This is a genomic window from Bacillus cereus group sp. N24, assembly GCF_016483345.1.
Taxonomy (GTDB): domain Bacteria; phylum Bacillota; class Bacilli; order Bacillales; family Bacillaceae_G; genus Bacillus_A; species Bacillus_A toyonensis.
In genome coordinates this window covers 57,672-519,044 of record NZ_JAEHCA010000001.1, presented here as the reverse complement: position 1 = coordinate 519,044, position 461,373 = coordinate 57,672, and the positions used below count along the sequence as shown (strand labels likewise).

Below are 461,373 nucleotides of genomic sequence, written 5' to 3'. Positions count from 1 at the left end.
TGGATGGGCTTTTTACAAGTATACTATTGATGTTTTCCCTAGCTAATTTAGGATTTGATACAGCTATAATATATAGTTTATATAGGCCATTAGCTGAGAAGGATATTTATAAAATACAGGCATTAATGAATTTATATCAAAAAGCATACAGATTAATAGGAGTAGTAGTTTTATTAATAGGGTTATCTCTATTGCCATTTCTTGATCATTTAGTGAATGCAGATACTACGATTAAAGACATTAACATTATCTATCTTTTATTTTTAATAAGTTCAGTGTCATCATATTATTTTGTATATAAGCAATCTATTATTATTGCTGATCAAAGTAACTATATTATTTCTAAAATACACACTTTGTTCATGATTATATCTAATGCATTACAAATTGTTTTATTAATAATTATTAGTGATTACATTGTAGTACTGGTAGCTCAATTAACATTAAAAGTAATTGAGAATGTATATATTGCAAATAAGGCAAATAAATTATATCCATTTTTAAAAGAAAAAAATAATGCGAAATTATCTAAGACAGACAGACGTGAGTTTTTTGAGAATTTGTATTCCTTGTTGCTATATAAAATTAGTGGTGTAGTAATTAATGCAACAGATAATATAGTTATATCGAAATTTATTGGGGTTATTTGGGTTGGGGTTTATTCAAATTATTTGTTGATCTTAAATACATTAAATACCTTATTAGGCTATTTGTTTTATTCTATCACTGCTAGTGTTGGAAATTTGAATGTGAAAGAAAATGCAGAAAAAAAATATTTTATTTTTCGTGTAATTAACTTTTTAAATTTTTGGATATATGGATTTTGTACAGTTTGCCTTTGGAATTTGATAAATCCTTTTATAACAATCTGGTTAGGTGAGGAATATGTGTTTAATAAGTATGTATTATTTTTCATATTACTTAATTTTTTCACTTCAGGAATGCAAAATACAACTACAATGTTTAGAGAAACCACAGGTTTATTTAAAAAAGGGAAGTACAGACCTATTATAGCGGCAATTATAAATATTGTAGTTTCTATAATTCTTGCGAAACAAATAGGAATAGCAGGAGTGCTTTTAGGGACTGTTATTAGTAGATTATGTACTTACTTTTGGTATGACCCTTATATTATATTTAAAATGATTTTCAAAAAATCTGTAAAAGTATATTTTATTAGATATATTTTGTTTGTAGTGCTTGTATTATTTTCTATTATAGCAACGGATTTTATTGGTTATATTTTTCACATAAATATATTTATGGACATGGCAATACGTAGTGTTTTGTGCCTGATTATTCCGAATCTAATCTTTTGGATGGTATTTAAAGAGGTGGAAGAGTATCGATATTTCCTTAATTTAACCCGGATATTAATAAAAAAAATAAAGTCGAAAATATTAACTCGGAAATTTCCGAATAATAATTATCCATAAATTAGCATTTTTATTTTTTCCATATCACAGTAAAAAATGCTTTATTTACGGAAGAGATTTTAGGTTGTTCTGAAAATAATAGTAGGTAATAATAGGGGGGTATGTATAAAGAGTATAGTGTCTTTTTAATAATATTGTAAGTTTAAATAGTATAAATAAAAGAGTATTGAAATAAAAACAGCTAGTAAGAATAGACCTTTTTAGGAAGGAGAAAGGAATTGTAAAAAGGCTTTCTAAATAATGGATATCTAAAAACAATAAAAAGTGATATTACTTCTCTTATATCCAATCAATTTACCTTATGAAACATAAGATGTAGAAAAGCAAAAAAGAGGTGTGAATTGATGTGGAGAAGAAGGGATAATCTTGGGAATTTGAATGATTTAGATTTGGTGTCCAAGCCTCCTTTTCATAATGACATTTTAACTTATGATAGTACGCAATTAAAATGGATTCCAAAATCATTTGAAGCTACAAATCCTACAAGTATATATGTATTAGAATTAGATAGATGGGATGTTAAGAATGATGGGACTGATGCTATCAATACTTCCCAAGGTATTAATAATGCTCTAGTATGGGCGGCTCAACAAGGTTATACGGAAGTTGTGTTACCTAGAGGAATATATTTGATTGATAAACAAACACCCATCGAACCACCAAGTCATTTAACTTTGAATCTAAACGGTTCGACATTAAAAATGGAAACAAATAATTTGACTGGATATGCAATTATAAGTTTTCGTAGAAATCAAGTATATTCTAGGATAACAAATGGTATTATCCAAGGAGATAGATATACACATGATTACTCTAGTGGGGGAACACATGAGGCAGGGTACGGCATTGAATTGGGGAGTTTTACTCCACCTGCTGATGGGGGGAACAATACACGGTTTGTATCTTTAGATAATCTAGATATTTTAGATTGTACTGGAGATGCCATTACACTGAACAGTACTTTTGGGCAGATTTCACCTTTTCCTACAGCATTAGCAAGTTCATTTGAACAGGGAGCAATTAATACAACAGATGGTTCATTGGTAAGTAGTACAACAAAGATACGTTCCAATTTGCAAATTGATATGACCCAAGTGGCTATTGTAAAGTATGGTTACTTTGGATTATATGGAAATGGATTTGGAGCATTGGGTTCTGAAATAAAATGCGATTATTATGATGTCATTTTTTACACTTCAAACAATATATTTTTATCTTCAAAAACCAATGTACAATTCTTTGATGAAGTAGAAGTCCCTAATGGAGCAAGTTATGCTAAAGTTGTTTTGCATCAAGGGAATGTTCCTGCTCCTGCAAATTGTTTAATAAATGTTCGGGTACCTTCTTTTTCGCAATATACTTATATAGAAAAATGTAATTTACATGATTGCCGTAGACAAGGGATTAGTGTATGTGGGGCAAAGAATGTATATATTCGAGATAATGATATTCATCACATCGCAGGTACCAATCCACAAAGTGGACTAGATATTGAAGATGGATATGATTTAAATCAATATATATATATTGAAAGAAATAATTTTCATGATAATAAAAATTATAATATTATTGTTGTAAATGGGAAATTTATCTATATATCGAATAATTCTATTATGAATACCATTACAAATGCTTATGTTGGGTTGTCTATTAATGGTGGTGCAGATAGGGTAATCGTAACAGGGAATAATATCCGATTAACCAAGGTCTCTTTGTTAGGAGATGTTATTTTTTCCAATAATTATGTATACGGAGCGCAAGTAAATGTTCAAGGTGTATATGTAAATCGATCTATTAATATATCGGATAATGTTTTTTCTAATAGTAAAATGATTATTGATACTCCCTTTCCATATGCGGTTAAAGTTGATTCCTGTCGTTTTATAAACGATACAGATAAACTTAATTCCTTGTCACCATTGTATCAGTGGACATTAGAGCTGAAAAATGAACCGCAAACTATCTCAAATTGTATATTTGAAGGACAAGACGTTTTGTATTTAAATTATGTACCAGTAGGAACAGTTAAATCAGGATGGATATTTGAAAATATTATATTTAATAATGTTAAACCCCCAACCCTAGTTGCAGGGACGTATACAAATTGCTTTTTTAAGGATGTAATCTTTTTGGGGATAGCAAGTACAGGGAGCACTTTAGAATTAAAAGGTTGCAAGTTCTTTAGTATAGATAGAAATAACACGTTATTTACAGTGAATAACCTCAAAGCATTCAAGATGATAGATTGTCATATAGAAAAACCAAATGGTACGGTCTTGAATATTCAAAATGTATCTGATGAAATAGTGTTAAGGGGAAATACTATAAAAATTACAAATGATACTCTTCAGAGAGCTATTATTGTTTTGGATGCAGCGTTTACTGGTAAGCAAGTGATAATTCAAAATAATATTATAAATTCCACAAATTTGATGCAAGTTGGGATAGATAATAGAACAACGAGTAGTACACCTCAAGTAGTAATTCAAAATAACGTGTTAAATAATGCGAAAATTACAATTACGGGGAGGGAATTTTTACAAGGAAATATTGTTAATGGTGTAATCGATTCAAATTAATGCATGGTGATAATTAAATTTGAATAGTTTCAAAAAGTTATGAGAAATGAAGTAGAGTGGCTCTTAATAAATATGTCTATAAAGTATTATATAATGGTACATGGAAGGGTTTTGTCCAATGTAATCATTCGAAATAGTCTAATTCCTAATAGATAATATGCTTATTGACTTTTAGTTACTACTATAGAAAAGAGAAAAGCTATTATGTTTTTTATAAACATAATAGCTTTTTGTTATTACGTTAACTGCATACTAAAAAATAGTGAGTAGGAGAATGTTTTAATAATAAATGTTTTTTTATACTATTAAGCGTTGTTTATAAAATTGTTTTTGTGAATATACTTTTTGAGATTTTTACAGTGTGTAATAGTCTCTTGGATAAGCATTTGGAAAATATATTTTGCACCTATGTGTATTGCTTTCTTCTACTTATTAAGTTTTAAAGTTGTGTACTAAAGAAAATGTTTGCAGGTGATAAGTAAAGAAAAATTGAATACAATTCTTTACTTACAACTTGAAAATACTTGATTTCAATCCGTAATGAATACTTTATATATTATTTCACTTTGGAAAAGCATTTGTAATAATTTAAGATGGGGGAATGATTGGTAATGAAGAGACTGTTGGATATCTTTATTTCTTTATTATTATTAATTTGCTTTTTTTTCATTATTCTTTTAGTAGCAATTATAGTTAAAACCCAGATAGGATCACCTATTTTATTTAGACAACAACGTCCAGGGTTACATGGAAAACCCTTTTATCTTTATAAATTTCGTACGATGACCAATGAGCGAGATAATAGCGGGGAGCTCTTACCAGATTACGCTAGATTAACTAAAGTTGGAAAATTCCTGAGGAAATATAGTTTGGACGAATTACCACAATTAATAAATGTGCTAAAAGGTCAATTAAGTTTGGTGGGCCCTCGACCATTATTAATGGAATATATGCCTTTATATTCGCAAGAGCAAGCTAAAAGGCATAATGTTAAACCTGGAATCACTGGATGGGCTCAAATTAATGGAAGAAATAGTATCTCATGGGATGAGAAATTTAAATTAGATGTATGGTATGTTGAGAATCAAAGTTTTCTTTTAGATTTGAAAATTTTATATCTAACTTTTAGTAAGGTTTTAAAATCGGAAGGGATAACAAATAATAAGCATGTGACTATGCCAGTTTTTAAGGGGGGAATCGAGCATGGGGGGGAATAAAATGAACATTTTGTTTACTAGCTCTGGTAGGAGGGTCACTTTAATTAAAAAATTTAAGGAGGTATTTGAACAAGTAGGAATCAAAGGGAAAATCTTTACTGCAGACTTAAAAGAAACTGCTCCTACCATTTACTTTAGCGATAAGCATTTTATTGTTCCGCGTGTAAATGAAGAAGGATATATAAATGAATTGTTAAAAATATGTAGATCTGAAATGATAAATCTAATAATTCCGTTAATTGATACGGAATTAATCCTTATGGCTAATAATTCGGAGGTTTTTGAAGGTATTGGTGTAAAAGTACTAGTTTCTAGTATGGAATTAAATAAAATTGCTAATAACAAAAAATACACATATAACTTTTTTGTCTCTAATAATATACCAACTCCTAGAGTGTATAGTGATGAAGAGATTGGAAGAAAGGAATATCAATTTCCACTATTAATTAAACCTTATGATGGCAGTTCTAGTAAAGGTGTAACAAAAATAATGAATGAAAAGGAATTGGAATTTTTTAAGGAGTATATACCTAACGCTATGATACAAGAGTACGTTTCAGGAGAGGAATACACTATAGATGTCATGGTAGATTTCTATGGGAATATAAAAACGATCGTTCCTAGATTGCGTATAGAGACACGAGCAGGTGAGGTAAGTAAAGGTGTGACCAAGAAAGATTTTGACATCATCCAAGCAGCAGAAACTGTAATAAAAGCTCTTCCTAATCCTATTGGATGTATTACTTTACAATGTTTTAAAAAGGAGGATGGGCAAATTACGTTTATTGAAATAAACCCTCGTTTTGGAGGAGGAATACCACTATCAATAGAAGCAGGAGCGAATTTTCCACTTTGGACAATTAAAATGTGTCAGGGGGAAGTCTTTATAGATAAAGACTTTAATTGGAGAGAAAATTTAACAATGCTTAGATATGACGAAGCGGTTTTTATGGAGAGTATTTAATATGGTGATTCAAGCAATTGTTTTTGATATGGATGATACTTTATATAAAGAGAAAGATTATGTCGTAAGTGGCTTTAAAGCAGTGGATGATTGGATTAAAGATAACTATGGAAAAATTGGTTTTTATAATATCGCAATTCGATTATTCAATTCAGGTGAAAGAAAGTTTGTGTTTAATAAAACACTTAAAAAGTTAGACATTGATTATGATGAAAAATTGATTAGTAATTTGATAGAACAGTATAGGTTCCATAAACCAGATATTCAATTGTTGGATGAAGCAGATTGGGTACTAAATAATTTGGTTAATACCGTTAAAATAGGACTTATTTCAGATGGATATTTAGTTGCTCAAGAAAGAAAAATAAATGCATTAAAGTTAAAAGAGAGGGTTCATTCAATAATTCTCACTGATAAGCTAGGAAAAGAATGTTGGAAACCAAGCAAAATTCCTTATGAAAAAATAAGTAAGGAATTCCAGGTGCCTCATGAGCAATGTGTCTATATAGGAGATAATTTAAGTAAGGATTTTATAACGGCCAAGAAATTGAAATGGTTAACGATCCATATTAGTAGAGAAGATGGAATTTACCATAATCTTATAGTTGAGCAAGCTTATAAAGCACATTATACAATTGATAATTTAAGGAGATTATCTGATATATCTGTATTAAAGCATATGTTTTTAGATACATAGTATTTAAATATGTATAAAGGATGTGTTTACATGCACACAGTTCAGCATAAAAAGCGAATTTACCTTTCCTCTCCGCACATGAGTGGGAATGAACAAAAATATATCCAAAATGCATTTGATACAAACTGGGTTGCTCCTCTTGGGCCAAATGTCGATGGGTTTGAACGAGAACTTGCATCTTTTGTAGGAGTTAGAGGAGGTACTGCAGTTAGTTCAGGTACTGCTGCTATTCATTTAGCTTTGCAGTTATTAGGTATTCAAAAGGGAGATACAGTATTTTGTTCCAGTTTTACTTTTGTAGCGAGTGCAAATCCGATTGTTTATTTGGGAGCGGAACCGGTATTTATTGACTCAGAACCGGAAACCTGGAATATGTCACCGAGTGCATTGGCACATGCATTATATGAAGCTAATAAAATGGGGAATTTGCCTAAGGCTATCATTCTTGTTCATTTATATGGTCAGAGTGCTAAACTAGATGAAATTCTCTCACTTTGTCATCAATATAATGTTCCTATAGTTGAGGATGCAGCAGAATCTCTTGGATCTACATATAAAGGAAAAGCAAGCGGTACATTCGGGAAATTTGGTGTTTATTCATTTAATGGAAATAAAATTATTACAACTTCAGGTGGTGGAATGCTAGTTTCTAATGATGTAGAAGCATTGGAAAGAGCGAGATTTTTAGCGACACAAGCAAAGGATCCAGCTCCACATTATGAGCATAGTGAGATAGGGTATAATTATCGACTGAGTAATATTTTAGCTGGTATTGGTAGAGGACAATTAGAAGTGTTAGAAGATAGGGTGAGAGCTCGAAGATTTGTATATAAACGGTATTACGAAGCGCTATCTCACATGCCAGGGTTTTATTTTATGCCTGAATTAGAACATACTCGCCCAAATCGTTGGCTTACTACATTGACAATTGATGAAAAGGAATCTGGGATTTCTATTGGGAAATTGTTGAGAATTTTAGCAGAAGAGAACATTGAAGCGCGTCCTATGTGGAAGCCACTTCATATGCAGTCGCTCTTTAAAGAGATGAAGTATTATCCGCATAGCAAAAATGAAGATGTGTCGCAGTACCTATTTCAAAGTGGAATTTGTTTGCCTTCAGGATCTAATATGTTAGCAGAAGATCAACAAAGGGTAATTCAAAGCATTTTAAAAGCTGTAGAATGGAAGAATTAAAAGAAAAGTAAGTGAAAATGGAATTTGAATTAGATTTGTATACGTACCACTAATTGTTCTTTATAATGAATCTTTTCTAGTGTTCAGTTTCAATTTACATAAAAAAAAGGGAGGAGTATAGATTTGGAAATGTCTATAATATATAAGTCTGAGAGTAAATTAAAGCATGTAATTGAGAAAGTAATAAAAATAAAAAATTTCGTTCTTTAAAAAGAATGATAAAGGGGTATGTTTAACGAATTTAATATGTAAATAGTAATTGTAGTAACTTTTCATATATTAGGAGGAAGAAATGAGCGCTATAACTGGCATTATTCACTTTAATAATGAACCTATATCAATTGAACATGGCACACGATTAATGAGTGAATTACAAAAGTACCCTGCTGACGATATTCAAATATGGCACAAAGAAAATGCTTTTCTAGGATGTCATGCACAATGGATTACACCAGAGTCAGTTGGTGAACAATTACCCTTTTATAATTATGAAAAGCAATTGGCAATTACAGCAGATGCTATTATTGATAATCGTAATGAGTTATTTGAAAAATTACAAGTGGATTATTCGGATAGAAAAAACATGACAGATAGTGAGTTGATTTTACTCTCTTATCAGAAATGGGGGGAAGCGACTCCAAAATATTTGGTAGGCGATTTTGCCTTTATGATTTGGGATGAGAAAAAACAAATTCTTTTTGGTGCCAGAGATTTTTCAGGAAGTCGGACCCTTTATTTTTATCGTGGTGAGGAAAAACTTGCTTTTTGTACCATTATAAATCCGTTATTTACTCTACCGTATATTGAGAAAAAATTGAATGAGCAGTGGCTTGCTGAATTTTTAGCTATACCTGTAAATTTCGAATCGGTAGATCCACAGTTAACAGTTTACAAATATATAGAACAAGTGCCTCCATCACACACTATTTTGGTAAAGGAAGGCGAAGTGAAGTTTTCACGATACTATACACCAACTGTTGGGAAAATGCTTAATTTAAAATCAAATGAAGAGTATGAAGAGGCGTTTCGAGAGGTGTATAAAAGTGCAGTGAAGGCACGTTTGCGAACACACCACCAAGTCGGAGCCCATTTGAGTGGAGGGTTAGACTCAGGTTCTGTCGTTAGTTTTGCTGCAAGGGATTTACGGACTGAAAATAAAAAATTACATACGTATAGTTATGTTCCAGTAGAAGGATTTGAAGATTGGACACACAAAGGTAGGATAGCTGACGAAAGACCATTTATTCAATCGACTGTAGAGCATGTAGGGAATATACAGGATTATTATTTAGAATTGCCAGAGAGAAGCCCACTATCGGAAATTGATGATTGGCTGGAAACAATGGAGATGCCATATAAATTTTTTGAGAATACTTTTTGGTTGAGTGGAGTTTATGAAAAAGCATCTCAGCAGGGAATAGGAGTACTTCTTAGTGGTCAAAGAGGTAATTGGACAGTATCATGGGGACCTATTTTAGATTACCAGGCAATGTTATTGAAAAAGCTACATTGGATTCGTTTTTATCGTGAACTATATTTATATAGTAGAAATATAGGAGTAAAAAAATCACGTGTTTTTGAAGTGGTAAGACGAAAGGCATTTCCATTTTTGCATCAGTTACTTTTTTCAGGAAAACAAGATGCAAATTCCGTAATAATTAATCCGGAATTTGCAAGGGAAATGAATGTTTTTGACAGACTTAGAGAACAAGAAATCGATATAACAGGCACCGCTATTTCTAATGCATATGAAATGAAAAGAGAACAGTTTGAAAAACCATATTATTGGAGCATAAATGGCACGTATGAAACGAAATTATCATTACGTTATGCCTTATGGGATCGTGATCCCACAAATGACTTACGATTGATTCAATTTTGTTTGTCAGTCCCAGAAGAACAGTATGTTCAAAATGGTTTAGATAGAGCCCTGATCCGGAGAGCCACAAAGAGCTTCCTTCCTGATAAAGTACGATTGAATCAACGGGTTCGCGGTATTCAAGGTGCAGATGGTGTTTACCGTATGGCTCCTTTTTGGAATGAATTTATTGAGGAAGTTGAAGAACTTAGTGTAGATCCAGTAATCTCTGAATTTCTAAATGTAGAGGTAATTAAGAAAGCTATCTCAAAAATTTGTAAAGAACCTCGACCAGAATATGCATTTGATTTAGATTTTAGAGTTTTAATGCGCAGCTTAATCTTTTATCGATTTATAAAAAAAGCAATATGAAAGGAGGTGATACGTATGAAAAAGGAATGGAAACAACCTGTATTAGAAGTGCTTAATATTAATATGACTATGGCTGGGCCTGGGCATAAATATCCAGATGCTGTTCAACCTGACCCAGATGACCCAGTGAAGTACAGTTAAGTCACTGGAAAAATAAAGCTCTTATATAGCTTTATTATATAAGAGCTTTCAAAAAATTGACAATGTGGGGGATAGGATGTTTGATTCTGTGGGGAATGTGTTATATCAAGCCTTCGGGTTAAAAATAGTAAGTGAAATTCCATTACCCGAGTTGTCTCAGCTGAATGAAAAAAAAGAGATGGCAGATGTTCAAGTTGAAATAACGGATTTGTCAGAACAGTGGAGTAAATATAGCGCAGAAAAGCAAAAAACAATTGTAGTGGAGGATGATGTAGTTATGTTTCATGTTCCTCAAACTGCAATATTTTCTGTACAAGCCGGCGAGAAAATCACCTTTTCACCTATGGCAGACGCAGAAGAAGATAAAATTCGCCTATATATTCTGGGCACTTGTATGGGGGCGCTTTTAATGCAACGTAAAACACTCCCATTGCATGGGAGTGTAATTGCCATAGATGGAAAAGCGTATGCATTAATTGGTGATTCAGGGGCTGGAAAATCAACGTTAGCCTCGGCTTTTTTGAATAAAGGATATCAGCTTTTAAGTGATGATGTAGTTGCCGTGTCTCTTTTGAATAAAAATACTGCAATAGTTCATCCTTCTTACGCACAACAAAAATTATGGCAAGAGAGCATAAATGAGTTAGGAATGGAAGTAGCGCAATTTAGCGCTTTATTTGAAAGAGAAACGAAGTATGCTGTTCCTGTTAATTCTCAATTTTTTCCAGATCCATTACCTCTTGCTGGTGTTATTGAATTAGTAAAAACACAGGGAGAAGATATTGAGATGACCCGTATAGAAGGGCTCGCACGCTTGTATAAATTATACCGTCATACTTTTAGGAGTTCTTTGATTTCTAAATTAGGATTGATGGAATGGCATTTTGAAACTTCAACTCATATTGCAAGTGGAATGGAAATGTTTCAAGTAAGTCGCCCGACTTCAAGATTTACAGCTCATGAGCTTGTGGAAGTTATTTTAAATACTATACAGAAAGGGAGTATGGTTGATGGTTGTCCACTCGAGAAAAATATCATTAAAACATAACGTTGTCCAAAGTAAAGGTAATATAGTAAGCGATATGGATGGGGAAAAAGTTATGTTAAATGTCCAGAAAGGAAATTACTATAACTTAGGTGAAATAGGCGGAGAAATATGGGAGCTTATTGAAAAGCCAATAATAATTAATCAGCTTGTTACTATGTTAGTATCCAACTATGATATTGAACAAAAAGCTTGTGAAGAGCAAGTTCTTACCTTTTTAGAGTGTTTATTTCAAGAAGGGTTAATTCAAATAAAAGATCAGCCTAATAGATAGATTTATAATTTCAATAGAACTGTTAGGAAGGGATTAATGAATATTGTGAAAAGGTTAAGGGTATTTTTATTGCTGAACATGGAAACAAAGCTTTTATTTTTAGAGGCTTTTATTTTTTTAGGATGGGCGCGTGTACTAAAAAGTATTACCTTTTCCAAAGTTGCACCTTCTTTAGGGGATTACATGAACGAAACATCAGTTGCTCAAATTCAGCAACACGAGGGTACACTAAAGGAGGTGTCCGAAGCAATTTCTATTATGAGTCGTTATACTTTTTGGGAAAGTCAATGTCTCGTTAAAGCGATAGCTGGGATGAAAATGCTTGAAAAACGTGACATTGAGAGTACTCTTTATTTAGGAACTGCTAAGGATAATAGTGGGGCACTAATTGCACATGCATGGTTACGTAGCGGTTCTTTTTATGTTACTGGATCGGAGGGAATGGAGAAATTCACTGTCGTTGGATCATTTGCAAAGAGGCTAAGTGAGAACACTATTAAAGGAGAGTAAAATGGAGAAAGATTTTGGTCTTAATGTAGAGTTCATGTCTAAGGAATTGAAACTTCTTTTTGCAATTTTGAAGTTAACAGATGATGAAACAATGCAAACTTACAGCAATGAATGGTTTTCGGATATTGATTGGGAATTATTTCTTGAACAGGCTGTGCATCATCGCGTTTATCCGGTGATATATCAAAAACTTAAACAGGTAGATGAGGAAATAATTCCTTCACATATTGTACAATCCTTGAATAGAAAATATAAAAAAAATACATTTCAAATGCTTTATTTAAGTGCTGAAATGGAACGAATAAATAAAATATGTAATGAAAATGAGATTCGTATGATTTTTCTAAAAGGGCCTGTACTATCTCAGGATTTATATGGAGATATTTCTTTACGAACATCCTGTGATTTGGACGTTCTTATTCCAATTCAAAATTTAGAAAAAGTAGAAATACTACTTTTAGAGCAGGGGTATGTAAAAGATGATTATATTCAAACGATATTAAATGATTGGAAATGGAGGCATCATCATATAACATTTTTTCATCCGACAAAGCAGATTAAGCTTGAGATTCATTGGCGGTTAAATCCCGGACCTGGTAAGGAACCTGGGTTTGAAGAGCTTTGGAAGCGAAAGAGAAAAAGTACCCTTACGAGTAATTCCGTATATATGCTAGGGAAGGAAGATTTATTTTTATTTCTTGTATCTCATGGTGCTAGACATGGTTGGTCCAGATTACGCTGGTTAGTAGATATAAAAAAAATTGTCAATCAAGATCTTAATTGGAGTGAGATTCATAAACTAATGAAAACATATCAAATGCTACATTTAGGAGGACAAGCATTAATTTTGTCATCTCAATTGCTAGGTGTACGGATGGATGAAAGAATGATGGAATTAGTAGCTAAAAAACATTCAAAACAGTTAGCGCAAGAAGCGTTGTTTTATTTCAAGCAAATGATAAACTTACATACCGATCCGGTTCCTGAAGAAGTACTTGCTTATCATAGTCGACATTTATTTTCGCTAATGTCTAATCAGCAAAAAACTTTATTTATTATGAGCCAACTATATCCTTATCCAATTGATGCGAAAACATTGCCTTTACCTAAATTTCTTCATTTTTTATATTTTCCTTTACGTCCGTTTCTATGTATTTGGAGGAAAACGAAGAAGTTTGCTTTGTTATTGGGGGAACATCGATGAATTATATTATATATTTTATGAAGAAATTATATTCTTCAGCAGGAAAAATACTGTATGTGAATTTATTTGGTATGGTGTTAATAAGTTTACTTGAAGGGATAGGTATTATTTTATTACTTCCTATGATAAGTATGACTGGAATAATTAATACAGGTGAGGAGACTTCTTTTATTGCACCTGTATATAGAATTTTGCAGGATTTCCCTAAAATAACAAGTTTAATTTCTATTTTAGGTATATATGTATTAATAGTGTTAAGTCAAAATATACTGCAAAGAAATATAACGTTAAGAGATGCGAGGACGCAACAAGTTTTTGTACGAAAGTTAAGAGTAGAAACATATAGTATGATTTTAAAAGCAAAGTGGAGATTTTTTTTAGAAAAAAGGAAAACAAATCTAATTAATATATTAACTACAGAATTAGCTCGTGTTAGTTATGGGATTAATTTAATTTTACAATTGCTAGCTACTATTCTATTTACATTCATACAGGTAGGGCTTGCGTTTTTATTATCTCCCCAAGTCACTGTATTTGTTTTGGGCTTTGGCTTATTGTTCTTGGTAGCTTCTCGTGTTTTTATAAAAAAAGCACGGATACTAGGCGGTAAGACCTCAGAATTGGCAAAAGACTATCTTTCTGGTATAACAGATCATTTCAATGGAATTAAAGATATAAAGAGCAATACTTTGGAAGGATCACGTTTGGATTGGTTTCAATCTATAACAAAAAAGATGAGTAGCGAACAAATGGAGTATATGAGAATAAGGTCAAACTCTCAATTGTTTTATAAAATTTCAATGGCTATATTAATTGCATTTTTTATATTTTTGTCAGTAAATATGTTTCAAGCGCAAACGGCCCAGTTACTATTAATCATTCTCATTTTTTCAAGATTATGGCCAAGGTTCATGACGATTCAGTCAAATTTAGAACAACTGGCTGCAAGCATTCCTGCCTTTAAGTCATTATGGGAATTGCAACAGGAGTGTAATGAAGCGGTTGAAATGCAGGATATATACATGCAAAAACATATAAAGCCGATTTGTATAAAACAAGGTATTGAGTGTAAGGATGTTTCTTTTCGTTATAATAAGCAAGAAGCTTTATATGCACTTCAAAACATTAATGTACAAATTCCAATAAATAGTATGACGGCAATTGTAGGACATTCTGGTGCTGGGAAAAGTACATTAATTGATGTGTTAATGGGGTTAATCCAACCAGAAAAAGGTCAAGTGTTAATAGATGGTATCCCTCTTACAACTGATAATTTATTATCATTAAGACGGGCTATTAGCTATGTACCACAAGATCCGTTCTTATTTAATGCTAGTATAAGAGAGAATTTAATGATGATTGACTCGAATGTAAATGAAGAACAAATTTGGGCTGCATTAGAATTTGCGGCAGCAACTGAATTTGTACGAATGCTTCCAAATGGACTTGATACACTGATTGGAGATCGTGGGGTGAGGCTTTCAGGTGGTGAACGTCAGCGACTTGTATTGGCTCGAGCTATTTTAAGAAAACCGTCGATTTTAGTATTAGATGAGGCTACGAGTGCGTTAGATACTGAAAATGAAGTAAAAATTCAATCAGCAATAGAAAGATTGAAAGGAACAATGACTATTGTTGTTATTGCACATCGCTTATCTACTATACGCAACGCAGATCAAGTTATTGTTTTAGGAAAAGGTGAAATTGTTCAAAAAGGTGAATTTAATCAACTAGCTAAAGAAAGAAAAGGTGTATTTCGAAATTTACTAGGGTCACAAATGGAAGTTGGTTCTTAGAGGAGAAAAATTGAATGAAGCTTTGTATGAATGCAGTTCGAATCGAATAAAATCTCGAATAATGGTGAACTACAACAGAATCTTATTCGGGATTTTATTTGCGCGTTTTTAAAGTCAGTGAATACATATAAACAAGTACCTTGCAATAAATAGTACCAAGTGGTATATTATGGATATATCTAGTACCGTGTATTGAACAGTACTAAACTAAGAAAGGAGGATTACATTTGAACGTTCAGTTTAAAAAAGGTGTGTTAGAGCTATGTGTTTTGGCACTTGTGAAACGTAAAGATAGTTACGGTTATGAACTTGTACAGCAAATTTCAAATAAATTTTTAATATCGGAAGGTTCAGTATATCCATTATTACGTCGTTTAACGAAAGAGGGATATTTTCAAACGTATTTAAAAGAGTCCACGGAAGGACCGCCTCGTAAATATTATCAGCTAACAGAGCAAGGGGAGACGCAACTTCATTTGTTAGTAACAGAGTGGAGTGATTTTGCGAAAGGGGTACAAGAAATTATTGAAGGGGTGAATTGGGATGAATAAAGAACAATTCCTTAGAGAATTATCGAATCAGCTTAGAAAGTTACCGGAAGAAGAGAGGAAAGATATTTTATTTGATTATGAAGAGCACTTTCAGTTTGGGATAGAAGAGGGGAAAACTGAATTAGAAATAATAAAAGGACTTGGTTCTCCTAAAGTAATTGCAAAAGAATTACTTGCGATGTATCGTTTCGATGAAATGAAAAAAGATCCATCGACTTCAAATGTTACAAGAGCTGTCATGGCGGCGATTGGACTTAGTTTATTTAATTTTATTATCGTGTTAGGCCCTTTAGTTGCAATTATCGGTTTTATATTTTCTTTTTGGGTCGGTGGGATTGCTAGTGTAGTGACACCATTTTTCGTTATCGTAAAAGTATTTATGGGCACTTTTATATGGTTGGATCTTTTCGTTAGTATAACATTTGTTGGAGTAGGTTTGTTGTTATGTATGATAGCGTATTATAGTACGAAGTGGTTTAAAAGATTGTGCGTACGTTATGTGATATGGAACTTCAAAATGATAAAAGGGGAGTAGATGATGAAAAAAATATTGTTAGTAGCTATCGCTTGTATCATTATTGGGGTAATAGGGATTTCACAAACATATGAAAAAGCAGTGCAAACTGCAGAAAAAGGCGATAAAGAAGACGTAATTAAAAACGAAACGTTAAAAAATATAGAAGTTAAGTTAGGTGCTGGGGATATTGTCTTCCAAAAATCTCCGGATGCCTCTTTTTATGTAAAGCAAACAGGAGATGTAAGTAAACAAGAAATTCGTATTACTGAAGATGGTGACACATTAAAAGTTATTGGGGAAAGAAAAAAAGATGTTTCGTTTGATTTTTCCTTTTACAATTTCGGATTTCAAACGTCTACATTGACTATATTTGTACCAGAACGTTCTTACCAAGAGATCAAAGTACATTCAGCAGCTGGACAAATAGAAATAAGTGATGTGAAAAGTGACCGCGTAAATGTTGGAACGCTGGCAGGAGAAGTGGATTTGAAGTATGTAACAGCTAAGAACGTAGAGGGATCTACAAAAGCTGGCGAGGTGAACTTTAAAAAGGTTATGGGGAAAGTAACAGCAAAAACGACTAGTGGGGATGTATATATTATGGATCATGATCCTAAGTATGATGTAGAGGCAAGCTCAACTGCTGGAGATGTAACTATTACTTTATCGGAAAAACCAAAAGATGCAGTAATAACTGGGCAAACTCCTGCTGGAGATGTGATAATTTTTAATGAGGAAAATAAAAACGTAACAATTGGTAATGGGAGTAAAAAGATTAGCGGCAAAACGGCTGCTGGAGATGTTACTATAGAAACACGTTAATAATAGATGAGAAGATAGATTCATTCGAGTTTTTTGGAATGAATTAAAATCTACCAATATATAAAAGAAGATAATTCCCTATATAAATAAGGGAATTATCTTCTTTTATTATTTTTAATGTAAATCACGATATACGCCAATTACTTTTCCAATAACTGACACTTGTTTTAAAATGATAGGTTCTAATGAAGAGTTTTCCGGCTGTAGACGGAAGTGGTCTTTTTCTTTATAGAAACGTTTAACAGTTGCTTCGTTATCCTCTGTTAAGGCAACGACAATTTCACCGTTGTATGCAGATTGTTGTTGGCGGACAACAACTAAATCTCCATCAAAGATACCAGCTTCAATCATGCTATCTCCAGAAATACGTAACATAAATACTTGATCTGATCCAGAAACGATACTAGCTGGAAGTGGGAAGTGCTCTTCTACACTTTCGACTGCTGTAATCGGTAAACCGGCAGTAACTTTTCCGACGATTGGAACTTGAATAACAGATTGTGTTTCTGTATCCATTCGGTCATCGCCTAAAATTTCGATTGCTCGTGGTTTTGTTGGATCGCGTCGGATATAGCCCTTTTCTTCTAGTCGTGATAAATGTCCGTGCACTGTAGAACTAGAAGCGAGGCCGACTGCTTGACCGATTTCACGTACGGAAGGTGGATATCCTTTTTCTTGTACTTTTAGCTTAATAAAGTCGAGAATGTCTTGCTGGCGTTTCGTTAACTTTTCCATGTTTTCTAACACCTCGTTTTCTTTCGTTTTTCTTATTAATAAGTATAACATGCGAAAAAACATTCTACAAACATAAGTTCGAACAAAAGGGAGATTTATGATACACTAGAGAGAAAATATAGCGAGAAAGAAGGGTTCAAAATGAATGCAATTGTTTATGCACGTGTGAGTACAACAAAAGAAGCACAAGAAACATCGTTATTGCGTCAAAAGGATGAATTATTGCATTTAGCTGAGCGCTATGAAATGAATGTGACAAAAGTGATTGAGGAACAGGCTAGTGGCTATACAATTGAACGTGATGGCATATTAGAAGTATTAGATACAATTCGAGATGAACAAGTTGATGCACTTCTAATACAAGATGAAACACGTCTTGGTAGAGGGAATGCGAAGATTGCGTTAATGCATTGTTTACATAAAGAGGGAATAAAAGTATATACACATACGCATAATGGTGAATTACAATTGTCGGATTCTGATTCGATGGTATTAGATATAATTAGTATTGTTGAAGAATATCAAAGAAAGATTCATAACTTGAAAATTAAACGTGGTATGCAACGCGCGGTAGAAAAAGGCTATCGGCCAGAAAATAATTTGAAAAATCGTCATTTAAGCGTAGGGCGAGAGAAAAAAGAAGTGCCAATTGAGGAAATTGTACGTTTGCGCAAGAGTGAACTCACTTTCGAAGAAATTGCGGCAACGCTTCGTGGATTTGGTCATAATGTTTCAAAAGCGACTGTACATCGTAGATACGTAGAGTATACAAAGCAATTGCTTGATAAAGAAGAGTAACTATTGTATGATAATAATCAGTTTTGATTAGAAGGGGGATTCGAGATGCTTAATCACGAACTCGTTGAACGCATTAACTTCTTAGCGAAAAAAGCAAAAGCTGAAGGTTTAACTGAAGAAGAACAACGTGAGCGTCAATCGCTACGAGAACAATATTTAAAAGGATTTCGTCAAAATATGTTAAACGAACTTAAAGGAATTAAAGTCGTTAACGAAGAAGGTACAGATGTTACACCAGCGAAATTAAAAGCTTTAAAAAAGCAAGATAATGCAAAATTAAATTAAAAGATGGGCGAAGCCCATCTTTTTTATTTGTTATTTAATAACTTTCCAGTTGTTATTTCTCGTTGCTTCTATTCTTTTATGCTTCAATATATAGTTAGCAATAAGTTCAGACATATCTGTTGGAATATCTTTTATTACTGGTTTATTTTGAAACATGAAGAAGTTCCCTCCGCCGTTTGCTCGATAATTATTCATAACAACGTCATATTCTTCATTTATATCGAGTGTAGCGCCTTTATACTGTAAAGACTCTACTCTTTCACCAATTGGTTTTGAAATGTTTAATACATACGAAATCCCTTCCCACATATCGTAATTATAATGCGCAGGTTTTGGTTCTATGAATGCAGGATTAACAATTATATCTCCAACTTTATTTAATGTGAAATAAGAAGCAGAAAGTTCGAGAGCATCTTTTATATCGGCTCCAGTCACTCGAATAACTTTTAATGTGTTTGGGTAAATATAATTGGAAACGATATCCCGCATTGTGACATGTTTCGGGAATCCTGGAGATGTATTATGAAACAAACTTGTACAAGAAATAGAAACGTTAGCTATATCCATCTGGATTTTATTTATGAATTCAATAAAAGGATGGTCTTGCAAACGAGTTTGCATAGCATCTGAAATTCGCATGTCTCCATGAATGATGCCAATAGGCTGATCAAGCCATTTTTGTGTTTTCTCTTCATAATCGGCGACCAAGGAAAGAACATCTTTGTCGGCCTCGATTCCTTGCACAGGCAATAATTGTGCGTAACTATTTTTCTTTACCCATTTTTGTTCTGTTTTTTCGAATATTACTTTTACCTTTCCAACGGAGTGTCCATTGCATCCGGTCTGTAAAATTGTTACACCATTATCTAAAGTTTGAGCAATTTCTCGGTGTTGGTGGCCTGTTAGTAAAATATCTATACCATCAATTTCATCATACATTGCGTATCCTTGGTTTTCACCTGTTAAAACTTCAGTCGGTACTCCTGTTTGAAAATCGCGTTCAAATCCCCCGTGATAGGCTACGACTAGTAAATCGGGCTGCTCATGTTTACGGATGTAAGGAACCCACTTTTTTATTGTTTCTAATGCATCTTCAAATAGTAAATCTTTAATATGATGGGCCTGTTCCCAATTCGGGATGTAATGTGTTGTTGCCCCTAAAATAGCAATTTTTATATTTGATTCAATATGTTTTATTATATAGGGTTTCCCGAAATAAGGTTCTTTTATGTTTTTATCTAAAATGTTTGCTGATAAGTACGGGAAGTTTGCAGTTTCTACAGCATGATTTAATATATCCATTCCATAATTAAATTCATGATTGCCGATAATTGCAGCATCATAATTTAAATAGTTGGCCAATAAGGACATTGGATTTTTCTTATCTTTTTCGTATGTAGCGTAATGATAAGTTAATGGTGTTCCTTGTATGAAATCACCGTTATCAACTAAAAGAACGTTTGTATTTTTGGAACGTTCTTTTTTTATAAGAGTAGAAATTTTAGCTAAACCAATTTCTGCTTTGGAGTTATCTTGGTAGTGAATTGGATACACAGTACCATGTACATCGCTTGTTAATAAAATATTTAAAGTTACAATTTGATTTTGATTCAATACCATTCACCTTTTCTATTGTTATCTTTCAATTAATCATATCAAATATATGAAAAGAATTTTAATGAGAATGTATAGAATGTGTAAAGATTCTGTAAATAAGTAATTGTTTGTAAAAATATGTGATATATTTCTTCATGTTTACGGAAGGTTATTTTATAACAACGAAAAATGGAGGCATTCACATGTTGAAAAAAGTTTTTGCAATGAGCACAACAGTTGTACTAGCAGCGGGGTTATTAAGTGGCTGTGGAACGAAGGAATCAAGTGCAAGTAAAAATGAGGATACGAAAAAAGGTTATGTACCGAAGACGTTAAATGTTCAATTTGTTCCTTCTCAAAATGCAGATACGTTAGAGGCAAAAGCAAAACCATTGGAAAAACTATTAAGTGATAAATTAAACATTCCGGTAAAAGTTAGTATTTCAACGAATTACAATACAATTGTAGAAGCTATGGCATCAAAACAAGTAGATGTAGGATTTTTACCTCCAACAGCGTATGTGTTAGCGCATGAGAAAAAGGCTGCAAACGTAATATTACAGGCGCAACGTTTTGGGGTAGATGATGAAACTGGAGCTCCCACAAAGGACTTAGTAGATTTTTATAAATCAGAGTTTGTTGTTAAGAAAGATTCTAATATTAACAGTGTAAAAGAATTAAAGGGTAAAAAAATTGGTTATCAAGATGTAACATCATCAGCAGGGTATGTATGGCCTGCAGCTGTATTGTTAAAAGAGGGAGTCGATCCGCTAAAGGATGTGAAACCTGTTACATTAAAAGGTCATGATCAGTCACTTATTGCTCTTTTAAATGGTGATGTTGATGCAGCTGTTGTATTCCAAGATGCTCGTAATATTGTAAAAAAAGATTATCCGAATATATTCGATCAAACGAAAATAGTAAAATTTACGGAGAAAATTCCAAACGATACGATTTCTGTACGTTCTGATTTAGATGCGGAGTGGAGCAAGAAATTACAAGATGCTTTCATTGAAATAGGAAAGAATGAAGAAGGGCACAAAATCATTAAAGAGGTATACTCACACGAAGGATATGTGAAATCTGATGATAGTAAATTTGATATCGTTCGTGACTATGGAAAGAAAGTGAAAACACAATAATACATATGGAAATGGCGACTAACTGGAAAGTGTGTGATTTCAGTTAGTTTGCCGTTTTTCAGTTATTGATAATACATAGAAGGTAGGTAAGATGTGTGATAGAGTTTCAAAATGTCTCCAAAGTGTATCCAAATGGTACGAAAGGATTGAAAAACATAAATTTAAAAATTCAAAAAGGTGAATTTGTTGTAATGGTCGGGCTATCTGGGGCTGGAAAATCTACACTCCTCAGATCAGTAAATCGCCTTCATGAGATTACAGAAGGAGAAATTATTATTGAAGGTGAGTCTATTACTGCTGCAAAAGGCAAAGAGTTACGACGCATGCGCCGAGATATTGGTATGATTTTTCAAAGCTTTAACCTTGTAAAGCGATCCACGGTACTGAAGAATGTATTAGCCGGGCGTGTTGGATATCATTCGACATTACGTACAACGTTAGGCTTGTTTCCGAAGGAAGATTTGGAACTTGCATTTCAGGCTTTGAATAGGGTAAATATTTTAGAAAAAGCATATGCACGAGCAGATGAATTATCAGGAGGACAACAGCAACGTGTATCGATTGCTAGAGCATTGGCACAAGAAGCGAAAATTATATTGGCAGATGAGCCTGTTGCTTCGTTAGACCCACTGACAACAAAGCAAGTAATGGATGATTTGAAAAAAATTAATGAAGATTTTGGAATAACGACAATTGTAAACTTACATTCTATTGATTTAGCGAGGCAATATGCTACACGCATTATTGGATTACATGCAGGTGAAATTGTTTTTGATGGTGTAGTAGATGAGGCAACGGATGAAAAATTTGCTGAAATTTATGGGGACGTAGCTCAGAAAAGCTCACTATTAGAGGTGGCAGCTAAATGAATGACGTGACGATATATTCGAAATCGATACCGAAGCCGCCGAGTAAATTGAAACATATGTTAACGGTTATTCTAGTTATTTTACTGTTGTGGGGTAGTAGTGTACAGGTCGACGCATCATTTTCAAAACTAGTAGTTGGTTTTCCAAATATGATGGATTTATTGAAGGAAATGGTGCCACCAGATTGGAGTTATTTTCAAGTTATTACAACAGCAATGTTAGATACAATACGCATGGCGATTATTGGAACGACTTTAGGAGCGATTTTAGCCATTCCACTTGCACTATTTGCAGCAAGTAATGTATTTACTAGTGTATTTTTGTACGGTCCAGCTCGATTGATTTTAAATTTTATACGAACGATACCAGATTTATTATTAGCGGCTATTTTTGTAGCGATTTTTGGAATAGGACCACTTCCAGGTATTTTGGCTCTTACTTGTTTCTCGGTTGGGCTCGTAGCGAAATTATTGTATGAGTCAATTGAATCAATTGATCCAGGTCCATTAGAAGCGATGACAGCTGTAGGAGCGAATAAGGTGCAATGGATTGTTTATGGGGTCATTCCGCAAGTGAAAGCGCACTTTGTTTCCTACGTACTTTATACATTTGAGGTGAATGTACGTGCCGCAGCCGTTCTAGGTTTAGTAGGAGCAGGTGGCATTGGTTTATATTATGATCGTACACTTGGATTTTTACAATATCAACAAACTGCTTCCATTATTATTTATACCCTTGTTGTTGTATTGTTAATTGATTACATAAGTACATTGTTGCGGGAGAAATTATAATGAGTAAAACGACGATAATCGTACCAAAACCGAAGAAACCGAGTGTAAATCGCTGGATTGTTTTTATAGCACTAACAGTTATATATGTATGGGCCTTTTCAGGTGTCCCACTTGAGGGAATAAAGAATACAGCGGGAGAAATTACAAAAGCAATTATGACAGGCGTGTTGAACCCAGATTGGTCGTATGTATCTTTGCCTGATGGTGAAGATTTATTACATGGGTTGATTGATACATTGGCAATTGCGATATTAGGTACATTTATTTCTGCTTTTTTATCTGTTCCATTTGCTTTTTGGGCAGCAACAAATATGAGCAGTGGAAAATTAACTTCAGGTGCTGGGAAATTTGTACTTAGTTTCGTTCGTACATTTCCTGAATTAGTTATGGCTCTTTTATTTATAAAAGCTGTTGGACCAGGCTCTTTTGCCGGAGTTCTAGCTTTGGGATTACACTCTATCGGAATGTTAGGGAAACTATATTCGGAAGGAATTGAAAATATAGATAAGGGACCGACCGAGGCGTTAATAGCAACAGGTGCAAATCGGTTTCAAATACTTTGGTATGCAGTATTACCACAAGTGTTACCAGATTTTCTATCGTATACGTTATACAGGTTCGAAATTAATGTAAGATCCGCTGCGATTTTAGGTGTAATTGGAGCAGGTGGTATTGGTACGCCATTAATTTTTGCATTAAGTTCACGGAATTGGTCTCGTGTGGGAATTATTTTATTGGGCATCATTCTAATGGTAATTATAATCGATTTTATTTCAAGTTCGATTCGAAAACGGATTGTTTAACTTATTTTAAAAGCATCGAAGTCAGATGCTTTTTTGTCTTTTTAAGTATTTATTAAAAGAAGTCTGTACATTTGTATAAATATACAGATAATTCCCTTTCTTTTTAAAATAAAAATAATAAAAAAGTATGTCATATTGAATACCCATACATTCCCGAAATCATTGGTTTTTTTATAAAAAATCAAAAAAACATCAACATATTTGTCGATACATGTTGTATAATCTTGCGTGGGAAGCTATCATATAAATGTATAAAACGTTTACTAATATAAGCGAAGGGAAGAATAGCATGTCACATTCAATCGAACAACTTTCTATCAACACGATTCGCACATTATCCATCGATGCGATTGAAAAAGCAAACTCTGGTCACCCAGGAATGCCAATGGGTGCAGCACCAATGGCTTATACATTATGGACTCAATTTATGAAACATAATCCAAATAACCCAACGTGGTTTAACCGCGATCGTTTCGTATTATCTGCAGGTCATGGTTCAATGTTATTATACAGCCTACTTCACCTATCTGGTTATGATGTAACAATGGATGACATAAAGAACTTCCGTCAATGGGGAAGTAAAACTCCAGGACATCCTGAGTACGGTCATACTGCAGGTGTAGACGCAACTACTGGTCCACTTGGACAAGGTATTGCAACTGCTGTAGGTATGGCAATGGCTGAAAGACATTTAGCGGCTAAATATAACCGTGATGCGTATAATGTAGTAGATCATCATACATACGCTATTTGTGGTGATGGAGATTTAATGGAAGGCGTTTCTGCTGAAGCATCTTCATTAGCTGCTCATTTACAATTAGGTCGTCTTGTTGTGCTTTACGATTCAAACGATATTTCATTAGATGGCGATTTAAATCGTTCATTCTCTGAAAGTGTAGAAGATCGTTACAAAGCATACGGATGGCAAATAATCCGTGTTGAGGATGGAAACGATATTGAAGCAATCGCGAAAGCAATTGAAGAAGCGAAAGCTGACGAAAAACGCCCAACGCTAATTGAAGTAAGAACGACAATTGGTTTCGGTTCTCCAAACAAATCAGGAAAATCAGCTTCACACGGTTCTCCACTTGGTGTAGACGAAACAAAATTAACGAAAGAAGCATACGCTTGGACTGCTGAACAAGACTTCCATGTAGCAGAAGAAGTATATGACAACTTCCGTAAAACAGTACAAGATGTTGGTGAAACAGCGCAAGCAGCTTGGAACACGATGTTAGGTGAATATGCACAAGCATATCCAGAATTAGCAAACGAACTGCAAGCAGCAATGAACGGTCTTCTTCCAGAAGGTTGGGAACAAAGCTTACCAACTTATGAATTAGGATCAAAAGCAGCAACACGTAATTCTTCAGGTGCTGTAATTAATGCAATTGCAGAGTCTGTACCATCATTCTTCGGTGGATCTGCTGACCTTGCTGGTTCTAACAAAACATACATGAATAACGAAAAAGACTTTACAAGAGAAGATTACAGCGGTAAAAACATTTGGTACGGTGTACGTGAATTCGCAATGGGTGCAGCAATGAACGGTATTGCACTACATGGTGGTTTAAAAACTTACGGTGGTACGTTCTTCGTATTCTCTGACTACTTACGTCCAGCAATTCGTCTTGCAGCATTAATGCAATTGCCAGTAACGTATGTATTCACACACGACAGTATCGCTGTTGGTGAAGACGGTCCAACACATGAGCCAGTTGAGCAATTAGCAGCGCTTCGTGCAATGCCAAATGTATCTGTTATTCGTCCAGCTGACGGTAACGAATCTGTTGCGGCTTGGAGATTAGCTTTAGAATCTACAAAAACACCAACTGCTTTAGTATTAACTCGTCAAGACCTTCCAACATTAGAAGGCGCAAAAGACGATACGTATGAAAAAGTTGCAAAAGGTGCATATGTAGTTTCTGCAAGCAAGAAAGAAACAGCTGATGTAATTTTACTTGCATCTGGATCTGAAGTAAGTCTAGCTGTTGAAGCACAAAAAGCGTTAGCAGTAGACGGCGTTGACGCAGCTGTTGTCAGCATGCCATCTATGGATCGCTTTGAAGCTCAAACTGCTGAGTACAAAGAATCTGTATTACCAAAAGCAGTAACAAAACGTTTCGCAATCGAAATGGGTGCTACATTCGGATGGCACCGTTACGTAGGTCTTGAAGGAGATGTGTTAGGTATCGATACATTCGGTGCTTCTGCTCCTGGTGAGAAGATTATGGAAGAGTATGGATTTACTGTAGAGAACGTTGTTCGTAAAGTAAAAGAAATGCTTTAATGATTTTAGAAAAATCTCTCCGGCATGGAGAGGTTTTTCTATGTAAATGAGTTTTTTCGACAGAAAAAGTTTTTTATCTCTCCGCAGTCAGACAATCATTGCAAATCTTCTTCTATATAATGAAGAGAAAAGGTTGTCCAGATTGGGAGGCTGAAAATGAAAACGTATGAATTGTATTTAATTCAAGAGGATATTGCGAAAGCTTATTTTGGTCGTGAATATTTGTTTTTTGATTTATTTGCTCGATTTTCAGAATCTGGGTCCCTTTCGGAGCAAAAAGTGTTATATAAACAAATGATGTATATAACGATGCCATTACAAGTAATGAAAATTCATCATAAATTAGAGCAAGCTTTGCGGGTTCTTGGTAAATATGATAGAACACATCATACGCATACACTTTTTACGGGAGCGGAATATGGCGAAATAATGGTGAAACCACACTATATTCGCATGAATACCTCTGGAAATGTCTCTATGGAAACGACTTTCTTTGAGGTGTTAAGAAAGTGTGAACTAACATTTTTAGCTATGGATTATGAAAATACAAAGTACGGATGGTTGAATCCTTTAAAACAAGTACGAACATATGTGTAAAAAATGTCGAATTCTATCTTGTCTTATTGAAAAGGTTTTAGTACACTGTAAGGTAGACAACATGAAGGAGGAAAATATATGCCAATTTGGTTAGGTATTCTAGTGGGCGTAGTAGCACTAGTAGCAGGCGTGGCGTTAGGATTTTTCATTGCCCGCAAATACATGATGAACTACTTAGAAAAAAATCCACCAATTAATGAACAAATGTTAAAAATGATGATGATGCAAATGGGACAAAAACCTTCCCAAAAGAAGATCAATCAAATGATGAGCGCGATGAGCAAGCAACAAACAAAATAAGCGCTAAAGGGCACTCGATAAGAGTGCCCTTTCCTATTGGAATTTTAAAGTGTTTAAAACTTTTAAAAATTCTGTATTTTTGTTAAACTGAAAACATCGCTCATTTTAAGGGAGGAGGATAAATATGAAAGTATTTTTTAATTTAGCTTGGTTTTTTAAACAAGAGAAACGAGCGTACATAATCGGGATTATTATGTTATTTGGTGTCGCGCTTCTTGAACTTGTAGCCCCGAAAGTACTAGGTATTGTAGTAGATGAAATTAATAATGGAACATTAACATCTGAAAAATTGTTGAAGTGGGTTATTCTGTTAGTTGTTGTAGGGATTACTATGTACATATTGCGTTATTTGTGGCGTATTATGATTTTTGGATCTTCTTTAAAATTAGCCCGTCAATTACGAAAGAATTTATATGAACATTTTACAAAGATGAGTCCAACTTTCTATCAATCACGTCGTACAGGCGATTTGATGGCACATGCGACCAATGATATTCAGGCAATTCAGCAAACTGCTGGATCGGGTGTTTTAACACTTGTTGACTCATTAGCAGTTGGAGGATGTGTACTTGTAGCGATGGGGTTTACAATTAGTTGGAAGTTGACATTATTAAGTTTAATTCCGATGCCAATTGTAGCGATTTCTACAAATTATTATGGAACTTTATTGCATAGAAGATTTCATAAAGCGCAGCAATCGTTTTCTGAAATCAATGATAAAGTACAAGAAAGTATGAGTGGGATGAAGGTGATTCGCTCGCTTGGACAAGAGAAAGAGGATTTGGAAGCATTTCGGAAGAAATCAGAAGATGTCGTACATAAAAATATGTTAGTCGCGCGTATTGACTCGTTATTCGATCCAACGATTGCACTTATTGTCGGGTTTTCGTTTTTAATTGCAGTTTGTTACGGATCTTTATTAGTAGTACGGGGCGAATTAACTGTAGGAGAGCTAGTAACGTTTACAACATACTTAGGGACTCTTGTATGGCCAATGTTAGCTTTTGGATGGTTGTTTAATATTATGGAACGTGGACGCGCTTCGTATGATCGTGTGGAGAAAATACTTTCACAAACTTCAGATGTAGTAAATAAGGAAAACGCTATAAATACTATAGCAAGTGGTGATGTTTCATTTGCTATTGATTCATTTTCTTATAAGAAAAATGAACTATTAAACTTAAAAGATATTTATGTTAATTTAAGAAAAGGTGAAACGCTAGGTATTGTGGGACGTACCGGTGCAGGGAAGACGACGTTGTTAAAATGTTTAATTCGAGAATATGATCATTTTAATGGTGAATTAAAAGTTGGTGAACGGGATATTCGAGATGTAACACTTCATGGTGTACGTTCTGCAATTTCATACGTGCCGCAAGATCATTTTTTATTTTCAGCGAGTATTGGAGAGAACATTGCATTCGGAAAGGTCGATGCTACATATAAAGAAATTGCGCGTGCTGCTGAAATTGCTTGTATTCATAATGATATCGTTCAATTTTCAGAAGGGTATGATACGGTAGTAGGTGAAAGAGGTGTTTCACTATCAGGAGGTCAAAAACAGCGGATTTCAATTGCGCGTGCTTTATTAACGAATGCTGAAATTTTAATTTTAGATGATTGTTTATCAGCTGTCGATGCAAAAACAGAAGAAACTATATTATCCGCATTGAAACGGGAAAGAGCAGAAAAAACGACGATTATTACTGCACACCGTTTAAGTGCAATTCAGCATGCAAACATTATTCTTGTGATTGATGAAGGAGCGGTAGTGCAACGAGGAACACATGAACAATTGATGGGAGAAAATGGTTGGTATAAAGAAATGTACGAAAGCCAGCAACTAGAGGCGTTAGTAGAGAAAGGAGGCGTATGATGGCTGAGAAAAAGCGGAGTGATTTAAGAAGATTACTTTCTTATATGAGACCATATAAAAGGTTATTAGCATTAGCATTTTTATTCCTAGTTGGTGCAACTGTAACTGAAATGATGGGTCCTTTTTTAATTAAACAATTTCTTGATGAACATTTAGTACCGCGTAACTTTGATCAATCAGCACTTGTTACTCTATTTGTAGTGTATATAATTGCACATTTATTAAAAGTATTATTTACGTATTTAGATTTATTGTACTTTCAAAATATAGCTTTTAAGATTGTTCAAGATATGCGAGTTGAAGTGTATGAACACGTTCAAAAATTGTCATTAAGTTTCTTTGATCGTACGCCGATAGGTACACTCGTATCTCGCATAACAAATGATACGGAAGCGATTAAGGATTTTTATGTAAGTGTACTATCAACATTCGTAAAAAATGTAGTGTTTTTAGTAGGGATTTTAGTGGCGATGTTTTTATTAGATGTAAAATTAGCACTATTTTCTCTTATATTAATTCCAATTATGTTTGCTATTATGGTGCTATATCGCCGCAAAAGTGCAGCTTTTTATTTAGAAGTACGTAATCAATTAAGCGTATTAAATGCGAAGTTAAATGAGTCCATTCAAGGAATGAATATTGTTCAAGTATTCAGACAAGAAAAACGTATGAGAAAAGAATTTGAAGAAGTGAATAATAAACATTATAGTGCAGGACGACGCACGTTAAAGTTAGACGCATTACTTTTACGTCCAGCAACGGATTTAGTTCATATTGTAGCAATTGCATTAGTACTTGGTTTATTCGGAATTGACGCTTTAAAGAGTCCCGTTGAAGTAGGAGTTTTATATGCGTTTGTTAACTATATTCATCGTTTCTTCCAACCTGTAAATGAGATGATGATGAAATTATCATTTTTCCAACAGGCACTTGTTTCATCATCACGTGTATTTCATTTAATAGATGAGAAAGATTTAGCGCCGGTTCAAAAAGGGGATGGGAATCCTCAAGTAGTTAATGGAGATATTGAATTTAAAAATGTTACTTTTTCGTATGATGGAAAGCGTGATGTTTTAAAAAATGTATCTTTTCATGTGAAACAAGGGCAAACGGTTGCTTTTGTTGGGCATACTGGTAGCGGAAAAAGTACCATTATGAATTTACTAATGCGATTTTATAATATTAAGTCGGGAAACATTGTAATAGACGGTGTAGATTTAGAGAAATTTGAAGAACGAGAAATTAGAAAGAGAATAGGACTCGTATTGCAAGATGCATTTTTATTTGCAGGAAATGTAAAGCAAAATATTCGTATGTACAATGAAGAAATTACAGATGAAGAAGTAAAAGAAGCTGCGCAATTTGTGCAAGCCAATACGTTTATTGAAAAATTACCAAAGCAGTATGAAACAGAAGTAGTAGAAAGAGGAGCTGCATTTTCTAGTGGTCAACGACAATTAATTGCTTTTGCTAGAACGATAGCAACTAATCCGAAAGTGTTAGTATTAGATGAGGCAACAGCTAATATCGATACAGAAACAGAAGAGGCTATTCAAACAGCGTTGCAGCAAATGAGAAAAGGTAGAACGACGATAGCGATTGCTCACAGGTTATCTACAATTCAAGATGCAGATCAAATATTCGTTATGCATGATGGAGAGATAGTAGAAAGGGGAACACATCAAGAGTTACTGAGTGAGCAAGGGTTGTATTATAATATGTATTTACTACAAAATAAAGGAAGCTTGCAAAAGGCCTTGTAATATACAAGGTCTTTTTTACTTTGTATATAAAATATATTTACTCTTTGTTTTTATAGCATACATGTCGTGTCCATTTAGTAAAGTTGTACATATTGTATGTATACGGAATGAAAAAATTTGATAGGAGATTTTATATGCAAAACAGATCGAGTTCAAATGTTACGTTTATCGATGTGTCTCATTGGGAAGGGAGTATTGATTGGAATGCAGTGAAGGCATCTGGCATTCCAGCAGCATATGCAAAAGCGACAGAAGGTGTAAATTATCTTGATCCTACTTTTGTTCAAAATGTACAAGCGGCACGAAATGCGAATGTATTAATCGGTGCATACCATTTTGCACATCCAGAACAAAATGATGCAATTTCAGAAGCGAAATATTTTGTGAGTATATTACAAAGCAATCAAACAGACTTAATGCCAGTTCTAGATTTAGAGTCACCAACAGATCCGAGTAATAGTAATTTAACTGGTACCGCTATATCTAATTGGGCAAGAAGTTTCATAAATTATGTGAAACAGGCTACTGGAAAAAATGTAATGTTATATACAGGAGTTTGGTATATTAATGAGTTTGGAATTAACGGGTTAAGTGATATTCCACTTTGGATTGCTAGATATTCTAGTACACCGCCTGCTGATGCTGGTGGATGGACAGAGTGGACAGCGTGGCAATACACTGATTCTGGTCAAATTTCAGGTGTAGGAAATTGTGATGTATCAGCAGCAGTTTCATTAGAAGCTTTGCAAGGGAATGGATCGAGTGGTGGAGGGAATGTTTCTCCGCCTAATAATGCAACTCCAGTTTACGGTGTTGCTGTAATTAATGGCGATAATGTAAATTTACGGACTGGACCATCTTTACAATCTAGTGTAATTCGCCAGCTAAATCGAGGTGAATCATATGAAGTTTTGAGCGAACAAGATGGTTGGCTTGCTTTGGGTGGAAATGAATGGATATACTATGATTCGAGTTATATTCAGTATAAACATTATGTGGCGACTATTACTGGTGACAATGTGAATCTACGGGATGCTCCATCATTAAGTGGAAATGTTATAAGACAGTTACATCATGGTGAGGCATATCGAGTATGGTGTAAGCAAGATGGCTGGCTCGGATTAGGTGGAAATGAATGGATATATTATGATTCGAGTTATATTCAGTATGGTGTATAATAAAGTCAACGTAAAAGGTATCTCGCCTGAGATACCTTTTATCTCGCGATTTGCAGGCAGTAAGAATCTCGGCGAATGCGAGGAAGATAGGTGGGAGTTGCCCGTAAAAGGCCGATTGGTGAGGGCTAATAATGAGTGGGTGATAGAACAAAACACTGATTAAAGTGTCACTCTATGAAAAAAGTAATTTTCACAAGTTGTATATTAAAAGCATAGTATAATACAATGGGGATATTTATAAAAAATAATCAAAAATTGAAATAAAGGAGTAAAAATATGGATTATGTGCTAATAGGTGTAATTTTAATATTATTAGCTGCAGTATTCGTACTGTTTTATAAAAATAAACAGTTGGAATCAGAGAGCCAGCAGGTGGAATTTGAAAAAAAGCAAGCGATTGAAACGTATGAAAGTGAAATTGCAGCCACGGTTACAGAACATAAAGAGCAACAAAATACGTTAAAAAATATGGAACAGAAAAAGTATAATGATTTACAAGTTAGTACAGCTAGAGAACTTGAAAATATGCGTATGATGAAAAATCAATTAGCTATGCAACATAGTAAAGAACGTAGTGAAATGCAAGATAAACATAGTAATGAAATACATATGTTTCAAAAGTTAATTGCAGATTTACGAGAATATACTAAAAATAGCGCTGAAGTAAATACGCATGAAACATTACATTATATGAAGCAAGGATTTTTAGAACAAGAAATCATACAAGAAGATGAATTTCATATTATGCCGAATGTTTTTATTAGAGATAAACTTGGAATAAACGATATTCGAATCCATCATCTTATCTTATATAAAACTGGTATGTATTTACTTGAGACGAGAGAGTGGACAGGAAAATTAATTCATGGTGTAACGAAAGAGAATGCTAGTATATATTCATTTATGCTTGATGAAATAGGTAAGTATCAACAAGAAATTAAAAAAGAAGAGACACTTGAATGTATTACAGGTGAAGATTCGTTAACTATACAAGTGAAAAATGAAGGGAATCCAGTATATAAAGCGAAGAAACAATCTCAAATTTTATACAATTGTTTGAAAGAATTGCAAGTTGATATTGTAAAAGAAAACGTAAAGCCAATTGTATATTTTTATAATGAGAGTGGTAAAGAAGTACTAGATCTTTCTAATGAGGACACACCTAGATTAAAAGATAGGGAGCAAATCGTAGCGTTTTTCCAAAATGAAGTTTTAACAGGGGAAGTAATATATACAGCGCAAGAGTTACAAAAGATAAGAGAAATGCTTTGCCAGGTGAATTAAAAAGGGGGAGATTTTTCTGGGTGCTCTATTACATGGGATTTTGTATGTTTATTTTTGTTTGTATATAGTCATGTACATTGCGTTTATTTTCGTTATCGATATAGTTCATATGTCATTAAGTGTAAAGAGTATATTTGTAGTAGTTATGCCATTTATTTTATTAGTCATGATCCAAAGAGTCATCTTACGTGCTTCTACAAGTCGTAATAAAGAAAAGAAACAAATGTTACGTGTAATGATAGTAGGGATTATTCCATTAATAGTGTGTGCTGTACAATTAAGTATGAATGAGTACACTTCCAATTTTAATCGAGATCGGTGGTTAAATGACGAAGAGAAACGGGTACATATGGTAGATGATTTCATGCAAAAATATAAATTAATAGGGAAATCAAATGAAGAAATTACACAATTGTTAGGAACGCCTACTGAAACGAGAAATGAGGAAGAAGGGGTCATCACTTTGTACTATCTTGGGACAGAACGTGGCTTCATTCCAATAGATAGTGAACAGCTTATTTTCCAATTTGATAGAGATGGTAGAGTTTTGAAATATAAGGTACAGAGAGGGTAAAGAAACATAGAGAGAAGCTATATGTTATAGCTTCTTTTTATGTTTCAATATGTTATAGAAAGGGAATATGAATTTTGGATGGAATAAGGAATGAAAGTGGAGGTGATGCATATATATGGATGTATTGGGTTGTTTTTATCTCGCAAAAGCCTGGTTGATGAGGGCTAATAATCAGTGGGGGTGGCCAAAACCCCCACTGATTAAAGTGTCGCTTTATCATATTGTATAAATGAAAAGGAGGTAAGACGGTGAAGACGATACCGACTGAAGTCCTGAGTAAAGAATTGATGGAAAGAGAAGGTGTTATATCTATTACAGTAAAGGAATTTGAAAAGATAGAAGTAGCTGGAGTAGTCGTTGCTGGTCCTGCTGTTATTTTAATTAATCAAGATTGATTACATATTTTCAATATAGAAAAGTAGTGAAAGCATCCGGATAGGATGCTTTTTATTTGTATGGAAGAGGGCGTATAGTAGATAATTGGGATACTGGAGGGAGAGTATGTGGCAATTATTATAACGATGTTATTAATGGGTATTTTATTAGGATTTGTTGGAGCAGGGGGAGCTGGATTTATTATCGCGATACTCACTTTAGTATTTCATATTCCTATTCACGTTGCACTTGCAACATCTTTAACTGCTATGGCATTTACGACGTTATCTGGAGTTATAAGTCATTATCGTGAAGGAAATGTTGTACTTATGATAGGCGGGATTGTTGGTGGATTTGGAGCGCTTGGTTCTTATATCGGTTCAAAGTTTGGTTCGCTTATACCAGCACATCTTCTTCATTGGTTTACAGCTGGGATGTTATTTTTATCAGCAATTTTTATGTTTATTAAATTGATTATGTCTCGAAATAAGCAAAAGCCACCCTTATGTGGACAGAAAAAACTTTCAAAAAACAACTTGATGAAATGTATATGTTTAGGATTAGTTACTGGAATGTTGGCTGGTTCATTCGGGATTGGTTCAGCCCCTTTTATACAACTTGGATTAATGGTTCTTTTAGGATTAACGATACAGCAATCTGTAGGAACGACTATGCTTGTTATATTACCGATTGCAATTGGAGGCGGGATTGGATATAGTTCGGAAGGATATTTAGATTATATATTGTTATTGCAAGTATTAATTGGGACGATGTTAGGAGCATATATCGGTGCGAAGTTTACAAATTATGCACCACGCATGCTGTTGAGATTTTCAATGATTATGACGCCAGTTTTAGCCGGATGTATGTTATTGATGGAATAAAACTACTATAGCAAGGTATTAATATATTTTACGAATGAATTATATAAGTAATTCATATTTCCAATATAAAAGAATTTGCATTAATATTATGAGTATAAAGTTCGAGTATTCGAAGTACTACTTGAATTATATCCCTATCCCTTTTCTAAAAATGCGAACAAGTTTTGCCCTATTCTATTCAATACTTAATTGCATAGAAATATATTGTTCGATGACCATTATGGAACGTACATAATGGGAAAATCCCGATCCTTAAAGAGGATGCCCCTAATCTTCATGTGAAAATATGATCGGACAAGAAAGCTGGCCAACTGATGGTCAGCTTTCTTTTTGTTCTAAAACTATTTCTTCTTTAACCTCTGTTTGCAATAATAACGTTTTTCCAAAGCGACGTTTACATTCAGCCCGCACTTTTTGAATAGCTAGTAGTTGAGAAGTGGCGGGAACTGTGACGGTAGCTTGGCGAGGTTTTCGATTTTCTTCACAAAAGACACATTCCACAACATATTTAGAAATCATAATTTCATCCTTCCGTTTTTAATTTCTAAGAAGGGACTGCCTATGAAGTTGATGTATTCTTTCGTCACCGTTTTATTTTTTTCCTCTTTTTTCAAGGGGAAAATAAAAAAGAAGGCGAATTTTAGTAGGGGAGGGATGTTTATGGAGAGATGGATAGGTACGGCAGCTATATGTATGAATGACAGAAATGAAATTTTAATGGTGTTGCAAGGCAAAGAAGGGGAAGAAAAAAGGTGGTCTGTACCAAGTGGAGGACTTGAAAAGGGAGAAACACTAGAAGAATGTTGTATCAGGGAAGTTTGGGAGGAAACAGGCTACAATGTGGAAGTTGTAAATAAAATATACGAAAAAGAAGGTATTACATACGGAATTCCAGTGTATGTTCATTATTATTTTGTTAAAAAAATAGGCGGTAGTATGAAAATTCAAGATCCTGATGAGTTAATACATGAAATTGACTGGAAAGGGATACAGGAAGTTGAAAAATTATCGTTAGCTTTTCCGGAGGATTACGAGTTAATATGCCAATATATAAATGAAAAAGCAAGTATGTAAATACTTGCTTTTTAATGTATCCAAGATAAGAGAAGCGGAACGATAACTAAACTAGCACCCGCTGTTAAAAGCATGGATAAACTTGCGATTGTTCCTTCAACAGGGCCGATTTCGAATGCTTTTGATGTACCAGTTCCATTTGCGCTCGTTCCTAACATAATACCTTTTGCGAGCGCGGTTTTAATGCGGCAAATACGTATAAGGGAAGGGCCGAGTAATGCTCCTGTTAAGGCAGTTAAAACGACAAATACAGCTGTTAATTGTGACATGCCACCAATCATTTCTGAAATAGCCATTGCGATTGGTGTCGTTACAATATGCGGTGCTAAACTATGTTCTAGTGACGAATCAATTTGAAAATAATTTGCTAGTAGTGCCGAAGTAATAACTGATAAAAATGAACCAACGATGACGTTAAGTAAGATGGCGATTCCGTGTTTCTTTAATAAATCAAAGTATTTATAGATTGGCCATGCAAAAGCAACTGTTGCAGGTTTTAATAATTCTGTTAGCCATTGACCACCAGATTCATATGTTTCATAAGATGTGTCTAGTCCAAGCAATAAAGCGATTAAAATAATGGGACAGACAAGGAGAGGAGAAAGTAAGCTCCAATTCCAACGTTGATACATTTTTTTAGATATCCAATATGTCAATAGTGTTAATAGTAAACAAAGAAAGCCGATCATTGCGTTGATCCTTTCCGCTTAAGTAGCAATTCTGTTAATAGTCCTGTTACGAGAGTAACACAAAGTGTACTAATCATAATAATTAAAATGAGATCGATTCCATATTGTGATAGTGTATCTTTGTAACGAATAACAGCGACTGCAGAAGGAATAAAAAATAAAATAAGTTCTTTTAATAAAAAGTCTGCTCCGTCCTGTATCCACTCTTTTTTAACTAGGTTAAATTTTAATGAAATTAATAATAAAAAAATACCGATTATACTTCCTGGAACTGGGAGGTGTGCCTGTTTTGCGATCCATTCACCTGTCCAAGCGAAACAAAATAATAATAAAATTTGTCCACTTAACTTCCACCATTTCATACAGTAACCACCTCTTTCTTTTTTTACATAAAAATTGTAAAAAAGAATTAACAATTTCTACTATACGTTCATTCAAAATATTTGTCTAATATATAAATTATATGTTATTAATATATTAGACGTATTAATTGAAAGTGAAAAGGGTGTCTAAAATGGAATTACGGCATTTGCAATATTTTGTTGTTGTGGCAGAAGAGTTACACTTTGGACGAGCGGCTGCTCGTTTACAAATGACACAACCGCCACTTAGTCAACAAATTCAGCAATTAGAAAAAGAAATGGGAGTTCTGTTATTTTCAAGAACGAAGAGAAAGGTTGAATTAACAGAAGCAGGAGAAATGTTTTTAAAAGAAGTAAAAAAAGCGTTTGAGCAAATTGAAAAAGCAGTAGAAGTTGCACAAAGTGCGCAAAGGGGAGAAGTTGGATCACTCTCAATTGGTTTTGTAGGTGCGGCGATATATGATATTTTACCGTCTATCGTCAGGGAGTATAGAAAGAAATTTCCGAGAGTGTCTGTCGCATTACATGAATTATCTACACCAGATCAAGTGCATGCACTTCATGATAATCGTATTGATATTGGATTTTTACGGCCGCCAATTTCAACACAATTATTAGAGTTAGAACCAATTCAAAGGTTATCTTGTACTTTATGTTTGCCAAAGGCACATCCACTTGCAGAGAAAGATGAAATACATATAGAAGATTTACGCGATGAACCGTTTGTATTTATTACGAGACCAGTATGGCCGGCGTTGTATGATACAATTTTATCTCTTTGTCGAGAGGTTGGCTTTAGTCCCCAAATTGTACAAGAAGCAACAGAATATCAAACAGTTATGGGGCTTGTAGCAGCAGGGATTGGGATTACAGTAATCCCTGTATCGGCAAATAAATTATATAAAACAGAAGTTGTATATAAAGAGTTATATGATTCTAATTTTGTTGCAGAAATGTCGGTAGCTTATAAAAAAATGAATAGTAATCCAGAGCTGTTAGAGTTTTTAAAAATTGCAAGAGAGAAGAAACGAATAGAAGTAGAAGATGAGTAATATTAGTAACGGTAAATAGATTTAATTCGAATATATAAAAGTACACCTTATTAAACAATAAAACTGAAATGCAGCTTAAGTGCATTTCCGTTTTATTTTTCTTTTTTTAGCTCGATACTGAAAAGATAAACGTGTTCATTTTCTTTTAAGAGTAGGTCAATACCTGTTTCTTCATCAATTGTAGGGACGCTTACAGTTTCTTTACTTGTTTGGATTACAGTAGCTAAAATTGTTTTCTGATTATATCTTAAATTTTTTGCAGATTGAATTGTAGTAGTTACAGAACTATTTACACCTAGAGGTGCTTCTTCAGGAGCAAGCGTTGAACCACCGTCAATATTAATATACCATTGACCTTTTTCTTCTACATCTTTATCAAATTGGAAATGTGGTGGTATGAAAGAGAGTTTTATTTTCTTTTCTAGAAAATGTGATGAAGCGATGTTAGTAATCTCTTTTACTTTTTTACCATTTTGATAATAATCAATCGTAGCATTTATTTCATCTTTATCATTATTAAGTGTAACGTTATAAAACATACTATTTCCTTCTTGAATAGGCGTCATTTGTAAAATAGAAGACTGTTCCTTTGTTAACTTGTAAGCTTCTACAGAAGCAACTTCATTATTTTTTATTTGGTTACAACTAGTAAAGAAAAGTAAAGATAAGATAAATAATACGTTTATACGCATAGTATAAACCCTCCTCTTTTTACAATTATAATTTAAATATGAATAAATTCCCATTTGCCTTTCTAGGACTAAAGACTTAGAAAAGATTCAGATTATAGTGCGATGTTTGTAATGTCATATTTTTATACACTAGTAGTATAGAATGCGTATGTTATAAGGTAGGGGAAGAAATTTATGTCTTTATGTCGGTTAGCGAGAAAAAATATAAGAACATTTGCTGCCAAAAGGATAAAGCAATTCATGTGGATTGCCATGTGTACTGCAATTTTGTTTTTTATGATGTCGCTACAATTTAATGAACTAGCGGCTGGGAAAGTAGGGGCAACATTTTTGTTTCAAATGTGTTTTTACACGTTGTTTATTGTATTGATTTTTATATGTATTTTTATTACGTATAAAATGACGAATTCTCTTCTGCAAGTGAGGAGAGAGGAATTTAAATCTTATGTAGTAGGGAATATGAAAAGAAATGAAATACTATGTTTATTATGTCAGGAGCAATTATTCATTTATGGAGCAGCGTTTGTTTTCGGTCTAGTTCATGGGATGTTATTTTTGAAATTATTCACGATTATCTTTATGAAAATAGCAGGGATACAAGGAATAAATAGTGCACCAATTACAATATATGCAATAGCAGTTGTTAGTATAATTATGATGGCTGTCGTCGTATTATCGATGATGCAATGTTGTCGATTTGTTCGAAGTTTAAAAGACGGAAATTTGTTTCAGTTTGAGAAAAAGGCATGAGAAATCATGCCTTTTTCTATTTTACACATGAAAATAATCGTGTTAGAGTGAAAAGATCTGACAAAGAATGGGAAGGAAAGGTTGTATAGAATGACAAATGAACAATCAATTGTAAAAGTTGAGCGGTTAACGAAGCGAATCGGTTCAAAGACACTTGTAGAAAATATTAGTTTCGAAGTTAAAAAAGGTGAAGTTGTTGGCCTGCTAGGACCAAATGGTGCTGGAAAAACGACTTTAATGAGAATGATGGTCGGTATGATCCGTATGACAGAAGGTGAAGTATGGATTGATGGTCAATCTGTAAAACAGCAATTTGAAAAAACTGCTGCGAAAATTGGTGCAGTAATTGAGACACCGGAATTTTATCCTTTTTTGAGCGGCTACGAAAATTTAACATATTTCGGCCGAATGAATGGGAATGTGACAGAAGAACGTATCGATGAAGTAGTGAAATTGTTAGGAATGGGACAAGTAATTGACCGTAAAGTAAAAGCATATTCACTCGGTATGAGACAACGTTTAGGGATTGCTCAGGCGCTTATTCATAATCCAGATGTATTGGTACTAGATGAACCAACGAATGGACTAGACCCAAGTGGAATACATGAAATGAGAATGTACATAAAGAAAATTGCACATGAACAAGGAAAAGCAGTACTTGTATCTAGTCACTTACTTTCAGAAGTTGAATTAATGTGTGACAGAGTTATTATTATTCAACACGGAGAATATGTAGCGACGCAAAATATTCAGCATAGTCATAGTGAAGAGATGGAGACGATCCGTATACGTGTAGATGATGCAAATAAAGCAGCGGAAATGTTAGGATGTGATGTTGTAATAAAAGGTAATGATCTACTTATCAATGTAAAAGATGAAGAAATCCCAAATGTTATTCGTACTTTGCTTGAGAAAAATATTCAAGTTTATCGTGTATATGAAGAAAGAAAAACGTTAGAAGAGCAATTTTTAGAATTAACAGGGGGAAAAGATATTGTTTAATTTAGTGTATAACGAGCTGTATAAAATATTTAAGCGTAAAAGAACGATTATTCCTTTTGCGGTTATTGCAGTATTAATAATTGGATTAGGATGGGTTACGGTAAAGTATTTAGAACCAGAAACAAAGGGTTGGAAAGCAGATTATACAGAACGTACGGTAGAAATTGAGAAAAAGCTTGGTATGAAAAAAGAAGCTATTTTAGCAGAAAGGTCGGGGGACGAGCTTGTAAAGGAATATCAGCTTAAAATGAAGCATTTAGATACGGATATAGCACCAGCAAGCAGTTCTCCACTTTCTTTCATGAGAGATACAGGTTTTATCGTATTTCCAATTTTGCTTCCATTTATCCTCGTGTATGCAAGTACAATTTTTGCGAATGAATATAGCTGGGGAACATATAAATTTTTAACAATCCGTCCGGCGAGTCGATTTAAAATTTTAACAGCAAAATTTTTAGCAATCGTTATATTTGCAGCTTTATTGTTTATACTTAATATGATTTTCTCCGCTTTAAGTGGACTTGTTATTTATAAATTCCAACAGCCTGCATGGAGTGAATTTATTTTTCAAGATGGAAATATTATAAAACAAAATATTTTTGTGGAAGTAAGTAAATATTACATTTTATCGTGGTTGCCAACTCTTGTGTACGCAGCGTTTGCATTTATGATTTCTGTGTTAACAAGATCTAGTGGGGGCGCGATCGGTATTTCACTGTTTCTTGCTTTATCAGGAAATATTGCGTTACTAGCAGCAACTAGATATAATTGGGTGAAATATTTATTGCCGGCAAACACAGATTTATACGGTATTGCCAAGAATGGAAGTTTTATTGAAGGAGTAACCTTCCCATTTGCTTCATGTATGTTATTGCTGTATTTATTTGTATTTTTAAGTATTTCCTATACAGTATTTTTAAAACGCGATTTAACTTAATAAGAAAAGCCGTTAAATACCCCTTAACGGCTTTTTTCTATGAGAATTGTTTAAGAGCTTTTTCAGCTAGCACAGCAAAGTATTTTGCACTTATAGGGAGTGCTCGTTCATCAATTGTAAAAGAAGGATGATGCCACTCATGTGTACCGCTCGTTCCCATAAAGACGAATGAACCTGGTATTTCTTGTTGGTAAAAGGAGAAGTCTTCTCCGGCCATTGATGGGTTAGGAGAAATAATATTTAAATTCATTTTTTCGGCAACTTGAGTAGATAAGTCGGTTAGAGATGTATCGTTATGAACAGCAGGAGGACCTGAATAAAAATGGAATTCTGTTTTTACGCCTAATGCATCAGAAACTCCTTTAATAATACGTTCCATTAAAGCTGGTATCTTTTCTCGTGTTTCATTTTGGAATGTACGAACTGTTCCTTCTAATGTTGCTTTTTCAGGAATAACGTTCCACGTATTTCCTGAATGAATGTTTGTAACACTTACAACGGCATTATGTGAAGAGCTAATATTTCGGCTTACAATTGTTTGTAGTGCCATAACAATTTGAGAGGATGCGACGATAGGATCAACACCAGCATCTGGTACAGCTGCGTGCGTCCCGACACCTTGAATTTCAATTTCAAATCGATCTACTCCAGCCATCAGTGGGCCATCTTTAATGCCAATTGTACCTACTGGTAAATCAGGTTTATTATGCATACCGAAAATAGCTTGCACATCATGTAAATGTCCAGCTTCAATAACTTTGCAAGCACCATTGCTACTTTCTTCAGCTGGTTGGAATATAAAGCGAACCGTTCCATTTAGGGAAGATTCCTTTTCTTTTAATAAGAAAGCTGTACCTAAAATAGCTGCTGTATGAAAATCATGTCCGCAAGCATGCATTTTACCTTGAATTTTTGAAGTGTATGGTAAGTTTGTTTCTTCTTGAATAGGAAGGGCATCAATATCAGCACGAATTGCTATAATTGGACCATTTTGATTACCAGAAATTTCAGCGATAATTCCTGTTTTTAAATTGGAATCAATAATAGTAATATTTGCTTCTTCTAACCAATTTTGTATCGCTTTTGTTGTTTCAAACTCTTCATATGATAGTTCTGGATATTCATGTAAATGTCGGCGAATGGAAATAAGTTTTTCTGCTAGTTGATTTGGAATAGATGCCACGTATTATGCCCTCTTTCTTAAGCGAAGTATTTACTATAAGTATACAACAATAAAAGAGAGGATTCTCAAATGAAAATCCTCTCTCGTTAATGCCCGACTGGTGTGAGTTAATAATCAGTGGGGATGAACAAAATCCCCACTGATTAAAGTTTCACTTTATGCTGCCACTTTTTTATGTGTATGATGTTTTTGATAACGTCCACGCATTGCATATGCAATTTGCGGAATTGCAATACCGATTAAAATAAGTGATACACCTACCCACTGTGAAGATAGTACAGCTTCTTTTAAAACGAATACAGACATAATTGTTGTAACTGGTAGCTCTGCTGCACCAAGAATAGTCGCTAAGCCAGAACCGATTTTTGGAATACCAATTGTAAAGGCAATAGACGGAATAACGATACTAAATATTCCTAATCCTAAGCCGTATTTCCAAAGTCCTTGAGAAATGGCACCGTTCATAATAAATGTTGGTGGGAATACGATCATAACTAAAGTTAAAGCTCCAGCCATTAACAGGACACCACGTGGTAATGAAGGTACTTCAACAGCAACTTTTCCGCTCACAAAAATGTATGTTGCAAATGTAATTGCAGATAATAGCCCTAAAATGATTCCTGTTGTATCGAAAGTACCTGCCGATTTTTCCAGTAAACCACTTGATAAAAATGTACCTACAAGTAAGAAAATAACCGAAATAACTTTTTCTCTTGAAGGTAATGTTTTTGTTACAATAGCTTCAATAATAATACCGACCCAAACGAATTGGAACAAAAGAATAATTGCGATAGAAGCTGGTACAGTTTTTAATGAAGCATAATAAAAAATTCCAGTAAAACTTGCAGATGTTCCTGCAACGAATAAAATTAATGCTTGTTTTAATGGAACGCGGTGTCTAGAAAATAGAAGTGTAATAGCGAGCAAAATAATCCAACCGAACAAATATTGGCTGCCAATTACCTCTCCAAGTGAAAATCCTTCTGCATATGCAAGTTTAACAAAAATAGCTAAAATTCCATAACTACACGCTCCTAATAAAACTAAAAGAGAATAACGAAGCATGAAAAATTCCTCCCATCTATGTGAAGTTGTTCCGTAACGAAAATATATCTAGAGGGAAGTATACAAAATTAAAAATGTAGGGTCAAATAAAAGAAAAGTGCGACATTTTATAGAATAATAATAAAAGTATGATATTTATGCATAATCTTGAAATTGTTAATTATAAAAGTATTGTAAAATCAGCTTTGTATTGTATAAAGACAGCATTTGAAAAAAATATTTTTTAAATCAATATGTATATAAACGTACGTATACGTGATAATCATTTGAGAAACTATGTTACCTTTGTTATGTTAATAACAATTAAAGGAGTTTCCTAATCCAATTGAGATTTTTCTATATAATAGAAGGAAATGAAAACGTTTTATTAGAAACTGTGAGAAAGAGTGGTTTTTCTTATTACCACGTTGTAAAAGTGAGTTCACGAATTGTTCATAGTATTTTTATGTGTTTTTGCTACAATATGTAAGGAGAGGAGTGGAATTATGCAAGATATTAGTATTTTTTTAGCGTTTGGCGCTGGGTTCTTATCATTTATTTCCCCATGTTGCTTACCGCTTTATCCGGCATTTTTATCGTACATAACAGGTATGTCGGTTTCTGAATTGAAAGAAGAAAATGCAATGCTTCGCAAAAGAAGTATGATACATACAGCGTTTTTCTTACTTGGATTTTCAATTATATTTATTGCAATTGGATTTGGTACAAGTTTTATCGGAGGAATCTTTACAGATTATAAAGATTTAATTAGACAGCTAGGTGGTATATTTATCATCGTGTTCGGTCTTATTATTGTTGGGGTATTTAAGCCGAAGTTTTTAATGCAAGATCGTAAATTTACATTTAAAAATCGTCCGAGTGGCTATTTTGGATCAGTTCTAATTGGATTGGCCTTTGCTGCAGGATGGACGCCATGTACTGGACCTATTTTAGTGTCCGTAATTGGATTAGCAGCAACAAACCCAGAATCAGCAATGATTTATATGATTGCTTACATACTTGGATTTGCTATCCCATTTTTCGTACTTTCATTCTTTATTACGAAAATGTCTTGGATTAAAAGAAATAGTATGGCCTTTATGAAAGTCGGAGGATACATTATGATTGTCATGGGTATCTTCTTATACTTTAATTGGATGACGAAAATTATCGTATATTTCTCAAGTTTATTTGGTGGTTTTACCGGTTTTTAGTATTATTCTGTGAAAATGTTGGAAATACTAACGGAAAAGCATATAATGAAAGTATATTTTGCATATAGCCACAAAAAAGGATGAGAAAATATGAACATAGTTCTTTTATCAAGTATCGTTGCTGTTTGTATGGCTGTCGGTGCGATGTTTATTCGTTTAAAAGCAGCTAAGAAACCTGCAACATTGAAAAAAATTATACTTCCGCCATTTTTTATGAGTACGGGAGCATTGATGTATGTTTTTCCTGAATTTCGATTAACTCCAGCAGAAATGTTAGAAGCAATTGGTGTTGGTTTGATTTTCTCTATTTTTCTTATTAAAACATCTAAATTTGAAATTAGAGGACAAGAGATTTACTTGAAGCGTTCAAAAGCATTTGTTTTTATATTAATTGGATTACTTGTAGTACGGATTGTATTTAAAACATACTTAAGTCAATCTCTTGATTTAGGACAACTTAGCGGCATGTTCTTCTTACTTGCGTTTGCGATGATTGTATCGTGGAGAATTGCGATGTACCGTTCCTTTACGAAATTACAGAAGGAAATGGAAAAAGAAGATGGTTTTTATAATGAAAAAGATATGAAGCTAACTTAAAACTGTATATGTATAAAATAAAAAAGACAGCGTCAAAGGCGCTGTCTTTTTTATCGAAAATAATGTGAAGTTATTTTGCGAGTAAAGACTTGTAGTTTGAATAATCAATCTCTTTTTCTTGTAGCTTTTTTACTAAAAATTTATGATCACGCTTTGGTGTGGCAATAATATATCCTTTAATAATTAAGTCTTGTGTAATTTGAGAGGCATTTTCTTGTAATGCAAGTTCTCCAATTTTACCAGCGATTTTGGATTTGGCAACGTCGCGAAATAGTTCTGGAACAGGACTTACAAGCTCTTCTAGCAATTGTTTTTGTTCGTCAGCCCATAAATGTCTCGTTTTATTTATGTAGTGTTCTTCCCAATCTAAAATGGACATACCATCTTCTTTTGGTAATCGTTTTAAAAATTTTCTGAACATAAAGTATCCACCGATAGACATAAGTCCTAATAAAATGACAGTCCATAATACAATGAACCAACTGAACCATCCTTCGAGCAAGTATATCCCCCCCTTAAATGATTTCGATTTTCTTTTATTCATATTATAAACATTGAGATTCATAGAAAGCAAGAACGCTTGGTCATTTTGACCAAGCGTAATCATTTAAACAAAGTATAGTTGTTCAACACATAAATTATTATTATCGTCTTCAACATACTCAATAATAAGTGTGCCAACTTTACGATCTTTATCTTCAGTTGTGAAAATAGAGTAAGAAGTAAAACGTGCTGTTGATAGGCCGCTTATATGTGTAGGTAAAGAAATGTAGTCGTTATCGCGGAAGAATTCCATTAGTTCAATATCTTCAAATTCTTTTCGGTCAACTTGTTTGTTTGTATAGCGGCGTTGAAGTTGTTTTAAAGATTCATTCCAAGAAATTGCTTTTGTGTCGTATACCATTGTTCTATCTCCTTACTGTATGTAATCGTTAAGAACATACGTTCTAATCTAGTATACTCTTTTTATTAGAAAAGGGAAAGCAAAAAATAATGTAAGCTTGGATTTCCAAGCTTACATTATTTTTGCGTTCGTCATAATCTCTATCTTTTATTATAAGTTACATAAGAATAAGAAACAAGATGATATATATTTTGTTGATAGTTTTCAAAATTCTGTATATTATCAATATATTATATGGAAAGGGAATGAGTGGGATGGCATATGTAATTTCACTACAAGGACCGATGGCAAGTGGGAAAACAACAGTAGCTAAAAGGCTAGAGCAACATGGGTTATCGGTTATATATGAAAATCCATATCGAATTGTAGAAAGGCGAAAAGAATTAAATTTAGATATGAATTCAAAAGATGGTTTTATAACAAATCAAAAAATGTTCATTGAAGCAAAAATAAAAGAGTTTCAAAATATCCAGGAATCAACGGTGATTTTTGATCGTGGGCCAGAAGATATTGAGTTCTATACACTTTTTTATCCGAAATTAATAGGAAAAGAGTGGGATATAGAAACAGAATTGCAAGATGATTTATGTGAACTAAGAAAATGCCGTTCGGATGCAATTTTTTATTTAGACGTTTCGAAAGAGAATGTATATGATAGAAAAAATAATGATAGGGTAAGAAACCGAAGTACATTTGAAGAACAACTTAAATTAGTAGAAACTGAAAAAGAATGGTATAAACAATTTCCTGTAACTTATGTGGACACGAATGCATTATCAGTGGACGAATTAGAAGCATATTTTATACGATGGCTAAAGGAGAGAGGGCTATGAAGAAAATATTATTATTCGTATACCCAACATTTGCGGAGTTTGAAATAACGGTAGCAACGGCATTGCTGAAAAATAAATATGAAATCATTACAGCAGGTTTAACTAAGGAACTGGTTATAAGTGAAACGGGGTTGCAAGTGCAGCCGCATATAGAATTAAGTGAAGTGCGTGTAGATGAGTATGAGGGGATACTTATTCCAGGTGGAGAAGAAGTACAGTTGAAAGATGCAAAACCTCTTTTTTCAATCATTCAGCAATTTTATGAACAGGAAAAATTAGTGGCAGCAATTTGTGCTGGACCGTATGCATTGGCAAAGGCAGGCTTATTGAAAGGGGGATCTTATACAGCGACCATAGATTATAAAAGATTCGATTGTTTTCCAGTAGAAAATTTCGTGTATAAAGAAGTTGTGCAGCACTCAAATATCATTACAGCACAAGGGCATGCATTTGTACCATTCGGAATAGCGATTGCTTCTTATTTTGGAGTAGCAGACGAACATAATACAAATTTTTATTGTGGTAAAGGCAATGTAGTGATGGAGAAACTTTTATGAGAAAACGTGTAAAAGCTAGCATTTGCTAGCTTTTTTCTTTTTTACATCGATAAATCGCTACCGTTTTCGGATCATGCCATATACCGTTATGAAGTGATAATTCATTTTCTATTTCTTTTTGTAGCCATTCCTTCATTTCGGCGTGAAGATACATATTGTCTGGTATATTCAGTGATGGGAACATGCTAGAAATATAGTTTACGATCGGAGTAGCGTGATGAAAAACGAGTGCATTATGAATAACTGTTTCTGCAACAGTTGGAAAAACAGATTGTAATATCTCCTTACCATTTTCTAAACAAAATGGAGCAACCGCTGCTGAAGTTTGCGGTAAATCAAATGCGGCTAACATCTTGTTACACATTTCAACTATACGAGGTAATGAAACGTTAGAATTTGTTGTAGCTAAAAGTGTACCGCCAGGACGAATGACTTTATAAAAGTCTTGAATGGTTCTTTTTACATCTTTCACGTGGTATAACATATGTCTTGCGATTATCCAGTCATAACAATTATCTTCGAATGGAAGTTTACTAGCATCACCCTGTTTTCATTCAATTCTAGTACTTTTTTTAGCGGCTTCAGAAAGCATGGCTTTCGATTGATCAAATCCGGTTAATTGGCCTTTATGACCGTTAGTTTGTAAAAGGGAAAGGAATTTTCCGCTCGCGCACCCAACTTCTAATATGTTTTCTTTTCCTTGAAGTTGTAAATGTTCAAGGACGACTTCATCTAAATTCACTTGTTTCTCTTCGAAACGTTTATGCGTATGGATACGTGTTTGTAAATGGTTGCTGACGCTGTATTGGCGTTTTACATCATTCATTTTTTCGGATTCCACCTTCGTGCAAAATTGCTGAATCGCATGTGTTAATACATCTGTCTTCTTTAAGCCTTCGTAATGGAGTGCTGCTTCAAACCTTTCAAGTAAATTTTCTTCAATTCGAAAATGAATATCTTTTCGTTTCGCCACTGAAAACTCGCATCTTTTCATCTGTTAGTGAAAATATAGCATGCCTGGAAATTTTTTGTAAATAATTTGTGTACACAAAATTAGGGGAGGTGAAAAAATGTTTGAATATGAGTTTAAACTATTGACGATTTAACCGTTTTCATTTATTCTTAAATTAAGAAATATTCAAATAATTAAAAGAAATGAGAGAGTCACATGCTTCTTCAAGGAACACATCGAATTGGTCGTATGGCCATGCTGTTGGCACTTGCGGATGAGAATGAAAGCCCTGTATTATCTATTCCAAAAGGTTGGAAATATTGTACAGGGAAAGTGGGTTCTATGAATTCGCAAAAGGTCGTAGCGGCAATGGAAACAGCGGCTAAAAGCAACCGAGTTATTGAAACGGATGTTTACAGAGAAACACATGCACTTTATCATGCAATAATGGAAGCTTTGTACGGAGTGACGAGAGGTCAAATTCAGTTAGCAGACGTTCTTCGTACAGTAGGACTTCGTTTTGCAATTGTGCGCGGTACACCATACGACGGAAAAAAAGAAGGCGAATGGGTTGCTGTTGCACTTTATGGAACAATTGGTGCACCTGTAAAAGGATCTGAGCATGAGGCGATTGGTTTAGGAATTAATCACATATGATTTGCCCATAGTCTATTAGTTAGAAGGGGGCCTTACTTTTTAGGACAGAAGTCTGTCTTAAAAAGATAAGGTCCCCTTTTGCCTTTTTAAGGAGGAAAAAAGAATGATTACGTTAACAGGACATACATTGACAGTTGAAGAAATGAAGAAGTTATTACTTGAAGGGGAAGGTGTAACAGCTTGCCCAACTAGTATGCAAAAGGTGGCGGAGTGCCGCGAAGTAGTTGAGAAAATCGTAGAAGACGGAAAAGTTGTTTACGGTATTACAACTGGATTTGGAAAGTTTAGTGATGTGCTTATTCAAAAAGAGGATGTAAAGGCACTTCAACATAATTTAATTCAGTCACATGCATGCGGGATAGGTGATCCATTCCCGGAAGAAGTATCTCGCGGTATGTTAATTTTACGAGCGAACACGATGCTTAAAGGAGTATCTGGCGTTAGACCGCTTGTTGTAAATATGCTTCTTGAGTTTGTAAATCGCAAAATTCACCCAGTCGTTCCGCAACAAGGTTCACTTGGTGCGAGTGGAGACTTAGCACCTTTATCTCATCTTGCGCTTGTATTATTAGGCGAAGGTGAAGTGTTCTATAAGGGGAAACGCGTTCATGCGATGGTTGCTCTTACAGAAGAAGGTCTTGAACCGATTGAACTTGAAGCGAAAGAAGGGCTTGCATTAATCAATGGTACGCAGGCGATGACAGCGCAAGGAGTTCTTTCTTATATAGAAGCAGAAGCAACTGCATATCAAGCGGAATTAATTGCTTCGATGACAATTGAAGGATTACAAGGCATTATTGATGCATTTGATGAAAATGTTCATAAAGCACGTGGTTATAAAGAGCAAGTGGAAGTCGCGAGCAGGATTCGTGACATCCTTCAAGATAGTAAGTTAACAACAAAACAAGGAGAACTACGTGTACAGGATGCATATTCACTTCGCTGTATCCCGCAAGTACACGGTGCTTCTTGGCAAGTTTTAAATTATGTGAAAGAAAAATTAGAAATTGAAATGAATGCAGCAACAGATAATCCACTTATCTTTGATGGCGGAGAAAAAGTAATTTCGGGTGGTAATTTCCATGGTCAACCGATTGCGTTTGCGATGGACTTCTTAAAAGTAGGAATGGCGGAACTTGCAAATATTTCAGAGCGTCGTATTGAGCGTTTAGTAAATCCGCAATTAAATGATTTACCTCCATTTTTAAGTCCAGAACCAGGACTGCAGTCTGGTGCAATGATTATGCAATACGCAGCTGCTTCACTTGTTTCTGAAAATAAAACGTTAGCACATCCGGCGAGTGTTGATTCAATCCCGTCATCAGCTAACCAAGAAGATCACGTAAGTATGGGAACAATCGCTTCACGCCATGCACATCAAATTATTCAAAATGTAAGACGTGTTCTTTCAATTGAGATGATTTGTGCGATGCAAGCAGCGGAATATCGCGGAATTGAAAACATGAGTACAGTGACGAAGAGCTTCTACCATCAAGGCCGTCAGCAAGTACCTTCTATTACAAATGACCGTATATTCTCAACAGATATTGAAAATATTACGCATTGGTTAAAAACGAATGATTCGATAAAAGAAAGATTAGATGTAAACGCAGCACTATAAAATGAGAAAAGGGAGAGATTGAAATGGAAAAAGTAAAACAAACAATTCGCGCGCCAAGAGGTACGGAGTTACAAACGAAAGGGTGGGTTCAAGAAGCTGCACTTCGTATGTTAATGAACAATTTAGATCCTGAAGTTGCTGAAAAGCCAGAAGAATTAGTTGTATATGGCGGAATTGGCCGTGCGGCTCGTAACTGGGAAAGCTATCAGGCGATTGTAGATTCATTAAAAACGTTAGAAAGCGATGAAACATTACTTGTTCAATCAGGAAAACCAGTTGCCATTTTTAAATCACATGAAGATGCACCTCGCGTACTGTTAGCGAACTCAAACTTAGTACCGAAGTGGGCGAACTGGGATCACTTCCGTGAACTAGAGAAAAAAGGTCTTATGATGTACGGACAAATGACAGCAGGTAGCTGGATTTACATTGGGACACAAGGTATTTTACAAGGAACATATGAAACGTTTGGTGAAGCGGCTCGTCAACATTTCGGTGGTTCATTAAAAGGTACATTAACACTTACTGCCGGTTTAGGTGGGATGGGTGGTGCACAACCTCTTGCTGTAACGATGAACGGCGGTGTTGTAATTGCTATTGATGTTGATAAGCGCAGCATCGATCGTCGTATTGAAAAGAGATATTGTGACATGTATACAGAATCATTAGAAGAAGCATTAACTGTTGCGAACGAGTATAAAGAGAAGAAAGAACCGATTTCTATTGGCTTATTAGGAAATGCAGCGGAGATTTTACCAGAACTAGTGAAGCGTAATATTACGCCAGATTTAGTTACGGATCAAACATCTGCTCATGATCCACTAAACGGTTATATTCCAGTAGGCTACACATTAGAAGAAGCAGCAAAACTTCGTGAAGAAGATCCAGAACGTTACGTACAATTATCAAAAGAAAGCATGACAAAACATGTGGAAGCAATGCTTGCGATGCAAGAAAAAGGCGCAATTACATTTGATTATGGAAATAACATTCGCCAAGTTGCTTTTGATGAAGGTTTGAAAAATGCTTTCGATTTCCCAGGATTCGTTCCAGCATTTATTCGTCCATTATTCTGTGAAGGAAAGGGACCATTCCGCTGGGTAGCACTTTCTGGTGATCCAGAAGATATTTATAAAACAGACGAAGTAATTTTACGTGAGTTCGCTGATAATGAACATTTATGTAACTGGATTCGTATGGCACGTCAACAAGTTGAGTTCCAAGGACTTCCATCACGTATTTGTTGGTTAGGTTACGGTGAGCGTGCGAAGTTTGGCCGCATTATTAATGAAATGGTGGCGAATGGTGAATTATCAGCACCGATCGTTATCGGCCGTGACCATTTAGATTGCGGATCAGTAGCATCTCCAAACCGTGAAACGGAATCTATGAAAGACGGTAGTGATGCAGTAGCAGATTGGCCAATTTTAAATGCATTAATTAATAGTGTAAACGGTGCAAGCTGGGTATCTGTTCACCACGGTGGTGGCGTTGGCATGGGGTATTCACTTCACGCTGGAATGGTTATCGTTGCAGATGGAACAGAAGCGGCAGCAAAACGTATTGAGCGCGTATTAACTTCTGACCCTGGAATGGGTGTTGTTCGTCACGTAGATGCTGGATATGACTTAGCTGTTGAAACAGCGAAAGAAAAAGGCGTTAACATTCCAATGATGAAATAAGGAGGAGAAAACATGCTGGACACTTTACTAATAAATATCGGTCAATTACTAACAATGGATCAAGAAGATGGCTTGTTAAGACGGGAAGCGATGAACACGCTTCCTGTTATTGAAAACGGTGTGGTTGGAATTGAAAATGGCGTAATCACTTTCGTTGGAACAGCGGAAGAAGCAAAAGGAATACAAGCGAAAGAAGTTATTGATTGCGGCGGTAAAATGGTTTCTCCTGGTCTTGTTGACCCGCATACTCATCTTGTATTTGGTGGATCTCGTGAAAATGAAATCGCGCTAAAATTACAAGGAGTTCCGTACTTAGAAATTTTAGAACAAGGTGGAGGCATTCTTTCGACTGTAAATGCAACGAAACAAGCATCGAAAGAAGAACTTGTTCAAAAAGCGAAATTCCATTTAGACCGTATGCTATCTTTCGGTGTGACAACTGTAGAAGCGAAGAGTGGTTACGGATTAGATGATGAGACGGAATGGAAACAATTAGAGGCAACTGCACAATTACAAAAAGAGCACCCAATCGATTTAGTTTCAACATTTTTAGGTGCCCATGCAGTTCCGAAAGAGTATAAAGGAAGATCAAAAGAATTTTTACAATGGATGCTAGACCTACTGCCAGAAATGAAAGAGAAGCAATTAGCGGAATTCGTTGATATTTTCTGCGAAACAGGTGTGTTCTCTGTAGAAGAATCAAAAGAGTTTTTATTAAAAGCGAAAGAACTTGGCTTTGACGTGAAAATTCATGCAGATGAAATCGACCCTCTTGGTGGTGCGGAAGCAGCAGCTGAAATTGGTGCAGCATCAGCGGACCATTTAGTTGGCGCTTCTGATAAAGGAATTGAAATGCTTGCAAACTCTAATACAGTAGCAACGCTATTACCAGGAACAACTTTCTATTTAAATAAAGAAAGCTTTGCTCGCGGTCGTAAAATGATTGATGAAGGTGTTGCAGTTGCGTTAGCTACAGACTTTAACCCAGGTAGCTGTCCAACTGAAAACATTCAGCTTATTATGAGCATCGCAATGCTGAAGCTGAAAATGACACCAGAAGAAGTTTGGAATGCCGTAACCGTTAACTCTTCTTATGCCATTAATCGAGGCGATGTAGCTGGGAAAATTAGAATTGGTCGCAAGGCAGATTTGGTTTTATGGGATGCTTACAATTATGCTTACGTACCGTATCATTACGGCGTAAGTCATGTGAATACAGTATGGAAGAATGGTAATATCGCATATACAAGAGGTGAACAATCGTGGAGCACGGCCACTATTTAAAGAAAAATGCAAAGTTTATTGATCGTGAAGTGACGAAATGGAGTGAGATGATTAAAGATTGGGAGGAAGGCGTGGAAATATTCAGTGCTGCCTTAATTGGAGCACCCCTCTCTAAACCATCTATTAGTCATTCAGGAGCAAGTTTTGCTCCAAAAACAATTCGTGCGATGTTAGATGCATATAGCACGTATGCAATTACAGAAGAACACGATATGAAAGAAAGTGTCTTATATGATTGCGGTGATATTACAATGCATGTGACAGATATAAAAGAAAGTCATAACCGAATTGCGAAAACAGTTGGGCATCTAACGAAAGTAAATCCGAACATGATACCAATCGTTCTTGGCGGGGACCATTCGATTAGTTTTCCGAGTATAACAGGATTTGCAAATAGTAAAGGAAAGGTCGGTATTATTCAATTTGATGCTCATCATGATTTGCGTAATTTAGATGATGGTGGTCCATCAAATGGTACACCGTTCCGTAGTTTACTAGAAAATGGTGTCATTACAGGAAAACAACTCGTTCAAATTGGAATTCGTAATTTTTCTAATGCACGTGCGTACCATGAATATGCAAAAGAGCACGGTGTGACAGTGTATACAATGAAAGATGTACGAGAGAGAGAAATAAAAGATATTATGACAGAAAGCATTGAAGTATTAAGAAAACAAGGTGTGACTTCTATTTACATTTCTCTTGATATGGATGTACTAGATCAAGCATTCGCGCCAGGTTGTCCAGCAATTGGCCCTGGAGGAATGGATAGCTCAACTTTACTTGATGCGATTGAATTTCTTGGCAAAGAACCCCTCGTGCAAGGGATGGATATAGTAGAAATTGATCCAACTCTTGATTTCAGGGATATGACGAGCAGAGTAGCTGCGCAAGTAATTATGAGTTTTCTTTTAGCGCGAGAAACGATTCGTAAGCAAGTTAGTATATAGGTTGGAAATTAAAAGTGAATTTTTAGCTATGTCTTATAAAAACACATTACTACTTATATTGTAGTAATGTGTTTTTGTATTGTAAGAGGTTTGTAAAATTAAAATGGGTGTATATGAAAAAGTTGGAGGAATTGCGGTTTTGCAGTGTTATTTTGTGGATTAATTAAATTGTTTTGAATGAATTGACACAGGAAATAATTTTATGATAAAATAAAAATTTTGCTAAAAAAATGAATATATGTTAAACTTGAGAAGGTTACCATATATGGAGGTGGATTATTTGTTTCAAATTGGCGATAACATTGTGTATCCAATGCAGGGAGCAGGTATAATTAAAGCCATAGAAGAGAAAGAAATCGCAGGAAAAAAACAACAATATTATGTTATAAAAATGTCGGCTAATAATATGGAAATAATGATTCCTGAAGGGAAAATATTGAATTCAAATATACGACCAGTTACGGATATCACGGCATTAATACACATAATAGATATTTTTCAGCATGGGGAATCAGATAGATTACTTACGTGGAAACAAAGATATAAAGTGAACACTGATAAAATAAAAACGGGTAAAATGCAAGAAGGTGCTGAAGTTGTGCGTGATTTAATGCGTATACAGAAAGAAAAAGCACTTAATGCAAGCGAAAAGAAAATGTTAGATAACGCACATGAATTTTTGATTAGTGAACTTGGATTAATTGAAGGTATCACAGAGAATCAAATAAAAAGCTTTTGTTAAGGTTCATTACAAATAATGTATTGCATCCCAAAAAAGATCTTGAATTTTTTGGGAACATAATTATAGGCAATTAATCATTTCAAAGACATTCAACTCTTTCAAACCACTTTTAAAGCATTAACCTCTTTTGTTATTACTACAATCAAATCCATTTTTATTTTAAATTTCTTTTACGAATGTTCGAAGTTTAATTCAATACTTCGATAAAATAGTTACTTGATTTTTGCAATCCTGATTCACACTGGCACGGACGAGGAGCCGTAAGGATGAAAGAGAGGTAGGGCTTTCATTGTTTTAGGTATATGAGTTATTATTTTTAGAAGAATACGGAACCATTTTCACTTCTATTGATAAGGGATTCTTTATGTTAAGGAGATAGACGAATTGATAGCCATATATGGTCAACTAAAAAGGTTTCCTACTAAGGAAACCTTTTTAATTTTATTTAGAGCATTCTATTTTTTTGATATTCGAATGTTTCATGGCAAAGTCGTATAAATTGACGCTACTATTTAAAAGTAAGTATGATGCAATTATAGTAAGAATTTTTTAGGGGGAAGAAAAATGACAAGTTCAAATAATAAAACCGCAAGTATTTATGAAGGAACGAATATAAACGCTGGTGGAACTTTTGAAAACGTTGAAGAAACGAAGTTATTTAATCCGATACAAATTGGGTCTTGGTCTCTTCGTAATCGCATAGCGATGGCACCGATGACGAGATGCTTTGCAGACAGTGAAACGGGTGTAGTTGGTGCTGACGTAGTTGAGTATTATCGCAAGCGTGCTGCTGATAGCATTGGGTTAATTATTACAGAAGGAATTGTCATTAGCCCAAGAGCAAAAGGGAACCCAGGGGTACCAGGTATGTATACACAAGCACAAATAGATTCTTGGAAACCTGTTACGGAAGCAGTACATAAAGAAGGCGGGACTATTATTGCTCAAATATGGCATGTTGGACGTATGAGCCATCACGAAATAATTGGCGGTCAATTACCACAAGCACCGTCAGCAATCGCTGCAGAGGGAAATGTTCCGCGTTTCCGTAAACCGTTTGATACACCAGAAGCAATGACAATAGAAGAAATAAAAGAGGTTATTGGTCAATACGCACAAGCAGCGAAAAATGCGATTGAAGCAGGATTCGATGGTGTAGAGATTCACGGTGCGCACGGATATTTAATAGATCAATTTACTTATGAATTTGCGAATAAGCGAACAGATAAATATGGCGGCGATTTAAAGAAAAGGTTAACATTTATGAAAGAAGTAACTGAGGCTGTAATAGAAGCAGTTGGAGCTGATAAAACACTTCTGCGCTTCTCTGCTTTCAAAGGTGATAATCCTACTTATATGTGGGAAAATCCAGAACTTGCAATTGAAACGTTTGTAAATATGTTCAAAGAAGTTGGATTAACGATGATTCACCCTTCAACGATGAATTATACGCAAGTGATTGCTGATGGCAAAAATTTTCATCAATTAGTAAGAAAATATTGGGATGGTACGATTGTTGGAGTTGGTAATTTAAATCCGAAAGAGGCTGAAGAAGCGTTGCAAGAAGGAACGATTGATGTAGCGGCATTCGGAAGACCATTAATCGCTAATCCAGATTTTGTTCATCGAATTAAACATGCTGAAAGTTTAGTTGAATATGACGCGAAAGAGCATCTTGCTACATTAGTGTGAATAAAGATAAAAGGAGAACATATAAAGTGTTCTCCTTTTATTATGGAATTTCATAGGGGGAAGCGGGATGAGTGAAACGCTACTCGTTATTATTAGTATATTGCTTTTTTTGATGTTGCTTTTAATCGTATTTTTTATTATTACATTTTTTATAAAAAAAAGAACGCATCACTCTATATTAAAACTTCATCCATATTTAGGGAGAATGCGCTATTTACTTGAAAAGATAGGGCCGGAATTTCGGCAATATTGGTTTGATCATGATACGGATGGAAAACCTTTTTCACGTTACGATTTTCAAAGTGTTATGTTTTTAGCGAAATATCGTTCTGAAATACTTGGTTTTGGATCGAAACGAGATTTTGATGCATCGGGCTATTATATTGCGAATACATTGTTTCCAATTTTAACAGGTGAATTAAGTGTGAATCTTAGGCAAGAACGTGAGGGGAAAAAATATGTGATTCATAAAGAAGGGTTATTTTCAAGAAGAGAGAAATTGACAGCGGATACAACAAATCTTTGGTTATATGAAGATGACGATGCAATTATAGTCGGTGAAAATCGCAAATACCAATGGGAATTACATGGAATGTTTGGAGCATCAGCGACATCTTACGGTGCGATTGGAGAGAATTATATTTTAGCGAGCGGTTTTGGTGCGAAAATGGCAGGCGGATCGTGGATTAATACTGGAGAAGGTGGTGTAATTCCAGAACATTTACATACAGGTGCGAATATCGTTGCACAAATTGGCCCTGGATTATTTGGATACCGTGATGAGAATGGCAATTTTTCAATGGAGAAATTTATGGAGAAAGCGAAAGAAAATAATATCAAGGCATTCGAATTAAAATTTGGGCAAGGTGCGAAAATACGTGGTGGTCATCTAGAGGGACAAAAAGTAAATGAGAAAATTGCCTCTGTTCGGAATGTACGAGAAGGAGAGACAATTAATTCGCCGAATCGATTTTCATTTTTAAATAATGCAGTGGATACACTTTCTTTTATTCAGCAGTTGCAAGAAAGTGGTGGTAAACCAGTCGGGATGAAAATTGTAATTGGTCAGCAGGAGCCTTTGGAAGATTTAATAAAAACAATGAAAGAATTAAACATTTACCCAGATTTTATTACAATAGACGGTTCAGAAGGCGGATCAGGGGCAACGTATAAATCGATGGCAGATAGTGTGGGACTGCCGCTTATTCCAGCATTACTTACATTTATTGATACAGTGAATCATTATAGTGTCCGTGATAAATTCAAAGTGTTTGCTTCTGGGAAGTTAATAACACCGGATAAGGTGGCAATTGCTTTAGCAATTGGAGCGGATGCTGTAAATTCAGCCCGCGGATTTATGATGGCGAGCGGCTGTATTATGGCGCTTCAATGTAATTCCGGACAGTGTCCATCTGGGGTTGCAACGACGAATCCGCACTACCAAAAAGCGTTAGATCCGTATGAGAAGAAATGGCGAGTGATGAATTACATTATTAGTATGAGATATAGTCTGTTTTCATTAGCGGCAGCAGCGGGGGTGAAAAGCCCGCGCCATTTAACGAGGGAGCATATTATATTTAAGGATGAAAGAGGAGGAATTGTACCGCTGTCAGAATTGTTCCCTATAGTAAATAGGAGATAAAATATATGTGTTAAAAGTCATACATTTGTATGACTTTTTTATTCGATAATAAAGTTAATCAAGAGAACAATAATTTAAATAAGGAACTGATTGACAATGAAAAATAAGTAACTTATAATAAATCTTGAGTTCGAGATAAATCGTATTCTAAATAAAGACTTATTATGATTATAAATCGAACAAATATTTTTTTGTGAATTATCTCGAATTCGAGATAAAATTATAATAGCGGATTTTACTTTGCAGTATGGACAAAATGAATAATGAATTTGAATGTAAAACAAATTTTTATAATGAAATAAAAAAGGAGTGGCAGAAATGGAAAAGAAAACAATGGGGATTCATCATATTACAGCAATTGTAGGGCATCCACAAGAAAATGTAGACTTTTATGCTGGTGTATTAGGATTACGTTTAGTGAAACAAACAGTGAATTTTGATGATCCAGGTACGTACCATCTTTATTTTGGTAATCAAGGAGGAAAACCTGGAACAATTATTACGTTTTTCCCATGGGCAGGTGCTCGCCAAGGAATTATTGGAGACGGTCAAGTAGGCATTACTTCATATGTTGTACCAAAAGGTGCAATGGAGTTTTGGGAAAATAGACTAGAAAAGTTTGATGTTTCATATACAAAGATGACTCGATTTGGGGAGCAATATTTAGAATTTGATGATCCACATGGTTTGCATATAGAATTAGTTGAAAGAGAAGAAGGCGAATTAAATAATTGGACTTTTGGAGAAGTTACGCCAGAAGTAGCAATTAAAGGATTTGGCGGTGCTGTTCTTTTATCTGCACAACCTCAAAAAACAGCTGAATTGTTAGAGCACGTTATGGGTCTTGAGAAAATTGGAGAAGAGGGTGAATTTGTTCGATTCCGTTCTTCTGCTGATATTGGAAATATTATTGATTTAAAATTATCAACAATCGGACGCGGTCAGATGGGCGTTGGTACAGTTCATCATATTGCTTGGAGAGCGAGCGACGATGCTGATCAACTAGATTGGAGAGAACATGTATCTCGCTTTGGGTACGGTGTAACTCCTGTACAAGATCGAAATTATTTTAATGCAATTTATTTTAGAGAACACGGGGAAATTTTATTTGAGATTGCAACAGATCCTCCTGGTTTTGCTCATGACGAATCGTTAGAGACGATGGGTGAGGAATTAAAGTTACCAGAGCGATATGAACCAAATAGAAAACAGATTGAACAAACACTTTTACCATTTGAAGTGAGAAATTTAGATTAAAGTGATTGAAAGGGGAAAAGGATTATGATGAAACATGTTTTTCAAAAAGGAAAAGATACTTCAAAACCAGTGCTGTTATTACTTCATGGTACGGGCGGTAATGAACTAGATTTATTACCACTTGCAGAAATAATTGATCCGGGAGCTTCGGTATTAAGTGTTCGTGGAAATGTATTAGAGAATGGGATGCCACGTTTCTTCCGTAGATTAGCAGAAGGTATTTTTGATGAAGAAGATTTAATTTTCCGTACGAAGGAGTTAAATGAATTTTTAAACGAAGCGGCAAAAACATATGAATTTGATAGAAATAACATTGTAGCTATCGGTTATTCAAATGGAGCGAACATTGCAGCGAGCTTATTATTCCATTATGAAGATGCGTTAAAAGCTGCTGTTCTTCATCATCCAATGGTGCCTAGAAGAGGAATCCAATTGCCTAATTTAGCAGAAACAGCGGTATTTATCGCAGCTGGGACAAATGATCCAATTTGTGCGCCTTCTGAGTCAGAAGAATTGAAGACGTTATTAGAAAATGCAAACGCTAATGTAATAATGCATTGGGAAAATAGAGGGCATCAATTAACAATGGGTGAAGTAGAAAAAGCAAAAGAATGGTATGACAAAACAGTATTGTAGAAGGAAATAAAAAAGAAGCATTTGCTAATCGTTAGCAGATGCTTCTTTTTTATTTAAGACTGGATTGCAAGATGGGATGAAGAAAGTGGTAATTGAATATCAACGATGGTACCTTTGTTTAGTTCACTTGAAATGTGTAATTTACCATGGTGCTCTTCAATTATTTTGTAACACATCATGAGTCCTAGGCCGGTACCTTTTTCTTTTAAACTATAAAACGGTTCACCTAAACGTGATATACGATCTTCTGGAATGCCACAGCCTTCGTCAATTATACGAATTACGATGAAATTATTGTCTAACGATTTGATTTGAATGAAAATATTTCCGCCATTTGGCATCGCTTCTATTGCGTTTTTTAATATGTTAATAAAAACTTGCTTTAATTGATTACCGTCGCATTGAATGTCATGTTTATGGTTAAAATGATCCATAATAATATGGACGCTGTGCATGATGGCAGTCGGTAAAAGAAATGTGACTACCTCTTCAATTAAAGTTTGTATGTTGTAAGTTTGGACGGATAAAACTTGAGGTTTAGACATCGCCATAAATTGACTCGTAATGGATTCCATTTGTGATATTTCACTTAGCATAACATCTACATACCATTTATTCTCCTCATTTATTTCAGGAAGTAGCAATGTTAAAAAACCTTTTAGAGAAGTGAGTGGATTTCGAATTTCATGGGCAATTCCAGCTGTCAGTTGTCCAACTACGGCGAGCTTTTCTGATTTCCGTAATAATTTTTCAGTCTCTTTTAGCTCGGTAACGTCCCTTCCCATCACGATAAGGCCTTTACGGGAACCGTCAGGATGATAAAGAGGGACTTTTGATATACTTAAGATGAGGTCGAAGTCATCTCTATGTATAATAAATTCCTCTCCGTGAAGAATTTGTCTTTTTTGCCATGCTAGTTCATCTACTTCTTCACAATGTAAAAAAGCTTCTCGGTACGCTGCATTATATTGAATGAGTTCACTGTCCTTTTTCCCGTGATAAGGTACATGATGGAAATTAAAGCAGGAAAGTGCATAGTCATTTGCTTCAAGCCAGCGACCTTCATGATCTTTAAATATAACAAACGCAGGCATTGCATTCATTAATGTACGTAATCTCTTCTCGCTTTCTTGTAACATTTTTTCGATTCTTTCTGATTTTTCAAGAGGTTTCATAATCGCATAGACACCTGTTAGACGATGTTGGACAAAAATAGGAACTAGTTTTGTTACGACGTCTAATAAATAGCCCTCTTTATGATAAATAGATAGGATATACTCTTGCTGATTGTCTGCTTCGGTATTCTTTATATACTGTAATACTTGCTCAGAAATATGAGCTTCTAAAATAGAGATAATGTTTTTCCGTTCTAATTCTAAAGAAGTGTAGCCTAGTATTCTTTCTGCAGAAGGATTGATATGTAGAATAATTCCCTCTAAATTCAATGAAATAATACTATCAGGATTATGTTCGAACAGAGATGCGTACATTTCTGCTAAAGAACGATCTTGTATATGGTTTCGCAAACGTCCAGAAATGTTCGGATGACGTTTTCTTAGAGTTGATGAATATTTTTTACGACTCATAATATTTCCTCCGTACAACTAGCATCTAAAAGATTTGTCTAATAATAACTATAATATAGATGTAATGTGTATTTCTATAAAAAATGGAAGTTACAGAAAAAAATTTGTTTTCTTTATTTTTTGCAAAAGGAATATAAGGTGGTAATAAGGGCAGCTTATATTGTTTTATAAATCTTTTGTAAGTTACAGGGATGTGTTTTCCTTATAATATTAGAATAGAAGAGGGGGAGAGAAAATGAAAAGTTTTATTCAAGGAATCGATCATGTACAAGTAGCTGCACCTGTAGGGTGTGAAGAAGAGGCACGTGCATTCTATGGTAAAAAAATTGGTATGGAAGAAATTCCAAAGCCAGAAGAGTTAAAAAAACGAGGTGGATGTTGGTTTAAGTGTGGGAATCAAGAAATCCATATTGGTGTGGAACAGAATTTTACACCAGCTAAAAAGGCACATCCAGCTTTTTATGTGACTCAAATTAATGAATTTAAGCAAATGCTTATAGAACAAGGGATTGAAGTGATTGATGATCATGCCCGGCCAGATGTGATTAGATTTTATGTGTCTGATCCATTTGGAAATCGAATTGAATTTATGCAAAATAAAGACTAGGTGGCTTCCCACCTAGTCTTTAACCTCTTCTGAAAAGCCCTAATACTTCTACAGTTTCTGTAATATTAACGAACGCATGCGGATCAATTTCAGAAATTGTTAGTTTCATACTTGCTAATTCTTCACGAGAAACGACTGTCATAAGTACACGTTTTTTCTCGCTTGAATAAGCACCTTCTCCATCAAGTAATGTAATACCACGTACAACAGTTGAAAGAAGCTGTTTTTTCATTTTTTCCGCTTCATTTGTTACAATCATAAGTGTAACTTTACGATGTTTCGTATGAACAGCATCAATTACTTTACCAGTTACATAAATTGAAAGTAAACTTGTAAGTGCAACATCCCAAGTGAAGAAAAATCCTGCAATTACTACAACGACTGCATTTAAAACAATAAGGAATCCACCAAGTTTAATGTCACGCTTACGAGATAACAACATACCGATAATATCAAATCCACCAGTGGATCCATTACAATTAAAAACAAGACCAATACCAGCTCCGGCAATAACACCTCCGAAGATAGATGATAAAAGTGGATCTGTTGCTACGATTTTTACTGGAACGTAGTATAATGCAACAGATAATACAATTACAGAGATAACTGTGTTAAAAATTACTTTTTTTCCAAGACCTATGTATCCTAAAATAAGGATAGGTAAGTTTAATACGAAGTTAATAATACCTGTGTTTACAGGAGTTACAATCCCTAAAATAATAGCAATTCCGCCAATTCCACTACTTAAAATTTTGTGGGGGATAAGGAAAAGATTAAAGGCAATCGCAATAATAAAAGAACCAATAATAACACCGAGAAATCTGATCATCTTTTTCCCGTCCTTCACTAAAAAATTCATATTATTTCAAGATTATATATGATATTGAAAGTTTTGGGTAAAAACAGTTTATTTTGGAAAATTAGATTAATCGAAACAATTTGATTGTTTTGTAATTTGAAAGGGGATACAGAAATGAGGATAACGACTTATCAACAAAAAAGCCCGTTGAAGCAAGAGTGTGAGGATTCTTATTTTTGTAATGAAGATAAAAATATTTATGGTGTATGTGATGGTGCAACACCGCTCGTTCCGTTTCGTGACGAAAAGGAACATAATGGAGCATACATCGCTTCACATTTATTTGCAAGTCATTTTACTTCATTACGGGAAAATCTTAGTTTACAAGTCGCGGTTGCAAGAGCAAATGAGTTATTGCAGGACAAGATGCTAGAATATAAGGTTGATACGAGAAAAAAAGAGCATTTGTGGTGTACATGTATTGCAGCAGTTCAAATAAATGGTGAGAAAATTGAATATGCGCAGTTAGGGGACTGTATGATCGTTGCAATTCTTCAAAATGGAACGATGCAAGTAGTAACGAAAGACACAGTTAAAGGAATTAGTAAACGAGCTAAAAAGAAGAGAGAAGAAGATCGTAAAAAAGGTTTATTTGTGCCAGAAGAACATGTTTTTCAAGATGTTCGAGAACAGTTAAAATACAATCGTTATCTTGCAAATATGGAGGGCGGGTATTCCGTTGCAAACGGAATGAAAGAAGCCATCCATTATTTACAACACGGTGAATTACATATAGATGAAGTGAGTGGGATTTTTATTTGTTCAGATGGGTTATTTCATCCAGATTGGTCACTCGAACAAACTGTTGCATATATAAGAAAGAATAGTATAAACGAATACGTAGCAATCATTGAAGAGTTAGAAGGGGAAAAGAGAATAAGGCCAGATGATAAGACAATTATTATGATCGATTTTTAAGAGGAGGAAGTTCATATGGAAATTAAATGTGTAAATTTAATATTTCAAGATGAGTTAGTTCCTTTAGGGAAAGTAAATAAACTTATTATTCACCATACGTCAGAAGATGGATGGGATGTGTATAAAACACATGAATTTCATCAAACTGTAAGAGGGTGGAGCGGGATTGGTTACAATTATTTTATTGAAGAGGACGGAACGGTAATTGAAGGAAGAGGGTTACATATTGGAGCACATGCGAAAGACAATAATCGAGATACAATTGGAATATGTATGACGGGTAATTTTGATAAGTATGATCCAACTACTGCACAAATGAATGCATTATATTCTTTATGTAAAATGTTTATGAAACAGTTTGCTATAAAGAAGGAAAATATACTAGGTCATAGGGAGCTAGTGGGAGTAACAAAAAGTTGTCCTGGAAATCGTTTTTCTATGGTAGAGTTAAGAAAAATAGTATCTTAAATATAGAGGAGTAACAACGATGATGAATATAAAAATACCAAATGATAAAAAAGAAGAGCTTGTAGCGCAAATTCAGCAATTTTTCATGGAAGAAGATTTAGATGAAATTGGACGTTTCCAAGCAGAGCGTTTAATAGAAGAAATGATTAAATTAGTTGGACCATTTGCATACAATCAAGCAATTGGAGATGCAAGAAAGCTTGTAAGTGAGAAGTTAACGAATATTGAAGAAGATTTGTATGTGTTAGAGAAGAATGAAGGGAAATAAAAAAGAGCCGAATGGCTCTTTTTTTATTTGTCTTCTTTATGTTCTTTATACCCGTGTGCTTTTTCTTTTACATTACCGACAGTGCTTTTTGCATTGCCTTTTATTTTATCCCATTTTCCTTCGACTTGTAATTTTTTGTTATCCGTTACTTTCCCGACAACTTCTTTTACTTCACCTTTTACCTTATCAATGGCACCTTCTACTTTTTCTTTTAAACCATGATTATGCTTTGTCATACATTTCTCCTCCTTGTAGTTTGATTAGAATTCTCTTTTCATATTGCAAGTTGAATGATGTATCTAGTAATAGCGTAACAAATATAGTTTGAATATTCGAATTATTAATAGGGTAGAAAAGGAATTGTCAAACAATGTATAAAATTGTAATGGAAAGAGAAAGAATGTTAATTACATGTCTTTTGCAGTCCATATTGATTTTGTATAAGCGATTTTCAAATGAGCGCGTTCCATATTATTTTGACTACTACTACCGAACCTTGCTTGTCCAACTATAAAATTACAATTGGATTTAATAGCTGCCTCAATTCGTTTTTGAATTAATGTAGTGTGACAGCCTATACGCTGAAATTCTGGCAAAGTAGCAGAAGCAGCTAATGATGCAATTCCCTTATTTATATATAGGACACCAATGCCCGCAGGAATATTTTGAACTTCTGCTATGAAAAAATACCAGCCTGGTTCATTGTGAAGAATTTCGTTATTTTGACGTACACCATCCTTTGTAAAGGAAGGCATATTAAATCCGCGTACATATATGTCTGCAAAAATATCAAATTCATTTTCTTTTAGTTGGCGCACTGAAATGTTAGAAGGAATAAGGGATGGATCTTCTTTCGGTATACTATATAAAGCGGTATGGAAGCTAGATTGATAAAAACCTTTTTTAGATAAGTATTGAAATAGTTCAGTTGTACCTTGCGCTGGTGTAATTTCAAAACGGCAAGGGATTTGTAGTGATTCATAATAAGAGATGATTTCATCTATCGCATCTGTATTTGTATATGTAATGCCTTTTACTGTATTAAAAGCAGGACCAGTAATTACTTTTGATGAAAAGGCAGTGGCACTCCCGAAATTTTTCATTTGTATTTGCATTGGATTTCCGCTTATTGCTTGTAGTAGCGCTAATCTAGAAGAGAGCATATCTATTTCTGCGTTTTCAATTTCTTGTGCTGCATTGAATGTCATAATCATACTCATAAGATTCCTCCGTCAATTAATATAGTTCATAGTACATATACGATTTTTATTCTGAGATTCCTGTTGAAATGTAAGAGAATAAGAGGTTTTTTGGAAGGGAAATGGAAGTGAACTGTCGAAGGGAAGTGGAAACAGATTAAAGGTGGTGCTCTCATGAAACAGAAAGACGTGCAGACATGCCCTAATTGCGGTTCTCAAAACATAGGAGAAGGTGAGTTTATCGGTTATGCACAAATACGGAAAAAGGAAACGATGTTCACATCTTCACCAGTAGATGCTTATATTTGTACAGATTGCGGGAATATCCTTTCATTGAAGGTACGGAATTATGAAAAGTTTAAGCAGAAGCCGTTATGATTGTTGAGAGGTGGTCATATCCAGCGTTGTATACGAAACATCTTATATTACGGGGAATTAATATGAGTGATATTTTACATATATATGAGTATGCCTCAGATAAAGAAATGTAAACGTATATTGTATGGGATGCTTATCAATCGTTACATGACACACAAAAATATATAGAAAAAATTGTGAGTCAATATGAAAAAGAAAAAGTAGCTCCCCTTAAAATTGTATTAAGAGAGGAACAAAAACTCATAGGGACTTATGGATTTATAAAATATGATGTAATTGAACATAAAGCGGAAATTGTATACGCCTTATCACGAAAATATGGGGGTAGAGGATTAGCTACTGAGGCGGCGTCAGCTTTTTTTAGCTATGGTTTTAATGAGTTACGTCTTAATAGTATTGAAGCAGGATGTAATTCAGAAAATGAAGCATCTGAAAAATTAATGAAACGTTTGAATATGGAATACGAATGTACAATTCAAAAGGATTTGTTCATTAAAGGTAAGTATCGTGATACGAAAAGATATTGTATATCTAGGGAAAGATATATGAATCAATGAAATATTTTATATTGAAAACTCCTTTAATTTAATAAGGGGGTTTTTATTTTTTTATAACAATATTTACCTTTAATTGTTACAATTGGTTATTGAGAAGTATTGTGTTTCTTAATATCACAATTATAGAAGAAAACTAGCTAAATCGTATAGAAAACCTCTATATAACATGATCGCAACCGTAAGTTGACAAAGTGCAACCGCAGGAAGATAGAGATAAAGACAATGTTTACATACAATTTAGTTAAGAAAACAAAGGGGGACACACATATGGGATTTGGTGAAAAGCTTTTTAAATTAAGAAAGGAAAAGGGCCTTTCTCAAGAAGCGTTAGCTGAGAAACTAAACACGACAAGGCAAGCAGTTAGTAAATGGGAAAACGGTCAAGGTTTTCCTGAAACTGAAAAGTTAATAATGATTGGAAATGTATTTGAAGTCTCTCTTGATTACTTATTAAAAGAAACTGCTGAGCAAAGTAATGAAAAGGAAGATGGTTATTATGTAAGTAAGGAAATGGCGGAAGGGTATGTAGTGTATGGACAAAAAATTTCTAAATATATCGCATTAGGATTTAGCTTGCTTATTTTATCTACAATACCGTATTTATTATTTAAAGAAAATGCAACAATGTCTACATTCCTTGTCATTATCATTGCGGTCCTTGGAATTGGAGCAATGATGGTACCTGTAACACTAGAAGAGAGTCGATACAATGTATTAAAAAAGGAAGAATTACTGTTTGATCAAAACTTTCTAAAAGAATTGACAAAAAGGTATGCGACTATTAAGAAGAAGTATGCAGCAGTAGTGATCGTTGGATTTTGTTTTATCGCAGCAGGAGCAATACCATTTTTATTTGAGAAAAAACGAATCACGTCAGGAGAGCTCGTGCAGTATTACCCTTATTGTGTTGTACTTATTGCTATTGGAGTTTATCTTTTTGTTCGTGTGTTAGGCGTGTTAGAGACGTATCGAATTTTAGTAGAAAATAAAGAATATAGTAATCGTTTTATCTTTAAACTCAAAAAGAAAGTAAGAAAAAAGGTAGATAGTTTATAAGCAAGAGAAAAACATGTTTTGGATCATTGTATTCAAAACATGTTTTTTATTGTTCTGAATTATTTCCAAAGAAATAATTCAGAAAATACAGAAAAATTTCGTAATTATTTATAAAAGTCTGTTATAATAAACAAAAAATGAAAACGCTTTAAAGGGGGATGTAACCAATATGATGATGAATGTACCGCTAACAATTAGTTCTATGATGGAAAGAGCAGAAAAACTGTTTTCAAAGAAAGAAATTGTATCACGGACACATGATACAGTTACGACGTTAACGTATAAGCAGTTAGGTGAAAGGACGAGAAGGCTTTCTAGTGCGTTAAAAAAATTAGGAATTAAAGAAGGCGAGCGTATAGGAACGTTAGCATGGAATCATCATCGACATGTGGAAGCGTATTTTGCTATTCCTGGTATTGCTTCTGTTTTGCACACAATTAATATTCGTTTATCTCCTCAACATATTTCATACATTATTCAGCACGCAGAAGATCGCATTCTACTTATAGATGAAGATCTCGTACCACTCGTTGAAAATATTCAATCACAATTATCAACTGTACAAGCCTACATTATTATGACTGATAAAGATGAACTTCCAAATACTACGCTAGAACCTGTATATCATTATGAAAAGTTATTAGAAGAAGGCGATCCAAATTTCCAATTTGTAAAAGATATTGATGAAAATACACCTGCTGGTATGTGTTATACGTCAGCGACTACAGGAAACCCAAAAGGTGTTGTATATACGCATCGTAGTACTGTATTGCATTGTATGGCACTTGGTTTAGCGGATACAGCTGCTTTATCGGAAAGTGATGCGGCGATGGCAATTGTACCGATGTTCCATGTGAATGCTTGGGGACTTCCTTTTGCAGCTACTTGGTTTGGAACTAAACAAGTTCTGCCAGGACCGATGTTTACGCCAAAAATTTTATTAGAGATGATTCAAGCTGAAAAAGTAACGATAGCAGCAGGTGTGCCGACAATTTGGCTCGGTGTATTACAAGAGTTAGAAAATAATAGTTACGATTTATCTAGTATAACGAGAATATTATGCGGTGGTGCAGCTGCACCGAAAAGCGTTATTAAAGCATTTGAGCAAAAATATAATGTTCCTTTCGTACATGCATATGGTATGACTGAAACGAGTCCACTCGTAACGCTTGCACGTTTAAAAAGTTATGAAACAGAATTATCATATGAAGAGCAATTAGAAATCCGCTCCAAACAAGGATATCTTGTACCTGGTGTAGAGATGAAAGTAGTCGGTACAAATGGTGAAGTGAAGTGGGATGGTACGGAGATGGGAGAATTATGTTTACGAGCACCTTGGATCGCTGAAAGCTATTATAACGATGATCGTACTGTCGAAGGATTCCGTGACGGTTGGTTATATACTGGCGATGTCGTTACAGTTGATGAGGAAGGCTGCGTGAAAATTGTTGATCGTACGAAGGATGTTATTAAAAGCGGGGGCGAGTGGATTTCTTCAGTCGATCTTGAAAATGCTTTAATGGCACATGATGCTATATTTGAAGCGGCTGTCGTTGCAATTCCTCATCCGCAGTGGCAAGAACGCCCAGTTGCCTGCGTTGTTCAAAAGAAAAATAGTACGGTTACAAAAGAAGAAATATATGAGTTTTTAAAACCGCAGTTTGCGAAGTGGTGGTTACCAGATGATATTGTATTTATGGAAGAAATACCGAAAACATCTGTTGGAAAGTTTTTGAAACAGGCACTTCGAAAAGAACTTGAGCATTTGTATAAAGAGAAATAACAGAATTGTCATTTGTAAACTTATATTAATTTATGGTTGACAAAAGAAAAATAGGAAGATAATATAACTCCTATAATATGTTATCTAAAAACGACTTTAAGTTTACAAATAGGAGAAGCAAATATGAATACAAAAAATTTAGTTTTCGTCGCTTTATTTAGTTCTATTATGGGAGTGTTAGGGTTAATACCTCCAATTGCTCTTTCTATCACACCAGTTCCGATTACATTACAATCACTTGGTGTTATGCTTGCAGGTGGCCTGTTAGGATCACGTCTTGGGGCATTAAGTCAGCTCGTTTTCTTACTTATAGTTGGAGTTGGAGCACCATTACTTGCGGGTGGACGTGGGGGTCCAGGTGTATTTGTTGGACCAAGTGCAGGATATTTACTTGGTTATATCGTTGGAGCGTTTGTAATTGGATATTTAATTGAGCGTTTACGTGAAGTTTCTATTATAAAAGTATTATGTATTAATATAATTGGTGGTATTTTCGTAGTTTACGTATTTGGCATTACTGTACAAGCTTTCTTAATGGATGTTTCTGTATGGGAGACAATGAAAGTGAGTGCTGTGTTTTTACCAGGGGATTGCATAAAAGCAATTATTGCAGCAATTCTCGTGACAAAATTACATCGTTCATTGAAACACATTATTACGCCCGCTTTAAAGAATGGAAAATATACAAATGCGGGATGATAAAGAGAAGAAACACGTTCATTACGTGTTTCTTTTTGTTATTTTGTAAAGAAAGGACGTCTCAAATGGGGATTATAAAAGAATATAAAAAGCATGCCTCTTTACAACCGAATAAAATAGCGATAAAGGAAAACGATAGAGCTTTAACATATAAAGAGTGGTTTGAATCAGTTTGTAAAGTAGCAAACTGGTTGCGCGTAACAGAATCGAAGAATAAAACAATAGCAATTGTATTAGAAAATCGTATGGAGTTTTTACAACTATTTGCGGGTGCTGCTATGGCTGGGTGGGTTTGTGTACCATTAGATGTGAAATGGAAAAAGGATGAGCTAAAAGAAAGACTAGCAATTAGTAATCCGGATATGGTTGTGACGGAACGGTATAAGTTAAATGATATTTCAGATGAAGAAGGAAGAGTACTTGCAATTGATGAATGGAAACAAAGAATAGAGAACCACCTTCCTACAGATTATCCTGGAGAAAATGTACAAAATGCCCCTTTTTATATGGGATTTACATCAGGATCGACTGGAAAAGCAAAAGCATTTTTGCGTGCACAACAATCGTGGGTTCATAGTTTTGATTGTAATGTACATGACTTTCATATGAGAAAGGAGGATTCTATTTTAATAGCTGGAACGCTCGTTCACTCTCTTTTCTTATACGGTGCAATAAGTGCATTATATGAAGGACAAACGGTGCACGTTATGAGAAAGTTTATTCCAGATCAAGTGTTGGATAAGTTAGAGACTGAAAATATTTCGGTCATGTATACAGTACCAACAATGCTGGAGTCTTTATATAAAGAAAATAGAATAATAGAAAATAAGATAAAAATTATTTCGTCAGGAGCAAAATGGGAAGCTGAAGCGAAAGAAAAAATAAAGAGTATATTTCCTTATGCAAAAAAATACGAATTTTACGGTGCATCGGAACTAAGTTTTGTAACAGCATTAGTCGATGATGAGAGTGAAAAAAAGCCAAATTCAGTAGGGAAACCGTGTCACAATGTGCAAGTTCGAATATGTAATGAAGCAGGAGAAGAAGTACAGCTAGGTGAGATAGGAACAGTTTATGTGAAAAGTGATCAGTTTTTTATGGGATACATATTAGATGGTGTTTTAGTTCCAGAGCTAACTGAAGAGGGCTGGATGACAGTGCATGATGTAGGTTATAAAGATGAGGAAGGGTTTATATATATAGTTGGTAGAGAGAAAAATATGATTCTATTTGGTGGAATTAATATTTATCCAGAAGAGATAGAAAGTGTGTTATATACGCATCAAGCTGTTGAAGAAATTGTTGTTGTTGGTGTAAAAGATAGTTATTGGGGTGAAAAGCCTGTCGCTATCGTAAAAGGAAGTGCTACGAAGCAACAATTAAAGAGCTTTTGCTTACAGAGATTATCCTCTTTTAAAATACCGAAAGAATGGTATTTTGTAGATGAAATACCTTATACAAATAGCGGGAAAGTAGCCCGCATTGCAGCCGAAAGTATAGTTAGAAATCAGGAGAAGATACATGAATAGAGCAGTTATTGTAGAGGCGAAAAGAACGCCCATTGGTAAGAAGAATGGGATATTGAAAGACTATGAAGTTCAGCAATTAGCAGCGCCACTTCTTTCATTTCTAGGTAAAGGAATTGAGAGGGAAATAGACGATGTTATATTAGGGAATGTTGTTGGACCAGGGGGGAATATTGCAAGATTATCTGTTTTAGAAGCAGGACTTAGTTATCATATTCCTGGTGTAACAATTGATCGGCAATGTGGTGCTGGTTTAGAAGCGATTCGTACCGCGTGTCATCTCATTCAAGGTGGGGCAGGTAACTGTTATATCGCCGGGGGAGCAGAGAGTACAAGTACGTCACCTTTTCAAAAGAGGGCACGATTTTCACCTGAAGCAATTGGTGATCCTGATATGGGAGTAGCGGCTGAATTTGTTGCAGAGCGTTATAACATAACGAGAGAAATGCAAGATGAGTACGCTTGCTTAAGTTATAAGCGGACGCTACAAGCATTAGAAAATGGATATATACAAGATGAAATATTGTCACTTAATGGATTACTAGATGAAGCTATAAAGCGAGAAATGCAGTATGAAAGAATGATTAAGAGAACAAAACCTGCATTTTTACAAAATGGAACGGTGACAGCAGGGAATTCGTGTGGTGTTAATGATGGGGCGTGTGCTGTACTTGTAATGGAAGAAGGGCAAGCTCGAAAATTAGGATATAAGCCTGTCCTTCGCTTTGTTCGCAGTGCTGTAGTTGGAGTGGATCCAACTCTTCCAGGGACTGGTCCGATATTTGCGGTGAAAAAAATATTAAATAAAATGAATGTAAAAGTAGAGGATATTGATTATTTCGAAATAAATGAAGCATTTGCTTCGAAAGTTGTTGCTTGTGCAAAGGAATTACAAATCCCGTACGAAAAATTAAATGTAAATGGTGGTGCAATTGCACTCGGTCATCCGTATGGTGCATCTGGCGCTATGCTTGTGACACGTTTGTTTTATCAGGCAAAAAGAGATTCTATGAAATATGGAATGGCGACATTAGGAATTGGGGGCGGAATAGGACTTGCTCTATTATTTGAGAAAGTAGAAGACTAGCAAGATAACTAGTTTTCTACTTTTTGAGGAATATAAGCATTGCTACCAGGTTTTACTTTTATTTCGTTCCAAGCAGCGATAACGTCAGCTTTTGATTTTCCTTTGTTATTTGGATCTTCAAAAAAATCGCGAGTAAAACGATTGTATTCAAACTGTGTACCAATAGTTGTTTTATACGTAGGGTCTTTTTTACGTTCGTTTTCCTCATACCAAAACGTTATAGCGTCTTCATATGTTTTTCCGATATTTTCTTTAAAAAACTTTTGAAGAGCTACTGTAAAGCGGAAGTTTTCTCCAATTTTTTCTTTAAAAAAAGCACGTACATCTTCGCTACATCGATGATTTTCAGTGATAATCGTTTGCAGGGAAAGATCTTTATTGGATAGGGAAGCTTTACTCACCTTTTGATGAGAACTGTTTTTTAATACTTTACCTGTAGTTAAATAATGTGAGATACGACCGCTTATTTCGATCTTAGAGCCACTAGCTGGTAAATCATACTCACGACAAAATATTTGTAGTTCAGCTTTCAACCAATAATAGTTTTGGAAATCTTCAAGAGATATAGACTTTGTTAAAGGTGGACGCATGAATGTAACAACTTCTTTCTTCCATAATTTTCTTTAATTATAAAACGTACGTTCTTTTTGTGGAAGGATTAATTTGTAAATGTAATAGGAAGAGGAGATTACATATGGAAAATGTAATGCAAGTTCGTGTTACTGGAATTTTAATTGAAGATGAAAAGGTATTGCTAGTAAAGCAAAAAGTTGCTAATCGGGATTGGTCTTTACCTGGGGGAAGGGTAGAGAATGGTGAAACGTTAGAAGAAGCGATGATTCGAGAAATGAAAGAAGAAACGGGATTAGATGTTAAGGTTAAGAATTTATTGTATGTTTGTGATAAACCAGATGCTCTCCCGTCTTTATTACATATTACATTTCTGCTTGAAAGGATTGAAGGTGAAATCACTTTACCTTCTAACGAGTTTGATCATAATCCAATTCAGGATGTACAAATGGTGCGAATAGAAGAATTAAGTAGTTATGGTTTCTCTGAGAAATTTACTAAACTTGCATCTGAAAAATTTCCGAATGCAGGAAGTTACCAAGGTTTAAAACAAAATATTGGCTTGTAAATATAAACTACTTTGAATATTGCTTTTTTCGGTAAATCGATATTTCTTATCGAATCGTCGATATATGGTAAGTTATGATTGATAAAGTTAAAATGTCGTTCCTGAAATTTCATTTACCGTATTACTATGTATGAAGCAAAAAATAAGGAGATGTCCCTAGTTTGAAATTTCGCTAGACGACATCTCCTTAAGAAATGTTTTACACTGCAGATTGTAAAGAAGAAATAAGCTGATGTAAAAACTCATCTCCGCTCATAATCGCTTTCCCACCACCGCGAGCGCTCTTTTTATTTCCGCCACCTTTTCCTTCAATTGCAGGAAGTGCATCTTTTAAAAGAGCATTCATATCGAGCGTTACTGTTTTTCCACAAGCGAGGATGCATTGTAGTTTGTCATCATTTTCAATGATGAAATACGTAATTGCATGCTCTTGTTGTTCTGTAATGATAGCAGATAGTTTGGCAACTTCTTGCATAGAACGATTTGTAAATACTTTAGAAATAAGTAATCCGGCATGTATTTCTGCAGGCTGTTGTAATAGTTCATTTGCCTCTGCAAATAATAATTTTTCATTCATTGTTTGTATCGCTTTTTCGTTTTCTTTTTGAGAGATAAGAAGTTGTGCTACTTTTGCTGGAATATCAGTTTCGCTACTATTTAATTGTTTAGAAACATCTTTCATAATTTGTTGCTGTTGTCCCATTAATTTCAGTGTGCGCCAGCCAGCGATAAACGTTAATCGTATACCACCTTTATTGCGCTCCCAATTAAGTACTTGAATAAGACCTACTTCACCTGTACGTCTCGGATGAGTTCCACCACAGCCGTTATAATCAAAGTTTTCGATAATAACAACGCGTATATTTTCTGTTAAAGTCGTTTCTTTACGAAGAGGTAACGTTTTCGCTTCCTCTAAGTTCATCCACTGAATACGGATTGGGTGGTTTTCAAAAACAATATTGTTGGCAATTTGCACTGCTTTTTCAATCGTTTCTGCAGGAAGATTTTCTGTTTCTAAATCAATTGTCACCGTTTCTTTTCCAAGGTGGAATCCGATAGTGGGTATATTAAAATGATCCCAAAAAGCAGCAGATAAAATGTGCTGAGCTGCATGTTGCTGCATATGATCAAAACGGCGCTCCCAATTAATTTTACCTTCTACTTCCTCTGCTTCTAATTGTTCTGCAATGAAGTGGCGGATTTCTCCATTTACTTCTTCAACATTAGTGACTAAGGTACCATTTAGTGTGCCAGTATCATATGGTTGTCCACCGCCTGTTGGATAAAATGCCGTTTCATTTAAAACAACATATAAGTTACCTTCTTTATCATAATCTTGCTTTATAATTTTCGTAGTAAAGTCTTTCGTATAAGCGTCGATGTAATATAATTTTTGCCCCAATTTTCTTTCCCCTTTCGTATTCACTAGTTTCATTGTAAAACAATTGAAATAAGTTTCCTAATATTTCAGAAGAAAGAAACTATTTTTGGAATTTTCTTGCTATAATAAGAAAAAGAAAATGCGGGGGTGGAATGAAATGCTATATGAAAACGGCGTAGATAAACTGCTTAGTTTAAACAGAAATATTTCTGAATTATACCGAGAATTAAATGAAATGACCCGGATTTTAACGGAGTGTAATCGAGAAAGCGTGAAATTTGATCGGTTATATGTAAAAGAGTTACTGTGGAAAAAAGAAGATGTGATAGAGAAGTATGATCAATTACTTGTGCAGCTTTGTATGAATGAATGCTTTGATTTAAAAAGTGTAATTACTGGCGAATATAAGTATACATATGAAGAAGTAGAAAGTATTGTTTTACAATTTAATGAAAAGTATAACGTAGCAATTTTAATTAAAGATATTTGTAAAGAATTACAGTTTACATATGGCATTGATATGGACATATCGAGAGCGGCTCGGGTGCAAACATCTCAAGTATAAAAAGGAAAAAGAAAGCAGATCCTTTGCTTTCTTTTTTTATGTAAGAAAAGGGAGAGTAGGTTTAAAGATGAAGGGGAAGTTACAAAATATTCATCCACTTGGCATGACAATTATAATAGGGACATTATTTGCGAGGTTTGCAACTTCAATGAGTATTCCTTTTTTAGCAATTTATTTAACAACTGTTAAAGATGTTTCAGCTGGAATGACGGGTGCTATTATTGGAACGAGTGCGCTTGTTGGAGTGTTTGCTAGTTTTATTGGGGGCAATTTATCGGATCGATTTGGTCGGAAGATGATTATAATATGGTCCATGATTGTTTGGGTGTTTGTATTTATCGGATTTTCAGTTGCAGATCATGTTTTGAGTTTCTTTTTATTAAACGCTTTGAATGGATTATGTCGTTCTTTTTTTGAACCGACATCAAGAGCGTTATTATCAGATTTAACAAAGCCAGAGTATCGGTTACTCGTCTATAACTTACGATATGGTGCAATAAATGTTGGGGTTGCGATTGGACCAATTGTTGGATTACAGCTCGGAAGTGCAAAATCAACAATTCCTTTTTTAGTAGCCGCTGGAGTTTACATTCTATATACAGCTATATTAGCACTGCAATTTAAGAAATATCCACTTAATAAAAAGAAAATGAATACAGAAAATCCTGTTACAATGCTAAATGCAATTCGTATATTGCGAAAGGATGTAGTATTTTTAGTTGCGTTAGTCGGTATTATTTTGAGTAATAGTGGTTTTTCACATTTAACGACGACAGTATCTCAATATTTTGCTAATGCACATATATTTCAGGATGGGGTAAAGTTGTTCTCATATATGCTAGCTTTAAATGCAATTGTAGTAGTGGTTATTCAATACCCTGTCATTCAAATGTGTAAAAAGTATACACCGTTAGCATCAATTATGGTTGGAACGTTATTTGTGAGTGGGGGATTATTTGGATTTGGACTAGTAGAATCTATGTTAGGAGCAGCTATTTGTACCATTATTTTCACATTTGGAGAAGTTTTAATGTTTTCAATGACAGATGTATTTATTGATGAGATCGCTGATTCCAACCTGAAAGGAACATACTTCGGAGCGATGGGCTTTTCAGGAATTGGAGGAGTAATTGGTCCTTGGTTTGGGGGAGTACTACTCGATTATTACGGGTATCAAAATGGGTTTGTAGTATTTTTAGCGCTAGCCCTATTTTCAACTGTAGCATTTCCTGTACTTTTAGTTACAAAAGGTTTATTGAAAAAAAGGTACGATAGAAATTATAATATAGAAATACAAGTGAAATAAAATAAGCCCCAGCAACTTGCTGGGGCTTATTTTTGTATTTACGTTAACTCTCAATTTGAAAAAAGAACCTTCTTTTCATGCTTATTGGCAACTTCATTTTTGGAAATATGAATGGCTAAAAATCCATTCTCTAAGCAGGCTAGCATCTTCTTATAAATGATAGTAGTAGGTAAAGGGATTGTTCGCTGTAAAGAAGTATTTTTATGAAGTATGCATATATTTAGGCCTGTCTCCATCTTTTTAATGCGTACATTTTGTTCAGTCACATTTGGTACATCTGTTTCCAAAATGTATTCTTCCTCTGTTTCACAAAGATCGATATGAATTTCATTTGGAAAACTAAAGTTGCTACAAGAATCAGAACAAAATTGATCCATCCATTCTTCGAAACCATCAACATGAAAAAGACAATCCTTCTTTTTCTTGCCCATGTAAGACACCCTCCGTAAAATATCAATTCATATCATGTTATGCATGAATGAAATAGAGGTGAAGAATAAATGGCAAAATATAAACATTTTATGTCGAATATACACAGTATGTGAATATTTTCTTATTACATATCATGATGCGTATGGTTTTTTTGGCGTGAATGGTTACGATTTTTTACTTTATGAGATCCGCTTAATGGTTCAGGTTGTCCTTTTTTTTCTTTCGATTCACGATTGTTTTTTCCCATTGTATGTGACACCTCCTCTTTCTATTTAGAATGAGAGAAGTTTGTAAATTTATACGAGAATGTTTTTAGAAAAAAGGGTAAAGATAAATGGGACTAACTATTATGGAAAGGGGATTGTATAATGCCATATCATAAAGATAAGCAACAAGCTTTTCAAGCAGCGCAGCAAGGGGTTACACAAGCAGAAAATTCATTTAACAATATCGTGAAAAATGATCCGAACTACGGTCATGATTTAAAAGAGTTACGTCAAGAGGTTCAGGAAGCGTATGAACAAATTCAAAATGCACTAGAAGTAGCTTCGGAAACACAACGTCCACAACTTGAGCAATACGAAAATAATCTCCAAAATATTATGCGAAATGTAGATCAACTAGAAAAGTAAAAGAGGTTGTTGCGTATTCGACAACCTTATTACTTTAACGAACGCTATGTTAAAACAGAAGGTTTTTCTATTAGTTTTTTCTTTACTCTGCGCAGTACATATATTTCAAGTGGAAAAAGTGGAAGCGAAAATGTTGCTTAGAAAAGAGCTAGAACCAACTGGCTATGTAACGTGGGAAGTACCTAATAATGAAAAAATTATCGCAATTACATTTGACGATGGACCTGATCCAACTTATACACCACAAATATTAAATTTATTACGTCAATATAAAGCAGAAGCGACTTTTTTTATGATTGGATTCCGTGTGCAGCGTAATCCATATTTAGTAAAGCAAGTGTTAAAAGAGGGGCATGAAATTGGAAATCATACGATGAATCATTTGTATGCGAGTAATTCATCTGATGAAAAATTAGAAAATGATATTTTGGATGGAAAGAAATACTTTAAAAAATGGGTGAAAGAACCTTTGTTGTTCCGTCCTCCAGGCGGATATATTAACGATGCTGTATTTAAAACAGCTAAAGAAGCTGGTTATCAAACTGTTCTATGGTCGTGGCATCAAGACCCTCGTGATTGGGCGAATCCAGGTACTGAGTCCATTGTAAATCATGTTGTGAAACATGCTAAAAGTGGAGATATTGTACTGTTGCACGATGGAGGAAGTGATCGTAGTCAAACAGTGGCAGCGTTATCGAAAATTTTACCTGAGCTTAAAAAGCAAGGATATCGATTTGTAACGGTTTCGGAGTTATTACGTTATAAACATTAGAAAAAAACCAAAAGGCAGACATACCTTTTGGTTTTTTTGTTACTGATTCTTTTTACGTTTCTTATTATTTTGTCGCTCTGCTGGAGTTAACGCCTCATTTGAAAACTCTTCGTTATAACCAGCACCTTGTCCTTGTGCGGATGCAACATTCATTCCTGAAATAGTATGATTTGCTTTTCGTTTACTCATTTTTCTCACCTCTATAATGTTTTTTTATAGATAAAACATGAGTTGTTCATAACATATATGAACGTAAAGTAAAGCGCTGAAAGAGTACTTTACTTTATGGTAATAGTATTCATAAGGAGCATGAACACTATTCAAATTTAGAAATATAAAGAAAACTTATGATAATCCATAAGTTTCTTATTATTTACTTATTTAGAAAGTTGTAATAAGATATTATCGTAAGGTATTGAAAAGTTTGTCTACATTTTATATTCAGACAACTTAGTCACGTTTAACAGGGGGGAAACATAATGGTCAAACATAATCCATTTCAATCACGCGCAACTTTCGAAGTAGATGGAAAAACGTATCATTATTATCAATTGAAAGCGCTTGAAAAAGCAGGGGTTGGCAACGTATCTCAATTACCATATTCCGTGAAAGTTTTACTTGAATCTGTACTTCGTCAAGTAGACGGACGCGTAATTACAGAAGAACATGTTACAAATTTAGCGAAATGGGGAACGAAAGATGTTCAAGATATCGATGTTCCATTTAAACCATCTCGTGTAATTTTACAAGACTTCACAGGTGTTCCAGCTGTTGTAGATTTGGCTTCGCTTCGTAAAGCAATGGCAGACATGGGCGGAGATCCTGATAAAATTAATCCAGAAATTACTGTAGACCTTGTAATTGATCACTCTGTACAGGTTGATAGAGCGGGTACGGCAGATGCGCTTGCATTCAACATGGACTTAGAGTTTAAACGTAATGAAGAACGTTATAAATTTTTAAGCTGGGCACAAAAATCATTTGATAACTATCGTGCAGTTCCACCAGCAACAGGTATCGTACACCAAGTAAACCTTGAATATTTAGCACCAGTTGTTCACGCGGTGAAAAATGCTGAAGGCGATTTAGTTGCATACCCAGATTCATTAGTTGGAACAGACTCACATACAACGATGATTAACGGTATCGGCGTTCTTGGATGGGGCGTTGGTGGTATTGAAGCAGAAGCAGGAATGCTTGGACAGCCTTCATACTTCCCAGTACCTGAAGTAATCGGTGTGAAATTAACTGGCACACTTCCAAGTGGTACTACAGCAACTGATGTTGCATTAAAAGTAACACAAGTATTACGTCAAAAAGGTGTAGTTGGTAAATTCGTTGAGTTCTTCGGTGATGGACTAAAGAGCATGCCTTTAGCTGACCGTGCAACAATTTCAAACATGGCACCAGAATACGGTGCAACTTGTGGATTCTTCCCAATTGACGATATTTCATTAGAATACTTACGTTTAACAGGTAGAGATGAAGAACAAATTCGCGTTGTTGAAGAATATTGTAAAGCGAACGGCTTATTCTATACAGCGGGCAGCAAAGATCCAATTTACACTGATCTTGTTGAAATTGATTTAAATACAATTGAATCTAACCTTTCTGGACCGAAACGCCCACAAGATTTAATTCCACTTTCAGATATGAAAGATGCGTTCCACAAAGCTGTTGTAGCACCAGTTGGAACACAAGGACTTGGATTTAATGCGCAAGAGTTCGATAAAGAAGTGAAGGTTACATTAGAAGATAAAGAAGTAACGATGAAAACAGGTGCAATTGCAATCGCTGCAATTACAAGCTGTACAAATACATCAAACCCATACGTATTAATTGGGGCAGGTCTAGTTGCGAAGAAAGCAATTGAAAAAGGGCTTGTAGTACCTGAGTACGTAAAAACATCATTAGCACCAGGATCTAAAGTTGTTACTGAGTACTTAGATAAATCAGGTTTAACAACATATTTAGATCAATTAGGTTTCCAAACAGTTGGTTACGGCTGTACGACTTGTATCGGTAACTCTGGTCCACTAGCAGAGGAATTAGAAGAAGCAATTGCAGCAAACGATTTATTAGTAACATCTGTTTTATCTGGTAACCGTAACTTTGAAGGTCGTATTCACCCGCTTGTAAAAGCAAACTATTTAGCATCACCACCACTTGTTGTGGCATATGCACTTGCAGGTACTGTTGATATTGACCTGAAAAATGATCAAATTGGTAAAGATGCAAATGGCAATGCTGTATACTTCAATGATATTTGGCCATCAGCTAAAGAAATTGAAGATGTAGTTCAAAGTGTTGTTACATCTGAACTGTTCAAGAAAGAATATGCACAAGTATTTAATAGCAATGAGCGTTGGAATGAAATCCAAACTTCAAATGAAGCTTTATATACTTGGGATAATGATTCAACATACATTCAAAACCCACCATTCTTTGAAGGATTATCTAAAGAACCAGGTGAAGTTGAAACATTATCAGGTTTACGCATTGTTGGTAAATTTGGAGATTCTGTAACGACAGACCATATTTCACCAGCAGGTTCAATTGGTAAGCACACACCAGCTGGACGCTACTTATTAGAAAATGGCGTACAACCAGTTGACTTTAACTCTTACGGTTCTCGTCGTGGTAACCATGAAGTTATGATGCGTGGTACATTCGCGAACATCCGTATTAAAAACCAAATCGCACCAGGAACAGAAGGCGGATATACAACATATTGGCCAACTGGTGAAGTAACATCTATCTATGATGCTGCTATGAAATATAAAGAAGATGGCACAGGCCTTCTAGTTGTTGCTGGTAAAGATTACGGTATGGGAAGTTCTCGTGACTGGGCTGCGAAAGGTACAAACTTATTAGGTATTAAAGCAGTAATCGCAGAAAGCTTCGAGCGTATTCACCGTAGTAACTTAGTGTTAATGGGTGTGTTACCACTTCAATTTAAAGATGGCGAAAGCGCTGAAACGTTAGGTCTTGTTGGTAACGAGTCATTTGAAATTCAAATTGACAAAACAGTTAGACCACGCGATCTTGTAAAAGTAGTTGCAACTGATGCAGATGGCAACGAAAAACAATTTGAAGTAGTAGCTCGTTTCGATAGTGAAGTTGAAATTGACTACTACCGTCACGGTGGTATCTTACAAATGGTTCTTCGTGAGAAAATTGAAGAATCTAAAGTGTCGAACTAAATAATTGAAATGAACGAGAAGGAAGCTAACAACTGTTAGCTTCCTTATTTTATGGAAAGGGATGAAACCATTTGGTTTCATCCCTTTCTTTTTACTTTACAAAATGGAGGAAAGGTCATGAAAGAATATAAAAGAATATTGTTACCGTTACAGAAAGAAAAAATGTTAGTAATAGCAGCTATATGCAGTGGATTCTTCGCAGCTATTTTAAACTTATCCCGTCCACTATTCATGGGATTAATTGTAGATAATCTTATTCAACGAGAGTTAAAGGAGGCGTACCTTTACATTACTTTGTTTGCAGTTAGTCGCTTGTTGATATGGGTGAACAATCTTTCATTTGATTGTGTAAGCTCCAAAGCAAGTCAACGAATATTGCGAAAGAAGCGTATAGATGTATTGCGTCATTTTTTCTTATTACCATTTAAAGAGAGTGAGAAGATTAAGCAAGGAGAGTTAGAGACGCTAGTTGTGTCTGATATTCCGAATTGGGTCAGATTATATGGTTCTATATTAATAGAATATATACACGCTATTGCGCAATTTATAGGTGCGTTCATAGCACTACAACATATAGATATGAAGTTTATATTGTGGGTAACTCCGTTTTTATTTTTTAGTGCAATGGTTCCGATGTTGATGGGGAAAAAGGTCAGGAATATCGCAAGCATCGCTCAAAACAATCAATCAAGTGTTGTAGAGATGGTGTCGCAGTTTGTAAAAGGCGTACAAGATTTACGTAGTTTGCAAAAAGAAAAGTGGGCCATTCGCTTATTTAAGGGAGTAACAGCACAATCCTATAAAACAGAAGTAAAGAAGACGATGACGCAACACTGTATTGGAGTGGTTGGAACAGTGATTGAAACAGGGGCATATATCGTTGTTCTCATTATAGGCGCGCAGAAAATAATGAAGGGGGAAATGGAAGTTGGCGCACTTGTTACCGTGTTAGCTACAATTGAAATGCTCTTTTTTCCAGTTCGTTACGTTGGCGATTTATTAATGATGACACAAGTTGCAGCTGCTTCGGCAAATAGAGTTTTTTCTTTTTTAGATAAACGAGGGGCAGATAGTAAGGTAGAAAGAGCGATGGGGATGAAGATAACAAATGTTTCATTTCAGGAAAGTGATGGAGAGAAATGCAGAATTCATAATATTGATTTGCAAATTCACCCTGGTGAACTCGTTATTATTGTGGGAGAAAGTGGCGCAGGAAAGACGACGCTTTTAAAATTAATGACAGGTTTGTATAAACCATCTAACGGTAGCATTGTTTATTATGGTAATGAGGCTCGTATGACTACAGTGTGGCAAGAACCTCGTTTCTTTCGGACGACAGTAAAAGAGAATGTGCATTTCGGAGAAGAGTATTTAGAAAATCAATTAGAAAAAAATATTGAACTTGTAAATGTGAAACCGATTATTAGAGATTTATCAGAAGGGATTGAAACTGTACTACATAAAAGCGGTGTAGAATTTTCTGGAGGGGAAAGAAAACGTCTTGCATTATTACGTGCCATTGTTTCAAATCCTAATCTTATTATTTTAGATGAACCAACTGCGGGATTAGATCCAAGCAACCAAGAAACTGTTTGGAATATGATAGAAGGATTAGGAAGAGAGGTCACGAGAATTGTGGCAACACATGATGTAGAGAAAGCGATATTAGCAGATCGTGTTGTCATAATGAAAGAAGGACGTATTGTTGCATGTGGAAGTCCTGAAAAATTAATAAATAGTCATTCGTTTTTACAAAGATATGAATAAAGATAAGAGCAATGCCCTTATCTTTATTCAGCGTCATTTATTTGATACTCGATAGATTCGGAGTGATTTAGATCAACGTTAAAAGTAGCAGTCATAAGGAAAGTTGTAATTCCAAGGATTACGAAAAGGACGAATGAGACTAGAGAGATGTAGAGACAAATACGCCCTACTTTCTTTTTTTTAAGATCTTTACTAAAGAGTGAAATGATCCATGTAATAATGCCGATTGGGTATAAAAGAAAACTAAGAATATATAATGTTATTTTTTCGAATGAATTCATAAACAATCCCCCTTTTGTTGAAGGTTATATAACTACGAGAGTAAATAGGTAAGTGGGTCAATAAGAAGATAAAATACCTCATCTGTTTTTCTAATTATATGATAAAAAGGAAAAAAACTCACTTTAAATGAGAATATTCTAATTATTTTGACTGTGAATATTTCCAAGCTCGTCCGTATAAGCTAAAATAAGGTATATAGTATTTTGATGAATTTGTTAAAAGTACATAAACACGTTAGGGTGATATAAAATGTGGCGGAAGCTTACGATTATTGTAGTGTTACTTTGTTTAGCGGGATATGCAGCTTATGAACAGTTCGGTAATAAAGATCAGGCGGTACAAGGGAAGCAAGAAAAAAGTGAAGCTGCTATGAAAGAGATGATTGCAAGTAATGGTATTGAAGTAGGAAAGAGTGCACCCAACTTTGAATTAACTAAGTTAGATGGAACGAATGTAAAGCTATCGGATTTAAAAGGAAAGAAAGTTATTTTAAATTTTTGGGCAACGTGGTGTGGGCCTTGTCAGCAAGAAATGCCTGATATGGAGGCTTTCTATAAAGAACATAAAGAAAACGTAGAAATTTTAGCAATAAATTATACGCCTTCAGAAAAAGGTGGGGGAGAAGAAAAAGTAAGCAATTTTGCTAAGGAAAAAGGGATTACTTTTCCTATTTTATTGGACAAGAACATTGATGTGACAACAGCTTATAAAGTAATTACGATCCCAACTTCGTATTTTATAGATACGAAAGGCGTCATTCAGGATAAGTTCATTGGACCGATGACGCAAAAAGAGATGGAAAAACGAATTGCTAAATTAAAATAACGGTGAAAAGGTAGAGGTGGAGAGTTCCCATTTCTGCCTTTTCTTTTTCAAGTAGTAATAACTTCATGATATGATGTAAGAAATATAAACGTTTAGAGATAAAGGAGTGTATGGAGTGGGGAATGTATCCTTACCGTTAGATTATGTTGTAATTGATTTTGAAACAACAGGATTTAACCCTTATAATGATAAAATTATTCAAGTTGCAGCTGTGAAATATCGTAATCATGAACTGGTAGATCAATTTGTTTCATACGTGAATCCAGAGCGTCCGATTCCGAGCCGAATTACGAGTTTAACAGGTATTACAAATTATCGTGTTTCAGATGCACCCACGATTGAAGAAGTTTTACCATTATTTTTAGCATTTTTACATACAAATGTTATTGTGGCTCATAATGCTTCTTTTGACATGCGCTTTTTGAAAAGTAATGTAAATATGCTTGGGTTTCCTGAACCTAAAAATAAGGTGATTGACACTGTGTTTTTAGCAAAAAAATATATGAAGCACGCACCTAATCATAAACTTGAGACGTTAAAGCGAATGCTTGGAATTCGTCTAAGTTCTCATAATGCATTTGACGACTGTATTACGTGTGCAGCTGTTTATCAAAAATGTACATCTATTGAAGAAAAAGGGAAACGAAAAGTAAATAAGGCTGTGCTTGATGAAACTGCGGTATACGAAGCGGTGAAAGAAATACTTGTCCGCAATAAACGCAATGTAGAATGGCTGCGTTGTATGAACGTAGGAAGTTATTTAGATATAAAAGCTTTTTATCCAGTTATGAGATTAAAAGTAAAAGGACGAAAGAAATACGTATTAACAGAAATAGTAGAAGATGATGTGAAAGAAATATGTACGAGCTTAATATGTGAACCAGCTCTAAAAAGTGAAGTTGGTAATACAAGAGTTATGCTTAATAGCTTAGTGGATGTCTTGAAATTAGAAAGTTATATTTTAGAACAGTATGATTTTGTATTACAAGCACTTGATGCGTATAGAGAAAAGGAAACGAATGCAGATGAGAAGCTGAAAGAGTATTTAAATGTTATGGTATAAAAAACGCTATGTACAATTTATTGTACATAGCGTTTTTTTAGGAGTACTAAAACATAAAATTTTCTTGCAAATCTGATTAAAGAGTTTTTTGTTTGCTCATACTATGTAGTAAGAATGAGAAAGAGAGAGGGTGAACAGCATGAGAAGAAGTCGCCGTAAATCGTTTGAAGAACTTGTAAATGAAAATAAACAACAATTACTAAGCGATCGTGATGCAATTGATCGCATTGAAGAGCGTATTGAGAAACGTTATGAAATGAAACTTTTTAAGCAAGCTGAATAATTCTTAAAACTAGTACGATACTAGTGTTAAGGAGGCGATAGTAATGGGTAATCCGAAAAAGAATTCAAAAGACTTTGCACCGAATCATATTGGAACGCAATCGAAAAAAGCTGGTGGCAATAAAGGGAAGCAAATGCAAGATCAAACTGGCAAACAACCAATTGTAGATAACGGTTAAAGAAAAGGAGAATATTACATTCTCCTTTTTTGTATAAATTTGAAGGAACATAGGTAATTTAAGATGGTATGTATAAATAATTAGGAGGGAAGTACATGCCGAATCCAGATAATCGAAATGACAACGCTGAAAAATTACAAGAAATGGTACAAAATACGATTGATAATTTTAATGAAGCAAAAGAAACAGCGGAACTTTCTAATGAAAAAGATCGTGCTGCCATTGAAGCGAAAAATCAAAGACGTTTAGAAAGTATTGATTCATTAAAAAGTGAAATAAAAGATGAATCTTAACAGAATGTAAAAAAGGGCTGACGGAAGTCAGCCCTTTTTTGTAATCGTAAAGTTTTCAACGAGTAAACGCCAATTTTGCGGGAATGGTAAACCAATCTTCCAATAACTAATACCACCGATGCCTTGTTCTTTCATTAAATTAAATTTACTTTGTACGGACCGTGAATCTTCAAACCAAACTTCGTGTTGTACGCCGTTTTCGTCAAAGTAATTGAAATGAGGAGCTTGAGCCGTGAAATCATAGCGGATAGGAACATTATATTTACGAGCTAGTGCAACAGCTGCAACAGAGCTGATTGCTTTTGCAGGTGGATTTCCTTGTTTGAACGGAAGTTTCCAATCGAAACCATATAAATTTTGCCCCATCATAATTTTTTGTGGTGGCATTTGAGATTTCGCATATTGAAGTACTTCTTTCACAGGACCAATAGGAGAAATCGCCATCGGTGGCCCGCCTTGCCAACCCCAGTCGTATGTCATAATGACGACGAAATCAACAATTTGTCCTTGTGCTTTATAATCGTGAGCCTCAAAAAATTTCCCTTTTTGATTGGAACTTGTTTTCGGTACAAGCGTTGTACTTAATGTGTACCCGCTAGGTAAGCGTGTTTTCACATTTCGTAAAAAGCGATTGTATGCCTCGCGATCTTCGGGTGCCACACTCTCGAAATCGAAATGAATGTCTCGCATGCCATATTTTTCAGCTGTTTGCAAAATGTTAGTAATAAACTTGTTTTGGATTGTTGCATCGCGTAAAATAACCGATGTCAGATCGGCACTGAAATTTCCATTTTCAATATTTGTAATAACGAGCATAGGGATGGTTTTACCTTGCGTTGCAATATTAGCGATTTTCGCTGTTTCCGTTGGTTCTTTTAAAGTGCCGTCTCTTTTTGCTTCAAAGCTGAAGTAGGCTAAATATGTTAAAAATGGATTAATAGCACGTGTAGCATTTACTAAACTTTCTTTTATCGGTATTGTTGAAGGCTGTAAATAAGCGATGGATTCTACTGCTCGTTTTGTACCTTTTGGTATATATAATTGTTGTCCGACATGGAGAATAGATTTTAATGAAAGATTATTAACTTTAGCTAAGCTAGCGAGAGGAACGTTATACGTTTGAGAAATTCGATATAAGCTGTCACCAGGCTGTACATAATAATTATTTCCTTTTGTATTAACGATAAGTGCCTGACCAACAACGAGTGTTTCAGCAGGATTTAGTCCATTGTCTTTTACAATTTCTTCAGGTGTAGATCCGTACTTTGATGCTAAACCATAAACACTATCACCGCTACGAACAGTTACAATTTGGATCATGTGTTTGCCCCTTTCGGTAAAAGATTCACTGTTTTTATTTTATTTTTGATTCCACTGTATTATGATTAAATGTATGCAAGGTAGCAGAAGTGAAAGAAGGCGAATAGAAATGTTTGTAGCAGAATATGAAGTTGAAATCCGCTATGCGGAAACAGACCAGATGGGTGTTGTTTACCATTCAAACTATTTAGTGTGGCTGGAACTTGGGCGCACGAAACTTATACAAGAATTAGGATTTTCATATGTTGAAATGGAGAAAGAGGGAATTATTTCTCCTGTATTAGACTTGCAAATTTCATATCGTAAAGCGATGCGTTACGGAGAAAAAGCAATTGTGAAAACGTGGATTGATACTGTGAGCCCGCTTCGTGTTGTATATGGTTATGAAATATATAACGGTGATGGTGAGCTTTGCATTACTGCAAGTACAACGAATATTTGTGCGAAAAAAGAAGGGTTCCGCCCTGTATCATTTAAAAAATTATATCCTGAGTGGTATGCGAAATATGAGGAAATTAAAAAGAAATAAAAAAAGCGTGGCAGAAGCCACGCTTTTTTTATTTCTCATAATTAAATTGAGGGAAATCATCACCGTCGTTAAGTGTAACAGATAAATTATGTCCATCGAAGAACCACTCATCATCGCCTTCAATAAAGAAGTTAATACCTTCTTCTTGAGTTTGAACAGCAGGATGTGCAGGGTCATCTTTACGAATACCTAAAGAAAGTCCTTTTTGCACAGTACTGCAACCGCCGTATTGTACGAAAAGGCGTAGTGTTTCACCTGATTGTAAGTTTAATTCGTTTTTATACCATTGTGCTGCTTCTTTTGTTACGGAAAGATTCATGTATAGTTCCTCCAAATTATGTTGCCTTTTCTTTAGTATAAAAAATAACGCAAAAAGACGCTATTAATATGCTTCACGTTTTCTTTTTGCGTTATGTGGGTTACAACCTTATTTTTGCTTTTTTGAGAAGTTTGCTTTCGGTTCAGTTTTATTTATAATTCGTCCGATATTTGCACGGTGTTTATAAATAACCATACCTGCTAATAAACACATCGCAATAATGAAGATTTTATCCCCGCTAACAATGGATGCAATAACAGCAACGACAGCTGTTACCATAGAAGAAAGTGATACGTATCTTGTTGTAAATAAAAGGGTGAAAAATACAACAGCTAATATTGCAAAAACAACTGGTGAGTAGCATAATAGCACCCCGGCAGAAGTTGCAACTGCTTTACCACCACGGAATTTTGCAAAAATCGGATATACATGTCCAAGAACAGCTGCTAATCCGAACCATAGTGGGTGAATATCTAATCCGAAAATTATCGGTAGACCTGTTGCTAATGTCCCTTTTAAAATGTCAGCAATTGTAACGGTAAAACCTGCTTTTTTCCCTAATGTGCGGAATGTATTTGTTCCGCCTAAATTACCGCTTCCGTGCTCACGAATGTCGATTCCATAGCCGATTTTTCCAACGACTAATGCAAATGGAATCGAGCCAAGTAAGTAGGCAACGATAAATAAAAGATATGTAGTAACCATAAGTTCAGTCTCCTTTATTCAAATGTGTTGATAAAGGGTAAAAAGAGTTTTTCCCGTTTATTGTACCATACATTTGTAAAGAGCACATTTCTTTTTTGTAAATGAAAAATTCATTATTTCGTGAAAAAAAATTCACAGGAATGTTACATTTCTCACAGAAACAACAAGACTATATGTTGTAACATTTTAATCAAAAGATAACAACATATTGATGGAGGGTTATAAATGTTACAACGAAATACACGTGGAGAAGAATTAATGAAAGTGTTTGGGACAATTGTCCACGGCAATGAACAAGATTTAATGCAAGAGAATGCAAATGTAGATGGGCGCTCTCCGATGGGAGTAATGGGAACGTTCGCATCTGAGAGTGCAAAATATTATGCAGTTGAAAATTTATTGTCAGACCAAGTGAAAAAAGCGATAAATGAAAATATATTATATCCACATGATTTAGATTTTTATGCGACAGGAACGACGACTTGTTCGCAAATTCCGTTAGCACAAATGCTTGCTAATGGTTTTCATACTGGACATGGACATATGAGACAACCGCAAGACATTAAAAGTGCGTTGGCACTTTCGTCTATTATTTTCCAAGCGAATCAAAATATGCAGCACGGTGGTCAATCGTTTGCACTCTTTGATATTGATTTAGCTCCCTATGTGAGAAAAACCGTACTGAGACATAAAAAGCGACTACAATCATATCCGCTTACGAAAGAACAAATTGAGGAATTCGCATGGAAAGAAACAGAAAGCGATACGTATCAGGCGTGTGAAGCTTTCGTTCATAATTCAAATAGTATGCATAGTAGGGGCGGGGGACAAGTACCGTTTATTTCTATTAATTACGGAACAGACACATCGAGAGAGGGAAGGCTTTTAATTAAACAGCTGTTAAAAGCAACGCAAGCTGGACTTGGAAAAGGAGAAACACCGATTTTTCCTATTCAAATTTTTAAAATGAAAAAAGGTGTAAACTTTGAAGAATGTGATCCGAACTATGATTTGTTTGAATTAGCACTAGAGACGACAGCAGAGCGATTATTCCCTAATTTTTCATTTTTAGATGCGTCGTTTAATGCAGTGCACTATGATGGACGACCTGAAAGTGAAGTGTGTTACATGGGATGTCGCACTCGTGTTATGTCTAATATACATGGAGAAGAAACGGCAATAGGAAGAGGTAATTTGTCGTTTACTTCTATTAATTTAGTGAAATTAGGGCTAATTAGTGGATCGAAAGAAGCGTTTTTTGAAGCGCTAAATTATTACTTGGATTTAGGAATTAAGCAATTATTAGAGAGATTCGCGTATCAATGTACGAAGCGAGCGAGAGATTTTCGATTTTTATATTCACAAGGTGTATGGCGTGGCGGAGAAACATTACAGCCTGAAGATTCTGTAGCACCTATTTTAAAGCAAGGGACGTTAAGTATTGGTTTTATCGGTCTTGCGGAATGTTTAGTGGCTTTAACAGGAAAGCATCAAGGGGAAGATGAAGAGTCATGGAAACTTGGATATGAAATTATTTCCTTTATGAGGGAGAGAATGGATAAGGCGACGGAAGAACATCAACTGAACTTCTCAATAATTGCAACTCCTGCAGAAGGTTTATCAGGGAAGTTTGTGAAAAAAGATAGAGAGGAATTTGGTGAGATTAGCGGTATAACGAACCATAATTACTATACGAATTCATTCCATATTCCAGTTTATTATAACATCCAAGCGATAAATAAAATCCGTTTAGAAGGACCTTTTCATGCTCTATGTAATGGGGGGCATATTACGTATATTGAATTAGACGGAGCAGCGATGCATAATCAAAAGGCGTTAAAACAAATTGTACAAGCGATGGCAGAGCATGGCGTTGGGTACGGTTCAATTAATCATCCTGTTGATCGTTGTACATGCTGCAGCTATCACGGAGTTATTGGAAATGAATGTCCAAGCTGCGGAAATGAAGACGAGACCAATATAGAAAGAATTCGCCGTATAACTGGCTATCTTGTGGGAGATATGTCGAAGTGGAATAGTGCGAAACGTAGCGAAGAGATGGATCGGGTGAAGCATAAATGAAAGTGATGAATATCATTCATGATAGTGTAGTAGATGGAGAAGGGTTGCGGACAGTCGTGTTTTTTGCGGGCTGTCCGCATCGTTGTTTCGGGTGTCATAACCCGAAATCTTGGAATATTTGCAATGGAACTGAAATGACGGTAGAAGAAGTTGTGAAAGAGATTGTAAGTAATCCATTAACTGATGTAACATTTTCAGGTGGAGATCCGTTTTTTCAAGCTGTTGAAGTGAAAAAAGTAGCAAAAGCCGTGAAAGATTTGAAAAAAAATCTATGGATGTATACAGGTTATACGTTAGAAGAGATACAGAGTTCTCAAAATAATGATATGATAGAGTTGTTACACTATGGGGATGTTTTAGTCGATGGAAGATTTGAAATCGAGAAAAGAGATTTAACACTTCCATTTCGCGGAAGCTCCAATCAACGTATTATTCGATTGAAAGAGTAAAAAGGCGGGATAGATTATATGAATAAAACAGTATTACTTGTTGAAGACGAAAGAAGATTACGTGAAATTGTTAGTGATTATTTTCGTAATGAAGGCTTTGAAGTGATTGAAGCAGAAGATGGAAAAAAAGCGCTAGAGTTATTTGCAGAGCATGAAATTGATTTAATTATGTTAGATATTATGTTACCAGAAATAGATGGATGGTCTGTTTGTAGACGAATTAGAAAAGAATCAGCAGTACCAATTATTATGCTAACAGCACGTTCGGATGAGGATGATACATTGCTAGGTTTCGAATTAGGTGCAGACGAGTATGTAACGAAACCATTTAGCCCGAAAGTGTTAGTAGCTCGCGCGAAGACGTTATTGAAACGTGCGGATGGTGCGGTAGGAGTAGCGGAAGAAAATGCTATGTCTTTAGCTGGAATAGAAGTGAATCGTCTATCTAGAACTGTTTTAGTAGATGGAGAAGAAATTATATTGACGCATAAAGAATTTGAACTTCTTGTTTATTTAATGGAGAACAAAGGAATTGTGTTGTCACGTCAACATTTATTAGATCAGTTATGGGGATATGATTACTACGGTGATGACCGAACGGTTGATACGCATATTAAAAAATTGCGAAATAAGCTAGGAGATAAAGCGAAGCATATCGGTACTGTTATTCGAGTTGGTTATAAATTCGAAGAATAATCTGGAATGACTTGTGCACTTTAGCCTGGGAATTTAGCAATTTTATATCCTCTTTTTGAAGGTAGAATGTTCAAAAAATAATTTTCTTGTCTACAATGGTAGATAGGAGTATTTTTTTAATTGGATTTCACGATGAGTTCACAAGAAGGACACAAAACGTGACTATACTGAAAATACGAATTCACCAGAGAGGGGAAATAAAAATGGGATATTACGACGGACCAAATTTGAATGAAGAGCATAGTGAAACGAGAGAAGTGAAAAAATCAGGAAGTAAAAAAGGTTATTTCTTCACAGGTTTAGTGGGAGCTGTAGTCGGGGCGGTTTCGATTAGTTTTGCAGCACCTTATATGCCATGGGTGCAAAATAATGGAGCGGCAGTTTCATCATTCAATTCTAATAAACAAGTAGAAGGTACTGTAGTTCCTGTTGTCAATAAATCAAAAAACGAAACTGATTTGCCAGGTATGGTTGAAGGTGCGAAAGATGTTGTTGTAGGTGTTATTAATATGCAACAAAGTGTCGATCCATTTGCAATGCAACCGACAGGTCAAGAACAACAAGCTGGTTCAGGATCAGGTGTTATTTATAAAAAAGCAGGAAATAAAGCATATATCGTAACGAACAACCACGTAGTAGATGGAGCGAATAAACTTGCTGTGAAACTAAGTGATGGAAAGCAAGTTGATGCAAAACTAGTTGGTAAGGATCCTTGGTTAGACTTAGCTGTTGTTGAAATTGACGGATCTAATGTAAATAAAGTTGCAAGTCTAGGTGATTCCAGTAAACTTCGTGCTGGTGAAAAAGCGATTGCAATTGGAAACCCACTTGGATTTGATGGCAGTGTAACGGAAGGTATAATCAGTAGTAAAGAACGCGAAATTCCAGTTGATATTGATGGGGACAAACGCCCAGATTGGCAAGCACAAGTTATTCAAACAGATGCAGCGATTAACCCTGGTAATAGTGGTGGTGCATTATTTAACCAAAACGGTGAAGTAATCGGTATTAACTCGAGTAAAATTGCGCAGCAAGAAGTTGAAGGAATCGGATTTGCAATTCCGATTAATATTGCAAAACCAGTCATCGAATCGCTTGAAAAAGATGGAGTAGTGAAACGTCCAGCGCTTGGAGTAGGTGTCGTTTCATTAGAAGATGTGCAAACTTATGCAGTAAATCAGCTGAAAGTGCCAAAAGAAGTAACAAATGGCGTTGTATTAGGTAAAATCTATCCAATATCACCGGCAGAAAAAGCAGGTTTAGAGCAATATGATCTTGTAGTAGCATTAGATAATCAAAAGGTAGAGAATGCTCTTCAATTCCGTAAATATTTATATGAAAAGAAAAAAGTTGGCGAGAAAGTAGAAGTTACATTCTATCGCAATGGTCAAAAAATGACGAAATCAGCTACGTTAGCAGATAATTCAGCTACTAAGAATCAATAATCGGAATAAAAGAAAGTCTCTTTCATGTTGAAAGAGACTTTCTTTATCGGATATACTAAAGGAATAGGAGGGACTAATTATGACAATTGAAAACCCAACTCGTACGGAAATTGGTGAAGTATTGAAGAAAAGTAAAACGATTGCGGTTGTTGGATTATCAGATAAACCAGAACGTACATCGTATATGGTTTCAAAAGCGATGCAAGATGCAGGGTACCGCATTATACCGGTAAATCCAACAGTTGATGAAGTGCTTGGAGAAAAGGCAGTTCCTTCACTGGCGGATATTAAAGAACATGTTGATATCGTAAACGTATTCCGCCGTTCAGAATTTTTAATGGGTGTTGCGAAAGAGTTTGTAGAGATTGATGCAGATGTTTTTTGGGCACAACTAGGAGTACAAGATGAAGATACGTATAAACTTTTAAAAGAAAAAGACTATACTGTAATAATGGACCGTTGTATTAAAGTAGAACATGCGATGACAAAATAGTATAGATTTTAAAGATAGAAAGATTGATTCAGCCCTCGTTATAGATAAGTAGGGCCGATGAACGAGGTGTTCATCATGAGATTTTTTAAAGGCTGTTTTTGGGGATTGTTACTTGTTATCCCGTTTTGGATATTGATCATTTGGATCATGATAAAGGTTTGGAATGTGTAATCTTGGAATACATATCCATTTCTCGTTGACAAACGATTATTTTTCTGAAATAGTAGCCTAGAGGAATCCTTGTGAAAAAACAAGGATTTTTCTATTGAAAATGGTATATAAAAGAGATAAGATAACTTGCCAAAACTATAGTCGAGGCGTTATTCTATAATAGAAACATATGTTCTGATTTGATTAGGAAAGGGGCAAGGAGTTTGGCGAAGCATCAGTTCCAATACAATGAAGATGCAATTCAAGTGTTAGAAGGACTTGAAGCCGTTCGAAAACGCCCGGGTATGTATATCGGGAGTACGGATAGCCGTGGATTGCATCATTTAGTATATGAAATAGTAGATAACTCCGTTGACGAAGCGTTAGCGGGATTTGGCGACGAAATTTCTGTCGTAATACATAAAGATAATAGTATTAGCGTTATTGATAAAGGGCGAGGAATGCCTACGGGAATGCATAAACTTGGGAAACCTACACCTGAAGTTATTTTAACTGTACTTCATGCAGGTGGTAAGTTTGGTCAAGGTGGCTATAAAACGAGTGGTGGTTTACATGGTGTTGGGGCATCAGTTGTAAACGCCTTGTCAGAATGGTTAGTAGTAACAATTAAACGTGATGGTAACATTTATGAACAACGCTTTGAAAATGGTGGCGTTCCTGCAACGACGTTAGAGAAAATCGGGAAAACAAAAGAGTCTGGTACGACAATGCACTTCAAACCAGATACAACGATTTTCAGTACGACAAATTACAATTATGAAACATTATGTGAGAGATTACGTGAATCTGCATTCTTATTAAAAGGAATGAAAATCTCGATAAAAGACGAACGTAATGATTTAGAAGATATATTTCATTATGAAACAGGAATTGAAGCTTTCGTTTCATACTTAAACGAAGAAAAAGATTCAATTCATCCAGTTGTATATTTCACTGGTGAACAAAATGGGATTGAAGCAGAACTAGCATTCCAGTTTAATGATGGTTACTCAGAAAATATTCTTTCGTTTGTAAACAACGTACGTACAAAAGATGGTGGAACACACGAAGCTGGATTTAAAACAGCGATGACACGTGTGTTTAATGAGTATGCTCGTAAAGTTTCATTATTAAAAGAAAAAGATAAAAACTTAGAAGGTACAGATATTCGTGAAGGTGTAGCGGCTATCGTTTCTGTACGTGTACCAGAAGAAGTACTGCAGTTTGAAGGACAAACGAAAGGGAAACTTGGTACAAGTGAAGCTCGTTCTTCTATTGATGCAATTGTATCAGAGCATTTAGCTTACTTTTTAGAAGAAAACCCGGATGTAGCTACACTTCTTGTAAGAAAGGCAGTTAAAGCAGCGCAAGCACGTGAGGCTGCTCGTAAAGCGAGAGAAGAAGCACGTAGTGGTAAGAAAAAGAAAAAATCAGAAGGTACTTTAAGCGGGAAGTTAACACCTGCACAATCACGTAACCCTCAAAAAAACGAATTGTATTTAGTAGAGGGTGACTCGGCCGGCGGTTCAGCAAAGCAAGGGCGAGATCGTCGTTTTCAAGCGGTACTACCGTTGCGTGGTAAAGTAATTAACACGGAGAAAGCAAAGCTTGCTGATATTTTTAAGAATGAAGAGATTAATACAATTATTTATGCAATTGGCGGCGGAGTAGGAAATGAATTCGCTGTTGAAGATATTAACTACGATAAAGTTGTTATTATGACCGATGCAGATACGGATGGAGCTCATATTCAAGTATTGTTATTAACTTTCTTCTACAGATATATGAAACCACTTATCGAAGCTGGTAAAGTATTTATTGCACTTCCACCTTTATATAAAGTAAGTAAAGGGAAAGGGAAAAGTGAAGTAATTGAATATGCATGGTCTGATGAAGAATTAGATGGTGTAACGAAAAAGGTCGGTAAAGGTTATATGTTGCAGCGCTATAAAGGACTTGGTGAAATGAATGCAGATCAGTTATGGGAAACGACGATGAACCCTGAAACGCGTACATTAATCCGAGTGAAAATTGATGATGCAGCAAGAGCAGAGCGCCGCGTTACGACATTAATGGGTGATAAAGTAGAACCGCGCCGTAAATGGATTGAGCGTAATGTACAATTTGGTATGCAAGAAGAAGGAAATATTTTAGAAAACGAAATGATTATGGAGACGGAGGTGGAATAACATGCAGGCAGAGAAGTTTCATGACCTCCCGCTTGAAGACGTGTTAGGTGACCGCTTTGCACGTTATAGTAAATATATAATCCAAGACCGCGCGCTTCCAGATGCGCGTGACGGTTTAAAGCCAGTACAAAGACGTATATTATATTCTATGTATGTAGAAGGAAACGTACATGATAAAGCGTTTCGTAAATCAGCTAAAACAGTTGGTAACGTTATTGGTAATTACCATCCACATGGTGATTCCTCTGTATATGAGGCGATGGTACGTTTAAGTCAAACTTGGAAAGTACGTAATGTTTTAGTTGAAATGCATGGTAATAATGGTAGTGTTGATGGTGATCCAGCAGCGGCAATGCGTTATACAGAAGCCCGTTTATCACCAATCGCATCAGAGTTATTACGTGATCTCGATAAAGAAACAGTAGAATTCGTTTCAAACTTTGATGATACGAGTGAAGAACCAGTTGTATTACCTGCAATGTTCCCGAACTTATTAGTGAACGGTTCTACAGGGATTTCTGCTGGTTATGCAACAGAAATTCCACCGCATCATCTTGGAGAAGTAATTGATGCTACAATGATGCGTATCGATCAACCGAATAGTTCTGTGGATGACTTGTTAGCGGTTATTAAAGGACCAGATTTCCCTACAGGTGGTATTATTCAAGGGATAGATGGCATTAAAAAAGCATATGAAACAGGTAAAGGTAAAATTATTATTCGCGGAAAAGCAGAGGTTGAAACGATTCGTGGTGGAAAGCAACAAATCGTTATTACAGAAATTCCGTATGAAGTAAATAAAGCAAATCTTGTTAAAAAAATGGATGAATTACGTCTAGATAAAAAATTAGATGGCATTGCTGAAGTGCGTGATGAAACAGATCGTACAGGTCTCCGCATTGTTGTAGAATTAAAAAAAGAAGCAAATGCTGAAGGTATTTTAAACTATTTATATAAAAATACAGATTTACAAATTCCATATAACTTTAATATGGTAGCGATAAATAATCGTCGTCCAACACTTATGACATTACCTAAAATTTTGGATGCGTATATTGGCCATCAAAAAGAAGTTGTTACGAGACGCTCACAATATGAATTAAGAAAAGCAGAAAATCGCCAACATATTGTAGAAGGTTTAAAGAAAGCATTATCAATTTTAGATGAAGTGATTGAAACGATTCGAGGGTCTAAAGATAAACGTAATGCGAAAGATAATTTAAGCGCACGATTTGGATTTACAGAAGCTCAGTCAGAAGCAATTGTTTCACTGCAACTATATCGTTTAACGAATACGGATATTACTGCGCTAGAGCAAGAAGCAGCTGAACTTAATAAGAAAATTATAGAGTTACAGGCGATTTTACAAAGTGAAAAAAGACTTCTTCAAGTTATTAAAACAGATTTGAAGAGAGTAAAGAAAACATATAGTGATGATCGTCGTGCGATAATTGAAGAGGAAATTGAAGAAATTAAAATCGATGTGGAAGTTATGATTCCGCAAGAAGATGTCATCGTTACTGTAACGAAAGAAGGATATGTGAAACGAACTGGTTGGCGTTCGCATAATGCATCGAACGGGAAAGACTTCGGTATGAAAGAGGGTGACATCTTACTTGAGCGTTTCGATACCAACACGACAGAAACCGTTCTTTTATTTACGAACAAAGGAAATTATATTTATCTTCCTGTATATGAAATGCCGGAAATTCGTTGGAAAGATTTAGGTCAGCACGTTGCAAATATTGTTTCACTTGACCGAGATGAAACAATTATTTGGGCAACTGTCATACCGAACTTTGAGGAAGAAAAACGATTTATCGTATTTGTAACGCGGAATGGTATGATTAAGAAGACGGAATTAAATCAATATAAAGTTCAGCGCTATTCAAGGGCATTCGTTGCTGTAAACTTGAAAAAAGATGATGAAGTTGTTGATATATTTGCGACAGATGGAACGAGTGATATCGTTCTTGCGACACATGGTGCATATGCACTGATTTTCCATGAAGATGAAGTAAGTCCAGTTGGTGTAAGAGCTGCTGGTGTAAAAGCGATTAATTTAAAAGAAGATGACTATGTCGCTTCTGGTAAACCGTTAAATGGTGACAAAGATCAACTTATTCTCGTAACGCAACGCGGTGCTATAAAGCGTTTAAAGGCATCAGAAATTGAAAAGTCAACGAGAGCGAAGCGAGGTCTTGTTATTTTCAAAGAGTTAAAACGTAATCCATACCGAATTGTAGGTATTGAAATTGTACGAGACGATGAACTAGTTTACATGAAGACAGAGAAAAATATTGTAGAAGAGGTTGATCCGAAAGCGTATCGAAACAAAGACCGGTATAGTAATGGTAGTTTAGTACTAGATGTTAATGATACTGGTGAAGTAGTAGAAACGTGGACGAAGAAAAGACCGGAATAAAGGAAGCATCTTGCTATGAATAATAGCGAGATGCTTTTTTCTAAGCGAATTATTATGTATATGAAAATAATCTTGTTATAATAGTGAAATGAAATCGTTCTCATAAAGTGAAACTTTAATCAGTGGGGGGCTTTATTCCCTACTGATTATTAGTTGAACTAATCGGGCTTTTACGGACAGTAAGGCCCTCACCTAACTTCTTAGTTTTCGCTGAATTTTGAGGAGGGATCTTACTGTCCGTTAGTGCGGGATAATTGGAGGGGCAACATGAAAAAAATAGGTGTAGGGATTGTAGGATTTGGATTTTCTAGTACAACATTTCACATCCCGCTATTACAAACGATAGAAGAATATGATATTCGAGTTATTTTATCTTCAAAAGAAGAAGTAGTGAAACAAACTTTACCAAATGCTGCTGTTGTTGACACAATTGATGAATTAGTAAAGCGATCTGATATTGAACTAGTTGTCATTACTTCACCGAATACAACTCATTTTCCATATGTAAAAGAAGCGATTTTACATGGTAAGCATGTTGTAGTGGAAAAACCATTTGTTGTTTCAATTGAAGAAGGGGAAGAACTTATCTCATTAGCAAAGCAGCATAATGTGATGTTAAGTGTATATCATAATCGTCGTTTTGATAATGATTTCCTAACAATTAAGAAATTATTAGAAGAAAATAGAATAGGAAATGTATACGCATATGAAGCGCATTTTGATCGTTTCCGTCCACATGTACGCGATCGATGGAGAGAAAAGAATTTACCAGGTTCAGGTATATTATATGATTTAGGATCGCATTTAATTGACCAAGCGCTATCATTATTCGGAAAACCAGATGCGATAAGCGCAGATGTAATAAAACAAAGGCCAGGTGCGGAGATTGATGACTATTTCCACGTAGTACTTCATTATGGAGTTAAGCGTGTCATTTTACGTAGTAGCAGTTACGTGAAACAAGCAGGACCGCATTTTACATTACATGGGGACAAAGGTTCTATCGTGAAATACGGTATGGATTCGCAGGAAGAACAATTAAAAAATGGAATGAAGCCAGGCGATATAGGTTATGGAGTAGATGCTGAAGAGAATTTTGCTACTTTAGAAACAGAAGAAACTTTAAATCGCATTTCAACAGAAGTCGGTTGCTATGACATGTACTATAAAGGTGTAAGAGATAGTATATTAAATGGTGAGAAACTACCTGTAACAGCGCAAGATGGTTTAAATGTTATTAAACTAATTCAATTAGCGGTTGAAAGTAGTGAAACGGGTAGAGTCATTTCGGTAAAATAAAAAAGACACGAATTTCGTGTCTTTTTTATTTTGTTGGAACAGAAAGGCCGTAAAAGAACATCGTAACGATATCTTGTATATGTTTTTCTCGATCTCCTTCAAGAAGCTGTGCCCCGAAATCATCACCTAACTTAGTAAACATTTGAATGTAAAGTAACATCATTTCTTTCGTAAGGTGTGGATTAATTTCGTTTTTGCGCTGAGCTCGTTCTAATATTTCTAAATACCAGGGAAGGATTTTTTCATTTTGATAACTATAAATAAACTTACGGAGTTCTTCGTCCCTTTGCATCATTTGTAGTAACATATCAGGTTGAAATAACCCGCCAGTATTCATTTTTCTTACAATCATTTTTTGCATCATATCATGAAAAGGTAATTTTTCTTCTGCAAGCCCTTTATAATATTGAAATTCAGATATGATAAATTCTTGTATAAGCTCCCTAAATAACGCATCTTTACTTCCGAAATGATTATAAATTGTAACTTGAGAAACGTTTGCTTCTTTTGCAATATGTTCTATTTTTACTTCATTAAATCCACGTTCTGAAAATAATACGAAGGCCGCCTCTTTAATGGCGCGTTTTTTCTTTTCTTTCACTTTTTCAAAGCCGTTCAATGTAATCACCTCACTTAAAATATACAAGAAAAAATAATGGAAAACAATATTTTTGAAATATGGACTAATAAATATTTCAAAAAGTTGTTGCGAATATGAAAGATGAGGAGTACAATAATTTTGAAATATCATATATTAAATATTTCAAAAAATGAGGTGGACTTATGATTTCAGTTCAAGATGTTACAAAACAGTTTTCGAATGGAAAAGGTTTGTTTCATATTACATTTGATGTAAAAGAGGGAGAAGTATTTGGTTATTTAGGACCGAATGGTGCCGGGAAATCAACGACGATTCGTAATTTAATGGGATTTATAAAACCGACAGCTGGTAAAGCGACAATTTTTGGATTAGATTGTTGGAATGAAGCAGCGAAAATTCAAAGGGAAGTTGGTTATTTACCGGGTGAAATTTCTTTTATTGAAGGAATGAACGGATTAGAGTTTTTAAAATTAATGCAAGGAATGCGTGGATTAAAGGATACGAAAAGACGAGATGAACTGATAGATCGTCTGCAATTTGATGTGAAAACACCGATTCGCAAAATGTCTAAAGGAATGAAGCAAAAAGTAGGGATAGTCGCTGCATTTATGCACGATCCAGAGGTGTTAATTTTAGATGAACCAACATCTGGACTTGATCCACTGATGCAGCAAGTATTTATAGAACTAATAGTAGAGGAAAAACAAAGAGGAAAAACGATTCTTATGTCTTCACATATTTTTACTGAAATTGAGAGAACTTGTGACAGAGTAGCTATTATTAAAGATGGTCGACTCGTAACAGTTGAAAATATTCATGATTTACAAAGTATGAGACGACAGGTAATAGATGTAACTGTATCATCGCAAAAAGAAATTGAATCTCTTACAAAGTGTAATTTGCAATTTGAAGCGGTAAAAGGCAGAGAGGCATCTATTATTGTACAAGGAAACTATCAAACTGTTTTACAAACACTTTCAAACTATAATGTAAAGGCACTTCAAACGAGAGCGATGGATTTAGAACATTTATTTATGCATTATTACGATAAGAAAGAAGGGGTAACGCATGAATAAGCAATTGTTTTTAGCTAGTTTGAAAGAAACACAAAAAAGTATTTTTAGTTATGCGATTGGTGCGGCTCTCTATTTATGGTTATTAATTTGGATATTCCCATCAATGGTATCAGCGAAAGGGTTAAATGAATTAATAAGTGCTATGCCTGATAGTGTGAAAAAAATTGTTGGTATGGAAAGTCCAATTCAAAACGTAATGGATTTTTTAGCTGGTGAGTATTACAGTCTATTGTTTATTATCATTTTAACAATTTTTTGCGTAACAGTTGCGACACATTTAATTGCGCGTCATGTAGATAAAGGAGCGATGGCATACTTGCTAGCAACGCCTGTATCCAGAGTGAAAATTGCCATTACGCAAGCTACTGTTCTCATATTGGGGCTACTTATCATTGTAATTGTCACGTATGTAGCGGGTATAGTAGGAGCAGAGTGGTTTTTAAAAGATAATAATTTAAATAAAGAATTATTTTTGAAGATTAATGTAGTCGGAGGGCTCATATTTTTAGTAGTTAGTGCCTATTCATTCTTCTTTTCTTGTGTATGTAATGATGAAAGAAAGGCACTTAGTTATTCAGCGAGTTTAACTATAATATTTTTCGTACTAGATATGGTAGGGAAATTAAGTGATAAGTTAGAGTGGATGAAAAACCTATCTTTATTTACGCTGTTTCGTCCGAAAGAAATTGCTGAAGGAACATATAATATATGGCCGGTAAGTTTAGGTTTAACCGTTGGAGCAGTTTGCATCTTTTTGTTAGCAATAGTTATGTTTAGAAAGAGAGATTTACCGTTATAAAGTAGAAAGTCCACTGTGAAAGTGGACTTTTTTGTTTGTAAATTTGAACCGATATGTTTATTGTGCCACCATAAAAAGGATATTTATCTTTTTATTTACAAAAATATTCAAAAAAGTGAACCTTTTTATAGGCTACGCAGTCTAATACGTGTAAAGTTAAATTTGAAGTGAGGATGAAACAGGAGGAGCAATTGTGAAAGTAATCCCTTTATATAAAATGATTGTAAAAGAAGAAACGGATGTTTCCTTAGCGAAAAAAGGTGATCATGAAGCCTTTATGGCGCTTATACATACGGAGAAAGTGAAGATGTATCGCATTGCAAAGGCGATGTTACATGATGAGACAAACATAGAGGATGCGATACAGACAACAATTTTAAAAGCTTATGAAAATATAAAAAAACTAAAAAAAGAAGCGTTTTTTCAAACTTGGTTAATTCGAATTTTAATAAACGAGTGTAACAATATAATTAAGTCATATAAAAAACTAATTATAATCGAGGATCATGATAGTAGTATGGTAGCGTTCGACCGATATAAAGATATTGATCTTTGTAATGCTATTCAGTCTTTAACGGAAGAATTAAGAGCTGTAACTGTACTTTATTATTATGAAGATATGAATCAAGAGAGTATTGCGTCCCTTTTAGAAATTCCAAAAGGGACGGTTAAGTCAAGGTTGTCACGTGCAAGGGAACTATTAGAAGAGCGATTAAAGATGGAATAGGGGGTGTATAGAATGGATAGTGAAAAATCATTTGATGAGAAATTAAAAAAGAGAATAAAAGATGAAAATGTTATTTTACCGCCAAAGTTAAATGGAAAGATTAATGATACACTGCATAATCTTCCAGTAAAAAAGAAGAGTTACAGAGTTCATATGATGGTAATTAGTGCCGCGGTTCTAGCGCTTTCTATTGTTTTTATGTCTGAATTTTCTATACAAAGCTTTGCACAAAATGGTGGAGTATTTGAATATGTGAAGAAAAAGGCGTTTTCTGATTATGAAAATGAAGAAGAAATAAAATTGAATGTAAATTATCCAGATAAGGAAAAAATTCATATAAAGATGTTGGATTCAATTGATCATTTTAAAAATATTTCAGGACAATTTGAGGAATATTCTAGCTCTACAAGAATGGCTACAACATACAAGTATGCGATTGATACGGAGAAACAAAGAGGCATTGCATCTCAAGAAGATAAACGATTGAAAAAAAGAACGATTATATATAACGAGGGTAGAAAAAAAGAGTTTGATGATGAGAACTATACATATAAAGAGACAAAATGGAGCCCAGAGGAAAGAAATAATGAACTATTAAAACTAAATCCTACGGAAAGATTGTTGAGAAAATCAGGTGAGAGGAAACGGTATGATGACGAATATGTGGGATTGGCTAAGCATAGTATTCAATCAGAATTCGCAGATTTGTTAATTCGATATAAAGATTGGAATTATAAAGAAACGAAATATCTAGGACTCGATTGTTACAAAATTGAAGGGGTAATTAATATAGAGATGCCTATTAGCGCCTCTGAAGATGTAAGGGGGAAATTTGAAATGGTTGTGGAGAAAAACACAGGGGTTATGTTAAAGTTTCTTAGTTTTCATGAAGGTATGATTCAATATTCAGTTACTACCGAATGGATACAAATAGATAAAGGGCTGAAAGAAAGTATGTTTCAAAAGGATAGCACGAAATATGAAAAAATGAAAAATATATTGGATGAATAGAAACAGGAGGAGAATAAATGGGGAATCATTCGTCTTCAAGAGAAGAGAAAAATAAGCGGAAATATAAAAAGACAACGATAATAAGTTTACTACTAGGAGTATTACTATTTGGCGGGGTTGGATATGGCACCTATGTATATATGAAAACTTCTAATCTAGTACAAAAATCTAATTTGAATTTAGCGCGTGGTGAAAAATCAAATTTACGTGAGAAAGCAGTAAAACCAATTGCAAACAATGTTTCACTTTTAATTATGGGCATTGATGAAAATCAAGAACGTCAAAAGGAGTATAGTGGTGCATTTCATACAGATGCGTTATTGCTGGCAACTTTTAATAAAGATGATAAGACAGTGAAATTAACAAGTATACCACGTGATACGTATACATATGTCCCGATTGAAAAGAAAAAGGATAAAATAACGCATGCATATGGAAGAGGGCTTGTTAAAAATGGTAAAGATGGAGGGCCACAAGCATCTGTTGAAGCAGTAGAAAAATTGTTACAAGTCCCCGTTGATTATTTTGTGAAGTTTAATTTTAGCTCATTTATTAAAATTGTTGATGGATTAGATGGTATTGAAATAGATGTCCCAGTTGAATTTACAGAACAAAATAGTAAAGATGAACCTGATGCGATTCATTTGAAAAAAGGACTACAAAAATTAACAGGAGAAGAAGCACTTGCGCTGGCAAGAACGCGTCATATTGACAGTGATGCAATGAGAGGGCAACGTCAACAACTTGTTATTGAAGCGATGTTAAATAAATTAAAAAGCGCAGGTTCGATTACAAAACTAGAGAAAATGGTTGAGGCGGTTGATGGTGATTTTAAAACAAATTTAGCCATGGATGATATTTTATCTTTTTATAAATATGGTTTAAATGGTTCAGTTGAAAAGACTCAATTAGCTGGTGATGATCTTTATTTACCTAATGGCCCAAATGGACAACGTGTCTATTACTATAATCCTAATAAAAAAGACCTACAAAGTTTGAGTGATACTCTTAGAACACATCTAGGATTAAGTGCGAAGCAGATTGAGGAGAATTAAAGCAGACGAAATGTCTGCTTTTTTATTAGCATCTACTCTATCTGCAATGAATGTTATCTCATTAGAAGGGTTAGCGCTACTACTTGGGGGAGATCGTTTCATGTCAGAAGCACGTGCTATCGTTAATTTAATTGGTAACGGTATTGCGACTGTAGTTGTTGCAAAAAGTGAAAATGAGTTTGATGATGAGAAGTATAAGAGAGTGGTAGAGGAAATGAAAAGAGAAAAAATTGCCGGGTAAAAAAAGTCAGTTTAGCTGACTTTTTTATTTTTGTAGAAAAGATGTTTTTAGATATATGCATTATTTATTAGCAATAATTAACAAGTATTCAAGCGGTAAATGAGATGAAAGTGATTAAATCAACGAATGTGTATAAAGGAGAAATAAGGTTTGAACAACTTATGGCATTTTTATGAATATTACTGTAAAAAAATAATTTTTTAAAAATTTTCAATAATAATACTTTACAAAAATTAAAAAATTAGTAGAATAAGAATTAGTAAGAATCGTCTGATAAATATATAAAGAAAAACAGAATTATCAGAAAATTCTTTAATAGCTATCGTTAAGAATTAGGGAGGGTACAAAATGAAAAAGAAACAAATGAAAAAACTAACAGCAGTTGTAGCACCAGTTTTAGCAATGAGCATGGCGTTAACAGCATGTTCTACATCAGGTGGAGATAAGAAGACAAGCACAAACTCTAGCTCTAGTGGAGATAGTAAATCTGAAGGAAAACTAGCAGCGAAACAAGTGCTAAATCGTACAGAAACAAATGAGATCCCAACAATGGATACTTCAAAAAATACAGATACATTAGGTTCTCAAATTTTAGGGAACACAATGGAAGGGTTATATCGATTAGATAAAGATAATAAACCAATCCCAGCTGCAGCAGAATCTAGCACAAAAAGTGAAGATGGTAAAAAATATACATTTAAACTACGTAAAGATGCAAAATGGTCAAATGGTGATCCTGTAACTGCAAAAGACTTTGCGTACGCTTGGCAACGATTATTAGATCCAAAAACAACTGCAGAATATGCGTTTATCGCATTCCCGATTAAAAATGCAGAGGCAATTAATAAAGGTGAAAAACCAGTAACTGAACTAGGAGTTAAGGCGGTAGATGACTATACATTAGAAGTTGAATTAGAACAAGCGGTACCATACTTCTTAAACTTAGTTGCGTTCCCATCGTACTACCCATTAAATGAGAAGTTTGTAAAAGAAAAAGGGGATAAATTCGGTTTAGAGTCTGATACAACAGTATATAACGGACCATTTGTTCTTACTGATTGGAAGCACGAGCAAGGCTGGAAACTAAAGAAAAATGATCAATATTGGGATAAAAAGACTGTAAAGTTAGATGAAATCAACTATAGTGTAGTAAAAGAAATAAATACAAAGGTCAACTTATTTGATACAGGTGCAATTGATTTCGCACTTCTATCAGGTGAATTCGTTGATAAATATAGAAATAACAAAGAGGAGTTTGGCACATACTCACAAGTAAGTACATACTTCTTACGTATGAACCAAAAACGTGGTGGACAAGATACACCATTAAAGAGTCAGAAATTACGTGAAGCAATCGCGCTTTCTATCGATAAGAAAAACCTAGCAAGCGTTATTTTAAATGACGGATCTAAACCAGCTGACTTCTTAGTACCGAAAGGGTTAGCGACTGGACCAGACGGCAAAGACTTCCAAGAAACATTTAAAAATGGTATCAAACCAGATGCGAAAAAAGCTGCTGCTGCATGGGAAGAAGCGAAAAAAGAACTTGGTAAAGACCAAGTTACAATTGAGCTATTAAACTATGATACTGGTAATGCGAAAAAAGTAGGGGAATATGTAAAAGACCAAATTGAGAAAAATTTAAAAGGTGTAACAGTTAATATTAAACTTCAGCCATTCAAACAAAAACTAAAACTAGAAACAGAGCAAGATTATGATATATCATATGCTGGTTGGGGACCTGACTATGCTGACCCAATGACATTCTTAGATATGTTCCAGTCTAAACATTCTCATAACCAAATGAGCTTCGCTGATCCGAAGTATGATGATATGATCAAAAAAGCTGGCACTGAATTAATGGGTGACGCGAAGAAACGTTGGGAAGAGTTAGGGAAAGCTGAGAAATTACTTCTTGAGCAAGATGTAGCACTTGTACCTTTATACCAACGTGGTGATGCATATGTTCTAAAACAAAATATTAAAGGTATTGTAAAACATAATATCAGTCCGGAATATAGCTTTAAATGGGCATATGTTGCTGAAAAATAAAAGAGTTGAAAAAGCATTTCAAAGTAGCTTAGCTACCTTGAAATGCTTTTTTGTATATTGGAAATTAAAATGTAAATTTGTAGTATAGCAAAATAGAGAAGAATAAGGAGTAAAGTATGTACATATGGTAGATGGGGGATAAATCATACTAAATTACGAAGTTTAAAATCAGAATATTTAAAATAAAACTATTTACAAATGTGAAAAAAAGAGTAGAATAACATTAGTTGTAATTTTCTGAAAAATTTTTAACAAGGAGTCTCTCAAGGTTGGTAATGTACATATAATTAGGGAGGGTTAAAAAATGAAGAGAAAAAAAATGAAAAAATTAACAGCAGTTGTAGTACCAGTTTTAGCGATGAGTGTTGCATTGACAGCGTGTTCTAGTTCAGGTGGAGAAAAGAAAACGACTACTACATCTAATAGTGGGGAAGAAAAAACATCTGATATTAAATATGCAGCGAAGCAAGTATTAAATCGTACGGAAAATCAAGAAATCCCGACGATGGATACTTCTAAATCTACTGATACGTTAGGGGCACAAATTTTAGGAAATACGATGGAAGGCCTATATCGTCTTGATAAAGATAATAAGCCAATTCCTGCTGCGGCAGAATCTAGTACGAAAAGTGAAGATGGTAAAAAGTATACGTTTAAACTGCGAAAAGATGCAAAATGGTCGAATGGTGATCCTGTAACAGCGAAAGATTTTGTTTTCGCATGGCAGCGCTTACTTGATAAAAATACTGCGGCAGAATATGCGTTTATTGCTTACTATATTAAAAATGCAGAAGCGATTAATAAAGGAGAAAAACCTATAACTGAATTAGGAGCGAAGGCGGTAGATGATTACACGCTAGAAGTAGAATTAGAAAAACCGGTACCGTATTTCTTAAATTTATTAGCATTCCCATCATATTATCCATTAAATGAAAAATTCGTAAAAGAAAAAGGCGATAAGTACGGTTTAGAAGCAGATACAACTGTGTATAACGGGCCATTTGTTATGTCTTCATGGAAACATGAACAAGGTTGGCAGCTGAAGAAAAATGATAAGTACTGGGATAAAAAGACTGTGAAATTAGAAGAAATTAATTATAGTGTTGTAAAAGAAGTAGCTACAAAAGTAAATTTATATGATACAGGGTCAATTGACTTTACATTACTATCAGGAGAATTTGTAGATAAATATAAATCGAATAAAGATGAGTATGGTGAGTATGCAGAATCAAGTACATTCTTCTTACGTTTAAATCAAAAACGTAACGGACAAGATACACCATTAAAGAGCAAAAAGCTTCGTGAAGCAATTGCATTATCAGTTGATAAAAAAGGATTGGCGAATGTCATTTTAAATAATGGATCAAAAGCAACAGACCAATTAGTTCCGAAAGGACTTGCGACAGGACCAGATGGAAAAGATTATCAAGATACATTTAAAAATGGTCTGAAATATGATCCGAAAAAAGGCGCAGCTGCTTGGGAAGAAGCGAAAAAAGAACTTGGAAAAGACCAAGTTACAATTGAATTACTAAGCTATGATGATGGAACTGCGAAAAAGATTGCTGATTATGTTAAAGATCAAATTGAGAAAAATTTAAAAGGTGTAACGATTAATACGAAAATTCAGCCGTTCAAACAAAAATTAAAATTAGAGACTGCACAAGATTATGAAATCTCTTATGCAGGCTGGAGTCCAGATTATGCGGATCCAATGACATTTATTGATATGTTTGAATCGAAGAGCCCGTACAACCAAATGAGTTATTCAAATCCAAAATATGATGAAATGGTAGGAAAAGCAGGTAATGAATTAATGGGTGATGCGAAAAAACGCTGGGAAACGTTAGGGAAAGCTGAAAAAATATTCCTTGAAGAAGATGCAGGATTAGTTCCTCTATATCAAACAGGAAGATCATATGTAATGAAACCGAATGTAAAAGGAATCGTTAAACATAACATCAGTCCAGAATATAGCTTTAAGTGGGCGTATGTAACTGAGGATGGCGGAAAAAAATAAAGTGAAAGCATTTCAAAAGTGGCTAAGCTGCTTTTGAAATGCTTTTTTGTATGCATAAGGGAATAAATCTCGTTAGCCTATTGAGAATCGGGTAGGTAGTTAGGAAGATTCTATCGGAGGAAATTAGAGAGTTCAGTAAGTAGTAAGACAGATGAATGATAGTAAGAGATCTCATGCTAATAAGAAAAATATAGAACGTAGTAATAGAGTGGAATAAGGGGAGGGATGTTTACATATAGTAGACGGGGGATAATTCATATAGTAGTAAAAACAACAAGTTACTATTACAAAAAAATAAATATTTAGAAAATTTACAAAAATACTTTACAAAATTCAAAAAAACAGTAGAATATTAATTAATAAGAATTTTCTGATAACGAAAGTTAGTAGAGAATTTCTAAATGTTAATATCGTACATATAATTGGGGAGGGTACAAGAAAATGAAGAGAAAAAAGATGAAAAAATTGACAGCGGTCGTAGCACCAGTTTTAGTAATGAGTATGGCATTAACAGCTTGCTCTGGATCAGGAGAAAAAGATAAGGCAAGCACAACACCAAAAAGCGGTGAAAAAGAAGGCGGAAAATTAGCAGCGAAGCAAGTGCTGAATTTAACAGAAGCTCAAGAGATTCCATCTATGGATTCGGTTAAAGCAACAGACCAAGTATCGTTTCTTGCTTTAAACAACGTAATGGAAGGTTTATATCGCCTGGATAAAGATAATAAAGCAACACCAGGTGTTGCTGAATCATATAAAAAGAGTGAAGATGGTAAGAAGTATACATTTACATTAAATAAAAATGCAAAATGGTCAAATGGAGAGCCTGTAACAGCGAAAGATTTCGTATTCTCTTGGAAACGTGCTGTAGATAAAAATACAGCAGCGGAATATGCATACATTATGTTCGATGTAAAAAATGCAAAAGCAATTAATGAAGGAAAAGCAGCGCTTGATACGTTAGGTGTAAAAGCTGTAGATGACTATACGTTAGAAGTAGAATTAGAAAATGCAGTTCCTTACTTTGTTGAATTAACTTCATTCGGAACATTCTATCCACAAAATGAAAAATTCGTAAATGAAAAAGGTGCAAAATTCGGTTTAGAAGCAGATACAACGTTATACAACGGACCATTTACATTAACAGACTGGAAACATGAAGAAGGTTGGAAATTAAAGAAAAACGCACAGTACTGGGATAATAAAACAGTTAAGTTAGAAGAAATCAACTTTAACGTAGTAAAAGATAGCGGTACACGTGTCAACTTATATGAAAGTGGACAGATTGACCGTTCAGGATTAGTATCTGAATTTGTTGACAAATATAAATCCAATCCAGATTTCTATACACAAAAAACACCATCAACGTTCTTCTTACGTTTAAATCAAAAACGTGGTGGTCAAGATACGGTGTTAAAGAACAAAGATTTACGTTTAGCAATTGCAAAGGCGTATGATAAAAAAGGTTTAACGAATGTTATTTTAAATGACGGATCTACACCTGCAGATTACTTAGTACCAAAAGAATTTGCTAAGAGTCCGGATGGAAAAGACTTCCGTAAAGAAAATGGAGATATTTTAAAAACGGATGTGAAAAAGGCAAAAGAGCATTGGGACAAAGCGAAAAAAGAGCTTGGAAAAGATCAAGTAACAATTGAGCTGCTAAACTATGATAGCGATAATGCGAAAAAAGTAGGGGAGTTCTTAAAAGGAGAGCTTGAGAAAAACTTACCAGGCTTAACAGTGAACTTGAAAAACCAGCCGTTTAAACAAAAATTAAAATTAGAATCAGATCTAGATTATGATTTATCTTACGCTGGTTGGGGACCTGACTACTTAGATCCAATGACATTCATTGATATGTTCGTTACAGATGGACCTCATAACCAAACTGGTTACTCAAATAAGAAATATGATGAAATTGTAGAAAAAGGTAAAGGTGAGCTATTAACGAAAACGAAAGAGCGTTGGGATAGCTTACTGAAAGCTGAGAAAATGTTACTTGAAGATGCAGCAATTGCACCATTATATCAACGTGGTGATGCAATTGTTCAAAGAGCAAAAGTAAAAGGAATTGTTCACCACCCAGTTGGTGGAGATTACAGCTACAAATGGGCATATATCGGTGAGGAAAAATAAGCTGAGGGGGCGCGTGATGCGCCCTTTTTTTATGCACTTTTCATTCTTCCTTGAATATATAAAATAAAAAAGGGAGAATCCCATGGAACGAAATACTTACATCGATTTCTTAGCTTATTACGGAATAGGAAGTGCTCATCCTGGTGGTTTTACGTTAACAAAACAATTGCTAGCACAACTGCCTCTTAGACAAGGAGCGGATGTCCTTGAGATAGGCTGTGGTACGGGGAAAACAGCGGCTTACATGACAAAAGAATTCGGTTATAAAGTAACAGCGATTGAAAAGAATGAAATTATGATTCAAAAAGCGAAAGATAGATGGTTGTTTGAAAGATTGAATGTACAATTGATTCAAGGTGATGCAGAGCAATTACCTTGTTTAAATGATTCATTTGAGTTTGTGCTTGGGGAATCGATACTCGCTTTTACAGATAAAGAAAGGGTTATATCAGAGTGCTATCGTGTATTACAGAAGGATGGTAAGCTTGTTGTCATTGAAATGATTATTAATACACATATTGGGAAGAGTGAGGAAGAAAAAATTGCCCAATTATATGGCATGAAAGAATTATTAACTGAGAATGAGTGGGTACAACTATTTCAGAAAGCAAATTTCAAAAGAATTACAATTGCTGGCGGTGGTACAATTGCAGAAACGATATCTAGCTATATAGAAGAGCCGGAATGGAATCTATCAACATTTATTCCGAATGAGTTATATGAGGCGTGGGTACAACATGAAAACGTACGACGTATGTACCAACATGTTTTAGGACACCGTATATTTATATGTGAAAAGTAGAGAAAAAGAGTTGGCTAAAGGTAGTCAACTCTTTACTATGTTAAATGAAAAATAATGCAGCTAAAGTAATTCCGAAGATGAAACCAAATCCAAGTTCAACGCCCCAGCCACAACCGCCACCCCAGCCGCCGCCACCACAATTACCGCAACCACGACCGCCACATCCACAGCTACTGAATCCACCACCGCAACCAAATCCGCAACTATCACACCTGCTAATGCCGCCGCAAAGATCACAACCACCGTTTGTATATGCGTCATAGTATCCGAATCCTGTATCAAAAGATGAGCGCTGTTGCATTGGTTCGATCCATACAGATTCATTTGTCACATCGATTATTTTGCCTAAATGAATGCGACCATCACGATCTTCAATTCGAACAACTTTACCGAAATAACGTCGGCACGTATCATAACATCTTTGTCTATGCATGTTCTGTCCTCCTTCCCCATTACAGTAATACGATATGTAAGGGGGACAAGTGCGGCTTGTACGAATGACCTACCTATCATAATTGTTATATGAAAGGGGAAATATAGAGAAAGGATATAGTAAGGAGGGAAAGGCAATGAAATCTACAGATCAGTTTCAAACATACGAAGTACCGTGGGAAGAATTTATAGAAGCATTGCGAGATGAAATGAAGAAACAAGTAGGAGCGGATATTATTGATACAGTAGTTTGCAATTTAGAAGATGGATTTGAAGTGTATACATATATACAGGGGGATTTAGAGTTTGAATATAAAGAAGCGCTTGAAAGAAAATACGGAAGTGATACTAAGACTCCTAATTTGTTAACGATTATGCTATTAGCCAGCATTTATAATACGAGTGAAGCGAATATACGCTTACATGCAGATAACAAAGATAATCCAATTGTTGAAGTATATGTGAAGCAATGAAACACGCTGTGAAAGGCGTGTTTTTTATTTATCCCGCTATTTTTGGGCAGTAAAACTCCTACCAAAAAATTTGGCTGGAGCAAAAAAAGTTAGGGGGAGCCAGACTGTCCGTAAACGCCCACTGATCAAAGTTTTACTTTATATGATAAAGTATTAGAAAATTAAGCATCTTAATTTAACGGTTACAGATGTAGTAGCTACTAGAGAATTTTTAGAAAAATATTTTGGATTAATTTGAAGTGGAACGAGGGGAAATGGCTTTGCAGTTATGCGTGATAAGGATGGGTTTATACTAAATTTAATGAAAGGGAAAGAAGTTCAGTATCCTAAAACATTTCATGTAGGATTTCCGCAAGAAAATGAGGAACTAATAAATAAAATGAATCAAAGATTGAAGGAAGATGGATTTTTGGTTGAACCTCCTAAACATGCACATGCGTATACGTTTTATGTTGAAGCGCCTGGTGGATTTACAATTGAAGTAATGTGCTAATTAAAAAATCAAACTTTTTGTTGTGTGTTTTTAATATGAAAAGTAGGAAAAGTCTGTTTTAAGTATGAAGCTTAGACAGGATTTTTTGCCTATATAATTGGATAGAAAATGCTATAAAGAATATTACCAAGTGTATATATATGTTTACATAATAAAGTTATGGTGGGTTAGTTGTCCTAAAATACAAGTCATATATCTTGTTTCCTCTCATAAATTTAAACATAGGAATTTGTCTACAAAGGTGGCGAAGCCTCATCATGAAAATTCGAATTTGTGCCACATTCATGTTGTTTCTATTTATATGGTTACATCCTTATTGGACTTTTGCAAAAGGAGAGGAGGCAAAGGAAAGGGTCGTTTCACTTGTATATGATGATTCGGGCAGCATGAGAAATAACGATCGCTGGAAATATGCCAATTACGCTTTGCAAAGTTTAGTTGCGCTATTAGATGAAAAAGATACATTTTCTTATGTTCCAATGAGCAAGCCGAATAATCCGTTAAACATTTCGTTAACGAAGGATAAAAGGCAAACAGAAATTGAAGGAATTGGAGCGTGGAAAACGTATTTAAATACTCCTTTTAGCGCAGTAGAGACGGCGATGCAATCTATAAAAAAGGAAGCAGATATAGATGGAAAACGTGAATTTTGGCTTATTGTATTAACTGACGGGGCATTTAATGATCTAGAAAAAGATAAAGTTGGCGGAAAAGAACAAATTACAAAGAAACTAACAGACTTTAAGAAAGAAATGGATGTAAAAAAGATATCTTTACATCCTATCTTAATTACGATGGAAGAGGATTTAGGGCAGCAAGAAAAAGAACAATTAAATACGTTTAAAGAAATATGGAAGAAAGAGATAAACGGAGTTACAATGCCGTCAAGCGGAGAGGATGGCATTGTAAAAAGTGTAAATCAAGTGGCAGCATTAGTTGCGAATCGTGATCCATTCTCCTCCGTTGAATCGATTGTAAAAACGAAAGTAGTAGGAAAGAAAGTAGAGATTACAACGCCGTTCCCATTAAAGCGTATGACACTTGTACGACAATCGCCTTCGCTGTCTAATTATCAGGTCACACAAATTTCGAAACCATTACAGTTACAGTCTTCTTTTTCAATACATGCACCCGGAGAAGCGAAATTATTCGGAAATATAGTTCATATAAGCACGGAAAATCAGGAAGTCATTAAACCGGGAACATATACGATAGAAGTGGATCGGGATATTGAGAAAGAAGGATTGCAAGTACTTGTTGAACCAGCGCTTAACTATACGGTTTCTACTTATGACAAAGATGATAATAGTCAAAAAAATGTTGAACAAATGTACGAAGGTGTTACTGCTGTTATTGAAGCAAAGCCTACTGAGTTACCAATTCAGTCTTCTTACTTTCAAGCAGAAGTAGAAATAGACGGAAAACAATATCCGATGAAGTGGAACGATAAGAGGCATGTGTTTTATTACGAAACGAAGATTGGTAAAGGGTTAGTACGTGGAAAAGTTCATATGAATATAAAGGGATTTTACAGACAGACGAAAGAATTCAAAATTGAAACAACAGAAAAGCCAAAATTATCACTTCAAACTGTTACGAAAGATTATGAAGAAAAAGTAACGAATTTAGAGAATAGTAAACCGTTTATTTTACAACCAAAGTTAGATGGTAAGCCGATGACAGAAGGGGCTGTAAAGAAACTATTAAAATCTACTGGTGTCACATCTAAACAATCAATCAACTATGAAATAAAACAACGTGGTAATCAAATTTACGTTTATCCTCGTCCTTATTACTCCGACACATTCAATTTCACAGATACTGGCACCGTAGAAGCTACCATCGTTATACAAGATGCGAAATTACAAGAAGTAAAGAAGCAAATATCACTCCATATTCAAAGTGCGCCGTTTTATGAAAAGTATGCGCTTATTTTTAAGTTTGTCATTCCTATCACTTTATTGCTGCTAGTAGTAGGCATAATCGTTTTAGGATGGATTGTTCGTCCAAGATTTCACCGGAAAGCACTATTGTATTACGAATGGGATCAAGAAGTAGCGAAAGATTGGTTATATCAATCTGAACCAGAATTACTTCGAAATAAATGGTGGAAACATTATTTTGGTATCCCATTTCGAGCAGAAAGAAAAACTGTGCAATCCGTTACGTTTATAGCGAAGAAAGGTTCGAAATCTGTCTTTGTAGCGAAAGAGTCACAAGTAGTAGGAATGATTATTGATGGGATGTTTATAACAGAGGAAGAAGTAGGAATGGAGCATAAGACACTATATCCAAATGAACTTTTATTAATTGATAGAGGATATGGTAAGGAGATTTACAAATATGAATGTGAATAGTAGGTAGGGATAAGAGGGGAGTCTTAGCTTTCTTTCCCTTTCTTTTTAAACAAGCAAGAATAGGAAGGTGGTTCACATGACATTACAAGTTCCAACGATATTAATTGGATTAGGTGGAATCGGTAGTACTGTGACGCATCAAATATATGAAAAACTGCCTGAAGAGCGCCGAAAAAAGGTAGCGATGCACGTATTTGATACAGATGTGAATACATTGAGTAAATTTGATCATATTCGAAAGTTTAAGACACAAACGAGTTCAAGTAAAACGCCTAGAGAGTATATTGCAGGAGATCCAACGATTCCAGAGTGGTTCCCAATGGATCCAACTATACTTGATAAACCATTAACAGAAGGAGCAGGACAGTTACGCGTCATTTCACGTTTAGCGTTACGTGCTGCGATGAAAGAAGATAAATTGACGTCCTTTTGGCAAGAAATTGAGAAGATTTTTCCGGTTACAAGTGATCAAACGGAATATGGTGTGCGAGTTATTATTGTAACATCACTAGCAGGCGGAACAGGTTCGGGGATGTTTCTGCAAATTGCATTATATTTACGTGAAATGCTTCGGAAAAAACTGCAGCATCATAACATTTTAATACGCGGTGCATTTTTAATGCCTGATGTGTTAGTGAAGACGAGAACGGTTAGTGCGAAAGAATTTGAAACGGTGCAAGCAAATGGTTATGCGTCTTTAAAAGAATTGCATGCCATTACGCTCGGTTCAACTGGAGAATTATCAAAACGCGGTGGTGTAACGATTGAATTAGAATACCGTCCGGATCAAGTAGATGAGGATGGAAGAACGAATCATACGATTAAACAACATCATTTACCATACAATTATTGTTTCTTATACGATTACGAAAACTTACATGGACACCATTTACACAATTTATCGGATTATATGGAGCAGATGGCAAATACGATTTATTTACAGTTATTTAGTCCGATGTCCACAAGTCATTTTGCACAGGAAGATAATCAAATTCAGCAATTGGCAGAATCAAGCGGGAAAGGACGATATTGCGGGGCAGGAACAGCAAAGCTCATTTATCCATATGAACATGTGTTAAAATATTGTGCTTTAAAATGGGCTGTGCAAGGTTTAGACGAATCGTGGCTTCATTTGGATCAACTCTTTCAAGAAAAGAAGCAAAGGTACGACCAAGATGTAAAACGTGGTATGCAGCGTGAAAAGCCAGAGCGTGGCAAAAGTTATTTAGAGGATTTAGAACATCTTGCTACCCGTCCAGAACAAGCCCATATTTTCTATAGACAAATGTACAATGAAACGCGTGAAGGAGCAGAGGGCGGTAAGCTCGGAGTTGCGAAATCTAAACTGTTTTTAGAAGCTGTAGAAAGCTATGTACAGCGCACAGTGCAAAAAGATGAGGAATTAAATCGTTTGCAGCACGAGTGTAAAATTTCAGCTGCGAAACTAAAAATGATGGAACAAATGAAAGGAGAAGTAGCGAGAGTAGATCATGCGGTTCGTTTATATGCGTATGCGATTCCGAGCCGTGTACATGAACATGTAACGACACTTTTATATGACATGATTGAATCAGACCGTTTTTCACCAAGTGGGTCTGAAGGACAGTCCTATCAATTAAATACATGGTTTTTAAAGAAAACAGACCCTGTTCATCCAGTAGCAGCGCGTTTTATGTTATATGAAATTCGAAAGCAGTTAGTAGAAAAAATGAATCGACTACATGAAAATAATGAACAGAAGCGTAATGTAATTCAAAATTATGATAAAAAATTTAATGTAGGTAATATAGATGGAACGGTAACTGCTGTACGCCGCGTTGAAATCGCTCAGCAACAAGGTTGGTTTGGAAAAATGGTGAATAATCAACAACGTTTATTTAAAAAAGAATTTGAAGATATCGTAACGCAATATGTACACAAACTAAATGAGTACAGAAAAGAAATGCTGTTAGAACTCGTTTATCAATCGTTATATCAAGCAGTTAATAAAATGATTCAATATTGGGAAAGGTTTTTTGATAATTTACATGAAACACGTGAAAATTTATTGTTTGAAATTCAAAAAAGAAGTAAGGAGTTTGAAGGGAAAACAAACCCAACGAATGTATACGTATTAGCGGAAGAGAAGTTGCAAGAAAAAATATGGCAAGATATGCAGCAACATTTAAATTTAGGTGTATTGCCGAAAGATATATCAGCGGAAATTTATATGAGTTTGTATGGGGAATATTGTCGGGATGCGAAAACGGAAGAAATTCAATCGAAAAAGGTAGAAGATTTTTACCGTGAACATATATTGAGCTATTGTTATGATGAATTACAAGTACGTTATCGTGATAAATTAGAACTTAATATTATAGAGGCATTGCGAAAAGAAGCGGATTATAAGAAGCGTGATCGTGATGAATACGTTCGTGAAAAAATTGAAGATCTGTTCCATTTAGCTAGTCCATTCGTGCCGAAAGTTTCTCACCATAGGGAATTACAATATTGGGGTATACATCCAACTTTAAAGAAAGAACTGCAAGAAGAATTAATTCAAGAAATGTTTAAAGAAAAAGATACAGTACATGAAGCTTTTTCACCATTTGAAGTGATCTGTTACCGGGCACATTACGGTTTATCATTGCAAGATTTTCCTAAATTATCATCAGGACACATTGCGAACGGTTTTATGAATGATAAAGGTGACTACTTCCAATCATATTATCGCCGTGTAAACAAATTAAATAGTAAAAAATCTAGTTTAACGCCGCATTTAGATAAGTATTGGCACTTACCAGCCTTTATGCCCGACTTGAATGCGACTCAAACGAAGTTAGACTACGATAAATGTAATCGTGCCCTTCTATATGCGTATATGTATCGCTGGATTAGTTTAGTTGCTGTTGATGGGCAGTTTGTGTATCAATATAACGGCGTTGGACGTAGCTTCTTAATTCAGTCGATGGGGAAAAATATTTCAAGTGAAAGTTATAAATTACACAGAGCATTACTTCATAATCCGTTTATTTATGAAAACATCTTGTCCAGATTTGAAGAAGAGCAAGAAAAGGCAATGATTCAAGGTGGACATTTATATACACATCCGTTCGTATTAGGAGCTCAAGATGTAAGATGGCTTAGAAAAGAACATGTTCACAATCTTTTAGATATGATTTTAATGTATGACCGTGAGGCGAAGTATGATCCGACGTTAGAAGAAACGTCAGATGAATTATTAAGATTATTCCTTGATGAAATCGAACTATACTTCCAAAACTATTACGGTACAGGTGCAGATATGGTTGCGAAGAAAGAGAAAGAAATGTTTATTAAACAATTGTGGGATCGTTCGTATGCGAAAGGGTATGTGGATCCAAATAGCGCTCCTTATAAAAAGTGGCAAAATTTATTAAGTGTTCAAGATGAAGAAGAAACGCCAAAAACGAATGTATAATGAATGAAAAGGGAATCCTTAAAAGTGGCAATACAACTTTAGAAAAGAGGGATTCTGATGCCGTTTTTAGGAAGTGTATATCAAATATTTGGATTGTATCCAGAACTTTATTATGGAATGATTTCAGCTGAGATAGAAGAAGAAGCTCAGAAAGAGAATCTTGAAAATAGTAGTGCAGAAGTTGAAATGAAAGAATAAAAAAAGTGCAGATGAAAATCTGCACTTTTTTATTCGCTTAAAAAGGTTGCATAACTTCAAATGAATTATTATTTAAAGATAGTATTTTGATTAAAGGTATGATGATTTCATTTGAATTCTATGTAATGAAAATTGTATAAAAATCAGTGAGGGAAAATGAATATGAACATGAAAACAGAAAAAAACAATGTTTTCGAGAAAATAATTATGTTTAAAAATAACATTTGATACATAATTAACCGTCTTTGTTTAATTAATTATATTGTTGACAATATAATTAATTGTATGATAAATTCAATCAGCATTCTTAGAGATGTATTTTCGCAATAATTATTTTTAAAATTTACTATGAGTTAAAAAGATTGATTTTTCTGTTTTTAAGATTGCTAAGTCTATAAAAGAAAAGGAGTAAATTGTGTATAATTTTATTTTCTAAACAGAACAGTAATAAAGATTGTAATTAGTAAGAGATAAACTTGAAAAAGAGGTTTCAATGAATGAGTCTTTTAATAAAGAAAACAATGGATGAAGAAAAGAAAAAAGTATTGAATCAAACTTTAGGAGCGATTGATTTAACTCTTTTAGGAATTGGAGCGATTATTGGTACAGGGATTTTTGTATTAACTGGTATCGTAGCGGCGAAACATGCTGGTCCAGCGATTGTATTATCATTTATATTAGCGGCCATTGTATGTGCATGTGTAGCTTTCTGTTATGCTGAATTTGCATCTGCAGTCCCAGTTTCAGGAAGTGTATATTCGTATACATATATGACATTAGGTGAGATTTTTGCATTTATAGTTGGTTGGTGTGTGATGTTGGAGTACTTATTAGCAACTTCTGCGGTGGCAGCAGGATGGTCAGCTTATTTTCAGTCATTGCTACTAGGGTTTAATATTTACATCCCTACAATCTTTGCATCAGCACCTGGCATGGGGAAGGGTGGAATTATTGATTTACCAGCAGTTCTGATTATTTTAGTTGTAACATTTTTATTAAGTCGTGGTGTAAAAGAAAGTGCCCGAATTAATAATATAATGGTTATTATTAAACTGGCTGTTATTGTAGGATTTATTATTGTAGGGACACAATATGTAAAACCAGAAAATTGGCAACCATTTCTACCGTTTGGTTTTCACGGTGTGGTAGGAGGAGCAGCCACTGTATTCTTTGCTTTTTTAGGATTTGATGCAGTTGCAACAGCTGCAGAGGAAGTGAAGCGTCCACAGCGTAACGTACCGATTGGGCTACTTGTTTCTTTATTCATTTGTACCGTTCTATATGTAGGAGTTTCATTCGTGTTGACTGGAATGGTTCCGTTTACGGAATTGAATGTTGCTGATCCAGTTGCATATGCGTTGCGCACTGTAGGAGAAGATAGAATTGCTGGCTTGTTATCGGTGGGGGCAATAGCGGGGCTAACGACAGTTCTGTTAGTAGCTATGTTTGCATTTGTTCGTGTATCTTACTCGATGAGTCGAGATGGGTTGTTACCAAACAGACTTTCCAGTGTTCATAAACGTTTACAAACGCCATTTTTTAATACATGGGTTACAGGTATACTAGCAGCTTTATTAGCGGGATTAGTGGATTTGAACTTATTGGCTAATTTAGTGAATATGGGAACGATAACAGCATTTGTTTTTGTATCTATAGCTGTCATTGTACTAAGGAGGACACATCCTAATATGAAAAGACCATTCCGTGCTCCCCTAGTACCTTTTTTACCTATCGTTTCAATAGTAAGTTGTATATATTTAGCTTTGAACCTTTCTAAGCTTACTTTAATTAGTTTTGTGGCATGGATTATAATCGGTGTTTTTATATATTTTATATACGCAAAAAAACATAGTAATGTTAGAAACGGAAATAGAGTATAGTCAGTTGAAATAATACTTGTCATGTAATTGAAAACACGCTATCTGTTCTTTATACTTATAAGAACAGATAGCGTGTTTTTTATTTAATAACCCCACTTTCTAAAATTTTGATAGTCGGTGTTACTTTTGCGCTAGCTTTGGAAAAGGAATTAGGCCAATCGTCTTCAACCTTCTTCCATTCTTTATATTGAAAAGCCCTCGCATAATCACCAAATCCGAATGGATCCAGTTGCTGTTTTTGAATTTTGTGAATTAATTCGTTTAAATCTTTGTTTAGTTGTTTTGCGATAAGTGAAGTTAATTTCTTTTTATCTTTATCTAAATCCATATTGAATGTAATCTCAGATATAGCAATTTTTAAATTCATTTTAATATTAAATTTGAAACGGTTATCGCTATAGCCTGAACGAATGTTACGATTCATGCTAAGAACATTTATAGTTACGAAATCGTTGCCTTCTGTATCTTTTAAATTACTATTACTTTCAACTCGAGTAGAAGGGATCTTCATTGTAAGAGAAACTGGTGTATTAGCCTTCTTTTGTAATAGAAGAAGAAGTGCGCTTTCATAACGATTTCACTGCAGCCTGTCCAATTACAATTCCTCCTACGACGCCGATCGTTTTTCCAACGGGACCCGGAAGCCGAACCGCAGCTTCACGGAGCATTTCAAGTACTAATTCCATCAAAAGTGCTTCTAATATAGGTGGAAAAGGAATTTTAGCACGAGACTCGCCGATTGTTAACAATAATTTAAGCGGAATCACTTCATAATGAAAGGAAATCATAGCAATATAAAGAGCAGGAGCAAAAATTGCAATAAATAATCCTGTGAAACGAAGGAGACGTATAAAAGATGGAATCATTGGCCTGAAGCTGTAATCATCTATTGTTTGAAAAAAAGCTGAAAAGGTCATAGGTCCAATTAATACGCCGGGTGAGCGATCTACAACAACAGCGATTCGCCCATTCAAAATGTGATGGGCCGTCGTATCAGGACGTTCGGTTATTGATAATTGTGGAAAGAGCGTGTATGAATTATCTTCAACAAAACCTTCTAATTCACCGGTAGTAAGGATAGCATCCACTTTTATTGATTCAATGCGGCATGTCATTTCTTGTATGACATCTTCGTTTGCGATGTCTGCTAGGTAAAGTAAAAAAACTTTAGAAATTGCTCGCTCGCTACTTCATTAAATCCTTCATGTGAGCTTTTTATTGATGTCTCTGTTGTAGGTTCTTCAATGCTTCTTTTTGGTGCCGCTTGCGTATCTAGTTCTAAAGCTGATAGTTGCCCATCTATAAATAAAATACTTTTACCATGTAAAAGGGATTGTTCAATGTCTGTCCACTTCTGAACCTTTTTTATATTTCCGATAGAAACGGAAGATTCCCAAAAATCGTCCTCATTCCACTCTTTAAATAAAAGAGGACGAAGAATATCTACATTAATAACAGTTTTATCTACAAGTCCTTCCATATATATAAGAGCAGCCTCTTGGCCGTTTTTTAACGGAAAAGTACGTGTAATTAATTCTGGAATACCACTAAATAACTTGGACAAGTGTTTTAAATTAAGTGGAAGAGAAGAAGAAATAGGCTTATGTAATGTATGATCAGCTTGCTCTTGTGCAGAAAAAAATTTTTCACCGCGTATCCATTTGTTAAAAGACCCCATTTGTTCACTTTCTCCTTGTTATGTTTTATCCCGGATTAACGGGCTGCCCGTAAAAGCCCGATTGGTTAAGGCTGATTAAAGTTTCACTTTATATGGGTTATTATGGATAGTTGCATGCAGACATATGCGTAGTTTAAATTACATATTGTATATTTTTAACTTTAACGCTATAATAATAGTGTTAAAGATGGAATCGTGATATGACCTGTTATGAATCTATCGTTTTATTTATGAATAAATGGATTGGTATTTTAGCAAGATGTGCTAATACACTACTCCACCATGATGATAACGTGCCCAAAATGTGGTGCGTATATTTTCGTGGTGGAGTTTTTTTATTCTCAAAAAGGGGGAAAGACCATGAATGACAACATGGTTCATATTACAATTGACGGAAAAAAGTATACAGCGGAGCCCGGTTCAACGATATTAGGCATCATTAATGACAACGGGATTGAACATCCGCAAATTTGTTATGTACCAGAAGTAGACCCTATTCAAACGTGTGACACTTGTATTGTAGAAGTTGATGGAAAGTTGATGAGATCTTGTTCGACAGTGGCGACGGAAGGTATGGACATTGAACTCGGTTCTGGTCGTGCGAAAGAAGCACAAACAGAGGCGATGGATCGATTATTAGAAAACCATTTATTATATTGTACGGTATGTGACAACAATAATGGGAACTGTAAACTGCATAATACTGCAGAATTAATGGAGATTGAACATCAAAAATATCCTTACGAACCAAAAGTAGATGTAAGTGAAGTTGATATGACTCATCCGTTTTATCGCTACGACCCTAATCAATGTATCGCATGTGGTCAATGTGTAGAGGTGTGCCAAAACTTACAAGTAAATGAAACGATATCTATCGACTGGGAAGCCGAGCGTCCTCGTGTTATTTGGGATAATGGCGTAGATATCAATGATTCTTCATGCGTGAGCTGTGGGCAATGTGTAACGATTTGTCCTTGTAATGCTTTAATGGAGAAATCAATGCTTGGTGAAGCTGGATTTATGACGGGATTAAAGCCGGATATTCTTGAACCGATGGTAGATTTAATTAAAGAAGTTGAGCCTGGATATAGCGGTATTTTTGCGGTATCAGAAGTGGAAGCGGCCATGCGTGAGACTCGTACGAAGAAAACGAAAACAGTATGTACATTTTGCGGTGTCGGTTGTTCATTTGAAGTGTGGACGAAAGGGCGTAAAATCCTTAAAGTACAACCATCTTCAGATGCGCCAGTTAACGCAATTTCAACTTGTGTAAAAGGGAAATTTGGTTGGGACTTCGTAAATTCTAAAGAACGAATTACGAAACCATTAATTCGTAAAAATGGAACGTTTGTTGAATCTACATGGGAAGAAGCACTGAATGTAGTTGCAAATAAATTAGGCGCTATTAAAGAAGAGTACGGCAAAGGTTCTATCGGATTTATCTCTTCCTCTAAAATTACGAATGAAGACAATTATGTCATTCAAAAATTAGCTCGGCAAGTATTTAGAACGAATAATATTGATAATTGCTCACGTTATTGCCAATCACCAGCAACGGATGGTTTATTCCGTACAATTGGTATGGGCGGTGATGCAGGAACGATTAAAGATATTGCGCAATCTGGTCTTGTTATTATTGTAGGATGTAATCCGACAGAAGGTCATCCTGTTTTAGCTACACGTATTAAACGGGCACATAAATTACACGGACAAAAGTTAATTGTAGCGGATCTTCGTAAAACAGAAATGGCAGAGCGATCAGATGTCTTTATTAGTCCAAAACAAGGAACAGACCAAGTATGGTTAATGGCTGTTGCGAAATATATGATTGATCAAGGTTGGCATGATCAGGAGTTTATTAATGAAAATGTAAACTTCTTTGAAGATTTTAAAGAGAGCTTAAAAGAATATACACTTGAATATGCAGAAGAAGTAACAGGTATTTCAACAGAAACACTTATCCAAATGGCTGAAATGATTCGTGATGCAGATGGTACATGTATCCTTTGGGGTATGGGGATAACGCAAAATACAGGTGGTTCTGATACTTCCGCTGCAATTTCAAACTTACTGCTTGCAACAGGGAATTATCGTCGTTCAGGTGCAGGTGCCTACCCACTTCGAGGTCATAATAACGTACAAGGTGCTTGTGATATGGGAACTTTACCAGGATGGCTTCCTGGATATCAGCACGTTACGAACGATATGGAACGTACGAAATTTGAAATGGCTTACGGAGTGGAAATTGATAGTGAACCAGGTCTTAATAATATTGAAATGCTTCACGCAATTGAAGAAGGAAAGATGAAAGCTATGTATCTTGTCGGAGAGGATATGGCTCTTGTAGACTCGAATGCAAATCATGTACATGAAGTGTTATCAAGCCTTGATTTCTTCGTTGTACAAGATGTTTTCCTTTCTAAAACTGCTCAATACGCAGATGTTGTATTACCGGCAGCACCATCTCTTGAGAAAGAAGGTACTTTCACAAATACAGAGAGACGTGTGCAAAGATTGTATCAAGTTCTTCCTACGCTTGGCGATGCGAAGCCAGACTGGTGGATCGTGCAGGAGATTGCGAATAAATTAGGTGCAAACTGGAATTATAGTCACCCAAGTGAAATTTTTGCTGAAATGGCAAGCCTATCACCGCTATTCTCACAAGCAAACTATGAAGTACTTGAAGGATGGAATAGTTTCCATTGGGGAAGTTTTGATGGAACGAATACACCGCTACTTTTCCAAGATGGATTTAATTTCCCAGATAAAAAAGCGCGTTTTGCGATTGCTGACTGGGTACGTCCAGCTGAATTCCCAGCGGAGTTCGACCTTTACATTAACAACGGTCGTATGTTAGAACATTTCCATGAAGGAAATATGACAAATAAATCAACAGGTATTCAAACGAAAGTACCTGGCGTTTTTGTTGAAGTTTCTCCAGAACTTGCAAAAGAACGTGGCGTGAAAACAGGTTCATTAGTGCGCCTTGTTTCTCCTTTTGGAGCACTAAAATTACGGGCACTTGTAACGGATCGTGTAAAAGCGAATGAGTTATATTTACCGATGAACTCTACAGATAATGAATCGGCAATTAATTTCTTAACAGGCCCTGCTGTTGACGTACGCACGAATACACCTGCTTATAAACAGACGAAAGTGCGCATGGAAGTGTTAGAAGTTAATGGCGAAAATCCGGTGCCAAAAGCGAACCCGCGTAATAAAAAACGTCATCCTCAAGCTGGTATTGAGGTAGATCGTAAGTGGGCACGTCCAGGGTATGTACATTTAACGGATAAGTAGGGAGGAGAAAAAATATGGCTGCACCTATTAAAACGATTCAAAAACATGAATTAACTGAGGAAGAAATAAAACAGCAAAAGTTAGATGATTTAAAGGAGCTTCTAGCTAATAATGAAGAAGCTTTAAATCAAATGTTTCATATTGTCGGGGAATTGAATGATATTGGCATGCTAGAAGCAGCAAATTCTATGCTGAAAGCGAAAGAACCAATCGCAAAGATCGTTCTCGGTCAAGTAACTCGTAAACCTGTTACAAATTTAATTAATAATATGATGGGTGCTGCAGGTGCTTTAACAGAACTTGACCCAGAACTTACGAAAAAACTTATAGGTAGTTTATTAGTAGGACTGGAAGAAGGTAATGAGCATCTAGAAAGTAATAAAAAAGTGGGGATATTCGATCTTATGAAAGTATTAAAAGATCCAGATATTAACCGTGCTATCGGGTTTGGTCTTCATTTCCTAAAAGGTATGGGTAAAGGATTAAAAGACGAATAAACTTCATGAAGTTAACCTTTTCGTCCAAATATTTGTACGAAATAGTTTGGGCGAAAAGATCATTTTGGTAAAATATATAATAAAGTAAAATGAGGCTCTTAGGAGGTATGATTTTATGACGAAAAAGGTACATGAATTTAATGATATGATACGAAAACTCCGAAAGGAACTATTCGGAAAAGGACCAGAACGAATTCATACTGTATTTGCTGAAAATATGGCGATTGCAACACTGTATGGGAACTTAACACCTACTGAGAAATTCATTTCAAGTACGATGGATGGCGCGGAAATGGTTCATATGGCTAGAACGAAAATGATTCAAGAAGTTTACGCTGCGAATTCTCGTGAACATTTGGAGGAACTTGTTGGAGCGAAATTAGTGAACTTATTTTCAGATATGAAAGTAGAAGAAGATATTGCTGTTTCGGTATTTGTTTTTGATAAAAATATAACGTGAGAGAAGGATGCTGATCGTGAAACCGATACAGGTAGAAAGAGAAGTGTTCCGTTATGAACAAGGGGCGTTTAAGCATATAGAGGACAGCATTGTAACAGAGTTTCCAGTCACAATTAAAATGAACGGACAGGAGTTTGTTACAATGGTTAGTACTCCAGAATATATAGAAGATATGGTAATAGGCTTCTTAGCATCTGAAGGAATCATTCGGAAGTATGAAGATATTGATGACATATGGGTACAGGAGAAAGAAGGATTTGTACATGTGACGACAACAAAAATAAACCCGTATTACGAACAAATGCAAAATAAACGTTATATTACTTCGTGCTGTGGTATGAGTAGGCAAGGGTTTGTTTTTGCAAATGATGCATTAAGCGTAAAGAAAATGAATGGTGTCCATGTAAAGGTTGCTGTCGAAGATTGTTTTCGTCTAATGAATGAAATGCAGCAATCTGCGGATACATTTCGACATACTGGCGGAGTGCATAACGCAGCTTTATGTGATGTAAATGGTATTATTTTAGGCCGAATGGATATTGGTAGGCATAATGCGCTAGATAAAATTTACGGTTATTGTTTAAAAAATAATATTTCTATAAAAGATAAAATCATTGTTTTTAGTGGTCGTATTTCTTCAGAAATATTATTGAAAGTTGCAAAAATCGGCTGTGAAATTATACTATCAAAATCAGCGCCAACTGAATTAGCTTTGCAGTTAGCGGAAGAGTTAGGCATTACTACGATAGGGTTTATTCGTAATCAGTCTTTAAATATATATACGCATCCAGAACGTATTTTAAATATAAAATAAGTAAAAGTGAGGCAAGGAAGATGAAATCAATTACATTAGACAAATTGCATCGTCCGTTAAAGGATTTACGTATTTCAGTTACTGATCGCTGTAATTTTCGCTGTCGATATTGTATGCCAGAAGAAATATTTGGTCCTGATTATTCGTTTTTGTCTAATGATAAAATTTTATCTTTTGATGAGATTGAAAGGATAACACGTATTTTCGTTTCTTTAGGTGTGAGAAAGTTACGGATTACAGGCGGAGAGCCGTTACTTCGAAGAGGGCTTCCAGAGCTTATTGAGCGGCTTAATAAAATAGATGGTGTGGAGGATATCGGTTTAACAACAAATGGATCGTTACTTAAAAAGTTTGCGCCTGATTTATATAAAGCGGGGTTATCACGTGTGACAGTTAGTCTGGATTCATTAGAAGAAGAGCGATTTTTCTATTTAAATGGTAATAGAAGCAAAGTGCAAAGGGTTCTTGAAGGTATACAGGCTGCGGCTGAAGTTGGTATGAAAATTAAAATAAACATGGTCGTTCAAAAGGGGAAAAACGAACAGGACATCTTGCAGATGGCGCAATACTTTAAGGAAAATAAGCATATTCTTCGTTTTATTGAGTATATGGACGTTGGAAATTATAACGGTTGGGAGTTAGGTGAAGTTATTTCCAAACAAGAAATAGTAAATACAATTCGTGAGGTTATGCCGTTAGAACGGATAGAAGCAAATTATCCAGGTGAAGTAGCTACTAGGTACCGTTATATAGGCAGTGATGAGGAAATAGGTATCATTTCATCTGTAACTGATTCTTTCTGCTCATCATGTACGAGAGCTCGCATTTCTGCAGAAGGAAAATTGTATACTTGTTTATTTGCTTCTAAAGGAAATGATTTGAGAGCATTGCTTCGGTCGGGGGATACGGATGAGGAAATTACAGATGTAATTCACGACATTTGGAATAATCGAGAAGATCGATATTCAGACGAACGCTTAAGTCATACTAATAAGAAAACAATGCCTAAAATTGAAATGTCACATATCGGTGGTTAATATATAAGGCTGACATAATAGTGGAAAATGGAAAGTGTGCAAGAGATGTGGACTTTCTATTTCATAGTAAAAGTGATGATTGATCTCTCTGTAAAAGATGTGCAGAGACATTAAGCAGCATTCAAAAACCTTTATTTTCAGGAGGTTTTTTGAAGCTGCTTTTTTATTTGGAGAAAATGGAGGAATTGGTAATGGCATTTCATAAACCGGAACAAATTGCTGAACTCGTAATCGAGGCCGGTGTTCAAAAAGTAAGCCAGACGCTGCCAGCAATGCTTATTCTCGGTTTTTTAGGAGGAGCATTTATATCATTAGGATTTTTACTTAACATTCGAGTTTTAGGTAATTTGCCGGAGCATTGGGGAAGTTTAGTGAATGTTTTAGGAGGAGCAGTGTTTCCTATTGGGCTTATGCTCGTAGTGTTAGCAGGAGGAGAATTGATTACAGGAAATATGATGTCACTGTCTATGGCGCTTTATGCAAAGAAAATTACATTGATAAGTGTACTGAATAATTGGGCTTGGATTACTGTAATGAACTTTGTTGGTGCAATTTTCGTTGCGTATTGCTTTGGACATCTTGGCGGATTAACAGAGGGGGATTATTTAAATAAAACGTTAGCGATAGCGGAAGGGAAGTTACACGAATCGTTTGGGAGAACTTTAATTTTGGCGATTGGTTGTAATTGGCTCGTTTGTCTTGCTCTTTGGCTCGCTTACGGGACGAGTGATTTTGTCGGAAAGATAATTGGGATTTGGATTCCAATTATGGCATTTGTAGTGATTGGATTTCAACAAGTAGTAGCAAATATGTTTGTCATATCAGCGGTTATTTTTGCAGGTCATCTGACGTGGCTGGACCTTGCTAAAAACTTTGTTCCTGTTTTTATCGGAAATGTCATTGGAGGAGCTGGATTTGTAGGGTTTGCTTACTTTGCTTGTTATCAAAAACAAGACTCTAATGTGAAATAGATTTCTTGAAAGGAAGGGTATGCAATGGAGGAGCGGTATTCTCGGCAACAGTTGTTCAAACCAATCGGGAGTAAAGGGCAAGAAAAAATTCGGAATAAGCATGTGTTAATTGTAGGAGCAGGTGCATTAGGAAGTACAAGTGCAGAAAGTCTCGTGCGTGCAGGTATTGGTAAGTTGACAATTATTGATCGTGATTACGTAGAGTGGAGTAATTTACAAAGACAACAACTTTACTCTGAAGAAGATGCAAGAGGGAAAATCCCGAAAGCAATTGCTGCTAAAAAACGGTTGGAACAAATTAATTCAGAAGTACAAATACATGCTTTCATAATGGATGCAAGTGTAGAAAACATGGAAGGGCTATTAGAAAATGTCGATGTAATCATTGATGCTACAGATAATTTTGATATTCGATTTATCATAAATGATTTATCACAAAAACATAATATTCCGTGGGTATATGGATCTTGTGTTGGATCGTACGGTATGAGTTATACGATTATTCCGCAAAAAATGCCGTGTTTACATTGTGTACTGAAGAATGTTCCCGTTATAGGTGTGACGTGCGACACGGCTGGGATTATTAGTCCAGCTGTTCAAATCGTTGCGGCATATCAAGTGGCAGAAGCACTCAAAATTTTAGTGGAAGATTACTCAGTAATTAGAAAGACGTTTTTCATGTTTGATATATGGAGTAATCAAAATCATTTTATAAAACCAGGAAAAATAAAAACGGACGATTGTCCATCGTGCGGTTTAAATCGAGCTTATCCTTATTTATCATACGAAAACCAAACGAAGGTAGCTGTTTTATGCGGAAGAAATACAGTTCAAATAAGATCAATAGAAAATAGGCAATACAATTTTGATGACGTAGAAAAAGTATTAAAAAAACTTGGGGAAGTAGAGCGGAATCCATATTTACTATCTTGTCAATTAGAGGATTATCGCGTCGTTATTTTTCAAGATGGTCGTGTGTTCATTCATGGTACAAACGAAATTCCAAAAGCGAAACAACTATATTATCGCTTATTCGGTTAATAGAAAGGGTTGTCAATAATGGGAAGAAGAGTGCCAATTACGGTTGCAGAAGCTATTCGAAAAGTGATGGGATTTGTTAACAATGGCTTAAAAGAGCTACTACCTATTGAATTAGCTTACGGACGTATATTAGCGGAGGATTTAGTAGCTGATCATGACGTACCTTCATTCAATCGTTCACCGTATGATGGGTTTGCTATTAGAGCAGAAGATACGAATTTAGCAAGTTATGAAACGCCAATTGTATTTGAAGTAGTTGGTGAAATTGGCGCAGGATCACTATTTGATGAGAAAGTAGGTTCGTTTCAAGCAGTTCGAATTATGACAGGAGCACAAATTCCAAATGGTTGTGATGCGGTTGTTATGTTAGAACTGACTCGTCAATATGAGGATAATGGGAACGATTATATGGAAGTGAAACGCTCATTCAAAACGGGTGATAATATTTCTTTTTAAGGTGAAGATGCTCGTAAAGGAACGGTTCTTGCAAAGAAAGGATCGTACATTAATCCAGGTATTTCAGCTCTTCTTGCTACATTCGGTTATAGTGAAGTGCCAGTTGCGAAAAAGCCAGTAATTGGACTATTAGCGACTGGTAGTGAATTACTTGATGTAAATGAGTCGTTAGAGCCAGGGAAAATTCGAAATAGTAATACGTACATGATACTGTCTCAAATTCGAAGAGTGGGCGGAAGAGTAAAATACTTTGGGAAGTTTAGTGATGATTTTGATACGTGTTTTACAGCTGTGAAAGATGCGTTAAGTCAAGTAGATATGCTCATTACAACGGGCGGTGTATCAGTAGGAGATTACGATTATTTACCAGCTATATATGAAAGGTTAGGTGCATCCGTTCTTTTCAATAAGGTTGCAATGCGACCAGGAAGTGTAACGACTGTAGCACAATTAAATGGCAAGCTATTATTTGGTTTATCAGGAAATCCATCAGCATGTTATGTAGGATTTGAGTTGTTTGTAAGACCATGTATTCGTGCGTATATGTTTAGTGAAAAAGCGCATTTGAAAAGAGAAAAAGCATTATTAGGAAAAGATTTTCTGAAACCAAATCCATTTACAAGATTTGTACGAGCAAAACTGACATGTAATGAAGGGCAATTAATTGCATATCCATCAGGATTTGATAAGTCTAGCTCGGTTTCTTCATTAGCAGAATCGAACGCTTTTATCGTATTGCCAGGCGGGACAAGAGGATATAAAAAAGAAATGTTTGTCGATGTTCTTTTATTAGAAGATAACGAAGGTAGTGAATGGCCTTGGACATTTTATAAGAGAGGTGTTTCTAATGGGGCAATCACTATTTGAGATTGTAGAAAAACCAATTTTAGTGGAAGAAGTAACGAATAAAGTCGCAAGAAGAGAAGCGGGTGCGATTACAACATTTATTGGTACGGTGAGAGAATTAACAAAAGGAAAACGAACGCTACATTTAAAGTATGAAGCATATAAACCGATGGCAGTAAAACAACTTACAAGAATTGGTGAGGAAATTAACGGGAAATGGCCGGACGCACAAGTAGCCATTACGCACCGTGTAGGGCGGCTGGAAATAATGGATATTGCGGTAGTTATTGCAGTTTCATCACCGCATCGTAAAGTAGCTTATGAAGCGAATGAGTACGCGATTGAACGCATAAAACGCATCGTTCCAATTTGGAAAAAAGAATTTTGGGAAGGTGGAACGATGTGGATTGGAGATCAACTTGAAAATACATCATATCCAGAAGGAAAACCGAAGAAGGAAGAATGAGAAAATGATTACAATTTTACTGTTTGCAAATTTGCGTGAGGAAGTCGGATCGGATCAATTAATAATTTCAGAAAAAAAAGAAATGACTGTTGGACAATTAAATGAATGGTTGAAAGATAGTTATCATTTGCAATCTTTGGGTACAGTAATGGTTGCAATTAATGAAGAGTTTGTAACGAATGAAGAGATGATAAAAGCTGGAGATATCGTCGCATTAATCCCGCCTGTAAGTGGGGGATAATAATGCTTTCTCGCAACGATGACTATTAAAGACATTAAAAAATAGATGGAAACTTTCATCAGTTGAAGTAATAAGAAGATGCTATATATAAATTAGAATAAGAGAAGGGATGAGCTCTATGCTTACTCAAGAACAAATAATGAACGCATTACAACATGTAGAGGATCCAGAGTTACACAAAAGTGTTGTAGAATTAAATATGGTTAGAAATGTACAAATACATGGAACAGAGGTTAAGCTTGAAGTAGTGTTAACCATTCAAGGGTGTCCGTTAAAGGCGAAAATTCAACAAGATGTGGAAGAGTCCCTTCACGCAATTGGTGCATCTAAAGTGGATGTAACATTTGGTTCGATGACACAAGAAGAAAGAGCTATGCTAACAGAAAAATTAAAGAAAAATAGTAGAACAGAAACAGGTATGCCAAGCATGCTCCGTCATGATTCAGGTGTACATTTTATTACTGTAACGAGTGGGAAAGGCGGAGTCGGAAAATCAACGGTGACAATTAATCTTGCTACTGCCTTAGCTAGAATGGGTAAAAAGGTTGGGATTTTAGATGCAGACATATATGGTTTTAGCATTCCGGCTATGATGGAAACGAATCAAAAACCAACAATGATTGATCAAACAGCAATTCCAGTCGTTAGTCACGGTGTTAAAATTATGTCAATGGGATTTTTTACAGAAGGAAATAATCCAGTCATGTGGCGTGGACCGATGTTAAATAAATGGATTCAAAACTTCCTTGCGAATACACACTGGGGAGATTTAGATTATTTACTTCTCGATTTACCACCTGGTACAGGAGATGTTGCCATTGATGTTGCAGCGATGATCCCACAGGCGAAAGAAATTATCGTTACAACGCCGCACAATGTAGCTTCATTTGTAGCTTCTAGAGTAGGCGAAATGGCAAAACATACAAAACACGAGATTGTAGGAATTGTGGAAAATATGGCTTATTACGAAGAGCAAGATGGATCGAAAAATTATCTCTTCGGAAAAGGGGGCGGCGAAATGTTAGCAGAACAATTGCAAACAGAAGTAATTGCACAAATACCTTTTGCAAAACGTGAAGAAAATAACGATTCATCTGTATATGATGAAGACTCTCTCGTTGGAGAAGTATTTACTGCATTAGCAGAAGATATTATTTATAGAGGATAGAGGAGGAAGTTTAATATGGTATGTAATATTGATCATTCTATTGAAGATGTAATGAATAAGCTTGAAAGTCAAAAGGATTTTTTATCTGAAATTCTTTTCAAAGATTTGAATGGATTTTTGCAAAATAAACATTCGCAGGAAATATTAAACGACATTTTTCATTTATTAAAAAAGTATGACTTAGTCAGTGAAGAAGAACGAGAGAAGAGAAATGCACAATTATTGCACATTATGAATTAGATACTCTCTGGCTTTAAAGTTTTTTCAGAAGGGGTGAATGTGATGGGTATGAAAAAGATGATTGAAACGATAGAAACAACAAAAGTGACTGACGTAGAATTATCGATTCCTACTTTACATCAAATGCTTGTGAAACTGTATAGCGAAAAAAATGTTACAAATTATACAGAGCTCTTAAAATATAGTTTGTCTTTATCTATAAATCTTAAGTTAAATCTTGTGTTGAAATATTTTGGTGTGCGTCCGATCGTTGCTTCTGATGAACGTATGCAATTTCAAGAGATATTTAAATGTTTAGCTAAGCAAGATGATAATGGGGAATGGTTTTTGAATTTCGTTTCTTTATATGTAGGGTTAATTGTTGTTCTTCATTTTGATGAGAAAGAGATTGAGAGAAGTTTTTTTGATGATGTGGTTGTGGTGGGTGAAGGAAGTGAAATATAAAGTTCTGTTCATAACATCTTTCTTTTTAATAGCTGTAATCGCGCTTTATATTGATTATATAAATGTAAAGATAATCAATTAAAATAAAGGAATGAAACTAGTTTGCTAAAAAGTGTTCTTCAGTTGTTTCTATCGTTTTTTCATGTTACCATTAAGCGAATTTTTCATAGGGAGAGAAAGCAATGAAATGGATTTATTTTATTATTATTAATGTTATAGCTTTTAGCCTTATGGGGCTTGATAAGCGAAAAGCAAAGAAGAAACAGTGGAGAACGCCAGAAAGCACGTTGTTTTTATCAGCGGCAGCTGGAGGAGCTGTTGGAGCTTGGATCGGTATGTATATGTTTCACCATAAAACGCATAAAAAGAAATTTGTTTTCGGCATACCGTTACTTGTTGTAATAACGGTATGTTTATTTTTCGCTATATGAGAAATGTCGAAAGAATTACAGATTGATTATTGGTAAAGTGAGCATATGAAACCGTATAATGGAGAAAAAATGAGAAGAGGAGAAAAAGGAAGATGGGGAGTCAATCAGCACAGCAAAAAAAAGGGATTATATATGCGGCTGGTGCTTATACGATGTGGGGAATCCTACCGATTTATTGGAAATGGGTTGAGGAAGTTCCAGCAGATGAAATATTAGCACACCGCATTGTTTGGGCGTTCGTTTTTATGTTAATCGTATTAGCTGTTACGAAGAGATTTCGTCAGTTTGTTGGGGAGTTTGTGAATCTTTTTAAACGACCTAAATTATTAATGTCATTAACAATTGCTTCAATTTTGATTAGTGGGAACTGGTTTGTCTACATATGGGCCGTTAATCATAATCATGTCATTGAAGCGAGTCTTGGGTATTATATTAATCCACTTATTAGTATTTTACTTGGTACAGTCGTATTAAAGGAAAAGTTAAACTTTTGGCAATATGTTGCAGTAGGTTTAGCTGGAGTAGGGGTTATCATTTTAACAATACGTTTTGGATCCATTCCATGGGTTTCTTTATCACTTGCCTTTTCATTTGGATTATACGGATTAACGAAAAAATTGTTAAACTATGATGCGACGATTGGGCTTACGATGGAAACGATGTTAGTGACGCCGTTTGCGCTCATTTATCTCGTTATGACAGGGGTACATGGTTTCGGTTCATTTGGAGCTATTTCAATGCTATCGACGTTACTTTTAATAGGAGCAGGTATTGTTACAGCGCTACCACTATTTTATTTTGCAAAAGGAGCACAACTTATTCCGCTTTATATGGTAGGCTTTTTACAATATATTGCGCCAACGATTAGTTTAATTTTAGGTGTATTTGTATTTGGTGAACATTTTACATCTACTCATATGATGGCATTTTTCTGTATATGGGTTGCTTTATTTGTATTTTCAATAGCGAAGACAAAGTTTTTAGTGCAGAAACAACCGAAATTTATAAAAAATAAATCAGCAAAAGTATCTTAATGCGTAGTATTTTCTACGCATTTTTCTTTATACTGATACTATATAGAATTTCCATTATAGCTAGTAGGGAGCTGAGAACATGGAAACAATTTTACATAATGATCCGCTGATGGCTGCTGTAATTTCGTGGTTTATAGCACAGTTAACAAAAGTAGTCTTTAAATTAGTTAAAACGGGTGAATTTGATTTTGCAAAATTTTTTGCTTCAGGTGGGATGCCAAGTTCTCATGCTTCAACTGTTACAGCGCTTGCGACAGGTGTTGGAGTTGTGGAAGGTGTGGAAAGTACCATATTTGCAGTGGCTGCAATCTTTGCAATCATTGTTATGTATGACGCTTCAGGAGTAAGGCTTGCGGTAAGTAAACAAGCGAAAATATTGAATGAATTTTTTCATGGTAAACAAACAGAATATAAGAAGTTAAATGAGCTTGTCGGACATACACCGTATGAAGTAGTAGTCGGTGCTTTATTAGGGGTTATTGTCGGAGTGGGATATTGCTTATGAGCAGAACATAATATGTGTTCTGCTTTTCTTTGTTTTTACACATATTCGGTTGCTTTTTTGAATATCGTTATACGGATTTCGAAAGGGTAGGTGAATGCCTTGTTATTATATGAAAAAGTGCATGAAGAAATAGCGAGAAGGACAACTGCACTTCAAACGATGCAAAGGCAAGATGGTACGTGGAGATTCTGTTTTGAAGGAGCACCATTAACTGATTGCCATATGATATTTTTATTAAAATTATTAGGTAGAGATAAAGAGGTAGAACCGTTTGTAAAAAGATTAGCTTCACTCCAAACGAATGAAGGGACATGGAAATTGTATAATGATGAAATGGGGGGCAATTTATCTGCTACCATTCAATCTTATGCTGCCCTACTTGCTTCGAAAAAGTATACAAAAGAAGATGTGAATATGAAGCGAGCGGAAATGTTTATTACAGAACGTGGGGGAGTGGCGCGTGCTCATTTTATGACGAAGTTTTTATTGGCAATTCATGGAGAGTATGAATATCCTTCGCTCTTTCATTTGCCAACACCGATTATGTTTCTGCAAAATGATTCCCCCCTCAGTATATTTGAATTAAGTAGTTCGGCACGTATCCATTTAATTCCGATGATGTTGTGTTTAAATAAAAGGTTTCGTGTAGGGAAAAAGTTACTGCCTAATTTAAATCATATTGCGGGCGGGGGCGGAGAATGGTTTCGGGAGGAGCAATCTCCAATGTTTCAAACATTATTAGGTAATGTGAAACAAATTATATCTTATCCGCTTTCCTTACATCATAAAGGAAATGAGGAAGTAGAACGTTTTATGAAAGAGCGTATCGATGAGAATGGAACGTTATATAGTTACGCAAGTGCTTCGTTTTATATGATTTATGCTTTACTTGCGCTAGGACATTCTATTCAATCGCCAATGATTCAAAAGGCTATAACGGGGATAACATCTTATATATGGAAGATGGAAAGAGGGAACCATTTACAAAATTCCCCGTCAACTGTATGGGATACAGCATTACTTAGTTATGCGTTGCAAGAGGCTCGTGTTTCGAAAGAAAGTAAAATGGTTCAAAATGCGTCAGCATATTTATTAAAAAAACAACATAAGAAAGAAGCTGATTGGAGTGTGCATGCGCCCGCGCTTATTCCGGGCGGTTGGGGTTTTTCTGATGTGAATACGACAGTTCCTGATGTTGATGATACAACAGCTGTGTTAAGAGCATTGGCACAAAGTAGAGGGAACGGAAATGTGGATGATGCTTGGAAGAAAGGGACGAATTGGATTAAAGGATTACAAAATAATGATGGTGGTTGGGGAGCATTTGAAAAAGGCGTGACAAGCAAGTTATTAGCGAATTTACCAATCGAAAACGCAAGCGATATGATTACGGATCCTTCTACACCAGATATTACAGGCAGAGTGTTAGAGTTTTTTGGGACATATACGCAAAATGAATTGCCCGAGAAACAAAAACAAAGTGCAATCAACTGGTTAATGAATGAACAGGAGGAAAATGGATCGTGGTATGGAAAATGGGGCATTTGTTATATATATGGTACATGGGCAGTGATGACTGGCTTACGGGCGTTAGGAATTACTTCTGCTCACCCTTCTTTAAAACGAGCAACTTTATGGCTTGAACATATACAGCATGAAGATGGTGGCTGGGGAGAATCTTGTCAAAGTAGTGTGGAAAAAAGATTTGCTACTTTACCATTTAGTACACCATCGCAAACAGCATGGGCTTTAGATGCTCTTATTTCTTACTATGATAAAGAAACACCGGCTATTCGAAAAGGTATTTCATATTTGCTTGCGAATCCTTATGTAAATGAAAAATACCCTACTGGAACAGCTTTACCAGGTGGGTTTTATATTCATTACCATAGCTACGCTCATATATATCCGTTACTTACTTTAGCGCATTATGCAAAAAAATATAAAAAATAAACCGAGAGATGTTTCTCGGTTTATTTTGTTGGGTAGTAGGTCCCTGTTGAAAAGAATAAGGTTATGATTTACCCTTATTTTTCTGTTGAATGGCGTTTTTGACGTGCATCAGCGGCATTTGCACGTGCGTTTGCTTCTAAGTCGTTGTGGTCAGCGAGTTCACGAGAGAACTCAACATCAATACCATCAGTGGCTTTGCTTTGTTTGAAATTTTTTTTGTTCATTCGACACAATCTCCTTGCACTTTATCCCGCATAGCGGGTAGTAAAACTCCCACCTCAAAATTCAGATGGAACAAAGAAGCTAGGTGGGAGATTAACTGCCCGTAAATGCCCGATTGGTGAGGGCTGATAATCAGTGGGGGATGAACAAACTTCCCACTGATTAAAGTTTCACTTTATGCGACGTTGCAAAGTTAGTTTGACACAAATAGACTTTTTTATACAAAGAGGATTTGGAAAGCAAAAAGCCGAAATATACAGTATAAGTAATAGAAATGGGGGATAGGGATGGGATTTTTAAATGGGAAAACAGCTGTTGTAACAGGTGGCGCCCAAGGAATTGGAAAAGAAATTGCACGAGTTTTTGCTAGGCTTGGGGCTAAAGTTTTAATTAGTGATGTAAATGAAGAAAAACTACAAAAAACGACACGTGAATTATCGGACGAAGGATATGAAGTAAGCTTATATCGATGTGATGTAAGTAATCAAAATGAAGCGAAATCATTAATTGAGTATGCAGTTCAAAAATTTGGGACACTGCATATTTTAGTAAATAACGCTGGAATTACAAAAGATGCAATGTTACATAAGATGGAGAAATCAGCTTGGGAACAAGTATTACAAGTAAACTTAACTGGCGTTTTTTATTGTATGCAGCCAGCTCTTCTTTATATGAGACAACAACAATATGGGCGCATTATTAATATTTCTTCAATAAGTAGAGAAGGGAATATTGGACAAGCAAATTATGCGGCAACGAAAGCTGGCGTTGTCGGTTTAACGAAAACAGCAGCGAAAGAAGTTGGAAGCTTCGGTATTACTTGTAATGCAATTTGTCCAGGATTTATGGATACGGATATGACAAAAACAATACCAGATAAAGTAAAAGAAAAAATGGTTGGAGCAATTCCGGTTGGTAGAATTGGAACGCCAGAAGATATTGCGAACGCGGCGGCCTTTTTAGCGTCAGAATACGCATCCTATATTACAGGAGAAGTATTAAATGTGAGCGGAGGGCTGCAAGTTTAAAGGAATACATAATGAAAAGAACCTGACCGAGTGGATCAGGTTCTTTCGATTTAATTTAAGTTTAACCAAACGCTCTTCACTTCTGTATAGTTATTTAATGCATAAGATCCCATTTCACGGCCAAGACCAGATTGTTTAAACCCTCCAAATGGAGATGCTGCATCAAAGACGTTATAACAGTTTACCCATACTGTACCTGCGCGTACTTTACTTGCAACATAGTGTGCTGTCTTAACATTTTCTGTCCATACACCAGCTGCCAAGCCAAATTGTGATTTATTCGCACGTTCAATTACTTCATCAATATCGTTAAACGGTATTGCAGAAATAACTGGACCGAAAATTTCTTCTTTTGCGATTGTCATCTCATCATTGACGTCGGCGAATACTGTAGGAGAAACGAAGTAGCCTTGATCAAATGGATTACTTCCTCCACAAAGTACTTCAGCGCCTTCTTCAATCCCTTTTTCAATGAAGCCCATTACACGTTTTTGTTGTTCTTCGGAAACGAGAGGACCGATTGTAGTTTCTGGACTTAGACCAGCACCTTGATTTAATTTTTTAGAATAAAGGACGAGATCAGCCATGACATTATCATACATTTTCTTCGGAATAAATAAGCGTGATCCAGCAGAGCATACTTGTCCTTGGTTAAACATAACACCAGAAAGTGCACCAGGAATAGCGCGAGATAAGTCGGCGTCTGGTAAAATAATATTTGGTGATTTACCACCAAGTTCTAAAGTAACACGTTTTAATGATTCGGATGCTTGTCTCATAATTTGTTTGCCAACTGGAGTAGAACCAGTAAATGCAATTTTATCAACGAGTGGATGATTAACGAGAGCTTGTCCAGCTGATTCACCGAATCCAGGAACGATATTAATAACACCTTTCGGGAATCCAGCTTCTTCAATTAATTCAGCTAAGTATAGAGCGGATAGTGGAGTTTGTTCTGCAGGTTTTAAAACGATTGTACATCCTGTAGCAAGCGCCGCTCCCATTTTCCACATTGCCATAAGAAGCGGGAAGTTCCAAGGGATAATTTGACCAACGACACCAACAGCTTCATGGCGTGTATAGTTAAAGTAATCACCGGAAACAGGAATTGTTTGACCAACGATTTTCGTCGCCCAGCCAGCATAATAGCGCATATGCTCAATTGCAAGTGGTATGTCTGCTGCCATTGTTTCACGGATTGGCTTTCCATTATCTAACGTTTCGAGCTGTGCAAGCTCTTCTTTATGTTCTTCCATTAAATCGGCAAGCTTGTACATAAGGCGGCTTCGTTCAGCAGTGCTCATGCGAGACCAAGGGCCTTCGTCAAAAGCCATGCGAGCTGCGACTACAGCTTTATGAATATCTTCGCGACCAGCTTCAGAAACGATGGCAAGTGTTTCGCCAGTTGCAGGGTTAGGCGTTTTAAATGTTTTACCGGAAGCGCTTTCAACGAAAGATCCATTCACATATAACTTTTTCGTGCCTTGAAGAAACTTTTCTACCTTTTCATGAAGATTTACAGCTAGTTGACTCATTGTATAACCCCCTTGAAAATATAATGTAAACGCAGTACGAGACGGCGTTTATTCCGAAATCAAGGATGTAGGAACTAGATGGAAAGCCTCTAATTAAAATCATAATTAACAATTACTGAAAATTCAAATTTCATTTGTGTTACAATTGTAAAAAATATGTAATATAAGAGAGTCTTCTATATAATTATAAAAAATCCTGCTTGTTTTTGCTTTCTAGTAGGAAAAACTAGAAGAACAATGGTACAATAATACATCGTGAGAGGAGGGAGAAAATGAAGAATTATCATGATGATCCACGCTTTCGAATTGCCCATAGAGAAGCGTTAATTGGTCTTGGACTTGCTATTATCAATTTTATAATATGGTACGGATTTGCTTATGGGCTTGGTAGTGAAAATCCAAGTGAATATACATATGTATTCGGTTTTCCAGCATGGTTTTTTTATAGTTGTATTGTTGGATTTGTCGTAATGGTTATTTTGCTTAGTTTAGTTGTTCGTTTTGTATTTCAAGATATTTCACTCGATGAGGAAGAAAAAAAGTGAGGAATAATAGATGAATTGGTATGTAATCATTCCAATGATAATTTCGTTTATCGTTGTATTTTTAATTGGTATATATGCTTCAAGACGCGTACAAGCGACTGCTCATAATAAATTTTTGCAAGAATATTTTCTTGGTGGACGTGAGCTTGGCGGTTTATTATTAGCGATGACAATGATTGCTACGTACGGTAGTGCAAGTAGTTTCATTGGTGGCCCTGGTATTGCTTACAATATGGGACTTGGATGGGTATTATTATCTGCGATTCAAGTTGTAACAGGGTATATCGTTTTAACGGTTATCGGTAAAAAGTTTGCAATTATTGCTAGGAAGATGGAAGCAATTACGCTTATCGATTATTTAAAAGGAAGATACAATAATAAAGCGGTTGTTATACTTTCGGCGTTATGTATTATTATCTTTTTATTTTCAGCAACAGTAGCCCAGTGGGTCGGCGGTGGACGATTAATTGAGTCGCTAACAGGTCTATCTTATACAACAGCACTATTTTTATTTACTTTTTCTGTACTTGTGTACGTATTAATTGGTGGGTTCCGCGCAGTTGCGTTATCAGATACGTTATTAGGTATCATTATGTTAGTTGGAACGACAATCATTTTAGTTGCTACTGTTATTGCTGGTGGTGGAATTGAAAAGATTATGCAGGAACTTGTTCAAATCAATCCGAATTTAATTACACCATTCGGAGCAGATGGTAGTTTAACGAAATCATATGTTACATCGTTTTGGATTTTAATTGGAATTGGCGTTGTCGGTTTACCACAAATTAGTGTGCGTGCTATGTCTTATAAAAATTCAAAAGCTATGCATCAAGCTCTAATCATTGGAACGGTTGTCGTTGGTACAATTATGATCGGGATGCATTTAACGGGTGTATTTGCACGAGTAGTACTTCCTGGTATAACGGTACCAGATAAAGTCATGCCGCTACTCGCGATGGAAGTGTTGCCGCCTTGGCTAGCTGGCGTTTTCTTAGCGGCACCAATGGCAGCAATTATGTCTACAGTAAATTCGCTATTGTTACTTGTAAGTTCATCGATTATTAAAGATATATATGTAAATTACATAAATAAAGATGCAGCAGACAGTACGATAAAAAAAGGAAGTTTGTGGATTACGGGTATTGTAGGACTGCTCGTTTATGCAGCGGCGATTAAACCACCAGATTTTTTAATATGGTTAAATTTATTTTCTTTCGGTGGATTAGAGGCAGCATTCATTTGGCCGATCGTCTTAGGGTTATATTGGAGAAAAGGGAATGCAACTGGAGCGCTCGCTTCCATTTTAGTTGGGGTAGGCTCATATATGTGTATTCATCTTTTCTACCCAAATCCGTTCGGTATACATACAGTTGTCTTCCCAATTTGCTTTGCGTTTATCGCTTACATAGTGGGAAGTATGATTGCTGTGAAAAAAACAGCATAGGCTAGATGAGGAACGTAGTCCGTATAGGACTGCGTTTTTTTATATAAATTTCATCTTTTTTATTCTGTATATGTAGGGCTATTCATAAATTAATAACAACTGAGGGGATGGAGTTGAGGTCGATGAAAAAAGTGTTATTTTTAGGAGACCCGGGAATAGATGACTCTTTAGCAATTATGTATGGATTGTTGCATCCTGATATTGATATTGTTGGCGTAGTAACTGGATATGGGAATGTAACACAAGAAAAAGCGACAAGTAATGCAGCGTATTTATTACAGTTAGCAGGTAGGGAAGATATACCAGTTATTAATGGTGCGAAAATCCCTTTATCTGGAGATATTACAACGTATTATCCAGAAATTCACGGGACGGAAGGTTTAGGGCCAATTCGTCCTCCGAAAAACCTTTCTCCAAATATAAAGCCTTTTTGTGAGTTTTTCGATATTCTTGAAAAATATAAAGGAGAATTAATCATTGTTGATGCTGGTAGGTCAACGACATTAGCGACAGCGTTTATTTTAGAAAAGCCGATGATGAAATATGTAAAAGAATATTATATAATGGGCGGTGCTTTTTTAATGCCTGGCAATGTTACACCAGTGGCGGAGGCGAATTTTCATGGCGATCCGATTGCGTCACAGTTAGTTATGCAAAATGCGAAGAATGTAACATTAGTGCCGCTTAATGTTACATCCGAGGCAATTATAACGCCAGAGATGGTAAAATATATTACGAAACATTCTAAAACGAGTTTTAATAAGTTAATCGAGCCGATATTTACGTATTATTATAAAGCTTATAGAAAGTTAAATCCGAAAATAAAAGGAAGTCCAGTACATGACGTCGTTACAATGATGGTTGCGGCAAATCCATCCCTTTTAGATTATGTATATCGTCGTGTCGATGTAGATACAGCTGGAATTGCAAAAGGAGAAAGTATTGCAGATTTCCGTCCTCAACCTGATGCAAAAGCCTTGAAAAATTGGGTACGAATTGGTTGGTCATTACATTATAAAAAATTTCTTGAGGATTTTGTGAAAATCATGACGTAGACATAATAGGAGTATACAAGTTAAAATAATGGAGATGGTTATTTAAATGACCATCTCCATTATTTTGTTTTTTAAAGATAGAGAGAAGAGTTATACAATAGGAGAGGAATTTTACTTGAAAAAAACTATAGTATGCGCAGTAATTGTGGGTATTTTCGTTTTGCTAATATCGGGTAACTTTTTAGTGAAAAAAGTATGGAGTTCAAATAATGATGATGCACAGTATATTGCATCTTTTATTGAAGAACATAAAGATGAAAAAAATAGTGCGCTTCTAGTAAAGAGAAATGATAAAGTTGTTTATTCTGTAAATCCAAATGTTGTATTGCCAGTTGCTAGTACGATGAAATTAATTGTGGCGCTTGAATATACGAAACAAGTTACAGAAGGGAAAATTGACCCGGCTAGTTTCGTTTCAATTAATGATGTCAATCGATATTATGTACCGAATACAGATGGTGGTGCACAAGATAGATGGCAAAGGTATTTGGAGAAGACAGGCAAGATAACTGAAGGAGCCGTTACTTTAGAAGACGTGGCAAAAGGAATGGTTAAGTTTAGTTCGAATGCTAATGCGGAATATTTAATGGAAGTGTTAGGATTAGATAATATTAATCGAAATTTACAAAGTTTATCGCTCCCTGCACATCAACCACTATTTCCGATTGTTTCATCTTTATATATCCCGGGATATTTGCATAAAGAATTACATGTTCCAAAATATAAAATAGAGAAAAAATTAAAAGAAATGACTCAAGAGCAATATCGTGAATATGCGATGATTATTCATGAGCGCTTAAAAAAGAAGGGGTCATTATTACAGAAAGAAATTCCTCTTTATTTAGAGGAACGTTATGATAAAATTTGGTCAGATAGATTACCAGCTGCGTCCGCAAACGATTATATGGTATTGCTGCAAAAGGCAAACCATAAAGGTGGCCTGACAGAAGCTGAAGAAAAAGTGTGGGCGAGTATCGTTGAAACAGATATGAGTGCCAAGAAATATCGTAAAACATTCAGACACGCAGGACAAAAGAATGGGTATACGCCATGGACGGTTACAAAAGCGGTTTATGCTATGGATAAGCGCGGGAACTGTACAGAAATTGTATTCTTAGCGAATAATTTAAATGAAGATGACAGTGCAGAAATACGTAAACATTTAGCAAATTTACATTTCCAAGTGTTGCAAAGTGATAAGTATGATGCGACTTTTATTAAATAAACTCGGTGCATAAAGCACCGAGTTTATTTTTGTCCCGCTATTTGTGGACAGTAAGACTCCCATCTCAAAATTGGGCGAATGCGAGAGAGTTAGGTGGGAGTACAATTGCCTGTAAAAGGCCGATTGGTAAGGGCTAATTAAAGTTTCACTTTATGTATAAGCACTTTTTTACTATCTCTGGGTATGATGGGTAGTAATACTTAGGTGAAAGGGGAAAAGGTGATGAAACAGAGTAAAGAAGAATTTATAAAGAATGAAGGCGCTGATTTCCCTGGGAAAACATATGTGGATTGTGTATTACAACATGTATTTAATTTTCAGTATAACTACTTATTAAAAGATATGTTTCAAGTGCATAAAGCGCATATTATGATGCTGACTGAAGAAAGTTTAATAAAAAAAGAAGAAGCTACAGTTATATTAAAAGCACTAAAAAAGGTAGAAGGAATGCCCAAAGATCAATTGCGATATACAGAACAACATGAAGATCTCTTTTTTTTAGTTGAACATTTAATTTCTCAGGAAGCAAAGTGTGATTTTGTAAGTAATATGCATATCGGTCGAAGTAGAAATGATATGGGAGTAACGATGTATCGTATGAGCTTAAGACGATATGTATTACGATTAATGGAACACCATTTATTATTGCAAGAAAGTATATTGCAACTTGCTGATGATCATAAGGGAACAATTATGCCAGCTTATACACATACACAACCAGCACAGCCAACAACGTTTGGTCATTATATGTTAGCAATTTATGATACGATGCAAAGAGACTTAGAACGAATGAAAAAAACGTACCAAATTTTAAATCAGTCTCCGATGGGGGCAGCTGCACTTTCAACAACAAGTTTTCCTATTAAACGAGAACGAGTTTCTCATTTACTTGGATTTACAAATGTAATTGAGAACTCATATGATGCTGTCGCTGGAGCGGATTATTTATTAGATGTTAGCTCGTTACTTATGATAATGATGACAAATACGAGTAGATGGATTCATGACTTCTTATTATTAGCGACGAAAGAATATGATGGTATTACTGTTGCGAAGCCATATGTGCAAATTAGTAGTATTATGCCACAAAAACGAAATCCAGTTTCAATTGAGCATGCTCGTGCTATTACGAGTAGCGCTTTAGGAGAAGCATTTACAGTATTTCAAATGATTCATAATACACCATTTGGGGATATTGTCGATACGGAAGATGACTTACAGCCGTATTTATATAAAGGAATCGAAAAGACGATTCGCGTATTTTCTATTATGAATGCAGTCATTCGAACGATGAAAGTAGAAGAAGGAACGTTAAAAAGTCGTTCCTATAAACATGCAATAACGATAACTGATTTTGCAGATGTTTTAACAAAAAACTATAAAATTCCATTTCGGCATGCTCATCATGCAGCAAGTACGATTGCTAATATGTCATTGGTGCAGAAAAAGGAGCTTCATGAATTACATTTCAAAGATGTAAATATATACTTACAAGAAAAATTTAAAATACATTTATTAGAAAAAGAGTGGAAAGAAATTATATCGCCAGAAGCTTTTATTCAAAAAAGAAATGTATACGGAGGACCGAGTAAAAAAGAGATGGAACGAATGATTCAAAAGCGTAAAGAGTCATTTGAAAATGAAGAAGAGCGATTTGAAACGGAAAAACGGAGAATATTACGAGCTGAATATAATTTGAACATATTAGTTTCAAATATTATCGAATCGTAAAAGAAGGATTTAATGAATTAATCGCCAATACTTAATTAAAATATAAATGGAGAGAAGAGATTGTCGATGATTCAATTACACGTATATAAAGAGATTCTTCATTTTAAAGAAGATGTTACACCATTTTTAGAAAAGAATGAGCAGGAAAATAATTTAATGTTAGGTATATTACAAGTAGCTCAAGAACCGACGTTTATGGGGGTAGCGAAACGAGGAGAAGAAATTACAGTTGTATTTCTTCAAACAGAAGAGAAGATACAAATGATTGTTGCAACTTCTGAAAATTCAGAAGTAGATATAGTGAAACTTGCAAAAGAGTTATCGAAAGTATATCCGGACATTCCTGGATTGATCGGTAATAAGGAAATTGTACAGAAATTAGCTGAAGAGCTTGCGGTGTTAGAAAATAAGAAAACGAATGTTGTAATGAAACAAGGTGTATATGCATTACAACAAATTAAGAAGAAGTGGAACGAGGATGGAATTTTTCGAGAAGTAACTAATGATGAGTTGCCATTAATAGAAAAATGGATATATCAATTTTGTGAAGATGTGAAGCTCCCAACTACGAAAGAAGAAGCGGAACAAACCGCACATACATTAATCACTAATAATCGTCTATTTGGTCTAGAAGTAGATGGGAAACTCGTTTCTGTAGCTGCAAAAACGAGACCAACTACAAATAATATAACAGTAAATTTCGTTTATACCCCGAAAGAAGCACGAAAAAAAGGGTACGCATCTAATTGTGTAGCGGCACTCAGTCAACGTATGTTAGACGAAGGGTACAAGACGACTACACTATATACTGATTTAGCCAATCCGACATCTAATAAAATTTATCAAGAAATTGGTTATGAACAAATTGCGGAGTCTGTGCTCATATTTTTAGAGAAGTAGAATAAAAAGGCGTGCTATTTTAGCACGCCTTTTTATTATTCATCAATTCTAATAACTTCGCCTTGCGGGAAGTTCTCAGTTTCTAGTAAGTTACGAATAGCTTTTGCCACATATTCAGGTGATAATAGCTTTCCTTCTTCTTTTAGTGTGATGAATCGGTCTAAATTTGTGAAGTCTTCTTTATTTGTTTCACGAATTTGTACTTGCATATTTGTATCCACAACACCAGGTGCAAAAGCGACGATTTTTACTGGATATTCTTTTTCCTCTTCTTCAGTCGCTACGCATTGTGTAAACATATTCACACCAGCTTTCGTAGTACAATAAGCGCCCCAGCCAAAGTAAGGTTTTTTTCCTGCACCAGATGAAATGTTTACAACGCGTTTATCTACTTTCCAGTCTTTCGTATGTTTCATGAACATAGATGTAAGAATCATAGGGGCAAGTAAATTAATGTGAACGTTCGTAATGAATTGTTCGCTTTCTGCTTTTTCAATCGGCTTCATAGGTGCAACTGTACCCGCATTATTAATTAAATGAATAGAAGATACATTGTCTTCTTTAATGGATGAAATGATTTCGTTAAAGTTAGTTTCTAAATGATGTACATCTTGAAGATCTAAGGAATGGAAAATACAATTGCTGTTATATTGTTCTGCAAGTTTAGTAAGCTCTTTATTTTCTCTTCTAGAAATAGAGATGATGGTTGTGCTTTCTTCTAATAATTGCGCGGCAATTGCCTCACCTAAACCTTGTGAAGTTCCTGTTATGATAACGTAGCGCATAGTTTTATAAACTCCTCTCGTATGTGCGGAATTTTGTTGGACAACGTACACTCTATAGTTTGTCTACATTTTATAGTATAGAGCACTTTTTACTATAAATGAAATGAGATGATTACGTGCCTTTTATGAATCGCTTTACAACGACAGTTACTGGTGCCGTCACGTTCACTGGGAACACGTTGGGACTCAGTCCTACATCTCCTGCACCAGGCAATAATTTCGGTACGATTGATGTATTTACTACGGTAAATACATCGCTTCAAGTGCCAGGATTCCCAGCAGGAACGACAAATGATTGGCGATTAAATTCTGCAAGTGCAATTTTGAACCTTCCAGCAGGGAGTAGTGTCTTATACGCAGAACTTGTGTGGGCTGGCACATACCGGACTGATACGGAGGATGTTACTGCGTTTTTAAATGATAATATTACCTTTACAACACCAGCGGGGACATTTTCTGTTACACCAGACCCAGCAACTGCCCAGCAAGGTTCAGTAGGGAAGCAGTTTTATTATAGTCGTTCTGCTAACGTAACGAACCTTGTTAGTGCAGGTGGGGCTGGCACATATACAACAGGTGCCGTGCCAGCTGCAAGAACTTCAGCTGATTCAACAATTAGTCGTTCGGTTGGCTGGACGCTTGAGGTAGTTTATCAAAATGTGAGTTTACCACTAAGGAATTTATCGGTGTATGCAGGACAAGAAATTATTGAGGCATCATCACCACCAGTAGATGCTGTTATTTCAGGTTTTGCAACGCCGTCTACGGGAACAGTTACAGGAAGAGTACTTGTAACTGCCCAAGAAGGTGATGCTAACATTGTTGGAGATCAACTTCGTTTTGGGCCGAATGCAAATGCTACAGTTACTTTATTCGGACCGAGAAATCCTGCAAATAATTTCTTTCAGTCACAAATTTGTAATGACAATGGAAATTTAGATACGAGCGGAACATTTGGGAATTTGAATCAACCGTTAGGGGTAGCCTTAGCTGTCCGAAGACAAGGCTGGGATATTACGAATGTAGATGCATCATCATCATTAGTAAACAATCAGACGTCAGCGACTGTGCGCTTCATTACAAATGGAGATGGGTATGCTGCAGCTGGATTTGGTGTTCAAATTGATGCGACAGGTCCAATCATTAATCCTGTTAAATCGGTTAATAGAACAGTTGCAGGGGTAGGGGATACTCTCACCTATACGATTACGGTCCCGAATACAGGAACAGGAAGTGCAGAAAACGTTGTATTACAAGATAGTATTCCGAACGGAACGACATTTGTAGCAGGTAGTGTAACGATAGGTGGAGTAACACAACCGAGTGCGAATCCCGCGAATGGAATTAATTTAGGTACAATCCCAAATAACACGCAAAGAATTGTTACATTTCAAGTTCGAATAACATCGTTCCCGAACCCAAATCCTATTCCAAATCGTGCAATGGTGTCATATCAATTCCGTCCTTTTGTCGGTAGTGCCCCTATTACAAGTACGTCTTCTTCAAACACAGTACAAACGACAGTGAATCAAGCGACTATAAGTATGCAAAAATCTGTAGATCTACAGACGGCAACTCTTAATGATGTATTAACGTACACAGTTAATGTGACGAATAATGGGAATGTTGCTGCAAACAATGTTATTTTTGTTGATAGTATCCCTGCAGGAACAACATTTGTAGCTAATAGTGTTACGGTTAATGGAGTAGCACGTCCAGGAGCGAATCCATCAAGTAGTATTAATCTTGGAAGTATTAATGCATCGCAAACGACTGTAGTACGCTTTCAAGTACGAGTGACATCGAACCCTCTTGTCAATCCAATACCGAACCGTGCAAGTGCAACCTTTACCTTTACCCCAGTGCCTGGTCAACAACCAATTTCAGGTCAAGCGACGAGTAATACCGTAGTTACTACAATTAATATAGCTGATATAAGAACGAGAAAAACAGTGGATAGAGCTTTTGCGACAGTGAATGACGTTCTTACGTACACCGTTACAATTGAGAATACAGGAAATGTACTTGCGACGAATGTTGTTTTTCAAGATCCAATCCCAATTGGAACGACTTTTATTGCAAATAGTGTGACTGTAGATGGGGTTTCGCAACCTGGGGCAAATCCAGCGACTGGGTTTGCGGTAGCAAATATATCTCCCGGCGGAAGTAGGACAGTGACTTTTCAAGTACGAGTGACATCTACGCCATCAGGAGGTACGATTGCGAATCGTGGAAATGTATCTGCTAATTTCGTCGTTAAACCAAATCAGCCGCCAGTAACGATTAATAGACAAACGAATACTGTAGTGACACAAGTTAATACGGGTGGTTTAAATGTAATAAAAGAAGTGAATACAACGCAAGCGGCAGTAGGGGACACTTTAACATACACAATTGCCGTCCAAAATACAGGAAATGTTCCGTTAACAAATGTGTTTTTCCAAGACACTATTTCTTCCGCTGTTTCTTTCGTTGCAAATTCTGTAACAATTAATGGAGTACCGCAAAGTGGATTGAATCCGAATACAGGATTTTCTCTTCCAAATATTCCTGCGGCTCAAACCGTTGTAGTCACATTTGACGTATTAATTGTACAGGATCCAGAAAATGAAGATATTTTAAATCGAGCAAATGTAACAGCAAGTTTTCAAGTGAATCCGAGCGAACCGCCAGTAACAATCAATGTACCGAGTAATATTGTGAATACAACTGTACAATCAGGGAATTTTGAAGTTGTGAAAGCAGTGAATACAGATGTTGCAACGGTAGGGGATGTTTTAGTATATACAATCGAAGTTATAAATGCAGGTAGTGTACCAGCTACAAATGTATTTTTCCAAGATTCAATTCCACAAGGGACATTATTTATTGAAAATAGTGTAGTTGTTAATGGTGTTTTACAAGAAGGGGCAGATCCAGAACTTGGATTCCCATTAAATAATTTGCCTACTGGTGCGAGTGTAATTGTTACTTTTGAAGTATTAATTGATGAAATTCCCCAAGGAAATAATGTCGTAAATAATGCGAATGTAACTGGAGATTTCCTTGTAAATCCGACAGAGCCACCGATTACTGTAACAGTACCAAGTAATACTGTTATGACAGTCGTGAATTCTTCAGGGTTAAATGTAATGAAAAGTGTAAGCGCTACTGAAGCAGGTGTAGGAGATACGTTAACGTATACAGTTCGTATACAAAATAGTGGAACAGTAGCAGCGACAAATGTATCATTCCTTGATCCAATTCCATCTGGAACAACGTTTGTAGCAAATAGTGTAACAATAAATGGAACGCCTCAGCCAGGTTTAAACCCAACAACTGGATTTCCACTTGCTAATATTCCAGTAGGAGGGATGGTAACAGTTACTTTTCAAGTGACGATCACGAGTGTACCACCGAATAGAGTTCTTCCGAATAATGCGAATGTAACTGCTGATTTCCAAGTAAGTCCTCTGCAGCCACCAATTACAATTGTAACGATTAGTAATATTGTTGTGACGCGAGTAAATGTAGGATCAATTAATGTAATAAAGAGTGTAAACACACCGCAAGCAGGCGTAGGAGATACGTTAACGTATACAATTCTTATTCAAAATACAGGAACTGTTCCTGCAACGAATATTATTTTTCAAGATCCGATTCCTGTTGGAACTGCGTTTGTAGCAAATAGTGTGACGATAAATGGAGTTGTTCAGCAAGGCGCGGATCCTATGGTAGGTTTCCCAGTACCAAATATTCCGGTCGGACAAACGGCTACGATTACGTTTCAAGTTACAGTGACGAGTGTTCCGAGCGGTGGAAATGTTAGAAACCAATCGAACGTTACTGCAAGTTTTCTTATAAATCCAGCAAATCCTCCAATAACGACTGTTACGAATAGCAATTTTGTCGTGACGCAAGTAAACACAGCACAGTTAAATATACAAAAATCTTCATCTGTACAACAAGCAGCACTTGGAGAAACTTATACGTATTCTGTTGTCATTCGAAATAACGGCACAGTACCAGCGACGAATGTATCTTTCATTGATCCAATTGCTCTAGAAACAACATTTGTAGCAAATAGTGTAACGATAAATGGGACGCCACAACCTGGGTTTGATCCAAATGTTGGTTTTCTACTTCCTAATATTGCAGCTGGGACATCATTGACTGTAACGTTCCAAGTTACAGTAGTTGCGCCATCCCCGCGCGGAGCAGTATTAAATACAGCATCTGCTACAGCCACTTTCTTATTAAATCCTTTACAACCACCTGTAACAACGACAAATTCAAGTAATACGACAGTAGTTACAATACCGTTACCTCCTCCTGGTGAAGTAACAGCAACAAAAGCAGTTGACGTTGCAACTGGGGCTGTTGGAGATGTATTAACGTATAGCGTGCTAATTACGAACGTAGGAATTATACCTGTTACAGATGTACTCTTCCAAGATGTCATTCCGGAAGGAACGACATTTGTTGAAAATAGTGTAACGATAGGTGGGGTTCAGCAATTTGGTTTAAATCCAGAAATAGGATTTACTGTTACTCCATTATTAATTGCTGGTGGAAGTATTACGGTAACATTCCAAGTGACAATTACAGAGATTCCAGATAATGAAGTCATATTAAACGATGCTGACGTTACATTTACTTCACAACCGAATCCGCAGGAACCACCGATTACGGAAACGATATTAACGAATTTAGTCGTTACTACAATTAATATAGCGTTTATTTTTCCGTTAAAACTAGTAGATAAAGAAGTAGCGACTGTAGGAGAAATTTTAACGTATGATGTATTGATTTTAAATTTTGGAACAGTGGCAGCGACGAATGTTCAATTTATAGATACTACTTCCGCGGGTGTAGCATTTGTACCAGGAAGTGTGAGCATAAACGGGGTACCGGCACCAGGATTAGATCCTTTCATTGGTTTTACAGTTCCAGATATACCTGTAGATGATTTTGTACTTGTCACATATCAGGAGACGGTAACGAGCATACCAGAAGGTGGTACAGTTGTTAACTTTGTAGACGTTACCGCGACATTTGCTGTAAGTGAAACAGAACCACCTATTACTGAAACGACGACAAGTAACACGACATTAACAGAAATAAATGAATCTGGTTTGAATGTATTAAAATCAGTAAGTCAGCCGATTGTTGCAGTAGGCGATACAATCACCTATACAACAGTAGTTCAAAATACAGGGACAGTGACAGCAACGAATGTTCAATATAGTGATGTATTACCTTCCTCTATAGCATTCGTGCCGAACAGTGTAACGATAGACGGTGTGTTACAACCTGGATTCAATCCGAATAATGGATTCCCGCTTCCAGATATAAATCCAGGTGAAAGTGTAGAAGTAACCTTCCAAGTAACAGTTGTTAGTGTTCCATCAAACGGAACAATTGTCAATACGGCAAATGTAGCAGGTAGCTTTGTATTAGTACCAGGAGAGCCACCAGTTATAGTAAACCAGCCGAGCAATACAACACTCACAACTGTCAATAGAGGACAATTTAATGTTATTAAACAAGTAAATAGAGCTGCTACTCTCGTTGGAGATGTATTAACGTATACGGTTCAAATAACGAATACAGGAACAGTAACAGCTAATGATGTTCAGTTTATTGATACCATTTCAGCAGGGGCGTCATTTGTACCAAATAGTGTAATGATAAATGGAGCTTCGCAACCAAACTTAAATCCGATTACTGGATTTGGAGTTGGAGATATACCGGTAGGTGAAACAGTTATAGTGACGTTTCAAGCGACAGTTACAAACATCCCGTCATCAGGAACAATTACGAACGTTGCAAATATAACAGGAAGCTTTACTTTAGTGCCAGGAGAGCCACCAGTTGTAGTAACAGAGCCGAGTAATACGACGATAACTAGAGTGAATAGAGGAAGATTCAGCGTTATAAAATCTGTAAATAAAGATGCGACACGATTAGGAGATACGTTAACGTATAGTGTGCAAGTTACAAATACGGGAACGGTAACAGCAACGAATGTTCAGTTTATCGATGTTCCATCACCTAGTTTAGAATTCGTTCCTGGAAGTGTACAAATAAATGGGATTCCGCAAGTAGGTTTAGATCCATTTGTAGGCTTTGCGTTGCCTGATCTTGCAGTAGGGGATAGCATATTAATCACATTTGAAGTAAATGTAATTTCAATTCCGCCTTCTAGTAGTATTATGAATACAGCGAGAGTAACTGGTGATTTCGAATTGATTCCAGGAGAACCACCGTTTACAATTACCAATTCAAGTAATACGACAGTCACGCCAGTAAATAGAGGCAGTTTAGATATGCTGAAAGAAGTAGATCATTCAATTGTTGGAGTAGGAGAAACGGTAACGTACCGTGTTCGTATATTAAATACTGGTACGGCTGATGCAATGAATGTTCAATTTATTGATGTGCTATCTCCGGAAGCTGTTTTTGTACCAAATAGTGTAACGGTAAATGGAGTAGCACGTCCGGGAGTAAATCCGCAGGTTGGATTTACGATTTTAGACATTCCAGTCGGTGAGACGGCGATTGTAACATATGAAGCTACGATTACGAGTTTTCCAGATGGTGGTACAGTAGTGAACGTTGCTGGGGCATTAGCAGAATATATTTTAGTACCAGGGGAACCGCCAATTACAGTGATGGACACGAGTAATACAGTTATTGTAACGGTAAATACTGCAATCTTATTTGTTGCAAAAGGAGCAAACTTTGAAGTAGCAATGGTAGGAGATGTTGTCACTTACGGCATTGCTGTTATAAATGATAGTACAGTTCCTGTGACGAATATTGTTTTAACAGATATCATTGATCCAAATACGTTATTTATAAATGGCACGGTAACGGTAAATGATGTACCTCTTCCATTTGCCAATCCGAATACGGGTATTCCGTTAGGTGATTTTCAGCCAAATGATGCGGCAATTATTAATTTCCAAGTTGTAATAACGGGAGGGCAAATAAATAATTTAGTTACAAATACCGCTACAGCAAATGGGCTCGCAACTGTAAATCCGAATGAGCCACCTGTAGTAGTGGAAGGTGATAGCAATACAGTTGTTATCCCGTTTATCCCTCAAAATGTCTCAACGACAGTCGTAAAAACGGCAGATTTACAGGTAGCAACAATTGGAGATGTTATTACGTTTACGACAGTCATTACAAATACGGGTGATACTGTCATGCAAAATATTCGTTTTCAAGACATGTTAGATAGCAGTGTTCGATTTATCCCTGGAAGCGTAATAGTCGATAGTGTTCCATTACGAAATGTAAGTCCAGTATCAGGGTTTCTTATAGGAAATTTAAATCCGGGTGAAGCGCGGACAGTTTCGTTTCAAGTAGCAGTTCAGAGCGCACCAAGTGGTTCAGGAAATTATATTAACCAAGCGAGTATTCGCTTTGAACATCAAGTAGGTACAGTATTGCCACCTGTTACACAAATAATAGAAAGTAACATGGTAGTCATCCCATTTGTTCCAACGATAGAACAAATTTGCGAAACGAACTTTAATTGCTTAGATAAAATTCCATTTCAATGTTCTCCATGTAATCACTTACAAATAAATAAAAAATAAATACAAAAAGAGCATCCTGTAAGAATGGGATGCTCTCTTTTTATGTGTATCAATCATGTAGATTCTTTTTCGGGTGAGGTGAAAAATTCATTGGTTTTGTTAGAGAGTAGAAATGGAATAGCTCCTTTTATGACAGAAATATCCCAGTCCCACCATGCAAGTTTTTCTAGTTTTTCAATGGTTTCTTGTGGAAAACGATAGCGAACTAGTTTGGCAGGGTTCCCAGCGACAATTGCATATGGAGGTACGTCTTTTGTAACTACACTCTTTGCGCCGATAATGGCCCCGTTACCAATTGTAACACCAGATAAAACGCAGGATTGATAACCAATCCATACATCATTGCCGACTACGATATCACCTTTTGATGAAGGGTGACCAGTAATATGTGCTCCTTCATCGAAGAGAGCATTAAATGGGTAAGTCGTTATCCAATCAGCACGATGCTCGCCGCCAAGTATGAAAACGACTTCTTCTCCTAATGAACAAAACTTACCTATTTTCAATTTCGTTTCATCATTCCAAGAAAAAATAGTTGGACCTACTTTACTATAAGTATAATCACCAATATCATATTTACTATATTCAGGTTTTTGATTTAAATATAACATAACAAATTTAGCATCCTTTCTAAAGCAAGTAATGGATATGGAACATTATATGCAAGGTGGATTAAGGCGAACTGTGTTGTATGAATTAGTAAGATGTAAGTATGTTAGTAGAGAAAATGAATAAAGGGGAGTGGAGTGGATGAGATACGAAATGGGATTATATAATAAACCTTTTCAGTCAATTCAATCAGGAAAAAAGGTATATGAAGTACGCTTATACGATAAAAAACGTCAATTTATAAAACAAGGCGATGAAATTGTATTTACGAACCTTACGACAGCAGAAACGATGGTTGTAAAAGTAACGGAAGTAAAGCGATACGAAAGCTTTAAAGAAATGTACGAGCAAATTGATAAAAAGTTATTGGATTGTGAAAATGATAGTTTAGAGGAAATGTTAGAAAGTACATACAAAATATATACGAAAGAACAAGAAGAAAAGTGGGGAACAGTTGCGGTTCGTATTGAGGTAATAAAATGATGAGAAATCGCGGCGTGGCTATTATTGTACAGGATGGAAAAATTGCTCTAATAAAACGTGTTCGAGACGATGAAGTATATTACGTTTTTCCAGGCGGTGGAATAGAAGAAGGAGAAACATCGGAAGAGGCAACGAAGCGAGAGATATACGAAGAATTAGGGGTACATATAGAAGTAAAGCACCTTATTACAAAGATAAAGTATAAAGGTACCGAATATTATTATGAAGCCTATATTACGGACGGAGTATTCGGAAGCGGAAAAGGTGAGGAGTTTAAGCAGAAAGATAGAGGTTGTTATATTCCGTTATGGATACCGATAAATGAGTTGAAAAATGTGAATATAAAACCTTACGAAGTGGTCGAAAGTATATTCGATAATTATAAGATGTAAGGTCTGACAACATACAAAAAAAACCATTGACATAGCCTGCTGATTTAAGTATTGTATTCGAGTATGTTTATAATCAGGAGGTTTATATGAGCAATCAAACTACTACACATCATGTGAAAATGACAACAGCAGATCCATCTGGAATCGGTCTATTTGGATTAGCAATGGTAACACTTGTAGCATCATCTCAAAAGTTAGGTTTAACAGATGGCGTTTCACTTGTATTACCATGGGCAATCTTTTTAGGGGGATTTGCACAAATCTTTGCATGTATTCACGATGCAAAGCATAACAACACGTTCGGTACGACAGCATTTGGTGCGTACGGCCTGTTTTGGTTAGGTGTTGGAATGACTTGGTTAATTCAACTTGGAGTATTCGGCGAAAAATTAGCCCAAACTGCAGATTCAAAACAGCTTGGTGTAGCCTTTATCGGATATTTAATTTTCACAATCTTTATGACGATTGGTGCAATGGAAACACATAAAGTATTATTTATGATTTTCGTACTTATTGATTTCTTATTTATTGGTCTTTCATTAAGTACTTTAGGTGTTATGCCGCACGCAATGCATAATTTAGCAGCATATTCTGAACTATGTATTTCATTATTATCTTTCTATGGTTCAGCCGCAGCAGTGTTAAATACACACTTCGGAAAAGTTGTTTTACCAGTTGGAAAGCCATTTGGTATTTTTAAAAAGTAATAAAAAAGCACAGGTGATTGTATAGTCATCTGTGCTTTTTTGTATGGAATAAATAAAAATGAAAAATATAATTGAAATTGATTCTCATTATTAATATAATGAGAATGAGAATCATTCATTGCAAGAGGGGGATGCCAAAGTGGCGAAAATTTTAATTGCGTATGCGAGTATGTCAGGAAATACAGAGAGTATTGCTGATTTAATAAAAGTAAGTTTGGATGCTTTTGATCATGAAGTAGTATTGCAAGAGATGGAAGGCATGGATGCTGAAGAATTGCTAGCTTATGATGGAATTATTTTAGGATCTTATACGTGGGGCGATGGTGAATTGCCGTTTGAGGCAGAAGATTTCCACGAGGATTTAGAAAATATAGATTTGTCGGGAAAAAAAGCAGCTGTATTTGGATCAGGTGATACGGCATATGAACTGTTTTGTGAAGCGGTGACGATATTTGAAGAACGTCTTGTAGAACGCGGTGCAGAACTTGTACAAGAAGGATTGAAAATTGAATTATCTCCAGAAGATGAAGAGGATATTGAAAAATGCAGTAATTTTGCAATTGCATTTGCTGAGAAGTTCTAAGAATGGGAGTGTCAACGTGGAGACAATGTTAAGTGCAACTGCTATTACAAAATTAAGAGATGGAAAACTTATGTTAGCTACTACATATGATGGCTTATTTATTGAACAAGACGGAGAATGGAAACAAATTTTAAATGGCTTTCAAAAACGAATTAGGGATTTACATAGCGTAGATAATATAGTTTATGGTGTAGGCGACGAAGGGATTTTTATTCGTAGCATGAATGGTGGAGAGAACTGGACAATTCAGCGTTTTCCAACAAAAGCAACGAGTTGGAATGTGTGTAGTAATGTACAAGGAACTGTCATTGCTCATGGAGATAAAACATTGTATCTTTCTAATAATTTCGGTTCTACATGGGAGACCGTTCATCCATTTCTTGATTATGGCAGTGATGCACCGTCTATTCGTTCGTTATTCTTATATAAACATTACTTATTTATTGGTACGAAAATACATGCGAAATATGGTGGTGTTTGGCTTTTTGATTTAGAGAAACGTAAATTAAAAAGAATTAAAATAGCGATGAATCAAATGATTTCTGCGTTGACTCTACATAATTCTTATCTAGTAGCAGCAAGTGGATCGTGTAAAGGAATTGGTGGTAATATTTCTTTTTGTAACATAGATGAAAGTATTGAGAATGAAAAACTATATTGGCATACATGTCAAAGTGAGCAGAAAGCTAGTAGCTATTTAGACTTAAGTGTAGATCAACATGTGCTATATACGACTTCAACGCAAAATAAGGCGGGCGTTAGCACGGTTTGCCGTGTGCATCTTAATGAAGGGATTGTTACAGTATGTGACTCGGTTAAAGGGCATGGTTGGCGCATTGTTAATCAAAAAGAAGGCTATGTTGTGGCTGGATCAGGTGAATCAAAAGCGATGCAGTGGAAGAAAAAAGTTGTTTAGCAAAAAAAACTTTGCTTTTATTATATTGATATGATATAGTATGTTTAAACCATTTTACTTTTAATAATATAGAGATTTAAATGAGCTGTAACTTCCGAGGAGGATAGCAATGTTAAATCTCCTCAGGGGTTGCAGTTTTTTAATGTCTGGTTTATTATTGTAAGGTGGTTGAAAATGAATATGTACATATAGGTACATTGTAGGAGGATTTTTTTCATGCAAAACGGTAAAGTAAAATGGTTTAACTCAGAAAAAGGTTTCGGTTTCATCGAAGTTGAAGGCGGAGAAGACGTATTCGTTCATTTCTCAGCTATCCAAGGCGACGGCTTCAAAACTTTAGAAGAAGGTCAAGAAGTTACTTTCGAAGTAGAACAAGGTAACCGTGGACCACAAGCTACTAACGTTAACAAGAAGTAATTTTTGAAAAAAAGAAGGGCTCGCCCTTCTTTTTTTTGCGTTCTTATTGAATATCCTCCAATGTACATATGATAATAAGACTGAATTTTTGTTTTTTATACGAGGTATTTCATGCATAAAGTGTATGAATAAATAGATACTGAAAATAAAGTATGTGTGTGAAAAGGATTTTAGAAAGAGGTAAATAAATTGAAAAACGCTACACGGTTTATTGTGTTTGATATCGAAAGGAATTTTAGGCCGTATAAATCAGAAGATCCGTCAGAAATAGTAGATATTGGAGCTGTAAAAATAGATGTGAGTACAATGAAGGTTATTGGAGAATTTTCAGAGTTAGTAAAACCAAGTGCCCCATTAACTCGTCATACAACAAAATTAACTGGAATTACAAAGAAAGATTTAATTGGTGTAGAGAAATTCCCTCAAATTATAGAGAAATTTATTCAGTTCATTGGAGAAGATTCTGTATTTATTTCATGGGGAAAAGAAGATTATCATTTTCTATCTCATGATTGTACATTACATGGCCTAGAATGCCCGTGTATGGAAAAAGACAGTAGATTTGATTTGCAAAAATTTGTTTTCCAGGCTTATGAAGAATTGTTTGAACATACACCAAGTTTACAATTTGCAGTAGAACAGCTCGGCTTAACGTGGGAAGGGAAACAGCACCGCGCTTTAGCAGATGCTGAGAATACAGCAAATATACTTCTTAAAATATATAGCGAGAGAGATATTAATAAGCGATACAAGAGACATGGTGAGCTTGAACTTGTAAAGAACGGAAAACTAACAGAAAAAGCGAAAAAAAAGATGCGAAAATGGGTGTTTAAAGAACTGAAGAAACATGCAGAACGACCATTTGTGTGGAGTACATTTGAAAGTAGTGAAACGTGGGAAAGTATAACGGAAAGGTATTATATAAGTGAAAATACAGTAGAACTTCTGAAAAAACATTTCCCTACAGCGGTGAGAAAAGCGGAGCGGCAGCTTAAATATTTGGCTGAGATGGAGGAGAATGCACAGTCTAGGTGACATTCTCCTCCATTTCTAGCTATATAAATTTAAAGTCATCGTATTGACGGATGAGTAAAGTATTCAAATTTAATTAGGAATTAATTTGTTGTTGTAATTTGGCTATTATAATTGCTTTGAAAATTAAGGTGTCGTAAGAATTTTAAAATATATTAATAAAATAAGAGCTCATAAAAATGAAAGAGGGTACAGTTAAATGGAAGCAATCTTTAACATTTTAACTGTTTTATTTTTTATATTATATTCACATCACTTTTTATTTTTATTACACTTCCTCTTATAGTAAAAAGGATTTAGAAAAAGCTTAATATATCTTTAAACCGCGGTGAATTAAAGATTAAAATTGAAGAGTAAGATAAGCGTTATATATATGGGAGATGCGATGATGATAAATTTGGATATCAAAGATATTAACGTAAAGATGGAATTAAACGGTGTCTTTTGGAATGAGGATAGGATTGCTGAAATGATGGTGACTACAACAGCAGAACATTCTCTTATTCTTCATATATTAGTTGACTTAGAAAATAAAACTATTAGTGCGATGAGTGCCACGATAGTGAATGGGTTCTGCCCTCTGTGCAAACAGAAAAGAGACGAATGCAGTGAACTTAATGACCCACAAAATAAAATGGATATTTTAGAAGAAGCCTACGATTGGGTGAGAGAGCATCCAGAATATCGTTTTCAATTATCTTTTTACGAGTACAATAAATTTGAGGTAGTAAAGTGAAATTTTTATTTTAATAACATACATAGTGACTATAAGGAAAAACATCAAAAACTTATAGAAGGACTGGGTCTATTAGTAAAAAGTGAAAAAATTGTAGTACGTTGTATACAAGAACATATTGAAAAGGATATTTCAACTGGAAATGTGTTTGTACAACAAGGAACGAATTTATTTAGATACTGCAACAAATTTTATCTTAAGTCAAAAAAAATTAATACATAAGCACATCTTGTTATAAAGCAGAGAAACCGATTCTTAGTAGAGTCGGTTTTTAAAGTAAACGTCAAGTAAGTCCAAAATAAAAGAGCGCTTTGTTAATAGCGCTCAGTAAAAAAATAGTTATAGGGAAGCATTTATTCAATGTTAGAATCGAAATTTTTAGTATTGTGTGGTCTCACTTGTAGACACATAGTTGTTATTTAAAACATGTTTATTGGTTACTTGATTTTCTTTATTCAACCCCGTTCGGATCATATGAAAACTGTTGCTTATTCTCAATCCGCTCAATCACATCTTGCAACTCATCTGGCTTCAGAAACTCAATAGGAGAGAAGCCTTTTTCAAACGTAAGTGTATCAGCCTCAATCATTAATACGTATCGGTCATTTACCTTCGCGATATGTATTTGATCTCCGAAATCAGCAAGCAGGGCCTTCACAGAGATATGATCTGCTTTTAGCTTTAATTCCACTTCTGGGGCGTGCTCGACGATTTGAGCGGTAGCTTCCATTACTTCTTCGGTTGAAAATTGTTCCATAATTTCTCGCTTCGGACTGGCAGCCCATACTTCCATTGCTTGGTCGAATTGTTCGCGTTCTTCAGTACCTTCTTCAAATACATCTTCAATTTGGTCGTATACCATGTCCATTACTTGTGTTTTCATAATTTCAGGCATAGAGCGTTCGTATTCGACGAATTTTAAGAAGTCCTCGAAGTAGCGGGCATGTGATGCTTGGTGTATTTTTAGTTCGCCTACTTCAACCATACCTTCTTCAGGCATGTACGGATATTGGATAGATTTCATATTCTTCGTTGTGATGGCCATTTCAACGTTACGAATAAGTGTTGATTCATCTGAAATAGAGGCAACTTTCGGTTCAAAGTCACATTTCATAACGAATACGAATGGGTCATCAAAGTATTTACGTAGTTTTGCTTGCGCGATTAAAAATACACCACCACGAACAGCGCTTGTGTCAAGATATGTATAAACGAGAGGCTCGCTCATATCTTTGAAGTTTTCTTTTGTTTCTGCAAAACGAATACGATTAAATAGGTTGTAATGAGGGTTTGAATCGAGTTCGTGCCCTTCTTCTACAATAAAGCGCCCAATCTTTGTTGGGGCTTGTTCCGTTTTGGCATGACGTTCTACTTTTCGCTTTGAAATTTTTAATAATTCACCATTCAAAAATTCTTTTAAAGAGCTATCTTCATATTCTTCAGCGTCTAATGTTTGAAAATGTTTATAGCGTTTATCAACTGCTTCACCTTTTCCTTCTACTTGTACAACATAAAAAGAAAGATAATTTATTTCAAAATCCATATTTATCACCTTGTTTCATTTCATTAACTCTTATCAGTATAGAGATGGAGAAAACTTTCGTCAATTTATATAAGGAAGGGAAGACCCTTCCTTATATATTTTTTATTTTCAAAATTAAAATCCGTCTTCTAGCGCTGCAAATGGAATGTTAAGTCTGTTTTCTACTGTACGTAAACGTTGGTTTAAGCGATTTAGTCTACGTGTATGGCGCTCAACAGTATTTTCTAATTGACGTACTCTTTGCTCAAGCTCATTTACTCGTCGTTCTAGTTGACGGTTTCCAGTACCAGGGAAAGAGATTGGAAGTTGAAATTGTCTATTTTGGTCATATGGATTAACTTGTTCTGTTTGATCTATATATTGTTGGTATTGTGCTTGTAAATCATATTGAGGCTGATAACCGTATTGGTTATATGGATCATATGGATTGTAGGGATACATAAAAACGTCCTCCATTTCTTTAAAATAGGTTAAATACACGATACTGTATGTGTAAAAGCGGAGCAGTGGCACGGCAAATACCTAATTATATTTACGTGATTTACTTTTATAAATAAGAACAGGGAGTTGTTACATTTGTTTTTCATTTATTTAATGGTATATAATGGATAGAAGGGGAGAGGTTACATAAAGGTTACAAATTTGCTAAACTTACATTTTCATAAAAATATGTATAGACATTTACAAAAGAAAAGAGTAATTTAAATAGAGTAAAAAATAACTTGTAACATTTTATAAACATATTGTAAAATGATTGTAACAAAACATACATAAAAATGAAATAATACATAAAAGCAGTGTTGGGGAAAAGGAGAGAGTATATTGTTCCGTAAAATAAAGGGTATTTTAGTTGGGGTGCTATGCGTAGCTGTAGTGAGTGGTTGTGGTACAAAAGTAAGTGATGTTGCATTAGTAAGTGATATTGGTGGACACACTGTCGCGGCTAAAGCAGAAGTGCAGGATTCTATTAGTTTAGTTGATAGTCGAACAGGTACTGAAGTGAAAAAAATAGATTTGTCTAGTTTAGGCTATTTTGAAGACGAAGCAAAATTTAAAAAATCGGTAACGAAGGTTGCTAGTGAGGTTGGGAAAACCGTTGATAAAAAGATGGTTCCATCACGTATAGCACCTGATGGAAGTTGGCAAGAAGGAAAACCTTCTTATGAATTAATGGAAAAAGAATTAGTAGATAAATTGTTAAATGTTGGTATGTGGGATTCTTCATATCAGTTACCAATCACAGAGAAAAAGCCTGCGGCAACATTAAGTGATGCGCAAGGAAGTGGTACGGTAATTGGTAGATATGAAACGAATTTAGGTGGATCAACAGGTGGCCGTATTGAGAATATTCGTTTGTCAGCGGCGAGCATAAATGGAGTTGTATTAGCAAAAGGAGACCGCTTCTCTTTTAATGCATTAATCGGTGATACAACGCCAGATAAAGGATATCAATTAGGAAAAGAAATTGTAGATGGTAAATTAGTAGATGGATATGGTGGGGGTGTTTGTCAAACATCTTCGACTTTATACAATGCAGCAGATCAAGCTGGTTTGAAAATGGTAGAGAGAACGACGCATTCTAAAACAGTAGGTTATGTGCCACAAGGAAGAGATGCTACAATTGCATATCCATACTTAGACTTAGTATTTGAAAACACGAACGACGCACCTGTGAAGCTTTATATGGGCATTCAGGGCGGAAAGTTAGTTGCTGAAGTACATAAAATGAGATAAGAGTTATAAAGTCACTTTTTCTGAAAGTTAGAAGAGGTGGCTTTTTTATTAAGAAAATAAAAATATGTATAAATTCTGACTTTTCTTATTTACATAGGGTGATTTTGGTTGTATTCTTCATAGTAACGGTTATATGTAATGGAAAAATATTGGGATAAGGAGATGGAGTTATTCATGGTACAAATTCATCCGAAAACACGTATTGGTCATGTTGCATTTAAAGTGAAAGATTTAGAACGTCAAATTGCTTTTTATGAGAATGTAGTAGGCTTAGAAGTAATTAAACAAGAGGGGAATAAAGCGTATTTATCTGGAAAGGGTGGTAAGAATACGCTACTTGTTCTTGAAAAGTTGGAGGATGGGGCACTGCAAGAACCACGTACGACTGGTATATATCATGCTGCTTTTTTAGTTCCAACTCGTGAAGCTTTTGCTTCGGCACTATTTGGGGTTCTTCGTAATAAGAATGTAATTGATAGCCCGGCTGAACAAGAAGGGCGTTATACATATTCAAATGAAATTTTACCAATTTCAAGGTTTAATAGTGCAAGTGATCATACGTATAGCGAAGCGTTTTATTTACAAGACTTAGAGGGTAATGGAATTGAAATATATGCAGACCGCCCGCGCGATCAATGGGGAGAAGGACCAGGAGGAAGTACGCCGCTTGATTTAAAAGCATTGGCAACGCTCGTTGATTATGAGTTTGCTGGTTTACCTGCTGATACTGTCGTTGGACACGTACATTTACGAATAGCTGATGTAGAAAAGTCACATGAGTTTTATGTAAAGACTGTAGGCTTTGAGGTACAACAGCGTGAAGAGGATTGCTTATTTATTTCGGCAGGAGGCTATCATCACCATATCGGTACAAATACGTGGAACGGAGTAAATAATCCGCACCCACCAGCACATGCAACTGGACTAAAGGTATATACGATCGTACTACCGCATAAAGAAGCGTTAGATGAAGTGAAAGAAAGATTAATAGAAAAACAACATGAAATAGATGAAACTACAAATGGATTTACAGTAGTAGATCCAAGTGGTATTACAGTACAGTTTGAAATAGAAGTAGCATAAAACAAGCCAGAAAGTGTGTAATCACTTTCTGGCTTGTTTTTAATTATTCATAGTTCAATCCAAAACCTTCTTACAATATTTCCATCTTCCTCAATGAAATCATCATCACGAAGCCCGCCGTTATGTAAGATTGTTTTTTCTGATCCAGTATTCACTTCGTCACAAACGACAAGTACTTTCTCAATGTTTAATTCCTTCGTTTTTTCTAGCGATAACTCTAATAACTTCGTAGCATAACCTTTTCTTCTTTCAGAAGGGCGAATGCCATAACCGATATGACCTCCAGCGTTAAATAAATGTTCGTTTAAACTATGACGTATATTAACAACTCCTACAATTTTATTTTCATCTGTAACGAGCCAATACGTAGAGTCTGGTACCCAAGATTCAGGAAGGTTTACTCCGTTATGTGCATCGAGTAATTCTTGAATCATAGCCGGAAAGTTAGAAGGGGCCTTTGAAATAACCCAAGGAATCATCGTTTCACCGCTATCTTTCCATTCGTTATAAAAATCTAAGTATTCTTCTTGTAAATCAGTAGTAGGTGTAATCAAAAAGACATTCATTGCTAGTAAGCTCCTTTTATTTATGTTTTATTTCACAAAAATCAAGGCAGAAAATGAAAGCGTTTTCTAGCTTTCTCAACCTCATTTCTTGCACTTCATATGCAATTTTTAACTGAAGATAAGTAAGGTGTTGAACTTAAAGGTTTTTTTGTATGAGAAATAGGTTATCTTGTTTATGCTAATATTTAAAATATTAGCATAAAAGCGTTGGGATAGTAAGTGAATTTTGATGGAATGTTTTTATATCGATAAATGGATGTGTGTGATAATTTTTGTTTTATCCATCTATAATGAATGAAAGGGGGAAGTGTTCGTGAGCTTACATATTGATTTTATTTTACGAATTGGTATTGCTGGTTTATTAGGAGCAATGATTGGTATTGAAAGGGAAATTCGATCAAAAGAAGCTGGATTAAAGACTCATTTCCTCGTAGCGGTAGGGAGCGCTTTAATAATGGTTGTTTCGAAATATGCCTTTTCAGATATTATGTTTGAAAATCATATGTCCCTTGATCCAAGTCGTATTGCAGCGCAAGTTGTTAGTGGAGTAGGTTTTTTAGGTGCAGGTACAATTATTATTCAAAAACAGGTAGTGAAAGGATTAACGACAGCGGCTGGTTTATGGGCTACAGCAGGAATTGGATTAGCAATTGGAGCGGGTATGTATGTAGTAGGGATTGGAGCTACGATTCTCGTTTTAATTGGGTTAGAGATTGTAAGTCGTATTTTTAAAGTGCGATTTTTATTTCCGCAAAATATAACAGTGCAAATTTGTATGAATAAACATGAAACGGTACAACAAATATTAGAGAAGCTTCATATGAAAGGTATTCCAATACTTTCATATGAAGTGGAATCTTTACAGCAAGATACAGGTGTAGTTTATAAGGTAGGAATGCAGCTGAAAAATATATCACCTGAAGAAAAGAATGCATTCATTCAATATATACAAACATTACCAGAAATAACGTTTGTAAAGTTAAATTCATAGCGTTGAAAAAGAGGTTAGATGTAGCAGAAATTTCGCTATTATCTATCCTTTTTTTGACACAAATCGCATGGAGAGTCAAGCGTTAATTTTGCTATGAATGGATACATATGTGAACGTTACCTTATTTTTTCTCAATACAGAATAAATAGTCAGAATAGTAAGATATTAGTGTAGGGCACTAAAAAATGTAAGGTAGGGGAGAGTATGAAAGGCTATTCAAAAAAAGTTTTAGTAGGGGTAAGTTTTGCTAGTTTACTGTTAGGGAGTTTTCAAGGGAGCATATCGGCGGAAAATACTAAGGAAGAGCAAGTTTCTTATCGAAATGTGCTCAAAATGGAGCCAGTTGGTGTACAATTGCCAGTGCAAGAATTAGCTCATTCATCAAAAGTGCTAGAAAATAAGTCTTTTGAGAAAAGGCTACAATTTGCTGATTTATCGCAAAGACCGCCAGAAGTAAAAAAAGAAAGTAAACAATTAGCTGTAGCGAAAACTTATACAATTGCTGAATTAAATCAATTAAGCAATCAGCAATTAGTAGATTTACTTGTAACAATCGACTGGGAGCAAATTACGGGGCTATTTCAGTTTAATAAAGACAGTCTAGCATTCTATCAAAATGATAGTAGGATGCAGGCGATTATTGATAAATTAAAGCAGCAAGGGCAAACTTATACGCAAGATGATTCAAAAGGGATTGAGACATTAGTAGAGGTATTGCGATCTGGGTTTTATTTAGGATTTTATAATACAGAATTAAGTAAACTGAATGAACGAAGCTATCATGATAAATGCTTACCTGCATTAAAAACGATTGCGAGCAACCCGAATTTTAAGCTCGGTACATTAGAACAAAATAGAGTTGTATCATCATACGGAAAATTAATAGGAAACGCTTCGAGTGATGTGGAAACGATAACATCGGCTGCGAAGATTTTTAAACAATATAATGATAGTTTTTCTACATTGGTAGATAATCTTTCAGCTGGAAATGCGATTTACGATATTATGCAAGGTGTGGATTACGATATTCAATCATATTTGTACGATACGAGAAAAGTGCCGAAAGATACAGTATGGTATCAGAAAATAGATAGTTATATTAATGAGCTAAGTCGTTTTGCATTAATGGGAACGATTACAGCGAAAAACGGATGGCTTATTAACAATGGCATTTATTATACAGGTAGACTCGGTACGTTCCATAGTACAGGGACGAAAGGGTTACAAGTTGTAACAGATGCGATGAACATATACCCGTACTTAGGGGAGCAATATTTCGTAGCAGCTGAGCAAATCGCGACAAATTACGGCGGAAAAGATGCAAATGGAAATATGGTTAATTTAGATCAAATACGAGAAGATGGTAAGAAAAAATATTTACCGAAAACGTATACGTTTGATGATGGTGCAATTGTTTTAAAAGCTGGAGATAAAGTGACTGAGGAAAAAGTAAAACGTCTATATTGGGCAGCGAAAGAAGTGAAGGCACAATTCCATCGTACCGTTGAAAGTGACCAGCCATTAGAAAAAGGGAATCCAGATGATGTATTGACGATGGTTATTTATAATAGTCCAGCAGAATATCAATTTAATCGTCAATTGTACGGGTATGAAACGAATAATGGTGGTCTTTATATAGAAGGAACAGGTACATTCTTTACTTATGAACGTACACCACAAGAAAGTATTTATAGTTTAGAAGAGTTATTTCGACATGAGTTCACGCATTATTTACAAGGTAGATATGAAGTGCCAGGACTATGGGGACAAGGTAAGATGTATGAAAATGAAAGATTATCTTGGTTTGAAGAAGGAAATGCTGAATTTTTTGCAGGAGCAACGAGAACGGATAATGTTGTACCGAGAAAAAGCATTATAGGAGGATTATCTTCAAATCCAGCAGAGCGTTATACGGCCGAGCGAACGTTAAATGCAAAGTATGGAACGTGGGATTTCTATAATTATTCCTTCGCTTTACAATCGTACATGTACAATAAGAGGTATGATATGTTTGATAAAGTTCATGATCTTATTAGGAAAAATGATGTGACAGCATATGATGCATATCGCTCTGCGTTAAGTAAAGATGCGAATTTAAATAAAGAGTATCAAGACTATATGCAAATGTTAGTTGATAATCGTGATAAATATAATGTTCCGTTAGTATCAGATGATTATTTAGCAACGCACGCATCGAAACCAGTTTCAGATATTGCAGCAGAAATTACGGCGGAAGCAAATGTAAAAAATGTATCTGTAAAGAAAAATAAATCACAGTTCTTTAATACATTTACACTACAAGGAACATATACAGGTACTGCTGCAAAAGGAGAATATGAAGACTGGAAAACAATTACACAAAAGGTGAATGATACGTTAAAACGTTTAAGTACAAAAGAATGGACAGGCTATAAAACAGTAACAGCTTATTTTGTGAATTATCGTGTGAATGCATCAGGACAATTTGAGTATGACGTTGTGTTCCATGGTATGAATACAGAAGAAGGAGCTGTGAATAAAGCGCCGTTCGCAGTTATAAATGGTCCGTATAGCGGAAATGTGAACGAAGCAATCTCTTTTAAAAGCGATGGATCAAAAGATGAAGATGGAAAAATCGCTTCTTATAAATGGGAGTTTGGAGACGGTACTGTAAGTAATGAACAAAACTCAACGCACATTTATACAAAAGAAGGAACATATACAGCGAAATTAACAGTAACAGACGATAAGGGAGCAACTAATACTGCTACAACGAGTGTGACAGTTAAAAAGAAAGAAGATAACAGTGTAGAAAAAGAGCCAAACAATTCATTCCAAACAGCAAATAAACTGCAGTTGAATCAAATTTTACGTGCTAGTTTAGGAAATGGTGATACAAGTGATTTCTTTGAAATAAATGTAGAAACAGCTAAAAACCTTCAAATCAATGTAACGAAAGAAAATAATATTGGAGTAAACTGGGTTCTTTATTCAGAAGCAGATTTAAATAATTATGTTACGTATGCCCAGCAACAAGGAAATCAACTAGTAGGTAGCTACTATACGTATCCAGGGAAATATTATTTACATGTGTATCAGTATGGTGGGGGAACAGGGAATTATACGGTAGAAGTGAAGTAGTAAAAGGGAAATTGTTTTTTCGATGAATAGCAAAAAGATCTATGCTTTTAATGAAAAAACAACTGTAGACAATGACTCTAATGACATTAACAGATTAAGTGTCGAGAGATCTTATATTTAAATTAAACAAATCTGAACAGTAAATGAGATGAAATTGATAAATTATTAGTTCATCAAAATGTAAGAAAAGTAGTGAATTTTAAGTACGTTTAATTAAAGGATCAGAGTTTATCTATTTTTACAGATAAACTCTGATCCTTATTATTTGAAAGTAAGATAATTGATACGTAAGGTAGCGGGATTTTTAAAATTCATTTATTTAAAAAGTTAAGTAGAAAATTTTTATCATCTAAATAACTTTCATTACATTAGCAGGGGATACTAATAGAAAAGCGTGTCCCTTTACCTAATTCACTCTCTATCTCTATATCTCCGTTTAATTCTTTAATAATACTGTAAGCAATCATAGTACCAAGTCCAGTCCCTTTTTCTGTTGTTGAATAAAACGGCAAAGCAATTCGTTTTATTTGTTGAGATGACATTCCAACACCTGAATCAATAATATCAACTATAATATTACCTTTTATTTTTTGTATATTTATTTGTAATACTCCACCATTTTTCATAGCCTCAATTCCGTTTTGTATGATGTTGTTTAGACAGATTCTGAATTTTTCGGGGTCCCCATTTATATAAAAGGAAGCTGTACTATTTTGTTTTATGTCAACTTTGTATGATAGAGCGAGTGGTGAAATAGTTTCTTTCACCTGATTTAATATGTGATTAATATCTATTTTCTCTTTTAGGGTGTTCTTTGGTTTGGTTAAAGATAAATAGTTATTGATAGTAGATTGTATTTGCTGCATTTCAATTAACATGATTTCTAAGTATTGATCCTGAGATAGCTTAGAGGCATGTTTTTCATTTAATAATTGAGTGAATCCATGAACCGTGGTTAGTGGATTGTGGATTTCGTGTGCAATTGACGCCGCTAGTTCGCTAGCTATATAAAATTTTTCAGCCCGTTGCAGTTTTTCTTTCATTTTATATTTCTCAATCATTCCCTCTATTAAATAAACTGATAATAATAATGTGAAAATATTAATGATTATATAATTTAATAAAAATTCTATGAGAGTAGCGTCTATTTTACCTCCTGTATTTATTTGAGTTACAATACCGCAGATAGAAAGTGAAGCTGTACATACTAAAATAAGGAGTAAGCTTAATAATATCTTTTTTTCTTTAAAATGCATAGGTAATAAGTAACGGAAGAGCATTGTTATACCAGAAATAATTGTAAAGATAATAAATGATGGAAGAACGCCATTTCCACCTAAGTAAAAGCGATAAGAAAGATATAAAATTCCTATAAGAACAATGTTTTTTATATTTCCATACAGAAAAACTAATATGATAGGAATAAAACGTAAATCATAAATAAAGCCAGCATGTAAATGAAAAGGAAAAGTCATACAAAAAATAATAGCAATAGAGGAGAGAGTAGAAATTAACATATTATTACATGTTATTTTTTCTCTAAATTCTAGCCAAAATACGTGATAGCTAAGGATACAAATTATTATAATAAAGGTATTTAATAAGAGAGTAGAAATTCCCATAGTTTTGCATCTCCGATAGTTTGTAAGTAGGATTATGTATAAGTTGGACCTAGATGTTTAGTATTAGTAGACTTTCTATCTAAAAAAGGAAGGATACTTGAAAAAATGTTATTATATTACTCGTATTAGAATTGATGAGGAAGATAGAAAAAATAATAGATAAAAAATCTACTTGAATTTATGTACATATGAAATTAGAAAATAACTTTTGTATAGATAAAATTGGGATTGAATTACTGGTAAAATAATGGGTTTTTGAGTGTGAATATTCTGTGAAAACAATATATATGACGACCATTGTTTTGTAGCTTTCGTTATATTAACATGGAATTTACCGAATTACAAAGTGAAAATTTAAAATTTTTTTATTCATATAATTTATCTGAAATGAAAACACTGTTCACTCGAGTATTGTGGTAATGAATCGTATACATTTTGTGTGAAAAAACCTTTGAAATTAACATGTTCTTTTTTATAAAACATAATACTGTAGCTTTATCTATGTGAGTTACTCAATAAATGTTAATACGTAAAGTTATTATATGTGTATTTAAGGATATGAATTATTACATAAAAACGCACTTAAAAAAGAATGTATGATGGTAATAGAATACAAACATCAAGGGGGAACTTAAAATGAAGTTAAATAAACTAGTGCTTAGTTGTGGAGTGATTTCGGCATTAACACTTGGTGTGTTAGGGAATAATACTTATGCTGAAGAAGTGCACAAAACGAATGATGCAATTAATATAGTTGAACACGTTCCTGCAGACATATTATTAACTCAAACAATGGATTATAGTGGAGAGGCTGTCACTTCTTTTGTATATAATGGGAGTACTGATTTAAGCTTCTTTATGAAAAATAATGGCCAAAATACAATGGGGTATAGTGTAAAAGGCCCAAATACGGAGTTAATTGTTGGTGGTTATATAAAACCTGGAGAACAACAAATTAATGTTACAAATGTACGGAATGCTTTATCTCCATTACCGATTGGAACATATAAAATTTACGTTTCAAATGATGATGGTTCTAAGGGACAATTCCAAGTTGCAGTAAGATCTATGAATTAAATTTAAAAAACCTTGTTTATGAGCTGATTTAATTTTTACTTTCTGGAAAGAGATGATATTGACCCGAGAGTCCCCCATAAAAGTAAAAACGAGCACCCTTATGTAATTGTGAGAGGGTGCTCGTTTTTTGTTATGAAACAGAAAAGAATTACTTCCAACCACTTATAAAGACATTTTGATATTTCCTTCGCTAATCTACTAGTTTGTGTAAACGGGAGAATGTCCATTATGAAAGATTTCAAAATAAAGGTGACTTAACATGCAGCTAAATTATATAGGGAAATAGAAAAACCACTCTTATATGAGTGGTTTCTAATCATTATTTTTAGGCTATACATTTAAAATTAGGCTAAGTTATAGAAATAATAAACATTTTATCCGTGGTTATTATTTTGGTTCTGGATAATGATTGTAGTATGAGATTCTAATAAATTCTTGGTAGATATTTGTTAATTTAGCATCTCTAAGAGCATCGTTGAATTTTTGCATACGTACACTACCTTGAGCGTAGCCTCCACCAGGAGTATAAGGGTTTCTAGCTTCAAAGTCATCCATAAATACTTTTAATTTTTTATAGTCTTGAGATTGATAGAAAGCCGCGGCCTCTTCAGGAGTGACATCAAAGTAAGAGGATGATGTTGAGTTATAAGAAGCTGCTTGAGCACTAGGTACCTCTAGCATAGTTGCAGCTCCACCGAACATAGTAAGCGCCATAGAAGATACAATAATTTTTTTGAACATAATAAAACCTCCATGTAGAATATTTGGATTAATAGTAATGCTGTAATCATTATAGTTACAACGAAGGTGATTATCAAATGCAATGTTGCATAATTAATTCTTTGAATAAGAAGTTCCCCTTATATCTAAATGGAGGAGTGTAATAATGAATTAATAGAGTAAAAGAGGGGTACATATTATTCGGGGTAACAAGAAAATGAAAAGAAAAGGCTATTTTTAATTGGGGAAAGTTAAAAGGAATAATAGTTAACAGCTGAAGTTACCATTATTGGGAATTTAATTTCGTTTATTTGTGTTGAGAAATAAATAGTATAAGTTGTATAAGGCGAAATGAAGGAAGATTTCTTATAGATTTTTCGTTTAACAAAGTATGTTAAACGAAAAATCATGTAATAGACTACGAAATAATCTTTCCAAAATAAAATATAGTTTGGCTGAAAATTAGAGGACATTAATTCATTGAAGTAGTAATTACTGTTTTTCAGGATAGGGGTCTTTTTTTATTTAAGAAAGAGAATATATTTTCTCAACAGGACAAATGGTAATCATCTATAAGTACTACTTATAAGGATAATAGGAAAATAGAAATAAATAATAAAGGAGAATACGAAATGACAACATTACTATCTAATAGAAATCGAGTTAAAATTAGTGAAGAAGATGTAGATGTATTAAAGGTAATGGCACATCCCGTTCGATTACAAATTGTAAATGAATTAATGCACCATAAAATGTGTAATGTTACACAGTTAACGGAAATATTAAGACTCCCGCAATCCACTGTTTCACAACATCTATCAAAATTAAAGGGAACCGTACTCCGTGCAGAAAGACGAGGGTTAGAGATGCATTATTATATTGATAATGCTAAGGCCCGCCAGATTATAGGGATTTTAGGTTTTTAGGTTCATACTACGTAAAAAGTTTCCTAATATAAAATAGGGAACTTTTTTTGAACAAATTGTACATATTTATAAATAGAATGGAAAGAAGTAAGCTAGTAATTTAAATAGTGGCCTCTTTTAAAGATAATTAAATATGCCAAAATATATGATTACAAAGCGAAACGTTTGATGCCTTTTTTTATTTATTAGGTAAAAGCAATTGGGTGGATTTTCTTACAGTAATGGTTGGATAAAATAGAAGATTACTAACTTGAACAAAAGAACTACTAGTTACATATTTAACATACATATTTATCTGGTTAATTGCAGTCGTGTTTTGGAATCTGTATATAGTAAACTCATTTAAAAACTTGAAAAATATTAAAATGTGTAAATTTTATGACTATTTAGTTAAAAATATTTAATATTTGTAATTTTTTGTTTTATAATGATAATCGGGTTGCTCGTGAATGTTTTAGATATTGCGATATACACTCGGATAAATTTATTTTAGGGAGGGTTCAAAATTGGGTAAGAGAGTTATTATAAGAGTTTTTACATTATTATCAGTACTGGCATTATTCCTTAATGTGTTTTTACCAAGGGCTAGTGCAGAAGTTATGACGCATGAAAAATATTCAATGGAATGGAGTTATAGTAATAGTCTAGGTAAGTACATTCGGACTGAATTTATTAAAAATTCAAGCGGTCAAATTGCTTATTGCTTAACTCTTGGATTAAAATCACCAAATGGTGAAGATCTTCCTGAAATGGGGAAAACAGATAATGTAGTATATAAGGTCTTATTAAATGGTTTCCCACAAAAAAGTACTCAACAGCTGGGAGTAGCTAATGAAAATGAAGCGCATTATGCAACTCAGCTTGCGGTCTGGAATGCATTAGGTCAACTTGATGTAAATGAATTAAAACATGAGAATAAAAATGTTGAAAAAGCAGCTAAGGCTATTATTAATAATGCTAATAATAGTGAAGAGACGCAAGATATTTTTATGAATGTGATTCCTGCTGAAAAGCAAAAAGCAGAATTAAAGGGTGAGTTCTTTGAAACGAATCTATACACAGTACAAACAAATGCTAAGAGTGGTTCTTATAAGGTAGTGGCGAAAAATGCCCCTAATGGAGTTAAAATTGTTAGTGAAAATGGTGAAGTGAGAGATCAGCTTTCAGTTGGGGAAAAATTCCGTATCCAAATTCCTAAGAACACAAAAACAGGTGAATTTAATTTAAGTGTTGCTGCTAATTTAACTAAAGTTCAAGCAATTGCTTACCGCGGCACGGATACTGTTCAGAATGCTACAGTATTATTAGAAAGAAATGAAGAAAAACTTAGTAGTGATCTTGCAGTAAATTGGGAAGCAACTGGTTCTTTAAAAATTAAAAAGGTTGGAGAAAATGGGGAAGTTCTAGCTGGTGCAGTATTTGAAGTCTTTAATGCAAATAATGAATCAGTTGGAAAAATCACGACTGGTGCTGATGGTACTGCAGAATTAAATAACCTACAAATTGGTACATATACAGTAAAAGAAATTAAAGCACCAACAGGTTATGTTTCAGGTGATAAACCACAAACTATTGAAGTTAAAACAGGGGAAACAGGAGCTGTTCAAGTAGTAAACAATAAAGTAAAAGGTAACATCGAAATAAAAAAACTTAGTGATTCAGGAAAGATTTTGCCAAATGTTGAATTCACAGTCTTCACTGAAGATGGAAAAGAAGTGAAAAAAGTAGTAACAAAAGAAAATGGAATTGCAAAAGTTGAGGATCTTACGTATGGTAAGTATTATTTCTTAGAGACAAAAACACCTAATGGATATCTTGAAAATAAAACAAAGTATCCTTTTGAAATTAAAGAGCACAATAAAACACTTACTTTTACAGTAGAAAATACCGAAGTAAAAGGTAGTGTAAAATTACTTAAAGTAGATAATGAAGATATCAGCAAAAAATTAGAAGGTGCAGTATTCGAGTTAAAAGATGCAAGTGGGAAAGTTATTGGTGAATATAAGACAGATAAAAAAGGTGAAGTTAACGTCAAAAATTTAGCATATGGTAAATATTCATTTGTAGAAAAGGCTTCTCCAAATGGTTACGTTCTTATTAAAGAACCGATTGTGTTCGAAATAAAGGAACATGGGAAAATTATTGAGTTATTAGCAGTTAATCATCTTATCAAAGGTGATCTAGAAATTACAAAAGTTGATGTAGCTGATGGAAACAACAAACTTCCAAATGCAGAGTTTACTATTTATAATGAAGCAGGAAAAGAAGTAGTAAAAGGAAAAACAGACGATAAAGGTATCGCGAAGTTTGAAAAGTTACCATTTGGAAAATACACATATAAAGAAACTGTTGCACCAAAAGGTTATGTATTGAATGAAGAAACGTTCTCTTTTGAGATCAAAGAGAATGGTCAAATCATTAAACATATTGTCAAAGATGAAAAGATTCCTTCAATAAAAACAACAGCTACTGATAAAACAGATGACACAAAAGAAATGCACACGTCTAAGTCTGTAACAATCCAAGATAAAGTGGAATACAAAGATCTACAAATAGGTAAAGAGTACACTGTAAAAGGTAAATTAATGGATAAAAAAACTAATAAACCATTAGTTGTAAATGGCAAAGAAATAACAACTGAAACTAAGTTTACACCAAAAGAAGCAAATGGTTCTATTACATTAGATTTTACATTTGATGCAACTGGTTTAGAAGAAAAAGAAGTAGTAGTATTCGAAGAGTTACTGAAAAACGGAAAAATTGTTACAACACATGCTGATATCAACGACAAGGGTCAAACAGTTAAGTTCGTTAAGCCTTCAGTAAAAACAACAGCTACAAACAAAGCTGATGGTGGAAAAGAGATTCATGCAAATGATTCTATCACTATCCAAGATAAAGTAGAGTATACTAACTTAGTTGTTGGCAAAGAGTACACTGTAAAAGGTAAATTAATGAACAAAGCTATTAAAGAACCATTATTAATTGATGGTAAAGAAGTAATAGCTGAGACTAAGTTTACTGCAAAAGAAAAGAATGGTTTTGTAACAGTAGCATTTACTTTCGTTGGTGCTGAACAGCAAGGAAGAGAAGTAGTCGTGTTTGAAGACTTATTACATGAAGGTCAAGTAATTGCAACTCATGCAGACATTAACGATGCAGGTCAAACAGTTCGATTTGTAGAGCCTTCAATAAAAACAACAGCTACAAACAAAGCTGATGGTTCTAAAGAATTAGACGCTACAAAATCTGTAACAATCCAAGATAAAGTGGAATACAAAGACTTAATCGTGGGTAAAGAGTACGTTGTAAAAGGTAAACTAATGGATAAAGCAACAAACAAACCATTATTAGTTGAAGGTAAAGAAGTAACAGCAGAATCTAAGTTTACTGCAAAAGAGAAAAATGGTTCTATCACATTAGATTTCACATGTAATGCTTCTGCATTACAAGGTAAAGGAGTAGTAGTATTTGAAGAACTGTATCAAGATAGTGTCTTAGTAGCTATTCACGTTGACATTGAAGATAAGGGACAAACAGTGAAATTCAAAGAGGTAAAACCGGAACAACCTAAACCAGAACAGCCGAATCCAGATAAAAATACTCCAACATCAGAGCAACCTAAAGAGCAAGTAAAAGAACAACCACAACCTAAGAATGAAATTCAATCTAAAATTGGATGGTTACCGCAAACAGGTACTAACCTTACTAGTTGGATCTCTATGGCTGCAGGCGCATTACTGTTAATTGTAGGTGGAGTGATTTTCTTAAAACGTAAAAATGCATAGAAATTAAAAAATAAGCACATCTGTTTTTATAACAAGATGTGCTTATTTTCTTACGTATTTTTGATCTAAAATGAAATTTGTTGTAGGATTAATTAAATTCATTCCTTGTTATGCAAATATATTTCTAGTGGAAATAAATTCTTCATTATTTTGCCCTGGACAGACTTTATAAAAAATGGTTACGTTTCCTAATCATGAAATAATCCTCTCAAATTGCAATCCTACTTTTTGTAAAAGCTTTACTGCATCAACAATATTTGTAGAAGTAATTGCTACAAAAGTTTTTCAAATGAAATTTATAAAAGCTTGATAGGCAATACCAAGAGAAAAGACCGTAGCTACCATATGTGCAGTCCATTTAGGCATATTTAATTTCAATACGGTATTGTACAAGATTCCATATACGATACAAATGCTTAATACAATTGCAATGAATTGAAGAACTAACAAAAATAGTGGTTGTTCCATTTATTCTCACTTCCTTTATTTAATATATTAATATAATTAATTTAGAAGTGGAAGTTTTATTTCTATAAAGTTCCAAAAATGTAATGTGAAAGGAGTATTGGTAATTACAAGAATTGATACAACTATAATGTAACTCAAAAGATTATTATAAAATCAGTAAAATAACAAAAAGGTCACCATGAGTGGTGACCTTTTTATTACGCGTTATACCCGAATAATTTTAAATCTTCTCCTGAGTCTGAAATTATCTTTTCGAACTGCAATCCTACTTTTTCTAAAAGCTTTCCTGAGGTGATGTTATCTATAGAAGTAATTGCTACAATTCGTTTCAGTCCAAGTTTTTGTACACCGTATTCGATTACCGCAGAAGCAGACTCTTGGCCATATCCTTTTGAACGGAATTTTTCTAAAAAGGCAAAGCCGATATCAACATCTTCTAATGAATCTCTTTTAATAAGACCGCACATACCAAGTGGCGTGAGATCTTCTTTTCTTTCTACTAAGTAAAGGCCAAATCCGAGTTTGTTATACATATCGACTGGTCCGTTTACGATATAATTTTTTGCGTCTTCTAAGTTTTTAACCCCTTTATCACCAATAAACTGAATCCATGCAGGATCGTTTACTAATTCAAGAATAAACGGAGCATCATTTATATCGAGCCAACGAAGAGTGAGTCGTTCAGTTTCAAGAACTATCAGTGTATTGCACCACCTTTAAATGTTATAACAATTAGTATGGATTGCGTAATACAAAAGTGCAACATATTTTATTTACGCTCTACTTGTTCACATAAAGTTCGTTTGTTTTGTATAAAAGGATATTTTATAATTAGATTTGATTGTAAAGAGTGAGATACTTATACAATGACTCCTAGGTGACTAGGAGTTTTTACTATATAACTATCATTATTACTAAATATGACACACTACACATTCTACTCAAGGAGGTACATAATGAAAAAATTATATAATGCATCGTTTACGTATTTAATTATCGGTTTATTGTCAGGAATATTTGCTAGGGAGTATGGGAAGTATAAAGGGATTTTAGGCTCTACTTTATTAAACCTTTTACATACACATACACTTGTACTTGGTTTTTTCTTCTTTTTAATTGCTTTAGGATTAGCAAAAGTATTCGCGTTTCATGAAGTGAAAGGATTTAATAAATGGTTTGTTTTACATAACATTGCATTAACTTTAATGTTAGGTTCGCTGGCAGCGAGAGGGCTTCTTCAATTGAATGGAGCGGATTTTAAAGAGCTAACGTATATTGTAGGTTTTTCTCATTCGTTGATGGCAGTTACATTAATTTGGTTTATGTTGTTAATAAAGAAGTCATATAAAATGTAGTTTGAAAAGAACTTGTAGCGGGTGCTGCAAGTTCTTTTTTGTATGCTTAAAGTTCAATAATCTTATTTTTCTAATTATTTTGTATAAAAATGGTATACTTATTTTAAAACTAAAAAAGGAGAGTTAGTTATGGAAATAACAATTGAGCATTTAGTAAATGAATTAAAGGATATGCTTCCTGAAGATCGAGTAGTAATAAATGAGACAGTAAGAGAGTTACATAGTAAAGATGAATCATATCATGCTAGTAGTTTACCTGATGTAGTTGTTTTTCCAAAAACGACCGAAGAGGTTAGCGGGATAATGAAAGTAGCAAGTGAGCATAAAAAACCTGTCGTTCCATTTGGGGTAGGCTCTAGTTTAGAAGGACATGTAATTCCGTATGAAAAGGGGATCACAATGGATTTTTCTCTTATGAATAAAATACTTGAAATAAGGGAGAAGGATTTTCTTGTGAGAGTACAGCCAGGAGTGACCCGCTCTCAGCTTAATAAAGAATTGAAAAAGTATGGATTGTTTTTTAGTGTAGACCCAGGAGCCGATGCAACGTTAGGTGGAATGGCTGCTACAAATGCAAGCGGAACGACAGCGGTTAAGTATGGCGTAATGCGTGATCAAGTTCGTGATTTAGAAGTGGTTCTAGCTGATGGAGGCGTAATACATACGGGGAATTTAGCAGCGAAGTCATCATCAGGTTATCATTTAAATGGTATTTTCGTAGGTTCAGAAGGGACGCTTGGATGTTTTACGGAATTAACTTTAAGAGTATATGGTATACCAGAGCATGTTATGGCAGCGAGAGCATCGTTTCCAACTATAAATGATGCAGTAGAGGCTGTTATACATATTTTGCAAGCAGGTATTCCGATTGCCAGAATTGAACTTGTTGATGAATTATCTATGAAACAAGTAAATCATTATAATGAAACAAGTTATAGAGAAGAACCTACACTGTTTTTAGAGTTTCATGGCAATGAAGCGGGGCTAAAGCAAGATATTGAATTTACGAAAGAAATCGTTCTTGATCATAAATGTAAAGAAATCGCGTTTGAGACGGAAACTGCGGCGAGAAATAAATTATGGGATGCAAGACATAACTTAGCGTATTCTTACGTGCATAGTTATCCTGGCAAAAAACTAATGAGTACAGATGTATGTGTGCCGATTTCAGAATTAGCTGGTGCGATTCACCATGCGAAAGAGGTATTACATAAAGTAGGTCTTATTGGTGGTATTCTCGGTCATGTTGGAGATGGGAATTTCCATGTACTCTTAATGATTGATACAAAAGATAAAGAAGAAGTGAAGAAGGCAGACGAAATAAACGAAAGTATCGTTCTATATGCTCTTAAACGAGGTGGAACGTGCACGGGAGAACATGGCGTTGGAGTCGGAAAACGAAAGTATCAAGAAGAAGAACATGGGGCGGCATTATTCGTAATGGAGAAAATAAAGAAAGCTCTTGATCCGCAAAATATTTTGAATCCGAATAAGGTGTTTCAGTTAAAGGATAAGGGATGATTGGGTGAAAGTACTAGAAGCGATAAGTAATATAGCTGGAAAGTATTTTGCATTTTAGGTTATTTGTATTGCAGCTATTGCATATTTCATTCCCACGCCATTTCTCGGGTTAACTAGTTACATAACAATTTTACTTGGGGTTGTCATGTTTGGGATGGGGTTAACATTAAAGGCTGTTGATTTCAAAATCATCGCTACAAAACCATTGCCAGTTATTATCGGTGTATGTGCTCAGTTTATTATTATGCCACTTGTCGCATACGTACTCGCCTACGTTATGAATCTACCAGCGGAATTAGCAGCTGGATTAGTGTTGTTCGGTTCAGTACCGGGTGGCACCGCATCAAATGTTATGGCTTATTTAGCAAAAGGAAATTTAGCGTTGTCTATTGCAATGACTGCCAGTAAATGCTATGTCTATGTTTCTTTCTATCGTACAAGGCATTATCGTGCCTATCATTTTGGGATTATTAGTGAAGAAGTTTTTTCCTTATACCGTTAATAAAGGAATGACTGTAATACCTTTAATATCGGTTATAGCAATTATCATTATTGTTTCTGCAATTGTTTCAGCAAATGTAAGTAGCATTACTTCTTCAGGTCTTCTTATCTTTGTTGCAGTGATGCTCCATAATGCATTTGGTTTTTTGCTCGGGTATATAACTGCGTTCGTACTTGGATTAGATGAAGGGACTAGAAGAGCCATTTCAATAGGAGTAGGAATGCAAAATGCAAAGGGGAACTTTATTGATAAAAATTTATCAATAAATATAGAAAAATAAGAGACGCGCATTTCATTTGAAATAGAGGAATGATAAAGAATGCAAAAACGTATTGTACATTTTGAAGGACTGATTGTATTTTTAGCCACGATTTATATGTATTCGATATATGAATTTGGTTGGATTATATTTTTTGTATTCCTTTTAGCGCCGGATTTATCAATGTTAGCATATGGGATCAATAATCACGTTGGTGCTAAAATATATAATGTATGTCACACATATATCATATCCATATTAATTGTACTAATAGGTGTCTATTTTAAGATAGATACCGTTCTAATGATTGGCTTAATATGGACAGCACATATTGGAATGGATCGAATGTTTGGATATGGATTGAAATATGAGACGGATTTTAAGGATACTCATATTCAGAGGTTATAAGAGATGGGTGTAATGTGGACAAATAATAAATTGAGGAGTTGAATTTTAAACAATTGTTGAGAAATATATATAAATATGGATATAAATAATTGAATTGTGTTACTTTTAGAATAATTAAAGAGGAGGGGGAGGGGTTTCAATGAATATACAAATCACGGGTAATAAATTAATTACCAAGATGCTGAATGATTGGTACCAAAATATCAGAGCCCAACGAGTAAGTGAAGCGAAAAAAATAAAGGAAGAGATTGATAAAAAGCTACATATTATCGAAGAAGATATAAATGTTTTATTTCACTATTATCTTTTAGATTTTCGATATAAAGTGCTAATTGATGGTATAGGTATTTCAAAAAATTCTTTTGATAAAGTGGATTCGTTGCCTAAACCGAACGATGAATTTTTAGAATATTATTATTATTTATTCAAATCCATACATTCTACAATTCTCTCAAATTATAGTGAAGCGAGTAACTATTTTGATAAAGCGGAAGGATTACTAAAGCATATTCCAGATGAAGTTGAACAAGCAGAGTTGAACTACAGAGTTTCTACATTAAAATATCAAATGTATCAAGCATATTCAGCTATTGAATATGCTTCGAAAGCAAGGGATATCTTTGCAAAACATGCAGGGCATGAAATGAATGTAGCACTATGTGAAAATGTTTTGGGATTATCTTTTTCAAAATTAAAACAGCATGAAAGAGCAGAGGAGTATATTGTTTCAGCATTAAATACTTTGCAAAAAAAAGATGCTGAAACACTAGTTTTAAGAATAAGGCATAATTTGGGATTATTGTATGCGAGCCAAAACCTTTCAGTCTTAGCTATTAGGCACTTATCAGAAGTTTCTAAAAAAATGCCGAATCATTATAAAGCTATTTTTATAGAGGCAGGAGAATATTATAAAATAGGAGAAATAGAAAAGGCAAAAGAGTTAATTGAAATTGGATTGGAAGTTTGTAAAGAATTAAAAAATGATGAATATAGGTATCATTTTTTAATTCTAAAGGAATTTTGTCAATGTTTAAAAGCAGAAAACGTAGAAAAAATTATACTTGAAAGTTTTGCTTACTTTGAAAGAGAAAATTTAACCGAATATATCTGCGAATATGCTGAAAAGCTGGCAATAGAGTTTCATAAAGAAGGCAATATAGAACAGGCTGAAAAGTATTTTTATAAGGCTTATGAAATGAGAAAAAGAATATTTGACAAAGGAGCGTTGAAATAATGAAAAAAATCGGATTAACTATTATGGGATTAGCGGTTGCTGGTGTTGTATCTTTAAGTATTGGCGGTATTTTAGCTGAATCTAAACAAGAGGCACATGAAAATTTTTCGATATTAAACCTTGATACAAAACAATATGCTGCTCATGGAGATACGCCTGCACCTGCAAAACCAGATTTTTTAGTAGTAGAACGTGTATAAATATAGAGTGAAGTATTTTTGATTTGAAGTCGGCATTTTTAGTTGATTTTAAAAATGGACATTAAATAAGTTAACTTAAAAGGTGTTTTCAATATTGAAAACACCTTTTAAGTTTGTTGTTAACAGTTAATATAATTAGAAATGTTCTTTTAATTGCAATCAAGTCCCACAAAAAGTACGATAAGGACGATTCGTAGGCACGGGTGGAACGCAGTATTCTTCTTGCTCTGCAGAATAAGCATAAGGATTTGATAAAGCTTCAAGAAGTTTCTCCATTACGCTATAATCTCCATCTGTAACAGCTGTTTCTAATGCTTCTTCCACACGGTGGTTCCTTGGGATGATCGACGGATTATTATTTTTCATCATCTCATAGGCGTTCTCTTTTGATTCTTCTTGTTTTTCTAATCGAGATTGCCATAGTCCGTACCATTCTTTAAATTCTGGACTTTCGAATAGAGGGGTATTTTCTAACGTATCGAGAGTTAAAGAACGGAAGGTATTTGTATAATCCGCTTTATATTTCTCCATCATTTTTAAAAGTTGCTCAATAAGTGATTGATCTTGTTCCTCGTTGCTAAATAGTCCTAATTTCTTTTTCATTCCAAGGAACCACAGGTTTTCATACTGTACGCTAAATTTTGAAATTTCGTCTTGTGCAATCTTTAATGCTGCTTCTTCATCTTCATGTAGGATAGGTATTAAAGATTCAGCTAAACGAGCGAGATCCCAAGCAGCCATATATGGTTGGTTTCCATATGCATAACGGCCTTGTGTGTCAATAGAGCTAAATACGGTTCCTTGGTCGTAATTGTCCATAAATGCACAAGGACCGTAATCAATCGTTTCCCCACTAATCGTTATATTGTCAGTGTTCATTACACCATGGATAAATCCAACAAGTTGCCATTTAGCGATAAGACTTGCTTGTCTTTTAATGACTTCTTGTAGTAATGCAGTATATGGATTTTCATGAGATTCAATTTCTGGATAATGCCTTTTGATCGTATAGTCAGCTAGTGATTGAAGATCCTCGATAGAACCACGAGCGGCAGCATATTGAAATGTGCCAACACGTATATGGCTACTAGCAACCCTAGTTAAAATTGCTCCGGGTAACTTTGTTTCACGATATGTTGGTTCGCCAGTTGAGACAACTGCTAAACTTCGAGTAGTTGGAATATCAAGTGCATACATTGCTTCACCAATAATATACTCACGTAGCATCGGACCGAGTGCAGCACGACCATCACCGCGGCGTGAATACGGAGTAGGGCCAGAACCTTTCAGTTGAATGTCAAAACGTTTACCGGAAGGAGTAATTTGTTCGCCAATTAAAAGGGCACGACCGTCGCCTAACATATTAAAATGTCCGAATTGATGACCGGCATACGCTTGAGCTAATGGATGAGCTCCTTCAGGGAGTGCATTACCAGCGAAAATAGCAATTTCAACTTCTTTTTTCAATTCTTCAGGATTAAAGCCGAGAGATATTGCTAGTGAATGATTTAGTTTAACTAGCTCCGGTGAACTTACGGGAGTAGGGGGGATTTCTGTATAGAATGATTGTGGTAAAGTCGTATAACTATTATCTAAATTCCAACCAGCTTCATTATTTTTAGTCATTTTATCTCCTCCTCTTTTGTAATTAGGATATGTATTTGTACGTATGTATTCTTTGTAAAGTTAACTAAAAGTATAATATAATATTTCCCCTTGCAATCTATTGTAAGGACTTCATTGCACAATGTCTATTTAACAGCAAATTTAAAACTTCCATTTTAAGAAAATGGAGGTTTTATTATTATTTCATTTTTACAATTATTTTTCCTTTTGCTCTTCCAGACTCTGAGTATTCCATTGCTTTTTGAGCATCTTCAAAAGGGAAAACTCGATCGATTACAGGTTTGATTTGTCCAGCTTCAATATAGTTTGCAATAGTACGTAATTGATCCCCGCTTGGCTTCATAAATAAAAATGAATATTGAGCATTATGCTTTTTTTCAAGTGCGGTAAGTTTTTTGCTGGCTAATGAAAATAAGAGAGTTTTAAAGAATCCTGAACCAAATTCTTTACCGAAGTGAGCATTCGGCATGCCTGAAACGGAAACAATGTTTCCTCCGCTTTTTATAATATTGAATGATTTTTCAAGTGTTGCACCGCCGATTGTATCAAATACCGCATCATAATTTTTTAGTACATCTTCAAATTTCTCTGTTTTATAATTAATAATTTCATCTGCGCCAAGAGACGTTACTAAATTCGCACCAGCTTCACTAGCAGTCGTTGTAACAGTGGCACCCATTATTTTTGCTAACTGAATAGCAAAAGTACCAACACCACCGGATCCAGCGTGAATTAAAATCTTTTGTCCTTTTTGTAATTGCATGATGTCATGTAATGCTTGATATGATGTTAAGCCAACGAGTGGAATCGAAGCAGCTTCCTCAAAACTTAAATTATTAGGTTTTAAAGCTATATCATCTTCATGAATGGCTATATACTCCGCGAAAGTACCAATCTTATTTTTTCTTGGGCGTGCATATATTTCATCACCGACTTTAAAGTTAGTCACTTTTGCCCCAATCTTTACGATGACACCGGAAAAGTCATTACCAAGTATTAGGGGCATTTCATATTTCAGTAACATTTTTACTTTTCCGTCGCGTATTTTAAAATCAATTGGATTAATGCTTGCTGCATGAATTTCTGCGAGCACTTCATACTCATTTATTTCAGGAGTAGGTACCTCTGTCATACGCATTGGGACTTTTCCATATCTATCAATTATCATTGCTTTCATTTCTTATACCTCCAAATACCGTATCTTTATTTCAATAAAAGTTGTGCAATAGCTTTTCAATATCTAACACAAGATTTTTTAATAAACCTAATTTTGTACGTATATCAATATAATAAAAGTTTTTTGTGCCTTCTTTTCGCATTAAAATAATACCAGCTTCTCGTAAAATCTTAAGGTGATGTGATACTGCTGGGCGGGAAAGGTGTGTTTGCTTCGTAATTTCTCCTACACGTAATCCGGTTTGACATTCCGTTTCCATGAGAACTAACAAAATAGCTTGCCTTGTTTCATCGCCAATTGCCAATAATACTTTTTGAGAATCAATAAAATCTTTTTTTATAACATTTAATTGTTCTTGTTTATTCATTTCAATCACTTTGCCTCCAATAAATTAGTCGAAAGGTTTAAGATGATGAACCATTGCATCGATACGGTAATGCTACATGATTGTTGTATGAGCTGCAATATTGGGAAAGAAAATCGAGACGAATGAATTTTTTATTGTTGAAAATTATAGAGGGATAGAAAAGGGATTGGAAGGACTACATAACTCAATAGATGAAATTTTAAAAATGAAAAATGATTTAACAATAAAATAAGCGATCGCAACCTTATATAATCCATAAGGTTATGATCGCTTATAATTTTTGTATTATTTCTGATTTCTATGATAGAACATGGCTCAACGTAAAGTAAGTTCTTTTGTTTTACTCTTTCATACACACACAATTCAGGTGGATTATAGATGTATGAAAAGGTAAAAGGGATTTTGGAGCGTAATATATCTATATGATAATTCAAAATGAAATATAAGTCTATATTTTAATGGTTTTTTTAATTATATTTATGATACTGAGCTCAGAACAATGATGTGGAGGATAAATATATGAAACCAAATTATGTACCAGTTTTAATTGTTGGAGGGGGATTATCAGGATTAGCGTCTGCGTTATTTCTTGCAAAACATAATATTAGGTACTTACTTATTGAAAGACATCCGTCTACTGCAATTCATCCGAAAGCAGGCGGGCTTACTTTACGTACAATGGAGTTATTTCGAGAAATAGGTTTAGAAAATAGAATTAAATTGGCGGGGAAAGCACTAGAAAATTGCCGAGGAAGAATAGCGGTTCGTACAATAGCTGAGGCGAATCAGGAAGAATTGGAAAAAATGAGAGCCACTCAGTATGGAAACGATGAAAAGTTACTTCAAAAAATAGAAGAGATTAGCGCATCAAAACAAACTGCTTGTTATCAAATTATTTTAGAAGAAATGATGTTACAAGAAGCGAAGACATTAGGCGGAGAACTATCTTTTTATCATGAATTAATTTTATTTGAACAAAATGAGAACGGAGTAATAGCAACGATTCGAGATCGTGAAACAGAAAAAGAGAGTATCATACATTGTGATTATGTAATTGCGGCAGATGGGGCGAAAAGTAAAATACGTGAGCAGTTAGGGATTAAAACTGAGGGTCGTGGAACCATTGGTGGCTATTATATAAATATTTATTTTGAAGCTGATTTAAGTGAGTTTATACAAGGAGACGCATTCGGTTTTTCTATGGTACTTCATCCGGAGGTTCTTGGTGCACTCATCCCGGTTGATAACGTAAAAAAATGGATTTATCATGTAGCCTACGATCCATTAAAAGGAGAGGGGCCAGAGGATTTCAATATAGAACGTTGTAAACAAATTATTCAAACAGCAATTGGAAGTACAAATGTTGAACCAGAAATATTAAGTGTTCTACCGTGGGAAGCGAGTGAAAGTACAGCGATAAAATTTCAAGAAAATCGCATTTTTTTAGTTGGTGATTCTGCACATATTATGCCGCCAACAGGAGGATTTGGTTCAAATACGGGAATACAAGATGCGCATAATTTAGCCTGGAAGTTAGCTGCTGTTATAAAAGGGAAAGCAAAACCGAAATTGTTAGAAACATACCATGATGAGAGATACCCTGTTGCAAAATTAACGACGGATTATGCGAGTAGTTTATTATTTCGTGCTGCGAATAGAGAGGAAGGCAGTTTGAATAATATGGATGGTTTAGCTGTAACTGTTGGGTATCAGTATTGTTCAGAGGCGATTATAGATGACTCCAACACTCCGCATAGAATGGATGTAGTAGAGTTGAACGGAAGACCTGGCACGCGAGCACCACATTTTTTGGGGGTGTATGAAGGGAAAGAAGCTTCTATACTAGACTTATTCGGTAACAATTTTGTATTACTTACAGGAATAGAAAATTGTTCTTGGGATGAAGCTGCACATGATGCTTCATCTAAATTAGGAATAAATATAAAAGTGTATCGAGTTGGTCTAAGTGGAGACTTTATTGCTCAAGAAGATGTTTTTAGCAAATTATATGGGATAGAGAAAGGAGGTGCTGTATTGATTAGACCTGATGGCTTTATAGGGTGGCGTTCAGGGAAAGAGGTTATATCTCCAATAAACACAGTACTTGAAGAGGTTATGAACAATTTATTATGAAATTTTCAAATAAATAAGGAAGTGTGGTTGTATATAAATTATCCACTTTTTAACTAAAAATTGTAAAAAATGAAAGTTGTTATAAAAGATAATAATATTATGTAAATAAAATAGTTGATAAAAACAAAAAGACATTATAGCTAATCATTGTCTATAAAAGTCTGATCAGTGTGAACTAATACTCAATGGAGGATGCATAAAACTTGGTTGATTGAAGTTTTACTTTATTAAAAAATCATATTCACAAAATTTAATAGGTTTGGTATGATTAATTTCGACAAGTTAATAGAGGCCGGAGATATTTGAGAAAAGCCATAAATTTATTTAGGGATACAGGAGTGTCCTCTAAATAAATTATGGCTTTTTTTATTGAATGAACCGTACACAATAGGGAGTTACATGTGAAAAGGAGGCTATAGGAATGAAATAGTTTTCTTTATTAATAACATAGAGAAAATATATTTGTAAGATTGGAATTTTAATATAGGCTTATAAAAATAATGAAAGTATGTCTTCTATTTCGTGTAAATCTCATTAGCTTGTTGAAATTTGCAACGTAGGAAGGGTTAGAAGGATGAGAAAAATTATTAGCGTTTTAGTTATTTTCTTTATGACGGGAAGTATCTTTGCTGGGGGAGCTGTTCATGCGAAATCAGAAGGGAAGCATGAATGGAATACGAATAAGTTTTTAAATATTGCACATCGCGGAGCAAGTGGACATGCACCTGAGCACACTTTTGCTTCTTATGATTTAGTGAAAAAAATGAAAGCGGATTATTTGGAGTTAGATATTCAATTAACTAAGGATGGCCAATTAATTGCAATGCATGATACAGCAGTTGATCGCACTACAAATGGTACAGGGGAAGTACGAGATAAAACATTAAGTGAAATAAAAAGCTTAGATGCAGGATCTTGGTTCAATAAAGCTTATCCAGAAAAGGCTAAGCAAGAGTACGTTGGTCAAAAAGTTCCGACTCTTGAAGAAATCTTCCAAAAGTACGGAAGAAGCATGAGGTATTACATTGAAACAAAATCACCAGATGTGTATCCAGGAATGGAAGAGAAATTATTAGCTTTATTAAAAAAATATAATTTAGTAGGTCAAAACATGTCTTCTAGCCGTGTTATGATTCAATCATTTAGTAAAGATAGCTTAACAAAGATTCATAGTATGAATAAAAATATTCCGTTAGTTCAACTGCTTTGGTATTATCCAAATGAAAACAATGAGATTGTTGAGTGGTCTAGTATTACACATGAACCGAAAAGTGTAACGAATGATGATTTTCAAGAAATTAAAAAGTATGCAGTTGGTATTGGGCCAAACTTACGCAATGATAACGGAGAACTAATTATTGATGAGTCATATATGAAAATGGCTAGGAAAAATGGACTGTTAATTCACCCGTATACAATAAATGAGAAACCAGATATGAGATTGTTAATTAAATGGGGTGCTACAGGAATGTTTACAAATTACCCTGATCGATTACATAGTGTGTTAAAAGAAAAATAAAAGAGATAGGAAAAAGAGTATACCAATGTTTTTGGTATACTCTTTTTTATAATATGAAATAGAATTTGCTACTTTTATGCTAGATTATAGTAATAGGATACATATTCTTCTAGACCATGAACCTCTTTTTCAGGTGGCTCAATACCACCTTTTCTACCGTAGCAAACATTTCTCAAGTATTCTCCAAAAATCATAGAGCGACTCTTTTCATTTTCCATCCAATTATATCTATTAATTATAAACTCACCATCGAAGCTTGTATCAAATGTATATGGGATACAAGTAATAGTTTTAGGTAAATGTTTTTTTAATACTCTATATTGCCGACCAGCTCCTAAACTTTTGCATACAAATAGCAGCCGATTAATCTTTGTGAAATCAAAAATCTTTTTCGCTTCAATTACATTAGCGATAGAATGGAGGGAGTTTGTTTCGAACATGATAGCATCTTTGGGTACGCCATGTTCAATTAATTTATTTACAATTACTTCTGCTTCTGACAAATCCCCGTAATTCCAGCTCGGATGTTTCATACCATGTAAACTAGTACCACCTGTAACGATAATTTGATTTCCTAAACCTTGTCGATAAGCTTCTAGAGGAGTTTGCCAATTGCCAGGATGAGAACCGCCGAAAACGAAAATTGCATTACATTTTTGTGGTGTTATTTCTTTTAGAAAAGTGATTTCTGTAATTTGATCGATTTGTTTTTTCGTAAGAGTAGGGACATCAGGATATTTAGGTATTACCATTTGAAAACCTCCTATATGGTGAAATGATAAATTCATTATATAGCGATTTTGTCAGGTAAAAAAAGGGAAGCTTTTCATTTGAAAGTACCCCTTTTAAGATAACTCTCCAATAAACCAAATCTCTTTTTTATCGATTGCATCTTCATCATAAATGACTTCTTGAAAGTGCAACAGTTGGGCAGTAGGGCAAATTGAAATTCCACATGTTTCCCAAAAATTAATTTCATTTGAAAGAGGGATCCATTTTTGAGATTCATTATTTCTATTGAAAAAATTTTGAAAGTAGTCATCGTTTTTAAATACGATAATTTGCGATCTCCATAAATTTTCTATAGAAATTATAGTAACAACTCGATATGTATGTGCATCACTCGGTTTTATTTTAATTAAATGATTTACTCGATCTATTAAGGTTTGTATACATAATCGTTTTACTTTTCTAGGTGTTTTATGAGACTCGATAAAAGCTTGAGAAACTGGTAAAGGCATATACCAATATTCATCGTTATAGAAAGTAGAAGGGAACGTTTTTGTATGTTCCTCAATGCGTTTAATCATAGTGTTTGTTTTTCGTTTCATACCACGTATTTTCTTTTCATGCATTGTGAGTCATCTCCATAAATTTTTGTAATGCAGCTGAGTGAAAAATATCTTTTCTAGTAATAAAAGTAGTAGGGATTTTTTTGAAGCTATTTGGTAAAGGGTTGAATGATACGCCATGTTCATGCTCTTTTAAAATTGATTTCATCATAATCGCTACGCCCATACTTGATTTTACACATGCAAGTATAGCTTCAATTGTTCCGAATTCTAATACTCGTTTAGGCGAGATCCCTTCTTCTTGAAGCCAGTCTTCTAATAACCTTCTATAATAGCACCCGTGACTAAAGGCAAGTAAATTCATGTCTCCTATGTCTTGGAAAGAGGATAAAGGATTTTTGCTAATGAGAACTAATTCTTCTTCACGAAATACATTTGCACGAAGTTCAGCGTGCTGAGTAGTTCCAGCGATAAATGCTCCGTCTAGTTTTCGGTCTAATACGAGATGGGTTAGCTGTTCCGTCGTATTTGTTTCTAAAACTAATTCGACTTGTGGGTAATTCTCATAGTAGTTCACTAATATGGAAGGAATCCGAACAGCTGTTGTGGATTCTGTACATCCGATTTTTAAAGTGCCTTTTGGTTCGGTTCCATTACTTTGGACCGCTTTAACAGATTGCTCCATTAAGTGGATGATTTTTTTTGCGTATGTTAATAAAATCTCGCCGTTAGAAGTTAAAGTAACACCTTTTCCATTTCGATAAAATAAAGGCACACCTAATTCGTTTTCTAGTTGTTTCATACGCATCGTTACACCAGATTGTACATAGTTTAAATTTTTTGCTGCATGAGATATATTTCTTTCTTTTGCAACTTCGTAAAAAACAGTTAAATCTTTTATGTCCACGTATCATCCCTCCGAAAAAGGTATCAATTTTTTTGATGGATTATATGATTAATATTTATTTTATATGATATCAAAAATTTCATACAATGGAAGGGGATGGAGGGATCTTAATGCTAATGAAAGAGAATGTGAACAGTACTTATAAGTGGATGATGTTAATTTTTGCGACGATTGCTCAAACGACAGCGACACTTATAACGTATGGTGTCGGAGCTTTCGCTTTATTTTGGAAGGAAGAATACGCACTTACGAATATGGAGAGTGGGTTATTAGTAAGCGTTGTAAATATTGGACCGCTATTTTGCATGCTTGTTGTCGGCAAGCTACTTGATCAATATAATGAAAAATGGTTAATTACTATCAGTTCATTTTTACTCGGAGGTTCGCTCTTACTGACTAATATAGTAAATGGATTTAAAGGGTTACTCTTTGTCCTTTTGTTAGTAGGAATGTTTTATAGTGTTTCCCAGCCGGGAGGAAGTAAAGTGATACTAAAATGGTTCTCAAAAGAAAATCGTGGGTTAGCAATGGGGATCAGGCAAGCCGGTATACCGATTGGTGGTGTACTAGCGGGAGTATTAATTCCGTTACTTGTAATAAAATATAATTTGTCTTATGCGATACATGTAATAGGAAGCATTTGTATAATAGGTGGTCTTTTATTTTCTATATTTTATCGAGATTCATGTGTTCGGAAGGAAGGGAAAGAAGAACGTATAAAAACCTCTTTTTGGGTGCAGTTAAAATCAGTGATGCATAAAAAAGCGTTGTATCCAATTTATATAACTGGTATTTGCATGATTTCATTACAAATGGTGTTAGTTGGACATTTTATAAATTTTTTAGTAATGGAACAATCAATTACACCTATTTTAGCCGGAAAAGTATTTTCAGTTATGTTCTATTCCGGAATGATTGGCCGTATTACATTGGCAGCTGTTAGTGATTTGTGTTATAAGGGAAACCGGCGCATCCCTTTATTTATATCGGTCTGCACTTCTATCTGTTTTATTCTTATGTTAGTAATGAATATACATACAATAAGGAGTGAGTTCTTGTATGTTGTAAGTGCATTGTTAGGGTTCTTTTCGATTGGCTGGTTCAGTCTTTTTATAATTGAAGTTGCAGAAACGGCAAGTGAAGAATCTGTAGGGATGACAGTGAGTTTTGCTCTTACATTAAATCAAATTGCTATTATTGTTGCACCTGTCTTATTTGGGTATATTGTAGATCAGAAAGGGTATACGTATGCGTGGTTGTGTATAGTTGTATTACTAAGTATTTCAGTACTCAGCTTATATAGGGAGAATAAAAAATAAAGGAAAGTTAGCAATGTGAATTTTTGGTGAAGAAAATATAAAGAAATGCCATATGAGCGACATTTCTTATTGAATATGCTGTATAATCAAAAAAGAAAATGAGATTCGTTTTCAATTACGTTCATTTCCTCTTTTGAAATTACCTGTAATTTTAGCCATAATCAGTTGTTTTTCTTTATCGTTATTTGCATGATTTATTTTGTTTAAAAATTTTTCAGCGTCATTTCCTTTTAAAATCATAATTTGTTTTCCGTAATATTCAATTAAAACTATGTTATTCTTTGTTATCCGATAATGAAACATTCTATCATCTAAACGATTGCGTCTATCGGTATTTTTCATATTACATCTCCATTCTGTATGATGTGTAACAAATGTTACATAAGAAATTGAAATTATAGTCAGGTGCATCCGATTGTATGCTGGATATTTTTTAAGAAAGAAATACAATAGAGAGTAGTTGAATGTGATAAAAAGGAATCTAATTTAAATAAAGAGAATAGCAAGTAATATTATAAAATATCTGAAAATTAAAAGATATAGAATAGAATGGATGCACGTTAAGTGAAACTAGAAAAAGAGGGTTCCTATTATGTTAAAGAAATGGTTAATCGTTTTCTTTATTTTTGCTGTTTTTTGTGGGAGTGTCGTTGCACTAATACATGCAAAGAAAGATAAAAAATATGATATAAAGGCATTTTCGAATATAATTGATAAGCAAAAGGACGAGCAGCAAGAAGTTAGTATAAACGAGAAAAAACGCTATGAAAGTGCAGCGGGAAAACTAGATCAATATTTAAAAGATAAAGGGTTTAATGGGAGTGTTCTAGTAGCTAGCAAAGGTCATGTGATTTTACGAAAAGGTTACGGCTATGCGAATGTGAAAGATAAAATGTTAACAACGCCAAGAACGAAGTATCGTATCGGTTCCATTACGAAAACAGTCGTTGCGATATCTATTATGCAACTAAGAGAAAAAGGGAAATTAAATATTGAAGACAATGTCAATAAGTATATTCCATCGTTTCCGGCAGATAAAAACATTACGTTACGAAATTTGTTAACACATACGTCCGGGTTACCAGAACAGGGGCAAGGGAATGTTGATGCAGCGTCACGTTTAAAGTTAGTAACGTGGATTGGTGCGCAAACGTTACAATTTCCTGCAGGGACAGGATGGAAATATACAGATTATAATTATATGGTGTTAGCGTATATTGTCGAAAAGCTTACGAATAAACCGCTTGCTGAATATGTGAAAGAAAATATTTTTAATCCTGTTGGAATGCATGAATCTGGAATGGGGGCAACTCTTCCAGAAGATATTTTCCTAGCGGAAGGCTATACGAAAAAAGATAATGAATTAATAGATGCGCCTCGCTTAAAAATGAACTGGCTATATGGTTGTGGTGAAATGTATACGACTGTTGAAGATATGAAAAAATTAGATGAGGCTATTATGGATGGGAAATTGCTTTCTAAGCAAGGCTTATCTGATATGTTTACTGTATCACCTGCAAGAAAATATGGATTTAGTTTCTATATTTACCCAGACTATTATCATAATCATGGGGTATTAGCTGGTTGGAACACATTTAATAATTTTAACTGGGATAAACGAACGTTTGTTATATTATTCTCTAACGTACAGAATGGTATGAATGATACGTTTAATCAAGAGTTTAGAAAAATGGCGAATGATTTAATAGAAGAAAAATAAATGTTTAAAAATCGGTATTGATATGAAATGATCAATACCGATTTTTTTTATTTAATAATGTTTTATTTAGTGAACAAGCAAGTATGAGAAGGGAGTAAGATTAGAATAAATTTATGAAGGAAGTTAAAAAATAGTAATGTTAAATAGAGGGGGTTACTTTGTGAATGCCCTCTATTTTTATTGGAATTTTACGATTATCACGTGGGAGGATAATTGGTAATTTTTGCATCGATGAAAAAGCTTGAGCTTCACACTATGTGAAGCTTTACATTATTGAAGACAAGAACAGGAGGGGCAGAAAATGAAAAAAGTAGTGAAGTTTTGTTTGATAGCTACATTAGCTACAACGGTTATAAGTGGATGTTCTTATGAAGGTGGAAATGAAAATGCAAAAGGGAAAGAGAATGAGAAGGTAGAGGTACAGAAAAAGATTGGAAAATACACGATGCCGGATGAAACAGATAAACATGAAGGTACATGGCTACAATGGCCACATGAATACACATATGGTCAAGAGTATCAACAAGAAGTTGAACCTATTTGGGTTAAGATGGCAAGTGCTTTAACTACGGGTGAAAAAGTCCACATTGTTGCATATGACCAGGAAGAAAAAGAGAGAATCAATAAGCTTTTAACAGATGAAGGGCTAAATATGGAGAAGATTGATTTCTTTATAGCACCTACGGATGATGTATGGGCAAGAGATAGTGGACCAATTTTTGTTTATGACAATGATAAAAATCTAAAAATATTAGATCCAGCATTTAATGGTTGGGGGAATAAAACACCTTACAAAAATGATGCTCGTATTCGTGAGAACGTTAGTAAGCAATTAGGGATTGAAAGAATTGATTGGGGGAAATTTGTCCTTGAAGGTGGCGCAATTGAATTAGATAGCAATGGGACTGCTTTATTAACTCGAAGTGCTGTAACGAATAAAAATAGAAATCCTGATTTATCGGAAAAGGAAATTGAAAAATATATAAGTGACCTTGGGGTGTCAAACTTTATTTGGTTAGATGGAGTACCTAATTTAGATATTACGGACTTTCATATTGATGGATTTGCTAAATTCCATAATAAATCTACTATTATAACGATGAAAGAAGACGACCTAGCCGAATGGGGTTTGTCTAACAAAGATATGGATACATTGTTAGATGCAAAAAATGCTTCAGGAAAGAAGTATAAGTATGAATACTTACCACTTAGTAAAGACAAGGTTGCTTTAGAAAATGGGAAAACTCTTGATTATAAGGGATCATATCTCAATTATTATATTGGGAATAAAGTGGTATTGGTGCCTAATTATAATGATCCAAATGATAAAATCGCAAACGACGCGATTCAGAAGTTATACCCAGATCGTAAAGTAGTAGGTATTGATGTGAGAGAGCTTTATAAAAATGGCGGTATGATTCATTGTGTGACACAACAACAACCAATTCAATTGAAATAATCGTTTGGAGTTTCGTTATACTGCTGTATAGACAAAATAGATGAAATACTATCTTTACCTATTTTGTCATGCTTTATTATTCGTAAAAATAAAACGTTTTAATATAATGATAATCGGAGTATAGTGTATTGTCGCTTTTCGTTTTATCCCGCTATTTGCGGGTAGTAAGACTCTCACCTTAAAACTCGACTCGAAAAAAGAAGTTAGGTGGGAGTCGGGCTGTCCATAAACGCCCGATTAGTGTGGGCTAATAATCAGTAGGGGGTGAACAAACCCCCTATTGATTAAAGTTTCACTTTATATGGAAAAGGAGAAAATGTTTGTGTTAAAGAACTTAAAAATAGTATTTTCGTTTTTCCCTATCGTTCTACAGTACATTTTAAATGTAGCTTTGATTTGTTTAGGGGTTGTTTTAAGTGTGTTTCTTGTGAAAGAAGTCATTCAATTTATACAAGAACTGAAATTAAATGGTGAGGAATCTAGTTATCATTTGATCGATAGTATCGTCGTATTCTTTTTATATTTTGAATTCATCGTAATGATTATAAAGTATTTTCAAATGAATTTTCATTTTCCATTACGATATTTTATATATATAGGTATAACAGCTATCGTTCGTCTCATTATTATAAATCATGATAGTCCAATAGATATATTGTTATACGCCTGCGCGATTCTTGTATTAATTAGTGCTTTATTCGTTGCGAATTCTAAAATAATGCGTCGTGATTTAGAATAGTAAACATTTGTTGTTTAAATTAAAAAAGTGGTATATCTTTTGGAAAAAAAGGAGTAAGAGTATTGAAAGAAATAATTTTCACCAGTTTCGTAATGATAGGGTTTATGATTTTACTATTTAATTGTATACTTTCGTAATTTTTAAGGATAAAAGATTAAAAAGGAAGAGGCTTTTGTAAATATGGTACATTACAATAATCAAAATAGTTTACATCAAATATTTACATTAAAGGGAACAGTTATAAGAGATATTTTCCCGCAAATTTTATTATATATGTGCATTTCAACAGTAATCACTGTGATTAATTACTATTATGTAGAAATAAAAATTAATCAAACTCCTTGGGTAATTGTTGGAGGAGCTTTAGGTCTACTGTTAGTTTTTCGTACGAACACTGCCTATGATAGGTACTGGGAGGGTAGAAAGTTATTTGGCACGATTAGTGCTTCTACTAGAAATTTAGCAGTTAGTTTTTTATGTCATTGGGAGTCTGAAGAGAAAAAGACGGATCAGGAAAGCTAAAATTTTTACATTTATTAATTGCATTTCCTAAGATAGCGAAAGGGCATTTGAGAGACGATAAAGATCTAACTGAAATAAAAGCATTGCTTAATATTTGTTCTGAGAAGGAAAAGGAAATATTGGCGGAATCTATTCATTTACCAATTAGTATAGTTTTTATGTTAAAAACTATACTATCAAAAGGTTTAAAAACGGGTCGACTTCATCCAAATGTAATAATTAATATGGAGGCTGATTTGAATAATTTGCTTACGGCTGTGGGTGGATGTGATCGTATTAAAACAACGCCTATCCCATTTGCATATTTTACTCATATTAAAATTTTACTGCTCATATTTTGCGGGACTTTACCAATCGGACTTGTTGATAGTCTTGGGTGGTTTACAGTACTTGCAACTACGTTTATAAGTTTTGCATTTATAGGGATTGAAGCAATAGGGGGTGAAATTGAAGATCCATTTGGTCAGGACCCAAACGATCTTCCATTAGAAGGGATTTGTATAGGAGTAGAAACACATGTATTAGATCTATGTAATCAAAACGGTTTGTTCGAAGTAATGGATATGAATCTTGATAAAAAAATCAGCTAATCATTCATTGGGTATGATGATTATATTTTTAATGTTGTCTGAAATGCGGTATTTTCAAATCTTGTCAAGAGTTACTTTACGGCTTAACGACAGCTATATATTTTTTATATAAATATATAATATTTCTCCGTGCTATAATCCATTCATGAAATGTGCACGTTTCAAAAATTGTAATGAAAAGAGGAATGGATTGGGGAATAGTTGGCTGATTGAAATCAGTTATGTAATCATTATTAAAAAGCGAGGTAAATAAAATGGAACAAAAACATAGTGGCATTATTTTTACTGCAATACCAGACGAATCGAATGAATATTATCAACCATTGTATGAAGACATTATTTACTTTAATGAATACTTAAATGAAAAAAAATCATTTACCGATCAACTTATATCTTTATCTGTTGAAGAGCAAGACTTTCATACAAACTTCTTTGAGTATGATGATATTTGGCTAAGAGATGTTGCGCCAGTTATAACGAATCATCTTGTTAAATTTAAATATTACCCAAACTATTTACCAGAGGATCAAGGGCGATATTTAGATCAACAATTTAATAAATGGTTGAAGAAAAATGAATTTGAGTATGTGAAATCACCATTAATATTGGATGGTGGCAATCTTATTTGGAATAAAAAAGATACTGTTATATTAACAGAACGCATATTTGATGACAACGATGATTGGACGGAAGAGGAAATAATTGAGCAATTAGAGTGGGATTTAGATGTAAGCCGGGTTATTATTATTCCTGCTGAAGAAGGAGATGTACTTGCGCACGCGGACGGAATGGTTAAATTTATTGATGAACACACAATGTTTATTAGTGATTTTCTAGGTGATAATGAATTTAGATATCATGTGCAAGAGATTATTCAAGAGCAAATGCCAGAAGCTGAATTTATCGTTGTTCCTTCGTCATATACAGAGAAAGGGCAATATGATCAAGAAATTGCATCGGCAAAAGGTTTATATATAAATATGTTAGAAACATGTGACGCCCTTTATGTTCCTAAGTTTGGATTAGCAAAAGACGGGGAAGTTTTACGATATATTCAACAGCATACGGAAAAACAAGTCATTCAAATTCATGTAGGAGAAATATCGACTATGGGAGGTGCAATGAATTGTTTAACGTGGTATTGTCCGAGTCATTTATTGCCTTCAAAAATGAAAAGATTGAGCAATCAGGGTGAAAGTTCTTCAATTAGAAAAATTTTTGATTGGTTTTAATAAGGTGAAACTTTAATTAGAGGAGGCCATCCCCTCTAATTATTAGCCCATACCAATCGGGATAAATAAGTTTATAAGAAAATGTATTCAAGGGGTATTTATATGTATACAATTACTGAATTTTCACGAATTTGTAAAATGAGTACACGGATGCTAAGGCATTATGACAAAGAAGAGATATTAAAACCAGCATATGTGAATCCGGTAAATGGATATAGATATTATGAACAAGGGCAGCTGGAAGTAGCGTTAAAAATTAAAAAGCTGAGGGAGTACAAGTTTCCTTTACCAAAAATTAAAATCATTCTTCAGTCAGCAGATCAAGATTCGTTTGTTGAACATATGCAATCTCAAATTATGGAGTTATCTCATGAAGTGAAACAAAATTTACAGGTTATTTCAGAAATGAATGAAATAGTAAATATGAATAAAGGTCTAAATATTGCTCGCCATAGAAGTTACGATGTATTAATTGGAATGAGAAATGAAATAACAGTAATTGCTCAAAAGTTACAAATAGATATAGATAATATGGATGATTATTTTTATGACTTATATGAACAAGTACAAAAAAATAGCTTTCAAATAGTCGGTTCTCCATCTACAGTTTTTTATGATGAAGAGTATATTCCAAATTGCAGCCATATAGAATTAAGAATTCCGATTATGGATGAAGATAATAAAGTCGTATTACAAGAGTGCGACATAAAAAGGCTAAAGCAGCATCAAATTGTTACCACTTTGCATTATGGCAGCTATGACTATATAGGTTATGCTTATATGGCGTTAGAAGAGTGGGTTGAAAGGAATGGCTATATACTAGAGAGTCATCCATATGAAGTCTATATAAAGGGACCAGAATGTGATTGTTTAACAGAAGAGTATGTGACACAAATTTGTTTTTTAGTTACGAAAATAGAATGAGAATAAGGATTGACATTAACATTATGTCAATCCTTATTCTATATACGAAAGCAATTTATCCCGCTATTTTTTGGGAGTCAGGCTGTCCGTAAAAGCCTGATGGATGTGGGCTAATAATTAGTTAGGGATGGAGTCCACCACTGATTAAAGTTTCATTTTATCGTAATAAAAAGGAGAAAGAATATGAAAAGAAAAATCATGATTATTTGTTTGATTCTAAGTATGGTATGGATTTCAGCGTGTACGCCTGAAGTAGGAGAAGGTGAGAATGGTAGCTCTGCTCTACCTAGTCAGTTGCCCAAAAATGTAGTGTTTAAAAATGGTACAATTTACACTTCTAATGAAAAGCAAGAAATGGCAGAAGCTATAGAGATTAAAGATGGGAAAATTACTTTTGTCGGTTCAAATAAGGATGTAGAAAAATTGATTAATAAAGATACGAAAGTGATAAATCTACAAGGACGTCAACTTCTTCCTGGTTTTGTGGATAATCATAATCATATTTTTGAAGCGAAATCACCAGCAGCAGGGAATTGTAGTGTCTCACCAGATGCTGCGTTGCAAGAACAACGCTCGTATTTAAAGGCTTGTAAAAAAGATGTGAAAGATGGGGAATGGATAAGTGGAACAGGATTTAGTTTGGAAGAGCTGTTAAAAAATATGGATGAAAAGTCAGAACAACAAACACCATTACAAGTTCTTGATGAGCTATTTCCTAATAACCCAGTATTAATTATGGAAAGAACCTCTCATTCTGTATGGGTTAACTCGAAAGCATTGGAGTTGGCTGGGATAAATAAAGATACGAAAGATCCACAAGGTGGAAGAATTATTCGGGATCCAGAAACAGGAGAACCGTTTGGTATTCTTTATGATACAGCTGGAGATATCGTAATGGAAAAAGCATGGAATGCCCAACCGAATTTGTTCGAAAAAAATTATGAAGGTTTGCTGGACGGCTTAGATGAAGTTGCGAAGAATGGTATTACTACAGTGGGGGATGGACGTCTCTATTGGAAACGAGGCTGGTTAGATGTTTGGAATAAAGTAAATGATGAGAAAAAATTAACGTCACGAGTAGTACTTCGTCCGTGGGTGTATCCGAACTTAAATGAAGCAGAACAAATCGAGTATTTCCAAAAGATTAAGCGAGATGATTTGTCGTCACGCATGCTTATTAATCAAGTGAAGATGTATAGTGATGGAATTAGTATTAACAGTACAGCGAAAACGCTGGAAAAATATAAATTTGAGTGGTTTAAAGGAACCCCGTATGGTTTGAACTATATTCCAGAAGAAAAAATGAAATGGTGGTTAACTGAACTTAATAAACTTGGTTACGGTGCACTTATTCACACAATTGGAGATAGTGGAGTAAGAGAGAGTTTAAATGCAATTGAAGCAGCGAAAAAAGAAGGGGCAAAACAGCCGTATACGCTTACGCACGTGGAAATGGTAGAAGATAGTGATATGAATCGTTTTGCTCATTTAGGAGTTAGCGCTGATTTTCAAGTCGGTCATGATTTTGCGGAAGATCCTAAACAAAGCTGGGCAAGTACGTATTTTACAGACCAGCAAATGAAACGAATTATGCCGTTAGGACAAATTTGGAAAACAGGTGCAAATGTATCACTTAGTAGTGATTGGGATGTAAACGAATTGAATCCACTTGTGACGATTTCGAACGCATTAAGTATTGATGAGAAAGGCTTGTCTAATGTACAGGCTGCTATTGATGCTTATACAATTAAGCCAGCTAAGGCACTAGGACTTGATAAGATTACTGGCTCAATTGAAGTAGGAAAATCGGCTGATATCGTAATACTAAATGAGGATATTACTAAAATGAGTGTCGATAAGATTCCGAGTGTGAAAGTATTAATGACAGTTTTACAAGGAGAAGTAGTGTATCACAAGGGAGAATAAAGAGTAACTTTATGAAGTAGTTACAAGCAAATGAATATATTGCTGTTGACCTTAACACGATGTCAAAGTATAGACTGGACTTACATTTAGAGAAGGGGTGAACATGTATGAGAAATATAGAAAATAGTTTGTTTTATATGCCTGCAGAATGGGAGAAACATGAGGGGACATGGCTCCAATGGCCTCATGATAAAACGCATAGAGGTGAAGGTTACAGAGCTAAGTTAGATGATATTTGGGTAACGATGGCGAAGGAGCTTCATTACGGAGAGAATGTGCATATTGTTGTATATCATGAAGAAGAAAAAACACATGTCCAATCGAAGCTAATTGAAGAGAACGTAAATATGGATAAAATTGATTTTTTAGTTCAAGAAACTGATGATATATGGATAAGAGATAATGGACCGATATTTGTAAAAGATAAGGAAGAAAATCTCTGCTTAACGCACTGGATTTTTAATGGTTGGGGGGATAAATATCCGTATGAAAATGATGCTGTTATTCCGGACGAAATAAGTGAAATGTATAGCATCCCAAAAGTTGCAGCAAGTGTTTGTCTAGAAGGTGGAGGAATAGAGATAAACGGAAACGGGACCTTAATGGCAGCAAAAACTTCTATTATAAATGAAAATCGAAATCCTACACTAAGTCAGGAAGAGATTGAAATGGAGTTAACGAAGTATTTAGGGGTAACGAATTTTATATGGATAACTGGTATTCGCGGTGAAGATAATTATGATGAAGATACGGATTATCATATTGATGGGGCAGCACGTTTTGTAAATGAAAATACGATTCTTTATGAATATGATCCTTTCGGGGAAGGAGAGGCGTACCTTTTGGATGCGCAAGAAAAGCATTATCAAGAATTGCGACAAGCGAGAAATATAGATGGAAGTCCATTTCAACTCATCCCAGTACCAGTAACAAGAAAAGTGGTAAAAGAGGCAGACTGTAAAGGTTCGTATTTGAATTTCTATATTGGAAATGAAGTTGTATTGGTTCCTATATACGGTGATGAACATGATAAGTTAGGACTGCAAATCATTGAAGGGCAGTTTCCAGGAAGAAGAATCGTTGGTATTTATGTAAATGCACTGTATGCGTATGGTGGTATGATTCATTGTGTGACGCAGCAACATTTAGAATAAAGTGATTCGAATGAAAAAAGCATGCAGAGTATATACTCTGCATGCTTTTTTCTATAATGCTGAAAATTCTTCAACAAGTTGAGTGAAGCGATTTAATGCACTTTCAATCGGTTCTGGCGTAGTTAAATCAACACCAGCTTTTTTCAGTAGGTTTAATGGATAGTCAGAACTTCCGCCTTTAAGGAACTCGATATAGTTTTTCTGTGCATTTGGGTCACCGCTTAATAATTTATCCGCAATTTGAATGGCGGAGGCGAATCCAGTTGCGTATTTGTACACGTAAAATGGACGATAGAAATGAGGGATTCTAGACCATCCATATTTTACTTCTTCATCAAATACAAGTGAATCACCGTTATATTCTCTAAATAGCTTTTCATAAATTTCGCTAAAGACTTGGGCGTTTAATGGTTTACCTTGTTCGGCCATTTCATGTGTGATTTTTTCAAATTCTGCAAACATGATTTGTGTAAAGAAAGTACCTTTAAAGCTATCGATAAAGTAGTTAATTAAATGATTACGTACGTTCGTTTCTTTCGCTTCTTTTAATAAGTAGTGAATTAATAACACTTCATTTACTGTAGAGGCGACTTCTGCAACAAAAATGGAATAGTGTGCAGAAATTCTTGGTTGGTATCCGTGTGAATAATGCGTATGCATACCGTGACCACACTCATGAGTAAGTGTGAAAAGGCTATTTAAATCATCGTGATGATTTAAAAGAATGAATGGGTGAACGCCGTATACACCAAAGTTATAAGCGCCAGAACGTTTTCCAGGCGTTTCTCTCACATCTATATATCGTTTATCTTTAAAACCTTTTAATGTTTCAATATACTCTTCTCCTAAAGGAGCAAGTGATGCAATCATAGTATCAAACGCTTCGTCATATGGAATGTCTTGTTTTACACCTTGTACTAAATCGACGCTTAAGTCGTATTGTCTTAGTTCGTCTACATTTAATTTTTCTTTACGAATTTCATTGTATGTATGTAATGTTTGAATGTTTTTTTTCGTTGTATCAATTAGGTTTTCATATACCTCTTTCGGAACCATATCGCCAAATAATGATTTCTCTAAAGCTGATGGATATTTTCTTAGCTTTGAAACAGTAACATTATTTTTAATAGCAGAAGATAATGTAGAAGCGATTGAGTTCTTTAACTGAACATACGGTTTGTAATATGCCTTATAAGCTTCTTTACGTTTCTCACGATTCTCATCTTCTATTAACTTCGAATACATTCCACGTGTTAAGTTCACTTTCTTTCCATCATCATTTGTCACTTCACCAAATGATATATCTGCATTATTTAGCATACCAAATGTATGTTGCGGAGAGGAAAGTGCTTCACCCATTTGGGATAAAATTTCTTCTTGATCCTTATTCAATACGTGTTTTTTATAACGGTATAATTCAAATAAGTCTTCTTTATAGTATAGTAACCCTTCCGTTTCTACTATGTAAGAGTGTAAAGTGTTTTCTTCTACGCTAAGTAAGAATGGGGAGAAGAATGATTTCGCTGCGCTTACCTTTACATGTAATTGTGATACTTTATCGACAAGGGATTGGGCGTCAGTATCGCGTGTATCAAGATCAGATTGTAATCGCGCATAAGCGAACATTAAAGATAATATGCTAGATATTTCTTCACTCTTTGTTAAATAAGCTAATAAACGATTGCCATCGTGAATATCTCCATTAAATTCTTTTAGTTCAATTGTTAACATTTCTATTTTTTTATAATCATTTTCCCAATCATCAATCGTATCGTAAATATCTGTTAACTTCCATTTTTCATTATCGGGTACTTGTAATCGATCTTTAAGTTCTGTCATAATCATTTCCTTTCTAAACGTGTAGTCATATTCCTATATAACTATGAAATACAACAAATTGCAAAAAATCCCTGCTGAAAATTGAAAAGCCTTGCTGTAAATAGCAAGGCTTAAACAGTTATAGTGTAATTCCGAACTTCGAATGTAAAAGGTTTATATATTGCTCGTCTGTAACTTCTTCTTTAGATTTTGTACCGTCCTTTGTTATTGTAAGACGATCTTTTGTTAAAGAAACGTGTCCGTCATGTGTAAGTTTTACAATAAGAGGTACTTTGTTAAATGGTGAGCCCTCATGTTCAACGATGATTTTTTGTGCTGTATTCGCTTTCGTTTCATCCACTTCTTCTATATAAAATGCATAGCCTAATGTCCAATCATCAGCAGAAGATTGATCCAGAAACTCATTGTTTTTACGCATTTCTAAAATGTAATTTCCTTTTTCAGTTGTTTCTTTGCGAATACGATAATCTCCTGTTACTGAGTGAACGACTTCACCTGAGAAAGGAACAGGTGCAAGAGGTAAGTATGATCCGAACCCCACTTCAATTAAATAAAGTTCATGATGATGTTTTAAAACAGTTGCGATATGTCCGGAATCGACAGCCCATATAGAGTTTGCAGCATTGTAAACTGTTCCTGAAACTAAATAAACATCCAATCCAAAGTCTTTAAGAAAGTAATACATAGTAGGATTTAGTTCATAACAAAGACCGCCACGGTTGTTTACTAAAATTTTTTCTTTTAAATTCTCTTTTGATATTTCTTTAAAGTTATTTTCGAGAACATTTAAATTTTCAAATGGAACAGTTTGCGCCATTCCATACATAAGTTGAGATAAATCTTCAAATGATATGGTTTCTTTTTCTTCTATATGTAAACGTGCGAAAAATTGTTTTTGAAAGTCTGTCATAGAAATCCCTCCGTCATACTTTTATAGATAAATTGTATACAATTTTGAATACGATGTGAATTTTAAACTATGTGGGGGTACTTGTGGAATAGTTAAATTCATATTTTGAAAAATAATGGGAGAGATTAAAAGATTGTTACTTTACTAACTGTAGAACGAATATTATAATAATTTTAATGAATTATGCAAACGTTTTCTTGAAGGGGATGGTGTAAATATGTTGAAAAGGATTACGGTAGTCTGTTTATTATTTATTTTGCTTTTTCCTAATATATATGGGAGGAATAAGGCAGAAGCAGCAACGATAAATAATGGAACATTAATGCAGTATTTTGAGTGGTACGTTCCGAATGATGGGAATCATTGGAATCGTTTGCGTTCTGATGCTGAAAGTTTAGCTCATAAGGGAATCACATCTGTATGGATACCACCTGCATATAAAGGGACTTCGCAAAATGATGTAGGGTATGGGGCCTATGATTTATATGATTTAGGGGAGTTCAATCAAAAAGGAACGGTGCGGACGAAATATGGGACAAAGGCACAGTTGAAATCTGCAATTGACGCTTTACATAAACAAAACATCGACGTATATGGTGATGTAGTTATGAATCATAAAGGTGGGGCTGATTATACTGAAACCGTAACAGCTGTTGAGGTAGACCGTAACAATCGAAATATTGAAGTATCAGGTGATTATGAAATTAGTGCATGGACGGGTTTTAACTTTCCGGGGCGCAGAGATGCTTATTCTAATTTCAAATGGAAATGGTATCATTTTGACGGAACGGATTGGGATGAAGGAAGGAAATTAAATCGAATTTATAAATTTAGGGGTATAGGTAAAGCATGGGACTGGGAAGTGTCTAGCGAAAATGGAAACTATGATTATTTGATGTATGCAGATCTTGATTTTGATCATCCAGATGTTGCGAATGAGATGAAAAATTGGGGGAAGTGGTATGCGAATGAATTAAATTTAGATGGATTTCGTTTAGATGCTGTTAAACATATTGATCATGAATATTTACGCGATTGGGTAAATAATGTCAGGCAGCAAACGGGGAAAGAAATGTTTACGGTGGCTGAATATTGGCAAAATGATATCCAGACTTTAAACAATTATTTGGCAAAAGTCAATTATAATCAATCTGTATTTGATGCACCGCTTCATTATAATTTTCATTATGCTTCAGCAGGAAATGGGAATTATGATATGAGAAATATTTTAAATGGAACAGTAATGAAAAATCACCCTGCACTCGCAGTTACTCTCGTTGAGAATCATGATTCTCAACCTGGGCAGTCATTGGAATCTGTAGTAAGTCCGTGGTTTAAGCCGCTGGCATATGCATTTATTTTAACTCGTGCAGAGGGCTATCCTTCAGTTTTCTATGGTGATTACTATGGGACAAGCGGAAATAGTAGTTATGAAATTCCAGCGTTAAAAGATAAAATTGATCCAATTTTGACGGCACGAAAAAACTTTGCATATGGTACGCAGCGTGATTATTTAGACCATCCAGATGTGATTGGCTGGACAAGAGAAGGCGATAGTGTACATGCTAAGTCTGGTTTAGCGACATTAATCTCCGATGGACCAGGAGGATCAAAGTGGATGGATGTTGGAAAGAATAACGCTGGGGAAGTATGGTACGATATTACGGGTAATCAAACAAATACTGTAACAATTAATAAAGATGGATGGGGGCAATTCCATGTAAGTGGAGGCTCTGTTTCCATATATGTTCAACAGTAAATTGGTGATAAAAAAGAAGAGGTAGACTGAAATATAAGTTACCTCTTCTTTTTACATTGTTATCATGCTTGAATCTTTATTTTGATAAACGAATTAGTCGACCTTTAAAACAACAAGAGATGCATTGGAATAAATAATGTCACCTATGGCTTCTCTTATTCGTACTCGAAGGACATCTCCTTGGTTTAAAGGTAATAGATCAGTTCTAGCGGATGTAGCTCTTACCCCGGAACCACCACCAACTCGTGTTTCAATGGCGAATTGAATGAAATCATTTATTGTAAGGTTTAATATACTAGACGAAATAGCTTGTATCACAAATACAATTGAAAAGGATACAGAGTACACACCAGTGGTATCAATTGTAATGGAGTTGTCTACTGGGGTTAGAGTAGTTCCACTAACAGGTCCTGGAATTGTCAAATTAACATTTGTATTAACTACTGCTGCAAATCCGATTCCTACTTCAGAAGTTATTGTTCCAAATACGGGGAGAATTCCTAAACCGGTTGCTCCAGTGGGACCGGTTATTCCGATTCCAGTAGGTCCTGTAGCGCCGGTAAGACCAGTTATTCCAATTCCAGTAGGTCCTGTAGCGCCAGTAGGACCAGTTATTCCAATTCCAGTAGGTCCTGTAGCGCCGGTAGGACCAGTTATTCCAATTCCGGCAAAACCTGTAGCGCCGGTAGGTCCTGTGATTCCAGTAGGTCCGGTAGGGAATGTAAATGGTGGAATGGATGGTAGAGTGGGGCCAATTAAATTTGGTTCAAGAGAAAGTCCATGTAAAATAATATCTTCTTCGCTCATATAATAACCTCCTATGATTACTTGTCATAATTATTAAATGTATTAGGTTAAGTAAATGACATTTACAATAGCGAAGGCGCTTATTTAATTTTTTCGCAGTGAAATTAAAGTGGTTACTTTAAAGTTGGAGTCAATAAAAATCGTACTGTGATTGCTATAGAATTAAATATTAGTATGTTTTTAACGTGATTTTAATAGAGATTATATTTGCTTTACGATAAAATGATTATAGTGTAAAATTACACTATAAGTGTAAAATGATAACAAACAGGCGTTTTTGTACATGTGGTTATTAGAGCATTTTAAGGCAAGATGATGAGTTTTTATTATTCAAGTCAGCGGAGACCATTTGATGTAGCGGTTATTAGAAGTAGTTATTTATATAAATCGTAATTTAAAATCCAGAAGTACATTTCTGGATAGGCAGTAGTAGTAAAAGGAGAGGCAATATGAAAAGAACAATAATGAAATATAGCATAATTTTTAGTTTATTACTATTAACATCATGTGATATATCGGATGAAGAAATCGAAAAAAAAGCACAAAATTATATAAAAACAGAGTATGATATGGCTGTTAATCTAAACGGAGTTGAAACACTGGATAATGGAAAGGACTTCCTTGGTCCCAAAGGGCGGATAGTTACTGTACAGCAAGTCGATGAACCGCATTTGCAATTTCAACTTTATTTTGAGGGACAAATCTCTCCAGAAGTAAAAAATGATAATTATAAAATGAAAAAGAAAACAAATGATTTACAAGGGAAGTTTAATACATATTATGGAGAGAAAGATAATAACACTATACTTACTTTTAATCAAATGCAGACTGGGGATAATGTTTCCAATAAGAATGCTGAGGAAAAAATAGCGAAGAAAAATTTGCAACAGTATTATACAGCAGTTTTTAAAAGTAATACTGTTTTAGATGTAAACAATTCTGTACATATGGAAACATTGGCGGAGGTTGCAAGAGGTATTCAGGAATTTAATAAAACGATTGAAAATAGTAAGAGTAGTGTGGATGATATTACAATTCAGTTGCCAAATGCTAATAAGGAAATATTACAGCATATCGCGGTAGATTATATAGTAACGGCTGAAGATGCGAAAAAGACCCTTGAGAAAAAGGCTGATTATATGAAAGCTTTACAATCTGAAAGGAAATAGTCTGACACCTTTACTTCTTATAAAACATATAGTATGATGATTTCAATAAATTAGATTTCAATGACCATAAAATATAAATTAATGAGAGGTGCTTTTTGTGAGTGCGGTAGGTATTAAATAGGAAAAATTTAATGAAATAAATCGGATAAGACCAGGGGATTTTTATGTATATCATACCCCTAATTTTGTCATGCGTTTATTTCGAAACCTATGAAGATACCTACAATACTTTATAAAGCGTGTAATGAGAGGATTGCCATCCGTTTTTTATGGTTTATTTCCTCATATGTTATTACACATGCCTTGTAAATGTAAAAGCTGCGGTATCCCCGCAGCTTTTTTGTATATGTTTTAAATGTATAAAAATAGTAATTGAATAATGTAAAACTCATTGGGATCTAATGAGTAGGTATCTTCATTTATGATAAACATCAATCATAGTGAGGAGAAACAAAATGAATACGATGACTTTTGAAAAGTTACAATATAACGAATTAAAGGAAATAGTGAAATCTTATTGTGTAAGTGGATTAGGTAAGGAATTATTAAATAAATTAGAGCCGAGTACAAGTATAAAAGTAGTGAGAAATCGTTTAAATGAAACGACAGAAGCAAGGACTATATTAGATGCAGAAGGACATGTGCCTTTTTTCGGAATTTCAAATATCGCAAGTACAATTCAAAAATTAGAAAAAGGGATGATTTTAGATCCAGAGGAATTAGTAAGTGTTTCAGACTTTTTACGTGGATGTAGAAAGATTAAAAAGTTTATGTTAGATAAAGAATTTTTTGCACCAGTATTAGCTTCCTATGCAAATTCAATGACTGAATATAAAAGCATTGAAGAGGAAATTAACTTTTCAATTAAAGGAAATAGTATTGATGCAGCTGCAAGTAAAGAGTTAAAACGAATTCGAAATAATATCGATTCTGTAGATGGAAAAATAAAAGAGCGTTTAACGAAGTTTTTAAATAGTAGTGCAAATAAGAAATTTATTCAGGAATTCTTTATTAGTAAAAAGGATGACCGTTATACGATTCCAATTAAATCTTCCTATAAAAATCAAGTTGCTGGGAGTATTGTTGAAGCTTCTGCAAAAGGTTCTACTGTATTTATAGAACCACATACGGTTACAAAGCTAAATGTGGAACTAGCAAGTTTGAAAGCAGAAGAAGCAATGGAAGAGTATCAAATATTAGCGACACTATCAGGAATGGTAGTAGAAAATATTTATAGTATAAAAATTAATATGGAACTGATAAGTCAATATGACATGGTATTTGCGAAAGCGAAGTTTAGTAAATCAATCGATGGAATAGAACCGAAGCTAAACGATCACGGAAACATTCATTTAATGAATTGTAAGCATCCGCTTTTAACAGGGCAAGTTGTACCGTTAAACTTTAAAATTGGTCAAGAGTATCGTAGTTTAATTATTACAGGACCAAATGCAGGCGGCAAAACAATTGTGTTAAAAACAATCGGACTATTAACATTAGCGACAATGTCAGGCTTTCATATTGCGGGAGATAAAGAAACGGAAATTGCTATTTTCGAAAATGTATTTGTAGACATTGGTGATAATCAAAGTATCGAAAATGCACTAAGCACATTTTCATCTCATATGAAAAATTTGTCTGAAATTATGAGGATGTCAAATAATAATACGTTACTACTATTTGACGAAATAGGGAGCGGTACAGAACCGAATGAAGGTGCGGCGCTTGCGATATCTATTTTAGAAGAATTTTACCTTGCGGGATGTATTACAATTGCGAGTACGCATTACGGTGAAATTAAACGCTTTTCAGAAATGCATGGTGATTTTATGAACGCAGCAATGCAATTTAATAGTGAAACACTAGAGCCACTTTATAAATTAGTTATCGGTAAATCAGGTGAAAGTAATGCGCTTTGGATTGCGAATAAAATGAACGTAAAAGAACATGTACTGCAAAGAGCGAAAGAGTATATGGGAAATAAAGAATACGCTATAGAAAAAGTGAATGAAAGTAAAATTAGAAAACCGAAATTTGTGCAAGCGAAAAGAGAATCTCATTATGAGTACAAAGTCGGCGACCGTGTGAATTTATTGGATTATGATGATTTTGGTATCCTTTATAAGGAAAAAGATAATTTCTATAACGTCGTTGTATATTATAACGGTGAATTCGTTGAAGTGAATGTAAAACGCATTACTTTAGAGGTAGCAGCGAAAGAATTATATCCAGAAGGGTACGATTTAAGTACACTATTTGTTGATTATAAAGAAAGAAAAATGCAACATGATATAGAGCGCGGATCGAAAAAAGCACTTCGTAAAATCCAAAAAGAAATAAGAAAGAATAGAGGATAATATAGAATGGTAACGATTAGACAAGAACAAAAAAATGATTATAGAAAGACAGAAGAAGTTGTAAAAAAGGCATTTTTAAATGAAGAATTTAGTGATAAAAAAGAGCATGAACTTGTAAAACGTATTAGAGAATGTGACGCATTTATTCCGGAGTTATCCATCGTTGCGGTAGATAAGGAAATAGTCGGTCACATTATGTTATCGAAAATTACAATAGAACAAGGTGGGACTACTGTAGATTCATTAGCACTTGCACCAGTGTCAATAGCACCAAGCCATCAGAAGAAAGGAATTGGTGGAAAGCTTATCACGGCTGCTTTAGAAAAAGCGAAAGAATTAGGATACGGGTCAGTTGTAGTATTAGGGCATCCAGAGTACTATCCGAAATTCGGTTTTGAACGCGCAAGTCAGTGGAATATAAAAGCGCCATTTGAGGTGCCAGATGAAGTGTTTATGGTGATGGAGCTAAGAGAGAACACTCTTCAAGGTGTAGAAGGAATTGTACAATATTCGAGTGCTTTTGCTGAGTAGAAGTATTGGCTAAGAAATGTAATCATAAAAGATGCTATCTTTTTGTAGGGATATACAGAAAGATAGCTTTTTTTATTCAGCAGATCTACTGACGTATATTTTGCTCAATGAATAATTGAGGTGGTAAAATTGATATAGAAACGTAAAGGGAGAGAATAGAATGAATAAGCGAGAAACAAATAGCAATGAGAATGTAGTTACGTTATATGTTACAAGACATGGTAAAACAATATTAAATACGAACCATCGCGCGCAAGGTTGGGCAGACTCTCCGTTAGTAGAAAAAGGTGTGGAAGTTGCCTCAAATTTAGGAACAGGATTAAAAGATGTTCATTTTACGAATGCGTATAGTAGCGATAGCGGCCGAGCGATTGAAACTGCTAATTTAGTATTAAAATATAGTGAGCAATCAAAATTGAAACTTGAGAAAAGAAAAAATTTACGAGAATTAAATTTTGGTATTTTTGAAGGTGAAAAACTTGGAAATATGTGGGATGCGGTTGGAAAAGCTGCGGGTGTTGCAGCACCAGAAGAACTTATGAAGCTTTCTATTCAAGAAGTAATTAATCTTATTAGAACAGCAGATCCTACGAAACAAGCGGAAGATTGGGAATTATTTTCTGCCCGTATAAAAACAGAGATTGATAAAATTAGTGAAGAAGCTGCTGCAAATGGAGGCGGTAACGTTTTAGTTGTCGTTCATGGGCTTTTGATTACTGCCTTAATAGAAATGATAGATAGTAGTAAAACAAAACTTGGAGTAGAGAATGCAAGTGTAACGAAAATTTTATATAAAGATGGGGAATACATCGTCGAGTCGGTTGGAGATATGAGTTATGTTGCAAAAGGAACAGAAAGTGTGGAAATATAATCCTATCTCAAATAGATATAAGAAAAGGAAGTTAGTAAAATCTAGCTTCCTTTTCATTTTTTAGTACATCATTTATAAGGTTATATCGGGATATTATGGTGATTTTTTCTATTGTGTAGAGTGTTTCTTTGTTCAACAATCGGGTCATTTAATTGAATGAGGGCGTATTTTTTGAATAGGATCACTTTGTTAAAAAGGATACATCCAATTTTTAGCGAATACAGGGTTATAAATAAGAAAAAGTGGTGAGGTAAATAGGAAAAGAATGTAATTCCCTTTTGGACAATAAAACGGAAAAATGTATCATTAACAGGCTTCAGAGCGCGGGTTGTGTTTTCGCAGAAGAAGAGACCCGGTTACTTATTTCAGCAGCACGAACTCCAGAGGATCTCAAGAGAATGGTGGAAATGCGAGCCGATGGTTTACCACTTGAATATGTTGTTGGATACGCAGAATTTTGTGGGTTGCGGATAGAAGTGGACCGAGGTGTTTTCGTGCCTCGTCAACGTACCGAGTTTCTTGTTCACCAAGCAGAAGCTTTGTTATGCTTTGGTGATATCATCGTTGATCTATGTTGCGGTTCAGGTGCTGTGGGTGTAGCTCTGGCGGCAGCTTTAGGGCGAGTTGAATTGTATTCTGTTGACATTGATCCTGTCGCAGTACGATGTGCCAGCCGCAACGTAACAAATTTCGGTGGCCATGTTTTTGAAGGTGACTTGTATAAAGCTTTGCCTCACGCACTTAAAGGTCATGTGAACACCCTAGTTGCAAACGTACCTTATGTTCCTACTGAGGCAATAAAGCTGCTTCCGCAGGAGGCCCGCCTACATGAACCAAAGATGGCGCTTGACGGAGGAGAGGATGGACTTGACATTCAGCGAAGAGTAGCAAAAGAAGCATTTCTCTGGCTAGCACCAGGAGGTCATCTTTTAATAGAGACGAGTGAAATGCAGGCAAATCAGACCTTTGAAATCTTTGCTGGTGCTGGGCTTACCACGAGAGTGGCTAGAGACGAGGAACTAGACGCTACAGTCGTTATAGGATCGAATTCTAGTTTTTAGCATAAATCCGTACGTAGTCTTGCTCAAAAATGAAATGATAATTTCCTAGCAATATACAAATAAAAAAATCCATATTCAATTCAAGGGCGTTTTAATTGAGCAAGGAGCACAAAAATTATCAAAATTTATTCCGAAGTTATACTGGCCCGTTATTTGAAGAAGAAAGGAGATAACATATTAGTCATATAAAATATGTTATCTCCTTTCATTTATCAATTTTTTTCAATTTAGGTCTTGATAAAAGTTGATAAAGCTTTCTTTTTAATCGAAGTGATTATGGGATTAATAAAATCTTTCCTGTACTTTTTCTGCTCTCTAATAATTCATGAGCAAGGGCACCATCTTGTAAAGAGAATGTAGTGGGACTCGCAATGTTTAATTTTCCAGTAGTGATCCAATCAAATAATTGAGTAGAGCGCTGCTTGCGTTCTTCAAAAGTAGTAAGCACGTTCCAAAGGTCTCCGCCAGTTAAAGTTTTTGAAGTATCCATAAGCATACGTGGATCAACAGGCGCGGGATTACCGCCAGCCATTCCGTAGAATACAACGGTACCGCCAACTTTAGTAGCTTTAAAACTTTCCTCTAATGTAGAACCTACGGAATCATACACAACATTTACTCCGGCACCATTAGTCAATTCAAGTACTTTTGTATGCCATGTTTCAGTATATAAAAATACGTGATCAGCACTAGCAAACGTGGCTACTTTTGCTTTTTCGTTTGATGACGTGAGGCCGATTACTTTTCCACCCAATAGTTTAATTATTTGAATAAGTAGTTGACCAACGCCTCCAGCCGCAGCGTGTACTAAAGCAATATCACCTTGTTTTATTTGATAGCTATCTTTCGTTAAATAATGTGCTGTTAAGCCTTGCAATAAGACAGAAGCGGCTGTGTCAAACGGGATAGAATCTGGAAGTGGGATTGCTTTCTCTGATGGAACGGCAACTAATTCTGCATTTGCAAATGGGACATCAGCAAATGCAATACGGTCCCCAGGATTGATAGTAGTAACGTCAGCTCCTACTTTTTCAACAATACCAGCCCCTTCATAACCTAATATATAAGGTGGATTGCCAGCGAGATGATAATCACCGCGGCGTCTATAAATATCAGCAAAGTTTAAACCGATTACTTTCGTACGAACAAGAATTTCATTTGAATTTATGATTGGATCAAGTATTTCTTTATATTGTAGTACATTAGCGTCTCCGAATGTTTCGAAACAAAGTGCTTTCATATGAAATACCTCCATTTAGATTGTTTGTAGATGCTCTTTATCATACAATACAAATATCAATAGAAAAAGAGGATTATTTCGATGAAATCAATCGAAAATTTCGATTTAAAAGAGGAACGGTAAATGGAGATAAAACAATTAATTACATTCAAAGTAGCTGCAGAAATCTTGAATTTCACACAAACTGCAAAGAAATTAAACTTTGCTCAGTCGAGCGTAACAGCGCAAATTAAAACGTTAGAGGCAGAGCTCGGTACGCCATTATTTGAAAGGTTAGGAAAGCGTCTTTTCTTAACTGAAGCAGGAAAGAAGTTTCAATTATATGCGGATAAGATGATTGCACTCAGTAACGAAGCGAAAATGGCTGTGAAAGATGATGAGGAACTAGCAGGTACGTTAATAATTGGTGCACAAGAAAGTCAATGTACATATAGATTGCCTTCTATATTAAAGAGGTTTAAATCACAATTTCCCAAAATAAAGCTTATATTTAAACCTGCGCATTCCAACAAAGATGCAAAGGAACAATTGATGGAGGGGAAAGTAGATCTTGCATTTATTTTGGACGAATGTAAAACAGAAGATGTTTTACACGTGGAGCCACTAATGAAAGAAGAATTAAAAGTAGTAGCTGCTCCTACGCATTGTTTACTCTCTAAATCTTCCGTCTCTATAAAAGATTTAGAGAGTGAAACACTTTTACTAACAGAACTCGGTTGCTCGTACCGCACTTTATTTGAAGAGCTATTTCGCGCAGAAGATGTCTACCCGGCAAATAAGATTGAATTTGTTAGTGTAGAGGCAATTAAACAATGCGTTATTGCAGATTTAGGTATAGCCATTTTACCAGCGATAGTTGTAGAAAAAGATATACGGGAAGAAACGCTAAAGGAGTTAGTTTTAAAGGAAGCACTCTCCCCAATTTATACGCAAATTGCATGGCATAAAGATAAATGGATGACATCCCCGTTGCAACAATTTATTGATGTAACAAGGGAGTTTTTGGCAAGGGATTAAGTGGAGAAATATTTGTTTTAAATGGAAGAAAAAATGGCACCTTTGTATAGAAAGAACCGATGCTTGAATGAAACAAGTATCGGTTCTTTTATGTTTTAAATAAAGGATGCTATAAAATGTGTATTTCTCAACTTTTTTTCTTATACGAATAAGTAAACTTCTTCGTATATTCCAATAATCATAAGGAAATTTACAACGTTTATTCGTTTCTGTAAGATGCCTCTAAGAAGCATGAAAGGAGGACTTACATAGCAGTATAGGTTGTCTTTATCCCGCATTAACTGCCCGTTAATGCCCGATTGGTGAAGGCTAATAATCAGTGGGGGATTGGACAAAACCCCCACTGATTAAAGTTTCACTTTAGTATACGTACGTATTTTGAGGGGGGAAGGTAAAATGTTTAAAAAGTTAATGAAAGTATGCGTGTTAAGTGCGGCAAGTATAGGTGTATTATTTAGTTTCCAAGGAAGTACATTTGCAGCTACTGATTTAAGTAGTTATTATGACGGGAAAAATCCAGCAACAACAAAAGTATACGGGGGAAGTACAACGTGTGATGCAGATGGATTTAATGCAAAGTCTACAGCTGTATATGAAGGCAGTAAAAAAGTAGGGACAGTGTATTTACGTTATAGTAATAAATGTCATGCAGCATGGTCTAAGCTTGTTTTAGATCCACCAGCACCTTCTGTTTCTGGTGGAATATATGCTTACGCTGTTATTAATAAATATAAAAACGGTGTATTCCAAAAATCAGTAGATTCTAATAGTGGTAATGGAGCAATTAAAACAGGTCAAACGAGTACGTATACAGGAATGGTGTTTGATTTAACTGCTGATTTTGGTTATACGGCTGATGCTGAAGCGGTGACGATTAATAATGGTTACGGGAAAACTGGACGTTATTAATAAGGGGGCGGGATCATATGAAACTTTTAAAAAACGTGGGTGCATTTCTTTTTCTGTCTGTGTTCGTTTTAACAAGTATGTTTAGTACAACTAGTAGTGATAAAGCATATGCAGAAGATCATTCGTATGATGGGAAAAGTCCATATTACAACAGTTGTGGTCAATCAGCAGTAACGAAAGAGAAGAAGTGGATTGATTCAAATTCTTATGTGGAATTAAAATTTAGCACGACGTGTAAGACTGCGTGGGCAAAAGTTACTGTAACTCGTCCAGCAGTTTATAATAACGAAGCTGATGCAAGAATTGTAAGAAAAACAGATGGAAAGGCATACACTTGCGGAAGCGCTGGAGGAAATGGTGTTGTAAATAAAGGGCAAACATCATGCTATACGCCAATGGTATATGATTTAGATCCAAGAAAGGCGCAAGCGCAGGGGAAACATGCTATTCCGAATAGTGATGCTTATAATTATGCGGAGACTATTTGGTATTGATGGGAATATGAAAATTGTAAGGTAGAATATTTTAAGAGCATGTTTTGATTGGGTTTCAAAACATGCTCAATCTGTATTCATTCTAATCTTTTCGGTAATCATGGCTCATTGAATTAACTAAGATCTGTATCAGGAGGAGCATATCCAAGGTGACGAGCCATCGATACAATTTGTCCTTTATGATGAAATTCATGTGTCTCTGTATGAGTTAAAAGCCATAGCGGAGTTGTACTCCAAGGTTCTTTTTGCCATTTTACTTCATTTGCTATATTTTCGAGCCATCGGTCATTATATTCATCTAAAAAACGTAGTACAACTTCATCTACTAACTTAAATCTAGTACGAACTTTTTCGACATCTGCATGCTCAACTTCATAATCGCTGGCAAAGGAAAAGTCTGCTCGTTTTTGTTTGAATGCGAATGATCCAAGCCAGTATCGATAGCAATCGGCTACATGAATATGCGTCTTTATTATACTACCGCTTCCGAAATTCGGAACAGTGCTATGTAATTTTTCTACTTGGATTTCTTCTAAAAATGAAAATAGAGTTTCTCGTGTAGAGCTAATAAGATTATATTGTTGTTTTAAAATATGTAACATGCCATTACACTCCTCTTTTGTTTACTAAAATATTTGTGCAGTAAGTAATTCTATATTTATGAGGAGTGAACCTTTGTTATTATTTTCACTAAGCATATTAGATGTATTTCTTAATTGTTTCTGATAGATTATACAAGGTGAAACTTTAATAAGTTGAACACTCTTAGTTCATAATAAATTGTACATAAAAAAGGGGAGCGATAAAATGAATAGACTAGTTGGTTTAAAACAATTTGAAATAACGCGTGGAGCATTACTGAAATTCATGGAAACGTTAGATGATAATACTGCGGATACGCAGCCGGATGGCTTTAACAATACAATTCGCTGGCATATTGGTCACGTATTAACGGCAGCAGAAACTTTCATGTTTGGAAGAGAATTTAAACAATTACCAACTGAATACCCAGGTATGTTTGGATATGGTACACGACCATCTAAATGGGAAACAGAAGGGCCATCATTGGAAGTGTTAACGGCTCAATTAAAAGAACAAGCGAAGCGTATTAACGAAATGCCAGCAGAAGTATTTGAAAATAAACTTCCAGAACCATTCCTAGGATTAGAAACAGTAGGGGAGCTTTACGGTATGATGCTTTATCATGAAGCAGATCATCTTGGGCAAATGAAAGCGATGGAACGAATTATTAAAGCTCTTTAGTTTTAGGTAAAGTTTATTTGCGTATAAAAACGAAATTACAGATGTGTTTTCAAAATTGAGGTGTAAGTAGTTACAATCTTATTTTCCACAATAAAGATGTAATGTTAAATAATATATAGACAAAAAAGGGTAGATAATTTATTATCTACCTTTTTGAGATTGTCGAACTTCTTGAAGGATTAGGGATTATGATCGCTTATCATCGTGATATTGATGAAGAAGATAAAATAATATATTGGGATAAATAAAAATTATAATTTTTATGGTGTAATTATTAAATATAGTATTCCTAAATATGGAATATACGTATAATAATAGAGAAGAACTAGAAATAGGGGTGAATACTATGATTACATTAGAACAAAAGTTGGAGCAATATACACATACATATGCACAGTTAAAGGGAGAACTAAAATGGAAAACGAGTGATTCTCGAACAGGAATGATGATTGCTGCTATGTATGCAGGTAGTGATAAATTGTTTGATCTCGGACGTTTTTTAGAAATTAGTAGTTATATTAAGAATCAGGTAGGGATGTTTTCATACTTAAAGTCTTATCATCGCTTTGTAGTGGCTGCAACATTAGATATTCACTTTACAGATTACAAGGAAGCTTTTCGGAGGTTTTTAGATTTATATGAACAATTGGTCGCTGGTGGCTTTAGCCGGAGTATATTTACGTATCTCGCAGCAGCTGTGCTTTTAACAGAAGAAAATGAACAGCATGGCACGCACATTCAGCGTTCGATGCAAGTATATAAACGCATGAAAGAGGATCATCTTTTTCTTACAGGTACAAATGATTATCCGCTCGCGGTTTTACTAGCAGGACAATCAGAGAATGTAGAAAAACAAATGGACCGAGTGGAACGTCTTTATCAAAAACTAGCGACAGCTGGGTTACGTAAAGGGAATGATCTTCAATTTTTAAGTCACATTCTTTCACTAAAGAAGGATGTCCGTGAAGAGATGTTAGTTGTAACATGCACAAACATAAGGAAGTTATTAAAGCAAGAAAAGGTAAAAGTGAAACAGATGCATTACCCAGCTATCGGGCTACTAGCGTTACTTGAGGATGGAGAAAAAGAGATTCATTCTATTAAAGCGTTGATTGAAAAATTGCAGGGGGAGAAATTATTCCGTTGGCATACAGATACAAATATTCTTATTGCTATTCAACTGTTCGTAAGTCAGAAGGATGAGGAAAGTAAAGCTACCAACACAGGTTTACAAACAATGATAGAAGTCCTCATACAAGCACAACAGGCAGCTATGATGGCAACGATTGCCGCTTCATCTGCAGCAACCTCTTCTGCTAGTACTAGCTCATAATTTGCAACTGCTTATGCTCTTGTAAATTATGATAAACCTATAATGCCTTTGATGAGGAGGGTTTAAAAAATATTATTAAAAAAGGCACATCACTCTCTAATGAGTGATGTGCTAACTGTTTTTACATAATCAGTATTATCTTTTCGACTCCTTCAAATGTTTTAGCTGCGTAACAATCATAATGCTAATAACAACGAGTAAAAACCATGAGCTAATTTTGCTTAAGTGAACGAGGTTCCATGCTTCTCGTTGATTTGGATATTGCCATGCTCCGAAAAAAGTAGCGATGTTTTCTGCAATCCAAATAAAGAATCCGATAAGGAAAAATGAGAGTACGAGCGGCATTTTATATGTAACGCCTTGCAATGAAAATGCTACAAATGTCCGAAAGAAAACGATGAATAAAAGTAAAGTTAATACCCATCTAAAGTCATATAGAAAATGATGTGTAAAAAAATTGAAGTAAATTATAGCTCCTAACGGTATGGCAAAAATGGCTTTTGGCCAATGGTGCATTTGTAAATGCAATCTTCTCCACGCTTGGCATATGTAACTTGCGACACTTGCGTACATAAAACCGCTGTAAAGTGGAACTCCAAAAATTTTCGAATATGCCTCTTCAGGATAACTCCATGAACCGAAATGTACTTTATATATTTCTAGTAAAAGTCCAATTAAATGAAAGACAGTAATTACTTTTAGTTCGTCCTTTGTTTCAAGACCAGTTTTATACATAATCCACTGCATCAGAAGACATACGATGAGTATGAAATCATAGCGATATAACCCTGGGATAGAAATGATTTTTGAAAGGGCTAGTGTTAAAAAAATAGCGACTGGGAATAAACAAGATAATGCTTGTTCATAGGTAAAGTGTAGTAGTTGTTTTACATAAAACATTGTTTCACCTTCTGTGAGTTCTTATTTTGATTGAATAATCTGAAGAATAATTAAGTATACTATAGTTCTAAATAATAGAAAACTATAATTAGTTTGTTTGAAAAAAACAAAAAATGTAAAATGAAGTTAATTCAATGAAAGGGAGATGTGCCAATGTCAGCGCTTATTGTAAGTATCCCGTTTATGCAACAGTTTATGGAACAAGGGGATAAATAGGCTAAAATAAGTATCCCCGTTACTTAAAAAGGGGGAGTTTGAAATGACAATGAATCTTTTTCAAAATAAAACGATTAAATTATCAGCTAGTAGAGAAAAAGATGCTGAAGTAATGGTTATGTGGCAAGAAGATAGTGAGTATTTAAGAAGTGTAGATACAGATGTAGCATTCCCGCAATCGTTACAAGAAATAGCAAGTGATGGCCTATTAAAGGGACGGAGATCGAATAGTGTTTCTTTCATGTTAAGAACACTTCAAGATGATCGTTTAATTGGTTTTGTTGCAATTCATGGCGTAGAGTGGAATAACAGAACGGGTTTATTAGCAATTGGTATAGGAGATACGAATGATAGAGGGAAAGGATATGGAAGAGAAGCAATACATCTTATTCTAAAGTATGCTTTCTATGAATTGAACTTACACCGCATCGGCCTTGATGTGATTTCGTATAATAAACCTGCCATTGCACTGTATAAAAAGATGGGTTTTCAGATAGAAGGTCGTATGAGAGAAGCGGTGCAAAGAGATGGAAAGTGTTTTGATCGTATCATTATGGGGATATTACGGGATGAATGGGTGGAGCTGCAAGATTAGAAAGTACATTCGAAATTATATATGTAGTGTGCAGGGAATATAATGATGATTGGCGAATTTTTACAGTGTACAGATTGAATTTATCCCGCTATTTGTGGGCAGTAAAACCCCCACCTTAAAATTCGGCTGGTGCGAAGAAGGTAGATCAACTGTCCATAAATGCCCGATTGGTTCAACTAAGAATTAGTGTGGGATGAACAAAACCCCCACTGATTAAAGTTTCACTTTATAAGGAGTTATGCGAGATGAACTTAGAAAAAAGTAAGCCAGTAAACGAAGAGGTCGCGGAATTAAAAGAACTAATTAAAGAATTGCACGGAAGTGTACATCAACTTCAAAGCGAAGTGCAGCAACTAAGGCACGAAAGACCGGTTGTTGAAGTGAGGAAAGGTGTTCAACTATCACCCGCAATCGTTGGGCAAATTGGTGGTATGATATTAGGTGGATTAGCAATTATCGGTATATTTTGGTGATGGAAAAAAGGTTTGCAGCACTATGCTGCAAACCTTTTGTATTTGACGATAGAATTTCATGCAGTACAACTTCTACATTAAATAACGTAAATAAATGTAAGCATGTGATAACAATAGTGCAATGATTGTTAACGGTAAACCGATTTTTAAGAAGTCCATATAAGAAAATCCATGTCCTTCACGTTTTGCAATACCAGCAACAACTACGTTTGCTGATGCTCCGATTAATGTTCCGTTACCTCCTAAGCAAGCTCCAAGAGATAACGCCCACCATAGCACTTCGATTTGCGGCGAATCAACAGATAATCCGAGGCCAGTAGCTAAATCTTGAATAAGAGGAATCATCGTTGCGACAAATGGAATATTGTCAATTGTCGCAGATGCGATGCCAGATACCCATAAAATAAGTATCGCAGCGAAACCGATATCGCCATTTGTTACGTCGATTACTTCTTTTGCGAGTGAAGAAATAAGCCCGATATCAATTAATCCGCCAACGAGAACGAATAGTCCGGCGAAGAAGAAAATGGTTACCCATTCAACGTGGGCAAATATATCTTCTATTTCATGTTCTTTTACGCCGATTAACATAAGAAGTGTAGCACCAGTCATTGCGATAACGGCAGCATCTACATGAATAATAGAATGAAGTACAAAGCCTAAAATAGTTAGTCCTAAAATTGTAATCGATTTTAAAAGGAGGCTTTGATCTTTAATATAATCTTTTTCGTTTAACGCCATTAGTTTTTCGATTTGTTCAGGCGTTGTTTTTAGTTTGTTACGATACATGAAGTAAACAATGCCAAGTGTAACGATAGAAATAATAATTACGATTGGAGCTAAATTTAGTAAAAAGGCATTAAAGTCTAAATGCTTATTTGCTGATCCAATCATAATGTTCGGTGGATCACCGATTAAAGTTGCTGTTCCACCTATATTTGAAAACAGTACTTCTGAAATCAAATAAGGAACAGGGTTAACTTTTAAAATACGTGTAATGGATAGTGTAACAGGAACGATTAATAAAACAGTCGTTACATTATCCAAAAATGCAGAACCGACGGCGGTTAATAAGGATAGTAATAATAAAATGCGAATCGGTTTTCCGTCAGCTGCTTTTGCTGCTTTAATAGCTACAAATTCAAATACGCCTGATTGACTCGTAATATGTACGAGAATCATCATCCCGATTAAAAGGGTGATCGTTTCCCATTGAATATGTGATGTGAAAGCAGTGTGTAAATCTACAATTCCAAAAATAATCATAATAGCAGCACCGAATAGTGCAATTACAGCACGATTCAATTTTTCAGAAATAATAAAACCGTACGTGACTAAAAATACGGCAATTGCAAAATAATATTGCCAATTTGCTACTTCATGTGCTGATTGTTCCAAGCGAGTCACCTTCTTTAAAATATGTATTCAATTGTCAAAACGTATCCCGATGCATTCATACGGGATAAAATATATTGTAGCAAATTCAAAAAAGAAAGAAAACTATTTAACGAAGTGAAGGAAAAGTTCTGAATTCCACATATGATAAAAAAAATAACAAAACACAGTGCAAATTATTAGGAAAAGTGAGCGTTGTCCTCTAATATAGAGATAGCAATTTACATTATTTTTGCGTAAAATGGTTTAAAGAGGTGAATTCCGATGGAAATAGTAAAAGATAGTTCTCTTATTCAAAATGAAATTGAACGTTTTGTAAATAAAGATGTATATATTCATTTAGAAACAACGAACGGAGCGTATGCGTCACACTTTAATGAAAAGATGATGACAGTTGGAGCATTCATTCGAAATGCAATTATTCGCTTTGAGCGCGGGAAAATAACTGGAACAAACCCATACCGAGTTGGTTTGAAAATGGATCATGGCTGGGTATATGCAGAAGGTATTACGCACTGGGAAGTAGACGATAAAGAGCGTTTATTACTAGCAGGGCATGATAACCAAGGTCGCTTAGCGGTAGCACTTGAGTTAAGCTTAACGCCATTTAAGTAAGAAGGAGGGAAACTTATGGAGAGACATGTACTTGTTGTATTTCCGCATCCAGATGATGAAGCATTTGCTGCGGGAGGGACAATTCGCTTATTAACAGATCAAGGAGTACCTGTAACGTATGCATGTGGTACTCTTGGTCAAATGGGACGTAACATGGGGAAGAATGTATTCGCTAACCGTGAAACGATTCCAAATATCCGTGAAAAAGAATTAAAAGATGCATGTGAAGCGATGGGGATTCAAGATTTAAGAATGCTCGGTTTCCATGATAAAACGTTAGAATTTGAAGATGTTGATTTCGTTGCAGATAAAATCGAAGCGATAATTCAAGAAGTAAATCCATCTCGAATTATTACATTTTATCCAGAACACGGCGTACATCCAGATCATGATGCATTTGGCCGCGCTGTCGTTCGCGCTGTATCACGTATGCCAAAAGAAGAACGTCCAGTTATTCATGCGGTTGCGATTACGAGAAATCGTGAAGCAGTACTCGGTGAACCGGATGTTGTAAATAATATTAGTGAAGTATTTGAACATAAATTAGCTGCACTAGGCGCGCATCGTTCACAAACAGAAGCAATGCTTGAAGAAACACATGCAAAAATAAAAAACAAAGATGCAGCAACATTGAAATGGCTGCAACTTGAACAATTTTGGACTTATAAATGGGAGTAGGCTAGAAGTATATCTTCTAGTTGCTCTTACATAGAAAAAGCGCCGTCACTTGTGATGGCGCTTTTTCTTGTTAAAGACTATATATTCCTTAGAGATGTGCTTTGAAATTTTTTCATTAACGTGCAGTATAGCCTCCGTCAACAAGAAGTGTTGTACCATTAACAAAACTAGCATCATCACTTGCTAAAAATAAGACAGCTTTAGCCACTTCTTCTGGTGTTCCAAGTCTGTCTTGTGGATGAAGGGAAGCTAAATATTCTTTCTGTTGAGGATTAACACTACCAAGCAAAGGGGTATCAATATAGCCAGGGCACACCGCATTAATACGTATTCCATATTTAGCGTAGGCAGTACATAAATTTTGAGTTAATAGTTTTACGCCACCTTTTGCAGAGGAGTATGCTGTTGGGGTAGGTAATGAAACAAAACTATGAATCGAACCAGCGTTAACGATGACACCACCTGCACCTTGTTTAAGAAATTGTTCAATCGAATATTTATCAGAAAGGAATACCCCTGACAAGTTAATATCAATGGTTTTTTTCCATTTTTCATAGGACAATTCGTTTGCCGGTGCATCATCAGCAACGCCGGCATTTGCATACATAATATCTAATTTACCGTATTTACTTACTGTCTCATGGATTAGTTGTTTAATATCTGCCTCTACTGTTACATCAGTTTTAATAAATAACGTATCATATCCATTTGCGTTCAATTCATCTGATAGGTCTTTTCCACGTTCAAAAAAGTCAGCGATAACTACTTTTGCACCTTCTTCAATAAAAAGACGAACGGTGGATTCGCCAATCCCGCTTGCACCACCAGTTATGATTGCTACTTTGTCTTTTAATTTCATATAAACCTCTCCATTCATTAATGAATTTAAGTCGAATTTTTTGAGCTGGTTATGTCATTATTAACCTTAAATAGTAAGTAGATAGAAGAAAAAGTTCGCGTTTACTTAACTGTGAAAGTACTGGATTTTTCTTTATTGTACTTTTTTATACAGTGATGAACGAAAATATTAATTGGGGCAATTTTATCATTAGATTGAATATTCGGTAAAGCGTTCTCGAATAAAGTGAGTGCTGAAGTTTAACGACTAACCTGCATAGATATAACGAGGGGTATTTACATATAGTTTCTCTTTTTTATTTTAGTAATTAACAAATTTTTAAACTTGCTGATGATGTAGTGCAATTAAATAAATGGGTTGTTTTTAGATTAACTAAAACTAAAAAAACAGTAAAAATAAAATGTTATATAATAATTATTTATTGAAAAACGATAAATATCGTGTTAATATCAAATTGAAAATTAGTAAGAGAGGTGCTTTTTATAAAATGTAAAACGAATGTTATGTACTAAAAAGAAATTGATAGAAATTAGGAAAGTTATATATCTTAATAGCAAAAGAAGAAAAAGGAGTTAGAGCATGATTAATAAAACAGTAAAAAAAGTTATCTTGTTTGCAGGTGGTTTGTATATTACTTATTTAGTAGGTGTAGTTATTTTAGCGGAATCTATACCGTATCCTACATCTCAGCAATTAAAGGCAGCCGAAAAAGTAGTTGAACGCTATGTAGGTGAAAATAATGGAGTGGAAATGATAAATACATCTAGCAGCTTCACGGCTGAGATGTTCGATCGTACAATTCATATTGAAGGAAATTCAAAGGAGAATCCGGAACAAGTATTTCGAATGGATTTAGACCGAGTTTCTAATGAAAATGAAAAAATAACCGAAAAATCGATAAATAAAATTTGTAAATCAAATGATGCAGGAGAGAATTTTACGTGTGCTGATGCTGAAAAGTTAAAATGAACATGCAGTGTTATTTATAGTATATAGCTAAAGATAGGAATGCGTAACAGCACAACTACTACTCTAGTTAAATAGGAAAAGCCTCGCAGGGGGGCGAGGCTTTAAACAGGGTATTAAAAATTATCGATTCATTAAGAATAACTTTTTCGAATAAACTAATTTTAGCATGATAACTCATGTATATGTGTTACGAATTTATGAACAAAAAATCAATCATAAAAATACGGGGAAGATGATAATTTATTTGAAATATATTACATAATTTTCAAGTGAGAAATAAAAAAGCAGCAATGAGCAAAATAATTTAGAGCCGCATTATATTAAACATAAGTGGTACTTCTAATATTAATCTGCTTCATTATATTGTTATTACCAATGCTACAGAATGCGTGAAGTGGTTTAGTAATGTTAAAACAAGAAATTCTCAGAATCTACGGGTTTAAAATGAAAAAATTTTAGTCATTGGACACAAGGGGGATTCTATATTAATTGGTTAAGTGGTTGAAAGAGAGACTTTGTTTATTTCGTTTCTTTTTCACTTAATTCATTAGAAATGATATCTAGTAATGATACATATGAAGCGTATATTTTGAATTAACTAATAGAATAATATATATTTATATTGATTTAATGATTTTAATTTATTAAAAATGAGGAAATCAATATGAAGATTAAATTTGCCGTAATAAAAGATGAAAACTTTGATTTTAGTTTATTAGAAACAAAATTATTGAAAACCTTTAAAGAAGTAGATTTTGAAGCAGATATTGTAAAGGTTGAAGATAAGATTTTTGAGGGAAATAATATTCAAACGAATTTAGCTGAAATCACCATTAATGTTACTGGAAAAAATATCGGCTATAGGTCCGTTTCAGCTAGTATATTTATTGTTCTAGAAAGTTTATCATTACAGTTATTTCAAATTAATATTAGTTTACATTAAGCAGCTAAAAAAGAGAATTTCTTCAGAAAATTATACTGACTATAATGAGTTGTAAATATGAGAATGGTGATTTAAATAATAGTAATTATTGTAGGTGCTCCCGTATGTTGGATTGCACCTTGTTTGTTATTAAAGAAATAAAAAAGCCTTTAAATAAGATGAAAGTCTTTATGAAACGGCATATAAAGAGTGTTCAGGATACGTTATGAAAGTAGAATAATTCAATGCTTATTCATATCGCATGTTATTTAAATGCTTGTTTATACAGAAAAATGGAAATGTGTAAATAATTCAATTAGATTGTACAAATAATTTGGTGCGCGAATATACGGAATGTATTCACGGGTAAAAGGGTTGTCTCATAATATATATAGATTTTTCTATTAAGATGAACAGAGGGTGTGAATATATGGAAGATGTTTACGCGAAAATTGACAGCCTAAAAGCAGAGCAAAAAGAAATTATGAGAGACATTCGTACTTTAGAAACGCGTACCACTATTAATGAGAAAGACATAGCAACAATCAATAAGCAATTAGAGAAAATAAGTACAAACACAACTTGGATTTTGCGAATTATTATTAGTGCGATAGTAATGTCAGTTTTAGGATTGATATTAAAAGGGATTATTTAACCTTGTAAAATAGCTCAATATAAACGAAAGAGGGGCAATTCTCCCTCTTTTTATTATACGAATGAGAAATGGCTTTCCTCCAAGCGTTAAATGAAGGTGGAGGACGAACCTATTTTTTGCAAAAAAACTGAAACAATGTGCTAAACGAGTTTTATAAACTGAATCCAATTAGGAATGGATACTATAAGAACCGAGCATTATTTGTCAACGAAAAGAGTATTTAGGTCCTTCACATTATACTTGGCACAAAGCATATAGCAGTTAGATAAAACATACTATGCATGTATACGTATAAAATGTTTATTTTTAGATACAAATCAATTATAAATACTGAAAAATAGACCTACATAAATAGAGTCCTTTTTTAGTTTTAAAATTTTTAATTACTACTAGAACAATATGGATCTATTGAAAAATGTTCTAGATTGTAGCCTCATGTAGAAAACTTTGTAATAGAATCAAACCGCTTACCTTAAGTTGATGAACATATATGGAGACCGTTTGTTTTGTAATTCAAATAATTAGATTAATGTGATAACATTTTGAGGTAGGGTGTAAATGAAATACTGAGGAGGATAAGTATGCAAAAGAGACCAGGAACAAATGAATATAATCCATACTACTCAACGTACATAAAATTAGTACCAGATGGAGATATCATACATATTCTAGAGCAACAAATGAAGGAAACGAATCTTTTATTGAAGGATATTTCTGATAGTGAAGGACATTTTCGATATGCCCCTAATAAATGGAGTATAAAAGAAGTAATCGGTCATATTGCAGATACTGAACGTATTATGGCATATCGTTTGCTGTCCATAGCAAGAGGTGAGACAGCAGAACTTCCTGGCTATAATGACGATATGTATGTTCTTAGAGCAGCTTTTGATAAGCAATCTATGCAAGATCTTCTTACGAATTTAACAGTTGTTCGCCAATCTACTGTGCATTTACTTAAAAGTTTAGATAAGGATGCTTGGTTACAAAGGGGAATTGCGAACAATTCTGAAGTCACGGTTCGTGCATTAGCAAACATTATTGCTGGTCATGAGCTTCATCATCGGCAAGTTATAAAAGTACGTTATTTTGGGGCTAATGCATTTACAGAATGTTAAAATACGGAAAATAAAAGATGATGATTTGTAAAAAAATTACGATTCATCATCTTTTTATTTTTTCTCAATGACCAAATATTACTTAACAGTGGCAAGCTTAATTTATAAGAAAAGAATGACTACATTAGCAACAAGGGTTTAAAGAAAGGGGGATTGATAGTAAGTTGTTTAATTAAAATGGTAAAGAGTAACTTTTACCTTACTTTTTGTTATAAATAAAGGAGCAGTTAGCAAAAGCTAACTGCTCATCTCCAAGGGGGAGCAAGGAGAAAAATCTAATGTCATCTACAGTGTTGACGGAATATGGAGTTTTATTCAGGGGATTTACTGATTATGTAGGTTACATAAAAAGTCCTATTAACATCCAGGCTATTCCGATTAGAATTAAAGATTTGAGTGTAATCCAAAACTTTTTTTCTGGCTTTTGAAATTCTAAAAAGCCTTTTCGTAAGAGCAGAAATAAACCCGCTTCAAGACAGAGGAAAACAACTAGACCAAGAAATTAAAAGTACAAAAGGGATTTATTATGAGAGTAAGGAAGAAATCGAAATTACCTTTGAATACTTAAGAAAAGAAATTGATAATGATGATGATGAGAGTCAGCAAATTATTACAGATTACAAAGAGGTATCTTAAAATAAAACTAGAAAAGCATCCAAAACTATTGTTTTTTCTTTTTTAATATAGAAATTACACATTAAACATATATTTATACGTGTTGTTACTAAACGCTAAGGAATAGTAATAAAAAAATGATGCTGATAAAACTGTATAAAAATAAAAATAATCCTAAGATGGGGAATGTTTTATGAAAGTTGATCATGATAAACCTCCTTGATATATAAAGTATTTTAATATATTGTTGGTCTATTTAGAAGGAAAAACATAATTTGGTACATGTTAAACGAAAATTTGAACAAACTAGATATTGGAATAAATGATGCCTTCCTTAAAATAACCTTAATTAAAATATAGCTTTAATAACATTTGGAAATTAAATGGTATAATTTTCTAGGATAACCTAAATAAAGTTTATTTTAGAAAAGAGGTAGAGGGGAAATGTTTCAAAAGCTTAAGTTTTATTTAATGAGCATTTTAATTAGTTCAATGTTAGGTGGAATTATTATAGGTGCTAATTTCTTGGTCCATAACATATATAATTTGGTTGCAGGTAAAGAATATCATTTTAATATGTGGTCTTCTATTATTATATTTAGTGTTGTATTTATTTCGGGCTTCTCGTACATGTTGAAGAAGGGGCCAGATATATTTGTTAATGATTAAATTAATAGCAATTATCAATAGGTGTTGCCGTGTGATTCGGTTGAAGTCTTTTCTGGCGTGTTAGTTATCTCAATATATATGTATCTCTTGGCACCTGGGCGAGGGTGCTCTCTTTTTATCGAAGGAATAATAAAATGTATATAATATGATTAATAGATTTATATTTGAATCTGAGGGGTACAAATTCGATGCGACGTAAAAAGGATTTGTTGAAACAATGGAAGGTGGATTTACAGGCTATTCAAGAAGAGAAGAGGATGAAGAAGAAGGCTAAAAATAAGAAATATAGCATTCCTGGTAATACAGCTGGATTCATGAATGGAAAGCATACTTATCGTAAAGAGAATGGGGTATGGAAGCAAAGAAATAAATGACGTGAGGATAAATAGATTTCATTAAGTTTGTAGCATTATTCTAGGCGTTCCCATGATTTGGGTGGCGTCTTGTTTGTTGTTTATGAAGTAATCCCTAAACGTATTATATTATTGTTTTTAATTAACAGATATAAAAAATGATTTATTTGTTTTATTGATAATTTGTAAACATTATTATAATATGTTTGTATATGCGTAGACTAAAAATGTTTTTGTTTGATTTTATTAAAAGATGGGGGATATCGATAACAATAAAATAATGGGTATATCACCTACAAAAAGCTGCAAAAGGAATGGAAGCAGTATGGAAAAGGTGCTTTCGTGAAAAAATTCGAAAAATAAGCAGTATTAGCTCTTGAAGAAAAATGACTAGAAAAGTTACAACTAGATGGAGCATAAGGTTATACAAAAAATCTTAAAAGGGGGACAAAATTATGGAACAAGGAAAGTATTCAGTAACACCTCAAGATCGAATGAATTATTTATTAGGTCTTTATTCTGCAGATCAACAAATTAATGCGGTTCTTTATTTTCCTGTAGGTCTATCAAAGGAAATACTTGAACAATCAGTAAGGATAACATTACAATTGCAGCCAGTTTTGAATAGTCGATTTGTAGAAAATGATACTCCTTACTGGGAGGAACATTCATCTGTCACTAACTCATCTATTTGCTTTTTTGCAGAAGGAAATGATCAAGAACTTGAAATAATGGCAATAGATTTTATTAAGGAACCTGGTGATCGTATTCAGGGGCCTATGGTTCAAACAAAATTATTACGAGGCACTACAACAGATATGTTAGTTGTGAAATTATCTCATCTATGTTCAGATGGTGCAGGAGTCAAGGAGTATATTAATTTGCTTGGAGCAATTTATACGCACCTTTCCTTAGGAGGATCTAAGGATCAAATTATAAAGGAATTTGGTGAAGGAAATGAGAGTTTTCGAGATCAATCACATGTATTCAAATATGCTGGAATATCGGACGTAAAAAGTGCGTATCGTCCTAACCAAGAACAGCAGGCATCGTTATGGTCTTTTCCATCTCAACCCAACAAAAATAAATCCCCAAAAATGTCTGTAGGGCGGTTGAGCCGTGAGCAAACACTATGTCTAACCAAATGGACAAAAGCACAACAGGCTACCTTGAATGATGTAATCATGACTGCATACTTCCGTGCTTTATCACATTTCACTGTGTATGCGGAACCTCGCACCGCAGAAAAAATGATCGGTTTGACAATTGATTTACGTCGATATCTGCCTAATTATACGACTGGTGCTATTTGCAACTTATCCGGTATGGAAATGCCAGTGATTAAAATGGAAGATGATGAATCATTTAATCAGACTCTTGTTCGAGTTAAACAATCAATGAATAAAATAAAGGGCCAAAATCCAGGTCTTTCTTCAGCGGCAGGAATGGAGATACTGGCAGGTATGAAGCTATCTACGGTGAAGGGAATGTATAATCAGCAATACGAGCAGGCTGTACAGATGGGGATGGCATTGCCATTACTGACAAATTTCGGGGTGATCGCTGATGAACCTATTCAGTTTGGTGAAATTCAAGCTGAAGACGGGTATATGACATCACCCATTATGTATGCACCATTCTTTTCAATGGGAGCAAGCTCTTATAATGGAAGACTTACATTTACGATTGGTTATCATGCGCCGGATACATCAAAAGAAAAGGTAGACAAATTTTTAGAATGTGTTGTTAATCAGCTATCATAAATAAAATAAAAGAGAATATAGCGCAAAATTTTCTAACAGAATTGTATTTTAGGCGCTCATCTTATGTACGGCTAATCCCTTTTATAAACGCTATATTTAACGGAAAGGTCTTACTCCAGATAAAAAATTATCTTCAAATGCTTCATAAATTATTTTTGTTAAATTTTCTCTGATTGCACCTATCTTTATGTTTTAGATTTATGGGGAATCGTAGTGAAAAACAATTTGCACCACGAGAAAAACAAAATATATCAGCATAAAAGTACTAAAAAAGAGAGAAAAGAGCTGACTTAAACTATATTTTGAATCAGCTCTTTTTACTATTTTTTGAAATGAATTAGTTTTCGGATAATATAAAAATGATAATCTTCTAACAAATAATCAAGGCATCAACACTAGAAAAGTAGAGATAATATGTAATATAATTGAAAAAGTATATTTAAAAATCAATGTTAATATTACCCTCCTATAAGTATTAACATACGTTAATGAGGTGTTTTCTTTGTTGTTTTATGATCGAATTTCTATAATGGCCCCTCCTGTTCCGTAGCTTAGGAAAGTCTTTTTATTTCTGAGATTTTCAAAGTTATAGGAGGGTATGAAAAATGAAAAAAGTCTCAGTACCATCACTTTGGTTAATGATTATTCTTGTGGCATTTCCGCAAATTAGTGAAACAATTTATACACCGTCTTTACCAGACATTTCAAAGGCGTTACATGTAAGTAATAATGAGGTGCAGTTAACGCTTAGTGTTTATTTTGCTGGATTTGCTTTAGGTGTATTTTTTATTGGATGGTTATCCGATATAATTGGTCGTCGCCCGGCGATGTTACTTGGAATTGTCATATATGGCGCGGGGAGCTTCTTATGCTTTATTGCAAGTTCCATTGAATTTTTATTGTTAAGTCGTTTTATTCAGGCGTTTGGAGCAAGTGCAGGATCAGTTGTGACGCAAACGATTCTTCGTGAAAGTGTAGAAGGGCATAAACGTCACGTTATGTTTGCTCAAATTTCGGCAGTCATTGCTTTTACACCGGCAATGGGACCGTTAATTGGTGGCTTTCTTGATCAAATGTTTGGATTTAAAATAGTATTTTTAAGTTTAGTAGTTATGAGTATCGGAATTTTGCTGTATACGTTTGTTTCTCTTCCAGAAACAAAAACGGGTGCAGTAACGGATAAAATTAATGTGTTTTCTGTTTTAAAACGGTTGATTACAAATCCGAAAGTAGTAACATATGGGCTATTAATTGGAGGAGCGAATGGCGTTTTATTTAGCTATTATGCAGAAGCGCCGTTTATCTTTATTGAATACTTTAAGTTATCGCCTAGTATGTACGGATTTCTAGGAATTGTTGTTGCTTCCGCTTCTATTATTGGGGCGAAATTTTCAAAGCGGTTACTTACCACTTATAAACCAGAGAAAATTATATATATCGGTTGTTTTGTAATGACAGGTGGAGCAGTCGCTTTATCTATTATTACTTCAGTTGGATCAAATCGAAACATAATATATATGATTGGATTTTTAGTAGCGATGTTTATATTGCTATTAGGAATTGGGGTAGCATTACCTAACTGTTTAAGTTTAGCATTAGTAGATTTTCAAGATGTCATTGGTACAGCTGGAGCATTGTTTAGCTTAGGGTACTATATAATAGTGACGGTGACAATTTGGGGAATGAGTCAACTTCATACGGGCTCGTTACTGGTGATGCCACTTTATTTTCTGGCTATTGTAGCTATCATGTTGGTGTTTACTAAGGTGTTTATTGTTGGTAAACAAACTTCAAAGACGATTTAAATATGAAATGGTAAAAGAGTCTCATTAAAATATGAGACTCTTTTATATTTTATCCCGCTGTTTTGAGGCGGTAAGATTCCTACCTCAAAATTGGGCTGGAGTAAAGAAGTTAGTAGTTTATTAATATATTAAATTTCTGATTGGCATATGAATCGGATGTGTGGGAACTTACGTTATCAACTATAAAGATTGAAGTACATGAGATGTGAAACTGAGGAAGATATGCTCTCCTCGGTTATTTATATTGTAATAATATTTATATCGGAACCATTTTGAATAGATGTATTTTATTGCTAATTCAGTTAAAAATTAAACATAATTATGCATATTAATTTATTGAAAAAATAATTGAATTTTTCAGATAAATGAATTAATATAAAATAAGTAATTTTAAGATTTATAGAATATTGGAAGATGAAAGGTTTTGAGAATTTTGTAAGAGGCAAAAAACGATTTTAGGATAGCTTTAAAGCTAGTGTAAAATTACGTTTGCTTCACCATTTTCAGGCCAAAAGGAATTAGGAGAAAGCATCTTGTTTTAAAATGCGGCTATGAATCATCTAAGAGGGGGAAGTGAAGTGGCAAACAAAGAATTGAAAAGAGGTTTAGAAGCACGTCATATTCAAATGATTGCTTTAGGCGGAACAATTGGTGTTGGTTTGTTTATGGGTTCAGCTAGCACGATTAAGTGGACAGGTCCATCAGTAATGCTTGCCTATGCAATTGCAGGTATTTTTATCTTCTTCATCATGCGTGCCATGGGAGAAATGTTGTATATGGAGCCAAGTACAGGTTCATTTGCGACGTTCGGTCATAAGTATATTCATCCGTTAGCTGGTTATATGACAGCGTGGAGTAACTGGTTCCAATGGGTTATCGTTGGGATGTCAGAGATTATCGCAGTTGGAGCGTATATGCAATATTGGTTCCCAGGTCTACCGGCTTGGATACCAGGTGTGATTGCAATGGTTATTCTTGGTGCAGCTAACTTAATTTCTGTTAAGTCATTTGGTGAATTTGAATTTTGGTTTGCGATGATTAAAATCGTTACGATTTTATTAATGATTATTGCTGGATTTGGCCTTATTTTCTTCGGAATTGGTAACGGCGGAGAAGCGATTGGCATATCTAATCTTTGGTCAAATGGCGGTTTCTTTACAGGTGGTTTTTCAGGATTCTTCTTTGCATTATCACTTGTAGTTGGAGCATATCAAGGTGTGGAATTAATCGGGATTACTGCTGGTGAAGCGAAAAATCCGAAGAAGACACTTACAAGAGCGATTCAAAGTACAATTTGGCGTATTTTAATATTCTATATTGGTGCTATTTTCGTTATTGTAACTGTTTATCCGTGGGATCAATTAAGTACAATTGGTAGTCCGTTCGTGGCAACTTTTGCGAAGGTTGGTATTACGGCAGCTGCTGGACTTATTAACTTCGTTGTTATTACAGCAGCGATGTCTGGTTGTAATAGTGGTATTTATAGTGCTGGACGTATGCTGTATACGTTAGGTGTAAATGGACAAGCACCGAAATACTTTACGAAGATTTCTAGTAACGGTGTTCCATTATTTGGTACAGTTGGTGTAATAATTGGTTTAGCAGTTGGTGTAGTTTTAAGTTATATTGCGCCAAAAAACTTATTCGTATATGTGTATAGTGCGAGTGTACTTCCAGGTATGGTACCATGGTTCGTCATTTTAATTAGTCAAATTCTTTTTAGAAAAGAAAAAGGGGCAGAGATGAAAGATCATCCGTTCAAAATGCCATTTGCTCCTGTTACAAACTATTTAACGATTGCCTTTTTAATTATGGTATTAATCGGAATGTGGTTTAACGATGATACTCGTATCTCACTAGTTGTAGGTATTGTTTTCTTAGCTATCGTTACAATTAGTTTCTATGCTTTTGGAATAGGGAAGCGAGCGCCATTAGATACTCAAAATGATCAAGAGATTTCAAGTAAATAAAGAAGGGGCTGTTCATCTGGAACAGCCTTTTCTTATGGTTGGTGTTATTTGTCGATAAATCGATATACCTTGTCGAATTGTTGATATAATTTGATTTGTGATAGATATATTTGAAAAATCGTTGATATATTGTACGTTATGATAGATATATTCGAAAAATCGTTGATATAATTTCACATACTATCTGTCACTATTATGATTAAAATTTCTCTAATACGATTTTCCCAATGGTACGTCCACTTTCAAGTAGTACATGTGCCTTCTTTAAGTTTTCAGCGTTAATTGGTGCTAATGTTTCATGTAAAGTGGTCTTTAAAATACCTTCATCTAATAATTCGCTCACTTTATTTAATAGTTCATGCTGCGTAATCATATCACCAGTTTCATACATCGGCTTTGTGAACATAAACTCCCAAACAAAGGTCGCACTTTTACTTTTTAAAATGCCCATTTCAAGAGGATGTTCATTTTCTACGATAGAGCAAATTTTACCTTGTGGTTTAATTACTTCGCCTATACCGTGCCAATGCTGATCTGTATTATTTAAACAGAAAATATAATCTACATCGTTGAATCCAAGGGTGAATAGTTGCTCTTTTAAAGGTTTATGATGGTTAATTGTATGGTCAGCTCCAAAGTTTTTCACCCATTCTATCGTTTCATCACGAGACGCAGTTGCGATTACATTTAGTCCAGCCCATTTTGCAAGCTGAATTGCGATTGAACCGACACCACCAGCTCCGCCGATAATTAAAATGTTTTTAAATGTATTTTCGCTTTTCTTAGCGTAATCAATGTCTAAACGCTCGAATAAACCTTCCCACGCCGTAATAGCTGTTAAAGGAATTGCGGCAGTTTCAGCATCACGTAAAGTTTTAGGTTTTTTACCAACAATTCTTTCATCAACTAGGTGGTATTCACTATATGTACCTTGTCTCGTAATGCTTCCAGCGTAAAACACTTCATCGCCTTCTTTAAATAACGTACAACCTTCGCCAGTTTGTACGACAACACCACTAGCATCCCAGCCAAGTATTTTCGCTACATCTTCTTTTTTATCTTTCGGAGAGCGAACTTTTGTATCAACTGGATTAACGGAAATAGCGTTAATTTTAACAAGTATATCTCTTCCTTTGGCAACAGGTCTTTCAACTTCAATATCAATTAAACTGTTTTCTTCTTCAATAGGTAAGTATTCATGTAAACCAATTGCTTTCATTTGTATTCCCTCCATTAAAGTAAGAATCATTTACTCCCTTATTATAGATGGTGAAATACTGTTATGTAAAAAGTACATTATTATTTACATAGAAAGTTATTTTAATATTTTTAAAATTATGTAAAATCAGATACAATTAGTATAGAAAACTATGCGAGGTGAATGACTAATGACAGCAAAACTAAGGAAAAGTAATTATTTAATCGTAATGGCAATTATTATAATGTATTCGTTAATTGGTCACGTATTAAGTTTAGACATTTTAAAAGTGATGGCTATTCGACAAAATGGATTTAGTATTAGTTTTGTAGGCATTTCTATATGTTATATCACAGCTGTTTTATTTTTTTTTTGCTATACGTAAATTGAAAAATGATAAGTAATGTTGTAATGAAGAATTTGTGAATAATCCCAAAATAATAGTTGAAACAATGAAAGTAGAGAAGGAGTTTATTTCTAAAAAGTAGAATTTTTTACTGTATTGTTTTATTCAAAACGAAATGTAAAGGTGGATACATAATGACGGTAAAGAAGCTTTATTTCGTGCCAGCTGGTCGTTGTATGTTAGATCATTCTTCTGTTAATAGTACGCTCACACCGGGGAATTTATTAAACTTACCGGTATGGTGTTATTTATTGGAGACAGAAGAAGGGCCAATTTTAGTAGATACAGGTATGCCAGAAAGTGCGGTTAATAATGAAAATTTATTTGACGGTACATTTGTTGAAGGGCAGATTTTACCGAAAATGACTGAAGAAGATAGGATCGTGCATATTTTAAAACGCGTTGGTTATGAGCCGGAAGACCTTCTTTATATTATTAGTTCTCACTTGCATTTTGATCATGCAGGGGGAAATGGTGCTTTTACACATACACCGATTATTGTGCAGCGTGCTGAATATGAGATGGCACAACATAGTGAAGAATATATGAAAGAATGTATATTGCCGAATTTAAACTGCAAAATCATTGAAGGGGATTATGAAGTCGTACCAGGTGTTCAATTATTGTATACACCAGGACATACTCCAGGACATCAGTCACTATTCATTGAGACGGAAAACTCTGGCCCAGTGTTATTAACGATCGATGCATCGTATACGAAAGAGAATTTTGAAGATGAAGTGCCGTTCGCGGGGGTTGATTCGGAATTAGCTTTATCTTCAATTAAGCGTTTAAAAGAAGTTGTTAGGAAAGAGAACCCAATTGTTTTCTTTGGACATGATATAGAGCAGGAAAAGAGCTGTAAAGTGTTCCCTGAATATATATAAAAGAGAAAGTCATGAGCGAATGTGCCCATGACCTTCTCTTTTATATAATCTTTTTAAATAAGCTATATACTTTTTTCGAATTGCCTTCATTTAATTGATAATAAGTAAGATCGATGTCATCAGGACTGTTTTGGTGAGCAATCATAACTTCACTACTGTTGTTATCTACGATCCAAATTAAATATTGTTTATAAGTCCCATCTTGGAAAGTAATCCACATGTTACAATCTACTAAATCAGAACCTTCTTCATCTAGGGTTAAATCGCCTTTTTTTGCTGTGTCCATACTTTTAATAAATGTTTTCAACTCATCTGTCTTTGTAAGAAAGATAGATTTTTTTGTTTTAATTGACTCAACATGTATATCTTTTATTTCCTGTTTTCCTAAAAAAACAGGGGGCTCATTAGGATTTCTTTGGGTTGAAATAATAGTAGCTTTCTTCTTTGGTTTACTTGCTGTATAGAAATCTTGAATAGATTTTCCAAAGTTGAAAAACCATATAATTCCAAAAATAATCAATGCACTACCTAGCAATAAAATGATTTTCTTAATAGGGTATTCTCCTCTCTATTACTTCGTGTGAAGAGCTTTTCTATTAATATATGATAGGCAAGCGTAAAGTATTATAGTTGAACTTGGTTATGCTTCACAGTTTTTATAGGGCGATCAACGAGTAAATTGTAAGTAAGCCCAATTAATACGAAAATTCCACCGACTACTTTGCCGATTGATAGTTCATTTGATAGGAAGAAATCAATGATAGTCCCCGCAAATAATTGTCCGATAAAGATGAGTAACGTTAAATAAAATGCAGATATTTTAGGAGTAATATAGTTTGATAATGAAATGACGATAACGCCTACTAATCCGCCTAAGTATACAGCGATAGGAATGGATTGCAACGTATGAATTGGAATATAAAATGAATCTGAACTGAAAATTAAAAATAGAGCGGAGAAAAATAATCCAGTAATATAATTGAAAAAGGTACCTTCCCAATTGCCAATTTCCTTTGCTAAATTCGCGTTAATAATTCTAGCAACAACGATAGAAACACCAGCTAAAATAGCGATAGTAATATATAACATTTTTTTGCCTCCATTAATAAATTGTCATAATTATAATTCCAAAAGAAATAAATAATAATCCAATCAGTTTTTTCTTTTCAAACTTCGAAACTTGCATTCCTAATAAGCCGAAATGATCAATAACTATTGAAGCAATGGATTGACCGAATAAACTTAATGCGATTGTAATAGATGCACCAAGGACGGAGAAACTTATGTTGTTAAAAAGAACAGTGAATACTCCAATCGCTCCAGCGCTATATAAAAAAAGCGGAATATTTTTATCAAAATGGATTTTATTTTTGTTTATGATTAAAACGAAAATAACTACAAGTAAACCGACAAGGTGAATGACGACGCTTGCTGTATACTTGCCAATGAACTCAGATAAGATCCCATTCAAAGGAAGCATAATGGCGATGAGCACACCAATAAGGACAGAAAGAAAGTTATACAATGTAAAATCCCCTTTATATTTCATATTTGTAATGACTGTATCATGCGGAAATTGTGTATTACTATGACATATGTCATAGTGGAAGAAGAAAATTTTGATTACAATTGGGATGAGTTATAAAGGTGGGGAACTATGAAGAAAGTATGTAATTCTAATAAATTAGTAAATTATATGAAAGAAAATAATATTGACTCATTTTTTAGTAATGATATGAAACCATATATGGAACTTATATTTTTTAAAAAGAACGAGTTTATTTGTAGAGAAAATGAGGAGATAGATTATTTATATTTTTTTGTTGAAGGAAAAGCGAAAGCATATAATACATTAAGTAATGGGAAATCCGTATTACTCTGTTTCTATGATAGCTTGCAATTGCTAGGGGATGTAGAGTTAATTCATTCTCAAAAGATTACATCTAACGTACAAGTGATGGCAGATTCATATTGTGTTGGTCTACCTTTAGGAAAAGTGAGAAATCAATTATTTCATGATGCGAAATTTTTAAGATGTATTTGCGGTTCTTTAGCCAATAAATTAAATCGTCTTTCAAAAAATAGTACAATTAATTTATTGTATCCACTTGAAAATAGACTTGCGAGTTACATGTTAGTAGCAGGGGAACGAGCAGTGCAGCACGGAAATCGAATTGTATTTAGTGGGAATTTAACGGAAACAGCTGAATTGTTAGGAACGAGTTATCGGCATTTATTGCGCACATTAAATATTTTTTGTGATAAAGAGGTTATAAAAAAGAACAATGGTTGTTTTGAAGTAGTGAATGTGGATGTATTGAGGGAATTGGCGGCAGATGTTTATAAGTAGGAGAGGATTATAAATGATTACACCTATATTTAGAGTTTTTGATGTTGAAAAAGCAAAGCTATTTTATTTGGATTTTTTAGGATTTAAAATGGATTGGGAACATCGTTATGAGGAACATATGCCATTATATATACAAATTTCGTTACATGATGCTGTAATGCATTTATCAGAACATCATGGTGATGCCTCACCAGGTGGTGCGATTCGAATTAAAATAGATGATGTAAAGGATTATCATTCTGTATTATTAAGTAAAGAATATGCTTATTCGAAGTCAAATATAGAAAAAACACCTTGGGATACAATCGAATTAACTGTGATTGATCCGTTTTCAAATAGAATTATATTTTATGAGGAAAAATTGTAGAAATGGAAGGGATTCATATACAAGTTTTCCTAAATTGAGTAGTGTAATTGCGTATTAAATAAATGTAATGAAGAGTAGTTTATAAAGTAGCGAACTACTCTTTTTCCTTTTGTTAAACAAATTGAATTATTGATAAATAAATCGTATGATAAAACATATGAACAAATGAGCATATATTCATGTGAAATGAGAAGGAGGAAAAGGATGTTAGATGCAATTATCGTCGGAGCGGGTCAAGCTGGATTAGCAATGGGATATTACTTGAAGCAAGAAGGGGATAATTTTTTATTACTTGAGGCAGGAAACCGAGTTGGTGATTCATGGAGAAACAGATATGATTCTTTACAGCTCTTTACACCGAGGGAATATAGTAGTTTACCAAGTATGATATTAAAAGGAGAAGGGAATGGATTTCCAAGTAAAGATGAAATTGCGACTTATTTAGAAGAATATGCAGGGCGTTTTCAGTTGCCAATACAATTGCAAACTGAAGTTTTAAAAATAAAGAAAGAAAAAGATATATTCGAATTACATACTTCTAAAGAAATATTACAATCAAAAAAAGTTATTATCGCATCAGGTGGTTTTCAGCAACCATTCATCCCCTCATTTTCACAACATCTTTCATCACATATTTTTCAAGCACATTCATCACAATATAAATCACCATCACAAATCCCAAAGGGGAGAGTACTAGTAGTAGGTGGCGGGAATTCAGGAATGCAAATAGCAGTAGAACTTGCAAAAACTCATGAAGTTACGATGTCTATCAGTCATCCTTTAACATTTTTACCGTTACATCTTTTTAGAAAAAACATTTTTAATTGGTTAGAAAAATTAGGTTTATTGTATGCTGAAGTAAATACTAAGAGGGGAAAATGGTTTCAGAAGAGGAAGGATCCCATTTTCGGTTTTGAAGGTAAGAAACTTATCCGTAGTGGAGCAATTAAACTGCAGGAAAAAGTAGTAAGTGTATCAAGTAATAACATTATGTTTCAGAATGGTGATACATATAGTGCAGAAAGCATTATATGGTCAACTGGTTTTGCTCAAGATTATAAATGGATTGAAATAGAAAAGGCAGTGAATGAGAAAGGATTTCCTAATCATATAAAGGGAATCAGTCCAGTAAAAGGATTGTATTATATCGGTTTACCATGGCAATCTCAAAGGGGTTCCGCACTTATTTGTGGTGTAGGAAAGGATGCAGCGTATGTACTTTCTGAAATCAAAAAAATAGATCAGTAGCAAGAACTACTGATCATCCATATGTACATGAATTAGGAGAGGTCAAACATTTATTAACTTTATTATAATAGATTTTTACGGAATTAAAAACTGAAAATTCTAATTTCATGTTGAGAAAGTTTTTTGTATCGAAATATATGAAAAAATAGGGATTTTTATTAAAAGAGAAAATGATATTTATATTTTAGTAAATTATGATATAGTCTAAATAAGTATTTTTTCTATAAATGTAATTATTTTCATTGTAGTTTCGTTTATATGAGGGAAGGAGCAGTAATTATGAAGTTTGACGATCAACGCTTACTAGGAGTCCGATTAGGTTCTGTACTTGTGACAGAGGAAAATCAATATTTAGTAATTAAGAAAAAAGATCATTATGCACTATTAAATATACATAATTTAGAATGCACTCATGTTGAAGTGCAGTTAGAACATTTGGAAGAAATGTTGCGGGAAGATTTCCAAGAAAGTATAACGGAAATTATCGCACCAGAACATATTAAAATTGTTGCGAAAAATGTTATATAAAGAAAGAAGCTGGAAGGAATAGCTTCTTTCTTTTCATTATAAGGATAATGTTTTTAAAACCTCGCCAATAATCCCTTCCATTTGATGAACACCTAAGTCAGAGTTTGTCATAATAACAGCACCATTACCTCGGTATGGATAGCATACCATCATACATTGAAATCCAACGCCCCATCCATATGAATAAATTTGTAATTCTTCATTAGAATCATCTAGAAATACACCTAAACCAGTCCATTTTGAGCAACCTTGAGGAGAAATCATGTCTTGTACTGTTTTTTGAGAAAGTTTTAGTTTGCTATTTCCATGTAAGGAATGAATGAGTTCGATTACTAAAGTTGATAAGTCAGTAGGTGTTGTCCAAACGCCTGAAGCTGCTGCGAATGGATAAAATGGATACTTTTCATTTGTAACGGTGCTATCTTTATTATGACCGCAAGCAAAATCATCGGTTTTATCTATGACTTCGGGAGAGAAGAGTCTACTATTTTTCATTTGTAGTGGCTGGAAGATATGTTCTTCTAATAACTGAGTAAATGATTTCCCTGTAATATCTTCAAGTAGTAGCTCGATTATACAAAAGTTTGCATCTGAGTAGTGAAATTCACTTTCTGGTTTATAAGTTGTTTCTATAGGTACTGGGCAATATAATGTTTTACCAGCAAGGAGTTCAGACATGCTTGGTAGCCCTTGTGCAAGTGTATAATGTTCAAAACTATTAGGAGGATCAATCATCCCAGATTGGTGACTTAATAAGTTTCGCAACGTGACTTTTTTCTGTGGAGTAAATAGATTAGTAGGGATGTTCCAAGATGTGAGTCTATCATTTACGTCTTCATCTAAATGTACTATGCCTTGATCACATAATTTTAGTGTGAGTATGCCGGTGATGAACTTGCTAATAGAACAAGAATTGAATATGGAATTCGTATTGACAGTTCTAGTTGTTCCAGATTCAAGTGTTCCGAAGGCAGTAGTTTCATCAAGTCTACCGTCACGTATAACGGCAAGGCTTAATCCTGCAACGGAATATTCGTTCATTCTCTCATATATATTGTTACTTTTTAAGTTCATAGTGACTCCTTCTTTCGAAAAGACAGAATATTGGTTTTATTATACAATAATAAATAGAGAGAAGGAGAGAAAAAGAAAACACTTCATCATATTGATGAAGTGTTTTCTTATTTTAAGTTAATTCGAAGTATATGCTCTAAAAAATTTATCTCTGTACATGTACATAAGCCATGAGGTTGTTATTAAAGAAATGATGATTTGTTTGTTTTCAATTGGTGCACTGAAAACAAGCCAACCAACTATATCAAATGATAAATGTAGCATGATTGAAAGAACTACAAATTGCAATAACGTATTCAAAAATCTTTTCATAAAGTGTCCTCCTAAAATAATAGGTTTTATCAATAGTGTTGTATATTACCAATATACATTAAATGTTTTTTGTGGTAAAATCTACATAAATTAGTTAAATAAAATAAATGAAAACTAATAAGGGGAGCGTTTATGGAATTATGGATAATTATAACGATAGCAGCCTTTGGATTCATTTATATCGTTGAAAAATTAAATAAAATCGAAAAGAAAACAGATACGCGTTTAAAGCGGATTGAAGATAGATTACAAGTAATTACGAAAGAAATGGGAATTGTAGAAAGAGAACATGAAATTAATAAAGAATTACGCCAGCTTGTGGAAGATGGAAAAACGATTACAGCAGTTAAGAGAGTGAGAGAGGCTTTTGGTTTTTCATTGTTAGAAGCGAAGCAATATGTTGATAAGTTATAAAAAAGATCATCTAATTGGATGGTCTTTTTTTACTGAACCATATGTGTATTTACATAAGCAGCGATTATAACGTGGCCAATAATAATGATGGGGAAATATAATTTTAACATTAGAAGTAATGAAGACACTGCCAATTGTGGCGATAACACCAGCAGTTAAATTATAAAGACCAACTATTTTTGATAACTTCACTTTATCTGGCACACGGTGTTCATTGAATCCTGATAAGAGCCAAGTGTATTGTTTTACCCCAATAAAATAAGCTAGTGCAAATGAAATGATTGCCAGAATAAATAATGATGGATATGCGAAGAGAGTCACCAGAAACACCTCCGTTAAGGGGCTATAAATAAATTATAGTATGAATGTTATAATTTAACAAAATCCAGTTTTGATTATAAGTTTAATAGAAAACTGGCATTTGTGAAGAAGGGAGATTAAGTATGAATATTTCAGAATTCCAGAGATATGTAGCAAGTTTTAGTAAAGAAAAAGGGTTACAACATACAACAATTGAAGAGCGCACGATGTATGCAATGGCGGAATTAGGGGAATTAACAGAAGCTATTTTAAAACGTGATAAAATACAAGATTCGAAACGAGAAATCGGTTTAGAAATGTTTGATGTAATTTGGAATGTATGTGATTTAGCGAATAAACTAAATATTGATTTAGAGAAGGCGTTTGAAGAAAAAATGATGATTAATAAAAAACGTGAATGGTAAGTAGAATTTTAATGCGCAAAGATGGGGGATATGAATGAAAAAGAAGTTTATTATAGGAGGAGTTTTAACCTTAATTAGTGTAATGGGTGTTGTCGCTTATTTAGTTTTTCAAGGTATATTCATTCCGAATCAATTCAGTGCGGACAAATATGAGATAAAAGGTGTAGATGTCGCATCTTATCAAGGAGAGATAGATTGGAGAGAGTTAGAAAAACAAAATATGAAGTTTGCGTTTATAAAGGCTACTGAAGGAAGTGCGTTTGTGGATGAGTACTTTTCGACAAATTGGATGAATGCAAATAAGACAGGTATGCGCACTGGAGCGTATCATTTTTTTAGTTTTGATAGTAAAGGTGAAACGCAAGCAAAGCAATATATACGAACCGTTCCAAAACATAAACAAGCATTGCCACCGGTAATTGATGTTGAGTTTTATGCTAATAAAAAAGATAATCCACCTCATCGTGAAGATGTTGAGAAAGAGTTGACAGTAATGGTAAAAATGCTAGAAAAACATTATGACAAGAAAGTAATATTGTATGCAACTCAAGAGGCGTATGATTTGTACATAAAAGATGTATATCCCCAATGTGATATATGGATTCGTAGTATTCTTACAAAACCGAGTTTATCTGATGAGAGAAATTGGACGTTTTGGCAATACACAAATCGTGGAAGGTTAAGAGGGTATAACGGGAAAGAAAAGTATATTGATTTGAATGTATTTTATGGGAATGAGGAAGAGTTTGAGAATTATGGAATGAAAGATTAAGTTTTGAAGCATACATAATGTTGTATGCTTTTTTATTTATTATATGAAAAATATGTAAGAAAAGGTGGAACAAACATTTGAGATGAGTTGTCTAATATAGGTAATAACTATTTAGTTTGAAAGAAAGGGTGGAGAAAATGAAAAAGAATACATTATTAAAAGTAGGGGTATGTGTAAGTTTACTAGGGTTAACTCAATTTGTTAGCACAATTTCTTCTGTGAAAGCGGAACAAAAGCTAGAGCAAAAAGTAATAAAAAATGAGACAGAAACCATTTCAATTTCTCAGTTAAATAAAAATGTATGGGTTCATACGGAGTTAGGTTATTTTAACGGAGAAGCAGTTCCTTCAAACGGTCTAGTTCTTACTACTTCTAAAGGATTAGTACTTGTCGATTCTTCTTGGGATGATAAGTTAACGAAGGAACTAATAGAGATGGTAGAAAAGAAATTTCAGAAGCGAGTAACGGATGTCATTATTACACATGCGCACGCTGATCGAATTGGCGGAATAAAAACGTTGAAAGAAAGAGGGATTAAAGCGCATAGTACAGCATTAACCGCGGAACTAGCAAAGAAAAATGGATATGATGAGCCGCTTGGAGACTTGCAAACAATTACGAATATGAAGTTTGGAAATATGAAAGTAGAAACATTCTATCCAGGGAAAGGTCATACAGAAGATAACATCGTTGTATGGTTACCACAATATAAAATTTTAGCTGGAGGCTGTTTAGTGAAATCTGCTGAAGCGAAAGACTTAGGGAACGTTGCTGATGCGTATGTAAATGAATGGTCAACATCGATTGAAAATGTGCTGAAGCGATATGGAAATATGAATGTAGTACTACCTGGACATGGTGAAGTAGGGGACAAAGGATTGCTTTTACATACACTGGATTTATTAAAATAAGAAATTGTGGGAATACAAAAAAGAGGAGAAATAATTTTCTCCTCTCTTACTCCTAACTATATTTAAATGCTGAATCTGTCGATTACGCCAGCATATATTACTGAGATTTTAATTCCAAGTATACAAATACTAGTACCGTCATAATTGCTATAACAACATAAGTAGCATCAAGCATTATAAGTGTTTTTAAAGTTTCAGTCATCCTAATTCACCCCTGCTATAAAAATATAACATGATCTTTTTATCAATCAGATAAGAGATCATAAAGATAAAATGTACATGAAATTTCTTAAGTAGTTTCTATATAAATATATCATATAAATAATGTTAAGATAGTGTAAATGTATTGTAAATAGAGTTATTAATAAAAAAACGCTATTTTTCCTGTTGAATGATAGAAAAAATAGCGTTTTTGTATGTCCATTTCTATATCTGATAAATCGCAACTATTTGCATGAGAGATTCAAAATTTTTTTCGCTATATATATTTCACCAGATTAATTATCTGGCTGTTTAAAAGTATTGATAGAAGTGTACATGCTTATATATATGGTGTCAATAAAAATATTATGTCAACAATATGAACTGTCACAAATTTTCATATATTATTGTGATTGATATCACATCCTTTTATCTCACTGGGTATTATGCTTAGTTTGTAAGCAATGATTGGGAGAGGGTGGGATGATATGTTTTGTTATCAATGTGAGCAAACCCCAACAGGCGGATGTAAAATAATAGGTGTTTGCGGTAAAAATGAAACAATTGCAAGTTTACAAGATACGATTGTGTTTGGGTTAAAAGGAATTGCGGCTTATCGTACGCATGCTGCTCAGCTAGGTTATACGGATGCATTTGTAGATGCTACAACGCAAGAAGCACTGTATATGACATTAACAAATTCTAACTTTAATGAACAAGAACATATTGATATGGCTATGAAAGTTGGGAAATCAGCTTTACGAGTAATGGAGTTATTAGATGAGGCACATACGAATCACTTTGGTGTTCCAGAGCCTGTTCAAATTACACAAAATCATGTAGAAGGTAAGGCAATTGTAGTTACTGGTCATAATTTATTTGCATTAGAGGAATTATTAAAGCAAACAGAAGGAAAAGAAATTAATATTTATACGCATTCTGAAATGCTACCAGCACACGGTTATCCACAATTGAAAAAATATAAACATTTAAAAGGAAATATTGGTAAGGCGTGGTATGATCAACGACGTCTTTTTGAAAAATTTACTGGTGCTATATTGGCTACAACGAACTGTGTTATGCCGATTAAAGGATCTTACTCTGAACGATTCTTTTCATATGATATTGCAGGACTAGAGGGCGTACAAAAAATTGAAAATGATGATTTTACACCATTGATTCAAAAAGCGCTAGAACTTCCAGAAGTACATATGGAGTCGGATGAGCAGTTAGTGACAGGTTTTCATCATAATACAGTATTATCATTAGCTCCAGAAATTATTGAGGCAGTAAAGGAAGGGAAGATAAAGCGTTTCTTTGTCATTGCAGGTTGTGATGCTCCGGGAAAAGACGGAGAATATTATCGTGAATTAGCAACGTCACTGCCCCCGGAAACGGTTATTTTAACAACTTCTTGTGGGAAGTTCCGTTTTAATGATGTAAATTACGGTGTTGTACCTGGTACGGAGATTCCGCGTTATATTGATTTAGGACAATGCAATAATTCAATTTCTACAGTGAAAATAGCGACCGCTTTAGCAGATGCTTTTCAATGTGAAGTGAATGAATTGCCAGTGAGTATTGTCCTATCATGGTTTGAACAAAAAGCGGTTGCCATTTTACTTGGGCTATTTAGTCTTGGCATTCAAGATATTCGCATCGGTCCAAAGGCACCTGAATTTATTTCACCTGGTGTGCTTGATGTATTACAAGAAACATTTGGTTTAAAACTAATTACAACTGCAGCAGAAGATATGAACATGATGTTATCGTAACGGACAGTATGTCTTACATGTAGTGTTGGTTTTATGAAGAGTTTGTATGTATTCAAAAACTTAAGTGTTACATTCGCAGGTGAGTTTGTAGAAGAACGAAAAAATAATCCATATTAATAAAGGCAACCCACCACATCCATCAACTTCAGAATTGTATAATAATCTAAAATAAAAAATGTACAGTATTTATTTTGGATATTTACTTTTCTTAGCTTGATAGGTATGTGGTGAGGTTTTTTCATAAAGCAAATCAGGTGTATCCAATGGGGATATAGCTGATTTTTCAATTTTTTTGAAAATCCAGTTGACATTCCCTCTACTTAGTCATACAATGTAGTTGTAATAAGTAATACTGAATAGTATAGTTTCACAAAAAAGCTATTCAGTGAAAAATTCGCCTTAGTACTCTGTGATACTGAATATAAGTCAGACAGAATAGGGGGTAGAGGAGGATCATAATATGGAAAATTTAACTGAAATGCTGAAAGGTTCATTGGAAGGATGTGTGCTGGAAATCATTAGCCGCCGTGAAACGTATGGCTATGAGATTACTCGTCATCTGAATGATCTTGGGTTTACCGAAGTCGTGGAAGGAACGGTTTATACTATCCTTGTACGATTAGAGAAGAAAAAGCTTGTGAATATTGAAAAGAAACCGTCAGATATGGGGCCACCCCGTAAGTTTTATTCACTTAATGATGCTGGCCGCCAGGAGCTTGAATTGTTTTGGGAAAAATGGGATTTTGTATCATCAAAAATTAACGTCTTGAAGTCAAACTAGCCTCATAAAATAAGTTATTGCGTCTAACGTTTTTGGAGTTTCTTGTTCTGCTTTATAAAAAAGGAGGAAAAATAATATGATGGAAATGTTCAAAAAATTAATTGGTGATAAAAAAGAGTACAGAATGATGATGGCACGGGTTGGAGCCTTACCAGAGGATTACCAATTTGTGTTTAAGAAAATTCAAAACTACATGTGGAATTTCTCAGCGGGTAACGGGATGGATATGCTGCATATTCAGTATGAATTAATCGATTTGTTTGAAGCTGGTGCGGCGGAAGGCAGACAAGTGCTTGAAATCACTGGGGAAGACGTGGCATCTTTTGCTGACGAATTAGTGGCAAACGCTAAAACGTATGTCTCTAAGTATCGTGAAGATTTGAACGAGAGTATCATGAAGCAATTGAAAAAAAAATAAATGCAATAGGTAATACCGACTGATTAGCTGGTTACAAATGTGAATTGCCACCATCGCTATTCAGTTATATTTTTAACTCTGTACTAAGTGTCACAGATTATCAGTGGTACTAAATAGAGGAGTGTAGGCAACTTATGTGTGAAAAACATTTTTTAAAAGGAGGAAAAAATATGAGCAATGCAGCGATTTTTGTAAAAGAGTTAAAAAAATCTTTTAAAGACAAGGAGGTGTTAAAGGGCGTGGATTTTGAGGTACAGCGTGGCGAAATTTTTGCACTACTGGGCTCAAATGGAGCTGGCAAGACGACGACGGTCAATATCCTCTCGACGTTAATGAAGCAAGATAGTGGCGAAGTAAGTATTGGCGGTTTTGACGTCCAACGTCAACCGGACCATGTTCGCCAAAGCATCAGTCTCACAGGACAGTTCGCAGCTTTAGACGGTATGCTCACCGGGCGAGAAAACTTGATGATGATTGCCGATTTGCGTGGAGTATCCAATCCCGCTCAAGTCGCTGACAATTTGCTTGCAAGATTCAGCCTGACTGATGCAGCTAACCAGAGGGCTGACCAGTATTCGGGAGGGATGAAGCGCCGACTTGATATCGCCATGAGTTTGATTGGGACGCCAGCAGTCATTTTTCTTGATGAACCAACGACAGGGCTGGATCCTGAAGCACGGATTGAAGTGTGGGATACCGTCAAGGAACTTGCTGGTGGTGGCACAACGATCTTGCTTACGACTCAGTACTTGGAGGAAGCAGAACAACTGGCGGACCGTATCGCTATTTTGCATGGCGGAAAAATTATTACGACTGGTATTCTTACTGAACTGAAAGAGATGTTCCCGCCAGCAAAAGTAGAGTATATAGAGAAGCAACCGACATTGGAAGAAATTTTCCTTGCGATCATTGGAAAAAAGGAGGAGATGTAAATGAAAAGCAAAACAGGAGTTTTATTAGGACGGTTAATGCGAAACATTATGCGTAGTCCAGATACGATTATTACGGTAGCGATTACACCGATTATGATGATGCTGTTATTTGTTTACGTATTTGGTGGTGCCATACAGACAGGAACGGATAACTACGTCAATTATTTATTACCGGGAATTTTGTTGATGGCTATCGCATCTGGTGTCGCTTACACTTCCATGCGGTTGTTTACGGATGTAAAGAGCGGATTGATGGCACGTTTCATTACTATGCCCATCAAGCGTTCATCGGTATTATGGGCTCACGTATTGACTTCACTTGTTGCTAATGTGCTTACTATCATGGTGGTGATCCTTGTTGCACTTTTAATGGGGTTCCGTTCCAGCGCTAACATTCTAGATTGGCTCGCGGTTGCTGGGATACTCGGAATGTTTACGCTTGCGCTCACATGGCTGGCTGTCATTCCTGGATTGACAGCGAAGTCTATGGAAGGGGCGACAGCTTACTCGTACCCGCTAATATTTCTACCATTTATTAGTTCGGCCTTTGTTCCTACCGAAACGATGCCAAAAATTGTTCGTGCGTTTGCTGATAATCAGCCTGTAACTTCAATCGTGAATGCGATTCGTGCTCTCTTATATGAAGGATCTGTTGGTAACGATATTTGGATTGCCCTTGCTTGGTGCGTGGGAATCATGGTTATTGCTTACTTCTTCGCTAGTAAAGCATTTAAACGTCAGTTAGGGTAAGTACCGAGGTAACTAAATCTTCCGGAATAATATATATGTTAAAAAGCACGGGAAGATTTTCCGTGCTTTCATTATTTTTTATGTTTTTAAAGTAACAGTTGTCGATATAATACCTTTACTGTATGCAACAATCGGGTGCAATTCTGGAATAAGAATTGTGCTTTTATTTTTATATAGGAGCATGTAATGAAATAGGGTTTTAAAAAAGCGATGTAATGAGTTTTAACTGTTCAATGTTTATGGGAAGTATAAGCATAATCTCTCTTGTAAACCTGCTAAAACTTCTTCAGGCATTTCCCTAATTTTGATATCCTTACCTAGGAAAAGTAGCCAATTCGTTATTTCTGTTAATTCATCGAGATTGTTAACATTGATAAAAGTTTTTAAAATGGCTGTAGATTGGTAAGGGTTTGTATAAGAAATTGAAATTTTGAAAGGATGGTATTTTTTGAACTGGGCAATCGCTTTTGGACCAAGTTCAAGTACAAGGTTGATTGCTTCGTCCTTCTTACTTAGTTTTTCTAAAATCTTTTTCTTATTTAATCTCTTTTTCGTCGTATAGGGCTCGATATTAATAAGATGATCGACAAGAAACATTTTCTTTTTTTCTTCTTTTATGTCAAAGCCTTCAATTATCCAATGGCTTTTTTCTTGATAAAGGTGTAGTAAATAAATTGGATAAGATTTGATTTCCTCCTTTTCATTGATAGTAATTAATAAATGGCTATCCGAAAGAAGGGTTTGGATGAGTTTTTCTAACATAGGATGGGGAAGGTCAGAAAGCTCAAGTAAATCGGGGTTATGAGGATTAGTCCCTCCAAAAAGTAAGATTTGATTTAAAAGAACAAGGTCGTCCTGCTGGGTTTCTGAGATGAGTCCCAGTAGTTTTTCGGCTAAAGACTGACGACTCTTTAGATAAGGAAGTTGTTGATTTCTTGTGGCCATAAAGGCAATAAAAAGAGCTTTCACTTCATTATCAGTAAAGCGAACGACGGGCAGGATAGAGTTATGCATAACAAAATATCCTCCAGTCCTTCCAACTTCAGCGACAAGTGGCATCCCCATAGCTTCAATTTCTCTAATGTCTCTAATAGCTGTTGACCGAGAGATGTTAAATTCTTGTATAATTTCAGAAATAGTAAAGTGGGAGCGGTTGTTAATATAGCGCATGATCGTATTAATCCGTTCAACTTTTTTCATTTTTGTCTCCTAAACAGTATCATTTTTTGACATGATTTAAAGATATTATAAACTTATCAGATGAAAAGATAAATCGTTTGATTAATAAAAAAAGAGGAAGGTTTTGAATATGAAAAATTATACGTTAGAAGAGAAAGATAGCTTTATCGTTTTAGGTATTGGAACTGAAATTAAGAGTGAATACACCGACTTTGCTGGAATAAATAAAGAAAAGGAAGACTTTTGGTCGGCCGTTAAAGAAGATGGAAGGCTGGACAATTTAAAAGCTTTAGCTACAAATGATTACATTTTTTCCGTGAGCGAAGCTGTGAATAATAAGATGATGTATTATGCTGGTGTCATGACAGAGGAACAAATACAAGAAGAATGTAGAGTGATCCAGTTTCCTAAGGGGGCATACGTAGTAGTTAAAGGGGAAGGTAAGACGGCTGAGGAGCTAAGTAATAAACTTACTGGTATTGCTTTTGGTCAAGTGTTACTAGAAGCAAAGGATTTTGCCTATGTTGGTGGACCAAATACAACGGTCGAGATGGGGCAGCGAAATGGTTTAGTATTTGGTGAAATATGGATTCCGGTTGTTAGGAAGTAAAGAGATAAAAGGAGAGATGAAATTGTCCTATAACGTTGATTTTAAAAATGTAACTACAGTTGGTTTAGAGTCTTCACCTATGGCAGAAGCGCTTGCTGGATTACGTGCTCATGAAGCCCGTTACTTTATGAATAAATACAAGCATGAGTTTATAGTTGTACCAGCTAGTGAAAGCAAGGAGACTCTTGATTATGTGAACCGCGTTTTGAAAGAAGAACGCGATATTGAGTTTGCGGCGAAACCTTTAGAAACTTCATGTTTTCAAGTGGAAAATATTCAATTTACCTACGTCTTTTATGAGGATGGTCTTGGGATCAACGTCATGTATACATTGGATAACTCGAAAAAGCGGGCTGTTGGATTTAAGCTTTCTGATGGAATGGAAGTACCAACGGAATTAGCAGAGAAGTTTAAGTTTGCTAGGCAGAAGTCTAAATTAGCTGGAACAATTCGAGGTTCGTTTTTTGTAATAAAAGGAGAATATAGTGTAAGTTGAAGAATCTAGTCGTTTGATGTATTTTAATAGGCACGAGTATGGAAAGTAGGGGCTAACGATCTTGAATTGTTAGCTTTTTTTGTTACCGATAATAGTGCGTAAAGTTAATCTTTTCTCTCCTCAATCATGATAAAATGTACAATAGGAAATTTTATGTAACGTAAAGGGGGAAGATCCATGGTCAGCTTTAGTACTTTGCTAGCTTTTGCACTTGTTTCACTTAGTATGGTTTGTTCACCTGGTCCTAATATGATTTATCTCATCTCTCGTTCCATTACGCAAGGACGTATGGCAGGATTTATTTCTCTCTTGGGCATTATGCTCGGATTTGTAATTTATATAATCGCAACAATGTTTGGACTTACAGTTCTTTTCCTTGCTGTTCCTGCTGTCTATGAAGCAGTAAAGTGGGCAGGTGCCGCTTATTTACTTTGGCTAGCTTGGAATTCGATTAAACCTGGTGCTACATCTATTATGGAACCTCGTACTATTTCTAATGAACCACCACGGAAATTATTTCTAATGGGACTCATGACCAATCTTCTGAATCCAAAGATTGCAATTTTGTATGTATCACTTCTACCTCAATTTGAAGATCCTGAGAAGGGATCGTTACTTCTACAAGGTGCAGTTTTGGGCCTTACGCAAATTACTGTTAGCTTTATCGTCAACCTCCTAATTGTATTTACAGCAAGTAGAGTTGCCAAATGGTTTGGCACACGCCCAACGTGGCTACGAGTGCAACGTTGGCTTATGGCAAGCGTCTTGACAGGTCTTGCTGTACGTCTTGCTTTTGAACGTCGACAGTAAGAATCTTCTTGAAAAATTTGACTATCTTTTTGTAACGATTGTAAGGAGAAAAAGAATTATATTAAATATAAAGTAAAGCTGGCCTACTGTATGGTCTTACTTTTGCCTAGTGTTTTTTCAAAAGACTGGTGATAGTCCATCTCTATATCACTATCAAGTTATGCTTATACAAAATCAATTATAGTGGAGGTTGTTTTACGGTAGGAATACCGTCTTTTTTTATTTGTAGAGACTTTTGTTTTGTTAGATTGATAGCGATGTGAAACCTAAAGCAATATGTTCATATTGTTTTAGGTACTCTTTTTATAATATGATCATATTATAAAAAGAGGGGGATATGAATGCCTAAAATAGTTGATCAAATACAAAGGAAGAATCAGATAGCCACTGCTACTTGGCGTGTAATATTAGAAAAAGGTATTGATAAAGCTTCTATACAGCAAATCGCTGCCGAAGCAAACATTTCGGTTGGACTTGTTCAGCATCATTTTTCGTCTAAAAATGAATTAATTCATTATGCAATGAATTTAGTATTGAATCGAATGGAAGAACGGGCGAAAACTCGTACAAGTGATTTTAAGGGAACGAAAGAAGAAGCGCTTAGAAGATTAATGAAATTCATTATTCCTATTAATAAAGAAGAAATGTTGGAAGGGAAGGTTTGGATTACATTCCTAGGTATATCCTTTAGTTCCCCAAAGCTTATTGAACTGCGGAAGAGAATGGATGACCATACGAGGTACTTAATGGGAATGATCCTAGATTTAATGAAGGATCTAGAATACGTCACACCAGGTTACAATAGAGATTTTGAATTAGAGATATTGTACGGATTTATCGATGGGCTAGTGATTCATGTTCTTCAAACACCAGAATCATATCCAGAAGAAAAAATAAATCAACTTATTGAGTATTATTTAAAAGAAAAAAAGAGGGATTAATCGCATGAATAAAGTTTTCATTATTATTCTTGTAGTCGTTATTGCATTGATTATTAGGCAGCTTATCCCGAAGAAAGTAGATAGCTTTGATCTTCTTGGTATACCCATCATGGCTATAATTAGAACGTATATGGGTCTCCCAAATAGATTGGACTTTATAATTACAATTGAATTAATTAGCTTGCTTATATTAGGAGCGATAGTTGGTTATTGGCAAGCTAAGAGAGTGAAAGTTTTTTATCATAACAATCAATTATGTAGTGTTGGGGGCTATACGTATATTATCGGATGGGCTATTATGCTTTTGGGTAGGATTGTTATTTTATTGTTGTTCAATCTTAACTCGCTCATATCGAAATTTCATGCGGGACAGGAACAATTTACGAGTGAAATAATTCAAGTTCTTTCTCATGCTGGTGATTGGTTAATATGGTCTACCATTCTTGCAGCTTCCATCATGTATACCGTTACCTTATATAAGGATCACTCGGATATCAAAAAATTAATACATGCTCGTTTTAAAGAAATAAAACAACGGATAAAATATTAATTTAACTAAAATGGATTGTGAAAGCATGTATTTGTTGTTATATGGCCCATTGCCAGCAAGCTAAGAAAAACAAATACTTCAAAATAAGCTGTTTTGTTACAAATTAGTACAAAATTTCGTTCAGAGGATATTATGCAATTTAAGTTTAATAGCGATAATAAATGAAAGAAATCCCTCTAAACGTATTAGAAGGGTTTCTTTTGTATTTATCTTATATACATTCCACATAGAATCATTGATTAATTCACTACAATTTATGTTGTTTTTTAAATCCTCCAAATTCAATAGCGGTTAACTTGCAGTTTCTATAATATAACCTAATAAATGTTAATATACGTTATATATAAAAGATATTTATCTTATAAAATAAGGGGGATATTATGACTGAGACAACTGAATCTTCAGGAGTCAATTTGAAAAAAGATGTGAAATTTTCTATTATAATCCCTGCACATAATGAAGAAAAGTACATTAGAAAATGTTTGGATTCAATTGCAAAGGCATCAGAGGCATATAAAGATCAAATGGAAGTTATAGTTGTTTTAAATCTAAAACAGAGGAAATAGCAAAATCTTATAACTGTATTACATTAAAAAATAACGATAAAAACTTATCTGAAATCCGAAATGCAGGGGCTAAAATAGCTAGTGGAGAAATAATCGTTACTATAGACGCTGATACGATAATGACAGAGTCTATGTTGGCTAATGTAGATAAATATTTAGCTTCAGGTAAATATATTGGCGGTGAGGTAAATGGGAAGTTTGAAAGAATATCTTTAGGAATATTTCTCTCCGCAATGTTAATAATAATCCCCTTACTTTTTAAGTATGGAGCTATATCTGTAGGGATTTTTTGGTGCTATAAAAAAGATTTCATGGCAATTAACGGATTTAATGAAAACATGCTGATGGCAGAAGATGCAGATTTCGCTAAACGGTTAAAAGAATGGGGAAAGCGAAATAATAAGAAATTCGGTACCATTAAAAATGGAATGATAACTTCATGCAGAAGATTTGATACATATGGAGACTGGGCGTTGCTTAAAAACCCAAAAGTAATTTTAGCTTATCTAAAAGGAAATGATAAAAAATATGCAGATAAAACATATTATGATAACCAAGAAAGATAAAAATAGAGAAAATTGGTAGAGAATAGCTAAGACTCTTTTAGATATAATAAGAAGCCGATAAAATCTTGCATCATGCTTAAACTTAGTTATAAAAAATGAATAGATATTACAAGAAAACCATCAATTTGATGGTTTTTATTTTTTTATAAAAAATATTTTTTGACCCCCATAAAACTATGTACCCCTCCGAATATGTATAGTGAAGAAAATAAATAGAAGAAAAAATGGTTATAAAAAAACATTGAAACTTGTGTCAAATTGTTAGATTAAGCGGGGAATTCGAAGGTAAAAGCTAAAATTACCAAAAATATAGAGAAGAGTTATTTAAAGATTGCAGATAAAATAAGAAAAGAGTAAGCAAAACAAGCGGATGAAAATAAGAAAGTAGATTAAAATACAAATTTAATTTTTGTGCTGGCAGAAAAGAATAGTCAGTAAGAAAACGGTGAAATAAGTTCGCACCGAAAAATATGAGTAACAGCAAGAAGACAAGCCCAAAGAAAAGTACCAAGAAAATGTGGTTAAATGGTCACTTGTTTAGTGGCCATTTTGCTATTTGAAGGAGGCTGGGAGATTACAAGTGTTGAGTTTAGTAATGAAGATCTTAAGAAAACCGAAAATAGAAGATGTCGTATGTAACATACAAAACAACGAAGGAGATAAAGAAGCGTTTATCGTACAGTATCAGCCTTTTATTAGAAAATCAATCTCGTCTGTCTGCCGCCGATATATTACAGAACAGGATGATGAATATAGCATTGGATTGTTTGCATTTAACGAAGCAATTGAACAGTATTCATATACAAAAGGAAAATCCTTTTTAGCGTTTGCTGATCTTCTTATAAAAAGAGATGTAATTGACTATATACGCAAGGAGTCTAAACATAACCTTGTCTTTTTAAAAGAAGATAAGCAAGAGGAAATGTTAGAAATGCAAGTGTCGCTTACGGAGTATATGAAAGAGATGGAAAATAGTAACCGTAAGGAGGAAATTCTTCATTTTCAAAGTGTGCTGGCTGAATTTAAAATCACATTTTCAGAGCTTGCTAAAGAATCTCCTAAGCATCGTGATACGCGTGAACATTTAATAGAAATTGTAAAGATAATTATAAAAGGCGAGGAAATGATGGAAGAGCTGTTCCGAAAGAAAAAGCTACCGCTTAAACATATTGAACCACGTGTTAGGGTAAGTCGTAAAACGTTGGAACGACATAGAAAATACATTATTGCAATGTGTATTATCTTTGCAAACAACTATACATACATTCTTGATTATATAAGAGGAGGGAAGCATGATGAATAAAGGAATTGTAATGGATATAAAAAAACATAGCGTAGTGGTTTTAACACCAAATGGAGAGTTTATTACGTGTAAAAGAAAAGAGAATTCTTACATGGTTGGGGAGGAAATCTCATTTGATGAGCAAGAGCAAAGAGCATCGTGTTTTTCGATGCCTTCTTTCTTAAAGCCTGCATCATTACTTGTTGCTTGTTTTCTATGCGCGTTGTTATTTTTCTACAACCAACCGGAAGAAAAAGTATTTGCTTATGTCTCAGTTGATATAAATCCAAGTTTAGAGGTGAGTGTAACAAAGGATCTTCGTGTTATAGATTTGCAAGCTTGTAATGATGATGGAAGGCGTATTTTAAAAGAAATAAAACGGTGGGAAAATAAACAGTTGCAAGACGTAATACGTACTATTATAAAGCAAAGTCAAGAAGATAAGTATTTAACGAATGATAAGCAAGTGATGCTAACAGCTGTTACAAAAGATAAGGCGTTACAACCACAGTTGGAAAAGGAAATGAAGGAATTAAAGAAAGAATATGAAATAAAACATGTTACAGTCGTATATCAAAGCAGTACGTTGGAAGTGCGAGAGAATGCTAGGAAAGCAGGAATTGGCACAGGTGTCTATATAAAGCAAGAGGAAGAGAAGAAAAAAGCGCTTACTCCACCTGCCTCGCCGTCTAATCAAGTGGAAAACGAAGAAGAGGTTCAATCGCAGCCAAAGTCATCTCCTGATGCATCAGCGGACTTGTCTTCTGTAAAAGAAAAAAAATACGAGAAGCCAGAGCAGAAAGAACAAAAGAAAACCGAGGAACAGCCATCGAAGCAAATAAAAGAAAGTAATGGTAGAGGATCTCAGCAAGAAAATAGAGGAAATCAACAAGAAAACAATGGTAGAGGATCTCAGCAAGGAAATAATGGAAACCAGCAAGGGAACAACGGAAGAGGATCTCAGCAAGGAAATAATGGAAATCAACAAGAGAATAACGGAAGAGGGTCACAACAAGGAAATAATGGGAATCAGCAAGGGAACAACGGAAGAGGGTCACAACAAGGAAATAATGGGAATCAGCAAGGGAATAACGGAAGAGGGTCTCAACAAGGAAATAATGGGAATCAGCAAGGGAACAATGGTAGAGGGTCTCAACAAGGAAATGATAAAAATCAACAAGGGAACAACGGAAGAGGGGCTCAACAAGGAAATAATGAAAATCAGCAAGGGAACAATGGTAGAGGGGCTCAGCAAGAAAATAGAGGACATCAGTAAGGGAATGAAAAGAAGAATCCATAAAAAATGGAAGGGAGAGATTTATTTCAAAGCTAAAAGGATTTATTATTCTATATTTCTATTAAGAAGGGGTATGTAAAAGATATAATGAAGAAAAAAATTCAACAAGAGAAAGATAAAGTAAAGCCTGTTTTTTATGATCCGAAAGGAAGAAGAAATATAGCTTTTAGTTGGTTGCTATGTATCGCAATAGTTAGCTTAAGTATTGTATTTTATTTTTTCTTTCAAAGTATTTTTTCAACGCCAGAAATTCCAAATATGAATACCGCTGTACAACAAGATAATAAACTTGTACCTATTAATCAAAAACTTAGTGATCAGCAGTTAAAGAAGGAAGAATTCAAACCAAGTACCGAAACGAAGGATAATAAAAATTTGGTTAATACGTCGAACGATAGTAAAAACTCTAAAGAAGTTTATGGTTTTTATGTAAACTGGGATGAAAATAGTACAGCTTCTTTAAAAGAGAATATCGATTCATTAACCACATTAGTACCAGAATGGTATCACTTAAAAGCAGACTTAACAATTCGTAGTGAGATAAAACCTGAGATAGTAAAGTTAGCAGAAAAAAATCAAGTGAAAATTATGCCTTTACTTACTAACTATACAAAGGAAGCTTCGGGCCCTGATAGTGGACTTGTTCATAAGTTACTGAATTCCCCAGATGATGTAAAGACAAAGTTTATTAATGATTTAGTAAAGCAAGTTGAAAAGAATCGATTTTCGGGTATTAATATTGACTTTGAGGCAATACCCGAGAGTGATAGAGAAAACTTAACAAAATTCATGCAGGAACTTACTACGGTCTTTCATAAACACCATTTGCTCGTTACGCAAGATGTTCCTGCTAATGATGCAGCTTTCGATTATGGTGCGTTAGCCAAAGTAATAGATCGAATGATTGTAATGATGTATGACGAGCACTATGGTGCAGGGGCGCCAGGACCAATTGCTTCAAATAAATGGTTCGAACATACGCTCAATGAACTAGATATACCGTCTGAGAAACTTATAGTTGCTTTCGGTAACTATGGATATGATTGGGAAGTAAATAGTAAAGAGACTGCGAAGTCTTTAACTTTTTCAGAAGTTATGACAATGGCTCACGATTCAAATATAAAAATTCAATGGGATAAGATGAGTGGAAACCCTTATTTTCGATATAAAACAGAAGGGAAAGAACATACTGCTTGGTTCTTAGATAGTGTTACTCTTTATAATCAAGTGAAAATCGCAATGAACAACAATGCAAAGGGGTTTGCACTATGGAGATTAGGAGCAGAAGATCCTACTATATGGAAAGTTTTAAAAAATCCGATTGAAGTACAAAATAATCCTGATGCATTACATAAAATTGCTAGTTTAGATGAAGTGAATTATTCAGGACAAGGTGAAATTTTACAGATTGAGAATGAAAGACAAAATGGATTAAGAGATTATAAAGTAGGTAAAAATGGTTATCTTACAGATGAAGTATATCAATCATTACCATCTGCATACGAAGTGCAACGTTATGGAAAACCAAAAGGAAAAAAAGTAGTATTAACATTTGATGATGGACCAGATCCTAAATACACACCGGAAATTCTAGATATATTAAAAGAGAATAATATAAAAGCAGCTTTTTTTGTACTTGGTGAAAACGCGCAACTAAATGCTAGTATTGTGAAAAGAATATACGATGAAGGACATGAAATAGGTAATCATACCTTCAAGCATCCTAACGTAGCTAATACGTCTTTACTACGAACAAAAGTAGAGCTGAATACAACGCAACGTCTAATTCAAGAAATAACTGGACATTCTACTGTTTTATTTAGGCCACCATATGAAGCGGATGCTAATCCAGATTCATCAAATGAAATAATGCCTATTTTGCGTGCGCAAAATATGAACTATACAATGGTGGCAGAAAAAGTTGATCCTGAGGACTGGGCGACACCATCAACAAATGAATTGGTAAAGCGTACTCTTAATCCGATTTATAAGGGAGAGGGAAATATTATTCTTCTTCATGATGCAGGAGGGAATCGTACCCATACGGTAGAGGCGCTACCGATCATTATTAAAGACCTTAAAAAGCATGGATATAGTTTTGTAACAATTTCAGATTTAATGAATAAAGAACGTGAGGAAGTTATGCCACCTGTTTCTTCTGAGGGTAAGCAATATTTACTTTACAATAAAGCTGTCTTTTCAGGAGCGGGATATGCAAAGCATATATTAACAACGATTTTTTATATTGCTATTGGATTAGGTATTTTCCGATTCCTATTTTTAATTTATTTTGCATACAAGCAGAAAAAGAAAGTAAGCGCTCGCTTATTTACTAATTCTTCTTATCAACCTTTCGTTACTGTTGTCATAGCAGCATATAATGAAGAAAAGGTGATAGCTAAGACGATTCGCTCCATTTTGGATAGTGATTATAGAGAGTTTGAAGTTATTGTTGTGGATGACGGATCGAAAGATGGTACGTCAAAAGTAATGGAAGAAACATTTTATAAGCACCCTAAAGTTCGTTTAATTCAGAAAGAAAACGGCGGGAAATCATCGGCAATGAATTTAGGGTTTCAGCAATCGCGAGGAGAAATCATTGTCACGTTAGATGCGGATACTATTATTGCACAAGATGCTATTTCTTTAATGATTAGACACTTTGAAGATCATAATGTAGCGGCAGTTTCAGGGAATGTTAAAGTTGGAAATAGACGGAATTTATTGACTACTTGGCAACATGTTGAGTATATTACAGGATTTAACTTAGAACGTAGAGCTTTTGATGAGTTAAATTGTATTACAGTAGTCCCTGGAGCGATTGGAGCATGGCGTAAAAAGAATGTAGTTGAATCTGGTTATTTAAGCGAAGACACATTGGCAGAAGATACGGATCTTACTATTACATTTTTACGTCAAGGACATACAATTGTATATGAAGAAAAAGCATATGCTTTTACGGAGTCACCTGAAGATGTGAAAAGTCTCATTAAACAACGATATCGTTGGTCATATGGTACACTCCAATGTCTTTGGAAACATCGAAAAGCGCTGTTTCATTCCAAACATAAAGCATTAGGATTTATTGCATTGCCCAATATGTGGTTATTCCAATATGTTCTGCAATTTATTGCACCTTTAGCAGATATATTAATGATTATGGGGCTTTTTGGTAGCAATCCGCTAAAAGTATTAGGATTTTATCTTGTATTCTTTGTCATAGATCTTCTCGCTTCACTATTTGCATTTAAATTAGAGAAAGAGAATCCAAAACCATTAGCATGGTTAATTTTACAACGCTTTATTTATCGTCAATTTATGACGTATGTTGTCATTAAATCTATATTCTCATCGATTCGAGGAGTAGCAGTAGGGTGGAATAAACTAAAGAGAATGGGGAGTGTTAAACATTCCACGGAACATAAGGAAGCATCATAAGAGAGCAGATTATCTGCTCTCTTTTTCATTGATTTTAGCTAGTTGAATATAGAGTAGTAACATAAAACCTTCTGCTTCCATAACGAGATTTCTATTCATTACTGATAGTGAAACGTTATGTTAAGACACTCCTTTGTTTTCGGGCTAAAGTTTTTTTATATTTTTTTTAAAATGACGGACACAAAAACGTATATGCTTTCGAATTATATATATGGATATCATTAATATTTATATAAAAGGGGAGAAAGAAACATGAAAGAAAAAAAAGAAATGTATGTAGAAATCGCTGAAGTATTAAAGGTATTGGCACATCCTGTCCGTTTATCCTTAGTAAAAATAATGCTTGCAAAAGGCGCTACAAATGTAACAACAATGTATGGGAATTTACAAATGCCCCAAAGTACAATTAGTCAACATTTATCCAAACTAAAGGCTGCTAAAATCGTAACAGGTACTCGAAAAGGATTAGAAATTTATTATGAGGTAACGGACAATCGTACAAAATCAATATTGGCATGTTTAGTATAAATGATGACTTGCTAGACTTCGCAGTAACAAATTATATAACTATCCATAACACTATTTATTTAAATGATATAGGCATCCTGTTGGACAATTTTTTTGCTACTCTTAACGTGAAGCTAGCAAGTAGCAAAATGAAACGATTTCAAAATGAAAAACGCTATTCTTTTCTATGATTTTACAGAGAGAATAGCGTTTTTTACTTTTAAGGAGTATCTTTTTAATTAGCTTGATAGTGATATGGTATTATCTCTAAAATACAAAAATATTGATTTTACTTTCATTCTTCCTCATAATTTTGAGCTCAAAAGTTCGACTATCTCATCGTATCCAAGGCGTTCGGCTGTTTCGATGGGGGTTTCTTTTAATTTTTCATTCTTTGGCATACTGTATAATGTTGCTTTCTCATGCAAGTTCGGTTGATGTTGTAGTAACACTCGAACTACTTCAATAAAGCCTCGTTCACATGCACTATGTAACGGTGTGACTTTTTCTTGTCCTGTACTATGGATATTAGCTCCATTTTCTAACAACAGCGCTGCCATCTCTGGTTTATTGCGGCCGCAAGCAAGGCTTAATGCACCCCTTTTGTATTCTTCTAGTAATTCCATATCAATACCGTTGTCTATTAAAACCTTTGCTGCTTCAAGATTGTTATCCTCCACTGCGTAGTGGAGAGCTGAACGTTTCCTGTTTGTCACCGCATTTATATTTGTAATACGCTCTAAAATATATTGAACAATTTCTTGATTACCAGAACTACTAATTAAATGAAGAGGAGTGACTTTTCCGACCATGATTTCATTTGCATTTTCACCTTTAGAAATTAAATATTTAATAATTTCTACGTTACCTTTTCCGCATGCTAGGGCAAAAGGTGTTTCTCCATGATATTTAATTTTTAAATCTGCTCCTGCTTCTACTAGTAATGTAACAATCTCAATATTGCCATTTAGACAAGCAATGTGAAGTGGCGTTTTTCTATCAGGTCCTTTTTTATTTAATGTAGATAATTTAATGTTTACTAACTTTTCTTTAACTGTTTCTATGTCATTTTTCATACACGCGTAGTTTAACGTTTTCTTAAAACTTTCTGCTTTAATAGCGCTTTGTAGTTGTGATTTACCAAAATCAGAGGTTGGTTCAATATGATAATGGCTGTATGCAAGTAAAAGTAGTGCAGAACTGCACTCTAAAGTAGGATTTAAATCGTCATAATAATCAACTTCATATAAACCATTTGTTTTGACAGTTAAAACAAATGCAGTCCAGTTCGATTCCCCGGTATGACGTACTCTTTGAATATTGTCCATAATTTCATTAGATGGAAGTCCTTCTGAGCCATGTTCAAATACTTTCATAGATTCATAATGAAAGTAACTATACGTCGTGACGACCCCATTGTAAAATGCAAATAACATCGATTTCTCAGCTGCCTTGGGTATATGCTTTAACACGATTTCGACAAGTGTTGCTATATATTGATTCTTCAATGATTTCACCTCTATTAATATTTGAACTGGTAACGTTATAATTATTTGGAATCTCTAACATACTAATAATCTTAAGCAGCACTTTACGTAATTTTTAAAGAATATTTGATTTTTACATATATTATAACATTTCATCTTAGTTTGTTGGTAAAAGGCTTTCATGTTCATTAAGTTATCTGTTCTTTATGTACAAAGTTTATGAAAACTCAATTGACAGCAATAAAATTTATTAAGTTGATAATTATGAAGAGTAACAAATGACATGGGCAGTGGAACCCATATTTTTGGATAGAGGGCATTCTGTATTTTTGATATATTAATAGTCAGGGAACACAAATAAGGGGTGGAAATATAGAAATGGAATTATTTGATTACTATAAGAGAAAAGGGAAGTTTAAACTGTTAATTGGAACGGGTATTTTTATTCTTGCGTTATGCGCTGTATATGACGATTGGGGACATGTTAATTGGGGGCAGATTATCTTTTTTGTTATCGCTTCTTCTATCTTTTTTGGAATTGCATTTTGGCAGTTAAGAAAAGGGAAGTTGATACAAAAGAATACTATAAAAAGTAATGTAACATTTTGGGATGTTGATACTTTTGTCGTATTAGAATTACCTAAACGAAACAAGCAATTTGGTTTATATCATCCTGATGGTGGATATATTGCAGGAACAAAGATAGTTTCATCTAATATTCTTTTTTCAGTGATACCTTTTTTACATAATAAAGATGTTTATGGATTAGAAACAAGTAGCGGGGAAATTATAGCATATTTTCATACTGAAGTGGACGGATATGATTGGGTAATTTATGATTCGAATTATAAGCAGATTGGTATGTTTAAAGAAAAAATGATACAAGGATTTACTATGATACGTGGTACTTTGATGACTGATAAAGCTACAAAATTGTCAGATGTAGAAGTTGAGTTTGATTTTATTCAAAGCACTCTCCGTACAATAGAAGGACGTACATTAGCAATCGGTAAACAAGGATATATGCCTATAGAATGGAGTGAAAGGTTTATGGGTTTAAATGTACCTACTATTACATTAGGTTCTAATGCGTCTAATAATGAAAAAATCCTTGGTTTAGGGGTGCTCCTTTATAGCTTACGTACAATTGAGATTAGAAAAAATAGAGCGAGCGTTTAATAAGGGAAATGTAGTAAGTATATACGAAACTTTATAAAATTTCATTTTCCTAATTAAATCTTCTTAGATTGATAGATGGTGGGTACGTCCCATGTCCATTAACTTAAGAAAACAAGTTACCCCAAAAAAACGATAAAAATACAAAATCACCATTTTTGGGGGACTTTTCAACCTTAGGTTAATCACATGTTACGGTACCCTATTATAAAATTTTAGAAAAATTCTTGACATAGAAGATTGAACAAAATTGATAGTGTTCTTTTAGTCATTTAATCTTTTCATCTGATGATCTTTTCCCCATTCAAATAGTTCATTCATAATATGCATTAAAGATTTTCCATGTTCACTTATTGTGTATTCAACCTTTGGTGGTACTTCTTGATATACGGTACGATGGATAATCCTATCAGCTTCAAGTTGCCGAAGTTGCTGTGTAAGAACCTTTTGTGTAAGGTTTGGAATTTCTCGTTTGATTTCATTTGTTCGCATTTTTCCATCCATCAAAACACATAAAATATAAACTTTCCATTTTCCGCCGATTACATCGAGTGTCGTTGCAATTGGGCAGTCATCATTTTGATTCATATAACACCTCCAAAGGTACCTCAAGGTTCCTATAGTACCTGAAAGTACGTACTTTTCAATTATATGTGACTCATTCATACTAATACTAAAGCGTTTGAATTATTTATAAGGGGGAAGAAAATATATGAAAACACTTGTAATTGTAGCACATCCTGATATTGAAAAGTCTCGAATTAATAAAAGATGGGTAGAAGAACTTGAGAAACATTCTGATGAAATTACGGTGCATGAACTATATAAAGCGGCACCAAATTGGGAGTTTAATGTTGAAGAGGAACAAAAGCTATTAGTAGAACACGAACGATATATATTTCAATTTCCATTCTACTGGTACAGCTCACCACCACTATTAAAAAAATGGTTTGACGATGTATTAACATATGGATTTGCTTACGGATCTAAAGGGGATAAAGTGAAGGGAAAAGAGTTTGGTGTAGCTATTTCTATAGGTGGATTAGAAACAGACTATGAAAATAGCGGGATCACAATGACTGAGTTGACGAAACCATTTCACGCTACAAGCTTATACACGGGAATGGAGTTTATACCTTCGTTTTATTTATATGGTGCAGAATATAAGCTAAGTGATGAAGAGATTAATAATAGTGCGCCTGAGTATGTGCAATATGTGATGAATAAGAAGTATTCTAATATATAAGGAGAAATAGCCATTTACTTGCTAAGTAGATGGCTATTTTTAAATCCCGCTATTTGTGGACAGCAGGACTCCTACCTCAAAAATAAGCGAATACGAGGGAGTTAGGTGAGATTTGGGCTGCCTGTAAAAGCCCGATTGGTGAGGGCTGATTAAAGTTTCACTTTATTCGTTTTAAATTCACTAAGTGTAATCTTTAGTAAATTAATAGTTAATCTGATAAAATAAAAACCCTAACATATATAAAGGGGAGTTTTACTTGAGAACGATGCGACAATTATTACAAAAGAGAGCAATGCAATCACCAAATTTGGAAGCGCTTGTAGGCGGAGAGAAAAGATATTCATTTCAGCAGTATAATGAACGAGTAAATCAGCTTGCGCATTATTTGTTACATAACGGTGTGCAAAGAGGGGATCGTATAGGAATCTTATGCAAAAATAATCACCCGTTTCCAAGCATTATGATGGCAAGTTTAAAAATTGGAGCGGTATTTATTCCGCTAAATCATCAGCTTACTGTTTATGAATTGGGAATTATTGTAAAAGAAGCAAAATTAAAAGTGCTAGTTATTGATGAAGAGTTTAGTGAAGTTTTATTAAAGGTTGATGCTGTTAAAGAAATTCCTTATGTAATTGAAACGACAAAAGAAGGCTTTGGTTCATTTGAATTAAAATTACAAGAACAGCCAATTACAGAGCCGACCGTAGACGTTCATGAAGATGATGATGCAATTTACTTATTTACTTCAGGAACGACTGGACAGGCAAAAGCATGTGTAATTGGTCATAAAAACTTACATCACTATTTTACTGAGATTGCGGGGCAAAGAGAAATCCCAGCAGGGGAACGCTTTTTATCCGTGCATCCATTGTTTCATATGAGTGGCGTGCTTTCTATTTTAAATTGCATTTATCATGGCGTTACGATGGTCTTCTTAGCTGATTCGAATCCTACTCTTATTTGGGATAAGATTGAAGAAGAGAAAATTACTACGATGCTTGCGTTCCCAGCTGTTTATAGTTACATGCTTGATGAATTAGAGAAAAAAGAGCGCAACATTTCGACCTTTAAAGTAGCACAAAGTGGTGGTACGAAGGTGCCAGAAACACTCATTCAAAAATATATGGAAAAAGGAATATATATGGTGCAAGGTTATGGCAGTACAGAAGGTTGGGTCGTAACTTCATGGCATCCAATGATGGGAAAAGAAAAGATGTCCTCTGTAGGAAAAACGCTTAGACATGTAGAGCTGAAAATTGTTCATCCAGAAACAGGTGATGAACTAACAACAAATGAAGTTGGAGAGATTCACGTAAGAAGCCCGTACATGTTTAAAGGATATTGGAATAATGAAATGGCGACGAAAAAGGTAGTAAAAGATAATTGGTTTAACATGGGTGATGCTGGCATGATAGATGATGATGGATTCCTACATATTATGGGAAGATATAAAGATGTTATCGTACGCGGTGGTGACAACGTATATCCAGATCAAGTAGAAGATGTTATTCATGAAATCAATGGTGTTTTAGAAGTTGCAGTAGTTGGAGTTCCCAATGATTTTTGGGGAGAGGTTCCAACAGCGTATATTGTAAAAGACATTCAAACATCTTTAACAGAAGAAGAGATTATGCAGCATTGTAAAGAAAAATTGGCAAGCTATAAAATACCAGAAGTTGTATTTATGGAAGAATTACCGAAAAATGCTTTAGGGAAAGTGTTGAAGAGGGAATTAAGGGATGCTTTTTTTGCAAAATAAAAAGGGTATTAAATAATGAGAAATCCAGTTATGCAGTATGTATAACTGGATTTTTGTTTATAAAAAACATAATAATTTACTAAATTTTGTATTTTGTGTAAGATAATAAAGAATATTCAATTAATAATCGAGGGTGAGATATAAATGAAACTTCAGGTGAATGTATTGAACCAGGGGTAGGGGAAACGAAGTGGTGAAGAACGATCTTACAGTTATCAAAAATTTATTTGGCTCTTCTAAAAAAGTATTAAATGGCTTACCAAATGCAGTCACAATTGAAGAAATAGAAGAGGATGTACTTTATGATGTACAAACTTATACAGAGAAGATATGTAGATTTGAAGAGGTTTGTTTTAACTGGGAGTTAAAAAGAGCGAGTATTGTATTAAACAAAAGGTTTAATGGTTATAGCTCAAGTGCGAGAGTGTTACTTGATGCAGGTTTTTCTTTGCACGCAGCAAAAATAGAAGTGTGTAGAGGGTTAAACAATGTAGAGGCGCTTGAAAAACAATATACATATTGTTCAATAGAAGAAACATTATCAGAAAAAGAATTTAAATACATTTGGAAGCAATGAATGTTGAATTCAGGAAATCAAACTTCAATTTTAACTATCGATGAGCATTTTTATTCAGTGAAAACTGAGTTAGGTAAAGGTTGGGAAAAGTCCTGTATTGTTTTTTATGATAAAAATGAGCCGATTGGTATGTCCATACCGCATATAGAGCCTGGGACAGAAAGTGAAGGACGGTTATTTTATTTTGGAGTAATGCCCTATTATCGCGGGAGAGGAATTAGTTCACAAATTCACCTTCAATCTTTACATATGTTAAAGGAAATGGGTGCTACTTATTATATTGGAAGCACACATACATCAAATGAAAAGATGCAGAGGATATTTTGGAGAAATAATTGTTCGATGAAAACGGAGATAGAGCTTTATTATAAAATTTTTAATGAGGGTTAGAAAAAGCCCGGCATATAACCGGGACTTCTCCTTATCTATTCAACACTTCAATATATGAAGCATTTCCCGTTGTTCTTAAAGCGGAGCGAAAATTATTATTTTCTAAAGTCTCAGCAACTTGTTTTAATTGCTGCGCATCATCGTGGTGAATAAGTAAACTGTCTGCGCCACTTTCTTCTATATGAATGTGTTCGACATTTCCAATCGCATCATGTACAGCTTTTAAAAATTCAGGTTTCATATTGTCCTCCTATATGTATGTAACGTTGTTATTTAGTATTTCCTTATTTATGAAATATAAAAGTAAATGAAAGGAGAAATGAAAATGAATATAACGCAGTTTAACGAACATATAAAATCGCTATTTGGAGAGCATCTTCATAAATACGGCGATGATGAATATGGTTATACTCATATAAGTAAAGAGGAGTTTCACAAAATCGGTTACACAACAAATTTGACACTAGAGACGATTGAGGAAGCGTATAAAAATGGAGTCGATATGATAGTTACACATCATGCTCCTTGGAATTTTTTGTTTGGCATGGAAGAGGCTTGTATTGAGAAATTAAAACAATATGAAATGAATCATTTTTGGATTCATTTGCCGTTAGATTTTATTGAATTTGGTACGTGTACGTCATTATTTAATGAAATGGGGATAGATACAATTCTAGAATACTCTACGTATGAGGAAGAGGAATTACCTGGAATAGGAGAATTTGAAGAAGCGATTGCATTTTCAAACTTGGTTGAAAAACTTGAAGAAAGAATGGAAGAGAAAGTGAAGAGCTGGAGGAATCACGATAAACCAATAAAACGGATTGCGATTTTAACTGGTGCAGGTAACAATACAAATTTGATTGAGCGAGCATTAGAAAAAGGTTGTGATACGTATATAACAGGAGAAAAAACATTATATACAGTGCAACATGCAAAATTTAAAGGTATCAACTTAATAGTAGGTAGCCACACATTTACAGAAGTGTTTGGTGTAGAAAGTTTGGCTCGTAAATTACAAGAGAGAGATCGTGCAATAGAATTTACTAGATTAAATGAAGATCATTTGGAATAAAGAAATCGCATCGCAATATCATAAATGGAATGAATTATATGATGAAGTAATGAAAGTGTAATTTGTTATATTAAGATGGGTGGGAGGAATCCCCTTGTGTCTGTCAAATAATAGTAAAGTTTCCTTTTGAATTAAGGGAATATTCAGAGTGTAAGGGTGAGGGAATGGACATTTCAATAATCGCTGCACAACTAGTTAAAGAGAAGGTTATTTTACATTATCCAAAAAACATGAAAGGTTTGAACGGGGGAACGACAAGTACAATATATTTGTTGGATGAACAATACGTTGTAAAACTGAATGAATCGGATGTAATACGTGAAGAAGCTTATTTTCTTCAGTTTTATAAAAAGAATGATGCGTTTCCAAAGCTTTTATATAAGGATCCGTTAAGTCGATATATTGTTTATTCATTTCTTGAGGGGACTACTTCGTGCAAATCTGGCCATAAACGAAGTATACTGTGCAAACTTGTAAAGGACGTTATCAATAAGTATGAAAAAGTTCCAAAGGTGAGTGGCTGGGGATGGAAGGACAGTACGGTTCAATCTTGGAATGAATTTTTAACAGTAACTGTGATGGAAGCTCACGAAAATGTAAAGTCGTACATAAGTGATGAAGAATGTAGACTTGTTTTTAAGTTAGCAAATAGTCCGAATAGAGGGGCTGGAATAGATGAGCCATTTTTATTACATGGCGATTTCGGATTCCATAATTTTATAGTTCAAGAGAATAGGTTACATGGAGTAATTGATCCTTTACCAGTATTAGGAGATCCTATATACGATTTAATTTACGCGTTTTGTTCAACTCCGGAAGATTTAACGAAAGAAGCAATTGATTGTGTGATGAAACAAAGTGTATTTCATAGAGAAGACCGTAATTTATATGAAGAAATGGTCATAGGTTTATATTTGCGGATAGATACGTGTTTAAGACACCACCCGAAAGATTTAGAAGATTATTTAGCAGCTTGGCGTTATTGGATGGGCGAGGTTGAGACTACTTTATAGCACAAATATTTTTGGGGAGATGGTGAGATGAATATTGCAGAAGCGAAAAAGGATTTAGCAATCAAAACGAAGAGAGGATTACCGATTATATTAGCTGGTGTTTTATTTTGGATGGTTATGAGTATAACGGGCTTTGTTCTTTCTGAAAAACAAGTGGTGTGGGTATATTTAATCGGTATGGGATGTGTGTTTCCTTTCGGCTTAATGATAGCTGCTATATTGAAAATTGATATGTTTGCGAAAGGAAATCCGTTAGGGATTTTGGCAGGATTAATTGGTGGGATAAATGTATTGAATATTCCGCTTGTATTACTTGCCTATTTTCAATTTCCAGAATGGTTACCTTTTGTAGTAGCAATGTTAATAGGTGTTCATTTTATCCCGTACGTATGGATTTATGAAAGCAAAAGTTATGGTCTATTGTCAGTAGGGACTGTATTCGTGACGTCAGTTTGCGGGATTCTGTTTGCAGAAAAAGGATTTACGGTGATTCCATTGTCGGTTACAGCTGTTTATTTACTTACTTATATAAGTTTATTAATTGAAAATAAAAAAGTAGATCAGTATCAACAAAAATCAGCTTAATAAAAATATAGGGGTAGGGGGAATTATGATGAAAAATTTCGTTTGTACAACGTGTGGTGTGCAGTATGCAGCGAGTGTAGAGGAACCGGTGAGTTGTCATATTTGTGATGAAGAAAGGCAATATGTGAATCCGAAAGGGCAGTCTTGGAAGACTTTAGAAAACTTGCAAATAAGTGATACATATAAAAATGAAATAATCGAAGAAGAAAACGGGCTTTATAGTATTACGACAAAACCAGGGTTTGCGATCGGTCAAACAGCATTTGTAGTGAAAATAGAATCATATCGATTACTATGGGACTGCATTACTTATTTAGATGAAATGACAATTGCGAAAATAAAAGAGCTTGGCGGATTAGATGCAATTGCATTGTCTCATCCTCATTATTATTCAACGCAAGTAGAATGGGCAGAGACATTTGATGTACCAATTTATATACACGAAGATGATAAAGAGTGGGTGATGCGCCCGAGTAGTCGTATTATTTATTGGTCTGGTGAGTCTTTACAATTAGCTGATGGATTGGTCATTCATCGTTTAGGAGGTCATTTTAAAGGTGGATCTGTCTTACATTGGGAAGAAGGTAATGATGGAAAAGGAATTTTGTTAACAGGTGATATTATTCAAGTTGTAGCGGATGAGCGATGGGTAAGTTTTATGTACAGCTATCCAAACTTAATTCCATTACCAGCGAGAAAAGTGGAAGAAATGGTGAATCGAGTGAAGCCGTTACAGTTTAATCGTTTATACAACGCTTTTCATCGCGTAGTAAAAGAGAATGCAAATGAGGCAGTGGAACGTTCTGCTGAAAGATATATTAAGGCGGTAGAAGGAAAGTTATTTCATACGTAAAAGGAGAGCAAGTCTAATGAAAACGTTAGTATGCTTCGGTGATAGTATTACAGCTGATGATGTATTTTTTGATGGTACACCTAGATTAACACCAAGGTTACAAAGGATATTCTCAAATTGGGAAGTGGTGAATGCAGGTGTTCCAGGTGATAATACATTCGATGCGTTAAATAGGATTGAAGAAGATGTATTATCACATAAACCAGATTTCGTAACAGTTTTTCTTGGCACGAATGATGCAGTTTCTTTTTCACAAGGGTCATTACAAGCATACAAAGAAAATTTAGAGAAGATTGTGAACCATATTTCGTCAGGTAAAGTACTGCTTATTAGTCCTGCACCAGTTGATGAAGAAAGACAGCATAATAGAACAAATAAAGTGCTCGGTCAGTATGCAGACGTGGTAGAGGAAGTGGCGAAAGAAACAGGAAGCTATTTTCTAAATTTGTATGCTGAAATGATTCAAGAACGGAATTATAAAACATTTGTAGAAAATGATGAAATAGATGGGCTACACTTTGGACCAGAAGGGTATGAGTATGTAGCGAAGTTGATTGGTGAAAAGTTAAAAGGGATTTTATAAAAAAGCAAAGCGATATCGCTTTGCTTTTCATTGTTTTTAGTAGCTCAATCTAGAAATGCTTGCTGCAATGCTTTCAGTCCATCGCTGTAGATGCTATGAAACAGATTTATTGCCTCTTTATCACTAACCTCTACAGGGGTGAAAGTGCCAGACCACTCTACTAACGATGTGTTACTTTCAGTACCTTCTTTCACCTGGATTGTAGATAGATAATTAGTGACTGGGAATGGTGCATTCATGATTGAATACGTGTAGTAGCGTTCTTTCTCATTGAATACTTCTAAGCGTTCTATAATCGTATCACCATCTGGATTAGCTAGGTGACGTACACGACCGCCTTCAGTTAATTTACTGCTAGGTATATAAGGTAACCAGTCTGGAAGGGAGTTGAAACCTCCGATTAATTGCCATACTTGTTCAGGGGAACCGAAAATTGTCATAGATGTAGTAGTATGTGCCATATTTATTATGCTCCTTTTTAACTCGCTATTTGCGGGGAAATAATCAGTGGGGGATGCTCCCACTGATTAAAGTTTCATTTTATTTCACGTTGATAGGTAGCGGTGCATTAGGTGCTACTAGTTTTTGTTCGCGCATTTCTTCCCAGAATGCTGCTGGAATTACTGTGTTTAAGGCGTTTTGATCTTCTACAATTCGTTCCGGTTTACTTGCACCAGGAACAACGGCAGCAACTGCTGGATTTGCTAGTGAAAATTGTAATGCAGCAGCCTTGATGCTAATTTCGTGACGATATGCAAGAGCTTTGATTTTCTCAACTTTTGCAATGATTTCTGGTGATGCTTTTTGATATTCGAAGTGAGCACCTCCAGCAAGAATACCTGAGCTATATGGGCCACCAACAACAATATCCATATTATGCTTTACAGCTGCCGGCATTACTCGTTGTAAGGCACGCTCGTGGTCTAGTAATGAATAACGACCAGCTAGTAAGGATATATTTGGCTGCGCTTCTTCTAAATCGAGCATAAGCTCAATTGATTCTACTTTGTTTACCCCAAGTCCCCAGCCTTTAATGACGCCTTCTTCACGTAAACGTGTTAGTGCACGGAATGCTCCTGTTCGAGCTGTTTCAAATTGTGAAATCCACTCATCACCATAAAAGTCTTGTGCTAAATCATGAATGAAAACAAAGTCTAAACGATCAGTTTTTAAACGTTTCAAACTTTGCTCGATAGAACGAAGAGTTGCATCTGCGCTATAGTCATTGATCATTTTATTTTTACGGCCAAATTCGAAGAGTCCGCCTTTTTCACCTAGATCACGTGCAGATGGATCTTCCAGTTCTTCTGAAATAGTTCGACCGACTTTTGTGCTTAAAAAGTAATCATCACGATTTCTTTTTGAAAGTGCTTCACCAAGACGAATTTCCGCTAAACCAGAACCATAAAGTGGAGCTGTATCAAAGTAACGAACGCCATTCTCCCAAGCAGCATCTACTGTAGCGATTGCTTCTTCTTCTGGGATATTACGGTACATATTCCCTAGTGGTGCTGTACCAAAACCGATTTTTTCTTTTAGTAATTTACTCATTATAGATATCCTCCTAAAATGTATTTGAAAATTAATTAATCATTGTGAATGGATGTGAAAATCAATACATGTCATTTCATCGTCTGACAAAATGCATGATAAAAATACTCACTTTAAAGTACGGACACTAAAAGGTGATTTCTAATACTGCATGACTTACTCAACTCTTACAAATGCTATTATGAAATGTATTTTACATAATGAAAAGTACGTACTTTAAAGTGATATAGATACTAAAAAGTAATACAGGTACTTTTTAGTGCCGTACTACTCATCTACTGTTTACGTATGCTATTATGAAACATGTTTAACACAATAAAAAGTACGTACTTTAAGGTGCTATAGATACTTAAAAGTAATATTTAAATCTTTAGCTTAATTGCCTTATAAAATTATTAAAGGAGATTTTTATATGAAAACATACAATATTCCTGTAGAGGCGACTTTAGAGGTTATCGGTGGGAAGTGGAAAGTAGTTATCCTTTGTCATTTAAAGAAAGACAAAAAGAGAACGTGCGAATTAAAACAATTAATGTCTGGTATTACGCAAAAAATGTTAACACAACAATTACGGGAACTAGAAGAAGATGGTGTAATCGAAAGAAAAGTGTATAACCAAGTGCCACCAAAAGTAGAATACTCTTTAACTGATTACGGTCATTCTTTAGATTCTATACTCGATACTCTTTGTAACTGGGGAGAAAATCACCTCGAAAAGAATGGGAACACATCTATGCTCATTACAGCAGCCGAATAAAAAAGGAAAAAACGAGCGAAAATACGCTCGTTTTTTCTTTTTGTTTTGTCATGTATATAGAGGGGGATTTTTAAGCGGCATAATTACTTTTTTGTAATATAGGTACTTTTTTGTGCTGTAGGAACTAAAATGTGCCGTATAGAAAAATATTTGTTTTTACGCAACAATAGAGAAGAAATTTAGAAAAAAGGAGAGGAGACCGCGTGAAACAATATAATATACCGATAGAAGCAACTTTAGAAATTATCGGGGGAAAGTGGAAGGTCGTCATTTTATGTCACTTAACAAAAGGGACGAAGAGAACGAGTGAGTTGCAACGTCTAATTCCTGAAATTTCTGTGAGAATGTTAACGCAGCAACTACGTGAGCTGGAAGAAGACGGTGTGATTACACGTGAAATTTACAAAGAAATTCCCCCTCGAGTGGAGTACTCCCTAACCGATTATGGGTGGTCTTTACAAAATGTATTAAATCAATTAACCGCATGGGGAGAACGATGCATAGATAGAAAAAACACAGAAGTTAAGTGAAATCTCTATATGTAATATTGAAAACACCACCTAATGACGAGGTGGTGTTTTTCGTTTTAAAACTTTAGAAAGTTGTTATGATGAAAAGTAAAATTTTTGAGGAGCTGTTTCAGCCATGGGTACTTAAAAGTGCCTTCATCACTTTAAAGTACGTACTATGCTTCATAATATAACCGTTTTATAATGACACTCGTAGCAAGAAGTCATAACGGTTTTAAGCTATGTTCAAAAAGACTTATTAACTAGTATAGTTTTTTGTTCAATTTTTTAGTAGGAGATGTCTATATGGTTGAAGAACTTTTTTATAAAAAAATACTTAAAAATCTTTTTTCAGATCCAGTTCAAATTACACTTTGGAATGGAGAAACAATACAATATGGCGAAGGGGAACCTCAATTTCATGTAACATTCCATAAGCCGCTTTCAAAAAAAGAGATAGCTAAGGATCCTTCTATTGCATTCGGTGAAGCATATATGAATGGGGACCTTGAAATTGAGGGGAATCTTGAAAAAGCAATTCAATCTATTTATAAAAGGCAAGATAGCTTTTTAGGTGATAGTAAGTTGCAATATTTCAAAAGTAAATGGAATTTTTCAAAACAAAAAAATAAAGAAGATATAGCTCACCATTACGATATTGGGAACGATTTCTATAAATTATGGCTTGATGAAACAATGACGTATTCTTGTGCGTATTTCCAAAATGAGCAAGATTCTTTAACGACAGCTCAGCATAATAAAGTGAATCATATTTTGAAAAAGTTGAACCTTCAAAAAGGTGATACGCTATTAGATATTGGTTGCGGGTGGGGTGAGCTCATTACAGCTGCCGCTAAGCAGTACGGTGTGAAAGCGATGGGGGTAACGTTAAGTGAGGAACAATATGCTAAGACTTCCGAGCGAATTAAAAAAGAGGGACTTACGGATTTAGTTGAAGTATCTTTACTCGATTACCGCGATATTAAGAATCGTAAATTTGATAAAATTGTTAGTGTAGGTATGATTGAACATGTAGGGAAAGACAACATTACGCAATACTTTGAGACAGTGAATGAACTGCTAAACGATGGAGGAATTTCGCTTCTTCATTGTATTACTTCTCCGGCTAATGGTGGTGCTACGAATGGTTGGATTGAAAAGTATATATTCCCTGGCGGATATGTTCCTGCTGTTAACGAATTAATCACGAACATGACAAACGAACAATTTTTCATTGTTGATGTGGAAAGCTTACGCAGACATTACGGGAAAACATTACAACATTGGGCCCGAAATTTTGAAAACGTACTGGAGGAAGTTCGCAAAACGAAAGATGAGCGATTCATTCGTATGTGGCGCTTATATTTAAATGCATGTGCAGCTTCGTTCTTCACAGGTAATATTGATTTACATCAATTTGTATTTACAAAAGGCGTAAATGATACAATTCCTATGACACGTTCATATATGTATAAATAAGATCAAATAATCTCATCGTGCAAAATTAATATATAAATTAACAGGTCTATAACTTAAAATAAAAAAGCCGGGATGAAAATCGAAAATGATTTCTATCTCGGTCTTTTATTTGTTATATAACTTTAAGTATAAAACTATATACTTTTTGTTTTGAAGGTATATAATAAATGTAGAAACGAAAATTTATGAGCAAGGAAGTTGAAGAACATGACATTAACAATGGGCTTTATCGGATTTGGGAAATCAGCTAACCGTTATCACTTACCTTATGTAAACACACGTAAAAATATAAAAGTAAAAACAATTTTTGCACGCCAAATTAATGAAGAATTAGCGGCTCCATATGCGGAAAAAGGTGTTTATTTCACTACTGATTTGGACGAATTGTTGAATGATGAAGAAATTCAAGTAGTGACAATCTGTACGCCAGCGCATACCCACTACGAATTGGCGAAAAAAGTTATACTTGCTGGGAAATCAGTTATCGTTGAAAAACCATTTTGTGATACAGTTGAACATGCGAAAGAATTATTAGCTTTAGGACGAGAGAAAGGTGTAGTAGTTATGCCTTATCAAAACCGTCGTTTTGATGGTGATTTCTTAGCTGTGAAGCAAGTTGTGGAACAAGGATTCCTCGGTGATATTGTTGAGGTTGAATCACATATTGATTATTTCCGTCCTGGTTCAATCACTCACGAAGGTCTAAAAGAAGAAGGTTCATTTTACAGTTTAGGTATTCATACGATGGACCGTATGATTTCACTATTCGGGCGTCCGGATACGGTGACATACGATATTCGTAATAATGAAGTGGAAGGTGCGGTTGATAATTATTTCGATGTTGGTCTACATTACGGCAATCAGCTGAAAATTAAATTGAAAACAAACCATGTTGTAGCGAAAGATTATCCACGCTTTATCGTTCATGGAACAAATGGTTCATTTATTAAATACGGTGAAGATCAGCAGGAAAATGATCTGAAAGCGGGTATTATGCCTGAGAGTGCAGGATTTGGTGAAGATTCGCCGATGTACTATGGAATTGCTAAATATCGTAACGCAAACGGTGATTGGATTGAAAAACAAATTAAAACGCCGCTTGGTGATTACGGTCGTTTCTATGATGCAGCGTATGAAACAATCGTAAATGGTGCACCAAAACTTGTGAAAGACGAAGAAGCAGTAACGAATATTGAAATCTTGGAAAACGGATTTGCTGCTCCATCACCTTCTGTTTACAAACTTGAGGCTTTACATTTGAATGAATAGAAGAGGGAATACAGTATAAAGGAGGTATGGAAATGGCAAGTGGATCAACACAAGTAAAATACCTCGGCATTTACCAAAAAATTAAACAGCAAATTTTAGACAGCGAATATAAAATTAACGAAAAAATCCCGAGTAGCCCCGTCCTTGCTGAAGAATTTAGCGTTTCAGCACTTACTATTAAAAAAGCGCTGGATTTGTTAGTCAGAGACGGCTACATCATCCGCAGGCGCGGAAGTGGAACCGTGGTTCAAGATTGGCGTCAACAGGAAAAGGCACGAATGATTCAAACTTTAACAGGTACGAAAGCTGTTTACGGCAGTGAGGTAGAAAGTAAAATTATCGAGTTTACGATTGTCGGTGCCGATGAAATTGTTGCTGAAAAATTGGGAGTTTTAATCGGTGATTTCGTCTATAAAATCATCCGCCTTCGAATCATCCACGGCATTCCGACGATTATGGAGCATACGTGGATGCCGATTTCGGTCATCCCAGGTGTTGAAGCTTCCGTTTTAGAGGAATCGATATACTCACACATTCAAAATAAACTTGGTCTTGAAGTAGGGACATCCGTTGTCAGGGTGAAAGGAGTTCGACCAGATGATCGAGAAAAGCAGTTTATGAACTTAACAAATCAAGATTTCCTAATGAGAGTTGAACAAGTGGCCTACTTAACGGATGGACGCACATTCGAGTACTCTTATGCCGATCATCTACCAGAAACCTTTGAATTTGAAACAGTTATTACCGCAAAAAGTTATAAAGAGACATAAAAAAGGTTGAGGCAAGTAGTGTCTCAACCTTTTTTATGTCTTCGATAGAATTTACATATATAGGGGAATAGGTATCCCGCTATTTGAGGGCAGTGAGACCCCCACCTCAAAATTCAGCGAAAGCAAAGAGGTTAGGTGGGAGTCTCACTGCCCATAAAAGCCCGATTGGTGAAGGCTAATAATCAGTGGGGGGTGAACCCCCCCCACTGATTAAAGTTTCACTTTATTATTCATCAGCTGTAATAAGCATGGATGTGTTCCCGTTTTTTTCAAGATGCCCTTCTCCCCAAGCGCAGAGGGAATCGAGTATGGCTCCTAAAGACGAACCGTAATCTGTTAAAGAATACTCTACTTTCGGTGGTACTTGATCATATACTTTTCTTTGGATTACATCGTCTTCTTCCAGTTCACGTAATTGCTGTGTTAACATTTTTTGTGTAATACCAGGCATTAAACGTTTTAATTCACTCGTTCTTTTTGTTCCTTTTTTTAAATGACAAAGGATAACAACTTTCCACTTTCCACCAATAACTTCTAAAGTCGCTTCTACAGGAATATTATATGTTTTCATAAAAAAACTCCTTTGATGAATTTAGATGACAGTTTTGGGCCTACATACGTTTGAATACTAAAATTATTTCTTTTTAGTGCCTATAACACTTTAAAGTGCGTACTATTTATTGTGCTAAATATCGTTCATAATAACCAATGTAAGAGAGGAGTAAACAGAACATGACTAGAAAGTTTATATGTTACTTTTTAGTACCTATAATACTTTAAAGTGCGTACTTTTTATTATGTTAAATATATTCCATAATAGCACATGTAAGAAAGAAATGAGTATAATATACTTTGAAGTGCATTTGAAATTGGTGAGAATAATAACTATGGGGACATTCACACAAAAGAAAACGATTTGTTACGTTGATAGATTTAATCCAAGACTTAACAGTTGATTAATCTAACTGTAAAGTTTAAAATTACAGTATAGTTTTAAGAAGTAAGTTGTCATCGTCTGTAAAATGTAGATACAGTAATTGTATGAAAGCATCATTTTAAAAGGAAACGGATAGTTGAGATAAATTAAACATTGTCGAATAAATAACATTACGTGAATTTGATTCTAAACTGTAATTTTTTTTAATACATTTCAATAATCCATATTTAAAATAATTGTACGTTTGATAAAGAACATTAAAGGAGTGAATAAAATATGGTGATTTTATATACGACAGCAAGCTGTGGCTCATGCCGAAAAGCAAAAGCATGGCTTGAAGAGAATCAAATTGATTATACCGAAAAAAATATCGTATCAAACTCTCTTACAGTCGATGAACTTAAATCAATTCTTCGTTTAACTGAAGAAGGGGCTACTGAAATTATTTCAACTAGATCCAAAATTTTTCAGGAATTAAATATAAATATCGAGGCGCTTTCGCTTAATGAATTTTATAAATTAATAATTGAGTATCCTCAAATGTTGCGCCGCCCAATAATGTTGGATGAAAAAAGATTGCAGATTGGTTTTAACGAGGAAGAAATTCGTAAATTTTTACCACGTAGCGTTCGAACAGTTCTGAACATAGAATTGCAAAAATTGGCTAATTAATAAGTAATATTTCTTAAAGGGAATTTTTGAAAGGAGGAAGCAAGAGATGATTGAAGTATGCGTTACAGTGAATTATAAAAATAGAAACTATCAAACAAATGTTATTGTGAGCAAAGATACGATCTGGACAAAAATTAAACAATTGGCAGAAGATCAAGTTAAGAAACAGTGGGGTTTTTAAGTTTGATTATTTAAAAAATGAAGTTATAGGTTAGAGATTCTAGCTAAATCCAAAACTTTTCAGGGATTAAATATAAATAAGTGAAATTTTTTGAAAGGAGGAAGCAAGAGATGATTGAAGTATGCGTTACAGTGAATTATAAAAATAGAAATTATCAAACAAATGTTATTGTGAGCAAAGATACAATCTGGACAAAAATTAAACAGTTGGCAGAAGAACAAGTCAAGAAACAGTGGGATTTTTAAAATTATTTTTAGACTTAAAAAACATAAATGATAATAGGTAGTTCAAAAAGATAAATGTAACTAATAGACATCGGTGAGCTCGTATAGAATATAAATGAATGTATTTCTTCATAGTAAAAATTATTTATAAATCTTAACGTTTGACAAACCTATCTGTAATATTTATAGTTACAGTAAGTTGAAAAGTGATTAGCAATTTATATCGTAGGAGGAAGACCATGAACAGTGACTTTACCTTGGCCATTCACAGTTTAACTTATTTAGCACTACAGCCAGACCGGATGTCAACAAGCAATGCTATTTCAGAAAGTGCAGGTGTTCATCCAGTACGCATTCGCAAAGTGCTAAGTTTGTTAAAAAAACATAAGTTTATACAATCAAAAGAGGGAATTGGTGGAGGTTTTATTTTCGCTCGAGATTTAAGTGAAGTTAATCTCTGGCATATTTATCAAATAACCTCAGAAGGTGCTTTGCAACCTAAATGTCCAGAATCGAATGACCAGTGTATTGTAGGTTCGAATATGCGAAAAGTTCTTTTCACTATTTTCTTAGGTGCTGAAGAACATCTAGGTGAATATTTAAAGAACTATACGATGAAAGAAGTAGTCGATCTAATCAATCAAGAACGATAAACGGCTTAATTTCTATATAGCCGTGGAGTTCTTAATGTCTAAATGTAATGAAAAACATTACAGTTTGAGTTGTTTTGTCTATCTTGTTTGTCGTCTCTAAAAAACGAGGAACGAATCCTAATAAATTAATACTAAAATCATTTGTAGGAAGGTGAAAAAGTATGATGTCAAATAATCCTGTTTTAAAAGTAGGAGATTGGGTTCGAGGAATATCAGTAGAGGGTGAATTAATACTTGGTTATATTGAATCATTTGATCATGTAGGGGAAGTAGTTAAGGTTAATGTTGTTAAATGTGACAACAGAGATACAATAAGTAGAACAATGTCCTTTTTAAGTAAACACGTAAAAAAACTCCCTGAATCAAAAGCAATAAACAAGGAACAAATCCTTTATCTTATAGACCTTGCATTATTAACAGGGGATGAAGAATGGTTTATCAAGCTTTCTTCAAAATTAAATTCGATAAACGAGCTAGTGAATGGGGGAGTTTAAAAATTATATTAAATATAATTTCTTTTGGAATCTTTAGTTGTGATAAAATCAATTGTTTTGTGTGAAAAAAAACCATTAAATTAGGGAGTTCAGGAGAAATTTAATAACATGATTTATAAAATTAATATTTTAAAGTAAAAGCATTTCTTTGTAATGAGAAATGCTTTTTATTTTTGTTGAAATGAAAAGGATATTTCATTAACAATAATAATATAATAAAAAACAACTAATATTTATTGTTAAACAATAAATGATGTGATAAAATCATTTTGTTATTAAATAAGCGAGGTGCTTTTATGAAACAAGTTACGACACTCTTTTTAAAGCTAGCTATTATTTTTATAGGAATCCTAGTCCTTGTATTGTGCATATTTTTGGTGCCTAAGATTGGGGATTTTGCTGGAGAATTGTATCCAAATATTGCTTATATGAAATCTCTCGTTTTAATCGATATGTACGCGGCAGCGATACCTTTTTACCTTGCTCTGTATCAAGCATTTAAACTTTTAAGCTATATTGATAAGAACGAAGCGTTCTCGGAATTATCGGTAAAGGCTTTAAAGAATATTAAATACAGTGCCATCACTATTAGTACCTTGTACTTGCTAGGTATGCCACTCTACTATCTTATGGCGGCAAGAGTTGACCCTCCAAGTTTTATACCAATTGGATTGGTTATTATTTTCGCCTCTATGGTAATTGCCGTTTTTGCTGCTGTTCTACAAAGACTTTTACAAGAAGCTATTAATATAAAATCAGAAAATGATTTAACGGTCTGAGGTGGAGGATATGGCAATCATTATTAATATTGATGTGATGTTAGCAAAACGAAAAATGAGCGTAACGGAGCTTTCAGAGAGGGTTGGGATCACGATGGCAAATCTTTCTATTTTGAAAAACGGGAAAGCAAAAGCGGTTCGTTTTTCAACATTAGAAGCGATATGTAAGACTTTGAATTGTCAACCAGGTGATATTTTGGAGTATAAAAGAGACGAAGAGAATCAATAAAAATAGCCAATGATTATTTTGTAAATAAGCCTTCCATATGGGGGCTTATTATATTTTTCGGCTTAGCGTAGTTTTTGTAAAATGCTAGCGGGTTTCCTTATTGTCATCAAGTTAAAAAACGTATTGTCCGAAAAATGAGTTCAATTCTTATAGAAAACTTTGGTGGAAAAGAGATATCCTTTTCCAATAAATGTATATAAATTCGATATTAATAATATATATCCCGAAAATTTATTTTTCTATTTTGGAAATATATTCATTAATTATTTATTACAATAGTTTTAGTGTGTGAGGTGGAATGTATTAAATAACTGGTATATCTTAAAATAATGGAAAAAATTACTGCATTATGGCTGAAATTAATTATATATTGAAAATTTTTCCTGGTAAAAAATCTGAAAATATAAAAATATTAATTTTATAAATATACACGTTATAATGAGGGCGTCGAGAGAAATTTTATTATCTCTGGAGAAAATATAAAAAATGCGATTACTAGTAAGAAAGGTGTGTGATTAGAGGCGGAAATGTATGTAAAGTGCTTCAGTGGCTTGTGTAATCAATACCATAAATGTTGCCGAAGTTATTAAAGTGATGTGTAGAATTGAGAAAGAAATGCCTCATAAATGAAGAGAGGCCGGTTTAGCTGAAATTACTGTTATAAGTAAAAAAAGAGAAACCACTAAAGTAATACACTGTTATTAGAAATGTTGCAACGTATTTATGAAGTCTATTCTATATTGTTCTCTTAAGGGTTCTTTATATAAAGAGCGGATACTACGAGTAAACTTTTTTGTTAACGCTAACAATTATATTAGGACGCTAACTAGCGAATGTTTCAATTTGGATTCATTATGATGAAGGACATGCAATGTGGGGCAACTTGTAAGGAATTCATTTTCCCAAAAAGGAAGATATTCGTTAGCTATAAAGAGAGACGTAAGAATAGGATACAAGGGGGAGTTATTATATGAACGGGAATACTGCAAAGAAAATAGAAGTTCAAGCTGAAAATACCGCACTAAAAAATGAGCAATATGCAGATCCAAAAAAGTGGCATAAGCAGGATACTACATGGGCATTGAGCCTATTTGGAACTGCAATTGGAGCAGGGGTGCTCTTTTTACCGATTAATGCAGGTTCAGGTGGTTTATTATCATTACTACTAATTACATTGCTTGCATATCCAGTTATGTATTACTCACATAGGGCACTTGCTAAAATGATATACGCTTCTAATTCTGCTGATGAGGGGATCACAGGTACAATTAGAGAGTATTTCGGAAATAAAGCGAGTATCATTTTTAACATCGTATATTTCGGTTCAATTTATACAATCGTACTAATGTATTCGGTTGCGCTTACAAATACTGCAAGTAGTTTTATCGTGCATCAATTGCACATGCCAGAACCTCCAAGGGCTATTTTATCACTTGTATTAGTTCTTGGTCTTATCGCTATACTGAATTTTGGTCAAGATATTACTGTAAAGGTAATGAGTATGCTAGTGTATCCTTTCATAGCTTCTCTACTTTTTATCGCAATATCTTTAATTCCACAGTGGAATACGTCAATGCTTAGTTTTTCAGCTGTTTCTACTGCTTCAACAGGAACAGGCTATTTTGGAACGATATTAATGATTCTACCAATCATCGTATTCTCATTTAATCATTCACCTATGATTTCATCATTTGTTGTGAAACAGAGAGCTACGTATGGAATCGAAGCCACTGATGCTAAATGTGCGCAAATACAAAAGGTTTGTTATATCATGACATTTGCGGTTGTTATGTTCTTCGTCTGGAGCAGTACATTGAGTTTGACTCCAGATGATATTAAAATGGCAAAAGAGCAGAACTTATCAATCCTTTCATATCTTGCTAATGAGCTTAATTCGCCTGTAATTACTATTGCAGCTCCTATCATTGCTTTTGTGGCTATTACAAAGTCTTTCCTTGGCCACTACATCGGAGCATATGAGGTAATGCGTGATGTGATTATGAAGTTTGGTAAAACACGTGGAAAAGATATAGAAGAAAAAACAATTAAGACAATAATCCTTACTTTTGTCGTATTAACATGCTGGTATGTTGCTTATGCAAATCCAAGTATTCTTGGAATTATTGATTCACTTAGCGGTCCATTAGTTGCTGCTATCTTATGTCTATTACCGATGTATGCAATCAATAAAGTAGCGGTACTAGCTAAATACAAAGGGAAAATGAGCAACGTATTTGTTATTATTGTAGGTGTCCTTACTGTTTTAGCAAGTATTAAGTCATTATTCTAATTCACGATTGTTAGTTTTAGTGTAAAAATAGTGGACACGAAAAACTTTTTGGACAAACTTCTCACGTTGGAGAGTTTGTCCTTTTTTATTCAATCTATTAACAAACAGTTACCTTTCAGATAAGGTGGCTGTTTCGGTATTAATTTATTTTCACTATTCACGTCTAAATGGACCTTTTGGAGCAATTAGCTCTAAGTTAGTACCATCTGGATCACGGAAGTAGGCAACTCCTGTACCAAATCCAGATTTCAAGCCGTCTTCTACTTGAAAGACAATTGGATCTCCATCTGGTTCTACTCCAATTGCTTTTAGACGTTCTACAGCGGCATCAATATCTTCTACTTCAAAACAAAGATGCATTGCACTAATTTGATCATTTGAGTAAGAGGCTTTATCTGATTTAGGGACAACGTATTCTAGAATGTCGATATTTAAATTGTTTAAGTGAAGGTTAGCATATTTAATACGAGTATCTTCAAGTCCTTGAGTTTGCGCCATTCTTTTTCCGCCAATTTCATCGATGTTTGATACTTTTTTACCTGTTAATGCTTCGTAAAAAACGATAGATTTTTCTAAATCACTTACTGTAATTCCAACATGATTTACTTGTGAAAAGCCTGCTGTTTTTTCACTCATTTTTGTTGCCTCCTATTTTTTTTAGTGGTGTAATGTATTCGTTTTACCAATCTTTTACTGTAATTAAAATGAGCCTTTAGTAGAAGTTCTATTCTAAGTATTTTGTAACGAGACACAAGAAATATAAGAGTGTTTTTTGATTAAAAAAAGAATCTAGTATCGGCTAGGTTCTTTTTATTTTTCGTTTGTCTTAATAAAAAAATGATGAATTTGAATTACAACCATTGAGTAAAAAAGTTTGTTAGTAAAAATATTATTCATTAGTACATACATTTTTAATAAGTTAAATATATTTCATAATAGTCTCTGTAAGAGGAGTAGAAAAGTACTTTAAAGTACCTATAGCACTTTAAAGTGCGTACTTTTTATAACTTTGAATATCATTCATAATAGCACCTGTAAGAAGAAAATAAGCTTTACGGTACTAGCTACTTGATATTACAGCAGTTTATTTAGATTCAGATTGATTGAAAGTTGATACTTTAGAATTCAATAATTTCTCGAAATGCCAGAGTGGCATAAAACGATTATGGAGGTTAAAGATATGAGTACTTCAAATTTGAGTGAAATAAGTAAACAAATTTTAAAAGAGGAGGAAACACTTCAATTTTCCTCTTTTACAAATGAAGATGCCTTGCAATTAGGTTTATTTATTGTTGAAACAGCGAAGCGAGAGGGAAAATTGATTGCTGTTGATATAACAAAAAACGGTGTGCAATTATTTCATTTTAAGATGACGGGGACAAATGAGGAAAATACGAAATGGATTGAGCGGAAAAAACGAGTCGTTTCCTTGCATGATCATAGCTCGTATTATATGCAGATACAAAGTGAAATAACTGGAATCTCATATAATGAAAAATATCTTTTAGATACTTCGGAATATGCTGCGTTTGGTGGATGCTTTCCTATCCAAATAAAAAATGTAGGGGTTATTGGAATGATAACAGTTTCAGGATTGCCGCCAGAGGAAGATCACGAATTGGTAATAAGAGCAGTTAAAAATCATTTGAACCAATAGTTGTAGCTAGTGAATAAATAATTAATTTTAGGGGGCAATACTATGCCATTAATTGAACTAAATACTTGGCCAACCATGTCAACAGAAGAAAAGAAGGAATTCATTTATAATGTAACTGAACTTACAATAAAACGATTAAAAATTGTCCCTGACAAAATTCAAGTGTTGATCACGGAACTTGAGAAAGAAAATTGGGGAAAAGCTGGGGCTGTAGCAAGTGATGCTACCTTTGCTGAGAAAAGTAGGGTGTCCAATTGGGAGACAAAAGAGTCTTACGATAAACCGGATAGTACCGTTGATGGAATGGCTATTGTTAAGATTGATATATGGAATACATTTGATCAAGGTACAAAGGATAAGTGGGTAAACGAGCTTACACAATTAACATCTAAATATACTCATGCACCTTTGGATAAAGTGCTAATTCTTATTCGTGAAATGATTCCAGGAAACTGGGGACAAAGCGGTGTAACAGGAGCCGATAAAGACTTTCTTTCTAAAAGTCGTACATTTTAATGATTAAATAAAAAAGGCAAAAATGAACATATTTCTGTTCGTTTTTGCCTTTTTTGTTATTTGTCTGCGGTAATGAATATGATTCTTTATTTTTCAAGTAATATCCTCTAAAGTCGCCTCTCTAGGAAGAGTGTGTTTCTTCATATGCTATCTTTCTTCGTTGAATGTAGATGTCAATTTTTGAGCAAAATAAGCTAGGTTATGTAAATATTACTTTTTAGTACCTATAGTACTTTAAAGTACGTACTTTTTATTAGGGTGATTATCATTCATAATAGCACATGTAAGAGAGAAACAAGCTTTAAGGTACTAGTAACTAACTATGTTACTTTTTAGTACCTACAGCACTTTAAAGTACGTACTGTTCATTATGTTAATTGTATTTCATAATAGTACATGTGAGAGAAGAGCGAGAAGTACGGTACTAAGAAGTACCTAGAGTACTTTAAAGTGCGTTCTATAAAAAGAGAATGAAACCATTCATAATAGTGTTTGTAGAGATTAAATATATTTTTTAGAAGATAAAAGGGCCTTTTTATCACACTATTATGATAGGAATTATAGGGAAGAGGGGAAACTCAATTGAATTCATATACAGCATCGTCTTCAGAAGTTCAGACGAATCGAAGAAGTATATTTGCGTTATTAGCGCTAGCAATTAGTGCGTTCGGGATTGGGACAACTGAATTTGTTAGTGTCGGTTTATTACCATCTATTTCAGAAGATTTACATGTGTCGGTGACAACAGCTGGTTTAACTGTTTCTTTATATGCGTTAGGCGTAGCATTTGGTGCTCCAGTATTAACGTCGTTAACAGCTAATATGTCACGAAAAACGTTATTAATGTGGATCATGATTATTTTCATTATTGGTAACGGAATTGCAGCTGTCGCAACAAGCTTCACTGTATTACTTATTGCGAGAATTGTGTCTGCGCTTTCGCATGGTGTGTTTATGTCAATTGGTTCAACGATTGCTGCGGCACTCGTACCAGAAAATAAACGTGCTAGCGCGATTGCCATTATGTTTACTGGCGTAACAGTTGCAACTATTACAGGTGCGCCAATTGGAACATTTATTGGTCAACAATTTGGCTGGAGAACATCATTTTTAGCAATTGTGGTAATTGGAATTATTGCTTTAATCGCTAATAGTATTCTCATTCCATCTAATATGAAAAAAGGTTCGTCTGTATCATTCCGTGATCAATTTAAACTGATTACGAATGGAAGACTGTTACTTGTTTTCATCATTACTGCACTTGGATACGGCGGTACATTCGTAACATTTACGTATTTATCTCCGTTATTACAAGAAGTAACAGGATTTAAAGCTAATACGGTTACGATCATTTTATTAGTGTATGGAATCGCCATTGCGATAGGGAATGTGATTGGCGGGAAATTATCGAATCATAATCCAATTCGAGCGCTATTCTACATGTTCTTCATTCAAGCGATTATATTATTTGTGTTAACATTTACAGCTCCATTTAAGGTAGCTGGTCTAATCACAATTATTTTCATGGGACTATTCGCATTTATGAATGTTCCAGGGTTACAAGTATATGTCGTAATGTTAGCTGAACGATTTGTACCGAGTGCTGTCGATGTTGCATCGGCAATTAATATTGCGGCGTTTAATGCTGGGATTGCTCTTGGTGCTTATTTAGGCGGTATTGTAACGAACTCGTTAGGGTTAATTCATACAGCTTGGGTAGGTGGCATTATGGTAGTAGGTGCTGTTATTTTAACAGCGTGGAGTATGACATTAGAAAAACGAGATCAAGCAAAATAAAAGGAGAGAAAATAAAATGAAAAACTTACAAAGTAAAACAATATTGCATAACGGTGTAGAAATGCCTTGGTTCGGTTTAGGTGTATTTAAAGTAGAAGAAGGACCAGAACTTGTAGAAGCAATTAAATCAGCAATTAAAGCGGGATACCGCAGCATTGATACAGCGGCGATTTACGGAAATGAAGCAGCTGTAGGTGAAGGAATCCGTGCAGGTATTGAAGCAACTGGAATTTCAAGAGAAGAATTATTTATTACTTCAAAAGTTTGGAATGCAGATCAAGGATATGACGAAACAATTGCGGCATATAAAGAGAGTTTAAAAAAATTAAAACTAGATTATTTAGATTTATATCTTGTTCACTGGCCTGTAGAAGGGAAATATAAAGATACGTGGAGAGCGTTAGAAACACTTTATAAAGAAGAGCGTGTACGTGCAATTGGCGTAAGTAATTTCCAAATCCATCATCTGCAAGATGTAATAAAAGAAGCAGAAATTAAGCCAATGATCAACCAAGTAGAATACCATCCTCGTTTAACACAAAAAGAATTAAAAGCTTTCTGTAAAGAACAAGGTATTCAAATGGAAGCATGGTCACCACTAATGCAAGGTCAATTATTAGATAATGAAACATTACAAGAAATTGCTGAGAAACACGGTAAAACAACAGCGCAAGTTATACTACGTTGGGACTTACAAAATGGAGTTATTACAATTCCAAAATCAACGAAAGAACACCGTATTATTGCAAACGCTGATGTATTTAACTTTGAATTAACAAAAGAAGATATGGAAAAAATCGATGCGTTAAATCAAGACCACCGCGTTGGTCCAGATCCTGATAACTTTGATTTCTAATAAAAATGAATAAAAAGAGTGCAAACTTGCACTCTTTTTTTATTTTCTATTCAATAAAATGTTTCTGTTTATATTATGACTCTTAAATTGCTTTAGGCGATCTAAAGAACTGATTAACAGTATTAAAGTTTGACATAAAATAATGCATTCTATATTATGTATGCTATAGCATGTAAATTGTAATTTATTTGGAGGGGGCATATAGACTTATATGATTTAACAGGACATCTTGTTCATCGTACTGATGTGAAGTTAACAAATGATATAATGTAAGTTTTTAATCACATATTGCGTATAAGATTTACCATTTATATGCTATAGCATATAAATAGCGCCTCTTAACTTGTAATGCTTAAAATTTAAATAATATAGTAGGAAATTCATGAAACGAGGAGATTTTAGCTATGGAAAAATTCATATTAGCGTTTGATAGAGAACTTGTAATTGCAGAAAGAAAAGATTCAACATGGAGTATACATTCGCAGTTTGTAGGTGCTAATCCAGTTGCTTTAGCTTCAGATCCATACGACCAAGAAAGAATATATTGTGGTACTTTTGATAGGGGATTATGGAGAAGTAAAGATGGAGGAAGTTCATGGGAAACGATTGGTACGTTACCTTCCTTTGGTGAAGTGTTCCCAGCCAATGCTATTCATATGAGAGCTATTACAGCAGTTGCTGTATCTTCAGTGAAGGGGGATGACGGTAACGGGATTGTATATGTAGGAATTGAACCGAGCGCCATGTTTATATCTAAAAATGGAGGAGACAGTTTTGAACTGTTAACGGATTATCGAAAAATGCCATCGTATTCATCATGGTTCTTTCCTCAAAGAACATATACGCACCACGTAAAATACATTGAAATTGATGCTAATAATCCAGAAACTATTTATACAACGATTGAGGTAGGGGGATTAATTAAAAGTGTAGATGGCGGTATGACATGGACTGAGGAAAAAGAGGGGAACTATCCTCAAGATATTCACATTCTTAAATCACATCGCAATGCGCCAAATCGCTTATACGGGGTTTTAGGTGATTCATTCTTGAAAGAACCAGGTCAAGAGTATGCGGAGAGCTGTGATGGAGGTAAGACTTGGAACTATATGTGTAGTGGGCTAAAGCATCATTACGCATATCAAATGGCAGTTAATCCTAATGATCCGGAAAATATTATTATTGCGACATCATCAAATCCACACGTAGCACATGATTACAATAATGGAAATTGTGAGTCATATATTTATAAGAAAGAAAAAGAACAGCCTTGGGCAGAAATGAATGCAGGTTTACCAACTCCTAAAGGCACAATCATACCAGTATTAAAGGCAACAAGTGATGGAACGTTCTATTTATTTAGTAATAAAGGTGTTTATCAGTCAGTAGATGGCGGCTCAAATTGGACGTCATTAGAGATTCCTTGGGAGAATAGATTTATGGAACAACATCCTTATGAGATGTTAATTATTAAATAAGTAATTTTTACTACTATTCATTAAGAATGTTTAGTTGAATTTAAAATGTATTAAGCCAGGTAATGTGTTATAAACGTTTCCTGGCTTTTTTGTCGACAATCAATTTAATGTTATTTTCTTTGAGGATTAAAGTAGCTACAGTTCATATTTGTGTAAATATGAAACAAGCAGGATACATGAATAGAGAATGGGTAAAATAGTACCGAATGATGACTAGGTTTTATCAATGATGATATAAGGCGTTTTTTTAGGTAAACTGAAGTAGTTTAAATATGAAGCAATTTATTTAGATTCAGAATGACTGGCAATTGGTTTTATGGAGTTCAATGATTCAAAAATGAACTCATTTAAACGCATATTATCTTCGAGATGTATCATTTTGAAGGATATTAGAACTCAGGAGGAAATACATGATGACAAAAGATTTCTATACTGCACTGAAAGAAAGACGTACTTACTACGGAATTAATAAAGAGGTACAAGTATCAGATGAAAAAATTAAAGAAATCGTGGAGTTTGCTGTGAAATATACTCCATCCGCTTTCAATTCTCAAACTGCGCGAGTAGTTGTATTATTTGGTGAAGCTCATGATAAATTATGGGATATTACAACTGAAACATTAAGAAAAGTAGTTGGAGATGGAGATTTTTCAGGAACGCAACAAAAAATGGATTCTTTTAAAGCTGGTTATGGAACAGTACTATTCTTTGAAGATGAGGCTATCGTTAAATCGCTTCAAGAAAAATTTGCTGCATATGCTGAAAACTTCCCAATTTGGTCACACCAAGCATCAGGTATGCACCAATTAGTCGTGTGGACGGGATTAGAAGCAGAGGGATTAGGGGCATCTTTACAACATTATAATCCATTAATTGATGATGAAGTGAAAACAGAATGGAATGTTCCTGCTAATTGGAAGCTGATTGCACAAATGCCATTTGGTAATCCAACGGCTGCACCAGGAGAAAAAGAATTCCAACCGCTTGAAGAGCGTGTGAAATTTCATAAGTAATAAAGTGAAACTTTAATTAGTAGTGTCTTACTGTCCGCAAATAGCGAGGGAAGCTAACTGTATTGTGAAAATAAAACTGTTTCGTCAAAAAAAGTTTATTCGTTCTTTTTATTAATCGAGTATGTATGAATAAAAAGCGTTGAAAATATAATTTTAATCTTTAAAGGAACAAGGTTATCGTTTTGATCACCTTGTTTTATTTATTAAAAACGCTAAGTTTTCATAAATTCTTGAAAAACTAGCGTTTTAATCATAGGTATTTGTAATTTGATTACTTAAAACTATATACGAAAAAGCTTTTATACTATTCCTCAAGTTCTATCCATTCCTGTGACCATTCTTCTATTCCGCGAATAATAGTTTCTAAAGCAAATCCTTTTTGAGTTAAAGAATATTCTATACGAACTGGTGTCTCAGGAAAGACTTTACGTTCGACAATTCCTTCTAGTTCTAATTCTTTCAATCTTTCTGAAAGTAATCTTCCGCTAACAGGAAGAGAAGATTCAAGCGTACAAAAGCGCTGAGATCCAGAGAAAAGTTGGTAAATAATTAGTGCTGTCCATCGTTGACTAAAGAATTTCATTCCTTTTTCAAAGCGAGGGCATAATGTAGAATCATTCATTTTCCTTCACCTCCTAAAACAAATTATATAACATCTTACTATTAGTAACAAATGTTTTCATAATTAATTACTTGACATAATTTAATTATGAATTTATACTAACTTACATAAAGTAACTAAGTTGTTTTATGTAACTGAAGTTCTTTTCTTTAAATGGCCAAAGTTGTAATAATACATATTGCATATAAGCTGAGAGAAAAAAGAATATCATCTGTAAAAACACTTACGTTGTGTAAGTTAAACAATAAAAAATATAACGATGGAAGGGAATTTTTTAGAGATTCTCTATACTTGGAGGTACTTAATGGTTACAACAGATACAATTCATATGTTAGAAGATAAAATTAAATTTATACATCAAGATGGAAAGGATATTTATTTAGTAGGTCCTATCAAATTGCCAATTAATTTATATGGGGAGACTAAAGTTTTCCAATGGTATTCTTGGTTGCAATGTAGTGAGGTTACAAATAGTGTAGAAGGAATTATTGAAAAACTTTCATCTATTAATTTAGCTGATATGCAACAATCTAGTGTGCTTGTATATGGTGATTTTGAGAATTCTGAAGATGCCCTAATTCGTATGCATAGTATTTGTCACACGGGTGATATCTTTGGTAGTAAACGTTGTGATTGTGGATTCCAATTAAAGCAGTCTTTACAAATGATTACAGAACATGGTTCAGGTGCTTTATTTTACTTAGCGAATCATGAAGGAAGAGGGATTGGCTTGTTTAGTAAAGCGATGACGTACCTCTTGCAAGAAAATGGGTTAGATACAGTAGAAGCTAATCTAAACCTAGGTTTTGAAGATGATGTTCGAAACTATGATGATACAATTGAAGTGTTAAAAGCGCTACGCTCAAAACCTGTAAAACTTATTACAAATAATCCGAAAAAATTAGAAGCGTTACAAAAAGGTGGATTAAATGTTACGAGTCGTGAACCGTTATGGGGTGATGTCTCAGAGTTTAATGAGAAATATTTGCAAACGAAGATTCAACGTTCTGGACATTTTGAAGGGGGACACTTACATGCTTGAGCATGAATTGTATATGAAGTTAGCACTAGAAAATGCCAATGCTATGAAGGGACAAACCACTCCAAATCCACTGGTTGGATCTGTAATTGTAAATGATAATCGAATTGTAGGGATCGGAGCACATATGAAGGCCGGAGAACCACATGCCGAAATACATGCGATACGTATGGCGGGAGAACAAGCACGTGGTGGTACAATCTATGTAACTCTTGAACCTTGTTCTCATCATGGAAGAACAGGGCCTTGTGCAGAAGCAATTGTACAAGCAGGAATTAAGAAGGTAGTAGTTGCTACACTTGATCCAAATCCACTTGTTTCTGGACGTGGAATTAAAGTTCTGCAAGATGCTGGTATTGAAGTGCTTGTAGGAGTGTGTGAAGAAGAATCTAAAAAGATGAATGAAGTCTTTAATAAATATATTATGACAAAGCGCCCATTTGTAACGATTAAATCGGGTGTTACATTAGATGGGAAAATTGCTACTTCTTTATCAGATAGTAAGTGGATCACATCTACAGAAGCAAGACAGGAAGTACACCAAATACGAAATGAAAATGCAGCTATTTTAGTAGGAGCGAATACTGTCCAAAAGGATAATCCATCATTGACAACGCGTATTCCAAATGGGCGAAATCCAATTCGAGTAATATTGGACTCAACATTACGCATACCAATGAAAGCTAACGTTGTTACAGATGAAGAAGCTCCTACCTGGATATTTACAACAAGTAATCATGCAGAGGAAAAAAAGAAAGCATTAGAAAATGCAGGAGTCAAAGTATTTGTTACTAGCGGAGAAAAGCATATAAACTTATATGAAATGCTTGATGTTTTAGGGCAAAAAGGAGTTTCCTCCCTGCTTATTGAAGGTGGTGGAGAGGTAAATGCTTCGTTTATTGAAAATGAATTGATGGATAAACTTATTTTATATTTCGCACCTAAAATTATTGGGGGCAGATTGGCGCCTAGCTTTGTAGAGGGGACTGGTATTACTAAAATGCAAGATGCAATTGAATTTAAAGATATATCATTTACCCAGGTTGGAAAAGATTATAGATTTATTGGTTACCCAGAATATCGGAAAGATGAGAAATAAGGAGAATAAAAACTACTTATATTTTCCGAGAAATGGATTGCAGAAAGGAGCGATGAAGAGTGAAGTTTGGATTTGATATCGATGATACATTAATTGATTTAAGGCAGCATGCTTTTCATTTATATAATAAAAAATTAAACAAAAAAGTAGGCTTGGATGTATTTCATTCTTTAAAAACAATTGAAATTCATGAAGCATTTGGCATGACTTCGGAGGAAGGTAGTCATATGTGGAATAGTTTGCTGGATGAGATTTATTATACTTCTTGTTCACCGTTTCCGTATGCAGTAGAGACATTGCAAGAATTAGAAAGACAGGGACATGAAATATACTATATAACAGCGCGGCCTAAAGAGCATGGAGAGCAAACAAAAAAATGGTTAATAGAAAAAGGTTTTCCGGTACATGAAGATCGCTTTTTCTATGGAATGAAGGATGAAGAAAAAATACACTTCATACAAGAAATGAAATTAAACTATTTCTTTGATGATAAGCCGGCTGTCTTAGAAACATTAATAGGAAAACCGATAAATGTGTATGCAAAAACTACTTCTTACAATCAACATCTCAATATCCCGCGTATTACAACTTGGACAGAGTTAGGAAATATTATAAAGAAAAGTATGTAAAGATTTAATTAGGAAATCAAATAGAGGCAAGACATAGAATTAATAAATTGTAAAAGTTTAGGTATGGATATTATCGAGAAGAAAATTGACTTTTTCATGAGTAAAAAGATTCTAGTTATGAATTCAATGACAAGTGTAACAATATGTATGAATCAAAAAACACGAAGACTTTAAAGTCTTCGTGTTTTTTGATTCATGTCTGAAAGAGAAGAAATAAAAGTGTGAAATTGTATGATATTTAAACAATTAATACTAAATATTTGTATATGTAAAATTACATACGTTAAATGATTGATAATCATGAATTAATGTAACTATAATAATTACACTGATAAATAACTTACTGGCCATAATTATAAGTGAGGAAGGAGGAATTTGTTTTATTGTATTTTGTATATAAAAAAATAGAAAAGGAGATATGCAAATGAAAAGGTTACTTGTTATAGGCATAATGTATACAATGTTTTTCCTCGTAGGAAATATACACTTACTTGCTGATGAACGAACAAATATAAAAGAAATTACTAGTTTAGAAGAGTCTACTTGGATATTTCAGGCGGGCATAAGTAAGGGGAAATATCATGATCGACAAGATTTAGGGTTTATTTTGCAGAGAAATACCCCATTAAAGGTAAGACAAACGAATCCTAATTTTAAAGACAAATTAACATTACGTTTATTGTCTAATGACTCAAAAAACGAAAAATCCATACAAATAGGAAATGAATGGGTTACTATTCAAGGTGATACGCCTTTAGTTCCTTTCATAGATACTCCGTATGGTGAAGAGCGCGCTATACTTGAGTACCAAGTAGGGAATAAAAGTGCTATTAAACCTCTTCCAATTTATAAACAACAAGGAAGTGTATCTGAATTTTTTAGTACATGGGATCAATTTGATGGAGAGTATGCGTTAATTCAAGGGGAGAGTTTCCAATTATTTGTACCTAAAAAAGATAAAGAGTTAGTAAGATCTTTAAAAGATTTTCAATCGTTGGATGAGTTAATTGCGTATTATGAAGATATTTTTGCGATGTATGATTCAATTATTGGTTTAGATGGATCAACGGTTGAAAATAAAAAAAGTCAAAATCATTATTTCTTAAAAGCAGATATATCCGGTGCTGGCGGTGCCTATTATGGCGCAAATTGGACAGCGAATAGTACAGATAGTACAAAGATGTGGTTAGATAAACTAAGTTGGGGAACTTTACATGAAATCGCTCATGGATACCAAGCTGGTTTTGATAATCAAGGAATATTTACAGGAGAAGTTTCTAATAATCTATTTGGTGTTCAATATCAATATAGTAAATACGGCAAAAAAGCAGATCAATTTGGTTGGTTGTTTAATTTTGGGAAGAAGGAACAGGTAGAACGGAATTTATACAATGCTCTAATGAAAGAAAATAAAAATTATGATGACTTAGATTTACGACAAAAACTTATTCTTTTAACGATGGCGAAACAAAAAGCTGGCGATGAAGCTTTTGCAAAAATGTATCAAGGTTATCGAAAACTAGCTAGCAATGCTGCTTTCAAAAAAGGTGACCATTCTTTACCAGATTTAATGAATCAGTATTATAGCGAGAATGCACAAGTTGATTTTACACCTGTTTTTGAAAGATGGGGCTTTAAGCTTAATCATAAACAAATAGAGATGAATAGGGCGAAAGGTTTTCCGGCTGTTACTTCTTTAGCTTATATAGTGCCTGAATCACAATTAGCGAAAGCAAGAGCTATAGTTGATCCTGATATTCCGATAAACTCCAACTTCGAAATAGTTACGAATCAGCAAATTGCTTCACTTGGGCTAAAAGGGAATTTGCATATCCATTTAAATACAAATGAAATAGATACATTGAAAGGAGGAAAAATTAAATTAAAAGAAGGGAATACAGTTATTCAAGAGAAAACAATTGAAACAACAGATATCAATTTACAAGACGTACCAAATGGAGTTTATACAGTTGAGATTTCAGGTGGGAAAACGGATAGTATGTGCCATTTTAGTTCGTATTATGCCTATGTAAAAGAAAAAGATAATAGTCTAACGATTGATGTTAACGAAATGAAAGTGAGTAAGTTGGTAAATGAAACGATTCAATTCCTAGGACTAGGAGATGACCAATTCGCTGCATTAAATACGGATTTAGAGCAAGAGAAAGCTGTTTTTACAGTTACTACTAAAACACCTCATAGCTATTATGCAGGTGAAAAATATGCATCAATAGAGGTGTTTAATGATAAGGGTGAAAAAATTTATACGAAGGAAATGGAAGGAACAAATGTAACGATTTTAAAAGATATCATTCCACTAAAAGAAGGATATAGAATTAAAATCTATCATGATGAAATAAAAAAAGATTAACTAGTAAAGCTACTATTATTAATCCTATGAATAAAACAAATGAATTTATAATGACAAAATGGGGATTGAAAAATACTTATTTGCAAAATAATCCAGAGGAAAATCTTATGCAAAGAATTGATGAAGAAATGGAAGTGATTATAGGCAATCTGTTTTTAAAAGAGATACCAATGCAAAAATTAGAAATGAAAAAGAATGTGTGGATGGCAATAAATATGTTATCAGAACCACAAAAAATAACGTATATGAATAAATATAAAGATAGCTTATATAATAATTGATTTTTGAGAAATGAATTGAATCTAAAAAAGTAGCAAACTATGTATGTAGAGGTATGTAAAAACGATTGACTATAGTTAAAATTTTTATCTATGCTTAAAATTCCAAAATACATTTATTTAATTATATAATACGATTATAAGGGGGTAAGAATATGAAGAATTTCGTAAAGGTAGGTTTAACTACAGGAATGGTGTTATCGGCGATTATGCCTTATGGAGGAGTACATGCGGCAACAGAAGATTTAAAAGTGGAAACAAAGGAAGATGCGTTCCGAACAGGTAATTTAACAGCACCTTCTCAAAAATCGGCAGAAAATGTAGCGAAGGATGCGCTAAAAGGAAAAACAGAACAAGCATTATCATCAAAGCAAGTTAATACTGAATCAAAAGTTAATTATAATGTTACGCAAAGTCGTAAATCTTATGATGGTACTACCTTAGTACGTCTTCAACAAACATATGAAGGACGTGATGTATACGGATATCAACTAACAGCACATATTAATGATGATGGTGTACTTACGAGTGTTTCGGGGGATAGTGCCCAAGATCTACAACAACAGGAAGATTTGAAACAACCTATTACTTTATCAGAAGAGGATGCAAAGAAACAGCTTTTTAACATTTATGGGGATGATCTCACATTTATTGAAGAACCAGAAATTAAACAAGTGGTATATGTAGATGAAAATACAAATAAAGCTACAAACGCATACCAAATTACTTTTAGTGCATCTACACCTGAATATGTATCTGGTACAGTGTTAATTGATGCTTTTGGTGGTAATCTATTAAAAGAACTCGTTCAAAAATTGGGTATACAAGTAGATAGTAGTGTTGTCCAATCTGCGACAGCAAATAAATCACAAGATCCTTCAAAATTAACAGGTACAGGAAAAGATGACTTAGGTATGAATCGTACGTTTGGAATTACACAAAGAAGTGATGGAATGTACATTCTTGCAGATTATTCTCGTGGTAAGGGAATTGAAACATATACTGCTAATTATAAAGATTATAATAATTATAGAAGAAATGTATGGGGTTATCTCGATGATTTAGTAACAAGTAATTCTACAAATTTTACAGATCCTAAAGCAGTTAGTGCCCATTATTTAGCAACGAAAGTATATGATTTTTATCAAGAAAAATATGGCCGTAACAGCTTTGATAATAATGGGCAAAAAGTAATTTCTGTAGTTCATGGTTGGAACACAAATGGTACGAATAAAGGAAATCCTAAGCAGTGGTTTAATGCATTTAGTAATGGAGCTATGCTAGTATACGGAGATCCAATTGTTAGAGCATTTGATGTGGCAGGACATGAATTTACACACGCGGTTACAAGAAATGAGTCTGGACTTGAGTACGCAGGAGAAGCTGGTGCAATTAATGAGGCTCTATCTGATATTTTAGGAGTAGCGGTTGAAAAGTATGCCAATAACGGAAAGTTCAATTGGACAATGGGAGAACAATCAGGTCGTATTTTTAGAGATATGAAAAACCCATCATCTATCTCTTCTAGATATCCAGAGGATTATAGACATTATAATAACTTACCTATTGATGCTGACCACGATCATGGTGGTGTACACACCAACTCTAGTATTATCAATAAAGTAGCTTATTTAATTGCTAGTGGTGGAAATCATAATGGAGTAAACGTACAAGGCATTGGAGAAGATAAAATGTTTGATATTTTCTATTATGCAAATACGGATGAATTAAATATGACTTCTGATTTTAAAGAATTAAAAGAAGCTTGTATTCGTGTAGCAACGAACTTATATGGTAAAGACTCATTAGAAGTACAAGCTGTCCAACAAGCCTTTAAAGCAGCTTATATTTAATACTATTGTGATGAATTCCAAACCCTTTTATTTTAATATAATGATTAATTTTTATATATAGACAAAAATCTTGTAGAATTTTTCTGCAAGGTTTTTTAGAATGCCATTTTACTTCAAGTGTTATTATCTCGAATTAATTGGTAATTTGGATAAATAATAAGGTGTTTTTAAATTACTCTTTCTTAAGTGCATAAAACATCTTATAACATTGGACAATAAGATGTATTATATAGTTTTTTAGTTAATTAGGATAAAAATAATCCTATAACTGTATTTAAGAATATGTAATTTTACACTCTTTTCTATGATAGAAAAGGAGACTACGTTAATAAATATAAAAAGTTAGAAATTATAGTATATAGGGCACTTTTTTGTTCCTATGGAACTTTAAAGTGCGTAATTTTCTTTCTAGTTAATATAGATCATAATGGTATTTACTAGTTGGTTTTAGCTTTACTCTGCTGTTGATGTGATTTTTTAACATTACAATGATGCAGAATGATTTGAATTAGAAGTATCAAGTAGATCTAAATATTGATAATTTTGATTTTTAATTAAGTACAGAGTGAAATAGCTACATAATTTTCGTTTATACTCTTTTGAGAAAAGAGTGAATCTGCTTATTTTCTGTTAAAGATAAGAGAAGTGAACGAAGATATAAACGTAATTATTTATTCCAACATAGTCAATAATCTAGCACATGAATCTGGGAGGGATCTATATGCATATGCAATTAAAAGGAAAAACAGCACTGGTTACTGGATCTACGGCAGGGATTGGAAAAGCAATTGCCACTTCATTAGTAGCGGAAGGAGCTACTGTCCTTATTAATGGACGCCGTGAAGAAAATGTTAATCAAACGATAAAAGAAATTCAAGCGCAGTATCCTGATGCTATCCTTCAACCCGTAGTAGCTGATTTAGGAACAGAACAAGGGTGCCAAAATGTGATTGAAAAGTACCCTGAAGTAGACATTCTTATTAACAACTTAGGAATTTTTGAACCTGTAGAATATTTTGATATCCCTGATGAAGATTGGTTTAAATTGTTTGAAGTCAATATTATGAGTGGTGTTCGACTTACTCGCTCGTATTTAAAAAAAATGATTGAAAGAAAAGAAGGAAGAGTTATCTTTATTGCTAGCGAAGCAGCCATTATGCCATCTCAAGAAATGGCTCATTATAGTGCGACTAAAACGATGCAACTCTCACTTTCTCGCAGTTTAGCTGAGCTGACGACAGGAACGAATGTGACTGTTAATACTATAATGCCTGGTTCGACTTTAACGGAAGGAGTGGAGACTATGTTAAATAGTCTTTATCCTAATGAGCAATTGACAATAGAAGAAGCTGAGAAGCGATTTATGAAAGAGAATCGACCAACCTCTATCATTCAAAGACTTATTCGACCAGAAGAAATTGCTCATCTTGTCACTTTCTTAAGTAGCCCACTTTCTTCAGCAATTAATGGTTCCGCGTTGCGAATAGACGGGGGATTAGTACGTAGTGTATTTTAATAAATTAAAAACAACATAATATTCTGTTGAAGGTAAAGATGGTAAGACGAGTGAATTGTATTTTATCTATAAACGGAAATATACAAAAAGCAAATTGCGATATGAAAACAGCCGGATTTTCTACTATAAGAAAATCCAGTTGTTATTTTTGGACTTGTTGTAAAGGATGAAAAGCTTTTAGCGCTGTGGCATCTCTCATGTTAAATTGGTAATCAAGAAAAAGGTATGCTCCATTTGAAACATACCTTTTTAGTTTGCAATTTTATTTATTTGTATCTAGCTCGTCTTGATTATCAAATTTCTCTAAAACCTTTAATAAAATAGTTAAGATAATTGTGGATACTATCGCTATAATTAAAATGCCATGAGGTGATAGTTGAACCGAAGTTAATCCAACTTTAGCTATGCCAAAATATCCTACATAAGTAGCTAAGAATGATGTAACCACTGAAATCGTAAATCCTAAAAATCCTAATTCATCTAGTTTCTTTTCAGGTAATCCACATACACTTAAAATCTTAGTAAAAATAGCAGCTACTATGAATAACTCGATGGACAGAATAAATAATGACATGACTCCAGAATATACAATTTCATCTGGCATCCATTTCCCTAATGCTAGCATTAGAAGAGCAGGAAGGGAGAGTGGTAAAAATAGTCCTAAAACCATGACTATGATTTCCATTTTATTTGGTGCTTCATTATTATTTTGATTGCTCATAAATCCTCCTAAATAGTAACATGAATGATAGTCTCATGAAGAGTTCAACATATACTATCACATTAAATTAATGAATTTAATATTATTTTTTATTCAGAAAATGGGGTGCAATTGAGGTCCTCAAAATATGGGTTATTTTCGTATTTTAACTGTAAGAAATTATATAGTTGGATTCAGCTGGGGTTTTCAAGGATTAGATAGTTCAACAGTAAGTTTTAGATATATAGGTTCTTATGGAAGAGGGACAGCAATTTGAAGTTTTTGTAATTCAGATATATCAATTACTTTTCCGTTGGACATGTATGTAACATACATGTAGAGGGGATTAAAAAAAATAAATAAAGTTACATAAATTGACCTTTATGCAACTTTATTATTCTTCCTATGATCGCTAGCAGCATGAAATTTGATAAATGATGTTAGCAATAAAGGAGTTTTATTTACTCTGTTACTTTCTAGCAACGAGCAATCGTTATTTTTATCGGATTTTAGTTACCAAACGTTTTTCAACACTATTTTCCCAATTGCTACTTTCGACTCCAAATACTCATGTGCTTGTGCAACTTCATCAAATGTAAAAGATTTAGAATCTAGCAATGGACGAAGTTTGCCTTCTTCTACAATTTGCGTTATTTTCGTTAAGATTTCTCCGCAATCATTACGTTTATCTGTATGTAATATTTTTAACGCCATAAAAGTAACGTGCAGAGAGAGTCCTTTTGCGTGTAAAGAAGAGAGGTCATGTGTTGAACGAGCAGCAATTGTTACGACAGTTCCATTGACTGCAGCAGCTTCGAAAGAGTTATCGAGGTTCTTGCCACCTACTGTATCAAATATAACTTCAAATCCGTTGCCATGCGTATGTTTTTGAACATATTCTTGAACAGATTCTTCTTTATAATTAATAGCTATGTCTGCTCCTAGGCGATGGGCTATTTCAATTTTGTTCTGCTGAGAAGCAGTTGTAAAAACTTTAGCACCTGCCCATTTAGCTAGTTGAATGGCTACGTGTCCTACGCCACCAGTAGCTCCATGAATGAGCACATTTTGACCTGATTTAATATTTGCACGATCAAATAAAGATTCCCAAGCCGTAATTGCGACTAATGGTAGAGCAGCTGCTTCTTCCATTGTTAAATTGTTAGGTTTGTGAGCAATCAATCGTGCATCAGCAAGCATAAACTCTGCAAGTGCACCACCAGTTTCTTTAAAACCTCCGGCACATCCATATACTTCATCACCAGTTTTGAATTTTGAAACGCCTTCTCCTACTTCTATAACAATACCTGCTACATCACCATGCAAAATAGCTGGAAATTCAGGAGCAACTGATGAAACAGCGCCACTACGCATTTTTGTATCGATTGGATTTACACTAGTTGCTTTTACATGGATTAGCACATGATCTGGTAAAAGTTTCGGTTTTGAAACTTCTTCTAATTGAAATACAGATGAATCCCCAAAAGAATGGATAATTTGTGCTTTCATTTTTTCGTACCTCCTGTTCGTGGTTATAGCATAGCAAAGTACAAAAAATAAGTATAATATTATGATTTAGTTAAAAAATTAACGCCAGTTAGCGTTTCACTTAATTCCCAAAGCATTGCTGCATATTCTGTATTACAAGCCCAAGGTCTAACTCCTGATGGATCTGGATTGTCAGCAGAAACAGCTTCTGCGATATCAACATTTTCGCAATACACGCCACCTTTATTATCAAGTTGATTATTAACTGCACACCATACAATTGTAGCGGCTCCTTCTGGGATACTTTTACATTCTTCATCGTATTTTACTAAAGCGCGATTTCCATGCTCGTCGAGTGCTCCCATTGAACGCATTTCTTCATCAGTTAAATTTCGAGATAAACTTGTGACAATCGTTCCAGGGTGGGCAGAGAATGCACGTACATGAAATTCTTTACCGCGTTTATCTAATTCAGCCGCAAATAAGGCATTTGCTGTTTTGGATTGTCCGTAAGCTTGCCATTTGTCGTAATGACGATTTGTAAAGTTTGGATCGTTAAAATCAATACCACAAATACGATGACCTCGTGAACTAGCCGATACAACTCTTGCTCCATTAGCTTGAACTAAAGCGGGCCAAAGTCTTGCTGTTAATTGGAAATGTCCTAAATGATTCGTTGCGAACTGTGATTCATATCCTCGTGCATCGCGTTTTAATGGATTAGCCATTATTCCTGCGCCGTTCACTAAAATATGTAGTGGACGATCAGTGTTAAGAAATCTATTTGCAAAAGCATCTATAGAATTTGGATCCATGAGATCTAGTTTTTCTAATTCCACTCGTGCAATATTTGAAATGGCTTCTTGAGCTTGTTCTATTCTTCTTGCGGGTACGATAACTGTTGCACCAGCTTCCGCAAGTACGCGTGTTATTTCAAGTCCTAATCCTGAGTATCCTCCAGTTACAATAGCTATCTTTCCGCTTAAATCTTTTCCACCTAGAGCCTCTTTAGCGGTAGTTCTTGCGCCGAATCCAGAATAAATTGGTTTTTGAATTGTGCCTTCATTATTATTGTTCATCATGTAACTCCGTCTCCGTTCCTTCATTAACTTTCCCTGTTTTTATACGCTCAAAGTGAGTGATTTTGTAATTTATAATATCCACAGTCGATTGCAAATTCGTTAGTTGTATTGTGATTTGTTTTTGATGTTCCTCAAGTATGGCTTTACAAGCTTCATCGTTTTTTTCTCGTGAAAAATTCATATATTCTTGTATTTTATTTAATGGCATTTGTGTTCTTTTTAGATGATTAATGAAAAGTATTCGATCGACATCTAATTGAACATATTGCCTATTATTCCCATTTCTATTAGCTGGGGGAAGAAGGTTGATTTTTTCATAGTATCTAATTGTATCTGTACTTAATCCTGTTTTCTTTGCAATATCTGATATTGTGAATATATCGTTCATTTGTAATCACGCTCCTTTCACTACAAGTGTATTACTTGGAGTCAACTCCAAGTCAATCATTTTGTTTGAGGAATTTTTATAAAGAAAAGGAGATTACGTGAAATAGTGTAGCGCACATGCAAAAGCAACTTTGGAAGTTGCTGAAGGAAGGGGAATTGTTATTTTATGCAGCATACTAATTGCTGAAAGTGATAAGCAAGCATGTAGTATAGGTACTTAAAAGTGCCTACATCACTTTAAAGTACGTACTGTTATTCATGTTATGACCGATTTATAATAACACTCGTAGCACAAAGAAAGTTATCACGATGACAATCGGCAACAATGTGGTGATACAGTATTGCTCATGAATTTTGAGAAGAAATATGAAAAGTAAAGAAAAGCATAGATTTATATGAATGAAGGAAAGTGAGTGAAACACATGGAAAAGTTTGCGAATCATTTTGGATATAATCGTATGTTTGCGAAAGATCAACTTACATTAGGAGTTCACATTCCGATTGAAAATTATCAGTTTCATGCTCCAACGATGGAAAAACAAGTAGAGTTGGTACAAAAAGCGGAACAATATGGTTTTACAGGCGTATGGCTTCGCGATGTTTTACTGCAAGACCCTGACTTTGGTGATCCTGCAACAGGTCAAATTTACGATATGATGATTTATTTAACGTATTTAGCAAGTAAAACAGAGAAAATAGCATTCGGAACGTCGGCAACTGTATTGTCACTTCGCCATCCATTGCGTGTAGCGAAAGAAATTGCGACATTGGAACAACTGTTTCCAGAAAGAATTATGCTCGGCGTTTCATCAGGTGACCGACGTGCCGATTTCAAGGCGTTAGGTGTTAGTCATGAAACACGAGGTGAAAAGTTTAGAGAAGCGTTTGCTTACTTGGAAGAGATTTTGTATAAAAACTTCCCGTCTATCCAGTCGACGCTAGGAGAAGTGAATGGAGCAAATTTAGTTCCAAAACCGTCTAAACGTGTTCCAACCTTTATTACAGGTTTTAGTCAGCAAAATATGGACTGGTTCGCTGAACATGGTGATGGATGGATGTACTACCCACGTAGTCCGGTGCATCAGGCGGCAGCAATTGGACAATGGAGAGAACTAGTAGAGGATTATCATCCAGATGTATTCAAACCATTTATACAACCGATGCATTTAGACTTATCTGAAGATCCAAATGAACGTCCTACACCGATACGTTTAGGTTACCGTACAGGACGTAAGGCACTAATTGAATTACTTGATATATATAAAAGTATTGGTGTGAATCATTTGTTCCTTGCTCTATTTGATGGTCAACGCCCGGCTAATGAAGTGTTGGATGAGCTAGGGGAAGAAGTACTTCCTCATTTCCCTGCATTGTAAAGGAGTGGAAAGAATGAAAGCGATAGGACTTATGCAATATGGAGATAAAAGTGTACTACAAGAGATTGAAATGAAAACACCCCTATTGGGAGAAAACGATGTACTGATTGAAGTATATGCAGCTGGTGTAAACCCTGTGGATTGGAAAATACGTGAAGGTTTACTTCAAGATGTAATTTCTTATGACTTCCCGCTCGTTTTAGGATGGGATGTTGCAGGTGTAGTTGCTGCCATAGGGAAAAGCGTAACAGCATTTAAAGTCGGTGATGAAGTATATAGTCGTCCGGATATTGAACGAAATGGCGCTTATGCAGAGTATGTGGCAGTAGATGAGAAGTACGTAGCGAAAAAGCCGAGAAATCTATCCTTTGAAGAAGCGGCATCAATCCCTCTTGTAGGATTGACAAGTTGGCAAAGTTTAGTGAAATTCGCTAATGTTCAAAAGGGGAATAAGGTTTTAATTCATGCTGGATCTGGGGGGATTGGTACGTTTGCTATTCAGCTAGCCAAAAGCTTCGGTGCACATGTTGCAACTACGACTAGTACGAAAAACATGCAGTTTGTAAAGGATCTAGGCGCTGATACTGTCATTGATTACAAAACAGAAGACTTTTCTCTACTCCTGCATAATTACAATATTGTATTTGATGTGTTAGGCGGGGATGTACTAAAGGATAGTTATAAAGTACTTGCACAAAATGGAAAGTTAGCATCTATTTATGGTCCGAAAGGTATGGAAATTCCGCAAACTGAAATAGCAAGAGAGAAAGATATTGAGAGTGACCATATATTTACTGAACCTAACGGATATGAACTTTCTCTTATTACAGGATTAATTGAGGGCGGGAAGATTAAACCTGTTGTAACGCATGTGTTACCTTTACATGTAGAAGGTGTAAAAAAAGCACACCACATAAGTGAGTCAGAACGTACTCTTGGCAAAATTGTATTGAAGAAACATTGGTAAAGTATGAGGTTTTAGAGACAGTATTGTGCTAAGTAGCGAATGAGCTTATATATTCTATTCTGGTGATTGTTTTAAAAGGGAGAGAACAAATGGATTCAATGACATTTCTTTTATTCGGAGCGACAGGGGATTTAGCGAAACGCAAAATTTACCCTGCTTTATACAAACTATTTAGTAATCAACATATACCGCAATCTATTTCGATTATCGGTATTGGCAGAAGGGTAATGTCAGATGTGGAATTTCAAACAAAGGTAGAACAATCCCTTGCTACATTTTCTAGAAGATCTACTGATGACAAATCAGGAGTAGAAGAATTTATTAGCATATTTCGTTATTGTCAAGTAAATACAGCGAATATAGAGGACTATCAAGATTTGTTGAGTCTTGTAAAGAGGCGTGAAACAGAATTAAACATTTCTGAAAACCGTATGTTTTACCTATCTGTTATACCAGAAGTGTTTGATAACGTTGCTTTGAATATTAAAGAGAGTGGATTGTGGGCTACAAAAGGGTTAAACCGTCTTATTATAGAGAAGCCTTTTGATTATAGTGTAACGTCTGCTCGCAAGTTTAATAGAAAATTGATTGAAGATTTTGATGAAACTGATATTTATTATATTGATCATTATCTTTGAAAATGAATGGTAACTAGGAATACACTTAGAAAAGTATTACGAAATAAATAGTATTTAATCCAAGACATTTTTATTGACGATAATAATTTATGTGGTTAATATACTAAACATAAGATTATTTAATTACTAAAAGTAATCAAATATAAATTATTTCGTTAAATTCGATAAATAAGTAAGTTGTGGTAGAAATGCTTTGAATTGCCACTATTAATATTGGGGACAATTAGAAAGCGAAAGGTATAAAAAGAATTGGAATTTGATAACTCTTTGTTTTTTATAAAACATGAGCTTCTGTACAATTCATTTTGAATATATTGACCAGGATTATACAACAAGAGGGGGACTAAAATTGGAATCAATGACCTTTGTTTTATTTGGAGCGACAGGGGACTTAGCGAAACGCAAAATTTACCCCGCCCTATATAACTTATATAGAGATCAAAAGCTTCCAAAGCAAATATCCGTTATCGGGCTTGGAAGACGTCAAGTATCTCATGAAGATTTTCAAAAAAGAATAAAAGAATCAATAGAGACGTTTTCTCGTCAGAGGGAAGAAGGTACTCCGGAACTCGAAGGTTTTTTAGATAATTTTCGCTATTGTCCATTAGATGTGAGTAAGCCGGAAGACTATGAGAGGTTATTAAAAGTCGTTCGTGAAAGGGAAGAAGAACTACATATAAAAGGTAATAGAATGTTCTATCTTTCAGTTGCTCCTGAATTTTTCGAGACAATTGCTTTAAATATTAAGGAAAGCGGACTCGATAAAACGGATGGATGGAAACGTTTGATGATTGAGAAACCGTTCGGGCACGATCTTACATCTGCTCGTGAGCTTAACGATAAGCTTAGTCGAACGTTTGAAGAAGACGAGATATACCGTATTGATCATTATTTAGGTAAGCCGATGATTCAAAACCTTGAAGCATTAGAATTTGCAAATCCTGTTCTCCAATCGATTTGGAATAAAGAACATATAGCGAATGTGCAAATCACAGCGAGTGAAACAGTTGGGGTTGAAGAAAGAGCAGGATATTATGATCAGGCAGGAGCCATTCGTGATATGGTTCAAAATCATATGTTACAAATATTAATGATGACTGCTATGAATCTGCCGGAAAAAATTAACGCATGTGAAATTCGAGAGGAAAAGCGAAAGGTAATGGAAACGCTTCGTAAAGTGAAAAAAGAAGACGTTCACAACCATATCATTCGCGGACAATACGCTGCAGGAGAGATAAAAGGCGGGCAAGTTGTAGCATATAAAGAGGAGCCAGGAGTAAATCCTTCTTCTAACATAGACACATTTGTTGCTGCTCGATTATGGATCGATAATCCATTTTGGACTGGCGTTCCTTTCTATATACGAACAGGAAAACGAATGAAAGAAAAGTCTACTCGTATTGTAATTGAATTTAAAAATACGTTAAAACAACAATATCAAGATAATAATCCAAATGCAGAACCTAACTTATTAATAATTGAAATTAGCCCAGGTGAGAATGTTTCATTACAGTTAAATAGTAAAAATCCATTGAAAAATGGAGAAATTGAACCAATCCGTATTAACTTTACTTGTGAGCAAGCGGATGTGGGAGTACCTGAAGCGTATGAAAGACTCATTCATGATGCTGTAAGTGGAGACGCTACATTCTTTGCGCATTGGAGAGAAGTTGAATTGTCATGGGAATGGGTACAACCAATTCTTGAAGCATTCGAGGAAAACTTATTGCCACTTCATGAATATGAGTCGGGTTCATATGGTCCAGATGCGTCTAATGAACTATTGCAAGAAAGTGAATTTAAATGGTGGTTAGATCAAAAAACGGAAAAATAAGTACTTTCTTTAATGAAGGAATTTAGGGGGACAATTACTATGGCACAAAACATAAATCAATTAGCAGTGAATACACTTCGTACGTTATCAATTGATGCTATTAATGCGGCAAATTCAGGTCATCCAGGTCTTCCGATGGGCGCAGCACCAATGGCTTATGCATTATGGGCGAATCATTTAAATCACAATCCTAATCATCCAAAATGGTTTAACCGTGATCGATTCGTTTTATCGGCGGGACATGGATCTAGTTTATTATATAGCCTACTTCATTTAGCCGGATATGACGTTTCGATTGATGACTTGAAAAGCTTCAGAAAGTTAAATAGTAAAACACCAGGACATCCTGAGTTTGGTCATACTTCTGGAGTTGAAGCGACAACAGGACCGTTAGGACAAGGGATTGCCAATGCTGTTGGAATGGCAATGGCAGAAGCGCATTTAGCAGCGAAGTTCAATAAGGATGGTCACTCTATTATAGATCACAATACGTACGCTTTAGTTGGAGACGGTGACTTAATGGAGGGTGTCGCTTATGAAGCGATGTCAATGGCAGGGCACATGAAACTTGGCAAGTTAATTGTACTATATGATTCAAATGAAATTTCACTTGATGGTGAATTAAACATTGCTTTTTCTGAAGATATTCAGAAAAGGGTAGAATCTGCACATTGGCAATATGTAAGAGTTGAGGATGGAAACGATGTTGATGCTATTACAAAAGCTATTCAATTAGCGAAAGGCAATACGAATCAACCTACTCTTATAGAAATTAGAACCATTATAGGTTATGGAAGTCCAAAAGTTGCTGGAACGAACAAAGCACATGGTAACCCACTTGGAGTAGAAGAAGCGACAGCGACAAAACAAGTGTATGGTTGGCATTATGAGGAAGACTTCTTTGTGCCTGAAGAAGTAACAGCTCATTTTAATGATTTGAAACAAAAAGGTATTGAAAAAGAGAACAAATGGAATGAGCAGTTCAACGTATTCAGAGAGTCGAACCCTGCACTAGCAGATGAATTAGAAAAAGCGATTACAGGTGAGGTTTTAATCGAAGCGAAAGACATTCTATCCTTTGATACGGATAAAATGATTTCCACTCGTGTTGCAAGTGGGGAAGCTATTAACCATTATGTGAAATCGATTCCTTCTATTTTCGGTGGAAGTGCAGATCTTTCTCATTCTACGATGACAGATATAAAAGGTGAAGCAGTGTATGCAGTAGAATCGTATGCTGGCCGAAATATATACTTCGGTGTACGTGAACATGCAATGGGCGCGGCAGCGAATGGACTGGCACTTCATGGAGGAATAAAACCTTTCGTTAGTACATTCTTTGTATTTAATGATTACCTTCGTCCATCTATTCGACTTGCTGCATTGCAAAAGTTACCAGTTACTTACGTATTTACGCATGATTCGATCGCTGTAGGAGAAGATGGTCCAACGCATGAACCAGTTGAACATTTAGCAGCTCTTCGGGCAATTCCTGGTTTAACAGTTATCCGCCCGTCAGATGCGAATGAAACAGCGAGTGCATGGGCTTATGCTTTACAGCAAGCGGATGGTCCAGTCGTTTTAGTACTTAGTCGTCAAAATTTACCGGTATTTGAGGAAACGAAAGCGAACATAGAGAATCTTTCTAAAGGAGCTTATGTATTAACGCAAACAAACGAAAATCCGGATGTAATTTTAATTGCGACAGGTTCTGAAGTATCCTTAGCTGCTAATGCGAAATCAAAATTAGAAGAAGATCATGTTTCTGTTCGCATCGTTGCAATGCCGAGCTGGGAGTTATTCGATCGCCAATCGAAAGAATATAAAGAATCAATTCTTCCGTCTTCTGTAACGAAACGAGTATCGCTTGAGATGGGTGTATCTCTCGGTTGGGAGCGTTATGTAGGGCAGGAAGGAAAAGTACTATCAATTGAAACATTTGGAGCTTCAGGCACTGGAGCTGAAGTCATGAATCTATTTGGATTTACGACAGAAAATGTTGTTCAAATTACAAAAAATGTATTGAATTCTTAAGCTATGACTGTGAATACCTTTCTAGACAAATCAACTTATCAGTGTTGAAAGGTATTCAAGATCGTAGTGATGTGAATTTTTAATAAAAGATGATTTGAGGAGGAATTATATTATGCAAGTAGGGTTAATTGGTTTAGGTAAAATGGGATTAAATTTAGGGAAAAATTTAATGGATCATAAACATGAAGTAGCAGCATTTGATTTAAATACGAGCGCAGTGGAAGAAATGAAAGAGTACGGGGCTACAGGTGTATCTAGTTTAAGTGATCTTGTTCAGTCATTACAATCACCAAGAATTCTTTGGTTTATGGTACCACACGCTGTTGTTGATTCTGTTATTGATGAGGTTACGCCATTGCTTTCAAAAGGAGATATTTTAATTGAAGCGGGTAATTCACATTATAAAGAGTCTATTCGCCGATATGAGCAACTAAAGAAAGATGGCATTCACTTTATGGATGCAGGAACTTCTGGCGGAATGGAAGGCGCTCGTAATGGTGCTTGTTACATGATCGGAGGAGATCAAGAAGCTTGGGACATCGTTGAACCTATCTTCCGTGATACAGCTGTAGAAAATGGATTCTTATATGCCGGAAAAGCTGGTAGTGGTCACTTCTTAAAAATGGTTCACAACGGAATTGAATACGGTATGATGGCTGCGATTGGTGAAGGATTTGAGATTCTAGAGAAAAGTGAATTTGACTACGATTATGAAAAAGTATCAAGAGTATGGAATAACGGTTCAGTCATTCGCTCTTGGTTAATGGAATTAACTGAAAATGCATTTTCTAAAGATGCGAAACTAGATGAAATTAAGGGAGTAATGCATTCTTCTGGTGAAGGAAAATGGACAGTAGAAACAGCATTAGACCTTCAAACAGCAACTCCTGTTATCGCAATGTCTCTATTAATGCGCTACCGCTCATTAGACAATGATACATTTACAGGAAAAGTTGTAGCAGCTCTGCGTAATGAATTTGGCGGACATGCAGTAGAAAAGAAATAAAGTGAAACTTTAATTAGTGGGGGTTCTTCATCCTCCACATTAGCCTTTACCAATCGAACTTTTACGGGAAGAACGACCCCAAACCTAACTTCTTTGCTTCGCTGAATGTTGAGGTGGGGTCTTACTGCTCGGCAAATAGTGGGATAAACATCCTAAACATGTAACTCATCAACGTTTAAAAACTGGAGGGAATTAATCATGAAGTTTTTTATTGATACTGCAAACCTTGAGGACATAAAAAAAGCATATAAACTTGGAGTTTTAGCTGGTGTTACAACGAATCCTTCTTTAGTAGCAAAAGAGGGTGTTAAGTTTGAAGACCGTATCGCAGAAATTTGTCAGGCAGTACCTAAAGTTGAGTCTGTTTCGGCAGAAGTAACGCCAGATGCTGTTACAGCTGAAGAAATGATTGCTCAAGCAGAAGAATTAATTAAAATTAACGGTGGCGATAAAAACGTCACAATAAAACTTCCGATGACGCTAGCAGGATTAGAAGCTTGTCGTTATCTTACTGAAAAAGGTGTGAAAACGAACGTTACACTTATTTTCACTGTGAACCAAGCTCTTTTAGCGGCTCGAGCAGGTGCAACGTACGTTTCTCCATTTTTAGGGCGTTTAGATGATATTTCTGAAGATGGTGTGCTCTTAGTTGCGAAAATTGCTGAACTATTCGATATTCATCAATTAGATACACAAATTATTGCGGCTTCTGTCAGACACCCAGATCATGTAACTCGTGTAGCGATGGCAGGTGCTCACATTGCAACAATTCCTTATAAAGTAATTGAACAACTTGCTATGCATCCATTAACAGATCAAGGCATGGAAAAGTTCGCTGCAGATTGGGCGAAAGCACCTAAATTATAATATATGAAAGTGAAGGAGGCTTTCCGAAAATTGCTTTTCATGAGAGGACAGATTCCTAGGTAACTTCATCGTTTAACTTTTTGGAGTCTTACTACGTGAATACAGCAAGAGAAGAAAGCGTCATGCACTTTAAAAAAAGGACAAATTGCTCGCACGAAGCGTTTATCACAATAACATTATAATTATTAAAGAGAAATCCCCTTATTAGAGAGAGTAGTTAACGTGTATCTCTGATAAGGGAGATTCTTTTTATATAAATCATTATTATGTGAAAACATCTCTTACTCAAGAAAGAACTATATAAGTTCTCTTAATTGTATAGTAATTTTGAAAGGGTTTACATAAAGAGGTGGAACTGAGTATGAATATGTACCTTTTAATGATTACATTATTATCAATTGTAATTGTTATTTTAGGAGTATCGTGGTGGAGATGGCATGCGTTTATTAGTTTAACGATTGCAAGTTTGTTTTTAGCAATTATGTCTGGAATGCCAAGGGATAAAATAGTGAGCGCTTATGAAACGGGAGTCGGAAGTGTTCTCGGGCATTTAGTAGGTATTTTAGTATTAGGTACAATTCTAGGGAAAATGATGGCAGAGTCAGGTGCTGGAATGCAGGTGGCAGAGTTCTTTATTAAATCCTTTGGAATAAAAAACTTACCATGGGCGATGTTAATTGCAGGTTTTATTATTGGAATTCCGGTGTTTTTTGAAGTAGGCATTTTAATATTATTGCCGTTAGTAATTTCTATTCATAAAACAACGAAACAAAATATTTTATTGATAGCATTACCAGCAATTGCTGGGTTATCTGTCGTACACGGCCTTGTTCCTCCGCATCCAGGGGCCATCGTTGCAATTGGTATTTATAAAGCGAACCTTGGGAAGGTACTTCTTTATTCACTCATTATTACATTTTTTGCAGCGATTATTGCAGGTCCTATATTCGCTAAATGGATTCACAAACGTGTAATTCCTGAAAATGAACCAGAATTGATACGTGTAAATACAAAATCAACGAAATTACCAGGAATAGGAGTTTCATTTTTAGTTATATTGTTACCCGTTATGTTAATGGTGTTAGCAGCAGCAGCTCCTTATGTTCCCCTTTCTGATACTTTAATGAAGATTGTCACATTAATCGGTAGTCCTATCATTGCGCTTTTGATTGCATGTTTTGCAGCTTTCTATTTTCTTGGATTTCGTCAAGGTATCGATAAAAAGGCTATTAAGAAGGTAACAGAAGATAGCTTATTACCAATCGGTTCTATTGTTGCGATTATTGGTGCTGGCGGCGGATTTAAGCAAATTCTTATCGATAGTGGCGTAGGGAATGCTATTGCTCAAATGTCTGAACATTTAGCTCTATCTCCAATTGTATTAGCATTTATAGTAGCTGGGTTAATTCGAATTGCGACAGGGTCAGCGACAGTCGCCTTAACAACAGCAGCGGGTATTGTTTCGCCAATCGTTGAAAATACGACAGGTGTGAATTTAGAATTACTCGTCATTGCAACAGGTGCAGGAGCACTCATGTTTTCACACGTAAACGATGCTGGATTTTGGATGGTAAAAGAATACCTAGGTTTAACAGTGAAAGAAACATTTAAAACATGGACAGTATTAGAAACATTACTTTCATTTATCGCTTTTGGAGGCGTTTTACTACTCGATATGTTTGTTTAAAATAGGGATGTTTCTATTTAGATAATTGTGCCATACAACGTTATTAATAGATAAAAGGAATGTATTTTTATGGTGGGATACTGTAGCAATTTTTTGTTAGGAGGAAGAAATGGTGAGCTCAAAATATATGATTGGTGTAGACATTGGGACAACTAGTACAAAATCAGTTCTATTTTCTACTGATGGATCTGTCATTGCAAGTCATGGAATTGAATATCCTTTATATTCTCCTACGCCTGAAATAGCAGAACAAGACCCAGAAGAAATTTTTCATGCAGTAATAAATACGATTAAAGAAACTGTACGATCAAGTAGTGTACAGCCAAATGATATTCTTTGTGTCTCTTTTAGTTCGGCAATGCATAGTATCATTGCTGTAGATGAGAAGGGAAAACCGTTAACGAGATGTATCACTTGGGCAGATAATAGAAGTGCAAGCTGGGCAGAGAAAATAAAGAGTGATATGAATGGTCATGAAATTTATTTGCGTACTGGAACACCAATTCATCCGATGTCACCACTTTCGAAATTAGTTTGGTTACAGAATGAGCAGGCAGAATTGTTTGCAAAAAGTTATAAATTTATTTCTATTAAAGAATATGTGTTTTATAAGTTATATAAAGAATATGTAATTGATTATTCTATAGCATCAGCAACAGGAATGTTCAATTTGAAATCTTTAAAATGGGATGAGGAAGCTCTTCGTGTTGCAGGGATTTCAGATGAAAAGCTTTCTAAACTTGTTCCAACGACGCACAGCTTAATAGGGCTAGATGAAGAACTTGCAAAAGAGATGAATGTACTTGTTTCTACTCCTTTTATAGTAGGAGCGAGTGATGGAGTGCTATCGAATTTAGGCGTAAATGCAATAGATCCTGGGGGTGTGGCTGTTACAATTGGTACAAGCGGTGCGATACGTGCTGTAACAAATTGTCCTGTGACAGATCCAAAAGGTAGAATTTTTTGTTATGCCTTAACTGAAGACCATTGGGTAATCGGTGGACCAGTTAATAACGGTGGTATGATTTTTAGGTGGGCTCGTGACCAATTAGGCACTTCAGAGATTGAACTTGCGAAGCGTTTAGGGAAAGATCCATATGAAGTGCTTACTGAAATAGCAGCAAAAGTAAATCCTGGATCTGACGGTTTATTATTTCATCCGTATTTAGCAGGGGAAAGAGCTCCTTTATGGAATGCGAATGCGCGAGGATCTTTTTTTGGACTCGGATTACATCATAAGAAAGAACATCTTATTCGTGCGGTATTAGAAGGAGTAATTTATAACTTATATACCGTTCTTCTCGCTTTAAAAGAGCTAATTGGCGAACCGAAAAAAATTCAAGCAACAGGCGGTTTTGCAAGGTCAGAACTTTGGAGACAGATGATGGCGGATATTTTTCATCAAGACGTATATGTTCCTGAAAGTTTCGAAAGCTCTTGCTTAGGAGCTGCAATCCTCGGTTTATATAGTTTAGGTGAAGTAGATACGTTACATGTAGTTTCTGAAATGGTAGGTGCGAATTTCCACCATGAACCAAACATGGAAAGTGTGGAAAAATATAAAGATTTAACACCAATCTATATTCGTCTGTCCCGTCACTTGGAAGAAGAATATGAAAGTATAGCAGCGTATCAAAAAAAGTGGGTTTAAAGGCTATTTAGCAGAGAAATATGGTAACGTATAAAGAGGTACTCCAATTTTTTAGGATACTCTTTCAACATAAAATATTTTAAGAAGTATGATGAACGAAAAATATAGGGAGAGAGGGTTATGAAAATGAAGGATAACAAAGAGTTTATTGGATATGTTGGAACATACACGAAAGAAAATAGTGAAGGAATATATAAGTTTACGTTAGATGCGGAAGCAAAAACAATTAGTAATGTAACACTTGCGACCAAACTGGATAACCCTACATATGTAACGATTAACCGAAATAATGAATATCTCTATTCTGTTGTTAAGGAAGGAGAATCTGGTGGTGTAGCTACTTATTCAATTGATAGTAAAACTGGAGAGCTAACGGAAGAAAACAGACAAGTAGTAGAAGGGGCTTCTCCTTGTCATGTGAGTGTTGATAGTGGAAATCATACAGTAGTTACAGCAAATTACCATAAAGGAACGATTGAGTCTTTTGAAGTAAATGAAGAAAATGGAACTGTAAATCCTGCTACATCTATTATGGCACATGAAGGTTCAGGTCCGAATAAAGAAAGACAAGAAAAACCACATGCACATTACGCGGGATATACTCCTGATGAAAAATATGTGGTGGGTGTTGATTTAGGGATAGATAAATTAATTACGTATGAGATAAAAGATAGTACATTAACAGAAGTGAATAGTTTATCTGTAAATCCAGGAAGTGGTCCGAGACATATTACATTTCATCCGAATGGAAAATATGCGTATGTGATGACGGAGCTTAGTTCAGAGGTTATTGTGTTAACATATAATCCGTCAGAAGGGGTCTTTACAGAATTACAGTATATTTCTACCATTCCTGAAGCATTTGATGAAAATAATCAAGGAAGTGCGATTCATATTTCTTCTGACGGCAGCTTTGTATATGCAGGTAATCGTGGTCATAATAGTATTGCTGTTTTCAGTGTGGATCAAAATTCAGGTGAGCTTACATTTGTTGAACATACATCTACAGAAGGAAATTGGCCAAGAGACTTTGTATTAGATCCTACTGAAAAGTTCCTTGTTGCTACAAATGAAAAGTCGCATAATCTTGTGTTATTTTCAAGAAATGAATCTACAGGAAAGTTAACTCTTTTACAATCTGATGCTGTTGTGCCAGAGCCTGTTTGTGTTAAATTTTTAAATGTTTAAGTTATGTTCGATATATTTGAAAAATCGCTGATATAATTTTATATATCAAGAAAATAAAAAAAGCAAAGCGATATCGCTTTGCTTTTTACTGTTTCTTTTTCGGTCTACGTACTAACTCGCCGCCGCAGTTTGGACAAACGTTATGTCTTTCTTCTGTACATGGTGCACAAAACGTACATTCATACACGCAAATGTAAGCTTCAGAATCTTGCTCCAGCAATTGATCACAAATTTGACAGTTTGTTTTCATTTCTAGTGCCATAGTAATTCTCCTTTTTGTTTGAAAATTTATAATTTAATTATAATTCATTAGATAGAATTAGTCTTTTTCAATTGAAAGGAAATCGAATGATAAAGTTGTGATTTGAAATGAAAGATGCCAATTTATTTTAAAATTGATTATTTTGTGCAGTTGGAATATTATGAAATAGTCAAAAGACAACAGGGGGTATACATTTTGACTAATCATAACGATCATTTAAAAGCAAACTGCGAAAAATGCTTCGGTCTATGTTGCGTGGCGTTACCGTTCGCAGCATCGGTAGATTTTGCAGTGAATAAAGATGGTGGTAAACCATGTTCCAATTTACAATCAGATTTTAAATGTAGTATACATAAAAATCTTAGAGGAAAAGGTTATAAAGGTTGTACAGTATTTGAATGTTTCGGTGCTGGGCAGAAGATTTCTCAAGTTACGTTTAAAGGGATTGATTGGCGGAAAGATGCTAAGCATGCGAGAAAAATGTATGATGCTTTTCCGGTTATGCATCAGCTCCATGAAATGCTTTGGTATTTGAATGAGGCGATTCTATTAAAGGCGACGCAGCCAATTCATAAAGAACTAAGTAAAGCGATTGAAGAGACAGAGCGACTTTCGAATTTAAATGCGGATGAGTTAATGAAAGTAAATATTCCATTACACCGTGCAAAAGTAAATGTTTTACTTTTAGAAACGAGTGAGCTAGTTTGGAAGGAAATGAATGCTGCACGTAAGAAACGAATCATTCACCGCGGAGCAGATCTTATGGGAGCAAACCTGAAAAAGAAAAATTTACAAGGCGCGAATTTAAGGGGTGCTTATTTAATTGCAGCGAACTTAAATGGTGCAGACTTAAGAGGAGCAGATCTCATCGGAGCAGATTTAAGAGATGCAGATATTCGCGGTGCAGACTTTACAAATAGTATTTTTCTTACGCAAGTTCAAATTAATGCGGCGAAAGGGGATAAACATACGAAATTGCCGGAATTGTTATCGCGTCCCGCGCATTGGAGTGCGTAAACAGTGAGTTTATACGAACAGGCAGAGACTAAGAATCTCTGCCTGTTTTTTTATTTCTTTTCAAAAGTAGTAATTAAAACGCTACATATAATAAGAATACCACCAATAAAAAAGCTACTATTTAATGTCTCATTTAATAAGAGCCAGCCAAGTAATGATCCGACGATAGGTTGGAAGAAGAAAAATAAGGAACCGATGCTTGCATCCATTAGTTCTAATCCTTTATTCCAAAGGAAAAAGGCACCTGCCGTTGATATGACTCCTAAATATAATACGCCTAGTATTACGTACGTATTTACGGTTCCGATAGAGGCTACTTGTAGTTCCCATATCATAAAAGGTGTAATAAAAAAGAGTGAAAAGAATATGGCGTACGTTGTAATAACTAAAGATGAAAACCGAGCTGAAGCAATTTTTACATAAATGGATAGTAAAGCCCACGTAATAGCGGCTCCCACTAATATGATGGTACCGATAAAATAGGAGCCAATTTCAATATCCCATCCGATTACGATAATGACACCGATTGTCGCTATTATAGTAGATAAAAGTCTACGAGCGGTTAGCTTTTCTTTTAAAATAATTGCTGCAAATATAACCATAAATGCAGGTGTTGCGGATGTTACTAAAGAGCCTGTATGGGCGTCGGATAATTTTGTTCCGATGAATTGACATGTGATTGAAATGAAATATCCGATAAATCCAATCCAAGCGAATAATAGCCAATCTTTTTTGCGAATGGTTACTTTTTTCTTTTGTTTTTTCTCTGCTATTTTCAAAATGCCATACAAAACAACAAAAGCGATAATAAAGCGTAGCCAAACGAGTGTAAGCGGTGGGATATAATCGAGTACGTATTTGCTAACAACATACATACCGCCCCATATACTTGCTGCTAGTGATAAGCATATAGCTCCTAAAATTGTTTGTTTCATTTTGAAGTACCTCCGTCTATTTTTAGGGTATTATGAGTTCCCTAAGACGAGGCAAAGTGTATGTGTTAAATGAATGCCCGTCTTAGTTTATAGACGGCCTACAGGTTGATCGTTTTCGAATGAAGTGTTGTAGTACATGAGTGCATTCCTCCTTCATATTTTATAATGATATTATAACTTAATTTTCAGTTTATTTGGATGTTTATTGTTGTACGGAGTGGAGTCTTTAGAGAATGGAAACGGTGGTTGTCTAAGAAAGCATAGTATATGGTAAAAAAACATATTTTTAAAATAAAAGAAACCAATTACATAACTGGTAAGTATATTAAGAGTAGTATGAAAAAATAGATTGATAGAGAAAGAGGAGGAGATTTACATTACTACAACCGTTATCTCTCATTTTTATAATGAAGAGTATTTATTACCATGGTGGCTTATTCATCATACGAAACTGTTTGATCATGGCATTTTAATTAATAAAGGTTCTACAGATCGTTCAGTCGAAATTTGTAAGAAGTTCGCACCGCATTGGGAAGTACGAGATTCTGTAAATCCAGAGTTTGATGCATTTGCGACAGATCATGAAGTGATGAGGGTAGAACAAGAAGTAAAAGGATGGAAAATGATTTTAAATACGACTGAGTTTCTTTGCGTGCAAGATAAAAATCAGTTTTGGAAATCGCTAAATGAATTGGGAGGGAGGATGTATTGGCTGGAAGGGCTTATTATGGTTGATGATCCTAACTATAATTATCCGGACCTTAACTTTGGAATCCCTTTAATGAAACAGCGATTTCACGGTTATTTACCAGAAGATTGGCCGTTATGGAGAAGAGGTAGATTTATTCATAATCATGAACACGGAAGTTATACGGTTGGAAGACATTTATCAGCGCATGAATCTATGATCTATCCGCCTCTTGCTTGTATATTATGGTTTGGGTTTAGTCCGTGGAACGATGCGATGAGAAAGAGAAAGTTACAAATTGGTCCGACGCTTTCTGAAGCTAGTAAGCATGGAGGAATGGGTACGCACCATATTATTACGCCGGAAAAATTAGAAGAATGGTATAAGGATTTAGCGAGAGGAGCGCAAGATTTACGTTTTAGTGCTGCATATCGGTATGTTTTTGTATAGATGATTCCCACCATAAAATTGTTTCTTCAATTCCTGTATTTAAATCGTATGTTGGTTTCCAGTTTACTTCAGTTGTTAAACGTTCCACATTCACGCCAACGAATAAAGGTTCATCTTTAGGAAAAGGGATAGCGCCTAGTTTAATTAAATTTTCTTTTCCTATTTTTTTAGCAATGATAGAAGCTAATTCTTTAATTTGTACAGAGTGACCAGAAGCGATATTGATTGTGCCTGTAACGTTGCAGTTTAATAATGTGACAAGAGCGTTAGCGACGTCACCCACATGGAGGAAATCTCTTGATTGTTTTCCATGTGTACATAGAGCTTCCTCGTTTTTTAATAAAGAAGTGATAATGTTAGAAATGAGTCGATTGCCGTGCTCATGAGGGCCATACATATGAAAAATTCGTCCCCAACATACGCTGAGGCTGGTTTGTTGTGCATACGACTGTAACCAGGAGTGTAGTGCATTTTTACATAATGAATACGGGGTTTTATAGGAAAGGAGCGGAGAATCTTCAAATAGAATACCGTTAAACCACTCGTACTCTGCGCCAGTACCTGCTACAACGACACGTTTTCCACCGCATGCTGTAAAGTGTTGAATCAATGAGATACTGGACTTTAGCCAATAGAAATTATTAATGGATACGTAGCATGCAGGAGGAACCGCTTCCCAAGCTAAATGAATGAGGTCGCTAGGCTTAATGTCTGAAATAAATTGTTTTACTTCGTCATCACAAAGCAAGTTTACTTTATGCCAATGGCAGGAAAGGTGAGACGGTTTATTTCTATTATATGTGGCGTGAACTTCATAACCTTTTTGTATAAGGGAATGTACAACATATTTACCTATCCATCCACTACCACCTGATACAAGGATCTTCTTCATGGTTCAATCACCTCAACTTCTGGAACAGTTACTAAAAATTTGCCACCCCATTCACGAATGAAAGAGCATTCCTTCATAATTTCGTCTTTTAAATTCCAAGGAAGTATGAGAATGTAATCTGGTTTTGTACGTTTAATTTCTTCTGGAGACTTTATTGGAATACGAGTTCCTGGTAAAAGGAGATTTTGTTTGTGAGGATTTTTATCTACTGTATACGCTAGAAATTCTTTACCTATCCCGCAATAATTCAAAAGGGTGTTTCCTTTAGCTGGAGCGCCGTAGCCGATAATTTGTTTGTTTAAAGCTTTCGCTTCAATAAAAAACTTTAAAATATTTATTTTCAATTGTTCCACTCGTTTAGAAAAAAGGAGATAGCAATCTAATGTATCTAGCCCGTGATCTACTTCTTTTTGGATTAAATTTGTAACATTGGAATGGATAGTTGATTGGGCGCTTAGATGTTTTATGAAAATACGCAATGAACCACCGTGAGTTGAAAGTTCTTCTACATCAACAATTTGTAAATGATGATGAGCTAAAATTTTTTGAAGGCTTATAAGTGAGAAGTAGGAGAAGTGCTCATGATAGATAGTATCGAACTGCTTAAAAGATATAAGGTTTAATAGGTGGGGGAATTCAATTGTTATCGTACCATCTCGTTTTAATAATGTTTTTAGGCCAGCGACAAAATCATGCAAGTTCGGAACGTGTGCTAGTACGTTATTTGCGACGATTAAATCAGCTTGTGGTAATTTTTTTGCTAAGTCGTTACTGAAAAAGTTCACATTTGTAGGAATTCCTTTTTGAATTGCGATTTCTGCTACATTTTTTGCTGGCTCAATTCCTAACGTATTGATGTTTTCTTTAAGAAAGTATTGCAATAAATACCCATCGTTACTTGCGATTTCAATTACCTGCGAATTTTTCGTTAAATGGAATCGCTCAATTGCCATTTCTACGTATTGTTTGGCATGCTGTAGCCAACTTGAGGAATAAGAACTGAAGTATAAATAATCATGGAAAATATTATTAGGCGATTCAAATTCATCTAATTGCACAAGTAAACAAGAATTACAAACAAATGTGTGCAGCGGATAAAAAGGTTCCATTTTATATGAGTTTTTTGGAGCTATAAATGAGTTGGCGAGAGGGGAGACGCCTAAATCTAAAAACGAATTTGTTAGTAATGAGTGGCAAAAACGGCATTTTTTCTGTTCCATTTTATAGCCCCCTTATAAATTTTTGAATGCTTCGATTTGTTGTCGTGTGAACGATTCTATATTTTCACCGGATGCATGTTTTTCGTACCATTCAACGGTCCAAGCGATAGCAGTTTCTGTTGATAGCTTAGGAGTCCAGCCTAGTTTATTTACTGCTTTTGTACTATCGAGTGTTAAAATAGGTGATTCATAAGGAGTATTTATAGTGGGAGAAAGTATTGTTAATGGTTTATTCCATAATTTTATTACAGATTGAATGACATCATGGACGGTTCTGTTAGCCTCGTTAATTGGTCCGAAATTCCATGCTTCTGCATACTCTTTATGCTTCCAAAGTTTCTCAGCTAAAAGGATATATCCATGTAAAGGATCTAAAACATGTTGCCACGGTCGGATAGCATTTTTGTTTCGAATATTTAAAGGATGGTCTTGTAAATATGCACGAATGATATCTGGGAATAAGCGATTTTCTGCCCAATCACCACCACCGATGACATTGCCTGCCCTTACTGAGGCGAGTGAAAGGGTGTTCGTGTGAAAAAAAGATTTTTGATACGATGTTGCAACTAATTCAGCACAAGCTTTACTAGCACTGTATGGATCATAGCCCCCTAAACGGTCGGATTCTACAAATGCTCGATTACCGCTCCCATCATTCTCATAACATTTATCGCTTGTAACATTAATAATGAGACGTACGCTTTCGACGTACTTTGCTACTTCTAGTACGTGAACAGTACCTAAAACATTCGTTTTAAATGTTTCAATAGGATCTTTGTATGAAGTGGTGACGATTGGTTGAGCTGCTAAATGAAATATAATGTCGGGTTTATGTTGCCCAATGGCATGTAATAAAGAATCGTAATCTGTAATATTTCCTTTCATTGTTGTGCACTCTTTCGCTACGTTACATTGTTCAAAAAGGTTAGGGATGGATGGAGGATGAGAAGAATAGCCGATTACTTCTGCGCCTAAAGAAGTTAAAAAAAGGGTGAGCCATGAGCCTTTAAAGCCAGTATGTCCTGTAATAAATACTTTTTTCTTATTCCAAAAAGATGATGAAGTCATATTACCAGACCTTCCATGGAGCGTTATTATTTTCCCATAGCTCGACTAATTTATTCTTATCACGTAATGTATCCATTGGATGCCAAAAACCAGTATGTTGAAATGCTGCCAGTTCATTTTTGTTGACTAACTGAACTAAAGTTTCGGTTTCAAAAACAGACTTATCTCCACTAATGTAATTGAAAATATCATGATTTAAAACAAAAAACCCACCGTTAACCCATCCACCATCACCTAGTGGTTTCTCTTGAAAGGATGTGACAGATTGTTTATTTAAAACGAGAGAACCAAATCTACCAGGAGGTTGTACGGCAGTAACAGTAGCCATTTTTCCATGTTTTTTATGAAATGCAATCAGTTCTTTTATATTTACATTACTTAATCCATCGCCATAAGTGAGGCAGAAAGGTTCGTCTCCGACATAGTTTTGAATCTTTTTCACTCGTCCACCCGTTTCGGTATTAAGACCAGTATCGATTAATGTAACTTTCCATGGTTCTACACGATGAGAATGGCTAGTAATTGTGTTATCGCTTAAATGTATTGTGAAATCGGACATGTGTAAGTTGTAATTTAGAAAGAACTCTTTAATTGCATATCCTTTATAGCCTAAGCAAATAATAAACTCAGTAATCCCGTAATGACTATACAAACTCATAATGTGCCATAGAATAGGTTTCGTTCCAATTTCAATCATAGGTTTTGGTTTTAAATGTGTTTCTTCCCCAATTCTTGTACCGTACCCACCAGCAAGAATAACAGCTTTCATTTTTTCCTCCTAAAATAAAAATTTATTATATATACAGTATTCATATTTTATGCAAATGAGATTGTTTTTGATTAAACGGATGAAATTGTGTGAGGTGATGGCAAGGCAGAAAACATTAAGGTTTGAACTTTGGAAATAATTCTTGATATTCAGGATTATTACGGAGGTCTTGTGTTACGTTACTAAGTTCTAAAAAACGGGTTTCCAATTCTTCAGGAGATTGACCGTAATGTGTTTGAAGTCCCATTTGAATACCCATTTTTGAAAGGGTAGGTGTAATTTGTAATTTTCTTGCCTTGGACTGTTCATTCCAAGGGCTAAAATAAAATTTTAAAATAAATGAAGGGTAGTCATAAACTATATTCCCGTGCCGTGAATAATGTCTACCAGGTAAATATGCACCATCTAGATGATTATGAATAAATCTCCAAGCACACCCGAGTTTTGGGTTATAAGGGAAGACACCGTGGTATCGTTGTTCTACTAATGGGATAGAATATCTTGGCTTTGAATAATTGTAAATATGACTATCTATCATTAAAATCATTCTAATCGCATACATATTTTGTCCTAGTGTATGAAGAGATGAGAAAAACTCTTCTTTATTATTACAACAAAAGAACTCTGTAGTATTTAAAACGATTTTCCAACCTGAAACTTCTCTTTCAATTTCCATCACTTCAATATCAGTATTAGTTGGATCAAACTCAAGAAATCTGGAGTCTCGCACTTCCCAGTGGGGTGCGAGTAGTTTACAAATCTCTACGGAACGATCAGTAGAACCTCTATTAATTAAAATACCGTGATCGAATATTTTTGTGTGATGCATAAGCCACCATGGGAGTAAATACTCTTCGTTATAAAAATGAGAAATGATAGTCCTTTTTATGTCAATCTCCTCCTATACAAGCAATCATTATTAGTAGGATATGCTTTTAAATAAGAAAGGTTAAAAGGTGTGGGCTATATAGTGATTAGGTAATAGTTTAGTAATTTTATTGTATAGCCGTAAATTACGGGTGTAATAGTAGGTGGATCTTGTAAGTTTGTATAAATTGTGAATAACAAACCGTCACGTTTGACTGTACAGTTTATGTGTTGTATGATTGTAGTAATATAAACAAGGGGGGAAGATCGTTGGGAAGGTGTATCGAATCGGACAGTTGGCTCTCATGGCTCACGTGTCGAAACGAACGATTGATTATTATACGAATCTAGGTATCTTGAAAGCGGAGCGATCTCAATCTAATTATCGCTATTACGACGAAACAGCATTTGAGACATTACAATTTATTGAGAAGTGCAAAGAAATGCATATGCCGCTTTGTGAGATTAAAGAGAAAATCGAGGAGAAGAAGAAGCTGCTCGGTATCAATGAACACGTTTCGAAACAAGTGAATGAAGTGACAGACCATATTCATCGATTAGAAGCAGAGTTAACAGAGTTAAAGCCGCTTTTAGATGGATTGACTGATTCACAACGTGAAAAAATATCGAAATCTTTATCATGTCAAACGACAGCTTTAATACAGACACTTGCTCTATTATTATAGAATAAGTGAAATCCGACCTCTTTAATTTTTGTATCGGGCTATGTTTTCTAACGAACAAATAAGAAAACATTATAGTATACAGGAGGTGGACACCTTAGTTTTTTAACTAAGGGGATTCATTGGAAATATTTAATTTAGTCATGGTTGCGATTTTAATCGCATTTACTGGATTTTTCGTAGCAGCAGAGTTTGCGATTGTAAAAGTACGTTCAAGTCGTATTGATCAGCTTGTTGCGGAAGGGAAACGCGGTGCTTTAGCAGCGAAAAAGGTAACAACAAATTTAGATGAATATTTATCTGCTTGTCAATTAGGTATTACAGTTACAGCTATGGGATTAGGTTGGTTAGGTGAACCGACAATCGAAAAGTTATTACACCCGTTATTTGAGAAATGGAACATAAACCCTTCTATCTCATCAGTATTAACTTTTGGTCTTGCTTTTATGCTAATGACATATTTACACGTTGTAGTTGGGGAGTTAGCTCCGAAAACGTTGGCAATTCAAAAGGCTGAAAAAGTAACGTTGTTATTGGCAACGCCGTTAATGATGTTCTATAAAATCATGTATCCATTTATTTGGGTATTGAACGGTTCAGCTCGTGTTATAACTGGTTTATTCGGTTTGAAACCAGCTTCTGAACATGAAGTAGCTCATACAGAAGAAGAATTGCGTCTTATTCTTTCAGATAGCTATGAAAGTGGCGAAATTAATCAAGCTGAGTATAAGTATGTAAATAATATATTTGAATTTGATAATCGTATTGCGAAAGAGATTATGGTACCGCGAACAGAAATCGTTGGTTTCTACCTTGAAGATTCAGTAGAACAACACATGAAAGTAATCCAAAATGAGCGATATACACGTTATCCGATTTTTGGAGAAGATAAAGATGATATTATCGGTATGGTCAATGTAAAAGATTTCTTTATTCGATATATGACCGAGGATCAAAAAGATTTATCATCAATTCGCTCGTATATGCGTCCGATTATTGAAGTGATGGAAACAACTCCAATTCACGATTTATTACTGCAAATGCAGAAGAAGCGAATTCCGATGGCTGTTTTATATGATGAGTACGGAGGAACAGCTGGAATTGTAACGCTTGAAGACATTTTGGAGGAAATCGTCGGCGAAATTCGTGACGAATATGATGAAGATGAAGCACCACCAATTCAACATGTGAACGAGTACCATAAAATTGTTGATGGAAAAGTGCTTATCTCAGAAGTAAAAGATCTGTTTGGATTACACATTGAAGAAGAAGATGTGGATACAATCGGTGGATGGATTATGATGCAAAATCATGAAATTGAAGAAGGACAACATGTTGAAGCAGAAGGCTATGAATTTAAAGTGTTAGAAAAAGACGCTTACCAAATTAAACGTGTTGAAATTCGTAAAATGGAACAAGAACAAGAAGAAGAGAAAGCAGCAACTGTGTAAGTTGCTGCTTTTCTTCTAAAGTATAAAAAATGAGGAATTAGGAGCGGATATTTTGATTCAAGTAGCCTTACGTGTATATCGATTACAATTGTATGCGATCTTTAGTGGTTTACTACTTATGTGGACGATTACTCCGTTTGGAAAACAAGTGACAGGGTTCGGTATTGGATTAGCTGTAAGTGCATACTGTCTTTGGTTATTAGCTCGTAGAGTGGAGAAACTAGGAAGAAGTATCGTACTGAAAGAAAAGGCTCCTGGATTAGGGGTTTTAAACCGATTTGCAGCTGCAATTTTAGGGGCTATCATTATGTATGAAATTGAGCATGAAATGGAAATGTGGGCATTTGGTACAGGTATATTAGGTGGTCACTTTTTAATGATTGCGAATTTAGCTTATGCAAATATGCAGTTAGTGAAAGAAGAAGAGAAGCGAAGAGAAAAGGCTTCTAATAACATAGAGCTATAATAAAAGGGGCCTAATGGGGGTTCCTTTTTTTATTTAAGCGAGTGAATGGCAGGAATTAAATTAACGACAAATATAATACGCTTCTTTTTTCGGTTTTTCAATAGTAAGAAAAATAATTTAAAAAAATTAAAAAACCCATCGATTTCTAAAGCTTATGTATGTTATCATGACAAAAGACTTTTTGAAAGAGGTGGATACCAATGTTACAAGCGTTACTTATTTTTGTGCTTCAAATTATATATGTTCCAGTATTAACAATCCGAACGATTTTGCTTGTAAAGAATCAAACAAGATCCGCTGCTGGTGTAGGATTGTTAGAAGGAGCTATTTACATTGTCAGTTTAGGGATTGTGTTTCAAGATTTATCAAATTGGATGAACATCGTTGCCTATGTTATCGGCTTTAGTGCGGGACTATTATTAGGCGGTTATATAGAGAATAAATTAGCAATTGGATATATTACGTATCAAGTTAGTTTACTAGACCGTTGTAATGAATTAGTAGATGAATTACGTCACTGTGGATTTGGCGTTACAGTATTTGAAGGTGAAGGAATTAATTCTATACGTTATCGCTTAGATATCGTTGCAAAGCGCTCTAGAGAGAAAGAACTTTTAGAAATTATTAATGAAATTGCACCGAAAGCGTTTATGTCTTCTTATGAAATCCGTTCGTTTAAAGGCGGATATTTAACGAAGGCGATGAAGAAGAGAGCGTTGTTGAAGAAGAAGAAAGACGATCATGCATCGTAAAAAGGGAATAGTGCCGCTTTAAAAGCACGGCATAATCACATATGTAAAAGAGAGGAATCGAATTAGATTCCTCTCTTTTTTATAAAAAGTATGTATCTGTTAATTTAAAAAACTAAATCGTATAATTGTTTTTTCTACTAACCCTCAAATTAATGATTAGCCATATAACTTGAATAAATATCGGTATGATAAACGCGATTAATAAAACAATAAGTGATATTGATTTAATTTCGGATGTTTGAGTAACACCAGCACCATCGACATCTCGTAGCCAAATAATAGCTGCCCACACTCCAAAAAGGATAATCCAAAATATGTTACCAATCCACCAAGAAATCCATCGTTTTTTCATGTTAGCACCCCTTACATTTACCCTCTGTTAAAAGTATATTTTCGTACGTTACATTTATAATGAAATAACTCTAAAATTAATTTTTTTTAACTGTATATCTAACTTGCTTAAAAGTTATCATCTTTCCATCTATATTATCATCCTTAGTCTGCAAAAGTTGAATTTTTGGCTTGTAGTCTGTCCTATGAGCATCATTGATACCTGTAATATCAAGTTTGTAGGATTCACTATTCTTTATTTTTTGTTCCAATACTTTTTTATTAGCGACATAAATAAAAGTTACTTTATTTTCATCAATACCTTCCGTCTTAATTTCTAATTCATTATCTTTTGTTGTAATCGTTGGTGTTAATAATTCCATACTTCCGTTTCCGGTTTCTAAAGAATTTTCTGCTATAGTTGAACATCCTGATAATATGATTCCGATGAATAGAAGAACAATTAATTTCTTTTTCATAACATCCCCCAATTTCAAGTGATTTTTGATTTTGGCATTGCTAAACTGCTAGTGTGGAGCGTAAGTGTTTAGCTAGTACTCATTTTAATTGTACCATAATATGTAAAATGTAACAGGGTGTATATCCAGTTTAAGAGAGATTGAAAAGTTTACTTATTGTTGTAAATCAGTATTTTTACAGTAGATATATATTTTCTTTCGAAAGCGGTGTTGTTAAAATCATTACGAATTGGATATCCAAATATATGATGAAATGTAGACAGGAGAAAGAACTTAATACGAAGTGAACTTATTTTTTATGGAAATTAAAATTGTTACATTTTAAAATAATAATATGGAATAGATGAATTCATTCACTTCGGAGGTAGTTACTTGAACATTAACGAGAAGGCAATTGAAATGTTTGAACAAAATGAATATGAGAAAGCAATGGAACTATTTCAACGAGCGGTACATGAATCTAGAGGTGTGCAATCTCTCAATAATCTTGCTTGGATGTACTTTTATGAGGAAGAGGATGATGCTAGAGCTCTTGAATTAATAAAAGAAGTTGTTAAGTTGAATCCTTCCTCATACTTTCCTTATAACATCTTAGGGGAAATTTACATAAAACAAAAAAAGTGGGAAGAAGCGAAAGAAGTATTACAAAAGTCTATTTCGATTCAACCATCCAATGAAGCATATCACAATGTAGCTGTAGCTCATTATAACCTTGGAGAGCTGGAAAAAGCTTCGGAATTTTTCTTGCGAGTTGCAGGGGATTCGGACTATATCATGTATAGCTATGTAAAATGTTTAATTGATTTAGGGAGAACGACAGAAGCGAAAGAGAAGTTAGATACTTTTAACAGGGAATCTGATGATCTTATAGGAGAAATTCATGTAGCAGATTTATATGTCGAGTTGAATTGCTATAAAGAAGCAATTGAATGGTTCGAAAGGGGATACAAAGAAGTTTGGAAAAGCCCCAATTGGATTGGTAGATTTGTTTATGCTCTATATAAAGCTAATAATTTCACGCGTATAAATGAAGTGATACGGGAATCTATCGAAGCGAAAACAGCAGAAATAGAAGATGTTCAGACTGAAGAAGTAGAAGAAAACTGGACAGAAAAAGATAAGAAAGAGTTAATTGAGGAATATACAGAAGAGAATAATTGTTATAAAACAATGATAGAACGTATCAAATCTGGATATGTTCCAGGGTTAGAATTTGAAACTTATCATATAGGGGGTTGCTATTTATTTGGTTGTAAAAGACATAATCATCTTGAATATGAAGAATAAAAAGATTCGACTGTCAAACATGACGGTCGAATTTTTTTATTATAGGTCGCTTGTCTAAAGGTACCATCTCGACTGAAATTTGTTAAAGATGTTTCGTATCATTACATAGGTATATATCCTCCTTAAGTAATCCTTCTTTTATATTTAAAATATGTAGTGAAATAAAACCAATAAGTCCTATTCCGCCGAAAATAAGCCATGGTGTATACATTCCGTTTAAGTTGGATGTAAAAGATGTACCGGTATAATTACCGATGATAAAACCAAATGCGAGTGATAGTTGATAGAATCCGAAGTAAGTAGCTGTATATGATTCGTTACTGTAATTTGCAATAGCGATATCAGCGTTAGGTAATACGAGTGTTTCACCAATTGTAAATAAAATTACGCAAATAAATAACCAATAGGGGTGCTGGAATAAAGGGATGAGTAAAAAGGAAATGCCCATTAATAATATACCGTATTTAATAATCGACAGCGTGTTGTATTTGTGAAATAGTTTTCGAAATAACACCATAAATATAACGCCTGTTATTGCATTTATCGTAATAACGAGTGTAGCAAGCTGGTTGCTATTACTAATGTTTTTCATATGAAGTGGAAGTGCGACAGTAAGCTGAGTAAACATAATATAGAAGAAAATCATGATAAATGAAAACAGAAGGAAAGGCCTGTTTTGTAAGATAGCCTGTATTCCTAATGTAATAGACGTGTTTTCAGTAGTGACTTGGAAGTGATTTTTAAGTAAGTAAAAGATAAAAGCGAATAACAGCATAAGAGATCCTGTTAGAGAGAAAGCGTAGATTGGATCGAGTAAGAGTAAGAATCCTCCTGCAATTGGTCCGATTATTGCACCGCAATTAAAACTAAGGTTTAAATATGTAAATAAATTTTTTCTTGTATGAGCTGATTGTGAGCTGATTGTGAGCCGAATATGGCGCGAGCAGCAGGTTCGTAAAATGCGCTTCCGAAGCCAATAAGTGCAGAGGAAATAGAAATTGTATAGAAATCAGAACATATTCCTAAAGCGATAAATCCGATTCCTCTTAAAAATAATCCGGCTATCATCATGATGATATAGCCTATTTTGTCAGCAATTAACCCTGAGAATAATGGGATAACTCGTGATGTGATTGTCATAACCGTCAATACTGTTCCTACTTGGACAGCAGAAAAATGAAGAAAGGTTAATAGATAAATAGCTAAAAATGCGTATACTGCAAAATACCCAAAAGACATAAAGAATGAAGAAATAAGCATGAAACGTATCGATATTGAGAAACTTTTCATAAAACTCCTCCTAATATTGTAACCGGTAAAATTATTTAATGGTTAACCATTTTATATTATAATTATACATAAAGTCAGAAAAAAGTAAATTTTAAGAAGAAGGTGAATGGAATTGAATCAGAACGCACCACATGAATTAGAATATATTCGAGAATTTTTAAATACATGGAGAATACCAAACGATACGAGAGAAGCAATTGATTTGCTGCAAACAGAAGATAATATAAAGCAATTTATGAATAAATATTTTCATGAAGAGTTTCCATTTCATACGATAGAGGAATTAAGAGGTTTTCGAGAAGATATTCGGATGACAATTGAAGGCGAAGGATCATTGCAAAAATGGTTAGAAAAATACCCATTTCATGTACATATAAAGGAAGATATGAAAGGTATTACATATGAACCAGTATATGAAGAGAATGTGTATACAAAAGTGTTAAGCATTGTGTTAATGTCAATTCAAGAAAATGTGTGGGGAAGGTTAAAAGCATGTCCGGATTGTCGCTGGGTATTTTATGATCATTCGCGAAATGGAAGTAAAAGATGGTGCGGTATGTATGCTGGAGAAGAAGGAGGAAGAGCATGCGGTACGATTGCGAAAGTGAAAAACTACCGGGCGAAGAGAAAAGGGCGATCTGGTTATGATATGTAATTAATATTAGAGAAAGCAAAATGGATGGGGGAATGTAGAATATGAAAGGTACGCAAATGTTAGCTTTAAATAAAAAGTGTTGGGATACAGTTGCACCTTATTTCTTTCAAGTGGATTGTTTACCGAAATATGGACCGTATACGGCGTCTGAAGATGAGATTCATTTGTTCGATTCAATTAAAGATAAAAAGGTACTTAATATTGGATGTGGAAGTGGGCATTCGTTGTAATATATGGCGGAACAAGGGGCAGAGAAATTATGGGGGCTTGATCTTTCGAGTGCTCAAATTGAAATAGTGAATAAGACGTTAAAGGATTGGAATCCAAAGTTAATATGCGGAGCAATGGAAGAGGAAGGAGATATTCCGAAAGAGTATTTTGATATTGTATATTCCATCTATGCATTAGGTTGGACTTCAAATTTAGGAAAAACATTAGAACTTATTTACTCATATTTAAAGCTAGGTAGAAGCCTTATTTTTAGCTGGGAGCATCCGATATATTCAAACTTACAGTATAGTGCAGAAGAAATCGTTTTAAAGTCTTCCTATCATGAGGAAATCCCTATTACGTTTGAAACATTTAAAGGAGAAGAAGTACAAGCAACGTTATATAAATATAAGAGGAAAATAAGCACATACATAAATGAGTTAAATAGAGCGGGATTTATAATTGAGAGAATAAAAGAGCCTGAACCGTCAAGTATATTTGATGAAGAAATAGCTGAACCTTCTACGAAATATTATTCTTTATATAAAGCTAGAATGGTGCCGACTACTTTTATTGTGAAGGCAAGAAAATGAAAAATACAGCGCACACTTTTTTAGTGTGCGCTGTATTTTGTTAAAGGTCAGTACTTATCTTTTTGGTTGAAAAATATGTTGGAAAAAGTATTTGTGATGTAAGTTATCTACAACTTTATTTGCTTGATATGTGCGGTGTTGTTCGAGTCGAAGTCTTTGCTCCATCATTTTTATTGCGTGATCAGATAAACGTAACATAATACATCTCTCCTTTTCTATAAATATAGGTCTCTAAAATGATATCGATTCCAGATTTTATAGTTAAGGAGGTATACTGTGTAACATAGGCAAAAAGCACCTTCCTCTCCCATTACGCTTACGAGGTTAGCTGTCGGACTCGGGAAGTGAGAGTATCCCTACTTAAAAAAGATTCGCCCCAAGTAGCATTGCTACAAAAATGGTTCCCCCGCTCCAAAATTTGGACTCAGCAAAAGGTATTATAAAGTAAAAGATAACATAAATAAACTAATGAGTCAAACTATTTTATGTTTTCTGTCTCTTCAGTTGTGTAAGAATCATACGATCGGTAATTGTTATATCGGTTACTTCAATGAAGCCGTGTTTTTTATATAATGCAATAGCAGGGGTATTCGCTTTACCTGTTTGTACAATATATGCCATGGAAGAAGGGAACATGTTAAATATATAACTTAAGAGTTTCGTTGCAATTCCTTTTTGAAAAAAATCAGGCGATACAACTAGTCGGTGAATATCAATTAGCTGTTCTTCTTGCATAAAAGAAATAAAGCCGACAAGTTTATTTTCAGAAAAATATCCATAGAATGTTTCACCGCAATTTTGAATATCGTTTACAGTATCATATAAACGGGGGATTGCAGTACTGTTTAAATAATCTGCTTCAACTTTATAAGATGGAATTTGAACTTGTAAAATGGATGATGCAACTTCAAAAGAAGTGGCATTTAAATTAAGAATCATAGATAATGAAGCCTCCTTTGAATATGGTATATTAATATAATTGATTTTTGGGTAAGTTTGACAATGATTTTCTTTTTTGCATATAATATATGTATCTCCATACATATAATGTCCTTGCGTTTATTTTTATAGCAGAATATGGTTAGTGTAAATGAATTAGTAATCTTATATGAGAGTTTTGTTACTCTTGTATTTGATCATACAAACTATAATAGAAATGGAGGACTAAAAATGGGATGGATTATCACATTAATAGTTGGTGCTATTATAGGTGCAATTGCTAGTTCTATAACAGGTAAAAATTTCCCAGGTGGTATGTTCGGAAATATTATCGCAGGTTTATTAGGTGCTTCGTTAGGTGGTAGATTATTTGGATCTTTTGGGCCATCATTTGGTGGAATTCATGTCGTGCCAGCATTATTAGGAGCAATCGTATTAATTCTTATTGTATCATTTGTAGTGAAAGCTGCAAGGAAATAAAGATATAGATAATGATGAAAAGCCCTGAGTAAGGGCTTTTCATCATTCAAAGAGGTGGTTTCATTGGAAAAAGTAAATATAAGAAAAAGAGACAAGTTAAAAAAGTTTTTTAGGGAACAAAATTATTTAGCAGTGTTACTTGGATTTGCATTATTGTTCATTAACATATTATTGCTAACAAAAATTTCTTTCGTTTTTACTCCGTTTATCGTCTTTTTAAAAACAATATTCTTCCCGGTATTATTAGCCGGAGTGCTATTTTATATCTTGCACCCATTCGTTTCACTTTTAGAAAAGAAAGGTGTTTCAAGAATCGTATCGATAGCCTCGATATATTTAATAGTACTAGGATTATTTGTGTTTTTAGTTGTAACGGTTATCCCTATTATTAAAGATCAAATTGATGCATTAATAGATAACTTACCGTATTTCGGTCATGAAATCGAACGAGCAGCACGTAGATTTGGGGAAAGTAATTTACTTGGTAAAATTCAGGAGAATTTAAATATTGATGTAGCGAATATAGTAAAAGACTATACAGTTGATTTTACAAAGTCATTATCATCAGTAACTGGAAATGTAACTGGATTTTTAAGTACACTTACAGAAGTTGTTTTAACATTTGTCATGGTTCCGTTTATATTGTTCTATCTATTAAAAGATGGTGAACAATTACCGAATCACTTTTTGAAGTTTATTTCAGAGCAAAGACAACCGGCAGCGATGAGAATACTAGATGATATGCATTATGCGATTAGTTCGTATATAAGAGGGCAAATTATCGTTAGCTTGTTTATCGGTATCATGCTATTAATTGGCTATCTTATTATTGGTATTAAATATGCGGTATTACTTGCTATTTTAGCGATGATTGTAAATATCGTTCCGTACGTAGGTCCAGTTATTGCAATAACTCCAGCGTTAATTATCGCATTTATTGACTCGCCAGGAATGGTTTTAAAGGTAATTATCGTTATGATGGTTGTGCAATTAGCAGAAGGTAAGTTTATCTCCCCGCAAGTAATGGGGAAAAAGCTAGATATCCATCCGATTACAATAATCTTTATCATTTTAACTGCTGGTAATTTATTCGGTATTATGGGGATAGTTTTAGCAATTCCAGGATATGCGATATTAAAAGTGTTAGTTACACATGGTTATAGATTTGTAAAATTGAATACGTAAAAAAAGAGCTAAAACAGAGAAAACTGTTTTAGCTCTTTTTTATTAATAATTGATTTGCGTATTGGCGTGCCCATTGATCAGCTTCTAATATAGCATCGAGTGAAGGATCTTTTACGTTATGATGAGCTTCAACTGTATTGTAAATTGTTTTTTCGATATCAAAAAATGCAATTTCATTTTTAAGAAATAGTGCATTTGCAATTTCGTTCGCTGCATTTAATACGGCTGGAGTTGTACCGCCAATTTTGCCACATTCAAATGCGTATTGTAGACAGGGGAACTTCTCTAAATTTGGTTTTTCAAAATGCAAACTACCAATTTCTAATAAATTTAATTTTTCATAGGATGAAGGTAGTCGAGTAGGGTAGTGAAACGCATATTGAATCGGCATTCTCATATCAGGAGCACCGAGCTGTGCCATGACTGATCCATCAATAAATTCCACTAAGGAGTGAATGATACTTTCTTTATGAATCATAACATCAATTTTTTCATAAGGAATATTGAACAGCCATTTAGCTTCCATCACTTCAAACCCTTTATTCATTAACGTGGCAGAATCTATCGTTAGTTTTGCTCCCATTAACCAGTTTGGGTGTTTTAAAGCATCTTTCGCTTGTAATGTTTTCATTTCTTCACGTGTTTTATCACGAAAAGCGCCGCCAGAAACTGTGACAATTAACTTCTCAATCTCTTTATTATTTTCTCCGTTTAAACATTGGAAAATAGCTGAATGCTCACTATCGACTGGAATTAGGCGGCATCCGTTTTGTTTCGCTAGTTCCGTTACGATATGACCAGCGGCAACTAGAGTTTCTTTGTTAGCGATGGCGATATCTTTCTTCGCCTTTAATGCTTCAATTGTTGGGAGTAAACCTGAAACACCGACAACTGAACTTAATACAAGATTTGTATCAGGATGGGTAGATACTTCATTTAAACCATCAGTTCCATATGTAATTTTTGTATTTGTTGAAATACGAGAACGTAATGTGTCCGCTAATTCTTTTGTCGCTACGCTTACAATACGAGGCTGAAACGATTCAATTTGTTTTTCGAGAAGATCGATATTATAATTTGCGGTTAAACCGACGATTTTAAAATGTTCAGGATGAGCGGAAACGACATCTAATGCAGATGTGCCAATGGATCCTGTTGAACCTAAAATGGATATATATTTTACCATGAAAAAACCTCCAAAGTTGTTTCGATTACTTCTGCAAACCTATATATTATTAGACAATTAAGGTGGAAATTCCTGCTATATAAAACAGAAAATTAGGGTTTAATTGGAAAGGGAATGTGATAAACTGTAAAAAACGAAAAAGCAATGAAAGAGAAGAGTACATGTTCAAAACTTTTCAGAGAGCTGATATGTGGTGGGAATCAGTAAGGGATGAATATGGAATGGGCTCTGGAGCTTCTAACTGAAATGAGTAGGTAAAGACGGTTACTTCACGTTATCGAAGTATGAAGTGAGCTAATGATAGCTAATAAAGGTGGTACCGCGGGAGTCTCTCGTCCTTTTTAAGGATGAGAGACTCTTTTTGTTTTTTATTTTGAGAAAGGAGGAGTTAGTATGAGCGAAAAAATAATGTTAACAGGAATTAAACCAACGGGTTATCCGCATTTAGGAAATTATATTGGTGCAATTAAACCTGCATTGCAAATGTCAAAAAATAATGAAGGAAAAGCATTGTACTTTATAGCTGATTATCATGCGTTAAATGCAGTGCATGATCCAGAGAAGTTCAGTAGTTATACAAAAGAGGTAGCAGCTACATGGTTATCACTCGGACTTGGAGAAGATGTTATTTTCTATCGACAAACAGAAGTGCCAGAGATTTTGGAATTAGCTTGGATATTAGCTTGTCTAACTCCGAAAGGGCTTATGAATCGTGCCCATGCATATAAAGCGAAGGTAGAGCAAAATAAAGAAGCGGGATTAGAAATTGATGCAGGTGTGAATATGGGGTTATATACGTACCCTATTTTAATGGCGGCTGATATATTATTATTTCAAGCTACTCATGTACCTGTTGGAAAAGATCAAATTCAGCATATTGAAATTGCTCGTGATATTGCGACGTATTTTAATCATACATTTGGCATGACATTTACGCTTCCAGAGTATGTAGTGCAAGAAGAAGGGGCAATTTTACCTGGTCTTGATGGAAGAAAAATGAGTAAAAGTTATGGGAATGTTATCCCGTTATTTGCAGAGCGAGAAAAACTACGAAAGCTTATTTTAAAAATAAAAACAGATTCTTCACTTCCAAATGAACCGAAAGAACTAGAAACGTTATTTACAATCTATAAAGAATTTGCGACAAAAGATGAAATTCAGTCAATGCGTGAAAAATATGAAACTGGAATCGGATGGGGCGATGTAAAAAAAGAGTTATTTCGCGTTGTAGATCGTGAGTTAGCAGGACCTCGGGAAAAATACGCAACGTATATGAATGAACCGCATTTATTATATGAAGCGTTAGACAAAGGTGCTGAGAGGGCAGGGGCTATTGCGAAGGTGAATTTGGTGGGAATTAAAAAACGGATTGGATTTGAGAGGGAACGTTAAGCGTTCCCTTGTTTTTTTAGATAATCTGTCATGATTGTCTCAATAACAGGAGGAAGATTACTAGGTAACTCATCAAGTGAAAAGAAGCGCAGTTCTTTCGATTCCGTTTGATCGCATACAAGTTCACCATGGAATTCTCGGCAAATATAAACAACGAGTACACCGTGTACTTGATCGCCGTTTGGATAGATTTGAAAAAAATCTGGTCCTGAGTATGTACGGAACAGTTCTGGATTTTTAATGATAAGCCCAGTTTCTTCAAATACTTCTCGTTTTAAAGCATCTTCTAACGTCTCGTTATATTCTAAGGCACCACCAATAATACCCCAGCGGTTAAAGTCTGTTCGAAGCTGTAGTAATACTTCATTTTTCTCATTTAATATAATGGCGTGTGAGCCTATTAATATAAGTGGATGATTTCCTACTAGATTTCTTACGTCTTCAATATAACCCATAATTTTTCTCCTTGTATTTAATAATAGTTTGGAAGTTCTTTTAACATTTTTTCTGTTTTACGTGCTGTATAGGCTAAGTTATGATCATCTTTTGTTCTAAAAAATAATGTACGTAAAAAGGTTTTAATGTTGGCACATAAAATACAATACTCATTAAGCGAAAGGCGTTTTCTAATTTGAGGAAGCCTTTTTATTTTTTTATAAATAATTGAAATTAACTCATCTTGCTGGAAGTCATGATACAGCATGGATATTAATGGCGTAACAATACGCTCATCTTCGTTATTATGAAAAATATCAGATGGAATGAAGATTTTATTTAATAAACAATGAATGAGCTCTTCATACCACTCAAAAGTCGTATGTGAATTATGAACAATTTCAGTAAAAGCATCAGATACGTGGGCGATACAATGAGCCCATCCTTTATTTTCGATATATCCTCGAAAGTCCATTTCTAAGTTTGTATATGTAATGAGTTTATTTTTTATCTCTTCAATATCCTCTTCTGTAAAAAAGTAGTGAGAGTTAGCGAATTGAAGTATTAACGCAATTAAAGAAACAGTGTAAGAACGTGTGAAAACCCCATCTGTATGTGGGGAGTAAATGTCACAATATAAATACTCATCACTTAAACATGTTTGCAACAGTAATTTCAGCTGATCGTCCATAAGGAATTCATGATGAATGAAATGCGCAAAACATTTATATATAAGTTGGTAACGAACGTAACTATTAGTCGTTCCGATGTACTGAAGCATGTTCAAAGTTAACTCATTTACATTTATATGATGCAGTTGCGTATAGTCATTTTGTTGTATAAGCTCTAACTGTTGTTGCAATGCTGTAATATCCAATGGAGAACCTCCTCCGCACTTTAAAGATGCGATCTTTTCTAGTATTCTATATATTCAAGGACAATCCTGCTCATGCAAGGAGAACCATTAGAAATTCGAGTATGACATAGATGAGGGAAGAATATGACGACAATAGAACAGTTAGAAAAACATTTTAAAATAAGAAGAAGTGCTTCTTCTATCATGATAAAAGAAAATAATGCAGAGGCTTTTACAGAAGAGCAATTAAAAGAGATCATGCAATATTGCGTTGCTGAGGCTGAAAAAGAGGGGGTAGAAAAATTACATTTTGAGGTTTCTTCAAAAAGTCCAAATTATGATGTGTATAAGAAATGTTTCGAAACGTATTCATTTGAATATGTTACTGAAAACATGATTGTATTTAAAGATATATATGAAGTAGAAGATGTAGAAAGTGAAATTGATTTTAAGCTGATTGAAGAAGTAGGAGAGGATACTTTTTATTCTTTTTGGAACGAAATGACGGAAGAACAAGTCGACCATAATCAATTTGTACATATGATGGAACAAGAAATTGGTGAGCAATGGAAAGAACATTGTTTAACAGCGGTTGCAAGTGAAGGGCCAATTGGAATTGTAATCCCGCATATTGAGAAAGGTACGTTAGAAGAAGGGAAACTTATGTATTTCGTAATGGCTCCAAATATGCGAAATATAGGGTACGAAGCAGCATTCTTTACAGGTGCAATGTTTGTCTTAAAGGAAATAGGTGCATCTTATTATATTGGCGAGACAAATGTACAAAATGAGTGGATGAAGGATGTTTTTGGGAAGAATGGATGTCAGCTACTTAGTTCTACTGAGCGATATGTGAGGAAGTTTTAGGAGGATGAATGATGTACTCTCTCGAACTCATTTCGAGGCAATCCGTGTACAAATTATGAACAAGTAAAAGAACTTTTTGCCTGTTTGTAAGATAAAAAGAAAAATGAGAACGACAAAGTAGATATTCCTATAATACAATAGAGAAAGATTCGATTATAAGAGAAAGCGTTGGTGAAAGAATGGAGCAGCAAGAAAATTGGCTACAAGCAACTGTAGAACGAAATGAAGATAATATGTTACATATAAAGTGGGAAAATAATATAGAAGAAGTACGCATTTATTGGAGTACTTCACCAGATTATATTGAAGAAAATGGAGAATTACTTGTAACTGTAAACGGGGAATCATCATGCACTATTGAAAACCCGAGTGAAAATGAACGCCCATATTTTAGACTAGTGGGAAGTAATGGACAAGCAGTGACAGTAGCTGAGCGTAGATTGCCACTACAAGGAGCGTTTAACTTCCGTGATATGGGAGGATATGAAACGACAGAAGACCGTAAAGTAAAATGGGGCAAATTGTACCGTTCTGAAGAATTAGCGGGACTAACAGAGTGGGATATTGCGTATTTACAGAAATCCGGATTAAAGTTAATCTGTGATTATCGTACAGACTTTGAAGTGAAGCATAAGCCAAATCCAGAGATTACAGGTGCTCGTCAAGTATGCTTACCAGTTATGCAAGACTTGGCGAAAGACTTAAATATAAATGAGTTTTTCCAAGTTAGTGACCTTTCTATGTTAGGGAAACCAGGCGAATATCTTGTGAAAATGAACCAAGATTTCGTAAGTGGTAACGAGGCGTTCGTGAGCTTCTTACAACTTGCACAAAATCCGGAAAACTTACCATTAGTAAACCACTGTACAGCTGGAAAAGACCGTACTGGGTTTGGATCCGCATTATTACTACTTCTATTAGGTGTGCCAGAAAAAACAGTAATGGAAGATTATTTACTAAGTAACGGTTTCCGTGAAAAATTAAATGAAAAAATGATGGCCTTTTTAGGTGCAAAACTACAAAACGATGAGAGTAGAGCAATATTAGGTGCAATGTTTGAAGCACGCGCCGAATATTTACAAGCTGCGATTGATGGAATCCATAAGCAATACGGATCAGTTGAAGCATACGCTGAAAAAGCTCTTGGCTTTACGAAAGAGTCGTTAGAGGAAATGAAAGTATTATTGTTAGAAGAAAAATAAGAAGAAGGGAGGCTGATTTGGATTAGCCTCCTTTTCTTATTGTTGCTATAATTTTGTTTATGAGGATGTTGTGCGCCGAGGAGAAAATGGATGAAAAGAACTTACGAATCGGGGGATAAAATGATCCGTACACGTTTAAAAGCAGAGGAGTTAAGGGGAAGTTTAACAACAATATTAAGTCAAGAATATAAGGAATTAGCTGTGCAGGATTTAAAGGTGATTGGAACGGGAGTGCAAAATATTGTTTTTCGCGGAGATTCAGGAAAGGGACCTTTAGCATTTCGAGTGCCGTGGGAAAGAGAAGTAGAAAATATAAATGAAGATTTATTTAATAGTCGGATTTCGTTGCAAAAGGAAGCAGAGCTTTCTAAGTATTGTCATTCAAAAAGTATTCCAGTACCAAGTATACACGGATTGCATCTTTCTACCGAACTTGATTTTTTAATATCGGATTATGTGGCTACGGATCATATGCCAATTTCGGCATACGAAATAGGGAAGTTAGTCAGCAAGCTTCATAGTATGCCAATTGAAGGTTTACATTACGAGCAGAATATTAAAGAGCCAATTAGTAAGTATATAGCGGAACGCATTGTGAAACGAGTAGAAGGTTTAAATACAATTACGAATTGTGGTATTAAACTTCCAGATGCACAAACAATTGAACATATTCTTAGTACAGCTAATCATGTAAAGTGTTTATTACATATGGACATTCGACCAGCCAATTTAATTGGGTATAATGGAGAAGTTAAAGCAATAGTTGATTGGGATAACGCTTTAATTGGTCACCCATTATTGGAGCTTATGAGAATAGCTGAAACAAATGAGGTTAGTTGGGATGAATTTAAAGATGGATATAAGAATGATAGTATCTTTAATGCTACCCCTCATATTGTTAATTTATTTTATAGACTAGATACAGCGGTCATGCTAGCAAACTTATTTATAGCACATTTGAAAATAAAGGATAAAGGTGTATTCTATAAAGAGCGAGTCAAAGCACTTTATAATGAAATATATAAAAGTTTATAATTAAGCTATGAAAATGAAGTTTTGAAAATAGGAGTTGAGGAAAACATCATGAAATACAAAGTTATATTATTCGACGTAGACGATACATTATTAGATTTCCCTGAAACGGAAAGAAACGCATTACATAACGCGTTTGTACAGTTCGGTATGCCTACAGGGTATAATGATTATCTTGCAAGTTATAAAGAGATTAGTAATGGGTTATGGAGAGATTTAGAGAATAAAATGATTACGCTAAGTGAATTAGCGGTAGATCGATTTAGACAATTATTTGCACTTCATCATATAGAAGTAGATGCGCAGCAATTTAGTGATGTATACCTTGAAAACTTAGGGAAAGAAGTACACCTTATAGAAGGTGCAGTACAATTATGTGAGAATCTACAAGATTGCAAGTTAGGTATCATTACGAATGGATACACAAAAGTGCAACAATCGAGAATTGGAAATTCGCCTTTACGTAACTTCTTTGAACATATTATTATTTCTGAAGAAGTGGGGCATCAAAAACCAGCACGTGAGATTTTTGATTATGCGTTTGAAAAGTTTGGGATTAGGGATAAATCAAGTGTACTAATGGTTGGAGATTCGCTAACTTCTGATATGAAAGGCGGAGAAGATTACGGCATTGATACGTGTTGGTATAATCCGAGTTTGAAAGAAAATATGACGGGTGTTAAGCCGACTTATGAAGTGGAGAGTCTGCTACAAACTTTAGAAATTGTGGAAGTGGCGGAAGAAAAGGTAGCTTCATTTTAATTGTGCTGATGTTTGTCGAAAAATCGATATATTGAAAAAATCGTTGATATATTGTAAGTTGTGATAGATATATTTGAAAAATCGTTGATATATTGTAAGTTGTGATAGATATATTTGAAAAATCGTTGATATATTGTAAGTTGCGATAGATATATTGAAAAAATCGTTGATATAAGTTCATATACTAAGATATAGAACAAAAAATAGCGCTACTATACAAGGTCATTCACGTGTTATAATGCGTGAATTAAATATACGTATATAAATAGTTTCTCAGAGTAATGCGATGTCATGTATGATTAGTGTAACAAATAGAGGTGAATAAAGGATGTTAACGTTTTTATTTGAGTTAGACAAAAGTCTCCCGCAGAAGGATGAGCCACGGTATGTTGCTTATTCAAAGGGCTTTATCGAAGGAGATGTAACGATTTGCGCGAGTGAAAGAGTACTTTTTCAAAAGTCATGCATGAAGGTTGCAGAGCTTGGCATTTATTTAGGACAGTGGTTGGAACAAGTTCAATACGGGCAGAACGTACATATGAATTATGAAACGGCTGACCGTGATGAGATAATTCTTGGTTTTTCCTATGAAGAGGACAATCAGTGGAGAATTTATTCCAGTTGGCAACAATTTGAACTTCAGGAACGTATATCTACTACAGCATTAATAGAGAGCGTTGGGCGTTATATAAATGAGTTAAATAAGGAACTGCGTGCGATAGAATATCCTGTGACGTTTGATCAGTACTTAAGAGGAGAGCGAATGATGCAGCTTTCTTACAAACGACCGTGTGATAGTAAAGCGGATACGATATCAATAGAAGTTTATAATGAAAGCAAACAAGTAGGCGTAGTACGGGGCTACTATAAAAATACGTTGATGAGAGTACTAGACTTCATTCCAAAAATCGGTAGTAATATCATTTATGAAATAAAGGATAGTAAGGACACTATTCGCGTCATTGCAAAGGATGTAAGTAGGCAGCGCCAAAGAAGGATTTTAGTAACGTACAAAGATAATAATGATGCAGAGCATGAAATACTTGTATGTGACGGAAAGTTATTAGACGCAAATTTCTTATTTACCTTTACATATAAGAGAGAAGAATATGTTGTTCACAAAACTTCAATTGGGCTTGGAAAGTTATTACGAAAGGGCTATGTAATCGCAGATTGGAATATTCGTCTTGAGGAAGATATGTATTACATCGAGATGAATGTGTATGATGATGATTATATAGAGGATCAATACTTACTGTTAGGCGTATTTCATGCAGTTTTATATGGATGATCAATGAGAAATACCGTCATTCTTTTTGGAAAGAATGACGGTATTTTTTTATGTAATTCTAGTGATTTTGTGTGCTTAATTAATCCTCAAAAATAAAAATTTCATCAATCTTACTATGAAGTGCTCTCGCTATATCGTGAGCAAGTTGTAAGGAAGGATTGTACTTTCCTTTTTCTAGATGGATAATTGTTTCACGGCGTACACCAACGCTCTTTGCTAAATCTTCTTGTGTCATATTCGATTTGGCGCGGTATTCTTTTATTTTCGTTACGAACGCCATGGTACATCTTCCATTTCATCAACTGGTTTATCGTAAAAGAACATAGAGAAACCGAACGTAAGAATAAGTGTAGCGAAAATAACAGCAATATCAATCTCTTGTAAAGTAGGGTTTGGAAATAGCATTTCAATAAACATAATGATAGCGGTAGTTAGTAATGTAACGATAAATGCATTGCGGCACGATTTATTGACAATTTGTTCAAACAGTTCATCGTGTTGAACCGTTCTATACGATGTGAAGAAGGAGAAGAAACAGAACATAGTAAACAATCCTTTTTCATAAAAAAATCCGAGAAAACCGAAGAAACCGAGAAATCCTAAATATTTAATCCAAGTTGCTTTCATAAATATATCCTCCTTATCATGTTATAAATAAATCACATTATGTTATAAATATATCACATATAGAAATGTATGGTAATAATAGTTTTCCAATTCTTTTCATAATAATAGTAAAAAGAGGAAATATACTGCGTAATGAAGAGGATAATATTGTAAAATGATTGTAAGGAGGGGGAGGAAGGAATGCTAAATTGGATCATGATTGTTGTATTACTTGTAGTGATTACTGTAATTGCGACGGTGTTAATCGGGAGAAATGGTGATGCGAATTATAGTAAAGCGACAAAAGGGAATATTAAACGTCTTACGATGATTTATATTATATTAGCCGTCGTTTTAATTGTTGGATTAGGGGTGTACATTTATTTTAAAGGTTAAATAAACTGAAAAATGTAAAAATCTTAAAATAGAAGTATGCTATAATATCAATATAGTTATTTGGTAATTAAGGAAAGGATTGGATGTAATGATTGAAATTACGAATGTGTCAAAAAGTTATAATGGGTCTACCTATGCAGTAAAAGATTTAAGTTTATCTGTGCCTAGCGGAGAAATCTTTGGGTTTTTAGGACCGAATGGTGCTGGTAAATCAACGACAATTAAGATGATTACTGGTATTCATGGGGTGGACAAAGGGACTATTACGATTAACGGCAAAAATATTATGGAAGAGGCGATGGAAGCGAAGAAGACGTTTGGTTATGTTCCAGATAGCCCAGATATGTTTTTACGATTAAAGGGAATTGAATATTTAAACTTTATGGCAGATATGTATGAAGTGCCGAAAGAAGTACGTCAAGAACGAATAGAGTCTTTAGCGAAGAAATTTGACCTTTATAATGCTTTATCTGATCAAATTCAAAGTTATTCACACGGTATGAGACAAAAGATCGTTATTATTGGTGTGCTCGTGCATGAGCCAGATGTATGGATTTTAGATGAACCGTTAACAGGGCTTGATCCGAAATCTGCCTATATTTTAAAAGAAATGATGAGAGAGCATGCGGATAAAGGGAAGATTGTATTTTTCTCTACACACGTATTAGAAGTAGCGGAAAAAATATGTGACCGGGTTGCTATTATTAATAAGGGGAATTTGCAGTTTAAAGGAAATTTAAATGAAATGAGAGATCATTTTAAATCCAATGAATCACTTGAAAAAATGTTCTTGGAGATGACGGGCAATGAGTAAAATTTGGACGTTAACAAAAGTATTATTGAAATTAAATTATGCAGATTTCATAACAGATAAGAAGAAGCGATGGGCATATGTATTTTCATTTGCAGCTATTTTATTTGTTGGCTTTTTAATATTTGGTTCGATGACGCACGGAATGTATGAAGGTATGAAACAATTAGGGCAAGACCCAGGAATGATTATCGCAATGGGACTTGCGATTGCGAGTATATGGGTATTTTTAATGAGTATTACGAACATTTTAACTGTATTTTACTACAGCAATGATATTGAAATGTTACTGCCGTTACCATTAAAACCAGCGCAAATTATTTCGGCAAAATTTTTAACGGTATTAATTACACAATACGTAATGAGTTCATTCATTTTATTACCAATCTTCATTACGTACGGTTTAAAAAGTGGCGCATTTATTACATATTACATATATATGATTTTTATTTACTTACTCTTCCCGATCGTGCCGTTAGTATTAGCTTCGTTACTGATGACAGTAATCATGAGGTATACAAATATAGCAAAAAATAAAGATCGAGGAAATATATTTATTGGAATCGTAAGTATACTATTTATTGTAGGAATTAACGTATTTATGCAGTGGAGAAATAAAAGTGCGTTTTCTGGAGACGGGGCTGCGGAATATCTTGTAAATAATCAATCTTCTCTTATAGTACAAATGACAAATTATTTTCCAACTACATATTTTGGAGCAGTGGCATTAGTAGAAAGTGCAAATTGGAAGGGACCTTTATATGTAATGATCTTTGCCCTTATTTCATTTGTCTTCTTTGTGTTGTTTTATTACATTGCAGAGCGTACATATTTAAAAGGGGTTATTGGACTTTCAACGAGTACAGCAAAAAAAGAGGTCATTTCAGCAGAAGGTTTACAGAAATCAACCGTACAAAGTTCACATTTGAAAGCGTATGTGAAAAAAGAATTTAAAACGTTATTCCGTACACCACAATTTTTCTTAAATTGTATCGTACAAACTTTCGTTATGCCGATTATGTTGTTCTTTATTTTATTTGTACAAGATGGGAATTTAAAGTTTATTACAGAGTATATTAACAACCCAGAGACAACGGGGTTTGCAATCGGTGTTGGTCTTTGTGCATCGTTATTTTTGATGGGTAGTAACGTCATTGCAACGACGTCATTTTCACGTGATGGAAGCTCATGGTTTGTGAATCGATATTTACCAGTAAAAGCTTCGGATATCTTTTTTGCGAAAGCGATCACTGCTTGGTTAATTAATGTGATTATTTTAGCAGTATTTGGTATTACGATGGCAGTTGTAGCTGGAATTTCTCCAGTCTTCATGATACTGTGGTTTTTACTAAGTGCGAACGGGTTGTTATTAATTAATTTAATTGGAACACGCTGGGACGCACAAACTGCAGATATTCATTGGGATACAGAGCAGAAATTATTTAAAAGTCGATATACAACTTTGTGGAATTTTTTAGCTAATATTTTAATAGCTTTAATTATTGTAGCCGGAGTAAGTGTATTATACTTCTTCCTTCAAGTCGGACTTTGGGTTATGTTTATCGTTTTATTTGCAATGTTTACGATTGTAAATTATATCTTTATTAAAATTTTAAAATTAGGTGCAGAACGTATATTGTCAAATATTAATTAAGAAGGTAGATCCTCTGTATTCGTACAGGGGATTTATCCATAGATGGAGGAGAAAAGGTGAAGAAAATAGCAATTGTAACAGGGGCAACTCGTCTGAATGGAATTGGTGCAGCTGTATGCAAGGTGCTTGCTCAAAAAGGGATAGACATTTTTTTCACATACTGGTCTCAGTATGATAAAGCGATGCCATGGGGAATGAATGATCAAGAGCCCTTTTTGTTGAAGAAGGAGATTGAAAGTTACGGTGTTCGATGTGAAATGGCAGAAATCAATTTATCACAGTCTTATTCACCAAATCGTTTGTTTTATATGGTATCAGAACGATTAGGCGATCCATCTATTTTAATTAATAATGCAGCGTATGCTACTCATACGAGAATTGAGGAATTAAATGTAGAACAGTTAGATAAACATTATACAGTGAATGTTCGGGCAACTATGTTATTAAGTTCATTATTTATAAAACATTATGCATACAAGCAGAGTGGAAGTATTATTAATCTTACTTCAGGGCAGTCATTAGGTCCAATGCCAGATGAACTAGCATATGTGGCAACGAAAGGAGCAATTGAAGCATTTACAAAATCAGTAGCACCAGTTGCGATGGAGAAGGGGATTACCGTTAATGCCGTTGATCCAGGACCGACGAATACGGGGTGGATTACAGAGGAATTAGAACATTATTTAGTATGGAAATTCCCGCAAGGTAGAGTTGGAGAATCATTGGATGCTGCGCGCCTAATATCTTTTTTAGTAAGTGAAGAAGCGAAGTGGATTACTGGGCAAGTCATTCATTCAAATGGTGGTTTTTCATAAAAATATTATGTTAACAATTGTTGAGAAACAAAAAAATTAAGATATTTATATTTTTTTGTATAAATAAAATGTCAAGAAAGAGAAAAATTTGATAGGAGAGTATATTGTCATATGAGGATAGTAATTCTTGATGTGACAATATACTCTTTTTCTTTTACAGCAGAGAGGAAAAATGAAGTAGAAGAAACTCGAATATTCAAATCGGTTTATCAGTTTTTGTACGTATTATTATGAAGATTACTGTCGGAAAGATGGTGATTCATATGAAAAGGGATTTTTTAAGGGGAAATAGAATCGTAAAGGGGAGGATAAATTACGTAAACATAGGGGGATTTATATGAAAATGAAAAAGGTCGCTATCGCATCGATAACAATTGGTACAATGCTTACTATGGCAGCTTGTAGTCCTTCAGCAGATAAAGAGGTAGAAAAGAAAGAGCAAGTAACGGCACAAAATGAAGGAGAAACAAAAACGACAAGTACAGATGAAGCGTCAAAAACAACGAAAGATACTGAAAAAGAAACAAATACTTCTTCAAATGAAAAAACAGATAAGGATGCAAAAAATACAAAAGAATCGTCTGGAACAGAAAATAACGGCAAAACGACAAAAGAAAAAGAAACGACAGGAAAAACGAATGAGCAAACTACTAGTGGCAAAGCAACAGATCAATCAACTAGCGGCAAAACGACAGACCAAACGACAAGTGGAAAGACTACTAAAGATTCGAAGAAAAATGTTGCTGTGAAAACGAACGTAAAAGAAGTTGTGGCATTAATTGAAAGCTTAGACAAGCAATTAGCTGCTAACCCTAAATTAGAAACAGTGAATAAACTTGGAAAACAAATTAATGAGAAGTGGGATGTCATTGAAAAAGAGTTAGAAGCATCACATCCGACGGATTCTAAAACAATCGGTCAAAGTATGTATCCGTTAATTGTAGGTGCGGAAAAAGAAAAGATCGATATTACGAAAATGAAGTCGTTAACGTCGAAAACGAAAAAAGATTTAAATCAGTTATTGACGAAGTTATCGTAGTATGAAAAAGCCTACTTGTGTGAGTAGGCTTTTTACGTTGTTGTAATTGTATAAAGTTGGAACATATTTATTTTTTATTTTCAATTACGATACGAAATGAACCGTATGCTTGTTGACTGACATAATGATCTTCACTAACTTTATAAGGAAATGGAAATGCGACTATTTGGAAATTACTTTCCTGTTCCACTGCAGGTAGTGTGAAAGTAAAAGTTTGTCTCGTTTCTGGTGCGACTGTAGTATAAGCGACATTTTTATTATGGAATAATGCAACTTGTTCCCAATCTTTAAAGGCCACGATTGCATAAGGTATTTCATCTTTTGTTTCATTACCGTTAGATAGAGTTAATGTTTCACCTTCCTTTTCAGAAAATACCGTTTGCAATTTCTCTTCATTGCTCGTAACAAATAATGGCTCATAAAAACCATCTTTTAAAATAGTATTTGGCTGTATAGGCGTAGACTTTAATGTTTCACTTTCTTTATGAGGATGATGTATTGAATATCGCACACTTAAAATCTCTTCTAGTATAGACGCTTTATGTAAGTCATTATCTTTTAATTTATATTCAGGTTTTTTAATAATCAAAAAGGCTAATTCGCTTGCGTTAGGAGAAGTGTGTAAAGAGATTTTCGTAGTAATCGAACTATTTGGTTTCATATCGAAAGAGTAGTGTGACAGTTCATTTACAGTATTTTCTATTTTAAAAGGTTTTTGTACGTAATCTTCTAGAACAATTAATCCATACTTTCGGTCTTCGTCAATATTATGTATAAATGATAACGATACGTTAATTGTATTATTCTCACTAGTAATTTCACTACCGTTGTTAATATGTTGGCCTTGATTATCCTTCAAGCCGTATGAAATAGTATTGGTTTGTTGCTCTCTCTTATTTTCTTTGGAAGGTGTATAAGGTTGTATAATTGAAGCATGGAACAAAACATACATTGTAATGAAAGAAATAAGTAAACAAACGATAATGATATATATTTTTTTCATAAATAACACCTCAATATATTTAAAATATAAGAGAAAAAAGATATGCAAGATGCATATCTTTTTTCTCTTTCTTACCAGGAAGCTTTTGTTTCGTGATTCACATCATTATAACCATTTAATTTATAGGTATGATTACCAATAGCGTAATCATCTCCATAATAAACGCTTGTGTTGGTCGCTGTAGCACTTACATAAGATGATTTTTTTGCATTATTACTTTTCGTATTCACTAATGAGCCATCGCCATTGAAAGTCCTTGCTTTTGCATAAATATAGTCTTCGGTCGTAGTTGATTTGGATTTAGCAACTGCATATGGGTTACCAAAAAAGGGAGTATATACGCTAATGTTAGAATCATTCTTAGGTGCAGCTGCAACAGTCAAACTAGAAACATTGGATGTTTTTGCTGATTGAATTGTATCAAAGTCAACTAAAACAGGCTGCTTGTCTGCAGCACCCACCTCTGAGGCACTTGCGTTATTAGTAAAACCAAAACCTAAAACCGCTAACCCTAAAGTTGTCACCGCTAAAGATTTTTTCATATTCACTAATTTTCCCACCTTTTTTAATTTTTGAGTTCGAACTCAATTCATACAATATACGAAAAATTCGAAACTCTCAACAATCTATCCGATACTTAACTTTTCTTTTACTGTTGATTTAACATATCTTCATTTTAATAATTTGAATATAGCTTTAATTGCTTAGCGAACATGGAAATAGGGTTACCAATATGAAATTCATGTAAATGTAGATTTACACTTATAGAAGAGCACATGAATGAAAAGTAGGGTGGTAATGAAAGAGAGTTCGAAGCATCGCATCGAATGTAATACAAAACAATCGGATTATGTATTCATTAATTGTAGCGGCGGAAAAAGAAAAGATAGTAAAGGAGAGCATTAACGGTAAAAACGAAACACGGTATAAATCAATCATGTACGAAGCAATTCTACGTTTGTATGTAGGATTACTTCGTTTGTAAAGTTTAAAGCTGTTATTGTATTCCCTATGTTATTTTTAACTTTTTGTGGGAAACCTATCTGAAAAAGGATGGTGGCAAGAATGACAATTGATCGAGTGTGTACAATAGGACCAGCAAGTAATAATAAAGAAACGTTAGTGCAGTTAATAAAGAATGGTATGAAAATTGTTCGGCTAAATTTATCACATGGCACGCATGAAAGTCATAAAGACATCATTCGTTTAGTGAAATCTTTAGATGACTCTATTAAAATTTTAGGTGATGTGCAAGGTCCTAAAATAAGATTAGGTGAAATGAAGGAAGATCAAATTACACTTAAGGCCGGGGATTCTTTTCTTTTACATACGCAACCAGTCATAGGGAGTAATACAGAAGCAAGTGTGGATTATGTAGGTATTGCGAATGATGTGAAAGTAGACAGTAGAATTTTGATTAATGATGGAGAGGTTGAATTAATTGTTGAAAAGGTAAGTAAGGAAAAAATAGAAACAAAGATCAAAACAGGTGGTAATATCTCATCTCATAAGGGGGTGAATTTACCAGGTGCGACAGTTAGTTTACCGGCTATGACAGAGAAAGATAAAAAAGATATTCAATTTCTTTTAGAAGAAGGTGTTAATTTTATCGCGTGTTCTTTCGTACGAAAACCTAGTCATATAAAGGAAATACGAGATTTTATACAAGAGCATAAAGAAACGTCTCCAAGTTTAATTGCAAAAATTGAAACGATGGAAGCGATCGAGAATTTTCAAGATATATGTAAAGAGGCAGATGGAATTATGATTGCAAGAGGGGATTTAGGTGTGGAATTGCCGTATCAATTTATTCCGCTTTTACAAAAAATGATGATTCGTGAATGTAATCGAACGAATACATATGTTATTACAGCAACACAAATGCTTCAATCTATGGTAGATCATTCTATTCCTACAAGGGCAGAGGTCACCGATGTTTTTCAAGCTGTACTAGACGGGACGAATGCAGTGATGCTTTCTGCTGAAAGTGCATCAGGAGAACATCCAATCGAAAGTGTGAGAACATTACGTCTCGTTTCAGAATTTGCGGAGCACGTTAAAAAAGATGGACCTTTTGCGATGAAAGATGTACTGAAATGGCTTCATAAGTCTCTTTAATATGTAGCTTGGTAAGTGATGAATAAAAAAAGAGGGCGGATATGCATCCCCCTCGAGTTTTTAACGAATATTACTCTTGCTCTTCTTGCTCATCCAAAATCTTATCAAAAGCAGCCGATACTTTATCAAACTCTTCATCATTTTCAATGTATGAAAACTCATTATCTTCTTCTACTTTTAAAAAGAAGATATCAATGTCTTCCTCAGTTTCTGTTTGAATGTCTTCTACGAAAGCAACTGCAATATATTCTGCGCCTTCGACATCCATCGCTCCAAGTACTTCTACTTCCTGATCCTCGTTATTCTCATCACTAAGAGTAAACACTTCGCCAACTTCAATATCAGACATATTCATTCTCCTCCTGTTCGACTCTAAAAAATAGAGCGTTCAAACTGCATACATACTAACATATCTTTCCATGAAAAATCAATTTCATACATAAGAAAAATCAAATTCTACTTCTTTAGTATGAGTATCCAGCAATAAGGAGGAATATTTTTTGAGTGCTATATTACTAAATCCATTCAACAATTGTATCCATAGTCTGTCTTGTTTTATCACGCTTTGGCTCTTCTTTACGGTAACCAAAGGCAGCCATAACGGATACTTCAAAATTATCGTCTTTTACAATGCCTTCTTGACGAAGTAAAGAATCTACTTTCTCTTTATCAAATCCTTCTATTGGACAAGAGTCAATACCAATTTGAGCTGCACTCGTCATCATATTACCTAAAGCGATATAAGATTGTTTTGATGCCCAATCAAATACAGCACGGTCGGATTGGAATAAGTTAAAATCTGATTCCTGGAACCTTTTGAAGAATTCATATCTAATTTTTTGAGTGTCTTCAGGTAATCCAATAATATCGTTCATCATATATTTAATATAATCTGCATCATAATGCATATCTTTAATGTTTCTTGAAAGAACAATGACAAAGTGACTTGCTGTTGCAAGTTGCCCACCAGCACCCCATGAATATGGTTGTAGTTTTTCTCTTACTTCTTTATTTTGTACGATAACAAATTTCCAAGGTTCATATCCAAAAGAAGAAGGAGATAATCTGCCTGTTTCTAAAATGAAATTAAAATCCTCTTCTGAAATTTTTTGCATAGGATTGAACGCTTTACATGCATGTCTGAAATGAAAAGCCTCCATAATTTTTTCTTTTGTCATTTGGTTTGTATTTGTCATAAAAGTTCCTCTTTTCATTAATTTATTTTGTAAGTAAATTATATTTTTAAAGTAACATGGAAACAAGTACGCACATTTATGTGGTATAGTATCAAAAAAGATACTAATGTTAAGGGAAGGGATTTATTATGGATTGTTCAAAAGAAAATAATATAAATTACCCATTTTTAAATAAATATTCTTGTCCAGTGGAAGCGATGGTTGAGGTCATTGGAGGGAAATGGAAAGGGGTTATTTTGTATCATTTATTAGATGGTACAAAGAGGTTTAATGAATTAAAAAGATTAAAACCTAATATCACACAAAGAATGTTAACACTGCAGCTTAGAGAACTTGAAGCAGATGGCATCATACATCGCGAAGTGTACCGCGAAGTACCTCCAAAAGTAGAATATTCGTTAACTGAGCTCGGTGAATCACTTCGTCCAATGATTCTATTAATGATGGAATGGGCAACTCATAATATGGAGAAAGTTTTGGAGAGTAGAAATACGAAAAATAACAGTTAAGAGTTTTAGAAATAAAAGGTGTTTTCCATATGTGAAGACACCTTTTATTTCTATGTTTTTTACTTTTTAACTTCAACTGCTGAAGTTGCAAAGTCACTCAAGTTTGCAGTTTTACCATACCAATCAGCGTGTCTAAAAACAACACCTTTTCCATATCCTTCAGTTGAAGTACGTTCCCATAGCGTTGTTGAATAGCTAGCAGTAGGAGCTGCTGTACGTACAGAAGAAATTTGATTTTGCCAACTAGGGGACAAGTTTTTATAACCGCTACTTAGAGAAAAATACTCGCTACCTGTACGTTTATAGAAGTCTGTACTACCAGGTCCGCTCCCTCCAACACCAAGGGGAGTGATTGTATGATTCAACCTTTGTTTATCTTTTTCAATAAAAGACTCTAAACTTTCTTTGTTCGAAAATCCATAAGATAACCAGTCTCCATTTTGATTTTGTTTCGGTAGAACTAACGTTATTTTTACGTCTTCCTTTGATGGAGCACCCAATTTGTGAAACGAATCTACAGCCTTTTCATCTACAGTTACATATTCAAAAGAGGAAATCGTATAATCTTTTTCGGTACTAGCTGATACTGATCCTAATCCCACAGTTAATGATGAAATGGCTACCACTGCACCTACTATCAATTTCTTAAGCATGAATTCATCTCCTTTAAACTTAGATTTTTTTGTGTAACTAAAATGTATGTTAATTTAGGGGTATTGTAAATATTTAGAATTTTATAAAAATAAATCGGAATATTCTTTCATTAATCCGAAGTAAGGAATTCGCTTTCCATTAAAAAAGGATCTACTTAAAAAGTAAATCCTTTTTGGATATTAGCAATAAAGCTAGAGTGTGCTACTGATTTTGCTCTTTGCCGATTCACCTCAAAACTTTACTGAAGCAAAGGAGTTAGCGGGAGGCGTGCTACTTGTGAAAAAGACTTTGGTGTGTGCTAATATAGACAACACCATCCGTAATAAAAGTTTCGCTTTATCCTACTATGAATTACAAACTTCATTTTTAGTAGTGGAAGTAGCGTCTAATAAAAGGAAGATTGCTGCTATAATATGTAGAACGATTGCTATATAAGGAAAGAAGGCAACTAGAGTAACGATAATACCGATATAATGAGGGTACGTATTCATGCCTTCTTTTTTAGCTAATAAAAAAGTAGTGATATGTAAAACAATCAATAGTAGTAAAGGTATCCCATATAGGTTAACAAGACTTGGAAATAAATAATAACAAGGAAGTAATAAAAGATGATAGATTCCTGTAGTCCATTTTAGTGTTTCAAGTAGATTATAATCATTTTATGTAAATTAATTATTGGTTATCTATAAAATAGAAAAACCACCCAAACGAGGGTGGTTTGTATTATAAATAATTACTTAAAGAAGAAAGGGGAACTTTCACTTCACTACCTTCCTTCATATTCCGCATCACAACTGTTTCTGCACTAAGTTCCTCTTCGCCAATTATAAGTACATAAGGGATATTTTCTTTATTGGCATAATTAAGGGCGCGTTTTAGTTTGCGTCCTGCTAGTTCAAGTTCGATTTTCAATGAAGTAGTGGATCGTAATTGCTGGGCAATTTGTAAGCATTGTAATTCTGTCCCGAGTGGGATAATAAATAAATCCGCTGTAGAGGATATTGTTTCTTTCTGTGACAGTGCTGTATAAATAACGTCTAAACCGAATGAAATACCGACTGTTGGATAGTTCATATTATCACCACGGAATGCTCCGATAATATTATCGTAACGACCACCGCTACCGATGCTAGATGTAATTGAGCCATCTTTTAGAAAGATTTCATATACGGTACCTGTGTACATTGTGAGTCCTCGTGCTAGAAACGGATTGAATATAGCATTCTCGTTTATTCCAAGAGCAATTAAACATTGCTGTAGTTGTTGTAATTCGTTTATTCCATCGGTAACGAGTAGATTATTGAAAGCTTCTTTAAAGTCAGCAATTGTAAGCTTTAGACAAGATAATACGGTATTACATATCGTATCAGCCATTTCTTCAGTAATTCCGCGCCCCAATACATCTTTCCGTACACCATCAATCCCAATTTTTTCAATTTTGTCTAATGATAATATTACGTCACTCATTAATTCAGTAGGGATGTTAATGGACTGGAGAATACCGTTTAATAATTTTCGGTTATTATATTGGATCGTTACTTCTAAGTTTAACGTTCGGAACAGTTCAAACGCCATGCTCATAAGTTCAGCTTCCGCCATGACAGACTCAACACCGACTATATCAACGTCGCATTGTATAAACTCACGAAATCTCCCTTGTTTAATCGGACCATCTCGAAATACTTTCCCGATTTCATAACGCTTAAAAGGTAGGCGAATATTTGGATTCATCGCCACGACTTTTGCGAATGGAATTGTTAAATCGTAACGTAAAGCAAGCTCACGTTTTCCTTGATCTTGAAGTGTATATATTTCCTTTAAAATTTCATCACCACCGCCATACTTGTAAGACATAAGTTCATACATATTTAACGTAGGTGTCTCTAACGGTTTACAGCCATAACGTTCAAACGTATCTTCACACGCTCTTTTAATTTTATTTCGCAGCACTTGCTCCTCTGGTAAATAGTCCTTTGTTCCTTTTACATTTTTCATTTCCACTGTAATCACTCCTTTTTTAAATTGAAAAAAGCTATGCAGGTATAAAAACACCCACATAGCTTTATGAACGCTTCGTGGGTAAACAGGAAAAGCCCTGTACCCACGAAGAAAAAATTTTCTTCGGATACACGGCGTTACGTATGATGATGAAGTTGGAAAGAAGTATTAAAATTTCGCATTACAAATCTCTCCTTAACATAAGTTTTTCCAAATTATATCAGATGATTTTTGAAATATCAATATTTTCAGTTTTGAAAAATGCGTGAAGTTATGTAGGAGAAATGGAAAAGGGTGTATAATAAAAGAAAACTTAATAATATGAAATAACCTTTTAAGGAGAAGCTCATGAAAAAAGATAAAACGAATGCGATGCGAATATTAGATAAAGAAAAAATTGAGTATTCGATGATGTCATATGATCCAGACGATGGGAAAATTGATGGCGTGTCAGTAGCCGAGAAAATTGGACGAGAAGTGAGAGAAGTATATAAAACGTTAGTCGCTCAAGGGAATAGTAAAAATTATCATGTGTTTATCATTCCGGTAGATGAGGAACTGAATTTAAAAGCAGCGGCAAAAGCAGTTGGTGAAAAGAAAATTGAAATGATTCCAGTAAAAGATATTACGAAAGTGTCAGGATACATTCGCGGTGGTTGTTCACCAGTCGGAATGAAGAAGTTATTTTCTACATGTATCGATGAAAGCGCCCAATCACTTGAAACGATCATTGTAAGTGGAGGGAAAATTGGTATACAAATTGAGCTGAAAGTTGAAGATTTGGCGAAAGTAACGAGAGCGCAGTTTGGTGAGGTAACGAAGTAAATATACATAGGGGAAGAAGCTTTAGTTTAATTAATTTTAGATAATGATTTATCCCGCTATTTGTGGGGGTTTGACTGCCCACAAATAACGGAATAAAAAAATATTCTGCAAGATAGATTTTTTATGAATCATTATTTTAATTCAACATAACAAATGTTAGTTTAAAACTTTGATTATGTAATAGAATAAGCCCTTTTATTTTTGAAGAAGATTGATCAAAATACGCTTTTAATTGAACTATTTTTTTATATAAAGTCCGATTTACATTAGCGGTTTATAAAATGGTCTTGAACAATCTTAGAAAATTCTGTTGCGGCTGGAGTTAGTTCTTTTGCTGATTTCTTAACCAATCCAATCTCTCTAAAGATTTCTGGATTCAGCGGTAGACTACGTATATCTTTTAGTTTTTTTGGTAAAGCAAGGTCAGGCATAATTGTAATTCCTAGCTTTCCGGCAACCATTGAAAGCACTGTTTGGTTATCTTTAATATCGTATGAAATGCTTGGTTTTATCTTTGCTGTATGAAATTTTTCTTCGATTAGTGTTTCACAGCCAGATCGCAACATAATAAAGTTTTCTCCAATAAAGTCTTCTAAATTGATAATAGAATTCTTTTCAAATTGATGGCCTTCGTATATCACAGCAGATAAAGGGTCATTTAACAGATGAATAAATTCCACGTTTTTGACTGGCAATGCTGCAAAACCAAAATCTACTGTTCCTTCTTCCACCCATTTTATGATTTCATCGTAACCACCTTCATAAAGCCTTATCTCAATGTTAGGGAATTTTTCTTTATAGATAGAAAATAAAAACGGTATAAATCTAGCAGTAAAGCTGGGAAAACTCCCAATTGAAAGTTTCCCCATTTCCATCCCATTCACAGCGGCAACCTTTTGCTCAATATGTGCCATATTTTCAACAATTGCACGTATATGAGGGATAATATACTCACCTGCAGTCGTTAAGGATACTCCATTTCGTCCACGTTTTAATAAGTTCACACCAAGTTCTGTCTCTAGGGCTGTTATATTATGACTGACTCCTGATTGTGTAAGTCCTATTTGGTCTCCTGCTTTTGTAAAACTTCCATTCTCTACAACTTGTAAAAAGACTTCCAACTGAAAAAAATTCAATATTTATCATCTCCTTCTTCTTTTTATTATACATGAGAAAATCGAATATAATAAATGAAAAACATTCATTTTACTTATACAAAGATCAAGAATACAATAAATTCAGCTTCAGAAAAATTAAATGATGGGGGAATCGACACAATGATGAAACAAAAATATAACAAGATACTATCTCCGTATAATCTTTCCAATGGAACGACTCTTAAAAACAGGGTTGTAGTTGCACCTATGACAACTTACTCAGGTCAAGAAGACGGACGTGTTTCTGACGAGGAGATTGCCTACTATAGAAGAAGAGCTGCAGGTCCTGGTATGTTTATTACAGCTGCAGCTACGATTTCACCTGTGGCTACAAGTTTTCCTAGACAAATGAAAGTGTATGACGAGAAAAGTATAAGCGGTCTTACAAGTTTAGCAAATTCAATTAAAGCAAAAGGGGCAAAAGCAATTTTGCAGCTTCACCATGGTGGCAGTGAATCTCTTCCAGGGTATACAGGCGGAGAACAAATGGTTAGTCCAAGTGGTGTTGTAGCAAGCATTTATAAAGAAGCCGGAGAAGAATACATCCCTCGTGAACTAGGTCAAGATGAAATTGTATCTACGATTCAAGACTTTGGAAGAGCAACCTATTTAGCTATCAAATCGGGATTTGATGGTGTAGAAATTCATGGTGCGAATGGATATTTAATGCAACAATTTTTCTCTCCTTATTCTAATCATCGTAGCGACTATTGGGGAGGTACATTGGAGAAAAGAATGAATTTCCCACTTGCAGTTATAGAGGAAGTAAAACGTGTACGTGATCACTATGCTAGCAAGCAATTTATTATAGGTTATCGATTTTCACCTGAAGAACAGGAGGAATCGGGTATAAAGATGGATGATACTGTAGCATTTGTAAATAGATTGGCTGATCAAGAGCTTTCCTATTTACATCTTTCTGTAAAGAATGTATGGTCGCTTCCTCGTAGCGGCTCAAATCGAAAATTAACACGAACAGAAATCTTTCGAGATGTCATTGCTGGAAGAACCAGTTTTATTTCACTAGGATCGATTCATACACCTGATGAAGCGCTAGCCGTATTGGAGAAAGATGTACCCCTCTTTGCATTAGGTAGAGAAATATTAATGGAACCAGATTGGGTGAAAAAAGTAGAGGAAGGCAGGGAAGAAAATATTGTGAACATCCTACCTCGAGATAGCAGAAGTAAATTAGAAATTCCGAACCAGATGTGGGCTAACATAATTACACGAGATGGTATGCCAGAAAAGAGATAATCCTGTTTTACAAATATGTGCAGATATAAGGAGATTCATTATGAACAAAAAGCATTAACTCAACTAGCTCTAGCTATGTCCATATTTGGTTCTGTTGGCTTCTTTTCTCGTCTCACAGGACTTTTCGCAATTGAACTCGTTTTTGTTCGTTTAGTATATATTGTTATATTTTTTTACGATAAAATTTATTTAAAACCAGGAATAATCATTGATTACCTTTTTTAAAAACGAACATTTTTGTATTTTTTTATAAAAATGTTCATATTTATATTGCGTGCATACTAATAGTTTGTTATATTATCCATATAATAATTTTGAATAACATCACTCGTATATACTCGGTAATATGGTCCGAGCGTTTCTACCTAGTTCCCAATGAAAGAACTGGACTACGGGTTAAAGTATTCGGTCGGTTTGTGTATGGAGCCGCTACCGTTCTATAATGTAGCATTGACCTCGTCTTTTGCTTCATTAACTTTGACTACCGTAGTTCTAGAAAGTAGAGATTCTTCTACAATTTCTAGAACTTTTTTCTTTGGGCGAAAACATCGAGTATATGAAACAACAAGAGAAAGAGGAGAGATTATTTATGAAGAACAATATGTTAAAAAAATGTGCTACCCTAGTAACTACTATTGCATTGTCATCCTCAATACTTGCGGGATGTAATGCGAGTCCAAAACAAGTTGTTGAGGCAAAAAGCAACGAAAAGCCTATCTTAATTCAAGGTCCAATGCCGATAGAAGCAGAAAAATTTGCGAAAAGGTTAAAAAATGTGAAAGAAGAAAAATCTGGAACATTTGTATTTTATAAAGGAACTGTCGACAATTATCCTGTAATCGTTGCGAAAACAGGTAAAGGAATGGAAAATACAGCAGCTGCTACAGCAGTGGCTATTGAAAAATATAAGCCTATAGCAATTATTAACCAAGGAACATCGGGTGGCCATGATCCTAATTTAAACGTATTTGATATTGTGTTAGGAAAACAAGTTGCAAATATAGGTTCATTAAAAACCACAAATATGGATGAGAATCAAGGGATTGAGCCAACAAAATGGATATCTATGGATTTAATGGCTTCTGAAGGAAGTGCAGGAGAAGATCCAAATGCTGAGAAAATTCGATACTACGAGGGAGATAAGGATTTACTTGCAGCAGCTAATGCAGTGAAAGATACATATACAAAAGGTAAAGTGGTTGAGGGTACGATAGGTTCAGCAGACGTTTGGAATAATGAAGTTGATAGAATTAAGTGGTTCCATACAAAATACGGTACATCTGTAGAAGAAATGGAAGGCGCTGCTGCAGCGCAAATCGCAAAAGCTTATGACGTACCATTTTTAGGAATTAGAGTATTATCTAACAATAAAACAAACGGCGGAAAATACAACCCAAATACAGCAGCGGCAAATCAAGAATATGTATATGAAGTAGTTAAAAAGTATATAGATTCGATGCCAAATAAATAGAAGTAGTTGTATGCTCAACATAAACGTCAATTAGCTCCAAAAGTTTCCGAGACAGATAGATTTACCTTAGGAATGATAGTTGAAAAAGAAAAGCTTGTTTCTTATTGAAAAATATAAGAAATGAGCTTTTTTATTTAGAAAGAATTGAATAATTAGTTTATAGCGTTAATATATAATGTTGAATATCGTAATAATATAATGGAGGTGAATGTAAAATGGCTTTTACTACAGGTCCTATTGAAAACTTGGGAAATCAACCTGCTAATGCAAATAGAGTTAGGGTGAAAATCCTTAACCGTACTGCTGGCCCGCTTACTGGAGTAGTTAGAGTTTTTAGACTTGACGGTTCAATAGTATTAATTGAACAGGTGAATTTCAATGTGAATTCTAATGCTTCTACTATTGAAACTCTAAGTTTAGTTCATCCTGCTTTTGGACAAGCATTAGAATATGAAGTTCAAATTGTTCCTAATCAACCTGGTGGACTATATAGTGTTTATGGAATAACAGCTGAAAGTGTTATCATTACTGCACAACGTGTTGTCAATGCAGAATTAACACAGTTTCTTTAATAAAAATAGATTGGTGCCTACATGGTATCCAATCTATTTTTGTACTTATTTTTCAGAGAAAGAAGAGTTTTACACAAAAAATAAAGACAGTTATGGAAAAAGGAAGAGCCGAGCTATCATCTCGATTTGTACGATTGCTGTCCTAGACTCTATCTGTTTTATTGCACGGTTTTCTTTGAAAAATTTATTAAATATGCATAATTGCATAAAAAAATTGAAATTTATAAGTTAACATTAAACTACTTTTTAATTGTAAAGAATAGTTTAATAATCTTTACTAGGGAAGGATATTCCTTGTGAAAAGTGAATTTGTTTGAAAAGTAGATAAACCAAAAGTATGGAAATGATACAGACTGAATAGGGTTTTGTATTAAATAAAAGAGAAGGGGAATGGAGTTTTAAACGTTTTCGTAGTTTTAGGGAGAACATTTTTAGTAAATGACTTCAAATTATATTTTAAAGGGGAAATGGGTATATGAAGTTTCGAAATACAAAGCTTGCTATGGTTACACTATCTTCATTCTTTATTTTAGGTTCTGCATCTCTATCATTCACAGATACTATACATGGTGAAGTAGCTTCTGTATCACCACAAGAGATGACTGTAAAAAGCTATGACGATACATATTATAATAATGCAATAGGAAAAACGGGTTTGGAATTAAAGAAGGAACTTCATAATATTATTGATGATCATACAAAGTTATCATACAGTGCGGTTTGGGAAGCGCTAAGAGATACGGATGAAGATCCAAATAATAAAAACAATGTAATACTCTTATATACTGGGCGTTCGCAAGGGAAACTTACGAATGGTTCAGGAGTTAATAACTGGAACCGAGAGCATGTTTGGGCAAAATCTCATGGTGATTTTGGAACGGCTGCAGGACCTGGAACAGATCTGCATCATTTAAGAGCGACGGATGTATCTGTAAATAGTTCACGTGGAAATCTGGATTTTGATAATGGTGGTGTGAATCATTCGGAAGCGACAGAATGTAAATATGATAGTGATTCTTGGGAACCTCGTGATAGTGTAAAAGGAGACATCGCTAGAATGCTGTTTTACATGGCTGTTCGTTACGAAGGGGATAGCGGTGAAATAGATTTGGAACTAAATGAAAAGGTGAATAACAATAAAGATCCGTACATGGGGAAACTATCTGTATTACTAAAATGGAATGAACAAGATCCGGTCGATGATTTAGAGCGAAAGCGTAATGAAATAATTTTTACAAAATATCAACATAATCGCAATCCTTTTATTGATCATCCGGAATGGGTAAATAACATTTGGAACTAAGATTTGTAAAGGTATTATATTTTGTAAGAAGGGATTGATCATAATGATCAATCCCTTCTTACATCTATACTAGAATCAATAATTTTCATAGGATTGGAGAGGAAAATAGAATAGATGTTTTTGTATCATCAAGTTAAGTATATTGTAAACCTTTTAGTACGGTCCCCACTCAATATTCACTCCAATAATAAGAAAAATAAGTCCAATGATAAACCAAATGAATGCAAGTGGAGCCATAAATCGAATCCATTTTCCGTAAGAAATGCCGCTAGCTGCGAGAACGCCCATTAAAACACCGGAAGTTGGATTGAGGCAGTTCACTACACCTTCGCCGAGCATAACAGCTTGTACTGTAACTTGGCGTGTAATGTGCATGAAATCAGCTAATGGAGCTAATATCGGAATGAAAATAACAGATTCACCTGTACCGGATGAAATAAGGAAATGTAATGCGGCACTACTTACATACATACCGATAACACCAAATACAGGGCTTTGTCCTTCGAGAGACTGTGCGAGTTGGTTAACGATTGTATCAAGTAATTTGCCTTGTTCTAAAATGACTGAAATACAACGAGCCATCCCGACGATCAAAGCACCGTATATGAGATTTTGGCAGCCTGCTAGAAAAGTAGAAGCGATATCGTTCGCTTTCATACCGCCTATTATTCCTGCTGTAATTGCGATGAAAATAAAAGTAGCGGTCATTTCTGCATCTGTCCAATGTAGTCGAAAAGCCCCTATTAAAAATACAATTAATGATAAAGCTGAGACGAGTAAAATTAATTTGTGACGTATTGTCCAAGGAACTTCAGTTTTCTCTATTTCTCTCTCTCTTGAAAGAGCATTACTTGGAAACCAGTTATCGCCGAGTATGCTTCCTTTATTCGATTTTTTTAAACGTTTTATATACCAATTAATATACAAAATGGTAGCAATTAAAAAAGAGATATAGATTGCTGTACGTAACCCAATCCCTGAAAACATCGGAAGTTCTGCGATTTTTTGTGAAATGCCTAAAGGTGAGGGAGATAATATAGTAGCATTAAAACCAGCATAAGTGCCTAAATAAATAATTGCTACGCCAACGATAGCGTCCCATTTCAATGTGCGTGCAACGATGATGCCGATGGGGATAAAGCCGATAACTGAGTTAACGATAATGCCAGTCGTTCCGAGAAGAGAAAAGAGTGCGGCGACAATACAAATGAAAAGTAATTGCTGATTCCGAAATTTGTTAATCACATGATAGATTAAACCGTCAAGAGCACCTGTTTTTTCAAGAATGGCAATGGCACCACCTGTAAATAAAATTAAGAAGATGATAGGAGCAGCAAGTGTCATTCCTTTTTCAATAGCGGTAAAAAAAGAAACAAACCCTACCGGTGATTGCGGAACAGAATGGTAACTTCCTGGTATTGTCGTTGTAACAGTCCCGTTTGTCACTCTTTTAAATTCTCCAGCAGGAACGAAATAAGTAGCTATTGCACAAAGTAAGGCAATAAAAAATAGTAGTACGTACGCGTCAGGCATTTTAAACTTTCGTTTACTAGGTTGTTTTTTTACCTCAGTTGGTAATTGCATAAAATCCCTCCTTTTTCACTTGGTTAATTTTTAATATTCCGAAATTTATCTGTGAAATAGATTATAATAAAGGTGGCTTCTTAAGGCAATGGTTTTTCTGTCCTTTCCTGCACATACAAATTATTGCAACATTAGACAGGGAAACGAAAATAATCCAAGAATATGTTAAATAGAAAGTAAAAGGAAAAGAGGGAAAAAGATGTGGAAAACTACGGATCTATGTGATGAGTTTGAAAAGGAGTTACAAATATGTCGCCAGTCTTTTCGATCTTTTGGGAAGAAAGAACAATTCCACGGGAAAATTGCAACGGTGAAAGTGAAGGATGATAATGTACTAGTGAAGGAAGGATTACAAACATTACCGGAAGGAACGGTATTAGTTGTTGATGGTGGAGCGTCTACGAATTGTGCGTTACTCGGTGATAATTTGGCAGCTATTGCAGAGGAAAGAAAGCTGGCAGGAATTATTGTAAATGGATATGTTCGTGATTCTAGTGAACTAAAGAATATTAATATTGGTATTTTAGCGTTAGGGACGATGCCAAATAGAAGTGTAAAAGAAGGGAAAGGAGAACGAAATATCTCATTGCAATTTGGACAAGTAGAATGGAAGCCAAATGATTATGTTTATGTGGATGAAGATGGCATCATTATTAGTGAAAAAAGTTTGCGTCGTTAAAGGTTAGTAAGTTACTATTCTTAGAAAATAAATCCGATAAAGCATGGACAAAATTCTTTGTCAATAGTAAAATAATACAGAAATTTAAAATTAACAGAATGTATAGGTTTATCGTTTTACGATAACTTAAATGGAAGTAAGTTGTGCCTAAAAAAGTGAATGTTATCACAATGATACGTTCATGAACAAAATTATTTTTCCTATACAAATATAGCCGCGGATGATGCAGGTAGGAGGTGTTGCACAGTTTGTTCGACACTTACAAAAAAAGAGTGTCAATTGCACGCCCTTGAAGGGTCTTTTTTTGTGTGAATAGTAGTAAGGGAGGAAATTTTGGGATGGCAATGTTAAAAAAATGGCTGCTTACGTCGTTAATGGCAGTTATACTTGTATTAGTTTCTTTTGCGAATACAGTACATATTACGTTTGCTGAAGGAAATACAGCAAAACTTGCAATTGTCGGTGAATCACAAAATGGCATTATGTTATGTCCGAAAGAAGAGCAAATTAAAGATGGGGAAACAGCTTTAAGTTTGCTGCAAAAAGTCATGGGGGACAAAGTAGAAGCTGAAACGATGTCGTTTGGAACGTATGTAAAAGGCATTGATGGGCTAATGGCCGGGGCTACAAGTGGCTGGCTGTATGATGTAAATGATAAATCTGCAGAAGTTGGAGCGGATAGTTATAAATTAAAATCTGGAGATGTTGTTGTTTTCCGTTTTGTTTCAGACTGGAGCAATATGAGTCAAGAAACATTACAACAAACATTAGATGAATTTGGTACTTGTAAAACGGTAGAAGAACCAAAAACAGATGATCCAAAACAAGAAAAACCAGAAGAACCAAAGACGGATGATCCAAAACAAGAGAAACCAGAAGAACCAAAGACGGATGATCCAAAACAAGAGAAACCAGAAGAGCCAAAAACAGATGATCCAAAACAGGAAAATCCAGATGGAACAAAAACACCAGAACAACCAAAGCAAGAGAACATTCAAGTTCCAGCAGCGCAAGTAAACGAAGCAATTTCTAAAACGTCTGAAAAGATGTTACAAGATGGAATAGAGAGTGATTGGGTAGCTCTAGGGCTTTCTCGTTCTGGAAAGAATGTACCAATTGAGGCGCAATTAAATTATGTTAAGGCAGTAACAGAAAAAGTGGAAAAGCGTATAAATCGTTTTTCAGCAACAGATTTAGCTAGAACGATTATTATGATGAATGCAATGAGTGCAGATCCTAAAAAGGTAGGCGGACATAACTTAGTTCAAAAATTGTATGAATCTGATAAAGTAAATTCTGTTACAGGTTATACATTTGCGTTACTTGCCTTTGATACGAATAAATATGAGATTCCAGTCGAAGCAAAGTGGAATCGAGTTGCTTTAGTAGATGCAATTTTAAACACGCAACATACAGATGGTGGCTGGACTTATACTAGTTCAGGTAGTAAAGATAGTGCTAGTAGCGTCGATGTAACAGGTATGGTTTTATCCGCGTTAGCACCTTATCAAGATCGATCAGATGTGAAACCAGCTGTACAAAAAGCTGTTGCGTATTTATATAACGAACAGCTAAAAAATGGTGGTTTTTCTGCTGATGGACAAGAGAATTCTAATAGTACTGCGCAAGCAATTATTGGATTATCACTTGTTAAAGATGTAGATCAAAATCGTCTTCATAAAGCAGTGCAAAGTCTGCTGTCATATCAACTTCCAAATGGTGAATTTAAATGGTTACCAAGTGATCAAAATGGTAACGGAATGGCTACAGAGCAAGCTCTTTTAGCGTTAGTTCAATTTAAAGAAATCGGAAAGTCTATTTATGACTGGTCTAATGTAGGCGATGATGAAGTAATTAAGCCGAAACCGATTGAAGAGCCAGAAAATAAGGTAATAGAAAAAGAAATTACTGAAGAACCGAAAGAACAAAAACAAATACAACAAGAAACAAAAGATGAAGATGTAAAAGTTGTTGTAGATAATAAACCAGTTAAAAATGAAAACATGCTACCGAAAACAGGAGCATCTTCTCATAGTACAGCTACAGAAGTAGGTATGGGTGTATTATGTATTGCTTCTGCATATGTATTATGGAGACGTAAAGCAGCTTAACAAAAATTAGGAGCAATGATTTGCTCCTAATTTTTATATGAAAGGTGAGAGAGAACATGAGTAAGATGAAGTGGTTCATTTCTTTAATGCTTTCACTCGGCCTACTTGCCGGATGTGAAGAGGCGGCTGTAAAGCCGGAGAAGAAAGCAGAGCCAAAGCAAGAAGAGGTAGCAAAACAAGAAGAACCGAAAGAAGAAGTGAAACCGGAAGAGAAACAAGCTGAGCCGGAACAGAAACAACAAGAAGAGAAACAAGAACAAAAAGTAGCAGAGAAGCCGAAAGAGGAAAAGCCGCAGGAACAACCTGAAGTAAAGAAAGAAGAGAAACCTCAGGAGCAATCTGCTACTAAACAACCAGAACAACAAAAAGCAAACGAAGAGAAACAACAGCAACCGAAAGCACAGGAAGTAAAAGAAGAAGCAAAGGTTGTCAATCAGCCGAAAGAAACACCGAAGCAGGAGCAAAAGGTAGATCCGAATAAAGAGAATAAAACGATACCGACTCCGCCCGTACCAACTCCTGAACCATCAAAACCAGATCCGGTAACGGTACCTAAATCACAAACAAAACAAGTTACTATCTCCGTAAAAGGACATGAAGGATACTTATTAGGTGCGAAAAAGGTTGATGTACAAGAAGGTGATACTGTTTATAAAGTGTTGCAGCGTACAGGATTAGATGTTGATGCAAGTGGATCAAAAGATAGCATTTATGTAAAAGGTATTAATGATTTATATGAAAAAGATATTGCCGATACTAGTGGCTGGAAATATCGTGTGAATGGTGCATTTCCGAACCGTAGTGCTGGTGTAGTTACAGTAAAACCAGGAGATACAATTGAGTGGGTATATGTATTAAAATAAGAAAGGCATTCGGTAAAGGACTATGAAAATAAGTTTTTCTTCTTTACATCCTTTTGTGAATTTTTTCTATTATATTGGGGTGATGATACTATGTATGATGTGTCTTCATCCTCTTTTTTTAATTGGAGCAATTTTATTAATCGTTATTTTAAATGTGATACAAGGAAATAGCGAAAAGATAAGAAAGATGTTACCGAGCACAATCGTATTCTTTTTTATGGTAATTTTATTTAATTCGTTATTAACACATAGAGGTCGAACTACGTTATTTTGGTTAGGTGATAGCCGTATTAAGCTGGAGGCAATTATGTTTGGACTAGTAATGGGGTTATTACTAGTTGCGATTATGTTTACGTTTGCTTCGTATAATGATATTATTTCAAGTCATAAATTTTTATATTTGTTTTCGAGAATTTCACCGAAAGTTGCATTGTTAACGATGGTTACAGTGAGGTTTGTTCCTTTGTTTATTAGACGATTACAGAAAATAACACTCGTCCAAAAGACAAAAGGTGTGCAGGTAGATTCAGGTTCAATTGTTGAACGAGTGAAAAATGGCATGCAGTTACTGCAAGTATTATTAATTTGCTCGTTAGAAGATGCACTTCAAACGGCAGATTCTATGCAAGCTCGTGGATTTGGTGTAACGAAACGTACGACGTATATTCGGTATAGAATGGAAAAACGTGATTGGTATACGCTCAGTTATTTAATGATTTTATTTATAACTGCTATCATATGTAGTAAGTATGGCGGAGGAAAATTGATCATTTATCCGAAAGTCGAATCTATTCTATTCCAGCAATACGATGGAATGATGTTTGTAGCATTTACGCTGTTTATTAGTTTACCAATCATAATGGAAGGAAGAGAATGGATATGGTGGCGCATGCAGAAATAAACAATTTATCATTTGTATATGCTGATGAAAATGAAAAAGCGTTACAGCATATTTCTCTTTCTATTCAAAAAGGAGAGTTTATAGCGCTAGCTGGAGGATCCGGATCTGGGAAAACGACATTATTAAAACATTTTAAAAAGGAGTTACTTCCAATTGGCACGCGTTCGGGAGAGCTGTTTTATGAAGAAGTTTTATTAGAGAAAGTACCTGATTTATTATCTGCGCAAGAAATTGGCATGGTATTTCAAAACCCAGAAAATCAGCTCGTAATGGATACAGTGATTCAAGAATTAGCATTTTCTTTAGAAAATATCGGATTACCATCACACATTATTCAAAAACGAATAGCCGAGCTCATTAGCTTCTTAGGATTTCAAGATTTATTGCATCAATCTGTTCATACGTTATCTGGTGGGCAAAAACAACTTGTCAATTTAGCTGCGGTATTAGTTATGCAGCCGAAACTATTATTATTAGATGAACCAACGGCGCAATTAGATCCGATTGCTGCGAAAGAGTTTTTAGGGTTGTTAAAACGTATTAATGAAGAACTTGGAATTACGATTATTTTAAGTGAACATCGTTTAGATGAAGTGATACCACTTGCAACACGCGTTGTTTGTATGGATAACGGCCGAATTGTTTATGATGGTAGTCCTAAAACAGTTATAGCGAAAATGTGGGAAGTGGAAAACTTCCGTCCATTTATTCCGCAAATTCCAAGGTTGTTTTTAGAATGGAATGCGAGAGATATTCCGTTTACAGTGCGAGAAGCACAAATGAAAATGAATGATTTTTCAGCGATATCATATGTGAATGAGCAGATGGTACAACGTAAAAAACAAGAAGTAATGTTAAGTGCAGAACATATTTCTTTTCAATATGAAAAAAATAGTCCGCTTATTTTACGAGATTTAACAGTTGCGATTGAAAAAGGAAAATGGGTAGCACTCGTTGGGAAAAATGGTACTGGGAAGTCTACACTGTTAACGATTTTAGCAGGATTGCAAAAATCGAGAAGAGGGAAAGTAAAGTGGCATGGTAAAGTGATACATAAAATTGATTCGAAAGAACGATTTAAAAGGATCGGGTATGTATCACAGCATCCGTATTATCATTTTACATTTGATACAGTGTGGCAAGAAGTTTATGAACGTGCTCGTGAATTATATGGAGAACAAGGAAAAGAAATAGCAGAAGATATGTTGAAACAGTTTTGGTTACATTCGCTTAAAGAGCGCCATCCACATGATTGTAGCGGGGGAGAGCAACAACTACTTGCATTATGTACAACGTTATTATCAAAACCAACGCTATTACTACTTGATGAACCAACAAAGGGGTTAGACCCATGGAAGAAAGAAAGAGTAGGAGAGCTATTTAGGAAATTACAAAAAGAAGGTACAACCATTGTAATGGCGACTCATGATATTGAGTTCGCAGCGAAATATGTTGATCAATGCATGATGTTATTTGATGGAACAGTCATTATGAATGATGCACCGAAAGAATTTTTTAGCGGTAACTTCTTTTATACAACATCTATTAATCGATTCATTCGAAAAGAATTGCCATATGCATTAACGTGGGAGGATGTGTACGAAGCGTGTCCAAACAATATGTTGCATTCATAATATGTATTTTGGCGTTTATAATAGGCACATTACTCTTTACTACACTCCTCATGGACGGCTATTACATGGTAAGTAGTTTGTTTTTATTAGCTGTTATTATGTTACCTTTCTATATCCGTTTTGAAAGGAAGGCGTTTGTTTCACGTGAAATTGTTCTCGTTGCCGTGTTAGCGGCAATTGCTGCGGTTAGCCGTGTACCATTTTCTATTTTACCGAGTGTACAACCAACTTCTTTTGTCATTATCGTTTCTGCAATCGTGTTTGGGAGTGAAACTGGTTTTATGATCGGGGCAACAGCGGCTATTGTATCGAACATTTTTTTAGGACAAGGTCCGTGGACGCCGTGGCAAATGTTTTCGTGGGGTATGATTGGTTTTATAGCTGGACTATTACGTAATACATTTTTCATGAAAAAGCTCTGGGGAAGACTCCTATACGGATTAATTGTTGGATTTTTATTTGGTTGGATTATGAACTTCTGGGGACTTCTCGGTTTTATACGAGAAGCAACGTGGGAGACCGTCATTGCGTACTATGTCGCGAGTTTTTACTTTGACTTAAGTCATGCGATTTCAAATGTTATTTTCCTACTACTATTTAGTACTTCATGGATTACGATTCTCACAAGGTTTAAAAAGAAATACGGTATATTAGATGAGCATAACATGACATAGAAAAGCATACTTATATAAGGTAGGGTCGCGACTTACATATTCGTTTGCCTCTTTCATGCTTCTTACATATTGTAAGGAGCATTTTTTATTGTCAAAAAATAGATCCAATATACATCCGTTATTATATAAAATTATTTGTATAATAGTAGGTGAGAACTTTTTTCAAGAGGGAGGTGTATAGTTAATGAAGTTAGTTATTCCGAAGCAACATGGTGCATGGGCTATGCTTGTTATCCCATTTCTATTAAGTGTCATACTTGGGAAACCTACTTTTTATCATATTCCATTGTTTTTAGCTTGGTTCTGTATCTATTTAGCTACGTATCCATTTCTCATGTACATAAAACAAAAACGAAAAAAAGAGTTTTTACATGCAGCAATTGTATATTTTATTATTGCGTTCGTATTTGGGATGATTTCTCTATTATATGAATGGCGAGTTCTTTTATTCGTAGCAGCAATGATTCCATTATTTATAGTAAATATGTATTACGCTCGTCAAAAGAATGAAAGAGCACTGTTAAATGACATTTGCGCAATCATCGTTTTCTGTATAGGTGGTTTAGTTAGTTATTATTTTTCAATGAAACTTATAGATAAAACAGCATTATTTATTGCGCTTATTTCATTTTTATATTTTTTAGGAAGTACGTTTTATGTGAAAACGATGATTCGTGAGAAGAATAATCCGAAGTATCGTTTTATATCTTGGGGGTATCATATCGTGTTAACGGTCATCGTATTTGCTATCAATCCATGGTGCTCTCTTATTTTTATACCAAGTGTCATTCGAGCAATTATGTTGTATGGCAAAACAATTTCTATCATAAAAGTAGGGATTTTAGAAATTGTTAATTCTGTATATTTTTTAATCATAACGGCAATAATTATGAAGTATGCCATTTGAAAAAACTTCCCACCTTATGATGGGAAGTTTTTTCAATCTTGTTCTAAAATGTGAACCGTGTAATCGCAGCGTTGAATAGCTTGTTCGATCGCATAAAGAGATTGCTCAATACGAGCACGATTAAAATCTTTTTCAACAGTCTGTAATGCTTCTTCTAAACAGTGTTTTGCTTCTTGTAATGATTGAAAAGAATCTTGTACATATCCGCGAGCATTTTCGTGCATTTCATAATCCTCCTTGCATATTCATATATGTATAGTATGAACAGGAAGAAAGAAAATATAATTTGTTGTATTTGTTTGACAATTGAAATGAAATTACGTATAGTAAGATTTAAGTGAATATTTTCTTATCCAGAGAGGTGGAGGGACTGGCCCGATGAAACCCAGCAACCGCGATGCAGGTGCTAATTCCAGCAGAACATATTTGTTCTGGGAGATAAGACGAAGATATATACGTAACTTCTTCTTATCGGAGAGGTTTTTTTGTTGCAAAAAAACCGATTACGAAAATTTATATTAAGAAGAAAGGGGTTGCGGATTACTGTGACACTCGAAAAATACGTAAAACTGCGTAGTACAGTTTATGAATATATGATAGAGCAAGATAAGCCAATATCATTGTTAGATATTCAAGAACATATCGTTTCGCATCATGAAGGAAAATTCACGAAAAAAATGTTACATCAATTTTATTTATCAAGACTATTAGATGAACTCAAACTGGATGGGAAAATTACATTAGCTGATGATGAATATCTCTATACTGAAAAAGGGGTATTTTATAAGGCGAGAAAAGGGAGCTAGTCTCTCTTTTTTTCTTGAAATAGCGAAGTATGTAGAGTAAAAGACTGCTAATGCAGCCTGATACAGGGAATGGTGTTGAGTGTGTAGTGTCAAAAATTGAATGTGCCTGAAAGAGGCAATTCATATCGGCTGCAAATGAAAAGAGACACCTCCGCCGAATAGGTGTCAGTCGTTTTGTCACGTAGACTCGCTACTTGACAGTTATTAGAATAACATGCAGGTTTTTTGAAGTCAAAAGGGAATTAAAGGAAGAGGTGCAAATATGTACGCTTACTTATTAAAAGATATAACGAAATGGATCCCAAAGTACATTATAGATAAGGGATATGAATATTATGAAGATGGACATGTAGAAGATGTTGAAATACAAGACAAGAAAGTAATTGCTTTCGTTACTGGAAATGCAGGAAATTATGAAGTGATTATTGATCTTGAAGATTTTACAGAAAGTAGCTGCGAGTGTCCTTATGAGAATCTTTGCAAGCATATGGCGGCAGTTGTTTATGATATTCAAGGTGCTGGTGAGAGTACGGTGAAAGAGAAACTGAAAGATTTAGACAAGGAAGAGTTACTTACCGTATTAAACCGTTTATTACAAAGTTCGAAAAACGTACAAATTGTAGAGAAGATGTTAAAGAAGGGGAAACTTTAACCATAGAGGGAGTTGTTTTGTAGTGAATGTACTAATTGTATACGCTCATCCTAGTCCTTCCAGTTTTAACGCGGCGATTTTAAAGCATGTGCAAAAAGGATTACAAGAAACAAATCATTCGGTTACGGTACTTGATTTATATAAGGAACAATTTGATCCAGTCCTTGTATTTAATGAAGAGAAAAAAAGACGTGATTTAGTAAATGAAGAAGAAACAGCTTGGTACAGAACGTTAGTGGCAGAAGCAGATACTCTTTTATTCATATATCCGATATGGTGGTGGGGGATGCCTGCTATTTTAAAAGGGTTTATTGATCGCATTTTCGTAGCTGGATTTGCTTATAAATATGAAGGTGCCTTGCCGAAGGGCTTATTGAAAGGAAAGAAGGCGTGGGTAATTAATACGTTAGATTCACCGTTATGGTACGTCGCCCTATTATATCGATCAGCAGATTGGATTATGATGAAGAGAGGTGTGTTACGTTTTTGCGGCATTCGCGATATAAAACGATCTGTTTTTCAATCTGTGAAAACGAGTAAACGAGAGAAGCGGGAAAAGTGGTTATTACAAATAGAAGAAAAGGCTCGTACATTATGAATGAAATTGATCGTATTATAAATTGTTGTCAGTATGATAACGAACTTTTTCGTACCTATATTAATTGCTTAATCCAATTGAAGAAATATAGTGAAACGTTTCAACAAATGAAGATCCAATTAAGAAATGATTATTTAATAAGAGGGATTTGTGAAAGAGAAGTCGATGAGGTAGTAAGAGGAAGTAAAGAGTATGAAACGTATTTTCTTCCTAAAGCGTTACAGTGGAATTTCTTGAGGGAAAATCCATATCTGATTGAAAAGATATGTGAAGATTTTTTTGCATTTGAGGCATTACATCTTACCGATATAGAGTGGGAAACGATTGTAAATTGCATGGGAAATAAGTGATTTATTATGTAAAAAAGCTAGTATAAAACTAGCTTTTCGTTTAAATAAATAAGAAATGATAAATCCTGCATATAGTAAGTTCACAACGCAAAATCCCATAATATCACGAGCACCTAAACCAGCTATCGCTAACGCTGGTAATGCCCAGAAAGGTTGAATTAAATTCGTCCAAGCATCGCCCCACGCAATTGCCATCGCTGTTTTTGCAGCAGGTACACCAAGTTCTGCACCAGCTGGAATCATAATGGGTGCTTGTACAGCCCATTGACCGCCACCAGATGGAACAAAAATATTAACGATGCCAGCACTTAAAAAAGTAAAGAGTGGGAAAGTCGTTTCGTTTGAAATACTAATAAAGAAATTAGAAATAGCTCCTCCAAGAGAAAGTCCTTCACTATTTACTCCAATCATCATACCCATAATTCCTGCGTAAAACGGAAACTGAAGTAGAATGCCAGAAGCACTTTTTGTAGAGTCTGAAAAAGCGCGAATATATTGAATTGGAGTCCGGTGAAAAATAAGACCAGCAATTAATAACATAAAAATAACGATATCGAGTGTAAGGTTAAAACCTTTCGTATAAAAGTAATTGAAAATATAAATGAGACCTAATAACCCAACGCAAAGTGTAATAATGATGCTATTTTCCATTTTCTCAGCGAGTGTTTTTGGCTCTACTTCTATAGCAGCAGCTTCTTCATGAAATACGCTAGGATCTACTGTTACCGTATGTTTTTCATCGGGATGCATTGCCCTGTTAATGAGTGGCATCGTAATGAGAAAGATAATAACTGGAACGAGAGCGTATGGTGAGAATAACGTTTCTGTTATTGGAATCGCTTCTTTAATACTTCCAGCTGTCGTTTTAATTAACGTTTCACCGCCCGTAGCTAACGTAAGAGGGATAGAAGCGGAAAGACCCGCATGCCAAATGAGAAATCCAGAGTAAGAAGAAGCAATTGCTAATCTGTAATCTAATCCTTCAAGTTGTCTTGCAACTTCTTTTGCATATAAAACAGATACAACAATACCAAATCCCCAGTTTATGTATGCACCAAGTAAACTTACAATTGAAATGGCAATAATACCTTGGCCATTCGTTTTCGGTAGCCTGGCAGCTTGCGTTAACCCCTTTTTAATAAGAGGAGCGTTCGCTAAAGCAGATCCAGTGACAAGTACTAGTGCCATTTGCATAGAAAAGGCGAGAAGTCCCCAAATGCCATTACCCCAATGATTAATCATTTCGACCGGTGTTTGGTGAGTTGCAAACATGCCGAAGAAGATAACAAAAACAGTTAATAAACATGATAAAATAAACGGTTCTGGCAAGAAACGTTGCACTAAGGCGACGCAACCATTTGTAAAGGAACGAAACAAAATAGATCAACCTCCTTATGTATGTTTCTTACAATGTTCGAGGTTGTTTGGAGGATAACCTTTAATAAAAAGAAAATTCTGATATTTATAGATTTTTGTTGTAATGTATTGATAGATTGAATTTATATTTCAAAACGTTTTTTCATTTTGATTTGAAATATTTTTAAGAGGGGGAGTACTACATGCCTTTCAATATAAGAGGAACGAATGGAGCAAATGCTTATTTCTACCTGTAAAAAAATGAATGAACTTATAGGAGCATTGTAATGAATATAAAAGAGAGGTGAAAGGATTGGTAAGGAGAAATTTGAATGTATTTACTAAAATATCCTCTTTGACAGCGATTGCTACGGTTATTATCTTACCAATTTACAATTTATTAAGTAGTGTAGACGATAGTGGGAATTATATGATAAGAATGTTAGTATTACTCACATTCTATCTTTCTATATTTAGTGTACCTGTAAGCATTCTTTCAATGTTCAGCACAGAGAAATTAAGTAAAAGAATTTTCGCTTTAGTTGTAAATGTATTACCTATAAGTCTTATCATTTATACTTTGATTATGGAATTTATAGATGAATTTGTCAGACTAGCACCTTAGTTAAAAAGGGCTCTGCAACACCCCATTGACGACATGTTTTAAATCCTCGACCGATAATTGCTGAATATGTAACATAAACCCTGCACCAAGTTCGTATACTCGTCCAGCGATTGTGTGCTGATCATTTATTAAAGGGAGCATAACTAGAGGAACTTCAAAATAAAGTGATTCACTTATGCTGTTTATCCCACAATGGCTAATATTGTGCGCCTGTTTGTTTCAAAATCATTTGCTGAATACTAGACACTATTATCTCCAAGTTCTATTAAATTGTGCACTAATCTTAACGTTGGATTTAGGTGTCACATGAAGTGATTTGTTTTTATCGTTGTGGGGGACACCAAAAGCTCAGGGTGATGGGCATATGGTTCTATTTCATCATCAATCTAGCAAAAAAAATGTTCTTCCTCCAATATGTAATATTGCATATAAAAATGAATTGATGCAAATGTAAAAGCTTATTATAATGAAGACATAAATATTCAACACATCTTTAATACAACAAAGAGGAGGAAGCAATATGGAAATCGCAATGGCAGTTTTGAAATTTTTAGGTGGAGTAATTCCGTTAGTTCAAGAACTTTTAAAAGCATTTATGTAAGTTTATTAATTAGCAATCATTATCATATTTAATATAAAAAAAGAACGGGGTGATTTTTCTGAAAATTAAGAAAAGTAATAAAAAAATAAAATTCCTAGCATGTGTATTAGTTAGTTTATGCACTATTCATTATTCATCTATTTCTTTCGCGGAAACGCAAACAGGTAATGCAACTGATGCAACAAAAAATGCTAGTGACATTAATAATGGTATAGCAAATTTAAAGTATGATAGTAGAGATATTTTAGCAGTAAATGGGGATAAAGTAGAGAGTTTTGTTCCGAAAGAAAGTATCAATTCAAATGGTAAATTTGTAGTAGTTGAGCGTGAAAAAAAATCACTTACAACGTCACCGGTCGATATTTCCATTATTGATTCTGTAGCTAATCGTACGTATCCAGGAGCAGTACAACTTGCAAATAAAGCTTTTGCCGATAATCAACCTAGTTTATTAGTGGCTAAGAGAAAACCTTTAAATATTAGTATAGACTTACCTGGAATGAGGAAAGAAAATACGATATCTGTCCAAAATCCGACATATGGTAATGTGTCTGGAGCAGTAGATGATTTAGTGTCTACTTGGAATGAGAAGTATGCATCAACACATTCGTTACCTGCAAGAATGCAGTATACAGAGTCCATGGTGTATAGTAAATCACAAATCGCAAGTGCTCTTAATGTCAACGCTAAATATCTTGATAACAGTCTAAACATTGACTTTAATGCCGTTGCAAATGGAGAGAAAAAAGTGATGGTTGCGGCATATAAGCAAATATTTTATACCGTAAGTGCTGAACTACCTAACAATCCATCCGATCTTTTTGATAATAGTGTTACTTTCGGTGAGTTAACTCGTAAAGGGATAAGTAATGCGGCTCCGCCTGTTATGGTGTCAAATGTAGCCTATGGCAGAACCATTTATGTGAAATTAGAAACAACATCTAAGAGCAAAGATGTACAAGCTGCTTTTAAAGCGTTACTTAAAAATAACAGCGTCGAAACGAGTGGCCAGTACAAAGATATTTTTGAAGAAAGTACCTTTACCGCTGTCGTATTAGGCGGAGATGCAAAAGAGCATAACAAGGTTGTTACAAAAGATTTTAATGAAATCCGAAATATCATTAAAGATAATGCAGAGTTAAGTAAAAAAAATCCAGCATACCCAATTTCATATACGAGCACTTTCTTAAAAGATAATGCAACTGCTGCTGTTCATAACAATACAGATTATGTTGAGACTACAACTACAGAATATTCAAGTGCTAAAATGACGCTTGATCATTACGGTGCATATGTTGCTCAATTTGATGTATCTTGGGATGAATTCTCATATGATCAAAATGGGAAAGAAGTACTAACACATAAAACTTGGGAAGGAAGCGGTAGAGATAAAACTGCTCACTTCTCTACAGTTATACCACTTCCACCGAATTCAAAAAATGTAAAAGTCGTAGCGAGAGAATGTACAGGTCTTGCATGGGAATGGTGGAGAACAATTATTAATGAGCAAAATGTTCCTTTAACAAATGAAATAAAGGTTTCAATTGGAGGAACGACATTATACCCAACTGCTAATATTAGTCATTAGGTTGGAGCGAAGCGCCCTGTTTACAGGGCGCTTTTTTACTTGAAAGTATATCGGTGTTTTTTTATGTATCATAATCAATTCGAAAATCTTGTAACTATATTTTTTGAATAATTTCATTCCTCATTATTCAATCCCAATAAGTTTAAAATAGTCTTATCTTTATTCATTTATTATGTATCCGCATTTTGATTTTTTATAAAGGAAAGGAACTATCCTCTAAACAAAACTTCTATTCATTATTGACTACTTGATAAATGGATTGTGTTCCCATGTTAAAAGTGTAGGCAAAATTTTTAAATGCTTGTTATGAGTTTTTGTAAGAAGTTAATTTCGGATAATTGATTATTATATTTTTATAATTAAATTAGATAGCCATAATCGTTTTGCAACAACCAAACTTCGTTTTTTCAATGCACAATAAATTACATCAATTACTAACAATCGCATAAAATCGATCTGCAATTATACCAACTTTGTATCTATTAAGAAACTTTGTACCAGCCCTCCTATGGGTTAGTATATATATATATTTCAAAATTCATGAATTTCTTTATCGATATTATTTAATGCAATGCCCCTAGAATTTTCTATAAATTACTATGGGCTCTTATAATATAGTATAATACCTATTTAACGAAGAATAGAATCCCTCTTTGATTATTGGCAGTTAAATCTGATACTTTACTATATTTTTAATTTGTTGTTAATAAATATTATTACAATGAGAAGCTAATAGTGAACATTTTAAGAGTGACCATATATTCTTATGATAAAATCCTGTAGAAAGATTAAGAATTCTTAAGGACTTTTACCCTTTTTTCTTAAGGTTTGGACTCTAGAGTATGATTATGAATTCAAACCAGTGGGTGATTAAGTGTGAAAACAATTCACTTTCTTATTTCTGTATATAATGAACTTAAAATCAGTTGGTGTAGCCCTTCCTAGTTCAAAGCTTCTTGGATACAAAATGATTGAAGGAATTGATTTGAAGAAAGTAAATTACATTGTCAAATATGGAGCAAGTACAGGTGTATGAACAGAAAAATTAATAAAAAGAAGAAATCAATTATTTTATTAGTGGGAAATAATAAAGAATTTTACTTTTTTACTAAAAGAAAAATTTAAAGAAAAAGGGAACTTATTAATTTTATATGAAACAGCAGTAAATATTGAACAATATTACTTATATCTATTACGTTATTTCTGGTCTTCTGTTTTACAAGTTACAAAAAAGAGAAGTTAGAAATGTTTTAACTGCCTATGTCTTTAGTTGTCCAATACGAAAAAAATGTGAGGGAATAATATGGAGTCAAAAATTCTTATTGTTGATGATGATAAAGAGATTAGAAATCTTATCTCTGTTTATTTGGAAAATGAAGGTCTGAAAACTCAAAAAGCTGAAGATGCTATGGAAGCTTTACAACTGTTAGAAGAAAAGGAATTTGATCTTATTATTTTAGATATTATGATGCCAAATATGGATGGTATTGAAGCTTGCATGAAGATTAGGGAGAATCGCAATATGCCTATCATTATGCTATCTGCAAAATCAGAGGATATAGACAAAATTCAGGGTTTAGCCTCTGGTGCCGACGATTACTTATCAAAACCGTTTAACCCACTAGAATTAATCGCTAGAGTGAAATCCCAATTAAGAAGATTTAAAAAATACAATACATCAATAGAACATAATAAAAGCATTCTAGAAATTGGTGACTTAACCGTAAATACAGATACATGCCAAGTATGGGTGAGAGGAAAGGAAACAAGGTTAACTCCAAAAGAGTTTGCTATTCTCGAACTACTTGTCCGTAATAAAGGAATTGTCCTGAGTGTTGCAAAAATATATGAAGCAGTTTGGAAAGAGGTTTTTTATAAATCAGACAATACCGTCATGGTGCATATTACAAAAATAAGAGACAAAATAGAAGAGGATTCTAAACATCCCATTTATATTAAAACTGTGTGGGGAATTGGGTATAAAATATGAAGAAGATTCGTTTTAGAAATAAAATAATTATAAAACTTTTGGTTGCTGTTGCAGTTAGTTTTTTTATTTCGTTTAGTTTTACAATCCTCACTTTTATATTCATCATAGCACCATTATTTACAAGATACAAAAATTTGGGTGCGTTTGAATTCAATTTCGTAATGTTGTTCTTATTCGCGTTCGCAATCTTTACTTTTATCGTCATTTTTTTGATATTGGTTCGAAAGAAAATAGTATATTTGAAGCTCATTTCTGATAATGTGAATGATATTGCCAATGGAAAACTGGGTTTGACAATTGGGATTGAGGGGAAGGACGAATTGACCCAACTTGCTCAAAATATAAATTATATGTCCAGGGAATTGGAGGATACATTTGAACAGGAAAGACGATTAGAACGTACCAAAAATGAACTTATAACTAACGTATCTCATGACTTACGCACACCGTTGACATCTATTATTGGTTATATAGATTTATTAAAAAGAGGGCAATACAACAGTAACACACAATTACAGGAATACCTTGAAACCACGTATTCAAAGTCACAGAGACTGAAATATTTAATTGATGAGCTGTTTGAATATACTCGTTTATCAGGCATAGATGCTAAGTTAAACCTTAATGAAGTTGATTTATCAGGTTTGTTGGAGCAAATAGTTGGAGAATACATTCCTATATTTGAAAAGGAAAGTTTAGTCATTAAAAAATCAATTACAGAAGAAATAATACCTATTTTCATAGATGTAGAAAAAATGGTACGTGTTTATGAAAATTTGTTTATGAATGCGATAAAGTACAGCATGAAACTATCTGAATTATCCGTATGTCTTGAATTAATGGATAACAAAGCAATTTTGAAAGTATCAAATAAAGTCGAGAGGCCGCCTGTTAGCGATCCAAATAAATTGTTTGAAAGGTTTTTCAGGGGGGACAAGGCAAGAAAAGATGACCAGGGAAATGGTCTGGGGCTTGCTATTTCAAAAAGAATTGTTGAACTTCATCATGGTAATATACATGCAGAATATAAAGACGGCTGGATGTCCTTTATTGTTGAACATCCAATCAAATAGACTGGCTTATGGAATTATAGATTCCATAAGCTTTTTTTTATAAAACTTAAGAATTCTTAAGGATTTTACAGGGTGTTTCCTAATTTTCATAGTTTATCATGTATGTATTCAAAGCGATGAGGAGAGAGGAGAAATTAAAAAAGAAATTTTCTTTACAGCTTTCAAGTGGATACATCGTGACAACTTCATGAAAAAGGTAGATGCAACATGACTATTTTGTTAGTAGCAAATAAGGATAGCAGCTTATTTTAAAGAAATGAAAAAACAAACGTAGGAGGATATATATGATGAAACCAGTTGTAGATGTAAAAAACATTCAAAAATTGTACGGTAAAAAAGGTGAGAATCAATCGCATGCGTTAAAAGGTGTATCATTCTCAATTCAAGAGGGGGAGTTTGTCGGTGTTATGGGGCCATCTGGTTCGGGTAAAACAACATTATTAAATGTAATTTCTACGTTAGATAAAGCGACAGGTGGCGTTGTTGAAATTGCAGGAACGGATATTACGAAAATGAAGCAAGGTGAGCTTTCTGATTTCCGTTCGCAAAAATTAGGATTCATTTTCCAGGACTTTAACTTATTAGAGAATTTATCTATATATGAAAACATTGCACTCCCACTTTCACTTCAAGGTGTTTCATCCCGTAATATTGGAAGGAAAGTAGAAAAAGTAGCTGATATGTTAGGCATTACAGCTATACTTCAAAAGTATCCTTCTGAAGTATCTGGTGGACAAAAGCAGCGTTCCGCAGCAGCACGTGCGTTAGTTCATGAACCTGCAATTATTTTAGGAGACGAGCCGACTGGAGCTCTAGATTCTAAAAATGCAGCGAGTTTACTTAATGCCATGACAAGCTTAAATAAAGAGCAAGGTGTATCGATTATGATGGTTACGCATGATCCATATAGTGCAAGTTACTGTCAGCGTATTTTATTCATCCAAGATGGTGAGCTATATAAAGAAATTCATCGCGGTGGTACACGTGAAGAGTTCTATAAAGAAATTTTAGATGTGCTTGCAAACTTAGGCACACAAAAAGCGTAAGGAAGGAAGTTCAATCATGCTATTTAAACTTTCCATGTCAGGGCTAAAAAGTAAGTTACAAGATTATACTGTATTACTTTTGGGTCTTATTATATCTATTTCAATTTTCTATATGTTCCAAACCCTAGCGCAAAATAAAGCATTTCTTGAATCTAATACACAGATGCCTGCTATTGTATTTGCATTTCAAATTGGTTCCGTTTTACTAGCAATTATAACGTTCTTCTATATTTTATATGCAAATTCTTTCTTATTATCCCTTCGCCAAAAAGAGTTTGGGATGTATATGATGTTAGGAGCAAAAAAGCATAAAGTTACACTACTTATGTTTATTGAAACAATCGTATTAGGTGCAGCGTCACTTGTGATTGGAATTACAATTGGTGTGGGACTTGCAGAAGGTATCGGTCAGTTATTGATGAAACAGTTAGAGTTTTCTGGTGAGGGTTATCAAGTATTTTATATTCCATCTATGACTGTTACTTGCATCTTCTTTTTTGCCTTATTTGTACTATCAGCCATCATGAATAGTATGAAATTGTCACGTATTTCTGTTTTGCAGCTTGTACATGCAGATGCACAAACAGAGCGTGTCGCAGTAAAAGGTAAAATGACAGCTGTAGTTGCATTCCTTGGTTTGATTTTACTAGGTATTGGTTATGCATCACTGATCTATATATCACAGCTACAGGGAGATGATATACTGACAACTCCTACATTCATGGCTATTGGATTAATCGCAGCAACAGTTGGTACTTATATGCTATTTGGATCTCTTCTCCCCGTTATGGTTAAAAAGGTACAGAGTAATAAAAAACGTAGGGAAAAAGGGCTGAATGCTTTTACTTTTGCTCAATTAAACTTCCGTATTAACAGCCTAACCAATGTACTGGCAACTGTAGCAATCTTAGTAGCTCTTGGAGCTGGTGGAATTGCTTGTGGTATGGCATTTAAAAACGATGTTCTAAAACAGACTGATAAAGGAACGATTTATGATTCAGTAGTTCATAATCCAACAGTGGAAAAAAAGAAATTGTTAGACGGTATTCCATTTAAAGAGAAACTTGAATATCGCTACAAGGTGGATGATAGGTATGTTTATTATATAAAAGAAGAGCTAGAGAATAATCGTCCTTTAGTAAAAGATAGAAAAACTGAAAAGACAATCAAAGTTTCAGAGAAAATTCCCATGAATGCATTTGCATTGTCAAGACAATGGGGTAAAGATGATGGAAAACCAAAACAATGGAGCGATGCTTTCCAAACAATTCAACCAGAGTATATGTATCCGAATCATGAAGTGAAAATTGTCAATCAAAACATATATGATAATATGAAAGGTACAGAAAATACCGTGTTTATTGGGAGAACAGATAATTTTGGCGCATACTTAAAAGAATGGAAAAAACTTGATGAATTACAGGTAGTTAAATATAAAAATGTGAAAGCAGAAGAACTGGGTAGTAAGTATCAAACATATAAGTGGAATCAAAGTTTTTCTAACGGACTCATGTTTATGGGCTTCTTCGTTGGAATTGCGTTCTTAGCAATGATGGCAAGTTGTCTGATGTTTAAAGTTCTGTCTGGTGCATCCAAAGACCTCACACGTTATCAAATGCTTCGTAAAATCGGTGTTCGCCGAGAGTTATTAACACACTCGATTTATAAAGAGTTATTTTTTATATTCTTAGTCCCAGCAATTGTGGGTATTGTTCACGTATTAGTTGGTATGAATATGTTCAGCCCTCTTTTAATTGATCCGTATTTCCGTATATGGTTACCACTTGTTATTTTTGTAGTGATTTACTCGATGTATTACTTGATTACAGTTCAATTATATAAAGGAATTGTACTCCCGAAAAAAGATTAATGTAATGATGTTATATATACGAAGTATCAATATAATCGGAAGCCGTTTTATTGATCATCCTGAATGGGTATAAGAAATTTAGAAATAATAAATGGACTAGCACTACAGTCCATAAACGATTGGTTCTTATAGGATAGTACCACATTGCTATCAAGCTAACAAAACAAAATACCCCCTAAAAAAAATACGCTATTCTTTCTGTAGAATCATTGGAAAGAATGGTGTTTTTTATATTTTTCTATATATTAGTATAAAAGAATGATATTATCTGTGAATTATAGATATACATTCATCTTAGGTTGATAGTGATGCATGGTGCCTCCATGTATATAAATACATTTTGTCGAAATTATTAAAAAGGGGAATTTTTCTATTTGAAGAACTAATAATTGATTGTCAATATGTATTAGAAATCTCAATCTAAACTAAAGGAGAACAAAATGGGACAAAACAATAAGGGCTTTTCTGAAACAGGATTGCGCAAAATGCGCAATGTATTGGCGCAGCATGTCGATTCTGGAAAGATTCCTGGGCTCGTCGCCTTAGTCAGCCGAAACGGCGAGACGCACGTCGAAGCGCTTGGAACAATGAGGCATGATGGCGGTGCACCAATGCGTCGGGACACGATTTTTCGATTGGCGTCCACTAGCAAGCCAATCGCAGTTTCACCAGTAATGGTTTTGCTCGATGAGTGCAAACTGCATTTAGACGACCCAGTAGACAAATGGCTACCGGAACTCGCCGACCGGCAAGTGTTGAAACAGCCCGACGGCCCGCTAGAAGAGACCGTCCCAGCACGGCGTCCTATCACTGTACGAGACTTGTTGACCTCCACATTCGGGCTCGGAGTGGATCTCACGTTGATGGGTTCTCCAATCATGAACGCATTCTTCGAGAGTGGGATATTCGACACGCCAGGGCAGGATATGCCCGATCCAGATGAGTTTATGCGTCGCCTAGGTGCACTTCCGCTAAGCTATCAGCCCGGAGAGCGGTGGCAGTATCATATCAGTTTAGAAGTAATCGGTGTTCTTGTTGCCAGGGTCACGGGTCAGACGTTCGAGTCGTTCTTGCGCGAACGCATATTCGATCCGCTAGGAATGAAGGACACTGGATTCTACGTACCTGAGCTCAAGATTGACCGGCTTCCACCAGCCTTCAACCCCGATCCGCAGACAGGTGAATTCATCGTGTGGGATGACGGTGTGGGCGGACGTTACAGCAAACCTCCAGCATTCCAAGCAGGCGGTGGTGGACTGCTTGGAACCGTCGACGATTATCACGCGTATTTGCAGATGCTTTTGAATAAAGGGATGCATGGTACTAAACGGATCCTGTCTAGGCCCGCAGTCCAGCTGATGACCACCAACCGTCTTACTCCTGAACAACAAGTATACCGAGACGATTTGGCCAAAAATAACGTCCATTTGTCATTCGGACAAGGGATCCAAGGTGGCTGGGGCTTTGGGATGGCGGTGCGTACCTATCTTGGAGACTACGCGTCTATCGGTCAATTCGGCTGGGATGGCGGAACCGGCACTTCAGCTTACGCTGATCCAGATAAACAGTTTATTGGAATTCTGTTCACCCAGGTTGGGATGTCCACTCCGGCCCCATCGCATCTTATCCAAGACTTCTGGACCACGGCCTACCAAGCGATCGAAGACTAGGGTATCGTTTAAAGAAAAACGCCAAGACGGATAGACAATCATAGGCTTGATGGCCACGATCAACACCATGGTTAAAAGTTAGGATAGGACCGTATTGGAAGTACTGCGGTAACAGTTGGGCATTATTAATAATAGCACAACAAAAAATCCTCTTGGATGCAAGAGGATTTTTTTATTGGGAATAGTAAGGAGGAGGGAGGTGCATTACATATGGGAAAAGGTAGAAGTAATAATGCTGGTAAAGAGCAACCAAATTTCGATGATTCATCTAATTTCGCTAAACAAAGCCAACCGACAGAAAAGAAGAAGAAGTAAAAAAAGGATCTCTCTTGATAAAGAGAGATCCTTTTTTACTATATTGACGTTTCAGCACAATAGATCGATTGTTCAACCAAATAGTCATTCATGTAAGGCTTAAACTCCTGCTTCCACTACTGTGAAAGCTTCTCCAAATGATGGGCAATATCAACATACATATCGGAATAAACCGAATGTATTTCATTACTAGGTGTAGCATTAGAAGAGAAGTGGACGATTACCATATTTGCTTTCGGATCGATATAAAGTGTCTGTCCGTAACTGCCTAACACTTCGAAAGCACCTTGTTCATTGTGCGGAATCCACCATTGATTATGATAAGAAATAGAAGCGCCATTGCCAATTGCGAGTTCACCTTCATGTACATTTTCCACACTTTCTGTAATGGAGGAAGGGATGATTTGTTTTCCGTTATATTCCCCGTTATTTAATAGTAGTTGACCGAATCTTGCCATATCTCTAGCAGTTGCATTTAAACCAGCGCTTGCTTGTTCTACTTTTGTTTCGTCTGTAACGTAATACGCATTTTCTTCCATACCAATTTGAGACCATATTCGTTCGCTAACATTTTCAGCTAATGATTTACCAGTGATAGTTCGAATAACCCAAGCGAGTGTTTCCGCTGATCCGTTATCGTAAGAAAAACCGGAACCAGGCGGTGCAGTTTCTTCTGCTTCTCGTAACATATCATAAATTTTCATCGGACCGTCGTAGTTTTTACCTCGGGGTAAAATATTGCTCGCTAAATATAGTTGTGCATCTTGATTTTCTAACGCTGGATGTTCATATCCATGAGTAGGGTACTCTACAGAAACTTGCATGTCCATTAATTGCTGGAGTGTAGCTTTACCGAACGGTGTATTGTTTAATTCTTTTATATAAGTGTCAGCTGTTTTCTCTAAATCGATACGATTTTCTTCAGCGAGAGATTGTATCATTGCCCCAGTAAAGACCTTTGCTAATGAAGCCATACCATGCGGTTCACTCTCGTTATATCCATTGAAATATCGTTCATATACAAGTTGCCCATTATGTACAACGACAAAAGCATCTGTTTTGTTATCGTCTAAAAGTTTTCTTAAAGGAGTCGTAGTTCCAAATCCACGCTCCACAGCAAAATCATCTAATTTTTGTAACGCAGTAGGGAAGTGAGCCACTTGGTCGGGATTGTTTTTGACTTCATTAATTAAAGTGAATTCTTTCATATGTGTGTACGACCAACGTAAGTAAGGATCATCTAACCAATTCTCCTTTGTCACGTTATTTTTTGATGGGGTTGTTTTATTATGTTTGAAGTATGTAAAACCAAGCCCTGTAATTACAAATATGCATGTTAGTATAAGTAAGAGTAGGGGAGATTTTTGTAGTTTCATATAGGTCCCTCCTTTATTTGCTACTATAAGTATACGCTCGTCTTGAAAGAAATACAAAATAAGGAAAGTAAACGGGGAAGTTTACTTTCCTTATTAACGTTAAGCGGAAATTTGTCCGTCTGTACGTTGTTTCTTGAATTTTTGTTTTCGACCGTGTAATCCATAATATAGAAGTAAAGTGAACGCAACGATAATAGCTGCGATAAAATACATATTATGATAACTTGATTTCGCTGCGACGATACCTAAAATGAAAGAACCAAAGCCAATACCACTATCAAAGAATGAGAAGTACGTAGCTGTCGCAGAACCACGTCGATGATTTGGCGCCGCAGAAATTGCAATCGTTTGGAAACTTGGAATTAATGTTCCATAACCTAAACCGATTAATACACCTGCGCTTAGGAACCAAAATGGAGTTTGCGCTTGACTTAATGCGAACATCCCAATTGTGAAAATAATAATAGCTGGATAAACAAGTACGTTTTCACCGTAGCGGTCAAAAATCTTTCCTGTAAATGGACGAGAAATTACAACAACAAGTGCGTATACAATGAAGAAATAACTTGCAATATCGGCTAAACCGAGCTCTTTCGCATATATAGGAATAAAGGATAAAATACCACTATAAGAAAAGGCTAAAACAAATCCTGTCAGAGCGATTGGAATAGAAGATGGTTCAATTAAATCTTTCCACTTCATTTTTTCTCGTTTTTGTTTTTTCACTGGTGCTTCATGTGGAATATTTACAAGTAATCCTAATAAAAATGCAAGTAATGAAAATACGGAACAAACGATAAATAGTACAGTAAACGAAAAATGAGAAATAATTGTTAAACCTAAAAAAGGACCAATTACCATCGGCAGACTCATAAATACGCCGAAATAAGCAAGTGCTTCGCCTCGTCTATGAGCTGGCGCAACATCAGTTACAATCGTACCAGTTGCTGTCGTCGCCATCCCAAAGCCAATACCATGTAAGAAGCGAAGGGCAAGTAATAAAAATAAACTTTGCGCACCGAAATACATAACAGTAGCGGCTAAAAATAATGAAAGTGAAATAAATAATATTTTCTTTCTTCCTAAGTCATCGAGCCATTTTCCTGTAAATGGTCTACATAAAACAGAAGAAATAAGAAAAACAGTTGCAACTAAACCAATTTCCTCAGGTTTTCCTTTTAGGCCGTCTATTACATAGACAGGTAAAGTAGTCATAAGCATATAGAATGTTAAAAAGAGAAATAGACTACTAAAACAAGTTCCGAGGAAATCCTTCGTCCAAAGTTTTTCACTTTGCATCGTCATCCCTCCAATTTAATCTAAGTTTTTAATAATTTGTTGTAACACTTGAAATGCTTGATGTAAGTCATCTTCGTTAATACCATCTAGCGTCTTTTCTTCGAAAGTATCCACTTCTTCTTGCCATACTGGAATCATTTTTATAGCTGTTTCGGATAAAGAAATAAGCTTCTCACGGCGATCTTTTCCTTCTGTACGAATAATCCAGCCCATTGTTTCCATACGTGTTAACGTACGAGTCATCGTTGGTGATTCAACATTTAAATACTGGCATAATTCTGTTTGTGTACAAGAACCGGTTTGATTAATGCGAAAAATAACAGCCCACTGCGCACTAAATAACCCAGTTGGAGATACGCGTTCATTAAATTTCTTCGTAAACTTTCGAGAAGTCTGGCTGACGATGTGAAAAAAATGTTGTTTTTCGTCCATATATTTTGATCCTTTCAAATTAGTTACCTAGCTAACTATATCTTTTTTTATTATAGTTGTCTAGTAATAGGCATGTTGTTTTATGTAAAAATTTCGCATAGGTTTTATGTTGAGAACATATATTCTGTGTGTTATTCTTTAATTATATAAAGAATTTTCTTTCTATTAAAAAGAATGGGGGAACTTGTGATGATTAAGCCTGCAACAATGGAGTTTGTTTCACTATCGAATGGAGAAACGATTGCGTATCAGGAAGTTGGAAGGCGAAATACAGAAACTCTCGTACTCATTCACGGGAACATGACATCGTCACAACACTTTGATTTAGTTATCGAAAAGCTGCAAAATCAATACCATATTTACGCTCTTGATTTAAGAGGATTTGGACAATCGACGTATAATAAGTCGATAGATTCATTACAAGACTTCGTAGAAGATGTAAAATTATTTATCGATCAATTAAAGCTAGAGAAGTTTTCGTTAATGGGATGGTCAATGGGCGGTGGTGTTGCGATGCAATTTACAGCGAATCACCCAACTTTTGTAGAAAAGTTAATTTTAGTAGAATCAGTAGGGATGAAAGGCTATCCAATCTTTAAAAAAGATATTAACGGGGAACCGATCGTATCAAGTTTAGTAAAGACGAAAGAAGAAATCGCGCAAGATCCCGTACAAATCGCTCCAGTACTAGATGCGATAAAAAATATGAATAAATTATATTATCGTACAGTGTGGAATCTATTAATATATACACACAATCAACCGGAACCGGATCGTTATGAGAAGTATTTAGATGATATGTTAACGCAGCGTAATTTCGTAGATGTGAATTATGCGCTCATCACATTTAATATTTCGGATGAACATAATGGTGTGGTAGAGGGAAATAAACAAATTCATCGTATTAAAACTCCTACACTCGTCATACAAGGTGACAGGGATTACGTCGTACCGCAAGTAGTCGGTGAGGAATTAGCAAAACATTTGCCAAATGCAAAATTGCAGGTGTTAGAAGATTGCGGGCACTCACCGTTTATTGATTGTTTAGATGTATTTATAAATCATGTAGAGAATTGGTTAGAACAGAAATAGTCCCCGAAAGCAAAAGTATTGCATATACTATAACATTTGTAGGTAAAAGGGGAGATTACTAGTGCATCAACCGTTTTTAATTGCGCATTCGCCATATAATCATCACTTATATGCAAAAATAATGATAAGCCCGATGTATTTGCAAGTTTCACCAGCTGTAGTTCCTTTACAAATACAGCAGCCACCAATCGCTCATTCACATCCGTACTTATATGGCCCTTCATTTTATGAAAATCCATATTTTAAACATTTTCATTACAATGTGAAAGCACAAGTTTGGGAAGGATAAGAAGCTAAAAGGCTCATTCTTTTAGCTTCTTTTTATTGTTAATATTCGTACACGCATTTGAAGAAACCGTTTATAATGAAAAGTGGAAAGCGTGAGAAGGAGAGGGAACAGGATGTCGATGCGTTTTACTTTTTGGATTATGGTTGGGATTGTGGCAATCTCAGGTTTATCACAGGGGATGCTCTTACCTGCCATTGCAATGATTTTTGAACAAGAAGGGGTTAGTTCAAGTATTAATGGTATTCATGCGACGGCATTATACATTGGGATATTAGTTATTTCACCGTTTCTTGAAAAACCGATGCAAAAGTTTGGAATGAAGCCAATTATCGTCATTGGTGGGTTTCTTGTTATTATTTCATTATTCTTTTTTACACAAACATTTTCGTTTTGGGTATGGTTTATCCTTAGATTTCTAGTTGGAGTCGGAGATCATATGCTTCATGTTGGAACGCAAACATGGATTACGACAACATCGGATCCGAGTAAAATAGGTAGACAAGTATCGATATACGGTGTATTCTTCGGAATTGGTTTTGCCGTCGGTCCGTATTTAGCAAGCACTGTTCAGTACGGTCTTGCAACACCATTTATCATATCTACTATACTTTGTTTAATAGGTTGGCTTTTACTACTCCCAACGAAAAATGCATTCCCAGCACAAGATGAAAGAGAAGTGAAGAGTGAATCATCATTTTCTCGTTATAAACAAGTTGTTGGATTAGGGTGGATTGCATTACTGGGACCACTTGCATACGGTGTGCTTGAAGCAATGTTAAATAGTAACTTACCAGTATACGCACTTCGTAAAGGGTGGTCTGTATCGGAAGTTTCCTTCTTATTGCCAGCGTTTGCAGTTGGGGGCATTATTACACAAATTCCTCTCGGTATATTAAGTGATAAATACGGAAGGGACCGTATATTAACGTGGACGTTCAGCATAGGTACGAGCATTTTTCTACTTGCGGCCGTATTTGATCAATATTACTGGATAGTCTTTGCCTGCATGCTGTTAGCTGGTATGGTCATTGGATCTTGCTTCTCTTTAGGACTTGGATTTATGACAGATTTATTACCGAGACACTTACTACCAGCAGGTAATATATTATCTGGAATCGCCTTTAGTTTAGGAAGTATTATGGGGCCTGTATTAGGAGGCGTATTTATAGAAAAAATACAGTATACAAGCTTTTTTATTGCAGTTATGATTATAATAGGGATTCTCGCAATGGTATATATGATCTACATGAAGAATCAATTCGCATCAAGAAAAATAGAAAGTAGGTTAGGGCATGACAAAACAACCTAATAAAAAGAAATTTGAAGTACTCGAAAACGAAGCAATTACAGACTGCTTAGCTCGCATGGAACAAGAAGGATACGCCCCGTCTCGTCGTATGGAAGAGCCAATCTTTCATGAAGTGAAGAAAGACGGAAAAACAGTAGTTGAACCGTGTGGTAGAAAAATTGTTTTTGAGGGAAAATTGAAGTAATACAAATAGAACATTTTCTTTATAGTATAAGGCCATCCAATTCGTTCGAGTTGGATGGCTTTTTTTTTACGACTGGTCAATGGAGGAAAAGGGATTTTAGGAGGGGGATAGAATGAAGAGATATTTTCTGGGAAGAACGAATAAAAATGAGTTGCGCTGTCTTCGTTAGTAAAGGTAGTACTGTGAGACCTTTACTAAATAAAAAAATCTAATAGTAGTCCGAAGAATGCTAAACGTATAGAGTTTTGGAGTTGGGACAGGAACTATAGAGCCGTGACTATAATTCATTTAAATAAGATTGATATGTAAACGTTGTAGAATGAAATTGGCAAATCGAAAATGGTAGTGCGGGTGCTGATACCCGCACTACCATTTTAGCTACAAAGGTGCTACTCATTTGTGAACTAGCATGCTTTTCGGACAAATACTTTTTGTATGCTATTTGTTCGTACTAGCCAAATACATGAGCATGTGGAATTTTTCGTCTATTACATGATAATCGAAATAAGGTCCTGGATCTGTACAGTAACCGATATTTTCACTTTGCGTAATTTGAAATCCATTGACTGATAAATTTTCTTCTAAGTATTTGGGATACAAAATATGCTCGTTGGAATTTGGATATAAGCCTGAAATGTTTTTCAAGGATTTGGCCGAGCTATCATAATACGAGTATCCGCCGACAATTGTTGAACTGTTATGTAAATAGTTTTTTAGAACGTGAATGGGGAATTGCGGATTGAGCAGTGAAAAATCAGTTACTGAAAAACTATCTACAAAAATATCGATGCTAAGCGGTTTTAATGGCAAATTTAAATCGGAATTCAAAATATAAAGGACGCGTGGCCTCGGATTCATACGCTCAATTCTGTTTCGAACCTTCTTGAGCATCTCAAGTGAATAGCCACTGAATACATAGGATGCGCTCGTTTCAAGAACATCGATATATTTAGGTAGTGACACGAAAGCGTCAACGTTTGTTTCCACAATTAATTTGTTTTTCAAATCTATATTTTGTAGAACTTTTTGAAATTGAAAATTAATTTTTTCAAATAAGTTAATCATTTTGGGATTAATCTCTTTAATCGTTTCTTTATCGTAAAAATAAGATGGATAAGGAGACGTCTCATACAAGTTCGCGGTAATGATAATACCTTCCTCGATAGTTGCTTCGTATCCACAGGTACAAGTTAAACTTCCCGTGTGAATGTAAACTTTTTTAATCGTTACATCTTTCATTTCAAGGGGAATTTGGCATTTCGGACAATAGAGCAGATTTACAAAGTCAAGCGGGATTCCTGTAATATTCTCTTCTTTGGATGAAGGCGAGCTAGTTTGAACCGCCTTTTCAATCAATTGGATAGCTTTTGATATGTCTTCTTTTTTTTGGATCAGTTCGTTCTTTTTATCAGTGAGCAAGTTGTTGTAGTAGTCGATATCCTCATGGTCCGAGAAGCTTGTAACACGCCGATACGATAAAGTTCGTTGGATTTCTAACAATGAAAAATGAAATTTTTTCAACTCGGTAATAAAAGCCATGTCGTCGAAACACAATTGGTTCATTTGATACTGGGTGTTTTTTTTGTCTGGTATTAATAATCCAAGTTCAATGTAATAACGAACGGTATCAGTCGTAACATGAAAAAGTTTTGCAAATGCACCAATTTTCATAGATGTGTCCCTCCGATGAAAAAAGTGGAGTTACTCCACTTTTTTCGCAAAATGAATTCAAAAAACTCTTAAATGACTATTGACTTGGAGGAAACTCCAAATCATATTATTAATTCAATAAGAGTGAATATTGCGAATATTTTTGACTGTATTGTAACATACATGTCACGAAAGGAGAAGGATTAGCTATGGAAAAGATGGATCGAATGGATACGCTCTCTCTGTGGACAGCGACTGCAAACAGCTATGATAAAGGAAAACCTCTTGAAGGAAATGAAGAGGCGGATGTTGTCATTATTGGCGCAGGTTTCACAGGTCTTTCTTCTGCATATCATTTGCAAAAATTAGGAAAGAGTGTCATTGTCCTTGAGCAGGAAACAATCGGATATGGCGCAAGCGGTCGCAACGGCGGGATGGTATTGCCGGGCTATAAGTCAACGATGCAGGAGCTTGCTAAAAAGTATGGTGCCGAAGAGGCAAGACAGCTTAACGATCTTTCTCTGCTTAGTGTTGAATTAGTTAAAAACATTATCGACGAGCATCAAATCAACTGTAATTTTAGAAAGACAGGTCACATTGTGGCAGCTTACAAAGCCAAACATTTTGAAGGATTGAAACATGAAAGTGAGTACTTAAACAAAAATTTTGGATATGAATGTAGCGTGCTTAATCGAAGTCAGTTGCATCAAGAAATTGATTCCCCGCAATATTATGGTTGCTTAGTCGACAACTCGAGTTACTCATTCCAACCACTGAACTATGCAATTGGTTTGGGGGAAGCAGCGAAATCAATTGGTGCAAAAATCTTTGAGCATTCGAAAGCATTATCTATTGAGTACGGCCGAAATAGTGTGAAAGTTGTTACAGAAAAAGGTACTGTTACAGCGAAAGACATTATTGTTGCTACAGATGGTTACTCTGGAAAAATCATGGCTGAACTGAATAAAGGCGTACTGCCAATTTCGGCACGCATTATTGCTACTGAACAGCTTTCAGAAACACTTTTGAATAGCGTCATTCCTAAAGATCGCATGGTTTTTGATACGAGTAGTTTCCTTTACTATTTCAGGCGTACACCAGATAATCGAATCGTATTTGGCGGTGGTGATATTCGTCCGAACTTAGGTGATGCCGTTTATCAAAGTGTGTACGATGCTATGGTTAAAATAATGCCAAAACTAGAAGGAAGCAAGATAGATTACAGGTGGGGTGGATTTATCGGTGTGACAATTGATACGTTCCCGGTTATCGGTAAATCTAAAGAAGGTGCATATTTTGCAACTGGTTATACAGGCCACGGCGCGTCTCTCTCAACATTGTTTGGTAAGTTATTGGCACAATGGATCGTTACGGGGAATGCAGGTGGATATCGATTTGAAAAGGAACGTCTCAAATCATTCCCATTCTATAATCAGAAAACGATGCTGGTCAATATAGCACATATTGGTTTCAAGCTGGTAGATATTATTGCGTAAAGGAGAGGTGTTTATGGAAATAAACATGTTCATTGACGGAAAATGGGTAGAAGCATTATCGGGTGCTAGACGAAATATTATTAATCCTGCAACTGAAGAGGTTATTGCAACGTCCGCTCATGGATCAGCAGATGATGCGAAACTAGCAATAAAGGCGGCGCGTAAAGCGTTTGACAGCGGAATTTGGTCAGATTTATCGGCTGATGAAAGAGCTGATTATCTATATAAGATTGCAGATCGTCTTGAAGAGAAGACAGCTGAAATTGCCCGTTTGGAAACTGCAAATAACGGTAAGGTTATTCGTGCAACAACCTATGTAGATATTCCAGTATCGGTTCAATGCTTCCGCTATTATGCTGACTTGATTAAAGGTATAAAAAAGGAATCTTACAATCGTGATGATTCTTCAGAAACGATTGTTATTCATGAACCGATTGGTGTTTGTGGACTGATTGTACCTTGGAACTTCCCGCTTATGCTAGCTGTTTGGCAAATTGCTCCTGCACTTGCCGCAGGGAATACAATTGTAATTAAACCTGCTGACGTCACTCCTGTAAGCGTATTCAAGTTATTTGAAATTATCGAAGAGATTGGGCTTCCAGACGGAGTGGCAAACTTAGTATTGGGACCTGGTTCAAAGGTTGGGAATGAGCTTGCAGAGAGCTATGATGTTGACAAAATTGCCTTTACAGGTGGAACAAAAACAGGTCAAAGTATTATGCGAGCAGCCGCGGGCAATATGAAAAAAATTACACTGGAGCTAGGGGGGAAATCTCCACTTATTGTGTTCGACGATGTGGATTTTGAAACTGCTGTCGATAATGCGATGTTTGGTATTTTCCACAACGCTGGGCAAGTTTGTTCAGCTGCATCCCGTTTGCTTGTACAAGAGACCATTTACGATAAATTTGTTGAAAGATTGGCCGAGCGTGCAAGTACAATTGTAGTTGGCAACGGGGAAAGCGAGAATATCGAAATGGGAGCTCTCACAACCGAGTCTCATATGAATGACGTTTTACATTATATAAAGAGTGGAATGGAAGAAGGTGCAAAATTAGTTTGTGGTGGTAAACGTTTAACAGAAAATGGGCTTGATCGAGGTTTTTTTATCGCACCAACAATCTTTGCTGATGTAAATGCAGATATGCGTATTGTTAAGGAAGAGATTTTTGGACCAGTCCTTGTTGTACAGAAATTTAAAGGTGAGGAAGATGCGATCCAAAAAGCGAATGATTCCATTTATGGATTAGCCGGTGCTGTATTTACTGAAGATATGGACCGAGCAAAACGTGTCATTAGTAAATTGCGTGCGGGAATTACTTGGATTAATAGTTATCATCTTGCTTATGTTGAAGGTCCTTGGGGCGGGTATAAGCAAAGTGGAATCGGTAGGGCTTTAGGTGTTGCCGGGCTGGAGCACTTTATGGAAACGAAGCAAATCAATATCCACCAGCATGCCAAGCCTGTAGGTTGGTATGTGAATTAATTGAGCTTAACTTGCTATATAAATTATTTGTAAGGGGATATGCTCATGAAAATAGTGGACAACCGTCCGTCATCGAACATAGAGAAGCCAGAAGGAATGAATAAGTCGGTGGATGATTCAGTGCTCGGAACCAAAAGTATTCCGTTACTATATTTACGGTTTGCTTTGGCAGGAATTATGGCTAATGTAATTCTAGGAGTTGTATCGGTTATTGATGGCTATTTCGTCAGTGGCTTTCAGGAGCTAGAAATCGAAGGAATCGGAATTGGATTTACGGTCATGGTTATTACCCGTATGATTGGGGTTCTTTTGGGGATAGGAGCCGGAGCGGTCATTTCACTTCGAATGGGGAAAGGGAAGATAGAAGAAGCTAGAAGTATTATGGGACAAACTTTATGGTTTACTCTTTTCCTTTCCACTTTGATAGCTGTACTTGGATTGGTCTTTGAAACTGATATTATGATTCTATTTGGAGCAAGTGATGAAGCACTTCCGTATGCGGTGCAATATAGCCGACTACTATGGATTTCGTTGCCATTAACGATATTGGCCGTTGTATTAAGTATTTTAGCTAATATCGATGAAAAACCTATATTGTCAATGAACAGTTGGTTAGTCGCAGCAGTTGTTGCTGGAGTTATGGAATGGATTATGGTAGTGAAGTACGACATGGGGATGATGGGTTCTTCATGGGCTAATACGATTTCGCAATCGATTCCTGTTCTCTTAATCTTTTATTTCTGGTTTGGTAAAACAAAACTGAAGCCAAAAATGAAAGATGTGATGATTAATCTTAAGAAGATTGGTGAAGTAGTTTGGACGGGGTTTGCATCTTTCTCTAGTCAGTTCATGATGTTTATTGCAATTATTTTCACCAACAATTTACTGCAAAGCTACGGAAGTGGTCTGCACGTTGCAGCTTTCACGATTCAAAATGGTTACATTACAAATCTTCTTGCTTTAGCGGCGCTCGGTGGGATGACAGGGCTTCAACCGATTATTAGTTATAATTACGGTGCAGGCAACCTTGATCGTGTGAAACAAGCAATTAAGATGGGACTCATTTTTACAGTTTCCTTCTTTGTAATTGTGACAGCTATATTAATCATTTTTGCAGATCCAATTGTGTCATTTTTTTCCGGTGGTAATCCTGAATTGCAAAAACTGGGCATTTGGACGACGGTTGTATTCAATTGTTTGTTTACACTTAGTGCAGTTAGCTTGCTTGTCTCTGGTTATTTTGAATCACAGGAGAGAAACTGGTCCGCAACGTTTATTAGTGTTAGCAAAATATTGTTGTTCATGATACCGTTTCTATTTATTTTTCCGAAGTTCTGGGGTGTAGAAGGTGTATGGTACGCTGCTCCTGCTGCCGAAATTCCAGGCGTTCTCATTGCCATATACTTTATGAGAAAAGAGTTCAAACGTTTAAAGGTTACCAATGTTAATACAGATACCAATGTTAAAACAGTAGATGTATAGGAACGTATTCCGTCAAAATTACTAATAAGAGAGAGGGGTATCATCATGTTTTTTGCGAAAAAAATTACAGCAGAAGAAGCAGAGCAACTAGGTGCCAACACATGGGAACCATGGGTAGGTGAACCAAATAAAGGAACGTGGCATGTAGAAGAACAGGAAGTTTTCTATGTGACAGACGGTGAAGTGTTTATTACTGTTGATGGAAAAAAGTATCATGTTACAAAGGGCTGGGTTGTTTCCTTGGATAAGGACCTTGTTTGTGAATGGGATTGCCCAGTATTTTTGAAAAAGAATTATAAGATGAACCATGAGATTAATCTGAAATAATGTGAACTGGGGAGTGGACAAATGCTAAGCAGATGACTGCTCCTGCATATGCAATCGATAAGAGTAAGATTAGTAATGTTAGAGAAATGTATATAAATAAGTTTATATACCGTCTAATGAATGCGCTTTCTTTTTTGTGAATGCAATACATACATAGGACGGCTATCTTAAAATTAGGAGGTTTCACCATGGTAGTAACCAAAAATGTACAAACGTTAAAAAATTATATTGGTGGACAATGGATAGAATCTAAAAGTAAACAAGTAGAAGATGTACCAAATCCAGCAACAGGAGAGATTATTGCTCGTGTGCCGCTTTCGACTAAAGAAGATTTGGATAGAGCTGTAGCAACTGCGAAAGAAGCATTCCAAACATGGAAAAAGGTTGCTGTACCTCGGCGTGCTCGGATTCTATTTCGCTACCAACAGCTTTTGATTGAAAACTGGGAGGAGTTAGCGAAACTCGTTACCTTGGAAAATGGAAAAAGTTATAAAGAAGCTTACGGTGAAGTACAGCGAGGGATTGAATGTGTTGAATTTGCAGCAGGTGCACCTACTTTAATGATGGGAGAGCAACTTCCTGATATTGCTACTGGTGTTGAATCAGGGATGTATCGTTATCCAATCGGAGTAATCGCAGGAATAACGCCATTTAACTTTCCGATGATGGTGCCATGCTGGATGTTCCCACTCGCGATTGCATGCGGAAATACGTTTGTATTAAAACCATCTGAAAGAACACCGTTGCTGGCGAATCGCATAGCTGAACTGTTTAAAGAAGCAGGTCTTCCAGATGGAGTACTAAATGTTGTACATGGTGCACATGACGTCGTGAATGGCATTCTTGACAATGAGGATGTGAAGGCTGTATCTTTCGTTGGTTCTCAACCTGTCGCTGAGTATATATATAAAACAGCAGCAGCAAACGGCAAACGTGTACAAGCTCTTGCAGGTGCAAAAAATCATTCGATCGTATTAAAAGATGCGGACCTTAGTTTTGCAGTGAAAGAAATTACAAGTGCTGCCTTCGGTTCAGCGGGTGAAAGATGCATGGCGGCGGCTGTTGTTGTCGTGGAAGAAGACGTTGCAAATGAGCTCGTTAATAGACTGCTTCAAGAGGCGAATGCAATTACGATTGGTAATGGTCTGGAAGAAGATGTTTTCCTTGGTCCCGTTATTCGTGACGGCCATAAAGAGCGTACACACGGATACATTCAATCTGGTATAGAGCAGGGAGCGACACTTATTCGTGACGGACGTGAAGATGATGCAGCAAACGGTGACGGTTATTTTGTCGGTCCAACGATTTTTGACAATGTGACACAGGAAATGAAAATCTGGCAAGATGAAATCTTCGCACCGGTTCTTTCTATTATACGCGTAAAAGACTTGGCGCAAGCAATTCATGTTGCTAATGCATCACCGTTCGCAAATGGTGCATGCCTATACACCGATAGCGCGAAAGCAATTCGTGAATTCCGTGAAGAAATTGATGCAGGTATGCTTGGGGTCAATCTTGGGGTTCCTGCTCCAATGGCATTCTTCCCATTCTCAGGTTATAAGAAATCCTTCTATGGTGATCTCCATGCAAATGGAAAAGATGGCGTAGAATTTTATACACGCAAGAAAATGCTTACGGCTCGTTATTGATAGAGTGATAGAAAATCATAAACGGATAGAATGGAGTTGGTGATTGTGCAAGCGACAGAGCAAACACGAAGTTTGAAACAAGCAGATGAAAAGTACCTTTGGCATGCAATGAAAGGAGCATCCCCTAATCCAACGAATTTAATTATTACAAAAGCAGAAGGAGCATGGGTGACGGATATTGATGGAAACCGTTATTTAGACGGCATGTCCGGTCTTTGGTGCGTGAATGTTGGATATGGCCGTAAAGAGCTTGCAAGAGCGGCTTTTGAACAACTGGAAGAAATGCCATATTTCCCTCTGACACAAAGTCATGTTCCTGCTATTAAATTAGCAGAGAAATTGAATGAATGGCTTGATGATGAATACGTTATTTTCTTTTCTAACAGTGGATCGGAAGCAAATGAAACAGCGTTTAAAATTGCTCGTCAATATCATCAGCAAAAAGGTGATCATGGACGCTATAAGTTTATTTCACGCTATCGTGCTTATCATGGTAATTCAATGGGGGCTCTTGCGGCAACAGGACAAGCACAAAGAAAGTATAAATATGAACCACTTGGGCAAGGATTCTTGCATGTAGCACCGCCTGATACGTATCGTAATCCAGAAGATGTTCGTACACTGGCAAGTGCTGATGAAATCGATCGTGTCATGACATGGGAGTTAAGTCAAACAGTAGCCGGCGTAATTATGGAGCCGATTATTACTGGGGGCGGCATTTTGATGCCTCCTGATGAATATATGGCAAAAGTAAAAGAAATTTGCGAGAAGCACGGTGCGTTGCTCATTTGTGATGAAGTAATATGTGGATTTGGGCGGACAGGGAAGCCGTTTGGATTTATGAATTACGGTGTCAAACCAGATATCATTACGATGGCAAAAGGTATTACAAGTGCGTATCTTCCTTTGTCGGCAACAGCAGTTAAACGAGAGATTTATGAGGCGTACGTAGGCAGCGAAGATTATAATCGATTTCGCCATGTGAATACGTTCGGAGGAAACCCTGCAGCTTGCGCCTTAGCTTTGAAAAATTTAGAAATTATGGAGAATGAGAAACTCATTGACCGTTCCAAGGAATTGGGTGAACGACTGTTATATGAACTAGAGGATGTAAAAGAACATCCAAACGTAGGAGATGTTCGCGGAAAAGGTCTTCTTTTAGGTATTGAACTAGTGGAAGATAAGCAAACAAAAGAACCAGCTTCCATTGAAAAGATGAACAAAGTTATCAATGCTTGTAAAGAAAAAGGTCTAATTATCGGTAAAAATGGTGACACTGTTGCCGGTTACAATAATATTTTGCAACTTGCACCTCCATTAAGCATTACAGAGGAAGACTTTACTTTTATCGTTACAACAATAAAAGAGTGTTTAGCTCAACTTTAATTTGTTAAAAGGCGGAAGATCCTATTGAGAGATGTAACTGTAAATACGGAATGAATTACTCGAAAAGGGTAATTCCGAAAGGGTTGAGTTTATGAAAGCTGATGTTGTCTTGTTAAATGGAGAGGTTATTACAGTCGACCAAAAGAATACAGTAGTCGAAGCTGTGGCAATACAAAATAATCGTATCGCATTTGTTGGTTCAAATGAGGAGGTTAAGAGTTTTATAGGAGAAAAAACGGATGTAATTGACTTGCAAGGAAAAACGCTTCTTCCTGGATTCATTGATTCCCATCTTCACCTCATTTCTTATGGACAAAATCAGTTGGCTGTCAGTTGTAAAGCTGAACATATTGATTCTATCGAAGCTTTGTTAGATGACCTAAAAAAGAAGGCATTAGAAACGCCAAAAGGTGAATGGATACGTGCTTGGGGCTTTAATGAAACCGCTGTGAAGGAAAAGCGTTATCCAACAATTACTGAGCTGGATGACATTTCAGTTGACCATCCTATTATTATAACTCGTACTTGTCACCACATAAGCGTAGTGAACAGCAAAGCATTAGAAATTGCGCAAATTAACGAGAACACACCGAACACGAGTGGGGGAGTTATTGATAAGGATCAGGCAGGAAAGCTTACAGGAAGGTTAATTGAAGCAGCAAATATGGAGATGAGTGAAGTTGCAAGTTATAAAGAAAGTGAAATGATGAAGGCTGTGAAAATTGCATCAGATCATTTCGTTGCAGCTGGTATAACGAGTATACATGACGCAGGTGGAGATGGACCTGAGAGTTTTCGTTTACTACAACGAGCTGTGAAGAGTAGGGATATTCGTGTCCGAATATATGCAATGATATGTCAAATAAATAACTCCCATGAATTTGTTAATAAAATGGTCGAAGCTGGTGTGATAACTGGTACGGGAGATGAGAGGTTCAAGGTTGGACCAGCTAAACTGTTTACAGATGGAAGTAGTACTGGACCTACAATTGCAACCCGTGAGTCGTATTCGAGTGATCGTAACAATTATGGCATTCTTTATTATAATGAGGAAGAAATTTATCAAGTGTTAGGCGAAGCACACAAAAAAGGTTATCAAATCACTGTGCATGCACAAGGTGATAAAGCTATTGAAATGTATTTAAATTGTGTAGAAAGGGCGTTAGAGGAATCACCAAGAAAAAATCATCGTCATCGAATCGAGCACGCGGGAATTTCTTCACCAGATTTACAAGAGAGAATGAAAAAACTTGAGATAGTTCCAATTCCAAACCCTCCATTTCCATATGAATTCGGAGAGATATATTTACGGCACTATGGTGATCGTGTTAATCATATGTACGCTGCTCGTGATTATATTGATCGAGGCATCATTGCAGCAGGTAGTTCGGATGCACCAGTTACCGACTATAACCCTTTATTAGGAATTCATGTTGCTGTCAATAGAAAAACGAAGTCTGGAATAGAGGTTGGTGTGAATCAATCTATAAGTGTAATGGAAGCTATTAAACTATACACATGGAATGGCGCTTATGCGAGTTTTGAAGAAGAGATAAAAGGAAGCATAGAGGTCGGAAAGTTGGCGGATTTAGTTATATTAAATGACAGCATTTTAAGTGTGAATCCAAACCAAATTAAAGATTTAAAAGTAGAAATAACTATTATTGATGGTGAAATTATTTATCAAGAAGAACAATCAGTGAAAATTTAATATTTCATCGTTTACATACCACGTAACTCTTGTAATGTTACGTGGTATTTTAGTTTGTTAGTTTTATGGAAATATAACGGTGCCATCGTATAGTCGTTTCATACCAGTATTCATTTACATAATTTTCGATATAGGAAATAACTATTTTTTTCTTTTAACTGTTGTTAATAGTACAGATTAACTTTTTTAATACTTGAGCTACATCATCTTTATCAATTGTACGATAGAGATAACGACTTCCTTTTTCATTTCTCCTAATTGTCTTCTTTATATGAATCGCAGGTGATATTGCTACTTTTTTAATATATTGGTAAAATAAGTTCTTGGGTCTTACTTATTGTGATTCGTATAGTGATTGTCGCTCGACTTAAAGAAAATAGGTACAAAAATTTTGCACTATCTAAAGAGGGGACGTCAACGATTCCCTCTTTTTGGAGCCACTCACAAATGTAAAGCAAGAGAAGAGGCTATATCTCCTCTCTTGTTTAGATTAACCAGCTACTACAATTGGAACAGGTATATCAAATTCAATATATGGAGGATGTTGATTGGAATCTAGTCGGCATCCTGGTGGATAATGCTTTTTTAGCAATCTATCAATTCTAATAGAATCGATAGATTGTTAGAAAGTGGAAAACGGTTATCCGTATATTCCGAAGCAGATGTAACAGAGTGTCCTTCCATAATGAAGTGTAAAACCAAAATACGTTGTTTAAAAAGTTATTTGTTAAAATTGGTTATAAGTAATAGAACAGAAAAGAGGATTACATGTTACATAATTTACAGAGAAGTAAAAATAAATTATTATTATGTCTTATTTTTTTAGTAATTTTAACCGCTTGTGATAATACAGATGTTAAGTCATCTAAAGCTTCATCACCACCGGCTCAATCAAATACAGATACATCATTAAAAGCACCAAACTGGGTAGAGAAAAGTCCCATTCAACAGTCTCCTAATTTTATTGAAGATAAAAAAGTAAAATCGGTTGTGAATGTAATGGCAACGGGTGATAATTTATATCATGATGCAGTAATTAAAGATGGCAAACAAAAAGACGGTTCATATGATTATCACTATATTTATGAAAATATCAAAAAAGCTGTTCAATCAAGTGATCTTGCTATAGTGAACCAGGAGACTCCAATAGCAGGAAATAATCTAAAAGTACAGGGATATCCGACTTTCAATACACCTGAAGAAGTAGGTCAATCTTTAGTGGACACTGGATTCAATATAGTGACGCAAGCGACAAATCACGCTATGGATATGGGTATTAAAGGTGTTGCGAATACAAGAGAATACTGGAAGAAATATCCGGATGTTATCCCATTAGGCATTAATGAGAATCAAAATGAGCGTAATGAAATAAAAACGATTACAAAAAATGGTATTCGTTTTGCGTTACTAAATTATACATACGGTACGAATGGAATTAAAATTCCAGCTGATAAGTCTTGGGCATTAAATGTAATGGATAAAAAAGCGATACAAAATGATGTGGAAAAGGCAAAGAGTAGCTCCGATATGGTGATTGTTATGGTGCATTGGGGAGTAGAATATACCTCTACACCTTCAAAGCAACAAAAAGAAGTTGCTCAATATTTAACAGATTTAGGTGTAGATGTAGTAATTGGAAATCATCCACATGTAATTCAACCAATTGAGTGGAAACAAAATAAAGATGGACATGATACGCTAATCTATTATTCTCTTGGAAATCTTATTTCTGCTCAAGAAAAATTAGAAACATTGGTTGGAGGACTATCTTATATACAATTCGTCAAGTATGAAGATAAAACTTTTGGTATACGACAAGCGGCACTCGTACCGACAGTAACCGACTATGCTGATGGTAAGAAACAATTTAAAATTCAATTTTTAAAAGATTATTCGGATGAAGATTCTAAAAATCATGGGATTAAAAAATTTGTCGGCCCCGTTTCTTTAGAGGATTTCAAGGAGATTCCTAGAGATGTGTTGGGAAATTGGTATAAAGACTAATAAACAAAAAGGGAATGAGATACAATTAAAAAATTTATAATTTTAGCATTGGTATTGGCAATGGGATGGAGCCTTGCTGCTTGTAGTGGAAAGCAAACATCTCAGGAAACTACTAATAATAACGATAAAAATAAAAATGAGATAAATGCGAATAAAAAAGATGTTTTACCTATCTCTGATGTTAATGATTGGAGAATTATTCTTGTAAATAGAGAGCATATGTTATCAAAGGAACTAGGAATTGAATTAACAAGTATTACTCAAAATGCGAAGCCAAATATGAAAATAGATAGTAGAATTGCAACTTCCTATCAGGATATGGTAACAGCTGCAAAAAAAGAGGGAATCAATCTTTATTTAAGATCAGGTTATCGAGCTATAAAATTACAACAAACTTATTATGATGCTTCAGTTAAAAGCTATAAATCTCAAGGTTTGTCGGATAAAGAGGCTAGTGCTAAGGCATTGGAATATCTTCAGTATCCTGGTGCAAGTGAACATCATACGGGATTAGCGTTAGACATTATTTCAGTTGAATGGCAGAATACGGTAGAAGATTTAAATGCAAAATTTGAAACGACTGATGCATTCAAATGGTTAGATAAGAATGCTGCAGAGTATGGGTTTACTCTCCGCTATCCGAAAGATAAAGAGAATATTACTGGCATTAAGTATGAGCCATGGCATTATCGTTATGTAGGAAAAGAAGTTGCTGTGTATCTAAAAGAAAAAGGGTTAACTTTAGAAGAGTATAGCGAAAAAATTAAGTCAGGCAAGTAAAAATACACTTGGATTCTATTAAAAATTATGCACTGCCACAGGAAAAGGTGGATCTGAGGATGTGTTAACCTTCCGCCTAGTATTGTAAAAACTGTGTATGATAATTTGAGCACGTATGAACCAGTTATCGTATGAAACGCAAGAAATTAAATTTATAAAAGAAGCAGTGGAAAAGGATCTGATATTTATATCAGATCCTTTTTCATTCGTAACATAGAATACTTACTTAATTAGGCCTTAAAGACTGCCTGCTTTTGAGGTATTACAATTGAAGAAAAATGCGAAAGCTATTTATAAAATATGGAAATGTTAAAACCCCTTTGATAAAATAGCAATATGCAAAAATAATTATTCGTTAATTCTTAATGTAATGAATATTCATGTTTATATATACGAATTTAACTACATAATTATTGTAATAAAGGGGGAGAAAGATGTTAGATGAATTGTACAATGCTTTTTTAAATGCCTCTGGTTTTACAGAAAGTGCGAGGAAACGAGATCGGTATGATGATTTACATGATTATTTAAAAGATAAAGAAAGAGAGTTAAAGCAATTCATTCAAGAGGCTGAATCAGCGAAGAGAGATTATGAGAGTAAAAGTAATGGCTTGGAAGCTAATAAAATTCCGGCAGTTGAATTTGAACAAAAACGTCATGAAAAGGATGAAGAATTAAATACATTAGTATCCTATTTTAAAAGTGCATTAAGCGATGTTGGATCTGCAAAAGGTACAGCTTATGCAAAGTATTTGGAATATAAAGCGAAAGCAGAATCGGAGAAAGCGTCAGCATACGCTGCAGCGACTAAGGCTTTTGAAGAAAAGAAAAAGGAAATTGAAAAACTTATCCATTAAGCATACAAAGAATGGAGGGAACCAACATGAGTGGTAAAGAGGTTGAAATTATAGGAAGTAACACTGCAAGTGCCATTTCTTACGCACAAAACATTGAAAATGGTATGAAGGATTCTTTAAACGAAGCGAAAAACTTAAAAGCATACGTTACATGTGCAAACTGGAATGGAAAAACGAGAGATGCCTTTTTAAGTTATCTAGATTTAATCATTCAATATAACTCAGAACTGGTAGATGCATTTGAAGGACATACGAAAGCTTTGAAAGAGTTAGATAAAAGTATTCAAACGTACGGAGATAGATCGGAAGTAAGGGCGATAAAACAGTTGTGATGGAGAAATGAGGGATAAAAGAATGGGGAAAGAAATGAGTTTTGCACCTGCTGAATTATATGTTCTCGCAGGTGCAGCTGGGGTTACCGATATATTTGGATTGCCAAACCGTGACGTAATTATTTTACTTGATGCAGAATGTGTCACGAAAGCAACTACGAGTTTAAAAGAAAAAGGCCTACTTACAAGTGAAAATGGAATTACACCTGCAGCTTTTCAAATAATTGAACTATTAAAGGAATATGAAAATTGTCATGAATACACGAGAATGAATAATGTATTAATTGGCTTTTTGAAACATGATAAAGACCGAGTGGCTGTATTAACAGAAGTAGAGCCAAATAAAAAATACGAGATCGACTACATACCAAAGCCAGATGTATATTTTTCATTATTAACACGCATCCCTTTCTTATTGAGAGAACCGAGAGAAATAGAAGATACATTTTTCTCAAAGAGAATGACAGAAACAGAACAACAAACATTTGAGGGAAAAGATTTATCAAATAAAGACGTTATAGCGATAGAAACGTATACGAGGCCTCGAAGTAATAGAGGAGGAAAATGGGAATGTTTCTTATATTTCACTGAAGGAGAAGATTTCGTTCAAATAGATGTAGATCGTAATCGATATGACTGGGTGAGCCTCTATGCGGTTAATAAGAAATTGTATGACGTGTTAAAAATGCCATATAAAAAGTTAATTGACCCGAGACAATTCTCGTTAGGAGGTATTCAATAATGCAAGTATCAATGGGAGATAGTGGTTCTGGTGGTGGAGAAGAAGTATTAGTTAATTTTCAAGAACTACTTGATATAGTAATGAAGTTAGAAAATATATATAAAATCCATTTAGACGTCATTGGAACAAATATTGAGAGTTTATTAAGCAGTGATTTTTATCAAAAAGGTGAAGCGATGAGAGTAATTGAAAAATATCCTGATATATTACACAAAACACTAGAATTGGCTGAACACTATTTGAGGTCGGCGAAAGTTGTAGGAAATGTATGTGTAGAAATGCTTGAAAAGGACGAACAATTACGTGAAAGATTAAGTAAGTTGTAGAAATCACCATATGGCTGGGGGATGAAAACGAAATGGATGTGAAATATAGACCTGAACCATGGCAAGACATGGGAGATGGTATGAATCGAATCAAACTAGATGCACTCATGAAATTACGGGACGCAAATGAATCATTAAAAAAAATTGATGGAAGAATACGAGAATTAGACTCGGATGGTAGTATACATTTTAACCCAAAAGATCAATCGCAAAAAATTGGGGAATTACTTGATAGCTATTCGACATTACAAAAATATTGCGGAGAAGTAGGGCGAGTAGTCTCTGAACATATAGATAAACCTTTTTTAGTAGAAATGGATAAATTCGCTCAAAAAATGAGAGATACATCTATTCTCAGTTTCGAAACAGATAACCGAATTGGCTCCACAACAACGACAGTATTACCAGATGCGCATGCAGGGTACGGAAGTGTACCACAAACAATAAAAACAAAAAAAGATAAAATAACAATAGAAGATATTTTTAAAGATTCACCTGCATTTGATAACGTACTGAGAGAGGAATACAAAGAACTAAAAAAACAAAATCCGGATGCAAAACTAAATTATGAAGAATACAAGAAAGTAGTCCCATCCACACGAGGATTTGAATACAAATCGATAGAAGATGAACAGAAAAAACTAGAAATGGTGCGAGACATAGGAATAGGCGTAGGAATCATCATCACAACAATCCTTTGCCCACCACTCGGGGCCGCTGCCGCAGTAGTATACGGCGCTGTACAAATAAAAAGCGGTATCGACGGAGAAGACTGGGGAACACACCGGAAATTGAGCCAAGAAGAGCGGGTAGGAAACATCATTTTTGGCGGATTAGATGCAATCCCAGTTGTTGGAGCAGTAGGAAAAGGAGTAAAAGCATTCAAAGGCACGAGTGAATTAGCTGATTTAGCGAAATTATTAAAATTCAAAGAAGGAATGCCTGGTTTTAATCCAAATTTGGGTAAAAATGTGGTACAATCGCTTAAGGAAAATAAGACTTTAAAAAATGCACTAGATGCTATGAAAAATACTCCTATTCCAGTAGCAGTTAGGACGGTGGATACTGGAATAGGAATGAAGCTTCCTTATATAGAATCTTCAACTGTTGGAGAAGTAGCTGGAAAGTTTTCAAAGGCAAGTACGGCAGCTAAGGATGACGCTTATCAACTTGCTAAGGGTACGGGTGAAGTCAAGCATTTAGATGATATACCTAGAATAAAAGAAATTGAAGTGAAATTTAACTACAAAACAAAATTCGATTCAGAAGAATTTGCAAGACAGTTAAAGGATCAAGAAAAAGGTATGAATGAATTAACCGTACATGAATACCGGGAAAATCGAAATCGATTTATTGATAAAGGTAGGGCAATAGAAGGAAATGCATACCAGCAGGCAGCAAGAGAAAGAGCATTAAGAGATAAAATTGATGAGTTATTTGAACAAGGATTAACACTTAAAGAAGCAAAGACGCAAGCGAATGAATGGATGAAAACTCAAGCAGCACTTCATAATCCAGATCAGGTTGCGGGTGGAAGACCTGAAATAATAGGAGGGATGGGAGATAAGAGGGTTAATTTCTCTATAGGTAGTCAATGGCGGACTAGAATCAAAATTGTTGATAAACAAATCGAGGAAATAGCAAAAAACATGACATCAGAACAACTAAAAAATACTTATTTGAATGTCAAGTTAACACATTAAAGGAGGAAAAAAATTGCATAAATTAAAAATAATGAAGGAATTTAAACTGGAACAAAAAGTCCCTGAAAGTATAATTGAAAAATATTCTAATACACTTCCTGAATCATTAACTGATATTTGGAAAGAGTATGGATTTGGAACGACCTTGAATGGATTTCTTAGGTTAATAAATCCTGAAGATTATTTTGAAATTGTCAAAGAAACATATATTAGACACCAAAATACAATACCATTATTTACAACAAGTATGGGGGATATCCTTTTGCTTGAGAAATATGGTGATAAATCATATATTATTCAATTAAATTATCGTAAAGGGAAATCAAAAGTCATTGCTTCTAAATTTGAGCTATTTTTAAGGTTTCTTGAGGAAGAAGAATATTTAGAAGAAGACATGGAATGGAATCCTTATTCAGTAGCTATCCAAAATTACGGAATACCAACTTATAATGAGTGTTTTGGTTACGTTCCTCTTCTTGGATTAGGAGGGGCAGAAAAAGTAGAGAATCTGCAAAAAGTTAAATTGATTGAGCATATTTATTTAATTACTCAGTTTATGGGACCGATTGAATAAATAGAAAGAATAAATCATTGTAGACCAAGAGATTACTTAAAGGTAGTCTCTTTTATTTTAGATAATACCTATTGTAACACTATGGAGAAGAATTGGCAGAATCTATGATTCTTTTATTAGATTATATGATTTTGAGTACGATGGAGATATAGATGAAGTTAAATTTAATTTATAAAGAATCAGTTGTATATGAGGAGTGGGATGAATAGTTTATAATAAATAATTTAAGAGGTTAAGCATATATGTAGATGAGTAAAAAATAAAGTATATTTGCAGTGGAAAGAAAAAGAATAGGCTGTTAGAAAGTACGTACTTCATGATGGTTGGACCATCATAGGGTACAATGTGCAATGATAGAAGAGAATACGAAGTACGAGCTTAGGCGATATGACATTTTAATGGGTGATGAATATAAACACATGGAATGTATATTAAACTAACGAACTCGTACAAACTCGTAAGTTTTAACACAGTAGTTTTCATGACATACAAAAGGTATCATTTTGTTAATATAAAACTTACAAATTTATGCTACTTAAAAACAGAAGAACTTAAAGCACTTGATTGTCGACTAAAGGCAATGAGTGCTTTTTTGCGTTTAAGGATAGAAATGAGTAGGCACATTGTAGTTTTATAAGTGCCTAAGTGTTGAATCTTTATTATTGTTTTAATAGATTGTACTGGCTATATGATAGCAGAGAAAAAATTGTAAAAGGGATTAAAATAACAACAAACCTCGGATTATTAGTAAAAAGATGAGATAGAGAAACTATTTTTCATTCAAATTTAGTACAATCATTGCGAGACGGAAAAAATATTGAGCTTGAACGCACGAGACTAGCAAGCTTGAAAGTAGAAAAATCTAGAAATGAAACAATGTATCAGTTTGGTGGAAATAAATTATGGGGAGAGGGTATTAGATGAGAAAAGATTTAGAGTGGGAATATGCTGATGCAGAAGTATCAGAAACTAAGATTAAAGAAATTGGATTACAATTAGGCTTCCAGTTACCTCAAGATTATATTGATTGTGTAAAAATAAATGGAGGTGCGAGTGTATTACCAGAAGAATTTAATGTAGGCAATGTAGAGCGTTGCTTTGGTAGTTTATTTAGTTTTGATGAGGAAAGTAGTGAGTACATTATTAAAAAGTATGAAATATATAAACCTACGCTTCCGCAAAAGATTTTCCCTATTGCAATTGATCCAGCTGGAAATTTAATATGTTTAGATTATAAAAATAATACAGAAAACCCAATTGTAGTTTTTGGGGAGCATGAGAATGCTGGCGAAAAAGAAATGTTAATGCGTCAAGAAGGTTTAACAGAAGCACAAGTAGAAGAACTGGCAAGAGAAAATGTATTTTATATTGCAGATACATTTACTGATTTTTTAAGTAAATTACACGATTAAAAAATATAATGATGAATGAAAAATAAAGTTTATGTGAAGTGGATAGAAAAAATAATAGGGTGTTTGAAAATAGATACTCCATGATGGTTGTACCATCATGGAGTACTATGTGCAATGATAGAATAGAAAACGAAGTACGAGCTTAGGCGAAATGGCATTTTACATGGCGGTGAATATAAACACATGGAATGGGTATGAAACTAACGAACTCGTACAAACTCGTAAGTTTTAACCTAGTAGTTGTCATGACATACAAAAGGTGTCATACTTTTACTACAAAACTTACAAATTTATGCTATTTAAAAACATATGAACTTAAAGTACTTGATTGTCAATTAAAGGCAACAAGTGCTTTTTTGCGTTTTAGGATAGAAATGAGTAGACACATTATAATTTTATAAGTGCGCTAAGTGTTAAATTTTTATTGTTGTTTTATAGATTGTAATGGCTATGTACAGTGTACGACGATAGTAGAGGGAAAAATAAAGGGTTGTGTTATTTTTTGAAGTCATCGTAAAGTACGTTTTAACGGATGGACGTTATGCATACGTTATCCGCAAAAAACGGGTAAACGTTACAGGGACTTTAGTTGCTGTAACGGGAAGGGGCTCAATATGGGAGAGAAAGTAGTTGGTTATGTATGAGTTTCAACGGAAGGACAAGTGCGTGAAGGGTATAGCCTAACGTATCAAGTAGAAGAAATTGAACGGTACTGCATCGAAAATAAACTACAACTGCTTCACATATACGAAGATAAAGGAATCAGCGGAGCGAAAGTAGATGAAGATGGATTAACAGTTGAACGTGAAGGTCTACAAGAGCTATTGTCGGATATGTCATATCATCAAGTGAGCAAAGTTATTGTACTAAATACATCTCGGTTATGGCGCTCTGATATGGCAAAAGTGTTAATACAATGAGAGCTAAAGAAACACAAGGTTGATGTGAAACCAATTGAACAACTGAATTACAGTATATATACACATGACCCTAATGACTTTTTAGTAAATGGCATGTTAGAACTATTAGATCAATATCAACGTCTTGAGATTGCATTAAAGCTAAGTAGAGGCAGAAAGAAAAAAGCAGAACAAGGGGGATATGCGGGGGGCGGTGTGATGTTTGGTTATAGAGTAAAGAAAGGACAAAAAGTGTTAGAGGTAGATGCGGAGAAAGCGATAGTTGTACGTAGACTATTTGAATTAAGACACTTTTTTAAACATTGGTCGCTAACTCAATTGGCAGAACGACTAAATAGGGAAGGGTATTGTACTGAGAAAGGAAAGCTGTTTACGAAAGTACAAGTGAAACGCATGTTAGATAGAGAGAACTTTTATCGAGGGGTGTATACATACGGGCAAATACAAACAAATGGGAAGCATCCAGCAATTATATAAAAGTCGTACTTAAAAAAATCGCTCATTTTACTATATGTACTTATGAAATTATGAAAATGGATAGGCTTGCGTACCTATGCGCATCGGAAGATGAACGCTCGAACTAAGGTTGCCGACATTTTTATATATGACTAAATCATTGGATAGAGGGATGAGTTATGCATAATAGACAGAACTATTTGTATGTAGGAGTAGATTTACATAAGGAGCATCATACGGCTGTTATGATTAATTGTTGGCAAGAGAAATTAGGAGAAATACAATTTGAGAATAAACCATCTGCATTTTCGAAGTTTTTATTAGAAGTAGAGACATATGTGAGTGCTGGGGTATCAGTTGTATTTGGTTTAGAGGATGTTGGTGGTTATGGAAGAGCATTAGCGAAATATTTAGTAGATCATGAACAAGTAGTGAAAGAAGTAAATCCAGCTTTATCATTTTTAGAACGAAAGAGCCAAGTGATGATACAAAAAAATGATAGTTGGGATGCGGAATGTGTGGCACGTATATTGGTAAACAAATTTGAGCAACTACCAAATGTAAATCCAAACGATTTATTTTGGTCGATACAACAATTGGTTTCAAGAAGGAATGCATTAGTAAAAGCACAAAGTGCATTAAAGAACCAACTACATATTCAATTAAACCATCATTATCCAAGCTATAAAAAGTTTTTCTCAGAGTTAGATGGAAAAACAGCATTAGCATTTTGGGAGCAATATCCGTCACCCTCTTGTTTAGAGGGGACGAATATAAAGCGATTAACAACTTTTTTATTAGATGTTAGCAACAATACATGTTCAGTAAAGAAAGCAAGTGAAATATTAAGGCTTGTGAAAGAAGATGGACAAACAATGAAAGAGTATCAAGAAATGCGAAACTTTTTAGTAAGAAGTATTGTACGGGAGATTGAGTTTAAAAAGAAGGAAATGAAATACATCGAAAGAGAATTAAAACAGCTAGTAAATCTACTAGATTATCAATTAGAGACGATGCCGGGAATAGAACTTGTGACGGCATCAGCATTAATTGCAGAAATTGGAGATGTAAGACGATTTCCAAATGCCAACAAATTAGCAAGATTTGCGGGCATTGCACCTGTTTACTTTGGTTCTGGTGGGAAAGGTAAGACACACAAAAGCAAACAAGGAAACAGGGCGCTACACGCTTTATTTTATAATTTAGCTGTACAACAAGTGCAAGTAGCAAAAGGAAGTAAGATGCCACGAAACCCAGTGTTTCATGCGTACTATCAAAAGAAGCTTAAAGAAGGTAAAACAAAAGGACAAGCATTGGTATGTATTATGAGAAGGCTTGTAAACATTGTATATGGCATGATGAAATATAAAACAGCTTATGAATTGCCGGTAGTGGAAGAAAAAGAAGTAGTTTAATAAGGTTTACATGGTTTGCTTTTTTATTGTGAGGGTTTAAGATTACAACATAGGGTACGGGTGAAGGTAGTAAGAAAATCTCTGATGTTCCTCATGTAAAAGAAGCAAGAGATATTATAGCAGAGAGAACAAAAGGATTAGATTTAAATCAGCATCCAACTGCGACAAAGCAAATGAGTTCTAAGAAAATGAAAGCATTAAGAGATAAGATTGATAATAGAACTATTACAAAACAAGAGTATGCAGACTACATCTGGAATAAGAAATTTGCTAAAAGACGGGATAAAGGAGTTGAAGAATTTTGGTACCAAGAACAACAAAGAATATTAAATAATGAACCGCTTACTCGAGAGTGGTCTCAAGAACAGTTAAAAGATATTCTTGCTGGTAAAACTCCTAAATTTGATGGTAAACCAATTGCAGGGCATCATAGTTATAGTGCTGCAAAATATCCGCATCTCGCTGATAAGGGAGAAATAATCTATCCAGCAACTTTTCGTGAGCATTTTTACGGATGGCATGGAAGAAAGTGGAGGAATAGTATTCCAGGTGAGCCTATAATACCAATTAAAGACTTTTAAGGAGGTAAGAATTTATGGTGAAGATGAGACTGAAAATTGATGATGATTCAAATAAATTAAAGTATGTATCGATTATCAGACAGAATAATGGAGCAAGTATTCAAGATATTAAAAGAAATATAGAAGATAATAATGTGGTACTAGAATGTGATTATTTTGATACAGATGAATTAAAAGACTTCAAAAAAACAATGGAGGCTTTAATAAGTAAGGGGGCTACTGTACATTTGTTTCAAGATAATCGAGAGGTTCAAATTGATTATATAAGTAACCTTATTAGTTCATATGAACAAATTGCTGAAGACAGAGAAAAGCTAGATGATAGAATTTTAGGTGATGATTAAGAGAGATTAGGGTATTGAAATATACATTATCAACTTTATGTATTGAATAGTGAAGAAAATAATAGCAATTATGGTGTTGAAGATAAACACGCATAAACGTATATGTAGATGAATAAAGATAAAGTATATTTGTAGTGGAAAGAAAAAGAATAAGTGGTTTAAAAGTGCGTACTCCATGATGGTTGTACCATCATGGAGTACAATGTGCAATGATAGAATAGAAAACAAAGTATGAGCTTAGGCGAGATGACATTTTACCGGGCGATAAATATAAACACATGGAATGTATATTAAACTAACGAACTCGTACAAACTCGTAAGTTTTAACATAGTATTTGTCATGATGTACAAAAGGTGACATACTGTTACTATAAAACTTGCAAATTTATGCTACTTAAAAACATATGAACTTAAAGCACTTGATTGTCAATTAAAGGCAAAAAGTGCTTTTTTGCGTTTTAGCATAGAAAATTAATAGGAAACTATAATTTTGTTATGTAAACTTTTTCTGTTTTTTTACATGGTTTATAAAACTAAAAAGGAGATAAATATTCACTATTACTTTCATTCCTGTTATAAAAAATTCTACAATAGAAGACAGAACGTATATTTGGTATAATCGAAACATACTATATGGAATTACGGACATGAGTTTGAAATTCATGTAATAAGGTAAGTACTACATAACAATACATAATATTTAAAGTTCCAGTACATATAGGATTCAGTTCATGTTATATAAATCAATTGTGAGAAAGGAAAAGATGTAATGAATCAAATTTCATTTGAAGATTTATTTGAAGAAGAAAAAGAGAAGGTGGAGGTAGCTGAGATACCCGTACCGTTATCGCCATTGCAAAAAGCTATTTTGGAATTACTTAATTCTGAAGAAATAAGTGCACTTGAGCTATGCGAACGATTAATACGATCTGGTAAAATACCCGATGAAAGATTCACAACAAATAAGCCTAAAGCATATGGTCAAGTATGCTTAATATTAGAAGGTTTTGTTAAAGAAGGAAAACTTATTTTTATCAAAGATGATGAGAAAAGAGATAGAGTATATAAATTGAAAGAAGAAGTTTTAGATGTATAGAGGGAAATGAATGATTGGTTCTCTTTAACTTTGAGTCCGATTAATCTAGTAATGTCCATAAAAAAAGGTGTCAATCTCACTTAGATTGACACCTTCATACTTTTAACACCTTACATATTTACGTTTGAAACCAAGTCTGCCTCTATCAAGTTCTTTTTGAATACTTTCTGAAGCATTTAGTAAACTGCTTTTTTTCTTATCACGTTTTACTTCAACTATACCAACTTCTTTTGCAGTCTCAACTGCCTTTTCGTGTAGCGGTACATATGAAATTGCCACAGTGTTTAGGAAATTATTCATAGCGGATTTTGTTCGTTCTGGTGAATCGTGAATTGTATTTTTTACCATTTCAAGCATATCGGAAATTTTGCTTTCAGAAAACTCATTGTCTTTGCGATTCCCTAAAAGCCAGCAGTAGCAACTCCAGCCTGCAGACATTTTAAGCTCATCCCCACTTGTAATCCATTTATCAGCAACATCTTGTGCAATGTTTGCCTCTGATAAAGTTACTGCCACTACATAATCGGATAGCATATAAAAATATGCCCCGTCTATCCAGCGATCAAAATCAGACTCACTCATAGCTTTTGGATCTGCAATAATACCTGCAAAGTACATAGCATCGTAGTTACCTGTGGCATAAAGTTCCTCAGCCAACTCTTGATTTAATTTTAGTTTCTTAGCGATTGGTTTCATAGCACCCGTAGCTACGCCGAAAACTGGCTCGTGTGCACCGTTAGATATGTATATTTTTTTCGTTCTTTCCTTACCAAGGGATTCAAGTTCTTGCATCACTGTTTTAAAGTCCATAGCTGTGCACTTCCTTCCTTAATATAAAGACCATCTTAATTGTAATGATATAGTTTATATTTTTTATCGAGTCTTCCATACTTCTCAAATTTAATACTAATCGTATGTGAGTAGGATGTCTACTTTCTATAATTCCTTGGCAATTCAGTTTGTGATTTTGACCCTCCATCTGGTTATGCTCATGAGAATATTACCTTAAGATAAACGGGAAAGAGACAAAATAGATGTATAACTTTCCGCATAGGTTTTTAAAGTGGGAGAATGTAAATAATATTTTATCTTTGGCACTTTCTCTGTAGTGTTATGTTATTATTTGGTAAGGGGATAAGTGGAATTTAAAGTTAAACATGTGAGGTTGGTTACAAATGATAAAGAAATTTACTAGAGTAGTATTAACGGTGGTTATGCCGATTGGTCTTATTACGGGTTGTAGAACTGCTGAAAAAACTGAAGCAAAAGAGCCGAAAGCGGTACAAGTGGAGAAAAAGGATTATACGGATTACTCATATGGTAGCAAAGGTATATTAGTAAGCGGAAAAGCGAAAGAACGTCTACAATACGAGGTAGGATATATGGATGATAACAAGTTAATTGGGATTGACGAAAGTATTGAGGACTGCATTATTTTAGATAATAAAGATGAAGCAGGTCTCATTTGGAAACAAATAGAGCGTGGATCTATTATTGAAGTGCAATATGGTAAAGACCGAAAAGACATAGTAGGGGTACAATTAGTAGAAGATCGTAAGCCATACGAAATTAGTGATAAGTTTGATCGAAATACGATAAATGAGATTGTTGGACAAGTTAAAGGTAATTTGTAATAGAGGTATTTCGTTAGTATAGGAACCATTAACATGACATGGCGAATCGCATACATAAAAGTTTGGAATCAACGGCATTTTTAATATGAAATGCCGTTGATTTATTTTAAAAAGTAAATGGTATTCTATAGTCTTGTAGAAAAATGCATATTAGAAAATATATAAATGAATTATTCTTTTTTTAGTTGTGATGATTGCCGTAAGGTCATTGCCCAAAATAAAAGAGCAAAAGCACTAACGGATACACCTAATAGGCATACTCCGTTCCATCCGTACTTTGCATAAACATTTGTTGAAAGAATGGCACCCGTTGCACTACCGATAGAATAAAAAATCATGTAACTGGCAGTGATTCGACTTCTTGCTTCAGGGCGCACTGTGAAAAGCATACTTTGATTGGTGACATGTACAGCTTGCACAGCTAAATCTAAAAGGATAATGCCGAAAATTAGTAACAATAGAGAGTAGTTAATAAATTTAATTAGGAGCCATGAAAGTACTAATAAAGATAAGGCTATGCCAGTTGTTCGTTGTCCTAGTTCTTTATCAGCTAATTGTCCCGCCTTCGTAGCAGCTAATGCACCTGCAACTCCAGCAAGGCCGAATGCACCAATAGCTGTATGTGATAGATTATGAGGTGTAGCAGCACTTAGAGGTAATACTAAAGAAGTCCATAAAATACTGAATGAAGTGAAAATGAGCAATGCTAATATTCCGCGAATGCGTAAGAGTCGTTCTTCTACAAATAATAAGAGAACAGAACGTATTAATTTTCGGTAAGGTATAGTTGTCATTCTTTTCTGTTCAAGAGTAGGTAAATTCCGATGTAATAAAAAAGATACGAAGAGTAAAAGGGTAGCGGAGGTGAGATAAACGGACCGCCATCCAGCTAAATCTGTTAATGTGCCTGCAAATGTACGAGCAAGGAGAATACCTATTACAACGCCGCTTGTCACGAAACCTACTATGCGTCCACGTTCAGCTGGATTAGCTAAAATTGATGCGTATGCGACGAGTGTTTGCGTAACAGTTGCAAGAAGTCCTACTAAGGCCATACCTATAAAAAGTATGGTGCTGGAGGGAGCGATCCCGATTACAATTAAAGCGAAAACAGATAAAAGCATTTGAACAATAATGAGTCTCTTTTGGTTTAATAAGTCACCAAGTGGAACGAATAAAAGTAATCCGAGTGCATAACAAACTTGAGTAATCGTAATCACAATACCGATAGTTGAATGACTAATCTTAAATTCATTTGATAAAGAATCAAGTAGTGGATGAGCAAAGTATATATTCGCTACAGCCATCCCGCAAGCTATTGCGAATAATAGAGTCATATAGCGTGACATGGTTGCATGAACAGGTGAATGTATATGAGTATGTTTTAGAGTGGTCATCATTTTTTCTTTGCTACTCATAAAATCAGCTCCTTTTTGTGTGATTAGAAATAATGTACCGAACGGTATGTTATTTCGTAAGTAAAATATAATCTCGAAGAAATAGATATGTCAAGTTTATTTTGAATTGATAACGTTTTCTTTTGACACATCGTTTATAATTTAATACGATATATAATATACTGATCGGTACATAAAGTGATAATGTATAATCTTAAAAAATAGATGGAGAAGGAGAGGGTTTTAAATGGCTCGACTACGCGAATTTGATGAAGAAAAAGCTTTGGATGCTGCTATGCAACTTTTTTGGGAGAAGGGGTACGCTGCTACTTCATTAAGTGATCTAACTGCTAAAATGGAAATACAAAAACCGAGTTTATATTCAGCCTTTGGTGATAAAGAGGGTTTATTTGAAGCGGCATTAAGGAGATACACAAATTTACATGCGGCTCGTATACGAACAAAACTTCAAAGCGGAAAATCTGTAAAAGAAGCAATTCGGACATTGTTTGAAAATATAGTGGAAGAAGAATATAAAAAAGAATTAAGTAAAGGTTGTTTTTGTATTAACACAATGGTTGAGCTTGCTCCTCATAATGAAAAGTTTGAAGTGCTAACTAGAGAACATCAAATGTATCTCTCAGTTATATTTCAAGAATTAATTACGAAAGGAATTCAGTCCGGAGAACTGCAAAGTGATTTGAACGCTAAAGCAGTAGCGCAAACATTAGTCACCTCTTTAATAGGATTAACAGTACTAATGAAATCACGCCCAGAACGTTCCGTTATAGATAATTCGGTATGTATAATCGTATCGCTACTAAAATGATTTGTAGAAGTGTATTTCAACTAAACTTATTAATATTAGCCACTTTCATTTATAAGTTTCAATCGTCAAGTACTGGATTATCTACGAAGAAAATTCAGTGCTTTTATTTTCGGAAATAATATAATTTTATAGGTGTACACAATATAAGAAGATTGTAGGAGGCATGTGTAATTAAAAATTAGACGAGAATAAAACACTATATAGCCCCTTCAAAGCACCTTCAAAGCCCCTCATAAGCACCTACCAAGTAATAAATCACTAAGAAAAAACAAAACAAAAACAACTACAAGAACAAAACAAGCGTGAAAACATAAAAACGTCGTTGTAAGTGTTCACAAATAATATAGTTGTTTAAAAATAGAGATGGTACGATGGATAATTATGCTATTTTTTATTTCATGTATAATAAGATGAGGGGACATTTCAATATTCAACTAATTAAAATAAGGGCAGTATATCAGTAAAAGGGGGAGAAGGATGGATAAGTTATTAAAAGAAATCATAAATTGGGTTAGTAGGACTAATGAACAGGTTGTTATTGGTGTTTCAGGGCATGGCGCTGCTGGAAAAACAACGTTTGCTAATATGCTTGTAGACCTACTAAGTCAAAATGAAGTGAATTATATTAATACAGATCCATACATTGTTAGTTCAGACATACGAAAGCATGCAATTATTGACTATACATATCAAAACGAAAATCATCATTATAAAATGACGGCTTGTCATCCATCAGCGCATCATTTGTCTGCCTTAGAAAGAGATGTTCAGATGGTAAGGGCTGGTTTAGATTTTTATACGATAGATACGCATTATATGAAAAGCGAGTTAATTTCTTCAAAAAATAAAGTGACGATTGTAGAAGGAATGTGTGTTGCATTTATTAATCCCGATCTATTTGATTTAAAAATTTACTTCTATACAGATGATGAAACGGAATTAATGAGAAGGTCTAGCCGAGATATTGCTGAAAGGGGAGCCGATATCAATTATTTAAGGCGGTCTCATGCAGAACGTCGGATTCAGTATAAAGTGTTTATGCATCCATACAGTCAACGTTTTGATATTATTATTAAAAGTTCCGATGAAGCAATATGTCTAGAAAAAAATACATTTGAGTTTTATAAAGTTTAAATGCAAATACTCTATTTGTTATGTTTATTATGAGGGTACATTTTCATTATTTGCCTCCCAAATGAAACAACTTTATTACTCACTTAAAAATCCATTGTTTATGAAACGACTAGATTTTTAAACGACTTTAATAGACATCTGTCATTTACATAGACAGATGTCTATTGTGTTTTTGGCGGCAAGACTAAATAACTTTTTTGTTACTTTACAGGAAGTAGTAAAAAATTTGTAATTCGAATGCCAAAACAGTTCTCACATTCCTATATTTATATTGAAGGATTGGGGTTTCTTATTTGCTAGCAAAGAGTGGAGGGAAATAGATGGCGGTGTACCGTAATGTGCAGGTGAACTTTTGGCAAGATGAATTCATATTAGATTTAACGCCAGAGGAGCGTTATTTTTACATATATTTGTTAACTGGAACGAAAACGAAGCAATGTGGTATTTACATATTACCGAAGCGAGTGGCAGAGCTTGAAACAGGTTACAGTATGGAAACTGTTGAGAAGCTATTAAACCGGTTTGTTGAATATGGGAAGATTTTTTATGATATGGAAACGAAAGAGTTATTCATAGTAAATTGGCTACGTTATAACCCTATTTTAAATACGAATGTAGAAAAATGTGTGTTACGTGAGTTGAAGACTGTGAAAAATAAAGAGTTCATACATATGTATTTACGTAGATGTCTTGAAGAAGAATGGAAGATCCCATTGTTATTGCAGCATTTTGGTATGCCTGAAGAAGAGGATACTAGTAGTTTACAAGAAGTTATTGAAGAGAAAGAAGTAGAAGAGGTAGAAAGTATAGAAGAGGCCGTTCCCAATAGTAAAGCGTACAAGTTTTATGAACAACATATTAGTAGTTTATCCCCATATATCGTGAAAGAATTGAAGGATTGGATACAAAGAGTTTCAGGAAAGGTAGTACTAGAAGCACTTAAAATTGCGTTTGAACATAATAAGCGAACGTTCGCTTATGTGAAGGGGATTTTGAGGAATTGGTGTAAGAAAGGGCAAGTAGATTTAAGTGAAGAAAAGGAAGGATTCATTTTGTATGATCCGTAGCATATAAGGATTTTTCTATTTTAAAAGGTTCTTTCAAAATAGAAGCGAATAGTTTGAGAAAGGAGGGGTTATATGGAAGTTGTTATAAAGAAGAAACGAACTAGAGGTAAGAGAATTTTTATTTGGTCTAGTAGTATCGTTCTTTTATTGATTATTTGCAGTGTGATTTTTTTGAACGTATATACGCTGAGATCTATGCCAAAGATAGATGGAACGATAAAGCTAGAGGATTTACAACATGCTGTTACGGTGAAACGAGATAGTAACGGGGTACCGCATATTAAAGCGGAAAATGCACATGATTTATATTTTTCGCAAGGGTATGTGCAAGCACAAGATCGCTTATTTCAAATGGATTTAAGTAGAAGGCAAGCTTCTGGTATGTTAAGTGAAGTTGTTGGAGAAGCAGCCGTTGATAGAGATAAATTGTTTCGAACGCTCGGTTTACGGCGAGCAGCAGAAGCGTCTGTTAGTCAATATGATGGGGAAGCAAAATTTGCTTTGCAGTCATTTGCTGATGGGGTGAACGCTTTTATACGTGAAGCGAAAGCGGAAAAGAGATTGCCAGTTGAGTTTACTATATTAGGTTATGAACCTGCTGAATGGTCAATTGTTGATACTTTAACGATTGGGAAGTATATGGCGTTTGATTTAGGAGGACATTGGCACGGGCAAGCGTTTCGTTATTGGGCGCTGAAAAATCTTCCGAAAGAGCAAGCAAATGAGCTATTTCCTACATATCCGAAAGATGCCCCTAGATTGCTCGCTGAACTAAAAAATACAAATGTGGACGTAGCACAAAGTTTTTCAAAAACGATAATTCCGCCGGAGTTTAACGGTAGTAATAACTGGGTTGTGAGCGGTGAGAAGAGTGCGTCAGGTAAGCCAATTTTAGCGAATGACCCTCATTTATCTCTTGCGACACCTTCTATATGGTATCAAACGAGACTTGAAATGAAAGATTTAAATGTGAGTGGCGTTATTTTCGCTGGAGTGCCAGGTGTTATATTAGGACACAATGACAAAATAGCATGGGGCGTTACGAATACCGGTCCTGATGTGCAAGATTTATATATTGAAAAGAGAAACCATAATAATGAAAATGAATTTTTGTATAACGATAAGTGGGAAAAGGCTACTGTTGTTGACGAATCTATTAAAGTAAAAGGCGGGAGAACCATTCCGTATAACGTTACTGTTACGAGGCATGGTCCAGTCATTTCAGAGTTTGCGGATAAGGGGAAGGGAAAAACGAAAACAGTATTCGCTTTGAAATGGACTGCTTTGGAGCCTTCAGCTGAATTAAAGGCTGTATTAAATATGAATAAAGCGAAAGACTGGAATGAGTTTGAAACGGCTCTACAAGATTTTCATACACCAACTCAAAACTTTGTGTTTGCATCAAACGATGGCACGATTGCTTATAAAGCGAATGGAAATATACCAGTGCGCAAAAAAGGTGATGGTAGTTTGCCAGTTCCAGGATGGACAGATGAATATGAATGGGAAGGATATATCCCGTTTGATCAGCTGCCAAAAGTAATAAATCCGAAAGAAGGATTTATTTCAACTGCTAATAATAAAATTGTTGATGATAATTATCCATACCATATTAGCAATACGTGGGCGCAGCCATATAGACAAATGCGTATTCAAGAGTTTTTGCAAGAGAAGGACAAGTATACGGTGAAAGATTTAGAAGAATTACAGATGGATCAAAAGAATTTATACGGGAAAGAGTTTACTCCAATATTTTTAAAAGAGTTACATAAAACAGCTTTAAATGAAGTAGAGAAAGAAGGCGTAAAACAATTAAGAAAGTGGAACTTTTACGATAGTAAAGATGAAGCGGCACCATTAATTTTTCATTTGTTAATGAAAGAGATTTCGAATACGTTATTTTCAAAAGAAATACCGAAAGATGTGATGGAGTTATTTGAAGGAAAGTCACAAGTTGTTGATGAATTGATTCGGAAACAAGTAGCCGGGGAAAATAGTGTATGGTTTTCTAAGTATGGAGGCTTCACAAAAGTTGTGCATACATCGTACGAGAATGTAATGAAGAAATTGCAGAAGGAGTATGGAACCGATGTTGCAGAGTGGAAGTGGGGCGATTACCATCAACTTGCTTTTACACATCCAATTTCGAAATCATCTAGTATGTTAGCGTTATTTGCTTTTAATCGTGAGAAGCCAGTTCCAATTGGCGGAAGCCAAGTTACCGTTCAAGCAGCGAGTTACGGCGATAACGGTATTGTAAATCATGGTGCTTCTTGGCGATTTGTCATAGATACGAAAGATATGTCAAACGGTTATCATATCGTAGGGCCAGGACAGTCAGGACATTTTAGAAGCGATTGGTATCATGATCAAATAGATGATTGGGTAAATGGCACGTATCATATGACTACTTTAAATACAGATGGAATTGAAGGGAAAGTATTAACTTTACAGCCGAAGTGATAGTATGTTTTTGTTTGCGGATGAGACTGCTTAATGAAGTAATAACCCTTCCGCTAATGAAAGTGTTACTTTAGAAAAAAGACTCTTACTATTGTAAGAGTCTTTTTTCTACGGTAATGGATAAAATATCCTTTTTGTAGAAACGCGACAAATTTTGACAAAATATTGTACAGGGACTTGTTATAATACCTTTTGGAATATTATGTTTATTAAACGGAGGATGAAGTAGTGTGCAACAAGGGGAATTTCTTAATAGTTGCAGTGAAATCTAATAGGGGGATTTAATATGAGCATTAAAGTAATAAGAGCAACAGGGATAATGGGCGGAGCAGCAAGAGTTGCAGTAAAGGTAGATAACGAAGTAGTAATGAAACTTGAGAATAACGAAGAATATACGCTTCCTTTTGAATTAGATGAAGCGAATATTAAAGTAAAACAATTTTTTTTTGGAAGTAAAGAAAAGAAAGTAAAGGATGGCGACATAGTAGAAATTAAGATAAATAGTATCGCCATGCTATTACTGATGGTGTCAATGATGGCTGTTTTATTCGGTTCATCAATTGGTATAAATATTGTTGTTTTTGGTGTAATAGGAGCATTAGTTACGTTAGTATACGGATTGAATAACTGGTTTAGTTTAGAGGTTAAATAATTATTGTATATATATTTATTTCAGTTGATTTACTATACATGAAATGAAAATATTTTTAAGCGGGAAATGGGGAGAATCAGTATGAAGAAAATGGTTGTAATATCTAGTTTGGCTCTAATAGTAGGTTTAACAACTGGTTGTAGCAGTGAAAAAACAAGTGGACCTAAAACAGTATCTGTAAAAAAAGAAAAAGAGTTAGTAGCGAAGGATATTTTTAAAAAAGCAGCTGACGGATTAAAACAAGAGGAATATCTTACATTGACATCTCTTATGTCAATGAAGGGGAGCAGCCAATCAGAAGAGATTAAAATGAAAATACAGATGGAGCCGAAACTGAAGAATTCTAGAGCTGAAATGAAAATAAGTGGTACAGATATTGTAACGTATGAAGTAGATGGAAAGGTCGCTGCTCAAGTGAAAAACCCTGATACAGGAGAGTTAGTTACGATACCTAATGATCAATTTAATGTAAATGATGTAATGGTCAGTAAAAATTTACTGAATGAGTTAGATTTACCGGAAGCTTTGGCTAAGAAAATGAAAGCAAAGAAGGATGGGGACACATATAAACTTACACTTGAATTAAAGGGAAAAGAAGCAGTAGATACGTTACAAAAAATTAATGGAGATATGAAAAAATTAACGGAAGGATTTAGTATGGATGCGTTTAACATTGAATATATAATAACAAAAGATTATAAATTTGAAGAGATGCGAACAACTATAAAAGTGAGTGAAAGTAACGCAGATAAAAAAGCTAGTACAGATAAGGAAAAATTGGATGCAGTTGTGAGTATAAAGATTGATTCATATGAAAAGTTTGATTCAATTAAGTTACCAGAAGGGATTCAATAATTTCAATTGTAAAAGGATAAAAAAGAGCGGAAATTCGCTCTTTTTTATTTATCTTACTATTTTTAGGAGAATTATATGAATAATACCTTCATTAATGAAAACTTTATGTGATTTTTTCTGGAATATATGTGAAACATTGTATAAAATAATCAAGAAATCCAAAAATTATAGGGGGAAAGTTGTGAAGAAAAATAAGAGTTTAATAAGTTTTTTAGGAGTGTTTATTATGTTGTTTTCTTTTTGTTTTCAAGGAAACGTACAGGCAGATGTAAATACTGTTCAACCTGGAAAAATAAAATCAGGAAACGTAACGGTATGGGAAGTTGGAAATGTAGCGAAAGTGTTAGCAGATGTAGAGCGCTTAAATTTAAATACAGTAAATGTACCGATTCAAGTAGATATTCCGAATGTGACTTCTACTAACATGGTAATTAATCAGGCGCAAAAGAAACAGGCTATCATTTTAATTCAAGAATTATTAAAGCGTAATATTCAAGTTATAGTGGAACCGTTCCCATATATTCAGCAGGGGAATGTTGGAGAAACAGAATGGAATCCAAGTAATATTAATGATTTCTTCTGGAATTGGAAAACGGTTATTCTACAAGATATTTTTAATTCTATTACAAGTAAATACAATGTGTATGGACTAAAGATTGCTTCTAATTTCATTAATATGGAATATGCAGAAGGATATTGGAACGATACGATTAATTTTGTCCGTCAGCAGTATAAAGGAAATGTTTTGTATCAAATGAACTGGTGGTTAACAGCAAGCTGGGACCCTTCTTATGAAGCGAAGTTTAAAGAGAAAATAAATCGTCCGTATTTAAAAAAGGTGGATATTGTTAGTATCGATAGTTGGTTTGAAGTTTCAGGAAAAAGGAATCCATCATACGAAGAAGTGAAGCAAAGTTTATTCGCGACAACAGTATATAATCGTGGACAAAATGTTGTTCAACAACTGGAACAATTACATAATGCAACAGGAAAGCCAGTTTATTTTGGTGGATTTAACGTACCAGCGCGTGAACTAGGACTACAAAATCCATGGAATCCAGATGTTTCAAATGTATTTTCAAAAGATGTACAATTAAATGGCTGGCGCGCTTACCGAGATGTATTAGAACCGAAACCATATTTTAAAGGTTTTTCAATTTGGTTTATTGGCTCTAATGATAGTACACATGCGTATCAAATACATAGTAAAGAAGCAGAGGCAGTTATTAACGGATGGTATCGAAAATAAATTTTATAAAATAGGTAAGTTTTGAAGTTTCCTACATATATTTCTAGTGAAAGGCCTTTCACCATCTTATCACCTAGGGGGCAATCATAATGAAATTTTTGTCTTACCTTACAGTAATTTTGGTGATTCTTGGCGGTTTGAATTGGTTGTTTGTAGCGTTAGATTACAATGTAGTTGAGAAATGGTTTGGTTCTATGCCGGCGCTTGTGGACACTATTTATTGGCTCTTTGGTCTTTCTGCTATTTATCAAATTTTTGATCGGTTCTTTACGGACAATTAGCTATTATTCTTCTATTATTAAAGTGTTAAGTACGATTATGTACTTAACACTTTTTTATATGTTTACATATAGTATGCACGTGCAAGCGATTCCATCGCGTCTTGAGACATAATATTAGAAAAGAAATTGACCGTATATTGTATTGTGGGTTATAATTCAGAAAGTTTAAAAAATAATAAAATGAGAAATAGGGAGGTCATCCGGGTGATGGAGAGAGTGTATAATTTTTCTGCAGGACCATCAATACTCCCTTTGCCAGTTTTAGAGAAGGTGCAAAAGGAGCTTTTAAATTATAACGGGACAGGCATGTCTATTATGGAAATGAGTCATCGATCTTCTTATTTTCAAAGTATTATTGATGAAGCGAGTAGCCTGCTTCGTGAATTAATGAACATTCCTGATGGGTATGAAGTTTTATTTTTACAGGGCGGTGCATCATTACAATTTTCTATGATACCGTTAAATATAATGAATACGTACAAAAAAGCAGGTTATGTACTGACTGGCTCATGGTCTAAAAAGGCACTGCAAGAAGCAGAAAAAGTAGGGGAAGTACAAGTGATTGCTTCTTCTGAACAAGAGAAGTTTACTACGATTCCTAAATTGGATGGTTTACTCGGTAATGAAAAACTAGATTATGTACATATAACAACGAATAATACAATTGAGGGGACAAAATATGTGGATATTCCACATCTCGAAGAAGTGCCGCTAGTTGCGGATATGTCCTCAAATATTTTATCAGAACGATATGATGTTACGAAGTTTGGCCTCATATATGCGGGAGCACAAAAGAATTTAGGGCCAGCGGGCTTAACGATTGCTATTATAAAAAAAGATTTAATTGGCGGGGCAGATTGCTCTTGTCCTACAATGCTAAACTATGAAACTTATAGTAAAAATAACTCCTTATATAATACACCGCCATCCTTTAGTATTTACGTAACGAAGCTTGTACTAGAGTGGTTAAAAGAACAAGGCGGGGTATCTGCGATTGAAGAACAAAATAGAATGAAATCGTCACTTCTTTATCATTTCTTAGATGAATCTAAATTGTTTACTTCACCAGTTGATCCTACGTATCGATCACTTATGAACATTCCGTTTACAACACCGTCAGAAGAATTAAATAATCAGTTTTTACAAAAAGCGAAGGAACGCGGGTTCGTTACGTTAAAAGGACATCGTTCAGTAGGTGGCATGCGCGCTAGTATTTACAATGCGATGCCAGTGGAAGGTGTACAGCAATTAGTAGATTATATGAAAGAATTTGAGCTTGAAAATAGATAGGGAGATGGGGATATGTTTCGTGTTCAAACGTTAAATCAAATTGCAGAAAAAGGTTTGCAAGTTCTTGGCGGAGAGCGCTATGAAGTAGGGGATAGAATGGATCATCCAGACGGCATTTTACTTCGCAGCTATTCTTTACATCAAGAAGAGTTTTCAAAAGATTTAAAGGCGATTGCAAGAGCTGGTGCGGGTGTAAATAATATTCCTGTCGATCGATGTACGGAAAAGGGGATTGTAGTATTTAACACGCCAGGGGCTAATGCGAATGCCGTAAAGGAACTTATTATCGCAAGTCTTATTATGTCTTCACGTAACATTATTAATGGAGTAAGCTGGACGAAAAATCTAGAGGGTGAAGAAGTACCTCAGCTTGTTGAATCAGGGAAAAAACAATTTGTTGGATCAGAAATTGCGGGGAAACGTCTAGGGGTTATTGGCCTTGGTGCAATTGGTGCTTTAGTCGCGAATGATGCGCTAGCTTTAGGAATGGACGTTGTCGGATATGATCCTTACATTTCAGTTGAAACAGCTTGGCGCCTTTCTACACATGTGCAAAGAGCGTTTAGCTTAGATGAAATTTTTGCAACGTGTGATTATATTACACTTCATATTCCTCTTACGAATCAAACGAAGGGGATTATTGGTGAACATGCTATAGAGACGATGAAAAAAGGAATGCGTCTATTCAATTTCTCAAGAGGGGAACTTGTAGATGAAAATGTTCTTCAAAAAGCGTTAGAAGAAGATGTTATTACACATTACGTAACGGATTTCCCGAATGAAAATGTGATTAAGATGAAAAATGTAACAGCGACGCCCCATCTTGGTGCATCTACATCTGAATCGGAAGAAAATTGTGCAGTAATGGCTGCACGTCAATTACGTGAATATTTAGAGACAGGAAATATTCGTAATTCAGTCAACTATCCTAACGTAGAACTTCCGTATATCGGAAAGAAACGTATTACAATTATGCATCAAAACGTTCCGAACATGGTAGGACAAATTACAGGATGTTTAGCAGAACATCATATAAATATTGCGGATATGATTAATCGTAGTAAACATTCTTGGGCGTATACAATGATTGATATTGATAACGGAATTGATGATATAATTAAAGAGAATGTTGTGGAAAATATAAGCAAAATTTCAGGTGTTGTAGCCGTTCGAATGATTGTGTAAAGGAGAGAGGAAGTTGGCAAAAATCCGACCGTTTCGGGCCATTCGTCCAGTAGAAGAAAAAGCAGCACAAGTTGCGGCTTTACCGTATGACGTATTAAATAGTGAAGAGGCAAGAGAAGTTGTAAAAGGCAATCCGTATTCTTTCTTACACGTTGATAAAGCAGAAATCGATTTAGATCCGGCACTTTCACCGTACGATGATCGCGTATATGAAAAAGCGGGTGAAAATTTAAAGCAATTTATACGAGAAGAAGTGTTCATTCAAGATGAGGAGCCAGCATTATACATTTATGAGCTGACGATGCAAGGAAGAACGCAGTCAGGACTTGTCGTTTGTACATCTATTGATGAGTATGATGATGATACAATTAAAAAACACGAAAGAACGCGTCATGAAAAAGAATTAGATCGCATCCGTCACGTTGATGTGTGTGATGCAAATACGGGCCCTATCTTTTTAACGTACCGTACAAAAGATGAAGTGAAACGTTTCATTAGCAGCTGGAAAGAAGAACATGCGCCAATTTATACATTTACAGCAGAAGATGGCGTTGAGCATGTTGCTTGGAAGGTTGCAGATGAAGGTGTAATTGCCACTTTAATAAACGCATTTGAAGATATTCCGAACTTGTACATTGCAGATGGACATCATCGCTCTGCATCAGCAGCAAAAGTAGGACTTATGCGAAGAGAACAAAATCCGAATTATACAGGAGAAGAGGAATTTAATTTCTTCTTATCCGTTCTATTCTCTCACGATGAATTATCAATTTGGGACTATAACCGAGTTGTGAAAGATTTAAACGGCTTATCAGAGGAACAGTTTTTAAAGCAAATTACGCAGTATTTTTATGTAGAAGAAGCAAATGTTTCTCCGTATAAACCGAATGAGCCGAAAACATTTGGTATGTATATAAACGAGAAGTGGTATAAGCTCACTGTGAAAGAGGAAACGTTTGATGCGAACGATCTTGTGAAAGGTTTAGATGTGTCTATTCTGCAAGACCATCTATTAAGCCAAGTACTTGAAATACATGATCCGCGATCTGATTCACGCGTCGATTTTGTAGGCGGAATACGCGGGTTAGAAGAACTAGAGCGCCTTGTGAACAGCGGTGCATATAAAGCAGCGTTCTCATTATATCCAACGTCAATGGAAGATTTATTAGCAATCGCAGACGCTGGGGAAGTCATGCCGCCAAAATCAACGTGGTTTGAGCCGAAACTGCGTAGCGGGTTGTTTGTTCATTCGTTAAAGTAAAGTGAAACTTTAATCAGTGGGGGTTTTGTCCATCCCCACTGATTATTAGCTCTCACCAATCGGGTATTTACGGGCAGTTATCTGCCACCTAGGTTTCTCGCATTCGGGAGTCTTACTGACCGTTAATGCGGGATAAATATAGACTTCTTTTGTTTTGAAAAACCGAAATGATTTTTAGTTTCGGTTTTTCTTATTTTAAAAGTGTTTTCGAGGAGGGGTATCAATGAAATTGCAAGTAGGCGAAAAAATCACCTTTGAGCGAACGTTTACAAGAGAAGATGTTGTTTTATTTACAGAGGTATCTAAGGATGAGGGAGTTCATCATGTTACACCTGATGAACAAGGGCGATTTGTTGTACAAGGACTTTTAACATCAACTCTGCCTACGAAAGTTGGCGGTGATTATAACGTATTAGCTCGCAAGATGGATTTTGAATTTTTACGTCCCGTTTTTAGTGGGGATACGATTCGATGTGACGTAACAATTGAAAAATTTGAACCCGATGAAAAAAATCGTACGAAGATTATTGCGATGTTTACATGTATGAATCAACTTGAAAAAGAAGTATTGAAGGGGAGTTTTTCAGGGATTATTCTTTAATTGGTAGGAGAAGTAATGAATAAGTGGGGGCCCATGCCTCTCAGGCTTAGAGTTTTAATTCCTACCCATAACGAAAATTTTATGTATTATACTCTGTTCTTTTCTTAACGATTAGAAAATAGTTGAATAAGCTCGTCAATAAAAAGGACATTCTTAGTATTACAAGAAATGTCCTTTCCACTAAATTATAGGGTATTTTGCTAAATTTCAAATTCTAAAATTAGTTTACTGGTTTGACCTGTAAACTGATAGTTATAGGACCCTCTCAGACTTTCTAAGTTACCGGTAGCTTTAATAATTGTTCCTGGGGAATCTAAATTTCCTTTATCAAATATTCCTTGCTCTATAGCTGTAAATGTTCCTTGTTGCCCCTTATAAATTCCTTCAAAGTGTAAAAATCCAGAAATTTTAGCAGTAGCCAAGTGACCATCATTTATATTTGAGTCTAAATAATATAATAAGTATTCAACAAAAGCTTTTCCTTTTAATTCCCCATCAATATCATATTCAACATGGGCAATATTAATAGGGAAATCTTTTCTAGTATCATCAATTGGTTTTTCATCCCATTTCCTTACTGTAAATGTTACTTCCATACACGTAAATCCTCCTTTATCATTAGATAAGTAATCTCAATATCATTTAAAAAGTAACAATTCACAGTCATATCTCATAGGAGTGTTTTTATTGATTTGAGTCCTGCCATATCGCTATCAAGCTAATAAAATAAAAATACGCTAGGATCAGGAAAACATAATTATAAAACTTATGGCTTTACTTATTGAAAGTTTCACTCCACTCCACTTTCCAAAATAGAGAAAGATCCATTTTCACAATCAATTTCTGCCATCGCACCGTAAGGTAAAATAAACTTCGGTTCAGTATGGCCAAAATTTAAATTATAAAGAATCGGCAAATCTTCTAAATTATTTTCCTTCATAATCTTAAGTATTGCCTGTTTATATTCTTCATAATATGTTTCGTCTTTCGGTTTACCGAAGATGATTCCCTTTGCTTTTTGCAGAATGCCTTGCGCTGCATAATTTCGCAACCAATATTTTATATAATTTGGTTCTGGATGTTCTTCAGATGTTTCAAAGAATAGAATACTATTCTCCCAATGCTTTTTCTCAGGCCAAAGTTCCGTTCCTTTTACGAATTCCAATACTTCAATACAACCACCAATTAAACGCCCTCGTACAGTCCTAGATCCTTGAAGGACCTCATATCCGTTGTTTTGCTGCATCGTACGTATTGTATCCTTATTTATTTCTATCCATTCTAAACGCTCACTCGTCCATTCGTTAGCTGGTTGAATTTCACCAATAATCTCATTTGAAAAGAGAGTTCGATTCACTGTTTCAATCGTATATGAATCCATCTCTATATTTTCAGCAAAATCGGTTAAGATTGCTGGACCGTAAAAAGAGGAAATTCCTGCTTTATGACAAAATAAATGTGAAACGGTATCGTCAGAGTACCCCATAAAGATTTTCGGATTTTCGCGTATCACATTAAAATCAATATAAGGTAGTAAACGGATACTATCTTCGCCACCAATATTCGTAATAATTGCTTTAACACGCGTATCTTTAAATGCTGTCATTAAATCTTCCGCACGAGCCCCTGGATTGTTATAAAGGTATTCGCTACCTTTTAAACTATTTGGCATTGGGATAACTGTAAGCCCGAATACGTCTTCTAATCTCTTTACTCCTTGCTCATAACGCCATCTTAGCTTAGAATCACCCGCTCCTCCCCATGAAGCACTTACTGTTGCTACGATATCTCCTGGCTGTAATCTTTTTGGTTTTATTAACATATGAATTCCGCCCCTACATAATGTAATGAACTACGATTATACAAACCGTAGCATTGAAAAATATGATGCATGACATTAGTTTCTTCATCATCAATCCGTTTACCTGCTGATATTCAAGAATTTAGCAGTAGTGTTGAATATAGGAATAATCGATTTATATTTAAAAATTACAGTATGCAACATTGCATGAGAAAAGTGGTTGTTATTTTTACAACCTGTAACTATAATGATTACAGGTTGGTCTTAGCCAATCAAACAAATAAAATCATCATGAATGGAGAGGTTACATATGGGTATGAAAAAAATAATTTTAGCAGGTGCTTTAGGGATCGCAGCATTATCAGGAACGAATGTACCAGGATTAGAAGTAACGAAAGCGAGTGCGGCTTCTATTGAATCGAATTTCTCGACGTTAGAAGGACGAGTAGTAGAAGTGGATAATGGTGTGATTGTTGTGAAATCTAAGCAATATGAGGAGCCTGTTAGTGTGTATATGGATTCACTTTCAAATGTGAAAGTAGGAGACGAAGTAAAAGCGACTGGATCTATGATGCGTAATTTTACAGAATATATGGTTGCAACTGCAGTTGAAAATACAACAAACAAGTTAGGTATGCACATGAAAGAAGATGGCTCACCTGATTATGTAATTGGCGAAGTATCAAAAATAGGAACGATGGAAGATGAGGGAGACGGTTCTACTAAGTATGTCGTAGTTGAGTATCCATCACTAAATGGGAAGAAAGATAGTATTGACGTTTTCTTAACGAAGGGACAAGTATTTCATACAGGTGAGAAAGTAAAAATTGATATGAAATATGTAGGCTGGGGCGGAAGTTCTATTAACTGGAACACAACGGACAACATTGAAAAAGTTCATGAGGTAAAGAGCGACGTTGAAAATAATGATGATGTTTGGATTTGGTCTTAATTAGACGCTTGTAAATAACAAATGTATCATGCAGTACCCATCGAATCATCATATGTATGATAATTCGATGGGTACTTTTTTGTTTTATGTTTTTTTGAGAATACTGGATTTCCGATTAGAATATGATGTTAACACTGGAGCGAAGGTTAAAAATACAATATTGAAAGAGGTGTTTAAGGGTGGAGCGAGATGATGTTTATTTACGAGCTAAAAAAAGAATGGAGAATTTAAAAGCATTTTACATTCATTTAACGGTTTATATACTAGTGAACTTAATGCTTTTTATTATAAATATAAGTTCTGATTCAAGTAAATTATGGTTTTTATATCCACTTGCAGGTTGGGGGATTGGTATCGTTATACACGGATTGACGACTTTTCCATTTGGGATATTCGGAAAAGAGTGGGAAGAACGAAAGATTAAAGAATATATGGAGAAAGATAAGTAAATTTATTTCTGGAATTTATGAATATAAAATCTCATATAAATCTCTATGATTACACGCTTGGTGCGAAGTCTATTCTATAGCTTCGCCTATTTGCTTTGTATTTGAAGTTTGTGCGAGTGAGAGTGTTCATATACATTTTTAGGGTGAACTGCATGTGAAATCAAAACTTTATTTGTAGTACATAATAAATACAGTTATTTTACTTTTTAAATTACATGTGGATATAGGATAAAGTTGATTTATTACCCTATATTAAAATAAAAATAAACCACTGTTCGATTTGAATATTCCACGATATAATGGTGAGAGTTTATGACAGAATAAATATTTACATAAGAAGTGAGGTACTGTATGAAAAAAAGAACGACAGACATTATTTTTATTATTATTGGTGCATTTCTTTTTGCGTTAGGTGTCAATTTGTTTGTTATCCCGAACGAGTTTGGTGAGGGCGGGGTAACAGGTATCACGATTATTACGTACTATTTATTTGAGTGGTCACCAGGTTTAGTCAACTTAATTTTAAATGCGATTTTGTTAATAGCTGGTTATAAATTTTTAAACAAGATCACAACAATTTATACGATTATCGCTGTAGTTACGAACTCGCTATTTCTTCATTTAACAGAAGGTTGGACGATTGCTTCTGATGAAATGCTCGTAAATGCCATTTTCGGAGGAATATTTATTGGGTGCGGGATTGGCCTTATTATTCGCGTTGGCGGAACAACTGCAGGTACTACTATCTTAGCAAGGATGACGCATAAATATTTAGGATGGAGCATTAGCTATGGTTTACTGTTCTTCGATTTAATTGTTGCGTTTTCATCTTATTTCATCATTGGTGCAGAAAAACTGATGATAACAATTATTATGCTATATGTAGCAACGAAAGTGATGGAGTTTGTAATTGAAGGTTTAAATCCGAAGAAAGCCATTACGATTATTTCTGATAACCCGAATGAAATTGCCGGGAAGGTAACTACCTTAATGGGCAGAGGGGTTACTGTGTACTCAGGTCATGGCTATTACACGAAAACTCCGAAGGAAATTCTTTATGTTGTTATTAATAAGCAAGAAGTAGTGAAGCTAAAACGGATTGTTCAAACTACAGATCCGGCTGCGTTCATCGCTATACACGATGTTCGTGATGTGTTCGGAGAAGGATTTGTTGATATTTCTAAGGCTTAATAAGAGTTAGAAATTGGTTTTTGTTAAAATAATCTTAATACTAAAATAGAAGAATCTATTTCGAATAATCTTTTTTCGAAATAGATTCTTCTTTAATAGATCTATATTTACAATTAAACCTCATTCACTTTAAGTTCAATCTTTTACATTCTAAAGAAAAACTACCGATAGAACGCTCCAGTCTGTTCTTTAATTTTGAAATGTGAGAGTTGAATAACAATAGATTATATGTGCTTTCTTAATCTACTCCCCATGAGTTCCGCCATTTGTTTCGCATCTGGATTTCCTTCATCATGCAACTTATCAATAATATTAATATAATCCATTTCATTTCGATTTTGACTTAATTTATATGCAGCCTGAATATCTCCTACCTTAATTTTAAATCCAACTATGCCTTTCAGTTCATTTTCTAAGAGGGCAGGGGAAAGTTTATCCCATAATACTGGATTTTCACGATGCTCTTCATATTTTTTCAGCATTGTTGTTAATTCATCTATTAATTCTTCTTTATCTAAAATACTTGCTTTACCATATATATGGACGGCTTGATAATTCCATGTTGGAACTTCTTCATGTTCATACCAAGAAGAAGAGATGTAAGAGTGCGGCCCTTGAAACATGACAAGAACACCTTCACAGGTTTCAAATGTTCTCCACTGGGGGTTCCCATAAGCCATATGTCCAGTAATAAAATAATCATCACCATTTTTAGTTAACCCAAAAGGCAAATGAGTTGCAATTGGTTTCTCTTTTTTTGTTGTGACGATTGTTCCAAAAGAGTTTTTTTGAACAAAATCCCAAATCTCATCAACATTTGTGACCTTAAAATGCTTTGGAATATACATAATAACCTACCTTTCAAAAAAGTTATATGAGTGTTTTGATCATTATAAGATCAATTTGCTCCTCATCCCCCATATAAAAGGAGTGAGATCCAGCTTGTACAAACCCTAATTTCTTATAAAAAGCAATAGCATTTTCATTTTTCTCCCATACGCCTAGCCAGATATTCTTTTTATTATGTTTTATTGCAATTTCAAAAGCATAATTTAGTAAATATTTACCAAGACCATGTTTTTGAAATAAGCCCTTTATATAAATTCTCTCGACTTCAAGTGATTCATCGCCCATTTCTTCAGACTGAGCATTATCGGTATTGATCTTTAAATATCCAGAGATTTCATTGTTAAAGTAGACAAAAAAGAATTGAGAAGAGATATTGGATAATTCTTTTTCTAATTGTTTCAAGTTAAATGCCTTTTTCAAATAGTTATTCATATTTTCTGGTGAATTTTGATGTTTAAATGTCTCATTAAATGTTTCATAACTAATTTCATGAAGTTTGTGTATATCTTCAAGGGTGCATTTTTCTATATGTGTAGTCATTTAAATAGTTCTCTCCTTTATATAATCAATAATTTCTCTTATTTCCTTTTTTTACGAATTCCCAATCTTTTTCTATATTCTTTCTTACTCTTTGAAGGAGATTAGAAATAGTTGCCGCTTCTGTTTCGGAAAAGCCCTCTAATGCAACAGTATTGGAATAATCATTTTCTCTCTTAATAAAAGGATAGACATTTTCCCCTTTTTCTGTCGGGAAAAGTTTTTTGATTTTTTTGTTAGATGAATCTTCTTTCTTTTCAATAAATCCATTGATTTCAAGCTTTTTGATAGCACGGGCTGCTGTTGTACGATCTACTTTTATCATCTCAGATAGCTTTTCTTGAATGATTCCTGGGTTTTCACATATTCGCACAAGGTACAAATACTGACCTTTTGTAAGCTCATATTCTTTAAATTCTATATTGCTAATAGAATCTAATGCCCTTGCAATCATTCCAATTTCACGAAGAATTTCCTTCATAATGAACTCCTTATCGTTTGTTTTTATTGCAAATGCAACAATTTAAAGTTACATTAAATATAAAATACTTTTATTGTAAATGCAACAAAAATAAAGGGGAAGAGGTTGATTAAAATGAAGTATGTTTTTTATGTATTAGGAATTTTAATATTAACCCTTGGTATTTCTTTCACAATACAATCAGATATTGGAACTTCCCCTTTTGATGCGCTTTTAGTAGGATTTTCTTTAAATGTGGGGCTTACTGTGGGAAGTTGGGAAATAATAATAGCTTTATTATTGATATGTTGTAATTCGATTTTAAAAAGACAAAGACCAGAGGTACTAGGGTTGTTAACAGCATTCATAACAGGTATTGGTATTGATATGTGGCTATTTTTATTACGTAGTTTAATTACACCTGAAATATGGTATGGTAAAATGATTTATTTTGGAATTGGCTTAGTTATGACAGGATTTGGAACTGCGCTATATTTACAGACAAATTTTGCTCCCATTCCAATTGATCGATTAACCTTAATCATACAAGAATTAACTAGAACCAATATCTTTTTCTCACGAACCCTTATTTACCTTATATTCTTGATGATGGCAACGATTTTACATGGACCAATTGGTGTTGGAACTGTATTCACCGTTTGCTTAGGTGGGCTATTACTCAATTTCTTTATGTCACTTACTAAAAAAGTATTAGACCACGTATTAATACACCGTAGTACACCACAAAATTATAAGAAGAATAAAGCAGTTGACCAATCATAAGAAAAGTGAAATTCTTTTCTTTAAATTATTTATTCATTTGAATACCGACTGTTTCCGCAACGTTCTTCAATCGACCAAAACTTTATAAATTTTGTGACAGAAAAGAATTTCCGCCATTCTTATTCCAAAAAAACAGATAGCATTTCGTTTTTCTTTTTCTTGCAAAAAATCCAATTGTTTCTTAATGTAAGGATGTAGAAGGATGAACAAGAGAGGGTTTAATGAAGATGATACATATTTTATTAGCTGATGATGACAAGCATATTAGAGAGTTATTACATTACCATTTACAAAAAGAGGGGTTTAAAGTTTTTGAAGCGGAAGATGGAAAGGTAGCGCAAGACGTTTTAGAGAAGGAAAATATTCATTTAGCAATTGTAGACATTATGATGCCGTTTGTTGATGGCTATACGTTATGTGAAGAAATTCGGAAGTATCATGATATACCTGTTATTTTATTAACCGCAAAAGATCAATTAGTCGATAAAGAAAAAGGATTCATTTCTGGTACGGACGATTATATCGTAAAACCATTTGAACCAGCTGAAGTGATTTTCCGGATGAAAGCTTTATTGCGCCGTTATCAAATGTTGAGTGCTGACATTATTACACTCCATGGAACGACAATTGATCGTAAAGGTGTTGAAGTAAAGTGTAACGGGCAAACGATTTTGCTTCCGCTTAAGGAATTTGAGCTATTGTCACAACTTGCTAGTTATCCTGGAAGAACATTTTCAAGAGAAGAATTAATTGAGTTAGTATGGGGAATGGATTTTGAAGGGGACGAACGAACAGTTGATGTTCATGTAAAACGTCTTAGAGACCGTTTTTCAAAACGAACAGATGATTTTCAAATTACGACAGTGCGCGGACTCGGCTATAAGTTGGAGTTGAAATAAAATGAAATCACTATATTCTAGATTCGTTTTTATGACAGTAGGTATTATGCTTCTTAGTAGTATTATCGGTTTTTTATTAACGAATGTATATTATCAAGTGAAGCTAAAACCGTATAATAGTGAAAAGATTTTAAACTATGCTGAGGAAGTTAAATCGTTATATGAAAAGCAAAGTGAAGAAAATAAATATGATTATTTACAATCTATTGCGAAGTTAGGATATGAAATTTATATTGTAGACGACCAAATGAATGGAAAGCGTATCGGCAACGCGTTTCGTAAAATAACGATAAGTGATGATACGGTTCGTAAAGTGTTGCAGGGGGAAACGTTTAATGGTGTTTCCACATATCCAACGAGGCTCTTTATTACAGGATTCTTCGATAATGAATTAATTAATAGTGTCGGTGTACCGTTAAAACACGGTGATAAACAGTACGCCTTATTTATTCGTCCTGATATTCAGCAGCAATTTGGTGAAATGCGAATTTTCTTAGCGGTTTTACTTGGTTTTATCGTGTTATTAAGTATTATTTTTATTGCGATTGCAGCAGGATATATCGTTCGCCCAATTCGTAAATTTACGAAAGCTACGCAAAAAATTGCAAGTGGCGAATATGAAATTGAATTAGACGTAAAACGAAAAGATGAAATAGGAACGTTATCTACAAGCTTCCAAAAGATGACGAAAAGTATAAAAGAATTAGATGAAATGAGACAAGAATTCGTTTCGAACGTTTCGCATGAATTTCAATCGCCGCTTTCTTCCATACAAGGATTTTCGAAAACATTGCAAACAGAAAAGATGAGTGAAGAAGAAAGAAACCATTACTTACAAATTATCGAGGGCGAAAGTAAGCGAATGTCTAGTTTATGTAAACAGTTACTTACGCTAGCTTCTTTAGATAAAGAAGAAAAAGTATTACAAATAAAAGAATTCAATCTACAAAAGCAAATTAAAGACGTCATTTTTATGCTCGAATGGAAATGGCGTGAAAAAGATATTGCCGTTGAATTTGATGTACCAGACATTACAATACAAGGTGATGAAAATTTACTTCATCAAGTATGGAGTAATATTTTTACGAATAGCATTAAGTTTTCAAATGATGGTGGGACGGTTGAGTTTTTTGTCGAAGAGTTAGAGTCTAGCGTTATAATCTCTATATCCGATAACGGAATCGGTATGGAAAAAGAAGAAATGGATCGTATTTTTGATCGTTTCTATAAAGTAGATACGGCAAGGGCAAGAAATGTAGAAGGTAGTGGCTTAGGATTATCAATCGTGCAGAAAATTGTTGAACTGCATAAAGGGGCAGTTTCGGTGTATAGTACGAAAGGGGAAGGGACGACTGTTCGGGTTGAACTTCCGAAATAGATGGAAGAGGCTGTTTGCGAACGCCTCTTCTTTTTTGTCCGTTATTCTACATGTAAAGTGAAAAAATATGAGTAATCCTATTCTATAATTGGACTTGTTTGTGGAATAAGATTAGGAGGAAGTTTATTTGAAAATGTAGAATCTCTACAGAGTTATAAGGATTTTATTGAAACTTTAACTATTTAGGGAGGAAATTACTTTGAAACGAGTTGACGTGTTATTAAACGCACTAGATTCAACATTCGATAAAGAGAGTTGGTATGCACCGTTTAAACATGCTATAGAAGGACTTACAGCCGAACAGGCTATGTGGAAACCATCTGGAGAGGGAATGAAAACCATTTGGGAGAACGTTAATCATCTTATTTATTACAAAGAGAGACTTGCTGCAAACTTGGAAGGCCGTGAATGGACACATAATCTCGACGGTGATGAAACCTTTTATCTTACTAAGCAATCTAATGGTGATAAGGAATGGAAGGAGGTCGTTGAACGTTCTGAAAATGCTCAATGTAATTTAAGACAGGTATTAAGTGCAATTTCTGAAAAAGAACTTGAACAAAATTCACTTGAGGGTAAGTTACTGGATATTATGCTTCACGATGCTTATCATACTGGCCAAATTATTCAATTAAGGAAAATGCAGGGGGCATGGCCATCAAATCGTTAACTGAACGTATTAGTTATTCCATTAAAGGGCGCTATTGTTGAATGGAATTTAGATTTTTTAAATGAATTTATTGTTATATATTTATTTTAGTATCTTACATCCAAAAGTAAACAAGCATAACCCCGTCCTAAATTTAAAATAGGGTTATGCTTGTTTGAGCTTTTAAAATTAAATGATTTTATCTCTACACATTGGATTAGATACTATTTTCTTTATGCTATAAAGCAGTATCCTTCACCCGTTCTTCCTTAAACCGAACTCCAAAAGTATCCGCTGTAATTTCATCAGCTTTCGGCAAGGAACGTAATTTCGGATGAAGTAGCCATATGATAGAAATGAATAAAATTCCGATGCTAGCGAGCGCGAAAATGAGTTGACTACTAAATACAGTTGCGGTGTATCCGCCAATTAAAGAGCCGAGCGGCATAGCGATTGTGCCCATACTCCGTGTGACTGAATTGATGCGCCCAAGATATTGGTTTGGAATTACAATTTGACCAATTGTCGCAAATAATATATTGGTCGCACCAATTGGTATCCAAGCTAGGCCGAATAAGAAAATAGATAGCCATTGAAACGGTACGATCGTAGAAAGAAACCAAAAGATAGCGCCAGCCGCAAAGCTAATAATGGAGGCGCGGCCAACATTACGCTTACCAACCCATGAACTGAATAATGCTCCAATTAAACTGCCGGCGGATATAGCTGCTAAAAAGAAGCCATATAATTTCACACCACCTAAAGAATCAGCGAAAGAAGGAAGTATTGCCATCGTCATACCGATTGAAAAATTAGCGACAACTGAACCGATTAAGAAGACACCCATTAAGGAACGAAAGACGATTGAAAAACCTTCTTTTAAATCAGAGAAATATTGTTTAGTTGAAAGTGCTGTGTTTGTTTCGGATTGCTTTGGCATTTTTAATGAAAAGAACAAAAGGGCAGTAATCGCGAATGTTAAGGAGTCGACCACATATAAAGTAATGGCACCAAGTAGTGCTACTAATATCCCAGAAAGAGTCGTGCAAATTAAATCAATGCCTTGATACGCAAATGAGAAGAGAGAGTTTCCTTTTAATAATTGTGTTTTATGCAGGAGAAGTGGTAAAGCTTTTGATTGTGCGGGATAGGCGAATTGTTCGATAAAGGCTACGATGGGCATAATGATAAGTAGTAGTTGAACTGTTAATAGATCGAAGTAGTGTGTAATAGGAATGATTAATATAAGGATGGATTGCAGTACTTGTGTGATGACGAGGGTGTTTTTAATCGACCATCTATCAACGAATGGACCAGTAAGAAATTGAAGTGCAGAAGGCAATAATGTAAGGAAACCAGCTAATCCAGAATAAAAAGGATTACCACTTAATTTGTATACGAGCCACATCGCTGCTACATAATACAAGCTATCTCCTATGTTTGTAAAAATTCTCCCTAAAAATAATAAGAGGAAATTCCGGTTTTTTAATACGTCCATTTAATCTACTCCTTTATAATAAATTTATTCGGTAAAATAATTTTGACCGTTTATGTAAAAAAATCGTATTACGATTTTTCTTCTTTTTTCACAAAGCGCTGCATTGCTCGTTCGTCGATTTGTAGTGCAGTAGTAGAAATGTAGTAAGATTGACTAGTTGGATCTTTCTCCGCGTCTTTCGTGATCTCGTTTAATTCAGCCATCAATTTATAAAACTTTTTCACCCACACTTGAAATTGTTCCGGCGTAGCATCAAACTCCCAGCAAGATGAAACGTAATTCCACTCAGCTGGGTCTTCGCTTACATTTCGTAATGTAAAAGCTTCTTCTGGTGCAGCGAGAATATGGCTTTTCGTTCTTTCCGTCATTTGTAAAAAGATTTGGCGACCTGATTCGCTTAATATCTCTAAATGAGGTAATAGTTCTGCAGCAGGGGTAAAGCCTCTAGCGACAGATTGATAAAATTTTTGAATGATGCCATTCTTTTCTTCTGTATAAACAATTTCTATAAAACCATTTTTCTCTAATTCTTTTAAATGATAATGAATTTTCGCCCTTGAAATGCCGAATTTCTCAGATAGTAATTGTCCTGTATAAGGACGTTCACACAGACGCATCATCATTTCGACTCGTAGTGGATCGCTTATTGCTTTTAGTTGGCTATAAGTAGTGAGTGTGAACATGGGCTTCAATACAATCAACTCCTCGAATTAAATTACTCGGTCAATATTATTTGACTGAATTGTATCAAGGATTCTATTTATTTTCAATACATTCTGAAAATTTAATCTTCCCGCTGTAATCTTCTGTTCATATTCCGTTCATATTTCTTATTTATGATAAGTGCATAGAAAGAAAGAGGAAGGAGCGAGCATAATGTTTTTAGCTCTGCGTGAATTGAAACAATCAAAATTAAGATACGGATTAATCGGACTTATTATGGTGTTATTATCATTTTTAGTCCTTGTTATTTCAGGATTAGCAAATGGATTATCATATGATAATGCGTCATCGATTCAAAATATGGAGGCAAATAAGTTCGTTTTAGCAGATGATGCGGAAAATAAATTACTTCGTTCACAAATTAAGAAAGACGATGTAGATAACGTAGTAAATCAAGTAGGCGAGAAAGAAGCAGTTCCGTTTCGTGTAAAAGTTTCAACGTATGAAAAGAAGGATAGTTCGAAAAAGGTTGATGTCGCTATTTTTTCAAGTGAACGTGATACATTTTTAGAACCGAACATTGTAAAAGGTGAGAAATTAGGTACAGCGAATAATGAAATGGTTGCTGACGAATCAATTAAAGAAAAAGGAATCGATATTGGGGATACAATTATCGATCCTGTTTCAAAGAAAGAATTTACAATTGTTGGATTTACGAAAGACCAAATGTTTAGCCATACACCAGTTGTATATGTAAACGAAGATGTATGGGGCGCTATCTCGCAACCAAATCAAAAAGATTATAGTGCAATTGCACTCAATACAGATAAAGAGATTAAAAATGCTCATGTTATTGATAAAAAAGAAGTACTGCAAAGTATTCCAGGATTTAAAGAAGAGCAAGGAACATTAACGATGATCATTGCATTCTTACTTGTTATCGCTGCGTTATTAATCGGTGTATTCTTCTACGTCATTACGTTGCAAAAAACACAGCAATTAGGTGTATTAAAAGCAATCGGTACGAAAAACTCTTATTTAGCAAATAGCTTAGTCGTGCAGGCGTTATTCTTATCAGTCGTTGCGATGGTAATCAGTATTGTTCTTGTACAAGGATTAGAACAAATTTTACCAGCAGGTATGCCGTTCTTATTAACAACACCGATGATTGCACAATATGCAGCAATCTTTATCGTCATTAGTATTTTAGGAACACTTATTTCGTTATATCAAGTATTAAAAGTTGATGCATTAGAAGCGATTGGAGGCGGGATGTAATGACTTCATTATTAAAATTAGACAATGTAAGTAAAGTGTACGGAGAAGGGAATACGGAAGTAACAGCCCTTCATCCGATATCGCTTGATGTGAAAGCTGGAGAATTTATTGGAATCGTCGGTCCTTCTGGATCAGGGAAAAGTACGTTATTATCAATCGCGGGTGCTTTATTATCGCCGTCAAAAGGGGATATATACATTCGTGAACAAAATATTACGCAGTTATCCGAAAAGGAAATGACAGATATACGTTTGAAAAAGATCGGTTTCATTTTCCAGTTCGCAAACCTTGTTCCGTATTTAAATGTGAAAGAACAGTTACTTTATATTGCAAAGCTGAAAAAAGACAACAAACAAGAGTCTGAAAAGCGTGCGGATCACCTATTAGCGGCATTTGGATTAGGAGAAAGAAAAAATCATTATCCAAATCAACTATCTGGTGGAGAAAAACAAAGGGTGGCAATCGCTCGTGCGTTCATGAACAACCCAGATTTAATACTAGCAGATGAACCAACGGCAAGCCTAGACTCAAAACGTGCACGTGAAGTAGTTGAGATGATGAAACGTGAAGTGAAAGAGAGCCAAAAAGCAGCTATTATGATTACACATGATGAAAGAATGCTTGATGTATGTGATCGTATATTGACGCTTAGAGATGGACAGTTAATATAAAGAAAAAGGCCAACCGTACATGCGGTTGGCCTTTGTATAATTGTTTTTAATAAGTATAATGGCTTTATTTTGAGAATAACGTTTTAATTTTATTTCGTGTTACTAATAAAACGCCGCCTAATACAGATAACATACCTAAAGCCATATTATTTGATTGCTCACTACCAGCGTTAGGAAGTTCTCTAGCGTTATTGTTTTTAGTACTATTATCTGCTTGCGTTTGTTTCGATTGTGATATTTCATTAATTTTGTTATCAACATTTTGCTTCGTTGTATGTAACTCAGC

447 protein-coding genes, 16 pseudogenes, 3 riboswitches and 1 other annotated feature (2 of these 467 running past the window's edge) are annotated in these 461,373 nt (G+C 34.8%); of the genes and pseudogenes, 346 read left to right on the top strand and 117 right to left on the bottom strand.

Features of this window, described 5'->3' with window-relative positions:
- The 16 genes from JDS95_RS02550 to JDS95_RS02475 form a co-directional block, all read left to right on the top strand.
- Positions 1-1,436: the 3' portion of a lipopolysaccharide biosynthesis protein gene (locus JDS95_RS02550; protein ID WP_001222559.1), read on the top strand. The gene continues 124 nt to the left of window position 1, outside the view; 1,436 of the gene's 1,560 nt are visible here — the last part of the coding sequence; the start codon falls outside the window, past its left edge; its stop codon occupies positions 1,434-1,436.
- A 344-nt stretch (positions 1,437-1,780) separates the two neighbouring features.
- Positions 1,781-4,015 (top strand): right-handed parallel beta-helix repeat-containing protein, encoded by a 2,235-nt coding sequence (locus JDS95_RS02545; protein ID WP_199690275.1) that lies wholly within the window; start codon positions 1,781-1,783, stop codon positions 4,013-4,015.
- Between the two features lie 611 nt (positions 4,016-4,626).
- Entirely contained in the window at positions 4,627-5,232 is a 606-nt protein-coding gene (locus JDS95_RS02540) for a sugar transferase (protein WP_000825901.1), read from the top strand.
- Positions 5,219-6,196: an ATP-grasp domain-containing protein gene (locus tag JDS95_RS02535; protein ID WP_000509383.1), complete on the top strand. Its 978-nt coding sequence runs from the start codon at positions 5,219-5,221 to the stop codon at positions 6,194-6,196. Before JDS95_RS02540 ends, JDS95_RS02535 begins: the two co-directional genes overlap by 14 nt.
- Before the next feature lies 1 nt (position 6,197).
- The gene (locus JDS95_RS02530) at positions 6,198-6,893 is read left to right on the top strand and encodes an HAD family hydrolase (RefSeq protein ID WP_000236580.1); all 696 of its coding nucleotides are present in this window, start codon (positions 6,198-6,200) and stop codon (positions 6,891-6,893) included.
- A 30-nt stretch (positions 6,894-6,923) separates the two neighbouring features.
- Complete coding sequence (locus tag JDS95_RS02525; protein WP_000557691.1) at positions 6,924-8,087, top strand: aminotransferase class I/II-fold pyridoxal phosphate-dependent enzyme; 1,164 nt, start codon at positions 6,924-6,926, stop codon at positions 8,085-8,087.
- A 292-nt stretch (positions 8,088-8,379) separates the two neighbouring features.
- Positions 8,380-10,317: a lasso peptide isopeptide bond-forming cyclase gene (locus tag JDS95_RS02520; protein ID WP_199690205.1), complete on the top strand. Its 1,938-nt coding sequence runs from the start codon at positions 8,380-8,382 to the stop codon at positions 10,315-10,317.
- A 15-nt stretch (positions 10,318-10,332) separates the two neighbouring features.
- Positions 10,333-10,458, top strand: coding sequence for a paeninodin family lasso peptide (locus tag JDS95_RS02515; RefSeq protein WP_000712621.1), 126 nt, complete (start codon positions 10,333-10,335; stop codon positions 10,456-10,458).
- A 76-nt stretch (positions 10,459-10,534) separates the two neighbouring features.
- Positions 10,535-11,506, top strand: a complete 972-nt coding sequence (locus JDS95_RS02510; protein WP_085450471.1) for an aldolase — start codon at positions 10,535-10,537, stop codon at positions 11,504-11,506.
- Complete coding sequence (locus tag JDS95_RS02505; protein ID WP_000260276.1) at positions 11,469-11,777, top strand: lasso peptide biosynthesis PqqD family chaperone; 309 nt, start codon at positions 11,469-11,471, stop codon at positions 11,775-11,777. The genes JDS95_RS02510 and JDS95_RS02505 overlap by 38 nt, the downstream gene beginning before the upstream one ends.
- A gap of 36 nt (positions 11,778-11,813) precedes the next feature.
- The gene (locus JDS95_RS02500) at positions 11,814-12,287 is read left to right on the top strand and encodes a lasso peptide biosynthesis B2 protein (RefSeq protein ID WP_001028390.1); all 474 of its coding nucleotides are present in this window, start codon (positions 11,814-11,816) and stop codon (positions 12,285-12,287) included.
- 1 nt (position 12,288) lies between these two features.
- Positions 12,289-13,491: a nucleotidyltransferase domain-containing protein gene (locus JDS95_RS02495; protein ID WP_000409754.1), complete on the top strand. Its 1,203-nt coding sequence runs from the start codon at positions 12,289-12,291 to the stop codon at positions 13,489-13,491.
- Positions 13,488-15,287 carry an ABC transporter ATP-binding protein gene (locus JDS95_RS02490; protein ID WP_199690203.1) on the top strand — a complete coding sequence of 600 codons (1,800 nt, stop codon included), beginning with the start codon at positions 13,488-13,490 and terminating at the stop codon, positions 15,285-15,287. The genes JDS95_RS02495 and JDS95_RS02490 overlap by 4 nt, the downstream gene beginning before the upstream one ends.
- A 227-nt stretch (positions 15,288-15,514) precedes the next feature.
- Entirely contained in the window at positions 15,515-15,838 is a 324-nt protein-coding gene (locus JDS95_RS02485) for a PadR family transcriptional regulator (RefSeq protein WP_001102631.1), read from the top strand.
- Complete coding sequence (locus JDS95_RS02480) at positions 15,831-16,373, top strand: DUF1700 domain-containing protein (RefSeq protein WP_001031393.1); 543 nt, start codon at positions 15,831-15,833, stop codon at positions 16,371-16,373. The genes JDS95_RS02485 and JDS95_RS02480 overlap by 8 nt, the downstream gene beginning before the upstream one ends.
- Positions 16,374-17,177: a DUF4097 family beta strand repeat-containing protein gene (locus tag JDS95_RS02475; protein ID WP_000976108.1), complete on the top strand. Its 804-nt coding sequence runs from the start codon at positions 16,374-16,376 to the stop codon at positions 17,175-17,177.
- 114 nt (positions 17,178-17,291) lie between these two features.
- On the opposite strand, the gene lexA is transcribed toward JDS95_RS02475, so the two are convergent.
- Positions 17,292-17,912, bottom strand: a complete 621-nt coding sequence (lexA, locus tag JDS95_RS02470; RefSeq protein ID WP_000413736.1) for a transcriptional repressor LexA — start codon at positions 17,910-17,912, stop codon at positions 17,292-17,294.
- Between the two features lie 141 nt (positions 17,913-18,053).
- On the opposite strand from lexA, the gene JDS95_RS02465 reads away from it, so the two are divergent.
- Positions 18,054-18,710 (top strand): YneB family resolvase-like protein, encoded by a 657-nt coding sequence (locus JDS95_RS02465; protein ID WP_000991792.1) that lies wholly within the window; start codon positions 18,054-18,056, stop codon positions 18,708-18,710.
- A 45-nt stretch (positions 18,711-18,755) separates the two neighbouring features.
- Positions 18,756-18,995: a DUF896 domain-containing protein gene (locus JDS95_RS02460; RefSeq protein ID WP_000931861.1), complete on the top strand. Its 240-nt coding sequence runs from the start codon at positions 18,756-18,758 to the stop codon at positions 18,993-18,995.
- A gap of 30 nt (positions 18,996-19,025) precedes the next feature.
- Here JDS95_RS02460 and JDS95_RS02455 read toward each other — a convergent pair whose 3' ends face one another.
- On the bottom strand, positions 19,026-20,609 hold the full coding sequence (locus JDS95_RS02455) for a bifunctional metallophosphatase/5'-nucleotidase (protein WP_001075251.1): 1,584 nt from the start codon (positions 20,607-20,609) through the stop codon (positions 19,026-19,028).
- A gap of 185 nt (positions 20,610-20,794) precedes the next feature.
- Here JDS95_RS02455 and JDS95_RS02450 point away from each other — a divergent pair, with 185 nt between their 5' ends.
- From JDS95_RS02450 to JDS95_RS02385, 14 genes are all read left to right on the top strand, one after another.
- Positions 20,795-21,733 (top strand): phosphate/phosphite/phosphonate ABC transporter substrate-binding protein, encoded by a 939-nt coding sequence (locus tag JDS95_RS02450; RefSeq protein WP_199690201.1) that lies wholly within the window; start codon positions 20,795-20,797, stop codon positions 21,731-21,733.
- A 95-nt stretch (positions 21,734-21,828) separates the two neighbouring features.
- Entirely contained in the window at positions 21,829-22,602 is a 774-nt protein-coding gene (phnC, locus tag JDS95_RS02445) for a phosphonate ABC transporter ATP-binding protein (RefSeq protein WP_000569223.1), read from the top strand.
- Positions 22,599-23,393 carry a phosphonate ABC transporter, permease protein PhnE gene (gene phnE, locus JDS95_RS02440; protein ID WP_001000771.1) on the top strand — a complete coding sequence of 265 codons (795 nt, stop codon included), beginning with the start codon at positions 22,599-22,601 and terminating at the stop codon, positions 23,391-23,393. The genes phnC and phnE (JDS95_RS02440) overlap by 4 nt, the downstream gene beginning before the upstream one ends.
- Positions 23,393-24,196, top strand: a complete 804-nt coding sequence (gene phnE, locus JDS95_RS02435; RefSeq protein ID WP_000047886.1) for a phosphonate ABC transporter, permease protein PhnE — start codon at positions 23,393-23,395, stop codon at positions 24,194-24,196. The genes phnE (JDS95_RS02440) and phnE (JDS95_RS02435) overlap by 1 nt, the downstream gene beginning before the upstream one ends.
- A 289-nt stretch (positions 24,197-24,485) precedes the next feature.
- Positions 24,486-26,486 (top strand): transketolase, encoded by a 2,001-nt coding sequence (gene tkt, locus JDS95_RS02430; RefSeq protein ID WP_199690199.1) that lies wholly within the window; start codon positions 24,486-24,488, stop codon positions 26,484-26,486.
- Positions 26,487-26,642: 156 nt separating this feature from the next.
- Positions 26,643-27,083 (top strand): sporulation inhibitor of replication protein SirA, encoded by a 441-nt coding sequence (sirA, locus tag JDS95_RS02425; RefSeq protein WP_000860650.1) that lies wholly within the window; start codon positions 26,643-26,645, stop codon positions 27,081-27,083.
- Positions 27,084-27,161: 78 nt separating this feature from the next.
- Positions 27,162-27,383 carry a YneF family protein gene (locus JDS95_RS02420; RefSeq protein WP_001123316.1) on the top strand — a complete coding sequence of 74 codons (222 nt, stop codon included), beginning with the start codon at positions 27,162-27,164 and terminating at the stop codon, positions 27,381-27,383.
- 124 nt (positions 27,384-27,507) lie between these two features.
- Entirely contained in the window at positions 27,508-29,259 is a 1,752-nt protein-coding gene (locus JDS95_RS02415) for an ABC transporter transmembrane domain-containing protein (RefSeq protein WP_000862305.1), read from the top strand.
- Positions 29,259-31,022 (top strand): ABC transporter ATP-binding protein, encoded by a 1,764-nt coding sequence (locus JDS95_RS02410; protein ID WP_000818434.1) that lies wholly within the window; start codon positions 29,259-29,261, stop codon positions 31,020-31,022. The genes JDS95_RS02415 and JDS95_RS02410 overlap by 1 nt, the downstream gene beginning before the upstream one ends.
- Positions 31,023-31,156: 134 nt before the next feature.
- Positions 31,157-32,200 (top strand): GH25 family lysozyme, encoded by a 1,044-nt coding sequence (locus JDS95_RS02405; RefSeq protein ID WP_001181410.1) that lies wholly within the window; start codon positions 31,157-31,159, stop codon positions 32,198-32,200.
- Positions 32,201-32,476: 276 nt separating this feature from the next.
- Positions 32,477-33,484 (top strand): nuclease-related domain-containing protein, encoded by a 1,008-nt coding sequence (locus JDS95_RS02400; protein WP_000386797.1) that lies wholly within the window; start codon positions 32,477-32,479, stop codon positions 33,482-33,484.
- Positions 33,485-33,554: 70 nt separating this feature from the next.
- Positions 33,555-34,058, top strand: coding sequence for a hypothetical protein (locus JDS95_RS02395; protein ID WP_085450507.1), 504 nt, complete (start codon positions 33,555-33,557; stop codon positions 34,056-34,058).
- A gap of 248 nt (positions 34,059-34,306) precedes the next feature.
- Positions 34,307-34,453, top strand: a complete 147-nt coding sequence (locus tag JDS95_RS02390; protein ID WP_000849372.1) for a BC1881 family protein — start codon at positions 34,307-34,309, stop codon at positions 34,451-34,453.
- Between the two features lie 108 nt (positions 34,454-34,561).
- Positions 34,562-35,317, top strand: a complete 756-nt coding sequence (locus JDS95_RS02385) for a sulfite exporter TauE/SafE family protein (RefSeq protein ID WP_000974640.1) — start codon at positions 34,562-34,564, stop codon at positions 35,315-35,317.
- A gap of 318 nt (positions 35,318-35,635) precedes the next feature.
- On the opposite strand, the gene JDS95_RS02380 is transcribed toward JDS95_RS02385, so the two are convergent.
- Entirely contained in the window at positions 35,636-35,836 is a 201-nt protein-coding gene (locus tag JDS95_RS02380; protein WP_000624210.1) for a DUF3903 domain-containing protein, read from the bottom strand.
- Between the two features lie 141 nt (positions 35,837-35,977).
- Between JDS95_RS02380 and JDS95_RS02375 the strand changes: the two genes are divergently transcribed.
- The gene (locus JDS95_RS02375; protein ID WP_000442987.1) at positions 35,978-36,391 is read left to right on the top strand and encodes an NUDIX hydrolase; all 414 of its coding nucleotides are present in this window, start codon (positions 35,978-35,980) and stop codon (positions 36,389-36,391) included.
- 11 nt (positions 36,392-36,402) lie between these two features.
- On the opposite strand, the gene JDS95_RS02370 is transcribed toward JDS95_RS02375, so the two are convergent.
- Both JDS95_RS02370 and JDS95_RS02365 read right to left on the bottom strand, forming a co-directional pair.
- Complete coding sequence (locus JDS95_RS02370) at positions 36,403-37,080, bottom strand: LrgB family protein (protein ID WP_199690198.1); 678 nt, start codon at positions 37,078-37,080, stop codon at positions 36,403-36,405.
- A complete protein-coding gene (locus tag JDS95_RS02365; protein WP_000872363.1) occupies positions 37,077-37,442 on the bottom strand; it encodes a CidA/LrgA family holin-like protein in 366 nt (121 codons plus the stop codon). Before JDS95_RS02365 ends, JDS95_RS02370 begins: the two co-directional genes overlap by 4 nt.
- Positions 37,443-37,594: 152 nt before the next feature.
- On the opposite strand from JDS95_RS02365, the gene alsR reads away from it, so the two are divergent.
- Positions 37,595-38,494 (top strand): acetoin biosynthesis transcriptional regulator AlsR, encoded by a 900-nt coding sequence (alsR, locus tag JDS95_RS02360; protein WP_000423218.1) that lies wholly within the window; start codon positions 37,595-37,597, stop codon positions 38,492-38,494.
- Positions 38,495-38,586: 92 nt separating this feature from the next.
- Here the strand turns inward: alsR and JDS95_RS02355 are convergent, their stop codons facing one another.
- The gene (locus tag JDS95_RS02355) at positions 38,587-39,186 is read right to left on the bottom strand and encodes a hypothetical protein (RefSeq protein WP_001222410.1); all 600 of its coding nucleotides are present in this window, start codon (positions 39,184-39,186) and stop codon (positions 38,587-38,589) included.
- Positions 39,187-39,360: 174 nt separating this feature from the next.
- Here JDS95_RS02355 and JDS95_RS02350 point away from each other — a divergent pair, with 174 nt between their 5' ends.
- From JDS95_RS02350 to JDS95_RS02340, 3 genes are all read left to right on the top strand, one after another.
- Complete coding sequence (locus tag JDS95_RS02350; RefSeq protein ID WP_000050603.1) at positions 39,361-39,936, top strand: FtsX-like permease family protein; 576 nt, start codon at positions 39,361-39,363, stop codon at positions 39,934-39,936.
- Positions 39,937-40,026: 90 nt separating this feature from the next.
- Positions 40,027-40,938: an ABC transporter ATP-binding protein gene (locus JDS95_RS02345; RefSeq protein WP_000180635.1), complete on the top strand. Its 912-nt coding sequence runs from the start codon at positions 40,027-40,029 to the stop codon at positions 40,936-40,938.
- On the top strand, positions 40,931-41,875 hold the full coding sequence (locus tag JDS95_RS02340; RefSeq protein ID WP_000482779.1) for an ABC transporter permease: 945 nt from the start codon (positions 40,931-40,933) through the stop codon (positions 41,873-41,875). Before JDS95_RS02345 ends, JDS95_RS02340 begins: the two co-directional genes overlap by 8 nt.
- Before the next feature lie 37 nt (positions 41,876-41,912).
- Here the strand turns inward: JDS95_RS02340 and JDS95_RS02335 are convergent, their stop codons facing one another.
- Both JDS95_RS02335 and JDS95_RS02330 read right to left on the bottom strand, forming a co-directional pair.
- Positions 41,913-43,058: a M20 peptidase aminoacylase family protein gene (locus tag JDS95_RS02335; protein WP_000146705.1), complete on the bottom strand. Its 1,146-nt coding sequence runs from the start codon at positions 43,056-43,058 to the stop codon at positions 41,913-41,915.
- A gap of 156 nt (positions 43,059-43,214) precedes the next feature.
- Complete coding sequence (locus tag JDS95_RS02330) at positions 43,215-44,123, bottom strand: EamA family transporter (RefSeq protein WP_000947023.1); 909 nt, start codon at positions 44,121-44,123, stop codon at positions 43,215-43,217.
- A gap of 319 nt (positions 44,124-44,442) precedes the next feature.
- On the opposite strand from JDS95_RS02330, the gene JDS95_RS31785 reads away from it, so the two are divergent.
- The 3 genes from JDS95_RS31785 to JDS95_RS02320 all read left to right on the top strand — a co-directional run bounded on the left by JDS95_RS31785 (position 44,443) and on the right by JDS95_RS02320 (position 45,913).
- Positions 44,443-44,592 (top strand): peptidase T, encoded by a 150-nt coding sequence (locus JDS95_RS31785; RefSeq protein ID WP_073990665.1) that lies wholly within the window; start codon positions 44,443-44,445, stop codon positions 44,590-44,592.
- 16 nt (positions 44,593-44,608) lie between these two features.
- The gene (gene ccdA / locus JDS95_RS02325; protein WP_001152675.1) at positions 44,609-45,316 is read left to right on the top strand and encodes a cytochrome c-type biogenesis protein CcdA; all 708 of its coding nucleotides are present in this window, start codon (positions 44,609-44,611) and stop codon (positions 45,314-45,316) included.
- 90 nt (positions 45,317-45,406) lie between these two features.
- Positions 45,407-45,913 carry a CcdC family protein gene (locus JDS95_RS02320; protein ID WP_001028440.1) on the top strand — a complete coding sequence of 169 codons (507 nt, stop codon included), beginning with the start codon at positions 45,407-45,409 and terminating at the stop codon, positions 45,911-45,913.
- A 70-nt stretch (positions 45,914-45,983) separates the two neighbouring features.
- Here the strand turns inward: JDS95_RS02320 and JDS95_RS02315 are convergent, their stop codons facing one another.
- Together JDS95_RS02315 and JDS95_RS02310 are read right to left on the bottom strand one after the other, a co-directional pair.
- Positions 45,984-46,415 (bottom strand): DUF2621 domain-containing protein, encoded by a 432-nt coding sequence (locus JDS95_RS02315; RefSeq protein WP_000889376.1) that lies wholly within the window; start codon positions 46,413-46,415, stop codon positions 45,984-45,986.
- A gap of 105 nt (positions 46,416-46,520) precedes the next feature.
- Positions 46,521-46,817 (bottom strand): hypothetical protein, encoded by a 297-nt coding sequence (locus JDS95_RS02310; protein WP_000262403.1) that lies wholly within the window; start codon positions 46,815-46,817, stop codon positions 46,521-46,523.
- A gap of 245 nt (positions 46,818-47,062) precedes the next feature.
- Here JDS95_RS02310 and JDS95_RS02305 point away from each other — a divergent pair, with 245 nt between their 5' ends.
- A complete protein-coding gene (locus JDS95_RS02305) occupies positions 47,063-47,650 on the top strand; it encodes an AAA family ATPase (protein WP_002044465.1) in 588 nt (195 codons plus the stop codon).
- The gene (locus JDS95_RS02300) at positions 47,647-48,207 is read left to right on the top strand and encodes a DJ-1/PfpI family protein (protein WP_000722206.1); all 561 of its coding nucleotides are present in this window, start codon (positions 47,647-47,649) and stop codon (positions 48,205-48,207) included. The genes JDS95_RS02305 and JDS95_RS02300 overlap by 4 nt, the downstream gene beginning before the upstream one ends.
- 25 nt (positions 48,208-48,232) lie before the next feature.
- Here JDS95_RS02300 and JDS95_RS02295 read toward each other — a convergent pair.
- Positions 48,233-49,180: pseudogene (locus JDS95_RS02295) on the bottom strand (class I SAM-dependent methyltransferase).
- Positions 49,181-49,375: 195 nt separating this feature from the next.
- Here JDS95_RS02295 and hutP point away from each other — a divergent pair.
- The 10 genes from hutP to JDS95_RS02245 all read left to right on the top strand — a co-directional run bounded on the left by hutP (position 49,376) and on the right by JDS95_RS02245 (position 61,322).
- Complete coding sequence (hutP, locus tag JDS95_RS02290; protein ID WP_000926519.1) at positions 49,376-49,816, top strand: hut operon transcriptional regulator HutP; 441 nt, start codon at positions 49,376-49,378, stop codon at positions 49,814-49,816.
- Between the two features lie 103 nt (positions 49,817-49,919).
- Positions 49,920-51,437 (top strand): histidine ammonia-lyase, encoded by a 1,518-nt coding sequence (gene hutH, locus JDS95_RS02285; protein ID WP_000631858.1) that lies wholly within the window; start codon positions 49,920-49,922, stop codon positions 51,435-51,437.
- A gap of 23 nt (positions 51,438-51,460) precedes the next feature.
- Entirely contained in the window at positions 51,461-53,119 is a 1,659-nt protein-coding gene (hutU, locus tag JDS95_RS02280; RefSeq protein WP_000416716.1) for a urocanate hydratase, read from the top strand.
- 12 nt (positions 53,120-53,131) lie between these two features.
- Positions 53,132-54,403: an imidazolonepropionase gene (hutI, locus tag JDS95_RS02275; protein WP_085450461.1), complete on the top strand. Its 1,272-nt coding sequence runs from the start codon at positions 53,132-53,134 to the stop codon at positions 54,401-54,403.
- Complete coding sequence (gene hutG / locus JDS95_RS02270; RefSeq protein WP_000399860.1) at positions 54,382-55,353, top strand: formimidoylglutamase; 972 nt, start codon at positions 54,382-54,384, stop codon at positions 55,351-55,353. The genes hutI and hutG overlap by 22 nt, the downstream gene beginning before the upstream one ends.
- A 280-nt stretch (positions 55,354-55,633) precedes the next feature.
- Positions 55,634-56,095 (top strand): CarD family transcriptional regulator, encoded by a 462-nt coding sequence (locus tag JDS95_RS02265; RefSeq protein WP_000486323.1) that lies wholly within the window; start codon positions 55,634-55,636, stop codon positions 56,093-56,095.
- A 564-nt stretch (positions 56,096-56,659) separates the two neighbouring features.
- The gene (locus JDS95_RS02260; protein WP_000204424.1) at positions 56,660-57,787 is read left to right on the top strand and encodes an alkene reductase; all 1,128 of its coding nucleotides are present in this window, start codon (positions 56,660-56,662) and stop codon (positions 57,785-57,787) included.
- Between the two features lie 67 nt (positions 57,788-57,854).
- Complete coding sequence (locus JDS95_RS02255) at positions 57,855-59,429, top strand: FMN-binding glutamate synthase family protein (protein WP_000005153.1); 1,575 nt, start codon at positions 57,855-57,857, stop codon at positions 59,427-59,429.
- Positions 59,430-59,747: 318 nt separating this feature from the next.
- Complete coding sequence (locus JDS95_RS02250) at positions 59,748-60,686, top strand: ring-cleaving dioxygenase (RefSeq protein ID WP_000412751.1); 939 nt, start codon at positions 59,748-59,750, stop codon at positions 60,684-60,686.
- Positions 60,687-60,710: 24 nt separating this feature from the next.
- On the top strand, positions 60,711-61,322 hold the full coding sequence (locus tag JDS95_RS02245; protein WP_000975466.1) for an alpha/beta hydrolase: 612 nt from the start codon (positions 60,711-60,713) through the stop codon (positions 61,320-61,322).
- Between the two features lie 53 nt (positions 61,323-61,375).
- Here JDS95_RS02245 and JDS95_RS02240 read toward each other — a convergent pair whose 3' ends face one another.
- Positions 61,376-62,908 (bottom strand): BA3702 family sensor histidine kinase, encoded by a 1,533-nt coding sequence (locus JDS95_RS02240; protein WP_000087663.1) that lies wholly within the window; start codon positions 62,906-62,908, stop codon positions 61,376-61,378.
- A gap of 235 nt (positions 62,909-63,143) precedes the next feature.
- Between JDS95_RS02240 and JDS95_RS02235 the strand changes: the two genes are divergently transcribed.
- A complete protein-coding gene (locus tag JDS95_RS02235) occupies positions 63,144-63,515 on the top strand; it encodes a VOC family protein (RefSeq protein WP_000834553.1) in 372 nt (123 codons plus the stop codon).
- A gap of 19 nt (positions 63,516-63,534) precedes the next feature.
- Here JDS95_RS02235 and JDS95_RS02230 read toward each other — a convergent pair whose 3' ends face one another.
- Entirely contained in the window at positions 63,535-64,344 is an 810-nt protein-coding gene (locus JDS95_RS02230; protein ID WP_000617799.1) for a YitT family protein, read from the bottom strand.
- Between the two features lie 144 nt (positions 64,345-64,488).
- Between JDS95_RS02230 and JDS95_RS02225 the strand changes: the two genes are divergently transcribed.
- From JDS95_RS02225 to JDS95_RS02215, 3 genes are read left to right on the top strand one after another with little or no spacing between them, the layout of a single operon-like run.
- The gene (locus JDS95_RS02225; RefSeq protein WP_001223368.1) at positions 64,489-65,292 is read left to right on the top strand and encodes a protein phosphatase 2C domain-containing protein; all 804 of its coding nucleotides are present in this window, start codon (positions 64,489-64,491) and stop codon (positions 65,290-65,292) included.
- A 15-nt stretch (positions 65,293-65,307) separates the two neighbouring features.
- On the top strand, positions 65,308-65,760 hold the full coding sequence (locus JDS95_RS02220; protein WP_000402959.1) for a peptidoglycan recognition protein family protein: 453 nt from the start codon (positions 65,308-65,310) through the stop codon (positions 65,758-65,760).
- Positions 65,761-65,779: 19 nt separating this feature from the next.
- The gene (locus JDS95_RS02215) at positions 65,780-66,028 is read left to right on the top strand and encodes a DUF2164 domain-containing protein (RefSeq protein ID WP_000981064.1); all 249 of its coding nucleotides are present in this window, start codon (positions 65,780-65,782) and stop codon (positions 66,026-66,028) included.
- A gap of 23 nt (positions 66,029-66,051) precedes the next feature.
- Here JDS95_RS02215 and JDS95_RS02210 read toward each other — a convergent pair whose 3' ends face one another.
- Together JDS95_RS02210 and JDS95_RS02205 are read right to left on the bottom strand one after the other, a co-directional pair.
- Positions 66,052-66,264, bottom strand: coding sequence for a CsbD family protein (locus tag JDS95_RS02210; RefSeq protein WP_000160659.1), 213 nt, complete (start codon positions 66,262-66,264; stop codon positions 66,052-66,054).
- A gap of 171 nt (positions 66,265-66,435) precedes the next feature.
- Positions 66,436-67,248, bottom strand: coding sequence for a GNAT family N-acetyltransferase (locus JDS95_RS02205; RefSeq protein WP_199690197.1), 813 nt, complete (start codon positions 67,246-67,248; stop codon positions 66,436-66,438).
- Between the two features lie 153 nt (positions 67,249-67,401).
- On the opposite strand from JDS95_RS02205, the gene JDS95_RS02200 reads away from it, so the two are divergent.
- From JDS95_RS02200 to JDS95_RS02170, 7 genes are all read left to right on the top strand, one after another.
- The gene (locus JDS95_RS02200) at positions 67,402-67,605 is read left to right on the top strand and encodes a hypothetical protein (protein ID WP_000810202.1); all 204 of its coding nucleotides are present in this window, start codon (positions 67,402-67,404) and stop codon (positions 67,603-67,605) included.
- Positions 67,606-67,724: 119 nt separating this feature from the next.
- Complete coding sequence (locus tag JDS95_RS02195) at positions 67,725-68,162, top strand: GNAT family N-acetyltransferase (protein WP_226534225.1); 438 nt, start codon at positions 67,725-67,727, stop codon at positions 68,160-68,162.
- A gap of 267 nt (positions 68,163-68,429) precedes the next feature.
- Positions 68,430-69,218, top strand: a complete 789-nt coding sequence (locus tag JDS95_RS02190; protein WP_307837960.1) for a helix-turn-helix domain-containing protein — start codon at positions 68,430-68,432, stop codon at positions 69,216-69,218.
- A 169-nt stretch (positions 69,219-69,387) separates the two neighbouring features.
- Complete coding sequence (locus tag JDS95_RS02185) at positions 69,388-71,001, top strand: long-chain fatty acid--CoA ligase (protein ID WP_000980194.1); 1,614 nt, start codon at positions 69,388-69,390, stop codon at positions 70,999-71,001.
- A 123-nt stretch (positions 71,002-71,124) separates the two neighbouring features.
- Entirely contained in the window at positions 71,125-71,700 is a 576-nt protein-coding gene (locus tag JDS95_RS02180; protein WP_001093347.1) for a biotin transporter BioY, read from the top strand.
- 65 nt (positions 71,701-71,765) lie between these two features.
- Positions 71,766-73,229 (top strand): acyl-CoA synthetase, encoded by a 1,464-nt coding sequence (locus tag JDS95_RS02175; RefSeq protein ID WP_000511378.1) that lies wholly within the window; start codon positions 71,766-71,768, stop codon positions 73,227-73,229.
- Positions 73,222-74,313, top strand: a complete 1,092-nt coding sequence (locus JDS95_RS02170; protein WP_001077968.1) for an acetyl-CoA C-acyltransferase — start codon at positions 73,222-73,224, stop codon at positions 74,311-74,313. The genes JDS95_RS02175 and JDS95_RS02170 overlap by 8 nt, the downstream gene beginning before the upstream one ends.
- Before the next feature lie 8 nt (positions 74,314-74,321).
- Here the strand turns inward: JDS95_RS02170 and JDS95_RS02165 are convergent, their stop codons facing one another.
- Complete coding sequence (locus JDS95_RS02165) at positions 74,322-74,903, bottom strand: DUF6434 domain-containing protein (RefSeq protein ID WP_001247736.1); 582 nt, start codon at positions 74,901-74,903, stop codon at positions 74,322-74,324.
- A 104-nt stretch (positions 74,904-75,007) separates the two neighbouring features.
- Here JDS95_RS02165 and JDS95_RS02160 point away from each other — a divergent pair, with 104 nt between their 5' ends.
- Entirely contained in the window at positions 75,008-75,451 is a 444-nt protein-coding gene (locus JDS95_RS02160; RefSeq protein ID WP_000432559.1) for an NUDIX domain-containing protein, read from the top strand.
- Between the two features lie 199 nt (positions 75,452-75,650).
- Here the strand turns inward: JDS95_RS02160 and JDS95_RS02155 are convergent, their stop codons facing one another.
- Positions 75,651-76,853, bottom strand: coding sequence for a serine-tRNA(Ala) deacylase AlaX (locus tag JDS95_RS02155; protein ID WP_000529889.1), 1,203 nt, complete (start codon positions 76,851-76,853; stop codon positions 75,651-75,653).
- A gap of 136 nt (positions 76,854-76,989) precedes the next feature.
- Between JDS95_RS02155 and JDS95_RS02150 the strand changes: the two genes are divergently transcribed.
- Together JDS95_RS02150 and JDS95_RS02145 are read left to right on the top strand one after the other, a co-directional pair.
- Positions 76,990-77,397, top strand: a complete 408-nt coding sequence (locus tag JDS95_RS02150; protein WP_000965132.1) for a hypothetical protein — start codon at positions 76,990-76,992, stop codon at positions 77,395-77,397.
- A 67-nt stretch (positions 77,398-77,464) separates the two neighbouring features.
- Entirely contained in the window at positions 77,465-78,703 is a 1,239-nt protein-coding gene (locus tag JDS95_RS02145) for an MDR family MFS transporter (RefSeq protein ID WP_000676818.1), read from the top strand.
- A gap of 50 nt (positions 78,704-78,753) precedes the next feature.
- On the opposite strand, the gene JDS95_RS02140 is transcribed toward JDS95_RS02145, so the two are convergent.
- Together JDS95_RS02140 and JDS95_RS02135 are read right to left on the bottom strand one after the other, a co-directional pair.
- Positions 78,754-79,134: an Hsp20/alpha crystallin family protein gene (locus JDS95_RS02140; protein ID WP_000516727.1), complete on the bottom strand. Its 381-nt coding sequence runs from the start codon at positions 79,132-79,134 to the stop codon at positions 78,754-78,756.
- A 125-nt stretch (positions 79,135-79,259) separates the two neighbouring features.
- Positions 79,260-79,382, bottom strand: coding sequence for a small acid-soluble spore protein P (locus JDS95_RS02135; protein ID WP_199690196.1), 123 nt, complete (start codon positions 79,380-79,382; stop codon positions 79,260-79,262).
- A gap of 121 nt (positions 79,383-79,503) precedes the next feature.
- Between JDS95_RS02135 and JDS95_RS02130 the strand changes: the two genes are divergently transcribed.
- Together JDS95_RS02130 and pdaB are read left to right on the top strand one after the other, a co-directional pair.
- The gene (locus JDS95_RS02130) at positions 79,504-79,767 is read left to right on the top strand and encodes a hypothetical protein (RefSeq protein WP_001146300.1); all 264 of its coding nucleotides are present in this window, start codon (positions 79,504-79,506) and stop codon (positions 79,765-79,767) included.
- 46 nt (positions 79,768-79,813) lie between these two features.
- Positions 79,814-80,539, top strand: coding sequence for a polysaccharide deacetylase family sporulation protein PdaB (gene pdaB, locus JDS95_RS02125; protein WP_134853377.1), 726 nt, complete (start codon positions 79,814-79,816; stop codon positions 80,537-80,539).
- Positions 80,540-80,578: 39 nt separating this feature from the next.
- Here the strand turns inward: pdaB and sspO are convergent, their stop codons facing one another.
- Positions 80,579-80,728 (bottom strand): small acid-soluble spore protein O, encoded by a 150-nt coding sequence (sspO, locus tag JDS95_RS02120; RefSeq protein ID WP_000044267.1) that lies wholly within the window; start codon positions 80,726-80,728, stop codon positions 80,579-80,581.
- Positions 80,729-81,018: 290 nt separating this feature from the next.
- Between sspO and acnA the strand changes: the two genes are divergently transcribed.
- Positions 81,019-83,742 (top strand): aconitate hydratase AcnA, encoded by a 2,724-nt coding sequence (acnA, locus tag JDS95_RS02115; RefSeq protein ID WP_199690195.1) that lies wholly within the window; start codon positions 81,019-81,021, stop codon positions 83,740-83,742.
- A gap of 117 nt (positions 83,743-83,859) precedes the next feature.
- Positions 83,860-85,509, top strand: a complete 1,650-nt coding sequence (locus tag JDS95_RS02110; protein ID WP_000666379.1) for an ABC transporter ATP-binding protein — start codon at positions 83,860-83,862, stop codon at positions 85,507-85,509.
- Positions 85,510-85,532: 23 nt separating this feature from the next.
- Here the strand turns inward: JDS95_RS02110 and JDS95_RS02105 are convergent, their stop codons facing one another.
- Entirely contained in the window at positions 85,533-85,790 is a 258-nt protein-coding gene (locus JDS95_RS02105; RefSeq protein WP_001083873.1) for a hypothetical protein, read from the bottom strand.
- 250 nt (positions 85,791-86,040) lie between these two features.
- On the opposite strand from JDS95_RS02105, the gene JDS95_RS02100 reads away from it, so the two are divergent.
- The 5 genes from JDS95_RS02100 (at position 86,041) to tlp (ending at position 88,433) form a co-directional block, all read left to right on the top strand.
- Positions 86,041-86,616, top strand: coding sequence for a redoxin domain-containing protein (locus JDS95_RS02100; protein WP_000269081.1), 576 nt, complete (start codon positions 86,041-86,043; stop codon positions 86,614-86,616).
- A gap of 115 nt (positions 86,617-86,731) precedes the next feature.
- Positions 86,732-87,679: a 3'-5' exonuclease gene (locus JDS95_RS02095; RefSeq protein ID WP_000528770.1), complete on the top strand. Its 948-nt coding sequence runs from the start codon at positions 86,732-86,734 to the stop codon at positions 87,677-87,679.
- Positions 87,680-87,818: 139 nt separating this feature from the next.
- Entirely contained in the window at positions 87,819-87,962 is a 144-nt protein-coding gene (locus tag JDS95_RS02090; RefSeq protein WP_001254699.1) for an FbpB family small basic protein, read from the top strand.
- A 43-nt stretch (positions 87,963-88,005) separates the two neighbouring features.
- The gene (gene sspN, locus JDS95_RS02085) at positions 88,006-88,140 is read left to right on the top strand and encodes an acid-soluble spore protein SspN (RefSeq protein WP_000527987.1); all 135 of its coding nucleotides are present in this window, start codon (positions 88,006-88,008) and stop codon (positions 88,138-88,140) included.
- 95 nt (positions 88,141-88,235) lie between these two features.
- On the top strand, positions 88,236-88,433 hold the full coding sequence (gene tlp / locus JDS95_RS02080) for a small acid-soluble spore protein Tlp (RefSeq protein WP_001133508.1): 198 nt from the start codon (positions 88,236-88,238) through the stop codon (positions 88,431-88,433).
- 27 nt (positions 88,434-88,460) lie between these two features.
- On the opposite strand, the gene JDS95_RS02075 is transcribed toward tlp, so the two are convergent.
- Positions 88,461-89,753, bottom strand: a complete 1,293-nt coding sequence (locus JDS95_RS02075) for a glycoside hydrolase family 18 protein (protein WP_000614830.1) — start codon at positions 89,751-89,753, stop codon at positions 88,461-88,463.
- A gap of 109 nt (positions 89,754-89,862) precedes the next feature.
- Between JDS95_RS02075 and JDS95_RS02070 the strand changes: the two genes are divergently transcribed.
- Positions 89,863-90,282, top strand: a complete 420-nt coding sequence (locus tag JDS95_RS02070; RefSeq protein WP_000495823.1) for an acyl-CoA thioesterase — start codon at positions 89,863-89,865, stop codon at positions 90,280-90,282.
- Positions 90,283-90,310: 28 nt separating this feature from the next.
- Here the strand turns inward: JDS95_RS02070 and JDS95_RS02065 are convergent, their stop codons facing one another.
- Together JDS95_RS02065 and plsY are read right to left on the bottom strand one after the other, a co-directional pair.
- Positions 90,311-90,601 carry a HesB/YadR/YfhF family protein gene (locus JDS95_RS02065; RefSeq protein WP_001054451.1) on the bottom strand — a complete coding sequence of 97 codons (291 nt, stop codon included), beginning with the start codon at positions 90,599-90,601 and terminating at the stop codon, positions 90,311-90,313.
- A 108-nt stretch (positions 90,602-90,709) separates the two neighbouring features.
- A complete protein-coding gene (gene plsY / locus JDS95_RS02060) occupies positions 90,710-91,306 on the bottom strand; it encodes a glycerol-3-phosphate 1-O-acyltransferase PlsY (RefSeq protein WP_000258971.1) in 597 nt (198 codons plus the stop codon).
- A gap of 225 nt (positions 91,307-91,531) precedes the next feature.
- Here plsY and JDS95_RS02055 point away from each other — a divergent pair, with 225 nt between their 5' ends.
- From JDS95_RS02055 to JDS95_RS02020, 8 genes are all read left to right on the top strand, one after another.
- Complete coding sequence (locus tag JDS95_RS02055) at positions 91,532-93,388, top strand: anaerobic ribonucleoside triphosphate reductase (protein ID WP_070173610.1); 1,857 nt, start codon at positions 91,532-91,534, stop codon at positions 93,386-93,388.
- Positions 93,385-93,837, top strand: a complete 453-nt coding sequence (nrdG, locus tag JDS95_RS02050; RefSeq protein ID WP_199690194.1) for an anaerobic ribonucleoside-triphosphate reductase activating protein — start codon at positions 93,385-93,387, stop codon at positions 93,835-93,837. The genes JDS95_RS02055 and nrdG overlap by 4 nt, the downstream gene beginning before the upstream one ends.
- A gap of 18 nt (positions 93,838-93,855) precedes the next feature.
- Positions 93,856-94,533 carry a response regulator transcription factor gene (locus tag JDS95_RS02045; protein WP_001044679.1) on the top strand — a complete coding sequence of 226 codons (678 nt, stop codon included), beginning with the start codon at positions 93,856-93,858 and terminating at the stop codon, positions 94,531-94,533.
- Positions 94,534-94,736: 203 nt separating this feature from the next.
- Positions 94,737-95,978 carry a S1C family serine protease gene (locus JDS95_RS02040; protein WP_000542629.1) on the top strand — a complete coding sequence of 414 codons (1,242 nt, stop codon included), beginning with the start codon at positions 94,737-94,739 and terminating at the stop codon, positions 95,976-95,978.
- A gap of 79 nt (positions 95,979-96,057) precedes the next feature.
- Positions 96,058-96,471 (top strand): CoA-binding protein, encoded by a 414-nt coding sequence (locus JDS95_RS02035; protein WP_000151385.1) that lies wholly within the window; start codon positions 96,058-96,060, stop codon positions 96,469-96,471.
- A 374-nt stretch (positions 96,472-96,845) separates the two neighbouring features.
- Entirely contained in the window at positions 96,846-98,810 is a 1,965-nt protein-coding gene (parE, locus tag JDS95_RS02030; RefSeq protein WP_001062195.1) for a DNA topoisomerase IV subunit B, read from the top strand.
- A 1-nt stretch (position 98,811) separates the two neighbouring features.
- Positions 98,812-101,235, top strand: coding sequence for a DNA topoisomerase IV subunit A (gene parC, locus JDS95_RS02025; protein WP_001147488.1), 2,424 nt, complete (start codon positions 98,812-98,814; stop codon positions 101,233-101,235).
- Positions 101,236-101,502: 267 nt separating this feature from the next.
- Positions 101,503-102,534, top strand: a complete 1,032-nt coding sequence (locus JDS95_RS02020) for an oxidoreductase (RefSeq protein WP_000719779.1) — start codon at positions 101,503-101,505, stop codon at positions 102,532-102,534.
- Between the two features lie 25 nt (positions 102,535-102,559).
- Here the strand turns inward: JDS95_RS02020 and JDS95_RS02015 are convergent, their stop codons facing one another.
- On the bottom strand, positions 102,560-103,153 hold the full coding sequence (locus JDS95_RS02015) for a TetR/AcrR family transcriptional regulator (protein WP_001013009.1): 594 nt from the start codon (positions 103,151-103,153) through the stop codon (positions 102,560-102,562).
- Positions 103,154-103,317: 164 nt separating this feature from the next.
- Here JDS95_RS02015 and JDS95_RS02010 point away from each other — a divergent pair, with 164 nt between their 5' ends.
- The 10 genes and pseudogenes from JDS95_RS02010 to JDS95_RS01965 all read left to right on the top strand — a co-directional run bounded on the left by JDS95_RS02010 (position 103,318) and on the right by JDS95_RS01965 (position 115,054).
- Positions 103,318-104,211, top strand: coding sequence for an ABC transporter ATP-binding protein (locus JDS95_RS02010; RefSeq protein ID WP_085450455.1), 894 nt, complete (start codon positions 103,318-103,320; stop codon positions 104,209-104,211).
- Entirely contained in the window at positions 104,204-105,010 is an 807-nt protein-coding gene (locus tag JDS95_RS02005) for an ABC transporter permease subunit (protein ID WP_001041421.1), read from the top strand. The genes JDS95_RS02010 and JDS95_RS02005 overlap by 8 nt, the downstream gene beginning before the upstream one ends.
- Positions 105,011-105,203: 193 nt before the next feature.
- Positions 105,204-105,737, top strand: coding sequence for an RNA polymerase sigma factor (locus JDS95_RS02000; RefSeq protein ID WP_000864737.1), 534 nt, complete (start codon positions 105,204-105,206; stop codon positions 105,735-105,737).
- A 12-nt stretch (positions 105,738-105,749) separates the two neighbouring features.
- Positions 105,750-106,748: a hypothetical protein gene (locus JDS95_RS01995; protein WP_000376641.1), complete on the top strand. Its 999-nt coding sequence runs from the start codon at positions 105,750-105,752 to the stop codon at positions 106,746-106,748.
- Positions 106,749-106,765: 17 nt separating this feature from the next.
- Complete coding sequence (locus JDS95_RS01990; protein ID WP_000526737.1) at positions 106,766-107,803, top strand: LCP family protein; 1,038 nt, start codon at positions 106,766-106,768, stop codon at positions 107,801-107,803.
- 22 nt (positions 107,804-107,825) lie between these two features.
- A pseudogene (locus tag JDS95_RS01985) lies at positions 107,826-108,044 on the top strand (C4-dicarboxylate ABC transporter); the annotation flags it as partial.
- Between the two features lie 348 nt (positions 108,045-108,392).
- Positions 108,393-110,096, top strand: coding sequence for a peptide ABC transporter substrate-binding protein (locus JDS95_RS01980; protein WP_085450453.1), 1,704 nt, complete (start codon positions 108,393-108,395; stop codon positions 110,094-110,096).
- Positions 110,097-110,400: 304 nt separating this feature from the next.
- On the top strand, positions 110,401-112,116 hold the full coding sequence (locus tag JDS95_RS01975; protein WP_000823478.1) for a peptide ABC transporter substrate-binding protein: 1,716 nt from the start codon (positions 110,401-110,403) through the stop codon (positions 112,114-112,116).
- A gap of 441 nt (positions 112,117-112,557) precedes the next feature.
- Positions 112,558-114,252, top strand: a complete 1,695-nt coding sequence (locus JDS95_RS01970; protein ID WP_000823453.1) for a peptide ABC transporter substrate-binding protein — start codon at positions 112,558-112,560, stop codon at positions 114,250-114,252.
- 82 nt (positions 114,253-114,334) lie between these two features.
- On the top strand, positions 114,335-115,054 hold the full coding sequence (locus JDS95_RS01965; protein WP_199690193.1) for a class I SAM-dependent methyltransferase: 720 nt from the start codon (positions 114,335-114,337) through the stop codon (positions 115,052-115,054).
- 40 nt (positions 115,055-115,094) lie between these two features.
- On the opposite strand, the gene JDS95_RS01960 is transcribed toward JDS95_RS01965, so the two are convergent.
- Positions 115,095-115,487: a hypothetical protein gene (locus tag JDS95_RS01960; protein ID WP_000555013.1), complete on the bottom strand. Its 393-nt coding sequence runs from the start codon at positions 115,485-115,487 to the stop codon at positions 115,095-115,097.
- Positions 115,488-115,623: 136 nt separating this feature from the next.
- Between JDS95_RS01960 and JDS95_RS01955 the strand changes: the two genes are divergently transcribed.
- From JDS95_RS01955 to JDS95_RS01930, 6 genes and pseudogenes are all read left to right on the top strand, one after another.
- Positions 115,624-115,959, top strand: coding sequence for a hypothetical protein (locus JDS95_RS01955; RefSeq protein WP_199690191.1), 336 nt, complete (start codon positions 115,624-115,626; stop codon positions 115,957-115,959).
- Between the two features lie 160 nt (positions 115,960-116,119).
- Positions 116,120-116,452: pseudogene (locus tag JDS95_RS01950) on the top strand (VOC family protein).
- 257 nt (positions 116,453-116,709) lie between these two features.
- Positions 116,710-118,809 carry a vWA domain-containing protein gene (locus JDS95_RS01945; RefSeq protein WP_000702105.1) on the top strand — a complete coding sequence of 700 codons (2,100 nt, stop codon included), beginning with the start codon at positions 116,710-116,712 and terminating at the stop codon, positions 118,807-118,809.
- A 76-nt stretch (positions 118,810-118,885) separates the two neighbouring features.
- Positions 118,886-122,248 (top strand): tubulin-like doman-containing protein, encoded by a 3,363-nt coding sequence (locus JDS95_RS01940; protein ID WP_000175115.1) that lies wholly within the window; start codon positions 118,886-118,888, stop codon positions 122,246-122,248.
- A gap of 57 nt (positions 122,249-122,305) precedes the next feature.
- Complete coding sequence (locus JDS95_RS01935; protein ID WP_001116189.1) at positions 122,306-122,446, top strand: hypothetical protein; 141 nt, start codon at positions 122,306-122,308, stop codon at positions 122,444-122,446.
- A gap of 497 nt (positions 122,447-122,943) precedes the next feature.
- Positions 122,944-124,326, top strand: a complete 1,383-nt coding sequence (locus JDS95_RS01930; RefSeq protein ID WP_199690190.1) for an APC family permease — start codon at positions 122,944-122,946, stop codon at positions 124,324-124,326.
- A gap of 79 nt (positions 124,327-124,405) precedes the next feature.
- Here the strand turns inward: JDS95_RS01930 and JDS95_RS01925 are convergent.
- Both JDS95_RS01925 and JDS95_RS01920 read right to left on the bottom strand, forming a co-directional pair.
- Positions 124,406-124,903, bottom strand: a pseudogene (locus tag JDS95_RS01925) (Ger(x)C family spore germination C-terminal domain-containing protein); the annotation flags it as partial.
- Positions 124,899-126,004 (bottom strand): annotated as a pseudogene (locus JDS95_RS01920) (spore germination protein); the annotation flags it as partial. The pseudogenes JDS95_RS01920 and JDS95_RS01925, both read right to left, overlap by 5 nt.
- Positions 126,005-126,364: 360 nt before the next feature.
- Between JDS95_RS01920 and fdhF the strand changes: the two are divergent.
- The 17 genes and pseudogenes from fdhF to JDS95_RS01835 all read left to right on the top strand — a co-directional run bounded on the left by fdhF (position 126,365) and on the right by JDS95_RS01835 (position 141,908).
- Entirely contained in the window at positions 126,365-129,304 is a 2,940-nt protein-coding gene (gene fdhF / locus JDS95_RS01915) for a formate dehydrogenase subunit alpha (RefSeq protein WP_000999392.1), read from the top strand.
- 14 nt (positions 129,305-129,318) lie between these two features.
- Entirely contained in the window at positions 129,319-129,801 is a 483-nt protein-coding gene (locus JDS95_RS01910; protein ID WP_085450452.1) for a helical membrane plugin domain-containing protein, read from the top strand.
- A gap of 115 nt (positions 129,802-129,916) precedes the next feature.
- Entirely contained in the window at positions 129,917-130,261 is a 345-nt protein-coding gene (locus JDS95_RS01905; RefSeq protein WP_000163331.1) for a Na-translocating system protein MpsC family protein, read from the top strand.
- A 16-nt stretch (positions 130,262-130,277) separates the two neighbouring features.
- Positions 130,278-131,075, top strand: coding sequence for a formate dehydrogenase accessory sulfurtransferase FdhD (gene fdhD, locus JDS95_RS01900; protein ID WP_000802696.1), 798 nt, complete (start codon positions 130,278-130,280; stop codon positions 131,073-131,075).
- Between the two features lie 20 nt (positions 131,076-131,095).
- Positions 131,096-132,112, top strand: coding sequence for a GTP 3',8-cyclase MoaA (gene moaA, locus JDS95_RS01895; RefSeq protein WP_144467326.1), 1,017 nt, complete (start codon positions 131,096-131,098; stop codon positions 132,110-132,112).
- 191 nt (positions 132,113-132,303) lie between these two features.
- The gene (locus tag JDS95_RS01890; RefSeq protein ID WP_000863999.1) at positions 132,304-133,083 is read left to right on the top strand and encodes a formate channel; all 780 of its coding nucleotides are present in this window, start codon (positions 132,304-132,306) and stop codon (positions 133,081-133,083) included.
- Positions 133,084-133,107: 24 nt separating this feature from the next.
- Positions 133,108-134,124, top strand: coding sequence for a molybdopterin-synthase adenylyltransferase MoeB (locus tag JDS95_RS01885; protein ID WP_000392756.1), 1,017 nt, complete (start codon positions 133,108-133,110; stop codon positions 134,122-134,124).
- An 18-nt stretch (positions 134,125-134,142) separates the two neighbouring features.
- Positions 134,143-135,447: pseudogene (locus JDS95_RS01880) on the top strand (molybdopterin molybdotransferase MoeA).
- On the top strand, positions 135,428-135,892 hold the full coding sequence (locus JDS95_RS01875; protein ID WP_000531611.1) for a molybdenum cofactor biosynthesis protein MoaE: 465 nt from the start codon (positions 135,428-135,430) through the stop codon (positions 135,890-135,892). The pseudogene JDS95_RS01880 and the gene JDS95_RS01875 overlap by 20 nt, the downstream one beginning before the upstream one ends.
- Positions 135,893-135,896: 4 nt before the next feature.
- A complete protein-coding gene (moaD, locus tag JDS95_RS01870; RefSeq protein WP_000628492.1) occupies positions 135,897-136,133 on the top strand; it encodes a molybdopterin converting factor subunit 1 in 237 nt (78 codons plus the stop codon).
- A gap of 118 nt (positions 136,134-136,251) precedes the next feature.
- Positions 136,252-137,301 carry a P-loop NTPase gene (locus JDS95_RS01865; RefSeq protein ID WP_000957521.1) on the top strand — a complete coding sequence of 350 codons (1,050 nt, stop codon included), beginning with the start codon at positions 136,252-136,254 and terminating at the stop codon, positions 137,299-137,301.
- A 15-nt stretch (positions 137,302-137,316) separates the two neighbouring features.
- Positions 137,317-137,541 (top strand): hypothetical protein, encoded by a 225-nt coding sequence (locus JDS95_RS01860; protein WP_000227055.1) that lies wholly within the window; start codon positions 137,317-137,319, stop codon positions 137,539-137,541.
- 42 nt (positions 137,542-137,583) lie between these two features.
- Positions 137,584-137,985, top strand: a complete 402-nt coding sequence (locus JDS95_RS01855) for a hypothetical protein (RefSeq protein ID WP_199690189.1) — start codon at positions 137,584-137,586, stop codon at positions 137,983-137,985.
- Positions 137,986-138,167: 182 nt separating this feature from the next.
- Positions 138,168-138,416 (top strand): DUF1294 domain-containing protein, encoded by a 249-nt coding sequence (locus JDS95_RS01850; RefSeq protein ID WP_000871326.1) that lies wholly within the window; start codon positions 138,168-138,170, stop codon positions 138,414-138,416.
- A gap of 92 nt (positions 138,417-138,508) precedes the next feature.
- Positions 138,509-139,450 carry an EamA family transporter RarD gene (rarD, locus tag JDS95_RS01845; RefSeq protein ID WP_000535548.1) on the top strand — a complete coding sequence of 314 codons (942 nt, stop codon included), beginning with the start codon at positions 138,509-138,511 and terminating at the stop codon, positions 139,448-139,450.
- Between the two features lie 79 nt (positions 139,451-139,529).
- Positions 139,530-139,955 (top strand): divergent PAP2 family protein, encoded by a 426-nt coding sequence (locus tag JDS95_RS01840; RefSeq protein WP_000447810.1) that lies wholly within the window; start codon positions 139,530-139,532, stop codon positions 139,953-139,955.
- Positions 139,956-140,054: 99 nt separating this feature from the next.
- Positions 140,055-141,908 carry a terpene cyclase/mutase family protein gene (locus tag JDS95_RS01835; RefSeq protein ID WP_000928161.1) on the top strand — a complete coding sequence of 618 codons (1,854 nt, stop codon included), beginning with the start codon at positions 140,055-140,057 and terminating at the stop codon, positions 141,906-141,908.
- Between the two features lie 74 nt (positions 141,909-141,982).
- Here JDS95_RS01835 and JDS95_RS01830 read toward each other — a convergent pair whose 3' ends face one another.
- Positions 141,983-142,132 (bottom strand): YfhD family protein, encoded by a 150-nt coding sequence (locus JDS95_RS01830; RefSeq protein ID WP_001035812.1) that lies wholly within the window; start codon positions 142,130-142,132, stop codon positions 141,983-141,985.
- A 285-nt stretch (positions 142,133-142,417) separates the two neighbouring features.
- Here JDS95_RS01830 and fabG point away from each other — a divergent pair, with 285 nt between their 5' ends.
- Positions 142,418-143,158, top strand: a complete 741-nt coding sequence (gene fabG / locus JDS95_RS01825; protein ID WP_000506443.1) for a 3-oxoacyl-ACP reductase FabG — start codon at positions 142,418-142,420, stop codon at positions 143,156-143,158.
- A 50-nt stretch (positions 143,159-143,208) separates the two neighbouring features.
- Here the strand turns inward: fabG and dhaS are convergent, their stop codons facing one another.
- Complete coding sequence (dhaS, locus tag JDS95_RS01820) at positions 143,209-144,693, bottom strand: aldehyde dehydrogenase DhaS (protein ID WP_000080298.1); 1,485 nt, start codon at positions 144,691-144,693, stop codon at positions 143,209-143,211.
- Between the two features lie 272 nt (positions 144,694-144,965).
- On the opposite strand from dhaS, the gene JDS95_RS01815 reads away from it, so the two are divergent.
- The 6 genes from JDS95_RS01815 to JDS95_RS01790 all read left to right on the top strand — a co-directional run bounded on the left by JDS95_RS01815 (position 144,966) and on the right by JDS95_RS01790 (position 151,593).
- Positions 144,966-145,238: a YhdT family protein gene (locus JDS95_RS01815; protein WP_199690188.1), complete on the top strand. Its 273-nt coding sequence runs from the start codon at positions 144,966-144,968 to the stop codon at positions 145,236-145,238.
- Between the two features lie 10 nt (positions 145,239-145,248).
- Positions 145,249-146,682 (top strand): sodium/pantothenate symporter, encoded by a 1,434-nt coding sequence (gene panF / locus JDS95_RS01810; protein WP_001104810.1) that lies wholly within the window; start codon positions 145,249-145,251, stop codon positions 146,680-146,682.
- Positions 146,683-146,789: 107 nt separating this feature from the next.
- Positions 146,790-147,737 carry a nucleoside hydrolase gene (locus JDS95_RS01805; protein ID WP_073990662.1) on the top strand — a complete coding sequence of 316 codons (948 nt, stop codon included), beginning with the start codon at positions 146,790-146,792 and terminating at the stop codon, positions 147,735-147,737.
- 115 nt (positions 147,738-147,852) lie between these two features.
- Positions 147,853-148,962, top strand: coding sequence for a serine hydrolase (locus JDS95_RS01800; protein WP_000751360.1), 1,110 nt, complete (start codon positions 147,853-147,855; stop codon positions 148,960-148,962).
- Positions 148,963-149,184: 222 nt separating this feature from the next.
- Complete coding sequence (gene argH, locus JDS95_RS01795; protein ID WP_000813957.1) at positions 149,185-150,693, top strand: argininosuccinate lyase; 1,509 nt, start codon at positions 149,185-149,187, stop codon at positions 150,691-150,693.
- Between the two features lie 60 nt (positions 150,694-150,753).
- Positions 150,754-151,593, top strand: a complete 840-nt coding sequence (locus JDS95_RS01790) for a GNAT family N-acetyltransferase (protein WP_134853376.1) — start codon at positions 150,754-150,756, stop codon at positions 151,591-151,593.
- Between the two features lie 35 nt (positions 151,594-151,628).
- Here the strand turns inward: JDS95_RS01790 and JDS95_RS01785 are convergent, their stop codons facing one another.
- Positions 151,629-152,378, bottom strand: coding sequence for a (S)-benzoin forming benzil reductase (locus JDS95_RS01785; RefSeq protein ID WP_001271043.1), 750 nt, complete (start codon positions 152,376-152,378; stop codon positions 151,629-151,631).
- 116 nt (positions 152,379-152,494) lie between these two features.
- On the opposite strand from JDS95_RS01785, the gene JDS95_RS01780 reads away from it, so the two are divergent.
- Positions 152,495-159,967, top strand: a complete 7,473-nt coding sequence (locus JDS95_RS01780) for a DUF7507 domain-containing protein (protein WP_144467324.1) — start codon at positions 152,495-152,497, stop codon at positions 159,965-159,967.
- Between the two features lie 53 nt (positions 159,968-160,020).
- On the opposite strand, the gene JDS95_RS01775 is transcribed toward JDS95_RS01780, so the two are convergent.
- Entirely contained in the window at positions 160,021-160,578 is a 558-nt protein-coding gene (locus tag JDS95_RS01775) for a CatB-related O-acetyltransferase (protein WP_000966318.1), read from the bottom strand.
- A 139-nt stretch (positions 160,579-160,717) separates the two neighbouring features.
- Here JDS95_RS01775 and JDS95_RS01770 point away from each other — a divergent pair, with 139 nt between their 5' ends.
- The 8 genes from JDS95_RS01770 (at position 160,718) to JDS95_RS01735 (ending at position 165,842) form a co-directional block, all read left to right on the top strand.
- On the top strand, positions 160,718-161,059 hold the full coding sequence (locus JDS95_RS01770; protein ID WP_144467323.1) for an ASCH domain-containing protein: 342 nt from the start codon (positions 160,718-160,720) through the stop codon (positions 161,057-161,059).
- Positions 161,056-161,451 carry an NUDIX hydrolase gene (locus JDS95_RS01765; protein WP_144467322.1) on the top strand — a complete coding sequence of 132 codons (396 nt, stop codon included), beginning with the start codon at positions 161,056-161,058 and terminating at the stop codon, positions 161,449-161,451. Before JDS95_RS01770 ends, JDS95_RS01765 begins: the two co-directional genes overlap by 4 nt.
- Before the next feature lie 86 nt (positions 161,452-161,537).
- Entirely contained in the window at positions 161,538-162,158 is a 621-nt protein-coding gene (locus tag JDS95_RS01760; RefSeq protein WP_000070943.1) for an acetate uptake transporter, read from the top strand.
- Positions 162,159-162,297: 139 nt separating this feature from the next.
- Positions 162,298-162,741 carry a flavodoxin gene (locus tag JDS95_RS01755; RefSeq protein ID WP_001062761.1) on the top strand — a complete coding sequence of 148 codons (444 nt, stop codon included), beginning with the start codon at positions 162,298-162,300 and terminating at the stop codon, positions 162,739-162,741.
- A 16-nt stretch (positions 162,742-162,757) separates the two neighbouring features.
- Entirely contained in the window at positions 162,758-163,657 is a 900-nt protein-coding gene (locus tag JDS95_RS01750) for a WD40/YVTN/BNR-like repeat-containing protein (protein ID WP_000449502.1), read from the top strand.
- 216 nt (positions 163,658-163,873) lie between these two features.
- On the top strand, positions 163,874-164,074 hold the full coding sequence (gene cspB, locus JDS95_RS01745; protein WP_001179148.1) for a cold shock-like protein CspB: 201 nt from the start codon (positions 163,874-163,876) through the stop codon (positions 164,072-164,074).
- A 189-nt stretch (positions 164,075-164,263) separates the two neighbouring features.
- Positions 164,264-165,109 (top strand): exonuclease, encoded by an 846-nt coding sequence (locus JDS95_RS01740; RefSeq protein WP_000786433.1) that lies wholly within the window; start codon positions 164,264-164,266, stop codon positions 165,107-165,109.
- Between the two features lie 385 nt (positions 165,110-165,494).
- Entirely contained in the window at positions 165,495-165,842 is a 348-nt protein-coding gene (locus JDS95_RS01735) for a hypothetical protein (protein ID WP_000609018.1), read from the top strand.
- 451 nt (positions 165,843-166,293) lie between these two features.
- On the opposite strand, the gene JDS95_RS01730 is transcribed toward JDS95_RS01735, so the two are convergent.
- Together JDS95_RS01730 and JDS95_RS01725 are read right to left on the bottom strand one after the other, a co-directional pair.
- Positions 166,294-167,385 carry a DUF3900 domain-containing protein gene (locus JDS95_RS01730; RefSeq protein ID WP_000345043.1) on the bottom strand — a complete coding sequence of 364 codons (1,092 nt, stop codon included), beginning with the start codon at positions 167,383-167,385 and terminating at the stop codon, positions 166,294-166,296.
- A 114-nt stretch (positions 167,386-167,499) separates the two neighbouring features.
- Positions 167,500-167,826 (bottom strand): hypothetical protein, encoded by a 327-nt coding sequence (locus JDS95_RS01725; protein WP_000283716.1) that lies wholly within the window; start codon positions 167,824-167,826, stop codon positions 167,500-167,502.
- A gap of 381 nt (positions 167,827-168,207) precedes the next feature.
- Between JDS95_RS01725 and JDS95_RS01720 the strand changes: the two genes are divergently transcribed.
- Together JDS95_RS01720 and JDS95_RS01715 are read left to right on the top strand one after the other, a co-directional pair.
- Entirely contained in the window at positions 168,208-169,119 is a 912-nt protein-coding gene (locus tag JDS95_RS01720) for a VanW family protein (protein ID WP_085450445.1), read from the top strand.
- Between the two features lie 174 nt (positions 169,120-169,293).
- Positions 169,294-170,202, top strand: a complete 909-nt coding sequence (locus tag JDS95_RS01715) for a VOC family protein (RefSeq protein ID WP_000249860.1) — start codon at positions 169,294-169,296, stop codon at positions 170,200-170,202.
- Between the two features lie 47 nt (positions 170,203-170,249).
- Here the strand turns inward: JDS95_RS01715 and JDS95_RS01710 are convergent, their stop codons facing one another.
- The gene (locus JDS95_RS01710) at positions 170,250-170,768 is read right to left on the bottom strand and encodes a GNAT family N-acetyltransferase (RefSeq protein ID WP_001100445.1); all 519 of its coding nucleotides are present in this window, start codon (positions 170,766-170,768) and stop codon (positions 170,250-170,252) included.
- Positions 170,769-171,081: 313 nt separating this feature from the next.
- On the opposite strand from JDS95_RS01710, the gene JDS95_RS01705 reads away from it, so the two are divergent.
- Together JDS95_RS01705 and colA are read left to right on the top strand one after the other, a co-directional pair.
- The gene (locus JDS95_RS01705) at positions 171,082-171,759 is read left to right on the top strand and encodes an MgtC/SapB family protein (RefSeq protein WP_000052096.1); all 678 of its coding nucleotides are present in this window, start codon (positions 171,082-171,084) and stop codon (positions 171,757-171,759) included.
- Positions 171,760-171,963: 204 nt separating this feature from the next.
- Positions 171,964-174,879 (top strand): collagenase ColA, encoded by a 2,916-nt coding sequence (colA, locus tag JDS95_RS01700; protein ID WP_085450444.1) that lies wholly within the window; start codon positions 171,964-171,966, stop codon positions 174,877-174,879.
- A gap of 368 nt (positions 174,880-175,247) precedes the next feature.
- On the opposite strand, the gene JDS95_RS01695 is transcribed toward colA, so the two are convergent.
- Positions 175,248-176,501, bottom strand: coding sequence for an ATP-binding protein (locus JDS95_RS01695; RefSeq protein WP_144467321.1), 1,254 nt, complete (start codon positions 176,499-176,501; stop codon positions 175,248-175,250).
- A gap of 636 nt (positions 176,502-177,137) precedes the next feature.
- On the opposite strand from JDS95_RS01695, the gene JDS95_RS01690 reads away from it, so the two are divergent.
- The gene (locus JDS95_RS01690; protein ID WP_000773514.1) at positions 177,138-177,578 is read left to right on the top strand and encodes a hypothetical protein; all 441 of its coding nucleotides are present in this window, start codon (positions 177,138-177,140) and stop codon (positions 177,576-177,578) included.
- Positions 177,579-177,965: 387 nt separating this feature from the next.
- Here JDS95_RS01690 and JDS95_RS01685 read toward each other — a convergent pair whose 3' ends face one another.
- A complete protein-coding gene (locus JDS95_RS01685) occupies positions 177,966-178,319 on the bottom strand; it encodes a hypothetical protein (RefSeq protein WP_000473491.1) in 354 nt (117 codons plus the stop codon).
- Between the two features lie 611 nt (positions 178,320-178,930).
- Here JDS95_RS01685 and JDS95_RS01680 point away from each other — a divergent pair.
- Both JDS95_RS01680 and JDS95_RS01675 read left to right on the top strand, forming a co-directional pair.
- On the top strand, positions 178,931-179,224 hold the full coding sequence (locus tag JDS95_RS01680; protein ID WP_000209595.1) for an ArsR/SmtB family transcription factor: 294 nt from the start codon (positions 178,931-178,933) through the stop codon (positions 179,222-179,224).
- A 506-nt stretch (positions 179,225-179,730) separates the two neighbouring features.
- Positions 179,731-183,012, top strand: a complete 3,282-nt coding sequence (locus JDS95_RS01675; RefSeq protein WP_000520173.1) for a VaFE repeat-containing surface-anchored protein — start codon at positions 179,731-179,733, stop codon at positions 183,010-183,012.
- Between the two features lie 285 nt (positions 183,013-183,297).
- Here the strand turns inward: JDS95_RS01675 and JDS95_RS01670 are convergent, their stop codons facing one another.
- Both JDS95_RS01670 and JDS95_RS01665 read right to left on the bottom strand, forming a co-directional pair.
- Entirely contained in the window at positions 183,298-183,480 is a 183-nt protein-coding gene (locus JDS95_RS01670; protein WP_000437516.1) for a hypothetical protein, read from the bottom strand.
- 197 nt (positions 183,481-183,677) lie between these two features.
- Positions 183,678-184,181 carry a GNAT family N-acetyltransferase gene (locus JDS95_RS01665; protein ID WP_000636224.1) on the bottom strand — a complete coding sequence of 168 codons (504 nt, stop codon included), beginning with the start codon at positions 184,179-184,181 and terminating at the stop codon, positions 183,678-183,680.
- 255 nt (positions 184,182-184,436) lie between these two features.
- On the opposite strand from JDS95_RS01665, the gene JDS95_RS01660 reads away from it, so the two are divergent.
- The 6 genes and pseudogenes from JDS95_RS01660 to JDS95_RS01635 all read left to right on the top strand — a co-directional run bounded on the left by JDS95_RS01660 (position 184,437) and on the right by JDS95_RS01635 (position 188,959).
- A complete protein-coding gene (locus JDS95_RS01660; protein ID WP_000737890.1) occupies positions 184,437-184,835 on the top strand; it encodes a DUF2871 family protein in 399 nt (132 codons plus the stop codon).
- A 129-nt stretch (positions 184,836-184,964) separates the two neighbouring features.
- On the top strand, positions 184,965-186,356 hold the full coding sequence (locus tag JDS95_RS01655) for an FAD-binding oxidoreductase (protein ID WP_000406566.1): 1,392 nt from the start codon (positions 184,965-184,967) through the stop codon (positions 186,354-186,356).
- A 61-nt stretch (positions 186,357-186,417) separates the two neighbouring features.
- Positions 186,418-187,090 (top strand): annotated as a pseudogene (locus tag JDS95_RS01650) (bile acid:sodium symporter family protein); the annotation flags it as partial.
- Positions 187,091-187,177: 87 nt separating this feature from the next.
- Positions 187,178-187,525, top strand: coding sequence for a DUF4260 domain-containing protein (locus JDS95_RS01645; RefSeq protein WP_001172035.1), 348 nt, complete (start codon positions 187,178-187,180; stop codon positions 187,523-187,525).
- Between the two features lie 139 nt (positions 187,526-187,664).
- Positions 187,665-188,759 (top strand): response regulator aspartate phosphatase, encoded by a 1,095-nt coding sequence (locus tag JDS95_RS01640; RefSeq protein WP_001025510.1) that lies wholly within the window; start codon positions 187,665-187,667, stop codon positions 188,757-188,759.
- A complete protein-coding gene (locus JDS95_RS01635; protein WP_000719636.1) occupies positions 188,759-188,959 on the top strand; it encodes a hypothetical protein in 201 nt (66 codons plus the stop codon). The genes JDS95_RS01640 and JDS95_RS01635 overlap by 1 nt, the downstream gene beginning before the upstream one ends.
- A 159-nt stretch (positions 188,960-189,118) precedes the next feature.
- Here JDS95_RS01635 and JDS95_RS01630 read toward each other — a convergent pair whose 3' ends face one another.
- The 3 genes from JDS95_RS01630 to JDS95_RS01620 all read right to left on the bottom strand — a co-directional run bounded on the left by JDS95_RS01630 (position 189,119) and on the right by JDS95_RS01620 (position 192,138).
- The gene (locus tag JDS95_RS01630) at positions 189,119-190,585 is read right to left on the bottom strand and encodes a protein adenylyltransferase SelO (protein WP_199690187.1); all 1,467 of its coding nucleotides are present in this window, start codon (positions 190,583-190,585) and stop codon (positions 189,119-189,121) included.
- A 178-nt stretch (positions 190,586-190,763) separates the two neighbouring features.
- Complete coding sequence (locus JDS95_RS01625) at positions 190,764-191,762, bottom strand: NADP-dependent oxidoreductase (protein ID WP_000646449.1); 999 nt, start codon at positions 191,760-191,762, stop codon at positions 190,764-190,766.
- Between the two features lie 31 nt (positions 191,763-191,793).
- A complete protein-coding gene (locus tag JDS95_RS01620) occupies positions 191,794-192,138 on the bottom strand; it encodes an ArsR/SmtB family transcription factor (RefSeq protein ID WP_000571879.1) in 345 nt (114 codons plus the stop codon).
- A gap of 510 nt (positions 192,139-192,648) precedes the next feature.
- On the opposite strand from JDS95_RS01620, the gene JDS95_RS01615 reads away from it, so the two are divergent.
- Positions 192,649-194,262: an FAD-dependent oxidoreductase gene (locus JDS95_RS01615; protein WP_139823507.1), complete on the top strand. Its 1,614-nt coding sequence runs from the start codon at positions 192,649-192,651 to the stop codon at positions 194,260-194,262.
- 574 nt (positions 194,263-194,836) lie between these two features.
- Positions 194,837-195,781, top strand: coding sequence for a glycerophosphodiester phosphodiesterase (locus tag JDS95_RS01610; RefSeq protein ID WP_144467319.1), 945 nt, complete (start codon positions 194,837-194,839; stop codon positions 195,779-195,781).
- A 74-nt stretch (positions 195,782-195,855) separates the two neighbouring features.
- Here JDS95_RS01610 and JDS95_RS01605 read toward each other — a convergent pair whose 3' ends face one another.
- The 3 genes from JDS95_RS01605 to JDS95_RS01595 all read right to left on the bottom strand — a co-directional run bounded on the left by JDS95_RS01605 (position 195,856) and on the right by JDS95_RS01595 (position 197,980).
- A complete protein-coding gene (locus tag JDS95_RS01605) occupies positions 195,856-196,533 on the bottom strand; it encodes a YdcF family protein (RefSeq protein WP_085450438.1) in 678 nt (225 codons plus the stop codon).
- Between the two features lie 93 nt (positions 196,534-196,626).
- Entirely contained in the window at positions 196,627-197,136 is a 510-nt protein-coding gene (locus JDS95_RS01600) for a DUF3916 domain-containing protein (protein WP_144467318.1), read from the bottom strand.
- Positions 197,129-197,980 (bottom strand): LysR family transcriptional regulator, encoded by an 852-nt coding sequence (locus JDS95_RS01595; RefSeq protein ID WP_144467317.1) that lies wholly within the window; start codon positions 197,978-197,980, stop codon positions 197,129-197,131. Before JDS95_RS01595 ends, JDS95_RS01600 begins: the two co-directional genes overlap by 8 nt.
- Before the next feature lie 86 nt (positions 197,981-198,066).
- Between JDS95_RS01595 and JDS95_RS01590 the strand changes: the two genes are divergently transcribed.
- Positions 198,067-199,299: an MFS transporter gene (locus JDS95_RS01590; RefSeq protein WP_199690186.1), complete on the top strand. Its 1,233-nt coding sequence runs from the start codon at positions 198,067-198,069 to the stop codon at positions 199,297-199,299.
- A 111-nt stretch (positions 199,300-199,410) separates the two neighbouring features.
- Here the strand turns inward: JDS95_RS01590 and JDS95_RS01585 are convergent, their stop codons facing one another.
- Complete coding sequence (locus JDS95_RS01585; protein ID WP_000798812.1) at positions 199,411-199,641, bottom strand: hypothetical protein; 231 nt, start codon at positions 199,639-199,641, stop codon at positions 199,411-199,413.
- 250 nt (positions 199,642-199,891) lie between these two features.
- Between JDS95_RS01585 and JDS95_RS01580 the strand changes: the two genes are divergently transcribed.
- The 8 genes and pseudogenes from JDS95_RS01580 (at position 199,892) to JDS95_RS01545 (ending at position 209,565) form a co-directional block, all read left to right on the top strand.
- Complete coding sequence (locus JDS95_RS01580) at positions 199,892-201,019, top strand: serine hydrolase domain-containing protein (protein WP_085450436.1); 1,128 nt, start codon at positions 199,892-199,894, stop codon at positions 201,017-201,019.
- Between the two features lie 301 nt (positions 201,020-201,320).
- Positions 201,321-202,478, top strand: a complete 1,158-nt coding sequence (locus JDS95_RS01575; protein ID WP_144467316.1) for an agmatine deiminase family protein — start codon at positions 201,321-201,323, stop codon at positions 202,476-202,478.
- 322 nt (positions 202,479-202,800) lie between these two features.
- Positions 202,801-203,217, top strand: a complete 417-nt coding sequence (gene psiE / locus JDS95_RS01570; RefSeq protein ID WP_000916785.1) for a phosphate-starvation-inducible protein PsiE — start codon at positions 202,801-202,803, stop codon at positions 203,215-203,217.
- A gap of 180 nt (positions 203,218-203,397) precedes the next feature.
- Positions 203,398-204,329 (top strand): annotated as a pseudogene (locus JDS95_RS01565) (bestrophin family protein).
- A gap of 254 nt (positions 204,330-204,583) precedes the next feature.
- Positions 204,584-205,561, top strand: a complete 978-nt coding sequence (locus JDS95_RS01560) for an agmatine deiminase family protein (protein ID WP_000435609.1) — start codon at positions 204,584-204,586, stop codon at positions 205,559-205,561.
- Between the two features lie 102 nt (positions 205,562-205,663).
- Positions 205,664-206,485, top strand: coding sequence for a MerR family transcriptional regulator (locus JDS95_RS01555; protein ID WP_199690185.1), 822 nt, complete (start codon positions 205,664-205,666; stop codon positions 206,483-206,485).
- Between the two features lie 183 nt (positions 206,486-206,668).
- Positions 206,669-208,411, top strand: a complete 1,743-nt coding sequence (locus JDS95_RS01550) for an amidohydrolase (protein ID WP_000823349.1) — start codon at positions 206,669-206,671, stop codon at positions 208,409-208,411.
- A 107-nt stretch (positions 208,412-208,518) separates the two neighbouring features.
- Positions 208,519-209,565, top strand: coding sequence for an agmatine deiminase family protein (locus tag JDS95_RS01545; RefSeq protein WP_001244199.1), 1,047 nt, complete (start codon positions 208,519-208,521; stop codon positions 209,563-209,565).
- A gap of 51 nt (positions 209,566-209,616) precedes the next feature.
- Here the strand turns inward: JDS95_RS01545 and pepF are convergent, their stop codons facing one another.
- Together pepF and JDS95_RS01535 are read right to left on the bottom strand one after the other, a co-directional pair.
- Complete coding sequence (pepF, locus tag JDS95_RS01540) at positions 209,617-211,404, bottom strand: oligoendopeptidase F (protein WP_085450434.1); 1,788 nt, start codon at positions 211,402-211,404, stop codon at positions 209,617-209,619.
- 118 nt (positions 211,405-211,522) lie between these two features.
- Positions 211,523-212,314 (bottom strand): arylamine N-acetyltransferase family protein, encoded by a 792-nt coding sequence (locus JDS95_RS01535; protein WP_000129200.1) that lies wholly within the window; start codon positions 212,312-212,314, stop codon positions 211,523-211,525.
- A 217-nt stretch (positions 212,315-212,531) separates the two neighbouring features.
- Here JDS95_RS01535 and amyS point away from each other — a divergent pair, with 217 nt between their 5' ends.
- Positions 212,532-214,073 (top strand): alpha-amylase, encoded by a 1,542-nt coding sequence (amyS, locus tag JDS95_RS01530; RefSeq protein WP_000919647.1) that lies wholly within the window; start codon positions 212,532-212,534, stop codon positions 214,071-214,073.
- 93 nt (positions 214,074-214,166) lie between these two features.
- Here amyS and JDS95_RS01525 read toward each other — a convergent pair whose 3' ends face one another.
- Positions 214,167-214,880, bottom strand: coding sequence for a collagen-like triple helix repeat-containing protein (locus tag JDS95_RS01525; RefSeq protein WP_001287948.1), 714 nt, complete (start codon positions 214,878-214,880; stop codon positions 214,167-214,169).
- 449 nt (positions 214,881-215,329) lie between these two features.
- Here JDS95_RS01525 and JDS95_RS01520 point away from each other — a divergent pair, with 449 nt between their 5' ends.
- The 5 genes from JDS95_RS01520 to JDS95_RS01500 all read left to right on the top strand — a co-directional run bounded on the left by JDS95_RS01520 (position 215,330) and on the right by JDS95_RS01500 (position 220,869).
- A complete protein-coding gene (locus JDS95_RS01520) occupies positions 215,330-216,049 on the top strand; it encodes a hypothetical protein (protein WP_033661350.1) in 720 nt (239 codons plus the stop codon).
- 455 nt (positions 216,050-216,504) lie between these two features.
- Positions 216,505-218,406, top strand: coding sequence for an endonuclease MutS2 (locus JDS95_RS01515; protein WP_001095218.1), 1,902 nt, complete (start codon positions 216,505-216,507; stop codon positions 218,404-218,406).
- Positions 218,407-218,412: 6 nt separating this feature from the next.
- A complete protein-coding gene (locus JDS95_RS01510) occupies positions 218,413-218,937 on the top strand; it encodes a GNAT family N-acetyltransferase (RefSeq protein ID WP_000256480.1) in 525 nt (174 codons plus the stop codon).
- A gap of 160 nt (positions 218,938-219,097) precedes the next feature.
- On the top strand, positions 219,098-219,808 hold the full coding sequence (locus tag JDS95_RS01505) for a histidine phosphatase family protein (RefSeq protein WP_001042059.1): 711 nt from the start codon (positions 219,098-219,100) through the stop codon (positions 219,806-219,808).
- A gap of 278 nt (positions 219,809-220,086) precedes the next feature.
- On the top strand, positions 220,087-220,869 hold the full coding sequence (locus JDS95_RS01500) for a putative protein N(5)-glutamine methyltransferase (RefSeq protein WP_000369190.1): 783 nt from the start codon (positions 220,087-220,089) through the stop codon (positions 220,867-220,869).
- 274 nt (positions 220,870-221,143) lie between these two features.
- Here JDS95_RS01500 and JDS95_RS01495 read toward each other — a convergent pair whose 3' ends face one another.
- A complete protein-coding gene (locus JDS95_RS01495; RefSeq protein ID WP_000645278.1) occupies positions 221,144-222,109 on the bottom strand; it encodes a quinone oxidoreductase family protein in 966 nt (321 codons plus the stop codon).
- Positions 222,110-222,232: 123 nt separating this feature from the next.
- Between JDS95_RS01495 and JDS95_RS01490 the strand changes: the two genes are divergently transcribed.
- The 3 genes from JDS95_RS01490 (at position 222,233) to JDS95_RS01480 (ending at position 224,529) form a co-directional block, all read left to right on the top strand.
- On the top strand, positions 222,233-223,126 hold the full coding sequence (locus JDS95_RS01490; protein WP_000403886.1) for a LysR family transcriptional regulator: 894 nt from the start codon (positions 222,233-222,235) through the stop codon (positions 223,124-223,126).
- 396 nt (positions 223,127-223,522) lie between these two features.
- Positions 223,523-224,035 carry a DUF2690 domain-containing protein gene (locus tag JDS95_RS01485; protein ID WP_000473733.1) on the top strand — a complete coding sequence of 171 codons (513 nt, stop codon included), beginning with the start codon at positions 223,523-223,525 and terminating at the stop codon, positions 224,033-224,035.
- Positions 224,036-224,052: 17 nt separating this feature from the next.
- Positions 224,053-224,529 carry a DUF2690 domain-containing protein gene (locus JDS95_RS01480; RefSeq protein WP_000771262.1) on the top strand — a complete coding sequence of 159 codons (477 nt, stop codon included), beginning with the start codon at positions 224,053-224,055 and terminating at the stop codon, positions 224,527-224,529.
- A 113-nt stretch (positions 224,530-224,642) separates the two neighbouring features.
- Here JDS95_RS01480 and JDS95_RS01475 read toward each other — a convergent pair whose 3' ends face one another.
- Positions 224,643-225,131, bottom strand: a complete 489-nt coding sequence (locus JDS95_RS01475) for a DinB family protein (protein ID WP_199690184.1) — start codon at positions 225,129-225,131, stop codon at positions 224,643-224,645.
- Between the two features lie 205 nt (positions 225,132-225,336).
- On the opposite strand from JDS95_RS01475, the gene JDS95_RS01470 reads away from it, so the two are divergent.
- Together JDS95_RS01470 and JDS95_RS01465 are read left to right on the top strand one after the other, a co-directional pair.
- A complete protein-coding gene (locus tag JDS95_RS01470) occupies positions 225,337-225,792 on the top strand; it encodes a DinB family protein (RefSeq protein ID WP_001081127.1) in 456 nt (151 codons plus the stop codon).
- 295 nt (positions 225,793-226,087) lie between these two features.
- Positions 226,088-227,125 carry a DUF4003 domain-containing protein gene (locus JDS95_RS01465; protein WP_002046703.1) on the top strand — a complete coding sequence of 346 codons (1,038 nt, stop codon included), beginning with the start codon at positions 226,088-226,090 and terminating at the stop codon, positions 227,123-227,125.
- A 135-nt stretch (positions 227,126-227,260) separates the two neighbouring features.
- Here the strand turns inward: JDS95_RS01465 and JDS95_RS01460 are convergent, their stop codons facing one another.
- A complete protein-coding gene (locus tag JDS95_RS01460) occupies positions 227,261-228,025 on the bottom strand; it encodes a DUF817 domain-containing protein (protein WP_199690182.1) in 765 nt (254 codons plus the stop codon).
- A 259-nt stretch (positions 228,026-228,284) separates the two neighbouring features.
- Between JDS95_RS01460 and JDS95_RS01455 the strand changes: the two genes are divergently transcribed.
- Complete coding sequence (locus JDS95_RS01455) at positions 228,285-228,836, top strand: GNAT family N-acetyltransferase (protein ID WP_000178480.1); 552 nt, start codon at positions 228,285-228,287, stop codon at positions 228,834-228,836.
- Positions 228,837-229,081: 245 nt separating this feature from the next.
- Positions 229,082-229,309 (top strand): coiled-coil domain-containing protein, encoded by a 228-nt coding sequence (locus JDS95_RS01450; protein ID WP_001047523.1) that lies wholly within the window; start codon positions 229,082-229,084, stop codon positions 229,307-229,309.
- A gap of 72 nt (positions 229,310-229,381) precedes the next feature.
- On the opposite strand, the gene JDS95_RS01445 is transcribed toward JDS95_RS01450, so the two are convergent.
- The gene (locus JDS95_RS01445) at positions 229,382-230,707 is read right to left on the bottom strand and encodes an ArsB/NhaD family transporter (protein WP_199690180.1); all 1,326 of its coding nucleotides are present in this window, start codon (positions 230,705-230,707) and stop codon (positions 229,382-229,384) included.
- 261 nt (positions 230,708-230,968) lie between these two features.
- Here JDS95_RS01445 and JDS95_RS01440 point away from each other — a divergent pair, with 261 nt between their 5' ends.
- Together JDS95_RS01440 and bshB2 are read left to right on the top strand one after the other, a co-directional pair.
- The gene (locus JDS95_RS01440; protein WP_000407039.1) at positions 230,969-231,319 is read left to right on the top strand and encodes a YojF family protein; all 351 of its coding nucleotides are present in this window, start codon (positions 230,969-230,971) and stop codon (positions 231,317-231,319) included.
- A gap of 15 nt (positions 231,320-231,334) precedes the next feature.
- Entirely contained in the window at positions 231,335-231,997 is a 663-nt protein-coding gene (bshB2, locus tag JDS95_RS01435; RefSeq protein ID WP_000439466.1) for a bacillithiol biosynthesis deacetylase BshB2, read from the top strand.
- Positions 231,998-232,112: 115 nt separating this feature from the next.
- Here the strand turns inward: bshB2 and JDS95_RS01430 are convergent, their stop codons facing one another.
- Entirely contained in the window at positions 232,113-232,856 is a 744-nt protein-coding gene (locus JDS95_RS01430) for an SDR family NAD(P)-dependent oxidoreductase (protein ID WP_000768004.1), read from the bottom strand.
- A gap of 579 nt (positions 232,857-233,435) precedes the next feature.
- Here JDS95_RS01430 and JDS95_RS01425 point away from each other — a divergent pair.
- The 9 genes from JDS95_RS01425 to JDS95_RS01385 all read left to right on the top strand — a co-directional run bounded on the left by JDS95_RS01425 (position 233,436) and on the right by JDS95_RS01385 (position 243,695).
- On the top strand, positions 233,436-233,825 hold the full coding sequence (locus JDS95_RS01425) for a hypothetical protein (protein WP_000608945.1): 390 nt from the start codon (positions 233,436-233,438) through the stop codon (positions 233,823-233,825).
- A gap of 664 nt (positions 233,826-234,489) precedes the next feature.
- Positions 234,490-234,768, top strand: a complete 279-nt coding sequence (locus JDS95_RS01420) for a hypothetical protein (protein ID WP_000693588.1) — start codon at positions 234,490-234,492, stop codon at positions 234,766-234,768.
- 409 nt (positions 234,769-235,177) lie between these two features.
- Positions 235,178-235,402: a hemolysin XhlA family protein gene (locus tag JDS95_RS01415; protein ID WP_000390465.1), complete on the top strand. Its 225-nt coding sequence runs from the start codon at positions 235,178-235,180 to the stop codon at positions 235,400-235,402.
- Positions 235,403-235,983: 581 nt separating this feature from the next.
- Entirely contained in the window at positions 235,984-236,520 is a 537-nt protein-coding gene (locus JDS95_RS01410) for a DinB family protein (RefSeq protein WP_199690178.1), read from the top strand.
- Positions 236,521-237,579: 1,059 nt separating this feature from the next.
- Positions 237,580-237,804 (top strand): hypothetical protein, encoded by a 225-nt coding sequence (locus JDS95_RS01405; protein ID WP_000486799.1) that lies wholly within the window; start codon positions 237,580-237,582, stop codon positions 237,802-237,804.
- Between the two features lie 188 nt (positions 237,805-237,992).
- Positions 237,993-238,178 carry a hypothetical protein gene (locus JDS95_RS01400; RefSeq protein WP_001253134.1) on the top strand — a complete coding sequence of 62 codons (186 nt, stop codon included), beginning with the start codon at positions 237,993-237,995 and terminating at the stop codon, positions 238,176-238,178.
- A gap of 434 nt (positions 238,179-238,612) precedes the next feature.
- Positions 238,613-239,920 carry a condensation domain-containing protein gene (locus JDS95_RS01395; RefSeq protein WP_199690176.1) on the top strand — a complete coding sequence of 436 codons (1,308 nt, stop codon included), beginning with the start codon at positions 238,613-238,615 and terminating at the stop codon, positions 239,918-239,920.
- Between the two features lie 605 nt (positions 239,921-240,525).
- Positions 240,526-241,725 (top strand): multidrug effflux MFS transporter, encoded by a 1,200-nt coding sequence (locus JDS95_RS01390; protein ID WP_199690174.1) that lies wholly within the window; start codon positions 240,526-240,528, stop codon positions 241,723-241,725.
- A 578-nt stretch (positions 241,726-242,303) separates the two neighbouring features.
- Complete coding sequence (locus tag JDS95_RS01385; protein ID WP_139823505.1) at positions 242,304-243,695, top strand: amino acid permease; 1,392 nt, start codon at positions 242,304-242,306, stop codon at positions 243,693-243,695.
- 199 nt (positions 243,696-243,894) lie between these two features.
- On the opposite strand, the gene JDS95_RS01380 is transcribed toward JDS95_RS01385, so the two are convergent.
- Positions 243,895-244,914, bottom strand: a complete 1,020-nt coding sequence (locus JDS95_RS01380) for a zinc-binding alcohol dehydrogenase family protein (protein WP_000643744.1) — start codon at positions 244,912-244,914, stop codon at positions 243,895-243,897.
- Positions 244,915-245,083: 169 nt separating this feature from the next.
- Between JDS95_RS01380 and JDS95_RS01375 the strand changes: the two genes are divergently transcribed.
- Positions 245,084-245,278, top strand: a complete 195-nt coding sequence (locus JDS95_RS01375; protein WP_226534201.1) for a hypothetical protein — start codon at positions 245,084-245,086, stop codon at positions 245,276-245,278.
- 155 nt (positions 245,279-245,433) lie between these two features.
- Positions 245,434-246,186 carry a quorum-quenching N-acyl homoserine lactonase AiiA gene (gene aiiA, locus JDS95_RS01370; RefSeq protein WP_199690172.1) on the top strand — a complete coding sequence of 251 codons (753 nt, stop codon included), beginning with the start codon at positions 245,434-245,436 and terminating at the stop codon, positions 246,184-246,186.
- Between the two features lie 40 nt (positions 246,187-246,226).
- On the opposite strand, the gene JDS95_RS01365 is transcribed toward aiiA, so the two are convergent.
- The 3 genes from JDS95_RS01365 to JDS95_RS01355 form a co-directional block, all read right to left on the bottom strand.
- A complete protein-coding gene (locus JDS95_RS01365) occupies positions 246,227-246,706 on the bottom strand; it encodes a hypothetical protein (RefSeq protein ID WP_033661348.1) in 480 nt (159 codons plus the stop codon).
- A gap of 104 nt (positions 246,707-246,810) precedes the next feature.
- The gene (locus JDS95_RS01360) at positions 246,811-247,275 is read right to left on the bottom strand and encodes a DMT family transporter (RefSeq protein WP_000965809.1); all 465 of its coding nucleotides are present in this window, start codon (positions 247,273-247,275) and stop codon (positions 246,811-246,813) included.
- Positions 247,276-247,288: 13 nt separating this feature from the next.
- Positions 247,289-247,735 carry a DMT family transporter gene (locus JDS95_RS01355; RefSeq protein ID WP_002044262.1) on the bottom strand — a complete coding sequence of 149 codons (447 nt, stop codon included), beginning with the start codon at positions 247,733-247,735 and terminating at the stop codon, positions 247,289-247,291.
- Between the two features lie 108 nt (positions 247,736-247,843).
- Between JDS95_RS01355 and yeiL the strand changes: the two genes are divergently transcribed.
- The 4 genes from yeiL to JDS95_RS01335 all read left to right on the top strand — a co-directional run bounded on the left by yeiL (position 247,844) and on the right by JDS95_RS01335 (position 250,679).
- Positions 247,844-248,536 (top strand): transcriptional regulator YeiL, encoded by a 693-nt coding sequence (yeiL, locus tag JDS95_RS01350; protein ID WP_000754862.1) that lies wholly within the window; start codon positions 247,844-247,846, stop codon positions 248,534-248,536.
- A 13-nt stretch (positions 248,537-248,549) separates the two neighbouring features.
- Complete coding sequence (locus JDS95_RS01345; protein ID WP_000632418.1) at positions 248,550-248,903, top strand: glyoxalase superfamily protein; 354 nt, start codon at positions 248,550-248,552, stop codon at positions 248,901-248,903.
- Between the two features lie 204 nt (positions 248,904-249,107).
- Positions 249,108-250,151 carry a flavin-containing monooxygenase gene (locus JDS95_RS01340; protein ID WP_000882895.1) on the top strand — a complete coding sequence of 348 codons (1,044 nt, stop codon included), beginning with the start codon at positions 249,108-249,110 and terminating at the stop codon, positions 250,149-250,151.
- Positions 250,152-250,430: 279 nt separating this feature from the next.
- Positions 250,431-250,679, top strand: coding sequence for a hypothetical protein (locus tag JDS95_RS01335; protein WP_000666948.1), 249 nt, complete (start codon positions 250,431-250,433; stop codon positions 250,677-250,679).
- 36 nt (positions 250,680-250,715) lie between these two features.
- Here the strand turns inward: JDS95_RS01335 and JDS95_RS01330 are convergent, their stop codons facing one another.
- Complete coding sequence (locus tag JDS95_RS01330; protein ID WP_001050178.1) at positions 250,716-251,753, bottom strand: serine hydrolase domain-containing protein; 1,038 nt, start codon at positions 251,751-251,753, stop codon at positions 250,716-250,718.
- 117 nt (positions 251,754-251,870) lie between these two features.
- Positions 251,871-252,065: a hypothetical protein gene (locus JDS95_RS01325; protein WP_000819657.1), complete on the bottom strand. Its 195-nt coding sequence runs from the start codon at positions 252,063-252,065 to the stop codon at positions 251,871-251,873.
- 132 nt (positions 252,066-252,197) lie between these two features.
- On the opposite strand from JDS95_RS01325, the gene JDS95_RS01320 reads away from it, so the two are divergent.
- Positions 252,198-252,479: a hypothetical protein gene (locus JDS95_RS01320; protein ID WP_000424712.1), complete on the top strand. Its 282-nt coding sequence runs from the start codon at positions 252,198-252,200 to the stop codon at positions 252,477-252,479.
- A gap of 29 nt (positions 252,480-252,508) precedes the next feature.
- On the opposite strand, the pseudogene JDS95_RS01315 reads toward JDS95_RS01320, so the two are convergent.
- Positions 252,509-252,800: pseudogene (locus JDS95_RS01315) on the bottom strand (DUF3784 domain-containing protein).
- Positions 252,801-252,922: 122 nt separating this feature from the next.
- Between JDS95_RS01315 and JDS95_RS01310 the strand changes: the two are divergent.
- From JDS95_RS01310 to JDS95_RS01275, 8 genes are all read left to right on the top strand, one after another.
- The gene (locus tag JDS95_RS01310; RefSeq protein WP_001026771.1) at positions 252,923-253,204 is read left to right on the top strand and encodes a MazG nucleotide pyrophosphohydrolase domain-containing protein; all 282 of its coding nucleotides are present in this window, start codon (positions 252,923-252,925) and stop codon (positions 253,202-253,204) included.
- A 34-nt stretch (positions 253,205-253,238) separates the two neighbouring features.
- Complete coding sequence (locus JDS95_RS01305; protein WP_000726216.1) at positions 253,239-253,976, top strand: glycoside hydrolase family 25 protein; 738 nt, start codon at positions 253,239-253,241, stop codon at positions 253,974-253,976.
- Positions 253,977-254,113: 137 nt separating this feature from the next.
- Complete coding sequence (gene bla2, locus JDS95_RS01300) at positions 254,114-254,887, top strand: BcII family subclass B1 metallo-beta-lactamase (RefSeq protein WP_000742487.1); 774 nt, start codon at positions 254,114-254,116, stop codon at positions 254,885-254,887.
- A 689-nt stretch (positions 254,888-255,576) separates the two neighbouring features.
- Positions 255,577-256,863 (top strand): hydroxylamine reductase, encoded by a 1,287-nt coding sequence (hcp, locus tag JDS95_RS01295; RefSeq protein WP_000458864.1) that lies wholly within the window; start codon positions 255,577-255,579, stop codon positions 256,861-256,863.
- A gap of 460 nt (positions 256,864-257,323) precedes the next feature.
- Positions 257,324-257,644: a PadR family transcriptional regulator gene (locus JDS95_RS01290; RefSeq protein WP_000429482.1), complete on the top strand. Its 321-nt coding sequence runs from the start codon at positions 257,324-257,326 to the stop codon at positions 257,642-257,644.
- A 76-nt stretch (positions 257,645-257,720) separates the two neighbouring features.
- Complete coding sequence (locus JDS95_RS01285) at positions 257,721-258,062, top strand: DUF1048 domain-containing protein (protein WP_000970405.1); 342 nt, start codon at positions 257,721-257,723, stop codon at positions 258,060-258,062.
- Between the two features lie 170 nt (positions 258,063-258,232).
- Positions 258,233-258,994, top strand: coding sequence for an ABC transporter ATP-binding protein (locus JDS95_RS01280; protein ID WP_199690171.1), 762 nt, complete (start codon positions 258,233-258,235; stop codon positions 258,992-258,994).
- Positions 258,995-259,744 carry an ABC transporter permease gene (locus JDS95_RS01275; RefSeq protein WP_085450427.1) on the top strand — a complete coding sequence of 250 codons (750 nt, stop codon included), beginning with the start codon at positions 258,995-258,997 and terminating at the stop codon, positions 259,742-259,744. It abuts the gene before it with no gap.
- Positions 259,745-259,981: 237 nt separating this feature from the next.
- Here the strand turns inward: JDS95_RS01275 and JDS95_RS01270 are convergent, their stop codons facing one another.
- Entirely contained in the window at positions 259,982-260,944 is a 963-nt protein-coding gene (locus JDS95_RS01270; protein ID WP_000755019.1) for a helix-turn-helix transcriptional regulator, read from the bottom strand.
- Between the two features lie 109 nt (positions 260,945-261,053).
- Here JDS95_RS01270 and JDS95_RS01265 point away from each other — a divergent pair, with 109 nt between their 5' ends.
- The 10 genes and pseudogenes from JDS95_RS01265 (at position 261,054) to JDS95_RS01220 (ending at position 272,007) form a co-directional block, all read left to right on the top strand.
- Positions 261,054-261,533, top strand: a complete 480-nt coding sequence (locus JDS95_RS01265; RefSeq protein ID WP_000801055.1) for a GyrI-like domain-containing protein — start codon at positions 261,054-261,056, stop codon at positions 261,531-261,533.
- Positions 261,520-262,029, top strand: coding sequence for a phage tail protein (locus JDS95_RS01260; RefSeq protein ID WP_085450426.1), 510 nt, complete (start codon positions 261,520-261,522; stop codon positions 262,027-262,029). Before JDS95_RS01265 ends, JDS95_RS01260 begins: the two co-directional genes overlap by 14 nt.
- Positions 262,030-262,206: 177 nt before the next feature.
- Positions 262,207-262,839, top strand: a complete 633-nt coding sequence (locus JDS95_RS01255) for a LysE family translocator (RefSeq protein WP_000253401.1) — start codon at positions 262,207-262,209, stop codon at positions 262,837-262,839.
- A gap of 341 nt (positions 262,840-263,180) precedes the next feature.
- Positions 263,181-263,780 (top strand): TetR/AcrR family transcriptional regulator, encoded by a 600-nt coding sequence (locus JDS95_RS01250; protein WP_001124457.1) that lies wholly within the window; start codon positions 263,181-263,183, stop codon positions 263,778-263,780.
- Between the two features lie 4 nt (positions 263,781-263,784).
- A complete protein-coding gene (locus tag JDS95_RS01245) occupies positions 263,785-264,330 on the top strand; it encodes a hypothetical protein (protein ID WP_001045009.1) in 546 nt (181 codons plus the stop codon).
- A 380-nt stretch (positions 264,331-264,710) separates the two neighbouring features.
- A pseudogene (locus JDS95_RS01240) lies at positions 264,711-265,462 on the top strand (glycosyltransferase).
- Positions 265,463-266,042: 580 nt separating this feature from the next.
- Positions 266,043-266,765, top strand: coding sequence for an RNA polymerase sigma factor SigI (gene sigI, locus JDS95_RS01235; RefSeq protein ID WP_199690165.1), 723 nt, complete (start codon positions 266,043-266,045; stop codon positions 266,763-266,765).
- Positions 266,755-268,020 carry an anti-sigma factor domain-containing protein gene (locus JDS95_RS01230; RefSeq protein WP_144467310.1) on the top strand — a complete coding sequence of 422 codons (1,266 nt, stop codon included), beginning with the start codon at positions 266,755-266,757 and terminating at the stop codon, positions 268,018-268,020. The genes sigI and JDS95_RS01230 overlap by 11 nt, the downstream gene beginning before the upstream one ends.
- Before the next feature lie 108 nt (positions 268,021-268,128).
- Positions 268,129-271,479: a trifunctional glycoside hydrolase family 18/polysaccharide deacetylase/glycosyltransferase family 2 protein gene (locus JDS95_RS01225; protein ID WP_000727263.1), complete on the top strand. Its 3,351-nt coding sequence runs from the start codon at positions 268,129-268,131 to the stop codon at positions 271,477-271,479.
- A gap of 252 nt (positions 271,480-271,731) precedes the next feature.
- Positions 271,732-272,007 carry an ArsR/SmtB family transcription factor gene (locus JDS95_RS01220; RefSeq protein ID WP_000660069.1) on the top strand — a complete coding sequence of 92 codons (276 nt, stop codon included), beginning with the start codon at positions 271,732-271,734 and terminating at the stop codon, positions 272,005-272,007.
- A 284-nt stretch (positions 272,008-272,291) separates the two neighbouring features.
- On the opposite strand, the gene JDS95_RS01215 is transcribed toward JDS95_RS01220, so the two are convergent.
- Positions 272,292-273,494, bottom strand: coding sequence for an ankyrin repeat domain-containing protein (locus JDS95_RS01215; RefSeq protein WP_000795994.1), 1,203 nt, complete (start codon positions 273,492-273,494; stop codon positions 272,292-272,294).
- 357 nt (positions 273,495-273,851) lie between these two features.
- Between JDS95_RS01215 and JDS95_RS01210 the strand changes: the two genes are divergently transcribed.
- Entirely contained in the window at positions 273,852-274,652 is an 801-nt protein-coding gene (locus tag JDS95_RS01210) for a hypothetical protein (protein ID WP_000418466.1), read from the top strand.
- Between the two features lie 261 nt (positions 274,653-274,913).
- Here JDS95_RS01210 and JDS95_RS01205 read toward each other — a convergent pair whose 3' ends face one another.
- Positions 274,914-275,237, bottom strand: a complete 324-nt coding sequence (locus JDS95_RS01205; RefSeq protein WP_001072969.1) for a winged helix-turn-helix transcriptional regulator — start codon at positions 275,235-275,237, stop codon at positions 274,914-274,916.
- Positions 275,238-275,361: 124 nt separating this feature from the next.
- On the opposite strand from JDS95_RS01205, the gene JDS95_RS01200 reads away from it, so the two are divergent.
- The 3 genes and pseudogenes from JDS95_RS01200 to JDS95_RS01190 all read left to right on the top strand — a co-directional run bounded on the left by JDS95_RS01200 (position 275,362) and on the right by JDS95_RS01190 (position 278,621).
- Positions 275,362-275,895, top strand: coding sequence for an NAD(P)H-dependent oxidoreductase (locus JDS95_RS01200; protein ID WP_000855235.1), 534 nt, complete (start codon positions 275,362-275,364; stop codon positions 275,893-275,895).
- A gap of 256 nt (positions 275,896-276,151) precedes the next feature.
- The gene (locus JDS95_RS01195; protein ID WP_001259979.1) at positions 276,152-277,654 is read left to right on the top strand and encodes a class I adenylate-forming enzyme family protein; all 1,503 of its coding nucleotides are present in this window, start codon (positions 276,152-276,154) and stop codon (positions 277,652-277,654) included.
- Between the two features lie 190 nt (positions 277,655-277,844).
- Positions 277,845-278,621, top strand: a pseudogene (locus JDS95_RS01190) (GNAT family N-acetyltransferase).
- Between the two features lie 31 nt (positions 278,622-278,652).
- On the opposite strand, the gene JDS95_RS01185 reads toward JDS95_RS01190, so the two are convergent.
- Positions 278,653-278,862: a hypothetical protein gene (locus JDS95_RS01185; protein ID WP_000801649.1), complete on the bottom strand. Its 210-nt coding sequence runs from the start codon at positions 278,860-278,862 to the stop codon at positions 278,653-278,655.
- Between the two features lie 84 nt (positions 278,863-278,946).
- Between JDS95_RS01185 and JDS95_RS01180 the strand changes: the two genes are divergently transcribed.
- From JDS95_RS01180 to JDS95_RS01160, 5 genes are all read left to right on the top strand, one after another.
- Positions 278,947-279,696: a Nif3-like dinuclear metal center hexameric protein gene (locus JDS95_RS01180; protein ID WP_001027987.1), complete on the top strand. Its 750-nt coding sequence runs from the start codon at positions 278,947-278,949 to the stop codon at positions 279,694-279,696.
- A gap of 164 nt (positions 279,697-279,860) precedes the next feature.
- The gene (locus JDS95_RS01175) at positions 279,861-280,709 is read left to right on the top strand and encodes a phosphotransferase (protein ID WP_000355230.1); all 849 of its coding nucleotides are present in this window, start codon (positions 279,861-279,863) and stop codon (positions 280,707-280,709) included.
- A 27-nt stretch (positions 280,710-280,736) separates the two neighbouring features.
- The gene (locus JDS95_RS01170) at positions 280,737-281,294 is read left to right on the top strand and encodes a DUF7010 family protein (protein ID WP_001017280.1); all 558 of its coding nucleotides are present in this window, start codon (positions 280,737-280,739) and stop codon (positions 281,292-281,294) included.
- Positions 281,295-281,319: 25 nt separating this feature from the next.
- The gene (locus JDS95_RS01165; protein WP_002044186.1) at positions 281,320-282,147 is read left to right on the top strand and encodes an MBL fold metallo-hydrolase; all 828 of its coding nucleotides are present in this window, start codon (positions 281,320-281,322) and stop codon (positions 282,145-282,147) included.
- A 16-nt stretch (positions 282,148-282,163) separates the two neighbouring features.
- A complete protein-coding gene (locus JDS95_RS01160) occupies positions 282,164-282,730 on the top strand; it encodes an SGNH/GDSL hydrolase family protein (RefSeq protein WP_000855187.1) in 567 nt (188 codons plus the stop codon).
- A gap of 44 nt (positions 282,731-282,774) precedes the next feature.
- On the opposite strand, the gene JDS95_RS01155 is transcribed toward JDS95_RS01160, so the two are convergent.
- A complete protein-coding gene (locus tag JDS95_RS01155; protein ID WP_000951542.1) occupies positions 282,775-283,191 on the bottom strand; it encodes an SRPBCC family protein in 417 nt (138 codons plus the stop codon).
- 79 nt (positions 283,192-283,270) lie between these two features.
- Positions 283,271-284,281, bottom strand: coding sequence for an aldo/keto reductase (locus tag JDS95_RS01150; protein ID WP_000040539.1), 1,011 nt, complete (start codon positions 284,279-284,281; stop codon positions 283,271-283,273).
- Positions 284,282-284,693: 412 nt separating this feature from the next.
- On the opposite strand from JDS95_RS01150, the gene JDS95_RS01145 reads away from it, so the two are divergent.
- The 5 genes from JDS95_RS01145 to JDS95_RS01125 all read left to right on the top strand — a co-directional run bounded on the left by JDS95_RS01145 (position 284,694) and on the right by JDS95_RS01125 (position 289,065).
- Positions 284,694-285,038, top strand: coding sequence for a winged helix-turn-helix transcriptional regulator (locus JDS95_RS01145; protein ID WP_000860820.1), 345 nt, complete (start codon positions 284,694-284,696; stop codon positions 285,036-285,038).
- 203 nt (positions 285,039-285,241) lie between these two features.
- Positions 285,242-285,568, top strand: coding sequence for a winged helix-turn-helix transcriptional regulator (locus JDS95_RS01140; RefSeq protein ID WP_000816339.1), 327 nt, complete (start codon positions 285,242-285,244; stop codon positions 285,566-285,568).
- A gap of 285 nt (positions 285,569-285,853) precedes the next feature.
- The gene (locus JDS95_RS01135; RefSeq protein ID WP_097959807.1) at positions 285,854-287,026 is read left to right on the top strand and encodes a cyclopropane-fatty-acyl-phospholipid synthase; all 1,173 of its coding nucleotides are present in this window, start codon (positions 285,854-285,856) and stop codon (positions 287,024-287,026) included.
- A gap of 207 nt (positions 287,027-287,233) precedes the next feature.
- On the top strand, positions 287,234-288,295 hold the full coding sequence (locus JDS95_RS01130) for an oxidoreductase (protein ID WP_000176622.1): 1,062 nt from the start codon (positions 287,234-287,236) through the stop codon (positions 288,293-288,295).
- Between the two features lie 32 nt (positions 288,296-288,327).
- Entirely contained in the window at positions 288,328-289,065 is a 738-nt protein-coding gene (locus JDS95_RS01125; protein ID WP_000146294.1) for a GntR family transcriptional regulator, read from the top strand.
- A 226-nt stretch (positions 289,066-289,291) separates the two neighbouring features.
- Here JDS95_RS01125 and JDS95_RS01120 read toward each other — a convergent pair whose 3' ends face one another.
- Positions 289,292-289,636: a winged helix-turn-helix transcriptional regulator gene (locus JDS95_RS01120; RefSeq protein ID WP_000860824.1), complete on the bottom strand. Its 345-nt coding sequence runs from the start codon at positions 289,634-289,636 to the stop codon at positions 289,292-289,294.
- Between the two features lie 642 nt (positions 289,637-290,278).
- Between JDS95_RS01120 and spxA the strand changes: the two genes are divergently transcribed.
- The 8 genes from spxA (at position 290,279) to JDS95_RS01080 (ending at position 295,524) form a co-directional block, all read left to right on the top strand.
- Positions 290,279-290,674 (top strand): transcriptional regulator SpxA, encoded by a 396-nt coding sequence (spxA, locus tag JDS95_RS01115; RefSeq protein WP_000236192.1) that lies wholly within the window; start codon positions 290,279-290,281, stop codon positions 290,672-290,674.
- A 46-nt stretch (positions 290,675-290,720) separates the two neighbouring features.
- Complete coding sequence (locus JDS95_RS01110) at positions 290,721-290,855, top strand: BA3454 family stress response protein (protein ID WP_000573525.1); 135 nt, start codon at positions 290,721-290,723, stop codon at positions 290,853-290,855.
- 110 nt (positions 290,856-290,965) lie between these two features.
- Positions 290,966-291,100, top strand: coding sequence for a BA3454 family stress response protein (locus tag JDS95_RS01105; protein ID WP_000573526.1), 135 nt, complete (start codon positions 290,966-290,968; stop codon positions 291,098-291,100).
- A gap of 218 nt (positions 291,101-291,318) precedes the next feature.
- Positions 291,319-291,732 carry an Rrf2-family transcriptional regulator SaiR gene (gene saiR / locus JDS95_RS01100; RefSeq protein ID WP_001083461.1) on the top strand — a complete coding sequence of 138 codons (414 nt, stop codon included), beginning with the start codon at positions 291,319-291,321 and terminating at the stop codon, positions 291,730-291,732.
- 161 nt (positions 291,733-291,893) lie between these two features.
- A complete protein-coding gene (locus JDS95_RS01095) occupies positions 291,894-292,226 on the top strand; it encodes an IDEAL domain-containing protein (protein ID WP_000987479.1) in 333 nt (110 codons plus the stop codon).
- Between the two features lie 296 nt (positions 292,227-292,522).
- Positions 292,523-293,005: a DUF2975 domain-containing protein gene (locus JDS95_RS01090; RefSeq protein WP_000815889.1), complete on the top strand. Its 483-nt coding sequence runs from the start codon at positions 292,523-292,525 to the stop codon at positions 293,003-293,005.
- Between the two features lie 10 nt (positions 293,006-293,015).
- Positions 293,016-293,234 (top strand): helix-turn-helix domain-containing protein, encoded by a 219-nt coding sequence (locus JDS95_RS01085; protein WP_000974630.1) that lies wholly within the window; start codon positions 293,016-293,018, stop codon positions 293,232-293,234.
- Positions 293,235-294,204: 970 nt separating this feature from the next.
- Positions 294,205-295,524, top strand: a complete 1,320-nt coding sequence (locus tag JDS95_RS01080) for an aromatic amino acid transport family protein (protein ID WP_001014166.1) — start codon at positions 294,205-294,207, stop codon at positions 295,522-295,524.
- A 153-nt stretch (positions 295,525-295,677) separates the two neighbouring features.
- On the opposite strand, the gene JDS95_RS01075 is transcribed toward JDS95_RS01080, so the two are convergent.
- Positions 295,678-296,160: a VOC family protein gene (locus JDS95_RS01075; RefSeq protein ID WP_001291675.1), complete on the bottom strand. Its 483-nt coding sequence runs from the start codon at positions 296,158-296,160 to the stop codon at positions 295,678-295,680.
- A gap of 505 nt (positions 296,161-296,665) precedes the next feature.
- Between JDS95_RS01075 and JDS95_RS01070 the strand changes: the two genes are divergently transcribed.
- From JDS95_RS01070 to JDS95_RS01045, 6 genes are all read left to right on the top strand, one after another.
- On the top strand, positions 296,666-297,181 hold the full coding sequence (locus JDS95_RS01070) for a heme-degrading domain-containing protein (RefSeq protein ID WP_002044198.1): 516 nt from the start codon (positions 296,666-296,668) through the stop codon (positions 297,179-297,181).
- A gap of 42 nt (positions 297,182-297,223) precedes the next feature.
- Positions 297,224-297,697 (top strand): tautomerase family protein, encoded by a 474-nt coding sequence (locus tag JDS95_RS01065; protein WP_001128297.1) that lies wholly within the window; start codon positions 297,224-297,226, stop codon positions 297,695-297,697.
- Positions 297,698-298,279: 582 nt separating this feature from the next.
- A complete protein-coding gene (locus JDS95_RS01060; protein WP_001089897.1) occupies positions 298,280-299,494 on the top strand; it encodes an MFS transporter in 1,215 nt (404 codons plus the stop codon).
- A gap of 16 nt (positions 299,495-299,510) precedes the next feature.
- A complete protein-coding gene (locus tag JDS95_RS01055; RefSeq protein WP_000793543.1) occupies positions 299,511-300,350 on the top strand; it encodes an aldo/keto reductase in 840 nt (279 codons plus the stop codon).
- 404 nt (positions 300,351-300,754) lie between these two features.
- Positions 300,755-301,828: a WD40/YVTN/BNR-like repeat-containing protein gene (locus JDS95_RS01050; protein ID WP_000410442.1), complete on the top strand. Its 1,074-nt coding sequence runs from the start codon at positions 300,755-300,757 to the stop codon at positions 301,826-301,828.
- A 413-nt stretch (positions 301,829-302,241) separates the two neighbouring features.
- Positions 302,242-302,841, top strand: a complete 600-nt coding sequence (locus JDS95_RS01045; protein WP_033661340.1) for a nitroreductase family protein — start codon at positions 302,242-302,244, stop codon at positions 302,839-302,841.
- A 304-nt stretch (positions 302,842-303,145) separates the two neighbouring features.
- On the opposite strand, the gene JDS95_RS01040 is transcribed toward JDS95_RS01045, so the two are convergent.
- Positions 303,146-303,463, bottom strand: a complete 318-nt coding sequence (locus JDS95_RS01040; RefSeq protein ID WP_001000106.1) for a winged helix-turn-helix transcriptional regulator — start codon at positions 303,461-303,463, stop codon at positions 303,146-303,148.
- A gap of 304 nt (positions 303,464-303,767) precedes the next feature.
- Here JDS95_RS01040 and JDS95_RS01035 point away from each other — a divergent pair, with 304 nt between their 5' ends.
- The 6 genes and pseudogenes from JDS95_RS01035 (at position 303,768) to JDS95_RS01010 (ending at position 312,248) form a co-directional block, all read left to right on the top strand.
- Positions 303,768-304,505 (top strand): GTP cyclohydrolase II, encoded by a 738-nt coding sequence (locus JDS95_RS01035; protein ID WP_000258853.1) that lies wholly within the window; start codon positions 303,768-303,770, stop codon positions 304,503-304,505.
- Positions 304,498-305,601: a bifunctional diaminohydroxyphosphoribosylaminopyrimidine deaminase/5-amino-6-(5-phosphoribosylamino)uracil reductase RibD gene (gene ribD, locus JDS95_RS01030; protein ID WP_000889441.1), complete on the top strand. Its 1,104-nt coding sequence runs from the start codon at positions 304,498-304,500 to the stop codon at positions 305,599-305,601. The genes JDS95_RS01035 and ribD overlap by 8 nt, the downstream gene beginning before the upstream one ends.
- A gap of 59 nt (positions 305,602-305,660) precedes the next feature.
- Positions 305,661-306,230, top strand: a complete 570-nt coding sequence (locus JDS95_RS01025) for a 5' nucleotidase, NT5C type (protein WP_000668230.1) — start codon at positions 305,661-305,663, stop codon at positions 306,228-306,230.
- 424 nt (positions 306,231-306,654) lie between these two features.
- Positions 306,655-308,882 (top strand): annotated as a pseudogene (locus JDS95_RS01020) (putative mucin/carbohydrate-binding domain-containing protein).
- Positions 308,883-309,034: 152 nt separating this feature from the next.
- Positions 309,035-310,732, top strand: a complete 1,698-nt coding sequence (locus JDS95_RS01015; RefSeq protein WP_000788187.1) for a M4 family metallopeptidase — start codon at positions 309,035-309,037, stop codon at positions 310,730-310,732.
- 721 nt (positions 310,733-311,453) lie between these two features.
- Positions 311,454-312,248, top strand: a complete 795-nt coding sequence (locus JDS95_RS01010; protein ID WP_000551087.1) for an SDR family NAD(P)-dependent oxidoreductase — start codon at positions 311,454-311,456, stop codon at positions 312,246-312,248.
- A 262-nt stretch (positions 312,249-312,510) separates the two neighbouring features.
- Here JDS95_RS01010 and JDS95_RS01005 read toward each other — a convergent pair whose 3' ends face one another.
- The 4 genes from JDS95_RS01005 to JDS95_RS00990 all read right to left on the bottom strand — a co-directional run bounded on the left by JDS95_RS01005 (position 312,511) and on the right by JDS95_RS00990 (position 315,906).
- Positions 312,511-312,969, bottom strand: coding sequence for a hypothetical protein (locus tag JDS95_RS01005; RefSeq protein WP_000070817.1), 459 nt, complete (start codon positions 312,967-312,969; stop codon positions 312,511-312,513).
- 492 nt (positions 312,970-313,461) lie between these two features.
- Entirely contained in the window at positions 313,462-314,457 is a 996-nt protein-coding gene (locus JDS95_RS01000; protein ID WP_000647242.1) for a zinc-dependent alcohol dehydrogenase family protein, read from the bottom strand.
- A 59-nt stretch (positions 314,458-314,516) separates the two neighbouring features.
- Positions 314,517-315,515: an oxidoreductase gene (locus tag JDS95_RS00995; RefSeq protein ID WP_033661342.1), complete on the bottom strand. Its 999-nt coding sequence runs from the start codon at positions 315,513-315,515 to the stop codon at positions 314,517-314,519.
- Positions 315,505-315,906, bottom strand: coding sequence for a MerR family transcriptional regulator (locus tag JDS95_RS00990; RefSeq protein WP_000997851.1), 402 nt, complete (start codon positions 315,904-315,906; stop codon positions 315,505-315,507). Before JDS95_RS00990 ends, JDS95_RS00995 begins: the two co-directional genes overlap by 11 nt.
- A gap of 421 nt (positions 315,907-316,327) precedes the next feature.
- Between JDS95_RS00990 and JDS95_RS00985 the strand changes: the two genes are divergently transcribed.
- The 10 genes from JDS95_RS00985 (at position 316,328) to JDS95_RS00940 (ending at position 329,153) form a co-directional block, all read left to right on the top strand.
- Positions 316,328-317,281, top strand: a complete 954-nt coding sequence (locus JDS95_RS00985; protein WP_144467336.1) for an LLM class oxidoreductase — start codon at positions 316,328-316,330, stop codon at positions 317,279-317,281.
- 13 nt (positions 317,282-317,294) lie between these two features.
- Positions 317,295-318,248: an NADP-dependent oxidoreductase gene (locus JDS95_RS00980; protein WP_000643789.1), complete on the top strand. Its 954-nt coding sequence runs from the start codon at positions 317,295-317,297 to the stop codon at positions 318,246-318,248.
- 89 nt (positions 318,249-318,337) lie between these two features.
- Positions 318,338-318,886, top strand: coding sequence for a glucose-6-phosphate dehydrogenase (locus JDS95_RS00975; RefSeq protein ID WP_144467307.1), 549 nt, complete (start codon positions 318,338-318,340; stop codon positions 318,884-318,886).
- 349 nt (positions 318,887-319,235) lie between these two features.
- Positions 319,236-320,720, top strand: coding sequence for a glucose-6-phosphate dehydrogenase (gene zwf, locus JDS95_RS00970; protein ID WP_144467306.1), 1,485 nt, complete (start codon positions 319,236-319,238; stop codon positions 320,718-320,720).
- 39 nt (positions 320,721-320,759) lie between these two features.
- A complete protein-coding gene (gene tkt, locus JDS95_RS00965) occupies positions 320,760-322,754 on the top strand; it encodes a transketolase (protein WP_144467305.1) in 1,995 nt (664 codons plus the stop codon).
- Positions 322,755-322,866: 112 nt separating this feature from the next.
- Complete coding sequence (gnd, locus tag JDS95_RS00960; protein ID WP_199690162.1) at positions 322,867-323,760, top strand: phosphogluconate dehydrogenase (NAD(+)-dependent, decarboxylating); 894 nt, start codon at positions 322,867-322,869, stop codon at positions 323,758-323,760.
- Between the two features lie 198 nt (positions 323,761-323,958).
- Positions 323,959-324,627 carry a fructose-6-phosphate aldolase gene (gene fsa / locus JDS95_RS00955; RefSeq protein WP_144467303.1) on the top strand — a complete coding sequence of 223 codons (669 nt, stop codon included), beginning with the start codon at positions 323,959-323,961 and terminating at the stop codon, positions 324,625-324,627.
- Between the two features lie 361 nt (positions 324,628-324,988).
- Positions 324,989-326,314: a gluconate permease GntP gene (gene gntP, locus JDS95_RS00950; protein WP_144467302.1), complete on the top strand. Its 1,326-nt coding sequence runs from the start codon at positions 324,989-324,991 to the stop codon at positions 326,312-326,314.
- A 109-nt stretch (positions 326,315-326,423) separates the two neighbouring features.
- Positions 326,424-327,965 (top strand): gluconokinase, encoded by a 1,542-nt coding sequence (gene gntK, locus JDS95_RS00945; RefSeq protein WP_144467301.1) that lies wholly within the window; start codon positions 326,424-326,426, stop codon positions 327,963-327,965.
- Positions 327,966-328,091: 126 nt separating this feature from the next.
- Entirely contained in the window at positions 328,092-329,153 is a 1,062-nt protein-coding gene (locus JDS95_RS00940) for a lactonase family protein (RefSeq protein ID WP_144467335.1), read from the top strand.
- Positions 329,154-329,238: 85 nt separating this feature from the next.
- Here the strand turns inward: JDS95_RS00940 and JDS95_RS00935 are convergent, their stop codons facing one another.
- Positions 329,239-329,415, bottom strand: coding sequence for a DUF1272 domain-containing protein (locus JDS95_RS00935; protein ID WP_001162784.1), 177 nt, complete (start codon positions 329,413-329,415; stop codon positions 329,239-329,241).
- Between the two features lie 195 nt (positions 329,416-329,610).
- Here JDS95_RS00935 and JDS95_RS00930 point away from each other — a divergent pair, with 195 nt between their 5' ends.
- On the top strand, positions 329,611-330,432 hold the full coding sequence (locus tag JDS95_RS00930) for a pentapeptide repeat-containing protein (RefSeq protein ID WP_016108826.1): 822 nt from the start codon (positions 329,611-329,613) through the stop codon (positions 330,430-330,432).
- Between the two features lie 50 nt (positions 330,433-330,482).
- Here JDS95_RS00930 and JDS95_RS00925 read toward each other — a convergent pair whose 3' ends face one another.
- On the bottom strand, positions 330,483-331,367 hold the full coding sequence (locus JDS95_RS00925; protein ID WP_000814755.1) for a DMT family transporter: 885 nt from the start codon (positions 331,365-331,367) through the stop codon (positions 330,483-330,485).
- Between the two features lie 349 nt (positions 331,368-331,716).
- Between JDS95_RS00925 and JDS95_RS00920 the strand changes: the two genes are divergently transcribed.
- Positions 331,717-332,505 carry a glycosyltransferase family 2 protein gene (locus JDS95_RS00920; RefSeq protein ID WP_000570311.1) on the top strand — a complete coding sequence of 263 codons (789 nt, stop codon included), beginning with the start codon at positions 331,717-331,719 and terminating at the stop codon, positions 332,503-332,505.
- Here JDS95_RS00920 and JDS95_RS00915 read toward each other — a convergent pair.
- From JDS95_RS00915 to JDS95_RS00895, 5 genes are all read right to left on the bottom strand, one after another.
- Positions 332,474-333,397 (bottom strand): NAD-dependent epimerase/dehydratase family protein, encoded by a 924-nt coding sequence (locus JDS95_RS00915; protein ID WP_000723073.1) that lies wholly within the window; start codon positions 333,395-333,397, stop codon positions 332,474-332,476. The genes JDS95_RS00920 and JDS95_RS00915 overlap by 32 nt on opposite strands.
- Entirely contained in the window at positions 333,394-334,617 is a 1,224-nt protein-coding gene (locus JDS95_RS00910) for a class I SAM-dependent methyltransferase (protein WP_199690160.1), read from the bottom strand. The genes JDS95_RS00915 and JDS95_RS00910 overlap by 4 nt, the downstream gene beginning before the upstream one ends.
- A 12-nt stretch (positions 334,618-334,629) precedes the next feature.
- Complete coding sequence (rfbG, locus tag JDS95_RS00905; protein ID WP_085450408.1) at positions 334,630-335,685, bottom strand: CDP-glucose 4,6-dehydratase; 1,056 nt, start codon at positions 335,683-335,685, stop codon at positions 334,630-334,632.
- 1 nt (position 335,686) lies between these two features.
- The gene (rfbF, locus tag JDS95_RS00900; RefSeq protein WP_000648795.1) at positions 335,687-336,454 is read right to left on the bottom strand and encodes a glucose-1-phosphate cytidylyltransferase; all 768 of its coding nucleotides are present in this window, start codon (positions 336,452-336,454) and stop codon (positions 335,687-335,689) included.
- A gap of 115 nt (positions 336,455-336,569) precedes the next feature.
- Entirely contained in the window at positions 336,570-337,283 is a 714-nt protein-coding gene (locus JDS95_RS00895) for a hypothetical protein (RefSeq protein ID WP_000546526.1), read from the bottom strand.
- Positions 337,284-337,626: 343 nt separating this feature from the next.
- Between JDS95_RS00895 and JDS95_RS00890 the strand changes: the two genes are divergently transcribed.
- The 4 genes from JDS95_RS00890 to JDS95_RS00875 all read left to right on the top strand — a co-directional run bounded on the left by JDS95_RS00890 (position 337,627) and on the right by JDS95_RS00875 (position 340,673).
- A complete protein-coding gene (locus JDS95_RS00890) occupies positions 337,627-338,007 on the top strand; it encodes a MerR family transcriptional regulator (RefSeq protein ID WP_002044232.1) in 381 nt (126 codons plus the stop codon).
- 119 nt (positions 338,008-338,126) lie between these two features.
- Complete coding sequence (locus tag JDS95_RS00885) at positions 338,127-339,455, top strand: hemolysin family protein (protein WP_000402264.1); 1,329 nt, start codon at positions 338,127-338,129, stop codon at positions 339,453-339,455.
- 52 nt (positions 339,456-339,507) lie between these two features.
- On the top strand, positions 339,508-339,921 hold the full coding sequence (locus JDS95_RS00880; RefSeq protein ID WP_000616832.1) for an ATP synthase subunit I: 414 nt from the start codon (positions 339,508-339,510) through the stop codon (positions 339,919-339,921).
- 200 nt (positions 339,922-340,121) lie between these two features.
- A complete protein-coding gene (locus JDS95_RS00875) occupies positions 340,122-340,673 on the top strand; it encodes a DUF2179 domain-containing protein (protein WP_000938448.1) in 552 nt (183 codons plus the stop codon).
- 112 nt (positions 340,674-340,785) lie between these two features.
- Here the strand turns inward: JDS95_RS00875 and JDS95_RS00870 are convergent, their stop codons facing one another.
- Positions 340,786-341,025 carry a DUF3923 family protein gene (locus tag JDS95_RS00870; RefSeq protein ID WP_000747675.1) on the bottom strand — a complete coding sequence of 80 codons (240 nt, stop codon included), beginning with the start codon at positions 341,023-341,025 and terminating at the stop codon, positions 340,786-340,788.
- Positions 341,026-341,101: 76 nt separating this feature from the next.
- Positions 341,102-341,482, bottom strand: a complete 381-nt coding sequence (locus JDS95_RS00865; protein WP_139823501.1) for a hypothetical protein — start codon at positions 341,480-341,482, stop codon at positions 341,102-341,104.
- A gap of 372 nt (positions 341,483-341,854) precedes the next feature.
- Between JDS95_RS00865 and JDS95_RS00860 the strand changes: the two genes are divergently transcribed.
- Positions 341,855-342,769 carry a tetratricopeptide repeat protein gene (locus tag JDS95_RS00860; RefSeq protein WP_001024439.1) on the top strand — a complete coding sequence of 305 codons (915 nt, stop codon included), beginning with the start codon at positions 341,855-341,857 and terminating at the stop codon, positions 342,767-342,769.
- Positions 342,770-342,851: 82 nt separating this feature from the next.
- On the opposite strand, the pseudogene JDS95_RS00855 reads toward JDS95_RS00860, so the two are convergent.
- Positions 342,852-344,059: pseudogene (locus tag JDS95_RS00855) on the bottom strand (MDR family MFS transporter).
- Between the two features lie 112 nt (positions 344,060-344,171).
- Here JDS95_RS00855 and JDS95_RS00850 point away from each other — a divergent pair.
- Complete coding sequence (locus JDS95_RS00850) at positions 344,172-344,714, top strand: CGNR zinc finger domain-containing protein (protein ID WP_195755388.1); 543 nt, start codon at positions 344,172-344,174, stop codon at positions 344,712-344,714.
- A gap of 41 nt (positions 344,715-344,755) precedes the next feature.
- Positions 344,756-345,517 (top strand): annotated as a pseudogene (locus JDS95_RS00840) (class I SAM-dependent methyltransferase).
- Positions 345,518-345,571: 54 nt separating this feature from the next.
- Here JDS95_RS00840 and JDS95_RS00835 read toward each other — a convergent pair.
- Positions 345,572-345,715: a hypothetical protein gene (locus JDS95_RS00835; protein WP_000945246.1), complete on the bottom strand. Its 144-nt coding sequence runs from the start codon at positions 345,713-345,715 to the stop codon at positions 345,572-345,574.
- Positions 345,716-345,814: 99 nt separating this feature from the next.
- Positions 345,815-345,957, bottom strand: a riboswitch (cyclic di-AMP (ydaO/yuaA leader).
- Between the two features lie 43 nt (positions 345,958-346,000).
- On the bottom strand, positions 346,001-346,456 hold the full coding sequence (locus JDS95_RS00830) for a GNAT family N-acetyltransferase (protein WP_000602698.1): 456 nt from the start codon (positions 346,454-346,456) through the stop codon (positions 346,001-346,003).
- A gap of 231 nt (positions 346,457-346,687) precedes the next feature.
- Here JDS95_RS00830 and JDS95_RS00825 point away from each other — a divergent pair, with 231 nt between their 5' ends.
- Both JDS95_RS00825 and JDS95_RS00820 read left to right on the top strand, forming a co-directional pair.
- Positions 346,688-346,936 (top strand): GlsB/YeaQ/YmgE family stress response membrane protein, encoded by a 249-nt coding sequence (locus JDS95_RS00825; RefSeq protein ID WP_000539733.1) that lies wholly within the window; start codon positions 346,688-346,690, stop codon positions 346,934-346,936.
- A 63-nt stretch (positions 346,937-346,999) separates the two neighbouring features.
- A complete protein-coding gene (locus JDS95_RS00820; protein ID WP_000416922.1) occupies positions 347,000-348,121 on the top strand; it encodes an AI-2E family transporter in 1,122 nt (373 codons plus the stop codon).
- A gap of 28 nt (positions 348,122-348,149) precedes the next feature.
- Here the strand turns inward: JDS95_RS00820 and JDS95_RS00815 are convergent, their stop codons facing one another.
- On the bottom strand, positions 348,150-349,307 hold the full coding sequence (locus JDS95_RS00815) for a 1-deoxy-D-xylulose-5-phosphate reductoisomerase (protein WP_199690154.1): 1,158 nt from the start codon (positions 349,305-349,307) through the stop codon (positions 348,150-348,152).
- Between the two features lie 135 nt (positions 349,308-349,442).
- Positions 349,443-349,650 (top strand) — a binding site (T-box leader).
- 50 nt (positions 349,651-349,700) lie between these two features.
- Between JDS95_RS00815 and JDS95_RS00810 the strand changes: the two genes are divergently transcribed.
- A complete protein-coding gene (locus JDS95_RS00810) occupies positions 349,701-350,699 on the top strand; it encodes a tryptophan--tRNA ligase (protein ID WP_199690153.1) in 999 nt (332 codons plus the stop codon).
- On the opposite strand, the gene JDS95_RS00805 is transcribed toward JDS95_RS00810, so the two are convergent.
- Positions 350,696-351,154, bottom strand: coding sequence for an NUDIX hydrolase (locus JDS95_RS00805; RefSeq protein WP_000540496.1), 459 nt, complete (start codon positions 351,152-351,154; stop codon positions 350,696-350,698). The genes JDS95_RS00810 and JDS95_RS00805 overlap by 4 nt on opposite strands.
- A gap of 17 nt (positions 351,155-351,171) precedes the next feature.
- Entirely contained in the window at positions 351,172-352,011 is an 840-nt protein-coding gene (locus JDS95_RS00800; protein WP_000355438.1) for a DUF2785 domain-containing protein, read from the bottom strand.
- Positions 352,012-352,134: 123 nt separating this feature from the next.
- Here JDS95_RS00800 and JDS95_RS00795 point away from each other — a divergent pair, with 123 nt between their 5' ends.
- The 5 genes from JDS95_RS00795 (at position 352,135) to JDS95_RS00775 (ending at position 357,144) form a co-directional block, all read left to right on the top strand.
- On the top strand, positions 352,135-352,857 hold the full coding sequence (locus tag JDS95_RS00795; RefSeq protein WP_199690152.1) for a GNAT family N-acetyltransferase: 723 nt from the start codon (positions 352,135-352,137) through the stop codon (positions 352,855-352,857).
- A 179-nt stretch (positions 352,858-353,036) separates the two neighbouring features.
- Positions 353,037-354,059 carry a tyrosine-protein phosphatase gene (locus JDS95_RS00790; protein WP_199690151.1) on the top strand — a complete coding sequence of 341 codons (1,023 nt, stop codon included), beginning with the start codon at positions 353,037-353,039 and terminating at the stop codon, positions 354,057-354,059.
- A 90-nt stretch (positions 354,060-354,149) separates the two neighbouring features.
- On the top strand, positions 354,150-355,094 hold the full coding sequence (locus JDS95_RS00785; protein ID WP_199690150.1) for a phosphotransferase family protein: 945 nt from the start codon (positions 354,150-354,152) through the stop codon (positions 355,092-355,094).
- A 48-nt stretch (positions 355,095-355,142) separates the two neighbouring features.
- Complete coding sequence (locus JDS95_RS00780) at positions 355,143-355,853, top strand: YjjG family noncanonical pyrimidine nucleotidase (protein WP_199690148.1); 711 nt, start codon at positions 355,143-355,145, stop codon at positions 355,851-355,853.
- A 328-nt stretch (positions 355,854-356,181) separates the two neighbouring features.
- Positions 356,182-357,144 carry a tubby C-terminal domain-like protein gene (locus JDS95_RS00775; RefSeq protein ID WP_199690146.1) on the top strand — a complete coding sequence of 321 codons (963 nt, stop codon included), beginning with the start codon at positions 356,182-356,184 and terminating at the stop codon, positions 357,142-357,144.
- Positions 357,145-357,223: 79 nt separating this feature from the next.
- Here JDS95_RS00775 and JDS95_RS00770 read toward each other — a convergent pair whose 3' ends face one another.
- Both JDS95_RS00770 and JDS95_RS00765 read right to left on the bottom strand, forming a co-directional pair.
- Positions 357,224-357,424: a helix-turn-helix transcriptional regulator gene (locus JDS95_RS00770; RefSeq protein WP_144467297.1), complete on the bottom strand. Its 201-nt coding sequence runs from the start codon at positions 357,422-357,424 to the stop codon at positions 357,224-357,226.
- Positions 357,412-357,771 carry a DUF3796 domain-containing protein gene (locus JDS95_RS00765; RefSeq protein WP_199690144.1) on the bottom strand — a complete coding sequence of 120 codons (360 nt, stop codon included), beginning with the start codon at positions 357,769-357,771 and terminating at the stop codon, positions 357,412-357,414. The genes JDS95_RS00770 and JDS95_RS00765 overlap by 13 nt, the downstream gene beginning before the upstream one ends.
- A gap of 180 nt (positions 357,772-357,951) precedes the next feature.
- Between JDS95_RS00765 and JDS95_RS00760 the strand changes: the two genes are divergently transcribed.
- The 5 genes from JDS95_RS00760 (at position 357,952) to JDS95_RS00740 (ending at position 362,465) form a co-directional block, all read left to right on the top strand.
- Positions 357,952-358,146 carry a hypothetical protein gene (locus JDS95_RS00760; protein ID WP_000935860.1) on the top strand — a complete coding sequence of 65 codons (195 nt, stop codon included), beginning with the start codon at positions 357,952-357,954 and terminating at the stop codon, positions 358,144-358,146.
- 88 nt (positions 358,147-358,234) lie between these two features.
- Positions 358,235-358,960 (top strand): ABC transporter ATP-binding protein, encoded by a 726-nt coding sequence (locus JDS95_RS00755; protein WP_000570202.1) that lies wholly within the window; start codon positions 358,235-358,237, stop codon positions 358,958-358,960.
- Positions 358,953-360,611, top strand: coding sequence for a putative ABC transporter permease subunit (locus JDS95_RS00750; RefSeq protein ID WP_000036866.1), 1,659 nt, complete (start codon positions 358,953-358,955; stop codon positions 360,609-360,611). The genes JDS95_RS00755 and JDS95_RS00750 overlap by 8 nt, the downstream gene beginning before the upstream one ends.
- 56 nt (positions 360,612-360,667) lie before the next feature.
- Complete coding sequence (locus JDS95_RS00745; RefSeq protein WP_000716979.1) at positions 360,668-361,426, top strand: SDR family oxidoreductase; 759 nt, start codon at positions 360,668-360,670, stop codon at positions 361,424-361,426.
- 337 nt (positions 361,427-361,763) lie between these two features.
- Positions 361,764-362,465 (top strand): hypothetical protein, encoded by a 702-nt coding sequence (locus tag JDS95_RS00740; protein ID WP_199690142.1) that lies wholly within the window; start codon positions 361,764-361,766, stop codon positions 362,463-362,465.
- A 67-nt stretch (positions 362,466-362,532) separates the two neighbouring features.
- Here the strand turns inward: JDS95_RS00740 and JDS95_RS00735 are convergent, their stop codons facing one another.
- Together JDS95_RS00735 and JDS95_RS00730 are read right to left on the bottom strand one after the other, a co-directional pair.
- A complete protein-coding gene (locus tag JDS95_RS00735; protein WP_033661331.1) occupies positions 362,533-363,468 on the bottom strand; it encodes a hypothetical protein in 936 nt (311 codons plus the stop codon).
- A gap of 71 nt (positions 363,469-363,539) precedes the next feature.
- Positions 363,540-364,016 carry a hypothetical protein gene (locus JDS95_RS00730; protein ID WP_001056341.1) on the bottom strand — a complete coding sequence of 159 codons (477 nt, stop codon included), beginning with the start codon at positions 364,014-364,016 and terminating at the stop codon, positions 363,540-363,542.
- 232 nt (positions 364,017-364,248) lie between these two features.
- Here JDS95_RS00730 and JDS95_RS31520 point away from each other — a divergent pair, with 232 nt between their 5' ends.
- Positions 364,249-364,374, top strand: coding sequence for a hypothetical protein (locus JDS95_RS31520; RefSeq protein WP_255535816.1), 126 nt, complete (start codon positions 364,249-364,251; stop codon positions 364,372-364,374).
- A 147-nt stretch (positions 364,375-364,521) separates the two neighbouring features.
- Complete coding sequence (locus tag JDS95_RS00725) at positions 364,522-365,586, top strand: pyruvate kinase (protein ID WP_002044155.1); 1,065 nt, start codon at positions 364,522-364,524, stop codon at positions 365,584-365,586.
- A 70-nt stretch (positions 365,587-365,656) separates the two neighbouring features.
- Here the strand turns inward: JDS95_RS00725 and JDS95_RS00720 are convergent, their stop codons facing one another.
- Together JDS95_RS00720 and JDS95_RS00715 are read right to left on the bottom strand one after the other, a co-directional pair.
- Positions 365,657-365,941 (bottom strand): DUF1292 domain-containing protein, encoded by a 285-nt coding sequence (locus tag JDS95_RS00720; protein WP_002039126.1) that lies wholly within the window; start codon positions 365,939-365,941, stop codon positions 365,657-365,659.
- A gap of 160 nt (positions 365,942-366,101) precedes the next feature.
- Positions 366,102-366,782, bottom strand: a complete 681-nt coding sequence (locus JDS95_RS00715; RefSeq protein ID WP_000185745.1) for an NAD(P)H-dependent oxidoreductase — start codon at positions 366,780-366,782, stop codon at positions 366,102-366,104.
- A gap of 128 nt (positions 366,783-366,910) precedes the next feature.
- Between JDS95_RS00715 and JDS95_RS00710 the strand changes: the two genes are divergently transcribed.
- Complete coding sequence (locus JDS95_RS00710) at positions 366,911-367,291, top strand: winged helix-turn-helix transcriptional regulator (RefSeq protein ID WP_000340640.1); 381 nt, start codon at positions 366,911-366,913, stop codon at positions 367,289-367,291.
- 59 nt (positions 367,292-367,350) lie between these two features.
- Here JDS95_RS00710 and JDS95_RS00705 read toward each other — a convergent pair whose 3' ends face one another.
- The 3 genes from JDS95_RS00705 to JDS95_RS00695 all read right to left on the bottom strand — a co-directional run bounded on the left by JDS95_RS00705 (position 367,351) and on the right by JDS95_RS00695 (position 369,946).
- Positions 367,351-367,944, bottom strand: a complete 594-nt coding sequence (locus JDS95_RS00705; RefSeq protein WP_199690141.1) for a hypothetical protein — start codon at positions 367,942-367,944, stop codon at positions 367,351-367,353.
- 345 nt (positions 367,945-368,289) lie between these two features.
- Complete coding sequence (locus JDS95_RS00700; protein WP_085450397.1) at positions 368,290-368,562, bottom strand: hypothetical protein; 273 nt, start codon at positions 368,560-368,562, stop codon at positions 368,290-368,292.
- Between the two features lie 106 nt (positions 368,563-368,668).
- Entirely contained in the window at positions 368,669-369,946 is a 1,278-nt protein-coding gene (locus JDS95_RS00695) for a histidine--tRNA ligase (RefSeq protein WP_085450396.1), read from the bottom strand.
- 345 nt (positions 369,947-370,291) lie between these two features.
- Between JDS95_RS00695 and ybaK the strand changes: the two genes are divergently transcribed.
- Complete coding sequence (gene ybaK, locus JDS95_RS00690; RefSeq protein ID WP_000710867.1) at positions 370,292-370,768, top strand: Cys-tRNA(Pro) deacylase; 477 nt, start codon at positions 370,292-370,294, stop codon at positions 370,766-370,768.
- Between the two features lie 266 nt (positions 370,769-371,034).
- Here ybaK and JDS95_RS00685 read toward each other — a convergent pair whose 3' ends face one another.
- A complete protein-coding gene (locus JDS95_RS00685) occupies positions 371,035-371,904 on the bottom strand; it encodes a LysR family transcriptional regulator (RefSeq protein WP_001008983.1) in 870 nt (289 codons plus the stop codon).
- 141 nt (positions 371,905-372,045) lie between these two features.
- Here JDS95_RS00685 and JDS95_RS00680 point away from each other — a divergent pair, with 141 nt between their 5' ends.
- The 4 genes from JDS95_RS00680 (at position 372,046) to JDS95_RS00665 (ending at position 376,528) form a co-directional block, all read left to right on the top strand.
- Positions 372,046-373,182, top strand: a complete 1,137-nt coding sequence (locus JDS95_RS00680; protein ID WP_176220231.1) for an NADH-dependent flavin oxidoreductase — start codon at positions 372,046-372,048, stop codon at positions 373,180-373,182.
- Between the two features lie 308 nt (positions 373,183-373,490).
- Positions 373,491-373,594, top strand: a riboswitch (purine riboswitch).
- 177 nt (positions 373,595-373,771) lie between these two features.
- On the top strand, positions 373,772-374,653 hold the full coding sequence (locus tag JDS95_RS00675) for a 5'-methylthioadenosine/S-adenosylhomocysteine nucleosidase (protein WP_000794668.1): 882 nt from the start codon (positions 373,772-373,774) through the stop codon (positions 374,651-374,653).
- Positions 374,654-374,868: 215 nt separating this feature from the next.
- Positions 374,869-375,225 carry an ATPase gene (locus JDS95_RS00670; protein ID WP_085450394.1) on the top strand — a complete coding sequence of 119 codons (357 nt, stop codon included), beginning with the start codon at positions 374,869-374,871 and terminating at the stop codon, positions 375,223-375,225.
- A gap of 475 nt (positions 375,226-375,700) precedes the next feature.
- A complete protein-coding gene (locus JDS95_RS00665; RefSeq protein ID WP_085450393.1) occupies positions 375,701-376,528 on the top strand; it encodes an endonuclease I family protein in 828 nt (275 codons plus the stop codon).
- 153 nt (positions 376,529-376,681) lie between these two features.
- Here the strand turns inward: JDS95_RS00665 and JDS95_RS00660 are convergent, their stop codons facing one another.
- Positions 376,682-378,112 carry a YfcC family protein gene (locus JDS95_RS00660; RefSeq protein ID WP_085450392.1) on the bottom strand — a complete coding sequence of 477 codons (1,431 nt, stop codon included), beginning with the start codon at positions 378,110-378,112 and terminating at the stop codon, positions 376,682-376,684.
- Between the two features lie 199 nt (positions 378,113-378,311).
- On the opposite strand from JDS95_RS00660, the gene rraA reads away from it, so the two are divergent.
- The 7 genes from rraA (at position 378,312) to JDS95_RS00625 (ending at position 385,881) form a co-directional block, all read left to right on the top strand.
- Positions 378,312-378,791 (top strand): ribonuclease E activity regulator RraA, encoded by a 480-nt coding sequence (gene rraA, locus JDS95_RS00655; RefSeq protein WP_000266040.1) that lies wholly within the window; start codon positions 378,312-378,314, stop codon positions 378,789-378,791.
- Positions 378,792-379,129: 338 nt separating this feature from the next.
- A complete protein-coding gene (locus tag JDS95_RS00650) occupies positions 379,130-380,902 on the top strand; it encodes a DUF4430 domain-containing protein (RefSeq protein WP_085450391.1) in 1,773 nt (590 codons plus the stop codon).
- A 56-nt stretch (positions 380,903-380,958) separates the two neighbouring features.
- Positions 380,959-381,765, top strand: a complete 807-nt coding sequence (locus JDS95_RS00645) for a DUF4430 domain-containing protein (RefSeq protein WP_085450390.1) — start codon at positions 380,959-380,961, stop codon at positions 381,763-381,765.
- Between the two features lie 22 nt (positions 381,766-381,787).
- Entirely contained in the window at positions 381,788-382,666 is an 879-nt protein-coding gene (locus JDS95_RS00640; RefSeq protein WP_085450389.1) for an energy-coupling factor transporter transmembrane component T, read from the top strand.
- Complete coding sequence (locus JDS95_RS00635; protein ID WP_139823500.1) at positions 382,639-384,300, top strand: ABC transporter ATP-binding protein; 1,662 nt, start codon at positions 382,639-382,641, stop codon at positions 384,298-384,300. The genes JDS95_RS00640 and JDS95_RS00635 overlap by 28 nt, the downstream gene beginning before the upstream one ends.
- The gene (locus tag JDS95_RS00630) at positions 384,273-384,974 is read left to right on the top strand and encodes an ECF transporter S component (RefSeq protein WP_002175621.1); all 702 of its coding nucleotides are present in this window, start codon (positions 384,273-384,275) and stop codon (positions 384,972-384,974) included. The genes JDS95_RS00635 and JDS95_RS00630 overlap by 28 nt, the downstream gene beginning before the upstream one ends.
- 184 nt (positions 384,975-385,158) lie before the next feature.
- Positions 385,159-385,881 (top strand): YwiC-like family protein, encoded by a 723-nt coding sequence (locus tag JDS95_RS00625; protein WP_000779956.1) that lies wholly within the window; start codon positions 385,159-385,161, stop codon positions 385,879-385,881.
- A gap of 32 nt (positions 385,882-385,913) precedes the next feature.
- Here the strand turns inward: JDS95_RS00625 and JDS95_RS00620 are convergent, their stop codons facing one another.
- Positions 385,914-386,105: a hypothetical protein gene (locus JDS95_RS00620; RefSeq protein ID WP_000545000.1), complete on the bottom strand. Its 192-nt coding sequence runs from the start codon at positions 386,103-386,105 to the stop codon at positions 385,914-385,916.
- A 122-nt stretch (positions 386,106-386,227) separates the two neighbouring features.
- A riboswitch (SAM riboswitch) is annotated at positions 386,228-386,326 on the top strand.
- 40 nt (positions 386,327-386,366) lie between these two features.
- On the opposite strand from JDS95_RS00620, the gene JDS95_RS00615 reads away from it, so the two are divergent.
- The 4 genes from JDS95_RS00615 to JDS95_RS00600 all read left to right on the top strand — a co-directional run bounded on the left by JDS95_RS00615 (position 386,367) and on the right by JDS95_RS00600 (position 388,287).
- Entirely contained in the window at positions 386,367-386,687 is a 321-nt protein-coding gene (locus JDS95_RS00615) for a hypothetical protein (RefSeq protein WP_073990648.1), read from the top strand.
- Between the two features lie 262 nt (positions 386,688-386,949).
- Positions 386,950-387,339 carry an SWIM zinc finger family protein gene (locus JDS95_RS00610; RefSeq protein ID WP_000271516.1) on the top strand — a complete coding sequence of 130 codons (390 nt, stop codon included), beginning with the start codon at positions 386,950-386,952 and terminating at the stop codon, positions 387,337-387,339.
- Between the two features lie 22 nt (positions 387,340-387,361).
- Positions 387,362-387,937 carry an NAD(P)H-dependent oxidoreductase gene (locus tag JDS95_RS00605; protein WP_001101665.1) on the top strand — a complete coding sequence of 192 codons (576 nt, stop codon included), beginning with the start codon at positions 387,362-387,364 and terminating at the stop codon, positions 387,935-387,937.
- On the top strand, positions 387,934-388,287 hold the full coding sequence (locus tag JDS95_RS00600; RefSeq protein WP_001002312.1) for a hypothetical protein: 354 nt from the start codon (positions 387,934-387,936) through the stop codon (positions 388,285-388,287). The genes JDS95_RS00605 and JDS95_RS00600 overlap by 4 nt, the downstream gene beginning before the upstream one ends.
- Before the next feature lie 42 nt (positions 388,288-388,329).
- Here the strand turns inward: JDS95_RS00600 and JDS95_RS00595 are convergent.
- Positions 388,330-389,664 (bottom strand): annotated as a pseudogene (locus JDS95_RS00595) (short-chain fatty acid transporter); the annotation flags it as partial.
- A gap of 604 nt (positions 389,665-390,268) precedes the next feature.
- Positions 390,269-390,469: a glycosyltransferase gene (locus JDS95_RS00590; RefSeq protein WP_134853405.1), complete on the bottom strand. Its 201-nt coding sequence runs from the start codon at positions 390,467-390,469 to the stop codon at positions 390,269-390,271.
- 449 nt (positions 390,470-390,918) lie between these two features.
- Between JDS95_RS00590 and JDS95_RS00585 the strand changes: the two genes are divergently transcribed.
- The 6 genes from JDS95_RS00585 to JDS95_RS00560 all read left to right on the top strand — a co-directional run bounded on the left by JDS95_RS00585 (position 390,919) and on the right by JDS95_RS00560 (position 400,106).
- The gene (locus JDS95_RS00585) at positions 390,919-392,457 is read left to right on the top strand and encodes a thiol-activated cytolysin family protein (protein WP_085450384.1); all 1,539 of its coding nucleotides are present in this window, start codon (positions 390,919-390,921) and stop codon (positions 392,455-392,457) included.
- A 1,303-nt stretch (positions 392,458-393,760) separates the two neighbouring features.
- Positions 393,761-394,447, top strand: a complete 687-nt coding sequence (locus tag JDS95_RS00580; RefSeq protein WP_000444087.1) for a response regulator transcription factor — start codon at positions 393,761-393,763, stop codon at positions 394,445-394,447.
- Positions 394,444-395,520 carry a sensor histidine kinase gene (locus JDS95_RS00575; RefSeq protein WP_199690137.1) on the top strand — a complete coding sequence of 359 codons (1,077 nt, stop codon included), beginning with the start codon at positions 394,444-394,446 and terminating at the stop codon, positions 395,518-395,520. Before JDS95_RS00580 ends, JDS95_RS00575 begins: the two co-directional genes overlap by 4 nt.
- Before the next feature lie 284 nt (positions 395,521-395,804).
- Complete coding sequence (locus tag JDS95_RS00570) at positions 395,805-396,566, top strand: ABC transporter ATP-binding protein (RefSeq protein ID WP_000977545.1); 762 nt, start codon at positions 395,805-395,807, stop codon at positions 396,564-396,566.
- Between the two features lie 16 nt (positions 396,567-396,582).
- Complete coding sequence (locus tag JDS95_RS00565; RefSeq protein ID WP_199690136.1) at positions 396,583-398,436, top strand: FtsX-like permease family protein; 1,854 nt, start codon at positions 396,583-396,585, stop codon at positions 398,434-398,436.
- Between the two features lie 440 nt (positions 398,437-398,876).
- Positions 398,877-400,106: a serine hydrolase domain-containing protein gene (locus JDS95_RS00560; RefSeq protein WP_199690134.1), complete on the top strand. Its 1,230-nt coding sequence runs from the start codon at positions 398,877-398,879 to the stop codon at positions 400,104-400,106.
- 431 nt (positions 400,107-400,537) lie between these two features.
- Here the strand turns inward: JDS95_RS00560 and JDS95_RS00555 are convergent, their stop codons facing one another.
- The 3 genes from JDS95_RS00555 to JDS95_RS00545 all read right to left on the bottom strand — a co-directional run bounded on the left by JDS95_RS00555 (position 400,538) and on the right by JDS95_RS00545 (position 403,528).
- On the bottom strand, positions 400,538-401,797 hold the full coding sequence (locus JDS95_RS00555) for a serine hydrolase domain-containing protein (RefSeq protein ID WP_199690132.1): 1,260 nt from the start codon (positions 401,795-401,797) through the stop codon (positions 400,538-400,540).
- A gap of 99 nt (positions 401,798-401,896) precedes the next feature.
- Positions 401,897-403,096, bottom strand: a complete 1,200-nt coding sequence (locus JDS95_RS00550; RefSeq protein WP_001190323.1) for an MFS transporter — start codon at positions 403,094-403,096, stop codon at positions 401,897-401,899.
- Between the two features lie 15 nt (positions 403,097-403,111).
- Positions 403,112-403,528 (bottom strand): MarR family winged helix-turn-helix transcriptional regulator, encoded by a 417-nt coding sequence (locus JDS95_RS00545; RefSeq protein ID WP_000343676.1) that lies wholly within the window; start codon positions 403,526-403,528, stop codon positions 403,112-403,114.
- Positions 403,529-403,717: 189 nt separating this feature from the next.
- Here JDS95_RS00545 and phaZ point away from each other — a divergent pair, with 189 nt between their 5' ends.
- From phaZ to JDS95_RS00525, 4 genes are all read left to right on the top strand, one after another.
- Entirely contained in the window at positions 403,718-404,620 is a 903-nt protein-coding gene (phaZ, locus tag JDS95_RS00540; protein WP_000594892.1) for an intracellular short-chain-length polyhydroxyalkanoate depolymerase, read from the top strand.
- A gap of 61 nt (positions 404,621-404,681) precedes the next feature.
- Entirely contained in the window at positions 404,682-404,909 is a 228-nt protein-coding gene (locus JDS95_RS00535) for a hypothetical protein (RefSeq protein WP_000554163.1), read from the top strand.
- Between the two features lie 112 nt (positions 404,910-405,021).
- Entirely contained in the window at positions 405,022-406,218 is a 1,197-nt protein-coding gene (locus tag JDS95_RS00530; protein ID WP_000062786.1) for an MFS transporter, read from the top strand.
- A complete protein-coding gene (locus JDS95_RS00525; protein ID WP_000166300.1) occupies positions 406,202-406,402 on the top strand; it encodes an NETI motif-containing protein in 201 nt (66 codons plus the stop codon). Before JDS95_RS00530 ends, JDS95_RS00525 begins: the two co-directional genes overlap by 17 nt.
- A 438-nt stretch (positions 406,403-406,840) precedes the next feature.
- On the opposite strand, the gene JDS95_RS00520 is transcribed toward JDS95_RS00525, so the two are convergent.
- Positions 406,841-408,073 (bottom strand): MerR family transcriptional regulator, encoded by a 1,233-nt coding sequence (locus JDS95_RS00520; RefSeq protein WP_000689570.1) that lies wholly within the window; start codon positions 408,071-408,073, stop codon positions 406,841-406,843.
- 188 nt (positions 408,074-408,261) lie between these two features.
- On the opposite strand from JDS95_RS00520, the gene JDS95_RS00515 reads away from it, so the two are divergent.
- The 23 genes and pseudogenes from JDS95_RS00515 (at position 408,262) to JDS95_RS00415 (ending at position 431,131) form a co-directional block, all read left to right on the top strand.
- Positions 408,262-409,548, top strand: coding sequence for an NAD(P)/FAD-dependent oxidoreductase (locus tag JDS95_RS00515; protein WP_000413844.1), 1,287 nt, complete (start codon positions 408,262-408,264; stop codon positions 409,546-409,548).
- A 13-nt stretch (positions 409,549-409,561) separates the two neighbouring features.
- Positions 409,562-411,034: an aldehyde dehydrogenase family protein gene (locus JDS95_RS00510; RefSeq protein WP_000405151.1), complete on the top strand. Its 1,473-nt coding sequence runs from the start codon at positions 409,562-409,564 to the stop codon at positions 411,032-411,034.
- A gap of 45 nt (positions 411,035-411,079) precedes the next feature.
- A complete protein-coding gene (locus JDS95_RS00505) occupies positions 411,080-412,516 on the top strand; it encodes an MATE family efflux transporter (RefSeq protein WP_000706169.1) in 1,437 nt (478 codons plus the stop codon).
- Between the two features lie 45 nt (positions 412,517-412,561).
- The gene (locus JDS95_RS00500; protein WP_000464526.1) at positions 412,562-412,843 is read left to right on the top strand and encodes a cupin domain-containing protein; all 282 of its coding nucleotides are present in this window, start codon (positions 412,562-412,564) and stop codon (positions 412,841-412,843) included.
- Positions 412,844-413,031: 188 nt separating this feature from the next.
- The gene (locus JDS95_RS00495; protein ID WP_000261822.1) at positions 413,032-414,492 is read left to right on the top strand and encodes a CoA-acylating methylmalonate-semialdehyde dehydrogenase; all 1,461 of its coding nucleotides are present in this window, start codon (positions 413,032-413,034) and stop codon (positions 414,490-414,492) included.
- Positions 414,493-414,522: 30 nt separating this feature from the next.
- Positions 414,523-415,878, top strand: coding sequence for an aspartate aminotransferase family protein (locus JDS95_RS00490; RefSeq protein WP_002044034.1), 1,356 nt, complete (start codon positions 414,523-414,525; stop codon positions 415,876-415,878).
- 91 nt (positions 415,879-415,969) lie between these two features.
- On the top strand, positions 415,970-417,589 hold the full coding sequence (locus JDS95_RS00485; protein ID WP_199690131.1) for an amidohydrolase: 1,620 nt from the start codon (positions 415,970-415,972) through the stop codon (positions 417,587-417,589).
- A 768-nt stretch (positions 417,590-418,357) separates the two neighbouring features.
- Complete coding sequence (locus JDS95_RS00480) at positions 418,358-419,593, top strand: CapA family protein (protein ID WP_199690130.1); 1,236 nt, start codon at positions 418,358-418,360, stop codon at positions 419,591-419,593.
- A gap of 48 nt (positions 419,594-419,641) precedes the next feature.
- Positions 419,642-420,373: a M15 family metallopeptidase gene (locus tag JDS95_RS00475; protein ID WP_000241999.1), complete on the top strand. Its 732-nt coding sequence runs from the start codon at positions 419,642-419,644 to the stop codon at positions 420,371-420,373.
- Between the two features lie 434 nt (positions 420,374-420,807).
- Positions 420,808-421,230 (top strand): hypothetical protein, encoded by a 423-nt coding sequence (locus tag JDS95_RS00470; protein ID WP_000883460.1) that lies wholly within the window; start codon positions 420,808-420,810, stop codon positions 421,228-421,230.
- A gap of 26 nt (positions 421,231-421,256) precedes the next feature.
- Entirely contained in the window at positions 421,257-421,562 is a 306-nt protein-coding gene (locus tag JDS95_RS00465; protein WP_000014533.1) for a WXG100 family type VII secretion target, read from the top strand.
- A gap of 22 nt (positions 421,563-421,584) precedes the next feature.
- Entirely contained in the window at positions 421,585-422,304 is a 720-nt protein-coding gene (locus JDS95_RS00460) for a DUF5081 family protein (RefSeq protein WP_000514129.1), read from the top strand.
- Positions 422,304-422,630 carry an MFS transporter gene (locus JDS95_RS00455; RefSeq protein ID WP_085450378.1) on the top strand — a complete coding sequence of 109 codons (327 nt, stop codon included), beginning with the start codon at positions 422,304-422,306 and terminating at the stop codon, positions 422,628-422,630. Before JDS95_RS00460 ends, JDS95_RS00455 begins: the two co-directional genes overlap by 1 nt.
- A 32-nt stretch (positions 422,631-422,662) precedes the next feature.
- A complete protein-coding gene (locus tag JDS95_RS00450; RefSeq protein ID WP_085450377.1) occupies positions 422,663-424,333 on the top strand; it encodes a polymorphic toxin type 15 domain-containing protein in 1,671 nt (556 codons plus the stop codon).
- A 31-nt stretch (positions 424,334-424,364) separates the two neighbouring features.
- Positions 424,365-424,907 carry a T6SS immunity protein Tdi1 domain-containing protein gene (locus JDS95_RS00445; RefSeq protein WP_029948785.1) on the top strand — a complete coding sequence of 181 codons (543 nt, stop codon included), beginning with the start codon at positions 424,365-424,367 and terminating at the stop codon, positions 424,905-424,907.
- A gap of 430 nt (positions 424,908-425,337) precedes the next feature.
- Positions 425,338-425,544, top strand: coding sequence for a hypothetical protein (locus tag JDS95_RS31025; protein WP_085450497.1), 207 nt, complete (start codon positions 425,338-425,340; stop codon positions 425,542-425,544).
- 283 nt (positions 425,545-425,827) lie between these two features.
- Positions 425,828-426,319 (top strand): SMI1/KNR4 family protein, encoded by a 492-nt coding sequence (locus JDS95_RS00440; protein ID WP_085450376.1) that lies wholly within the window; start codon positions 425,828-425,830, stop codon positions 426,317-426,319.
- Positions 426,320-426,513: 194 nt separating this feature from the next.
- Complete coding sequence (locus JDS95_RS31780) at positions 426,514-426,720, top strand: hypothetical protein (protein WP_139823512.1); 207 nt, start codon at positions 426,514-426,516, stop codon at positions 426,718-426,720.
- Positions 426,721-426,981: 261 nt separating this feature from the next.
- Positions 426,982-427,716 (top strand): annotated as a pseudogene (locus tag JDS95_RS00435) (recombinase family protein).
- Between the two features lie 158 nt (positions 427,717-427,874).
- A complete protein-coding gene (locus tag JDS95_RS00430; protein WP_085450374.1) occupies positions 427,875-429,110 on the top strand; it encodes an IS110 family RNA-guided transposase in 1,236 nt (411 codons plus the stop codon).
- Between the two features lie 188 nt (positions 429,111-429,298).
- On the top strand, positions 429,299-429,691 hold the full coding sequence (locus JDS95_RS00425; RefSeq protein WP_230075157.1) for a hypothetical protein: 393 nt from the start codon (positions 429,299-429,301) through the stop codon (positions 429,689-429,691).
- Positions 429,692-429,705: 14 nt separating this feature from the next.
- Positions 429,706-430,035, top strand: a complete 330-nt coding sequence (locus tag JDS95_RS00420) for a hypothetical protein (RefSeq protein WP_002171737.1) — start codon at positions 429,706-429,708, stop codon at positions 430,033-430,035.
- 769 nt (positions 430,036-430,804) lie between these two features.
- Entirely contained in the window at positions 430,805-431,131 is a 327-nt protein-coding gene (locus JDS95_RS00415) for a DUF3895 domain-containing protein (RefSeq protein ID WP_001071903.1), read from the top strand.
- 102 nt (positions 431,132-431,233) lie between these two features.
- Here the strand turns inward: JDS95_RS00415 and JDS95_RS00410 are convergent, their stop codons facing one another.
- Positions 431,234-431,941 (bottom strand): DNA alkylation repair protein, encoded by a 708-nt coding sequence (locus JDS95_RS00410; RefSeq protein WP_000346356.1) that lies wholly within the window; start codon positions 431,939-431,941, stop codon positions 431,234-431,236.
- A gap of 365 nt (positions 431,942-432,306) precedes the next feature.
- On the opposite strand from JDS95_RS00410, the gene JDS95_RS00405 reads away from it, so the two are divergent.
- The gene (locus tag JDS95_RS00405) at positions 432,307-432,765 is read left to right on the top strand and encodes a hypothetical protein (protein WP_000591656.1); all 459 of its coding nucleotides are present in this window, start codon (positions 432,307-432,309) and stop codon (positions 432,763-432,765) included.
- Between the two features lie 170 nt (positions 432,766-432,935).
- Here the strand turns inward: JDS95_RS00405 and JDS95_RS00400 are convergent, their stop codons facing one another.
- A complete protein-coding gene (locus JDS95_RS00400) occupies positions 432,936-434,183 on the bottom strand; it encodes an MFS transporter (protein WP_000095415.1) in 1,248 nt (415 codons plus the stop codon).
- A gap of 226 nt (positions 434,184-434,409) precedes the next feature.
- Here JDS95_RS00400 and JDS95_RS00395 point away from each other — a divergent pair, with 226 nt between their 5' ends.
- The 12 genes from JDS95_RS00395 (at position 434,410) to JDS95_RS00340 (ending at position 447,029) form a co-directional block, all read left to right on the top strand.
- Complete coding sequence (locus tag JDS95_RS00395) at positions 434,410-434,991, top strand: TetR/AcrR family transcriptional regulator (RefSeq protein ID WP_000113326.1); 582 nt, start codon at positions 434,410-434,412, stop codon at positions 434,989-434,991.
- A gap of 477 nt (positions 434,992-435,468) precedes the next feature.
- A complete protein-coding gene (locus JDS95_RS00390; RefSeq protein ID WP_000359481.1) occupies positions 435,469-436,125 on the top strand; it encodes a uridine kinase family protein in 657 nt (218 codons plus the stop codon).
- Positions 436,126-436,445: 320 nt separating this feature from the next.
- The gene (locus tag JDS95_RS00385) at positions 436,446-437,192 is read left to right on the top strand and encodes a DnaD domain-containing protein (protein ID WP_000312080.1); all 747 of its coding nucleotides are present in this window, start codon (positions 436,446-436,448) and stop codon (positions 437,190-437,192) included.
- Positions 437,193-437,264: 72 nt separating this feature from the next.
- A complete protein-coding gene (locus tag JDS95_RS00380) occupies positions 437,265-439,655 on the top strand; it encodes a penicillin acylase family protein (RefSeq protein WP_000454357.1) in 2,391 nt (796 codons plus the stop codon).
- Positions 439,656-439,941: 286 nt separating this feature from the next.
- Positions 439,942-440,307: a hypothetical protein gene (locus tag JDS95_RS00375; RefSeq protein WP_000025019.1), complete on the top strand. Its 366-nt coding sequence runs from the start codon at positions 439,942-439,944 to the stop codon at positions 440,305-440,307.
- A gap of 81 nt (positions 440,308-440,388) precedes the next feature.
- Positions 440,389-441,162 (top strand): DUF6612 family protein, encoded by a 774-nt coding sequence (locus JDS95_RS00370; protein WP_000738998.1) that lies wholly within the window; start codon positions 440,389-440,391, stop codon positions 441,160-441,162.
- Between the two features lie 181 nt (positions 441,163-441,343).
- Positions 441,344-442,411: a glycoside hydrolase family 113 gene (locus JDS95_RS00365; protein ID WP_000739751.1), complete on the top strand. Its 1,068-nt coding sequence runs from the start codon at positions 441,344-441,346 to the stop codon at positions 442,409-442,411.
- A gap of 89 nt (positions 442,412-442,500) precedes the next feature.
- Positions 442,501-442,692: a DUF378 domain-containing protein gene (locus JDS95_RS00360; RefSeq protein WP_000670800.1), complete on the top strand. Its 192-nt coding sequence runs from the start codon at positions 442,501-442,503 to the stop codon at positions 442,690-442,692.
- 207 nt (positions 442,693-442,899) lie between these two features.
- Positions 442,900-443,982, top strand: a complete 1,083-nt coding sequence (gene serC / locus JDS95_RS00355) for a 3-phosphoserine/phosphohydroxythreonine transaminase (RefSeq protein WP_000442911.1) — start codon at positions 442,900-442,902, stop codon at positions 443,980-443,982.
- 12 nt (positions 443,983-443,994) lie between these two features.
- Positions 443,995-445,167: a 3-phosphoglycerate dehydrogenase family protein gene (locus JDS95_RS00350; RefSeq protein ID WP_000490241.1), complete on the top strand. Its 1,173-nt coding sequence runs from the start codon at positions 443,995-443,997 to the stop codon at positions 445,165-445,167.
- Positions 445,168-445,180: 13 nt separating this feature from the next.
- The gene (locus JDS95_RS00345) at positions 445,181-446,428 is read left to right on the top strand and encodes a DUF1015 domain-containing protein (RefSeq protein WP_085450372.1); all 1,248 of its coding nucleotides are present in this window, start codon (positions 445,181-445,183) and stop codon (positions 446,426-446,428) included.
- Between the two features lie 223 nt (positions 446,429-446,651).
- Positions 446,652-447,029: a hotdog family protein gene (locus JDS95_RS00340; protein ID WP_000776365.1), complete on the top strand. Its 378-nt coding sequence runs from the start codon at positions 446,652-446,654 to the stop codon at positions 447,027-447,029.
- Positions 447,030-447,229: 200 nt separating this feature from the next.
- Here JDS95_RS00340 and JDS95_RS00335 read toward each other — a convergent pair whose 3' ends face one another.
- Both JDS95_RS00335 and JDS95_RS00330 read right to left on the bottom strand, forming a co-directional pair.
- The gene (locus JDS95_RS00335; protein ID WP_000454076.1) at positions 447,230-447,625 is read right to left on the bottom strand and encodes a DUF3224 domain-containing protein; all 396 of its coding nucleotides are present in this window, start codon (positions 447,623-447,625) and stop codon (positions 447,230-447,232) included.
- Positions 447,626-447,819: 194 nt separating this feature from the next.
- Positions 447,820-448,851 carry a S66 family peptidase gene (locus JDS95_RS00330; RefSeq protein ID WP_000905870.1) on the bottom strand — a complete coding sequence of 344 codons (1,032 nt, stop codon included), beginning with the start codon at positions 448,849-448,851 and terminating at the stop codon, positions 447,820-447,822.
- A 289-nt stretch (positions 448,852-449,140) separates the two neighbouring features.
- Here JDS95_RS00330 and JDS95_RS00325 point away from each other — a divergent pair, with 289 nt between their 5' ends.
- From JDS95_RS00325 to JDS95_RS00315, 3 genes are all read left to right on the top strand, one after another.
- Positions 449,141-449,782 (top strand): F0F1 ATP synthase subunit alpha, encoded by a 642-nt coding sequence (locus JDS95_RS00325; RefSeq protein WP_000525500.1) that lies wholly within the window; start codon positions 449,141-449,143, stop codon positions 449,780-449,782.
- Between the two features lie 179 nt (positions 449,783-449,961).
- Positions 449,962-450,231: a 2TM domain-containing protein gene (locus JDS95_RS00320; protein WP_000438987.1), complete on the top strand. Its 270-nt coding sequence runs from the start codon at positions 449,962-449,964 to the stop codon at positions 450,229-450,231.
- Positions 450,232-450,582: 351 nt separating this feature from the next.
- Positions 450,583-451,422, top strand: coding sequence for a YitT family protein (locus JDS95_RS00315; protein WP_000747488.1), 840 nt, complete (start codon positions 450,583-450,585; stop codon positions 451,420-451,422).
- A 224-nt stretch (positions 451,423-451,646) separates the two neighbouring features.
- Here the strand turns inward: JDS95_RS00315 and JDS95_RS00310 are convergent, their stop codons facing one another.
- The 3 genes from JDS95_RS00310 to JDS95_RS00300 are packed head-to-tail and all read right to left on the bottom strand — an operon-like array spanning position 451,647 to position 453,289.
- Entirely contained in the window at positions 451,647-452,270 is a 624-nt protein-coding gene (locus JDS95_RS00310; protein ID WP_199690129.1) for an FMN-binding negative transcriptional regulator, read from the bottom strand.
- Positions 452,271-452,292: 22 nt separating this feature from the next.
- Positions 452,293-452,811, bottom strand: a complete 519-nt coding sequence (gene paiA / locus JDS95_RS00305) for a spermidine/spermine N(1)-acetyltransferase (RefSeq protein WP_139823499.1) — start codon at positions 452,809-452,811, stop codon at positions 452,293-452,295.
- A 25-nt stretch (positions 452,812-452,836) separates the two neighbouring features.
- Complete coding sequence (locus JDS95_RS00300) at positions 452,837-453,289, bottom strand: MarR family winged helix-turn-helix transcriptional regulator (RefSeq protein WP_000658989.1); 453 nt, start codon at positions 453,287-453,289, stop codon at positions 452,837-452,839.
- A 114-nt stretch (positions 453,290-453,403) separates the two neighbouring features.
- On the opposite strand from JDS95_RS00300, the gene JDS95_RS00295 reads away from it, so the two are divergent.
- From JDS95_RS00295 to JDS95_RS00280, 4 genes are all read left to right on the top strand, one after another.
- Entirely contained in the window at positions 453,404-454,051 is a 648-nt protein-coding gene (locus JDS95_RS00295) for a YczE/YyaS/YitT family protein (protein WP_002044068.1), read from the top strand.
- 221 nt (positions 454,052-454,272) lie between these two features.
- Positions 454,273-454,950 carry a response regulator transcription factor gene (locus JDS95_RS00290; protein WP_000781961.1) on the top strand — a complete coding sequence of 226 codons (678 nt, stop codon included), beginning with the start codon at positions 454,273-454,275 and terminating at the stop codon, positions 454,948-454,950.
- Between the two features lies 1 nt (position 454,951).
- Positions 454,952-456,328 (top strand): sensor histidine kinase, encoded by a 1,377-nt coding sequence (locus tag JDS95_RS00285; RefSeq protein ID WP_000839535.1) that lies wholly within the window; start codon positions 454,952-454,954, stop codon positions 456,326-456,328.
- Positions 456,329-456,527: 199 nt separating this feature from the next.
- Entirely contained in the window at positions 456,528-456,998 is a 471-nt protein-coding gene (locus tag JDS95_RS00280) for a DinB family protein (protein ID WP_000831965.1), read from the top strand.
- 217 nt (positions 456,999-457,215) lie between these two features.
- On the opposite strand, the gene JDS95_RS00275 is transcribed toward JDS95_RS00280, so the two are convergent.
- Positions 457,216-458,475, bottom strand: coding sequence for an MFS transporter (locus tag JDS95_RS00275; RefSeq protein ID WP_000382819.1), 1,260 nt, complete (start codon positions 458,473-458,475; stop codon positions 457,216-457,218).
- A 68-nt stretch (positions 458,476-458,543) separates the two neighbouring features.
- On the bottom strand, positions 458,544-459,167 hold the full coding sequence (locus JDS95_RS00270; RefSeq protein ID WP_033660657.1) for an ArsR/SmtB family transcription factor: 624 nt from the start codon (positions 459,165-459,167) through the stop codon (positions 458,544-458,546).
- A gap of 184 nt (positions 459,168-459,351) precedes the next feature.
- Here JDS95_RS00270 and JDS95_RS00265 point away from each other — a divergent pair, with 184 nt between their 5' ends.
- A complete protein-coding gene (locus JDS95_RS00265; protein ID WP_000477766.1) occupies positions 459,352-460,416 on the top strand; it encodes an ABC transporter permease in 1,065 nt (354 codons plus the stop codon).
- Positions 460,416-461,087 (top strand): ABC transporter ATP-binding protein, encoded by a 672-nt coding sequence (locus tag JDS95_RS00260; RefSeq protein ID WP_000202616.1) that lies wholly within the window; start codon positions 460,416-460,418, stop codon positions 461,085-461,087. The genes JDS95_RS00265 and JDS95_RS00260 overlap by 1 nt, the downstream gene beginning before the upstream one ends.
- A gap of 64 nt (positions 461,088-461,151) precedes the next feature.
- Here the strand turns inward: JDS95_RS00260 and JDS95_RS00255 are convergent, their stop codons facing one another.
- Positions 461,152-461,373: the final stretch of an LPXTG cell wall anchor domain-containing protein gene (locus tag JDS95_RS00255; protein WP_199690128.1), read on the bottom strand. Its footprint extends 891 nt past the window's final position; only the last 222 of its 1,113 coding nucleotides appear in the window; its start codon lies beyond the right edge, outside the window — the gene reads right to left on this strand; it ends in the stop codon at positions 461,152-461,154.

What these genes read in the sequence shown, in the direction of transcription:
- JDS95_RS02545 (WP_199690275.1), top strand. Translation starts at nt 1,781, where the DNA reads ATGTGGAGAAGAAGGGATAATCTTGGGAATTTGAATGATTTAGATTTG.
- JDS95_RS02540 (WP_000825901.1), top strand. Translation starts at nt 4,627, where the DNA reads ATGAAGAGACTGTTGGATATCTTTATTTCTTTATTATTATTAATTTGC.
- JDS95_RS02535 (WP_000509383.1), top strand. Translation starts at nt 5,219, where the DNA reads ATGGGGGGGAATAAAATGAACATTTTGTTTACTAGCTCTGGTAGGAGG.
- JDS95_RS02530 (WP_000236580.1), top strand. Translation starts at nt 6,198, where the DNA reads ATGGTGATTCAAGCAATTGTTTTTGATATGGATGATACTTTATATAAA.
- JDS95_RS02525 (WP_000557691.1), top strand. Translation starts at nt 6,924, where the DNA reads ATGCACACAGTTCAGCATAAAAAGCGAATTTACCTTTCCTCTCCGCAC.
- JDS95_RS02520 (WP_199690205.1), top strand. Translation starts at nt 8,380, where the DNA reads ATGAGCGCTATAACTGGCATTATTCACTTTAATAATGAACCTATATCA.
- JDS95_RS02515 (WP_000712621.1), top strand. Translation starts at nt 10,333, where the DNA reads ATGAAAAAGGAATGGAAACAACCTGTATTAGAAGTGCTTAATATTAAT.
- JDS95_RS02510 (WP_085450471.1), top strand. Translation starts at nt 10,535, where the DNA reads ATGTTTGATTCTGTGGGGAATGTGTTATATCAAGCCTTCGGGTTAAAA.
- JDS95_RS02505 (WP_000260276.1), top strand. Translation starts at nt 11,469, where the DNA reads ATGGTTGTCCACTCGAGAAAAATATCATTAAAACATAACGTTGTCCAA.
- JDS95_RS02500 (WP_001028390.1), top strand. Translation starts at nt 11,814, where the DNA reads ATGAATATTGTGAAAAGGTTAAGGGTATTTTTATTGCTGAACATGGAA.
- JDS95_RS02495 (WP_000409754.1), top strand. Translation starts at nt 12,289, where the DNA reads ATGGAGAAAGATTTTGGTCTTAATGTAGAGTTCATGTCTAAGGAATTG.
- JDS95_RS02490 (WP_199690203.1), top strand. Translation starts at nt 13,488, where the DNA reads ATGAATTATATTATATATTTTATGAAGAAATTATATTCTTCAGCAGGA.
- JDS95_RS02480 (WP_001031393.1), top strand. Translation starts at nt 15,831, where the DNA reads ATGAATAAAGAACAATTCCTTAGAGAATTATCGAATCAGCTTAGAAAG.
- JDS95_RS02475 (WP_000976108.1), top strand. Translation starts at nt 16,374, where the DNA reads ATGATGAAAAAAATATTGTTAGTAGCTATCGCTTGTATCATTATTGGG.
- lexA (WP_000413736.1), bottom strand. Translation starts at nt 17,912, where the DNA reads ATGGAAAAGTTAACGAAACGCCAGCAAGACATTCTCGACTTTATTAAG.
- JDS95_RS02465 (WP_000991792.1), top strand. Translation starts at nt 18,054, where the DNA reads ATGAATGCAATTGTTTATGCACGTGTGAGTACAACAAAAGAAGCACAA.
- JDS95_RS02460 (WP_000931861.1), top strand. Translation starts at nt 18,756, where the DNA reads ATGCTTAATCACGAACTCGTTGAACGCATTAACTTCTTAGCGAAAAAA.
- JDS95_RS02450 (WP_199690201.1), top strand. Translation starts at nt 20,795, where the DNA reads ATGTTGAAAAAAGTTTTTGCAATGAGCACAACAGTTGTACTAGCAGCG.
- phnE (WP_001000771.1), top strand. Translation starts at nt 22,599, where the DNA reads ATGAATGACGTGACGATATATTCGAAATCGATACCGAAGCCGCCGAGT.
- phnE (WP_000047886.1), top strand. Translation starts at nt 23,393, where the DNA reads ATGAGTAAAACGACGATAATCGTACCAAAACCGAAGAAACCGAGTGTA.
- tkt (WP_199690199.1), top strand. Translation starts at nt 24,486, where the DNA reads ATGTCACATTCAATCGAACAACTTTCTATCAACACGATTCGCACATTA.
- sirA (WP_000860650.1), top strand. Translation starts at nt 26,643, where the DNA reads ATGAAAACGTATGAATTGTATTTAATTCAAGAGGATATTGCGAAAGCT.
- JDS95_RS02420 (WP_001123316.1), top strand. Translation starts at nt 27,162, where the DNA reads ATGCCAATTTGGTTAGGTATTCTAGTGGGCGTAGTAGCACTAGTAGCA.
- JDS95_RS02415 (WP_000862305.1), top strand. Translation starts at nt 27,508, where the DNA reads ATGAAAGTATTTTTTAATTTAGCTTGGTTTTTTAAACAAGAGAAACGA.
- JDS95_RS02410 (WP_000818434.1), top strand. Translation starts at nt 29,259, where the DNA reads ATGGCTGAGAAAAAGCGGAGTGATTTAAGAAGATTACTTTCTTATATG.
- JDS95_RS02405 (WP_001181410.1), top strand. Translation starts at nt 31,157, where the DNA reads ATGCAAAACAGATCGAGTTCAAATGTTACGTTTATCGATGTGTCTCAT.
- JDS95_RS02400 (WP_000386797.1), top strand. Translation starts at nt 32,477, where the DNA reads ATGGATTATGTGCTAATAGGTGTAATTTTAATATTATTAGCTGCAGTA.
- JDS95_RS02395 (WP_085450507.1), top strand. Translation starts at nt 33,555, where the DNA reads ATGTACATTGCGTTTATTTTCGTTATCGATATAGTTCATATGTCATTA.
- JDS95_RS02380 (WP_000624210.1), bottom strand. Translation starts at nt 35,836, where the DNA reads ATGATTTCTAAATATGTTGTGGAATGTGTCTTTTGTGAAGAAAATCGA.
- JDS95_RS02375 (WP_000442987.1), top strand. Translation starts at nt 35,978, where the DNA reads ATGGAGAGATGGATAGGTACGGCAGCTATATGTATGAATGACAGAAAT.
- JDS95_RS02370 (WP_199690198.1), bottom strand. Translation starts at nt 37,080, where the DNA reads ATGATCGGCTTTCTTTGTTTACTATTAACACTATTGACATATTGGATA.
- JDS95_RS02365 (WP_000872363.1), bottom strand. Translation starts at nt 37,442, where the DNA reads ATGAAATGGTGGAAGTTAAGTGGACAAATTTTATTATTATTTTGTTTC.
- alsR (WP_000423218.1), top strand. Translation starts at nt 37,595, where the DNA reads ATGGAATTACGGCATTTGCAATATTTTGTTGTTGTGGCAGAAGAGTTA.
- JDS95_RS02355 (WP_001222410.1), bottom strand. Translation starts at nt 39,186, where the DNA reads ATGCGTATAAACGTATTATTTATCTTATCTTTACTTTTCTTTACTAGT.
- JDS95_RS02350 (WP_000050603.1), top strand. Translation starts at nt 39,361, where the DNA reads ATGTCTTTATGTCGGTTAGCGAGAAAAAATATAAGAACATTTGCTGCC.
- JDS95_RS02345 (WP_000180635.1), top strand. Translation starts at nt 40,027, where the DNA reads ATGACAAATGAACAATCAATTGTAAAAGTTGAGCGGTTAACGAAGCGA.
- JDS95_RS02330 (WP_000947023.1), bottom strand. Translation starts at nt 44,123, where the DNA reads ATGCTTCGTTATTCTCTTTTAGTTTTATTAGGAGCGTGTAGTTATGGA.
- ccdA (WP_001152675.1), top strand. Translation starts at nt 44,609, where the DNA reads ATGCAAGATATTAGTATTTTTTTAGCGTTTGGCGCTGGGTTCTTATCA.
- JDS95_RS02320 (WP_001028440.1), top strand. Translation starts at nt 45,407, where the DNA reads ATGAACATAGTTCTTTTATCAAGTATCGTTGCTGTTTGTATGGCTGTC.
- JDS95_RS02310 (WP_000262403.1), bottom strand. Translation starts at nt 46,817, where the DNA reads ATGGTATACGACACAAAAGCAATTTCTTGGAATGAATCTTTAAAACAA.
- JDS95_RS02305 (WP_002044465.1), top strand. Translation starts at nt 47,063, where the DNA reads ATGAGTGGGATGGCATATGTAATTTCACTACAAGGACCGATGGCAAGT.
- JDS95_RS02300 (WP_000722206.1), top strand. Translation starts at nt 47,647, where the DNA reads ATGAAGAAAATATTATTATTCGTATACCCAACATTTGCGGAGTTTGAA.
- hutP (WP_000926519.1), top strand. Translation starts at nt 49,376, where the DNA reads ATGCTTCTTCAAGGAACACATCGAATTGGTCGTATGGCCATGCTGTTG.
- hutH (WP_000631858.1), top strand. Translation starts at nt 49,920, where the DNA reads ATGATTACGTTAACAGGACATACATTGACAGTTGAAGAAATGAAGAAG.
- hutU (WP_000416716.1), top strand. Translation starts at nt 51,461, where the DNA reads ATGGAAAAAGTAAAACAAACAATTCGCGCGCCAAGAGGTACGGAGTTA.
- hutI (WP_085450461.1), top strand. Translation starts at nt 53,132, where the DNA reads ATGCTGGACACTTTACTAATAAATATCGGTCAATTACTAACAATGGAT.
- JDS95_RS02260 (WP_000204424.1), top strand. Translation starts at nt 56,660, where the DNA reads ATGACAAGTTCAAATAATAAAACCGCAAGTATTTATGAAGGAACGAAT.
- JDS95_RS02255 (WP_000005153.1), top strand. Translation starts at nt 57,855, where the DNA reads ATGAGTGAAACGCTACTCGTTATTATTAGTATATTGCTTTTTTTGATG.
- JDS95_RS02250 (WP_000412751.1), top strand. Translation starts at nt 59,748, where the DNA reads ATGGAAAAGAAAACAATGGGGATTCATCATATTACAGCAATTGTAGGG.
- JDS95_RS02245 (WP_000975466.1), top strand. Translation starts at nt 60,711, where the DNA reads ATGATGAAACATGTTTTTCAAAAAGGAAAAGATACTTCAAAACCAGTG.
- JDS95_RS02240 (WP_000087663.1), bottom strand. Translation starts at nt 62,908, where the DNA reads ATGAGTCGTAAAAAATATTCATCAACTCTAAGAAAACGTCATCCGAAC.
- JDS95_RS02235 (WP_000834553.1), top strand. Translation starts at nt 63,144, where the DNA reads ATGAAAAGTTTTATTCAAGGAATCGATCATGTACAAGTAGCTGCACCT.
- JDS95_RS02230 (WP_000617799.1), bottom strand. Translation starts at nt 64,344, where the DNA reads ATGATCAGATTTCTCGGTGTTATTATTGGTTCTTTTATTATTGCGATT.
- JDS95_RS02225 (WP_001223368.1), top strand. Translation starts at nt 64,489, where the DNA reads ATGAGGATAACGACTTATCAACAAAAAAGCCCGTTGAAGCAAGAGTGT.
- JDS95_RS02220 (WP_000402959.1), top strand. Translation starts at nt 65,308, where the DNA reads ATGGAAATTAAATGTGTAAATTTAATATTTCAAGATGAGTTAGTTCCT.
- JDS95_RS02215 (WP_000981064.1), top strand. Translation starts at nt 65,780, where the DNA reads ATGATGAATATAAAAATACCAAATGATAAAAAAGAAGAGCTTGTAGCG.
- JDS95_RS02210 (WP_000160659.1), bottom strand. Translation starts at nt 66,264, where the DNA reads ATGACAAAGCATAATCATGGTTTAAAAGAAAAAGTAGAAGGTGCCATT.
- JDS95_RS02205 (WP_199690197.1), bottom strand. Translation starts at nt 67,248, where the DNA reads ATGAGTATGATTATGACATTCAATGCAGCACAAGAAATTGAAAACGCA.
- JDS95_RS02200 (WP_000810202.1), top strand. Translation starts at nt 67,402, where the DNA reads ATGAAACAGAAAGACGTGCAGACATGCCCTAATTGCGGTTCTCAAAAC.
- JDS95_RS02190 (WP_307837960.1), top strand. Translation starts at nt 68,430, where the DNA reads ATGGGATTTGGTGAAAAGCTTTTTAAATTAAGAAAGGAAAAGGGCCTT.
- JDS95_RS02185 (WP_000980194.1), top strand. Translation starts at nt 69,388, where the DNA reads ATGATGATGAATGTACCGCTAACAATTAGTTCTATGATGGAAAGAGCA.
- JDS95_RS02180 (WP_001093347.1), top strand. Translation starts at nt 71,125, where the DNA reads ATGAATACAAAAAATTTAGTTTTCGTCGCTTTATTTAGTTCTATTATG.
- JDS95_RS02175 (WP_000511378.1), top strand. Translation starts at nt 71,766, where the DNA reads ATGGGGATTATAAAAGAATATAAAAAGCATGCCTCTTTACAACCGAAT.
- JDS95_RS02170 (WP_001077968.1), top strand. Translation starts at nt 73,222, where the DNA reads ATGAATAGAGCAGTTATTGTAGAGGCGAAAAGAACGCCCATTGGTAAG.
- JDS95_RS02165 (WP_001247736.1), bottom strand. Translation starts at nt 74,903, where the DNA reads ATGCGTCCACCTTTAACAAAGTCTATATCTCTTGAAGATTTCCAAAAC.
- JDS95_RS02160 (WP_000432559.1), top strand. Translation starts at nt 75,008, where the DNA reads ATGGAAAATGTAATGCAAGTTCGTGTTACTGGAATTTTAATTGAAGAT.
- JDS95_RS02150 (WP_000965132.1), top strand. Translation starts at nt 76,990, where the DNA reads ATGCTATATGAAAACGGCGTAGATAAACTGCTTAGTTTAAACAGAAAT.
- JDS95_RS02145 (WP_000676818.1), top strand. Translation starts at nt 77,465, where the DNA reads ATGAAGGGGAAGTTACAAAATATTCATCCACTTGGCATGACAATTATA.
- JDS95_RS02140 (WP_000516727.1), bottom strand. Translation starts at nt 79,134, where the DNA reads ATGGGCAAGAAAAAGAAGGATTGTCTTTTTCATGTTGATGGTTTCGAA.
- JDS95_RS02135 (WP_199690196.1), bottom strand. Translation starts at nt 79,382, where the DNA reads ATGGGAAAAAACAATCGTGAATCGAAAGAAAAAAAAGGACAACCTGAA.
- JDS95_RS02130 (WP_001146300.1), top strand. Translation starts at nt 79,504, where the DNA reads ATGCCATATCATAAAGATAAGCAACAAGCTTTTCAAGCAGCGCAGCAA.
- pdaB (WP_134853377.1), top strand. Translation starts at nt 79,814, where the DNA reads ATGTTAAAACAGAAGGTTTTTCTATTAGTTTTTTCTTTACTCTGCGCA.
- sspO (WP_000044267.1), bottom strand. Translation starts at nt 80,728, where the DNA reads ATGAGTAAACGAAAAGCAAATCATACTATTTCAGGAATGAATGTTGCA.
- acnA (WP_199690195.1), top strand. Translation starts at nt 81,019, where the DNA reads ATGGTCAAACATAATCCATTTCAATCACGCGCAACTTTCGAAGTAGAT.
- JDS95_RS02110 (WP_000666379.1), top strand. Translation starts at nt 83,860, where the DNA reads ATGAAAGAATATAAAAGAATATTGTTACCGTTACAGAAAGAAAAAATG.
- JDS95_RS02105 (WP_001083873.1), bottom strand. Translation starts at nt 85,790, where the DNA reads ATGAATTCATTCGAAAAAATAACATTATATATTCTTAGTTTTCTTTTA.
- JDS95_RS02100 (WP_000269081.1), top strand. Translation starts at nt 86,041, where the DNA reads ATGTGGCGGAAGCTTACGATTATTGTAGTGTTACTTTGTTTAGCGGGA.
- JDS95_RS02090 (WP_001254699.1), top strand. Translation starts at nt 87,819, where the DNA reads ATGAGAAGAAGTCGCCGTAAATCGTTTGAAGAACTTGTAAATGAAAAT.
- sspN (WP_000527987.1), top strand. Translation starts at nt 88,006, where the DNA reads ATGGGTAATCCGAAAAAGAATTCAAAAGACTTTGCACCGAATCATATT.
- tlp (WP_001133508.1), top strand. Translation starts at nt 88,236, where the DNA reads ATGCCGAATCCAGATAATCGAAATGACAACGCTGAAAAATTACAAGAA.
- JDS95_RS02075 (WP_000614830.1), bottom strand. Translation starts at nt 89,753, where the DNA reads ATGATCCAAATTGTAACTGTTCGTAGCGGTGATAGTGTTTATGGTTTA.
- JDS95_RS02070 (WP_000495823.1), top strand. Translation starts at nt 89,863, where the DNA reads ATGTTTGTAGCAGAATATGAAGTTGAAATCCGCTATGCGGAAACAGAC.
- JDS95_RS02065 (WP_001054451.1), bottom strand. Translation starts at nt 90,601, where the DNA reads ATGAATCTTTCCGTAACAAAAGAAGCAGCACAATGGTATAAAAACGAA.
- plsY (WP_000258971.1), bottom strand. Translation starts at nt 91,306, where the DNA reads ATGGTTACTACATATCTTTTATTTATCGTTGCCTACTTACTTGGCTCG.
- JDS95_RS02055 (WP_070173610.1), top strand. Translation starts at nt 91,532, where the DNA reads ATGTTACAACGAAATACACGTGGAGAAGAATTAATGAAAGTGTTTGGG.
- nrdG (WP_199690194.1), top strand. Translation starts at nt 93,385, where the DNA reads ATGAAAGTGATGAATATCATTCATGATAGTGTAGTAGATGGAGAAGGG.
- JDS95_RS02045 (WP_001044679.1), top strand. Translation starts at nt 93,856, where the DNA reads ATGAATAAAACAGTATTACTTGTTGAAGACGAAAGAAGATTACGTGAA.
- JDS95_RS02040 (WP_000542629.1), top strand. Translation starts at nt 94,737, where the DNA reads ATGGGATATTACGACGGACCAAATTTGAATGAAGAGCATAGTGAAACG.
- JDS95_RS02035 (WP_000151385.1), top strand. Translation starts at nt 96,058, where the DNA reads ATGACAATTGAAAACCCAACTCGTACGGAAATTGGTGAAGTATTGAAG.
- parC (WP_001147488.1), top strand. Translation starts at nt 98,812, where the DNA reads ATGCAGGCAGAGAAGTTTCATGACCTCCCGCTTGAAGACGTGTTAGGT.
- JDS95_RS02020 (WP_000719779.1), top strand. Translation starts at nt 101,503, where the DNA reads ATGAAAAAAATAGGTGTAGGGATTGTAGGATTTGGATTTTCTAGTACA.
- JDS95_RS02010 (WP_085450455.1), top strand. Translation starts at nt 103,318, where the DNA reads ATGATTTCAGTTCAAGATGTTACAAAACAGTTTTCGAATGGAAAAGGT.
- JDS95_RS02005 (WP_001041421.1), top strand. Translation starts at nt 104,204, where the DNA reads ATGAATAAGCAATTGTTTTTAGCTAGTTTGAAAGAAACACAAAAAAGT.
- JDS95_RS01995 (WP_000376641.1), top strand. Translation starts at nt 105,750, where the DNA reads ATGGATAGTGAAAAATCATTTGATGAGAAATTAAAAAAGAGAATAAAA.
- JDS95_RS01990 (WP_000526737.1), top strand. Translation starts at nt 106,766, where the DNA reads ATGGGGAATCATTCGTCTTCAAGAGAAGAGAAAAATAAGCGGAAATAT.
- JDS95_RS01980 (WP_085450453.1), top strand. Translation starts at nt 108,393, where the DNA reads ATGAAAAAGAAACAAATGAAAAAACTAACAGCAGTTGTAGCACCAGTT.
- JDS95_RS01975 (WP_000823478.1), top strand. Translation starts at nt 110,401, where the DNA reads ATGAAGAGAAAAAAAATGAAAAAATTAACAGCAGTTGTAGTACCAGTT.
- JDS95_RS01970 (WP_000823453.1), top strand. Translation starts at nt 112,558, where the DNA reads ATGAAGAGAAAAAAGATGAAAAAATTGACAGCGGTCGTAGCACCAGTT.
- JDS95_RS01965 (WP_199690193.1), top strand. Translation starts at nt 114,335, where the DNA reads ATGGAACGAAATACTTACATCGATTTCTTAGCTTATTACGGAATAGGA.
- JDS95_RS01960 (WP_000555013.1), bottom strand. Translation starts at nt 115,487, where the DNA reads ATGCATAGACAAAGATGTTATGATACGTGCCGACGTTATTTCGGTAAA.
- JDS95_RS01955 (WP_199690191.1), top strand. Translation starts at nt 115,624, where the DNA reads ATGAAATCTACAGATCAGTTTCAAACATACGAAGTACCGTGGGAAGAA.
- JDS95_RS01945 (WP_000702105.1), top strand. Translation starts at nt 116,710, where the DNA reads ATGAAAATTCGAATTTGTGCCACATTCATGTTGTTTCTATTTATATGG.
- JDS95_RS01940 (WP_000175115.1), top strand. Translation starts at nt 118,886, where the DNA reads ATGACATTACAAGTTCCAACGATATTAATTGGATTAGGTGGAATCGGT.
- JDS95_RS01935 (WP_001116189.1), top strand. Translation starts at nt 122,306, where the DNA reads ATGCCGTTTTTAGGAAGTGTATATCAAATATTTGGATTGTATCCAGAA.
- JDS95_RS01930 (WP_199690190.1), top strand. Translation starts at nt 122,944, where the DNA reads ATGAGTCTTTTAATAAAGAAAACAATGGATGAAGAAAAGAAAAAAGTA.
- fdhF (WP_000999392.1), top strand. Translation starts at nt 126,365, where the DNA reads ATGAATGACAACATGGTTCATATTACAATTGACGGAAAAAAGTATACA.
- JDS95_RS01910 (WP_085450452.1), top strand. Translation starts at nt 129,319, where the DNA reads ATGGCTGCACCTATTAAAACGATTCAAAAACATGAATTAACTGAGGAA.
- JDS95_RS01905 (WP_000163331.1), top strand. Translation starts at nt 129,917, where the DNA reads ATGACGAAAAAGGTACATGAATTTAATGATATGATACGAAAACTCCGA.
- moaA (WP_144467326.1), top strand. Translation starts at nt 131,096, where the DNA reads ATGAAATCAATTACATTAGACAAATTGCATCGTCCGTTAAAGGATTTA.
- JDS95_RS01890 (WP_000863999.1), top strand. Translation starts at nt 132,304, where the DNA reads ATGGCATTTCATAAACCGGAACAAATTGCTGAACTCGTAATCGAGGCC.
- JDS95_RS01885 (WP_000392756.1), top strand. Translation starts at nt 133,108, where the DNA reads ATGGAGGAGCGGTATTCTCGGCAACAGTTGTTCAAACCAATCGGGAGT.
- JDS95_RS01875 (WP_000531611.1), top strand. Translation starts at nt 135,428, where the DNA reads ATGGGGCAATCACTATTTGAGATTGTAGAAAAACCAATTTTAGTGGAA.
- moaD (WP_000628492.1), top strand. Translation starts at nt 135,897, where the DNA reads ATGATTACAATTTTACTGTTTGCAAATTTGCGTGAGGAAGTCGGATCG.
- JDS95_RS01865 (WP_000957521.1), top strand. Translation starts at nt 136,252, where the DNA reads ATGCTTACTCAAGAACAAATAATGAACGCATTACAACATGTAGAGGAT.
- JDS95_RS01860 (WP_000227055.1), top strand. Translation starts at nt 137,317, where the DNA reads ATGGTATGTAATATTGATCATTCTATTGAAGATGTAATGAATAAGCTT.
- JDS95_RS01855 (WP_199690189.1), top strand. Translation starts at nt 137,584, where the DNA reads ATGGGTATGAAAAAGATGATTGAAACGATAGAAACAACAAAAGTGACT.
- JDS95_RS01850 (WP_000871326.1), top strand. Translation starts at nt 138,168, where the DNA reads ATGAAATGGATTTATTTTATTATTATTAATGTTATAGCTTTTAGCCTT.
- rarD (WP_000535548.1), top strand. Translation starts at nt 138,509, where the DNA reads ATGGGGAGTCAATCAGCACAGCAAAAAAAAGGGATTATATATGCGGCT.
- JDS95_RS01840 (WP_000447810.1), top strand. Translation starts at nt 139,530, where the DNA reads ATGGAAACAATTTTACATAATGATCCGCTGATGGCTGCTGTAATTTCG.
- JDS95_RS01830 (WP_001035812.1), bottom strand. Translation starts at nt 142,132, where the DNA reads ATGAACAAAAAAAATTTCAAACAAAGCAAAGCCACTGATGGTATTGAT.
- fabG (WP_000506443.1), top strand. Translation starts at nt 142,418, where the DNA reads ATGGGATTTTTAAATGGGAAAACAGCTGTTGTAACAGGTGGCGCCCAA.
- dhaS (WP_000080298.1), bottom strand. Translation starts at nt 144,693, where the DNA reads ATGAGTCAACTAGCTGTAAATCTTCATGAAAAGGTAGAAAAGTTTCTT.
- JDS95_RS01815 (WP_199690188.1), top strand. Translation starts at nt 144,966, where the DNA reads ATGAAGAATTATCATGATGATCCACGCTTTCGAATTGCCCATAGAGAA.
- panF (WP_001104810.1), top strand. Translation starts at nt 145,249, where the DNA reads ATGAATTGGTATGTAATCATTCCAATGATAATTTCGTTTATCGTTGTA.
- JDS95_RS01805 (WP_073990662.1), top strand. Translation starts at nt 146,790, where the DNA reads ATGGAGTTGAGGTCGATGAAAAAAGTGTTATTTTTAGGAGACCCGGGA.
- argH (WP_000813957.1), top strand. Translation starts at nt 149,185, where the DNA reads ATGAAACAGAGTAAAGAAGAATTTATAAAGAATGAAGGCGCTGATTTC.
- JDS95_RS01785 (WP_001271043.1), bottom strand. Translation starts at nt 152,378, where the DNA reads ATGCGCTACGTTATCATAACAGGAACTTCACAAGGTTTAGGTGAGGCA.
- JDS95_RS01775 (WP_000966318.1), bottom strand. Translation starts at nt 160,578, where the DNA reads ATGTTATATTTAAATCAAAAACCTGAATATAGTAAATATGATATTGGT.
- JDS95_RS01770 (WP_144467323.1), top strand. Translation starts at nt 160,718, where the DNA reads ATGAGATACGAAATGGGATTATATAATAAACCTTTTCAGTCAATTCAA.
- JDS95_RS01765 (WP_144467322.1), top strand. Translation starts at nt 161,056, where the DNA reads ATGATGAGAAATCGCGGCGTGGCTATTATTGTACAGGATGGAAAAATT.
- JDS95_RS01760 (WP_000070943.1), top strand. Translation starts at nt 161,538, where the DNA reads ATGAGCAATCAAACTACTACACATCATGTGAAAATGACAACAGCAGAT.
- cspB (WP_001179148.1), top strand. Translation starts at nt 163,874, where the DNA reads ATGCAAAACGGTAAAGTAAAATGGTTTAACTCAGAAAAAGGTTTCGGT.
- JDS95_RS01735 (WP_000609018.1), top strand. Translation starts at nt 165,495, where the DNA reads ATGATAAATTTGGATATCAAAGATATTAACGTAAAGATGGAATTAAAC.
- JDS95_RS01730 (WP_000345043.1), bottom strand. Translation starts at nt 167,385, where the DNA reads ATGGATTTTGAAATAAATTATCTTTCTTTTTATGTTGTACAAGTAGAA.
- JDS95_RS01725 (WP_000283716.1), bottom strand. Translation starts at nt 167,826, where the DNA reads ATGTATCCCTACAATCCATATGATCCATATAACCAATACGGTTATCAG.
- JDS95_RS01715 (WP_000249860.1), top strand. Translation starts at nt 169,294, where the DNA reads ATGGTACAAATTCATCCGAAAACACGTATTGGTCATGTTGCATTTAAA.
- JDS95_RS01710 (WP_001100445.1), bottom strand. Translation starts at nt 170,768, where the DNA reads ATGAATGTCTTTTTGATTACACCTACTACTGATTTACAAGAAGAATAC.
- colA (WP_085450444.1), top strand. Translation starts at nt 171,964, where the DNA reads ATGAAAGGCTATTCAAAAAAAGTTTTAGTAGGGGTAAGTTTTGCTAGT.
- JDS95_RS01695 (WP_144467321.1), bottom strand. Translation starts at nt 176,501, where the DNA reads ATGGGAATTTCTACTCTCTTATTAAATACCTTTATTATAATAATTTGT.
- JDS95_RS01690 (WP_000773514.1), top strand. Translation starts at nt 177,138, where the DNA reads ATGAAGTTAAATAAACTAGTGCTTAGTTGTGGAGTGATTTCGGCATTA.
- JDS95_RS01685 (WP_000473491.1), bottom strand. Translation starts at nt 178,319, where the DNA reads ATGTTCAAAAAAATTATTGTATCTTCTATGGCGCTTACTATGTTCGGT.
- JDS95_RS01680 (WP_000209595.1), top strand. Translation starts at nt 178,931, where the DNA reads ATGACAACATTACTATCTAATAGAAATCGAGTTAAAATTAGTGAAGAA.
- JDS95_RS01670 (WP_000437516.1), bottom strand. Translation starts at nt 183,480, where the DNA reads ATGGAACAACCACTATTTTTGTTAGTTCTTCAATTCATTGCAATTGTA.
- JDS95_RS01660 (WP_000737890.1), top strand. Translation starts at nt 184,437, where the DNA reads ATGAAAAAATTATATAATGCATCGTTTACGTATTTAATTATCGGTTTA.
- JDS95_RS01655 (WP_000406566.1), top strand. Translation starts at nt 184,965, where the DNA reads ATGGAAATAACAATTGAGCATTTAGTAAATGAATTAAAGGATATGCTT.
- JDS95_RS01645 (WP_001172035.1), top strand. Translation starts at nt 187,178, where the DNA reads ATGCAAAAACGTATTGTACATTTTGAAGGACTGATTGTATTTTTAGCC.
- JDS95_RS01640 (WP_001025510.1), top strand. Translation starts at nt 187,665, where the DNA reads ATGAATATACAAATCACGGGTAATAAATTAATTACCAAGATGCTGAAT.
- JDS95_RS01635 (WP_000719636.1), top strand. Translation starts at nt 188,759, where the DNA reads ATGAAAAAAATCGGATTAACTATTATGGGATTAGCGGTTGCTGGTGTT.
- JDS95_RS01630 (WP_199690187.1), bottom strand. Translation starts at nt 190,585, where the DNA reads ATGACTAAAAATAATGAAGCTGGTTGGAATTTAGATAATAGTTATACG.
- JDS95_RS01625 (WP_000646449.1), bottom strand. Translation starts at nt 191,762, where the DNA reads ATGAAAGCAATGATAATTGATAGATATGGAAAAGTCCCAATGCGTATG.
- JDS95_RS01615 (WP_139823507.1), top strand. Translation starts at nt 192,649, where the DNA reads ATGAAACCAAATTATGTACCAGTTTTAATTGTTGGAGGGGGATTATCA.
- JDS95_RS01610 (WP_144467319.1), top strand. Translation starts at nt 194,837, where the DNA reads ATGAGAAAAATTATTAGCGTTTTAGTTATTTTCTTTATGACGGGAAGT.
- JDS95_RS01605 (WP_085450438.1), bottom strand. Translation starts at nt 196,533, where the DNA reads ATGGTAATACCTAAATATCCTGATGTCCCTACTCTTACGAAAAAACAA.
- JDS95_RS01600 (WP_144467318.1), bottom strand. Translation starts at nt 197,136, where the DNA reads ATGCATGAAAAGAAAATACGTGGTATGAAACGAAAAACAAACACTATG.
- JDS95_RS01590 (WP_199690186.1), top strand. Translation starts at nt 198,067, where the DNA reads ATGGAAGGGGATGGAGGGATCTTAATGCTAATGAAAGAGAATGTGAAC.
- JDS95_RS01585 (WP_000798812.1), bottom strand. Translation starts at nt 199,641, where the DNA reads ATGAAAAATACCGATAGACGCAATCGTTTAGATGATAGAATGTTTCAT.
- JDS95_RS01580 (WP_085450436.1), top strand. Translation starts at nt 199,892, where the DNA reads ATGTTAAAGAAATGGTTAATCGTTTTCTTTATTTTTGCTGTTTTTTGT.
- JDS95_RS01575 (WP_144467316.1), top strand. Translation starts at nt 201,321, where the DNA reads ATGAAAAAAGTAGTGAAGTTTTGTTTGATAGCTACATTAGCTACAACG.
- JDS95_RS01560 (WP_000435609.1), top strand. Translation starts at nt 204,584, where the DNA reads ATGGAACAAAAACATAGTGGCATTATTTTTACTGCAATACCAGACGAA.
- JDS95_RS01555 (WP_199690185.1), top strand. Translation starts at nt 205,664, where the DNA reads ATGTATACAATTACTGAATTTTCACGAATTTGTAAAATGAGTACACGG.
- JDS95_RS01550 (WP_000823349.1), top strand. Translation starts at nt 206,669, where the DNA reads ATGAAAAGAAAAATCATGATTATTTGTTTGATTCTAAGTATGGTATGG.
- JDS95_RS01545 (WP_001244199.1), top strand. Translation starts at nt 208,519, where the DNA reads ATGAGAAATATAGAAAATAGTTTGTTTTATATGCCTGCAGAATGGGAG.
- pepF (WP_085450434.1), bottom strand. Translation starts at nt 211,404, where the DNA reads ATGACAGAACTTAAAGATCGATTACAAGTACCCGATAATGAAAAATGG.
- JDS95_RS01535 (WP_000129200.1), bottom strand. Translation starts at nt 212,314, where the DNA reads ATGACAGACTTTCAAAAACAATTTTTCGCACGTTTACATATAGAAGAA.
- amyS (WP_000919647.1), top strand. Translation starts at nt 212,532, where the DNA reads ATGTTGAAAAGGATTACGGTAGTCTGTTTATTATTTATTTTGCTTTTT.
- JDS95_RS01525 (WP_001287948.1), bottom strand. Translation starts at nt 214,880, where the DNA reads ATGAGCGAAGAAGATATTATTTTACATGGACTTTCTCTTGAACCAAAT.
- JDS95_RS01520 (WP_033661350.1), top strand. Translation starts at nt 215,330, where the DNA reads ATGAAAAGAACAATAATGAAATATAGCATAATTTTTAGTTTATTACTA.
- JDS95_RS01515 (WP_001095218.1), top strand. Translation starts at nt 216,505, where the DNA reads ATGAATACGATGACTTTTGAAAAGTTACAATATAACGAATTAAAGGAA.
- JDS95_RS01510 (WP_000256480.1), top strand. Translation starts at nt 218,413, where the DNA reads ATGGTAACGATTAGACAAGAACAAAAAAATGATTATAGAAAGACAGAA.
- JDS95_RS01505 (WP_001042059.1), top strand. Translation starts at nt 219,098, where the DNA reads ATGAATAAGCGAGAAACAAATAGCAATGAGAATGTAGTTACGTTATAT.
- JDS95_RS01495 (WP_000645278.1), bottom strand. Translation starts at nt 222,109, where the DNA reads ATGAAAGCACTTTGTTTCGAAACATTCGGAGACGCTAATGTACTACAA.
- JDS95_RS01490 (WP_000403886.1), top strand. Translation starts at nt 222,233, where the DNA reads ATGGAGATAAAACAATTAATTACATTCAAAGTAGCTGCAGAAATCTTG.
- JDS95_RS01485 (WP_000473733.1), top strand. Translation starts at nt 223,523, where the DNA reads ATGTTTAAAAAGTTAATGAAAGTATGCGTGTTAAGTGCGGCAAGTATA.
- JDS95_RS01480 (WP_000771262.1), top strand. Translation starts at nt 224,053, where the DNA reads ATGAAACTTTTAAAAAACGTGGGTGCATTTCTTTTTCTGTCTGTGTTC.
- JDS95_RS01475 (WP_199690184.1), bottom strand. Translation starts at nt 225,131, where the DNA reads ATGTTACATATTTTAAAACAACAATATAATCTTATTAGCTCTACACGA.
- JDS95_RS01470 (WP_001081127.1), top strand. Translation starts at nt 225,337, where the DNA reads ATGAATAGACTAGTTGGTTTAAAACAATTTGAAATAACGCGTGGAGCA.
- JDS95_RS01465 (WP_002046703.1), top strand. Translation starts at nt 226,088, where the DNA reads ATGGAATATACGTATAATAATAGAGAAGAACTAGAAATAGGGGTGAAT.
- JDS95_RS01460 (WP_199690182.1), bottom strand. Translation starts at nt 228,025, where the DNA reads ATGTTTTATGTAAAACAACTACTACACTTTACCTATGAACAAGCATTA.
- JDS95_RS01455 (WP_000178480.1), top strand. Translation starts at nt 228,285, where the DNA reads ATGACAATGAATCTTTTTCAAAATAAAACGATTAAATTATCAGCTAGT.
- JDS95_RS01450 (WP_001047523.1), top strand. Translation starts at nt 229,082, where the DNA reads ATGAACTTAGAAAAAAGTAAGCCAGTAAACGAAGAGGTCGCGGAATTA.
- JDS95_RS01440 (WP_000407039.1), top strand. Translation starts at nt 230,969, where the DNA reads ATGGAAATAGTAAAAGATAGTTCTCTTATTCAAAATGAAATTGAACGT.
- bshB2 (WP_000439466.1), top strand. Translation starts at nt 231,335, where the DNA reads ATGGAGAGACATGTACTTGTTGTATTTCCGCATCCAGATGATGAAGCA.
- JDS95_RS01430 (WP_000768004.1), bottom strand. Translation starts at nt 232,856, where the DNA reads ATGAAATTAAAAGACAAAGTAGCAATCATAACTGGTGGTGCAAGCGGG.
- JDS95_RS01425 (WP_000608945.1), top strand. Translation starts at nt 233,436, where the DNA reads ATGATTAATAAAACAGTAAAAAAAGTTATCTTGTTTGCAGGTGGTTTG.
- JDS95_RS01420 (WP_000693588.1), top strand. Translation starts at nt 234,490, where the DNA reads ATGAAGATTAAATTTGCCGTAATAAAAGATGAAAACTTTGATTTTAGT.
- JDS95_RS01415 (WP_000390465.1), top strand. Translation starts at nt 235,178, where the DNA reads ATGGAAGATGTTTACGCGAAAATTGACAGCCTAAAAGCAGAGCAAAAA.
- JDS95_RS01410 (WP_199690178.1), top strand. Translation starts at nt 235,984, where the DNA reads ATGCAAAAGAGACCAGGAACAAATGAATATAATCCATACTACTCAACG.
- JDS95_RS01405 (WP_000486799.1), top strand. Translation starts at nt 237,580, where the DNA reads ATGTTTCAAAAGCTTAAGTTTTATTTAATGAGCATTTTAATTAGTTCA.
- JDS95_RS01400 (WP_001253134.1), top strand. Translation starts at nt 237,993, where the DNA reads ATGCGACGTAAAAAGGATTTGTTGAAACAATGGAAGGTGGATTTACAG.
- JDS95_RS01395 (WP_199690176.1), top strand. Translation starts at nt 238,613, where the DNA reads ATGGAACAAGGAAAGTATTCAGTAACACCTCAAGATCGAATGAATTAT.
- JDS95_RS01390 (WP_199690174.1), top strand. Translation starts at nt 240,526, where the DNA reads ATGAAAAAAGTCTCAGTACCATCACTTTGGTTAATGATTATTCTTGTG.
- JDS95_RS01380 (WP_000643744.1), bottom strand. Translation starts at nt 244,914, where the DNA reads ATGAAAGCAATTGGTTTACATGAATACTTACCTATTGAAGAAGAAAAC.
- JDS95_RS01375 (WP_226534201.1), top strand. Translation starts at nt 245,084, where the DNA reads ATGACAGCAAAACTAAGGAAAAGTAATTATTTAATCGTAATGGCAATT.
- aiiA (WP_199690172.1), top strand. Translation starts at nt 245,434, where the DNA reads ATGACGGTAAAGAAGCTTTATTTCGTGCCAGCTGGTCGTTGTATGTTA.
- JDS95_RS01360 (WP_000965809.1), bottom strand. Translation starts at nt 247,275, where the DNA reads ATGTTATATATTACTATCGCTATTTTAGCTGGTGTTTCTATCGTTGTT.
- JDS95_RS01355 (WP_002044262.1), bottom strand. Translation starts at nt 247,735, where the DNA reads ATGAAATATAAAGGGGATTTTACATTGTATAACTTTCTTTCTGTCCTT.
- yeiL (WP_000754862.1), top strand. Translation starts at nt 247,844, where the DNA reads ATGAAGAAAGTATGTAATTCTAATAAATTAGTAAATTATATGAAAGAA.
- JDS95_RS01345 (WP_000632418.1), top strand. Translation starts at nt 248,550, where the DNA reads ATGATTACACCTATATTTAGAGTTTTTGATGTTGAAAAAGCAAAGCTA.
- JDS95_RS01340 (WP_000882895.1), top strand. Translation starts at nt 249,108, where the DNA reads ATGTTAGATGCAATTATCGTCGGAGCGGGTCAAGCTGGATTAGCAATG.
- JDS95_RS01335 (WP_000666948.1), top strand. Translation starts at nt 250,431, where the DNA reads ATGAAGTTTGACGATCAACGCTTACTAGGAGTCCGATTAGGTTCTGTA.
- JDS95_RS01330 (WP_001050178.1), bottom strand. Translation starts at nt 251,753, where the DNA reads ATGAACTTAAAAAGTAACAATATATATGAGAGAATGAACGAATATTCC.
- JDS95_RS01325 (WP_000819657.1), bottom strand. Translation starts at nt 252,065, where the DNA reads ATGAAAAGATTTTTGAATACGTTATTGCAATTTGTAGTTCTTTCAATC.
- JDS95_RS01320 (WP_000424712.1), top strand. Translation starts at nt 252,198, where the DNA reads ATGGAATTATGGATAATTATAACGATAGCAGCCTTTGGATTCATTTAT.
- JDS95_RS01310 (WP_001026771.1), top strand. Translation starts at nt 252,923, where the DNA reads ATGAATATTTCAGAATTCCAGAGATATGTAGCAAGTTTTAGTAAAGAA.
- JDS95_RS01305 (WP_000726216.1), top strand. Translation starts at nt 253,239, where the DNA reads ATGAAAAAGAAGTTTATTATAGGAGGAGTTTTAACCTTAATTAGTGTA.
- bla2 (WP_000742487.1), top strand. Translation starts at nt 254,114, where the DNA reads ATGAAAAAGAATACATTATTAAAAGTAGGGGTATGTGTAAGTTTACTA.
- hcp (WP_000458864.1), top strand. Translation starts at nt 255,577, where the DNA reads ATGTTTTGTTATCAATGTGAGCAAACCCCAACAGGCGGATGTAAAATA.
- JDS95_RS01290 (WP_000429482.1), top strand. Translation starts at nt 257,324, where the DNA reads ATGGAAAATTTAACTGAAATGCTGAAAGGTTCATTGGAAGGATGTGTG.
- JDS95_RS01285 (WP_000970405.1), top strand. Translation starts at nt 257,721, where the DNA reads ATGATGGAAATGTTCAAAAAATTAATTGGTGATAAAAAAGAGTACAGA.
- JDS95_RS01280 (WP_199690171.1), top strand. Translation starts at nt 258,233, where the DNA reads ATGAGCAATGCAGCGATTTTTGTAAAAGAGTTAAAAAAATCTTTTAAA.
- JDS95_RS01275 (WP_085450427.1), top strand. Translation starts at nt 258,995, where the DNA reads ATGAAAAGCAAAACAGGAGTTTTATTAGGACGGTTAATGCGAAACATT.
- JDS95_RS01270 (WP_000755019.1), bottom strand. Translation starts at nt 260,944, where the DNA reads ATGAAAAAAGTTGAACGGATTAATACGATCATGCGCTATATTAACAAC.
- JDS95_RS01265 (WP_000801055.1), top strand. Translation starts at nt 261,054, where the DNA reads ATGAAAAATTATACGTTAGAAGAGAAAGATAGCTTTATCGTTTTAGGT.
- JDS95_RS01255 (WP_000253401.1), top strand. Translation starts at nt 262,207, where the DNA reads ATGGTCAGCTTTAGTACTTTGCTAGCTTTTGCACTTGTTTCACTTAGT.
- JDS95_RS01250 (WP_001124457.1), top strand. Translation starts at nt 263,181, where the DNA reads ATGCCTAAAATAGTTGATCAAATACAAAGGAAGAATCAGATAGCCACT.
- JDS95_RS01245 (WP_001045009.1), top strand. Translation starts at nt 263,785, where the DNA reads ATGAATAAAGTTTTCATTATTATTCTTGTAGTCGTTATTGCATTGATT.
- JDS95_RS01230 (WP_144467310.1), top strand. Translation starts at nt 266,755, where the DNA reads ATGATGAATAAAGGAATTGTAATGGATATAAAAAAACATAGCGTAGTG.
- JDS95_RS01225 (WP_000727263.1), top strand. Translation starts at nt 268,129, where the DNA reads ATGAAGAAAAAAATTCAACAAGAGAAAGATAAAGTAAAGCCTGTTTTT.
- JDS95_RS01220 (WP_000660069.1), top strand. Translation starts at nt 271,732, where the DNA reads ATGAAAGAAAAAAAAGAAATGTATGTAGAAATCGCTGAAGTATTAAAG.
- JDS95_RS01210 (WP_000418466.1), top strand. Translation starts at nt 273,852, where the DNA reads ATGGAATTATTTGATTACTATAAGAGAAAAGGGAAGTTTAAACTGTTA.
- JDS95_RS01205 (WP_001072969.1), bottom strand. Translation starts at nt 275,237, where the DNA reads ATGAATCAAAATGATGACTGCCCAATTGCAACGACACTCGATGTAATC.
- JDS95_RS01200 (WP_000855235.1), top strand. Translation starts at nt 275,362, where the DNA reads ATGAAAACACTTGTAATTGTAGCACATCCTGATATTGAAAAGTCTCGA.
- JDS95_RS01185 (WP_000801649.1), bottom strand. Translation starts at nt 278,862, where the DNA reads ATGAAACCTGAATTTTTAAAAGCTGTACATGATGCGATTGGAAATGTC.
- JDS95_RS01180 (WP_001027987.1), top strand. Translation starts at nt 278,947, where the DNA reads ATGAATATAACGCAGTTTAACGAACATATAAAATCGCTATTTGGAGAG.
- JDS95_RS01175 (WP_000355230.1), top strand. Translation starts at nt 279,861, where the DNA reads ATGGACATTTCAATAATCGCTGCACAACTAGTTAAAGAGAAGGTTATT.
- JDS95_RS01170 (WP_001017280.1), top strand. Translation starts at nt 280,737, where the DNA reads ATGAATATTGCAGAAGCGAAAAAGGATTTAGCAATCAAAACGAAGAGA.
- JDS95_RS01165 (WP_002044186.1), top strand. Translation starts at nt 281,320, where the DNA reads ATGATGAAAAATTTCGTTTGTACAACGTGTGGTGTGCAGTATGCAGCG.
- JDS95_RS01160 (WP_000855187.1), top strand. Translation starts at nt 282,164, where the DNA reads ATGAAAACGTTAGTATGCTTCGGTGATAGTATTACAGCTGATGATGTA.
- JDS95_RS01155 (WP_000951542.1), bottom strand. Translation starts at nt 283,191, where the DNA reads ATGGCACATACTACTACATCTATGACAATTTTCGGTTCCCCTGAACAA.
- JDS95_RS01150 (WP_000040539.1), bottom strand. Translation starts at nt 284,281, where the DNA reads ATGAGTAAATTACTAAAAGAAAAAATCGGTTTTGGTACAGCACCACTA.
- JDS95_RS01145 (WP_000860820.1), top strand. Translation starts at nt 284,694, where the DNA reads ATGAAAACATACAATATTCCTGTAGAGGCGACTTTAGAGGTTATCGGT.
- JDS95_RS01135 (WP_097959807.1), top strand. Translation starts at nt 285,854, where the DNA reads ATGGTTGAAGAACTTTTTTATAAAAAAATACTTAAAAATCTTTTTTCA.
- JDS95_RS01130 (WP_000176622.1), top strand. Translation starts at nt 287,234, where the DNA reads ATGACATTAACAATGGGCTTTATCGGATTTGGGAAATCAGCTAACCGT.
- JDS95_RS01125 (WP_000146294.1), top strand. Translation starts at nt 288,328, where the DNA reads ATGGCAAGTGGATCAACACAAGTAAAATACCTCGGCATTTACCAAAAA.
- JDS95_RS01120 (WP_000860824.1), bottom strand. Translation starts at nt 289,636, where the DNA reads ATGAAAACATATAATATTCCTGTAGAAGCGACTTTAGAAGTTATTGGT.
- spxA (WP_000236192.1), top strand. Translation starts at nt 290,279, where the DNA reads ATGGTGATTTTATATACGACAGCAAGCTGTGGCTCATGCCGAAAAGCA.
- JDS95_RS01110 (WP_000573525.1), top strand. Translation starts at nt 290,721, where the DNA reads ATGATTGAAGTATGCGTTACAGTGAATTATAAAAATAGAAACTATCAA.
- JDS95_RS01105 (WP_000573526.1), top strand. Translation starts at nt 290,966, where the DNA reads ATGATTGAAGTATGCGTTACAGTGAATTATAAAAATAGAAATTATCAA.
- saiR (WP_001083461.1), top strand. Translation starts at nt 291,319, where the DNA reads ATGAACAGTGACTTTACCTTGGCCATTCACAGTTTAACTTATTTAGCA.
- JDS95_RS01095 (WP_000987479.1), top strand. Translation starts at nt 291,894, where the DNA reads ATGATGTCAAATAATCCTGTTTTAAAAGTAGGAGATTGGGTTCGAGGA.
- JDS95_RS01090 (WP_000815889.1), top strand. Translation starts at nt 292,523, where the DNA reads ATGAAACAAGTTACGACACTCTTTTTAAAGCTAGCTATTATTTTTATA.
- JDS95_RS01085 (WP_000974630.1), top strand. Translation starts at nt 293,016, where the DNA reads ATGGCAATCATTATTAATATTGATGTGATGTTAGCAAAACGAAAAATG.
- JDS95_RS01080 (WP_001014166.1), top strand. Translation starts at nt 294,205, where the DNA reads ATGAACGGGAATACTGCAAAGAAAATAGAAGTTCAAGCTGAAAATACC.
- JDS95_RS01075 (WP_001291675.1), bottom strand. Translation starts at nt 296,160, where the DNA reads ATGAGTGAAAAAACAGCAGGCTTTTCACAAGTAAATCATGTTGGAATT.
- JDS95_RS01070 (WP_002044198.1), top strand. Translation starts at nt 296,666, where the DNA reads ATGCCAGAGTGGCATAAAACGATTATGGAGGTTAAAGATATGAGTACT.
- JDS95_RS01065 (WP_001128297.1), top strand. Translation starts at nt 297,224, where the DNA reads ATGCCATTAATTGAACTAAATACTTGGCCAACCATGTCAACAGAAGAA.
- JDS95_RS01055 (WP_000793543.1), top strand. Translation starts at nt 299,511, where the DNA reads ATGAAAAACTTACAAAGTAAAACAATATTGCATAACGGTGTAGAAATG.
- JDS95_RS01050 (WP_000410442.1), top strand. Translation starts at nt 300,755, where the DNA reads ATGGAAAAATTCATATTAGCGTTTGATAGAGAACTTGTAATTGCAGAA.
- JDS95_RS01045 (WP_033661340.1), top strand. Translation starts at nt 302,242, where the DNA reads ATGACAAAAGATTTCTATACTGCACTGAAAGAAAGACGTACTTACTAC.
- JDS95_RS01040 (WP_001000106.1), bottom strand. Translation starts at nt 303,463, where the DNA reads ATGAATGATTCTACATTATGCCCTCGCTTTGAAAAAGGAATGAAATTC.
- JDS95_RS01035 (WP_000258853.1), top strand. Translation starts at nt 303,768, where the DNA reads ATGGTTACAACAGATACAATTCATATGTTAGAAGATAAAATTAAATTT.
- ribD (WP_000889441.1), top strand. Translation starts at nt 304,498, where the DNA reads ATGCTTGAGCATGAATTGTATATGAAGTTAGCACTAGAAAATGCCAAT.
- JDS95_RS01015 (WP_000788187.1), top strand. Translation starts at nt 309,035, where the DNA reads ATGAAGAATTTCGTAAAGGTAGGTTTAACTACAGGAATGGTGTTATCG.
- JDS95_RS01010 (WP_000551087.1), top strand. Translation starts at nt 311,454, where the DNA reads ATGCATATGCAATTAAAAGGAAAAACAGCACTGGTTACTGGATCTACG.
- JDS95_RS01005 (WP_000070817.1), bottom strand. Translation starts at nt 312,969, where the DNA reads ATGAGCAATCAAAATAATAATGAAGCACCAAATAAAATGGAAATCATA.
- JDS95_RS01000 (WP_000647242.1), bottom strand. Translation starts at nt 314,457, where the DNA reads ATGAAAGCACAAATTATCCATTCTTTTGGGGATTCATCTGTATTTCAA.
- JDS95_RS00995 (WP_033661342.1), bottom strand. Translation starts at nt 315,515, where the DNA reads ATGAACAATAATAATGAAGGCACAATTCAAAAACCAATTTATTCTGGA.
- JDS95_RS00990 (WP_000997851.1), bottom strand. Translation starts at nt 315,906, where the DNA reads ATGAACGATATATTCACAATATCAGATATTGCAAAGAAAACAGGATTA.
- JDS95_RS00985 (WP_144467336.1), top strand. Translation starts at nt 316,328, where the DNA reads ATGGAAAAGTTTGCGAATCATTTTGGATATAATCGTATGTTTGCGAAA.
- JDS95_RS00980 (WP_000643789.1), top strand. Translation starts at nt 317,295, where the DNA reads ATGAAAGCGATAGGACTTATGCAATATGGAGATAAAAGTGTACTACAA.
- JDS95_RS00975 (WP_144467307.1), top strand. Translation starts at nt 318,338, where the DNA reads ATGGATTCAATGACATTTCTTTTATTCGGAGCGACAGGGGATTTAGCG.
- tkt (WP_144467305.1), top strand. Translation starts at nt 320,760, where the DNA reads ATGGCACAAAACATAAATCAATTAGCAGTGAATACACTTCGTACGTTA.
- gnd (WP_199690162.1), top strand. Translation starts at nt 322,867, where the DNA reads ATGCAAGTAGGGTTAATTGGTTTAGGTAAAATGGGATTAAATTTAGGG.
- fsa (WP_144467303.1), top strand. Translation starts at nt 323,959, where the DNA reads ATGAAGTTTTTTATTGATACTGCAAACCTTGAGGACATAAAAAAAGCA.
- gntP (WP_144467302.1), top strand. Translation starts at nt 324,989, where the DNA reads ATGAATATGTACCTTTTAATGATTACATTATTATCAATTGTAATTGTT.
- gntK (WP_144467301.1), top strand. Translation starts at nt 326,424, where the DNA reads ATGGTGAGCTCAAAATATATGATTGGTGTAGACATTGGGACAACTAGT.
- JDS95_RS00940 (WP_144467335.1), top strand. Translation starts at nt 328,092, where the DNA reads ATGAAGGATAACAAAGAGTTTATTGGATATGTTGGAACATACACGAAA.
- JDS95_RS00935 (WP_001162784.1), bottom strand. Translation starts at nt 329,415, where the DNA reads ATGGCACTAGAAATGAAAACAAACTGTCAAATTTGTGATCAATTGCTG.
- JDS95_RS00925 (WP_000814755.1), bottom strand. Translation starts at nt 331,367, where the DNA reads ATGAAACAAACAATTTTAGGAGCTATATGCTTATCACTAGCAGCAAGT.
- JDS95_RS00915 (WP_000723073.1), bottom strand. Translation starts at nt 333,397, where the DNA reads ATGAAGAAGATCCTTGTATCAGGTGGTAGTGGATGGATAGGTAAATAT.
- JDS95_RS00910 (WP_199690160.1), bottom strand. Translation starts at nt 334,617, where the DNA reads ATGGAACAGAAAAAATGCCGTTTTTGCCACTCATTACTAACAAATTCG.
- rfbG (WP_085450408.1), bottom strand. Translation starts at nt 335,685, where the DNA reads ATGACTTCATCATCTTTTTGGAATAAGAAAAAAGTATTTATTACAGGA.
- rfbF (WP_000648795.1), bottom strand. Translation starts at nt 336,454, where the DNA reads ATGAAAGCTGTTATTCTTGCTGGTGGGTACGGTACAAGAATTGGGGAA.
- JDS95_RS00895 (WP_000546526.1), bottom strand. Translation starts at nt 337,283, where the DNA reads ATGCATCACACAAAAATATTCGATCACGGTATTTTAATTAATAGAGGT.
- JDS95_RS00890 (WP_002044232.1), top strand. Translation starts at nt 337,627, where the DNA reads ATGGCTCACGTGTCGAAACGAACGATTGATTATTATACGAATCTAGGT.
- JDS95_RS00875 (WP_000938448.1), top strand. Translation starts at nt 340,122, where the DNA reads ATGTTACAAGCGTTACTTATTTTTGTGCTTCAAATTATATATGTTCCA.
- JDS95_RS00870 (WP_000747675.1), bottom strand. Translation starts at nt 341,025, where the DNA reads ATGAAAAAACGATGGATTTCTTGGTGGATTGGTAACATATTTTGGATT.
- JDS95_RS00865 (WP_139823501.1), bottom strand. Translation starts at nt 341,482, where the DNA reads ATGAAAAAGAAATTAATTGTTCTTCTATTCATCGGAATCATATTATCA.
- JDS95_RS00835 (WP_000945246.1), bottom strand. Translation starts at nt 345,715, where the DNA reads ATGTTACGTTTATCTGATCACGCAATAAAAATGATGGAGCAAAGACTT.
- JDS95_RS00830 (WP_000602698.1), bottom strand. Translation starts at nt 346,456, where the DNA reads ATGATTCTTAATTTAAATGCCACTTCTTTTGAAGTTGCATCATCCATT.
- JDS95_RS00825 (WP_000539733.1), top strand. Translation starts at nt 346,688, where the DNA reads ATGGGATGGATTATCACATTAATAGTTGGTGCTATTATAGGTGCAATT.
- JDS95_RS00815 (WP_199690154.1), bottom strand. Translation starts at nt 349,307, where the DNA reads ATGGTAAAATATATATCCATTTTAGGTTCAACAGGATCCATTGGCACA.
- JDS95_RS00810 (WP_199690153.1), top strand. Translation starts at nt 349,701, where the DNA reads ATGAGCGAAAAAATAATGTTAACAGGAATTAAACCAACGGGTTATCCG.
- JDS95_RS00805 (WP_000540496.1), bottom strand. Translation starts at nt 351,154, where the DNA reads ATGGGTTATATTGAAGACGTAAGAAATCTAGTAGGAAATCATCCACTT.
- JDS95_RS00795 (WP_199690152.1), top strand. Translation starts at nt 352,135, where the DNA reads ATGACGACAATAGAACAGTTAGAAAAACATTTTAAAATAAGAAGAAGT.
- JDS95_RS00790 (WP_199690151.1), top strand. Translation starts at nt 353,037, where the DNA reads ATGGAGCAGCAAGAAAATTGGCTACAAGCAACTGTAGAACGAAATGAA.
- JDS95_RS00785 (WP_199690150.1), top strand. Translation starts at nt 354,150, where the DNA reads ATGAAAAGAACTTACGAATCGGGGGATAAAATGATCCGTACACGTTTA.
- JDS95_RS00780 (WP_199690148.1), top strand. Translation starts at nt 355,143, where the DNA reads ATGAAATACAAAGTTATATTATTCGACGTAGACGATACATTATTAGAT.
- JDS95_RS00775 (WP_199690146.1), top strand. Translation starts at nt 356,182, where the DNA reads ATGTTAACGTTTTTATTTGAGTTAGACAAAAGTCTCCCGCAGAAGGAT.
- JDS95_RS00770 (WP_144467297.1), bottom strand. Translation starts at nt 357,424, where the DNA reads ATGGCGTTCGTAACGAAAATAAAAGAATACCGCGCCAAATCGAATATG.
- JDS95_RS00765 (WP_199690144.1), bottom strand. Translation starts at nt 357,771, where the DNA reads ATGAAAGCAACTTGGATTAAATATTTAGGATTTCTCGGTTTCTTCGGT.
- JDS95_RS00760 (WP_000935860.1), top strand. Translation starts at nt 357,952, where the DNA reads ATGCTAAATTGGATCATGATTGTTGTATTACTTGTAGTGATTACTGTA.
- JDS95_RS00755 (WP_000570202.1), top strand. Translation starts at nt 358,235, where the DNA reads ATGATTGAAATTACGAATGTGTCAAAAAGTTATAATGGGTCTACCTAT.
- JDS95_RS00750 (WP_000036866.1), top strand. Translation starts at nt 358,953, where the DNA reads ATGAGTAAAATTTGGACGTTAACAAAAGTATTATTGAAATTAAATTAT.
- JDS95_RS00740 (WP_199690142.1), top strand. Translation starts at nt 361,764, where the DNA reads ATGAAAATGAAAAAGGTCGCTATCGCATCGATAACAATTGGTACAATG.
- JDS95_RS00735 (WP_033661331.1), bottom strand. Translation starts at nt 363,468, where the DNA reads ATGAAAAAAATATATATCATTATCGTTTGTTTACTTATTTCTTTCATT.
- JDS95_RS31520 (WP_255535816.1), top strand. Translation starts at nt 364,249, where the DNA reads ATGAAAAGTAGGGTGGTAATGAAAGAGAGTTCGAAGCATCGCATCGAA.
- JDS95_RS00725 (WP_002044155.1), top strand. Translation starts at nt 364,522, where the DNA reads ATGGTGGCAAGAATGACAATTGATCGAGTGTGTACAATAGGACCAGCA.
- JDS95_RS00720 (WP_002039126.1), bottom strand. Translation starts at nt 365,941, where the DNA reads ATGAATATGTCTGATATTGAAGTTGGCGAAGTGTTTACTCTTAGTGAT.
- JDS95_RS00715 (WP_000185745.1), bottom strand. Translation starts at nt 366,782, where the DNA reads ATGACAAATACAAACCAAATGACAAAAGAAAAAATTATGGAGGCTTTT.
- JDS95_RS00710 (WP_000340640.1), top strand. Translation starts at nt 366,911, where the DNA reads ATGGATTGTTCAAAAGAAAATAATATAAATTACCCATTTTTAAATAAA.
- JDS95_RS00705 (WP_199690141.1), bottom strand. Translation starts at nt 367,944, where the DNA reads ATGCTTAAGAAATTGATAGTAGGTGCAGTGGTAGCCATTTCATCATTA.
- ybaK (WP_000710867.1), top strand. Translation starts at nt 370,292, where the DNA reads ATGAAAAAAGATAAAACGAATGCGATGCGAATATTAGATAAAGAAAAA.
- JDS95_RS00680 (WP_176220231.1), top strand. Translation starts at nt 372,046, where the DNA reads ATGATGAAACAAAAATATAACAAGATACTATCTCCGTATAATCTTTCC.
- JDS95_RS00675 (WP_000794668.1), top strand. Translation starts at nt 373,772, where the DNA reads ATGAAGAACAATATGTTAAAAAAATGTGCTACCCTAGTAACTACTATT.
- JDS95_RS00670 (WP_085450394.1), top strand. Translation starts at nt 374,869, where the DNA reads ATGGCTTTTACTACAGGTCCTATTGAAAACTTGGGAAATCAACCTGCT.
- JDS95_RS00665 (WP_085450393.1), top strand. Translation starts at nt 375,701, where the DNA reads ATGAAGTTTCGAAATACAAAGCTTGCTATGGTTACACTATCTTCATTC.
- JDS95_RS00660 (WP_085450392.1), bottom strand. Translation starts at nt 378,112, where the DNA reads ATGCAATTACCAACTGAGGTAAAAAAACAACCTAGTAAACGAAAGTTT.
- rraA (WP_000266040.1), top strand. Translation starts at nt 378,312, where the DNA reads ATGTGGAAAACTACGGATCTATGTGATGAGTTTGAAAAGGAGTTACAA.
- JDS95_RS00650 (WP_085450391.1), top strand. Translation starts at nt 379,130, where the DNA reads ATGGCAATGTTAAAAAAATGGCTGCTTACGTCGTTAATGGCAGTTATA.
- JDS95_RS00645 (WP_085450390.1), top strand. Translation starts at nt 380,959, where the DNA reads ATGAGTAAGATGAAGTGGTTCATTTCTTTAATGCTTTCACTCGGCCTA.
- JDS95_RS00640 (WP_085450389.1), top strand. Translation starts at nt 381,788, where the DNA reads ATGAAAATAAGTTTTTCTTCTTTACATCCTTTTGTGAATTTTTTCTAT.
- JDS95_RS00635 (WP_139823500.1), top strand. Translation starts at nt 382,639, where the DNA reads ATGGATATGGTGGCGCATGCAGAAATAAACAATTTATCATTTGTATAT.
- JDS95_RS00625 (WP_000779956.1), top strand. Translation starts at nt 385,159, where the DNA reads ATGAAGTTAGTTATTCCGAAGCAACATGGTGCATGGGCTATGCTTGTT.
- JDS95_RS00620 (WP_000545000.1), bottom strand. Translation starts at nt 386,105, where the DNA reads ATGCACGAAAATGCTCGCGGATATGTACAAGATTCTTTTCAATCATTA.
- JDS95_RS00610 (WP_000271516.1), top strand. Translation starts at nt 386,950, where the DNA reads ATGTACGCTTACTTATTAAAAGATATAACGAAATGGATCCCAAAGTAC.
- JDS95_RS00600 (WP_001002312.1), top strand. Translation starts at nt 387,934, where the DNA reads ATGAATGAAATTGATCGTATTATAAATTGTTGTCAGTATGATAACGAA.
- JDS95_RS00580 (WP_000444087.1), top strand. Translation starts at nt 393,761, where the DNA reads ATGGAGTCAAAAATTCTTATTGTTGATGATGATAAAGAGATTAGAAAT.
- JDS95_RS00575 (WP_199690137.1), top strand. Translation starts at nt 394,444, where the DNA reads ATGAAGAAGATTCGTTTTAGAAATAAAATAATTATAAAACTTTTGGTT.
- JDS95_RS00570 (WP_000977545.1), top strand. Translation starts at nt 395,805, where the DNA reads ATGATGAAACCAGTTGTAGATGTAAAAAACATTCAAAAATTGTACGGT.
- JDS95_RS00565 (WP_199690136.1), top strand. Translation starts at nt 396,583, where the DNA reads ATGCTATTTAAACTTTCCATGTCAGGGCTAAAAAGTAAGTTACAAGAT.
- JDS95_RS00560 (WP_199690134.1), top strand. Translation starts at nt 398,877, where the DNA reads ATGGGACAAAACAATAAGGGCTTTTCTGAAACAGGATTGCGCAAAATG.
- JDS95_RS00555 (WP_199690132.1), bottom strand. Translation starts at nt 401,797, where the DNA reads ATGAAACTACAAAAATCTCCCCTACTCTTACTTATACTAACATGCATA.
- JDS95_RS00550 (WP_001190323.1), bottom strand. Translation starts at nt 403,096, where the DNA reads ATGCAAAGTGAAAAACTTTGGACGAAGGATTTCCTCGGAACTTGTTTT.
- JDS95_RS00545 (WP_000343676.1), bottom strand. Translation starts at nt 403,528, where the DNA reads ATGGACGAAAAACAACATTTTTTTCACATCGTCAGCCAGACTTCTCGA.
- phaZ (WP_000594892.1), top strand. Translation starts at nt 403,718, where the DNA reads ATGATTAAGCCTGCAACAATGGAGTTTGTTTCACTATCGAATGGAGAA.
- JDS95_RS00530 (WP_000062786.1), top strand. Translation starts at nt 405,022, where the DNA reads ATGTCGATGCGTTTTACTTTTTGGATTATGGTTGGGATTGTGGCAATC.
- JDS95_RS00525 (WP_000166300.1), top strand. Translation starts at nt 406,202, where the DNA reads ATGACAAAACAACCTAATAAAAAGAAATTTGAAGTACTCGAAAACGAA.
- JDS95_RS00520 (WP_000689570.1), bottom strand. Translation starts at nt 408,073, where the DNA reads ATGAAAATTGGTGCATTTGCAAAACTTTTTCATGTTACGACTGATACC.
- JDS95_RS00515 (WP_000413844.1), top strand. Translation starts at nt 408,262, where the DNA reads ATGGAAAAGATGGATCGAATGGATACGCTCTCTCTGTGGACAGCGACT.
- JDS95_RS00510 (WP_000405151.1), top strand. Translation starts at nt 409,562, where the DNA reads ATGGAAATAAACATGTTCATTGACGGAAAATGGGTAGAAGCATTATCG.
- JDS95_RS00505 (WP_000706169.1), top strand. Translation starts at nt 411,080, where the DNA reads ATGAAAATAGTGGACAACCGTCCGTCATCGAACATAGAGAAGCCAGAA.
- JDS95_RS00500 (WP_000464526.1), top strand. Translation starts at nt 412,562, where the DNA reads ATGTTTTTTGCGAAAAAAATTACAGCAGAAGAAGCAGAGCAACTAGGT.
- JDS95_RS00495 (WP_000261822.1), top strand. Translation starts at nt 413,032, where the DNA reads ATGGTAGTAACCAAAAATGTACAAACGTTAAAAAATTATATTGGTGGA.
- JDS95_RS00490 (WP_002044034.1), top strand. Translation starts at nt 414,523, where the DNA reads ATGGAGTTGGTGATTGTGCAAGCGACAGAGCAAACACGAAGTTTGAAA.
- JDS95_RS00485 (WP_199690131.1), top strand. Translation starts at nt 415,970, where the DNA reads ATGAAAGCTGATGTTGTCTTGTTAAATGGAGAGGTTATTACAGTCGAC.
- JDS95_RS00480 (WP_199690130.1), top strand. Translation starts at nt 418,358, where the DNA reads ATGTTACATAATTTACAGAGAAGTAAAAATAAATTATTATTATGTCTT.
- JDS95_RS00470 (WP_000883460.1), top strand. Translation starts at nt 420,808, where the DNA reads ATGTTAGATGAATTGTACAATGCTTTTTTAAATGCCTCTGGTTTTACA.
- JDS95_RS00465 (WP_000014533.1), top strand. Translation starts at nt 421,257, where the DNA reads ATGAGTGGTAAAGAGGTTGAAATTATAGGAAGTAACACTGCAAGTGCC.
- JDS95_RS00460 (WP_000514129.1), top strand. Translation starts at nt 421,585, where the DNA reads ATGGGGAAAGAAATGAGTTTTGCACCTGCTGAATTATATGTTCTCGCA.
- JDS95_RS00455 (WP_085450378.1), top strand. Translation starts at nt 422,304, where the DNA reads ATGCAAGTATCAATGGGAGATAGTGGTTCTGGTGGTGGAGAAGAAGTA.
- JDS95_RS00450 (WP_085450377.1), top strand. Translation starts at nt 422,663, where the DNA reads ATGGATGTGAAATATAGACCTGAACCATGGCAAGACATGGGAGATGGT.
- JDS95_RS00445 (WP_029948785.1), top strand. Translation starts at nt 424,365, where the DNA reads ATGAAGGAATTTAAACTGGAACAAAAAGTCCCTGAAAGTATAATTGAA.
- JDS95_RS00440 (WP_085450376.1), top strand. Translation starts at nt 425,828, where the DNA reads ATGAGAAAAGATTTAGAGTGGGAATATGCTGATGCAGAAGTATCAGAA.
- JDS95_RS31780 (WP_139823512.1), top strand. Translation starts at nt 426,514, where the DNA reads ATGAAACTAACGAACTCGTACAAACTCGTAAGTTTTAACCTAGTAGTT.
- JDS95_RS00430 (WP_085450374.1), top strand. Translation starts at nt 427,875, where the DNA reads ATGCATAATAGACAGAACTATTTGTATGTAGGAGTAGATTTACATAAG.
- JDS95_RS00425 (WP_230075157.1), top strand. Translation starts at nt 429,299, where the DNA reads ATGAAAGCATTAAGAGATAAGATTGATAATAGAACTATTACAAAACAA.
- JDS95_RS00420 (WP_002171737.1), top strand. Translation starts at nt 429,706, where the DNA reads ATGGTGAAGATGAGACTGAAAATTGATGATGATTCAAATAAATTAAAG.
- JDS95_RS00415 (WP_001071903.1), top strand. Translation starts at nt 430,805, where the DNA reads ATGAATCAAATTTCATTTGAAGATTTATTTGAAGAAGAAAAAGAGAAG.
- JDS95_RS00410 (WP_000346356.1), bottom strand. Translation starts at nt 431,941, where the DNA reads ATGGACTTTAAAACAGTGATGCAAGAACTTGAATCCCTTGGTAAGGAA.
- JDS95_RS00405 (WP_000591656.1), top strand. Translation starts at nt 432,307, where the DNA reads ATGATAAAGAAATTTACTAGAGTAGTATTAACGGTGGTTATGCCGATT.
- JDS95_RS00400 (WP_000095415.1), bottom strand. Translation starts at nt 434,183, where the DNA reads ATGAGTAGCAAAGAAAAAATGATGACCACTCTAAAACATACTCATATA.
- JDS95_RS00395 (WP_000113326.1), top strand. Translation starts at nt 434,410, where the DNA reads ATGGCTCGACTACGCGAATTTGATGAAGAAAAAGCTTTGGATGCTGCT.
- JDS95_RS00390 (WP_000359481.1), top strand. Translation starts at nt 435,469, where the DNA reads ATGGATAAGTTATTAAAAGAAATCATAAATTGGGTTAGTAGGACTAAT.
- JDS95_RS00385 (WP_000312080.1), top strand. Translation starts at nt 436,446, where the DNA reads ATGGCGGTGTACCGTAATGTGCAGGTGAACTTTTGGCAAGATGAATTC.
- JDS95_RS00380 (WP_000454357.1), top strand. Translation starts at nt 437,265, where the DNA reads ATGGAAGTTGTTATAAAGAAGAAACGAACTAGAGGTAAGAGAATTTTT.
- JDS95_RS00375 (WP_000025019.1), top strand. Translation starts at nt 439,942, where the DNA reads ATGAGCATTAAAGTAATAAGAGCAACAGGGATAATGGGCGGAGCAGCA.
- JDS95_RS00370 (WP_000738998.1), top strand. Translation starts at nt 440,389, where the DNA reads ATGAAGAAAATGGTTGTAATATCTAGTTTGGCTCTAATAGTAGGTTTA.
- JDS95_RS00360 (WP_000670800.1), top strand. Translation starts at nt 442,501, where the DNA reads ATGAAATTTTTGTCTTACCTTACAGTAATTTTGGTGATTCTTGGCGGT.
- serC (WP_000442911.1), top strand. Translation starts at nt 442,900, where the DNA reads ATGGAGAGAGTGTATAATTTTTCTGCAGGACCATCAATACTCCCTTTG.
- JDS95_RS00350 (WP_000490241.1), top strand. Translation starts at nt 443,995, where the DNA reads ATGTTTCGTGTTCAAACGTTAAATCAAATTGCAGAAAAAGGTTTGCAA.
- JDS95_RS00340 (WP_000776365.1), top strand. Translation starts at nt 446,652, where the DNA reads ATGAAATTGCAAGTAGGCGAAAAAATCACCTTTGAGCGAACGTTTACA.
- JDS95_RS00335 (WP_000454076.1), bottom strand. Translation starts at nt 447,625, where the DNA reads ATGGAAGTAACATTTACAGTAAGGAAATGGGATGAAAAACCAATTGAT.
- JDS95_RS00330 (WP_000905870.1), bottom strand. Translation starts at nt 448,851, where the DNA reads ATGTTAATAAAACCAAAAAGATTACAGCCAGGAGATATCGTAGCAACA.
- JDS95_RS00325 (WP_000525500.1), top strand. Translation starts at nt 449,141, where the DNA reads ATGGGTATGAAAAAAATAATTTTAGCAGGTGCTTTAGGGATCGCAGCA.
- JDS95_RS00315 (WP_000747488.1), top strand. Translation starts at nt 450,583, where the DNA reads ATGAAAAAAAGAACGACAGACATTATTTTTATTATTATTGGTGCATTT.
- JDS95_RS00310 (WP_199690129.1), bottom strand. Translation starts at nt 452,270, where the DNA reads ATGTATATTCCAAAGCATTTTAAGGTCACAAATGTTGATGAGATTTGG.
- paiA (WP_139823499.1), bottom strand. Translation starts at nt 452,811, where the DNA reads ATGACTACACATATAGAAAAATGCACCCTTGAAGATATACACAAACTT.
- JDS95_RS00300 (WP_000658989.1), bottom strand. Translation starts at nt 453,289, where the DNA reads ATGAAGGAAATTCTTCGTGAAATTGGAATGATTGCAAGGGCATTAGAT.
- JDS95_RS00295 (WP_002044068.1), top strand. Translation starts at nt 453,404, where the DNA reads ATGAAGTATGTTTTTTATGTATTAGGAATTTTAATATTAACCCTTGGT.
- JDS95_RS00290 (WP_000781961.1), top strand. Translation starts at nt 454,273, where the DNA reads ATGAAGATGATACATATTTTATTAGCTGATGATGACAAGCATATTAGA.
- JDS95_RS00285 (WP_000839535.1), top strand. Translation starts at nt 454,952, where the DNA reads ATGAAATCACTATATTCTAGATTCGTTTTTATGACAGTAGGTATTATG.
- JDS95_RS00275 (WP_000382819.1), bottom strand. Translation starts at nt 458,475, where the DNA reads ATGGACGTATTAAAAAACCGGAATTTCCTCTTATTATTTTTAGGGAGA.
- JDS95_RS00265 (WP_000477766.1), top strand. Translation starts at nt 459,352, where the DNA reads ATGTTTTTAGCTCTGCGTGAATTGAAACAATCAAAATTAAGATACGGA.
- JDS95_RS00260 (WP_000202616.1), top strand. Translation starts at nt 460,416, where the DNA reads ATGACTTCATTATTAAAATTAGACAATGTAAGTAAAGTGTACGGAGAA.